Genomic DNA, 393,816 nt, shown 5'->3' with positions numbered 1-393,816 from the left:
ATCGGATGATGAATCATGATATGTATCCGGAGACGATTGATAATCGTTAATCACTATAAAAGCGTGCCTATTATGACTTTTATGCAAATAAATTGCTATTGCAGAGGTAATGTAAGACGTACAAATGTGTACGTCTTTTTCTTTTAAGCACAAAAACAATTTATTAACGAAAGTATTTTGGCAGAAAGGCTAACAAAATCAAAGGAAAATATGTTGTAGATTGCTTTCTTTTTTTGTGGGGCACCATATCCAATCACGTTATCTTGCACTTGAACATTTTTTATAGACTGGTACCGCGACAAATTATTTCTCTTCTACATACCAATAAAGTAGACATTAGAAAGTGAAAGAGAGGGCGAAAATGTGTGAAAATTCTTTTCCTCGAGAGTCATCCCATGTGGCTCTATGGTTTACCAAATGGGTTTAGGGAAGCAGGACATACCGTAATGATTTCCGGTCCTGTAAGTCGGGAAAATATCACTGAAATGATAGACGAATTTAAACCAGATCTAATAGTATCTATGGGATGGACACCAGAGCATTCAAGGGAAAAGCAGGCCTGGATTCGCAACGCTACTAAAAAGGTGAATATCCCTCTCGTTTATTGGGCAACTGAAGACCCGCTGCACACTCAAAACTTTACTATCCCGTTAATTAAAAAGGTGAAACCAGATTTTGTTTTCACGGTTACGCCTTCTCTGTGTAAAACTTATGAAAGCATGGGGATTAAAGCAGCTCACTTAGACTTTGCATTTCACGAAAGTATACATCACCAGATTAAACCATTAGCAAAATACAGTTGTGATATAGCAGTGGTGGCTAATGCTTACCCTAATTTTCTTGAAGAACATCCGGAAGTGTTCCGTTCGTCCTCTTTAAAAACGCTTATTCGTCCTCTTATACGGAAGGGTATTCGCATTGATTTTTGGGGGAGAAACTGGGAAAAAATGAGTAAATATATAGGAAGAGAAATTCCCCGCAATTGGATCCATGGATACCTTGATTATACTGAAGCATATAAAGTCTACAGTTCAGCAAAAGTCGTTATCGGTTTGCAAAACTGTGAAAGCCAACTTACGCAACGCACCTATGAGATTCTTGGTTCCGGGGGGGTTTTATTGACATCGGATACACCAGCAGTTCGAGGTAAATTCAAACCTGGCCGCGATCTCATCGTTTCTTCCTCCCCAAAAGAAACATTGGAAAAGGTTAAATACTATTTGAATCATGATAGCGAGAGAAAAAAGATTCAGATAAACGGTAAAAAGGCTGTAAAGAATGATTCCTATCTGCATAGAGCCGAGAGAATGCTTGAGGTGCTAAAAAGCAGAGGAATTATAAGAAACTTAGGGAAAACCATTCATTATGTAGATGTTCTCAAAGAAAAATACGTGATCCATCATGTTACTCCCGGTGAAACATTATCAATAATTGCCAGGAAGTATAATGTTTCCCTGCAGCAACTCATGGAGCTTAATCATTTCAAATCAGATCAAATATATGCTGGACAAATCATTAAGATTAGAGAGAAACTGTTTAGAAATATTGATAACAAATTTTTCTAAAGGAGAGTAATATGAATGAAGGGGAAAATACCTAAAATAAGAAATCAAGCGAATAAAGTAAAAAGAACGCCTCGTTATATGGAATTTCCCGTGACATACGAAGTATATCATGTGGAATCCGGCGATACATTATGGACGATTTCTAAATCCTTCAATATCCCGGTACAACAACTTATAAATCTTAATAAGCTTTCTTCAGATAGAATTTATCCTGGACAAATTATAAAGATAAGAGAAAGATAATCTTTGAGGTTTCGGAAACGAATCAAATTGAAATGACAATCCTCATTTTTTTATTTGTGGGGAACTTGATATTTTTGGGGATGAAGGGGTTATGAGATGTTTCAAATGAGCTATTTCTATTCTGGATTAGGATGGGATTTTATTCAACACGTTGATCAAACGAACGGAGTATTAAATGTTGTGTCTCCTGATTTTTTCTATATCAGAAAAGATGGATCATTACTTCTCCGTTCAGCTAATCCCGATGTGATTAAAGCTCTTCATAGAAGAAAATTAAAAGTAGTTCCTTTTCTAAGCAATCATTGGGATCAGGATTTGGGGCGATTTTCATTAATGAACCGAGTTCTTTTAGCTAAACAAATTTCTCATGCAATAGAAGAACTGGATTTGGACGGAGTTAATATCGATATAGAAAACCTTACAGAAAAAGATCGGAATTTATTTACAGATTTTGTTAGATTGGTAAGGAAAAGTATTCCTAGACATAAAGAAGTATCAGTTGCAGTGGCGGCAAATCCTTTTGGCTGGACGAAGGGCTGGCACGGATCATATGATTACGAGTATTTAGCTAAATATGCAGATTACCTTATGATTATGGCCTACGATGCAAGCCACCTTGCTGGACCTACTGCAAGTGTAGGATGGGTGGAAAAGTCCATTCAATATGCTCTGACCCAAAAAATCTCTCCTGAAAAACTAGTTTTAGGATTGCCATTCTATGGCCGCTGTTGGATGAAAGGCCAATCTGCCTCTCAAGCCATTCCCCTTTACCTTGTTGACTCATTAGTAAAAAGGCATAACGGGACAATTATTTTTGACACAAAGAGTCAATCTCCAAAAGCTATTTTTACTGTCAATCAGGATAACAAGGGGCTGTTGCCTTCGGGAACATATACATTATGGTTTGAAAATGAACAGTCACTCAGAGCAAAAATAAAACTCGCTCAAAAATATAATCTGAAAGGTCTTGGCAGCTGGAGTCTTGGACAAGAGGATGCGTCAGTCTGGAATACAGTGTTTAAAAATATATAATGATTTATAGTTCAAAGCAAAATTCGAAGATAATTGCAATGAATCTCTATCCTGAATGGATGCTGGTTTATCTAAAAAACATGATGAGAATTGATTGACCACTCTCATTAAAGGATGGGGAAATTCAAGGCGCCAAGGTACGTGGAGAACCATGACTTGTTGATAATCGACCATATAGTTTCTCCTCAGAAATGAGGGGGTTTTACATAAAAAAGACGAGCGAATCCGGGGGGAATTCCACTCGCCGCTTTCTAATGAAAAGACGGGTGCTGGATGGCAGCTCGTCTGTTTCATTATAAAATAGGGAACGTATGTTTGTAAAGGCCTGCGCTGTTTTTTCTCATTCGGAGCGGATCAATTGTCAAGGAATGGTCAGCATGATAGCATGTCCTGTAAAAAGAAGGAGTGTTCGTTATGGAGCCGTTAGAGTTAAACGGTGTAAGACTGAAAATGTATGATTGTAAAGAAAGTGCGGGTGAAAACGGCCGCATGATTTCATTTATATTGAAGGTGACCTCTGAAACGTATCATGATATTGCCGTTCTTTTGTATGAAAAAACATTTGATATCAAGGCGCCCGAGCGTGGGCTTGAATTCCGCGGTAAAATAACCAACTACTATACATCCGTCACTAATCTTTACAATAAAGATGAGACAGGTGATTTTTTTGTAGAAATGACCGAGATCTGAATTCATTTGAAAAAGCTGCCGGGCGGCAGCTTTTGTGCGGGATATGTAAATGGTTCGGATTGTTCGGGGGGTTTAATAGGAGTCTCTGATGATTTTATAATTCTTATGATTGACGACAGTGAGGGAATCTAATTCAAGGTCACGATAATTATCCATGATGGTTACATCAACGATGACGGAGTTTTCATTTACTTTTTCAACAATACCGGTTAATCCGTTTTTAAATTCAATGACGTTTCCAACCTTAGCAATTTTCACGAGCTTCCTCTCCTTTATCATAAATCCTGTTTGAAAATATTTTGCAGTATTTTCTTTAAGAAGTAAAGCGATATGGGTATCAGCCCGCTCAATCATTGTCCCGGCGGGGGAAAGATGATATATTGATTTTCGGGAAAAAGCCGAGAAAAGGAGGCTGTGTTCGTTGCTGCCTGAGGAAATTTCAGAATGTATCAACCAAATGCGCACCGGGGAAATCAAAGAATTCAGGGTGCAGAAAGAACATTTTCTTGCATTTCGAGCAGTTTTATCGAAGCAGGAAGATTTTAAGCATTTCCGCGGTATTGCACAGCAGGGCGGAGATGTTGTTTTCCAGTATTTAGAACAGCCAAGAAGCTGACGGCTCCTCGCACTTGAGGAGTCTTTTTTTGTTTCTTAGTTTCTCATTTCATCTGGCTGTAACAGATGTAAACAAAATGTAAAATCCCTCCGATGGATACTTTTACTGCTATTTGGTTAATGTTGTGAAAATGACGGCTGTTTTCCTGCCAATAACAAGGCTGTTAACGAACTTCTTCCATCATAAAAGCTGATTGGGAGCACTGGAAAATCTTTAACCGTGAATTTGCGCACAGCTCTTGTTAAGGTAGTGAAGTATTTAAGGAGGAAATCGTATGACGACAAAATTTGCTGCCTTGGCTGTCTTTTTTCTATGTTTTATGCCTGCATCAAAAATTGAACATACAGAAGCTCTGTTTACTTTTGCGAAGAAGCCAAAGCAAGAACCCAGCACACTGGTTGCTGATTTAAATAAAAAAAGCTCGGTTCCGAAGCTTTCAAAAACGGATCATAAGCATTCTATCCAACCGATAAAGCTGTCATCTCACCAAGAGAAGAAAGCAGAACCGGAAGAGACGGCTTATCAGCCGCCGAAAAAAACGTATTCCCGCGCTGACAGACAACTTCTGTCACGGCTCGTTCACGCAGAAGCGAAGGGTGAGTCTTATAAAGGGAAGGTTGCGGTAGCCAGCGTAGTGCTGAACCGGACTGAAAAAAACGGCTTCCCGGATACCATTCGGGGCGTGATCTATCAAAGGAATGCATTTGAACCGGTAGCAAACGGAAGCATTAATCAAAAGCCGGATAAGGATTCCATCGCCGCCGCAAATGAGGCGCTTGACCATCCGGGCAGAGAAACGGACGCGTTGTTTTTCTACAATCCGAAAACGGCATCTGACCACTGGATCCGTTCCCGAAAAATTATCGAACGGATCGGCAGACACGTATTTGCGATGTAAGCATAGCGGGATCAAAAATATCCCGGCTATGCTTTTTTCAATTTTGAGAAATCGAAAATATTTTCAGAACTTGTCTCATATGATGATGGAAGAACGAGAGACAAGGAGAGACACCATGAATCGATTTGTGAAAGGGATCATTCTTTTATCCATCGCCGCCTTTTTCGCGGAATGTCTGGAATTTGTCGTGAATATGATACTGGCGCGGGAGCTTGGCGAGCATGGGATGGGACTTTACATGAGCATTCTGCCCACCATTTTTTTAATTATCGTCATCGCCAGTCTGGAGCTTCCGATCTCCATTTCAAAATTCATCGCGGAATCCAATCAGAAGCTGCATGAAAGCATGCTCCGGCATGCCTTCAGAATGACCGCCGTTTTTACCGCGTTTTCAACCGCGGCCGCAAGCATCGCGCTGCCGTTCATTCCTGTATTCGATACGTATCACCCGTTTATTAAAGGGATTGTCATCGGGCTGATTCCAGTCGTCGCTTTTACATCCATCGCCAGAGGTTATTTTATGGGTGTGCAGCAAATGGGAAAAATCGCGGTTGCGAATGTCATGAAAAAAATCATTCAAGTGCTTTGTCTGTTTATCTTTTTTCAATGGTACTCTTTTGAAATTGATATGGCCGTGCTCATTTCATTATTTGTGCTGGTCGCAAGCGATGTCGTGGTGTTCGTTTACTTGTATACGCAGTTTATTTTGGCACGGAGGGCGCTTTCCGGCCATCAGCACATTCATCTTCGCGGCAAGGACGTGCGGAAACGCCTCCTGGCCGTATCCATCCCGACAACGGGACTTCGTATATTTCATGCGGTGACGAACGCCATTGAACCCTTTTTAGTGAAAGGAGCGCTGCTGGCGTCCGGGGCAGCCGGGACAGCCGCGATTGATCAATACGGCATGCTTGCCGGTGTTGCGATGACAATCGGTTCGTTTCCCGCATTTATCGCCCATTCGCTGATGGTCGTCATGATTCCCAGCATTTCAGAAGCGTATGCGCTGTCCCAATATGATATTGTGCTGAAACGGCTGAGACAAGCGATTTTTATTACATTCGGCTACGGCATTCCGGCAGTCTGGGTCATGTTTCAGTTCGCGGGCCCGCTGACCCATTTGTTTTTTCAGTCTCCGGAAGCGCAGTATTATTTGCAGCTTTTGTGGCCGTTTTTTCTTTTTCATCTGTTTGTGATGCCGCTTCAGGCCTGTCTGATCGGTATCGGCCACGTGAAAACGGCGTTTTATCATAACGTATGGAGCAGCATTGTAGGGCTTTCGATGATGTATGTGCTCGGTTCTATGCCGGAATTGCAAATGCTCGGCATTATACTCGGCATGAATACCGGCATGATTCTTCTGACAAGTTTACATTACGCGACGATCTGCAAAGACCTCGGTGTCTCCGTGTTTTTGACGGGCGGCGGAAGAACAGCGCCCCGGATCGAAAGCTGAAAAGGCTGATACATTTCAATAAGGAAGGGCAAGCTATCCGAAACGCGTGAAAGGAAGATCATATGCATAAAAACCGCCTAATTGTATGTGCAGTCCTTTTGATAGCTGCCGCCGTCTGGATGCCTGAAGCAAAAGCCTCATCAGAAAAACAGGCAGTTCCCGCCGTGTTTCTGATGAAGACGATTGAAGGAGACGAGATATCGATTCCGAATAAAGGGCAGAAAACGATTTTGCATTTTTGGACATCGTGGTGTCCGCCGTGCAAAAAAGAACTGCCTCAGTTCCAAACGTATTATGAACAGCATCAGTCCGATGATGTAAGCCTTGTAACGGTAAATTTGATGAATGCCGAGCGAAACAAAAATACCGTTCAAAACTTTGTCAGTCAGCACCATCTCACTTTCCCGATTGTTCTTGACACGAAAGGCGAGCTTATGAAGGAATACGATGTCATGACGATTCCCACGTCATTTCTGCTGAATGAAAAAGGAGAAATCGAAAAAAAGATCGTCGGTCCGATGACCGCCTCACAATTAAAAGAATGGTCAGAGAAATAAAAAGGTGCGGGAGGAATTCCTCCCGCACCTTTTTTGCATATAATGAACAGCTGAAGAAACACTAATGATAATTATTATCAAAAAGAAATTAAAACAATTATAATTGAAATCTTCCGCCGGCATGCTATAATAAAGGAAACACTGCGATAACACTGTGAAAATGCTGCCTGTCAGGCGGCTGTTTTGCTTTTATCGGGGAATTGAAGATGATTTGCGTTCTCAATTAGAGAGGAGAATTCATAATGAATGAACAAGTGATGACACAAACCCATTCACAACAGCACATACAAGAAGAGCGGGCCGGAAAAAAGTGGCTCCAGCATGCAGAACTCATTGCGGCGCTCGTATCCGGCGTCCTTATTCTTGCGGCCTGGTTTTTTACCGAAACAAAAGGCCTGTCCGTCACTTTGTATATCCTTGCCTTCCTGATCGGGGGATTTGCAAAAGCGAAAGAGGGAATTGAGGATACCATTGAGACGAAGGCGTTAAATGTGGAACTGCTGATGATTTTTGCGGCTGTCGGCTCCGCCCTGATCGGTTATTGGGCTGAAGGCGCTGTTCTTATCTTTATTTTTTCGTTAAGCGGCGCGCTCGAAACATATACGATGAATAAAAGCAGCCGTGATTTAACATCTTTAATGAAACTGGAACCGGAGGAAGCGACACTGCTTGCGGACGGACGGGAAAAGCGGGTGCCGGCTGCTGAACTTAAGATCGGTGACATGATCGTCATTAAGCCGGGCGAACGCGTAGCAGCAGACGGGATCATTGAGTCTGGCGTGACGAGCCTCGATGAATCGGCGCTTACGGGTGAAGCGATGCCGGCGGAAAAAACAGCCGGAGATTCTGTGTTTACAGGAACGGTAAACGGAAACGGCTCCTTAACGGTCCGTGTGACGAAAACAAATGAACAGTCTTTATTCAGAAAAATCATCCGGCTGGTGGAATCAGCCCAAAACAGCGTGTCACCGGCTCAGGCATTTATTGAGCGGTTCGAAAGTGTCTATGTCAAAGGCGTGCTGTTAGCCGTGGCTTTGCTTTTATTCATTCCTCATTTCGCTTTAGGCTGGAGCTGGAGTGAAACCTTTTACAGGGCGATGGTGTTTATGGTGGTCGCCTCCCCGTGCGCACTTGTCGCTTCTATTATGCCCGCTGCGCTTTCCCTTATCTCAAATGGGGCCCGCAACGGATTATTGGTTAAAGGAAGTGTGTTTTTAGAGCAGCTGGGAAGCGTATGGATGATCGCATTTGACAAAACCGGCACGGTCACTAAGGGACAGCCGGCAGTCGCGGCATTTCAAGCTGCGGAACATGTGAGTGAAGATGAGATCATGCAGGCGGTGTATGCCATGGAAAAGCAATCAAGCCACCCGCTTGCAAAAGCGATAGCTGAATTTGCCGAAAGCCGGGGCGCCGCGCCCGCAGGACATCTATCGATTGACGAGACGTCCGGATTCGGTGTTCAGGCTGAAATAGAAGGTGTCAAATGGATGGTCGGAAAAGCGGGGTTTGCAGGTGAAGATGCGGCAGATGCTTTTTTGCAAACATCGGGAAAAGAATTAAAGGATAAAGGTTTTACACTGGTCTTTGTTAAAAAAGATGACCGGATTGCGGGCTGCTTTGCCTTAAAGGATCAAATCCGACCTGAAGCCAAAGCCGTGATGGCTGAGCTTGAATCACTGGGCATTAAAACAGCCATGCTCACCGGCGATCAGTCTGAAACTGCGGCTGCCATTGCAAAAGAGGCGGGCATGACGACGGTTGTTGCCGATTGTCTGCCGGACCAAAAGGCAAAAGAAGTGAAGAAGCTGAAGGAAACGTACGGCACAATCGCCATGGTGGGGGACGGCATTAATGACGCGCCCGCTCTGAAAACCGCTGACGTCGGTATTGCGATGGGCGGGGGAACGGACGTGGCCCTTGAAACGGCTGACTTAGTCCTTATGAAAAATGATCTTCACAAGCTTGTGAAAATGTGCAGACTCTCAAGGAAAATGAACCGGATTATTAAGCAGAATATTGTTTTCTCGCTCTCGGTCATCTGCCTTTTGATCTGCGCCAACTTTCTTCAGGTGATGGAACTGCCGTTTGGCGTGATCGGGCATGAGGGGAGCACGATTCTGGTCATTCTGAACGGACTGAGATTATTAAAATAAACATGACAGCCGCACACGGGCGGCTGTTTTTTTAATGTTCGTTCACAGCATAAACGCCGGAAAACTGATAGAATGAATAAAGAGTCACTTTGGTAAGGAGGAAAAGCAAAAAATGAACAGATTAGAACGTGTTTCATCTTGGCTGAAAAAAGAAGGACATGATGCGGCGTTTATACATACAAAGGAAAACGTATTTTATTTAACTGATTTTTACACGGATCCGCATGAGCGGTTAATGGGATTGTTCCTGTTTCAGGAACAGGAGCCGTTTTTCGTTTGTCCGGGAATGGAAGCCGGACAAGCCCGCAGCGCCGGGTGGGAGCATGATATTATCGGCTACGGCGATCACGAAGATCCGTGGGAGCTGATCAAAGCCGAGCTCACAAAACGAAATGTGCGGCTTGATTCCATCGCGGTTGAAAAGGATTCGATCTCTCTTTCCCGCTCAGAACAGCTCAAACAAGCTTCAGGGGGCGCGGCATTTGTTTCGGCAGAAGAAACGCTCAACCAATTCCGTCTCGTGAAAGATGAGAAGGAAATCAGCATTCTCAGGGAAGCGGCAAAACTTGCGGATTACGGAGTTGAAGTCGGTGTCGCGGCGCTCAAAGAGGGTGTGAGTGAAACCGAAGTACTCGCGCAGATTGAGTTTGAGCTGAAGAAAAAAGGCGTGCAGGGCATGTCATTTTCAACGATGGTGCTGTTCGGGGAAAAATCTGGCCAGCCCCATGGAAATCCGGGTGCAGACCGGTTGAAAAAAGGCGATTTCGTTCTGTTTGATCTGGGCGTTATTCTTGACGGCTACTGTTCAGACATTACGAGAACATTCGCATACCAATCAATCAGCCCGAAACAGGAAGAGATTTACGAAACGGTGCTTAAAGCTGAACAGGCGGCGCTTCAATTAAGCAAACCCGGCGTCAGAATCGGCGATCTCGATTTAAAAGCCCGCGGCATTATTGAAAAAGCCGGATACGGAGACTATTTCCCGCACCGCCTCGGCCACGGACTCGGGATTTCGGTTCACGAATATCCATCAATGAGCAGCGCGAACGACACACTCCTCAAAGAAGGCATGGTGTACACGATAGAACCGGGGATTTACGTGCCGGATGTCGGCGGCGTGCGCATTGAAGACGATGTGTTCGTCACAAAAGACGGCGCCGAAGCATTAACGCAGTATCCGAAAGAATTAACGATTCTGAAATAGAAAGCTTTGTGATAAAAAAGGACGGTTCTGGAACGCAGCGTCCTTTTTTATCACCTTTTAAATGAAAAAATCATCAAAATGCTGAAATGGTTTGATGTCATGCTTTTCATTCAGGGGCCGCAGGGCAAGGTAACTGCCGCCGAGTATGGCGAGACACAAACCGATTAAGCAAAGAATCCCCATCGCTGTTCTTCTCCTTTCAAACGAATAGGCTGTTTCTGTTTCTAGCTTACTGTATGAAACGCATTCCAGATCAAGGGAAAAAAAGAAAGGGGGGGACGCAATGGCTACGATCAGAGACATTGCCGGCGCTGCCGGGGTTTCCGTTACAACGGTATCAAGAGTTTTAAACGATCATCCTTATGTAAGTAAGGACAAAAGAGAAAGAGTGAAAAAAGCGATGCAATCGCTCGGATATACGCGCAACATTCATGCTGTGCATTTATCAAAAGGTTTTTCCGATATGATCGGCGTTGTGCTTCCGTCGGTGAATCTTCCGTATTTTGCAGACCTTGTTGCAGGTATTGCCGAGGCTGCCGAAGCGTCAGGCGTGCATCTTTCTTTATACCAGACAGATTATCAGCAGCAAAAAGAACGTTTTGCCTTATCACAGTTACAGGAGCGCCAAGTGGACGGCCTGATTATCTGCTCCAAAGCAATTCCTGATGAACATCTGCTTACCGTGAAAGAACCGCTCATCCTCTGCCAGTACACTGATGCGGCAGGGCTTTCCTCCATCAGTAATCCGCATCGGGAAGCATTTCGGCACGGTCTGGATTATCTGATAGAAAAGGGACACCGGAAAATAGCGATCAGCCTGGCCAGAAAAAAGGGAAAAAACAGTCAAGTACGCATTGCCGCATACAAAGAGGCGCTGAAGAAGATCGGGCAGCCTTACAGGGAAGAGCTGGTTGTGGAAAAGGCGCTGACGCTGCTTGACGGGAAAGCCCTTTTTCATAGATGGAAGAGCTGGGATGACAAACCGACTGCGCTGTTTGCGGCGAATGATCAAGTATCCGCAGGTCTTTACCTTGAAGCCAAGGCAAACGGGACGCGCATCCCGGAAGAGCTTGCGATTTTGAGCATCGACAATCATGATATCAGCAAGATGTTAGGTATTTCCACAATAGATATACAAACAAAAGAAATGGGAAAGCAGGCTTTTCACATGCTTGAGAACCGGATCAGCGGCGGGCCTCCGGCAAGGAAAGTTCTTGATTACCGCCTTATTGAACGATCAACCGTCTAAAAAAAGAATTGACGCGCTTTCCGTTCGTTTTGTACGATATGAGGTATTGAATGACAAAGGAGCTGAGGATCATGAAGGGGTCCTTTACAGTTGAAAAGGTATTAAATAACAATGTGCTCATCGCAACACATGATAGATACAGTGAGGTCGTCTTAATCGGAAAAGGGATCGGCTTTGGAAAAAAACAAGCGGATGTCATTGAAGATAAAGGGTATGACAAGATGTTCATCTTAAAGGATGAAAAAGAACAAAAACAATTTAAAAAGCTCCTCGGTTATGTGGACGAGACACTTGTCGACATCTCCAATGACGTCATTTATCATATCAAGAAGCGGACAAGCCAACCGTTAAATGAGCATATCCATATTGCGCTGACTGACCATATTGCCTTTGCGGTAAAGCGGCTGCAGCAGGGTTTTGACATTAAAAACCCGTTTCTCATGGAAACCGAAACGCTTTATCCGGAAGAATTCCAAATTGCCCGTGAAGTCGTCGGCATGATTAATGAAAAGACGGGAATCTGTCTTCCGGAAGGAGAGATCGGCTTTATCGCTCTGCATATCCACTCCGCCCTGACGAATCGGCCCCTTTCAGAGGTCAATCAGCATTCACAGCTGATGTCCCGGCTCGTTCAGGTGATTGAGGAATCTTTCCAGATGAAAGTGAATAAAGAAAGCGTCCACTATTTGCGGCTGATCCGGCATATCAGATTTACCATAGACAGGATTAATCGGGAAGAGCAGACAAAAGAACCAGAAAAGTTAATGTTATTATTGAAAAATGAATACCCGCTATGCTACAATACTGCTTGGAAACTGATAAAAATCTTGCAGCAAATACTGAAAAAACCAGTTCATGAGGCGGAAGCGGTTTATCTCACGCTTCATTTGTACCGATTAACCAATAAAATTTCATAATTTCAGTTGAAACCTTAAAAACGTGTCACTGATTCGATCAGGCATGAGTGATTGAGGGTAAAAAACGGGAAGAACGGTCCCGTTATTTTGCACACCCTTTTTACTCATGCCTTTTTTGTTGTGTAAAAGGGCAAATGTAAACGGTTAAACTGAAGACTTGCGCCAGTGAATTCGTTGTCATGAATTTTCGCTGTAAGGTCACACTAGCTAACAGAGGAGGTACATCTTTTATGTTTAAAGCATTATTCGGCGTTCTCCAGAAAATCGGCCGTGCTCTTATGCTTCCGGTTGCGATTTTACCGGCTGCGGGGATCTTGCTTGCGTTAGGGAATGCCATGCAGAACAAAGATATGATTCAAGTCATGCACTTCTTAAGCAATGATAACGTTCAGCTTGTGGCGAATGTCATGGAAAGCGCCGGCCAAATCGTATTTGACAACCTGCCGCTTCTTTTTGCAGTAGGGGTTGCGATCGGTCTTGCCAACGGAGACGGTGTTGCCGGAATCGCGGCTATTATCGGATACTTGGTCATGAACGTATCCATGAGCGCCGTGCTTATGGCAAACGGCAGTATTCCGTCTGACAAAATTGAACGGGCAAAGTTTTTTGCGGAAAACCATCCGGCCTATATTAACATGCTGGGGATACCCACTTTGGCGACGGGCGTGTTCGGCGGTATTATCGTCGGGGTTCTGGCCGCGTTATTGTTCAACAAGTTTTATAAAATTGAACTTCCGCAGTACCTCGGATTCTTTGCGGGTAAGCGGTTCGTCCCGATTATCACATCAATTTCCGCATTAATTCTCGGTCTTATTATGTTAGTGATCTGGCCTCCGATCCAGCACGGTCTGAATTCCTTCTCCACGGGTCTTGTGGAAGCGAATCCAACCTTGGCGGCCTTTATTTTCGGGATGATTGAGCGGTCATTGATTCCGTTCGGTCTTCATCACATTTTCTACTCGCCGTTCTGGTATGAATTTTTCAGCTATAAAGATGCGGCCGGAGACATCATCCGCGGAGATCAGCGGATTTTCATGGCTCAGATCAAAGACGGCGTACAGCTGACGGCGGGAACATTTATGACGGGGAAATATCCGTTTATGATGTTCGGTCTTCCGGCGGCAGCGCTTGCAATCTATCATGAAGCGAAGCCTGAAAAGAAAAAACTTGTAGCCGGAATCATGGGTTCTGCCGCTCTGACAAGTTTCTTAACGGGAATTACCGAGCCGCTTGAATTCTCATTCTTGTTTGTGGCTCCTATCCTGTTTGCGATTCACTGCGTATTCGCGGGACTTTCCTTTATGGTTATGCAGCTGCTGCATGTAAAAATCGGTATGACCTTCTCAGGCGGTCTGATTGACTACTTCCTGTTCGGAATTCTGCCTAACCGGACGGCTTGGTGGCTTGTCATTCCGGTCGGCTTAGGATTAGCCGTCATTTACTACTTCGGTTTCCGGTTTGCTATCAGAAAGTTCAATCTGAAAACGCCGGGCCGTGAAGAAGAGGCTGCGGATGAAGGTGCGGGCGCCTCAGGCGAAGCCGGCGACCTTCCTTATGAAATCCTGCAGGCAATGGGTGATCAGGAAAACATTAAGCACCTTGACGCTTGTATCACGAGACTCCGCGTTACGGTCAACGACCAGAAGAAAGTGGATAAGACTCGTTTGAAACAGCTTGGCGCCTCAGGCGTTCTTGAAGTCGGAAACAACATTCAGGCCATTTTCGGCCCGCGTTCTGACGGTTTAAAAACACAGATGCAGGATATTATCGCCGGACGCACGCCGCGCCCTGAACCGAAAGTATCCGCGCAAGAAGAAGTCAGCCAGCAGGTTGAAGAGGTTATCGCAGATCCGCTCCGAAACGAGCAGGGTGAAGAAGTGTTCGCTTCTCCGATCACCGGCGAAATCCATCCGATTACCGATGTGCCTGACCAGGTGTTCTCAGGAAAAATGATGGGTGACGGTTTTGCGATTCTTCCTGAAGAAGGAATCGTCGTATCGCCTGTCCGCGGAAAAGTGCTGAATGTTTTCCCGACAAAACATGCGATCGGCCTTCAGTCTGACGGCGGAAGAGAGATCCTGATTCATTTCGGAATCGACACAGTCAGCCTGAAAGGCGAAGGATTCACTTCTTTTGTTTCTGAGGGTGACCGGGTTGAACCGGGACAAAAGCTGCTTGAAGTTGATCTTGAAGCGGTTAAACCTCATGTTCCTTCATTAATGACACCGATTGTCTTTACAAATCTTGCCGAGGGTGAAGCGATTTCCCTTTCGGCCGAAGGTACCGTAAAACGGGAACAAAAAGATATTGTGAAAATCGGAAAATAAGCATATAAATACGCCGTGCTTGTCAGATGACAAGTACGGCTGTATGATATAATATTGTGTAGTAAAATAGCTTTAATTTAAAGGAGAATGATAATCATGGCACAAAAAACATTTAAAGTAACAGCAGATTCCGGAATCCACGCTCGTCCTGCGACAGTTCTTGTACAGACTGCAAGCAAATACGATGCTGACGTAAACTTAGAATATAACGGCAAAACAGTAAACCTTAAGTCAATCATGGGCGTTATGTCTCTAGGTATTGCTAAAGGCGCTGAAATCACAATTTCCGCTTCAGGCGCTGACGAAAACGATGCTCTTAACGCTTTAGAAGAAACAATGAAAAGCGAAGGACTCGGCGAGTAATGCAAGAATTAAAAGGAATAGGCGCTTCAGCCGGAATTGCGATTGCGAAAGCATACCGGCTTGAAGAGCCGGACTTAACGGTTGAAAAGAAAAACATTGCTGATGCTGCGGCTGAAGTAAGCCGTTTTGATGAAGCGATTGTACGTTCTAAAGAAGAGCTTGAAAAAATTAAAGAGCATGCTTTAAAAGAACTGGGACAAGACAAAGCTGACATTTTCTCCGCGCACCTTTTAGTTCTGAGTGATCCTGAGCTGTTGAACCCGGTAAAGGAGAAAATCAGCACAGATTCAGTCAATGCTGAATTCGCTTTGAAAGAAACAGCTTCCATGTTCGTTACTATGTTTGAATCAATGGATAACGAATACATGAAAGAGCGTGCGGCGGATATCCGTGACGTAACAAAACGTGTGACAGGGCACCTGCTGGGCGTGGAAATTCCGAACCCGAGCATGATCTCAGAAGAGGTTGTTATCGTGGCTGAAGATTTGACACCGTCTGATACGGCGCAATTAAACCGTCAGTTTGTAAAAGGTTTTACAACTGATATCGGCGGACGCACTTCACACTCCGCGATCATGGCCCGTTCGCTTGAAATTCCGGCTGTCGTCGGCACAAAAGCGGCTACAGGGACAATTGAAAACGGTGTTACGGTAATCGTAGACGGCATCGATGGTGATGTGATCATCGATCCTTCCAGTGAAACGTTAAAGAAATATGAAGAAAAGCACAGTGCTTACCTGGCGCAAAAAGCTGAGTGGGCGAAGCTCGTCAATGAACCGACTGTTTCTAAAGACGGCCATCATGTAGAGCTTGCCGCAAATATCGGCACACCGGACGATGTAAAAGGCGTTCTTGAAAACGGAGGAGAAGCTGTAGGGCTTTACCGTACGGAATTCCTTTACATGGGACGCGACCAGCTTCCGACGGAAGACGAGCAGTTTGACGCTTATAAAACGGTTCTTGAGCGTATGGAAGGAAAATCAGTTGTCGTGCGGACATTGGATATCGGCGGCGACAAAGAGCTTCCTTACCTGCAGCTACCTAAAGAAATGAACCCGTTCTTAGGCTACAGAGCCATCCGCCTTTGCCTTGAAGAGCAAGAAATCTTCAGAACTCAGCTTCGTGCGCTGCTTCGTGCAAGTACATACGGAAACTTAAAAATCATGTTCCCGATGATTGCGACAGTAAACGAGTTTAAACAGGCGAAAGCGATTCTTCTCGAAGAAAAAGAAAAACTCGTCGAAGCCGGCGTAGCGGTTTCTGACGATATTGAAGTCGGTATGATGGTAGAGATTCCGTCTACAGCCGTTATCGCAGATCAGTTTGCCGCAGAAGTTGACTTCTTCAGTATCGGAACAAATGACTTGATCCAATACACGATGGCTGCTGACCGCATGAACGAGCGCGTAGCTTATCTGTATCAGCCATACAATCCGGCGATTCTCCGTCTGATCACCCTTGTTATTGAAGCCGCTCACAAAGAGGGCAAATGGGTCGGCATGTGCGGAGAAATGGCGGGAGACGAAATTGCGATTCCGATTCTTCTCGGCTTAGGCTTAGATGAGTTCTCGATGAGCGCTACATCCATCCTTCCGGCAAGAACGCAGATCAGCAAGCTTTCTAAAAAAGAAGCTGAATCATTCAAAGAAACAATCTTGTCTATGAGCACGACAGAAGAGGTTGTCGCATTCGTTAAAGAAACATTCAATAAGTAATACAAAAGCCAGACGGTGTAAGCCGTCTGGTTTTTGTCATATTCGGAAAAAAGGGGGGAACAATAACTTTCAACAGGAGGGATTATCATGACAAAATCATTTGCAGCGGGGGATACGGTCTATGTGATTTACCGCAATCCGCATGCCGCCAATGTTGCCCATATTAAAGAGGCGGAGATCGTCCATCACCCGTATCATGAGGGAGAGTTGTCTCTGTTTTTATACGAAACCTATCATCCGCTGGCCGAAGATGACGCGGTCTTTTCGACATATGAGGAAGCGGAAGCGCTTTACAGCGAGCTTTTTGAAGAAGACCGGTATCATTGATCAAAGGAAATGTTTACAACGCATATTCACTCTCTTTTAAACGGAAAGTAACAACATGAGAATATGTAAAGGGAGTGTCTGTCTATGCTGAAGCCGTTTGTGCCCCAGCTTGTTTATATTGAACCGAGAGCGCTCGAATACCCGTTAGGACAAGAGCTGAAGAATAAGTTTGAAAACATGGGGCTTGAGATCAGAGAAACGACATCGCATAATCAAGTCCGGAATATTCCAGGGAAAAATCACTTGCAGCAATACCGGAACGCGAAATCAACATTGGTAATCGGCGTCCGGAAAACACTGAAATTCGATTCTTCAAAGCCGTCCGCCGAATATGCCATTCCATTTGCGACGGGCTGTATGGGGCATTGCCACTATTGCTACCTGCAGACGACGATGGGGTCAAAGCCCTACATCCGGACATATGTCAATGTGGAAGAGATTCTGGATCAGGCTGATGAGTATATGAAAGAACGGGCGCCGGAATTTACAAGATTTGAAGCCTCTTGTACGTCTGATATCGTAGGAATCGATCATCTGACACATACATTAAAAAGAGCCATTGAACATTTCGGACAAAGCGAATTGGGACAGCTCAGATTCGTGACTAAATTTCACCACGTCGATCATTTGCTTGATGCAAAACATAACGGAAAGACTAGGTTCAGATTCAGCATCAATGCGGATTATGTCATTAAAAACTTTGAACCGGGAACTTCTCCGCTCGACAAACGGATAGAAGCCGCCGTGAAAGTCGCTAAAGCGGGCTATCCGCTCGGTTTCATCGTGGCGCCGATTTATATTCACGATGGCTGGGAGGAAGGCTATAAGGAACTGTTTGAGAAACTGGATGCGGCGCTTGATGAAGACGTTCGGCATGACATCACATTTGAACTGATCCAGCACCGTTTTACAAAACCAGCCAAACGGGTGATTGAGAAGAACTATCCGAAAACAAAGCTTGAGCTTGATGAAGAAAAGCGCAGATACAAATGGGGACGCTACGGAATCGGCAAGTATATATACCAAAAAGACGAAGAGCATGCTTTAAGGGAAACACTGGAATCTTATATCGAAACCTATTTTCCGAAAGCGAAAATCGAATATTTTACGTAAGGCGGAGCTGTCGGCATGACGGCTCTTTTTTTGCTGCGCCAAATGGCGGAAATTTTTGATATTTATTTCAAGGTTTATTCATTTTCATGGCCGAAAGACCGATATAACTCTCAGGAGGGGATGGTTATGTTTAAAAAAATGCATATCAAAATTGCTGTGTTTGTATCGGCAATGCTTATCGTAACGGTTGTTTTTTTAACGGTTTCTTCATATTTGACATTAAAGCCGATGATGACGGAGGAAGCAAAACGTACGACAGAGAATGTCACCAATTCACTCGGTCAGAACATTGAGCTTCAGCTGAAAAATGATGAGACCGTATTATTGAGATTAGCAGGCGGTGAATTGTCCCGGTCTTTTCTATCAGATGGGAACAAAGAAACCGCGCGGCTTTTTAACGATGAGTTAAAACAGATCGGACAGAATGACAAATATGTCGCGCTTGCGTACGTCGGAACCGCAAACAAACAAATGTTTACATATCCAAAGGCCGATTTTGCCAAAGACTATGATCCGACAAATAGAACGTGGTATAAGATGGCGGCTGAAAAACCCGATAAGGTTGTCTGGACTGACCCTTATAAAGATGCAGTGACGGGAGACATGATCGTGACGGCGTCAAAAGCCATTCAAAACAGCGGAACCGTCGTCGGAGTGGCGAGCTTAGATCTGAAGCTGTCCTCCATTCAGAGCATGGTCAACGAGCAAAAGGTACCGTATAAAGGATTTGCGTTTTTGGCGGATGAAAACGGCTCTCTTCTGGCGCATCCGGAAAAACAGGGAAAAAATATTTCGGAAGATCAGACGTTAAAAGACATCACCACGGATAAAGAAGGCGTCAAAGAGCTGCAGGGGAACATGGTCGTCTACCAAACGGTAAAAGAAACAGGGTGGAAAGTCGGAACGCAGTTTGAAAAAGATCAGCTGATGGGAGTAGCCGATAAAATGAACACGGTGAGCATTTTTATGTCACTGATCGCCCTTGTGATTACGATCGGACTCAGCTATTTCCTAGCAAAAACGATAACCGGGCCGATTCAGCAGCTGATCGCCAAAACAAATTCAGTCTCAGCTGGAGATTTAACCGTCCGCGCCCAGACGAAATCAAAAGATGAAGTAGGCGAGTTAACAAAAGACTTTAACCAAATGGTTGAAAATATGAAAGAGATGGTCGAACAGGTTAAGGCCTCCTCAGAAAATGTGTCTGATACATCTGACCAGCTAACCGTCATTTCACAAGAAACAAATGAAACGAGCGGACAAATCGCAAAAGCGATAGAGGAAGTCGCCGCCGGAGCGACAGAGCAAGCGTCAGAGGTTGAGACGATCAATGAAAAATCAGAAAATCTCTCGGTCAAAATAAAAGGAATCGCAGATCGCGCGGGCAGCATAAAACAACTCTCAAAATCTTCAGAGGATGCCAGCTACAAAGGATTGGACGCGCTCGGGCAGCTGCTGATGAAGTCAAACGAAGCCAATTCAGAAACGAAAAAAGTAGAGGCAATGCTGAATGACCTGGAAGAACAAACGAAAAACATAGAAGAAGTCGTGACGGCAATATCCGCCATTTCAGACCAGACGAACCTCTTGGCGCTGAATGCGAGCATTGAAGCCGCAAGAGCGGGAGAAAGCGGCCGGGGCTTTGCCGTCGTCGCTGAAGAAGTCCGCAAGCTTGCTGAACAATCAGCTCTTTCTTCCGGCCATATCAGTGAGACGGTCCGTCTGATTCAATCTGAGACAAAAGAAGCGTCACACGCGATGATTGAGGCAAGCAGAATGAATGATGAACAAAACAGCGCCATTCATGAAACGGGTGAGGTCCTCAATCTGATTACGACGGAAATGCAGTCTCTCGTTCAAGGTATAGATCATATTTACAATGACATTCAAAAAATGAGTGAAGAACAAGCCGGAATTCAAGAAGCAATTCAAAGCATCTCCGCCATTTCTCAAGAATCTGCGGCAGCCGCGGAAGAAGTGAATGCTTCTACTGATGAACAGCTCGTTACGCTTGAAAAAGTGAAGCAATCGACTGACATGTTAAAGAGCGCGAGCGAAGATCTGATCAGCGCGATTTCTAAATTCACCTTGTAACGCGGTCTCTATCAGCCTATAATATGGTAATATAGACATGAAAGAATGATATTATGAATCGCATCATGGGAGGAAAGCGCAGTGAACAAAACGGTCGGATTTATCGGTTTAGGCGTCATGGGAAACAGTATGGCATCGCACATTTTAGAAGCGGGCTATCCTGTTTTAGTCTACACGCGGACGAAACAAAAAGCGGAAGAGATTCTGAATAAGGGAGCGGTCTGGCAGGAGACGGTCAAAGACCTTTCAGAGAAAGCAGACATCATTATTACCATGGTCGGCTATCCGAGTGATGTCGAGGAAATCTATCTCGGCGAAAACGGCATTCTCCGGCACGCAAAAGAAGGGACGTTTGTCATTGATATGACGACATCAAAACCGTCTCTGGCGAAAAAGATTGCGGAGCAGGCCAAAGAAAAGTCCATTCACGCCTTGGATGCACCCGTTTCCGGCGGAGACATCGGCGCCAGGAACGGAACGCTTGCCATTATGGCCGGAGGAGAAAAAGAAGCGTTTGAAGCATGCCTGCCGCTTTTCTCCGTTATGGGGGAAAACATTCAGTATCAAGGGCCGGCCGGCAGCGGCCAGCATACGAAAATGTGCAATCAGATCGCGATTGCAGCGGGAATGGTCGGAGTGGCTGAAGCGATGGCTTACGCTGAAAAATCCGGTCTGAACCCGGAACAAGTGCTGAAAAGCATTACAACCGGAGCTGCCGGAAGCTGGTCATTGTCCAACCTCGCTCCCCGTATGCTGAAAGGCGATTTTGCACCAGGATTCTACGTGAAACACTTTATTAAAGACATGGGAATCGCCCTTGAAGAAGCGGAACTGATGGGAGAAGAGATGCCCGGATTGGCGCTCGCCAAATCATTATACGACAAGCTTTCCGCGCAAGGTGAAGAAAACAGCGGAACTCAAAGTATTTATAAGCTTTGGGTGAAATAAAAAAGATTGCCCGCCGGGGCAATCTTTTTTATATTATTTTCCGATGAATTGCTGTGTCCAGATGTTTCCTGATTCTACGTAACCGACACCGATTTGAGTGAACTCAGGATTCATGATGTTCTTTCTGTGGCCTTCACTGTTCATCCAAGCTTTGACAACGGCTTCAGGAGTCGGCTGGCCTTTGGCGATATTTTCACCGGCGGTTTTATAAGTGATTCCGAAAGATTTCATCATATCGAAAGGTGAGCCGTAAGTAGGGCTTTGGTGATCGAAATAGTTTTTGTCTTTCATATCTTGTGATTTTGCGTGAGCTGATTTGCTTAGTTTATCATCAATCTGCAGAGGTTTTAAGCCTTGCTTTTGTCTCTCTGCATTTGTCAATTCAACGACTTTCTTTTCGTACGCACTGACAGAAGAAGGAGTTTTCTCGCTGCTGTTGTTTGTGTTATTTGTCTGCTTTGCATTGTCAGCAGCCTGGTTTTGCTGGTTTTGATCGGCTTTCGGTTTTTCGGCAGCTGCCGGTGCCGTTTTTGCCGGTGTTTCTTTTTGAACGTCTTTAACTGTCATATCAGAATTCTTTGCGTGTTTTTGCAGCTGCTGTTTCAGTTCTTTCTCATTTTTAACGTTCAGCTTTTTCACGCTCGTTTTCATATGTAGTTTTTCAATAGCCTCTTGAAGAGTCAGATGCTGTACGGTGTTTCCTTTTTTCACGGTAACGACGTGCTGGCATGACAGCTCTTTGGCAGATGCCTGCTGAATGCCTCCGAATGTAATCAAACTGACTGCCGCGGCGGCAGATAAGAGAAATGCTTTTTTCATAAGTTTATAGCCTCCCAGAGAAGTTGTTTTTTTCTACATGAAAAATCTTATCACAGCTTTTTTGTCATAATGCAGGCAGCCATTTCCTTTGACAACAAACGTTTGTCATAATTGTAATTGAGCGCAGAAAAATGGCTCTATACCGGGAAAAACGATCTGTATTTATTTTTTAAAATCCGTTACATCTCTTCAAATTATTTGAAGTGTTAGATATATTTTAAGATAATTTGATCTTGACAGTTTTTTTTACCCGTTTTCGCTGTAACAACTTTTACAAAAATGTTACAATTAAAATCTGTTTATGTAAATATATTCAATGATTTGAGAGGTGTAACAGAAAGTGGCTGAAGTTGCGCGTGAACCAAAGAAAAAAACGAAACGTTACAGAGCGCTGAGAATGAATCTCTATTTTTTAGTTGTTTTCCTTCTCTTTACGGCACTGATTTTTAAACTCGGCATCGTCCAGATTGTCGAAGGGGATAAACACCGCCAGGATGCGGAGAAGGCAAATGCAAAAACCGCCTATTATCCGACACCGCGGGGAAAGATGTATGACAAGCGGAACAGAGTGGCGGTTGATAACCAGGCTGTGCCTGAAATTGTATACGTTTCTACCTCAAAAACCTCGGCAAAGGACAAATTGAAAACGGCAAAAAATCTCGCCGCACTGATTCATATTGATACTGAATTTATGAAGGATCGAAATATCATTGATTACTGGCTTGCCGCACATCCGAAGAAGGCGGAAAAGCTTATGAAGGATTCAGAAAACAGCCTGAAATCCCAAGAAGTATACAAACGCCAGATTGAACGCGTCCCGAAGCAGGAGATTGATGCGATCAAACAAAATAAAAAAGAGCTGGAAATCGCGGCGATTTATACGCGTTTTTCAAGCGGCAACGCCTATCAGCCGCAAGTCGTCAAATCAATGGACCCGAATAAGCTGAACGGAAACGGAAACAGCGGTTCACTGCTTGACGAGCATGAAAACAACAAGCAAAAACCAAAAAGCGACCTGACATATGAAGAAGTTTCCGTCGTATCCGAGCACCTGAAAGAGCTCCCCGGCATTGACGTGATCAATGACTGGACGCGTAAATATCCGTATGACAAAACGCTTTACTCTCTGTTCGGCGGTGTGACGACACCGGAACAGGGATTGTTGGGCGAACGGAAAGATTACTATGTCACAAGAGGCTATTCACTGAATGACCGAGTGGGAAAAAGCTACATCGAATATCAATATGAAGACTATTTAAACGCGCATAAAGAAAAAGTAGAGTATGTGGAAAACAGCAAAGGTGAGGTCGTCAGCCAAAAGCCCGTCGATGAAGGCAGCAGAGGCTACGATCTTCAGCTCTCGCTCGATATGGAATTACAGTCGAAAGTCGAAAAAGTCATTGAAAAAGAGCTGAGAAGAAGCCGCGCCGCAGGCAACTTTATGGTTGACAGAGGATTTGCCGTCATGATGGACCCGAACAACGGGGATATTCTCTCAATGGCGGGGAAACGCATCGATCTCGAAACAAATAAAACACAGGATTTTGCGATCGGAGCATTTACGACCCAATATGAGATGGGCTCTTCTGTTAAAGGAGCGACTGTTCTCGCGGGTTACCAAAGCGGCCTCCCGCATTATAAAACGTTTGTCGATGCACCGCTTGTATTTAAAGGCAAAACGAGAAAACAATCGTGGACACAAATGGGAGCCATTACTGAGCTGACCGCGCTGCAAAGAAGTTCAAACGTGTATATGTTTCATGTGGCCATGAATATCGCGGGCATTACCTATGTCCCGCACGGCACGCTGCCTGCCGGATTAGACGATATTAAGAAAATGCGCAACTACTACGCCCAATTCGGCCTGGGTGTGAAGACCGGGATTGATCTTCCGCAGGAATCAGCGGGCATGCAGTCAAATCCGCAAATGGTCGGGGGATTGCTGCTTGACTTTGCGATCGGACAATTTGATACATATACGCCGCTTCAAATGGCTCAATATATTTCAGCCATCGCAAACGGCGGGTATCGCGTCCAGCCGCGGATCGTCACAAGCATTCATGAACCGGACAGCAAAAATAAGATTGGAAAAGCGATTGAACAGCGAGATATTAAAATTTTGAACAAAGTAAATAACAGTCCGAGCGATTTTGATCAGGTTCATAAAGGAATGAAATTGGTCACAAGCTCACCTCAAGGAACGGCTTATTCAACATTCCAAGGTTCCGGCGCTGATGTTTCCGGAAAAACGGGAACCGCGGAGACGCACTATTACGGCACGAACAAAAACTGGTGGGGGAAGTACACGTATAACCTGACCTTTGTCGGCTATTATCCGTCAGAACATCCAAGAGTGGCATTCAGCGTCGTCGTTCCGTCTGTTCGAAATGATAAAGATCATGTAAGCAAAAACATTGCCAAGGGAGCAGTTGACGCTTACAAAGAGCTTGAAAAGAAATACAATAAAAAATAACAAATGAAAGGGCGGCCGAACATCTCGTGCGCCCTTTCTTTCATTCAGGAAAATTGACGTTCACAATAAGAATAGAAGGAGAATGCTCATTTTTTAGCGAATCAATCTAGTGGAATTTCTTTTTATATCAGTCCGTGTCCAGCCTGCAGTGCGAGTATAATGCAAAGGAGGGATTCTGTGGAACAGGATACTCAGCATGTCAAACAGTTTCAATCGAAAACCGATCTTCATGCCGTTTTGACGTCTAACGGGCGTATTATGTATATTTCTGCAAACTGCAAATCGTACTTCAGTTATTCTCAGGAAGAGATGATCGGGTCATTTCTCAAAACGTTCCTGCATGAAGAAGATCAATTTTTGGTTGAAAGTTACTTCTATAATGAGCATCATTTGATGCCTTGCACCTTTCGTCTTATTAAAAAAGATCATACCATCGTATGGCTTGAAGCGGGTGTGGAAATTGTCACACCGCAAATGGAGGGGACGGATCGGGAAATCATCCTCAAAATCAAGGTGCTTGAGGAGAAGACGCCCCGCCGGCCTTATATGTATGAACAAAAGAAGCAAAAGGCAGAACAACAGTCGGAAGATGCGGCTGGAAACGGCGAATTCGAGCGTCTTGTCGAAATGCTGCCGAATCCTTTATATGTCAGCATCAACGGCACAATCGCCTACGCCAACAACGCGATGCTTGCCATGCTGGGAGCCGAAAGCAAAGACGAGGTAATCGGCAGGCGCTCTTATGAGTTTATTGAAGAAGAGTATCACGACATTGTGAAAAACCGAATTGTGCGGATGCAAAAAGGAATGGAAGTCGGAATGATCGAACAGACGTGGAGAAGACTCGACGGCACGCCCGTTCATTTAGAAGTAAAGGCGGCACCGACGACATATAAAAATCAGCGGGCGGAATTGCTGCTTCTGATTGATATTTCTTCACGGAAAAAATTCCAAACGATTCTGCAAAAAAGCAGAGAGCGTTATCAGCTCCTCATTCAGAATTCAATTGATACGATCGCCGTGATTCAAAATGATAAATGGGTATTCATGAATGAGTCGGGCATTTCGCTGTTTGAGGCTGAAACATATGAAGATTTAATCGGGAAAAACGTCTATGATCAGCTTCATCCCTGTGATCATGACGGCGTGAAACAGCGGATCCAAAATATTATCAACCGAAAGACCGAGTCAGAAATTATTAAGCAATCGTGGTTTACCTTTAAAAACCGGCTGATCTACACGGAAATGGTCTGCATTCCGACGACGTTTTTCGGAGAAACGGCCGTGCAGGTCATTCTGCGTGACATTTCTGAGCGGAAGCAGACGGAGGAATTAATGCTGAAGTCGGAGAAGCTGTCTATCGCAGGGCAGCTGGCGGCGGGAATCGCTCACGAAATCCGCAATCCGCTGACGGCGATCAAAGGATTTTTACAGCTCATGAAGCCGACGATGGGGGAAAACGAACATTACTTTGAAATTGTGTTTTCTGAACTGAGCAGAATCGAATTAATTTTAAGTGAGCTTTTAATGCTTGCCAAACCTCAGCAAAACGCCGTGAAAGAGCGTGTAAACTTAAAGAAAATTATAAGTGAAGTGACCGCTCTTTTAGAGACGCAGGCAAATCTTAAAGGGATTTTTATCAAAACGGATTACGAACATGACAGCATGTATATTAACGGTGATCAAAATCAGCTGAAACAGGTGTTTATCAATCTGATTAAAAATGCCGTTGAGTCGATGCCGGATGGGGGAACGGTTCACATCATCATGACAGAAGATGAGTATTCCGTTAATGTGACGGTGAAAGACGAGGGTGACGGGATACCGGAAAACGTGCTGAAACGAATAGGCGAACCGTTTTTGACAACGAAAGAAAAAGGAACCGGCCTGGGGCTGATGGTCACATTCAACCTTATTAAAAACCACCAGGGAGCTATCCAAGTAGACAGCAAACCGGACAGAGGCACGGCCTTTCATATTACATTCCCGAAACAATAAAAAACAACGGCGTTATGCCGTTGTTTAAATAGTCTGCATGGATTCTCTCGTTTTTAAAATAAATGCTTCCAGCCGGTCCAAGCCTTCTCTCAATGTATCCAGTGAATATGCGAATGACAGCCTCACATACCCTTCACCCAACTTTGAAAACGAGCTGCCAGGCACAAGAGCCACACCTGCATCCTCTAAAAGAGCCATACTAAAATCAAACGATGACATTCCGAATGACTTAATGGAAGGGAAGATATAAAATGCGCCTGACGGCTTTACGACGTCAAGCCCCATTGAAACAAGACGGTCATATACATAGTCAAGCCGCTTTTTATACTGTTCTCTCATAATAAGCGCATCATCAACACCGTTTGTCACCGCTTCAAGAGCCGCTTTCTGAGAGATTGAAGACGCGCATGTCACACTGTATTGGTGAACTTTTAAGATGTGCTTGGCAATTTCTTTCGGTGCGAAAATGAAACCGATTCTCCAGCCCGTCATGCTGTGTGATTTTGACAGGCCGTTGATGACGATCGTCTGGTCTCTCAAATAAGACGCGATCGAATAATGCGGTCTGTCATAGGTTAATTCGCTGTAAATCTCATCAGACAGGACAAAAACATTTCTGCCCTTCAGGACGGCTGCGATGTTTTGCAGCTCTTCCTCAGACAATGTCACTCCGGTCGGGTTTGACGGATAAGGAAGAATGACGCATTTTGTTTTTGGTGTCAGCGATTCTTCAATGAGCCGCGCCGTCAGCTTAAATCCGTGTGTCGTCGTATCCACATGGACCGGAACGGCGCCCGACATGCGGATGATCGGTTCGTAGCCCGGATATATCGGTCCGGGGAGAATAACTTCATCGCCCGGAGATAAAATCGTCCGCAAAGACGCGTCAATCGCTTGGCTTGCCCCGGTTGTGACGATGATTTCAGTTTCAGCTTCATAATTCAAATCAGCTTTTTTCTTCATATAAAGCTGTACGGCCTGTCTCAGCTCAAGGCCGCCCGCATTCGGAGTATATGCCGTTGCGTTCTCGTCGATTGCCTTTTTGGCAGCCGCTTTGACATGGTGCGGCGTGAAGAAATCCGGCTGGCCGATCGTAAGCGAAATGACATTGTCGTGCTGAGCTACAAGATTTGAGAATTTGCGAATTCCTGAAATTTCAATTTCTTTTACATTCGGATTAAGCAAATGTTCCATAATTCATCACCTTATACTATATATTGAGTTTCTCCTATTTTACCACTAGCTGAGCATTTGTCATCTTTTTATTGAACTATCCCGAGTATATGTCCGATATGTGAAAACATACCTTCTTTCAGAAAAAAATAAGACAACCAGCTGAAATGATTGTCTTCATTGTATCATGATCTATCTATTGTGATATGTGGCGAATGTCATTAATACCCGTATTCAAAGCTGACGTCTTCCCGCCATAAGATGTATGGAGCGGGCTTGTCGGGACGCTCTTTCGCCTCTTTTTTCATTTGCAGGTAAGCCGTTTTGCTGATATCTTCTAACACCGTCATTTGATCTTGGTCGAATATGACTACTGTACCCATTTATTACACCCTTCTTCCTGAAAAATCCTTGACTATTTTACCACTCGATGTCAAAAAGTCAATGGGATATCAGAAAAAAGCATCTTTTTATAAAGAGTTCATGGCCAGTTGGATCGAATACATTCACTTTTTCCGTTTACAGCCGATATATACAGTACAATACTGAATGCGGATAGCGAGGGATTGAATTGTCTTTACAACAATACGATATTTTATTGGATTCAGGCACAAACGAATTAGAAATCGTCAAATTTGAAGTAGGCGTCAATACATTTGGCATAAATGTGATGAAAGTCCGGGAAATCATTCAGCCGGTAGATGTCACATCTGTGCCTCAGTCTCATAAAGACGTAGAAGGGATGATTAAGCTGAGAGGCGAAATTCTTCCCGTCATCAGTCTGTATACCTTTTTCGGCGTTGATGCCGAAGGAGCAAAAGACGATAAATATATCGTAACGGAATTCAACAAGCGGAAAATCGTCTTTCACGTCGGTTCCGTTTCACAAATCCACAGGGTGTCCTGGGAGGCGATTGAAAAGCCGACTTCCTTGAACCAGGGCATGGAGCGGCATTTAACGGGAATCATCAAACTGGAAGACACGATGATCTTTCTGCCTGATTATGAAAAGATCATTTATGATATTGAATCGGCATCCGGAGTTGAGACTTATCATGTCCATCAGGAAGGATTTGATGAAAGACGGGCGGGTAAAAAACTGATCATCGTTGAAGATTCTCCGCTTCTGATGCGTCTTTTGACGGATGAGCTGACTGAGGCGGGGTACAGTGAAATCGTTACGTTTGAAAACGGAAAAGAAGCGTATGATTACGTCGTGGAACTGACGGATAACGGAGCAAACCTGTCAGACCATATTGACATGATTATCAGTGACATTGAGATGCCGAAAATGGACGGGCATCGTTTGACGAAGCTCCTTAAGGATAACCCGCAAAGCTCTGATGTGCCGATTATGATTTTCTCGTCCCTGATTACGGACGACCTGCGCCACCGGGGCGAAGTCGTCGGAGCGGATGAACAGATCAGCAAGCCTGAAATCAGCGAGCTCATTAAAAAAGTGGATACGTACGTGATTGAATAGAAAAAAGCCGATGCATGACGCATCGGCTTTTTTGCGGCGGAATTAAAAATAACTCTCACCAAGTTTTTTAAATACGGGTTTATGATAAGCGGGCTGCTGCCTGTTGGCGGCAAGCGGTTTTTCCTTTAAGCCCACATATTTTTGCAATACGTTTTTCGCTTTTGTCAAAGACATTTGTGCTTTAGGATTGCGGTACGACTGATTTAACGTACCTAAATGCGGAAGATGCTGGAAGTCTTCTTTTGTTGGAGGCATGTGAAAATAGTAGTCTCCGATAGAGATAAGTACGTCTGACTGCTGTTGGCTAAACCTGGGATTATTTGAAAAGTGAAGCCCTATTTTTTTCCCTTTGCCTTCTTTCACAAGCTTTTGTAATGCCCGTTTTTTCAGCAGATAAAGGTATTTAGGGTTGGGGGCGGTTTTTGCATGGCGGTTCACAGTATAAACAGCTTTTGAAAGATTCTCGATGGTTGGCTGCAGCTCTTTCGAATAAGCGTGGTCGTCCATTATTTCTCTCCTTTGCATTGATCAAGTTCATATATAGATTATACTTTTTTAGCGTTGAAATGCAAATATTGATTATAAAAATACGCCTTTTTCTGATGAAAAGGGCGCATCTTTTTCCTTTATTAGACAGGTTTCGCATGTTTTTCAGAATCAGCCTTTAATGATTGCTGCACATCGATCTCTGCTGCCTCGGCGCTGTATTTCGGAAGAGCGATAAAATAGAACACAAATACCGCTAAAATCACGATTCCCATGCCGTAATAAAGGTAATCAATATTGGTAACGAATTTCGGAAATAACAGGGCGACCAGTCCGAGTGTAATCGATTGGGCAAACATCATAAAAGGATCCTGCCAGCCGCTGACCCGGCCCATTATTTTCGGATGAACGATTTTCGGCATCCAGCCGCCGATGGCGATATTGACAGGGCCGATGCACATGCCGAGGACGAAAGCCGCCGCATAATAAATCCACAGCTTATCCGTATAGCCGAGGATAAAAATGAGCAGTCCGGCTGCCAAAATAGGAATCGACATCAAATGATGCGGTTTGACTTTTTTTGCGATCATCGTTCCGATCACACTTCCTGCAAGCAGGCCGAAGCCGAGTGCGACGGTGAAGATGGAAGTATGTGATTCGTAATGATCAGGCGCCAGTCCGTATTTCATCGTAAACATCGGCAGTACGGCAAAGCCGCCGTTGACAAAACCAAAGATAAAAAAGCCGAAAATAAGGGAAGCAAGCAATTTGTTTTTAACAATATATACGATCCCTTCCTTAAAATCAGCGACCGAGTCTTTCAGAAACGAATCTCCCCATTTAAAAGGGCCGTTCGGCTGACGGGCTTCTTTCGGAATGCGGCACGCGCGGATCAGAAAGCCTGATACAATAAAGCTGACAAAATCAAGGATAATGGCTCCGTGAATACCGATCGTTTTATACATAAACGCGCCTATACCGACACCGAATACCATGAAGATGCTGAACAGGATCTGGTTAAGTCCCGCCGCTTTCGCGTAATGCTCCTTAGGCAGAATAGCTTGTACAAGGCTGGCTTCCGCCGGGAAAAAGAACTTGGTCACGGCGCTTCTGATGAACAAAATACAGAACACGAGAGGGATGCTCCCGGTGTATAATGCGGCAAACAATACGATCGTCAGTCCGGCTCTGATCCAGTCACAATTCTCTGCGACCTTTTTCCTATCAAGCCGGTCAGCTGCGACACCGACAATCAGAAATACGAAAACTGTCGGCAGTGAATACATCAGCTCAGCCAAAGTCGTGTATGCCGGCTGGTTTGAAAAATGGTCCAGCAAGTAAAAAGCGAAAGCCATATTACCTACAGTCGTTCCCATTTGAGAAGCGAGTGCTGCGAAAAAGAGACGGACAAAATTGCGATTTTTAAATATATCCATAAACACGCTCCTTACCCTAAAGGTCCCACTGTAATATATTATCATCAGCTCGTTCCATTAACAAATAAGATCTTTCTATCTTATAATAGTCACCCTTGTTCCATTAGGAACGGCAGCGGCAAGTTCAGTGACGTCCTGATTATACATCCGGATGCATCCTTTTGATACCGCTTTGCCGATGGAGGAAGGATTATTTGTTCCGTGAATGCCGTAATGAATTTTAGAGAGGCTGAGCCAATAAGCGCCGAACGGGCCGCCGGGCTTAGGCTGGCGGTTCACGATGTAAAATTCTCCGGTCGGCGTGGTCGTCAATATTTTTCCGACTGCGATGGGATACGTACGGATGAGCCTGCCAAGGCGGTATAACTCCAGTTTCTTCGCTCCGATATACACGATGATGGAGTAGGGAATGGTGGATGGGTCGGGAAGATTCGGTATGATAATATGCTGTCCCGCGTATATGACCGATTGGATTGAGGGATTTGCCTGAAGGAGAGCAGCAGTGCTTATTCTGAAGTCTTGCGCAATGCTTGAGATGGTTTCTCCTTGTTTCACTTGATATGTCAGCAGTTTCATCACCCTCCTTTTTGCTCTTTTCCATATACATATTACGGAGGGGGTGTCTGTGCATCAGGATAAAAGTCTTATTTTTGCTCGGTTTTCAATGTGAACAGCGTGATTTCCGGTCTGGCTAAAAATCGATACGGCAGTCTTGTCGTACCGAGCCCGCGATTGACGTAAACGCCTGTGTCATGCAGCGTATACATGCCGTCGGTATACGTTTTTCCGTAAGGAGGCGTAATAAGAGGGCCGAAAAACGGGAGCTGGACCTGGCCGCCGTGAGTGTGTCCCGACAGCTGGAGGTTTACGGGATATCCGCCTATCTTGAGAGCGGCATCAGGCTCGTGGACGATTAAAATGGAAAACGCATCTTCGGAAAGGCGTGACAGGGTGCCTTCATAATCGGGTTTTCCGAGCATTACATCATCCAAAAACGCGAATTCAATCCGGCTTCCATCTGTCAGCTGCACCTGACGGTAGCCGTTTCGAAGCACTTGAAAATCAGCCGCTTCCATCAGAGCCTTGTACGTGTTCGTACCGTAGCCTCCGTGGTCATGGTTTCCGTAAACACAAAGTTTGCCGAAGGGAGCTTCAAGATTTTGCAGCACGGCGAGTGCATGCTGGTGATCATTAAATAAATGCGGCTTATCAATTAAATCTCCCGTAAAGATGAGCAGATCGGGTTTCAGCTGATTGATCTTTTCCGCTGCTTTATTCAAGTCACCGGATGTAAACACATCACTGAGATGCGTATCGCTGAATTGAACGATTTTAAAATTGTCAAAACCGCGGGGGATCAGGCGGCTGGTGATTGTATGCCGGGTGATCTCAATCATGCGCGGTTCAATATACCGGGCATAGCCGTAACCTCCGCAAGCCATTGCGAGAGCTGTACCCAAAATGCCGAATCCTCTTTTTAAAAATGTTCTTCTGGTCATTTTCTCCATATGTAAAACCAACCTTTGTCAGAGTTGTTCTATTATATCATCAGCTTGGCTGAAAAATCCCTTCTCAGCATGTAATGACGCGGAAAGACATCTGTGATAAAATTATGAATGATTATTCATTCAATAATAAGGGGTGGGTTTGTTATGGATAAGAAAGCGGTAATCATTACAGGCGGATCAAGCGGCATGGGAAAAGCAATGGCGAAAAAACAGGCTGAATTAGGATGGCACGTCATGGTGACAGGGAGGAACCATGAAGCACTTGAGGAAACAAAAAAAGAAATTGAGACCTTTGAGGGGCAGGTCGCCTGTTTTCAAATGGATGTCCGTTCTGATTCCGCCGCTTCAGACATGATGACAGAAGCGAAAAAAGTCTTTGGCCGGCTCGATGCGCTGATTAACAATGCGGCCGGCAACTTTATTTGCCCGGCAGAGAAGCTGACGCCCAATGGATGGAAAGCTGTTATTGAGATTGTTTTAAACGGCACATTTTTCTGCAGCCAAGCAGCGGCAAGGCATTGGATCGAGCAGGAGCAGAAGGGCGTCATCTTAAATATGGCCGCTACATACGCATGGGGAGCGGGAGCGGGTGTCGTTCATTCCGCTGCAGCCAAAGCGGGGGTATTGTCACTGACAAGAACGCTGGCCGTTGAATGGGGGAGCAAATACGGCATCCGCACAAACGCGATAGCCCCCGGCCCGATTGAACGGACAGGCGGTGCGGAGAAGCTGTTTGAATCGGAAAAAGCGGTGTCCCGCACTATGAACAGTGTGCCGCTCGGCCGGCTGGGCACACCGGAAGAAATCGCCGCGTTGGCAGCGTTTTTGCTATCTGATGAAGCGTCCTATATAAACGGGGATTGTATCACAATGGACGGGGGTCAATGGCTGAATCCTTATCCGTTTTAATTTTTCATATATTGATTATTTTGCAAAACAAGCGAACGTTAAAGCCGCCGTTCGCTTGTTTTATTTTCTATTCAAAATTATGATATAATTTTGAAAGATTAAGGGGCGATTAATTGAAGAAATTATTAAAATGGTTCGTTGTACTATTTGTAAGCAGTTTCGTTATCATCTTTAATATTTGGTACTTTATTATTTGTGCTTTTACTCCGGAGTATTATCAAAATACCAATCTTACATCTGATGAAATAATCAGATTTGAAAAGCTATATCACATCGATTTTCCTGATGAAACGAAATTTATTAAAGCCAGGGAGTATTTGAGTGGGCTCGGAGGCGATACATCGGCTGTATTATATGTGTCTCTGCCAGCCAAGCTGGCGGAAACAATTTTATCTGATTACACGTATATGCCAATAAATCATACTGATACTGCCGGTTCAATGTATGGAGTTGACGTTTCCGAGAGTGTTGGCGGGTTAACAACTCTTACATTTGGCACTTTAGATAAAAAAGGAACTTTCTTTCAGTTGAAACATGATGATGATTGGATATTTAACAGCACTGATTGGAGCCATTATTTTTGGACAGCTGCCGGTTATAATGCTCTTATATTTATCCTTTTATTTGTGATTGTGAAACAAATGAATAACGTCCTTAATTAACCGGTCTGAAGAGTGATCTTAAAAATGTCCCCCTTTTATTTTAAGCTGCGGCCATACTGCCTCCTTTTCCCCTAATCTAAACATTTGTGGTGCTGATATAATTGTGTATAATCAGACAAAGATAGAGAAGCAGGTGATAACATGTTGGACCCACTTGATATACTGACGAATATTGATGATGTCATTCCGTATTACCAAGCGATTTTTAACGCTGAGGAACAAAGAGTCGTAGGCTACGAAGTGCTTGGGCGGATTTTGGCAGATGCGGAGATTGAGAGCCTCGGGCCGTTTTTCTTAGATTCCGGCATTCCGGAAGAATATAAGCTTGAGGTCGATGACAGAGTCATCAGGCAGGCGCTGGAGCGGTTTAAAGAAGCTGACCGTGATCTGTTGATTTTTATCAATCAGGATGCGAATGTATTGATGCTTGACCACGGCGAAAGCTTTCTTGAGCTTTTGAAAGAATACGAAGAGCAGGGCATTGAATTGAACCGTATTGTGCTTGAGATCACCGAGCACAATTTCGAAGGCGACATTGAACAGCTGTACCATATGCTTGCCTACTATCGTACATACGGCATTAAAATCGCGGTGGACAATATAGGTAAGGAGAGCAGCAACCTGGACAGAATCGCGCTCCTTTCACCGGACCTTCTGAAAATAGATTTGCAGGCGCTGAAGGTATCTCAGCCGTCACCATCATATGAGCATGTGCTGTACAGCATTTCATTGCTGGCGAGAAAAATCGGCGCCGCGCTGCTGTATGAAGATATAGAAGCTGATTTCCAGCTCCAGTACGCATGGAGAAACGGAGGCCGATTTTTTCAAGGCTATTATCTGCAGGCGCCGAGCGGGGATTTTATAGACCGGAGCCTGTTAAAAGCACGCTTGAAAACGGAGTTTCAGCAATTTATTACGAGAGAAAAAAAGAAGCTGGAAACGGTATATGAACACTCTGAGAATTTTTATAAGCGGGTCAATCAGGCAGTTTCCGAGCTAAAGAAAACCCATCAGGCGGACGATGAGTTTATTAAAAAACTGGCGGAAAACCTGACCGACTGCTGCTTCAGAATTTATATGTGTGATGAAGAAGGCTATCAGCTGACGGGAAATGTGTTCAAGCAGTCCGGCGAATGGCTTTATCAGCCTGAATACATGGAGAAAAACTGGAGCTGGCGTCCGTACTTTTTAGAAAACATCATGAAGATGCGGAATTCAAGAAAAGGCTTTTTCAGTGACCTGTACAGTGATATTGAGACAGGTGAGATGATCAGAACCTTTTCATACCCGATGGATGACAATATGTATTTATTTATCGATCTGCCTTACTCTTATTTATATGAACAGGACGGGTTACTTTAAAGCGGCTGCTGTATGCCGCTTTTTTTGTTCATTTGAAAAAAGTTTTAAAAAACGATTGACAATGATACTGATAATCATTATCATTTAGTTATAGAGAGAAGTTACTCTCTGTTCCCCAACCCCTCTATCAGATCAAGATCCGAAAAAACTTGGCGCTACCCCCGCCAAGTTTTTTTATGCCGTCTCGCATAAAAAGGCTTCTCCTTACATACATCTGATAATGGCGGCTCAAAAAGCGAAAAATTATTTTTGAAAGGTGTATGACATTCCGAAAAAAGCTTCAAACTATTCGAAAACACGGTTTTCCCGTTTATTTCTTTTTGAAAATCCAGCGGGAAAATGCCATCCCGGTCTACTTTATGGTATGATGCTCTGTAGAACTTGTATTATAATAAATACTTGTTGATTTGAAGTTGTTTTTTGAAAGGAGTCTTTTTTTAGAATGTCACAATTAATGGGTATCATCACGCGGCTGCAAAGTCTGCAAGAAACAGCGGAAGCGGCTAACGAGCCGATGCAGCGTTATTTTGAAGTTAACGGCGAAAAAATTTGCAGTGTTAAATATTTCGAAAAAAATCAAACGTTTGAACTGACGGTTTTCCAAAAAGGTGAAAAACCTAACACATATCCGTTTGATAACATTGACATGATTTCTATTGAAATTTTTGAGCTCCTTCAGTAATTTGATTTGATTTTTCAGGCTGACCAAGCTTCCGGTCTTCCGCAAGCGGAGCTTTATTAAATTATGCAAAGGAACGTGCTTGTTCGTTTGGTTGTAGACTCTGGAAAGAGGAGTGTCCGTACATGGCTGATTCTTTTCTGTTTTATAATCTTTCTGAGGCACAGATGACCTTTCAAGACGTGACGGAGCGGCTGAAACGCTTTGTCAATAAAGACCCCCGTTCAGCATACGTGCTGTCTGTAGGGACTGATTCACAAGTTTACCGCGACTTCACAAAGTTTATTACAGCTATACACTTGCACCGTACAGGCAAGGGAGCTTGGGGCTGTTTGAAAAATCATGATCTTGCAAGACCGATACATAGCCTTCGCGAAAAAATTTCGCTGGAAACCGCGTTCAGCCAGGAGATGGCTGCGCATATCCTCGACGACCGTCTTATGGAACTGACAGATTTGCTCTTGCCTTTTACGGATGAAGGGGCGGATCTTTCATTTGAAGTGCATCTGGATATCGGTCAAAAAGGACTGACAAAAGAATTGATACAAGAAATGACCGGCCGCATTACCTCGATGGGCATTGAAGCGAAAATCAAGCCCGATTCCTGCACAGCATTCAGTTATGCCAATCGTTACACAAAATAATATTTCATACAGAATCCGCAAAATGTCGAATTATGCGGTTGACGATTTTTTTCTGTTTACTTATTCTAGCGGTAGAGCTGAAAGCAAATTTCACATTGCTTTCAGAGGTATTCAGTTAAAAATAGGGGGCCTGATTACGTATGAGTCTTATCAGTGAACGATTTACGGAAGAAGAACAGAAACTTCTGCTGAATATCCTGATCAATCAAGAATATGCCATTGAGCTTTTGACCAGCGAAATCAATGATATAGAAGCAGGGTCAAAAAGCGTTGATGGAACCACTTATAAAAAACTCGTAACGCTCTATGACCGTTTTCGGAACGAAAATTAATCAGCGGCCTATAAATTGATACTCGATTGCAAAGAGTATCTTTTTTATTGACGGAAACTTTTCGACAAAAAATGATAATGTTTATATTATTGCAATATAGGGAATACATGCTTTGATGAAAAATGTAAAGGGGTCGAAGTGACATGATTAGCTTACAATCAGATCAGCTTCTTGATGCAACAGTCGGACAATTTATGATCGAGGCGGATAAAGTGGCGCACGTTCAAGTCGGAAACAACCTTGAACATGCTCTATTAGTGCTGACGAAAACCGGCTATACCGCCATTCCCGTCCTTGACGCTTCGTACCGTCTGCACGGTTTGATCGGGACAAATATGATTATGAACAGCATTTTCGGACTTGAACGGATCGAGTTTGAGAAGCTGGATCAAATTACGGTTGAGGAAGTCATGCTGAAAGACATTCCCCGTCTCCACATCAATGATCCGATTATCAAAGGGTTCAGCATGGTCATTAACAACGGCTTTGTCTGCGTTGAAAATGATGAAGGCGTCTTTGAAGGCATTTTCACGAGAAGAGTCGTATTAAAGCAGTTGAGCAGCCATATCAGATCATTGAATAAGTAGGCTCGCACGATCAGCCTATTTGTTCTTTTGCATGCCAGGAAAAGAAAACGCATACATATGAGTGGCGCTTGCCTCGGCAGCCTTTATTTTATTAGAATGGTAGATAAGAAATACGAAAAGGCATTGAAAAGGAGGACGACATGCAGCTTCAAGAGCTTCATATGCTCGTAGTTTTAGCTGAGGAATTAAACATGAGGAAGGCTGCCGAACGGTTATTCGTGTCACAGCCGGCTCTGTCCCAGCGATTGCAGACCATTGAAAAAGCCTGGGGAACAAAGATCTTTCTTAGGTCTCAAAAAGGACTTACGGTAACGCCGGCAGGAGAAAAAATCATACAATTTGCAAATGACGTCACGGATCGGCAAGAAAGAATCAGAGAAAACATTGATGAACTTGAGGGTGAGATTCACGGCACACTAAAGCTTGCCGTCGCTTCGATTATCGGGCAGCACTGGCTTCCGAAAGTGTTAAAAACATATGTGGAACGATATCCGAATGCAAAGGTCTCTCTCATTACAGGGTGGAGCAGCGAAATGCTGAAAAGTCTGTATGAAGATCAGGTACATATCGGCATTATCCGGGGAAATCCGGAATGGAAAGGCCGGAAAGATTATTTAATGACCGATCATTTATATTTGGTCGATACGGAAATTTCCTGTATTGATGATATTGCCCATACCGACCGGCCGTTCATCCAATTCAAAAGTGACAGTACATATTTTCAGGAAATTCAGCATTGGTGGCATCAAAAATTCAAAACCTCGCCGAAACAGACCATCCTTGTCGATCAGATTGAAACGTGCAAGCAGATGGCGCTGCACGGGATCGGTTATGCCATTCTGCCGTCAGTCACATTAGAAGAGGAAGATAAAGTAAATAAAATGCCCCTGCTTGATACAAAGGACCATCCGATCGGCCGTGACACATGGCTGCTCGGATATGAGCCGGCATTTGAATTAAAACAGGTGCAGGCTTTTGTTTCTGTCATTAAAGATATGCTGAAGCAGGAACGCCCATTTTAGAAAGACAGCAATCATGCTGTCTTTTTTTTATTTTTTATTGACAATGAAAATCATTATCATTTAAAGTGTTATATATGTTAATGAAAATCATTATCAATTACGAGGTGATCATATGCAAAAAGCATTAATGATATACGCAAGCATGTCGGGGAATACAGAGGATATTGCCGGCATTATAAAAGAAACACTGAGCGGGCATCAGATAGCAGTTGACTGTCTTGACATGGACGAAGCAGATGCGGATTCTCTCGAAGCATATGATTATGTTTTTGTCGGCACGTATACATGGGGGGACGGTGATCTTCCTTACGAAGCGGAAGATTTTTACGAAGATATTCTGCACAGCCAGCTCAACGGACTGAAAACGGCCTGTTTCGGTTCAGGCGATCACGCCTACCCGAAGTTTTGCGAAGCGGTCACGCTGTTTTGCGATGCGTTTGAACAGGCCGGAGCCAATTTATATCCGGAAACGCTGAAAATCGAGCTGGCGCCCGAGACGGCTGAGGATCAGGAATGCTGCAAAGAATTTGTCCGCGGTTTTCTTGCATGGGCCGCTCACCACGGAGACAAGTGCCATGTTTCATAAAGGCGCGACGGCTGTCATGGCATCAGTATCTTCGGGATTTTTTGTCGCTGTGAAAGGCGAAGGTATTTTTCATTTTTCGGCGGAAGAAGGCTGGAAAAGACTATTCCGAGTGAAAAGCAGAATTTATGTGCTGACTTACATAGGGCCCTACATATTCGCGGCTGGAGAAAAAGGCGCCGTCCTCAGATCAGCCGATCAGGGAAAGACCTGGACGGCCTCCCGGTTTCCGACCAGCGCCTCCGTATGGGCCGTTGCCGGGCGGAATGACGGGTTTGTCTGTGCGCACGGCACATACTGCCTCTACTTATCTGATGATTTCGGCGTCACTTGGCATGTGGCTAAGCCCTTTTCACAATTAAAGGAGCCGCCTGTCATCCGTTCGCTTTGTTTACACGGTCAGACGATTTATATCGGCACCCGAATTCATATGAATCATGGCGGCATTTGGGCGTATGATCTGACGGAAGAACGCATCCGGCGTATAATCCGCGAAAGGCAGCGCATGACGGCTTCAATGATGATGTATCAGAATGACTGGCTCATTGCAGCAAAGGGCGCGGCAAAGGGAGAACGGGGGGAGGTTGCCGTCCGAAACGTGCGGACGCAAGAGGAGTTTGCCATTACAGCCGGACCCGCCGTACGGGAAAAATCATTTCTCGACGTTTCTGAGGATAACGGGATTATTTATGTCACATCGTCACAGGACGAAAACGGATTTTCGCGTATTTATCAAGCTGATCTCGCCGCCGGTGAATTAAAGTGGTTTGATACGATCCGCGGTCACGGATGGCGGGTGGCTAACCGGGAAGAAAACTTTTTTTGCGCGGGCCTTTACGAAAGTAAGTTTGTCAGACCGTATGAGGCGGTTCGGCTCGCACATTAGTTTTTATGCATAAAGGAGAGACGAAGATGGGGAATGTATTGCTTGTTTACGCCACAATGTCAGGAAACACCGAGGCGATGGCGGATTTAATTGAAAAAGGGCTGATCGAAGCACAAGCATCCGTAGACAGATATGAAGCGATGGATATTCATGCCGAACTTTTTAATGATTACGAGTATATTTTATTAGGCACATATACGTGGGGAGACGGGGATCTTCCTGATGAAATGCTCGATATTGCTGAAGATATGGAAAACCTGGAGTTTATAGGAAAAACATTTGCTTTGTTCGGTTCCGGAGATACGTCCTATGAGTTTTTTTGCGGAGCGGTTGACGAATTGGAAAAAGTAATCACAGCCCGCGGCGGGCGGGTGGTGCTGCCGTCGGTCAAAATTGAAAACAACCCTGAGGGCAGTGAGGAAGAAGAGCTCCGGGAATTCGGAAGACAGTTTGCCGCGCTGTGCAGCCAGCCGGCAGAATAAAGGCTTGTTCCTTTTTTTCTTGTCTTTGTATCCTTCCTTTGTTACAGTAATGAGGTAGAAAATCAGAGGAGGACAATACATATGAAAATGATGGATGCAAATGAAATTATTTCATTTATTCAAAATAGTACAAAATCAACGCCTGTAAAAGTGTATGTAAAAGGCGATCTTGAAGGAATCAGCTTTGGCGATTCCGCTAAAACATTCCTGAACGGCCAATCCGGCGTCGTTTTTGGCGAGTGGGCTGAAATTAAAAGCGCAATCGAAGAAAACAAAGACAAAATTGAGGATTACGTCATTGAAAATGACCGCCGCAACTCTGCGATCCCGATGCTTGATTTAAAAGATGTTAAAGCGAGAATCGAGCCCGGCGCTATTATCCGCGACCAAGTTGAAATCGGCGACAATGCCGTTATCATGATGGGTGCATCTATTAATATCGGTTCAGTCATCGGCGAAGGTACGATGATTGATATGAACGTTGTTCTCGGCGGACGCGCGACTGTCGGCAAAAACTGCCACATCGGAGCGGGTTCTGTATTAGCGGGCGTTATTGAGCCGCCTAGCGCTAAGCCTGTTGTCGTGGAAGACGACGTTGTGATCGGCGCAAATGCGGTTGTGCTTGAAGGCGTAACAATCGGTAAAGGCGCGGTTGTCGCTGCCGGAGCCATCGTTGTAAATGACGTCGAGCCATATACCGTTGTAGCGGGAACACCTGCGAAAAAAATCAAAGATATCGATGAAAAAACAAAAGGCAAAACAGAAATCAAACAGGAATTACGCCAGCTGTAAGGAATGGTTTGATAGAATGGGCGTGGATGATAAAATCCACGCCTTATTCTTATCTCAAGGAGGAATACATATGGAAAAAGAGCGGCTCATTGCCATCCGAAGAGATCTGCACCGCATTCCGGAGATCGGCTTTCAGGAATATAAAACCCAACAGTACCTGCTGAATCTATTGAACCAATATCCGGAGGAAAGAATTGAAATCGAAACTTGGAGAACCGGCATCTTTGTCAAAGTCAACGGCACGGCTCCGGAAAAAATGCTCGCCTACAGAGCGGATATAGACGCTCTGTCGATTGAAGAGCAGACGGGGCTTCCGTTTGTATCTGAACACCCCGGTTTTATGCACGCATGCGGCCACGATATGCACATGACCATTGCGCTCGGCATTATTGATCATTTTGTCCATCATCCCGTCAAACATGATCTGCTCTTTTTATTCCAGCCGGCTGAAGAAGGACCGGGCGGAGCGGAACCGATGCTTGAAAGCGATGTGCTGAAAAAATGGACGCCGGATTTGATTACCGCTCTCCATATAGCACCTGAGCTTCCTGTAGGCACAATTTCCACCAAAAGCGGATTGCTGTTTGCCAATACGAGCGAGCTTGTCATCGATCTTGAGGGGAAAGGCGGGCATGCGGCATATCCGCATACAGCAGACGACATGGTCGTTGCCGCGAGCACGCTTGTCACGCAGCTGCAAACGGTCATATCCAGAAATACGGATCCGCTTGACAGCGCTGTGATAACTGTCGGAACGATTACCGGGGGCACGGCGCAAAATATCATCGCAGAGCATGCTCATCTGGAGGGAACCATCCGGACGCTTTCCGAGGAATCAATGCGTATGGTGAAAAAGCGGATTGAAGAGCTTGTCAAAGGAATTGAAATCGGCTTCCGATGCAAAGGAAAAGTCACGTATCCGTCCGTTTATCATCAAGTTTATAATACAAGCGGCCTGACCGAAGAATTTATGCAATTTGTCAGCGATCATCAGCTTGCTGACGTGAGAACGGCGAAAGAAGCGATGACCGGAGAAGATTTCGGCTATATGCTGAAAAAATATCCCGGCTTTATGTTCTGGCTGGGGGCCGATTCATCCCACGGGCTTCATCACGCCAAGCTGAACCCGGATGAAGATGCGATGGAAACCGCGGTAAATGTCATGGTCGGATATTTTTCGAAGTATGCCAATTAAATCCGAAAAGAAGAATAATCTAACAAAAATTGAGCATTCTACATAACGGAGGTGTTCAATATGACGAAAAAAATTGGAATTGAACAATCTTTATCGGATGTAGAACAGGCGTTAAAACAAAAAGGATATGACGTAGTGATGATGAAGACTCCTGAGGATGCGAAGAATTGTGACTGCTGTGTCGTAACCGGACTTGACAGCAATGTCCAAGGAATTGCCGATACGTCAACTCAGGCTCCCGTCATTACGGCTTCCGGAATGACCGCCGACGAAATCTGCAGCGAAGTGGAAAAAAAATTTCATTAAAAAGAAAAAACCGAAGCTCACGCTTCGGTTTTTCTATTCGGCGGAAGCGGCGTTTTTAAAACGGTCGAGCGCGATTTTTATTTCTCTCCGCAGTACGCGTTCAACCCGCCATTGCTCCATATTTTCTGTTTTGGCAATGATTCTGATCACCATTTCTGACGTGCTTAAATCCTGAACCCCGATGACGTCCGGCCCTTCCTTAATCTGCGGGAGCTCAGCGGCTGCTTTGTCACACGCGGTTTGCAGGATTTGAATGGTTTCATCAAGATTTTTTTCAAGCGGCACTTTAATATCGACAAGCGCCTGCATCGTTCCGCGGGAATGGTTGCTCACATTGGTAATGCCCCGGTTGGGAAGATAGTGAAGCGTGCCGTCAAAGCTCCGGATTTGCGTCGTACGGAGACCGACCTGCTCGACAATGCCGCTGTAGCCGGCAACCGTAATATAATCGCCGACGTCGATCTGTTTTTCCAAAAGGATAAAAAATCCGGTGACGATGTCACTGACAAGCCCCTGAGCCCCGAAGCCGACTGCGAGACCGACCACGCCGGCGCCGGCAATGAGAGCGCTCGGATTGTAGTGAAATAAATCCAAAATCATCACGATAAAAACGAAAATCAAGATGTATCCATATACATTAAGCACGAGGCTTCGCAAAGTATAAGCGCGGCCTGTGGAGAGGTTGTTTTGTTGCTCGAATTTCTGAAACAGATGCTTGATCAGCTTTTTTCCTGCCGTCCGGAAAATAAAGTACGCTAAAATAATGAGAGCCAGCTTTATGATGAAAATCCCGGCAGATGTGAGAAGCCCGGCCCAGTCAAAGTGTTTTAAATCAATCATAGTGATGTCTTCCTTTCAAGTCTTTTGCGGAAAAAGCTAAAAGTGATATACCCGTTTTTAAAATAAGATAAACCTTTTAATAGAAACCAGTTATTTCATTTATGATTTGTTCATATTGCCCGGTTTCAATATCATCATTTTTGTGAAGATATGAACTAAGGAATCGCCACACTCATTTTAACATGGTGATTCAGCCAAATCATATCCTTTGGAGGGAAAACAGGAGAACGTTGCCCGGCGAAACTGAAAGCCCCGGCAAAAAACCTTTTTCATAAGGAGGGAAATAAGATGAAATTACGTCAGCAAATGCCTGAATTGACAGGCGCTAAAGCATGGATTAACAGAGAAGTCACGAAGGAACAGCTGGTCGGCGGAAAGCCGGCACTGATTCACTTCTGGTCCGCCAGCTGCCGCATGTGTAAAGAAGCGATGCCTGAGATGAACGAATTTCGTGATAAATATAAAGATCAGCTGAATGTGGTGGCCGTTCACATGCCCCGTTCCGAAGACGATCTTGACCTTGAGAAAATCAAGGAAACAGCGGCTGAACACGATATCTCTCAGCCGATTTACGTCGACAGCGATCATACGCTGACTGAAGCATTTGAAAATGAATATGTGCCGGCTTATTACCTTTTCGATAAAACCGGACAGCTCCGCCATTTTCAAGCGGGAGGAAGCGGGATGAAAATGCTTGAAAAACGCGTCAGCCGAGTACTTTTAGAAACGGAGCAGGCTTCTGAGTAATCGGGACAATCTCCGTCGGACTATTGTCTCGGTTCTGCAAACCCTTTGCCGTTTAGGTAACAGGGTTTTTTTGTGCCTATTGGTTAAAAAATTCCAATATGACATGTGTGGCTTTAAAATAAGAGAAACAGCCGTAAACCGCTGTACCGCTTGTTTTATCGATATCATTATCTTTTACATATTATAGTCGAAAATTGTAGATATCACGCTAATTTTCATTAAACAAGTAATTTCAAGTTATATTTTGAAATGGTTGAATAAATTGGAACTTTGTCCAGAATCCCCTATATGATAAGGGATTTTTGTATATAAAGTACCATTTTCAGAAAATAAGCAATTTTTCATAGAGTAAATAAAATAGTAAAATGATAAAATAATAGTTGATAAAATTACTTTTGTAATCTAATATCTTAATAAAAGCGTTTAAATTTTTGACAGGGGGTTTTACACATGTTTAATGAAAGAGAAGCGCTGCGCTTACGTTTAGAACAATTGAACGAAGCAGAGGTAAAAGTCATTCGTGAATATCAAATAGAACGTGATAAAATATATGCAAAACTGAGAGAATTAGACAATACAGGCAGCCTGTCCGATACAAAAAAAGAGTTTCGTCCGGAGAAAAAAAGTGACTCTCTCCCGGTGCTTGCAGAGCTTGCAGCACAGGAAATGAGAAGCTATCAAAAGCCGCAGACACAGCCTCAATCCTCCCAGCCGCAGATGCAGTCTATTACGTCTCTTCCCGCCGGCATTCCAGACGGTTCTACAAGAAGAAGAAGAGGGACGGCGAGACCGGGATCAAAAGCGGCAAAACTGCGCGAAGCAGCGATTAAAACATTGAAACGCCACAATGCAGCGATTAAAAGTTCCGAACTGCAAAAGGAAATTGAAAAGGAAAGCGGCCTTGAAATTCCTAATATGACAACATTTATGCAAAGCTTAATTAAAATGTATCCGGAAGTGAAAAAACCATACCGTGGCCAATATATTCTTGAGGGAGAAATTTCTCAGGAAACAGCAGAAACGGCAAATGATACGGCTGCTGAATAAAACAGTAAAAACTGCTTGCGTTACTCAAGCAGTTTTTTTGCGCTTTCCCGCTTATTCTGCGGAAGTGACGCATCTTTTCCAGGTTTTTTTTCAAGCTTGACGACATATTTTTGGAAAGGCTTTTCGCCGTCAGCACGTTCTTTCAACGCATCCAGTTTTTCATCAAACGACTGATCGCGGGACTCTGATTGTACAAATTGTTTTTGCAGGGAGATGACTTGTTCGGTAACGGCTTTAAGCAAGTCTTCTGCCTGAACAGTCTCTTTGGAAACAGAAGGGATTTCCAGAGCTTGTTCCGCCGGTTCCGCCGTGCGGCTGTCAATATCAGCAAAATGGCCGGCAATCCAAGCATCACTTTCGTCCAGCTGCCGTTTATATGAAAGAATGGTTTCTTGAAATAACTTTTCTTTCGTTTTTTCTATTTCTACAAGCCGTTCTTTTGTTTCTAGTATTCGATCTCTCATATGATTAATTTCTATTTTAATATGTTTGAGCTGGTATTCTTTTTCTATCATTTGTGTTTGAAGCCGGGTATTTTCGTCTGCAGCGGCATGATAACGCTGTTTCATATCTTCGTGAGAAGTCCGTTCAGTTTGAATGGCGGTCTCAAGTGAGCGGATGCGGGTATGTAAGTTTTTATTTTCTTCTTCAAATTTTACATTTGTAAGATGCAGACGGTGCTTTTCTTCCATCTCATTTTTCCGCCGAAACGTTTCCTGCTGAAGCAGTTCTTGCAGAATGACGATTTTATCGAGCAGCCCGGCTCTGATTTCATGCAAAGAACGTTCCGTGTCACTTGTCTGTTTGTGTTTTTGAGCCATGGCTTCCAATTCGTCAGAAAGCTTGTGAAGCCGCTCTTTAATATTGGCGTTTTCCTCCTGAAGCTTATTATTTTTCTGATGGAAGTAGCTTGCTTCAAATTCTGAAATTAATTTTCTGCATCTGGAAAGTTCAGATTTCAAGTAAAGGTTCTCTTGAGAAGTGTCGTGGAAAAACGGACCTGATATTTTCATAAGAACCATCTCCCTCATGATGTTAACACTACAATATGGGAAAGGAACAACGGCTATTCCTCTTAATTAAACAGACAAGCACCGTAATATTGTATTTCGGCTGAGGCGTTTGCTATGCTTTTATATAGAATGGGAGAGAGATGACATGAAACGGGTGAATGTAATATTAGCGGGGGGAGCTTCCCGAAGATTCGGAGAACCGAAAGCTTTTGCAAAGTGGAAGGGCGGCATGTTTTATGAACAGGCGAAAAAAGCCTTCGGCGGCGGAGAAACGGTGATTATCAGCCGCCCTGAGCATATAAAAAAGTTCTTATCAAACAGGGAGCGGCATGTTTTTGCCGATGAGCCGCGGTTTCGGGGAATGGGCCCGCTTGCCGGCATATATACGGCAATGGAACAAACGGAAGGCGAAACATATACGGTCATATCCTGTGACACGCCGCTCGTGACAAGAAAGACGATGGCTGCGCTTGAAAAGAAGCTGACCGGAAACCTGGATGCTGTCATACCGGTTTGTGAAAACAGAGAGCAGCCCCTCTTGGCGGTTTACCATAAACGGGTGCAGGATGTGCTTTTTGATCAGCTGACACAAAACAAACTGAAAATGACAGACACGTTGAAACGGCTGTCTGTCTGTTATGTGCAGGCTGAAGACATCGGCGCCGGGCCGGAGGAGTTCGCTAATATCAACACACGGGACGATTACACCAGACTTTTGGCGCATGTCGAGTCTTCAAATCAGGACTGATCGGGAAGAAACATGGTATGATGGAAATAAAAATGCAAGGGGACAACACAGATGGAAGAGCGCTATTCGCGGCAGACAAGATTTAAGCCGATAGGGGAAAAAGGGCAGCAGGCGCTGGCTGACAGCAGTGTCCTGATTGTCGGAGCCGGAGCCCTCGGAACAGCCGCGGCAGAGGGCCTGGCAAGAGCCGGAGCGGGCCGTATGGCGATTATTGACCGGGATTATGTGGAATGGAGCAATTTACAAAGACAGCAGCTGTATACAGAAGAAGACGCGAGACAGCGCCTGCCGAAAGCAATGGCGGCCAAGGCGCGTCTTTTGGCGGTAAACAGTGATATACATATCGATGCTTACGCGGCGGAAGGTACGGCGGAAACGCTCGAACCGCTGATCGAACAAGCGGATTGCATCGTGGATGCGACAGATAATTTTGAAACGAGAATGGTCATCAATGATCTGGCGCTGAAAACGAAAACACCTTGGATTTACGGTGCCTGTGTCAGCAGTCAGGGAATGTGCATGACGATTATTCCGGGGGTTACGCCGTGTTTATCCTGCCTGTTTGAGCAAATGCCCGTGGGCGGAGCGACATGTGATACAGCAGGCATCATACCTCCGGCGGTTCATATCGTCTCCGCTTATCAGCAGGCTGAGGCGCTGAAATTGCTGACAGGAAATCATGCGGCGGTAAATCGGCGCTTTTTCACGTTTGACGTGTGGAATAACACCAATATGAGCATAAATGTGGATCAGATCAAACGGGATCATTGCCCTTCCTGCGGCGCGGAGCCCGTATATCCGTATCTGCAGCCTGAAAACAGGCCGAAAGCAAGCGTGCTGTGCGGAAGAGACACCGTTCAAATCAGATCGGAAGCCTTAAAGAGGCTGGATAAAGAAGAGCTTGTCAAACGTCTGAAGCAGATCGGTAAAGTGGAAGCAAATGAATTTCTGCTGCACATGGCGTATGAGCGCTTCAGAATCGTTATTTTTCAGGACGGACGGGCTTTGATTCACGGTACAAACGATATAAAAGAAGCAAATTCAGTTCTGGCCAGGGTGATCGGACTGTAGGAAGGGGAGATATTGCTATGCTTGAAAAAAGAACGCCGATTCAGGTGGACGAAGCAGTCCGCCGGGTGAGCCGGTATAAAAAACAGGGGGATACCGAATGGGTGGCGCTTGAGGACAGTCTCCACCGCTATTTGGCGGAGGATGTTAAGGCGGATCATGATGTGCCGGCCTTTAACCGTTCCCCGTATGACGGGTTTGCCATCAGGGCGAGCGATTCAAAAACGGCTTCCCGTGACAATGCCGTCACCTTTGAAGTCATTGACCATATCGGAGCCGGCGCCGTATCGGAAAAAGAACTCGGCCCTTATGAAGCGGTCCGCATTATGACGGGGGCGCAGATTCCAAAAGGCGCGGATGCCGTAGTGATGCTTGAGCTGACAAAAACGTTTTCTGAAAACGGGACGAATTACATGTCAGTGAAACGCCCTTTTCATGCGGGCGATAATATTTCATATCAAGGAGAAGATGCGAAAAAGGGCAGCCCGCTATTAAAAAAAGGGACGAAAATCACGCCGGGCGTAACCGCTCTTTTAGCAACCTTCGGCTATGCTTCCGTTCCCGTGGTCAGAAAGCCGGTTGTCGGCATTATCGCAACGGGAACCGAGCTTCTTCATGTCAGCGATCCGCTTGAGCCGGGGAAAATCCGCAACAGCAACGCTGCGATGGTGTATGCCCAGGTCATTGAAGCGGGCGCGGTGCCGCTGAACTTAGGGAAAATTTCCGATGATTTTGATGACAGCTATGATGCGGTGAAGGAAGCTATGAAAAAAGTTGATTTTCTGATCACGACCGGCGGCGTGTCAGTCGGCGATTTTGATTTTCTTCCAGACATTTATAATAAGCTCGGAGCGGAAGTTCTTTTTAACAAAGTGGCAATGCGCCCGGGGAGCGTGACAACTGTCGCCCGGGCCGATGACATGCTGCTGTTCGGCCTTTCAGGCAATCCGTCCGCATGTTATGTCGGATTCACCCTGTTTGTCAAACCGATGATTCAGACGTGGCTTCTGAATGAAAAACCTCATTCCGGATGGGCGGAAGCCGTGTTAACAAACGACTTTCCGAAACCGAATCCGTTTACGAGATTTGTGAGGGCATTTGTTTATCATAAGGACGGAAAGATGATGGCGTCACCGGTCGGTCTCGACAAATCAAGCTCAGTCACATCTCTGGCCGAAGCAAACGCGTTTATCCTTCTGCCGGGAGGAACGAGGGGGTATGAAGCGGGCCGGACGGTTCACGCGCTCCTCATCCGTGATGAGAATGGAAGTGAATGGCCGTGGTCAATTCTTTCCCGATCGTCCAGATCGTAGGTTTTCAAAACAGCGGTAAAACAACGTTTATTGAACGTGTGCTGAAAGCGGCGCCGAAAGAGTGCGATATTGGATGTTTAAAACATCACGGACATGGCGGAGAACCGGAACCTTTTTCTGACGGAAAAGACTCGGAGCGTTTTTCAAAAGCCGGGGCCGCGGTTACGGGAGTAGAAGGGGATGGCGTCCTGCAGCTTACGGCGCGAAAAAAATGGGATCTGGCGGGTTTGATCAGTCTGTATGAATGCCTGGGAATTGACGGTCTTCTCATAGAGGGATTTAAACATGCGCCGCATCCGAAAATCATTATGATCAAAGACAGCGAAGATTGGCAAAAGCTGAAGCATTTGGAGCGCGTGATCGCGGTTATCAGCAGAAATACGGAGCATATGCCGGCAGATGCAGGCATGCCCGTTTTCCATGCGGACGATCCGGCTGCCATGATGTTTGTGCTTTCGCAGCTGAAAGGGGAATCTGCATAAATGGAACGTTTTCAAATTACAAGGGAACCTATCATTGCGGAAAATATCGTAAAAAAAGTTGAAAAGCGTGAAGCCGGCGCCATCACAACGTTTATCGGCACGGTCAGAGAGTGGACTGCCGGACGGCGGACGGTGCGTCTCGAATATGAAGCGTATGAACCGATGGCTGTTCAAATGCTTTCTCAAATCGGCGATGAAATCAGTGCGAAATGGGAAGGAGCCGAAGCTGCAATCACTCACCGTGTCGGCGTCCTTGATATCGGAGAAGCAGCGGTCGTAATCGCCGTGTCTTCTCCGCACAGAAAGGCGGCATATGAGGCGAATGAATATGCAATTGAACGGATAAAACAGATTGTGCCGATATGGAAAAAAGAAATCTGGGAAGACGGAGAAGAATGGATAGGCGATCAGCTGGAAACAACGCCCTATCCGAACGGAAAACCGGATTTGCATAAAGGGGAATCGCGATGATTAAAGTATTATTGTTTGCCGGGCTTGCGGAGCAGGCGGGAACACCGGTCATTGAACTTGACGAAAAAGAGACGGCGGCGTCTGCTGTAAAAACGCTGCTAAAGGAACGGTACGGCCTTCAGACGATTGACAATGCCATGATCGCAATCAATGAAACATATGTAAAAGACAACAGCATCGTAACAGAAGGTGATACCATTGCCTTTATCCCTCCTGTAAGCGGAGGGTGAAAAAAGAGCCGGATGTGCATCATTGCCATCCGGCTTTTTTGTATATAGGCGCTGAATTCCAGAGAATATCTAAATGGGATTTAAAGGGATTTGCGATTGAGCTGGTTTTGACTGCATGAATAGGCTGAAGACAGTGCCTTCACAAGGCTTTGAACCTCCCGTCATACCGGTCTGACAATGCTTTTTTTTACATAATTATGGAACGTAAAGCTGAGAATTTGTGTTACAATTTAGCATAAATACGCAAACGGCAAAAAAATTGAAACTTCTCTCAGCCTAAAGCGTACGTATAAACAGAATAATACATAGGAGGCATCAGCAATATGGAACCAAACCTGGAAAAAAGCAATACGGCAGTAACGGAAAAGCCGTCAATTTTCGGCGTCATTACAAGTCCTGTTGTGCAGTTTAAAAGATTAAAAGAGAAGCCGGTCATCGGCATTCCTCTCCTGATTGTCATCATTCTCATCGCGGCCGGCAGTATTTTGCGCGGATTGGGGATGAATTATGAAGAAGTGCTGAACAGCTCATCTCTTGACGGATTGTCGGATGATCAGATTGAAATGACCAAAACCATTGCTAAATTCGGCTCGATGTTCGGAGGAATCTTCGGGGGCATTATCGCTCTGTTTATCGTTCCGCTCATTTACTGGCTGTGCGTTAAAATTTCAGGCGGCGTAACAACTTACAAAAAAATGCTCTCACTCAGCCTGTTTACGGCATTTATTACCAATATCGGCTTAGTTATTAACGGTCTTGTCACTTATTTTACCGGTGCGGGCTCATTGTATGCCGTTACATCTTTGGCGAGTGTCATACCGGCCGGAGGCGGCGTCGCGGTCTTTTTAAGCGCGTTCGACATTTTCAGCATCTGGAGCTATATTCTGCTCGCTTTGGGACTTCGCTATACAGGCGGCATTTCGAAAAAAGCGGCCTGGACTTCCGCGATTGTCCTGTTTGTTATTATGCTTTTAGTTTCGGCAGTCGGAGGACTGTTAAGTTCAGTGACAGCAGGTGTATAACATGAAAAAAATTTGGATCGGAATCGGCATCGCCGTAATTGTTGCAGTATTCATCGGTATCAATATTTATAAGTCTGCCGCTCCCGCGGGCGGCAGCGCCGGGAAAAAAATCGAAACCGGAACCATGGAAAACAGAGAAATCTCCTCTACGGTTATGGTTCCGGGAACACTTAAATTCTCTAAAGAACAGTATGTTTTTTATGAAGCGGATAAAGGAACTCTTGATAAAGTGAAAGTAAAAGAAGGCGACAAAGTAAAAAAAGGGTCGTCGTTAGTCACGTATACAAATGAGCAGCTCAATCTTGATAAAGAACAAAATGAGTTGACAGAACAATCAAAACGGATGCAAATCGAACAAGTTGAAGAAAAACTCAGAGCATTAAACAGCAAGGAACAAGATCTGGCAAAACAAGTGGGAGAAGCGGAAGCCAAAAAACAAATTGAATCCGAACGGACTGATCTGCAGCTTCAGCAAAAAACGGCGGAAATCGAATTAAAGCAATCTGATTTGCAAAAGCAGTCTCTTGAAAATCAGGTGGCGAATCTCAATGTTAAGAGTGAGATGGACGGGACGGTAATCTCGGTAAATCAAGAAGCGGCTTCTAAAAAATCGGATATTCAAGAACCGGTTATACATATAGGAGACCCGGAACACCTGATCGTTGCCGGCAATTTGTCCGAATACGACACGCTGAAAGTGAAAAAGGGACAAAGCGTTACAATTACCTCAGACGCCATCCCAGGTAAAACGTGGAAAGGGAGAGTGGCGGCTGTCGGACTCGTTCCTGATCAAAAGTCAAGCGCTGCTTCGGGGGAAAGTACGGAACAGGCCGTGCAGTATCCGTTCCAGGTTAAGCTGATCGGAAACCTTCCGGAGGGCAAGCCGGGGTTTAAATTAATTATGAACATTGAAACAGACAAACGGAAAGCCGATACGCTGCCGTCCTCCGCGGTCAAAAAAGACGGAGATGAGCACTGGGTCTTTACGGTAAAAGACGGGAAGGCCAAACGCGTGAAAGTTAAAGTCGGCGATACCGCAAATCAGCTTACGGAGATAAAAGAAGGGCTTTCAAAGGATGATAAAGTCATTCTGAATCCGGCTGACGGTTTGACTGACGGAACGGATGTGAAAGCATAGATGATTCAGCTTTCAAAGGTGAAAAAAAGCTATCAGATCGGCAAGGAGACGTTTGATGTTCTCCGTTCAATCGACTTGACGATTGAAGAAGGAGAATATGTGTCAATTATGGGACCGTCGGGATCGGGAAAATCTACGATCATGAATATCATCGGCTGTCTGGACAGACCGACGTCCGGCAGTTACAGGCTTGCGGGCGAAGATGTTTCTTCATGCACCGAAAAAGAGCTTGCGGCGGTCCGGAACAAATCAATCGGATTTGTCTTTCAGCAATTTCAGCTGCTGCCGCGATTGAATGCAAGAAAAAATGTCGAACTCCCCATGATCTACGCCGGTATCGGCAAAAAAGAGCGTGAGGAACGGGCTGAGCATGCGCTGGAAAAAGTCGGTTTGGCGGATCGGATGCGTCACATGCCGAATGAGCTGTCCGGCGGCCAGAAGCAGCGTGTCGCGATTGCAAGAGCCATTGTGAACGAACCGAAGCTCATTTTAGCTGATGAACCGACCGGCGCGCTGGATACGAAAACAAGCATTTCCATTATGGAGCAGTTCACAGAGCTTAATGCAGAGGGCGTGACCGTGGTGCTTGTGACTCATGAGCCTGAAGTGGCGGACTGTACAAACAGAGTGATTTTCGTCCGTGACGGCATGATCGTTTCCCGCGATGCTGAGCAGAGGAGAGTGGGGGAATGAGCCTGTCAGAAAATCTCCGGATGGCCCTCAGTTCCGTAAGAGCTCACAAGCTGAGATCGATTCTGACAATGCTCGGAATCATTATCGGCGTCGGTTCAGTAATTGTTGTTGTGGCTGTCGGCCAGGGCGGAGAGCAAATGCTGAAGCAATCCATCAGCGGGCCGGGCAATACGATTGAATTGTTTTACATGCCCAGTGATGAAGAATTAACAGCCAATCCGAACGCCTTACAGCAAGCGAGTTTTACAGAAGAAGATATTAATGGATTAAAAGGAGTGGACGGCGTAAAGCAGGTTGTCGCTTCCGCGGTAAAATCCATGACGGCCCGTTACCATGAAGAAGACACGGATATTACGCTGAACGGCATTAACAGCGGCTACATGGACGTAAAAAAGCTGGACGTTCAAGATGGACGGACATTTACGGACAATGATTTTCTTTCCGGGAAAAGAGCAGGAATCATCTCGAAAAAAATGGCTGAAAAGCTGTTCGGGAAAACGTCTCCGCTCGGAAAAATCGTCTGGGCCGGCGGACAGCCCGTTGAAGTAATCGGCGTACTGAAAGAAGAGAGCGGCTTTTTATCGTTAGGACTCAGTGAAATGTATGTGCCGTTCAACATGCTGAAAACGTCTTTCGGTACTAACGACTACAGCAACGTTTCCGTTCAGACGGAGTCCGCTGATCAAATCAAATCAACAGGAAAAGAAGCGGCCCGTCTCTTAAATGACAATCACGGTACAAAAGAGGCCTATCAAGTCATGAATATGGAAGAAATAGCGGCGGGAATCGGCCAGGTCACGACCGTTATGACGACGATCATCGGTTCGATCGCCGGTATTTCTCTCGTTGTCGGCGGGATCGGGGTCATGAATATTATGCTCGTATCAGTGACGGAACGGACAAGAGAAATCGGCATCCGCAAATCGCTCGGTGCCACGAGAGGACAGATTCTGACACAATTCTTAATTGAATCTGTTGTGCTTACATTAATCGGCGGCTTAATCGGAATCTGTCTCGGCTACGGGGGAGCATCACTCGTTTCCCTTATCGCAGGCTGGCCGTCGCTCGTTTCCTGGCAGGTGGTTTGTATCGGTGTGCTGTTCAGTATGCTGATCGGTGTCATTTTCGGCATGCTGCCCGCCAACAAAGCATCACGCTTAGATCCGATTGAAGCGTTACGGTATGAATAACCGGCGCCCCATGCAGTCTGCATGGGGTTTTTTTGTGTTTTAATGATTGAATGAATATAATAGACTTTTTTCATTTATGATAAAAAGAAAATGTCATACAATTGTCCCCCTTTTTGTCGAATTTACAGTTTACAAACCCTATGTACATACGTTAATATGAACAAATGTGAAAGATTTTGATAGTTATTGAATGAATTTGAGTGATTTTAGTTGCTAGAAGTAAAAAAAGCGTTTACAATTATCTTGCAGCCGAAATGAATACGTTTCCAAAGGAGGCGGAATATGCTCACTCCTGAAAGGTATCAGCTGATTATTGATCAGATTGAAAAGCGTGATGTGGTGAAGATTCAAGAGCTGATAAGCATGACAAATGCTTCTGAATCAACGATCAGAAGAGATTTATCAACACTTGAAGAGCGCGGATTTTTAAAGCGCGTTCACGGCGGGGCGTCTAAACTTTCCAACAGCAGGCAAGAACCCGATATGCTTGAAAAATCCTCCAAAAACCTTCAGGATAAACTGAAGATCGCAGAAGAAGCGGCATCTTTATTAGAAGAAGGTGACTGTATTTATCTTGATGCGGGAACAACTACATTGCACATGATTGATTTTATAGATCCATCTAAGGACATTGTGGTTGTCACAAACGGAGTTATGCATATCGACGCTTTAATAAGGAAAGGGATCCCCTTTTATCTTCTCGGAGGATATGTGAAGCATAGAACAGGTGCGATGATCGGCGGCGCCTCATTAACGGCGGTCAGCCAGTACCGTTTTGACAAAAGCTTCCTCGGGGTGAACGGCGTGCACATTGAAGCAGGCTTTACAACACCCGATCCGGATGAGGCTCTTCTGAAGACAAAGGCTGTGAGACAGGCGAAAAATGCGTATGTTTTAGCCGATCCTTCTAAATTCGGCGAGATTTCTTTCGCAGCGTTCGCCGCCTTGGGCGATGCCGCTATCATTACCACTGAAGCTGAAGAACTTGCATTCGATAATTACCAAGAAAAAACTGTCGTAAAGGTAGTGAAACCATGATTTACACTGTAACCCTCAATCCGTCTGTTGACTATATCGTTCACGTTGAAGATTTTGCCGTAGGCGGTTTAAACCGTTCCAGCTATGACACGAAGTATCCCGGCGGAAAAGGCATCAACGTTTCGAGATTACTGAAAAGACACCATGTGCCGTCAAAAGCATTGGGATTTGTCGGCGGATTTACCGGAAACTATATCACGTCATTTTTGCAGCAGGAAGGTCTGGAAACGGCTTTTTCTGAGGTGGATGAAGACACGCGTATAAATGTAAAACTGAAAACGGGCGATGAAACGGAAATTAACGGACAGGGCCCGACGATTTCAGACGAAGTGTTCAATGCCTTTTTAGAACAGTTCTCCGCTCTGGAAGAAGGAGACATCGTCGTTTTAGCGGGAAGCATTCCTTCTTCCCTGCCGCATAACACGTATGAAAAAATTGCTGAGGCATGCAGAAAGCAGAATGCCCGGGTAGTGGTGGACATCTCCGGTGAAGCGCTGATGAAAGCGACAGAAATGAAACCGTTTTTGATGAAACCGAATCATCATGAGCTTGGGGAAATGTTCAATACGGTCATTGATTCAGCCGAAGCTGCCGTTCCTTACGGTAAAAAATTGATTGAACAAGGCGCTGAACATGCGATTGTTTCGATGGCTGGCGACGGTGCGCTTTTATTTACGAAAGAGGCGGTTTTCCTCGCCAATGTTCCTAAAGGAAAGCTTGTCAATTCGGTAGGCGCGGGTGATTCCGTCGTCGCGGGATTCCTTGCGGGAATTTCAAAACAGCTGCCTTTGGAAGATGCGTTCCGTTTAGGAGTTGCTTCCGGAAGCGCGACGGCATTTTCTGAAGAACTCGGAACTGAAGAGTTTGTACAGCAGCTTCTTCCTGAAGTTAAAGTCACACGTCTATAGAGGAGGAAAGAAAAGTGAAGATAACTGAGCTGTTAACAAGAGATACAATTCATCTCAATATAGAAAGCAAAGAGAAAGAAAACGTTATCGATGAAATGGTGACAGTGCTTGACAAAGCCGGCAGATTAAATGACAGAGAGGCTTACAAAGCAGCCATTTTAAATCGTGAAAGCCAAAGCTCGACGGGAATCGGCGAAGGCATTGCCATTCCTCATGCGAAGACGGCGAGCGTCATTAACCCGGCCATCGCATTCGGCCGTTCAAAAGATGGTGTGGATTATGAATCATTAGACGGTCAGCCGGCACACCTGGTCTTTATGATTGCGGCAACCGAAGGAGCGAATAATACGCACCTTGAGGCATTATCAAGACTTTCAACGCTTCTCATGCGTGAGGAAATCCGCAAACAGCTTCTTGAAGCTGAATCAGAAGATGCGATCATTGACATCATCAATCAGCATGACAAAGATGACGATGAGGAAGAAGAAGAGCAGGAAGAACAGGCAGCGCCGTCAGGAAAAGGCAAAATCCTTGCCGTTACGGCATGTCCGACAGGTATCGCCCATACGTTTATGGCAGCTGACGCACTGAAGGAAAAAGCGAAAGAGCTCGGCGTTGACATTAAAGTCGAGACAAACGGCTCAAGCGGTATCAAACATAAGCTGACGGCTCAAGAAATTGAAGACGCGCCTGCGATTATCGTGGCGGCTGATAAACAGGTTGAAATGGAACGCTTTAAAGGCAAACATGTTCTTCAAGTGCCTGTGACGGCCGGTATCAGACGTCCTCAGGAACTGATTGAAAAAGCCGTTAACCAAGATGCGCCGATTTACGAGGGCAGCGGCGGAGGATCTTCCGCTTCAAATGAGGACGGCCCGAAACAGAAATCAGGAACAAGCATCGGAAGTACTTTCTATAAACACTTAATGAGCGGTGTCAGCAACATGCTGCCATTTGTCGTCGGCGGCGGAATTCTCGTTGCGATCTCATTCTTCTGGGGAATTCATTCAGCTGATCCGAAAGACCCGACATACAACACGTTTGCTGCAGCACTGAACTTTATTGGTGACGGTAATGCGTTAAAGCTGATTGTTGCAGTTCTTGCCGGATTCATCGCAATGAGTATTGCGGACCGTCCGGGATTTGCGCCGGGTATGGTCGGCGGATTTATGGCTACGCAGGCGAATGCCGGATTCTTAGGCGGACTGATTGCCGGATTCTTAGCCGGTTATGTCGTCATCCTGCTGAAAAAGCTGTTTGTCTTTATTCCTCAATCTCTTGATGGATTAAAACCTGTATTGATTTATCCGCTGCTCGGTATTTTTATCACAGGAGTTCTGATGCAATTTGTCATAAACACTCCTGTCGCAGCGTTTATGAATTTCTTAACAAATTGGCTTGAAAGCCTTGGAACTGGAAATCTTGTTTTAATGGGTATTATTTTAGGCGGTATGATGGCTATCGACATGGGCGGCCCGCTCAATAAAGCGGCGTTCACTTTTGGAATTGCGATGATCGATGCCGGAAACTATGCGCCGCATGCGGCCATCATGGCGGGCGGAATGGCTCCGCCGCTTGGAATCGCACTGGCGACAACATTCTTTAAACACAAATTCTCTAAACGTGACCGTGAAGCCGGTATTACGTGCTACTTCATGGGAGCAGCTTTCGTTACAGAAGGCGCCATCCCGTTTGCAGCGGCTGATCCGCTTCGCGTCATCCCTGCAGCCGTTGTCGGTTCTGCGGTAGCGGGCGGGTTGACAGAATTTTTCCGGGTAACGCTTCCTGCACCGCACGGAGGAATATTCGTTGCATTCATTACGAACCATCCGCTGCTTTACTTAATGAGCATCGTGATCGGAGCGATTATAACGGCGGTTATCTTGGGAATCGTCAAAAAACCGGTTGTAGAGAAATAAGCAAAAAGCGTCCTTTACGGGCGCTTTTTTCAATCATGTACGCATAGAAGCGTTATGTATTTTATGATGAGTTATGATAAAGTAAAGATGGTACATGAACTGAAACAGTGATCGTCTAGGAGGAACCACGTTGACTGAAGAACAAAAACCTACTTCTGAAAAATCGGTAAAAAGAAAATCCAACACATATTGGGAATGGGGAAAGGCCATCATTATAGCGGTTGCACTTGCGCTGTTAATCCGCCATTTCCTGTTTGAACCGTACTTAGTGGAAGGATCATCAATGTACCCGACATTACATGACGGTGAAAGGCTGTTTGTCAACAAAAGCGTCAATTATATCGGAGAAATCGAGCGGGGAGACATCGTCATTATTAACGGCGATACATCGAAAGTCCATTATGTAAAGCGGCTCATCGGAAAACCTGGAGAAACGGTGGAAATGAAAAATGACACGCTTTATATAAACGGCAAAAAAATCGCAGAACCGTACCTCGCGAGCAATAAAAAAGAAGCGAAAAAACTGGGAGTCAACCTGACGGGAGATTTCGGCCCCGTAAAGGTTCCGAAAGGCAAATACTTCGTCATGGGAGACAATCGGCTGAACTCAATGGACAGCCGGAACGGACTCGGTTTAATTGCCGAAAACCGGATCGTCGGCACCTCGAAGTTTGTGTTCTTCCCATTTCATGATATGCGTCAGACAAAATAAAAACGCCGCGCTGCCCGATTTGGACAGCAGGCGTTTTTTATTTGGCAAACGAGGCGGCGACGGCGATGAACAATACCGTGGCCAGCACTGATCCGACAATGGCCAGAACGCTGAAAAAAAGATTCACCTGCTGCTTCTCTTTGCCGCGTTTTTCAAGCATCCGTTTTGAAAAGAGATGCGAAAACGTATAAATGAGGGCGATTCCGACGTACAAGCCGATGTCACGTGCGGTAAAGCCTGTGACGGCCAGAAAAACCCCGGTAAAGAAAATCATAAGACAATATTCTGTGAGTGTTAAAAGCTTCAACTTGTTCCTCCGTGATGAATATGTATATATATCTATTGTATCACAGGGCTCCGGGTTTGCCTGCATCTTTTCAAACCCGTATATTCGCAGGGAAACATTTCTCTTCCCCTTTATTCATGGTATACTTTTAATGATGATAGACACGATGGAGGATTCTAAATGATTGCTGTAAATAATGTGAGCTTGCGTTTTGCGGATCGCAAGTTATTTGAAGATGTCAATATTAAATTTACGCCGGGCAACTGCTACGGATTAATAGGCGCAAACGGTGCCGGAAAATCAACATTTTTGAAAATTTTATCCGGTGAGCTGGAGCCGCAGACCGGCGATGTCCATATGAGCCCGGGCGAACGTCTTGCCATTCTGAAGCAGAACCACTTTGAATATGAAGACTTCGAAGTGCTGAAAGTCGTTATTATGGGACATAAACGTTTATACGAAGTCATGCAGGAAAAAGACGCGATTTATATGAAGCCTGATTTTTCAGATGAAGACGGCATCCGCGCCGCTGAGCTTGAAGGAGAGTTTGCGGAATTAAACGGATGGGAAGCTGAAAGTGAAGCCGCTATTTTGTTAAAGGGCCTGGGCATCTCTGAAGACCTGCATACGAAGAAAATGGCTGACTTAGGCGGTTCAGAAAAGGTGAAAGTGCTCTTGGCACAGGCGCTGTTCGGCAAGCCGGACGTTCTGCTGCTTGATGAACCGACCAACCACTTGGATCTGAAAGCGATTCAGTGGCTGGAAGAGTTTTTAATCAACTTTGAGAACACAGTCATCGTCGTATCCCATGACCGTCACTTTTTAAATAAAGTGTGCACGCACATCGCCGATCTTGATTTTAATAAAATTCAAGTATACGTCGGCAACTATGATTTCTGGTATGAATCAAGCCAGCTTGCTTTAAAGCTTTCTCAGGAGGCCAACAAGAAAAAAGAAGAGCAGATTAAACAGCTTCAGGAGTTCGTGGCCAGATTCAGCGCCAACGCCTCTAAATCAAAGCAGGCGACATCAAGAAAGAAACTCCTTGATAAAATCACGCTTGATGATATCAAACCGTCATCACGCCGTTATCCTTATGTCAATTTCACGCCGGAACGTGAGATCGGAAATGACGTGCTGCGGGTTGAAGGCTTAACAAAAACGATTGACGGGGTTAAGGTGCTTGATAACGTCAGCTTTATTATGAACAGAGAAGATAAAATCGCTTTTACGGGACGCAACGAACTTGCCGTTACGACATTGTTTAAAATCATTTCCGGGGAAATGGAAGCTGACAGCGGCACATTTAAATGGGGCGTGACCACTTCTCAGGCGTACTTCCCTAAAGACAACAGCGAGTATTTTGACGGCAGCGATGCGAACCTTGTTGACTGGCTCCGCCAATACTCGCCGCATGACCAAAGCGAAAGCTTTCTGCGCGGCTTCTTAGGACGCATGCTGTTCTCAGGAGAAGAAGTCAACAAAAAATCAAACGTCCTTTCCGGAGGAGAAAAAGTGCGCTGCATGCTTTCAAAAGCGATGCTTTCCGGCGCGAACATTTTAATTCTGGATGAACCGACAAACCACTTAGATTTGGAATCCATTACGGCGCTTAACAACGGCTTAATCAGCTTTAAAGGCGCTATGCTGTTTTCATCTCATGACCATCAGTTTGTACAGACAATTGCCAACCGCATCATTGAATTAACGCCTAAAGGCATTGTTGACAAACAAATGTCTTATGACGAATTTCTTGAAAACGCGGATGTACAGAAAAAGCTTGAAGAGCTATACGCGTAATAAAGAAGCAGGGGAGACTCTGCTTTTTTATTTATGAAAAAAGTTTTCAATCTTCTGACTTCCCGTTACAATAAATGAATACATAACTTGAAAAGAGACGGAGGAATGCATCATGAAGTTTTTAGTTGTCGGAGCTGGGGGAGTGGGCGGATATATCGGCGCGCGTCTTGCAGAAAAGGGAAATGACGTGACGTTTCTCGTCCGCAAGAAACGGGCGGAACAATTACAAGAGACGGGATTGACCGTCAAAAGTGAAAAAGGTGATGTTTCAATCAAGCCGAAATTAATCATGGCGGGCGAAGAAGGAGCATTTGACGCGGTTATCATCGCTTCAAAAGCGTATTCTTTGCAGGACGTCATTCGGGATGTCAAACCGTTTGTCAAACCTTCGTCGGTCATTATTCCTTTTTTAAACGGATACAGGCACTATCACCAGCTGTTTGAAGCTTTTTCAAAACGGCAGGTGCTGGGCGGCCTCTGCTTTATTGAGAGCGCCCTTAACGACAAAGGGGAAATTCTTCATACGAGCGCTGCCCACCGCTTTGTTTTCGGTGAATGGAACGGGGAACGCACAGAACGTATGAACGAGCTGGAAAACGCATTTGCAGGTGTGAAAGCGGATGTCATCATCAGCCGGGATATTGAAAAGGACATTTGGAAAAAATATATGTTTATTGCCGCGCAGGCGGGAGTGACCACTCTGTTTCAACAGCCGGTCGGACCGATTTTAGATACAGAAGGCGGCCGCAACACGGCAAAGCGCCTCTTTGCTGAAATCGGAGCCATTTTCAAGGCTGCCGGCATCCCGAAAGATCCTGGTCTGGAAGAAGAGAGTTATCGCACATTGACAAGCATGTCTTACCATATGAAATCGTCGATGCTGAGAGATATGGAAAAGGGCAGGGTGACGGAAGGTGATCATTTACACGGATTTTTGCTTGAGAAAGCGAAAGGCTTGGCAGTTGATACACCTGTTTTGGAAACCGTCTGCGCCAACTTGCAAATGTATGAAGCGAAATAAAAAAAGGAGGCCTGATCGCCTCCTTTTTTTATTAAAATGCCCAGTTTCCGTTTCTGAAGATCGGTTCTCTTTTGCCGTCCGCGGTAATGCCGTCGATATTCATGTCTTTGGAACCGACCATAAAATCTACGTGTGTAATGCTTTCATTTAAGCCCTCTTTGACAAGCTCTTCCCGTGTCATTTGTTTGCCGCCCTCAATATTAAAGGCATACGCACTGCCGATCGCCAAGTGGTTAGAGGCGTTTTCATCGTACAGTGTGTTGTAAAATAAAATATTTGATTGTGAAATCGGTGAATCGTACGGCACTAAGGCCACTTCACCGAGATAGTGTGAGCCTTCATCGGTTTCGACGATGCCTTTTAAAATCTCCTCGCCTTTTTCAGCTTTCACATCGACAATGCGGCCGTTTTCAAAGGTAAGAGTGAAGTTATCAATAATGTTGCCGCCGTAGCTCAGCGGTTTCGTGCTGGAAACCGTGCCGTTCACCCCGTCACGCTGCGGAAGGGTAAAAACCTCTTCTGTCGGCATGTTGGCCATGAATTCGTGCCCGCTTTCATTCACGCTTCCTGCGCCTGCCCATACATGTTTTTTCGGCAGTTCAATGGTTAAGTCTGTTCCTTCAGCCTGATAATGCAGGGCGCTGTAATGTTTTTTGTTTAAGTGTTCCACTTTTTCATGAAGGTTTTGATCATGTTTTTTCCATGCTTCAACAGGGTCTTCTTCATTTACGCGGGTCGTTTTGAAAATTTCTTCCCATAAAAGCTGAACGGCTGTTTCTTCCGGCTGATCCGGGAACACTTTTTTCGCCCAGCCTGTTGAAGCGGCTCCGATCACCGTCCAGCTGACCTTATCTGATTGAATATATTGTCTGTATGTATGCAATGCTTTTCCGGCGGCTTTTTGGAACGCTGCAATCCGTTTGCCGTCAGTGCCTTTTAATAGGTCGGGGTCGGATGAGACGACAGAAATAAACGCAGCCCCTTTTTTCGCGAGCTCTTCTTTTCCTTTTGCTTCCCATTCAGGATACTCTTCAAACGCTTCAAAAGGTGCCATCTCGTATTTTAATCTGGACAGTTCATCGTCCTGCCAATTTACTGTGACGTTTTTAGCGCCTTTTTCATAAGAATGTTTGGCAAGCAGTCTGACAAGTTCCCGGACATCAGTTGAGGCATTGATTACGACATGCTGTCCTTTTTGGACATTGACGCCGACTTCTACCGCCAGCTGAGCATATGTATGTAACTTTTCAGTAAACGAACTCATCGTTCATTCCTCCTCATCGGTTTTTCTCATCATATCAAATATCGCCTCATAAAGGAAAGAAAGGAGCACAAACGAAAAAGACACAGCTTTTGCTGCGTCTTTACGGGTGATTCAGTTTTACGGCGCCGCCGGCCGGAGAATGGGGCATATTGGCCAGTGAAATGCTCATACCCCCCAAAATAATTCCGCTTAAAATGACGGCTACTGCTACGCGTCTTCCCACATCTCTAAGCATATGCTTCCTCCTTAATGTTTCTCCAGTTCTCACAATATGAGCCGGCCGGAGAAAAAAGAAGCACAATCTTATTATTTAATCGCTTTTTGCAGCTTGTCGATGACGTCTAATGAACGTCCCGTGCCGATAGCCACTGATTCAAGCGGATTTGCCGCCAAATGAACGGGAACGACGATTTCATCTGTCAGCCATTCTTTCATCCCGTTTAAAAGGGAGCCTCCGCCGGTTAACACGACGCCGCGGTCAACGATATCACCGCTGAGCTCCGGCGGACAATCTTCAAGTGTCGCTCTGATCGCTTCAAGAATATGCAGGAGCGACTCACGCATCGCGTGCTGAATTTCATTAGATTGCAGTCTGATTGTCTTCGGCAGACCGGTTACAAGGTCACGCCCGCGGATTTCCATCGTTTCCGGCACATGTTCGATCAATGCAAATCCGATTTCCATTTTCACTTGTTCTGCCGTACGTTCCCCGATCAGCAGGTTGTATTTTTTTCTGACGAACGAGGCGATATCTTCATCAAGCTGGTCGCCGCCGATTCTGATCGAATGGCAGGATACGACGCCCCCGAATGAGATGATGGCGACTTCAGTCGTACCGCCGCCGATATCTACGACGACGTTTGCGACCGGCTCGTCAACAGGGAGGTCGGCCCCGATTGCAGCGGCTACGGGTTCTTCAATCAAGTGAACGTTTTTCGCTCCGCAGTTTTTGACAGCGTCACTGATGGCGCGTCGTTCAACGGCTGTTGAGCCTGAAGGCGTGCAGACGACGACATTCGGTTTGCGGAAAGTCATTCCGATTTTTTTTCCGGCTTTTTTCATAATGTGTTTTAATAAGTCAGTTGTCATATCATAATCAGCAATGACACCGTCTTTCATCGGCCGAACGGCGACGATTTTCCCAGGCGTCTTTCCGATCATGCTTTTGGCATCCGTTCCGATGGCAAGCACCGCTTTCGTTGTTGTATCTACAGCGACAACGGAAGGCTCGTTTAAAATAATTCCTTTATTTTTACTGTAAACAAGTATATTAGCGGTTCCTAAGTCGATTCCGATCTCAGTTGATTGAAACATGTTTTCACCCAATCCCTATCCTGATTTAATTGATTCTACATTTAAAGTTTCTGAGAAAAACCACGATTTTTGGGGGTTTCCGCCGGGAATGAAATGTTTTTGTAAAAAAGGAGGGAAAGTCTGTATCCCATATTTCAAAAGGATTTTCTTCTGTAAAAAAACATTCAGTTCCGGATGCTGAGAAACTTTTGCTCCGTTCCTTTCGTCTACGTTTATGAAGGATTTTCCTTGGACATAAAGAAGAGACATTAAAGGAAGTAGGGGATTTCTATGAAATCAATTGGTGTAGTAAGAAAAGTAGACGAACTCGGGCGTATTGTCATGCCGATTGAATTGAGAAGAGCATTGGATATCGCTATTAAAGATAGTATTGAATTTTTCGTTGACGGAGACAAAATTGTCTTGAAAAAATACAAGCCGCACGGCATTTGCTTAATGACGGGGGAAATTACTCCCGAAAATCAGGAGTACGGCAACGGCAAAATTATTTTAAGTCCTGAAGGAGCGAAAATGCTGCTTGAGGAAATCGAGGAAGCGTTAAAAGATAGATCATAATCAGCAAAAAGGGCGGAGCATCATTCCGTCCTTTTATTATGAACTTGTGCAAAAACTCACGGGAAAAGTAAGCGAACCTGCTCAATTAATTGGGAATAGTTATCATTTTTTAGTCAATAATGCAGTCAACAATGTTACAATATATGTAGAAATGCTAGCGGCAGGTGGGACTATGGGAAAATATCAAGCGCGTATCATTTCCTTAATCTTGGCAATGATTTTTATTATGTTTTGGGATTATTTATTTTATATGATTGAACGGAATCCGATTAACTGGCCCGTTGACATCACCTTTACCGCCGTCACATTAATCAGCGTCTGGCTGCTGGCTTATTATGTGGATAATAAAAAGCAGCTGCTGGCGGAGCTGAAGGACAGCGAGCAGAAAGCAAAGGCGCTTTCAGATGAGAAAAACCGGATCATGGACAATCTGCAGGAAATCGTTTTTCAGACGGATGCTCAAGGGAATATTACATATTTGAATCAGGCCTGGACGGCGATTACGGGCCACTCCATCAGCGAATGTATGGGCACGATGTATAATGATTATTTTATAAAAGAAAAACATATCATTGATTATATTATCTCCCAAATCAAGCAGCAGTCCCCGTCAGGAATGTTTACGGCCAAATATATTAAAAGAGACGGCTCGATCTTTTGGGGAGAAGTCCATTATAAGCTGTATTATGACCGCAGACAGAAATTTGTCGGAAGCCTGGGGACGATGTCTGATATCAGTGAACGGAAAAAAGCTGTCGATGAGCTTCTGGAAACGAACGAACGCCTCGCCATGCAATCTCAAAAGCTGGCCATTGCCGGGGAGCTTGCGGCAGGAATCGCCCATGAAGTAAGAAATCCTTTAACGTCAGTCAGCGGCTTTCTCCAGCTGATGAAAGCCCAGTATCCGGAAAGAACGGATTATTTTGATATTATTTTTTCGGAGATTAAAAGGATTGATCTCGTGCTGGGGGAGCTGCTTCTGCTCGCCAAGCCGCAGACCGTGACGTTTACCGCTCATCATCTCAACCATATTTTACGGCAGGTGGCGACGCTTCTTGACACGAACGCGGTGCTGTCGAACACTGTGATTGAGAAGGATTTCAGGCAGACTGAGTCCTGTATGGTCAACGGTGACGAAAACCAGCTGAAACAGGTATTTATCAATATTATTAAAAATGCGATTGAAGCGATGCCTGACGGCGGGAATATTCATATTTATACAAAACGGGATGAAGAATACGCGGTGATCAGCATACAGGATGAAGGAAACGGCATGTCGAAAGAAAAGCTTGAAAACATCGGGAAACCGTTTTTCTCAACAAAAGATCAGGGAACGGGTCTCGGGCTTCCGATTTGTTTACGAATTCTGAAGGAGCATAATGGTAAACTTAACATTAAGAGCAAAAATGGAGAAGGCAGTACGTTTCAGGTGATTCTGCCGTTAGAAGCGGCTGCTGTCCAAAAGGAGGAAAAATAACTTGCTTCTTTTTGTATACGGTTTGTTACGGAAGCGTGAAGAAAACCATGAACTGCTGAAAGGCGCTCCGTGTGTGTGCGAGCAGGCTGCGATAAACGGCGTGCTGTACGAAACGGATAAAGGTCAGCCTGCGGCGTCTTTAGAAGAAACAGCTTTTGTGTACGGGGAATTGTATGAAACAGATCATCAGATGATCCGTAAGCTGGATGCGTATTATGCTGATTTTGATCGAAAAGAGGTTGCCGTGACGACGGATGCCGGGAATAAAACCGCCTTCGCATATGTCGTAAAGCCCGAACAGTGTGCTTCATTCAGCCGTATCAAAAGCGGAGACTGGAAAGAATACCGTTTTATGAAACGGGAGGATGACAGTCCGGTTTATTATTTCGCTTACGGCTCCTGTATGGACAATGCCCGGTTTAAACAGGCGGGGGTCGACCACTTTTTTGCCGAGCCGGTCGGAGGGGCGGTTGTTGAAGGGTATTCGACGAGATTCACATTAAGGCGTCCTGACGGTTCCAGAGCCGATCTTGTTGAAGACGGGGGACGAACTGAAGGCGTGCTGTACAAGCTCCCGTTTGAAGCGGCAACCTATCTGTACAAAAGAGAAGGTGTTGATAACCACACATACCGTCCCGCGTTCATAGAAGTGTGTGCCGGCGGCCGTGTATACAGAGGCGTCCTGACGTTTCTCGTTCTTGATAAAGCTGAGGAAATTGCGCCTCCGGGTCACTATCAGGAAGAAATCGAACGCGGAGCGGATCTGTATTTATCGCCCGCCTTTTCAGAAAAGCTTAAACGCTATATGAACTCATTGCCGAAAATGTGATACTATTCCTATTAGAGATATTGTTTAAAGGAGTACTGTTATGAGAAAAGAGTTTGCCGTTATCGGTCTCGGACGCTTCGGCGGAAGTATTTGCAAAGCATTAAGTGAAGAAGGCCTTGAGGTCATGGCGATGGATATTGATGAAGATAAAGTAAATGAATACGCCAAAATCGCATCACACGCGGTCATCGGCGATTCAACCGATGAATCGGTGCTGAAAAACTTAGGGCTGCGCAACTTTGACCACGTCATTGTGGCAATCGGCGAAAATATACAGGCGAGCATTTTAACGACGCTGATCTTAAAGGAACTCGGCGTGAACACGATCACGGTTAAAGCGCAGAACGATTATCATGAGAAAGTGCTTGCGAAAATCGGGGCCGATCACATCGTCCACCCTGAACGTGACATGGCAAAACGCATCGCCCACAACATCGTATCAAATAATGTGCTTGATTATTTGGAGCTGTCCGACGAACACAGCATTGTGGAGATCGTGGCCAACAGCAGGCTTGCGGGCAACACACTGCTTGATCTGGACATCCGGGCGAAGTACGGCATTAATATCGTGGCCATCAAGAGAGAAAAAGAAGTGATCGTATCTCCCCTGGCGACTGAAATGATCCAAAAAGAAGATATTCTCATCGTTATCGGCTCTCTTACGGACATTTCCCGATTTGAAAAAAGAGTGCTTCACACAAAGTGAAAAGCCGTCCGTAAAAGGACGGTCTTTTATTATGTCAGAATAGAAAGACATTATCGTGTAAGCGGTATTTTCTGCAATTTTTATTGACTATGATCAGGCGATCCGATAGCATATTGTACCATATACAGAAAAAGAGGAGGCCTCATTTTGAACAAAGAAACACTGGCTGAACGGCTGAATGCATCAGCCGGCAGACAAAAAGCCGATACCGTCATTAAAAACGGAAAAATCATGGATGTATTTAACCAGGAATGGATTTCTGCAGATATCGCCATTACGGGCGGAGTGATCGTCGGGCTGGGCGAATATGAAGGGGAAGAAGTCATTGATGCAGAAGGTCAAATGATCGTTCCGGGCTTTATTGACGGACATGTTCATATCGAGTCCTCTATGGTTACTCCGATTGAATTTGCTAAAGCCGTCCTCCCACACGGAGTGACTACTGTCATTACTGATCCTCACGAAATTGCGAACGTTTCCGGAGCAAAAGGCATTTCTTTTATGATAGAGCAGGCGAAAAAGGCGCCGCTGAACATCCGTTTCATGCTTCCTTCCTGTGTTCCCGCCGCTAGCTTTGAACGCTCAGGAGCCGTATTAAAAGCCGAGGATTTAAAGCCTTTTTATCAGGAGAAAGAGGTGCTCGGACTTGCGGAAGTAATGGATTATGTGTCTGTTGCGGAAGGTGAAGAGGATATGCTTCAGAAACTGCTTGATGCCAAGCGTCACGGAAAACGGATCGACGGGCATTTAGCCGGACTGTCTTCAGATATCATCAATATATACAGAACCGCAATGGTGTCAAATGATCATGAAGTGACGACAAAAGAAGAAGCGCTGGACAGAATCAGACGGGGAATGTATGTCATGCTGCGCGAAGGATCGGTGGCAAAAAATACGCTCAATGTGCTGCCGGCAGTGAATGAAAAAAACGCGCGCCGCTTTTTCTTTTGTACGGATGATAAGCATGTAGATGATCTGCTTTCAGAAGGAAGTGTGAACCACCAAGTCAAAATGGCGATAAAGGCGGGACTTGATCCATTCCTTGCGTATCAGCTCGCCAGCTTAAATGCGGCTGAGTGCTACGGCCTTGAAACAAAAGGGGCGGTAGCGCCGGGTTTTGACGCAGATCTGCTGTTCATTTCAGATGTACGGGAGGCTGCCGTCACGAAGACCATGGTCGCCGGCCGGACCGTTGCCGAGAACGGACGAACGGTTTATGAACAGTCTGCCGGTTCCTATTCGCCGGACCAGGCGCTGTTGGATACAGTGCGGCTGAGATCGCCGCTGACTGAATCTGATTTTTATATGCCGATTCATGAGGGCAGGAAAATGAAAGTAATCGAAATGATACCGAATCATTTGGAGACGAGAAAAAAAGAAGTGCCTGCACCGTCTGCTGACGCGTTTTGTCCTGATACAGAAAATGATTTATTAAAAATCGCCGTCACAGAGCGGCACAGCGGCGAAAAAATGATAGGACTCGGGATTGTACAAGGGTTCGGGTTAAAAGAAGGCGCCATCGCCACAACCATTTCTCACGATTCCCATAATATCATCGCCGTCGGTACAAACGATGCCGATTTGGCAAAAGCAATCAACAGGCTCCGTGACACCGGAGGAGGATTAACAGCCGTGAAAAACGGAGAATTGCTTCACTCCGTTCCGCTTCCGATCGCCGGGCTTTTGTCTGATAAGTCGGCGGAATGGGTCAATGACAGCTTGGGCGTACTTCATGAAAAGCTTCCTCTGCTCGGATTCACCGGTGATTTCAATCCGTTTCTCACATTATCGTTTTTAGCGCTTCCGGTGATTCCGGATATTAAAATGACAGCAGCCGGTCTGTTTGATGTCAAAGCCTTTCAGCATATTCCGCTGCAATAAAAAAACTGCACTCATTACGAGTGCAGTTTTTTTAGACCTCCATAATGATCGGAAGGATCATCGGGCGGCGTTTTGTTTTTTCGTATAGGAACGGAGCAAGTGTATCGGTAATTTCGTTTTTAATTTCGGACCACTGCGTTGTTTTCCGATCCATTACTTTCTCCAGATGGTTCGAAATCAGCTGCTGCGCGTCATTGATCAAATCACCGGATTCTCTCATGTATACAAAACCTCTTGAGATTAAATCAGGCCCCGCCGAAACCTTAAAGTCGTCCATATTGATGCTGACAACAACGATAACAAGGCCTTCTTCTGAAAGAATGCGGCGGTCGCGGAGCACGATATTGCCGATATCACCGATTCCGCTTCCGTCAATGTAAACGGAGCCGGACGGAATTTTGCCTGCCACAGCGGCTTCTTCGCCTTTGAGGGCCAGCACTTCGCCATTATCCATGATAAAGCAGTTTTCTTCAGGTATGCCGCAATCAGTCGCGAGTTTGACGTGCATTTTCTGCATTCTGTACTCACCGTGAATCGGCATAAAGAACTTCGGTTTGATCAGGCGGAGCATTAATTTCTGCTCTTCCTGTCCGCCGTGTCCGGATGTATGAATGTCATTCAATGAACCGTGAATGACTTCTGCGCCCGCACGGTACAGCTGGTTGATGGTGCGGCTTACGCTGATTGTGTTTCCGGGAATCGGAGAGGAAGAAAAGACGACCGTATCTCCGGGATTAATGGAAATCTGCCGGTGCGTCCCGTTAGCGATACGTGATAACGCCGCCATCGGTTCACCTTGGCTTCCCGTACATAAAATCGTTACCTTATTGGCAGGCATACGATTGATTTCGTTATGCTCAATAAACGTATTTTTAGGACAGGTAATGTAACCGAGATTTTGTCCGATTTCAATAGCCGATTCCATACTGCGTCCGAATACGGCAACTTTTCTGCCGTTTAAAACGGCTGCTTCAATCACCTGCTGAAGACGGTGTATATTCGAAGCGAATGTCGCAAATATAATTCTGCCGTCCACTTTTCGGAAAATATCGTGAATGCTTTCGCCTACGCGGCGTTCTGACATGGTGAAATCAGGAACCTCACTGTTTGTACTGTCAGAAAGCAGGCACAAAACGCCTTCTTTCCCGATTTCAGCCATCTTTGTCAAGTTTGCCGGTTCGCCTACCGGTGTGAAATCGAACTTAAAGTCCCCGGTATGTACGATATTGCCCGGCGGTGTTTTGACGACGATTCCGTATGAATCCGGAATGCTGTGTGTCGTTCTGAAGAAGGATACTGACGTCTTGCGGAACTTCACGATGTCGTCTTCACCGATGATGTTTAATTTAGTCTGTCTTAACAGCCCGTGCTCTTCAAGTTTATTCCGAAGTAAGCCGATCGCGAGTTTACCGCCGTAAACGGGAATATTTACTTGTCTGAGCAGGTACGGAATACCGCCGATATGGTCTTCGTGACCGTGGGTGATAAACAGACCTTTAATTTTATCTTCATTTTTTACTAAATACGTGTAATCGGGGATTACGTAATCAATGCCGAGAAGTTCATCTTCCGGGAACTTGATTCCCGCATCAATCAGTACAATTTCATCCTGAAACTGCACCCCGTACGTATTTTTCCCGATCTCGCCCAATCCGCCGAGGGCGAAAACGGCAGTCTGGTCATTTTTTACAAATTTCATTCCGCTCATAACTCCAATACTTTAAAATTTTCGCTCTGCTTCTCATATTCTAAAAAAGCACCGTCCACAGGCTGAACAAATTCAATGTTGTATTTCTGATCTTTCAGTTTCGTTCTGACGTCCCGTTCTGAAACGCCCTCAATGTAAAGTGAATCTGTTTTTTCCCGAACAGGTACTTCGTCAGCCTTCTCTTGATAAAATACCTTATAAATCATCCAAATCTCTCCTTAAATGCCGTATGTTAGACTCGCTTATTCTATTATATTCGAAAACGGATTATAAGGAAAGTCTCGAGCAAAAAAGGGACTTTCAAAAACCGAAAGATCCCTTCTACGCGATGACTTTTTTCCGGAGCATTCCGCCCCACTGTCTTCTGAGTTTCTTCCGTAATCGGCGCAGCATCGTATACCTCCTTTAAAGCCTTTTATAGCAGTAGTATGCGGAAAAAATGAATTTGTTTTCGTGGGTAAAACTGGAATTTCATCAAGGCGGTTTTCCGGAAGAAAAACTTTCTGTATGATGATATTGAAAAAGACACGACTGATAAACGGGAAAAAGGAGAAATTGACATGAATCCAAAACTGATCTTTTTTGATATTGACGGCACGATCTATGACCATGATAAACATATTCCCGATAGCGCAAGAAACGCCGTGACGGCGCTTAAAGAGGCTGGCCATCACGTTTTTATCGCCAGCGGAAGGTCCCCGTTTATGGTAAAACCGATTCTGGAAGAGCTTGAGATTGAATCATTTATTTCATACAACGGCCAGTATGTCGTATTTGAAGGTGAGGTCATTTATAAAAATCCGCTTCCTGAAGATGCGGTTGCGCGTTTATTAAAGCAGGCGGCAGAAGGGGAGCACCCCGTCGTATTTATGGCGGAAGACACGATGAAAACGACCGTCCCCGGACATCCGCACGTCTCGGAAGGAATCGGCAGTCTGAAAGCGCCTTATCCCGAAGTTGATGAAACATTTTATAAAGGAAAAGAAATTTATCAGCTGCTTTTATTCTGCCGCGGACATGAAGAAAAAGCATATGTCGCTTTTCCGGAGTTTGATTACGTCCGCTGGCATGAATTGTCAACGGATGTGCTTCCGAAAGGCGGTTCAAAAGCGGAAGGCATTAAAAGAGTGCTTGAGCGGCTTCCGTACGGCGTAAGTGACACTTATGCATTCGGCGACGGACTAAATGATCTTGAGATGATCCGTTTTGTCGGCACCGGGGTGGCGATGGGAAATGCGGTTCCGGAATTAAAAGCTGCCGCTGATTTCGTCACAAAGCCGGTGGATGAGGAAGGAATCAGCTGGGCCGTCAAAGAACTGGGCCTTTTGAAATAAAGAAAACCGGCACTTTGGGAAGTGCCGGTTATTTTTAACGGTCAATGGCAATGGCGTTTTCAGGTTCTTTGAACGGATTTTCTTTATCGATATGGTCGTAAAACATCACGCCGTTCAGATGATCGATTTCGTGCTGAAACACGATGGCCGGAAAACCTTTGAGGCGGATGTCAATCTGTTCTCCTTCAAGCGTCACCGCCTTTACGCGGATGCGGGCGTAGCGCGGCACATAGCCGGGAATGGGTTCGTCTACCGACAGGCAGCCTTCTCCGCTCGTCAAGTAGCTTTTTTCCACTGAGTGGCTGACGATCTTAGGGTTAAAAAGAGCATAGCTGTATAAAGTGCCTTTCGCATCTTCTGCATGGACGGCGATCATCCGTTTTTTTACGTCTGTTTGGGGAGCGGCAAGACCGACGCCCGGACGAAGCTTGTATTTCTCGGCTAATTCAGGATCTTGGCTGTTTTTCACAAACTCAATCATATCAGCAAGATGCTGTTTTTCTTCGTCAGAAGCGGGAAGCTGAACCTCTTCAGCGATCTCTCTGAGCGCGGGATGTCCGTCTCGTACAATATTTTCCATAGTAATCAAGAAACTTCACTCCTAAAGCTTAATATGTAAATTATAGCGAATTTCTTTATCGCGGCGCAATGAAACAATTGGCCGGCCATAGCAGGCCGGCCGATGTTCATGGTGTATAAGGTCAGCAGCCGCAGCCTAAATAAGCGGCACCGACGATGATTAATAAGATAAACAATACGACGATTAATGCGAATGTGCGGCCGTATCCGCCGCCGCAGCCGTAACCGTAACCGCCGCCATAACCATATCCGCCGCCGCAGCAACCGCCGCCAAATCCGCCGCCAAATCCATATCCGTACATAAAAAAACCTCCTCTTTTAATTACGCTGACCCTCTGTCAGCAGGGCCGGCGTCTACTATAAACTATGTAAAAGCCAAAAAGATGTATGGTCATCCGCCCTGTTTTCTCAATTTTTTACGCAAGTATTCTTTGAAAGCACCGTAAGCGTCTTTACACGGTCATGCCAATTACAGCTCAGCTATTGTCAAAAAGCGTCTGGGCTTCTATAGTGGAAATTGTCAAGATTGGGGGATTCTAAGTGAATATGATTCAGAAAAAGGTATTAGCAGGAATCGGAGCGCTCGGCGCCGCAAGTATGCTGCTTGCCGGCTGCGGGGGAAAAGATCCGGTTGAATCGCTTCATGACTCGATGGAAAAAGCCGTTCAAGCGGAAAAACCGTTTCAAAAAGAGCAGAAAACATTAGAAAAATTGGAGAAAAAAGAGCATCAGCTATACGACAGCGCGGTTAAACTGAATATGGATGATTACCAGAAAATTGTCACACTGTCTGATCAGGCTCTGAGCAATGCAAATCAGCGAAAAAAACATCTGAAAGCAGAAAAAGACAGTATTGATGATTCAAAAAAAGCGTTTGAATCCGCAAAAAAAACTTCTCAAGAAATAAAGGATAAGAAAGTAAAAGAAAAAGCCGGGCATGCTGTCGCTTTAATGGGGAAAAGGTATGCATCTTATGATCTTTTGTACAAAAAGTACGAAAAAGCCATATCACTTGATAAGGACCTTTATAAGCTGATTAAAGATAAAAAGCTCACATTAGCGCAGCTGGAAGAGCAAATCAGCAAAGTAAACTCAGTTTACGAAAAGGTGCATAAACAAGCAGATGAGTTCAATCAATTTACTAAAGACTACAACAAAGAGAAAGAACTATTATTCCGCAAATAGTATAGTGAAGGCATATCGGCATGGGCTGATGAACTGATAACAACCGAGTTCAGCCGCCTGTAAAAAGGCGGCTGAAGAATTGGTATATACGTGTGTTTCCCATTGACAACAAGTAAATCATGGTATAATATTTATTTAGGGAAATATTCACATAAAACCAATCGTTGTTTCGGCACGTTGGAATGTTTTTATTATATTGATATATATAAAACAGAATGAAAATGTGATTTTAATTATCAGAAAATTCTATCTATTTATATTTACGGCGATATGATATTTGTACATGCTTTTTGCTTTTAAACCTTTATCCGGCATAAAGGTTTTTTTATTTTGCTTAGTAATGCTTATTAAGTAAGGGTGCTGAGAGTAAACGACAATTTTAAAATTGAAGTGAAAAACGTTAATCAAAATCGGAACGAAAAGAAACGGCAGAAATACGGAACAGGAGGAAAACAAATGCTTGCTTACGTCTTTCCTGGACAGGGAGCGCAGTTTAAAGGAATGGGCAGAGACTTATTCGATGAATTCAGTGAGCTCATTAAAAAGGCAGATCATATTTTAGGATACTCCATAAAGGATTTATGCCTTTCAGATGAAAAAGAGAGGCTGACTGATACGAAGTATACACAGCCTGCAATTTATACAGTGAGCGCACTGCAATATTTAAAGGGTTTAAAAGAAGGTCATACCCGCCCTGATGCTGTTGCAGGACATAGTCTTGGTGAATATACTGCGCTTTTTGCGGCCGGCGTTTTTAATTTTGAAACAGGTCTCCGGCTGGTTGCTAAAAGAGGCGAGTTAATGAGTGAGGCTTCCGAGGGCGGAATGGCTGCCGTGATCGGACTGGATGAGCATCACATAAAAAAAATACTTCAAAAGTATGAACTCGGCCAAATAGATATCGCCAATTACAATACATCTTCACAAATTGTGATAGCAGGGGCTGCAGAAGAGATAAAGCGGGCAGCCTCTTTTTTTGAAAAAGAAGGGGCGAAAGCTTATATCGTATTGCAAGTCGGCGGAGCTTTTCATTCTCGTTTCATGGAAAGTGCACAGCGTGAATTTGCGGAATTTATCGAGGAGTTTCATTTTTCTGAATTGAATTTCCCGGTCATTTCCAACTATACGGCAAGACCTTATAAACAAGAAGATATCAAACGGAATTTAATTGAACAAATAACAAACTCGGTAAAATGGACTGAAAGCATCAGGTATCTAATGGGACAAGGCGTCACTCTGTTTGAAGAGATCGGTCCTGGCAACATTCTGACTAAATTAATTCAAACCATACAAAGAGATGAGGAACCGCTTACTATCAGTGCGCCGGAAGACAGTCTCTTTTTTTCTGAAGGGAACAAGGACAATTCGGAAAGCGGGAAAGAGCATAGCCTCTTGGCTGAAAATATAGAGAGCGGTGCAGCTTCACCGGTGTCCCGATTGGGTGATCAATCTTTCAAAGAAGATTACGGTTTGACATACGCGTATTTGGCAGGTGGGATGCATAGAGGGATCTCTTCCGCTGAAATGCTGATCCGCCTCGGGAAGAAAGGAATGCTGGGGTTCTTTGGCACAGCGGGTTTACCTATAAGGGAAATTGAACAGGCCCTTATTTCTATTAAGAAGACACTCAAAAATGGCCAGCCCTACGGAATGAATCTGCGATTTGAGCCGGATCATCAAGATAGAGAAAAGGAATTGATAGATTTATATATCAAGCATGACGTACGAGTAATAGAAGCGTCTTCGTATCTTTCTGTCAGCGCACCATTAATTTATTACAAAGCGCATCAGTTGAAGATAGACAAAAGCGGCAGGGTCATACCTCATAATCGGATCATTGCCAAAGTTTCACGGCCGGAAGTTGCGGCCGCATTTCTGAGTCCGCCTCCTCAAAGTATCGTAAAGAGAATGTGTCAGCACGGTATGCTGACGGAAGAGCAGGCGGAGTGGCTCAGCCGTATTCCGGCAGCAGACGATATCATTATTGAAGCAGATTGCGGAAGTAATACTGAACAGGGCTCATTGCCAGCGATGCTGCCGTTTTTTGTTAACCTGCGGGATGAAATGATGGAAACACACAAATACGCAAGGAAGATAAGGATCGGGGCTGCGGGAGGAATCGGGACTCCCGAGTCTGCCGCGTCTGCTTTTTTAATGGGCGCTGATTTTATTATGACGGGATCCATTAATCAATGTACAGTTGAAGCCGAAACAAGCGGTTTTGTTAAAGAAATGCTGAGTGAGACAGGAATATGCGATACTGCTTATGCGCCTTCGGAGACTCTGTTTGAGTTCGGAACAAAAGTTCAGGTGCTGAAAAAGGGCACGCTGTTTCCGGTCAGGGCAAATAAATTATTTCAAATCTACCAACAATATGAGTCTTTGAGTGAGATAGATGAAAAGACAAAGATTCAGCTCGAAAATGATTATTTTAACAAAACTTTTGATGAAATCTACGAAAGCTTAATAGAAAAACAGCCGAACCTCGCCCAAAAAGCTGAGCGCAATCAAAAATATAAGATGCTGTTACTATTTAAGTGGTATTTGCAGAGAGGATGTCTGCTTGCTTTGGAAGGGCAGGAAGAACAAAAGGTGAATTTCCAAGTTCATTGCGGCCCGTCTTTAGGCGCTTTTAATCATTGGGTAAAGGGCACGGATTTGGAATCATGGAGAAACAGACATGTCGATGACATTGGTGAAAAATTGATGAATGAGACCGAAAGTCTGCTAAGGCGCAGATTGGATACGTTATTTCTACACTAAAGAAGGGGCGGGTGGAGGCCAATGGTTCATTTGAATAAACAGAGTGCGGATATCGCGATAATCGGGGTTGCTTGCAGATTCCCCGATGCAGATCATTATCATGAATTCTGGGAAAACATAAATAGCGGCAAAGATTCCATCCGGGAAGTGCCGATTGAACGGTGGGATCCCGATCTTTATTATTCAGCTGATATCAGTATACCGAACAAAACAATCAGCAAGTGGGGAGGTTTTATTCATAAAGCTGACCATTTCGATCATAAGTTTTTTAATATCTCTCCCCGGGAAGCGAAAAACATGGATCCTGAGCAAAGAATCCTTTTAGAAGAAACTTGGCGGTGCATCGAAGATTCCGGGGTTTCTTTGCAGGATCTCCAGCGTAAAACCACTTCTGTTTTTGCGGGTATTATGAATTCTGACTACCGGCAGACAGGTCATGCTGAATCGGAAATCGACAGTTATGCCTGTTTAGGAAGTTTCGAAGCTATGCTTTCCAACCGGCTTTCATACACATTCGGTTTGACCGGAAAAAGCATGTCTGTAAATGCCGCTTGTGCATCATCGCTTGTTGCTTTACATGAAGCGGTTAAGTCATTGCGGACAAAAGAAAGCGATTATGCAATCGCATCGGGAGTAAACTTGAATTTCCAACCCGGAAAATATATTTCTTTTTCCAAAGCCAGAATGCTGAGTCCTGACGGCAAATGTAAAACCTTTGACGCAGCAGCGAACGGGTACGTTCCCGGAGAAGGGGCAGGCGTTGTATTGCTGCAGCGCCTTGGTGATGCAGTAAAAGCCGGTCACCATATATACGGGATCATAAAAGGGACAGCTGTTAATCATGGCGGTAAATCCCGTTCCATAACCGCTCCCAGAGCAGAAGCGCAGTGCCGGGTCATCTCAGAAGCTTTACACAACGCTGCTGTCGATGCTGCGACGGTTTCTTATGTAGAAGCACATGGCACAGGTACATCTCTGGGCGATCCGATAGAAATAGAAGCATTGACAAAAGCGTATCGGCAATATACTGAGGATACTCAATATTGCAGGATCGGAAGTGTGAAAACAAATATCGGTCATACAGAAGCAGCGGCGGGAATGGCCGGATTGATAAAAGTTCTAATGATGATGAAACACCGGAGGGTGCCGAAAAGCCTGAATGTACATACGGTAAATCCAATTATACAGTTTGAAAAAACACCGTTTAGGCCGGCGCTTGATTCAAGTGATTGGAAGGCGGCAGACGGGGCTCCGCTCAGGGCGGGAATCAGCTCCTTCGGTTTTGGGGGTGTCAACTCTCACGTCATCATCGAAGAATTTATACATACAAAAGACGAATCTGATAGAAAAGGAAGGATACCCTTCCTTTTTTCCGCTAAAAGTGAAGAAAGCATGAAACAAATGATACATCATTGGAGAACCTTTGCTGACGATTCAGAGGAATTTTGCAAAATATCAAATGAAGTGATCAGCAGCACCCTTTTAACAAGGACATCGTTTGATTACAGGGCTGGTTTATTGGCAGGCAGCAAGGAGGAATTTAAAAATCAGCTTAAAGAGGGATTAAGTTTTCGGAGGAAACAAGGTTCTGAATGGGCGCTTGCCATCGGTGACTTCAAATGGGAAAGTTATAAACAATTTGCCGTTTTGAAACGGGTGTTCCCTGATTTAGAAAAGAAAGTAAGGCCGGTGCTGAAGGGTATACCAACATTGCACAGTTCATTTAAAAGAAAATGGACGCCTGAGAAAATCCGCTTGTATTCTTTAGTTATCAATACGGAAATCATAAAAAGTATCCTGGCATCCGGTTTTAAGCCAAGCCTCATTACAGGCGCCGGAGACGGATATTACGTCGCTCTTGCAGCAGCGGATATCATCAAAATTGAAAAGGCCATTTCTGTCATCACAGGCGCTGAAAAACTTTCGCACATATCCTGTGAGCCGCCGTCCATTCCATTTGTCAATCCGTACACTTCAAAAACGTACCCGCCGGTTCGATTAAATGAAGAATATGTAAGGATGCTGCTGAACGGTCTGAGCTTCCAGGCTGATTTTGCAGACCGCCTGTACGGGAAAACACGGCTGCTTCTTGAGCACCAATATACGTTTAAAGGGTTTTTAGAAGAGTGGGATAAAGCGGGAAAGACTCAGGAAATCGAGATTTTATCTTATATTGTGAATCGCACGGCGGATAAAAGAAACGCATTGCCGGCTGATGAGGAAGCGGCGATCATGGCTATCCTTGCCTCTATGAGAAGACTGTATAAGAGATGGGATTTAACAGATTATGATGGATTCTTTAATAATGATTATGTTCTGGAAATATTAAATTTACTGGATGAAGGAATCTTGTCTAAAGAACTTTTTCTGAGCATGTTATTGAAAAAGCAAGACGGAATTAAACAGGCTGTTGCTTGTATTAATGAGCAGCCGGCAGGTTTTTATGATAAAACTCGTTTTCCGTTGATGACAGAATACAATCAAATGGATGCCGTGTCTCAGGAGATAGCTGACCATATGCCGCTTCACACGGAAGAAAAGGGAACGGAGCCGGATGTGAATATTTCTGATTTTTCAGTTTTTCAATTCGGATCGCTCCCTCCATCAGCAAAACTAAACAAAGCGGCTGCTTTTGAAGCGGACAAACCAGCCGATGAGGCTCTATATCATTCATTTATGCAAATGTGGCTTTCAGGAGAAGAGATTGAATGGGCGAAACTAGGTGACTATCATAAAAGAAAAGCCCCGCTTCCGCCTTATCCGTTTGAGCGCTCTCAATTTTCTTTAAACCCTCAGCCGGTAAAATCAGACGCGGCTTTTTCAGAAAAGAAGAATCAGGCACTTTATACGCCGGTATGGAAAGAAACCGCAATTGAGAATGAAGCGGGCAGCGGACAAGCCTGTTCTATTTTGTTGTTCTCCGGAAACAAAGACTATTTTGAAGAGCTGAAAAAAAGAGAGAATACGTCCGCATATCTTATTATGCCCGGTGACCGTTTAGAGCAGATAAGCGACAGTGTTTTCACGATCAACAGGCAGCGTCCCGAAGATTATCAAAGTGTCATTCGTCTGTTGAAGGAAAAAGGCGCAGCGCCCGATGCAATTTTGCATACGTGGTCTGAAAAACAGCCTGAACTGGAAGAAACACTCGAATCAGGAATTTATTCCGTGTTTTATCTGACTAAGGCTTTAATCAGCGAGAACCTTATAAACAAAGTAACGTTCATTTATACATTCAGCGCAGATCAAAAAGAAAAATTGCCGTATTTTGAAGGTGTGAACGGTTTTTTAAAATCGGTAAAACAAGAATACCCGCAGCTGCATTGTAAGACGGTTTGCTTTGAACATGATTCTGCATCCGTTTCATTTTCAGAAAGGGCTGACATTCTTTATAAAGAAATAAACACAGCGCCTGATCGGCATATTCATATCACTTACAGAGGCTGCGTAAGATATGCACGGATGTTAGTGAAGCAGAGAGAAACAAACAGAAAGACCATTCAATACCCTGAAAAGGATAAAGTGTATTTAATTACAGGGGGATTCGGGGGGATTGGCAGTAAAGTCGCTGAATATTGCGCGAAAACTGAAAGATCCACCATTATCCTATCGGGGCGATCTGTTTTAAACGAAGATAAGCAGAAACATTTAGAATACCTGAACAGCTTTAAAGCCAAGGTTTATTATATACAGGCGAATATATCCGATAAAGAAGCGGTAAAAAAAATGATTGACGGTATTACCGATCAGCATGCAGGTCTTCATGGCGTCATTCATTGTGCAGGAGTTATCAGAGACTCGCTGCTTTTTCGAAAAACAAAGCATGAACTTTCAGAGGTGATGGCTCCGAAAGTTCATGGTGCATTGAATCTTGATCATGCAACGAGGTCGCTCGAATTGGATTTTTTCGCCGTTTTTTCTTCAGTCGTCTCTATTGCAGGGAACGAAGGCCAATGTGATTATGCATATGCAAACGGCTTTTTAGATCATTTTGCCGAATATCGGGAACAGAAACGGCAAAATTCTCTGCGCAGCGGCCGCACGCTGACAATCAATTGGCCTTTATGGCAAGACATCGGAATGGGGGCGAACCTGTCAGGTCAAGGGCGGACGTCTCTTTTTCATGGTTCCGGGCTCGAAGAACTTCCTGCTGAAGACGGAACGCAATGGTTTTCGCGGATTGTAACTTCGTGTCAGCTGCATAATATTGCAGTCTGCGGTGATCATGAGCGCTTTGAACAATTTATGCGGCAGAGATTTTTGACGGACGAAACAGAGACAGGCAGTGCCATTCCTTTGGCTCAAGGCGATATTTTGGATCAGACAGTTTTGTTTTTAACCAATATCATCTCCTCTGAGATCGGTGCAGAACGGGAAGAGATCGATCAAGATGTGCATCTGGCTGAATATGGAATGGATTCGGTTATGATTCATCAATGCAACACAAAGCTGGAGCAGTCACTGGGAGCAATTTCGAAAACGCTTTTATTTGAATTTCATACAATCAGAGATTTAGCAGATCATCTTGTAAAGGAATATCCGGATCGGCTGGGGCGTTTATTTTCACGGGAGGAAAAAGGAAAACAGATTCAGAGCATTACCCCCGCCAGGCCGGAACAAAACATCACTGCACCTGCGGCGGAGGAAAAAGAACATCTTGACGGGATAGCGGTAATCGGTATCAGCGGCCGTTATCCCGGGGCTGAAAATATCGAAGAATTGTGGGAGCTTCTATCAAAAGAGAGAACCGCAATCACAGAAATTCCGAAAGAACGATGGAATTATGAGACCTACTATGATCCAGACCCCGCTAAAGCGCATGAGGGGAAAATTTATTGCAAATGGGGCGGATTTTTAAAGAATGCTGAATCATTTGATTCTTTGTTTTTCCAAATATCGCCGAGAGAAGCAGAAGCGATGGATCCTCAGGAACGAATATTTCTCGAAACCGTGTGGAAAGCATTTGAAGATTCGGGATATACCATTGAAGGGTTGAGAAAGCAGACCGAAAAACATGTCGGTGTATTTGCGGGAGTGACGACCAATTCTTACAAGCTGCTCGGCGAAAGAATACCGACGGACAAAAACGATGTACTTCCAAATTCGTTCCCATGGTCTCTCGCGAACAGAGTGTCTTACACATTTGACTTTACAGGTCCCAGTGTCCCTGTAGATACAGCTTGTTCTTCATCCTTAACGGCAATTCACATGGCTTGCCAAAGTTTAACAAAGGGTGAGTGCTCGGTTGCGGTTGCGGGAGGAGTAAATTTATATCTTCATCCTTCTGACTATTTATACAGGTGTCAGATGGGGATGCTTTCAAAATCGGGAAAATGCAGAAGTTTTGGAGAAGGCGGCGACGGTTTCGTGCCCGGGGAAGGTGTAGGGGCCGTTATTCTTAAACCGCTTAAAGATGCCATACGTGATAATGATACTGTGTACGCCGTCATTAAAGGAACGGCAATTAATCATGGCGGAAAGACAAATGGCTATACGGTGCCTAATCCTGCCGCACAGGCGGATTTAATTCAAGGAGCTCTTAAAGCGGCCGGTTGGAGCGCCAGAAGTGTCAGCTTTATTGAAGCCCACGGCACGGGAACGCCGCTGGGTGACCCGATTGAAGTCCGAGGCCTGACCAAGGCGTTTAGAGCTTATACCGAAGATGTTTCATATTGCTCTCTCGGATCGATTAAATCTAACATCGGCCACCTGGAAGCGGCCGCGGGTATTGCCGGCCTGACAAAGATTATCTTACAAATGAAGTATAAAAAAATAGCCGCAACACTGCATGCTGAACGGGTGCATCCGGATCTTTATCTGGAAGAGACACCTTTTTGCCTCCAGCAGGAAACCGCCGACTGGATAAAACCCGCGAATGAAAAACATTCTGACAGCAAATATCCGCGGCGTGCGGGATTAAGTTCTTTCGGAGCGGGCGGGGCAAATGCTCATATCCTTGTGGAAGAGTATGAGTCTGCTGCTGACTGTCATACGAGGCGTGAGGAAAGTGAGGAACTTATCGTACTCTCAGCCAAGCATTCACTGAGTTTACGGGAATCAGCAAAACAGCTGGAGGAATATCTTCAAAAGGCCCGTCATAAGCAGGGCGAGTTTTTACAGCAAGCGGGAACAAACAAGCCGCTTCACCTTTCTGATATTGCGTATACCCTTCTTGAAGGGCGTGAAGCCATGCCGGAAAGGCTTGCTGTCATTTCAAATAATATCGATGATCTGATGTTGAAATTAAATCACTTTTATAATGGAATTGACGATCACGAAATATTTAGAGGGAAAAAACCGAATCATAAACGCAGACAGCAGCAATCGGATCTTCCGCTCAAATCCGGCGGCACCAGATTAACCGAAATGGCTGAATTTTGGGTATCAGGAGGCAATTTAAGCTGGGAAGATTTCCGCACCGGCAGAAAACCGAGAAAAATTGCCCTGCCGACTTACCCTTTCTTAAAAAACAGACTGTGGGTGTCAAATAAGGCGCAAACAACATCAGCAGCCGGTACAGCTCCTTTATTTGATTTTTCAGCAGGTGAGTGCCGATTTTATAAAACGCTTTCTGATTCTGAATATTATGTAAAAGACCATGTTGTGCATGGGAAAACGGTTCTGCCCGGAGCGGCAATCATCGAAGCGGCCAGAGAAGCGGGAGAGAGGCTGTACGGAAAATCAGTCATAAAACTGAGTCAGGTTGTATGGGCGGTTCCGATAACCGTTGAAAAAGAAAAGACGATAATGATAGATCTGCTGCCGAATCAAAAAGACGGCAGATTTGTGGTGAAAACCGATATGCAACCTGAAGCGGCAGTTCACTGCCAAGGAAACATTACCACATGCGGAGATCAAGATGCCTCTCATACAGAGCGTTTTCAATTGGACAGCTGGTTAACCGGACAGAAAAGATTAATCAGCGGCGCTGAATGTTACAGGGATTTCCGGCAGAGCGGTTTGGACTATGGAACCAGTTTTCAGGTAATAAAACAGCTGTTTATCCATGAAAATGCTGTTCTTGCACGAATATCACTTCCTGAGAGCATTCATAAAAAATCCGGCACGCTGCTGGAACCGTGTTTATTGGATGGCATTTTTCAATCCACAACAGGGTTTACGTCCAGTCAGCAAGACGATCACACCGCATATTTGCCTTTTGAATTAGGTGAGCTGGAGATTCTTCACGCACCTTCGGCAAACGGCTTTGCTTATATTACAGCTGCCGATGAAAGACAACATGATGATGTCAAAAGGTTTCATATACTATTTATGGATGAAAACGGATCTGTAAGTCTTAAAATAAAAAACTTAGCGTTGAAGGCATTAAGGGCTGCACCGCAGACTCAGGATGAGCGGCATTCAGTTAAGTATTACACAGATATGTGGAAGCGGGCCCCTATGCTTCATCAGCCTGAAGCCAGCGGTTTAAACAGCTGCCTTGTGATTTCACTCCGTCGGGATATATCAGAACCGCTGATCCGCCAGGCATATAAAGATATCGGCCTGAACATGATCTTTGTCCGCCATGGCGGCAGTTTTCAAGAAAAAGAAGCTGATTCCTTTGAATTGAACAGCGTCAAACTTGACGGCTATAAGAAATTGCTGGCGATTCTTAAAGAAAGACAAGTGACAATTGACCGCGTCATTTTAATCGGGATGAGCCCTGAAACGGGAATTGAGCAGAACATTCGTGAAAAGCTGGAAGAGGCTGTTTTGCCGGTTTTCAATGTAACGAAAGCTCTGTTAGCAACAATCCCAAGACATAAAATCCTGATATCACATGTATTTTTCACAAGGGAAAATCAAATCTTACCTTATCAAATGGCAATCAGCGGCTTTTTTAGGTCGCTTCATTTAGAACATCCTATGTTGTCCGGTAAAAATATTGAAATACACAGCGACGAAATTCAGTTACAGCTGAACACCGGTCTGCCTGAATTAAAAAACCTTGTGAAAGAAACAATCATCAGCGATGATACTTCAGAAATCAGATACAGAGATGGAATCAGGCAGGTAAAGCACTCTGCAGAAATTGAAAGTGCCGAGCCCCCCGAAAAGATGGAAGTAAAAGAAGGGGGAGTTTACCTCATTACAGGAGGAACAGGCGGTCTGGGACTGATTTTCGCCAGACATCTTGTGCGAAAAGGGAGAATAAAACTTGTCCTTATCGGCAGGTCAGAGCTTTCTGAGGAAGCCGTAAGCAATGTAAAAGAGCTCGAAAAAAACGGATCAGAGGTTTTTTATGTAAGAACCGATATTTCTGATAAGGAAAATGTCAATAACCTGATAAAACTCGTCAAAAACAAATTAGGTCCTGTTAAAGGAATTATTCACAGCGCCGGTGTGATAAAAGATTCATTACTCATCAATAAGCGTGAAGAGGATCTCGATTCAGTTTTGGCCAGCAAGGTTTACGGAACAATATGGCTTGACCGGTATACAGACAGAGAACCTCTGGACTTTTTTGTTATGTTTTCATCTATCAGCGCAATAATCGGGAATGCCGGACAAACTGATTATGCTTATGCAAACCGGTTTATGGATTATTTTGCGGAAATGAGAGCGGCGGAAAATAAACCTGGAAAAACAGTCTCGATTAATTGGCCTTTATGGAAAGAAGGCGGTATGCAAATTGATATTCATTCAGAGAAGTTCCTTTATGACCGTTTCGGAATGCTGCCTCTGGTAAAACGGGAAGGCCTTGCAGCATTTGATCAAGCAATGACAGGGTGTGAACATCAAATAATGGTATTTAGCGGTAATGAATTAAAGCTGGAACGAATGATAACGATTGACAGCGGAAAAAGTGATCCGGCAATCGCCGACGAAAATCACGAACCGAAAGAGCTGTCAATAACTGAATCTTTAAAAAGCACTTTGACACGCATCATCACCGGCGTATTAAAAATTGAAGAACGGGAATTTGATTTTGAACTGCCGATAAGTGAATACGGATTTGATTCAATTATGTTTACAATGCTGGGCAACGAATTAAACGAAACTTTAGGAATATCAATGATGCCGTCAGATTTTTTCGGTCTTACTGATTTTAATGAACTTCTTGAGTTTTTAAAGAGTGAGTATTCCGAGGAGCTTCATCTCTGCGGTTCTTTTTCTTCAGATGAATCTGCGGCGAAAGACCGGAGAGAAAATCTGATTGAGGGCATCGCAAAGATGATGTCAAGTATTTTGAAGATTGACAGAAAGGAAATAGAAGAAGAGACTTCATTCGGCGAGTACGGATTTGATTCTATTACGTTTACCAGACTCGGAAATGAAATCAATCAACAATATGGTACGGAATTATTGCCGTCCATTTTCTTTGAATGCAATTCACTGGCTGAAATGACTGATTATGTAATCGAGCAATACGGAGAAATCCTTTTTGCTGAGACAGAATCTTTTTCTGCAGCTGACGAAAAAACATTGTACAGCACGCCTCCGCCGGAATCTTATGAACATTCCCCTGAGCCTGAAAACAAAACCAGGCAAGAGGAAAGACATATGAATGAGCCGGTTGCAATAGTGGGAATAAGCGGCCGTTTCCCCCAAACAGATACGCTGGAAGACTTTTGGGAAGGAATTGAAAAAGGGCGGGGTATGATTACAGACATTCCTGAAGACCGTTGGAACTGGAAAGAGTTTGACGGCGATCCGATCAGGGACGTCAATAGAACAAAAATAAAAAAAGGCGGATTTATCAAAGGCGCGGACAGTTTTGATCCGTTGTTTTTCGGGATTTCTCCCGCCGAAGCAGAATTAATGGATCCCCAGCAAAGAATTTTTATGGAGACTGTATGGAAAACAATAGAAGATGCGGGATATAAGCCGTCTGATTTGGCAGGGACGAAAACCGCGGTGTTTGCAGGGGTCGCCACAACGGATTATGCTGAACGTCTGAATGAAAATGGTGTCTCTGTTCAGGCGCAGACCGCAACCGGTTTAAATCATTGTATATTGGCAAATCGTATTTCTTACCAGCTGAACCTGACGGGTCCGAGCGAACCGATTGACACTGCCTGTTCAAGTTCGTTAGTTGCACTCCATCGTGCGGCTGAGGGGATTCAAAGAGGCGATTTTGAAATGGCGATTGCAGGCGGAGTGCATATTATGACAAGCCCTACTCTGTTTATAGCTTTTGATAAAGCAGGTATGCTTTCCAAAGACGGAAAGTGCAAAACGTTCGATAAAAGCGCTGACGGCTATGTAAGGAGTGAAGGGGCGGCTGCAGTATTGCTTAAGCCGCTCAGCAAAGCACAGGCAGACGGTGATCATATATATGGTTTGATTAAAGGGTCAGCTGTAAATCACGGCGGCCGCGCCAATTCTTTGACAGCTCCGAATCCGAACGCTCAGGCGGACTTATTAACCGAAGCTTGGCGGAAGGCGGGGGTCAGCCCTGCCACTGCGGGATATATAGAAGCGCATGGCACAGGGACAAGTCTTGGCGATCCGATTGAAGTGAACAGCATCATAAAGGCATTTAAAACGTTATATCAAGAATGGGACATTCCTTTTGCGAAACAGAAATGCTGCGGAATCGGGTCTGTGAAAACAAACATCGGCCATCTCGAAACCGCTGCCGGAATAGCCGGAGTGCTGAAAGTGTTACTGGCTTTTAAATATCGCAAACTTCCGGGACTCGCCCATTTTTCAGAACTCAATCCATACATCAAACTGGAAAATACGCCATTTTATATCACAGAAACCGCTCAAAAGTGGAATCCGATAAAAGATGAAGAGAACAACGATCTGCCGAGGAGAGCGGGTGTCAGCTCATTCGGATTCGGCGGTGTGAACGCGCATATTGTTTTAGAGGAATATAGGGAACCTCAAAAAGAAGTGCCGGAAAACAACGGTAACACACATATTTTTGTTTTATCTGCGAAAAACAAAGATCAATTACTTGAGTATATCCGGCTTATGCTTCAGTACTTGGATCGCGTGATTGCCGGTGACATGACCGTTAATGCCAGTGACATGGAATTTACATTGCAAAACGGCCGGGAAGCAATGAACGAAAGAATTGCCGTATGTGCAGCGAGTCTGACTGAGCTGAGAGATAAATACGTCAGCTTTCTTGATGACAGCAGGGTGCAAAAAGGCGTATTTATAAGCGAAAACACTGAAGAGCCCACAGCTGTTTCTGAATATATGATTGAGGAGGCTCTTCAAAGCGGAAAAGAGGAGCTGCTCGCACAATGGTGGGCCAATGGAGCCGAGTTTGAATGGAAGACAATCGGCAAAAAGAAATTGAATAGAGTGCCGCTGCCAACTTATCCGTTTGCAAAAGAGAGTTATTGGTTCACCCCGAAAAAGAACAAAAGCGAGGTTAATAGCAAAAGTCTTCACCCATTAATCAGCGAGAATGTCTCAACATTAAAGAAACAAGCATTTAAAACTGTTATTTCCGGAACTGAATTTTTCGTCACTGATCATCTTGTTTCAGGAGACTATGTGCTGCCAGGAGCCGCTTCGCTTGAAATGGCTCTTGTTTGTGCGGAAATAAGCGGAGAAAGTAAAGTATCTAAAATAAAAGACGTGATGTGGAACAGACCTATATTATATAAAGGAAAAACGCTGCACATTTATACCGACTTGGAAATGAAACAAGATAAGTTGAACGTAACGATATGTAAAGAGGGGCCGGATGGCGTGCAGCAAATCTGCACACAAAGTGAAACAGTATTCGGAGACATAAACAGCAATCCTGAGTATGTCGATATTGATAAGTTCAAACGCAGCAGTAAGGCGGTCATAAACCGGGAAGAGTGTTATCACCGCTTCAGTCGTATTGGCCTGACATATCATAGCGGTTTTCAAACGTTGAAAGCCGTATATCGCGGTGATATGGAGTTAATGGCAGAATTGGAGCTTCCGGATCATTTAGCGAACGGGTTTTCACATTTTACACTTCATCCTTCATTAATTGACGGCGGTTTTCAAGCGGCGGCATTTTTGTTAAGAGATAATGAGAAAGACGGCTTATTTGTTCCTTATTCACTTAGAGAGCTTCACATTAAGAGGGCGCTTACTGCCCGATGCCATGTTTCGGTGAAAGAAACCGGTTTTTATACGTATAACATTGATTTTATTAACGAGAGCGGCGAAATAGCCGTGAGCATGAAAGACTTTACTGTCAGAAAAGTGACCGGGGGAGAATTAACCGCAGGTCATAAAAATGAAGATCAGGAAATTCTCTTCTTATTGGAACAATTGAAAAACGGTGAACTTTCTGCTGACCAAGTTTATCAGCTGCTGGAGGGAAAATAGTGCAGATCAAACAAATACTTTCCTTAATTGAAGAACAGCAAATGTCTCCTGATGCAGGACTGGAGCTAATTCGCACTTACAGAAAAGAACAAATGGAAAAAAAGGCGGAGCCGGAATCACAAGCTCCGTCCCCAACCATTTTTTTTAAGAACGATTGGGTAAGAACAAATCACATTGATATGCCGAATCAGCAGGCACCGGGGAATATGCTGATTTTTGATCAGGATAACCGTCTTTTTCAGCATGCCGAGATGATGAATGGAGATCATAACCGTGTCATTCTCGTAACGCCCGATTCTGATTATAGAATTGAACGGAATAGATGCACAATCAATCCTTCTGATGAAAATCATGTCGAAATGCTGCTGTCTGATTTGGCTGAAAACGGATTTACACCTGATGTCGTGCTTTATTTATGGAACGGAGAAATCAGAGAATTCACTGAAAAATCCGTTAATGAAACTCTTCGCAGAGGGATCAACTCGCTCTTTTTATTATCAAAAGCTTTAATGCGGAGAAACGAACCTGTTACGTTATTGCATATTTATTGGACAAGCGGTCTGAATCAGCCGTTTCATGAAGCTGTCGGAGGGTTCATGAAAACGGTAAACATGGAAAGCTCTAAGCTTAAAGCGAAAAGCATACAGATACGCCATGAGGATTCTGACAAAAATCCTCCGGTTTCCGAGATGTGGGATGCTGCAATCAGTGAAATACAGCGCTTTCAAACGGATGAATGTGAGATTTTAATAGACTCATATACCCGTTATGTGAAAGGGCTGCAGCATATTGATATTCCGGAACACGCCAACGGATCTGTAACGTATCAAAAAGGCGGCATATATATCATTACCGGAGGAGCGGGAAAACTCGGGCTGCTGTTTGCGGAACACATCGCTAAAGAAAACCAAGCCGTGATTATACTTACAGGCCGTTCTTTTTTAACAGCTGATCAAAAAGAACGGATCAGTAAGCTTAATGAGAGCGGCTCTATTGTTGAATATCAGCGGACGGACATCACAGATCGAACAGAGGCAGAGCGATTCATTTTCGGCGTTAAACAGCGGTACGGCAGCATAAACGGGATCATTCATGCTGCCGGCATCCTTCGTGACTCATTTCTTGTAAATAAAAGTCTCAGTGATTTTACGGACGTACTGAAACCGAAAGTTTACGGGACAATCTGGCTGGATGAGCTGACAAAAGACGAAGATCTTGATTTTTTTGTTCTCTTTTCTTCTTTTTCCGCTTACGGAAATGCCGGCCAAAGTGACTATGCGTACGCAAATCATTTTATGGACAGTTTTGCAGTGCTTCGATCTCAGCTCTCCCGAAACGGAAAAACCCTTTCAATCAATTGGCCGTTATTGAAAGATGGCGGGATGAGTCTCGACAGCAGTGGAATCAACCAAATAAAAGAAAAATACGGAATGACTCCGATGCGAACTTCCTCTGTTTTGGAAGCGTTTCTGAAAATGCTGCGGTCTTCATTTACCAGCTTAATGCCTGCAGAAGGAAAGCGGGATAAAATGATAAAAGCGCTTTCGATTCAAAGAAATACAGCTGCAGCAGATCAAGATACACTCACGGCGGAACACGATGAAGAAGAGGAACATGCTGCGAAAGAAAAAGTAAATGACTATTTAATCAAGATCATCAGCGGTGTCTTGAAAATCCAAGCTCATAAAATAAATGCGAAGGACTCTTTTGAGAAATTCGGAATCAACTCACTTATGATCATGTCACTTATTTCAAAGCTTGAAGATACTTTCGGGGATCTTCCAAAAACAATCTTTTTTGAATATCAGAACATTGAAGAGCTTTCAAACTTCTTCCTAACATCTTTTAAAGAAAAAGTGCTTAAGGCCGCAGGGGCAGCTCCGGTAACAAGAGTGCCGAAGAAAAGAGAAAATCTGAGTAAAAAACAGCACCGGCAGCAGAAGGATACATCTGCACCGAGCATGGTTCAGCCGGGTGAGGATATTGCCATTATCGGTGTGAGCGGAAGATATCCGAATTCCGATACTCTTGAGGAGTTCTGGGAAAACATTGCCGGAGGGAAAAACTGTATTATTGAAATTCCCGAGGAACGTTGGGATTTCAGAGCGAATTACAGTCCCGACAGAATGGAGAAGGGGAAAATCAACAGTAAGTGGGGCGGTTTTATCAGCGGTGTTGATCAATTCGATCCGCTGTTTTTCCACATTTCTCATAAAGAAGCTGAGCTGATGGACCCTCAGGAGCGAATTTTTCTCGAAACCTCCTGGCATACGTTTGAAGATTCAGGATATACAAAAGAGAAGCTTGACGGTATGAAAGCCGGTGTGTTTGTCGGAGCCATGTACGGACAATATCAATTATTCGGCGCAGAAGAAACTGCGCGGGGCAATCCGATTGCGCTCAGTTCCTTCTTTTCATCTATTGCGAACAGGGTTTCATACTTTTTTAATCTCTCCGGCCCGAGCATTGCACTGGATACGATGTGTTCATCATCGCTGACGGCCATTCACTTGGCATGTGAGAGCATTAAAAGAGGGGAAAGTGAAATTGCGCTTGCGGGCGGCGTTAATGTGTCCATACACCCCAGCAAATACCTTTGGCTGAGTCAAGGTAATTTTGTTTCCACCGAAGGATTGTGCAGAAGTTTCGGAGAGGGCGGAGACGGCTATGTCCCGGGAGAAGGTTCAGGAGCCGTCCTGTTGAAACCTCTGGAAAAAGCAATTGCTGATCAGGATCATATATACGGAGTGATTAAAGGAACATCTGTAAATCATGGCGGAAAAACCAATGGATTTACGGTTCCGAATCCGAATGCACAAGCTGAGCTGATTGCTGAAAATTTCAAGAAATCGGGCATCAGTCCGCGATCCGTCAGCTACTTGGAAGCACACGGAACGGGTACCTCGCTCGGAGATCCGATTGAGATTGCAGGATTGACAAAAGCGTTTGAGAAATTTACGGACGATAAACAATTTTGTGCCATAGGTTCAGTGAAGTCTAATATCGGACATCTGGAGTCTGCCGCAGGTATAGCAGCCCTTACAAAAGTTCTTTTACAATTTAAGCATCAGAAATTGGCGCCATCCATTCACTCGGAACAGCTGAACCAAAATATCCGATTTGAAAAGACGCCTTTTTACGTTCAGCAGAAAGAAGAAGAGTGGCGGAAAGAATCAGGCGCCTCCAACAGGAGAGCAGCAATCAGTTCGTTCGGAGCGGGCGGAGCAAATGCCCATGTCATTGTGGAAGAATATCAAAACCATGCGGACACACAAACAATAAGCGGTCCGTTTGCCGCAGTTCTCTCTGCCAAAAATGAAGACAGGCTGAAAGAATACGCCCGGCGCCTTCTGCAATTCACAGAGCGGGAGACAAAGGTCTCGGCAGCTGATATCGCTTTTACATTGCAGACATGCAGGGAACCGATGGAAGACAGACTTGCTGTTGTAGCTTCCGATTTGCCGGAACTAAAGGAGAAACTGAGAACTTTCTGTACTGAAGGAACAATTGGGGAGGGCGTATACAAAGGGAATGTTACGAAAGATTTTGATAAAGTCTTTATCTTTCATGATCAAAAGAGGAAAGATAAATTCCTCGAGGTGATGATGGAGACAAAGGACTTGAATCTTCTTGCAAAATTATGGTCTTTCGGGGCTGATATTCAATGGAGAGAGTTATATGAAGAATATACCCCGCAAAAGGTCAAGCTTCCTTTATATCCATTTGCTGAGGAGTCTTACTGGGTGCCTCGAAACCAAAGTGCAGAATTTCCGGAAATATTGCCGCGGCAGTCTTCACTGCACCCGCTTCTGGATTCGAATGAATCTACTCTGGAACAGCAGTTTTTTAAAACGACATTAAGAGAAAAAGAGATTTGGTTAAAAGACCACATCGTAAAAAACAAGAGCATTCTCCCGGCAGCTGCTTTTCTTGAAATGGCATGCGCAGCGGGAACGCGGTCATATCGAAAGAAAAAGGTCACTCGTTTAAAAAACGTGATATTTGCCAGACCGGCCATGCTTTTGAAAGAGAGCCTGACCATTTACACTCACATTTCCGTAAAAGACGGCAGCATATTATTTAACATGTCACCTGACGAGGATGCTGCTGTAAGGACTGGATTTGTGACGGGGGAATTAGATTATGATCATCATTACAGTGATGATGATATAGAGAACATCGACAGACAAGAGATGATAAACAGAAGTGCTTTTGTCCGTGAACAAGATGAATGTTACGAGTATTTTCGGGAAAACGGGTTCCTGTATGGGCGCGCTTTTCAGCCGATTCAACGTTTATGGGGCGGAAAAACGGAAGCGGTTGCACACTTATTGCTGCCAAAAGAAGCCGCATATGCTCTTGAACATTATACATTGCATCCATCTTTAATTGATGGGGCTCTGCAATCTTTGTTCGGCATTACAGACGGAAGAGAAGAGGCATCTGTTTATGTTCCTTTTTCAATAGGAGAGATTACGATTCGGAAAAAAGTTTCAGCAGAATGCTGGGCTTATGCGCGTAAAACAGGCCAAAAAGGTCAATCCGAGCTTATTTACGATATTCAGCTGCTTAATGAACAAGGAGAAAGACTTGCAGGTTTGAAGGATGTAACCATTCGTAAAAAAGAAACGTTTTCCGCGGAGGCACAGACTCGTGCAACAGCGGATTCCAATGGAAAGAACGAGAGAGTAAAAGAGCTCCTCAGACAATTAAAAGCGGGCGAACTGACTGCGGAGGAAGCAGATTATGCGCTGGAGCGTATGCAGGATTAGTTTATCATTTTGCGGCAGTGCCATTTGTAAAGGGGATGAAGATTTTTATGAAAGAAGCCCGTCATATTAGAAAAAAAGTACTTTCTGACATAGAAAGCGGCATCATTTCTTTGGAAGAAGGAGTAAAGCGGATACAGCAGCTTGGTTCTCATTCCGCAGGGGGTAACGGACAGGCGATATATTATCAGACGGTCTGGCAGCGGACAGATCTCAGCATTCATGTAAAAGGCGGCCGGCGTGAGGGCAGCCTTTTATTATTTGATAAAAATGAAGATGTGAGTAAAGAACTTGCTGCATTGCATGATACAAGGGTTATCTTGGTTAAGCCGGGGAAAGAGTTTCGAAAAACCGGGGACGGTGTATTTGAAATCGACCCCCGCTCTGAAAGAGATTACATAAACCTGTTAGGATGGCTTATAGAAGAAGAGAAGTCAGATATACGGGAAGCGGTGCATTTATGGTCAGACATGCCGTTTGAAAAAACAGAGAGAGCGATTCGTGAACAATGCGACAGCGGAGTCTATTCTTTGTTTTTATTACAACAGGCGCTCTTCAAAAATAACTGCCGCAAACCGATTAAGCTGTTATATGGATATTTTTCGCATCTTTCTGGAGAACAGCCTCTTTACGCGGCGGCAAGCGGATTTTTGCGGACATTGCAGCTGGAAAATCCGTTAATCTCAGCAAAAAGCATTGAGATGGAGCAGTCAATAGCAGCTGTTCACGCAGCTGATATCATACGCAATGAGCTGAGTGATTTCCAGCCTTCAGATGTAGAGATCCGTTATAAAGACATGCAGCGTTATGTTAAACAGCTCAAAATGTATGAACCCGAAAAAAATTCCGGAAGCGGAGATGTGCCGCTGAGAGAAAATGGAGTATATATTATCGCAGGAGGCGCGGGCGGATTAGGATTTACCTTTGCAGAATATTTGGCTTTTCAAACAAAATGCTGCCTTGTTTTAACGGGGAGATCTCCGCTTTCAGATCATATAAGAAAACAGCTGAGACGATTAGAGGATACCGGTTCTTCAGCTGTTTATGTTCAGGCTGATATTACCAATAAGGAAGAAGCCGAATATGTAGTCAAAAAAGCCAAAACTTCTTATGGAAAAGTAAACGGGGTCATTCAGGGCGCGGGAATCATCCGTGACTCTTTCCTTCTTAACAAGTCACGAGAGGAATTCGATCAGGTAATCAGACCGAAAGTATTGGGTACGATGTGGCTGAATGATGCTGTTGAGAAAGAAAATCCTGACTTTTTCATTTGCTTCTCCTCTACTTCCGCAGTGTTGGGAAATGTCGGGCAATCTGATTACGCGTTCGGAAACAGTTATATGGATCATTTCATGAATATGCGTTCTGCCCGGAATTCTGATACGATTTCTCTCTCTCTGAACTGGCCGCTGTGGAAAGAAGTCGGCATGCAAGTGGATGAGCGCACGGTAGAGACAATGAAAAAGGCGGGTTTTTATCCTTTAGAAAAAGAGGAAGGTAAAGAAGCGTTTGCAGTCGCATTGTCCTCCGGTTTTTCGCAATTTACTGTATTTTACGGAGATGAGCAAATTGACAATCATGTTCAGCAATTATATGAACGAAAAGACAATATTCAGGCAGATGAAGGAACAGGGAGAAATATCGAATCATTTGATTCAGAGAAACTGAAAGCTGAAACATCTGATTTCATCATCAAAGTGATTGCTGCAGAATTCAGGATGCCTGCGGACAAAATAGATGCAGAAGAGGCATTGGAAAAATACGGACTTGATTCCGTTATGATTATCAATATGACGAATGAGCTTGAAAAACATTTCGGCGCGCTCTCAAAAACGCTGTTATTCGAATATCAGACTGCAGAAGAATTGTCACAGTATTTCGTTGAGGAGCACAGGGATACTCTTCTTCATAAACTCCGGTTAGGAGAAAACGGGAGCAGCACCCCATCTCAGAAGAAAAAAGATCATGAACAGACAGCCGAAGTTAACGGGAAACAGAAAATCCAGATGAAAAATCAGGTGCAGCAGGAGAAGTATCATGACAATGATATCGCGATTATCGGTATCAGCGGACGTTACCCGATGGCAAATGATCTTGATACTCTGTGGGAAAACTTATTGAACGGTAAAGACTGTATAACTGAGATACCTGAGGATCGGTGGGATTCGGGGCTGCACTATCAGCCCGCAGCGGGCGATGAAGTAAAAAACCAAAGCAAATGGGGGGGATTTATTGACGATGTGTATCATTTTGATCCGTTGTTCTTTAATATTTCTCCTGCCGAAGCTGAATTAATTGATCCGCAGGAGAGACTGTTTTTAGAGACGGTTTGGCACACCATAGAAGATGCGGGGTACGCAAAGAAAACGCTTGAACGAAAAAACGTCGGTGTTTTTGCAGGGGTTATGTACGGCCACTATCAGCTGTACAGCGTTGGTCACGAAGCGGCCGTTTCTTCCTCATATGCATCAATCGCCAACCGGGTATCGTACTTCTTTAATTTCAGCGGACCAAGTATTGCTTTGGACACGATGTGTTCCTCATCATTAACGGCTGTTCATTTTGCCTGTGAAAGTTTAATCAGGAATGAATGTGAAATTGCAATTGCAGGAGGCGTCAATTTATCCATTCATCCTCATAAATATGAACTCCTGACTCAAGGCGGATTTTTATCCAGTGATGGCCGGTGCAGAAGCTTCGGTTCCGGAGGAGACGGCTATGTGCCGGGAGAAGGGACAGGTGCCGTGCTGCTGAAACCTGTAAAAAAGGCTATTGCGGACGGTGATCAGATTTATTCAGTTATTAAGGCAACAGCCATCAACCACGGTGCTAAGACGAATGGATATACCGTGCCGAATCCCAAAGCTCAAAGTGAGGTCATTACGAGAGCCTTAAAAAAAGGATTTATTGATCCAAAAAGCATCAGCTATATAGAAGCTCACGGAACAGGCACCGCCTTAGGAGATCCGATTGAAATCACCGGTCTGACCAGAGCATTTTCAGATGCCGAACGCGATAAGAAAACATGCGCGATCGGGTCGATTAAATCAAATATCGGACATCTTGAGGCTGCTGCAGGCATAGCGGGCATTACGAAAGTTATTCTTCAAATGAAACATAAAACGATTGTTCCGTCACTGACTCATTCTGCTGAATTGAATGAAAATATACCGTTTCAAAAAACACCTTTTTATGTACCGGACAGTGCCGAAAAATGGGAGTCATCCGTTCCCAGGCGTGCCGGAATCAGTTCTTTCGGGGCAGGAGGAGCTAATGCCCATGTTATTTTAGAAGAATTTGCGGATGAAGCTATCTCTCCTCTCGCGGCTGAAGAACCTGAACAGCTTTTATTTGTTTTTTCTGCAAAAAATGCCGACAGGCTGGCAGAATATGCAAAACGCGCAAAAGAACATATAGCAGCCAGAGATTATCCATTAGAAACACTTAGAAATACAGCATTTACTTTACAAACCGGCAGAGAAGAAATGCCGCACAGATTGGCTGTTATCGCCTCCACAAGAGATGAATTGCTTAAAGGACTGACAGACTATACTCTCGGAAACGCGACGGATCATATTTTTACAAGCGGCAAAGACACAACAGAAGCTCAAAGGATGAATAAAGTTGAAATTGAAGAAGCAGCCGCAAACAGAGATCTTTTGAAGATTGCTGAATACTGGGTTGGCGGTAACGGGGTAGATTGGCCGTCACTTTATAAAGATGCCACTCTAAGACGGGTATCAGCACCCGGATATCCATTTGCCAAAGAGCTGTGCAGAATAGATGCGCAAAATATGGGAAGCCGCCGGATGAACGTTAATAACGATCTGCATCCTTACATTTCATGCAATATATCTGATTTTAAAGCACAGAAGTTTCTTATCAATGTAAGCGATACCGGTTTGTATATAAAAACAAAGTATCAAGACAAGGAAATGTTTCCGTTTCTCAGCCAGATTGAAATGGCGAGAGCTGCCGGAGCGATGGCTTCAGGGAATCCGATTATTAAATTAACAGAGCTCTCCTTTAGAGAACCGATGTTACAAAGCGGAAGCAATGAGCAGATCCGGATTGTATTAACCCCGGATAATCAGGGTGCATCGTATTCTATAGAAAAACAGAGCGACTCATCCATTTATTCCTCAGGGCGGCTCGAATTAGAAGGCGGGGCGTACGAGAACGGAAATATTCATCTTGAGCCGTTTCTGTCTCAGCGCGCAGACCCCATTCCGTACGAAGCGTTTTATCAGCGGCTTGCCGAATTCGGATACAGCTGCAGTGACAGTCTGAAAGCGGCAGAGCACTGCGTCAGCAGGAACGGACAGGTACTTTTAAAAATAAAAGCAAAGGCCGGGCCGAAAGGGTGCATAATCAAACCGGAAGTTATTGAGAGCGTATATCAAGCCGTCATATACCTTGCGGGGGAAAATGCCGGAGAGCTCCCGGAAAACATTAAAGAATGTACGATTTTTGATCATGAGACTGAACCCGTTTATGTATATGCAGAACAAACTGGAGAAAGCGATTCGGCTTATGATATGTATGTATTAGACAATGCCGGCGGGATTTTGATGGAACTGAGCGGGCTGGTTTTTGGCGAAAAGCCTAATAAAAATGTACGTTTTTATGAGCATAAGTGGGATCAAAAAAATCCTCTGATTGAGATCAAAGATAGGGAGCCAAAAACAATTCTGGTCTTTGCAAAAGATGAAGCACTGGCTGGAGCTCTGAAAAATCAATCAGACAGCCGTGTCATTCTCGTCACGCCGGATCAGCGGCAGACCGATCAAAATCTGCTGACATTCTATGTAAACCCGGAAGTGACGTCAGATTACATTCGTTTATTCGAAGAATTAGAGAAAAAGGGGTTTTCTCCTGATGTCATCTTGCACACGGGAGAAACATTTTACGCGGGTGACCGCCTTCTCAGCGGCCTGGAATCAATTTTTTATTTATTAAAAGCCCTGAGCGCCCGCAGTGACGCCTCTCTTTATCTTCATTCTCTGCTTCTTGTTCACTCTTTTAAAGAAGGCGTGAATGATCCGTATACGGGCGCTCTTGCAGGCTGTTTAAAAACGGCAAATATGTTGGTGCCATCCGCAGAGAATGTGAAGTCAATCGGTTTTTCAGAACGTATATCAATTGAAAAAATGGCTGAATTTTGTCTTAACGAAATGGTTTCAGGCGTGGAACGGCAGGCTGAAGAAGTTAAATATATTAATGACAAGAGGTATGTTAAGACATTAAAGGAGTATGTATTCAATCATACAGAGCACTCTCATCAGCTGAAACAGGAAGGGATTTACCTCATAACGGGCGGTTTGGGCGGTCTGGGCCTGATTTTCGCAAAATATTTAGCCTCTCAATATCAAGCAAAATTAGTATTGACGGGAAGGTCACCGTTAACAGCTGATAAACGCCATAACATTGACCGGCTGCAGGCGCTTGGAGGAGATGCGGTATATTATCAAGCTGATGCCGCAGATCAAAAGACGATGGGTCGGGTCATAGAAGAAACGAAACGGACTTGGGGCTCTATTCAAGGCGTTATCCATTCAGCTGGTCATGCCGATGATCGGTTATTTACAGAGATGAATCTGGCTGATTTTTCAGATGGCATGACTGCTAAAATTGAAGGCACGGTATGTTTAGATGAATTAACGAAAGATGAGCCGCTTGATTTCTTTATCGTATTTTCTTCTATTTCTTCGGTCTTCGGAGATTTTGGACAGGTTAACTATGCGTTGGGCAATTATTTTCAAGATCAATATATAAATTGGAGATCCGAACAGAGCCGCCGGCAAGAGAGACAAGGCAAGAGCATTTCGATTAACTGGCCGTTGTGGCGTAAAGGCGGAATGCATTTAAACAAAGAAGCTGAAGAAGCATATCTTTCCGCATCCGGGTTTGATTATTTGGAAACGGAAGAAGGGATAGCGGCTTTTGAGACGATTTTGGCAAGTGACTGTCCGCAAATTTCGGTTGTTACCGGGGATGCCGAAACGACACCAGCAAGAAAAGATCTGCCGCATCAAAAAGTAAATACGCTTCAGGTTCGTCAAGAGGAAATTTCTTATACAGCACCGGCTTATACAGACAATGTCCTGGAAGAACTGAAGCAAATGGTATCGGAATTATTGAAAATTAACATTGGACAGCTGGATACGGCAGAGAATTTCGGCAATCTCGGCTTTGATTCTATCAGTTTGAAAACATTAGCTGTCCGACTGAATAAAAAATACAAGCTTAAGCTGACACCTGCCGTTTTCTTTACTTACAGCCATATTAAGTCTCTTTCAGAATTTCTAAACAGTGAACTGCGTACTGTTGCAAAAGGGAATACAGATGCAGAAAAAAACATTTCTGAAAAAAGGAAAGTAGTGCACGCTGGGAAAACCACCGGGAAAACCGTGAAGCCGCCGCGAAGTTTTCCGTTTGAAAAAAAGACAACAAGACAGGCTGACCATCATCCAGAGAAGCAGCCAGTTGCCATTATCGGGATGAGTTGTGTTTTTCCGGGATCAAAAAATGCAGATGAGTTTTGGATCAATTTAATCAATGAAAAAGATTTGATTCAGGAAATTCCCCCGGATCGCTGGGATTGGAAAAAATACGCCGAAGGCAAAGGAAGCAGCGAAGTACATTCGAAATGGGGCGGCTTTATCACAGATGCCGATAAATTCGATGAGGCGTTTTTCAATATTAATCCGCGGGAAGCAGAACTCATGGATCCTCAGCACAGAATTTATTTGCAGGAGACCTGGAAAGCGATAGAAGATGCGGGTTACAAAGCTTCAAAGCTGTCTGGCAAAAATATCGGGGTGTTTACGGGCATTCAATTTAATGATTACCGCCAGCTGCTGATGAGGCATTCGGACGGGGCGCATGCGTTTGCGGGAACCGGAAACAGCCAGGCGCTCATCAGCAATCGTGTATCCCATTATTTTAATTTCAGAGGTCCGAGTGAGTCCATTGATACAGCCTGCTCAAGCAGTCTTGTAGCAATCCACAGAGCTGTGCGCTCGATTCAAAATGGTGAAAGTGAGCTGGCGGTAGCAGGCGGGGTTTCGCTGCTCTTAGATCCAGTCACGCATATGTATACTGATAAACTCGGTATTTTGTCTAGGGACGGCCGGTGTAAGACGTTTGATAAACTTGCCGACGGTTATGTCCGCGGTGAAGGTGCAGCTGTTCTGTTATTGAAACCATTGCAAGCGGCAATGAATGACAGAGACAATATTTACGGAGTTCTGAGAGGAACCGGAGCAAATCACGGAGGAAGATCTGCTTCATTGACCGCTCCGAACCCGGAAGCTCAGGCAGAACTGTTAACGTCTGTTTACAAAAATGCCGATATTCCTGTTGATACGATATCTTACATTGAAGCACACGGAACCGGGACAGAACTGGGAGATCCGATTGAGATTGAAGGCTTGAAAAAAGCGTTTGGATCTTTTGAGCCGCATTCAGGAAAGAATCATGATCAATATTGCGGCATCGGTTCAGTAAAAACGAATATCGGTCATTTAGAGCCCGCCTCTGGAATGCCGGGGCTGATTAAAGTATTACTATCCATGAAGTATAAAACATTGCCTGCCACACTACATGTCAATGAACTGAACCCTTACATTCAATTAAGCGGAACACCGTTTCATATTGTCAATAAAACTATGAAGTGGGCCAGATTAATAGATCGAAAAGGAAATGAAATTCCGCGCCGTGCCGGAGTCAGTTCCTTTGGATTCGGCGGGGCAAATGCTCATGTCATCGTGGAAGAATTTGAATACGGACAAGATAAAGCAGTAACTGCCGAGCGGGAACAAATCATTGTTCTTTCGGCCAAAACAAAGGAAAGGCTGATGGTTAAAGCCAAAGAGTTAACAATGTTTTTACATGAAGAACTATCAGTTCAATTCAGTCAGCAAGAGGTACAGGAACGTGATTTGCAAGAGGCGGTTCGGGAAGCGGCAGCGGGTATCCTGCGTTTAGATATCGCAGATATAGATGCAAAGACACCTCTTTCGGAATTCGGATTTGATCCGTTGGCTTATTCCGAATTAATCTCTTTTATAAACCAAATGTACGGCACAGAAATATCACTTGACATATTTCAGGAATTAAAGACACTGAGCGAGCTGTGCCGCTATATCAGCAGCATCCGGAATCGATCAGCTGATAAACCGCATAACGGCAATTTTAGAGAAAAGTCCGGAATCGGTCTTGAAGAAATAGCATATACGCTGCAAACCGGAAGGGAACCATTTGAATGCCGCCTTGCGATCACTTGCTCGAATACCGGAGATCTTCTTGAAAAATTAAACGGTTACATCCAGGGGAGCAGGCTGCAAGGTGTTTATGAAGGAAATGTAACGGATTTTGATAGTCTGTACGCTCCTTTATTCGGCGGCCCCGAAGGTCATGCATATGTTCAATCACTGATTCAGCAAAACAAGCCGGCCAAACTGGCTCAGTTGTGGACGATCGGTTGTGAAATCAGCTGGGAAGACTTGTATGAGGAGGAACTCAAACCGGTTAAACTGTCTCTTCCTCTTTATCCTTTCAGCAAGAACAGACATTGGATTCATTTAAATAAAGATGAAGCGCAGAAGGCTGAGGCTTTATCGAACACTGAGCTTCACAACTCAAATAAAGATACAGCAGATGGAGAAATCATGTCGCTTCTTGAAAAAGCACAAACAGGTGAGATGAATACGAAAGAGACGTCAGAGCTGATAGAGGAGTTGCTTTTCCATGAATGAAAAAACGATGCAAATTGAGCAAATCGTGAAAAAGGTGAAAGAATGCAACCTGACGCCTGAAGAAGGGCTGGAATTAATTAAGAGCTTGGGGAAAACCCATCTATATGAAATGGTATGGGATAGATATGAATTTAAAGGCAGTAAAAAATTCCCGCATACGAAAGAGCCAATTTTATTTTTTTGCGAAGACGACAGCATGTATACCGTAATGAAGAGACAGCTTGAAGGTTATGAGGCGCCTTTCATTTACGTGACTTCCGGCGAGCGTTTCGAAGATTGCCGGAACGGTCGTTTTACAATGAACTTTGCAAAAGATGAGGATTATGATGCGTTATGCGGGGTTCTGCGTTCTCAAAATATAAGACCCCGCCATATTATTCATTTTTTAGCTGCCGGGCTCTTCAAAAATACGGAAGATGCAATGAGAAAGCAGCTCAATAAAAGTCTGTATTCCTTGTTTCAAATGTTTCAGGCCTTCATGGCGAACAAACTTTGTCCGAAAGCAGAAATTTTGTATCTGTATGAAAATGCCGAGGGCGAGGTTCAGCCGATTTATAACGCGGTTGAAAGTTTTCTTAAGACCGTACAGGCCGAAAATCCGAATTTCACATGTAAGGCTGCAGAGCTGAAATCAATGTTTGACGAGCCGTTTACAAAGCAGCATATTGCAGATGTCATCTCTTTTGAATGGAACAATCAATGTAAGACGGACCGCTTTACCTGTTATGAGCCGAGGCATTATTATAAAAGGCAGCTTCAAAGAGTAAAAAAAGAAGTTGGGGAGAAACATAGTTTCAGTGTAAAAAAGAACGGTGTGTATTTAATTACGGGAGGAGCCGGCGGTCTCGGGTATCTGTTTGCGGAATATCTGGCGAAACAGGCAGAAGTCAAGCTGATATTAACCGGGCGTTCCCCGGCCTCCCGTGAAACGGCGCAAAAATTAAGCGCTCTTGAAAATCTCGGCGCTGAAGCCTTATATGTCCCGGCAGATATTTCAAAGGAAAAAGAGACGGACGCTTTGATTAAGCACATTAAGCAGACATTCGGAGAATTAAACGGAATTTTGCACAGTGCCGGACTTGTTAAGGATGCATTTATCATAAAAAAAACGAAAGAAAGCATAGAAGAAGTTATAGCGCCTAAAGTATTCGGAACCGTTTGGCTGGATAAAGCAGCTGAAGAAGAGCCTCTAGATTTCTTCGTTATGTTTTCATCCCTTTCGGCCGTTCTGCCTAATGCGGGTCAAAGCGACTACGCCTTCGCTAACGGATGTATGGACGGATTCACCCAGTATCGAAGCATTAAAGGACGTCCCGGGAAAACACTTTCTATTAATTGGCCGTTATGGGATGCGGGCAATATGACAGTCGGGCCGGGAGAGCTGCAGGCTTTAAGACATGCAGGGCTGGAACTTTTATCCGCCCAAGCAGGGCTTGCCGCTTTTCAGGACAGTATGAGCCGCTCTGCTTCTCAGCTGGCTGTTATCAGCGGAGACAAAGATAGAATAAGTGAATTACTCTCAACTGACCATAAAAAGATAGAGACTGTGCCTGAAAACAACAGTAACCTGCCGCAATTACATGAAAAAGATCTGAAAAAGCAAACGGTCCGTCTTTTGACAGAGATCGTCGGAGCGGAAACGGGAAGACCGGCGGACAGTATTTTACCCGAGGATACGTTTGACCGTTACGGAATTGATTCTCTAACGATTTTAGGTCTTAACTCTCGTCTGGAAAAATATTTTGGAAGAGTGTCTAAGACTCTTTTCTTTGAATACAGCAGTGTTGAAGAGCTGTCAGAGTATTTTCTTGAACACTATCAGCATGAGTTGCAGAAGGCGTTTTTACCGGCAGCCGAACAGCGAATTGATCATTCGGCTCCGGCGAAACGGGAGAAGCTTTCCGTTTCCCGCATACCATCCGCACCTTCCGAGGAAGATATTGCGATTATCGGTATAGCCGGCCGCTACCCGATGGCGAAGGATGTGGAAGAGTTTTGGGAAAATATTTCTTCCGGAAAAGATTGTATAACGGAAATACCGAAAGAGCGCTGGGATTTTCGGAAATATTATCACACAGGTGACAATGCCCGTCATGACAGCAAATGGGGAGGTTTTATAAAAGACGCTGATAAATTCGATCCGCTGTTCTTCTCAATTTCGCCTCGTGATGCCGAGTTAATTGATCCTCAGGAACGGTTATTTTTAGAGACAGCATGGCACACGTTTGAAGATGCGGGTTACACAAAGAAAAAGTTGAAACGGCATAAGACAGGTGTATTTGTCGGTGTCACCTACAGCCACTATCAGTTATTTGCAGCCGGTGCTTCAGATGATGAGGAACGTCAGGCGCTCTTGTCTTCTTATTCGTCTATCGCAAACCGGGTGTCATATTTCTTTGACCTGCACGGACCCAGCCTTGCAATTGATACAATGTGTTCTTCTTCACTTTCTGCTGTTCATTTTGCATGTGAAAGTTTAAAAAGGGGAGAATCCACCCTCGCCATAGCCGGAGGCGTGAATTTATCTTTACACCCGGATAAATATACTTTACTTTCCCAAAATCATTTTGTTTCAAGCGATGGGCGCTGCAGAAGCTTTGGAGCGGGAGGAGACGGATATGTGCCGGGAGAAGGAGTCGGGGCCGTTCTTTTGAAATCGCTTTCTGCCGCGAAGGCTGACGGGGACAGGATTTACGGTGTGATTAAGGGAACATCTGTAAATCACGGCGGAAAAACAAACGGATACACTGTGCCAAATCCGGGCGAGCAGGCAAACGTCATCAGTGAAACTCTTGATAAGGCGGGGATTGATGCAGACAGCATAAGTTATATTGAAGCGCATGGCACCGGGACATCTTTGGGAGACCCGATTGAAATTTCAGGTTTAACCAAAGCTTTGCACAGCTCGAAAAGCGATTATAGTTGTGCAATTGGTTCGGTTAAGTCAAATATCGGACACCTAGAAGCTGCGGCGGGAATTGCTTCTATCACAAAAGTGCTGATGCAAATGAAGTATAAACAGCTTGCTCCTTCCCTTCATTCCGATAACTTAAATCCTAATATTGATTTTGAGGAAACACCGTTTTACGTGCAGTCTGAACTGACCGATTGGGAGACGCCGCAAAATCAAGCCAGAAGGTCAGGCATCAGTTCGTTCGGCGCTGGAGGATCTAATGCCCACATTATCATCGAAGAGTATAAGAATGAAGAAAAGATGGAAACGGTACAGAGCAACAAGACGCAAATTATTCTGCTTTCTGCCAAAAATGAAGAACGGCTCAGACTCTTGATTGATGCATATATAAAAGGACTGGAGCCAAAAACGTCACTAGCCGATGCCGCGTACACCTCGCAGACCGGGAGAAACGCTATGGAAGAGCGGCTCGCTGTTGAGGCTAGCAGCATTGACGACCTTCGCAATAAGCTGACGATGTATTTGCGGTCAGATCATAAGTTAAACGGTTTATATAGGGGAAAGGCCCGCCGAGACGCTGGTCAAAAGGATGCCCTGTCAGCCGCCCGCTTTAAAAGTGCAAGAGAAATGGCCATTCACTGGGTGAACGGAGGAGACGTTCAATGGGAAGAGATGTACACTGCGGAATTACCGAAGCTTATCTCTCTTCCCGCATATCCTTTTGAACGGAACAGATATTGGGTGCCTGCCGCAAAAGCAGCACAGAAACAGAAAAAAACAGGTGTACCGCAAAGTTTGCCCCATGCACCGACTGACTTATCATTTGATGTATTAAAAAAAGCGTGGAAAAAACAAAAGGCTGCGCCTTCCGCTTTTACGAAAGGACAGGTGATGATCCTGGCTAATAGTGAAAGTGAGCGGCTTGCATTCGAATTGTTTGATTCAGATCCTCTGATTGAATCCGCTGTCATTTGCGCAGATAACTGGGATCATTCGGATGGAGAAGCCAAAAAAACGGCCCTAGCAGTCATAGAAGAAAATCCGGAAATCATCGGCATGATTGACCTGTCAGATTTGCGGAGTGATCAAAACGGGGTACGCACCGGCACAATCGGGAAGCTGACACTGCTGCAGGAAATCATAAAGACACGTAAACAGCTTTTCGTTTTACATGTGACCAGAGGGCTGCAGACATTTCTGAATGACAAGCCGTCGTTAGCCGGAGCCGAAACAGCCGGACTATATAAAATGCTGAGTGCGGAGTATCAAAAGATAAAATCAAAAACAATAGATGTAGACGGGCATGTCGGGACTGCGGCGGAATTGAGACAGGTAATCACAGATGAAGCTTGCGCTGACGGGCTGTATAGTGAAATCTGCTACCGGAACGGTGAACGTTATATTCCATACGTCGAGAAATTACATGCAACGGAAATAAACCGGAAACTATCCGGTCTGCCAGTATGCCGTACGGATCAAACCCTGGTTATTACAGGGGGAACAAGAGGGATCGGAGCAGAACTTGCCAGACATTATGCCGGCAAGGGAGTCAAAAAACTTGTGTTGATGGGAGTAACCGACCTTCCGGAATCTGATAAAATAGCCGGCATGTTAAAAGACACCGATGAAAAGTCACCTCTTTATTCGAAATTACAACTGCTGCATGAGTTGGATCAAAAGGGAGTTCAGGTGGAAGTGTATTCCGGGCCGCTCACGGAAAAAGAAACATTACAACGCTTCTTTTCAAAGGTGAGACTGAAGTTCGGCAAAATCGGCGGGGTGATTCATTGCGCTGGTGCAGCCAATCATTCGAATCCGGCTTTTATTCATAAATCTGATCAAGAAATAAGAGAAGTATTTGAGCCAAAGGTGCAGGGGATGCAGGTACTTCATGACATTTTTATTGATGACAAACTTGATTTCTTCATTTTGTTTTCATCTGTTGCGAGCGCCTTTCCTTTATTAGGCGCCGGAACAAGTGACTATGCCGCAGCGAACGCTTTTATGGATTACTTTGCGGCGTATCAGCATGCAGCCGGCAGAACGTATTATCAATCAATTAACTGGCCGAGCTGGAAGGACATTGGGATGGGCGAGGTGACCAGTCCATCATATCAGGCACTTGGTTTACTTTCACACTCAACAGAAACAGGTATTGCCATGCTGGATGAAATGATGACGATAAACGGATACCCCTGCCTTATACCGGCAAAGACACATCCGGAGAAATTCAAGCTGGAGCAGCTGCTTCAGACAAGAATTCAAGCTGCTAAAAATAACCCGGATGCTGAAGAAAAAGAGATCTCTGGTCAGGGAGACAATGAAGCTATGATCAGGAAGTTAATGGAGATTTTTTCCGCGGAGCTGAAAATACCTTATGAGAATTTAGATCAGGATACGTCTTTTGCGGATTACGGAGTTGATTCAATCTTACTGGTTCAGCTTGTCAAAAAAGCGGAAGATGCATTTCAAATAAAAATTGAACCATCAGCTTTTCTGGAGTATCCGAGTTTTTCACAACTGGGCGTCTATTTAAACGAATTATTTGCAAGTGAGGGAATCAGTCCTCAAATTGATTCAGAAAACATTGAGGTTCGGAAAAAAGAGCAACATATAAATCAAAATGCTTCCGAAGTACGGGACAGCGGATCTCAAATACAACAAACCAGTCTGAACCAAATCGCTATTATCGGAATGGGCTGTGAGTTTCCGGATGCTCCGGACACAGAAACGTTCTGGACAAACTTGAAGAAAGGACAAAATAGTGTCCGCGAAGTCCCGGCGTCGCGATGGGATATTTCTTCATACTACTCTGACACCTATGAAAAGGGAAAAAGTATCAGTAAGTGGGGCGGATTTCTTCAAGATATTGAGTCTTTCGATCCCGCGTTTTTTAATATGAACAAAAGTGAGGCATCAGAGCTTGATCCGTTAATCAAAAAATGCCTTGAGGTCAGCGTCCAGACTTTGAGAGACGGCGGCTATACAAAAGAAGAAGTATCAAACAAAGAAGTCGGCGTCTTCATCGGTTCGCGGACCGGGACGTTTATGTCCAAAATAGGTTCCCCTTCAAAAAATACGATCGTGGGTATAGGACAAAATTTCATAGGCGCGCATATCTCACACTTTTTTAATCTGAAAGGACCGAATCTGGTTGTAGACACGGCTTGTTCTTCTTCATTGGTCAGCGTCCATCTCGCTTGTCAAAGCCTGATGTCAAAAGAGTCAGATATGGCGATTGCGGGCGGAGTTGACATTTTGCTGGATCAAAAGCCTTACGTCATGCTGAGTGAGGCTCGGGCGCTTTCACCTGAAGGAAAATGTCATACATTTGATGAGAAGGCAGATGGATTTGTACCGGGAGAGGGATGCGGCGCAGTCCTTTTGAAAAGACTTGATGACGCCCTTGCCGAAGGTGACAGAATTTACGCGGTAATTGACTCATCCGCGGTTAATAATGACGGACAGACAATGGGAATGACAACACCTAATCCGAAAGCGCAAAGCGCAGTGATAAAAAAAGCCCTGAAAAAAGGCGGAATTGATGCAGATACTCTCAGTTATGTCGAGACGCATGGCACCGGTACGATGATAGGAGATCCGATTGAATTAAAAGCGCTGACAGAAGTGTTCCGGGAGGTTACGGAAGAAAGGCAATTTTGCGGAGTAGGCAGCGTAAAAACGAATTTCGGACATTTAATGAGCGCAGCGGGGATAGCGAGTATTATAAAGGTTGCCTTATCCATAAAAAATCAGATGCTCCCGCCGACATTACATTGTAAAACGCCAAATCCGCGTTTTAAATTTGATCAGTCGCCATTCTTTCCGAACACGTCTTTAAAAGAATGGCGTCCCAGAAAAGGGGTTTTGAGAGCCGGAATCAGTTCTTTTGGATTCGGGGGCACGAACGCACATATGATATTGAGCGACAGCCATCTCACATTAGGATATGGAGAGACAAAAAGACACCCGCTTTCTCCGGTTATATTCAATAAGGAACAATGCTGGATCGACAATGGAGAAACTCCAGAAAAGGAAGAGTCAGAATTGCTGATTCCTTTACTTGATTTCAAAGAATTATAAAGAAAAGAAAAGGAATGAGACAGGTGGCCAGTAATCAAAACTATCAGTTCACATTAACAATTAAACATACGGACTATATTGTCAGGGATCACCGGGTGCATGGCACCCGGATTATACCCGGTGTCACATTTTTAGATATGATATACCGTATGGCGCTGAGCAAAGGTTTGCCTATTGAAGAACTCGAGTGTCAGAATATTTTGTATTTGGAACCTGTAGCAACATCGGATACCTTTGACAGAGAAATCCGCATCCGTTTTCAGGGATTGGAACAGGGATGGGAAATTCAGGCGAAGAGCAGAAAGGTAAAAGATGACCGCATTCTGGATGAAAGCTGGGATGAGAATATGACCTGCAGGCTCATGCAGAAATTCCCGGAAAGCATGAGTTCAATCAATATTGATGAAATTAAACATGCCTCCGCCCGTGAAGATGATATGGAGATATGTTATGACTATTTAAAAAAGGTTGATATAGAGCATTTTGAATTTATGAAGAGTCTGGGGAAGGTTTATGCGTCTGATCATTCTGTACTTGCAGAGTTAACGCTCAGCCAAATTGCCAATCAATATACCGGCTATTTTCAATTGCATCCCACTTTTCTTGATGCGTCTACCATCATATCGATCCTTTATCAGGCATGTCCCGAATATTTTACACAAGGATCTCCGGCAAGCCGGATGAAAACGTATATTCCCATTCATATTGAATCTTTCCGTATGACGAAGCGCCTGGAAGACAGGTGTTATGTGTACATAGAGAAGCAAGACCAAAATCATGATTCAGGGGATGTCATCCAAGTAAGTTACGGTTTGTACGATGCATACGGGGAGATGATCGCTTATTTTACGCGGCTGTCTGTGAAACATATTCGCTCAAAAGATTTAATTGAAAACCTGAAGCAGACTCGTTTGGAAACTGAAGCGGCTTCTCAGCCAAAAGACAGCCTGATCAGAAAAGATTCAATCATAAATCGAAGCGAAAGCATCGAGACACACCTTAAAGAATTAATATCCGGGGTTTCAAATATAGATCTGCGTGACATAAGGACAGACATTGGTTTTTATGAACAAGGCCTGGATTCAGCTTCTTTGCTTGCCATTGTCAAAGAACTTGAAAACAAAACAGGGGAACAGCTGTATCCTACACTCCTGTTTGAGCAGAAAACGATCCGGGAACTCGCCGCGTATATTAAAGAAAATCAAAAAATGTCCAGTTATTTCTTAACGCAAAATCAACCGGCTGAAAAGCCTGACATGAAAGAAAGTAAGAACGAAAATCTTTCCGCTCTTATAACAGAAGGAGACATTCAGCAGCTGATCGCAGACATCAAAGGGACTGCCCCTGAAACACTCTCTGTTGTAAAAGGTTTTTATGAACAAGGCCTCGATTCCGTAACACTTATGCAAGCCGTAAAAGCATTGGAGGAGAAAACAGGCAGGGAACTGTACCCTACTTTATTGTTTGAGTATCCGACGATTCAAAAACTTGCAAATTATTTTGCAGAGAGCGGCGAAAAGACTTTCGTTGACAAAGACCTCCCTCTTCATCATGGAGAGAATCATACGGCTCTGACATATTTAACGCCGTATTGGAGACAAAAGCCTGCCGCTTGGGACCCGCATTGCAGCAATAAAAAGAAAAGAACATGCCTGCTGTTTCAATATGACAGAGAGCTTTTTCATTTTATGCGGGAAAATGCTGAAAATGGGTTCGAAAATACACAGATCATTCTCGTTTTATCAGGGAATCGTTTCTCCTATCACGGAGACGGTGTTTATGAGATAGATCACAGGGAGGAAGCTCACTTTGACAGGCTTGCAGCTGATCTGAAAAAAAGGGGGCAAATGCCCGACACCGTGGTGTACGGGTGGCCGGAAGGATCATTTGCCGGCCCGGAAAAAATAAGTGAACAGCTTTCTAAAGGGGCTTACCCGCTATTATTTTTCAGCCGGGCATTGATGCGCAGCAAGACGGAAAAAAAGGTTGTATCGCTTTTCCTTTATCCGGCGGATCATAAAAATGATCAGCCGCTTTACGCTTCAGTCCATGGCGCAGGGCAGTCTATTGTGCTTGAGAACCCGAAACTGGCCCTTAAGACAATCGGGATATCAGTATCAGACAAGTCATCGTTGCCGGAACTTACAGCTGAAATCATCAGAGTCGAATCTACGGAAGCGCATCCGGGAGAAACCGATCTTTATTATGAAGGAAATGTGCGCTGGGTCCGTGCCTTACGGGAAGCAGAACCGGCTCCAAACTCAGATTTCTCCTTTAAAGAAAACGGAGTATACATGATTACAGGAGGGGCCGGCGGCTTAGGCCTTATATTTGCAGAACATATTGCAGCCCAAACGAAAGCCAATATTATTTTAGCGGGCCGTTCTGAACTTACGGAAGACAAAAAGAACAAAATCAGCCGAATGAAAGCAGGCGGTTCTTCGGTTCAATATATAAGAGGTGATTTTTCAGATAGCCGCGATGCAGAGCGAATCATAAAAACCATTAAAAGGAAATTCGGAGAAATCAACGGTGTGATACACAGTGCCGGTGTGACGCACGACGCTTTATTGATTCAAAAATCAAAAGATGAAATTCAGGAAGTAATCGCTCCGAAAATAAATGGGACGGTCTTATTGGACAGCTTGCTGCAAACCGAACCTTTGGACTTCTTTGTGATGTTTTCATCAAGCACCTCGATGTACGGGAATATCGGACAGACGGATTACGCATTGGCCAACCGGTTCATCGATCTTTTCGCTGAGTGGCGTGAAGGAATGAGGCGGAAAAAAGAACGCTCCGGCGTCTCAGTAGCCATCAGCTGGCCGCTATGGGAAGACGGCGGCATGAAAGTGGATAAACAAACTGAAAAATGGATGAAACAAAAAATCGGTATGGTTCCCCTTAGTAAAACCAATGGGATCAAAGCTTTTCAAGATTCACTCTCTCTGAACGCATCACAGCTGATCGTGTTTGAAGGTGACAAAGAAAAATTGGAATCTGCACTTCAAGATACCTTCATAGAGGATGAAAGCCGTGAGATCCAAATAAATGAAACAGCTGATACAAGGCATGAGGACATTGCCATTATCGGATTAAGCGGAAAGTATCCGATGGCTGAAAACCTACCTGAATTTTGGGAGAATTTAAAGAGCGGAAAAGATTGTATTACAGAAATCCCGCCTGACCGCTGGAATATGGATGATTTCTTCAGCGAAGACAGAGATATGAAAGGGAAGTCTTACAGCAAGTGGGGAGGTTTTATCAGCGGAGCCGATCAATTTGATCCGCTTTTCTTTCATATTTCCCCAAGGGAAGCAGAACTTATGGATCCCCAGGAAAGGCTCTTTTTAGAAACGGCCAAACATTGTTTTGAAGACTCAGGGTACCCGAGAAACATGCTGGAAAAGATGAAAGTCGGTGTATTTGTCGGTGCAATGTGGGGCCAATATCAACTATTTGAAGGAGAAGAAAATGGAGTGGCTTTCTCGCCGGCGTCCGTCTATTCTTCAATTGCCAATCGGGTGTCTTATTATTTTCATTTAAAAGGTCCGAGTTTGGCTCTGGATACAATGTGCTCTTCATCACTGACCTCTATTCATTACGCATGCCAAAGCATACATTGTGGAGAGAGCGATATGGCATTAGCCGGCGGAGTGAATTTGTCAATACATCCGAATAAATATAAGTTCCTCAGTATGGGACAGTTTCTATCAAGTGACGGCAGATGCCGGAGTTTTGGAAAAGACGGAAGCGGTTATGTTCCCGGTGAGGGAGTCGGGGCCGTATTGTTAAAACCATTGAAAAAAGCAATAGAAGATCAAGATCAAATATACGGTGTGATTAAGGGAAGCGCCGTTAACCATGGAGGAAAGACGAGCGGGTATTCCATACCGAATCCGGATGCGCAGGCGGAGGTCATTTCAGAAGCACTTCGTAAAGCTGACATTGATCCGAATACCGTCAATTATATTGAAGCGCATGGAACAGGGACGTCATTAGGCGATCCGATTGAAATTCAAGGACTGAAAGATTCCTATCAATTGAACCATCCTTGCGCCATCGGTTCGGTGAAATCAAATATCGGACATTTAGAATCTGCGGCAGGAATCGCTGCGGTAACGAAAGTGCTTCTCCAAATGAAGAATAAGCAGCTTGTTCCTTCTCTGCATTCCGATATTGTTAATCCGTTTATAGATTTTGATCAGGTTCCTTTTCAAGTGCAGCGGAAAGCGGCTGAATGGAATATTCCGCAAAACAGCAATGCTGTTCATCCTTTGAGAGCCGGGGTAAGCGCTTTTGGGGCAGGAGGAACAAACGCGCATCTTATATTGGAAGCGTATGAGCCGCCAAAAGCTTTTGATCATCAAAGCGGCCGAGTGATCTTTGTTTTATCGGCTCAAGACAAACAACGGCTGATAAAATATGCAAAGGTTATGGCTGATTTTCTATCAGAAAATGAATCGAAGGATAACAAACATAAACTGCGTCTTCAGGATATTGCCTATACACTTCAGACGGGACGCGATCATATGGAAGAACGGCTGGCGATAGTGGCAGATTCCGGGCGGGTCATTGCTGAAGAGCTTTCAGCTTATACCAGGGGTGAAAAAAGCAGCTTAAGCTATACCGGTAATACATTCGAATCAGAAGTTCACAATGAAATGTCTCACGTTTGTTCAGATTACGCCGAAGCAGCATCCAAATGGGTAAATGGAAGAAAGATAGATTGGGAGACTTTTGAGGTGAATCGGAATGCCCGCAGGATTTCTATTCCGGGACAACCGCTGATCAAACAGCGGTATTGGATAGCGGAAAAAGGGGAAGCACTTGTTTCAGCGGATGTGAGTAAGCCGGGTCACCCTTTCTTGGGGAGTAACACGTCCGATTTTAATCAGTTCAGTTTCACGAAAAAAATCAGCCGTAATCATCCGTTCGCACTAAGTCTGTCTGAAGGAAACATGTCCTTTTTCCCTTATGCATCTTTGGCTGAAATGGCTATCGTCAATGCAGCGGCGGCATTTGGACAACCGGTTCAAACATTGACTGATTTATTGTGGACCGAAAGCATGAACGGAATGACTGATATACGGGAACTGATGATTACGCTGACGCCTGAGCGCGACTTTGCGCGGTTTGACATATATGCAAACACAAAAAATGAAAATAAAGTACGTCTTGCCAGGGGAAATGCGCATATTGTTAAGCCTGAAAGCGGTATGTTTCCTGAAGCGCTTGATATTGCTGAAGTCAAATCAAAAATGACTGAACATCCTGCTGAAGCGCCTTTTGTCATTGAATCAGCGAAAAACAGTGACGGAATGCTGTCGCTTCATTCATTGCCGGATGAGCTTTATGCAAAAAGAGAGAATTTTACGATCTCTCCTGAAGCGCTTGAGTCCGCGATTCAAGCCAGTGCGTTTTTTGTCAGCGGAGAAACCTTCCCGGAATTGATCGGAATGGGAGCGGCGGATGTCTATCACCCTCTCGCTCAAAATTTTTATGTCTATACTCAAAAAGAGAACCGGCAGAACAGCCGTGATGTAACGTGTCATATGACGTTTACAGATAAAAACGGAAGCATTCTGGCAGAGTGCAGAGATGTGAGATTCAGATATGGTCATGAAAAAGACACTGTTCAGACGGACGACGAACTCATTCGTCTCCTGCGTCAATTGGAAACCAATGATATTGATCAGAAGGCTGTATTGAAACAATTAATGGGGGAAGAATGATGAACGGAAAACGTGAACTACTCAGCGATATTCTTGATCTGATTCAAACAGGACAAATGTCGGCTGACGAAGGCTATGCCCGTGTGACATCCATTCAGAATCAAAAATCACGGGCATCGAACCATCCGCTTTTATATTACAAGCCGGAATGGACTGAATCGTTCATTCCCAGTAAGAAGAGCGTACCCTTGACGGGATTGCTCCTGATTTTTGCAGAAAATGAACGGCAAATACAAGAATTGAGCGGTTTGTTTAAGGACTGTACTCTCTTGTTTGTTATCCGCGGAAAAGAATTTGCTGTTTTACATGATGATACGATTTGTATGAACCACGTGAAAAAAGACGATTATCTAAAGCTGTTCCGATACATTCATGATCATTTTCAGCTGCCCGAAAAGATTCTTCACTTGTGGTCTGATTCTCAGGCTGACATGAGTAAGAAAGGTATACAGAAACAATTGGAAAACGGATTGTTTTCTCTTCTGTATATTACACAGGCGCTGATTGAACTAAAATGGAAAAAGATAATAAAGCTGACGCATATTTTTCAAACAGAGAATAAAGAACAACTGCCGCTGCATCATGCTCTCGGCGGATTGGTGAAAACTGTTCACCAGGAACACCCCAATTTTCACTATCAGATTATCAATATCACGCAATCAGAGGGTGCGGGAGCCGCTCTTCCAGCAATAGCGGATATATATCAGAGAGAGTGTGACGAAAAACGGGATATCCATTTTGAAGTGCGCTATGAAAACGGCAGACGTTTTACGAAAAGCTATAATAAAGCCGGCTCATTCGATTTAACCCAGCCGCTGAAACATCATGGGAATTATCTGATTACAGGAGGCCTGGGCGGTCTCGGTTATATTCTGGCAAAACATCTGTCGGAAAAATGGAAAGCGAATCTCATATTGACAGGGCGCTCTGATTTAACTGAAGAGCAGGAGAAAAAGATCGAATATTTAAGAAGTTCAGGTTCAACAGTTGAATATATCCGATCTGATGTTTCAAAACAAAGTGATGCTGAACGGATGTTTGCTTTTGCAAAAGAGCAGTTCGGCACCTTACATGGAGTATTTCACAGTGCCGGCGTACTCCGTGACTCTTTTATCTTAAGAAAGACAAAAGAAGAAATTGATCAAGTCACAGGTTCGAAAGTTTATGGCACGCTGTGGCTGGCGGAAGAAATCAAAAAAATGAAAGTTGAATTACTTGTCTTGTTTTCATCCACATCGGCAGTCTTCGGCTCAGCCGGCCAATGTGACTATGCTTTCGCCAATGCCTGTTTGGATCAGTATGCAGCAGTTATGACCGCAAAAGAGTCTGCCGAAAGGATAGTGTCAGTCAATTGGCCGCTATGGACTTCCGGCGGGATGAATATTGACGATGAAGGAATATCCTACATGAAACAGGAACTCGGTCTTGACCCGTTAGATGACAGTGACGGAATACAGGCTCTGGAGAACAGCTTGTGTCAATCATCTGAACAGCTGATTGCCCTGAAAGGCCGAAAAGAAAAGATTGAGGATGTGCTGAAGCGTGCCGGCACAATCAGCTTACATTCAGACCAGCAGAAAGATGCCGATTTGCAAAACGATGAATTAAGACAAAATATCATCAGTTATCTGAAAAATATAATGTCAGAGGAATTGAAATTACCGGTCTCACTCATAGATGAAAAACAATACCTGGAGAAATACGGCATTGATTCAGTAATGATCATGCGTCTGACCGAAAAGCTGGAGCAAAGTATCGGCAGATTGTCGAAAACATTATTTTTTGAATATCATTCAATATCTCAGTTAGCTGAATATTTCCTGAGTCATCACAGCGAACGAATGATGAAACTGCTGAAACCGGCCGGCACATCTGAACTTGTCTCATATCAAAAAAAGCAAAAAAGAAAACCAGTGGAAACAAAAGCGCCGGTACGCTCTGAAGGAGAAGGTTCAAAAGAGCACATTGCGGCCGATCCCCTTTCTGCTGATATAGCCATTATCGGTGTCAGCGGCAGATACCCGGGTGCGGAAAACATCAGGGAGTTCCAGAATGTGCTGATGAATGGACGGGATTGCGTAAGCGAAATTCCTGATGATCGGAAAGAAATGCTGGAGGGAAGCTGCTATAAGTGGGGAGGTTTTCTGAAAAATCCAGACCGGTTTGATCCTTTATTTTTCCGGATATCACCGAAAGAAGCGGCTTTTCTTGATCCTCAGGAACGTCTCTTTTTAGAGACAGTGTACAATACCATAGAGGATGCGGGTTATAAACCTTCAGATCTGACCCGCAAAAAGGTCGGAGTATTTGCAGGCGTCACATATGGAAGCTATCAATTTTTCGGCGTTGAAGAATCACTTAAAGGAAATGAACTGGCCGTCGGGTCTCCATTTTCTGCAATAGCAAACAGAATATCGTATTTCTTTAACTTTAAGGGGCCGAGTATGGCGGTTGATACAATGTGTTCATCCTCTCTTAACGCCATTCACTTAGCCTGTGAAAGTATACGAAGAGGAGAAAGCACACTTGCTGTTGCGGGCGGGGTCAATCTTACGCTTCATCCCAATAAATATACATTATTAAATCAAAGCCGCTTCTTTGCAAGTGATGGCCGATGCCGGACATTCGGCGAGGGCGGTGACGGTTATGTACCGGGAGAAGGAGTGGGATCCGTACTTTTAAAGCCGGCGGCGGAAGCGGTAAGGGACGGAGATCATATTTATGCGCTGATTAAAGCGACAGCGGTCAATCACGGAGGGAGAACAAACGGTTTTACGGTTCCTAATCCAAATGGTCAGTCTGAACTGATACAGGACGCGCTTCAGAAAGCTTGTATTGATCCTCGTACAATTAGTTATATTGAAGCTCACGGAACGGGAACTTCTCTTGGAGACCCGATTGAGATCACCGGGTTAACAAAAGCGTTTCGGGAATTTACGGAGCACACTCAATATTGTTCCATCGGTTCTGTCAAATCAAATATCGGCCATCTTGAGGCCGCAGCGGGAATTGCCGGTTTGACAAAGGTTCTTTTGCAAATGAAACTGAAAAAACTGTTTCCTTCCATACATGCGGAGACGTTGAATCCAAATATTGATTTTAAAGCCTCTCCCTTTTATGTACAGCGGTCATTGCAAGATTGGAAGAAACCGAAACTGCAGGAAAACGGAAAAACAGTAACTGTTCCGAGAAGAGCGGGGATCAGCTCATTCGGAGCGGGAGGAACGAATGTTCATATCATTATAGAAGAATATGAAGAAACAAACGTCTCAACAGAACATGTTGAGAACGAACCGCATATTGTCCTGTTATCTGCCAAAGACAATGAACGTCTTCTTGAGTATGCCGAAAACATGAGAGATTTTATCCAGCGTTCACTAAGTCCTGAAGTAAAGGATAAGCAGCCTGATATGAAAGAAAAGGTGTATGAAGTACTCAAACCGTTTGTTTCGGAATTGCTTCATATCCATCCGGAAGAAATTAATATTGCTGATCACCTGAGTGAATTTGGCGTAGGACCTTTGGAATTAAGCCGGATGGCGGATTTTATTAACGAAATGTTTCATATTGAACTCACGATGTATGAATTAACTGATTGCCCCTCCATTCAAGCGGTTACTGAATACTTATTGAAGGAATATGCCGGAGCGATAAGAAACCTGTTCCCGAATGAAGTGATGGAAGGCAGCCAATCGGAAAGCGTCGTTTTACGGGATCTGGCATACACTACACAATCGGGCAGAGAAGCGATGGAGGCCAGAGCGGCGATTATCGGTACCTCTCTTAAAGAAATGAAAGATAAATTATTTGAGTTTTGCCGCGGTGACAAGCAAGTTCCAGGCGTATATGTTCATCAGCAATCAGCAGATGCATTTGCTGAAAAAATGAAGGCGTTAACGGAAGGCAGAGCAGGTGAATTGTTTGTAAAGACCATTATTGAGAACGGTGAAGCGGAAAAGCTGGCTCAATTATGGGTTTGGGGGGCGGATATCGACTGGAAATCCGTTCATCAACATTTACAGCAGCCGGGTAAACGGATCTCAATTCCGACTTATCCGTTTGCAAAAGAACGTTATTGGGTTCCGTCCAGGACTGAGAAGACAGAGATCCCTCAGCATTCTTTTCAACATCACTTGCAAAAAAAATGGAGGGAGAATCCGTTTGTAAATCCATCCGAAACAAAAGAGTACGGACTGACAGTAGCATTTGTAAATCAAGACACAGAATCAATTGCCCGCTCCATTTGTTCGGATATAGATCAGGAGAATCTGATTGTCATCAAACATCACTCTTCATTTATAAAACACTCTGATCAAATGTTTGAGTGTTCTTTATTAGATGAAAACCACGCATACGACGTTATCCGTGAGATCTTCTCGGGCGGTGAGCGGCTGGTCGAAAATATATTTGATTTCTCAGATATCGGAAACCAGAGTGACAATCAGAACGGCATCCCATATTGTAAATTCTTATTTATACAAGAAATAATTAAGCGGAGTAAAAAGGAAACACCATTATCCATTTTACAAATCACCAATGGCTTGCAGGTATTTAAAGCGGAAAAACCAAAGCTGACGGGGGCAGAATCAGCGGCTTTTCTGAAAGCCCTTTCTGCGGAATACGGCTTTGTTCATGTGAAAACAATAGATATAGACAGCATGAAAGAAACGCATGAGCTGAAACAAATCTTTAAGAATGAAAGGCAATGTACCGGAGAGAATGAAGTATGCTACCGCAGCGGCGTCAGATATGTTCCGTATTTTGAAGAAGAAAGAATCCATACCGGCGGGCCTGTTTCATTTCCTGCGGATAAAGCCATCGTGATTACCGGCGGGACAGGGGGCATTGGCAGAGCAATAGCTGAAGATTTGGTGAAACGGGGAGTGAAAAAACTCGTGCTGACGGGTACGCGTCCATTACCTTTGCGAAGTGAATGGGATCATTTGCTGAAAGAGGGCAGACAGGACGAAAAGACAGTCAGCAATATAAAACTGTTTCAAAGTTTTGAAGAGAAAGGTGTCAACTATATGTATTACAGCGGTTCTCTCACAAATGAAGAGAAGCTGCGTTCATTCTTTCACCAAGTAAGCCTTGAATTTAAAGATATAAGCGGTGTCATACACTGTGCCGGACTGCACAGCGGCGGAAATCCAGCCTTTATTCATAAAAGAATGAGTGAATTTAAGACGGTGTACGGGCCGAAAGTCACTGGACTTCAGAATTTGGAGCGGATTTTTAATAATAGGCCGCTGGATTTCTTTATTCTATTTTCATCAATTGCAGCACAGTCACCCAAACTGTCGAAAGGAATGACTGATTACGCGTCTGCAAACGCATATATGGACTATTTCGCGGCTTATCATTTTCAAAAGGGGAGAACGTATTTCACGTCCATCAATTGGCCGAGCTGGAAAGAAGTCGGAATGGGTACTGTGACGAGTCCTTTATATGATGAATTGGGACTGGACTCTCTATCCACACGGGAAGGACTGGCGATTTTGTATCATGCACTGGAGAGAAAATCGGCCAATATCATTCCTATCGTGAAAAAAGGAACAGTGTTTCATGCAGACAGTCTCCTGAACATCAATAAAACCGGCGGAGCTTCGGTTCCAGTCCGAAGACAGGAGACTCCCGACACTTTTGATCATTCAGAAGGGCTTGTCAGTGAACTTTCTGCCGTATTTGCCGAGGAATTGAGCATTCCCCTTGAAAAGCTTAACCCAAATACGGGTTTTCAGGAATACGGTGTGGATTCTATACTACTTGTCAGCATTATACATCGAATAGAAGCAATGATTCAGAAAAAAATTGACCCTACTGTGCTTCTTGAACACAACACGATTCATGGTCTTGCGGAATATATCGGTAAGACGGCGCCGCCGTTGAAGAAACAAATCGAACAGACTGATTCTCAAAGCAGCAATCAGCAAGATATGCAAGATATGCAAGATATGCAGTCTGTGACGAGCCGAAATACAGAACCGCAGACGGCTTCATCTGCAAAGATAGCTGTTATCGGAATCGGATGTAAGTTCCCTGGAGCGGCTGATAAAGAGGAATTTTGGGACAATCTGAGAAAAGGGAAGAATCATATTAAAGAAGTACCTGATTCCCGGTGGAATATAGAAGAAAATTACTCTCCGGTGCAGCAAAAGGGAAAAAGCATCAGCAAATGGGGAGGATTTATCAATGGAATCGGCAGCTTCGATCCGGAGTATTTCCGCATGGAAGAGGAGAAAGCCATCCAAACGGACCCGCTGATAAGACATTTCTTAGAAACGAGTGTACAGACTGTACGGGATGCCGGTTATGAAGAAACGGAATTATCGGGAAAAAAAGTCGGCGTATTTGTCGGTTCCAGAATGGGCGGTTACGGTCACAAACTGCCGAAAGAAAGCAGCAGCCACATCGTCGGGCTTAGTCAAAACTTTATTGCTTCACATGTGTCGCATTTCTTTAATTTTCACGGTCCAAGCATGGTTTCTGATACCGCTTGTTCTTCTTCATTAGTCAGCATTCATTTAGCCTGCCAAAGCATAAAAAACGGTGATTCAGAGATGGCGCTGGCAGGAGGGGCGGATCTGCTTTTGGATGAAATTCCTTACCTGATGTTAACAGAAGGAGGAGCTCTTTCGCCGGACGGTCAGTGTTTTACTTTTGATGAAAGGGCAAACGGCTTTGTACCCGGAGAGGGTTTTGGCGCTGTTCTGTTAAAACCGCTGGAGAAAGCGAAAGCTGACGGAGATCGGATATACGGTATCATTGAAGCATCAGCTATTAATAATGACGGTGCGACAATGGGAATTACGACCCCGAATCCTAAGCTTCAAGAGCAGGTTATTCAAGATGCATTTGAAAAAGCCGATATCACTCCCGGATCAGTCAGCTACGTCGAAACTCACGGCACAGGCACGATGATTGGAGATCCGATTGAGCTTCAGGCTCTGACAAAAGTATTCCGAAGAGACACAAACAAAACGCAATTTTGCGGAGTAGGAAGTGTAAAAACCAATATCGGACACTTATTAAGCGCTGCCGGAGCGGCAAGTTTCATTAAAGTGATTTTATCAATATGGCATAAGGAAATTCCGCCTACATTGAATTGTGAAACGCCAAATCCCCGCTTTGAATTTGAAAAGTCGCCTTTTTATCCGAATACAGAGCTGAGAAGCTGGAAGGATGGAAAACGGAGGGCGGGCATCAGCGCTTTCGGTTTTGGCGGAACAAACGCCCACCTTTTGGTAAGCGGCCTGGATGATTCATATCATTCCGTCAGAACTCCGCTGCCGCCTGCCGAGTTTGTCAGAAAAGAGTACTGGCCGGATTCAAATCGGAAAAAACAAATCAAACAGAATAAAAAACGGCTTCTTGAAATTATTGATGAAACAGAGTAGCACATGCTCTGTTTCTTTACTTTGTAAAAGAAGAAAGGTTGTCGAGTTGCATGAGGTTCAGCGTATTAGTCAAACATGACGATTATATTGTTTCAGACCATGTCCTTCATCAAGTGCGTACGATACCCGGCGTAACGTATCTGGATTTAATAACACGATTTTTAGCTGAGAAAGGGATATCACCCCGAAGTTTTGAAATCAAACATGTTTTATTCCGTGAACCTGTTGCGACGTCAGTCCATTTTGATAAAAAAGTCACCTTTCAGTTTACGGAACAAGAAAACGGCTGGCTTATTGAAACAACAAGCAGGAAATGGGTCGCTGAAAAGGCGGAAGGTGAAGCGTCAGTCAACTTGCAGGCGGAAATCATAAGAAAAAATGCGATAAACGAAAAGACAATTTCAATCGAAGAATTAAAGAAAGGGGCCGTCCGGACTTCGGATGCTGAATCCGCCTATCGTAATTTGCGCAGGGGCGGCCTGATTCATAAAGATTTTATGAAATTGGAAGGTACGGTATATGAAGGTGAAAATTATATTCTGGGAGAGGTCAGTTTAAGCGGACTTTCAAAAGAATATACAGATGACTTTTACATGCATCCCGCATTTTTGGATGGGTCTCTCAGCTTGTTGGGAATCCTTACATCAGACTTGCCGGATGAAGGAACAAATGCGTTTATCCCTATATATATTGAGACATTCCGGGCACTGCATAAAACAACTGGGTCTTGTTTTGTGTATATTAATAAAACCAGTATAACGCAGCCGCCTTCTAAAGACATTTTATATGCGGACATAGAAGTATACAGGCCTGATGGAGAGCTTGCTTTTTATTATGAGCGATTCGGTGTGAAAAGAGTCAGAAATGAAAAATCAATACAAAGGCTGGAGCATTCCCAAAAAGCTAAAGAGGTCGGCAGCGCAACGAACAATAAAGAAATGATCAGAAATAATTTGATCCAAGAGATAGCCGGCATGATTGAAAAACCTGCTGAAACAGTGAAGAATGATAGTTCCTTTTACGAGATGGGCTTGGATTCTAAACAATTATTAGACTTATCCAAAAAATTAGAACTGATGTTAGATACAAAGCTGTACCCGACTTTATTATTTGATTACTCCACAATCGGTGAATTGACGGAATATCTGCAGGAGAAATACGGAGCCGACATTACAGACTCTATCTCTGATACAGTTCAGCACCAAGACAGTCATAAAACATTAACAGATGAGCTGTCATCCATTATTGGAGAGGCTACAAACACACCGCCAAATAAAGCGGACAAACACCAATCTTTTTACGAACTGGGTCTTGACTCAAAACAGCTGCTGCATATATCGAAAATGCTCGAGGAAAGATTGGATACACAATTGTATCCGACATTGCTTTTTGATTATAACAATATTCATGATTTAGCGGCTTATTTAGAAGAAAAATATGATGTGCGTAATACGCCGGCCGCAGCTTTTAAAGAAAAAACGCAAACGAAAAAGCCGTCTGAAAAGCCGGTGCTTGATTCCTTGTATTTACAAAAAGAATGGATAGAATCGCCATTAAAGTCCGGAGAAGTACCTAAGGAAAATACATTGATTTTCGATTTCGACAGTTCATTGAGTGATGAAATCCGTAAGTACATCGGCAGTGAAAATGTTATTTATGCGGAAGCCGCCGCTGAATATGAAATAGTAAATGAAAAGCATTATAAATTTAATCCGGAGCAGTCTGCTCATTACACCAGACTGTTAGAAGATATGAAAAAGTCCGGAGCGTTTCCGGCGTCAATCATTCATTACCTGTCAAAAAAAGCTTATACTGAGGCAGCGTTAGATCTGACTCACAGCTTTTATTCAATTCTTTATTTGAGTAAAGCTTTGATCCATCAAAAAGTAAAAGAAAACATCAACATTCTGTACGTACATGACAAGGGTCAATATACAAATCCGGTTTACGCCGCGATTGGAGGCTTTTTTAAAACGCTGAATGCGGAGCAGCCGAATATAAAGTGTAAAACGGTTGAGATTTCTTCAAGACAAACCATTGAAAAAGCACCTTTGCTTCTCAATGAATTAAGTGCCGGACATCATCAGTCTGTGAAATATGACGGCGATCAAAAAAGGCGGGTGACAGCATATAAAGACGCTTCGCCGCAAACAGGACAAAAGGCCGCCAAGTTTGCAAAAAACGGGGTGTATCTCATCATCGGAGGATTAAGCGGCATCGGCTGGATTATTTCAGCGTTTCTTTATGCAAATCACGGAGCCAGCGTTATCATTGCCGGGCGATCGAAAATGACAGCAGACATGGAAGAAAAATTAGACAGCATCCGATATGACGGGGCAAGCATTTCTTATATCCAGGCTGACATGTCAGATAAGCAGCAGGTCATCAATTTAGCGGAAAAAATTCATGCTGATTATTCCGAAATCAACGGGGTCATTTACAGTGCAGGCGTGTTAAAAGACTCTCTCATTATGAATAAAACAGACGAGGAAGCTCAAGCGGTGCTGCAATCAAAGGTCAATGGTGTGATTCATTTGGATGAAGCGCTCAGAAATATGCCTTTAGACTTTTTTGTTTTGTTTTCTTCCATCTCCTCAGAAATCGGAAGTCTGGGTCAAGCCGATTACGCCTACGCCAATCGTTTTCTGGAGCATTTTGCCGAGTGGAGGGAATGTATGAGAAAGGCGGGGGGAAGATCAGGAAAAACCATCGCTGTAAATTGGCCTTTCTGGAAAGACGGAGGCATGTCAGTTGATCCCGGCATTCAAGACATTATGAAAACGGAGTACGGACTTCACCCATTAGAAAATACTGCCGGAATCAAAGCTTTTGAACACTCGCTTCTCGGCCAAGGCCACCAGCTGATCGTGTTATACGGAGAAAAAGAAAAAATACAAAACGATTTCAAGCCGTTATCCGCCCGTTCAGCACCGCCTCTGGTAAGAGATTCAGCGATTGCAGCCGATTTTGATGCTTCATCAGTCGTTACGGAAGAAGCTGAAAGTCCTTTCCGAATACTCGGCACGGCTTCCAATCGTCATCTCGACGATTATTTGCATTATTGGAGCAGACTGAAGAAAGGAGCCCTTCAGCACAATCAAAGCGATGCCGCAAAAAAACTCATCGCTTTTTACCAGACAGAAGAAACGGAAACCGTTCATTTTCTGGCAAACACAGAAAATGCCCGGCATATGGAAATATTGATGAGCGGTAAGGGTGAAACAATTTTACTGATTTGCGGTTTTGCTACCACTGCTTACATGTGGAAAGAACAAATGAAGGAGTGGGCAGATCAATTTAATGTAATTGTCATACACACACCGGGTTACGGGCTGAGTGAGGGGAGCGCCGATTTTACACTGAGCGGGCTGGCTCAGACTTTTATCGAAGTGCTGAACGAGATAGGGGTTGCTTGGCCGATCCACATTGCGGCAGCTTCTTGGGGAGGCATGATAGGGCAGAGGATAGCCTATGAATACCCTGAAAAAGTAAAAACGCTCATTCTTTCCGGAAGTTACACCGAATACGAAGAAGACCCTGAAAGCAGTGTCGAGGAAAAACTGAAAAATGATTTTATAGCTATAGGAAAGTCGCATGAATATGAAAGTTTATACAGTAATCAATTCTTAAATGCTTCTATTGAACGTTTTATGAAGATACATCAACAAGAAGGCTATTCTACAATCGGCTTTTTAAAAGACATTCATACAAGAACGCTTATCCTTACGGGTGAGAAAGAAAGCGTAGTTGATCAGAAAGAAACAAAAAGGCTGCAGAAACTGCTGAGCAATGCAGAATTAAAGAAAATTAAGGGAGCGGGGCATCTTCCGAACATTACACATCCGGAAGAATTTAATAAAACGGTGTCAGAATTCATCAAGAAATCAGTAAGTAAGGGATGAAAACGATACATACAGTACAGGGGGAGAAAACAATGAAACAAACAATAAGCAATCCGGCATTTGATATGAAACAAATTAACGCTCTTAACGGCCATTATCAGACGATGATAGACAATGGAGATCTGCAATGTGCGAGTTATATGATGTCAAGAGGAGGTGAGGTTTTTGCAGCTGAGTCGTTAGGGGAATTTACCGGCGGACAAAAAGAAAAGCAAACATTTCAGCTTGATACAATCAGAGAAATCGGTTCTTTGACAAAAGTGTTTACCGCTGTAGCCGTCATGCAGCTCGTCGAAAAAGGTTTGCTCGATCTGAAAATGCCGGTCAAGCTCATTTTGCCAGCGTTTGATAAACCGGGTTTCGGAGAAATTAAAATTTTGCACCTTTTGACTCATACGGCGGGATTAAGTTTTGAGCTGGATATTCAAAAGGCTGAAGGCATTGACTTAACGAATGAGGAAGAATGGATAAACTATCTGGTCAGTACGCCTTTGGAGTACGGAGTGGATGAAGCATGGAACTATTCCAGAACCGGCTTTGTTATACTTGGCATCATTATTTCAAAAGTAACAGGCGTATCCTACGAACAGTATGTAACAAAGCATATTATTGAAGCGCTCGGATTAGAAAGAACGTATTTTTATGTGCCTGATGCTTTAAAAGAAGAAGTTTGTGTGATCAATGAGCACGAGTGCGTACAGCTGGAAAAAAGTCATCACCCGTATTTTCCGAATAAAGCGACAAGCGGTCTGTACTCTTCATTGCGAGATATTTGGAAGTTAGCTGAAATGTTTAGAAATAAAGGCAGATTGAAAGATAAGAAGCTGCTTGGAAGAAAAACAGTCGAAGCGATGCTGAGAAATCAAATAAAGCCCGGTCTTCCTTTTTACTTCTTCGGAGCGCCCAGAGAGGAAGGCGGCTTTGGTTTAGGCATTAATTTGTGGCCGGCCGGTGACCATTATTTCATGACAGAAGGCACCTTCTCACATCTTGGAATGGGTTGGTGCGGCATGTTTTCTGATCCAGCCGAAGATTTTACGTATGTATTTTTCACTCCGATTTCCGAGTTTCATCCTCATGCCGTGCTGACGCCGCTGAATATCGTGTGGGCGGGTATTGAATAATTAGACAAAGGCATCGTCCCGTCTGTTCGGCAGGCGGGACGATTGCTAACTGCCCGTTTTTATCCCGCGGCATCTTTTCAAAGCCCGCCCTGAAGTTAAATAACTTAATTTACTCTTTGTAATTTTTTTTAATTATAGTACAGTAGAGCATTTTTATAATACAGTTTAAAGTCTTTTATAGTACAGTTTGGCGCAATATGATCTTATGTTTTATAAGCGGTTTCAAAATGAGGTTATAAATAATTGACGGCTTTGTTTAATTACTGTAAACTATGGTTGTTGATCATATTGTACTAATAAAAAATCTTTTTTTATTAGTACAGTTTAAACGTCATTATCTTTGCTTAAGCGCTATGTGAATTTCTGAATGATTAATTTTAGAATTGCAGAGCATGATAAGACTGTTTTTAATACGGATGGCTAAACGGTATCCTAACCCTGTTAAATCAAAAGAAGAGGTGGTTTAAAAAATGGCTGCAAAGACAAAAACTTCAATTGTTGATAGCAAAAAACAATTTGATGCTATTAATAAGCAGTTTGAAACGTTCCAAATTTTAAATGCTGAAGGAGAAGTCGTAAATAAAGACGCAATGCCTGATCTTTCAGATGATCAGTTAAAGGAATTAATGAGAAGAATGGTGTATATCCGCATTTTAGACCAGCGTTCAATTTCTCTTTCCCGTCAAGGACGTTTAGGTTTCTATGCACCGACAGCGGGCCAGGAAGCTTCTCAAATTGCATCACACTTCGCGCTTGAACAGGACGACTTTATCCTTCCGGGTTATCGTGACGTTCCTCAGCTGATTTGGCACGGTCTTCCTTTACACCAGGCATTCCTGTTCTCAAGAGGCCATTTTAAAGGTAATCAGATGCCTGAGGGAGTAAATGCTTTATCACCTCAAATTATTATTGGTGCTCAAATTATCCAAACCGCAGGTGTAGCTTTAGGTCTTAAAAAGCGCGGTAAAAAAGCGGTAGCTATTACTTACACTGGTGACGGCGGAGCTTCTCAAGGTGACTTCTATGAAGGAATGAACTTTGCCGGAGCATTTAAAGCGCCAGCGATCTTCGTTGTTCAGAATAACCGCTATGCGATTTCAACTCCTGTAGAAAAGCAATCATCCGCACAGACAATTGCCCAAAAAGCAGTTGCCGTCGGTATTACAGGTGTTCAAGTAGACGGAATGGATGCACTAGCCGTTTATGCTGCAACCGCAGAAGCACGCCAGCGCGCAATTAACGGTGAAGGTCCGACTCTGATTGAAACTCTTACATTCCGTTACGGACCTCATACAATGTCCGGTGACGATCCGACTAAATATCGTACGAAAGAAATAGAAAATGAATGGGAGCAAAAAGACCCGCTCGTACGTTTCCGCAAGTTCTTGGAAAACAAAGGACTATGGTCTGAAGAAGAAGAGAACAAAGTGATTGAACAGGCCAAAGAAGAAATCAAACAAGCTATCAAAAAGGCTGACGGCGAATCAAAACCGAAAGTAACAGAGCTGATTGAGAATATGTTTGAAGAGCCGACGTTCAACTTGAAAGAACAACTTGAAATTTACAAAGCGAAGGAGTCGAAGTAAGCCATGGCGCAAATGACAATGATTCAAGCGATCACTGATGCGTTACGCACAGAACTGAAAAACAATGAAAACGTTCTGCTTTTCGGGGAAGATGTAGGCGTTGCCGGAGGCGTATTCCGTGCAACTGAAGGCCTTCAAAAAGAATTCGGTGAGGACCGCGTATTTGACACGCCGCTTGCTGAATCCGGTATCGGCGGTCTCGCTCTCGGTTTAGGCCTGCAAGATTACCGTCCTGTTATGGAAATCCAATTCTTCGGATTCGTATATGAAGTAATGGATTCAATCTCAGGACAAATGGCTCGTCTCCGCTACCGTTCCGGCGGACGCTGGACTTCTCCGGTGACAATCCGTTCTCCATTCGGCGGAGGGGTTCATACACCTGAACTTCACGCTGACAGTTTGGAAGGCCTTATCGCTCAGCAGCCGGGTATTAAAGTTGTTATCCCATCCACTCCTTACGATGCAAAAGGACTGTTGATTGCCTCTATCAGAGACAATGATCCGGTTGTTTTCTTAGAGCATATGAAACTTTACCGTTCTTTCCGTCAGGAAGTTCCTGAGGAGGAATACACAATTGAGCTTGGCAAAGCTGATGTGAAACGCGAAGGTACTGACCTTTCTATCATCACATACGGCGCGATGGTTCATGAGTCGCTTAAGGCTGCTGAAGAGCTTGAAAAAGAAGGCGTTTCTGCTGAAGTTATCGACCTTCGCACTGTAAGTCCGCTTGATATTGATACGATTATTGCTTCTGTTGAAAAAACAGGCCGCGCAATTGTCGTGCAAGAAGCTCAAAAACAAGCCGGCATCGCTGCCAACGTTGTAGCTGAAATCAATGACCGCGCGATTCTGAGCCTGGAAGCTCCGGTTCTGCGTGTTGCGGCGCCTGATACAGTATTTCCTTTCTCGCTTGCTGAGAGCGTATGGCTTCCAAACCATAAAGACGTTCTTGAAACTGCGAAAAAAGTTCTTGAATTTTAATCAGGCATCATAAAAGACGGTAAAGAGAGTCCTTTTCTCTTATATGAAGGAGTCTGTTTACTAGGTTCAATGCTTGCGAATGCATAACTAAAATTTGCTTAATCAACTAGGAGGTCGAAAACTGTGGCATTTGAATTTAAACTTCCGGATATCGGGGAAGGTATCCACGAAGGCGAAATCGTAAAATGGTTTGTTAAGCCGAACGACGAGGTAGAAGAAGACGATGTTCTGGCTGAAGTGCAAAATGATAAAGCAGTGGTAGAAATTCCTTCACCTGTTAAAGGAAAAGTATTAGAATTAAAAGTTGAAGAGGGAACAGTTGCAACTGTTGGACAAACGATTATTACGTTTGACGCACCTGGTTACGAAGATCTTCAATTTAAAGGAAGCCATGATTCAGGAGAGGCGAAAACTGAGGCTCAAGTTCAGTCGTCTGCTGAAGCAGGGCAGGATATCTCTAAAGAAGAGACTCCTAAAGAGCCTGCAAAAGAAACCGGCGCAGGACAGCAGGACCAAGCGGAAGCTGATCCGAACAAACGCGTGATCGCCATGCCTTCCGTACGCAAATATGCCCGTGAAAAAGGCGTGGATATCCGTAAAGTAACAGGTTCAGGCAATAACGGACGTGTTGTAAAAGAAGATATCGACAGCTTTGCAAATGGAGGAGCGGCTCAAGAAGCGGCACCGCAAGAAACAGCTGCACCTCAGGAAACAGCTAAACCTGCAGCGGCTCAGGCTCCTGAAGGCGAATTCCCTGAAACACGCGAAAAAATGAGCGGTATCCGTAAAGCGATCGCGAAAGCAATGGTGAACTCTAAGCATACTGCACCGCACGTAACTCTTATGGATGAAGTTGACGTAACAAATCTTGTTGCTCACCGCAAACAGTTCAAACAAGTTGCTGCTGATCAAGGCATCAAGCTGACTTATCTGCCTTACGTCGTCAAAGCATTAACATCCGCTTTGAAAAAATTCCCTGTTTTAAACACATCTATTGATGATAAAACAGATGAAGTGATCCAAAAACATTACTTCAACATCGGAATTGCAGCGGATACCGAAAAAGGCCTGCTTGTGCCGGTAGTGAAAAATGCCGACCGTAAAGCCGTTTTCGAAATCTCTGATGAAATCAACAGCCTTGCTACAAAAGCGCGTGAAGGCAAGCTTGCACCTGCGGAAATGAAAGGCGCTTCTTGCACGATCACAAATATCGGTTCTGCCGGAGGCCAATGGTTCACACCGGTTATCAACCATCCAGAGGTTGCGATTCTCGGTATCGGCCGTATTGCTGAAAAAGCGATTGTCCGTGACGGTGAAATTGTAGCTGCTCCTGTCTTAGCTCTTTCTCTCAGCTTTGACCACCGTATGATTGACGGAGCAACTGCACAAAATGCGTTAAACCACATCAAGCGTTTACTGAACGATCCACAACTTATTTTAATGGAGGCGTAATGTTATGGTAGTAGGAGATTTCCCTATTGAAACAGATACTCTTGTGATTGGTGCGGGACCCGGCGGCTATGTAGCTGCCATCCGCGCTGCTCAGCTTGGACAAAAAGTAACAGTCGTTGAAAAAGCAACTCTTGGAGGCGTTTGTCTGAACGTCGGCTGTATTCCTTCAAAAGCGCTCATTAATGCAGGCCATCGTTACGAGAATGCAAAACATTCAGATGACATGGGAATCACTGCTGAGAACGTAACGGTTGACTTTACAAAAGTCCAAGAATGGAAAGCTTCTGTTGTAAATAAGCTTACCGGCGGTGTTGCAGGTCTTTTAAAAGGAAATAAAGTGGATGTTATAAAAGGGGAAGCTTATTTCGTAGACAGCAACTCTGTCCGTGTAATGGATGAGAACTCTGCGCAAACATACACATTTAAAAACGCAATCATTGCTACCGGTTCTCGCCCTATCGAATTGCCAAACTTCAAATATAGCGAACGCGTTCTGAACTCTACAGGCGCACTTGCGCTTAAAGAAATTCCGAAAAAGCTCGTTGTTATCGGAGGCGGATATATCGGTACTGAGCTTGGAACAGCGTATGCGAACTTCGGAACTGAATTGGTTATTTTAGAAGGCGGAGATGAAATTCTTCCTGGCTTCGAAAAACAAATGAGTTCTCTCGTTACCCGCAGACTGAAGAAAAAAGGCAACGTTGAAATCCATACAAGCGCCATGGCTAAAGGCGTTGAGGAAAGACCTGACGGCGTAACAGTTACATTCGAAGTAAAAGGCGAAGAAAAAACGGTTGATGCTGATTACGTATTAATCACTGTCGGACGCCGTCCGAACACTGATGAGCTCGGCCTTGAGCAAGTCGGTATCGAAATGACTGACCGCGGTGTCATTAAAACAGACAAGCAGTGTCGCACAAACGTACCGAACATTTACGCAATCGGTGACATCATTGACGGACCTCCGTTGGCTCACAAAGCGTCTTACGAAGGTAAAATCGCTGCCGAAGCTATTTCAGGAGAGCCGGCTGAAATCGATTACCTCGGTATTCCGGCGGTTGTATTCTCTGAGCCTGAACTGGCTTCTGTCGGTTACACTGAAGCACAGGCGAAAGAAGAAGGCATTGAAGTCGTTGCAGCTAAGTTCCCGTTTGCAGCAAACGGACGTGCGCTGTCTCTTAACGAAACTGACGGCTTCATGAAGCTGATCACTCGTAAAGAAGACGGTCTTGTAATCGGTGCGCAAATTGCCGGCGCAAGCGCTTCTGACATGATTTCTGAATTGAGCCTGGCGATCGAAGGCGGAATGACTGCTGAAGATATCGCAATGACAATTCACGCTCACCCGACATTGGGCGAAATCACTATGGAAGCTGCCGAAGTAGCAATCGGAAGCCCGATCCATATCGTGAAATAATAATGTAACAAAGAAACAGCCCCCGTTTGTAAAAGCGGGGGCTGTTTTTATTGTGCAAGCACATGCTGCATGGGTTTGATGATATCCTCTTTTTTCTTTACGGATCCCTCAATCTTCATGACCACATGCCGATGATTGATCACCATCAGCGCAGGGAACGTGTTGATTTCCTCTTCCCATCCCTTTCTGTTGTCATAAACCTTCATTTGATCGACATGATGGGGATATTTCTTTTCTAAATCAAGAATCGCATCGTAATAAGGCACTTCTTTATCTATATGATTTTCATCGGAAAAAAACAAGATTTGAGTGTGATGAATGCTGTCGATCCGGTTTTTTGTGAATGGACTGACAGTAGAAACCGAACAGCTTGACAGAACGAACAGCATCAAAAAAAAGGGAATCACCGTACGGTAGCGCATCTATCTTACTCCTCTGTTTTATATAATATATGGGTTCATCCATTTATAAGGACTATATCAAGTGTATCACGAGAGGTGAAAAACCTGAGGCTTGTTACTGAATTGTTATATAATTGAAACCGTTTTTAATGAAGAAATAATACGTGTGACAACTTGCGCAGCCGATGTGTAAAAAAGGCACATTGTTTTTCGTGAGAGCGCTGTTTTTTCGTTATACTGGGAGCAAAACCATATCAGGAGGGATTGTCATGTATAAAGCCGCTGCAGCCGTCATATGTATGTGCTTACTCGCCGGCTGCCAATCAAATGAAAAGATGCAAACAAACAAACCCCATTCTCAAGCCGCGGCCAATCATGCCAAACGGGAAAACCACCATACAAAAGAGGAAAAACAGAAAAAACAGAAGGCGGAGCCCCGTTACTATATCAATCCGAAAAGCTTTGCTGTGGAAAAAATGGATGAACAGAAAGAGAAAAAACCGATCGCATTGGTAACGATCGATGACGCGCCTGATCAGCATGCCGCTGAGATTGCGGACAAACTGCATGATCTCAATGCGTCAGCGATCTTTTTTGTAAACGGACATTTTTTGAAAAAAGATGAAAATAAGAAAGCGCTTAAGCATATTCATGAGTTAGGTTTTATGATCGGTAATCATACAATGACTCATCAAAACTTAAAAGATCTTTCCGAACAAAAACAACGGGAAGAAATCATTGGCGTCAATAAAGCGGTTGAAAAGGTAATAGGAGAGAAACCCGCATTTTTCAGGGCGCCTTTCGGAAGCAATACGGACTACAGTGACAGACTTATAAAAAAAGAAGGTATGGTGAAAATGAACTGGACCTTCGGGTATGATTGGGATCAGAAATATCAATCCAAAAAAGCGCTTACCGATATCACACTGAACAGTCCTTATCTGCGGGACGGGGCCAACATATTGATGCATGACCGGAAATGGACGGCGGAAGCCATGCCGGACATTGTAAAAGGATTGCGTCATAAAGGATATACTGTGATTGACCCTCGAGCTATAAAAAGACCGTAAAAAATAAATGTGTTATACAATTTATCAGTTGACATATTAAATGTGACATAATAATATAATAACAACAAGTGAAAATTAAGCGTTTTCAAATTCTGAGAAATGGGGAATGACAGATGGGTACAATTGTTTGCCAAGACTGTAACGAAGCGATTCATTACTTTGAGGATGAGAAGGTCACGACGTTATACGGAACATGCTGCGGACAATGCCAGTGTCATCTTGAAGAAGAGTAAAAAGCGTAAAAAGGCCCGAAACGATTTCGTTTCGGGCTTCTTTATGTTTATTGGATGGCTTTTTGCTCTTTGATGACTCTGATCATTTCAAGCGTTGCATCTTCGGGACCCTGCACAGGAAGGCCGGCGTCCAAGTTTTTAAAAATGTAGCTGATATTTTCTTCAGTAATGATCTCACCCGGAATAAAGATCGGAATTCCCGGCGGGTACACCATGACAAACTCTGCGATGATCCGTCCTGCGGATTCTTTTAACGGAATGACTTCCGTATTTGCGTAAAACGCGTCTCTTGGCGTCATCGCTAGCAGAGGAATTTCAGGAAGCAGAACTTCGGTTTGCTGATGAGCATAGTCATTGTCGGAAGCCTGCTTTGAAATGTCTGTAAGCGCGCTTACAAGACGGTCGGCATCTCCCGCTCTGTCGCCGGGGGTGAAAATACATAAAATATTATACAAATCGGACAGCTCGACTTCGATATTATATGATTCGCGGAGCCATTTTTCAACGTCATGACCCGTCAGTCCGAGGTTTTTGACCGAAATGATTAATTTAGTCGGATCATAACTGAATGCAGCTTTAGACCCTGTGATTTCTTCGCCGACACAGCGGATGCCTTCAATTTGATTGAGGCGTTTCCGTGTCTGATCCGCCAGCAGAATCGTATCTTCAAGAAGGTCGCGGCCTTCTGTAGCGAGGCGTTTTCTTGCGACATCCAGTGAAGCCAGAAGCAGATAGGATGTTGACGTTGTCGTCAGCATGCTTAAAATCGACTGTACTCTTTCTTTGGAAACAAGACCTTCTCTCACATTTAAAATGGAGCTCTGCGTCAGGGAGCCTCCCAATTTGTGCACGCTTGTGGCTGCCATATCAGCGCCCGCCTGCATGGCGGACAGAGGAAGCTTATCATGAAAATGAATATGCACGCCGTGCGCTTCATCGACAAGCACAGGCACATCGAAAGAATGCGCGAGCTTTACAATGCTGCTCAAGTCAGCTGCCACACCGAAGTACGTCGGATTTATGACAAGCAGGCCTTTTGCGTCAGGGTGCTCCGTCAAAGCCCGCTCGGCGGACTCAAGCGTAATGCCGTGAGAAATTCCGAGCTCATCGTCAATTTCCGGGTGAATAAAAATCGGCACCGCTCCGGAAAATACAATGGCCGACATAATGGATTTATGAACGTTTCTAGGGATGATGATTTTATCTCCGGGTCCGCATACGGCCATGACCATCGTCATAATGGCGCCGCTCGTCCCTTGTACGGAAAAGAAGGTATGGTCTGCGCCGAATGCTCGAGCGGCCAGATCCTGGGCTTCTTTAATGATGCCCTTTGGCGCATGTAAATCATCCAGGGGCTCGATATTAATTAAATCTATGCTTAACGCGTTTTCTCCGATAAATTGTCTGAATTCCGGATCCATTCCCGCGCCTTTTTTATGGCCCGGAATGTGGAATTGGACAGGCTGTCTGTCCGCGTGCTTTTTCAGTCCGCTGTACAGGGGTGTTTCATGTTGCGGCAATTGTTTTCCCACCTTTATCATAATACCTACGGATTAGTTTGTATTACATTCAGTTTTATTACCCGTTTTTTAAACGTAAAACAAATGAATTATATTATGAACTTGAAAGAAAGTAAAGAACAATTTATGATCTATGGAAGATGCTTATTTTGAGCATGATTATAAAGGAGTGAAGACATTTGGAATATCAATATCCGATGAATGAGGACTGGACGACAGAGGAGGCCGTGGATGTCATTGCTTTTTTTCAGCAGGTGGAAAACGCCTATGAAAAAGGAGCTGACCGAGACAGACTTCTGAATGCGTACCGCCGCTTTAAAGAAATCGTTCCCGGGAAAGCGGAGGAAAAGAAAATCTGCAGCCAATTTGAAGCTGACAGCACCTATTCCCCTTATCGGACTGTGAAACAGGCGAAACAATCAGATCAAGCGATTATCAAAATGTAGACAAAGCGAGCCGGCAATCGGCCCGCTTTTTATTTTATGAGACTTTCTGAGTCAGTGTGTATAAAAAGGAAAGCTTCCTAAAAGCATCTTCAATGGTTTGCAGGAATTCATTGTTGTTCATGTTGATCACGTCTTCTTTTTGCAGCTGAATGCCGCACAAAAGCTCTGCTTTTTTCACTGTCTGCAGGCGTTCAAATAATGTTTTCAGCTGCTCCTGATCCATGTCGGACTGCTTGTACGCCCCTGGCTTCGTATGATCCGGCGACCATACAAAATGACCGGGAATCTGTTTTGTGATGTCCTCCTGCTTCGCTTCCAGCAATCTGCCGTATTCCTCTTTTATCGGAGATTCATAAATGATGGCAAACCATACAAACATATGGGTGTCCCATAAACCGATCTGAAAGTGAGGGAGTTTCTTATACCCGCGTTTGCTGTTGGCAAAGGCAACCCAGCTGTCAGCCGGCGGGTTGACAGATCTTCTCGCGTGCTTGGCGACATGCGGAAACATTTCATCGCCTGTCAATGCTGACAATGTCGGTGCGAAATGCTCTCCTAACAAGGTCAGCTTCGGGCGGACTTGTTCTTTTAACACCTCCATGCGCGGATCTAAACCTTCTATTGTAAATGTATCGAAGTCTTCTTTTGTAAAACGCATCTGAGTCATCTTTTTCCTCCTTATCGTAAGTATTCATATTTTACCACAGCCGCCGCCGGCCGCAAAAACATTGAGAACGTTTGAGCCGAGAGGATTGGTGGTAAAAAACGAATAGGTAAACACACAATTTTAAGAATGTTGTTACAGCCGAATATAAGTTTCCATACGATATAAGAAGTATCATTAATAAATTGGAAAAATGGGATGCTTTTTTAACAAATGATCTCTGGAAGGGGCGAAAGACAATGAGGCAAGTGGTGAAGGAAGGATTCAGGGAGGAAAAAAATAACCGTGTAGCTGTCTGGAGACTAGAGGTTGATTATGAATTGGCAACCCTGTATGAGGCCATGCAAAAAGAGAATGCAGATCAAATCGATCTTAGCAAAAGAAAACTGGAACGTCTCAGAAAAGAATGGATTCGGCTTAACGGATAAAGAATAGTAAAAACGAACCGCAGGAAATGGTTCGTTTTTACGTGAGAAGGCATTTTTTTCATTTTCCTTGCTTTTTCATCGCCTTTATCAGTATGCTATAGAATAAGCTATACATAGAAAAGAGGTACACGGTATGACAAATTGGACGGAAATTGATGATATCGCAAAACAATGGGTAAAAGAAGCCGGAACGAGAATCAGACAATCCATGCAGGAAAGCTTGACGATTGAAACAAAATCAAATCCGAATGATTTAGTCACAAATATTGATAAAGAGACGGAACGCTTTTTCATTGACCGTATACAGGGAACTTTTCCCGGACACCGGATTCTCGGAGAAGAAGGGCAGGGAGATAAGCTCCGCTCCCTTGACGGAATCGTCTGGATCATTGATCCGATTGACGGAACGATGAATTTTGTCCATCAAAAGCGGCATTTCGCGATCTCCATCGGCATCTTTGAAGACGGAAAAGGCAAAATCGGCTTAATTTATGATGTGATGCAGGACGAGCTGTATCACGCATTCAGCGGAAAAGGGGCTTATCTGAACGACACGCCGCTTGCTCCTTTAAAAGAAGCTTCCATTGAAGAAGCCATTATTGCAATCAATGCCACATGGGTGACGGAAAACAGAAGGATTGACCCGAGTATTTTGGCGCCGCTCGTAAAACGGGTCAGAGGAACGCGTTCCTACGGTTCGGCGGCACTTGAGCTGGCCAGTGTTGCGGCCGGCCGCATTGACGCATACATTACGATGAGGCTCGCGCCGTGGGATTACGCTGCCGGCTGCGTGCTGCTGAACGAAGTCGGGGGCATTTACACGACCACAGACGGCGAACCGTTTACGTTTTTAGACAACCACAGCGTGCTTGCGGGCAATCCGGCAATACATAAAATTATCTTTGACGACTATTTACATGCTGACAGGTAGAGATTTTGAAGAAGAAGATCTCGGGTTTCTGGAGCAGCTGGCGGCTGCACACCCGGTGTGGAAAAACGAAGAGTTCGGAACAAAAAATGCGGCGGAGTTTATGCTTGCATACTCCATGTACAATGGAACGTGGCTCGTATGGGAGATTGACGGCGCTCCTGCCGCCGTCAGTTTTCATTTGGAATGGGCGCCTTCAAACGGAAAACCGTGGCTCGGAACCGTGGCCGTCGCTCCGGAGGCAAAAGAGAAAGGAATCGGACGCGCGGTCATTGAAAAGATTGCGGGCCGGCTGAGAGGGGAGCATAAAGCGATGTTTTCAGCCGTTCCCCTGGACAGGCAGGAATGGGTTTTGTTTTTAAGCCAATGCGGCTTTGAACAGCTTAAGCTTGAAAAAGACGATCGGGAAAAGACATATATGATCATGGTGAAGCCATTGTGAAATGTTTCAGATATAAAAAAGAGACCGGATTTCTCCGGTCTCTTTTCTTGTTTACAAGCCGACCGCATTCCAGGCCGCTTCTACGCTTGCAGCGTCTTGAGAGCCGTAAAGGTCCCGCGCTGATTGAATCAAAGCTGCTTTTGCATCTTTAAAGTTTGATGACGGAGTGAGATATACCGTTAGTGCGCGATAGTAAATCTGCTCCGCTTTTTTCACGCCGATTTTTGTAATCGTGTTGTAAGCGGCTTTGTTCGGAATTCCGCTGTTTGTATGCACGCCGCCGTAGTCGCCGGCATCAGTGTTCGGAAGGTTTTGATAATTTTTGTAATGGTCGGGCTGTCCGTATTTTGTCGGAGTGGATAAACTGCGGAGAGCCGGCTGGCTGACCGTAATATCTTCACCGATATCCCAGTCCTCAGTATCGTTGAAGTATCCGAATACATCAGAGAAGGATTCGTTTAAAGCGCCCGGCTGATTTTCATAGTTCAGGTTGGCTGTTTCCTGTGTAACACCGTGTGTCATTTCATGGGCCGTTACGTCCATTGAACCGGAAAGAGGCGAGAAGAATGAGCCGTCACCGTCACCGTAAATCATTTGGTCGCCGATCCAGGCCGCGTTATTGTATTTGCTGCCGTAATGAACAGAAGATACGATTTTGCCGCCTTTATTGTCGTAGCTGTTGCGTTTAAACGTCTGATAGAAATAATCGTACACTTTGCCGAGATTGTAATGCGCATCAACGGCAGCGCGCTGAGAAGAAGTTGTGAACTGGTTGGTAGTGCTTGATACGAGCGTGCCCGGCAGGTTATACTGTCGGTTTTGCAGATCGTACGTAATAATTTGCGTTCCGGTAGGTTTAGAAAGATCGCGCATTACATATTTGCCGCTTTCAGAAGAAATATTTAATGAGACCGTTTTTCCTTTAAGAGTCGTACCTGTTCCGGTTGCAGCGGCATGCTCCACTTTGTTTTGCTTTTTCAGGACTTTCCCTGTCTCCGCATCAACGGTTACTTCCCAGTTAGCTGGTTCCGGTTCGATGTAGCGGATGGTTACATCATAGGCGAGGCGGTATTTACCGTCTTTTGTGGCCGCTGCTTTCAGCTCGGCTTTGTTTTTGTTTGCAACGTTGCCGTTAGAGACGGCTTCAGGTGATTTGCCGATTGCTTTAAAAGCATGATCCAGCGCCTGATTTGCAGATAATTTTTTGCTGTTTGCCGTTTTGGCAGAAGCATCGTTGTTTAATTCACCGTTAATCGCATAGACATTGTTGGATTTATCGACGTGAATAATGACTTGCGAGTCTTTCACAGGCACACCGTTAACGACAGGCACATAACGGAAGTGCTTGTAGCCGAGATCATCAGTCGTGTGGTCAATCAGCTTCAGTCTCTCGGAAGGGTTGCCTTTGAAGACTTTGCCGTTTTGTTTCAAGTATTGCTTGATTGCTTTGTCACTGACTGAAGGCAATTCAGATTGCACCAAAGAATGCTTCGGCACAAAGTTCGTCAGGTTTTCTTTAAGCTGAGGATTCTCAGCGGCCTGAACACCCGGAAGACTGATAGTTAAACTCATAAAGGAAGCGGCGACAGCAACAGACAATTTCTTACCTAAACCCACAATAAATCCCCCTTTTTGAAAATAATGAAAACTTATATTGTTATAATAAACCAGCATTCTCTCATTCTGCAATATAAAACTAGACTCCGCTGATGAATTGATAGAATCGTCCCGGAAAGGCTTCCGGCGGCCGGCATCGGGGGATAAGCCGAGAGGCACGTGTTGAATCAGACATGAGTCGAATGATGCGATTTATTCTGAAAAAAATGACAAATGAAGTCGGGAAAAATGATAGGGGAAAAATGTTCCGATCTGTAAAACTTTTTTTATAGCCGTTTGTCTAAACGGGTGAGGCCTTAATAAACGAAAAGGATTGTTTCAGATGTCAGAGATTTTCAGTCATTTTATTCAGCATTTCGACAGGTATTTCAAGAGCTGTCTTACGAAGAGATTGCTGATGTTTTGGACTGGAGTCTTTCGAAGGTGAAGAGCACCCTGTACAGGGCGAGAATGCAGCTGAAACAGCACTTGGCGGAAAAAAGGAAGGACGGACAGATATGACTTGCTGTTTAGTGAGAGATTTACTCCCTTTATATATTGAAGGCGATTGTGAAACAGAAACGGAGCGGTTTATTTCCCGCCATCTTGAATCATGCGGTAAGTGCGGGAGTTTATATCATATGATGAAGGAGCCGTTTGACCTCGGCAGCCCTGAGATGAAGGCGCCAGCCTGTTATGCAGAAGAAGAAAGGCGGTTTAAGGAACGGTATTACGGGAAGCTGCTGATAAAAGCAGCCTGTTTGTTCGGCGCTGTTTTCTTTATCATGCTGGTCCTTAAACTGCTGATTTAAAAAAACGCCCGGCTGAATGACCGGGCGTTTTAATCCGTTTACTCAGCCGGATGAAAGGCTGTATAAATGCCTTCAAGCAATTCCTGGGGCAGTGAATTAAAGAATCCGGCACACAGCTTTGCTTCTTTTTTTCCTGCTCCTGCTTTTTCAGCAAGTTCCTGATCAAACGTATACACACCGTCTTCTTCAATCAGCGCAGATTGAAGGATATGAAGACTTTGGGAAAAAGTGGTGAACAGCTGATCAACGATAAGGGCCTCTTTTTCCGTAAAGCCGAGCTCCACCGCTTTTTCTTTATTAAATGTATATTCGCCGTCCGTTTTCTCAATACATTGGGAAAGTACGGTTAAAAATTCGGTTGAACTGTCCCACAGCTTTTGAATGATCTGGGCTTGTTCTTGATCTAATCCCAATTCAACCGCTTTTTCACCGTCAAAATAATAGACACCGTCTTTTTCGTAAATCGATTGGCTGATGATGTCAATGAGTTTTGCCGCGTCTTCCGGTGTTTTCTCAGCGGAAGCCTGCAGGACATGCGGTTCATTTGCCTGAATCGTTTTTGCGCCGGCAGAATCAAGCGGACTGAATGCAAGCAAGGCGGCTGAGGCGGTTGCGGCGGCAGTTACAGCGGTTTTCTTCAAAAAAGATGTTTTCATTTCGTTCTCTCCTTGTCATGTGTATTTGCTTACAGCCACAAGTATAAAAAGACAATGATGGAATTGAAATAGGAGGTATGGTATTTTCTGCATAACGATGCCGGACTATTTCAGACTGCATATTCTGAGGGAATCTGCTGATGTAACTAGAATGGGAGCTGTCATTTCCGGCTTCCTGACTAGGCGGCGGGGGAGATAAGCCTTACATCTGGAGCCTGTTTTGAGGATGTAAAAAAGCCTGAATCTTTGATTCAGGCTTCATTAGATATTTTCTTTCCATGTTTACGGAATTTTGCAAAGGGTCATGCTTTTAATCAAGCAGTCCCTGTTCGCGCATTTTTTTCTTTACGGTGAAACCGCTTCCCATCATGGCGATAACGAGAACAATGCTTCCGATGATGCCCCATGCGCTTTTCTCAGCGATTGATACGCCGATCAGCATCATGCTGAAGACTGCTGCGAATGCAAATAATAATAAGAGCCAATTCAATTTTTTCATATTTCCATCCCCTTTAACGTCATACTTTCAGTTTACAGAAAAACGTAACGCTTTTAAAGAGGATGTGTGGTATAATATGAAAGTTATCTAATTTTTTTAGGAGATGAAAATGTGAAACTTCGAAACGATCTTCGCAACATCGCGATTATTGCCCACGTTGACCATGGGAAAACGACTTTGGTAGACCAATTGCTTCACCAAGCCGGAACATTCCGTGCCAACGAAAATATTGCCGAACGCGCAATGGATTCAAACGATCTTGAACGTGAACGCGGTATTACAATTCTTGCGAAAAATACTGCGATTAACTATAAAGATACACGCATTAATATTTTGGACACTCCGGGACACGCCGACTTCGGCGGAGAGGTAGAACGGATTATGAAAATGGTTGACGGCGTTCTGTTAGTCGTGGACGCATATGAAGGCTGCATGCCGCAAACCCGTTTCGTACTGAAAAAAGCCCTTGAGCAGAACTTAAATCCGGTTGTCGTCGTAAACAAAATCGACCGTGATTTCGCCCGCCCGGAAGAAGTCATTGATGAAGTGCTTGATTTGTTCATCGAGCTTGACGCAAACGAACAACAGCTTGAGTTCCCTGTCGTCTACGCTTCTGCGATTAACGGAACGGCAAGTCTGGATCCGAAAAAGCAGGACGAAAATATGGAATCACTGTATGAAACGATTCTTGAACATGTCCCTGCCCCGGTAGATAACGCCGAAGAGCCTCTTCAATTCCAAGTGGCGCTGCTTGATTACAATGATTATGTCGGCCGTATCGGTATCGGACGCGTTTTCCGCGGCACGATGAAAGTGGGTCAGCAGGTTTCATTGATGAAACTTGACGGAACGGTAAAATCATTCCGTGTAACGAAAATCTTCGGTTTCCAGGGATTGAAACGCGTGGAAATTGAAGAAGCGAGAGCGGGAGACCTCGTTGCCGTTTCGGGCATGGAAGACATCAACGTCGGTGAAACGGTTTGTCCGGCTGACCACCATGAGCCGCTGCCGGTTCTGCGCATTGATGAGCCTACGCTTCAAATGACATTTGTCGTAAACAACAGCCCGTTTGCAGGCCGTGAAGGCAAATATGTCACAGCCCGCAAAATTGAAGAGCGTCTGAACGCGCAGCTTCAAACAGACGTCAGTCTTCGTGTCGAACCGACTGCATCACCTGACGCATGGGTTGTTTCAGGACGCGGTGAGCTTCACCTGTCCATTTTAATTGAAAACATGCGCCGTGAAGGCTATGAGCTTCAAGTGTCTAAACCTGAAGTTATCATTAAGGAAATCGACGGCGTAAGCTGCGAGCCTGTTGAGCGCGTGCAGATTGACGTGCCTGAAGAGCATACCGGTTCTGTTATGGAATCAATGGGTGCGAGAAAAGGCGAAATGCTTGATATGATTAATAACGGAAACGGCCAGGTCCGCCTGATCTTTACCGTACCTTCACGCGGACTCATCGGCTATTCTACTGAGTTTCTGTCACTGACACGCGGTTTCGGTATCCTGAACCACACGTTTGACAGCTATCAGCCGATGCAAAAAGGCCAAGTCGGAGGCCGACGTCAGGGTGTGCTCGTTTCCATGGAAAACGGAAAAGCGACATCTTACGGAATTCAAGGTATTGAAGACCGCGGCGTCATCTTCGTTGAGCCTGGAACAGAAGTATATGAAGGCATGATTGTCGGTGAACATAACCGTGACAATGACCTTGTCGTCAATGTCAGCAAAATGAAACAGCAGACAAACGTCCGTTCCGCTACGAAGGATCAAACGACTACGATTAAGAAAGCGCGCATTATGTCGCTTGAAGAATCACTCGAGTACTTAAACGAAGATGAATACTGTGAAGTAACGCCGGAATCCATCCGTTTAAGAAAGAAAATCCTGAATAAAAACGAACGTGAAAAAGCGGCGAAAAAGAAAAAAACAGCAGGAATGTCTTAATCACTTGCAGAATTTGAAAAGGTAGAACCCGAACGGAAAAGGGGAGGGGGATCCTTTTGAATGAAGTAAGTGAACGGCTGTCGTTCTTTGCGGCTCTTTACCAAGTGGATGAGCATCCGCTGACGGGAATGTGGCTGTTATACGGAACGATCGTCGTGCTTTCGGTGATTGTATTTAAACTCGGCTTTGCCAAACGGCTGCCGGTGTTGAAGGCTGCGGCAGTTTATCTCTTTCTCGTGCTCGGCTGCACCGTGCTGACTTTTTTCGGTGTGTTTCTGCCGGTCGGAGAAGGGCTTGTTGTCGCCGCCTTGATTTTGATCGTTTACAAAATCCGTCTGCACCAGTCCAAAAAAAGCCAGTCAGCTAAACCGCAATAAAAAAATGACCTTGCCTTCCGGCGGGTCATTTTTTATTCGGTTTATTTTTTCAGTTTATCTTTTTTCGCTTTTTGTCCGGGATGAAAGGAAAAGTGTCCGGTATTCAGCCGCGCCTCCGTTTTGACTTTGATTCGGTCATGGCATTCCCGGCACATATATGTATGAATCGGACGATTGCGGAGGCGTTTGGCTGTCAGTGTTTCATCATCAATTTGTTCGATTTTGTCGCAAATGGAACATTTTACTCTCATTGATTTTCACCTCTTTCACTATGACAAGCATTATAACATGGATGCCCCTCCTGCCAAAGGGAAAGAAAGCAGCGCCCTTCCTTTGGAGCGGGCGCTGCTTTTTACCGGCGGTTTTTCATATGATGATCCGATTGATCGTTCTGTTCGTTTTGCAGCTTGTTCTGGTCTCTTTCGTTCAGCTGATCATCATTCGATTGAGTCGGTGATTCTTTTTCATTGTCGGTCACATCATTCGGGACTTCCGGCATGACACGGCCGACGATGGCGGCAAGTTCGTCCAAAATGCCTGAAACGGGGCGGCCGGCCTTAATGTCGCTGCCCATGCCTCTCAGACGGGAAACCGTATCAGGATCAGCCACGACAACGGCATTGGCGCCGTAAGGATCGTTTTTTAACGCCTGGGCAACCGTGTATTTAATGCTCTCCACTTTGCTTCTTTCTAAATTGTCATCCACATCGATACCGACAACGGAGTATCTTCCGAGTACAACCGCGGTGGCATCTGAAATGCCGGGGATTTTTTCGGTTACCTCGACGAGATGCTTAGCGATGTCTGTCCGGCCGGGATTTTCAGCTGTCTCAGGAGCCGTATTTTTCACATGGATCGGTTTTGCATCGCGCTGATCGGCTGATTCGTTCTGAATATTGCGGCCGCGGCCGTCCTGTACAGCAGTGCAGCCGGTAAGGATAAACAAGGCTTGTATGATAATGAAAAGAATTCGCACGTCAGATTTCCTCCTTGAATGCTTTCATTTATTTATTGTTGAATTAACCTTCTATCTTTATTCACCAAATCATATATTTTAGCAGGCATCCCCGTTTTTCGCGGAAAGAGAAGCACACGATGGGCTTTGATCCTTATTTCAGGAGGCTGAGACTTGAGTAAAATTTATGTGTTAGATACGAATGTACTTTTGCAGGATCCTAACGCCATTTTTTCCTTTGAAGAAAACGAAGTTGTCATCCCCGCCGTCGTGCTGGAAGAGGTCGATTCAAAAAAGCGGTATATGGACGAGGTCGGGAGAAATGCGAGGCACGTATCTAAGCTGATAGACGGGCTCAGGGAGAAAGGAAGGCTGCACGAGAAAGTTCCGCTTGAAAGCGGAGGAACGCTCAGAATTGAACTGAACCACCGATCATTTCACCAGCTCCAAGAAATTTTTATCGAAAAAACGAATGATAACCGCATTTTGGCGGTGGCAAAAAATTTAAGCCTTGAGGAGGAAACGAAAGAAAACGGCCGCCTCGTCATCCTGGTCAGCAAAGATGTGCTTGTCAGGGTAAAGGCGGATGCCATCGGGCTTTTGGCGGAGGACTTTTTAAACGACAGAGTCGTTGACCATGATGAAATATATAGCGGGTACAAAGATATATTTATGAATAAAGAGCGGTTTGCCTCGTTTTATAAAGACAAACAAATTTCAGTCAAGGAGCTTCAGCAGCATCAGGTTTATCCGAATCAATTTGTGCTGATGAAAGATGAATTAGGAGGATCTTCGTCTGCGGTCGGCATGACAGATAAGAAAGGCGAGACCGTAAAAAGACTCGTTTTCGATGATGAGCACGTATGGGGTATCAGGCCGAAGAACGTCCAGCAGACAATGGCGCTTGAACTCCTGCTGAGGGAAGATATCCCGCTTGTCACCCTGATCGGAAAAGCGGGAACGGGAAAAACCTTGCTTGCTCTCGCGGCAGGGCTTCTGCAGACGGAGGATCTCGGTATTTATAAAAAACTGATCGTCGCGCGTCCCATCGTCCCGGTGGGAAAGGATATCGGATATTTGCCTGGCGAAAAAGAGGAAAAGCTCAAGCCGTGGATGCAGCCGATCTTTGATAATCTTGAATTTTTATTCAATGCGAAAAAGCCGGGTGAACTTGAAGCGATTTTGGCAGGAATCGGATCGATTCAGGTGGAGGCGCTGACATACATTCGGGGGAGAAGCATTCCGGATCAGTTTATTATTATTGATGAGGCTCAGAATTTGACGAGGCACGAGGTCAAAACGCTTTTGACTCGGGTGGGAGAGGGCAGCAAAATTGTCCTGATGGGCGATCCGGAGCAAATAGATCACCCATACTTAGACAGTTTAAACAACGGACTTGCTTATGTGGTAGAACGGTTTAAAGAACAAACCGTCTCCGGCAGCGTGAAGCTTGTGAAAGGTGAGAGATCCGGCCTTGCACAGCTCGCCGCCGATTTGTTATAAAACTTCGATTTCTGTGACGCCCGTTATCGGTTTTTCAAAGTCTCCGTCCACGTAAAAATGGACCGGGCCGCCGTCTTGAAGGGGTTTCCCTGCATCGCTGAAATGCGCGATTGCGTCCATCGCCTTTTCTAGCGGCACTTCGGTTCTTTCTGATTTTGAAATAAATGCGCACAAGACAGCGCTTTCTTTCGGCTCGGCATTTGCTAAAACAGCGCCGAGCTTCATGGCGAAGCTGCCGTTCATCAGTCTTTCTTTTTCATAACGTTTTTCGCTTTTTAAAGTCGGCGGCGAAATGCGCCCTTCTCTGATCACTCGTTCCGGATCAAGCGTATGCTCCTGGGTTTCTGCAGAGCCGTCCGGATGAACGGGCTGATTTTTTTCAAACGGAAACTTGCGGTCATCGAAAATCCAGACACTCGGATCAATTGTAATCGGATATGTAACATTGCCTTTTACCTGAATAACGCTCATGGTGAAGCCCCCCTTTACTTAAAGTATAAAAGTTTTCGCATGAATTGTCACTTTGCGTCGCAAATTAGATGTATACAACGGCAGCGAAGTGAGGATGATCGACATGGTATGCCGGCATTACCAAGAGCTGGACGCATTAGTTCAGGAAGCGAAAAAAAGAACCGAAGAAGGCAAAGTGGCAGACTATATTCCGGCTCTGGCTGAATCTGAACAAGACAGCCTTTCGGTCACGATTTATCATGCGGAAAATACATGTCTGACGGCAGGAGACGCCGACCGGACATTTACGCTGCAGAGCATTTCGAAAGTGCTTTCTCTGGCGCTCGTACTGATGGATTACGGAAAGGAAAAGGTGTTCAGCTGCGTGGGTCAGGAGCCGACCGGCGACCCGTTTAATTCCATGATTAAGCTTGAAACAGTGAATCCGGGCAAGCCTTTAAATCCGATGATTAATGCGGGAGCTCTCATCGTTACGGGTTTCATTAAAGGGCATTCGCCGAAAGACCGCCTGGATTACCTGCTCGGATTCATCAGAAGACTTGCGAATAATCAGGACATTACATATTGCAGACATGTCGCGGAATCGGAATTCAGTTCATCCATGATTAATCGGGCCATGTGTTATTACATGAAGCAGTATGACATTTTTAAAGGCGATGTTGAAGAGGTCATGGATTTGTATACAAAACAGTGCGCGATTAAGATGAGCAGTCTGGATTTAGCCAAAATCGGCTGTGTATTCGCCCTTGACGGCAAGCATCCGGAAACCGGGGAGCAGGTCATTAAAAAAGATGTGGCGAGAATCTGCAAGACGTTTATGGTGACATGCGGCATGTACAATGCGAGCGGGGAATTCGCGATTAAGGTCGGCATTCCCGCTAAAAGCGGCGTTTCGGGAGGGATCATGGGCATTTCGCCGTACAACTTCGGAATCGGTATATTCGGCCCGGCGCTTGATGAAAAAGGCAACAGCATCGCGGGTGTGAAGCTTTTGGAAATCATGTCTGAGAAATACAGGCTGAGTATTTTTTGAAACATTTTTTATCATAACATCTGCTTAAATTCTCTTGCAATTTCATCTGATACCCTTTATGATAAATAGAAGAATTAGGTACTCGCCTGGGGAACGGAGGGATACTTTTGGCTTCAGAGATTATAGTTGACCATCAGCAGAAAGCATTCGAGCTGTTGAAGTTAGATGCTGAGAAGATTTTGAAGCTGATCCGAGTACAAATGGATAACTTAACGATGCCTCAATGTCCTCTGTATGAAGAGGTCTTGGATACTCAGATGTTCGGACTGTCGAGGGAAATCGATTTTGCTGTCCGCCTGGGATTAGTTGACGAAAACGACGGCAAAGAGCTGCTGGACAGACTTGAAAGAGAACTGTCTGCTTTGCATGACGCGTTTACAGGAAAATAAATGATCAAACTCAAACTATTCAACGGTTTGGGTTTTTTTATAACCGTAAACCGTTTTTTTTGCATCTTCTTTTCGTAAGACGGTCTCTTAATCTGCATTTCATCCGAAAAACTATAAAGAAACTGCGTAAAATGTTTATGAATTATAGTAAAATATAATACGCAATAGGTATTAAACGTAAGCTTTAAGCAGGAAAGAGGATGTTATGTTTAAAAGAATGTTAAAATCTTACGATTATTCATTGATATGCGCTATCATTCTGCTGTGCAGTTTCGGATTGGTAATGGTATACAGCTCAAGCATGATTACCGCCGTTATGCGTTACGGCGTGAGCAGCGACTATTTCTTTAAACGGCAGCTGTTCGCCGTCATCGCGGGGTTTGTGCTGTTTATCATCGCGGCCGTTTTTCCGTACAAAGTGTTCGCCCATCAAAAGATTCAGAAATTCATACTGCTTGCGTCAGTGGCTGCGCTTTGCGCGCTGTTTGTTTTCGGACATGTTGCCGGAAACGCGCAAAGCTGGTTTAAAATCGGCGGAATGGCCATTCAGCCGGGGGAATTTGTCAAGCTGACCCTGATACTGTACCTTGCCGCGGTATACGCAAAGAAACAAAGCTACATCGATCAGCTTTTGACGGGGGTTGCTCCGCCGGTGATCGTCACCGTAGTTATTTGTGCGCTTATCGCCATTCAGCCCGACTTCGGAACGGCGATGATTATCGGTCTGATCGCGTTTTGCGTCATTATGTGTTCGGGATTCAGCGGAAGGACCCTGCTCAGGCTGGTGCTCATGGCGGGAATCGTATTGCTCCTTGTCAGCCCGATCATCTATCTGAAATGGGACGATATTTTGACACCCGGGCGTATGAGCCGGTTTGAAAGCCTTGAAAATCCATTTAAATACGCCAGCACATCAGGCCTGCAGATTATAAATTCGTATTATGCGATCGGCTCAGGCGGTTTTTTCGGTCTCGGTCTTGGAGAAAGCATTCAAAAATACGGTTATCTGCCTGAATCGCATACAGACTTTATTATGGCGGTTATTTCAGAGGAGCTCGGCATTTTCGGCGTCCTGTTTGTCATTGTGCTGCTGGCTTTTGTCGTGTTAAAAGGTTTTTATATTGCGAGAAAATGTGAAGATCCGTTCGGGAGCCTTTTGGCAATCGGGATATCCAGCATGATTGCGATTCAGACCTTTATCAATCTCGGCGGTGTCAGCGGTTTAATTCCGATCACAGGTGTTCCGCTGCCGTTTATCAGCTACGGAGGGTCATCAATGTTTTTGTTATTAACGAGCGCCGGTATATTGGTGAATGTCAGCATGCATGTCAAGTACTCAGAAAAGAAGAAAAAGAGGGAGCCCGTTCCGTCTAAGGGGGTAAAAAGACGGCAGACGGAAAAAACTGTGTATCTCTAAAAAACAAGTGTATACACAGGACGGATATTCCTTTATTATAAACTACATATTTATTAGGCCAAGGGGGAGAAAAGTTTGTCACAACAATCCATCCAAAAAGTGTTAGTAGCAAACAGGGGAGAAATTGCGATCCGGATTTTCCGGGCGTGCACAGAATTGAACATCAGAACGGTAGCCGTTTATTCAAAAGAAGATTCGGGCTCCTATCATCGCTATAAAGCGGATGAAGCTTATCTAGTGGGAGAAGGCAAAAAACCGATTGACGCGTATCTTGATATTGAAGGGATTATTGAGATCGCAAAAAGAAACGGCGTAGATGCCATTCATCCGGGCTACGGATTTCTCTCTGAAAATATCCGATTTGCGAGACGCTGTGAAGAAGAGGGCATCGTATTTATCGGACCGACGTCAGCGCATTTGGATATGTTCGGAGATAAGGTAAAGGCGAGGGAGCGGGCAGAAAAAGCCGGCATCCCCGTTATTCCGGGGAGTGACGGACCGGCTGAAACATTAAAAGATGTCGAACAATTCGCAAAAGTCCACGGATTTCCGTTTATTATTAAAGCATCGCTCGGAGGCGGAGGCCGCGGAATGAGAATCGTCCGAAGCGAAAGCGAATTGAAAGAATCGTTTGAGCGGGCCAAATCAGAAGCGAAAGCCGCATTCGGAAACGATGAAGTGTATGTTGAAAAACTGATCGAAAATCCTAAGCATATTGAAGTTCAGGTGATCGGAGATAAAGAAGGCAATGTCGTCCATCTGTATGAGCGGGACTGTTCCGTTCAGAGACGCCATCAAAAGGTCATTGAGGTGGCGCCGAGTGTATCTTTGCAGCCTGAATTAAGGGACGAGATCTGTGAAGCGGCTGTGGCGCTTGCGAAAAATGTCGGCTATATCAACGCGGGGACCGTGGAATTTCTCGTAGCGGGCGGTGAATTTTACTTTATTGAAGTGAACCCGCGCGTACAAGTGGAGCATACGATTACGGAAATGATAACGGGGGTTGATATCGTTCAGACGCAAATCCTCGTCGCGCAGGGCCACGGACTGCACAGCCGTGCCGTCAATATCCCTGAGCAGAAAGACATTTTTACAAACGGGTATGCGATACAATCACGTGTGACCACTGAAGATCCGCTGAATGACTTTATGCCTGACACGGGTAAAATTATGGCTTACCGCTCAGGCGGCGGCTTCGGCGTCCGCCTTGATACGGGAAACAGCTTCCAGGGCGCCGTCATCACGCCTTATTATGATTCACTGCTCGTCAAGCTGTCGACATGGGCGCTGACGTTTGAACAGGCATCAGCGAAAATGGTCCGCAACCTGCAGGAATTCAGGATCAGGGGCATTAAGACCAATATTCCGTTTCTTGAAAACGTGGCAAAGCATGAAAAATTCCTGACGGGCCAATATGACACATCGTTTATCGACACAACGCCTGAGCTGTTTGTTTTCCCAAAACAGAAGGACCGCGGAACAAAAATGCTTTCCTATATCGGCAATGTCACGGTGAACGGTTTTCCGGGAATCGGGAAAAAAGAAAAACCTGCATTTGATAAGCCTCAGACCGTTACGTTAGGTATCGGGGAAAAGCCGGCAAGCGGTACGAAACAGATCCTTGATGAAAGAGGCGCTGAGGGGCTTGCAGACTGGGTGAAAGAGCAAAAATCCGTGCTCCTGACCGATACAACGTTCAGGGATGCCCATCAGTCCCTGCTTGCAACCCGGATCAGATCCAATGATTTGAAAAAAATCGCGAATCCTACGGCTGCCCTGTGGCCTGAACTGTTCAGCCTTGAAATGTGGGGAGGCGCGACATTTGATGTAGCGTACCGTTTCTTAAAAGAAGACCCTTGGAAGCGCCTTGAAGATCTTCGCAAGGAAGTGCCGAACACATTGTTCCAGATGCTGCTTCGTTCATCAAATGCCGTCGGTTATACAAACTATCCGGACAATGTCATCCAAAAATTTGTCCGGCAGTCAGCGGAGTCAGGTATTGACGTATTCCGGATCTTTGACAGCCTGAACTGGGTAAAAGGGATGACGCTGGCCATCGATGCCGTCCGTGAAACCGGAAAAGTGGCGGAGGCTGCGATTTGTTACACGGGAGATATTCTTGATAAGACCCGGACGAAATATGATTTGCAATATTATCTTTCTATGGCGAAAGAGCTTGAGGCGTCTGGTGCGCACATTCTCGGCATTAAAGACATGGCTGGTCTTTTGAAACCTCAAGCCGCATACGAACTTGTCTCAGCGCTGAAGGAAACGATTGATATTCCCGTTCATCTTCACACGCATGATACGAGCGGCAATGGCGTCTTTCTCTATGCCAAAGCTGTTGAAGCGGGTGTGGACATCGTGGATGTCGCCGTCAGCTCAATGGCTGGTCTGACTTCACAGCCGAGCGCAAGCGGATTTTATCATGCCCTTGAAGGAAACAGCCGCCGTCCTGAAATGGATGTCCGGCAGGTGGAAAGACTGTCGCAATACTGGGAATCCGTCCGTCAGTATTACAGTGAATTTGAAAGCGGGATGAAGTCTCCGCATACTGAGATTTATAATCATGAAATGCCGGGCGGCCAGTACAGCAATCTGCAGCAGCAGGCAAAAGGAGTCGGCCTCGGTGATCGCTGGAATGAGGTGAAAGACATGTACAGCGTCGTCAACCGCATGTTCGGCGACGTCGTGAAAGTAACACCTTCTTCCAAAGTCGTCGGAGATATGGCGCTTTACATGGTGCAAAACAATTTAACAGAACAAGATGTTTATGATAAAGGCGAAACGCTTGATTTTCCGGATTCAGTCGTTGAGCTCTTTAAAGGGCAGATCGGCCAGCCGCACGGCGGATTTCCGGAAAAACTGCAAAAGCTCGTTCTGAAAGGGCAGACGCCGATCACGGTAAGACCGGGTGAGCTGCTTGAACCGGTATCTTTTGAAGGCATTAAAGAAGAATGGAAAGAAACACATCATATGGAATTGAGTGATCAGGACGCAATCGCGTATGCTCTTTATCCGAAGGTGTTTACTGAATATGTTAAAACGGCGGAACGCTTCGGTGATATTTCCGTATTAGACACACCGACTTTCTTCTACGGCATGACACTCGGTGAAGAAATCGAAGTGGAAATCGAGCGCGGAAAAACGCTGATCGTGAAGCTTGTATCTATCGGTGAACCGCAGCCAGATGCGACACGTGTCGTTTATTTCGAATTGAACGGCCAGCCGCGCGAGGTGGTCATTAAAGATGAAAGCATTAAATCATCCGTACAGGAAAAATTAAAAGCAGATCGGACAAACCCAAGCCACATTGCGGCATCCATGCCGGGAACCGTCATTAAATTGTTAACGGAAACCGGGGCAAAGGTGAATAAAGGCGATCATCTGATGATTAATGAAGCGATGAAAATGGAGACGACGGTACAGGCGCCGTTCTCCGGGACGATACAGCAGATTCATGTGAAAAACGGTGAACCGATTCAGACAGGCGATTTACTGATCGAAATTGAAAAAGCGTAAAAAATGAACATAAAAAAACCTGATCCGCCCTCGTGTGCGATCAGGTTTTTTAGATGTAAAAAGGCCGAAGCTCTAATGCTTCGGCCTTTTCATGTGCCTCAGATGTACCGCTGTTTTGATTCATAGCGGAAGCGGGCGATTAATAATAAGAAATAGCATAAGACGCCGAACAGGCCGGCAATAAAGAGCGAATGGGCAAGTGCAAAGCCGGTGGCCATTTCTGAATAAACAACCATGATTCCGGAGAGCGCCTGTAATACAACAAAGGCAAGAGCCGCTATCCAGCCCCCAAGAATCTGTTTTTGGTCTTTGTAGGAGCGCACCGCATGTGCAAAAGCGACAAGAATCCATACGAACAGAAGCAGCGCTGCCGTTCTGTGGCCCATCTGCACCCATTCCTGAAAATGGGACGGAAGCCCGTGATTCAGCCTGCTGCAAAGCGGAACGTCAGGGCAGGCAAGGCTTGATTTCGTATGGCGCACATAAGCTCCCGTATAAACGACGATATACGTGTAAATCGAAAGGCCGATCATATGAAACTGCATTTTCCTGCCGATTCTGAGCGGCTTGACGAGCTTTTTGTCTGATTTATCAGCTTCGAATATGAGCAGCGTCAAAATCAGAACAGAAGCGAAAGAAATCAGCGATATGCCGAAATGAAGCGCCATAACGAGCGCATTTGATCCGAAAACAACCGCTAATGCGCCGAGAAGCGCCTGTAAAAATAAAAAGATAATGGACATAATGGCGAGAAAGGTTGTTTCACGGAAAACAGGCGTGACTTTTCTCCATGCCCAAAAAGCGAGACTCAGCACGAGAACGATTGAGACACCGCTTGCGAGTCTGTGGCTCCATTCAATGATAGAAGCGGCGTTAAGCTCCGGGAAAAACCGGCCGTGGCAAAGCGGCCACTGCCTTCCGCATCCGAGACCCGATCCTGTCTTTGTGACAAGAGCGCCGCCGATCAGCACGACGAGCATAACGAATGTCGTCAGCACGCCGAGCGCTTTCAAAGCTTTATTCATTTTACATTCACCTTCTTAACAAACTGGACAAAATGATATACGTACCAAGTGTAAGCGAATATGTGTTTTGTGGCAATTCTCAATTCTGTTTGTTCACAAAAATATAATAGAATCAGGACTTCTTAGATAATGGGGTTGATTATTCCAGATGGGTCTGATAGAAATAAAGTAACCGCTTTATTATGAAACCGGCGGATTTGGTAAAATTCATAAAAAGTTCACAAATAAATTCCTGTTTCTCGTTTAATATTTAAGAGGATGTTTTTTTACAGGTGATTATCTTGTATGATAGAGTTGCAGGTCTTAAAAAACCTGCTTTAGGTTTGTAAGGGAGGTTTACGTTATGGCTAATTCCAGAATTTTAAACGATACAGCTATAGACGGACAGATTGAAGAGACGACGGCATGGAAGGATTTCCTTTCGCTTATCAAAATAGGAATCGTCAATTCGAATTTAATTACGACTTTTACCGGCATGTGGCTTGCGTTACATATATCCGGTCTGAGTTTTTTAGGCAATTTAAACACCGTGCTTCTTACATTAATAGGATCTTCTTTGATCATCGCCGGTTCTTGTGCGGTTAACAACTATTACGACCGTGATATCGATCATTTAATGGAACGCACGAAAGTAAGACCGACGGTAACCGGAAAGATTCAGCCGAATCAAGCGCTGTGGTCAGGAATTTTACTCATTGCTTTAGGACTTATCATGCTTTTGATGACCACCGTGATGGCAGCAGTCATCGGTTTTATCGGCGTGTTTACGTACGTTGTTCTTTATACAATGTGGACGAAACGCCGTTATACGATTAATACGGTTGTCGGAAGTGTATCAGGCGCCGTGCCGCCGTTAATCGGCTGGACAGCGGTTGAAGGGCACATCGGTGTTGTCGCGTGGGTTTTATTCATGATTTTATTCATCTGGCAGATTCCGCACTTTTTAGCGCTTGCGATTAAGAAGACGGAAGATTACAGAGCAGCGAATATTCCGATGCTTCCGGTAGTGCACGGCTTTGAAGTGACAAAAAGACAGATTATCGTCTGGGTCGCATGCCTGCTGCCGCTTCCGTTTTTCCTCGGCAGTCTCGGTCTTCCGATCGTCATTCTCGGCACTTTGCTGAATGTCGGATGGCTTGTTCTCGGACTGATGGGATTCCGCATGAAAAACATCATGAAGTGGGCAACTCTTATGTTTGTCTATTCGCTTAATTACATGACCATTTATTTTGTAGCGATGGTGGTCTTCACGCTTTTTTAATTGAATAATGAGCTTGTTTGATCGCCAAAACAAACAATGACAACTAGTAAACGCCGCCTTGACCTTTTGTTTAATCAGGCGGCTTTGCTTTTATACATAGATGGAATTTTAAGTAAAAAATCTCATATTTTAAGAAATGAGGAAAAGAAGTATTTCGGCTGGAAGCAGATTTACTGCTTGTGCATCTCGTACTGATTGAAAAAAGGGGTTGGGTGAAATGTTAAAGCGTTGGCGTCTTTTATCATTATTAGCCTTAGTGCCGCTTTTATTGAGCGGCTGTGGAAAACCGTTTCTGTCCACACTCAAGCCTGCCGGCGAAGTGGCTGATAAACAATATGATCTGACGGTGCTCAGCACACTTATCATGGTTGTCGTCGTTGCGGTCGTAGCAGTTATTTTCTTTTACGTCATTGTGAGATTCAGACGGTCGCGTATAGGGGAAGACACGATACCGAAACAGGTGGAGGGGAACCGTTTTTTAGAAATCACCTGGACCGTTATTCCGATCCTGCTTCTGATTATTCTTGTCATTCCGGTTGTCATCGATACATTGGCGCTGGCGGATACGTCGCCGATGGATAAGAAAAACCGTAAAGCAGAGGATGCGCTCGTGATTAATGTAAGGGCGAATTTATACTGGTGGGAATTCGAGTATCCTGATTACGGGTTTGTGACAAGTCAGGAGCTGATCGTTCCCACAGATGAACGCGTCTATTTCAAGCTGAAGTCCTCAGATGTGAAACACTCTTTCTGGATTCCGTCAGCCGGGGGAAAAATCGATACGAATACGGATAATGACAATACTTTCTTTCTGACCTTCGATTCTAAACGCAGCAAAGAAGCGGGAGAATATTTCTTCGGGAAATGCGCAGAGCTGTGCGGACCTTCACATGCGCTGATGGATTTCAAAGTGAAACCGCTGCCGTCAAAAGAATTTAAACAATGGACGAAAGCGATGAAAAATTATAAGCATACAACAGATTCCGGTTTAGCCGCGCAAGGAGAAGAGCTGTTTAAGGAAAAAAACTGCCTGAGCTGTCATGCGGTTGAGCCCAATGATAAACGGGCTGAAGCGGCAAGAACGGCTCCGAACCTCGCTACCTTCGGTGAACGGGTCAAAGTGGCCGGCATTAAGGATGCGAATAAAGAGAATATAAAAGCCTGGCTGAAAAATCCGGACAGCATTAAACCGGGCAATAAAATGACAGGCACTTATCCGAAGCTCTCGGACGCTGAAACGGATGCGCTGTATGAATATTTAAAAGGGCTGAAAGCGGAGAACAAGTGAGGACAGGGAGATATCAGGGGGGAGGTCGTAAATGATGAATACGCTTACAGGACAGCAAAGAAAAAGCTCTTTGCTTTGGGATTATTTGACGACGGTTGACCATAAGAAAATCGCGATTTTATATATGATCGCCGGGGGATTTTTCTTCGTCGTCGGCGGACTTGAGGCCATGCTTATCAGGATTCAGCTCTTGAGGCCGGGGAACGATTTTATGGGTGCTCAGCAGTTTAATGAAATTATGACGATGCACGGCACGACAATGATCTTCCTGGCGGCGATGCCGCTGTTATTCGGGCTGATGAACGCGGTTGTGCCGCTTCAGATCGGGGCGCGTGACGTATCGTTCCCATTTCTGAATGCGCTCGGATTTTGGCTGTTTTTCTTCGGAGGCATCTTTTTGAATCTGAGCTGGTTTTTAGGAGGCGCTCCTGATGCAGGCTGGACGTCGTACGCGTCGCTTGCGCTGAATTCGAAAGGGCACGGCATAGACTTTTTCGTGCTCGGCCTGCAAATATCAGGCTTAGGTACGCTGATTGCGGGGATCAACTTTCTCGCCACGATTATTAATATGAGGGCGCCGGGTTTGACGTATATGAGACTGCCGCTGTTTACGTGGACGACATTTGTGGCGTCGGCACTCATTTTATTCGCATTTCCTCCGCTCACCGTCGGTTTGGCGCTGATGATGCTGGATCGTTTGTTCGGAACGAATTTCTTTAATCCTGAATTGGGCGGCAATACGATAATCTGGGAGCATCTGTTTTGGATTTTCGGGCATCCGGAAGTATACATTTTAATTCTTCCCGCCTTTGGGATTTTTTCAGAAATCATTCCCGTATTTGCGAGGAAACGTCTGTTCGGTTATTCGTCTATGGTCTTTGCGATCGTGCTGATCGGCTTTCTCGGGTTCATGGTTTGGGTTCACCATATGTTTACGACGGGACTCGGACCGATCGCTAATGCGATATTTGCGGTTGCGACGATGGCGATCGCGGTGCCTACCGGCATTAAAATTTTCAACTGGCTTTTGACCATCTGGGGAGGAAATGTCAAATTCACGACGCCTATGCTGTATGCCGTCGCCTTTATTCCTTCTTTCGTACTCGGAGGAGTCACGGGTGTCATGCTGGCGGCCGCAGCGGCAGATTATCAGTTCCACGATACGTATTTTGTCGTAGCACATTTCCACTATGTCATTATCGGCGGCGTTGTGTTCGGCATCCTGGCGGGCGTGCATTTCTGGTGGCCGAAAATGTTCGGGAAGGTGCTTCATGAAACGATGGGGAAAATTTCGTTCGTCTTATTTTTTATCGGGTTTCATCTTACCTTCTTCATTCAGCATTTCCTCGGTTTGATGGGAATGCCGCGGCGCGTTTACACATATCTGCCCGGCCAGGGGCTTGATACCGGCAACCTGATCAGTTCAATCGGCGCGTTTTTCATGGCGGGCGCGGCTGCTTTACTCGTCGTCAATATTATTTATACCTCAATAAAGGGGAAATACGTCGGGAACGACCCGTGGCTGGACGGTCGTACGCTTGAATGGGCGGTCTCTTCGCCGCCGCCGGAATATAATTTTAAACAGCTTCCGTTTGTCCGGGGACTTGACCCGCTGTGGATTGAAAAGCAGGCCGGAAATGAAGGGATGGCGCCTGCAGAGCCTGTAGAGGACATTCATATGCCGAACGGCTCCATCATGCCGTTTATCATATCTTTCGGGCTGTTTGTCGCAGCGTTCGGGTTTTTATACCACTCCGATTATTCATGGGGGCTTCCGGTTATCTTCATAGGGCTCGGCATCACATTCTTTACCATGCTGCTTCGCTCTGTGGTCGATGATTACGGCTATCATATTCACAAAGAAGATCTGCCGAATGATGATAAAGGGGTGAAGGCGTAATGCAGCTGCAGGAAAAAATGACGGCTGAAACCTTTCCGGCTTCTCCTGAAAAAGCAACGCTGGAGGGGAAAAATAAGTTTTTGGGATTTTGGCTGTTTCTCGGCGGAGAAACGGTTCTGTTCGCCTCGCTATTTGCAACATTCCTTGCTTTACGGGAATCTAAAGCCGGAGGGCCGTCAACGGCTGAGATGTTTGAGCTGCCGATCGTATTTATCGCGACGATGCTTCTTTTAACGAGCAGCTTAACGAGTGTGTATGCGATGTATCATATGAAAAATTTCTCCTTTAAAAAAATGCAGGTGTGGCTTTTGGTTACCGTTTTATTGGGAGCAGGATTTTTAGGGGTAGAAATCTATGAATTTATGCATTACACTCACGAATTCGGCTTTACCATTACAAGCTCTGCGCTCGGCTCAGCGTTTTACACGCTCGTCGGCACACACGGAGCACACGTGGCGTTCGGGCTGTTGTGGATCAGCGCGCTGATGATCCGGAATGCAAAAAGAGGGCTCAGCCTTTATAATGCGCCGAAATATTATGTGGCCAGCTTATATTGGCATTTTATCGATGTCGTGTGGGTCTTTATCTTTACCGTTGTATATTTGATGGGGATGGTGGGATAACGATGGACGATAACAAAAACAGAGGGACTGTCAGTACGGATCTCGAATATCGAAAAAAGAAAAATGCCGAGGAGATGAAATATCAGGTCATATCCTTCGGTTTGATGATCGGCCTTACGCTTGTCGCGTTTTTGACGGTGGCTGCTGACGGCATTGCCGGATGGTTTACGATGCCGTTTCTGATCCTGCTTGCGGTCATCCAGGTCATCTTTCAGCTGTTTTACTTTATGCATATGAGCCAGAAGGGGCATGAAGCGCCGTCATTATTTCTGTATTCGGGAATATTTGTCGCGTTTATCACCGTGCTTGCATTTGTCACGATTATTTGGTGGTAATCGGGGCGGCGGGGAGTGAGAGATTTGATTAATTTGGAAATGTTCGGGTTTCGCGCAATGTGGAGCCCATATCTGTTTTGTATAACTGCCGTGATAACAGGTGTTTACTTTTACTGGTGCAGCCGGCATAAAGGACGTGTGTCCGCTAAGGAGAAGGTGCTGTTTGTGCTTTCCGCGCTATTTTTTTACGCGGCTGCGGGAAGTCCGGTTGATTTATTGGGCCATGTGATGTTCAGCGCCCATATGACGCAGATGGCGGTTCTGTTTTTAGTCGTACCGCCGCTGTTGATTTCCGGAATTCCCGGCTGGGCATGGAAAAAACTGATCTTCCGTCCTGTCGTAAAGCCGCTGTTTTCGTTCTTTTCAATGCCGCTTATCGCATTAGTGCTGTTTAACGGTATTTTTTCACTGTATCACATCCCGTTTATATTTGATTTCGTCAAAACGGATTCGCTGTATCACACGCTGATGAACGGACTCATCTTTGTAACGGCGTTTTTTATGTGGTGGCCGCTTGTGCATAAGGTGGACGGTCTGCCCCGTCTCAGCGGTTTAATGAAGCTGGGGTATATTATGGCAGACGGGATTCTGTTAACGCCGGCCTGCGCGCTCATTATGTTCAGCGGGGCGCCCATGTATGCCACGTATACAGATCCGGCGGCTTGGGCCGAAGCAATGAAGCTTTGCGTTCCTTTAGATTTGCTGGAGGAGATCCCTTTATCCGGACCGGAGATGTTTAACACGCTCCCTCCTCTGGAAGATCAGCAGCTTGGGGCAGTACTGATGAAAATCATTCAAGAGGCGGTCTACGGAACATATTTGGCTGTCATCTTTTTTCAGTGGGTCAGAACGGAACGGGAAAAAGATACGCTGTCAGAGCCGCCGTATATCGAGCATACCGTCTCATGAAAAAAAGTACAGCAGAATATGCTGTACTTTTTTATTACATTTGCACTGTTTTTAATGACTCTTCCAATTCAAGCAGTAAAGCTTTGCTTTCAGCGACGACATGTTCCGGAAATTCTTCAGCGCTGCCGTATTCTACGCCGTGCGGATAATAATGCTTTCCTAAAAGAGGGGCCTTCAGCTGAATCACGGCCCGGCTGCCGCCGACATCGCCCTCTTTTGCCGTTCCTTGAATCCGCAGATAAAATGTCCCCTCAGGTACTGAAAACTTTTTGTCGTAAGTCACTCTTTCATAATCCCATTGTCCAGCCAGAATGAGCCCTTTACCTTCCATCAGATCATTCAAGCGGCTGAGCTCCGCTGTTACCCCTTCAAGACCGCTGTTTTCAAACTTCAAACCTTCCCCCTCCTTTTAAAAATGCCCTTTCCTGACAATCATAGTATGAAAGCGTTACACTTTCAATGATTCATACGGTGAAAGTATGCAAAATGAAAAATTTGACGACAATAGTAGCAGAAAAAAGGAGGAATTCCGCAATGACAAAGATCAATAAGCTCATGACGTCAGACTTGCAATATTGTACAGTATTAGATAATGTATATGAAGCTGCGGTGAAGATGAAAGACGCAGATGTCGGCGCCATTCCGATAGTGGATGAAGACGGCGCCACACTTGTCGGGATCGTGACAGACAGAGATCTCGTATTACGGGGAATTGCTTCAAAAAAGCCGAACTCTCAAAAAATAACCGACGCAATGACAGAGCGGGTTATCAGTGCAGAGGAAGACGCCTCTGTGGAGGAGGTGCTCCATTTGATGGCTGAACATCAGCTCAGAAGAATTCCCGTCACAAGGGATAAAAAACTGGTCGGCATTGTTACGCTCGGCGATCTTTCGTTGGCCGAGCAATCAAATGAGCAAGCAGGCCGAGTGCTGTCTGACATTTCTGAAGACGGCGGTCCGGAGGGGTTTATCCATTAAACATAAATCACGGACGATGCAAATAGGCTGTACTGTATAAGAGTAAACAAAAACAGAACGGTTTGAACATATGGGGGTGAGAGGTTGAAAAATATCGCAAGGGCTCTCGTTATCCTTTTGCTTATTTACGGAGCGTATGTTCTGTTTATACAATATGGATCGGCTCCTCAGAAAAAGACGGATCAGGAGGAGCCTCAGGTTTCCAATGAAGAAGAGAGCGGAAAACGGCTGAAAATGCCGTCATCCGGACTGCTTTCTCTCATGGGGAAATCTGCCGCCGATGTGAAAAAGAAACTTGGGGAACCGTCCCGGAAAGATCCTTCTGCCTACGATTACGAGTGGTGGGTGTACAACCAGGGGAAAGACCAATACGTACAAGTCGGTATTTTGAATGATAAAGCCGTGACTTTATACGCTTCGGGAAGCGGCATCAACGCAAAACCGTTTAAGATCGGCGAATCGACTGGCGAAGTTTTTAAAACGACGCAGGTTTCTCCTTTTGTCAATGTGACTGACAAGGGAAACACGTATCGGTTCGAGTTTTCTGAAGAAGATATCAATACCCGTCCCACCGTCAAGATAGGCGGAATGTATGTTCAGCTGTACATGGACAAATTTGACGGGAATCTGTCAAGCATCAGGGCATTTGATGCGGAAACACTTGTGAAACAAAGGCCGTATGAAGTCATGTACAGAGGAAAGCTGACAGAACCCGAGCCTGTTTCTGATAAAAAATGGAACGATATTGAACGAGCGAGTGAACAGCAGATTCTCGATATTACAAATGTCATCCGCGTAAAACACGGACTTGCAAGGCTGAAATGGGACGAAGGCGCCGCAAAAGTGGCATTCGGCCACAGCAAGGACATGAAGGATAACAAGTATTTCTCTCACGTCTCAAAGAAATACGGGACTCTGAAGGACCGCTTGGAAAAAGGCGATGTGAAATACCGGGAGGCCGGTGAAAATATTGCCTACAACTATGTGGACGGTCCTGCAGCCGTGGAGGGCTGGCTGAACAGCGAAGGCCACAGAAAGGCGCTGTTAAGCCCGGATTATACGCACCTCGGTGTCGGCGTTGATCAGAAGTATTATACGCAAAACTTCATTAAGCCTTGGCAGTAAAAAACCGCAGAGGGGCGCGTCCCCCGCGGTTTTTTTATGTTTTTTCGCGAGCGGTGCTCCTGGCGAAAAAAACAATTTTTATATATACCTGCTTTTTTTCTCAATTTAGGCGAACATTAAGGCGCATGAACCGATACATTATAGCAGGCAAAACTTTTCGGAGGGGGTGAGAATTGTGGCGAATCAGCAATCACGGCAATCAATCGATGATTTTAAACAATTCGTAAAAAAGCATCCCAAACTGATCCAAAATGTTCGCAAGGAACAAAGAAGCTGGCAGGAAGTCTATGAAAATTGGGTTCTTCTGGGCGAGGATGATCCGATATGGGACCCTTTTAAAGACGAGGCCGTTCAGCCTTCTTCCGACGCGGAAACCAAACAGGAACCAGCTGAAAAAAACGATTTCGTTTCAAAAATGGTCACTGCCGTCAAAAAGATGGATATCAACCAAATGAATGAGCAGATCAATAAAATGAGCCAATCCATTTCATCATTGCAAAGCCTTTTAAGCCAATTTTCGGGGAGCAGCACGAAGCAGCCCCGGCAAGGCTCCGGACAACATCCTTTTTCGTTCAGAAAGGATTAAAGAAGGGGATCGTGTATGCGAAAAGAGGTTCAGGAATTCATATCCGCAGATGAGGAACGGAAACGGTTTATACGGCAGCGTCCCGTCTGGTACCGCAGACTTGCGAGAAAACCGGACGATCTCAATTCCTTTCAGCTTGACATGATGAATTTTTATGAAAAGACGATACCGCATCGGGTAAGCCAATTCTCAAACGGGATTCAAATGGCGCAGATGATGATGCAGATGGTTCACGCCATGCGTTCACAGGATTAAAAAGCGTTTAAACGCCGCATTTTCCAATTGGGTGGTTTCATGGTAAACTAGCAACTGGAGGTGCGTATTTATGTATGCAACAATTGAGTCCGTCAAGCTTCAAAGTGAAGCGGAGCAGCTTGCCGGCATGATTCTGCAGTCTGAGACGGCTGAAAATTACCGCGATTGTTACAAGCGTCTCCGTGAAGATGAAGAGGCAGGGCGGATCATTCGTTCTTTTATGAGCGTTAAAGAGCAGTATGAGGATGTGCAGCGCTTTGGCAAATACCATCCTGATTATAGAGAGATTTCCCGCAAAATGAGAGAAATGAAACGGGAACTGGATTTAAACGATAAGGTGGCCGAATTTAAAAAAGCGGAGACTGAGCTTCAGTCGCTGCTTGACGAGATCAGCATTGAACTCGGAACGGCCGTCTCGGAGCATGTAAAAGTTCCGACGGGGAATCCTTATTTTGACGGCCTGTCATCCTGCGGCGGCGGGTGCGGTTCCGGCGGCGGCTGCGGATGCAAAGTTTCCTGACGAGACGACCGTCTCGTCTTTTACATAAAATGAACAGAAAGTCAGGCGGGTGATCATGATGGAAAATAAGCGCCAAGGCATAATCGTATATCTGCATTCCTTAAAACACAGCAAAATGCTGAGAAAATTCGGCAACGTTCATTATGTTTCCAAGCGGCTGAAATACGTTGTGCTGTATTGCGATATGGACCTAATCGAAAAAACAATGGAAAAGATTTCTTCTTATTCATATGTGAAGAAGGTAGAGCCTTCTTATAAACCTTTTTTAAAGCTGGAATTTGAATCAAAGCTTGATAAAGCGAAAGAGTACGATTATAAAATCGGCATATAAAAAAATCCCCGCAGATACCTGCGGGGTCCTTCTATTCCTTAACAAGTTAAGGAGAAGGAAAAGGGAGAGGAGAAACCGGAGGAAGAACTTATGGGGAAACGTAAGTCTTCTCCGCGGTTGGCAACAACATCATTCATTGATGCTGTTACACGTAGTCTTGACAGGAATGTGAATATGTATACACGTTTTTCACGTTCATTGTTTGAAAGAATGCTTTATGATAAGATAGGGATTGTTTTGATACATAACGGCTCAGCCGATGAGAAACATCAAAGTTTTCAGAAAAAGTGGTGTGAATAATGAGAGTAATTTCCGGTTCAAGAAAAGGACGAGCCTTAAAGGCTGTGCCGGGCACATCAACAAGGCCGACGACGGATAAAGTAAAAGAGTCTATTTTTAATATGATCGGCCCGTATTTTGACGGAGGAACGGGGCTGGATTTGTTTGCGGGGAGCGGCGGTCTCGGGATTGAAGCGCTGTCGCGCGGATTTGACCGCTGTATCTTTGTGGATCGTGATTTCAAAGCCATCCAAACGGTAAAAGCGAATATCAAAGCGCTTGATCTGCTGTCTTCAGCGGAAGTATACCGCAATGATGCAGAGCGGGCCCTCTATGCCGCGGCGAAACGGGAAAAAGGTTTTGACGGAATTTTCTTAGATCCTCCGTATAAGGAACAAAAGCTGAAAGCGCTTATCGAAATGATTGATGAGCAGAACATGCTGAATGAAGACGGTTTTGTCGTAGCCGAGCATGATAAAGCCGTTGCGCTTCCTGAAGCCGTCGGCGCGCTTTCTGTAACAAGAAGGGAAATTTACGGGCTTACAGGAGTGACGATATACCGAAATAGGGGGTAATGATGTGGCAAGTATAGCTGTATGTCCCGGAAGTTTTGATCCCGTTACCTACGGACATCTGGACATTATCAGACGGGGGGCAAACGTGTTTGAGCAGGTGTACGTATGCGTGCTCAATAATTCTTCTAAGCAGCCGCTGTTTACAGTTGAGGAACGATGTGAGCTGTTAAGAGAAGTGACAAAAGACATACCGAATGTTACGGTCGAGACGTCACAGGGACTGTTAATCGACTATGCGAAAAAAAAGCGGGCGAAGGCGATTATCAGGGGGCTCAGAGCCGTTTCTGACTTCGAATATGAGATGCAGGGGACTTCCGTCAACCGCGTGCTCGACGAATCAATAGAAACTTTTTTTATGATGACGAACAATCAGTACTCTTTTTTAAGTTCAAGCATCGTAAAAGAAGTCGCAAAATATAACGGGCCTGTTTCAGAGTTTGTTCCTCCGGAAGTTGAACAGGCGCTGATGCAGAAATTTAAAGGATGAGAAGCGCTGATTGGCGTCTCATCCTTTTTTTGTCCGTGCTGACAGCCTGTAACAATAAATCAATGCGTATACGGCGAGAGCTGTCAGCGTGATGGCGGGACCGGTTTCAACAAGTGTATTCCAGCCGCTGACGGCAGCAGATCCTGCGTCCTGATCGCGGAAAGGGAGGAATACGGACTGGTAAGGTTCGTCCAACGCAAGGTAAAGCGGCTTCCACAGTAAGAGAATAAAGAGTGCGGCATAAATGCCCTGAAGGATACGCGCCGCGAAAAACGGTTTAAAGCGGATATCTGTTTCCGATAAAATGCCGGCTACCTGGGCCTGTACGGAAAGGCCGCTGAACCCGAGAATAAAACTCACAATCATGGCTTTCGGCAGCAAGGCGGCATCAGCTTCACTGACCAGCTTGCTCCCAAGTGTAATTTCAAACATTCCGCTGATAAGAGGGATGTCCAGATTTGCCGGAAGATGAAAAAGCGAAAGCAGCGCGTTTGTAAATACAGAAAGCACATCCATGACTTGTACGATTGATAATAACCGGCTGAAAACCGAAAACAATATAATAAAACCGCCCACCATCAGCAAGGTTTGTACAGAAGAGGTGACGGCGTCGCCCAAAATTTTTCCGAGCGGCCGTTTTTCCGAAAGCCGCGCCTTGTGGAGGGCCAGAAATGCTTCCTTCAGAGAAGGGAGAGCGATCGTCTTTTTACCGGTATACGCCGCTTCTTCTTTCCGTCCGTATGAACGCATCGTCAGGCCGACGGCGATGTTTCCGAGATAGTGAGCCGATGCCAGCAGAATGCCGAGAGACGCGTTATGAAAAAAGCCGACTGCCACAGCAGCGAATATAAATAACGGATTGGATGAATTGGTAAAAGAGACGAGGCGTTCAGCCTCTACTCTGGAGATTTGTTTATCCTGGCGCAGCCGTGCAGTCAGCTTCGCGCCGGCCGGATTGCCTGAAGCCATGCCCATAGCCAGTACAAATCCGCCGACCCCCGGCACTCTGAAAATGGGACGCATAAAGGGTTCGAGTAAAAGGCCGACAAACTTGACAATGCCGAATCCGATTAAAAGCTCAGATAGAATAAAAAACGGAAGCAATGAAGGAAAAACTACCTCCCACCACATGGAAAGACCGGTTTTGGAGGCTTCGAATGAGGCCTGAGGGTGTGAAATAACCGTAGCCGTCAAAAAAATGAAAAACAATGAAATCAAAAATGTATGAAACTTAGACAAATTCATTCTTACCTCCCCGATGCTAAAATTGCACACTGACATTTATATCATGATAAAATATAGAACAGACCTTAAAGGCGGCCGGGCAAGTACCTATTTGTCATCCTGTACTAATATACGAGCATAGGGGTTCAATTTAGACCATAGAATTCATGTATAGGATGTCTATTAGGGGGTTCGTCGCGTTGGCCAAACCTACAATCGGGTTAGCGTTAGGTTCGGGAGGGGCAAGAGGCATCGCTCATCTCGGAGTGTTATCCAGTTTACATAAGCATCAGATTCCAATTGATATGATTGCCGGCAGCAGCATGGGAGCATTAGTCGGAAGCTTTTATGCGGCCGGGCATGACGTGGCCACGATGAAAAAAGTCGCTAAAGCATTTAAGCGGCGGCTGTACGCGGATTATACGATGCCGAAGCTCGGATTTTTAAAAGGAGACCGCATCAGGCAGCTCGTTCATGCCTATACGTACGGCAAGCCGATAGAAGAACTGCGGATCCCGCTCGGCATCGTGGCCTGCGACCTTCAGACCGGCGAAAAACTCGTTTTTACGAAAGGTTCAGTGTCCGAAGCCGTCCGCGCGAGCATCAGCATACCGGGCGTTTTCGTCCCGCAAAAAATGAACGGACGTATGTTAGTCGACGGCGCGGTGGTCGACAGAATCCCGGTTTCCGCCGTAAAAGATATGGGTGCTGATATCGTCATCGCCTCTGACGTATCCCGGGTGAAAAAAACGGAAAAGGCGGCACATATTTTTGATGTAATCATGCAAAGTATGGATATACTGCAAAATGAATTGGTCCGTCACCAGACCATTGCCGCAGACGTCATGATCCGCCCTTCTCTTGAATCATTCAGCTCAAGTTCTTTTGCCAACATTGATCATATGATCACAGCGGGCGAAGAAGCCGCAGACCGGATGATCGGCCGGATTAAACAAGAAATAGAGAACTGGGAGGGCTAACTCATATGAAAGCAAAACATTTTCGCTGGGTGTTTATCATCCTGATCTTATTAATCGCTGTTACATTTATTAAGCTTCCGTATTACATCACACAGCCGGGAGAAGCATCAGAGCTGAGACCGCTGATTAAGGTGGACGGAGGCTATCCTGAAAAAGGAAGCCTTTCCTTGATGACTGTCAAAGTAGGCCCCGCCAATCCGTATACATATCTTTGGGCGAAAGTGCATCCTTACGAAGAAATCGTCCCTGATGAAAGCATAAAAGAAGAGGGCGAATCGGACTCGGATTATATGAAGCGCCAGCTGCAAATGATGAAAAGCTCCCAAGAAAACGCGGTCATTGCCGCTTATCAAAAAGCCGGGAAACAGGTGAAATACTCATTTAACGGCATTTATGCCAGTTCAGTCGTCTCTGACATGCCGGCAAAAGGAAAAATAGAGGTCGGTGATAAAATCATCAGCGCGGACGGGAAAACATACGAATCCGCTGAAAAGCTGATTGATTATATCAGCAGCAAAAAAGCGGGGGAAAAAGTAACGTTTCACATTGAACGGGACACGAAAGAAAAGACCGTTGACATTGTGCTGAAATCATTCCCGGACGACCCGAAAAGAGCGGGAATCGGTGTCGCATTATATACGGACCGGAACGTGAAAGTGAAGCCGGATCTTCATTTCAGCATTGAAAACATCGGCGGGCCTTCTGCGGGTCTCATGATGTCTTTAGAAATTTACAACCAGCTGACAAAACCTGACGAAACAAAAGGCTATAATATAGCCGGAACAGGGACAATCGACGTGGACGGCAAAGTCGGACCGATCGGCGGAATCGATCAGAAAGTCGTCGCCGCAGACAAAGCGGGAAAAGATATTTTCTTTGCGCCGAATCAAAACGGAGCTGAAAATTCTGATTACAAAAATGCGGTAAAAACGGCGAAAGCAATCAAGTCCGATATGAAAATCGTCCCTGTCGACACCATGCAGGACGCACTTGACTATTTGGATCAGCTGAAAGTAAAAAGCACCTGATACAGACAGGTGCTTTTTTTACGCATTCAAAAAACACTTTTCGTCTTCATCATAGCGGATCGGCGCTTGTGAAAATTCCTGTTTCTCAAACAATGTGCGTTCAGGTTCGTTTATCGGCAGGCTGTAAACCCGTCCCGCCAGTATGTCCAGATCCAGAGCGGGATGAGAGAAAGAAGAGAGCTTGCTGACGAGAGGTGCGGTAAGCTCTTTTTTCTTTGCCGACAGGTACGCCTGTCCTTTTTTCGTCATTCCGAGAAGACGGATATAAGGAGCGCTTGAAGGCTGCAAGAGCCGATGCATGTCTTCTTTTTTCGTCCGTGTCAGAATGTGCGTGTTCATCCGCTGCAGCCTCGTCCACGTGTATCGTTTTGTTTTCAATCGTTCCATCATTTCGCGATAGGATCGGGCTTGTCTGATGGTGCGCAGAATTCTGTGCTCAAGGCCTTCTTCCACTTCATAGATTCGGCTCAATTCTTCAGCGGAAAGAGTGCTGAGGCTGTATTTTACATATGAAAAATAGTCTTCCGTGCTGTGCCATATGCCGTATGAATTTCTGTATGCCTCCAGCTCACGCGCAGACGCTTCCGGGAGAAAGCTCCTTACGGCCGCCGTTCCTTTTTCTATCAGCGCTTTCCGGATGCTTGTTGCGCTGGCTATCCGGCTGTTATCTCCGGGAAGCTCGGCGTCATGATATTGGGAAGCGATTCTGGCTGTCGTATAAGGCTTCATAGCGGAACCGGAGGTGTGTATCGCTCTAACGTAGTGAAAACCGAGAATATTGTTCGGCTTGGACAAATCGAGCATGTCCCGCCCTTTGAATATGTGTGAAAAAGCTTTTGAGGCGGCGGCCGGATAGCTGAGACCCTTTTTCAGCTCCTCTTTCAGAATCAGGCTGCAGTCATCTTCCTTTCGGCTGAACGCTTCAGACGCTTCAATAAAGGGTTCGATCCGCCCGTTTTCGCTGCCGAAAAACAAGCTGCTGCATCCTAAATGATGAAGAAGCGAAACGCTGCCGCGCGCGAATAATTCCGCTTTTTGTACGGCATATATATAAGGGAGCTCAATGACGATATCCACGCCGTTTTCCAGCGCCATTTTTGTCCGGCCCCACTTTGAGACGGCGGCCGGTTCCCCGCGCTGCAAAAAAGGGCCGCTCATCACCGCCGCCGCGACGCTGCTGTCCGTTTTGATTTTTGCTTGTTCCGCATGATAGCGGTGTCCGTTATGAAAGGGATTATATTCAACAACCAGGCCGACTGCTTTCATATTTGTCCCGCCTTTCTTGCTATGTTTTGCTTCGTGTGGTACATTTGCAAATGAAGTGCATATTTTAGTCCGTTTCGTTTAGTGTATGCATAGCCTATCCGGCTGTCAACGATTGCATGACGGCGGCATTATGCTGTAAAGAAAAAATATTGACAAAAACATTCTGAAAAGCTATAATCATGTTTGTTGCTTTCCTGAGGTGATACAAATGAAATGGACGATTTATCAGCTTCATCAAATGGCGAAAAAGAGCTTTGAATTTGATGAAACAGTTGAGTTAAATGAGCTGACAAAATTGAATTCTGACATCCGCCGCATTTCTCCCGTCCGGGTGAAGGGCCGCGCGGAGATTGAATCCAAGCAAGTTTCGTTTGACTTTACGATTTCAGGCGAAATGGTTTTGCCGTGCTCAAGAACTTTAGTTGATGTGCCGTATCCATTTACAATCGCGACAAAAGAACTGTTTAGATTTCATAAGTCGGATGATATAGAAGATGAGGACGTTCATTTTGCTGAAGACGATACCGTCGACTTAACTCCGATCATAAAAGAAGAGATTCTTTTAGAAATTCCTATGCAAGTCTTTTGTGAAACTGAACAAAAAGAAGGAGCCGCTCCCCAAGTGGGGAAAGATTGGCAAGTGATTTCTGAGGAAGACAAGAAAAATCAAATCGACCCCAGACTTGCGGATCTGAAAAAGCTCTTAACACAAGATGATGAATCTTAACTCTTTAAGGAGGTGGGAATAATGGCTGTACCTTTTAGAAGAACTTCTAAAATGAAAAAAAGATTGCGCCGTACACATTTCAAACTAAATGTACCTGGTATGACAGAATGCCCGTCATGCGGAGAGATGAAATTGTCTCACCGTGTATGTAAAGCATGCGGATCATACAACGGCAAAGACATAAATGTTAAAAGCAATTAATGTATGAAGAAAAGCGCGGGAATCTCGGTTCCTGCGCTTTTCTTTTTTTTGCCCCTCCAGCCTGCTCCCGCCGAAAAAATTGTGAGCCCCAGTAGTCTATCTAATCTATCAGCGGCATATGTATGAGGTAAATGAGCAAATATGGAGGGAGATACGATTGACGATAACGAGACAAGACGCGTGGACGCAAGATGAAGATTTGCTGCTGGCAGAAGTGGTGCTCAGGCATATTCGGGAAGGCGGGACCCAGCTTTCCGCTTTTGAAGAAGTCGGCAGAGCGCTGACGAGAACGGCTGCCGCCTGCGGGTTCAGATGGAATTCTTATGTCAGAAAACAATATCAGTCAGGGATAGAACTGGCGAAAAAACAGCGGAAGGAATTAAGAAAGCAGATCGGGGTGCATTCCGCCAATCTGCCGGGAACCGTCAAACAGTCTCCGATCCGCAGGGCGGAAGGAGAAAAAGAGCTGTCCATTGATGATGTCATTTTGTTTCTGCAGCAATTTAAAGAGTCGCCAGCCGCAGCGGATGTGCGTCATGAAAAAGAAAAACTCACAGAACAGCTGACCGCGCTGCAAAAAGAAGTCGAGGATCTGCGTGAGGAAAATGAAAGCTTGAGAAACAAGCTGGAGATGACGGAAGAAGATTATAAAGCGTTAATTGACATTATGGACAGAGCGAGAAGGATGGTCAATTCAAAAGAAGACGACAGAAAATCGGCGCAGAGCCTGTAAAATGAACCGGCCTGGGGGCGGCGGCCCGGCCGGTTTTTTATTATGCCGTTTCTCCGGATGTCATTTCACCGTCCATATCGGGATGCCAGATATAAGGATTTTCTCCTTTATCACGCGCCATATCATATTTAACGGGCTCAAAATTCATCTTATCCCAGAAATCTGCTGATTTCATGCGTGAATTCGTCCTGATCGGCATTCTGAAGGATTTTGCAAAATCAACAAGCGCTTTTCCGTATCCGTTGTTTTGATAGCCCGGAAGAACCTCAAGCTTCCAAAGTTCCAAAAAGTCCTGACGCTGATCAAAATACGGATTCGTGCCTCCGTTTACCTGATATAAACTCATTCTCGCCACTAGTTTATCCCCGAAGTAAATCCCGTAAAAAGGCGAGGTGCTGTCATTTTCAATGATATTATCCTGAAGATCTTCAAGCATCGACAGCTCCTGCATCCCGTATTCCTTAAACCTTTTAAATTCTTCGAGTGTCTTAAAGTTGATGAGCAGTCGCTCTATTTTCAACACAAACTCCCCCTTTGTTGTGTTCTACCATTATTGTAAACGCTTTAATTGAAAATTCCAACTATAATATGCTTGCCAGTCTTTTTGCTCAAAACGAAATTGAAGTAATTTGCGGCGGCTTCTGCTATGATAATATGGAAAAATGCAGATATAGGGTGTGACAGTGTGAAAATCGGAATTATCGGCGGCGGAGCGGTAGGCCTTTTATGTGCTTACTACTTATCGTCCCGCCATCAGGTAACGGTCATTACGCGGCGGACGGAGCAGGCTGATGCGATTAACTCAGGCGGTATACGGCTTTTGAAAGACGGAATAGAATGTACGGCGGCATGCAGAGCGCAAACAGGCATCATTTCCGGATTCGACCTCTTAATCGCAGCCGTTAAACAGCACCAGCTAAGTGCTGTGTTGCGGGATCTTGAGACGATAAAAGGGACGAATGTGCTGTTTTTGCAAAACGGCATGGGACACATACACGACATTAAAGATTGGCATACGGATCATTCGCTTTATGTCGGCACTGTTGAGCACGGAGCAAAAAAGATATCAGATCATGCCGTTGAACATACGGGAGCGGGAGCCGTAAGATGGAGTGTATTCAGCGCATCCCGGCCGGAAACGCTCAAAAGCATCTTTTCCGGCATGCACCGGGATTTTCCCGTATATGATGAAAACGACTGGTATCGGCTTTTAACGGGAAAACTGATCATAAATGTATGCATCAACCCGTTAACTGCATTGCTGCGCGTGAAAAACGGAGAGCTGTTAAGAAATGACGCTTACAAAAAGTATATGAGAAACGTGTTTGAAGAAGCGGAGACAATACTTGGCCTCGCCGATAGAGAAAAAGCGTGGAACAAGGTTTGCGAAGTTTGCAGACTGACGGAAAAAAATCATTCTTCCATGCTCGTCGATATCATGGCAGGCAGGCGGACAGAGGCCGATGCGATTATCGGCTACCTTGTAAAAGAAGCGGAAAGCCGCGGATTGCCGGCCGTTCATCTCGCGTTTTTACACCGCAGCATAAAAGCGTTAGAAAGAAACTGAAACAAAGTCTTTTGAGGTTTTCCGGTAACATGCTATACTCATTTCGGAAACCTAACTATTTATTGGAGAAAGGAAGTTCCAGACAGATGCAGCTAACTGAACTTTCCATCAAAAGTCAAAATAAGTTTGTGCAGCACTATATAGATGGAGAAAACATGTCTTCATTTTTTGATTATGATATTCATTCAGAGGACGTATGGCAAAAGCGGCTTCATGACCTGTCTTCGCGGCCGTTTGCCAGAGAGGAATTAGCGGATTATTTATCCTCCTATCACGAAAAATTTCACTCCGCCGCCATGCAGGCCTCCATCGAAAAACTGAGAGATCCAAAAAGCGCAGCGGTAGTAGGCGGCCAGCAGGCCGGTCTTTTAACGGGGCCTCTTTACACCATACATAAAATTATCTCCATTATCGTACTTGCCAGACAGCAGGAAGAGGCGTTGCAGATTCCTGTCGTTCCGATTTTCTGGGTGGCGGGTGAAGATCACGATCTGGAAGAAATCAATTTTGTGCACACGTCAACAGAGAATAAAGGTCCGGTGAAACAGAAACTGCCGCAGTCGTACTGGAAAAAAACATCGGCGGCTAAAACCGAGCTTGATCAGGAAAAATGCGCGGCTTGGATTGATGAAGTGTTCGCTGCTTTTGAGGAGACGGATCACACAAACGCACTCCTTCAAAACGTGAAGCGATGTTTACGCTCATCAGAGACATTCACGGACTTTTTTGAGCTGTTGATCGCCGACTTGTTTCAAGAAGAAGGCCTTATTCTGATGAATTCGGGAGATCCGGGGATTAAAAAGCTGGAAACAGGTATGTTTCAGCAGATTTTAAAACACAATCATGAGCTTGCCAAAGCCGTGTCAGACCAGCAGCGTTTTATGCGGGAAGCCGGTTATCACCCGATTATTGAATCGGACAAAGATCAGGCCAATCTGTTTTACGAACATGAGGGAGAGCGTTTCTTAATTGAAAAAGAAAACGGCGTTTTTGTCATTAAGGAGCTTGACCTGAAGTGGACGAACGACGAGCTTCATACCCATATGGAAGAAAAACCGGAATGTTTCAGCAATAACGTTGTGACAAGGCCGCTCATGCAGGAGTTTCTCATCCCGACTCTGGCGTTTATCGCGGGACCGGGGGAGATCAATTATTGGGGTGAGCTGAAGCGGGCTTTCTCATTAATGGGCTTTCGCATGACGCCGGTAGTGCCGAGACTGAACATTACGATTTTAGAGCGCCATATTGAAAAGAAGCTTTCAGAACGGAATATCCCGCTTCAGGAAGCGATCGAACACGGCACCGGACACCTGAAAGACACTTATTTTGAAGAGCAGATTCCGGAAGAGTTTTCTTCTGTAATGGAACAGGCGAAGTCGCAGATTGAAGCTGTCCATAAACGCGCAAGGGACGAAGCGCTGAAGGTCGATTCAAGCCTTGAGCCGCTCTTACAGAAGAATGCCGCCTTCATTCAAGATCAGCTCTTGTTTTTAGAACGGACGGTAATGAAAAGAATTGAAGAAAAAGAAGGCTTTGTGCTGCGTGACTATGAAAGAATCCAAAACAGCATCAGACCGCTCGGCGCTCCGCAGGAACGGATTTGGAATGTGATGTATTATCTGAACCGCTACGGTCCAAAATTCTTCACAACCTTCAAACATCTGCCATTTTCTTTTCAAAACCAACATCAGATTGTCAAACTTTGAAATAAAGTTTTAAAGAACCCTGAATAGTTCAGGGTTTTTTTTTATGTGTAAACAGTGTAAAATGAGGTTGTGGAGAGAAGTGGCGGATAGTGGTGAGTTTAGGGGAGAAAGTGGGGGTCCTTATCATGTTTATGGGTGAATACCGGCATACTGTTGATGCAAAGGGCCGCATGATCGTACCCGCAAAATTCAGAGAAGGCCTCGGTGAGCAGTTTGTGCTGACCAGAGGACTGGACCAATGCCTTTTCGGCTATCCGATGAATGAATGGAAGCTGATTGAAGAAAAGCTGAAGGCTCTGCCGCTCACCAAAAAAGACGCCCGCGCATTTACCCGATTCTTTTTTTCCGGTGCGACCGAATGCGAACTGGACAAGCAGGGAAGGGTTAATATTGCGTCATCTCTTCTGAATTACGCAAAACTGGAAAAAGAATGTGTTGTCATCGGGGTTTCCAATCGAATTGAATTGTGGAGTAAGGTAATATGGGAACAATACACAGAAGAGCAAGAAGATTCATTCGCTGAAATTGCTGAAAACATGATTGGATTTGATATATAATGGATCTTCGTGCATCACAACAACAACTGACAATTCAATTCATTCCTGATAAAGGTGGGACCGACACAAATGTTTCAGCATAAGACAGTACTTCTTCGTGAAACCGTCGACGGTTTAAATATCAAACCGGGCGGAACCTATGTGGACTGCACCCTTGGCGGCGCCGGGCACAGTACATATTTATTGCAGCAATTATCGGAAAAAGGACGCTTGATCGCCTTTGACCAAGATGACACGGCGCTTGAAAACGCAAAGAAAACATTGTCCGAATACAAAGGACAGCTCATTCTGGTGAAAAGCAACTTTCGTTATTTAAAAGAGTGTTTACATGAACACGGCATTACGAGTGTTGACGGAATTTTATTTGATTTAGGAGTATCCTCTCCGCAGCTTGATACACCGGAACGGGGATTCAGCTATCATCATGACGCACCGCTGGACATGAGGATGGACCAGTCGGCCGCCCTTACGGCGAAAGAAGTCGTAAATGAATGGCGGTATGAGGACCTTGTGAGGATTTTCTTTAAATACGGAGAAGAAAAATTCAGCAAGCAGATCGCCCGAAAAATTGAAGAGGCAAGAGAAAAATCGCCTATTCAAACAACCGGCCAACTGGTCGATCTAATAAAGGACGCAATACCGGCTCCGGCAAGAAGAAGCGGAGGTCATCCGGCCAAACGTGTATTCCAAGCCATACGAATCGCCGTAAACGACGAGCTTCAAGTATTTGAAGAGGCCCTCTTGCAAGCGATAGAGGTGCTGAAGCCGGGCGGAAGGGTGTCTGTGATCACTTTTCACTCGCTGGAAGACAGAATGTGCAAGACGACATTCAAGGAAAAATCATCACTTCCCGAACTGCCTCCGGGTCTTCCTGTGATACCGGAAGAATTTGAACCGGAATTAAAGCTGATTACAAGAAAGCCCATTACGGCATCAAAAGAGGAGCTTGAAGAAAATAACCGCGCCCGGTCAGCGAAGCTCCGCATTGCGGAGAAACGAAAATAACGGGCAGCAAATGACAACATTAAAGGAGGTCATCAGCCTATGAGCAACTTAGCTTACCAGCAGGAAAAACAACAACGGCCAGTGATAAGTCCCGAAAAAAAGGTGATTGTCAAAAAGAGGGCTTCCATTACACTCGGGGAAAAGGTGCTGCTCGTCCTGTTTGCCATTGCCGTTCTCTCCACATCAATGTTTATCGTATCAAAGGCATACGCGGCGTACCAATCCAATATTGAGGTGCAAAAACTGGAGGAGAAAGTATCTGAGAAGAATAAGCAGATCGGTGATCTCGAAAAGACGGCTGCTGACTTAAGCCAGCCGCAGCGCCTGATGGATATCGCCAAAAAGCACGGTTTGAATCTGAAAGATAAAAAAGTGAAAAACATACAGGAATGATAACCCATGCCGAAAAAAAATAAGTTTATGAACAGAGGAGCAGCGATACTCAGTATTTGTTTCGCTCTCTTTTTCTTTGTCATTCTCGGGAGAATGGCGTACATTCAATTAACCGGTAAAGCAAACGGTGTAGAACTTGCAACAAAAGCGACCGAGCAGCACGAAAAAAAGCGGACGATAGAAGCGAGCCGCGGCTCTATTCTTGACCGGAACGGTAAAGTGCTTGCAGAGGACACGGCGACATATAAGCTCATTGCCGTGCTTGATAAAAAGATGACGACCGACAAGAAGCATCCTCAGCATGTCAAAGACAAAGAGAAAACGGCGGAAAAACTGGCGACCGTTATCAATCTTGATAAAAGCGAGATTCTGGACATCTTAAACAGGGATGGCGCGAAGCAGGTGGAATTCGGTTCAGCCGGCCGCGATATCTCTTATGCGAAAAAACAAAAGATCGAAAAAATGAATCTTCCGGGTATTTCTTTCTTAAGAGATACGAAGCGTTACTATCCGAACGGTGTATTTTTGTCAAATGTTCTCGGCTATGCCGATGTGAATGAAAAAACAAACGAGATACAAGGCTCTTTAGGGCTTGAAAAAATACTGAACAACTATCTGACGGAACGCGACGGATCCGTCACTTACGAAAGTGATAAATCCGGCTGGAAACTTCCGAACAGCAAAGAAAAAATCACCGCACCTAAAAACGGTGACAATGTATATTTAACCATTGATCAGAAAATTCAAACCTTTTTAGAAGACAGCATGACGAAAGTAGCGGAAAAATATAAACCGAAAAAAATTATGGCGGCTGTCGTAGAACCGAAAACAGGCAAAGTGCTTGCGATGGGGCAGCGTCCGAGTTTTGACCCGAATATCAGAAACGTCACCAATTATTACAACGACTTAGTGTCGTACGCGTATGAACCGGGTTCAACGATGAAGATCTTTACGCTTGCTGCGGCGATTCAGGAAAATGTGTTTTCCGCAAACGAGAAATATAAATCAGGAACATATAAAGTGGGAGGCGGACCTGTTAAAGATTGGAACGATGGCGCCGGCTGGGGCATGACAAGCTTCCATGACGGCCTTATGAGGTCATCCAATGTTGCTTTTGCCAAACTGGCCAACGAAAAACTGGGGTTTGACCGGTTTAATGAGTACCTGCACAAATTCGGGCTCTATCAAAAAACAGGGGTTGATCTGCCCGGTGAAGTATCAAGTAAAATTAACTACAAATATGATTTTGACAAAGCGTCTACGGCTTACGGCCAAGCATCGGCGATAACGCCGATCCAGCAGCTTCAGGCCGTCACGGCGATTGCCAATAACGGCAAAATGATGAAACCTTACGTCATTGATCATATTGTCGACCCCGATACGAAAAAAGTCGTCAAGCAGACAAAACCAGAGCAAGCAGGCACGCCGATTTCAGCCGATACGGCGAAAAAAGTCCGGAATCTGCTCGGAGAAGTCGTGACGTCAGACATCGGAACGGGAAAACCTTATAAAATTGAAGGATTTGACGTCGCGGGTAAAACGGGAACCGCACAAATTGCCGGGACGGGCGGATATTTAAGAGGAACGAGCAACTATGTGTTTTCATTCATGGGCATGGCGCCGAAAAATGATCCTAAGCTCGTCATCTATGTAGCCGTGCAGCAGCCGCAATTAAAAGCGGGGCAAAGCAGCTCTGATCCTGTCGCGGAAATCTTTAACCCGACGATGAAAAACAGCCTTCACTACATGAATATCGAACCGACGGAAAAAACAGATTCCGGTCAGGAAGAAACGAAAAGCCAAAAGATGCCTGACCTGACAGATAAGACGGTCAAGAGCGCTGAGAAGGAAGCGAAAAATGAACATCTCACACCGATTGTCATCGGCAGCGATGTTGCCGTAAAAGAGCAGTATCCGACAGCCGGAGAAGATCTGATCACCAATCAGAAAATCTTCTTAAAAACAGACGGAAAGATGACGATGCCGGATATGTCCGGATGGTCGAGACGGGAAGTGCTTCAATTCAGCAAAGTATCAGGCATTCACATCGATGTGAGCGGTGAAGGTTACGCTTCAAGCCAAAGTGTGAAAAAAGGCAAAGAACTGAAAGAAAATACCGTGATCAAGGTGAAATTTAAAAATCCTGATTAACGGGACAGAGAAGTCCGCGGATGCCCGCGGGCTTCTTTTTTATGCGCCGCCGTTCTATGTGTCCAAGCTGAGGCATAAATTGAAACAAGCCTAAATAAGGAGTGGACGGTCCCTTGCGCGTTTCAAATGTAACGGTTCGAAAACGTTTATTACTGGTTTTGCTTTTTGGCGTAATCATTTTTTTGATCATTGACAGCAGATTAGGCTATGTCCAATTCGTGATGGGAGAAAAGCTGACTTCACTGGCTAAGGATTCCTGGAGCCGAAATTTGCCGTTTGAGCCTGAGCGGGGAGAGATTCTTGACCGAAACGGCGTGAAGCTGGCTACTAATAAAAGCGCGCCGACCGTCTTTGTCGTACCGCGCCAGATCCAAAATCCCATAAAAACGGGCAAGCTTCTCGCGTCAGTTTTAAATATGTCGGAAGAGAAGGTCTACAAACACATTACTAAGAAAACCTCCATAGAAAAAATCTCACCCGAGGGGCGGAAAATTTCCAATAAAAAAGCGAAAGAAATCAAAGCGCTCGACTTAAAAGGGGTTTATGTGGCTGAAGACAGCATCCGCCATTATCCGTACGGAAGCTTTTTGTCCCATGTTCTCGGTTTTGCCGGTATTGATAACCAGGGCCTTCTCGGATTGGAGGCTTATTATGATGATGACTTAAAAGGTGTAAAGGGATCCGTGAAATTTTATACGGATGCCAAGGGGAAGAAAATGCCTGATGAAGCGGATGATTACACCCCTCCGAAAGACGGACTTGATATGAAACTGACGATTGACGCCAAGGTTCAGACGATTATAGAAAGAGAGCTCGACAATGCAGCGGCGAAATATAACCCGGACGGAATGATTGCGGTCGCAATGAATCCGAAAAACGGGGAAGTGCTCGGCATGTCAAGCCGTCCTGATTTTGATCCGGCTGACTATCAATCGGTGGATCCGTCTGTTTACAACCGGAACCTGCCGGTATGGAGCACATATGAACCGGGTTCGACCTTTAAGATTATTACGCTTGCGGCGGCTCTTCAAGAGCAAAAAGTAAACTTGCAAAGAGACCACTTTTATGACAAAGGATTTGCCGAGGTCGACGGCGCCCGCCTCCGATGCTGGAAAAAGGGCGGCCACGGTTCGCAATCTTATCTTGAAGTCGTTCAAAATTCCTGCAACCCCGGGTTTGTACAGCTGGGGGAACGGCTCGGAAAACAAAAGCTGTTTCAATATATTAAGGACTTCGGCTTTGGAAAGAAAACAGGCATTGATCTGCAAGGGGAAGGAACGGGGATCTTATTCCCGCTTGACAGAGTCGGCCCGGTCGAACAGGCGACAACCGCTTTCGGACAAGGGGTTTCCGTCACGCCGATTCAGCAGGTGGCAGCCGTTTCCGCAGCAATAAACGGCGGAACGCTTTATACTCCATTTATCGCCAAAGAGTGGGTTGATCCCGTTACGAAAAAAACCGTTAAGAAACAATCGCCGATTGCGAAAAGGCAAGTTATTTCCCAGGAAACGTCAAAGCAGATCAGATATGCTTTAGAAAGCGTCGTCGCTCAGGGAACGGGGCGGAATGCCTTTGTGGAAGGATATCGCGTCGGCGGAAAAACAGGTACCGCACAAAAGGTCAAAGACGGCAAATATCTCGAAAACAACCATATCGTCTCCTTTATCGGTTTTGCGCCGGCTGATGACCCGAGCCTTGTCGTGTATGTCGCGGTTGATAATCCGAAAGGCACGATTCAATTCGGGGGAACCGTCGCCGCGCCGATTGTCGGAAATATGATGAGAGACAGTCTGCCTGAGCTCGGCGTGAAACCGCGAAAAAATCAAATCGAGAAAAAATATCAATGGAACGACACAAAAACAATAGAGGTTCCGAATGTTGTAGGGATGTCTGTCTCTGATCTTGAGTCGCTGCTTGTCAATTTGAATATTGACTCCTCAGGAAAAGGAAGCAAAATTGTGAAACAATCACCTGCAGCCGGAACGAAAGTAAAAGAAGGCTCAAAGATCCGTGTTTACTTGAGTGAAGAATGAGTCTTTTTGAGGCAGCCGATTGTTTTCGGCTGCCTCTTATCATAAAGAGAAAAAAAGAAGATAACTTTTAAGATTAACTGGATGTATCCTTTTATTTACGCTAAAATATGAACTGTATGTTTAAAAGCCATTCTGACTTTTATAAACGGTTATCATGATAAAAGAATGAATAGAATTTCTGAGAGGTTTGATACAATGAAACTTACAAAGCTGCTTACATATTTAATGGCCGAACCTGTTCAAAATGACTTTCATGACCCTGACATAACTTCAATTGAGATGGACTCCAGGGAAGTGAGAAAAGGGAGTCTTTTTGTGTGTATAAAAGGGTATACGGTAGACGGACATGATTTTGCCCAAAAAGCTGCAGAAAACGGCGCAGCGGCCATCGTTGCCGAGAAAGAGCTTGACGTCGATGTTCCTGTCATTATTGTCCGCCGGTCACAGCGGGCGCTCAGCGTTCTTTCTGACGCGTTTTACGGGCAGCCGACAAAGCAGCTTCAGCTTATCGGCATCACCGGCACAAACGGCAAAACATCAACGACGCACATGGTTGATGAGATTTTCAAAAAAGCGGGAAGACAGACCGGTTTAATCGGAACGATGTACATTAAAATCGGGGATGAGACATTCCCGGTCAAAAATACAACGCCCGAAAGCGTCACACTGCAAAAAACGTTCAAGAAAATGAATGATGAGCATGTTGACACAGCTATTATGGAAGTGTCTTCTCACGCTCTGTCACTCGGCAGGGTTCACGGCTGCGATTATGATATCGCCGTATTCACGAACCTGACGCAGGACCATTTAGATTATCACAAGACGATGGAAGACTACAGACAGGCTAAAAGCCTCCTGTTTTCCCAGCTGGGCGGCTCCTTTAACCACGAAAAGCCGAAGCGGGCCGTTTTAAACGCAGATGACAAAGCCAGTGCTTATTTTGAAAAAGTGACGGCGGCGCACATCCTTACATACGGAATCGAGAATGATGCCGATGTCATGGCGAAACAAATCGAGATCTCTGCGCAAGGCACAAGCTTTGAACTTGTTACGCCAAAAGGAACAAAGCAGATCACAGTTTCACTCGTCGGCCGCTTCAACGTGTATAACGTACTGGCTGCAGCGGCGACAGCGATCGCAGCGGGTCTGCCGTTTGATACGATCACAAGCGCTCTTGAAGAGCTGCAAGGTGTCAGAGGCCGGTTTGAACTGGTAAATCATAATCAGCCGTTTCCTGTAGTCGTCGATTACGCGCACACGCCTGACAGTCTGGAAAACGTCCTGAATACATGCAAAGACATGACAGAGGGCAAGCTTTTCGTCGTCGTCGGCTGCGGCGGTGACCGGGACAAAACGAAACGCCCGAAAATGGCGGAAATTGCGGTGCGGATTGCCGACGAACCGATTTTCACTTCAGATAACCCGAGAAGCGAGGACCCGCTGGCCATATTAAGAGATATGGAAAGAGGGGTAGAAGGCACTTACTATCACAGTATCGCAAACCGCGAGCAGGCTATCTTTTTTGCCATTGCCAACGCGAAAAAGGGAGATGTGGTTCTGATTGCCGGGAAAGGGCATGAAACCTATCAGCAGATCGGCAATGAAACATTCGACTTTGATGACGCCGAAGTAGCGGGAAGAGCTATTGTTGAGCTGAATAAAAAGTAAAACAGGAAAGAGTGTTAGAATGAGGGAAATGAAAAGAATTACGGGGACACAATGTGAATATGATAAATACGTATGTCGTTTGAACGAAACGGGAGGAGAAAAGAGCAATGCTTGAGCAAGTGATTTTATTTACAATAATAATGGGATTTTTAATCAGTGTTCTGATATCTCCGATTCTTATCCCGTTTTTAAGACGTTTAAAATTCGGCCAAAGTATCAGGGAAGAGGGGCCGAAATCACATATGAAAAAATCAGGGACGCCGACGATGGGCGGGGTCATGATTATTGTATCCATCGCCATTACGGCGATTGTCATGACGCAGAAATTTTCGCATCTGAGCGCGGAAATGTTTCTTCTGCTGTTTGTCACGATCGGATACGGCCTGCTCGGCTTTCTGGATGACTATATTAAAGTAGTAATGAAACGGAATCTCGGATTGACGTCGAAGCAGAAATTGATCGGCCAGATCATTATTGCCATTGTATTTTACGGAGTATATCATTATTGCCATTTTTCAACCGGCATCAGGGTGCCGGGCACACATCTGTCAATCGATCTCGGCTGGGGATACTTTATCCTCGTTCTCTTTATGCTTGTCGGAGGTTCAAATGCCGTCAACCTGACAGACGGTCTGGACGGTCTCTTGTCCGGTACCGCGGCTATCGCATTCGGCGCTTTCGCCATCCTTGCGTGGAACCAGTCACAATATGACGTTGCGATTTTCTCGGTTGCCGTTGTCGGCGCCGTTCTCGGTTTTCTTGTATTCAACGCCCATCCCGCCAAGGTATTTATGGGGGATACCGGTTCGCTTGCGCTCGGAGGAGCGATCGTGACCGTTGCCATTCTGACGAAGCTTGAAATTCTGCTCGTCATTATCGGCGGAGTATTTGTTATTGAGACCTTATCTGTTATCTTACAAGTCATCAGCTTTAAAACGACAGGAAAACGAATCTTTAAGATGAGTCCGCTTCACCACCATTACGAATTGGTCGGATGGTCTGAATGGAGAGTTGTCGTCACATTCTGGGCTGCGGGACTGCTGCTTGCCGTTTTAGGAATTTACATCGAGGTGTGGTTATAAGTGGAAAACGAACTTTTTTTGCAAAAACAAAACTTTCTGGTCCTCGGACTGGCGAAAAGCGGATATGCGGCTGCGTCGATTCTTCATGAAAAAGGCATTAACGTCGTCGTGAATGATCAAAAAGCCTTTGAAGAGAACGAACCTGCCCAAAGGCTTGCAGAAAGAGGAATTGAAGTCATCTGCGGTGAGCATCCGACGTCACTTTTTGATCAGCATCACATTACCATTCTGATCAAAAATCCCGGAATCCCGTATGAAAATATCATGGTGGAGGAAGCGCAAAGAAGAGGCATCCCGGTCTGGACGGAAATCGAGCTTGCGTATTATATCACCAATGCAAAATTCATCGGCATTACAGGTTCAAACGGGAAAACAACAACGACGACCCTGATTTATGAAATGCTGAAAGCTGATTCGATAAAGGCGCTGATCGCAGGGAATATCGGCACTGTCGCCAGTGAAGTGGCTTATCATGCTGACGGTGATGAATGGATCGTCACAGAGCTTTCTTCGTTCCAGCTTATGGGGACTCATGCGTTCAGACCTGAAATCGGCCTGATTTTAAATGTGTTCGACGCTCATTTGGATTACCATCACAGCCGTGAAAACTATGAAAAAGCCAAGCAGAACGTGTATCTTCATCAGCTTGAGAGTGATACGGCCATCGTCAATCAAAGCGATGAAACAGTCGTGCGGCTTGCCGAAAGCGGAAAAGCCGGCACCGTTCCGTTTTCAGTCCACCAGGAACTGTCAAGCGGCGCATTCATTAAAGACGGAATGCTGATGTTCGGCGATGAAGCGATTCTGCCTGTTGATGACATCGTACTGCCGGGCGCGCACAATTTAGAAAATATTTTAGCCGCTGTAGCCGCGGCAAAAACGGCGGGCGCGTCTAATAAAGCGATTCAGAAGGTGCTGACAAGCTTTACCGGTGTCAAACACCGTCTGCAGTATGTAACTGCGATCCAGAATCGCAAATTTTATAATGACAGCAAAGCGACGAATATTTTGGCCACAAGCAAAGCGCTCTCGGCGTTCAAAGCACCGGTTATTCTGCTTGCAGGCGGACTGGACCGCGGCAACGGTTTTGACGACCTGAAACCGTATATGGACAATGTCAAAGCGGTCCTGACGTTCGGACAGACAGCGCCGAAGATAGAAAAACTGGGCAATGAGCTGGGAATACAACATGTCAAACGTGTCGATAATGTTGAACAAGCAGTATCTGCGGCGTTTGCGCTCTCAAATGAAGGAGACGTCATCCTCTTGTCACCCGCGTGTGCAAGCTGGGATCAGTTCAAAACATTTGAAGAACGCGGTGACATGTTTATAGATGCCGTGCATATGCTTAAGTAAGGGCTTGTCTCTGTTCATCGGCAGCCCTAAATGACTTATGCTTGGGGTGTCGATTGCTTTGACTACTAAAAAAACAGCGCCTGATTTGTTATTAGTTATCATTACGTTATTGCTTTTAACAATAGGATTAATTATGGTCTACAGTGCAAGTGCGGTATGGGCGGATTATAAATTTGACGACTCGTTTTTCTTCGCGAAACGGCAGCTGCTGTTTGCGGGGATCGGCGTCATTGCCATGTTTTTCATTATGAATGTGGATTATTGGACATGGCGCACATGGTCGAAGCTGCTTCTGATCATATGTTTTTTTCTGCTTGTGCTTGTGCTGATTCCGGGAGTCGGAATGGTGCGGAACGGTTCAAGAAGCTGGATCGGAGTGGGAGCGTTCAGCATTCAGCCTTCGGAGTTTATGAAACTCGCGATGATTGCGTTTCTGGCTAAATTTCTTTCTGAAAAACAGAAGAATATTACGTCATTCAGACGCGGATTCGTTCCCGCGCTCGGAATCGTGTTTTCTGCATTTATTATTATTATGTGCCAGCCAGACCTGGGAACGGGGACGGTAATGGTGGGCACGTGCATCGTGATGATTTTTGTTTCCGGTGCGCGAATCGCTCATTTTGCGTTCCTCGGACTCATCGGTTTAAGCGGATTTGCGGCACTAGTTCTGTCCGCTCCTTATCGGATTAAACGGATTACCTCTTACTTAAACCCGTGGGAGGATCCGCTTGGAAGCGGATTTCAGATCATTCAGTCGCTCTATGCCGTAGGTCCGGGCGGACTGTTCGGGATGGGGCTCGGCCAAAGCCGGCAAAAGTTTTTTTACCTGCCGGAGCCGCAAACCGATTTCATTTTTGCTATTTTATCTGAGGAACTCGGCTTTATCGGCGGTTCGCTCATATTGCTGCTGTTCACTATTTTATTATGGCGGGGCGTCAGAATTGCCCTCGGCGCGCCGGATTTATACGGAAGCTTTGTCGCTATCGGTATTATTTCTATGATAGCTATTCAAGTCATGATTAATATCGGCGTTGTGACGGGGCTGATCCCGGTAACAGGAATTACGCTGCCGTTTTTAAGCTACGGAGGCTCATCACTGACGCTGATGCTCGCAGCGGTCGGCGTGCTTTTAAATGTCAGCCGGTACTCGAGGTATTGATCTGTATCTTGCCTCATCACTCATGATTTATTCGTTATCTATAAAAAAACAGACAACATCAATAACCCTGTCCTAAAAAACAGGGTTATCGCTATGTGATTAAGGGGGACATACGAATGCGTATTGCAGTAAGCGGAGGCGGAACCGGAGGACATATTTATCCGGCCCTGGCCTTTATTAAAGAAGTTCAGCGCCGGCATCCGGATGTGGAATTTTTGTATATCGGAACAGAGAACGGTCTTGAGAAAAAAATTGTTGAACGGGAAAATATCCCGTTCCGCGCCATTGAAATTACAGGTTTCAAACGAAAACTTTCTTTTGAAAATGTAAAAACCGTCATGCGTTTCTTAAAAGGCGTGAAGAAAAGCAAATCATATTTAAAAGAGTTTAAACCGGATGCCGTTATCGGTACAGGCGGCTATGTATGCGGTCCGGTTGTATACGCGGCGGCAAAAATGGGAATTCCGACGATCATTCATGAGCAAAACAGCCTGCCCGGCATCACAAATAAGTTTCTCTCGAAATATGTTAATAAGGTAGCAATTTGCTTTGAAGAGGCAAAATCGCATTTTCCTGCTGAAAAAGTTGTGTTTACGGGAAACCCGAGAGCCTCTGAAGTCGTCTCAATTAAGACAGGCCGCTCATTAACTGAGTTCGGGCTGAAAGACAATCAAAAAACGGTGCTCATTTTCGGCGGAAGCAGAGGCGCGGCTCCCATTAACCGTGCCGTTATAGATATGCAGGAAGAATTGAAAACGAGACCTTACCAAGTGCTTTATATTACCGGGGAAGTGCATTACGAGAAGGTAACGGCTGAGCTGAAAGGCGGAAAAGCCGCTGATAATATGGTGACAAAACCGTTTTTGCACCAAATGCCGGAGTACTTACAATCAATTGATGTCATTGTGGCCAGAGCCGGAGCGACGACGATTGCGGAAATCACCGCTCTCGGCATTCCGAGCGTGCTTATTCCGAGCCCGTATGTGACAGCCAATCACCAGGAAGTCAATGCGAAGGCGCTCAGCCAGCATGACGCTGCAATCGTACTGAAGGAAACCGAGCTCAGCGGAGAAAAACTGATCGCTGCGCTGGACAAAATCGTCATGAATGAAGAAACCTTAAAAGACATGAGTGAGCGGACAAAATCACTCGGTGTTCCGGATGCGGCAGCCAGACTGTACAGTATCATGGAAGACATAAAAAAATAGAGCAAATGGAATGCGGAGGTTTATGATGGAGAACGTAATTCAGGAATTAAGAGACCGCGAAGTCGGCAAAGTGCTGGAACAAGAACCGCTCGCGAACCATACAACGATGAAAATCGGCGGTCCGGCGGACATTTTAATCATCCCCAACCGTGTGGAAGCGGTCAAAGATATTATGGATATTGTGAAGAAACATGATCTGCCATGGACGGTTATCGGACGCGGTTCAAATCTGCTCGTGCTTGATGAAGGCATAAGAGGAGTTGTCATCAAGCTGGGAGCGGGTCTGGATCATTTGGAGATTGACGGTGATCAGGTGACGGTCGGAGGCGGCTATTCGGTCGTCCGGCTTGCGACTTCCATGAGTAAAAAAGGAATGTCCGGTCTCGAATTTGCAGCGGGCATTCCTGGATCAATCGGCGGAGCCGTCTATATGAATGCCGGGGCGCACGGATCTGATATGAGTGAGATTCTTGTGAAAGCCCGTATCTTATTTGAAGACGGCACAATCGAATGGCTGACAAACGAAGAGATGGATTTCAGCTACAGAACGTCTGTTTTGCAGAAAAAACGCCCCGGCGTCTGTCTCGAGGCAGTTCTTCAGCTTGAGCAAAAGGAACGGGAAGCCATTACGGCGCAAATGCAGCAGAACAAAGATTACAGAAAAAACACTCAGCCGTATTCAAGCCCATGCGCCGGGAGCATATTCAGAAATCCGCTGCCGGATCATGCCGGAAACCTCGTTGAAAAAGCGGGATTAAAAGGACATCAGATCGGCGGAGCAAAAGTGTCCGAAATGCACGGGAATTTTATCGTCAATGCCGGCGGAGCGACTGCCAAGGACGTTCTCGACCTGATTGAATATGTGAAAAAGACAATCCGTGAGCAGTATGATGTTGACATGCATACAGAAGTTGAAATCATCGGAGGGAATCGTTAAAAGGTTCTCTGATTACGTGAGCTCATGTGATATACTTTTAACAAATGTCAAACGGCATCACAGCATGCCGTTTGTTTTTCAATCAGACGAATGTCAAGCTGTTTCATTCTTAGTGAGGTGGACAGGCAGTGAACCCAAATCATGAAAGAGAAAAAATTGTAAATATTGAAGAGCGGATTCCGAAAATCAAAGAGCAGCGGAAGCAAAAAGCAAACCGCCGGCTGATTTCATTCATTGTGCTCTTTTTTATGATGGTGCTGATCATCGTGTACTTGCAGATGCCGATCAGCAAAGTGTCTTCTGTCACCGTTTCCGGAAACGAAAACGTGTCTGTAAAAGAGATCAACGCGCTTTCTGATATACATAACGGACAAACCGAGTTCTGGAGTCTGAACAAGAAACAAACAGAAGAAAAGATTGAGCAGAATAAGCTGGTGAAAAAGGCGGAACTTTCAAAAGTATTTCCTAACAAAGTCAGCATTCACATTGAAGAATACAAGACGATCGCGTATCTGCAGCGACATGATGTATATTATGAAGTGCTCGAAAACGGCACTGTGCTGCCGAACGAAGTCACGCCGGATGACGCGGGCCCGATTTTGGTTGACTGGACAAACGCGAAAAAGCGGGTCAAAATGGCGGAGCAGCTTGATAAGCTTTCCGGTTCGCTTAAGCAGTCGATTTCTGAAATCTATTATACACCGGTAAAAATGGATCAGGACCGGATCAAGCTGTATATGAACGACGGGTATGTAGTTACCGCTTCTATTAAAACGTTTGCCGGCCGGATGAAGACCTATCCATCTATCGTTTCCCAGCTGGACGGCGGGAAAAAGGGGATTATCCACTTAGAAGTCGCTACGTATTTTGAAGAATTTAACAAAGGTAAATCCGGCAAGAAAAAAGAAAATGATTAATAGTTCTAAAGAACTAATTTCAAGGTGATTCAAAAGAATCTATTACAATCAGCGGGGCAGCCGATATAACCGATAGCGGAATCATTATGACTATGTTTGTTTTTGCCCGGGATATGGCTGCCGGACAAGCGGAAAATTCTCAATGCAATGGGCGTGTCTTCTGCAATGAGCATTGCATTTGGAATTTTCCTCCTGTTTCTTCTTTTTTCGGATGTTTCTGGCAATATCTATAGCTTTTCTGGAGGTTCATCTTAGTGTAGACTAATGGAAAGCGGGTATATTTGCATCTGGTTTGCACAGTATGGCACCGTGAAAGGAAATCTTACGGTAAGGTGGGCCGTCTCTAAAAAAAATAAAAAAAATACGATATAAAAGAGGATATACATAGAATATAACGAATAGTTTCATTAAACATAAATTGTGAGAAATCAGATAAGAATTTGTTGATGCTGTTGTTTTTGTTACACACTTGTAAAGCCACATTCATTGTATTGTTGTTCCGCAAATAATAGAATAGAATTTGATCGAAATGTGAGGAGGTGCCATAGAATGAACAACAATGAACTTTACGTCAGTCTTGACATCGGTACGTCCAATACAAAAGTGATCGTCGGAGAAATGACAGATGATTCCCTTAACATTATCGGAGTGGGAAATGTACCGTCTGAAGGGTTGAAAAAAGGCTCAATCGTTGATATAGATGAAACCGTTCATTCTATAAGAAAAGCGTTTGACCAAGCTGAAAGAATGGTAGGTTTTCCGCTGAAAAAAGCCATTGTCGGCGTTAATGGAAATTATATTCATATTCAAGATACGAACGGCGTTGTCGCTGTTTCCAGTGAAAACAAAGAAATTCACGTTGAAGACGTCCGCAGGGTAATGGAAGCGGCACAGGTCGTGTCAGTTCCGCATGAGCAGCTGATCGTAGACGTCGTTCCGAAACAGTTTATTGTTGACGGAAGAGACGAAATTACCGATCCGAAAAAAATGCTCGGCGTGCGCCTGGAAGTAGAAGGCACGCTGATTACCGGCTCCAAAACGATCTTACATAATTTACTTCGCTGTGTGGAGAGAGCGGGCGTTGAAATTACTGATATTTGCCTGCAGCCGCTTGCGGCCGGTTCGGCGGCTTTGTCAAAAGACGAAAAAAACCTCGGAGTCGCCATGATTGATATCGGCGGCGGCTCGACGACGGTGGCGGTATTTGAACAGGGGCACCTGAAGGAGACAGCCGTCATTCCGCTCGGAGGCGAAAACATCACGAAAGATGTATCGATCGGATTGCGCACTTCCACCGAAGAGGCTGAAAGAGTAAAAAAACAATTCGGACATGCATTCTACGATGAGGCTTCAGAAGATGAAGTATTTGAAGTCACCGTCATAGGAACGAATCAAAAGCAATCTTTTACACAGCAGGAAATTGCCAATATTATTGAAGCAAGAGTGGAAGAGATTCTTGAGATTGCCGCAGCCGAAATTGAGCATATGGGAATTACAGATCTGCCCGGCGGCTTTGTGCTGACCGGCGGACAGGCCGCAATGCCCGGAGTGCTTTCATTGGCACAGGAAGTGCTGAGGCACAATGTAAGGGTCGCAAGCCCGAATTATATCGGTGTAAGGGACCCTCAGTATATGACGGGTGTCGGCTTGATACAATTTGCCTGCCGAAATGCCAGAATTCAGGGAAGAAAAATAGGCTTTCATATGCCGGAAGAAGCCGTGCAGGAAATCGCGGTCTCTCACGAAGAAGAACATCATCAGCGGCCAGAGGCGCAGCAGCGTCCAAAAGCAAAACAAAAAACACAAGCCGAACACAACAAACCGAGCAAAATGAAAAAACTATTAAGCATGTTTTGGGAATAGATTGATAGTCATTCGGCAGATTAGGAGGATTTAGCATGTTGGATTTCGAAACAAACATAGACGGCTTAGCATCAATTAAAGTAATCGGAGTAGGAGGCGGCGGTAATAACGCGGTCAACCGAATGATTGAAAATGAAGTGCAGGGTGTAGAGTACATTGCGGTAAACACGGACGCGCAAGCTCTTAACCTGTCAAAAGCGGAAGTGAAAATGCAGATCGGGGAAAAGCTGACCCGCGGTCTCGGAGCGGGAGCGAATCCGGAAGTCGGCAAAAAAGCCGCTGAAGAAAGTAAGGAACAAATCGAAGAAGCGCTAAAAGGTGCTGACATGGTGTTCGTTACAGCCGGAATGGGAGGCGGTACCGGAACGGGAGCCGCACCGGTTATCGCGCAAATCGCAAAGGACTTAGGCGCTTTGACTGTCGGTGTCGTAACAAGACCGTTTACATTTGAAGGAAGAAAACGTCAGCTGCAGGCTGCAGGCGGTATCACGGCAATGAAAGAAGCCGTTGACACACTGATCGTTATTCCGAATGACCGCATTCTTGAAATCGTCGATAAAAACACACCGATGCTTGAAGCATTCCGTGAAGCTGATAACGTGCTTCGCCAAGGGGTGCAAGGTATCTCTGACCTCATCGCGACGCCTGGTTTAATCAACTTGGACTTTGCCGATGTCAAAACCATCATGTCCAACAAAGGTTCAGCATTGATGGGTATCGGGATCGCTACGGGCGAAAGCCGTGCTGCTGAAGCCGCCAAAAAGGCGATCTCCAGTCCGTTACTGGAAGCGGCAATCGACGGAGCGCAAGGTGTTTTGATGAACATTACGGGAGGTACAAACCTGAGCCTCTACGAAGTGCAGGAAGCAGCCGACATCGTCGCTTCTGCATCCGACCCTGATGTCAACATGATTTTCGGTTCAGTTATCAATGAAAATCTGAAAGATGAAATCGTCGTCACCGTTATTGCGACCGGTTTTATCGAACAGGAAAAAGATGACTCAAAACCGCAGCGTCCGACTTTAAACCAAGGATTGAAGTCTCAAAGCCAAAACGCTGCGAAACGTGAGCCGAAACGAGAAGAAACACAGCATCAAAACACGGTGAACCGCCATACATCACAGCCGGCGGATGATGCCCTCGACATTCCTACATTTTTAAGAAACCGCAACAAACGCGGCTGATGTAAAAAAGGACAAGACCACATGGTTTTGTCCTTTTTCTTTTTTGTGTACAGTCTTCCTTCCTATCCCCATGATCTATACAGTGAAAAAAGAAACTTTATACCTATGACGAATTGATTGTTTTTTAGTTTCATACGGCTTTCTACAGAATGCGACAATATCTGGATGGAAGATTGTCTACATTTAACGTACAGCATCGAAATGACAAACGATTCCAATTATGAAGGAGGGATACACATTTTATAGGGCGTTACCAAATAAGGGGGGATACGATTGAAGAAAAAAACAAGAAACAGATGGACAGGCTCCGTTTTAAGCGCGATTGTCGTCAGTTCCCTGTTGTTTCCGGGTGCAGCCGGAGCGAACAGCACACCGGGGGCAGTTTCTTTCACCAAAGATCTTTCTTCCTCTAAGAGCATTCAGCATAAGATTTCCGATTCAGTCAAGAAGCGTTTTGAAAAAAATGATAAAGTCACGTTTCTTATCAAATTTAAAGAGAAAGCCAATACGAAAAAAGCGGTCAAAGAAGCAGAAAAAAACGCCAAGTCTCAATCGCTTTCCGCAGCAAAAACCGAATATCAAAAGCGGTCAGCCGTCGTTTCTTCTTTAAAACTGGCGGCTCATGATGCGCAGCAGAATCTGAAAACATATTTGGAAAAACAAAAAAAGAAAGGCAAGGCTGATCACATCCATTCCTATTATATTGTTAACGGAATGGCAGTCACTGCTTCGAAAGAGGTAATGGAAAAAGCCGCCTCATTTCCTGAAGTAGAAAAAGTTCTTCCGAATGAAAAACGTCAGCTTACTCAACGACAATCAAAAGCTCCTTTTCAAATGAAGAAAAAACAAAAAGAGATCAAAGCAAAGGAAGGCATCGAATGGAATATCAGCCAAATTGATGCGCCGCAGGCCTGGGCTTCAGGATACGACGGAACCGGCACGGTTGTCGCTTCCATTGATACGGGAGTTCAGTGGGATCATCCGGCGCTTAAAGAAAAATACCGGGGTTACGATCCTGAAAATCCCGCAGCGCCGAATCATGAAATGAACTGGTATGATGCCGTGTCCCATAAAGACGCTCCCTACGATGATCTTGAACACGGCACTCATGTAACAGGGACCATGACGGGTTCAGAACCTGACGGCTCAAATCAAATCGGTGTGGCTCCGGGGGCAAAATGGATCGCAGTAAAAGCATTTTCAGATGACGGAGGAACTGATGCCGATATTTTGGATGCCGGTGAATGGGTGCTCGCGCCTAAAGATAAAAACGGCACGCCGCATCCCGAGATGGCGCCGGATGTTGTCAATAATTCCTGGGCAGGCGGTTCGGGAATGGACGAGTGGTACCGCGATATGGTGAATGCGTGGAGAGCGGCAGGGATTTTTCCGGAATTCTCTGCGGGAAATGAAGACTTATTTACACCGGGAGGACCGGGTTCAATCGCAAACCCGGCCAATTATCCTGAAGCATTTGCGACAGGTGCGACTGACATCGACAAGAAACTCGCTGATTTCTCACTTCAAGGCCCCTCACCGTATCATGAAACAAAACCGGACATTTCGGCTCCGGGAGTGAATATCCGTTCTTCGATTCCTGGAGGAACATACGAAGGCGGCTGGGACGGAACTTCAATGGCCGGGCCGCATGTGGCGGCGACGGCGGCTTTGTTAAGGCAGGCGAACGCCTCTATTACGGTCGATGAAATGGAAGACGTTTTGACGCGCACCGCCGAAAAGCTGACAGATTCCGTTTTTCCGGAATCACCGAATAACGGTTACGGCCACGGTCTCGTTAACGCTTTTGATGCCGTTTCTGCCGTAACGGACGGAATCGGAGGCGTAGAAGGCAAGGTCTCTTCTGCGGGCGAAGATCACAATCCGCCCAGCTTTCACCATGAACCGGTCTCAGCGGCTTACAAAGGGGCAAACCTTCCGTTAACGGTTACAGCAGAAGACGATGTAAGTGTAACTGAAGTCAGCCTTTCCTATCAGTTTGATGAAGGAAAGTGGAAAACGACAGCCGCCGTTCAAAAAAGCGGTGATGAAAAAAAGGGAACATACCAGGCGGAGATTCCGGATGTAACGGGAAGCAAGGTAAGTTATAAATGGACCATAAAAGATTTCGGAGGTCATTCTGTAGAATCTGATACGTACCGGGCTGACGTGAAACCGAGCATTACGGCGGGATACAAAGAGGATTTTGAATCACAGCCGGCGGGCTGGTCCAGTTACGGGACACACGACCAATGGGAATGGGGTATCCCGAGTTCAGGGCCCGGCGCCGCATTTTCCGGAGATAAAGTGTATGCGACGAATCTGTCCGGCCCTTATGCCGATTCAGCCAACATGAATTTGGTGATGCCTCCGATTCAAGTTCCGGAAACAGGACGGCTGTTTTTGCAATTTAAAAGCTGGCACAAGCTCGAAGAATTTTTTGATTACGGGTATGTGTTCGTTCTTCCGGAAGGAAAATCAAATTGGGAGCAGGCGGCCGTTTACAATGGTGACTCCGCAGGATGGAACGATGAAGAGGCAGATTTATCTGCGTATAAAGGCCAAAACATAAAGCTCATGTTTAATATGCAGTCAGACGAAGTACTCAATGAAGACGGATGGTATATCGATGATGTCCGGCTTTCAAGCAGCCCTCTCGGCAAGGCGGCTAAAAAAAGTAAACACAATAGACAAACACCTCCCGGCCACCTGAAGAAAAAAGCAGTCAGTCCGAAACAGGCCAAACCGGCAGTGAAATCACCCGGAAAAAGAGTAAAACGTGAAACAAACCTCCTCCCTCTCAGAGCGCAAATCAGTGTCGCCGAGACGGGGAAATCCGTATATTCCGACCCTGTTAGCGGAAGCTACAGCCTGTCGCATAAGGCGGGAAGCTATACGCTGAAAGCCGAGGCTTACGGATTTAAGTCCGCTTCGAAACAAGTTTCTATTCAATCAGACAAAACCGCACAGGCAGACTTTACACTGGAGCAAATGCCGTCCGGCACGCTAAAAGGAACCATCACCAATCAGTCAACAGGCGAACCGGTAAAAGGGGCTGCGCTTTATGTGGCTGAGGATGCCGCAATTGAACCGGCGGTGACAAACGATAAAGGGGAATATTCGCTTAAGGCGTACGAAGGCTCCTACACAATCAAAGTAGCGGCAAAAGGCTTTTACAATAGCGAATTTTCCGTTGACATCAAAGGAGATGCTGAAAAAAACGTCAAGCTTAAGCCGTATATCGGTTATGAAGGGGAAATTGCCTATGATAACGGAGCGGAAGAAGCCGCGCTGTCATATTTTAAAGCCGGCAGCAAATCTGCCGTAAAGATGACGCTTAAAGACGGAAAAGAACACGGTATGCTGACGGGAGGCCTTTTTAAATTTTGGGGCGCCGACTGGCCTGATCCGGGCGGTACCGAATTCCAAGCAGAAGTATATGATGCATCCGGCCCTGATGGAGCTCCGGGCAGCAAAATTGCCGGCCCGTTCCAAGCTGAAGCGCTTCGAAACGGCGAATGGACCAAAGTGGATCTCAGCTCAAAAGGAATCGCGGTCGGAAAGGATTTTTATCTTGTGTTCCGCCAGACGAAACCCGATCCTTATACACCTGCCCTGTCATCTGATGACGGCAGTCCGTACTCGAACAGAAACTGGCAATACCTCGACGGCCGCTGGTCTAAAACCGATAAATCAGACGGAAACTTTATGATCAGGGCTTTGGTCGACTACGAAGCTTCTGTGCCTGAAATAACGTCGCCTGAAGACCGGTCATTTACAAACAAGAGGTCAATCACGGTGAAAGGAACGGCTTCACCAAAAACCGCTGTCCGTCTTACCAATAACGGTAAAACCGCCGCAGAAACGAAAGCAGATGCAGACGGCAATTTCCAGGCCGGCGTCACACTCACTGAAGATGCCAATCGGCTGACGGCGGCATCTGTGACAGACAGCGGGTCAACCGATGAGTCACGCCCTGTCACGGTCATACTGGATGAGGATAAGCCGGATGTGACGATTGACAGTCCGGCAAACGGTGATAAAACAAATAAAGAAGCAGTGACCGTAAAAGGAAAAGTGCACGACGCCCATTTAAAATGGGTAAAGGTGAACGGAAAAAAAGCTGAAGTAAATAACGGTTCTTATCAAGCGAGAACCCTTCTGGAAAACAGCAGCAATGAGATCAAGGTCACGGCCTCAGATGAAGCGGGTAACAAAACAACGAAAAAGACGGTAATCGATGTCAATTACAATGCTCCCGTCATTTCCGGATTGGTTCCCGGAGCGGATAAGGAATTAAAAGCCGGAGAATCAGTGAAAATCGCTTTTTCAAGCGGAAAGAAATTAGACGCTTCCTTCGTTATCCGTCTGCCTCTGACAAACGCCCGGGCAGGGAGCCAAAACGCAACAGAGCTTCCGCTGAGAGAAATTTCTCCGGGACGATATGAGGGTTACTGGACGGCGACCTCTTCCATCAAAGCAAGCGGAGCAAAAATTGACGTTATCGCAAGAGATGACTACGGAAATGAAACGAGACAGACGGCTAAAGGAAAACTTTATATCAATGAGTAAAAACAGAGCGCTGCCAGATCACGGCAGCGCTTTTTTAGTTGAAGCGGACAATAGGAAAGCAACCCTTTCGGCCCTCGACAAATAAAACGGTTATCCCTTAAAAATTGTACTTTACCCTCAACATTAATTGACAGACTTTCCCACAGAGCTTGCTTTATACTTATGAAACAAGAGAGAGAAACAGATAAGTAAGACAAAAGAGGAAAGGGGTCAGATGTGAAAATCTATCTGGATGTCATTTGGCTGTTGAACTTTTGTTTTGATTCTCTTTTGCTTTTATTGACCGCCTTTATTTTAAAACGCCAGGTAAAAAAAAGAAGAGTGGCCGCCGGCGGTTTCATCGGGTCAGCCATTGTGCTTCTGATGTTTACGCCTGTTTCTCCCTTTGTGGAGCATCCGGCGGGAAAAATGGCGTTTTCAGTAGTCATCGTGCTTACGGCTTTTGGCTTTAAACGGTTCCGATACTTTTTTCAAAATTTGTTCGCCTTTTATTTCGCGACTTTTCTCGTCGGCGGGGGAATGATCGGCGTACATTCCCTGCTGCAGACAGAATCAATTGTGCAGCAAGGGGTAATGGTCACAAGCCAGACCGGATTCGGCGACCCGATCAGCTGGATGTTTGTAGTTATCGGATTTCCGGCCATATGGTTTTTCTCGAAAAAGAGAATTGAAGACATCGAGACGAAGTCCATTCAGTACGATGAACTTGTCATGGTGCAGGCGGAATTCAGCGGACAGACAATCCGCGCGAAAGGATTGGTGGATTCCGGGAATCAGCTGTATGATCCGCTGACGAAAACGCCGGTCATGATCCTTCACATTGACAAATTCGCTCTGATTCTCAGCGAAAAGGAAACGGACCTCATCAAATCCGCCAGTCCGCTTGAAGTGATAGAGCAGCTTGATGATTCGTTCCGCCATGCGGATAAGCTGAGGCTGATTCCATACAGGGGCGTCGGCCAGGACAATCAATTTTTACTCTGTTTAAAGCCGGATTACGTCACGATTTTAACAAAAGACGAAATGATCGCTTGTGAAAAATGCCTGATCGGCATCAGCACAAAACCATTATCCGCGGACGGTGAATTTGACGGAATCGTTCATCCGAAGATGCTGACAGGGAAGGCTGTAAAACATGTTTCCTGACGAAAAGTCTGTTATTCATCATACTCAAAACGCGTTGTATTTAGAAGGGGGAGGAAGATGAAAAAACTTAAGCTGCGTCTGACATATTTGTGGTATAAATGGCTGATGAAACTCGGACTGAAAAGCGATGAAGTGTATTACATAGGAGGAAGCGAGGCGCTGCCGCCGCCTTTGTCTAAAGAAGAGGAGCAGGTGCTCTTATTAAAGCTGCCGAGCGGGGATCAGGCGGCGCGGGCCATCCTGATTGAGAGAAACTTACGTCTTGTCGTTTACATTGCCCGCAAATTCGAAAATACCGGCATCAACATCGAGGACTTAATCAGCATCGGCACCATCGGTTTGATCAAAGCGGTAAACACTTTTAATCCGGAAAAGAAAATCAAACTCGCCACCTACGCGTCGCGATGTATCGAAAACGAAATTTTAATGTACTTGCGCCGAAACAATAAAATCCGTTCAGAGGTGTCCTTTGATGAACCGCTGAATATTGATTGGGACGGAAACGAGCTGCTGCTTTCGGATGTGCTCGGCACAGATGATGATATTATTACAAAAGACATTGAAGCCAATGTGGATAAAAAACTTTTGAAAAAAGCGCTTGAGCAATTAAACGAAAGAGAAAAGCAGATTATGGAACTGCGTTTCGGGCTTGTCGGAGAAGAAGAAAAAACTCAAAAAGATGTAGCCGACATGATGGGGATTTCACAATCTTATATCTCCCGGCTCGAAAAGCGGATTATCAAAAGACTGAGAAAAGAGTTTAACAAAATGGTGTAAAATTTTTTCCATCTGACAGCCCTTACTGCCGCAAGGATTGCCGTCGCCGGATGTTTATTTCTGTAAAATGGCGGTGCATATTTTTCCCACCCGAGGAGATACTTAACGTTGTACAGCAGCTCCTAGTGGGAGGGAAAAACGTGTCAAGAAATAAAGTCGAAATTTGCGGGGTGGATACCTCCAAATTACCGGTGCTCAAGAATGAAGAGATGAGAAAGCTGTTTAGGCAATTACAGGATGAGGGCGATGATTCAGCGAGGGAAAAGCTTGTAAACGGCAATCTGCGCCTTGTCTTAAGCGTCATTCAGAGGTTTAACAACAGAGGAGAGTATGTTGATGACTTATTTCAGGTCGGCTGCATCGGACTAATGAAATCCATTGATAATTTTGACCTAAGCCATAATGTTAAGTTTTCAACATACGCTGTACCGATGATCATCGGAGAAATCCGCAGATATTTGCGGGATAACAATCCGATCCGCGTCTCGAGGTCGCTTCGCGATATCGCATATAAAGCGCTTCAAGTAAGAGAGCGGTTAATCAGTGAGACAAGCAGGGAGCCGACAGCAGAGGAAATCGCCAAAGTTCTTGAAGTGCCCCATGAAGAAATTGTGTTTGCCCTTGACGCCATCCAGGATCCGGTTTCACTGTTTGAGCCGATTTATAATGACGGCGGCGATCCGATTTACGTGATGGACCAGATCAGCGATGAGCGCAATAAGGATACACAATGGATTGAGGAGCTGGCTCTGAAAGAAGGCATGAGAAGACTGAACGAACGGGAAAAAATGATTTTGCGAAAGCGCTTTTTCCAAGGGAAAACCCAGATGGAAGTCGCTGAAGAAATCGGCATATCCCAAGCTCAGGTCTCAAGGCTTGAAAAGGCAGCCATTAAACAAATGAATAAGAATATCCATCAATAACGGAAAAAGCCTTTAAACCTTGTTTAAAGGCTTTTTTCATGCGATGGTTTACGTTTGCAAAAAAGTGATGTATTCTAATGTGTAAAAGTTTTTAGAAAATTTAAACAAAGTAAACGGGGGAAACTGCAATGATTTTACAGCTGGACAGTGTGTCATTAAAAAGAAACGGGAAATGGATTTTGAAAGATATCAACTGGCGCGTCGAGAAAAACGAAAATTGGGTGCTGTACGGATTAAACGGAGCCGGAAAAACGGCTTTGCTGAATATGTTATGCTCTTATTACTTCCCCACTTCAGGAGAGATGCAGGTGCTCGGCCATCAATTCGGCAAAACAGAGCTCGGTGACAGGCTCAGAAGGAAAATCGGTCTTGTTTCGGCAGGTCTTCAGCACAAATTATATGCCGCGGACTCCGCTTTTGAAATCGCCCTCAGCGGCGCGTACGCCTCAATCGGGCTGTACGCAACTCCGAGTGAGCAGGTAAGGGAAAAAGCGATCGGACTTCTGAAGGATTTGGGCGCCATCGGTTACGCCGACAGACGGTATGAAACATTATCACAAGGGGAAAGACAAAGAGCGCTGATTGCGCGGGCGCTTATGGCTGATCCGGAACTGCTGATTTTGGACGAACCCGTGACGGGTCTTGATTTTATGGCAAGGGAGCAGCTGCTGGACACGATTACGTCGATCGCCGAAAAAGAAAATGCGCCGTCCATCCTTTATGTCACCCATCACGCTGAAGAAATTCTGCCGGTGTTTGATCAGGCGCTGCTTTTAAAACAGGGCGAGGTGTTCGCCTCCGGGAAAATCAGGGACATGCTTTCTGACGAGCGGCTTACAGCGTTTTTCGATATGCCTGTCAATGTCTTATGGAACAATGGCCGCCCGCTTTTAACACGTGCAAAAGGGGCATCATCTGTAAAATAACATAAATTCACCCTGGGGGTGCTGCCATGCGGCTGAGAGAGACGTTTGTCTCAACCCTTAACGGACCTGATCCGGATCATGCCGGCGGAGGGAAGCGGTGAAAAAAGCGGAGGAAGATCCGTTTTTTACCCGTTTCATTTCATGAATGAAATGGGTTTTTTGATACAGCCAAAGGGGAGATTTCCAATGCATCAGATTGATATGCTGTTACACCAGGCGGAGAAACGGCGGCACGACTTCATACATATTGCTGAAAGATTGATAGCCTTTCCCACTCCGGCCCCGCCAGCAAGAAATACGGCAGAAGCCCAAAAGTGGGTGGCCGAATTTTTAAAAGAAACGGGCTGCTCGGTCGATATGTGGGATGTGTATCCGGAAGATCCGAATGTAGTCGGTGTTTTAAAAGGGACAGATTCAAGCAGGCATCAAAGCCTGATTTTAAACGGACACATTGATGTGGCAGAAGCCGGGGGCGAAGACTGGCACTCTGACCCGTTTCAGCCGCACGTAAAAGATGGCATGCTGATCGGAAGGGGCGCCGCTGATATGAAAGGGGGTTTGGCGTGTGTTCTTTTCTCTCTGAAGCTGATCCATGATGCCGGCATTAAGCTTCCGGGCGACCTCATTGTACAGTCTGTAATCGGAGAAGAAGTCGGTGAGGCGGGGACGCTGGAATGCTGCAAACGCGGCTATCACGCGGATTTTGCCGTTGTCGCGGATACGAGCAGCCTGCATATTCAAGGGCAGGGCGGAGTCATCACCGGCTGGATAGAATTGAAAAGCAAACAAACATTTCATGACGGCATGAGGCGCAATATGATTCATGCGGGCGGAGGCACATTCGGAGCGAGCGCCATCGAAAAAATGGCGAAAATCATCACTGCCTTGGGAGAGCTGGAGCGCCACTGGGCGGTAACCAAAAGCTATCCCGGTTTTGCGCCCGGCACCAATACGATCAACCCTGCCGTCATTGAAGGCGGAAGACACGCAGCGTTTGTCGCCGATGAATGCCGGTTATGGATCACCGTCCACTTTTATCCGAACGAAACGCACGAACAAGCAGCCGCAGAAATCGAAGACTATATTAATCGTGTCGCTGACAGTGATCTGTGGCTCAAAGAAAACAGGCCGGTGTTCAAATGGGGCGGATCTTCGATGATTGAAGACAGAGGAGAGGTGTTCCCGGCGCTGGAAATCGACCCGGATCATCCGGCAGTTTCTGTCTTGGCTGCATCACACTCAGCCGTCAGAAAACAGGAGCCCGTCATTGATGTTTCCCAAACCGTAACTGACGGAGGGTGGCTTTATCATGCCGGGATTCCGAGCGTCATATACGGTCCCGGCGATTTAAAAAACGCCCACTCCGTAAACGAGGAAGTGTCCGTTGATGAGCTTATGGACTATACGAAAATTATGCTGAGATTTATCCTCGGCTGGTGCAGCCGCAAAAAAGATTGCCCGATGTGACAAGGTTCAGCCCGGCCGTTCATATAATAGGAAAAAGAACGGGCAAAGGGCGTGATACGGATGATCAGCATATCTGAATTTCAAATAAAAGATGTGGTAAACGTGTCGAACGGAAAAAAACTCGGAAGCATCGGTGATATTGATATTAACGTGACAACGGGAAAAATTCAGGCGATTATTTTAGGCGGCAGCGGAAAAGTTCTCGGTTTTTTCGGAAAAGAAGAGGAAATGATCATTCCTTGGCGAAATATAGTTAAAATTGGGGAAGATGTCATCTTAGTGCGTGTAAACGAACCAAAGGGGGGAGCGTAATCCTCCCTTTACTTGTAAAAAGCCGGAAATCTCAATGTTTCCGGCACATTTATTTATCTCATTTTTCAATCAGCCGCTAAACGTATGCTTAAAATTGTGTTAAAATGAGTGGGAAATTACGCTTTTTTAATGTTTGTCGAAAGGTTGGATCTCCATGAATACATATCACCCGTTTAGTCTTACCACCCCCTCGGCACTCATGATAGAAGACTGGAACTGTGTGAATCAGCTTAACACAAAGGTCATCGCCGGATTCACAACGAAAAACGGCGGTGTCAGCAATCCTCCGTATGAGTCATTAAATACCGGATTGCACGTCCGGGACAAAGCTCATGATGTTGTGACAAACCGTGAAGTCATAGCGTCCTTATGCGGTACTGATCTGGATTCCTGGGTGTTCGCCGACCAGACACATGAAAACCGCGTCCGGCGCGTGACAGCCGGGGATAAAGGAAAAGGAGCGAGAGACTATTCTTCCGCATTCCGCGGGACGGACGGGCTCTACACGAAAGATGCGAATCTTTTTTTGGCCCTTTGTTTTGCGGACTGTGTGCCCTTGTATTTTTATGACCCGGTGAAATCCATTATCGGCGCTGCCCATGCCGGATGGAAGGGGACGGTCAAACAAATCGGACGTATCATGACGGAACGCTGGGTAAACGAAGAAGGCTCCCGTTTAACAGATATTCAGGCTGTCATCGGTCCGTCCATCAGCGCGGGAAGCTATACAGTCGACGACCGCGTCATCAATGAAGTGCGGGCGCTGCCTTTTACGGCTGAATCCGCCATATGCGAAACGGAAAAAGGCCAGTATCAGCTTGATTTAAAAGAGGTCAACCGTCTTCTTCTGATACATTGCGGCATTCCGGAAGAAAACATTTCAGTCAGCGGTTTATGCACCGAACGAGAGCGTGAACTATTCTTTTCACACCGCCGCGACAAAGGGAAAACGGGACGCATGATGTCCTTTATCGGAATGAAGGAGGCGTAAGATCTTGCGTGTTGCTGATCAATTACGACATATAAACGAAAGAATAAACGAAGCATGTAACAGATCGGGCCGAAGCCCCGAAGATGTTACTGTCATCGCGGTTACAAAATACGTATCAGCCGAAAGGGCTCAAGAGGCCGTTGATGCCGGTATTACAAGTCTGGGAGAAAACCGGGATGCCGAGCTTATCCATAAGCAGGAAGTCATCAAAGGCAGCCCGGAGTGGCACTTTATCGGCAGTCTTCAGTCCAGAAAGGTGAAGGCCGTCGTTGACCGTGTATCTTATATTCATTCCTTAGACAGACTGTCATTGGCAAAAGAGATTGAAAAACGGGCGCAGCATGCGGTTCGCTGTTTTGTGCAGGTGAATACTTCGCTTGAGCCGTCTAAGCACGGTTTGAAAACAGAGGAGGTCATCCCCTTTATCAGAGAGCTTTCTGAGTTTAGAAACATTTCTGTAGAGGGCCTGATGACGATGGCTCCCCTGACAGACGATACAGAAACGATCAGAGCCTGCTTCCGGCAATTGCGTGATCTGAGGGATCAGGTGCAAAAACTGCATCAGACAAACGCACCGTGCCGGGAACTGTCAATGGGCATGTCAAATGATTATGAAATCGCTGTTGAAGAGGGCGCAACTTTTATCAGAATCGGCTCTTCATTAGTCGGAAATGAACCGGGGGGTGTAAACAAATGAGCATGAAAAATAAACTGAAAAACTTTTTCTCAATGGATGAGGAGGAGTACGAGTACGAATACATTGAAACGGAGCAGGATCATCCGGAAGAGCATGAACAGCAGAAAGATAAACAGCCTGCTTACGCTCAGAAGCCGCAGGGCAAGCAGAACGTAGTAAGCTTGCAAAGTGTTCAGAAATCCTCTAAAGTGGTGTTGAGTGAACCGCGTGTATATGCGGAAGCGCAGGAAATCGCCGATCATTTAAAGAACAGGCGGGCGGTTGTCGTCAATCTGCAGCGCATCCAGCATGATCAGGCGAAAAGAATCGTCGACTTTTTAAGCGGTACCGTCTACGCCATCGGCGGCGACATTCAGAGAATCGGTTCAGATATTTTTCTGTGCACGCCTGATAATGTCGACGTTTCCGGCACGATTTCGGAGCTTATAAATGAAGACGAACATCAGAGGTGGTAAAGCAGGATGATTCTTTATCAAATTTTTTCCGTTCTGAGTTATTTAATTTACATCTACTCGTTTGCCCTGATCATCTATATCTTTATGTCATGGGTGCCGAGTACGAGAGAAACGGCGGTCGGACGGTTTCTCGCAGCGATTTGCGAACCGTATTTAGAGCCGTTCAGAAGGATCATTCCGCCCATTGCCATGCTGGATATATCCCCGATTGTAGCGATTATCGTGCTTCGGTTTGCCACGACGGGACTTTGGGGCCTATACCGCATGATCGCAATGTATACTTGAATGCGACAGTTTGATATGGGCTTGGCACCAGCCAAGCCTCTTTACATAGAAAGGAAAGAACATGAGCGATATTTACCAGCACTTCAGACAAGACGAGCGGCCTTTTATTGATCAGGCGCTTGAATGGAAACAGATTGTCCTGGACCAGTATCGGATGAAGCTGACTGATTTCTTAGATCCCAGAGAACAGGTCATTGTAAAAGCCGTTATCGGCGACGCCTGCGGTCTTGCGTTTTTCGGAGGATATGACAGAGCTGAGCGCAAACGCGCGATTTTATACCCTGAATATATGGAACCTGAACAGGATGATTTTGAGCTTCGGGCTTTTGACGTTCAATACGCTGAAAAATTCGTCAGCATTGACCACCGCTCTCTTCTCGGATCATTAATGGGGATCGGCTTAAAGCGGCAGAAATACGGCGATCTGATTTTCTCTGAGGAAGCCGTGCAGCTGATCGTCTCCGGTGAAATCGCCGATTTTGTCAGCACTCAGCTGACCAAGGCGGGCAAAGCGCCGGTAAAGCTTGAGAAAATCGAGCTTTCCGCTCTTCACATTCCCGCTTCAGATGTCGAAATAAGGGATGACACGGTTTCTTCATTGCGTCTCGACGCCGTCTGCGCTTCAATGAGCAGGCAATCCCGGCAGAAAGCGCAGGCGCTTGTGAAAAACGGGCTCGTTAAGGTGAATTGGAAAGCCATTGAAGATCCGTCTTATCAGGTTGCTGAAGGGGACATGCTCTCGATTCGCGGCTTCGGACGATGCAGTTTGGCAAAAGTTGACGGAAAAACGAAAAAAGACAAATGGAAAGTTACATTTGAACGGCAAAAATGAGTCGTTTTTTCAGTTTTTTTCTCCATCTGTGCCGTATTTGTTTTATAATGTGAACTAGATAACCGTACTGAAATGTAAAAATGGAGGTGGCAATATGCCATTAACGCCGAATGATATCCATAACAAAACGTTTACAAAAGGTTTTCGCGGATATGATGAAGATGAAGTAAATGAATTTTTAATGCAGGTCAGAAAAGATTACGAAATCGCACTCCGTAAAAAAACGGAGCTTGAGGCGAAAGTGAACGAGCTGGACGAAAAAATCGGCCACTTTGCCAATATCGAAGAAACGCTGAATAAATCAATTCTCGTAGCCCAGGAAGCCGCAGAAGACGTAAAGCGCAACTCGCAGAAAGAAGCGAAGCTGATCGTCCGTGAAGCAGAAAAAAATGCTGATCGCATCATCAATGAGTCGCTTTCCAAATCAAGAAAAATCGCAATGGAAATCGAAGAGCTGAAAAAACAGTCTAAAGTCTTCAGAACACGTTTCCAAATGCTGATTGAAGCGCAGCTCGATCTGCTGAAGAACGATGATTGGGATCATCTGCTGGAATACGAAGTCGACGCGGTATTTGAGGAAAAAGAATAATTTTCTGATTTTCTTGACATTCTCCGGCCCGTTCGAATATAATACGTTCATAAATTCAGATGAAAAGACGATTGAAAGGGACCGGCATGACTCAAAACAGGCTATAAAGCGACCCGGGGAAGGTGAAAGCCCGGGATGGCCGGAATCATGCAGATCAGCCCTTTAGTTTCCTTTCTGAACCGAGAGTAGGATAGGACGTTCCATCACGTTACGATGTTCGAGAGGAAAAGACGGATGATCCGTTTTTTCTAAAAGGGTGGTACCGCGAGATAAGCTTTCTCGTCCCTTATGGGATGAGAGGGCTTTTTTTATTTTCTGAAAAATGTTGTGGAGGAATGAAAATGGATTACAAAGATACGCTGTTAATGCCGAAAACAGATTTTCCGATGCGCGGAAATCTGCCGAATCGTGAGCCGGACATGCAAAAAGACTGGGAGGAGCAGGACATTTACCGTCTTGTTCAAGAACGGACGAAAGACCGCCCGAAATTCGTACTGCATGACGGACCTCCTTATGCAAACGGAGACATCCACATGGGCCATGCCCTGAACAAAATCCTGAAAGACTTCATCGTCCGCTATAAATCAATGAGCGGCTACAACGCACCGTACGTGCCGGGCTGGGATACGCACGGACTGCCGATTGAAACGGCGCTGACGAAAAACAAAAAAGTAAACCGGAAAGAAATGTCCGTCGCTGATTTCCGCAAGCTTTGCGAAGATTATGCATGGCAGCAGATCGAAAGACAGCGCGAACAATTCAAGCGTCTCGGCGTCAGAGGCGATTGGGAAAACCCGTATGTCACGCTTCAGCCTGAATTTGAAGCGCAGCAGATCCGCGTTTTCGGCGAGATGGCGAAAAGAGGCTATATTTATAAAGGTCTGAAGCCGGTCAACTGGTCGCCTTCAAGTGAATCTGCCTTAGCAGAAGCGGAAATTGAATATCAGGACAAACGTTCCGCGTCTATTTATGTTGCGTTTAAGGTGAAAGACGGTAAAGGCGTTCTGGAAAACGGAGAAAGCTTCATCATCTGGACGACGACGCCGTGGACGATGCCTGCCAACCTCGGAATTTCCGTTCATCCTGATCTTGAGTACAATGTCATCAAGGTTGGAGACAAGCGTTATGTAGTGGCTGCTGAACTGATCGAAAACGTAGCGGAGGCATGCGGCTTTGAAAATCCTGAAGTTGTCGCATCATATAAAGGCAGAGAATTAGAATACATCACTGCAGAACATCCGCTGTACGGCAGAGATTCACTCGTCATGCTCGGTGACCACGTCACAACCGATGCCGGAACAGGCTGTGTTCATACTGCCCCGGGCCACGGGGAAGATGACTTTATCGTCGGCCAAAAGTACGGCTTAGAAGTACTGTGCCCTGTTGATGAAAAAGGAAACATGACCGACGAAGCGCCGGGCTTTGAAGGAATGTTTTACGATAAAGCCAATAAACCGATCACGGAGAAGCTTGAAGAAAACGGCGCGCTCTTGAAACTCGAGTTTATTACACACTCCTATCCGCATGACTGGAGAACGAAAAAACCGACCATCTTCAGAGCGACAGCGCAATGGTTTGCGTCAATTAAAGATTTCAGATCCGATCTGCTTGATGCCATCAAACAAACGAAGTGGGTGCCGGAGTGGGGCGAACAGCGCCTTTACAACATGGTGCGCGACCGCGGTGACTGGTGTATCTCAAGACAGCGCGTCTGGGGCGTTCCGATCCCGGTATTTTATGCAGAAAACGGTGAGCCGATCATCACTGACGAAACGATTGAACACGTGTCTGAGCTGTTCAAACAGCACGGCTCAAACGTCTGGTTTGAAAGAGAGGCAAAAGACCTTCTGCCGGAAGGATTTACACATCCGGGAAGCCCGAACGGAATCTTCACGAAAGAGCAAGACATTATGGATGTGTGGTTTGATTCAGGTTCTTCCCATCAGGCTGTTCTTGAAGAACGTGATGATCTTGTCCGTCCGGCTGATTTATACCTTGAAGGCTCTGACCAATACCGCGGCTGGTTTAACTCATCTCTTTCCACCGCTGTTGCAGTCACCGGCAAAGCGCCGTATAAAGGCGTATTAAGCCACGGATTTACACTTGATGCAAACGGCCGTAAAATGAGTAAATCACTCGGCAATACGATTGACCCGACAAAAATCGCAAAACAGCTTGGAGCTGAAATTCTGCGTTTATGGGTATCTTCCGTAAACTATCAGGCCGATCACCCGGTTTCTGAAGATATTCTGAAGCAGGTCGCGGAAGTATACCGGAAAGTCCGCAACACGTTCCGCTTCCTTCACGGCAACCTGTTCGATTTCAATCCAAGCGTCAATGCCGTTGATGTAAAAGATCTCCGCGAAGTGGATCAATATATGCTGATCAAGCTGAATAAGCTGATCGATAAGGTGAAAAAAGCGTACGATGAATATGAATTTGCGGTTGTTTATCACAGCATTCACAATTTCTGTACGATCGAGCTCAGCTCCTTCTATCTTGATTTTGCAAAAGATGTTGTGTACATCGAGCATGCGGATCATCCGGACCGCCGCAGCATGCAGACCGTCTTTTATGAAACGCTGCTGGCGTTAGTGAAGCTGACGGCGCCGATTCTCCCGCACACGGCGGATGAAATGTGGTCTCACTTATCATTTGTTGAAGAAGCGAGCGTGCAGCTGACAGATATGCCGGAAACCATTGCTGTTCCGGACAGTCAAGCGACAGAAGAAAAATTCGACCGCTTCATGGAGCTTCGAAACGACGTGCTGAAAGCTTTGGAAACAGCCCGTAACGAAAAAATTATCGGAAGATCATTGGAAGCGAGCCTGACTTTGTATCCGAACAAAGAAAACCGCGACCTCTTGTCATCCATTAAAGAAAACATCGCGCAGCTGTTTATCGTCTCAGAACTGACAGTAAAAGACGAAAGTGAAGCGCCGGAAAACGCGCAAAGCTTCACAACAGGAAAAATGACCGTAGAAAAAGCGGAAGGCCAGATGTGTGAGCGTTCCCGCGTAATTTCTAAAGATGTCGGAGCCAATCCGAAATATCCGACATTATCACTGCGCAATGCGGAAATCGTTGAAAAATATTATCAAAAATAATGAATGAGAAAGCGCCCGGTGTCAGCCGGGCGCTTTTTTACATGCCACTAATGTCATCGATTAGAACGACAGGAAAAATCTTATGGGCTTCAAATGACGCTCTGGGGGCAACAATAAAGCCATAACATCAAGAGCAGGAGTTGTGATGAATGAATGATCAACTGACCGCAATCCACACGGAGCTTCTCATGATGAAAGAAGAACTTCAATCAAGATTATTCGAATATTCTTGCTTTCAAATGTCAGCATCTGTTCAACCTTCAATGAACGACCAAGAAGCAACTCTGATCTATCATATAAAAGAAGAACTTCAGGACGTTCTTCTTGCCCTGTCTAAGTTTGAAAACAATACGTACGGTTATTGTGAAAAAACAGGCGCCCCCATTCCGATTGAAAAACTTGCGGTGCTGCCGACGGCCAGAACCGCTGATGATTTTTATTATCCCGCTCAATTTGAAAAGAAAACCCTTCCATATTGGGAACCCGGAGATTATGCATATGATCAGGCGCTGTATGAGTGACAGCGTCTGTTTGCATGCGCTTATGATCTGCCTTTACTCTGGCATCTTTTACTGATAAAATTCATAAAGGATAAAAGTAACTGTATACTGGAGGAACGTGTGTGCTTTATTATCTTATCGCTCTTTTTATTATTATTGCCGACCAATTGACCAAATGGCTTGTCGTCAGCCATATGGAATTGGGACAAAGCATACCTGTCATCGATCAGGTGCTTTATATCACATCTCATCGCAACACGGGAGCGGCGTGGGGGATTTTAGCCGGCCAAATGTGGTTTTTCTACGTCATTACCATCGCCGTGATTATCGGAATCGTTTATTACATACAGCGTTATGCAAAAGGGCAGATGTTACTCGGAATTTCTCTCGGCTTAATGCTGGGCGGTGCGGCCGGAAACTTTATTGACCGGGCGGCGCGCCAGGAAGTGGTGGATTTTATTCATGTCATCATCGTGGATTATCACTATCCGATTTTTAATATCGCGGACTCCTCACTGTGCGTCGGTGTAATACTTTTATTTATTCATATGCTGTTTGACAGCGGGAAAAAGAAGGAGCAATAACATGAATCAATTTGAGATAACCGTTCAGCCTGAACAAAAGAGCGAACGGATTGATAAATTTTTGGCTTCAACGGGAGAAAACTGGTCACGCACTCAAGTGCAGCAATGGGTAAAAGAGGGATTGGTATCCGTTAACGGCAAATCCGTAAAAGCGAACTACAAAATGCAGCCCGGCGATCAGGTAAACGTCACCATTCCTGAACCGGAAGAATTGGACGTGCTTGCAGAGCCGATGGATTTGGACATTTACTATGAGGATCAGGACGTCTTGGTTGTGAACAAACCGCGGGGCATGGTTGTACACCCGGCGCCCGGCCATGTGACAGGGACGCTTGTAAACGGACTGATGGCTCACTGCAACGACCTTTCCGGCATTAACGGCGTCATGCGCCCGGGAATCGTCCACCGGATTGATAAAGATACTTCCGGTCTGTTAATGGTCGCTAAAAACGATATGGCGCATGAATCACTCGTTAATCAGCTCGTCAATAAAACCGTGACCAGAAAGTACAAAGCGGTTGTCCACGGGGTGATTTCACATGATGACGGAACGATTGACGCTCCGATCGGTAGAGATAAAAAAGACCGTCAAAGCATGACCGTAACAAGAGAAAGCAGCAAAAACGCCGTCACGCATTTCCACGTGCTTGAGCGTTTTCAAGATTTCACGCTCGTAGAGTGCCGTCTTGAGACCGGAAGAACGCATCAGATCCGTGTTCATATGAAATATATCGGGTTTCCTTTGGCAGGCGACCCGAAGTACGGACCGAGAAAAACCATTGATTTCAATGGTCAGGCTCTTCATGCCGGAATATTAGGTTTTGATCATCCGCGGACGGGCGAATACATGGAGTTTGAAGCGCCCCTTCCTGAAGATATGAAAAAACTCATTGAAGATTTAAGAAATAGCCATTGACAGCGACTTTCTTTTCTGAAATAATAAAAACAAGCTGAATAGATTCTTTAACACAGTCCAGAGAGGCTGAGAAGGATAACGGATAGGACAGAAGAGATACACGTGTGTGTCTTCGTCCTGGAAAGGAACCCCTCTATGCTCTGGCAGGAGGGGTTTTTTCTTCTTATATACGAATGGAGAGGTGTCACGAGTGAATCAAAAAGCTGTTATTCTCGACGAACAGGCGATCAGGCGGGCGCTGACAAGGATAGCCCATGAAATGATCGAACGGAATAAAGGAATGAATGACTGCATTCTTGTAGGGATTAAAACAAGAGGCATTTATTTAGCGAAGCGGCTGGCCGAGCGGATCGAACAGATTGAAGGGAATCCGGTCACCGTCGGGGAAATCGATATCACCCTTTACCGTGACGACCTCACGAAAAAAACGAGCAATGAAGAGCCGCTTGTAAAAGGCGCGGACATTCCGGCCGATATTACAGACCAAAAGGTCATTGTGGTTGATGATGTGCTTTATACCGGCCGGACGGTGAGAGCGGCGATGGATGCCCTCGTTGATGTCGGACGGCCGTCATCGATACAGCTTGCCGTGCTTGTCGACAGAGGGCACCGGGAGCTGCCGATCAGAGCGGACTATATCGGGAAAAACATTCCGACCTCAAAAGCTGAAAAAGTAATGGTTCAGCTGAGCGAAGTTGATCAGACTGATATGGTCGCCATTTACGAAAATGAATAATCACCCTTTTTAAATGCATTCCAGAGAGTTTGCAAAGAGGATTTTAAAACACAAAGCCGGGCGGATCGACGCGGCCGGGTTTTGTATGCCTCTTTGCGCAAAAAGCAAAGAGGTTTTTTTATACCATTTGAAAGTCAACCGGGAGGAAAACGCCATGAGTAAGAAAAAAGTAAACCTGGGAGTCAGGGACGTCCCCAATCCATTGTCTTGGCTGTCATTCAGCCTGCAGCATTTATTCGCCATGTTCGGTTCAACCATACTCGTGCCGAAACTGGTCGGAATGAGCCCGGCAGTGGCGCTTGTCACGAGTGGAATCGGGACACTCGCCTATCTCTTGGTGACAAAAGGCCAGATTCCCGCTTATCTCGGCTCATCATTCGCCTTTATATCACCGATTATCTTGGTGAAGGCGACGGGAGGGCCGGGGGCTGCCATGGTCGGCGCTTTCCTGGCGGGAATTGTGTACGGCCTGATCGCATTGCTCATCAGGCAGCTTGGAACGGGGTGGCTGATGAAGCTGCTGCCCCCGGTGGTCGTCGGGCCGGTCATCATCGTCATCGGCCTCGGACTGGCAAGCACAGCCGTCAATATGGCAATGTATGCCGATCCGAATGCGAAGGAACTCGTCTACAGCCTGAAACATTTCAGTGTAGCCGGCGTCACTTTGGCCATCACCATTATCTGCGCCATCTTTTTACGGGGATTTTTAAGCCTGATTCCGGTATTGATCGGCATTATAGGCGGCTATCTGTTTGCGCTGACACAGGGCATCGTCAATTTTCAGCCGGTCATTGATGCAAAGTGGTTCGCCGTTCCTGAATTTATCATCCCTTTCAAAGACTATACGCCGTCAGTGACATTGGGCATTGCGGCTGCGATGGTGCCGGTCGCTTTCGTGACGATGTCAGAACATATCGGCCACCAAATGGTGCTGAGTAAAGTCGTCGGACAGGATTTCATTAAAAAGCCGGGACTGCACCGCTCCATAATGGGGGACAGTGTTGCGACGATCATCGCTTCGTTAATCGGCGGCCCGCCGACGACGACATACGGCGAGAACATCGGAGTCCTGGCAATTACGAGAGTTTTCAGCGTCTTTGTCATCGGCGGCGCGGGTGTGATTGCGCTGTGCTTCGGGTTTATCGGAAAAGTATCAGCGCTGATCAGCTCTGTTCCGTCCGCGGTTATGGGAGGCGTTTCCTTCCTGCTCTTCGGAATTATCGCCTCCAGCGGTTTAAGAATGCTGATTGACAACAACATTGATTATGAAAACAAGAGAAATTTGATTATCACATCCGTCATCCTCGTGATCGGCGTCGGAGGGGCTTTTATTCAAGTATCAAAAGGCGGGTTCCAAATATCCGGCATGGCGCTTGCGGCAATCGTCGGAGTCATCCTGAACCTCATCCTGCCGCATGCAAATGAAGAAGACGCGATTGCATCAGAAAAACAAAATCATATGTAAAACCTTTTAAAGAAAGTCCAGAGAGGCTTGGAAGGGTTATAACGGGAAGAAGCTGTACGCTGCTTCTCTCTTTAACCGCACCCCGAGTCTATAGACCGGGGTGTTTTTTTACGGCCTTCAAGCGGAAACGGAGGAGAAAAACATGAATCATTTAACGGCGATGTCTGAACTGAGCGCAGCTGAAATTACAGAACTGCTGCGTGAGGCAAAAGCGATAAAAGAGGGAACAGTCCGCCCCGATCTCGCGGGAAAATTTGTTGCGAATCTGTTTTTTGAACCGAGCACGAGAACGCGGTTCAGCTTTGAAGTGGCGGAAAAGAAACTCGGGATGAACGTGCTCAGCTTAGACGATACGAGCACAAGCGTTCAAAAAGGCGAGTCCTTATACGACACGGTCAAAACTCTGGAATCAATCGGAGCGGACGCCTGCGTCATCAGGCACAGCACGGATGAATATTACAAAGATCTGACCGGCAGAGTCAATATTCCGATCTTAAACGCCGGCGACGGCTGCGGCCAGCACCCGACTCAGTCATTGCTCGATTTAATGACGATTCAAGAGGAATTTGAGACCTTTCAGGGCCTGACGGTTTCCATTCATGGCGATATCAAACACAGCAGGGTGGCAAGGTCAAATGCCGAGGTGCTGACAAGGCTCGGCGCACGCGTGCTGTTTTCTGGTCCGCCGCAATGGCAGGATGAGAAAAACGCCTTCGGCACCTGTGTACAGACGGATGAAGCCATACAAGCTTCAGATGTCGTCATGCTGCTCCGCATCCAAAATGAAAGGCATCAGACAGAAGCCGACCAAAAAGGCTACCTGGAAGCATACGGGCTGACCGCAAAGCGGGCGGAGAGCATGAAGCGGCATGCCATCATCATGCATCCCGCACCGGTGAACAGAGGAGTCGAAATTGACACAACATTAGTGGAATGCGGAAAATCAAGAATCTTTAAACAAATGGAAAATGGCGTGTATATCAGAATGGCAGTCTTAAAAAGAGCACTGCAAACCAATGTGAAAAGGGGAGAAGCGGCTTATGTCTTATCTCATTAGGAACGGCTGGATGTTAAATGAACAGGGAGAAAAAGTGGCACAGGATATCCGGGTAACGGGTGAATTCATTTCGGAAACCGGGCTTCTGACAGCGAAAGACGGAGAAACGGTGATCGACGCTGACGGACTGTTCGTTTCACCGGGACTCGTAGACCTTCATGTTCACTTCAGAGAACCGGGCGGCGAGAAAAAAGAAACCATTGAGACGGGCTCTAAAGCCGCGGCGCGAGGCGGCTTTACCACAGTCGCAGCCATGCCGAATACAAGACCGGTGCCGGATACGAAAGAGCAGATGGAATGGCTGCAAAACCGGATCAAAGAAACCTCATCTGTCAGGGTTCTTCCTTACGCATCCATTACGATCAGGCAAACCGGCGAAGAAATGACAGATTTTAAGGCGCTTCATGAAGCCGGAGCATTCGCCTTCACCGATGACGGCGTCGGCGTTCAGACGGCCGGAATGATGTATGAAGCCATGAAACGGGCGGCTTCAATGAATAAAGCGATTGTCGCTCATTGTGAGGATAACTCACTTATTTACGGAGGGAGCGTGCATGAAGGTTCTTTTTCAAAAGCGAACGGCCTGAACGGCATACCTTCCATTTGTGAAGCGGTACATATCGCCCGTGACGTCCTGCTGGCGGAAGCGGCGGGCTGCCATTACCACGTGTGTCATATCAGCACGAAAGAATCGGTCAGAGCCGTAAGAGACGCAAAAAAAGCGGGAATTTGCGTGACGGCGGAAGTGTCGCCGCACCACCTGCTGCTTTGTGACGAAGATATCCCGGGACTTGATACCAATTTTAAAATGAATCCGCCGCTTCGCAGCAAAGAGGACAGAGAGGCGCTGATTGAAGGGCTTTTAGACGGTACGATTGATTTCATCGCCACTGACCATGCGCCGCATACTGAAGAAGAGAAAAACACGGATATGAAGCTTGCGCCTTTCGGGATCGTCGGTTTAGAAACAGCCTTTCCGCTTCTGTACACACATTTTGTGAAAAACGGGGCGTGGACGCTGAAGCAGCTGGTTGATTTCATGACGGTAAAACCTTGCGAGGCATTTGATCTTCCGTACGGAACGCTTGCACCGGGGGCGCCGGCTGACATCACCCTGATTGATCTGGAAAAAGAAGCAGCCATTGACAAAGATACATTTTTATCTAAAGGAAAAAATACGCCATTCAACAAGATGAAGTGCTTCGGTTGGCCTGTTGCAACGATGGCTGCCGGTAAGCTTGCATACGAAGAAGGGAGACTCGTCAAATGAAAAGAAGACTAGTGCTGGAAAATGGAGCGGTATTTGAGGGTGAAGCATTCGGGAGCCTGGAGCATACCGCGGGTGAAGTCGTATTCAACACGGGAATGACCGGTTATCAGGAAATTTTATCAGACCCTTCTTACTGCGGGCAGATTGTGACGCTGACGTATCCTCTGATCGGCAACTACGGAATTAACAGAGATGACTTTGAATCCATCACTCCTTTTGTAAAAGGGCTGATCGTAAAAGAACTGTGCGAGCTGCCTTCCAACTGGCGTTCGGCTTACACGCTTGACGAGTATTTGAAAATGAAAAATATCCCCGGCTTACAAGGGATTGACACGAGAAAGCTCACAAGAATGATCCGCACGGCCGGCGCATTAAAAGGAACGTTTGCTTCAAGTGAGGAGAATGTCGGAGAGGTTCTTGCAAGGCTGAAAGAAACGGAACTGCCGAGAAATCAAGTCGCTCAAGTATCTGCGAAAACGGCATATCCGAGTCCGGGCCGCGGCAAACGCATCGTACTCGTCGATTTCGGTATGAAGCACGGCATTTTAAGAGAGTTAAACAAAAGAAAATGCGATGTCATCGTTGTGCCGTACAATGTAACGGCGGAAGAAGTGCTTCAGCTCAAGCCGGACGGCATCATGCTTTCTAACGGACCCGGAGATCCGAAAGATGTGCCGGAAGCCATTGAAATGATAAAAGGCATACTCGGGAAGGTGCCGTTATTCGGAATCTGCCTCGGCCACCAATTATTTGCACTGGCATCCGGAGCGGAAACGGAAAAAATGAAATTCGGACACAGGGGTTCCAATCATCCGGTTAAAGAGCTTGCGACAGGGAAAGTCGCTTTAACCGCCCAAAACCACGGATATACAGTTTCTTCAATAGATGAGACAGAGCTTGAAGTGACGCACATTGCGATCAATGATCAAACGATCGAAGGACTCAAACATAAAACATTGCCGGCATTTACGGTTCAGTACCACCCTGAAGCTTCACCGGGGCCGGAAGACGCCAATCATTTATTTGACAGATTCATTGACTTGATCGAAACAACTGAGAAAGAAGGGGAAGCGGTATGCCAAAACGCGTAGATATTAAAAAGATTTTAGTGATCGGATCAGGCCCGATTATTATCGGACAGGCGGCGGAATTTGATTATGCGGGCACACAGGCGTGTCTCGCTTTAAAGGAAGAAGGCTATGAAGTCATTCTCGTCAACTCGAATCCGGCAACGATTATGACGGATACGGAAATGGCTGATCGGGTATACATAGAACCGCTGACGCCGGAGTTTCTCACTCGTATTATCAGAAAAGAACGGCCGGACGCCATCCTGCCGACTCTGGGAGGCCAGACCGGACTGAATCTTGCCGTTGAGCTGTCTGAACTCGGGGTTCTTGAGGAATGCGGGGTGGAAGTGCTCGGCACAAAGCTGTCCGCCATCCAGCAGGCGGAAGACCGCGACTTATTCCGTACGCTGATGAATGAGCTGAATGAACCGGTGCCGGAAAGTGAGATCATCCGCACTTTACAGGAAGCCGAGGAATTTGTCGGCCGGATCGGGTTTCCGGTTATTGTGCGCCCCGCTTACACATTAGGCGGAACGGGCGGCGGCATCTGCTCGAATGAAGCAGAACTGAAAGAGATCGTCGAAAACGGATTAAAACTCAGCCCCGTCCATCAGTGCCTTCTGGAAAAAAGTATTGCCGGTTACAAAGAGATCGAATATGAAGTCATGAGAGACAGCAGAGATCACGCGATCGTCGTCTGCAACATGGAAAATATCGATCCGGTCGGCATCCATACGGGCGACAGCATCGTCGTTGCCCCGAGCCAGACTTTGAGCGACCGGGAATACCAGCTTTTGCGCAATGTTTCATTAAAGCTGATCCGCGCGCTCGGCATTGAAGGCGGCTGTAATGTTCAGCTCGCGCTCGATCCCGACAGCTTCCAATATTACATTATCGAAGTGAATCCGCGGGTGAGCCGCTCATCTGCCCTCGCCTCAAAAGCGACGGGTTACCCGATCGCAAAGCTTGCGGCGAAAATCGCAGTCGGGCTTTCTCTTGATGAAATGATGAATCCCGTAACGGGAAAAACATATGCGGCTTTTGAGCCCGCGCTTGACTATGTCGTTTCTAAAATCCCGCGCTGGCCGTTCGACAAATTTGAGTCGGCAAACCGCAGGCTCGGGACGCAAATGAAAGCCACCGGAGAGGTCATGGCCATCGGACGCACCCTTGAAGAATCGCTGTTAAAGGCGGTCCGCTCATTGGAAGCCGATGTCTATCACCTGGAACTGAAGGATGCGGAAGAGATTTCTGACGGGCTTTTGGAAAAACGGATCAGAAAGGCCGGGGATGAACGCTTGTTTTATCTTGCTGAAGCGTTCAGAAGAGGCTATACAGTGGAGCAGCTTCATGAATTTTCCGCAATTGACGTATTCTTTTTGCACAAGCTCTGTAAGCTGGTCGCTTTTGAAACAGAGCTGAAAGCGGAAAAAGGCAGCCTCGCCGTCCTTCAGACAGCGAAGGAACTCGGTTTCTCCGACAAATATATCAGCCGGGAATGGAATATGCCGGAACAAGAGCTGTATCAAATGCGAAAAGAAGCAGACATCAAGCCTGTATATAAAATGGTGGATACATGTGCGGCGGAATTCGAATCAGAAACCCCGTACTTTTACAGCACATATGAGGAAGAAAATGAGTCTGAGGTTACATCAAGAAAAAGCGTCGTCGTCCTCGGTTCCGGCCCGATCCGTATCGGACAGGGCGTCGAATTTGACTATGCGACCGTTCATTCTGTCTGGGCGATCAAGCAGGCAGGCTATGAAGCGATTATTATCAACAACAACCCTGAGACGGTGTCCACTGATTTCAGCATATCAGACAAACTGTATTTTGAACCGCTGACGGTAGAAGATGTCATGCACATCATCGATTTGGAACAGCCGGAAGGCGTTGTCGTCCAATTCGGCGGCCAGACGGCGATCAATCTTGCGGAAGAATTGAGCGCCCGCGGCGTCAAAATCCTCGGCACATCACTTGAAGATTTAGACCGTGCGGAAGACCGGGATAAGTTTGAGCAGGCGCTTGAGGCGCTGAATGTGCCGCAGCCGCTCGGAAAAACCGCCGTGTCGGTGAACGAAGCGGTCAAAATTGCCGCATCCATCGGCTATCCGGTACTTGTCCGCCCTTCGTATGTGCTTGGCGGCCGGGCGATGGAAATCGTCTATCACGAAGAAGAGCTGCTTCACTATATGAAAAATGCGGTCAAAATCAACCCGCAGCATCCGGTGTTAATCGACCGTTATCTGACGGGGAAAGAAATCGAAGTCGATGCCGTATCTGACGGCGAAACAGTCGTTATTCCGGGAATTATGGAGCATATCGAGCGGGCCGGCGTCCATTCAGGGGATTCAATCGCCGTCTATCCGCCTCAGTCTTTAAGCGAAGACATTAAGAAAAAAATCGAACAATACACTGTAGCCTTGGCAAAAGGCCTTAACATCATCGGGTTGCTGAACATCCAGTTCGTACTGTCGCAAGGTGAAGTGTATGTGCTTGAGGTAAATCCGCGGTCAAGCAGAACCGTGCCGTTCTTAAGCAAAATCACAAAGATTCCGATGGCGAATCTGGCGACAAAGGTCATTCTCGGCCAAAAGCTTGCTGATTTCGGCTATCAAGAGGGGCTGCAGCCTGAACAGCAGGGGGTATTCGTGAAAGCGCCTGTCTTCTCATTCGCGAAGCTGAGAAGAGTAGATATTACGTTAGGCCCTGAAATGAAGTCGACGGGAGAGGTCATGGGCAAAGATTCAACCCTGGAAAAAGCGCTCTATAAAGCGCTGATTGCTTCTGGCATTCAAATCCCGAACTACGGCTCAGTGCTGTTGACTGTTGCCGATAAAGATAAAGAAGAAGGACTGCTGATCGCGAAGCGGTTCCACGCCATCGGCTATAAAATCTTGGCGACGGAAGGAACGGCGGCTTATTTGAAAGACGCTCAGATTCCGGCTCAAGTCGTCGGAAAAATCGGCGAAGAAGGGAAAAATCTGCTCGATGTGATCAGAAACGGCGAAGCGCAATTTGTCATCAATACGCTGACAAAGGGCAAACAGCCGGCCAGAGACGGCTTCAGAATCCGCCGCGAATCCGTTGAGAATGGAGTCGCCTGCCTGACATCTTTAGATACGGCTGAAGCCATTTTGCGGGTATTGGAAAGCATGACATTCCGGGCGGATCATATGCCTGCATCCGAAACCAATCAAAAGGCGGCAGCCACGATATGAAAAAAGCGCATTTGACTGTTCAATCCAACTTAGAAATTGCCGACCGGATTTATAAGATGGTGCTGAAAGGAGAGCTTGTCCGGCACCTTACCGAGCCGGGTCAATTTCTACATCTGAAGGTGAGTGACGCGGTCACGCCGCTATTAAGAAGACCGCTCAGCATTGCGGACGTCGATTTCGCCGCGAATGAAGTATCCGTTATCTACAGAGCTGACGGTGAGGGAACGCGTCTTTTGTCCGAGAAAAAAGAGGGCGGCAGGATAGACGTTCTCGGCCCTCTCGGCAACGGATTCCCCGTCCGGCGGATTGAACCCGGCAAAACCGCGCTGTTAGTCGGAGGCGGAGTCGGGGTTCCGCCTTTGCAGGAACTGTCAAAGCGCCTGACGGAAAAAGGCGTAAACGTCATTCATGTGCTTGGATTTCAATCAGCAAAGGATGTTTTTTACGAACAGGAATGTCGTGCGTACGGAGACACCTATGTGGCAACGGCTGACGGTACATATGGAGAGAAAGGGTTTGTCACCGATGTCATCCGTGAAAAGCAGCTCGAATTCGATGTCCTGCTAAGCTGCGGACCGACACCGATGCTGAAAGCTCTGAAGCAGCAGTACGGCCATAAAGAGGTTTATCTTTCGATGGAAGAGCGGATGGGCTGCGGCATCGGAGCCTGCTTCGCCTGCGTGTGCCGTACGGGTGAAAGCGATACATCCTATGTAAAGGTCTGCCTTGACGGGCCGGTATTTAAAGCTGAGGAGGTGGCGCTGTAATGTTAGAGGTGAATCTGCCGGGTCTCCAATTGAAAAACCCGATCATCCCCGCTTCCGGATGTTTCGGTTTCGGGAAAGAATATGCCGGATTTTACGATTTATCATGCCTCGGAGGCATTATGATTAAAGCAACGACGAACGAAGCCCGCTTCGGAAATCCGACGCCGAGAGTGGCGGAGACAAGCGCGGGAATGCTGAATGCCATCGGACTGCAAAATCCCGGCCTTGAGCATGTGCTCAACCATGAGCTGCCTTGGCTCGAACAATTTGACACACCGATTATCGCAAATGTCGCCGGTTCTCAGGTGGACGACTATAAAGAAGTGGCCGAGCACATCAGCCAAGCGCCGAATGTGCATGCGCTTGAGGTTAACATTTCATGTCCGAATGTCAAAACGGGGGGGATTGCTTTTGGTACTGATCCCGTCATGGCGGCCGAACTGACAAAAGCGGTGAAAGAAGTTTCCGCAGTGCCTGTGTATGTGAAGCTTTCGCCTAATGTCGCAAACATAACCGAAATTGCCAAAGCGATTGAAGCGGCCGGTGCTGACGGTCTGACGATGATTAATACACTCATCGGGATGAGGCTCGATCTCAAGACGGGACGGCCGATCTTAGCAAATAAAACGGGCGGACTGTCAGGCCCGGCGATCAAACCGGTCGCCATCCGGATGGTATACGAAGTCAGCCAGGCCGTTCAAATCCCGATTATCGGGATGGGAGGCGTTCAGACCGCAGAGGATGCATTAGAATTTCTTCTTGCGGGAGCGAGTGCGGTTGCCGTCGGCACGGCAAACTTCGTCAATCCGTTCGTCTGCCCGGAAATCATAGAACAGCTCCCCCGTGTACTGAGCCAACACGGCTTTCAATCTGTAAGTGAATGCATCGGAAGGAGCTGGAAACATGAAAAACAACCTGCCCATCATCGCGCTTGATTTTGCATCAGGGGAAGAGACTTTAACGTTTTTAGACTTGTTTGAAAAGGAAAGGCTTTTTGTCAAAACCGGGATGGAACTTTTTTATCAGGAAGGCCCCGCCATCATTCACCAATTAAAAGAACGGAACTGTGATATATTTTTAGATTTAAAGCTTCATGATATCCCGACTACGGTCAATAAAGCGATGAAGCGGCTGGCCGGCCTCGGCGTTGATCTCGTCAATGTGCATGCGGCAGGGGGCGCACGCATGATGCGCGCGGCCCTTGAGGGGCTTGAAGAAGGCACGCCGGCAGGCAGAAAACGCCCGTCTTTAATCGCGGTGACTCAGCTGACCAGCACTTCAGAGCAGGTGGCGAAGGAAGAGCTTCTGCTGCATAAGCCGCTGTTAGAAACGGTCGTGCATTACGGCAAAATGGCGGAAGAGTGCGGGCTGGACGGAGTGGTATGTTCGGTACATGAAACAAAAGCCATTTATGAAGCGGTCCGGCCTTCATTTCTGACAGTCACACCGGGCATCCGCACGGCCAGTGACGCAGCTGACGATCAAGTCCGGACGGCGACTCCGTCATTTGCGAAAGAAAACGGTTCGTCAGCCATCGTCGTGGGCCGCTCAATTACAAAAGCGGAAAACCCCGTTGAAGCATATGAAGCAATTAAACTGGAATGGGAGGGCGTTCGCCGATGAAACAGGCTATCGCAAAACATCTATTACACATTGAAGCTGTCTTTTTACGCCCGAATGAGCCGTTTACGTGGGCGAGCGGCATTTTATCACCGATCTATTGTGACAACCGTCTGACATTGTCGTATCCAAAAGTGAGAAATGATGTGGCGGACGGGCTCGGCAAACTGCTGAAAGAGCATTTTCCCGAGGCAGAGATGATCGCGGGTACTGCAACGGCGGGCATTCCGCATGCTGCGCTTCTCGCAGACCGTGCAGGCGCACCGATGTGCTACGTCAGAAGCAAACCGAAAGCGCACGGCAAAGGAAATCAAATAGAAGGCGCCATTAAAAAAGGGCAAAAAACAGTCGTGATTGAAGACTTGATTTCTACCGGAGGCAGCGTGCTTGAAGCTGCAGCGGCCCTTCAAAGAGAGGGCGCGGAAGTCCTCGGCGTCATTTCCATTTTTACATACGGACTGCCGAAAGCAAAAGAAGCCTTTAAAAAAGCGGGTCTTCCTTATTACTCGTTAACGGATTATGACACGCTGATTGAAGTCGCGCTTGAAAACGGAACGATTCATTCAGATGACATTGAGAAACTGAAATCATGGAAACAGAATCCCGAGTCAAAAGATTGGTTTAAAAAATAATGACAATAAAAACAGGCCTCAGGGCCTGTTTTATTATTCCTATCAAAAAACTCGGGTTGACTTCTGTTAGAATTGTGCTAAAATTTAGTACAAATCTAAAAAGCTTATCAAGAGCGGCTGAGGGACTGGACCGATGACGCCCGGCAACCTGCGTGTCATGCAAGGTGCCGCATCCAGAAAAATGCACAGCATTTTGAAGATAAGGGCTATACCGGGTCACTGTCTTTCATTCCGCTGGATTGAAAGTTTTTTATATGAAAAAAAGATTGAGGGATAAGACAACCGGCAGAAAACAACAGCTGATTGATTGTCTCCGGGAGGAGGAAAGGAAAAATGCTAACGTATGACACATGGGAAGAGCCGGCGATTACATTTCCGGAAGACGATTCCTATAAAGGCGCGCTGTCCGTTTTAAAATGGGCATACGGCCACTACGGAGACCAGCTTGTTTACGCGTGCAGCTTCGGGATTGAGGGCATCGTCCTGATCGATTTAATTTCTAAAGTAAAGAAAGACGCGGAAATCGTGTTTCTTGATACGGGTCTTCACTTTAAAGAAACATATGAAACGATCGAAAAAGTGAAAGAGCGTTACCCGGGACTGAACATTATCCTGAAAAAGCCAAGCCTTACTCTTGAAGAACAGGCCGAGGCTCACGGAGATAAACTGTGGGAAAGAGAACCGAACCAGTGCTGCTACATCAGAAAAATTCTGCCGTTAAGAGAAGCGCTCGCAGGGCATCCGGCATGGCTGTCCGGCCTTCGCCGGGATCAAGGGCCGAGCCGGGCGAATACGAATTTCCTGAATAAAGACGACAAGTTTCAATCGATTAAAGTATGCCCGCTGATCCATTGGACATGGAAAGACATCTGGAGATATACTTCCAAGCATGAGCTGGATTACAATATCCTCCACGATCAGGGGTATCCTAGCATCGGCTGTGAACCGTGCACTTCACCTGCGTTTACCGCGGAAGATTTGCGGAGCGGCAGATGGAACGGCATGGCGAAAACAGAATGCGGACTGCATGAATAAAGGAGCTGCACGATGGAATTAGCCGCTATTTTATTCTGCCTGTTTTTTGCCATGAATATCGGAGCCAGCGGAGCCGCGGCTTCAATGGGAGTCGCTTACGGGTCCGGCGCAGTTAAAAAGAAAACGTATGCGCTGATCATCTGCGCGGCCGGAGTCCTGTCAGGGGCGGTTATCGGCGGCGGTGAAGTCGTTAAGACGATCAGCGGCGGAATCATTCCCGAACAAACCATTTCGCTCACCATTGTCTGCATTATTATCGGATCGGCGGCGCTATCATTATTCACGGCGAATGTGCTCGGCATTCCGCTGTCGACGAGTGAGGTCACTGTCGGGGCGATTGTCGGTGTCGGCGTCGCGTACAAAGTATTGTTTTTACAGCATCTTTTAGTCATCGTGATTTTTTGGGTGCTCGTACCGTTCGTCGCGTTCTGTTTCACGTTTCTCGTCTCGAAGGTATTCAGTTCTCTGAATATTCGAGTCATTTCGAGTCGGAAACAGAAGATTTTAGGGATTGTGCTGCTGATTGCGGGGTTTTGGGAAGCTTTTTCAGCCGGAATGAACAATGTCGCAAATGCGGTGGGCCCTTTGGTTGCTGCGGGCGTGCTCAGCGTGTCCAAAGGAACGCTGTACGGAGGCATCTTTGTCGCTCTCGGCGCTCTGCTTTTAGGACGCAAAGTGCTTGAAACCAACGGGAAAAAGATTACGAGATTTTCAGCCGGAGAAGGCATACTGCTTTCAGGAACCGGCGCGGGGCTTGTCATTATCAGTTCCGTCTTCGGTCTGCCGGTCCCATTGGCGCAAGTCACATCATCATCAATTATCGGTATCGGAATGGCCAAAAACGGGCCGAACGTTTTTCATAAAGAAGTCGTGAAAACGATGCTCAAAGTATGGGTCGTTTCACCGTTTTTGTCACTGTCGATTTCGTATTTGCTTGTCTCCCTGCTGTTAAAAGGAGATTACTATTCCATCTTTATGATGGCCAGCGTGCTTTTGGCAGCTGGCGGAGCCGCCAGTCTGATGAAAGCCATCCGAAAAGAGAAACGCTCTGTCCATGAACAAGGCGGAGGCATTTAACTATTAATCTGAGTTTATTTATCTGTTAACTGGGAGGAATCATGTATTATGAGTTTAGCACCGCACGGAGGAACATTAATTAATCGGGTAAATGAGCAGTATGATCTTACATCCGTCCAAAAAGAAATTGAGCTTGATTTGATTTCGTTCGCTGATTTAGAGCTGATCGGGATCGGGGGGTACAGCCCGATTGAAGGATTTTTCACAGAAAAAGATTACGTGTCAGTCGTTGAAAATATGCGTCTGGCATCCGGGGTTGTCTGGTCCCTGCCGATCACGCTTCCGGTCGATTCAGATAAAGCGGCTGAGCTTGCCGTCGGCGACACGGTGAAACTGACTTACGGCGGAGAAACATACGGCGTAGTCGACATCGAAGATATTTATACGCCGGATAAACAAAAAGAAGCCGTTCACGTATATAAAACCGATGATGCCGCGCATCCGGGCGTGAAAAAATTATTTTCACGCGGCGATACGTATGTCGGCGGGCCGATCACATTAGTTAAAAAAGCGTCAAAGCAGTTTCCCGAGTTTACATTTGAACCTGCCGATACAAGACGAAGCTTCGAAGAAAAGGGCTGGAAAACCATTGTCGGTTTCCAAACGAGAAATCCGGTCCACCGCGCCCACGAATATATCCAAAAAACCGCGCTTGAGACGGTTGACGGCCTGTTTTTGAACCCGCTCGTCGGTGAAACAAAATCAGATGACATTCCGGCGGATGTCAGAATGGAAAGCTACCAGGTGCTGCTCGATCATTATTATCCGAAAGACCGCGTGTTCCTCGGCGTATTTTTGGCGGCTATGCGGTATGCGGGGCCGAGAGAAGCCATTTTCCACGCGCTTGTCCGCAAAAACTACGGCTGCACGCATTTTATCGTCGGCCGCGATCATGCCGGCGTCGGTGATTACTACGGCACATATGAAGCCCAAGAGCTGTTTGATCAATTTACAGCGGATGAACTCGGGATTACACCGATGAAATTCGAGCACAGCTTCTTCTGCCGGAAATGCGGCAACATGGGAACGGCCAAAACATGCCCGCATGACAGAGAAGACCACGTCATTCTGTCAGGAACAAAGGTCAGAGAAATGCTGCGAAGCGGCGTCATGCCGCCGGCGGAATTCAGCCGTCCTGAAGTTGTCGAGGTGTTGATTAAAGGGCTGAAAACGAAAGAAGAAGCAGGCGTTTCTTAAGGAGGAAAATAGAGTGACAAATCGTGATATCGTGTGGCATGAAGCCTCAATAACGAAAGAAGAATACCAGCAGAAAAACAAGCATAAAAGCTCTATCCTCTGGCTGACGGGCTTAAGCGGTTCAGGAAAATCCACGATTGCAAACGCCGCAGCGCGCGAGCTGTTTGAACAAGGCTATCAAGTCATCGTGCTTGATGGTGATAACATCCGCCACGGCTTAAACAAGGACTTAGGTTTTTCCGATGATGACCGCAAGGAAAATATACGCCGCATCGGGGAAGTGGCGAAGCTTTTCGTTCAGCAGGGAACCATCGTCATCACGGCTTTTATTTCTCCGTTCCGTGAGGACAGAGATCAGGTGAGAGAGCTTGTGGCAGAGGGCGAATTTAATGAAATCTATGTGAAATGCGATCTCGATATATGTGAAAAGCGCGATCCGAAAGGTTTATATAAAAAAGCAAGAAATGGTGAAATTCCGTTCTTTACGGGGATCGACTCACCGTATGAAGAGCCGAAAGCGCCTGAGCTCGTACTTGATTCAGGGAAATGTGAACGCGAAGAATGCACCGGAAGACTGGTTGACTTTGTGAAAAACAGCTTAGCATAATAGGTCCAAAAAGGCCGCGCAATCAGCCGGATATCCCCCGCAATGGCGGGATATGGTAAAATAGCTGAAGTGCGGCCTCGCGGCTGTTCTGGGAAGATTTCAAAACGGATCGGGGAGACATGCTATGGGGAAAGTATTTATCGTTGGAGCCGGTCCGGGAGATCCGGACTTATTAACGGTGAAGGCAATGAAAGCCATACAGAAAGCGGACGTTATATTATATGACAGATTGGTAAGCAAAGAGATTTTACAGTATGCCGGAGAAGAAGCGGATCTGATTTACTGCGGCAAGCTCCCGGATTTTCACATTATGAAACAGGATACGATTAACCGTTTCCTTGTGAAGTATGCGAAAAAGGGGAAAACCGTTGTAAGGCTCAAGGGGGGCGACCCGTTTGTTTTCGGCCGCGGAGGCGAAGAAGCGGAGGCTCTCGCACAAAACGCCATTCCGTTTGAGATCGTTCCCGGCATTACATCAGGAATCGCGGCTGCTGCTTATGCCGGCATTCCCGTGACGCACAGAGAGGCGAGCTCCAATGTCGCATTCGTTACGGGACATTATAAACAAGAAGACGACTTTGAAGAAAAATGGAAAGCGCTGGCGACGGGCATTGATACGCTGGTGATTTATATGGGAATTAAAAATATCCGGCAGATTGAAAGAATGCTGCTGGAAAACGGCAGAGACGCCGGCACCCCGGCAGCCTTTATTCATTGGGGAACGACGGACAGGCAAAAAACAGTCGTCTGCACCGTCGGCACGCTTTCAGACACAGTGATAAAAGAAGAAATCAAAAACCCGAGCTTAATTGTTATCGGCGATGTCGTCAATTATCACTGCAAACTGGACTGGTATGCATCTGAACAGAAAAATCTGGATTTGAGCGAGGCGTTGTAAATGAAGCAGGCGATTTTATACATCGGGCACGGAAGCAGGCTGAAAAAAGCGCAGACAGAGTCGGCGGCGTTTTTAAAAGGGTGCATGCCGCACGCTGACGCTCCCATTCAGGAAATTTGTTTTTTAGAACTGCAGGAACCGTCTATTGAAGCGGGATTTGAAGCATGTGTCAGACAAGGCGCCACTCATATTGCGGCCGTGCCTTTACTGCTGTTGACCGCTGCCCACGCAAAACATGACATTCCGACTGAAATCGCCCGTGCGGCGGCCCTGCATCCCGATATAAAAGTGACATATGGTGTTCCGATCGGAGTGGACGATGAAGTCGTAAAAGCGGTGCATCATCGCATTGAAGATACCGGAGTGCCCATTGAGCAGGCGAAAGTGGTGCTGATCGGAAGAGGAAGCACAGATCCGGCAGTTAAGAACGCAGTCAGTGAGATTGCCGGAAAACTTGAGGCGATTACACCTGTTAAAGAAGTCATCCCTTGTTTTTTAACAGCATGTGATCCGCACTATAAAGAAGTGTTTGCCGGCCTTGAAGAGGATGACGGAGCACCCGTTTTTAACGTTCCATATCTTCTGTTTACCGGGCTTTTAATGACTGAGATTGAACGGGAAGTTCAAAAGCTTCAAACGGTCAATCAAAATGTTCATCTCGCTTCATACTTAGGTTTTCACCCGCATATTAAGCAGGCGTTTTTGAACCGTGTGTCAGAAGCTGTTCGAAACCCCGGCGGTCAGTTTGATTTTAAGGGGGGACAGTATGCTGCCTCTGCACATTAATTTAAGCGGAAAAAGAATTATCATCGCGGGCGGAGGCAATGTTGCCTTTAGAAGGCTCAAAACGGTGCTTCCGGAAGGCGCGGATATTACTGTAATCAGTCCCGATGCCCTGCCCGAAATTAAACAGCTGGCGGATGAAGGACGCATCCGCTGGGTTTCCCGTAAAATTGAAATGAAGGATCTCGCGCCCGCTTTTTTCATCATTGCCGCGACAAATGACCGCAACGTGAATCAGGAGATAGCCGCGAGCGCTTCTGAAACGCAGCTGGTCAATTGTGTAAGCGATGCTGAACAGGGCAGCGTGTATATGCCGAAGATCATCCGCAAAGGGCGCATTCAAGTATCCGTATCAACAAGCGGCGCAAGCCCGGCACATACGAAAAGACTGGCTGAGGACATAGAGCATCTCATTACTGCTGATTTGGCTGAAGAAGTGGATCGATTATTTGAGAAAAGAAGAAGACCATAAAAAACACCTTGTCTGTCATCAGGGACTGACCCCATAAGATGAGACAAATAAAAACACCTTCAAGTTTGAATACGGATGATTGTTATCCGAAATTAGACTTGGAGGTGTTTTTTCTATGGGGACAAGAGTGAGTTATCCGGTTGAAGCGAAACAGAAGGCTGTAGAAATGAGATTGGCAGGCGTACCTATGAAAGAGATCATGCAGGAGTTGAATATTAAGAATAAGACACAGGTTCAGACATGGGTTAGATGGTATAAGGCTGGTGATACACATCGATTCGAACAGCCTGTTGGAAAGCAATACACTTACGGAAAAGGTCCGGAGTATTCTTCCGATTTAGAGAAACTGCAGGCAGAGATTCGTTACCTGAGACAACAGAATGAAGTTTTAAAAAAGTACAACGAATTGGAAAGGAAGTTGATAGCGAAACGTCAGTCGAACTTGTAGAAATATTGCACAGCACAATGACCGTACAGGATATCTGTATTCATTTAGGTATCTCTCGAGCGTCTTATTATCGTTGGAAGAAGAATCTGATGAAGGATCATCCCAAGCGCCATTTGGAAAAACAAATCGGCACGTTGTGCCGAGAGCACAAGTATCGATATGGATATCGAAAAATCACAGCCATACTAAAAAAGAGAATGTGTATTAACCATAAAACGGTTCAACGTATTATGCAGAAAAATCAATGGCAGTGTCGGGTTAAGGTGAAAAAGCGCAAGAAGGATGGGCAGCCATATGCCGTGGTCGATAATATATTGGATCGGAACTTTCAGTCTGATCGTCCTCTTGAAAAACTAGTAACGGACATCACATATTTGCCTTATGGACAGAAACAATTGTACCTTTCCAGTATATTAGATTTATACAATGGAGAAGTGATTGCTTTTACTATTGGGGATAAGCAGGACACAGCCTTTGTCTTAGACACACTTGATCAGCTACCAATGCTGCCTGAGAACTGCGTGTTACATAGTGACCAAGGTTCTGTGTATACATCTTACGAGTATCAAAAAGCTGTTAAAACAAAAGGCATTACCATGAGCATGTCCCGCAAAGGGACGCCCGCTGATAATGCCTCCATCGAATCGTTTCATTCCTCGCTAAAGTCTGAAACGTTCTATCTTAACAGCATTGATCGAACTACGACTGCCATCGTAGAACGCACTGTCATAGAATACATTCATTATTATAACAATATTCGTATTCAAACCAAACTAAACAACCAATCACCGATAAACTATCGGCAATTGGCTGTTTAAAAGGTGTTTTGACCCCTGTCTCAAAAACGGGGGGCAGTCCCTCAGGCAGGGTGTTTTTTATACTGTCCTGACAGTCCCCGATTGTGAACAATTCAAAACGAAAGCGGGCAGTTTGAACGGTATATGCCGGCAAGCGGTCAGGATTGCGAAGTGACGCGGAATATGTATCTGATCCCAATGCCGCCTGGATTCCGCCCGCATACAAAGGAAAGGTCAGAGACCCGGCATGATTATATTAACTGGGCCGGATGTGTTCAGGTTTGACGAGGGAAGGTGATAGTATCCGCCGCCAAATCAGGTGTGACCGCTTTAATCAGAGGACGGTCCCCGGCGGATCAGGCAGACATGACGGGAAACTGATCAGATATTGTAAAGATCGGTTCTGATGGCTGGGAGAGTGTCGTCTCCGTTTATACGTAAGAAAAAACACCTCCAAGCTGAGTGCGGATTTCAGCTTGGAGGTGTGTTTATTTTTTCAGCCGTATGACAAGGTCGGCATCAGGTGTGACAAATACGGTATGCTGGCTGTCATAGGTGACAAATCCGGGCTTTGCGCCGTTTGGCTTTTTCACGTGTCTGATTTTTGTATAATCAACGGGAACGGAGCCGGAATCTTTCGCCTTGGAAAAATAAGCGGCGATCGCAGCCGCCTCCAGTATGGATTGTTCATCCGGATCGCTGCTTTTAATCACAACGTGGGAACCGGGAATGTCTTTCGTGTGGAACCATAAATCATCCCTTGCGGCAGCTTTTGTCGTTAAGTACTCATTTTGTTTATTGTTTTTGCCGACAAGAATCGTCAATCCCCGTGAAGATTCATATTGTTCCAAAACAGGAACGTGCTGCTTCTGTTTTTTCTGTCCTCGCTGCTGTTTCGGTCGCAGATATTTGCCTTCCACAAGCTCTTCCCTTATTTCGTGAATATCCTTTGTGGAGGCGGAGGAGAGCTGCTGGATCAGCTGATCGAAATAAGCGATTTCCTCCTCGGCCAGACGGATCTGTTCTTTTACCACCTCGACGGAATTCTTCGCCTTTTGGTACTTTGTAAAATACATCTGCGCGTTTTCTGACGGTGTTTTGTTCGGATTTAAAGGGATGGTCACCGTCTTACTTTCTTCATCATAATAATTGATGACTTCCGCTTCTTTGTCACCTTTTTTCAGCATATACAAATTTGCCGTCAGCAGTTCGCCGTATAGCTGGAATTCCTTCGCATTCTCTGAGTAGTCGAGCGTCTTTTCCAGCTTTTTTATCTTATTGGCGTTCTTTTTCCGTTCATTTGCGACAAACCGCTCAAGATCCTGAGCCTGCTGTTTGACGCGGTCGCGTTCCGCCTTGCCGAAATAAAACCGGTCCAACAGCTCACTCAGTGAGTGAAAGGTGCGCTCCTCTCCGTTTACATGTGTGAGAGACAGGAGATAAAAGTATTCCTTTCCGCCGGCTGTCGTAATGTTCGGTGTAAACCTGCAATCTTTCACGGCATGGAACATTTCAATCAGCGTCTTCGGCAGCGTTATTTTGTTAGCGAGGCCCGCTCTGTGCACGGCTTCTTTTGCAAACAGCGGAGAAACACCGGAGAAATGTCTGACGATCTGCTGGTCAAGCCGTCCTTCCTGAAAACTGAGATAACGCAAAACGTCCTCTTCATCCGCGGCAAGCGGCGAAATTTTTTCCTGAGCGGGAGGAAGCTTGTAATCATATCCCGGCAGAACGGTCCGGTAGCTGTTCATCGACGGAGATAAATGTTTCAGCCCGTCGATGATGGCTCCTTCTCCGTCAGTCAGAATAATATTGCTGTGCCGCCCCATAATTTCAACATACAGCGTTCTGACGGTTTCGTCGCCGATTTCATTTCTGCTTTTTATGCGGAATATCATAATCCGGTCTAATCCGGCCTGTTCTATTTTCTCAATAAATCCGCCTTCGATATGCTTTCTGAGCAGCATACAAAACATCGGCGGCTCGCTCGGATTTTCATAGGCCTGGTTTGTCATGTGCACCCGTGAATAGCTCGGATGCGCCGATAATAATAATTTATGGTTTTTTCCGTTAGCGCGGATATGAAATATCACATCGTGCTTAAAAGGCTGATGGACTCTCGTAATCCGGCCTCCGGCGATCCGGCTGTTTAATTCATGTGTCATTCCGTATGTAAACATGCCATCAAAAGACATATAAAACACCCTTTCCTTCTTCCTGCATTCGATAATTATAGCATGAAAAGGGACGAGTCAGAATAAGCTTGTTTACAGAGTGACATCTCTAAAGCGAGGCAGGGGAGTGGACGAGAAGAATGAAGTTTCATGAAATGGGACAAACCGATTTGCTGAAAGCAACAAATACGTCCATTAAACAGGGGTTGACCGAAAAAGAGGTGAAAAAACGCCTTGAAAAGCACGGACCGAACGAGCTTCAGGAGGGCAAGAGGACACCGGCGATCGCCGTGTTTTTCGCCCAATTTAAAGATTTTATGGTGCTCGTGCTGCTGGCGGCAACCTTAATATCCGGGTTTTTAGGCGAATATGTAGATGCCGTAGCGATTATGGCGATTGTATTTGTCAATGGGGTTCTCGGTTTTTTTCAAGAGCGGCGGGCGGAAAAGTCTTTACATGCATTAAAAGAGCTGTCAACGCCGTATGTGTCAGCGTTGCGGGACGGGAGCTGGAAGAAAATTCAGTCCAAGGAGCTCGTTCCCGGCGATATCATGAAATTTTCAAGCGGCGACCGGATTGGCGCGGATGTGCGGATCGTTGAAGCGAAAAGCCTTGAAATTGAGGAATCGGCGCTGACCGGGGAATCAATTCCGGTGGTTAAACAAGCTGATAAACTGAGAAAGCCGGATGTTTCGTTAGGCGACATCAGCAATATGGCGTTTATGGGTACGATCGTAACGCGCGGCAGCGGTGTCGGCGTCGTCGTCGGTACAGGAATGAATACGGCAATGGGGAAAATCGCCGATATGCTGGAATCCGCCGGCAGCCTTTCAACACCGCTGCAGCGAAGACTTGAAGAGCTCGGCAAAATTTTAATTATCGTCGCGCTCCTTTTAACGGTATTGGTCGTTGCAGTCGGCGTCTTACAGGGACATGAGCTTTACAGCATGTTTTTGGCCGGGGTGTCATTGGCCGTCGCCGCGATTCCGGAAGGGCTTCCCGCCATTGTTACGGTGGCATTATCAATCGGCGTCCAGCGCATGATCAAACAAAAATCAATTGTCAGAAAGCTCCCGGCGGTTGAAACATTGGGCTGCGCCTCTGTCATTTGTTCTGATAAAACCGGCACGCTGACACAAAACAAAATGACCGTCACCCATATGTGGTCAGGGGGAAAAACATTTAAAGTGTCAGGCATCGGCTATGAGCCGGAGGGCGTTTTCACCCGAGATGAGCGGGAAATCAAGCCGAAAGATGAGAAGATTCTTGAACAGATGCTGGTTTTCGGCGCGTTGTGCAACACATCCGAAATCGCACTGAAAGACGGCCATTATGTACTCGACGGCGATCCGACAGAAGGAGCGCTGCTGACGGCTGCAAGAAAGGGCGGCTATTCAAACGATTGGCTCAGCGGGCACTACCGCGTGGTTGCCGAGTTTCCGTTTGACTCCGTCCGCAAAATGATGACCGTCATTGTAGAGGATCAGGAAAAAAAGCAGTTCGTCATCACTAAAGGAGCGCCCGATGTGCTGATTGACCGCTCGTCACATCTGATGTACGACGCAAGAAGCGCGCCATTTTCTGGAGAAAAGAAAGCAGAAACGGAAGCGGTTCTGAAAGAGCTGGCGTCGCAAGCTTTGCGTACGATCGGGATTGCTTATAAACCGCTTAAGCCCGGAGAAAAACCGACAATGGAGCAGGCGGAAAAAAATCTGACGATGCTCGGCTTGTCAGGCATAATTGATCCGCCCCGTCCGGAGGTCAGACAGGCGATTAAAGAATGCCGTGAAGCCGGCATTAAAACGGTTATGATCACAGGGGATCACGTCGAAACGGCAAAGGCCATTGCGAAAGATTTGCGTCTTCTTCCGAAAAAGGGGCGTGTGATGGACGGGAAGACGCTGAATGAGCTTACGGAGAAAGAACTTATCGAAACGGTCGATGATGTCTACGTCTTCGCACGTGTGTCGCCTGAACATAAATTAAAAATCGTCAAAGCGTTCCAGGAAAACGGACACGTCGTCGCCATGACGGGAGACGGGGTTAATGACGCGCCGGCCATAAAGCAGGCAGATATCGGCGTTGCCATGGGCGTGACGGGAACGGATGTGGCAAAGGAAGCCTCTTCTCTCATTCTGGTAGATGATAACTTTGCTACGATTAAATCAGCCATAAAAGAGGGACGGAATATCTATGAAAATATAAGAAAATTCGTCCGGTATTTGCTCGCCTCCAACGTCGGTGAAATTTTAGTGATGCTGTTTGCGATGCTTCTCGCTCTGCCGCTGCCGCTCGTTCCGATTCAGATACTGTGGGTGAACTTAGTCACTGACGGGCTGCCGGCGATGGCCCTCGGTATGGATCAGCCGGAAGGAGACCTGATGAGGCGGAAGCCGCGGCACCCGAAAGAAGGAGTGTTTGCGAGAAAACTGGGCTGGAAAGTCGTATCAAGAGGGTTTTTAATCGGAGCTGCAACCATTTTAGCGTTTATCATCGTCTATCACCGCAATCCTGAAAATCTGCCCTACGCACAGACCGTTGCATTCGCGACTCTTGTCCTGGCTCAGCTTATACACGTGTTTGACTGCCGGAGCGAAACGTCTGTTTTCTCCCGGAATCCGTTTGAAAATATCTATCTGCTCGGGGCCATCATTTCTTCTATCTTCCTGATGGTCATCGTCATCTATTATCCGCCGCTGCAGCCGATTTTCAAAACAGTGCCGATTACGCCGGGCGATTGGATGCTGATTATCGGTATGTCGGGCATACCTACTTTTTTGCTGGCGGGTTCACTTTTGACAAGAAAAAAATAATTCCATATGATATAATCTTAGGGGTAATAGCATGTCTATTGCCCTTTTATTTTGATAACGGGAAAGAATTGGGTGTTTCATATGATACGGAGTATGACAGGCTTCGGCAGCGCAAGCAGCACAAAAGGCGATCTCTCGGCAACCGTTGAATTGAAATCCGTCAATTACCGGTTCAAAGAAGTGAACGCCCGCCTGCCACGGCCTTTGCTATATGTAGAGGATAAGCTGAAACAAACGATATTGCAGCATATACAGCGCGGAAGAGTAGAGCTGTTTCTCACTGTAAACAGTGACGCGCTCATAAAAAGAAGCCTGAACATCGATTGGGAGCTCCTTGATGAATATGTGAGCGCCGCACGCGTCATGAAAGAGCGCTACAGCCTGGCCGCAGAACCCGATGCAATGGAGTTCTTTAAATTTGAACATATTGCGCAGATACACGAAGAACAAATGCGTGATGACAAGCTTGAAGAAGTCATCAGGGAAGCCGCTGAGCTGGCTGTAAAGGAACTTTGTGACATGAGGGAAAAAGAAGGACGGCTTTTGGCGGAAGACTGCTTTCTGCACATTGAGCGGCTTGAGACGCTGTCCGAACAGGTGAAAGAGCGCGCTTCGGCCGTTGTTATTCAATACCGCGAGCGTCTTTACGCCCGAATGAAGGAATGGACGGAGGATGCGCTCGACGAAAGCAGGCTGATCACGGAATGCGCCATTTTCGCCGATCGTTCTGATATAACGGAAGAAATTACCAGGTTGAAGAGCCATTTTGTTCAATTCCGTGATATATTAAAAGAAGGCGGGGCAGTCGGCCGCAAACTTGATTTCCTTGTTCAGGAGCTTAACCGGGAAGCGAACACGATCGGCTCAAAAGCCAATGATCATCAAATCACAAAGCTTGTCGTTGAAATGAAAAGTTCTATTGAAAAATTGAAGGAACAAGTGCAAAATATAGAATAGCGACTGTGCGTATTGTTTACAGACGGCCTCTTCAGGTTACACTAGAGACGTCTATTTTACAGGGGGAACGTAGAAGATGACGATTAAACTGATTAATATCGGATTTGGCAATATCATCTCCGCCAATCGGATGATTTCGATTGTCAGCCCGGAGTCTGCGCCAATAAAGCGAATGATCCAGGATGCAAGAGACCGCGGAATGCTAATAGACGCTACATACGGACGAAGAACCCGTGCAGTTGTCGTCATGGATAGTGATCACATTATCTTATCTGCCGTCCAGCCTGAGACAGTTGCACACAGACTTTCTGTGAAAGAAGAAATTATGGATGAAGGGCAGGGGTAATTGCCGCATGAAAGAAAGAGGGTTATTAATCGTTCTCTCAGGTCCCTCCGGAGTTGGAAAAGGAACGGTTCGGCAAGCAATATTTTCACAACAGGACACGAAATTTGAATACTCAATTTCAGTCACGACGAGAAACCCGAGAGAGGGCGAAGTCGATGGCGTCGATTATTTCTTTAAATCTAGAGATGAATTCGAACGCATGATTGAAAACAACAAACTGCTTGAGTGGGCAGAATATGTCGGCAACTATTACGGAACGCCCGTTGATTATGTCGAACAGACGCTTCAAGAAGGAAAAGACGTCTTCTTAGAGATTGAAGTGCAGGGCGCGCTCCAAGTGCGGAATGCATTTCCGGAAGGCCTGTTTATCTTCTTAGCGCCGCCGAGTCTTTCTGAGCTGAAAAACAGAATCGTGACAAGAGGGACTGAAACCGACGATTTAATCGAAAACAGAATGAATGCCGCAAAAGCTGAAATCGAAATGATGGACGCGTATGATTATGTCGTTGAAAACGACGATATCCAAACGGCTTGTGATAAGATTAACGCAATCGTTCTCGCCGAGCACTTAAAACGTGAACGCGTCGCTCCGAGATATAAGAAAATGCTGGAGGTAGAATAACTTATGTTAGATCCGTCAATTGACTCTTTAATGAATAAATTAGATTCTAAATATACGCTGGTGACCGTGTCTGCAAGACGCGCGCGTGAAATGCAGATCAAAAAAGACCAGCAGATTGAACATACCATTTCTCACAAATATGTAGGCAAAGCTTTAGAAGAAATAGACGCGGGCCTGCTTTCGTTTGAAAGAGAAGACAGCGAATAACAAGCACACGTAGCAACCTATCTCTACATAGGTTGTTATTTTTTTCCGTTTGGGATTTGTCCAATGCTTTCATAAAGGGGAGAAGACTTCATGAAAAACCGAAACATTTTGCTATGCGTAAGCGGAGGAATTGCCGTTTATAAAGCTTCCGCACTCACGAGCAAGCTGGTTCAGGCCGGCGCAAACGTCAAAGTGATTATGACTGAGTCCGCGCGTGAGTTTGTTTCTCCGCTGACATTTCAGGCGCTGAGCCGGAATGAAGTATATACAGATACATTTAATGAACAAAATCCGAAGGTGATATCTCATATTGATGCCGCTGACTGGGCGGATTTAATTATTGTCGCGCCCGCTACGGCAAATATCATCGGCAAGCTTGCCAACGGAATTGCTGACGATATGCTCACAACGACGGTGCTGGCGGCTGAGGCCCCGGTTTGGGTGGCGCCTGCGATGAATGTCCATATGTATGATCATCCGGCGGTGAAACGGAACATCTCTGTGCTTTATCAGGACGGGGTCCGCTTTATCGAGCCGAGTGAAGGCTATTTGGCATGCGGATATGTCGGCAAAGGAAGGCTGGAGGAGCCGGAGCTTATTGTTGAGCGTGTCAGAGAGCATTTTAAGGAGCCTGAAGACGATGCGCCGCTGAAAGGAAAACATATTGTCATTACGGCCGGTCCGACGCGCGAAGCCGTGGACCCTGTCCGCTTCTTCACAAATAAATCCACCGGCAAAATGGGCTACGCCGCTGCTGAAGCCGCCGTCTGTCTCGGGGCGCGGGTCACGCTGATTTCAGGCCCGGTGTCAATAGAGCCGCCAGTCGGGCTGTATCAGTTTCTTCCTGTGCAATCGGCAGCTGATATGAGAGAAGCCGTGTTTTCTGTGTTTGATTCATGCGACATGGTGATTAAGACGGCGGCCGTGGCCGATTTTACGCCGGCGGCTGTTTCTGATCACAAAATGAAGAAGAAAGACGGTTCGCTCGTGATCGAATTCAACCGTACGGCAGACATACTGAAAGAACTCGGCGAACGGAAAACACACCAGCTGCTGGTCGGATTTGCGGCTGAAACGCAAGACGTCGAACGCTATGCGCGCAGAAAACTTGAACAGAAAAACCTTGATATGATCGTTGCAAATGATGTGAAAGCAGAAGGGGCCGGATTTGGCACGGATACGAATGTCGTCACCTTCTATTTCCGGGACGGAAGAAAACGGGAGCTTGCGCTTATGTCTAAACTTGACGTTTCCTTTGAAATGCTGAAGGAAATGACCGCTTTGAAAGCCGAGGACCGAAAACCCGTATGAATGTAGCAGAAGTCATTGTCGATGTCAGCTCCAAAAACATTGACAGACCCTTTGATTACAAAATTCCCGATCATTTAAAAGGGATGATCGAAGTCGGCATGCGGGTGATTGTCCCGTTTGGCCCGCGCAAGCTTCAAGGATTTGTGACCGGTTTGAAAGATTCGTCTGAATTAAACGGCGGCTCAATGAAGGAAGTCGAGAAGCTTCTTGATTTGACGCCCGTTCTGACTGAGGAACTGATGCAGCTGTCTTCATGGCTTTCTGACAAAACGCTGTCGTTTAAAATCACGGCGCTTCAGGCAATGCTGCCCGCCGCACTGAAGGCGAAGTACGAGAAAGAGCTGAAAGTCGTTGACGAAGAAGCGCTGACACCGGACATCAAACAGCTTTTCAGGAATCAAAAAAGTCTTCTGTACTCGGATATTACCGATGAAAGCATTCTTTCGTCACTTCAAAAATTCGTGCGCAAAGGAAGCATTGATGTCACATATAAAGTCGCCCAAAAAACGAATAAAAAAATGATCCGCATGATCGAAGCGGGGGCGGACAAAGAAGAACTCGCCCGGCACGCAGATTCATTGACAAAGCAGGCTTCTAAACAGCTCGCCGTGCTTACTTATTTTATCGGCGGGGGAGCAAAGATTTCCGCGGCCGAGCTTTGCAAAAAGACCGATTCCAGTTCCGCGACGCTGAAAACGCTTCTTAAAAAGGGGCTTCTTACGGAAAGCTTTGAGGAGGTTTACCGCGATCCTTATCAGGACAGAATGTTCAAAAAAACAGAGCCGCTCTCTCTTACAGAAGAGCAGCAGGCCGCTTTTGAGCCGATTAAACAAGCTGTAGCCGATCATGTCCATCACGTCTTTCTGCTTCACGGCGTCACGGGAAGCGGCAAAACGGAAATTTACCTGCAATCCATTGAAAAAGTGCTGGCAAAAGGACAAGAAGCCATCGTGCTCGTTCCGGAAATCTCGTTGACACCGCAAATGGTCAACCGTTTTAAAGGCCGCTTCGGCTCACAGGTTGCGGTCATGCACAGCGGATTATCCACAGGTGAAAAATACGATGAATGGCGGAAGATTCAGCGCAAGGAAGTCCGGCTTGTCGTCGGAGCCAGATCGGCCATCTTTGCCCCGTTTGAAAATCTCGGCATGATCATTATTGATGAAGAGCACGAATCTTCCTATAAGCAGGAGGAAATGCCGCGGTATCATGCAAAGGACGTAGCCATCCGCCGGGCCGAGCATCACAGCTGTCCGGTCGTCCTCGGGAGCGCCACGCCGACATTGGAGTCATTTGCGCGGGCGAAAAAAGGCGTTTATGAGCTGCTTCCATTAAAACATCGCGTAAATCGCCAGCTCATGCCTGACGTTTCTCTCGTTGATATGAGAGAAGAACTGAGAAACGGCAACAGATCAATGTTTTCAAGAGAGCTGATGGAACAGCTGGAAGAGAAGCTTGCAAAAAAAGAGCAGGCCGTCCTTTTTCTGAATAAACGGGGGTATTCCTCGTTTGTGATGTGCCGGGACTGCGGTTATGTGCCGCAATGTCCGCATTGCGACATTTCAATGACTTATCACCGCTACGGACAAAGGCTGAAATGCCATTACTGCGGCCATGAGGAACCTGTCCCGGGAACATGCCCGGAATGCGGCAGCGAACATATCCGCTTTTTCGGCACGGGCACGCAGCGTGTGGAGGAGGAGCTTACCAAAGTGCTGCCTCAGGCGCGCGTGATCAGGATGGATGTGGACACCACTTCAAGAAAAGGCGCCCATGAAAAACTGTTGTCAGCGTTCGGTGAAGGGAAGGCGGATATCCTGCTCGGCACGCAAATGATCGCAAAAGGGCTTGATTTTCCGAACGTGACGCTCGTCGGAGTATTAAGCGCAGATACGACGCTTCACATCCCTGATTTCAGGGCCGCGGAGAAGACATTCCAGCTGCTGACGCAGGTAAGCGGACGGGCCGGGCGGCATGAAAAGCCGGGAACGGTGGTCATTCAAACGTATACACCGTCTCATTACAGCATTCAGCTGACGAAAACGCATGACTATGAAACTTTTTTTCAGCAGGAAATGGCGCACAGACGGGCCCAGTCATACCCGCCTTATTATTACGTGGCGCTGGTGACCGTTTCTCATGAAGAAGCGGCAAAAGCCGCGGTCACCGCAGAAAAGATTACAAACTATTTAAGAGCGGGATGCGGGCCTGATACGAAAATTCTCGGGCCGGCGGCTTCCCCGATCGCCAGGATCAAAGATAGATATCGCTATCAATGCGTGATAAAATACAGACAGGAAAACGAGTTGCAGATTCAGTTGAAAAAGATACTGGAGCACTATAAACGCGACATTGCGCAAAAGCATGTCATGATTTCAATCGATATGAATCCGTACATGCTGATGTAACATTAGTTTTTGGAGGGCAAAATTTTGGCTGTGAAAAAAATCGTCACACATCCGGCGGAGGTTCTGGAAACACCAGCCGATGAAGTGACAGTGTTTGATAAAAAATTAAAAAAACTGCTTGACGATATGTACGATACGATGCTCGAAATGGATGGCGTCGGCCTCGCCGCGCCGCAAATCGGCATTTTAAAAAGAGCGGCCGTCGTGGACATCGGTGAAGAAAGCGGCCGGATCGACCTTGTAAATCCGGTTATTCTTGAAAAGAGCGGTGAACAGACCGGAGTCGAGGGCTGCTTAAGCTTTCCCGGGGTTTACGGCGATGTCACCCGCCCGGATTACGTAAAGGTAAAAGCCTATAACCGTAAAGGAAAACCGTTTATTTTAGAAGCGGAGGGTTTTTTGGCCAGAGCCGTTCAGCATGAAATGGATCATTTAGACGGCATTTTATTCACATCAAAAATTACGGCTTACTATACTGAAGAAGAACTGGCAGAAATGGAAGGATGATTGGATGACAAGGATCGTTTTTATGGGAACGCCCGATTTTTCAGTTCCCGTCCTGCGCACGCTTATTGAAGACGGGTATGAAGTGGTTGGTGTCGTTACGCAGCCTGACCGCCCGAAAGGCAGAAAAAAAATCATGACGCCCCCTCCTGTAAAGGCTGAAGCTGAACGTCACGGCATTCCCGTGCTTCAGCCCGAAAAAGTAAGGCTCGAAGAAGAAATAGAAAAAGTGCTCAGCCTGAAGCCGGACCTGATTGTTACGGCGGCATTCGGACAGATCCTGCCCAAGCAGCTGCTGGACGGCCCGAAATACGGCTGTATCAACGTACACGCGTCACTATTGCCTGAATTAAGAGGCGGAGCGCCGATACATTATTCGATTCTCCAAGGCAAGAAGAAAACGGGCGTGACAATCATGTATATGGTTGAAAAGCTTGATGCGGGCGATATGATTTCGAAAATCGAAGTGGAAATTGATGAAACGGATAACGTCGGCACGCTTCACGACAAATTAAGCATAGCGGGGGCGAAGCTTTTGTCAGAGACCGTCCCGAACGTCATTTCCGGAAATATTAAACCGATCAAACAGGACGAATCAAAAGCGACTTACGCGCCTAACATTAAGCGTGAGCAGGAGCGGATTGATTGGGCAAAGCCCGGAGAAGAGATCTACAACCAGATCAGAGGTTTAAACCCTTGGCCTGTCGCCTATACAACTTTGAACGGTCAAAATATGAAAGTATGGGCTTCTGAAAAAGTTGCGGCAAAAACTGAAGCTGCGCCCGGAACAGTCATCCGCACGGAGCAAAACGGCATTGTCGCCGCATCAGGAAACAGCACCGCCCTTTTAATCACAGAGCTGCAGCCGGCGGGAAAAAAACGGATGAAGGGCGAAGATTTTGTAAGAGGCAAAAATGTGCAGCCCGGTGACGTATTAGGAGAAGCAAATGAAGAAAATTAATGTCCGGGAGCTCGCCCTTGAAGCGCTTGAGAAGCTTGAGCAAAATCAGGCATACAGCAACCTGCTTCTTACATCGGTTATCAAAACGAACACGCTCAGCGATCAGGACAGAGGACTGCTGACAGAGCTTGTCTACGGAACGCTGCAAAATAAAATCGCCTTAGACTACATGCTGAAGCCTTTTATCCGCAAGCCGAATAAAGTGAAGCCATGGGTGATTCAGCTGCTTCGTCTGTCCGCGTATCAAATGGAGTATTTAGAAAAAATACCGGATCGCGCCGCCATTCATGAAGCGGTTGAGATCGCCAAAAAACGCGGGCATAAGGGCATTGCGTCCTTTGTCAACGGCATCCTCCGCTCCCTGCAGCGTGAAGGGGCGCCGTCATTCGCTGAAATTGAAGACCCGGTTCTCCGTCTTTCCACAGAGACAAGCCATCCCGAGTGGCTCGTAAAAGAGTGGGTCGAGGCGTACGGCTTTGAGGCAGCTGAACAGATCTGCCGGATTCATCTCATTCCGCCGAAGCAGACGCTCCGTGTCAATCACATAAAGAGCGACAGGGAAACGGTGCTGAATGAGATGGAGAATGCCGGTCTTGAAGCTGAAGCCGGAGACCTTTCTCCTGATGCGATTAAGCTTTTAAAAGGAAGCATCGCGAACACGGCATTTTTCCAAAACGGCCGGGTATCCATACAGGATGAAAGCTCAATGCTTGTCGCGCGGGCGCTGGACCCGAAGCCGGGCGAAACCGTTTTAGACGCATGCGCCGCACCGGGCGGAAAGTCGGCTCACATTGCGGAACTGATGGAGAACGAGGGGAGCCTCACATCGCTTGATCTTCACCGCCATAAAGTGAAGCTGATTAAAGAGGGCGCAGAACGGCTCGGGCTTACGATCATCGACGCGCAAACGATGGATGCGCGAAAAGCGGGAGAGGCCTTTGGCGCAGAACGGTTTGACCGTGTTCTCGTTGATGCCCCTTGCTCAGGTTTCGGCGTCATCAGAAGAAAACCCGATATGAAATATACGAAGACGCCGGAGGACAGCAGACGGCTGTCAGAAATCCAGCTCGGCATTTTAAGGGAAATCGCCCCATTAGTAAAAAAAGGTGGCACACTCGTATACAGTACGTGTACAATGGACCGGACAGAAAATGAAGAAGTTATGCATGCGTTTATACAAGAACACCCTGAGTTTGAACCCGATTTGTCTCTTGAAAAGCGGCTGCCTGAAAAGGCGAGACCCTTTGTTCAGGATGGAAGCCTTCAAATTCTTCCGCATTATTTCGGAACAGACGGTTTCTTTATTAGCAGCATGAGAAAGAAGGGATAAAAAATGACACAATTAAAAAAGACAAGCGTACGGAAAGAGCTGCGGACTGAGCAGCCGTCCATTTACTCTTTTGAATTAGATGAAATCAAACAATGGCTGACCGAGAATGGCGAAAAGCCGTTCCGCGCAGCACAGATTTTTGAATGGCTTTATGAGAAGCGGGTTTCTTCATTTGATGAAATGACAAACCTCTCAAAAAGCCTGCGTGAAAAACTCGAGAGCAATTTTGTGCTGACAACGCTGAAAACGGCTGTAAAACAGACATCTCAAGACGGCACGATGAAATTTTTATTTGAGCTTCATGACGGTTATACGATCGAAACGGTTTTAATGAGACACGAGTATGGTAATTCTGTATGTGTAACGACACAGGTCGGCTGCCGGATCGGCTGCACATTTTGCGCGTCAACGCTCGGCGGACTGAAACGGAATCTTGAAGCGGGAGAAATCGTCGCTCAAGTCGTGAAAGTGCAAAAGGCGCTTGATGAAACGGATGAACGCGTCAGCTCAGTCGTCATCATGGGAATCGGAGAGCCGTTTGATAATTTCAATGAAATGCTCGCTTTCTTAAAAATCATTAACCACGATAAAGGGCTGAACATCGGAGCGCGTCATATCACAGTTTCCACCAGCGGAATCATTCCGAAGATTTACGATTTCGCCGATCAAAAAATGCAGATCAATTTCGCGATTTCTCTGCATGCTCCGAATACGGAAATCAGAAGCCGTCTGATGCCGATTAACAAAGCCTATAAGCTTCCTGACCTTATGGAGGCCGTCAAATATTACATCGAGAAAACAGGCAGACGGATCAGCTTTGAATACGGGCTGTTCGGTGGCGTAAATGATCAGGTCGAACATGCAGAAGAGCTTGCAGAACTGTTAAAAGACGTGAAATGCCATGTCAATTTAATTCCGGTAAACTATGTGCCTGAACGGGATTACGTCCGCACACCGAGAGATCAGATTTTCGCATTCGAAAAAACGTTAAAATCCCGCGGTGTAAATGTCACGATCAGAAGAGAGCAAGGCCATGACATTGACGCGGCCTGCGGTCAGCTTCGCGCGAAGGAGCGTCAAGACGAGACGAGGTGAAGAGGTTGATTACAGCCTTGAAAACAGATACAGGTAAAGTCCGCCGGCATAATGAAGATGCGGCGGGCATTTTCACAAAAGAAGACGCGGTGCTTGCGGTTGTCGCCGACGGCATGGGCGGTCATCTTGCCGGAGATGTAGCGAGCAGGATGGCGGTTGCGGCGATGGAAGAGCAGTGGAACCGGACCGAAACGGTTCCTTCTCTGCCGTCTGCTTGCGAGGATTGGCTGAAAGACCGGATTCATGAGGCGAATGTCAAAGTACATGACCACGCTAAAGCGAATGAAGAATGCCGGGGAATGGGCACCACTGTTGTTTGCGCCTTATTCACCGGGAAGTTTGTCACTGTGGCTCATATCGGTGACAGCCGGTGCTACCTGCTTCAAGAGGGGGAATTCACTCAGCTGACTGAAGACCATTCGCTTGTGAATGAGCTGGTCAAGACGGGGGAAATTTCGAAAGAGGACGCCGAGCACCATCCGCGGAAAAATGTATTGACGAGAGCGCTGGGGACAGATGAAACCATCAGTCCCGACGCCCGTTCTTTTGAACTGTCTGACGGCGATCAGCTGCTTTTATGCTCTGACGGACTGTCAAATAAAATAGAAGATCACGAGATCAAACAAATGCTTCAAGCCGAATCTGATCCTCAGGAAAAAGTAGACCTTCTCATCAGCAAAGCGAATCAAAACGGCGGCGAAGATAACATCACGGCTGTGTTGATTGAGTTTTCCGCAGATGCAAAAGAGGGTGAAGACAAGTGCTAACCGGCAAGCGGATCAGCGGGCGTTATCATATCCTTCGGCCCATTGGCGGCGGCGGAATGGCAAACGTTTTTTTAGCTGAGGACATCATTCTCGAACGTGAAGTCGCAATTAAAATTCTGCGGTTTGACTTTGTGAATGACATTGATTTTATCAGGCGTTTCAGAAGAGAAGCACAGTCGGCATCAAGCCTCGATCATCCGAATATCGTCAGTATTTACGATATCGGGGAGGAAGGCGATATTTATTACATTGTCATGGAATATGTGGAAGGCATGACATTAAAGGAATACATAAAAGCACACGGACCGCTTCATCCGAAAGAAGCGCTGTCCGTTATGGAGCAGATCGTCTCGGCCATCGCCCATGCCCATCAAAACCATATCGTGCACCGGGATATTAAACCGCACAATATATTGATAGATCATTTAGGGCATATCAAGGTGACGGATTTCGGCATCGCCACAGCGCTTACGTCTACGACAATCACACATACGAATTCTGTGCTGGGCTCGGTTCATTATTTGTCTCCGGAGCAGGCGAGAGGCGGTCTGGCAACGAAAAAATCAGATATTTACGCGCTCGGCATCGTGCTGTTTGAGCTTTTAACAGGTAAAATTCCTTTTGACGGAGAATCAGCCGTCAGTATAGCGCTAAAGCATCTGCAAACAGAAACGCCTTCCGCCAGAAAGTGGAACCCTTCCATTCCGCAGAGCGTCGAAAACATTATTTTAAAGGCAACCGCTAAAGACCCGTTTCACCGCTATGAAAGCGCCGAGGACATGGAAGCGGACATCAGAACGGCTTTTGACGCCGGCAGGCTGAATGAACAAAAATTTTCCGTGCAGGATGATGAGGAAATGACAAAAGCCATTCCCGTTATTACTGACGGCACAAAAGCCGCGCCTCAGGCGGAGACGCCGGGGGAGACGGATGATAAGGAACAGCAGCCCGCCAAAAAGAAAAAACGGAAATGGCCGTGGGTTTTGCTGGCCGTCTGTTTCATTTTCATTATGGCAGCTGTTCTTGCGGTCACCGTGTTTCCGTCTTTATTTATGCCTAAAGATGTAAGCGTCCCCGATGTACGGGGCATGAAGTACGAAAAAGCGGAAGCCCTGCTTGAAAAGAACGGGCTCCGGGCGGATCCTGATATAACGGATATTGAAGATGAAAAAATAGAAGAGGAATTAATGGTCAAAACGGACCCAAAAGCGGGGTCTACCGTTAAAGAAAGCTCTTCTGTAAAACTGTACAAAAGCATCGGAAAACCGAAAACCCAGCTGATCGACGTGAAAGGGCGGCAGATCGGCGACGCAAAAAAAGCGCTGAAGGAAAAAGGCTTCAAACATGTCAATGTCAAAGAAGAGAACGATGACAGCGAGGCCGGCACCGTAATTGATCAGAACCCGTCAGCCGGCACCGACATGGTTGCAAGCGACGATGAAGTCAATCTAACGGTCAGCCTCGGCCCGGCGGACGTTACGCTGAGGGACTTAAAGACTTACAGCAAAGAAGCGGCTTCAGGGTATCTTGAAGATAACGGCCTGCAGCTTGTTGAAAAACAAGCCCATTCAGATGACGTGCCGGAAGGACAAGTCATGAAGCAAGAGCCGGCAGCCGGCACTGCGGTTAAGCCGGGAAGTAATGTTGAAGTGACGTTCTCGCTCGGACCTGAAGAAAAACCGGCGAAAACGGTAAAAGAAAAAATCAGCATTCCTTACGAACCCGAACATGAAGGGGACGAGCTTGAAGTGCAAATCGCCATCGATGATAAGGACCACAGCATCTCTGATACGTATGACTCATTTAAAATAAAAGAGCCGACTGAAAAAACAATTGAACTGAAGATTGATCAGGGACAGAAGGGGTATTATCAAGTGATGGTCGATCATAAAGTCGTCAGCTACAAAACGATTGAATACCCGAAAGATAATGACTGACAAGGAGGGACCCTATGCCTGAGGGCAAAATTATAAAAGCGTTAAGCGGATTCTATTATGTCTTGGATGAATCACAGGACAAGATCATTCAATGCAGGGGCCGGGGCATTTTCAGAAAAAATAAAATAACGCCCCTGGTCGGCGATTATGCCGTTTATCAGGCTGAAAATGATAAAGAAGGCTACCTGCTGGAAATCAAAGAACGAACAAACGAGCTGATCAGGCCGCCGATTTCAAATGTCGATCAGGCCGTTCTTGTCTTTTCTGCCGTTCAGCCGGCGTTCAGCACGTCTTTATTGGACCGTTTTCTCGTCCTTGTGGAAGCCAACGGCATTCACCCGATCATCTGCATAACCAAAATGGACTTAGCTGCAGACGGGGAATCGAAAGAGGCGATACTTTCTTACGTGAAAGACTATCAGGCGATCGGTTATGACGTATATGTGACGTCATCAAAAGAAAACAGCGGCTTAACAGGCATTGTGAAACACTTCGAGAACAAAACGACGGTGTTTGCCGGTCAGTCCGGAGTCGGAAAATCTTCGCTTTTAAATGCGATCAGCCCGGAGCTTGAGCTGAAAACAAACGAGATTTCCGCGCATTTGGGACGCGGAAAACATACGACGCGCCATGTGGAGCTCATTCATACATCAGGCGGTCTGGTTGCGGATACTCCGGGGTTCAGTTCGCTTGAATTTACCGGCATTGAGGAAGAAGAGCTGGGCAGCACGTTCCCTGAGATCAGAGAAATAAGCGCCTCTTGCAAATTCAGAGGCTGTCTGCATCTTAAAGAGCCGAAATGCGCGGTAAAGCAAGCGGTGGAAGAAGGAGAGATTCAGCCGTACCGCTATGAGCATTACAAAGAATTTATGCAGGAAATAAAAGAGAGAAAGCCGAGGTATTAATATGATTAAGGTTGCGCCATCAATTCTTTCCGCCGATTTTGCTTCACTGGGCGAGGAAATTAAAGACGTGGAAAAAGGAGGGGCGGACTATATCCATATTGATGTCATGGATGGCCATTTCGTCCCTAACATTACAATCGGGCCGCTTATCGTTGAAGCCGTCCGTCCGGTGACTGATCTGCCGCTGGATGTCCATCTTATGATTGAAAACCCGGACCGCTACATCCCGGCATTCGCAAAAGCCGGTGCGGACATCCTTTCCGTTCATGCTGAAGCGTGTCCGCATCTTCACCGGACCATTCAATTGATAAAAGAGCAGGGAGTAAAAGCGGGAGTTGTGCTCAATCCGCATACGCCCGTCCAAACGATTGAACATGTGATCGAGGAGCTTGACCTTGTGCTGTTAATGACGGTTAACCCCGGTTTTGGCGGACAGCGCTTCATTCATTCGGTTCTGCCGAAAATCCGTCAGGTCAAACAGCTGGCTGAGGAGAAAGGCCTGTCTGAGCTTTTAATCGAGGTGGACGGAGGCGTTAATAAAGAAACAGCCCCTTTATGCGCTGAAGCGGGCGCCAATCTGCTTGTTGCCGGGTCTGCCGTATATAATCAGCCGGATCGGAAAAAAGCCATCGCTGACATCCGAAACGCATCATAAACATGCTGAAAAAGAGCCCGGTGAAAGCCGCCGGCTCTTTTCGCGTCTAAGAGAGAGGATAACATATGAATACAATCAATATCGTTGCGGGAGGCCCGCGGGAGCTTATTCCCGATCTATCCGAATACACAGACGGAGATACGACGTGGGTCGGAGTCGATAAAGGGACGGTTGCTCTTTTGGAGGCCGGAATCATTCCGCAGGAAGCTTTCGGTGATTTTGACAGCATTACGGAAGAGGAGCTCATGCAGATTCAAAAAGCAGCGCCGGCCCTCCATGTGTATCAGGCGGAAAAAGATTATACCGATCTTGAACTCGCCCTTGACTGGGCTTTACAAAAAGAACCGGAAAACATTCGGATATTCGGTGTGACGGGCGGAAGAGCCGATCACTTTTTAGGGAATATCCAGCTGCTGTATAAAGCCTTACATAAGAATACCGATGTCGAGCTGATCGACCGGCAGAATGACATTCAGATGTTCGGGCCCGGCCGTTATACAATTGAAGAAAAAGTGCGCAGACGCTATATTTCTTTCATTCCGTTTACGGAAGCGGCAGACGGCCTGACACTCGACGGTTTTAAATATCCCCTTGATAATTGTCATATTCCTCTGGGTTCCACACTATGTATTAGTAACGAACTCATTCATTCACGAGGTACTTTTTCGTTTGCAAAAGGCATATTAATAATGGTAAGGAGCGCGGATTAGAAAAGCGGCTTCTGCCATATGCGGAAAAAACCATGAATCCTAAAGTGATGAACGCAGCGGATACGGGACTTATAGGAGGGGACAAAATGAAATTTTATACCATTAAATTGCCGAAGTTTTTAGGAGGAATTGTCCGGGCGATGCTGGGCTCATTTAGAAAAGAGTAAGCCCAAGAAGCTGAAATTGCCCTCTTTGAACGCATAAAAAACGCCTGCCGCATAAAAGGGCAGGCGTTCATTTTTGCTTATACACGCTCAACTTTACCGGATTTTAAAGCCCGGGCAGATACATATACTTTTTTAGGTTTGCCGTCAACGAGGATGCGGACCTTTTGAAGGTTGGCGCCCCAAGTACGCTTAGAAGCGTTCATTGCGTGAGAACGGTTGTTTCCGGCTTTTGTTTTTTTACCTGTAATAAAACATTTACGTGCCATTTGTTTCCCTCCTAACTGCGCGAAACATCTTTTCAAACATAGTGTCTCAGATGCTTTCGTTATACAATACTTTAAATAATTTACCACAGCTAAAAACCGTTTGCAACTATTGTTTCCCTTACTTTCAAGAAAAATCACTTGACATGTAAAACCAATCACATTTCCGCGCTGAAGGCCGCTGTCTGTATCTTTTCTTTTCATAATGGGATACATATAGTAGAATAATGATAACTCTATGCATCTGAAGGAGGAACCTGTGTGTCCATTGAAATGAAGACAAAATACGGACAGATTGATATATCCAACGAAGTCATCGCAATGGTTGCCGGAGGCGCTGCCATTGACTGTTACGGAATAGTGGGGATGGCCTCAAAAAACCAGATTAAAGACGGTTTGTCTGAAATCCTCCGGAGAGAGAACTTCGCAAAAGGCGTACATGTCCGTCAGGAAGCCGAACAAATACATATCGACATGTACATTATTGTCAGCTACGGCACTAAAATATCCGAAGTAGCCCACAATGTTCAGACGAAGGTAAAATACACAGTAAATCAAACAATCGGACTTGCAGTTGATTCTGTAAATATTTATGTCCAAGGCGTACGAGTAACGAACCCGTAGTGAGGAGGATGAGTATTGTCTAGACGAAACTTAGATGGGAGAGCTTTTGCGGCAATGATTCTGGCGGGGGCTGAGACATTGTCTCAAAACGCATCCGCGGTGGATGCGCTGAACGTGTTTCCCGTGCCTGACGGCGACACCGGAACAAATATGAATTTATCGATGTCATCCGGTGCAAGAGAGGTAGAGCACATTGACTCACCCGACATCGGCAAAGTCGGCATCGCCTTGTCAAAAGGCCTGCTTATGGGAGCGAGAGGAAACTCAGGGGTGATCTTGTCCCAATTGTTCAGAGGTTTCACAAAGAGCATTGAAAACAAAAACCAAATAGACGCCCAAGAATTTGCCGCAGCACTCCAAGCGGGAGTGGATATGGCATATAAGGCGGTCATGAAACCGGTTGAAGGAACGATTTTAACCGTGGCCAAGGATGCGGCTAAAAAAGCGGTCGCCTCGGCCAAAGAAGAAACCGATATTATTTCGGTCATGGAGGCCGTTATTGAAGAAGCGGAAGCGTCGCTGAACCGCACGCCGGATCTGCTTCCTGTTTTAAAGGACGTCGGTGTCGTTGACAGCGGCGGAAAAGGTCTGCTTTGTGTATATGAAGGCTTTTTGGCTGCTTTAAAAGGAGAGGCCGTACCGAAAAAAGCGGTTCTTCCGGCACTCGATGATATGGTGAATGCCGAGCATCATAAAAGCGCGCAGAGCATGCTGAGTACAGAAGACATTGAATTCGGATTTTGTACGGAAGTGATGGTAAGGCTGGATCAAGATAAACGGACGTTCAAGGAAGAGACGTTCAGAAACGAACTGAGCCGTTTCGGCGATTCATTGCTGGTCGTGGCTGATGACACGCTGGCGAAAGTTCATATTCATGCCGAAGAACCAGGGAACGTACTCAATCTCGCACAGCGTTACGGCGATTTGATTAAAATTAAAATTGAAAACATGAGGGAACAGCATACTTCAATCATCAGCCAAGAACATGATGAAAAAAAGCCGGCCGGCGTTATGAAAGAAGCCCGCAAGCCTTTTGGCATCGTGACTGTGGCAATGGGAGAGGGCATTTCTGAATTGTTTACGAGCATCGGCGCTTCACACGTAATCGAAGGCGGCCAGACAATGAATCCGAGCACGGAAGATATTGTTGAAGCCGTTCAGTCTGTCAATGCGGAGACGGTTTTCATTCTTCCGAACAATTCCAATATTGTGATGGCTGCCAATCAGGCGGCGAGCGTGGCTGAAGAAAATGTCATTGTCATTCCGGCAAAAACGGTCCCTCAAGGCATGACCGCCCTGCTTGCGTTTAACCCTGACCAGCCGGCTGACGTAAATGAAGCCAATATGCTTGAGGCCATCCGGAATGTGAAAAGCGGACAGGTGACATATTCAGTCAGAGACACCCATATCGACGGCAAAGATATTAAAAAAGGTGATTTTATCGGCATTTTAAACAGTTCAATTATCGGCAGCGCCGAAGATCGGATAAGTGCGGCGAAATTGCTGCTGGATGAAATGATCGGGGATGAAGATGAAATCATCACCATCCTGTACGGAGAGGACGCGCCGGAAGAAGAAGCTGAGAAACTCGCTGAGTATATTGCAAGCGTCTGTGAAGATATCGAGGTTGAAATCCATAACGGCAGACAGCCTCTGTATCCATATATATTTGCGGCAGAATAGAAGGGCTTATCAGGCCCTTCTATTCTTATGCCTTTATTTACCTGCGGCAGTGCGGCAGTGTGCCTGCTTGCCAATTGAGAAATGTTCAATTAGTCTAAAGAAAAGCGCTGAATAAAGTGATGTTAAGGAGGAACAAACCAGCATGAAGTATAGAAGCGTTTTTGATATTATCGGCCCGGTAATGATCGGTCCGTCCAGTTCACATACCGCAGGCGCCGCCCGGATCGGCAGAGTGGCCAGAAGCTTATTCAGGCGGGAGCCCCGCCGAATCGTTGTGTCTTTTTACGGATCATTTGCGGAGACGTATAAGGGTCACGGCACTGATGTCGCGATTATCGGCGGCCTGCTTGATTTTGATACATTTGATGAGCGGATTAAAACAGCGATTCAAATTGCGGAAGAGAAGGGCATATATGTAGAGTTCCGTACAGAGGATGCCGTGCCCGTTCATCCGAATACAGCGCGCATCGTCATTTCTGATGATGAGGGAGAGCTTGCCCTTACCGGTATTTCCATCGGCGGCGGAAAAATAGAAATCACGGAGCTCAACGGCTTTGAGCTGCGTTTGTCCGGAAACCATCCGGCTATTTTAGTCGTTCACAATGATAAATTCGGCACGATTGCAGGCGTTGCCAATGTGCTTGCGAAATTCTCCATCAACGTCGGACATATGGAAGTGGCGCGTAAGGACGTCGGCCAGCTTGCGCTGATGACGATTGAGGTCGATCAGAATATTGAAGAAGAAGTGCTTGACGAGCTTTCAACACTTCCTAATATTATACAGGTTACTAAGATAGCTGACTAAAAAGTCAGGAGGAAAATGACATGTTTCGTAATGTAAAAGAATTAATAGAAATCACTCAAGAAAAACAAATTCCGATTTCGGAAGTGATGATCACCCAAGAGATGGAAGTGACGCAAAAAACGCGGGAAGAAATCTTTCAAGGAATGGAGCGCAATCTCTCCGTCATGGAAGCAGCTGTTGAAAAAGGGCTGAAGGGCGTCACGAGTCAGACCGGTTTAACAGGCGGAGATGCCGTGAAACTTCAGGCATACATCCAATCGGGAAGAAGTCTGTCGGGCAATCTGATTTTAGACGCCGTTTCTAAAGCTGTGGCGACAAATGAAGTCAATGCGGCGATGGGAACGATCTGCGCTACACCGACCGCCGGCTCTGCCGGGGTCGTGCCGGGAACGTTATTCGCCGTAAAGCATAAGCTGAACCCTACGACAGAACAAATGATCCGTTTTCTGTTTACAGCCGGCGCGTTCGGTTTTGTCGTAGCAAATAATGCGAGTATTTCAGGAGCGGCAGGAGGCTGTCAGGCGGAAGTCGGGTCAGCATCAGGCATGGCAGCGGCTGCGATTGTGGAAATGGCGGGCGGAACGCCTCAGCAATCAGCGGAAGCAATGGCGATTACACTGAAAAATATGCTCGGTCTCGTATGTGACCCGGTCGCCGGATTGGTAGAAGTGCCGTGTGTCAAACGAAACGCAATGGGAGCATCCAACGCAATGATCGCGGCGGATATGGCGCTGGCCGGGATTACAAGCCGCATTCCTTGCGATGAGGTGATTGACGCGATGTACAAAATCGGCCAGACAATGCCGACAGCACTGCGTGAAACGGGACAAGGCGGTTTAGCCGCGACACCGACGGGAAGAGAATTAGAGAAAAAAATTTTCGGAGGAGCGCTGAAATCAAGTGGCACACCATCAGCAAACTAGTATAGCGGAAATTAAGGGCATTGGGCCGGAAACAGAAAAAACATTGCACGAACTTGGTATCTATGACATTTCTGATCTTCTGAATTATTTCCCTTACCGTTATGATGACTATGAGCTGAGGGATTTAGAAGAAGTAAAACATGAAGAAAGAGTGACGGTAGAAGGGAAGGTTCATTCAGAACCTTCTCTTACCTATTACGGCAAAAAACGAAACAGGCTGACATTCAGAGTGCTTGTCGGCAATTATTTAATTACCGCGGTCTGCTTTAACCGTCCCTACTTAAAAAAGAAACTGACGTTAGGTTCTGTCGTCACGATATCCGGGAAATGGGATAAACACAGACAGACCGTTTCCGTGCAGGAATTAAAAAACGGTCCTCATCAAGAAGATAAAAGCATTGAGCCTGTTTATTCCGTTAAAGAAAACGTCACCGTAAAAATGATGAGACGGTTTATTAAGGAAGCGCTGCAGCATCATTTGGACAGTGCGGCTGATCCGCTTCCTGAAAAATTGAGAATCCGCTACAAGCTTCCTGACTACAAACATGCCCTGCAGACGATGCATCAGCCTGAAACGCGGGAATCGTTACAGCAGGCAAGACGCCGGTTTGTTTACGAGGAATTCTTATTATTTCAGCTGAAAATGCAGGCGTTCCGTAAAGCGGAAAGGGAACAGTCAAAAGGCATCAGCCATGTGTTTCCTGCTGAAAAGCTCGCCGCTTTCACAGACAGCCTGCCGTTTTCGCTCACGACCGCACAGACGCGTGTGCTTCGGGAAATTACCGCTGATATGACATCCCCTTACCGAATGAACCGTCTGCTGCAAGGTGATGTCGGATCAGGGAAAACGGCCGTCGCCGCCATCGCTTTGTACGCTGCGATTTTGTCGGGGTATCAGGGGGCATTAATGGTGCCGACTGAAATTCTGGCCGAACAGCATGCAGATTCTCTCGTATCGTTGTTTGCAAATGAAGATGTAAATATCGCGCTTTTGACGAGTTCTGTCAAAGGAAAGCGGCGCAGGGAGCTTTTGGAGCGGCTTGCTCTCGGAGAGATTGATATTTTAGTAGGGACCCATGCTTTAATCCAGGATGAAGTGGAATTCAAAGCGCTGAGCCTTGTTATTACGGACGAGCAGCACCGGTTCGGGGTCGAACAGCGCAAAAAACTCAAGAATAAAGGTCAGGATCCGGATGTGCTGTTTATGACAGCTACTCCGATTCCGAGAACGCTGGCCATTACCGTCTTCGGAGAAATGGATGTTTCCGTGATAGATGAAATGCCCGCGGGGCGAAAACAAATCGAAACGTATTGGGTGAAACACGACATGCTGGAGCGGATTTTGGCTTTTATAGAAAAAGAGCTGAAGCAGGGAAGGCAAGCCTATGTTATCTGCCCGCTCATTGAAGAGTCGGATAAACTGGATGTACAGAATGCGATTGACGTATATAACATGCTGTCTGACGTTTACCGCGGTAAATGGAATGTCGGCCTGATGCACGGGAAGCTCCATTCTGATGAAAAAGATCAGGTGATGAGAGAATTCAGCGCCAATCAATGTCAGGTACTTGTGTCAACAACCGTCGTAGAAGTCGGGGTGAACGTGCCGAATGCGACGATTATGGTCATCTATGACGCCGACCGTTTCGGGTTATCTCAGCTCCATCAGCTCCGCGGCCGGGTCGGGCGGGGAGACCACCAATCTTTCTGCATCTTGATGGCAGATCCGAAATCCGAAACCGGGAAGGAACGGATGAGAATCATGTCAGAGACAAACGACGGCTTCGAGCTGTCTGAAAAGGACCTTGAACTGCGTGGCCCCGGTGATTTCTTCGGAAAAAAACAGAGCGGTATGCCCGAGTTCAAGGTGGCGGATATGGTTCATGACTACAGAGCTTTGGAGACGGCCCGCCAGGATGCGGCCAATCTGGTGTCTTCAGAGGCTTTTTGGAAAGATGACGAATACCGCATGCTGCGCGGTCAATTACTTTCAAGCGGCGTCCTGGAAGGGGAGAAATTAAGCTGATTCTGCAAAATTCGGCGGCTTTCAAAAAACAATCATTGCATTCCAATCTATGAGATTATATACTACTATTAGTACCTAGTCTTAATTGTCCGGATGGTGTTTACAGATGAGAAGAAGCAAGAAAGAACGCCAAAAATTATTGCAGCAGACGATCAAATCGACACCCTTCATCACAGATGAAGAATTAGCGGGGAAATTCGGCGTCAGCATTCAGACGATCCGTTTAGACCGCTTAGAGCTCTCAATACCGGAGCTGAGGGAAAGAATTAAAAACGTGGCAGAACAAACGCTTGATGATGAAGTGAAATCACTGTCTTTAGACGAAGTGATCGGTGAAATTATTGATCTGGAGCTTGACGGCCAGGCCATTTCCATATTAGAAGTAAGACGCGAACATGTCTTCAGCCGCAATCAAATTGCGCGGGGGCATCATTTGTTTGCGCAGGCGAACTCACTCGCCGTAGCCGTCATTGATGATGAGCTGGCGCTGACCGCAAGCGCAAATATCCGCTTTACAAGACAGGTGAAAGAAGGCGAGCGCGTCGTTGCGAAAGCCAAAGTGACGGCAGTCGAAAAAGAAAAAGGCAGAACGGTAGTTGAAGTCAACAGCTATGTGGGAGAAGAAGTCGTGTTCTCCGGCAGCTTTGACATGTATCGTTCAAAACAATCATAAAGGTGGAGCATGCATGAGAATAGCTGTAGATGCAATGGGGGGCGACAACGCACCCAAAGCTGTTATTGACGGAGTAATGAAGAGTATTGAGGCATTTGACGATCTTCATATTACGCTGGTCGGTGACAAGACAACGATAGAATCACACTTGCCAACAACATCAGACCGCATCACTGTGTTGCACGCCGATGAAGTGATTGAACCGACGGATGAACCGGTCCGCGCCGTACGCAGAAAGAAAAACTCTTCTATGGTGCTGATGGCGCAGGAAGTGGCTGAAAGCAGAGCGGACGCCTGCATCTCAGCGGGGAATACGGGCGCACTCATGACAGCGGGACTGTTTATCGTCGGCAGAATTAAAGGAATCGACCGGCCTGCGCTTGCGCCGACGCTTCCGACCGTTTCAGGCGACGGTTTCCTTCTTTTGGACGTGGGAGCCAATGTCGATGCCAAACCGGAGCATCTCGTCCAGTACGGAATTATGGGATCTGTATATGCCCGGCAGGTTCTCGGAATCAGCTCGCCCCGCGTCGGATTGTTAAATGTCGGCACGGAAGAAAAGAAAGGAAACGACCTGACAAAAAAGACGTTTGAATTATTAAAAGAAACAAACGTGAATTTTGTCGGAAACGTTGAGGCGAGAGACTTGCTCGAAGGCGCTGCTGACGTCATCGTCACAGACGGCTTTACGGGCAACGTCACGTTGAAAACATTGGAAGGTTCAGCGTTATCGATTTTCAAAATGCTGAAAGATACACTGACTTCAAGTTTTGTTTCTAAGCTCGCAGCGGGAGTGCTGAAGCCGAAGCTGATGGAAATGAAACTGAAAATGGACTATTCTGAGTACGGCGGGGCGAGTCTTTTCGGTTTGAAAGCGCCCGTCGTTAAAGCGCACGGCTCTTCTGACGCACGCGCTGTTTACCATGCGCTGCGCCAGGCGAGAGAAATGGTCAGCCAAAACGTGGCCGCATTTATAGAAGAAGAAGTAAAAGAAGAAAAAACAGATGAGTAGTCTGGAGGTTACCGCATCATGAGTAAGATTGCATTTTTATTTCCCGGACAGGGATCACAATATATCGGTATGGGAAAAGACCTGTACGAACGCGAAGAAGCGTCAAAACGTATTTTTGATGAAGCGGACGAAACGCTTGAAACAAAGCTGAGCTCGCTCATTTTTGAAGGTGACGCCGAAGAATTGACCCTTACATACAATGCGCAGCCTGCGCTGTTGACAACGAGCATCGCCGTATTGGAAAAGTTTAAAGAATCCGGCATCACCCCTGATTTCACCGCCGGCCACAGCCTCGGAGAATATTCGGCGCTTGTTGCGGCGGGAGCGATGACATTTAAAGATGCCGTTTACACGGTAAGAAAACGGGGAGAATTCATGAATGAAGCCGTGCCGGCCGGAGAAGGCGCCATGGCCGCTATTCTCGGAATGGATGCGGAGTCCTTGAAAAAGGTGACGGATCAAGTGACGGAAAACGGTCATCTCGTACAGCTTGCAAACTTGAACTGCCCCGGCCAGATCGTAATTTCCGGAACGGCAAAAGGCGTGGAGCTGGCTTCAGAAGAAGCGAAAAACAACGGAGCAAAACGGGCAATCCCATTAGAAGTAAGCGGACCGTTCCATTCTGAATTAATGAAGCCGGCAGCGCAAAAACTCGAGGAGGTGCTCAGCGCCTGTGAGTTAAAAAATGCGGCTGTTCCCGTGATTTCAAACGTTTCGGCTGACGTTATGACAGAAAAAGACGATATCAAGAAAAAACTGATCGAACAGCTGTATTCACCTGTTCGCTTTGAAGAAACCATTAACAAACTGATTGACGAAGGCGTCACGACGTTTGTTGAAATCGGGCCGGGAAAAGTGCTTTCAGGCCTTGTGAAAAAAGTGAACCGCCGCCTTAAAACAATCGCGGTTTCTGACCATGAAACCATCGAACTGGCGATTCAAACGCTGAAGGAGGAGAATCAGGATGCTTAATGAAAAAACAGCAGTGGTAACGGGAGCGTCCCGCGGAATCGGGCGGGCGATCGCGCTTGATCTTGCGAAAAACGGCTGTAACGTAGTAGTCAACTACTCCGGGAATGAAGCGAAAGCGAACGAAGTCGTAGATGAAATCAAATCTTTGGGCCGAAACGCGATCGCGGTAAAAGCCGATGTATCAAATTCCGAAGAAGTACAAAACATGATGAAAGAGGCTGTCGCTGCATTTTCTTCAATCGACATTCTCGTGAACAATGCGGGGATCACAAAAGACAATCTTCTGATGAGAATGAAAGAAAATGAATGGGATGATGTCATTAACATTAACCTGAAAGGTGTATTCAACTGCACGAAAGCCGTGACAAGACAGATGATGAAACAGCGCTCCGGCCGGATTATCAACGTATCATCAATCGTCGGCGTCAGCGGAAACCCCGGCCAGGCGAACTATGTGGCGGCAAAAGCCGGTGTAATCGGCTTAACGAAGTCATCAGCCAAAGAGCTTGCGAGCCGCAATATTACGGTTAATGCCATTGCTCCGGGCTTTATTTCTACAGATATGACGGACAAGCTTTCTAAAGAAGTCCAAGATGAAATGCTGAAGCAGATTCCGCTCGCGCGTTTCGGTGATCCTTCCGATATCAGCAGCGTTGTTACGTTCCTTGCTTCTGAAGGATCGCGTTATATGACGGGCCAAACCCTTCATATTGACGGCGGAATGGTGATGTAAAGATTTGTTTTTAAAATTTCATCCTAGTTTCTCTAGTTTTTTAAAAACGAATCCTCTATAATACTTGAGGGGAGGTGAATTGCTATGGCAGATACATTAGAGCGTGTAACGAAAATCATCGTAGACCGCCTTGGCGTTGATGAAGCTGACGTCAAACTTGAAGCTTCTTTCAAGGAAGACTTAGGTGCTGATTCCCTAGATGTAGTTGAGCTTGTTATGGAACTTGAAGACGAGTTTGATATGGAGATTTCTGACGAAGATGCTGAAAAGATTGCAACAGTCGGCGACGCTGTGAACTACATACAAAACCAGCAATAAGCTGATGCTAAAAGTCCCGCCTGACAGCGGGGCTTTAGCCCTTTAATCGTTCGGTTACCGGCGTCTGACGCTGTACGCGCTGCCGATTCCGTTTACGGCGGGGAGCGCGGTGAACCTGATGTGCCTATGGAGGTTACTATGTCAAAACACTCACATTTTAAAGATAAAAAAAAGTTCTATAAAAAAATAGAGCAATTTAAAGAGTTCCAAGAACGGATTTCGGTTCATTTTCAAAACGAGAAACTTTTGTATCAAGCATTTACACATTCATCTTATGTGAATGAGCATCGGAAAAAGCCGTATGAAGACAATGAAAGGCTTGAATTTTTAGGTGACGCTGTTTTGGAACTGACGATCTCCCAATTCTTATTTGCCAAATACCCGGCCATGAGTGAAGGAGATTTGACGAAGCTGAGAGCCGCTATCGTATGCGAGCCGTCACTCGTCTCACTTGCCCATGAATTGTCATTCGGCGATCTTGTTCTCTTGGGAAAAGGAGAAGAAATGACGGGCGGCAGAAAGCGTCCTGCGCTTTTAGCGGATGTGTTTGAAGCGTTTATCGGCGCACTGTATCTGGATCAGGGCCTTGACCCGGTTCAGCAATTCCTGAAAGTGTACGTGTTCCCTAAAATAAACGATGGTGCTTTTTCTCATGTGATGGATTTCAAAAGCCAGCTTCAAGAATTTGTACAGCGGGACGGAAAAGGATCGCTTGAGTACAAAATTCTCAATGAAAAAGGGCCTGCCCACAACCGGGAATTCGAGGCGCTAGTCTCTCTTAAAGGTGAGGCGCTCGGTATCGGGAACGGACGTTCCAAAAAAGAAGCCGAGCAGCATGCGGCACAGGAAGCTCTTGCAAAATTGCAAAAACATCATACGAAACAATAAAATCCCCCTGTATCCCTAGGGGGATTTCAGTATGTCTGCGCCTGATATAAGCGGGTGATTATGATAATATTGAGATACTTATACGATAAGGAGGATCTGGGATGTTCCTCAAACGTTTAGACGTTATAGGATTTAAATCATTTGCAGAACGGATATCCGTTGACTTTGTAAAAGGCGTCACGGCCGTTGTCGGTCCGAACGGCAGCGGAAAGAGCAACATTACCGAAGCTATCCGCTGGGTGCTCGGCGAACAATCAGCCCGCTCGCTTCGGGGCGGAAAAATGGAAGATATCATTTTTGCGGGAAGTGATTCACGCAAGCGGCTGAACCTTGCCGAAGTCACGTTAACGCTTGATAATGAAGATCATTTTCTCCCGATCGATTATCACGAAGTCAGCGTGACGAGACGGGTGTACCGTTCCGGAGAGAGTGAATTTCTCATCAACAATCAGCAGTGCCGTTTGAAAGACATCATTGACTTATTTATGGACTCCGGGCTCGGAAAAGAAGCATTCTCTATTATCAGCCAGGGGAAAGTCGAAGAGATTCTCAGCAGCAAAGCGGAAGACCGCCGCAGTATTTTTGAAGAAGCGGCCGGCGTGCTGAAATATAAAACAAGAAAGAAAAAAGCGGAAAACAAACTGTTTGAGACGCAGGATAACTTAAACAGGGTGGAAGATATTCTTCACGAGCTTGAAGATCAGGTCGAACCGCTGAAAATCCAGGCATCAATCGCCAAAGACTACTTAGAAAAAAAGAAAGAGCTTGAGCATGTCGAAATCGCCCTTACCGCCTTTGACATCGAACAACTGCATGGCAGATGGTCGGGTTTAAAAGACAAGGTGCAGGCTGCTAAAGAAGAAGAATTGGCGGAATCATCGGCTCTATCCGCAAAAGAAGCGATGATAGAAGAGACGAGAGATAAAATCCACGCGCTTGATGAATCCGTCAACGAACTGCAGCAGGTTCTGCTCGTGACAAGTGAAGAGCTGGAAAAGCTGGAAGGCCGGAAAGAAGTGCTGAAAGAGCGCAAAAAAAACGCCGCGCAAAACCGGGAACAGCTTGAGGAATCCGTTACACATTACACGAACAAAGAAGCCGAACTGAAAGCGGACATTGAAAAACAGTCTGCCGTCTATGATAAGCTGCGTGCGGAAGTGAAGCGGTTAAACGCCCAAGTGAAAGAAAAGCAGCAGGCTCTCAGTCTGCATAATGAAAATGTAGATGAGAAAATCGAACAATTAAAAAGCGATTACTTTGAATTGTTAAACAGCCAGGCGTCGATTCGCAACGAGCTGCAGCTTTTAGATGACCAGATGTCCCAATCCGCGGTCCAGCAGGCGAGACTGACAGCAAACAATGAAAAATATCTTGAAGAACGTAACGATATTGCAGTCCGCAAAGCGGCGTGCGAAGAAGAATTGGCTGCCGTTGAAGAGGATATTCACAATCAGGTCGTCCGCTTTCGCGAAGTCCAGACAGCATATGAACAGAAAAAACGCCAGTATGAAAAGAAAGAATCAGCGCTGTATCAGGCATATCAATTCGTCCAGCAGGCCAGATCCAAAAAAGATATGCTTGAAACGATGCAAGGCGATTTTTCAGGATTTTACCAAGGCGTAAAAGAAGTGCTGAAGCAGAAAGAGAAGCTCGGCGGCATCCGCGGCGCCGTTCTCGAACTGATTGCCACCGAACAAAAGTATGAAACGGCGATCGAGATTGCACTCGGCGCAGCGGCGCAGCACGTTGTCACAGACGACGAGCAGGCGGCGCGGAAAGCGATTCAATATTTAAAACAGAATTCATTCGGCCGCGCGACGTTCCTGCCGCTTACGGTTATGAAACCGCGCCAGCTCCAAACCCGTGATGAACAGACGGCTCAGAAGCATCCGTCTTTCCTCGGCACAGCGAGCGGGCTTGTCACATATGATGCCGCGTATCGGAATGTCATTCAAAACCTTCTCGGCACCGTGCTGATCACTGAAGATTTAAAAGGCGCGAATGAACTGGCCAAGCTTCTCGGGCACCGCTACCGCATCGTGACGCTTGAGGGCGATGTCGTCAATCCAGGCGGATCAATGACAGGCGGCGCGGTCAAAAAGAAAAACAATTCTCTGCTCGGCAGAAGCCGTGAGCTTGAGACGGTGACTGCGCGGCTTGCCGAAATGGAAGAAAAAACAGCTCTGCTCGAAAAAGAGGTCAAAACGCTGAAGCAGGCCATTCAAGAGCTTGAACATACGCTGAGCGGTCTCCGTGAAGACGGTGAAGCTTTCAGAACAAAGCAGCAGGATGTAAAAGGCAGGCTGTATGAACTCGAAGTTGCTGAAAAGAACATCAATACCCATCTGGAGCTTTACGATCAGGAGAAAGCATCACTGACCGAAAGCAGCCGGGAAAAAGAGACGCGCAAATCAGCTCTGGAAGAACAGCTGAGTGAGGCATCCGGCCAGCTGAAAGAGCTTGAGGAAGAGATGGAAAGGCTGACAAAACAAAAGCAGACCCTATCCTCAACAAAAGAAACGCTCTCTCATGAACTGACGGAATGTAAAGTGGCCGCTGCGAAAAAAGAACAGGCGTGCTCGAGTGAGGAAGACAACCTCAAAAGGCTGAAAAAAGAGCTTGAAGAAACACAGCTCGCTCTGAAAGAAACACGGGAAGATTTAAGCCTTCTGACCTCAGAGATGACGTCCAGCACAAGCGGTGAGGAGCAGCTTGAAGAAGCAGCCCATCACAAGCTTCACGATAAAACGAGAACGATCGAATTGATCGCCAGCCGGCGCGACCAGCGTGTGAAGCTCCAGCGGGCTCTTGATACGAACGAGCTTGAACTGAAAGAGATGAAGCGTCTCTACAAGCAAAAAACAGACATTCTGAAAGATGAAGAGGTAAAACTCGGCCGGATGGAAGTTGAGCTTGATAATCTCTTGCAGTATTTACGCGAGGAGTACAGCTTATCCTTTGAAGGAGCAAAAGAACAATATCAGCTCGAACTCGAGCCTGAAGAGGCGAGAAAACGGGTCAAACTGATCAAGCTTTCAATTGAAGAGCTCGGAACGGTCAATCTCGGTAGCATCGATGAATTTGAAAGAGTAAACGAACGGTATCAGTTTTTAACAGAGCAGAAAAATGACCTGACGGAAGCGAAAAATACACTGTTTCAAGTCATTGAAGAAATGGATTCTGAAATGACGAAGCGATTCCATGAAACGTTTATCCAGATCCGTTCTCAATTCAACGACGTGTTCCGTTCTTTATTCGGAGGAGGACGGGCTGAACTGAAGCTGACTGATCCGAATGATCTTCTTAATTCCGGGGTGGACATTATCGCGCAGCCTCCGGGTAAAAAACTGCAAAACTTAAATCTTTTGTCAGGGGGAGAACGGGCGCTGACTGCCATTGCCCTTTTATTCTCCATTCTGAAAGTAAGGCCCGTGCCCTTCTGCGTCCTTGATGAAGTGGAAGCTGCGCTTGATGAAGCCAATGTATTCAGGTTTGCGCAATATTTAAAAAAATACAGCGGCGACAGCCAGTTTATCGTCATCACCCACAGAAAAGGCACCATGGAAGAAGCGGATGTCCTCTACGGTGTTACGATGCAGGAATCCGGCGTTTCCCGAATGGTTTCGGTCAAACTGGAAGAAACAAAAGAATTCGTTCAGTAACGAGGAAAGAGGTTGAAAGATGAGCTTTTTTAAAAAATTAAAAGAGAAAATCACGAAACAGACAGACTCCGTCTCTGAAAAATTTAAAGATGGTCTTGAAAAAACAAGAAATTCCTTCTCAAATAAAGTGAACGAACTCGTCTCCCGCTACCGGAAAGTCGACGAGGATTTCTTCGAGGAGCTTGAGGAAGTGCTGATTGGCGCTGACGTAGGTTTTACAACCGTCATGGAGCTGATTGATGAGCTCAAAAAAGAAGTGAAGCTGAAAAACATCCAGGATCCTCAGGAAGTGCAGTCCGTCATTTCTGAAAAGCTTGTCGACATTTATAACAGCGGCGACGAACAGATTTCTGAATTAAATATTCAGGACGGGCGCCTGAACGTTATTCTGCTTGTCGGGGTAAACGGCGTCGGAAAAACGACAACGATCGGAAAACTTGCCCATAAGCTGAAGAATGAAGGCAAATCCGTTGTGCTCGCTGCCGGAGACACCTTCAGAGCCGGGGCGATTGAACAGCTTGAAGTGTGGGGAGAGCGTACAGGCGTGCCTGTCATTAAACAGGCTGCCGGAAGCGACCCTGCTGCGGTTATTTATGATGCCGTACACGCGGCTAAAGCAAGAGGAGCGGATGTGCTGATTTGTGATACGGCCGGCCGCCTTCAGAATAAAGTAAACTTAATGAAAGAGCTTGAAAAAGTCAAACGCGTCATCGAACGCGAAGTGCCTGAGGCTCCGCATGAGGTTCTCCTTGCGCTGGACGCGACGACAGGTCAGAATGCGATGGCGCAGGCGAAAGAATTCTCCAAAGCGACGAATGTGACGGGTATCGCGTTAACGAAGCTTGACGGCACCGCAAAAGGCGGTATCGTCTTGGCGATCCGCAATGAGCTTCACATCCCCGTGAAACTGGTCGGCCTCGGAGAAAAGGTTGACGATCTCCAGCGGTTTGATGCAGAATCTTACGTATACGGTCTCTTTTCTGATTTAGTTGAAAAAGCCGAGGATTAATGAATAAAAAACGAGTGTAAAATGGACGGTTTTATACTCGTTTTTTTATACGCATTGATAGATCGGAATGGAGGGGGCAGTTGTTGGACAAATGGCTGAAAGCTGAATTGGAAAGTAAGATCGGCGCGATAAACCATATGTCGCTGCTGGATGAACAGGGAGGCACTTCAACCGTTCGGAAAATAGTGACCGGCCAAGACGCATTTCTGCTGAAAAGTTCTTTTCAACAGAAGTATCGGGAATGGTTAATGAGAGAAGCCTTCGTTTTACAAAAACTGACGGAAACTCGTCGTCTGCCTGTTCCTATTTATTATGGGATGATACAGGAACAGCATGCCAGCCATATCGTAATGTCATTTGAGGATGGAATCACACTGACTTCGGCTTTAAGAAAAGCAAAAGGGGATACTGAAAAGAAAAAGCTGATCAAAAGTTTCGGCCAGTTTCTGCAACGTCTGCATGAAACCGAAATGGTCTCTGGTTTACAGCCGGAAACAGACTGGCTCGATCTACAAATCAAACGAGCCGGGGAATATGTCAAAAAAGGACAGGCTGAAGGAAGTGCAGAGCTTTTGAAGGAATTGGACAGGTGCAGGCCTGTTCCTGTTCAGCAGACAATGATTCACGGTGACTGCACGACTGATAATGTGCTGGTGAAAGACGGAGAGGTCTATCTGTTTATCGATGCTGCGGGAATATCGGCGGGAGATCCGCGATATGATGAATCATTAGCGATCAGTCATTTTGTCACAAATGAAGCATGCCTCAATGCTTTTTACGAAGGCTATTGCCGCTATCGTGTATCAAAACAAGAATTCGAGTATTTTAACGACGGTCTATATGAATTTTTTTGAAAAAACTTATTATGTAAAAAGAGCATCCTGCTTTGACAAGATAAAAACTTGACACACGCTCTGAAACCATGTAAACTAAGTTTTTGTAAAGGGATTTGACTTAACAAAGGGGAGAGCTCAAATGTCGCTCGAAAAAACGACGAGAATGAACTATTTATTTGACTTCTATCAGTCGTTGCTGACGTCAAAACAAAAGAGCTATATGTCGCTTTATTATCTGGACGATTTCTCCCTTGGTGAAATAGCCGAAGAGTATGACGTTTCAAGGCAAGCCGTTTACGATAACATCAAACGGACTGAAGCGATGCTTGAACAATATGAAGAAAAACTGCTCCTTTTTAAAAAGTTTCAGGAGCGTAAAGAAATGTTTACAAAGCTGAAAGAGCTTGCTTCCGGGTTGCAGGAAGAGGAAAAAATGACGGCTCTGATTGAAGCGCTTGAGAAATTAGATTAGGAGGCGGCAAACAATGGCATTTGAAGGATTAGCCGACCGACTGCAAAAGACGATTTCAAAAATCCGCGGAAAAGGAAAAGTCAGCGAACAAGACGTAAAAGAGATGATGCGTGAAGTTCGTCTTGCGCTTCTTGAGGCTGACGTTAACTTTAAAGTCGTAAAGGATTTTGTGAAAAAAGTAAGTGAACGGGCTGTCGGACAGGACGTTATGCAGAGTCTGACACCCGGTCAGCAGGTTATTAAAGTCGTAAAAGAAGAGCTTACCGAGCTGATGGGCGGCGAAGAAAGCAAAATTGCCGTCGCCAAACGCCCGCCGACCGTTATTATGATGGTCGGGCTCCAAGGTGCCGGTAAAACGACAACCACGGGGAAGCTTGCCAACCTGCTGCGCAAAAAACATAACCGCAAACCGCTGCTCGTGGCTGCGGATATTTACCGCCCCGCCGCGATTAAACAGCTGGAAACCCTGGGGAAACAGCTTGATATGCCGGTCTTTTCGCTTGGCGATCAGGTCAGCCCGGTGGAAATTGCCAGACAGGCGATTGAAAAAGCGAAGGAAGAGCATCATGATTATGTGATTTTAGATACCGCCGGACGGCTGCACATCGATCATGAACTGATGGATGAGCTCTCCGGCGTAAAGGAAGTCGCAAATCCTGAGGAAATTTTCCTTGTCGTCGACTCAATGACCGGTCAAGATGCGGTAAACGTCGCCAAAAGCTTTAATGACCAGCTCGGTTTAACGGGCGTCATTTTAACAAAGCTTGACGGGGATACCCGCGGAGGTGCGGCGCTTTCTATCCGCGCGGTCACCGAAACGCCGATTAAATTCGCCGGAATGGGAGAAAAGCTCGATGCTCTTGAAGCGTTCCATCCTGAACGGATGGCATCCCGAATTCTCGGAATGGGTGACGTGCTGACCTTGATTGAAAAAGCTCAGGCGACCGTTGATGAAGACAAAGCCAAAGAGCTTGAGCAGAAAATGAGAACGATGAGCTTCACATTGGATGATTTTCTGGAGCAGCTCGGCCAGGTCCGAAACATGGGGCCTCTTGACGAACTGTTGCAAATGATGCCCGGCGCAGGCAAAATGAAAGGCTTAAAAAACATCCAAGTCGATGAAAAACAGCTGAATCATGTGGAAGCGATCATTAAATCAATGACTGTTCTTGAAAAAGAACAGCCGGATATCATTAACGCCAGCCGGCGGAAGCGGATTGCCAAAGGAAGCGGAACATCCGTTCAGGAAGTCAACCGTCTTTTAAAGCAGTTTGAGGAAATGAAAAAAATGATGAAGCAGATGACCAACATGACAAAAGGGAAGAAAAAAGGCTTTAAATTACCTTTTATGTAATCGGTTATACATGATAAAACCGTTGTTAAGAAAAAACACTTTACAAACACTTTTATCATTGTTAATATACTATCTTGTTGAAATATTTTCGGAGGTGCTAGTAAAATGGCAGTAAAAATTCGTTTAAAACGTATGGGAGCAAAAAAATCTCCTTTCTATCGTATTGTTGTAGCAGATTCTCGTTCACCGCGTGACGGCCGTTTCATCGAAACAGTCGGCACATACAACCCGGTTGCAAAGCCGGCTGAAGTGAAAATCAACGAAGAGCTTGCTCTTAAATGGCTTCAAACAGGAGCTAAACCTTCTGATACAGTCCGCAACTTGTTCTCAAGCCAAGGAATTATGGAAAAATTCCACAACGCTAAACAAGGCAAGTAATGACTGATCAGAACTTGGAAGATTTGATTGTCAGCATTGTGGCTCCGCTTGTCGACCATCCGGAAGACATAACGGTCACAAAGGAAGAGACTGATCAAAAGATTGCGCTGCGCTTATCTGTCAATAAGTCAGATACCGGTAAGATTATCGGAAAGCAAGGCCGGACTGCAAGAGCGATTCGAACCGTCGTTTTTGCAGCTGGCGCACAGTCTTCTAAGAAAGTTCAATTTGAAATATTTGACTGAAAAAGGGAGAGGGCCGGCACCTCCCCTTTTTTTACACGTAAAAAAGGCAAATGAACAGAAATATGTTGGAAGAGTGGGGAGTCTGGTCCTATGCAGATTATTCACAGAGTAACCGTTATGCAGGTTCTGACCGAGCAAAGCAAGGAAAAGCTTTTGGCCTCTTTTGCAGAAAAAAAGCAAACGCTTGAACGAGAATGCAGCCAGCTCTATTTTCAGCTTAGAAAACATGAAAAAGATCAGCAGAATCCCGATGTAGCGGAATCTTTTAAAAAAGCCATTGAGAAAAGACAAGACAAAATCAAAATGATCGATTTCCAAATAAGCCAGACAGAGTCGCTCCCGCTTGGAAGCGAAGTGAAGGAAAAGGAGATCGATGCGCTGCTTTCAATCAACGTCGGTGATAACTGGCATGAAAAAACAGCGGCAAATACCATCGTCATAAAAGACGGGGTAGTAATTGAAATCCGCCCGAGGTGATAATATGACAAACAGATGGTTTAATGTAGGCAAAATTGTAAATACCCACGGCATTAAAGGCGAAGTGCGGGTCATTTCTAAAACGGACTTTGCCGAAGAACGGTACAAGCCCGGCAATACGCTCTATTTGTTTGCGGAAGGGGCTGCGGAGCCAATCAAAGTAACGGTCAGCGCCCACAGGCTTCACAAGCAGTTTCACCTGCTGCAATTCAAAGAAATGCCGAGTCTCAATGAAGTCGAACACCTAAGAAACATGGTGATCAAAGTCCCTGAAGAAGACTTGGGAGAGCTTGAAGAAGATGAATTTTATTTTCATGAAATCATCGGCTGCGAGGTTGTGTCAGAAGACGGGGAACTGATCGGCACAGTGAAGGAAATCTTGACGCCAGGGGCTAATGACGTATGGGTGGTTGCAAGAAAAGGCAAAAAAGATTCGCTCATTCCGTATATTGCTTCTGTGGTAAAGGATATTAATATAAATGAGAAGAAAATTAAGATTCATGTAATGGAAGGGTTAATAGACGAATGAAAATCGACTTTTTAACACTGTTTCCCGAAATGTTTCAAGGGGTGCTCGGCTCCTCCATTCTGCAAAAAGCACAGGAAAAAGAGGCTGTCCGTTTTGACGTCATCAATTTCCGGGCTTTTTCGGATAATAAACACCAAACGGTTGATGATTACCCGTACGGCGGGGGAGCCGGGATGGTGTTAAAGCCGCAGCCCGTATTTGATGCGGTTGAAAAGCTGACAGCCGGTACGGACGCCAAGCCGCGCATTATTCTCGTCTGCCCGCAAGGTGAGCGTTATACGCAGAAGAAAGCCGAGGAGCTGGCACAAGAGGAACATCTCATGTTTATTTGCGGACATTATGAAGGGTATGATGAACGGATCCGGGAACATCTTGTCACTGATGAAATCTCCATCGGGGATTTTGTGCTGACCGGGGGAGAGCTCCCTGCCATGATGATCGCCGACAGCGTTGTCAGGCTTTTGCCGGGCGTCCTCGGAAAAGAAGCATCCCACGTGGAGGATTCCTTCAGCACGGGGCTTTTAGAGCATCCGCACTATACGAGGCCTGCAGATTATAGAGGCTTAAAAGTGCCTGAGACCCTTCTGTCGGGCAACCATGCTAAAATACAAAAATGGCGAAATAAAGAATCAATCAGAAGAACCTTTTTAAGACGTCCCGATCTTCTTGAAAACTATCCTCTCACTGATGAGCAAAGAAAATGGATTTCCGAGTGGGAAAACGAATAGATTCTATTGCGCAGGCGATGAAGATATGATAAGATACTACTTGTGGCTTAAGGAGGCTTATCCTTCAGAAGCTTGAAAACGATGTTCCGCTGTGCCTTGCAGTTGTGGCCAAGAGCATCTGTTGGAAGGAGTTGAAAACGATGCAAAAACTAATTCAAGATATCACAAAAGAACAGCTTCGCACTGATCTTCCTGCGTTCCGTCCTGGTGACACTTTACGTGTACACGTAAAAGTTGTTGAGGGTAACCGTGAGCGTATCCAGATCTTCGAAGGTGTTGTGATCAAGCGTCGTGGTGGTGGAATCAGCGAAACGTTCACAGTTCGTAAGATTTCTTACGGTGTTGGCGTTGAACGTACATTCCCTGTACACACACCAAAAATCGCGAAAATCGAAGTTGTACGTTACGGTAAAGTACGTCGCGCTAAGCTTTACTACCTGCGTGAACTTCGCGGAAAAGCGGCTCGTATTAAAGAAATCAGACGATAATGATAACGAACGAAAAGAGCTTGTTACCCGTAACAGGCTCTTTTTTTATATGAAATTTGTAAAAGCAGAACAAGCAACGTAAAATACATAAGAGATCATCGGAACATCCGGTTCCGGTAAATAAGGCAGGTGTCGAAGTCACATGACCATTCAATGGTTCCCAGGCCATATGGCTAAAGCGAGACGGGAAGTAACAGAAAAACTGAAATTAATTGATATCGTATACGAATTGGTGGATGCGAGAATCCCGATGTCATCGAGAAATCCGATGATTGAGGAGATTTTAAAAAATAAGCCGCGCATTATGCTTTTAAATAAAGCCGATAAGGCGGATGCGGCTGTGACTGCCCAGTGGAAGGACCACTTTCAGGAACAGGGCATTCCCTCTCTTTCAATAAACTCCGTTAACGGGCAGGGACTGCATCAAATCGTGCCGTCCTCGAAAGAGCTGCTGAAAGATAAGTTCGATAAAATGAAAGCAAAAGGTGTTAGGCCAAGAGCAATCCGCGCATTAATCATCGGCATTCCGAATGTCGGCAAGTCTACGCTCATTAACCGGCTGGCCAAAAAAAACATTGCCAAGACGGGAGACAGGCCCGGCATTACCACTTCACAGCAGTGGGTAAAGGTAGGCAAGGAATTAGAGCTGCTCGATACACCGGGAATTTTATGGCCTAAATTTGAAGATGAGCTTGTCGGCTTGCGCCTGGCGATCACCGGGGCGATTAAAGATACGATTATCAACCTGCAGGATGTGGCTGTCTTCGGGCTGCGCTTTCTGGAAGAGCATTATCCCGACCGCTTGAAGGAGCGCTACGGACTTCAGGAAATCCCTGAGGATATCGCCGCTCTTTTCGACGCGATCGGTGAAAAACGCGGCTGTTTGATGGGCGGCGGAATGGTTGACTATGATAAAACAACGGAAGTCATCATTCGGGACATCCGGACGGAAAAATTCGGCAGGCTTTCATTTGAAACACCATCAGAATAAAGACGCGCAGAGATGCGGGTCTTTATTTTTTCCGCAGAATACCGATATACATAATGTAAGGGAGAAGAGAACGTGAATACATTAACCGTAAAAAGCGTAAAAGAACGCCTGCAAGAGGTCAGGGACGAAAGCGACCCCTTCCTTGCCCAATGTGAGAAAGACCCGAGAAAAAGCGTACAGACGCTTTTAGAGCAATGGCTGAAAAAGCACGCGAAGGAAAAAGCTCTTAAAGAGCAATGGCTGAACATGACGGCATACGAAAGACTGTCATCCAAAAAGGGCTTCCGCCTGATTGCGGGTGTTGACGAAGCCGGAAGAGGGCCGCTTGCCGGACCGGTTGTCGCCGGCGCCGTCATTTTGCCGGCAGAATGCGAGATTCTCGGTCTCACGGACTCGAAGAAATTGTCGGAAAAGAAGCTCGAGGAGTATTACAGCCGGATCACGGAAGAAGCGGCGGCTGTAGGAGTCGGCATTGTCCATGCGGACGTCATTGACCGGATCAACATTTATGAGGCCGCGAGACTGGCGATGGTAAAAGCCGTCAATGCTTTAACGGAAACACCTGATTATCTGCTTGTTGATGCCATGACCCTGCCGCTTGACATTCCGCAGTCATCAGTTATAAAAGGGGATGCCAAAAGCGTGTCAATTGCCGCCGGAGCCTGCATAGCAAAAGTAACGCGGGACCGTCTCATGGCTGAGTACGCCAAAACCTACCCCATGTACGGCTTTGAAAAAAATAAAGGCTACGGAACGAAAGAACATCTTGAAGCTCTTCAGGCATACGGACCGACAACTATTCACCGAAAAACGTTCGCTCCCGTTCAATCTTATTGTTAGAAAAGAGGCTTAAGACATGAACATAAGCGGCGAAATCCAAGCGGCTTTCAGACAGCTGACGGCGGAAATCCCTCCGGACCGGCAAGACGGCGGTAAAGACAGCGGCGCTCAAAGGCTGCTGTTAGGGAAGGTTCTCCGTTTGCTGGACGATCAAAGCGCTCTTATCCAAATCGGCGGCCGGACGATGCAGGGAAAACTTGAAACCGCCCTTCGCCCGCAGGCGTATTACTGGTTTTCTTATGACAAACAGCCGGCGGAAAAAACGGGCCGGCTTCATGTCATCGACCAATTCGAAGGAAGCCCGAAAACCGTTCAGGAAGCGGCGGGAAGACTGTTAAACGCTCTTTCTGTCAAACCAGGCCCTGTGTCTCTGCAGATTGCCGAAACGTTTATGCAGCAGAAGCTGCCGATGACGGAAAACAGCCTCAAAGCTTGCATCCGCTGGGCTGAATCGCTTCCGGCCGCCAAATTGAAAAAAGCGGCGGAAACAATCGTATTTGCGCTGAAACGGGAACTGCCCGCACATCCGGAAGTCTTGTCAGCCATTCATGCCGTTAAATATCCGGTTCCGACCCGGCGCCTCCTCTCAGGACTGCTTCAGGCAATCAATCAGGCTCCGCAATCGGCAAAAGAGCTGTCTGTGCTCAAAGAGGCGGTTTCTGACGTGTTAAACGCGGAAACGGATCTTCATGCAGAACGTCTCTTGAAGAAGCTTGCCGAGGCTGCACGCATGCCGATCTCAGAAACCGGGCTGATGGATGAAGGAGAACGGACGGAATCAAAACAATCACCATTTGTCCGAGAGACTCGTGAAAACGGAAAGGCAGTCTCAAGCCAACCTTCTCCTCCGAGTGCACGGACAGATACGGAACTGCCTGAAAAAACGGCAAAACAGATTATAGAGAAATTAATGACATCGGCAGAAAAAACTGAAAACCGTCCTGTAAAAGTAACGGCGGAGATCATTAAGGCTCTCATTTCTCAAGAAAAAACATTTAAAACAGCACCTGTTCTTCAAAACGCACATCTGACAGAACAGGAGGCGGCTGTTTTTGAAAAAGCCGCTCAGCTCACCGAATTGAAATATGCAGAAAAACATGATGTATTAAGCCTTTTGCAGAAAATCAAAAAAGGACTGGGCACGCGTGATGAATTATCATTCATTACAGCGCTTGAAAAAGGCGTATCTCCGCAGCCGGAGAAACAAGCACTGAAAACAGCCCTCCAAGCCGTCCGGACGCTTCAAGAGGCGCCCCAATCCGTTAAACAAGAGGCGGAACCGCTTATTCATAAATTAAACGGCCAGCTGTTTATTGAGCAGCATAATCCTTCTGTTACGCAGATGGTGCTGTCATTTCCGCTGGGAGCGTCCGCGTATGAGAATGACATCACAGTTCTCTTTAAAGGACGGAAGAAGCCGGACGGAAAACTCGATCCGTCACATTGCAGGCTCCTGTTTTTGCTGCACCTTGAAACACTGCAAGAAACCGTTGTGGACTGCATGATTCAGCAAAATGTAATGACCATTACGGTTGAGACTGATTTTGAGCTTCAGGCGGCCATCGACCCTCTCGTACCGGCTTTAAAAGAAGCCGTAAAAGAAACGGGCTTCAGCCTGTCAGGCGTCACGGCTAAAAAACGGCGCCCGAAAGACCAGAGCGCTCTTGTGGAAGAGTTTATAGAAAAAGACGGCGGAAGAAAAGTGGATGTGAAAATATGAAAGAGCAAACGCCGTTAAGAAGAGCTGTCGCCCTGCATTACGACCGGCAGAAAGACCAAGCCCCGAAGGTTGTCGCAACAGGCAGGGGGCACGTGGCGGAAAATATTATAAAAGAAGCTGAGAAAGCTGGGGTCCCCATTCAGGAAGACAGAACCCTTGTCGAATTAATGCGCCATTTGACGGTTGACGATCAGATACCGGAGGCGCTTTATGAAACCGTTGCCGAAATTTTTTCATTTGTTTACAAACTGGACGAAACCCTGAAAAACGAAAAATAAGGACTATTCATTTCCCGGACTCCGTTTAAATTTATATTTTCAATAAAATAAAAGTTAGAATGTTTGGAAGGATATAAAGATTTTGTTTTGGACCCTAGACAATTCTTCCAGTATTATATAGAATGAAAGCGCAGTCTATTTTTAGTTTTGCTACATAAGTTAGGAGGATGGGAAATGAATATCCATGAGTACCAGGGAAAAGAAGTCCTCAGAAAATACGGGGTGTCTGTTCCTGAAGGTAAAGTGGCTTTTACAGCAGAGGAAGCAGTTGAAAAAGCAGAGAGCCTGTCAAGCTCGGTTTATGTCGTAAAGGCGCAAATCCATGCTGGCGGCCGCGGCAAAGCTGGTGGGGTAAAGATTGCAAAAACAAAAGATGAAGTGAAAGAGTATGCCGAAGAACTGTTAGGCAAGACGCTCGTCACACATCAAACGGGTCCGGACGGACAAGTAATAAAACGCTTACTTATTGAAGAAGGCTGCGATATTAAAAAGGAATACTATGTCGGGCTTGTACTTGACCGCGCTACTTCAAGAATCGTTTTAATGGCGTCTGAAGAAGGCGGAACGGAGATTGAAGAAGTAGCGGAAAAAACACCTGAAAAAATTAAAAAAGCGGTAATTGATCCGGCTGTCGGCCTTCAGGGCTATCAGGCAAGGGAAATTGCATTCGCAATTAACATCCCGAAAGAGCTTGTCGGCAAAGCCGCTAAATTTATGCTCGGTTTATATAAAGCATTTGTTGAGAAGGACTGCTCCATCGCCGAGATCAACCCTCTCGTTGTTACGGGGGACGGAAACGTCATGGCGCTGGATGCTAAGCTGAACTTCGACAGCAATGCGTTATACAGACAAAAAGACATTATGGAATACAGAGATTTAGATGAAGAAGATCCGAAAGAAATCGAAGCGTCAAAATACGATTTAAGCTACATTTCCCTTGATGGAAATATCGGCTGTATGGTAAACGGCGCGGGTCTTGCAATGTCTACTATGGATATCATTAAACACTACGGCGGAGAACCTGCAAACTTCCTTGATGTCGGGGGCGGCGCAACCGCAGAAAAAGTTACGGAAGCTTTTAAAATCATTCTTTCCGATCAAAACGTAAAAGGAATTTTCGTCAATATTTTCGGAGGCATCATGAAGTGCGATGTCATCGCCGAGGGCGTTGTTGAAGCCACGAGACAAGTCGGCTTGACATTGCCGCTGGTCGTGCGCCTTGAAGGGACAAACGTAGATTTAGGAAAGAAAATCCTGAATGAATCAGGCTTAAACATCACATCTGCGGAATCAATGGCAGACGGCGCACAGAAAATCGTATCCTTAGTTTAGGAAAGAATGAAAGGCAGGGGACCAGATAATGAGTGTTTTTATCAATAAAGATACAAGAGTTATTGTACAGGGGATTACAGGTTCTACCGCTTTATTTCATACAAAGCAGATGCTGGAATACGGCACGAATATCGTTGGCGGTGTAACACCTGGAAAAGGCGGAACGGAAGCGGAAGGCGTACCGGTATTCAATACGGTCGCAGAAGCGGTTCATACAACGGGCGCAGATGCGTCAGTTATTTACGTGCCGGCTCCGTTTGCGGCGGACGCAATTATGGAAGCGGTTGACGCGGAAATTGATCTTGTCATTTGTATCACTGAGCACATTCCGGTTTTGGACATGGTGAAAGTGAAGCGTTTTATGGAAGGCAAGAAAACGAGATTAATAGGGCCGAACTGCCCTGGTGTTATTACACCTGAAGAATGCAAGATCGGCATTATGCCGGGATACATTCATAAAAAGGGTCATGTAGGCGTTGTGTCCCGTTCAGGAACATTGACATACGAGGCCGTCCATCAGCTTTCAGAAGCCGGCGTAGGCCAATCTACCGCTGTAGGGATCGGCGGCGATCCGGTCAACGGCACGAACTTTATTGACGTGTTAAAAGCGTTCAATGAAGATCCTGAAACACATGCTGTCATCATGATCGGAGAAATCGGCGGCACAGCTGAAGAAGAAGCGGCTGAGTGGGTGAAAGCGAACATGACGAAGCCTGTTGTCGGCTTTATCGGCGGTAAAACCGCGCCTCCGGGAAAACGCATGGGCCATGCGGGCGCCATCATCTCCGGAGGAAAAGGCACGGCAGAAGAAAAAGTCAAAACGATGAACGCCTGCGGAATTGAAGTCGCGGAAACCCCTTCTGTAATGGGTGAAACGCTGATTAAGGTGTTAAAAGAAAAAGGCTTATTTGAAACGTGCAAAACGCACTGATCGAAGCAGGGGCAGCCGTAACGGCTGTTCCTGTTTTTGCTGAAAAAAAGAGGAGGTTTCCAGATTTGGATCAAGCATCGCGCTGTTTAATGGTCTGCAGTATTAATCAAATCATTTCCCCGTCTCTTCTATTAAAATGGTGGAAAGCTGATCACTCTCTGTCTTTTTTACCGAATCCGCATCCATTAACTGTTTTATCAGAAGGGAAAACAGCCCCGGAAGCAATTTTTCGGGAAATAGAGCGCAAGAATTCGGAACTTGATGAAGTTCTGTCCGATTACCGCCGCGAAGGCATTACTGTCATTCCGATTTCATCAAGCCGCTATCCAACATGGCTTAAAGCGATTTATGATCCGCCGGCTGTCTTGTATGCAAAAGGGAACACGCTGCTTCTTGAAAAAGGCAGAAAAATCGGGATTGTAGGAACGCGGAAACCGACGGAAGACGGAATAAAAGCGGTTGGGCATCTTTCCGCCGAACTCTCAAAAAAAGGCTGGATCATTGTAAGCGGGCTTGCATCCGGTATAGACGGATTGTCTCATAAGGCGAGCATCAGGGCAAAAGGGCTTACGATCGGCGTGATAGCCGGCGGATTCCATCACATCTATCCCCGGGAAAATCTCCTGTTAGCAGAATACATGGCTGAACACCATCTCCTACTCTCAGAACATCCTCCTGAAACAAAGCCGAAAAAATGGCACTTTCCGATGAGAAACCGCATAATCAGCGGACTAAGTGAAGGAATTGTGGTCGTGCAGGGAAAAGAAAAAAGCGGTTCATTAATCACAGCTTACCAGGCTCTCGATCAAGGCAGAGAGGTATTTGCCGTTCCGGGTTCCATATTTAATCCATATTCCGGAGGACCTATAAAACTCATTCAAGAAGGGGCGAAAGCTGTATTATGCGCAGAGGATATTGACGGAGAGCTGACCGCCCGATGCGTTCAGTATACGGAACCCTTTTGAAATATCGTTTGACAAACGGTATTGTAATATTTAATAATAGTGAGGATTTAAAGTTGCACATTATTTTCATGTATAAAATGACGTTCATCATAAAGAATGAAATGTTGAAAGCCATAAAAAGGCAGCTCTAAAATGAATTGATACTTGAAAAGAGAGAGAACACCTCTTGAGGGGGATGAAAATGTCTGATTATCTAGTCATCGTGGAATCGCCGGCAAAGGCGAAAACGATTGAACGTTATTTAGGGAAGAAATATAAAGTCAAAGCTTCAATGGGACATGTCCGGGATCTTCCGAAAAGTCAAATGGGAGTTGACATCGAACAGAACTTTGAACCGAAATATATTACGATCCGCGGAAAAGGCCCTGTTTTAAAAGAATTAAAAACAGCGGCAAAGAAAGCAAAAAAAGTCTATCTCGCGGCCGACCCCGACAGAGAAGGGGAAGCGATTGCATGGCATCTCGCACACAGTCTTGATCTGGATCTCAGCTCGGACTGCCGGGTCGTCTTTAATGAAATAACGAAAGACGCCATTAAAGAATCATTTAAACATCCGCGCATGATTAATATGGATCTTGTCGATGCGCAGCAGGCGCGCCGCATACTAGACAGACTCGTCGGATACAAAATCAGCCCGATTCTTTGGAAAAAAGTAAAAAAAGGCCTCAGTGCGGGCCGTGTGCAATCCGTTGCGCTCCGGCTGATCATCGACCGGGAAAAGGAAATCAACGATTTTAAACCTGAAGAGTACTGGACGATTACCGGCTCATTTTTAAAAGGAAAAGAGACGTTTGAAGCCGGATTTTTCGGAAAAAACGGCAAAAAGCTTCCTTTAAAAAGCGAAGAAGACGTAAAAGCCATCCTTGCTCAGCTGAAAGGCAATAAGTATACAGTTGACAAGGTTACGAAAAAAGAGCGCAAACGAAATCCCGCTCTGCCGTTTACAACGTCCACTCTGCAGCAGGAGGCTGCAAGAAAGCTGAATTTCAGAGCGAAGAAAACGATGATGATCGCGCAGCAATTATATGAAGGAATTGATCTCGGCAAAGAAGGGACAGTCGGGCTCATCACGTATATGAGAACGGACTCAACGCGGATTTCCAATACAGCCGTTGAAGAAGCGTCAGCTTTTATTGATCAGGCGTACGGAAAAGAGTACTTAGCGGGAAAACGGAAACCGGCAAAGAAAAATGAAAACGCACAAGATGCCCACGAAGCGATCCGCCCGACTTCGGTGCTCAGAAAACCTGCCGACTTAAAAGCGGTGCTTGGAAGAGACCAGCTCAGATTATACAAGCTGATTTGGGAGCGCTTTGTTGCAAGCCAGATGGCCCCTGCCGTCCTTGATACGATGAGCGTCGATCTCAGCAATAACGGATTGACATTCCGGGCAAACGGAAGTAAAGTCAAATTCGCCGGCTTCATGAAAGTCTATGTAGAGGGTAAAGACGATCAGCTGGAAGAAAAAGACCGCATGCTTCCGGACCTTAAAGAGGGAGACACGGTTTTATCGAAAGATATTGAGCCTGAGCAGCACTTTACTCAGCCGCCTCCGCGTTATACAGAGGCGCGCCTGGTTAAAACGCTTGAAGAACTGGGGATCGGCCGTCCTTCGACATATGCGCCGACTCTTGACACCATCCAGCGCCGCGGTTACGTGGGATTAGACAATAAACGGTTTGTGCCGACTGAGCTTGGGCAGATCGTGCTGGATCTTATCATGGAGTTTTTCCCGGAAATCATTAACGTTGAATTCACGGCTAAAATGGAAAGAGACCTTGATCATGTTGAAGATGGCCAGACAGAATGGGTTCAAATCATTGACAGCTTCTATACTGATTTCGAAAAACGCGTGAAAAAAGCGGAAGCCGAAATGAAAGAAGTGGAAATTGAACCTGAATACGCCGATGAAGATTGTGAGTTATGCGGCTCCCGGATGGTTTATAAAATGGGCCGATACGGCAAATTTATGGCGTGCTCCAATTTCCCTGACTGCCGGAATACAAAACCGATTGTCAAACAAATCGGCGTAAAATGCCCTAAGTGCCATGAAGGAAACATTGTCGAACGAAAATCAAAAAAGAAACGCATCTTTTACGGCTGTGACCGTTATCCTGAATGCGACTTCGTATCTTGGGACAAACCGATTGAACGAAAATGCCCGAAATGTGAAAATATGCTCGTAGAGAAAAAGCTTAAAAAAGGCATACAAGTCCAATGCGTCGAATGCGATTATAAGGAAGAACCACAGAAGTAGCGGTGAGCAGAGCCTTGCTCACCTTCTTTGTGTGGAAGGGACAAACAACAGGAGATGAAAAGAAATGAACCAGCAAACAGTTAATGTAATCGGAGCAGGCCTTGCCGGAAGTGAAGCGGCATGGCAGCTTGCAAAACGAGGAATTCAAGTGAAACTATATGAAATGCGGCCCGTCAGGCAGACGGCAGCCCATCATACTGATAAATTCGCCGAACTGGTATGCAGCAACTCCCTCCGTTCAAATACACTCGCCAATGCGGTAGGCGTATTAAAAGAAGAAATGCGGGCCCTTGACTCGGCAATCATTCAATCTGCTGATAAATGCTCGGTTCCGGCCGGGGGAGCGCTTGCCGTTGACCGTCATGAATTTGCGCAAAGCGTGACGGATCTCGTGAAAAACCATCCGAACGTAACGGTTCTTACTGAGGAAGTAACAGAGATTCCGGAAGGCCCGACTGTTATCGCCACCGGACCGCTTACGTCAGAATCGCTTTCTCAGCAGCTGAAAGAGCTCACGGGAGAAGAGTATCTGTATTTTTATGACGCGGCGGCGCCGATTGTCGAAAAAGACAGCCTCGATATGGAGAAAGTGTACTTAAAATCCCGTTATGACAAGGGAGAAGCGGCGTACTTAAACTGCCCGATGACAGAGGAAGAGTTCGACCGTTTCTATGAAGCATTGACGACGGCTGAGACGGTACCTTTAAAAGAATTCGAGAAAGAAATCTTCTTTGAAGGCTGCATGCCGATTGAAGTCATGGCGAAAAGAGGCAAGAAAACAATGCTGTTCGGACCGATGAAACCGGTCGGACTGGAAGATCCGAAAACAGGCAAGCGCCCTTATGCAGTCGTTCAGCTCAGACAGGATGATGCGGCGGGAACGCTTTATAATATTGTAGGTTTTCAGACACATTTAAAATGGGGAGACCAAAAAGAAGTGCTTAAACTGATCCCCGGTCTTGAAAATGTTGATATCGTCAGATACGGCGTCATGCACAGAAACACATTTATCAACTCGCCGAGCCTTTTGAACCCGACATATCAATTTAAACAGCGGAACGATCTGTTTTTCGCGGGCCAAATGACCGGCGTAGAGGGTTATGTTGAATCTGCCGCTTCAGGTCTTGTAGCGGGAATCAATGCCGCCAAACTTGTGCTCGGTCAGGATCTTGTGACATTCCCGCAGGAGACGGCGATCGGAAGCATGGCTCACTACATTACGACGACAAATCAGAAGAACTTCCAGCCGATGAATGCAAACTTCGGCCTCTTAAAAGAATTGCCTGTAAAAATTAAAAACAAAAAAGAACGAAATGAAGAATACGCTAAACGCGCAATTGAGACTATTCAAACTATTTCGAAAACGATATAGCTTTTCATTGCAACTTCGATGCATTATATGATACCATTTAAAAGCCCTTCGGAGAGGGAGGTCTTCATAATGACTGAGAATGTTAACTTTTTTTTAAAGTTATTCGTTGAATATTTACAAATTGAAAAAAATTATTCACAATATACTATTGTGAATTATGTTAATTCGATTGAAGAATTTGGGATGTTTCTGCATGCTCAAAATATAAATGGAATGAAAGAAGCTGCATATCATGATGTGAGAATATTTTTGACGGAGGCTTATGAAAAAGGCCTGTCAAGAAAAACAATCAGCAAGAAAATTTCAGCTTTGAGAAGCTTCTATAAATTTTTAATGAGGGAAAAGCTTGTTGAAGAGAATCCGTTTCAGCTTGTTCATCTGCCGAAACAAGAGAAACGGATTCCGAAGTTTCTTTATGAAAAAGAACTTGAGGAACTATTCGCTGTTTCAGACAGAAGTCAGCCGTCAGGGATGCGCGATCAGGCCCTGCTTGAGCTTCTTTATGCGACCGGAATGAGGGTCAGTGAGTGCTGTACGCTCACTGTCGGCGATCTTGACCTGTTCATGGATACGGTGCTCGTTCACGGGAAAGGCAAGAAGCAGCGCTATATCCCGTTCGGCTCATATGCCCGTGATGCGCTGGAGCTGTATATCAACAGCGGAAGGCAGTGCCTGCTTGAAAAAGCAAAAGAGCCTCATGATGTGCTGTTTGTCAATCAAAGAGGCGGCCCGCTGACCGCCAGAGGAATCAGGTATATTTTAAGCGGGCTTGTAAAAAAAGCATCTGGCACTTTACATATACACCCGCATATGCTTCGGCACACGTTTGCGACTCATCTGCTGAATGAAGGGGCTGATTTAAGAAGCGTCCAGGAGCTTTTGGGCCATTCCAATCTGTCTTCTACGCAGATATACACACATGTATCGAAGGAAATGCTGAGAAACACATATATGTCCCACCACCCGAGAGCTTTTAAAGAAAATTAAAAGGAGGCCCTTCTCATGTCATCTTTTCATGCGACAACGATTTTTGCCGTCCAGCATAACGGGAAAAGCGCTATGTCAGGAGACGGCCAGGTCACATTCGGTCAGGCTGTAGTCATGAAACATACCGCGAGAAAAGTGAGAAAGCTGTTTAACGGAAAGGTTCTGGCCGGATTTGCGGGATCTGTTGCAGACGCTTTCACACTTTTTGAAATGTTTGAGGCGAAGCTTGAAGAATACAACGGCAATTTAAAACGTGCGTCGGTTGAGCTTGCGAAAGAATGGCGCAGCGATAAAGTGCTGCGCAAGCTGGAAGCCATGCTGATTGTCATGAACCAGGATACCTTGCTTCTCGTATCGGGAACAGGTGAAGTGATTGAGCCGGATGACGGCATTTTGGCAATCGGCTCCGGCGGAAACTACGCCCTGTCAGCAGGAAGAGCGCTGAAAACCTATGCCGGAGAGAATCTGTCCGCCAAAGATATTGCAAAAGCCGCTTTGAAAATCGCGGGCGAGATTTGTGTGTACACAAACGATCAGATCATTTTGGAAGAACTTGAATAGAAAGGACTTGAGGCGCATGGAAAACAAACCGTTAACACCGAGACAAATCGTAGATCGGTTGGATCAATACATTGTAGGACAGCAGGATGCGAAAAAAGCTGTCGCCGTGGCATTAAGAAACCGCTATCGCAGAAGTCTTCTTGATGAAAAACTGAGAGACGAGATCGTTCCCAAAAACATCCTGATGATGGGCCCGACCGGGGTGGGGAAAACAGAGATCGCCAGACGGATCGCCAAGCTTACCGGTGCGCCATTTATAAAAATTGAAGCGACAAAATTTACAGAAGTCGGCTATGTAGGCAGAGATGTCGAATCAATGGTCAGAGACCTCGTTGAGACATCCGTGCGGCTCATTAAAGAAGAAAAAATCAGCGAAGTGAAAGAACAGGCTGAAGAAAATGCAAACAAACGTATAGTGCGGCTTCTCGTTCCGGGAAAGAAAAAACAAGCGGGTGTGAAAAATCCGTTTGAAATGCTTTTCGGAGGAAGCCAGGCGGCAAATGATGATGAAGCCGACCAGCAGGAAGAAGCAAGCCTTGAAGAGAAAAGAAAGCGCATGGCGCATCAGCTCGCATTGGGAGAGCTCGAAGACCATTACGTCTCCGTAGAGGTGGAAGAGCAGCAGCCGTCGATGTTTGACATGCTGCAAGGCTCCGGGATGGAGCAGATGGGCATGAATATGCAGGATGCGCTGAGCAATCTGGTGCCAAAAAAGAAAAAACGCCGCAAAATGACGGTCAGAGAAGCAAGGAAGGTTCTGACCAATGAAGAGGCAGGCAAATTAATCGATATGGATGAAGTCGGCCAAGAGGCCGTGTTAAGAGCTGAAGAGGGCGGCATTATCTTTATTGACGAAATAGATAAAATCGCAAAAAACGGAGGGGCTTCTTCCTCAGCAGATGTATCGAGAGAAGGCGTTCAAAGAGATATCCTTCCGATTGTCGAAGGATCTACCGTCGTCACGAAATACGGCTCCGTCAAAACAGATCACGTGCTGTTTATCGCAGCCGGGGCATTCCATATGGCCAAACCGTCTGACCTGATTCCGGAGCTGCAGGGCCGCTTTCCGATTCGTGTAGAATTGAGCAAGCTGACGGTAGATGATTTTGTGAAAATTCTCGTCGAACCCGATAACGCGCTGTTAAAACAATATCAGGCTTTATTGCAGACAGAAGGTATATCTCTTGAATTTTCTGACGAAGCTATTCGTAAGATCGCCGAAGTGGCTTATCATGTGAATCAGGATACGGACAACATCGGAGCGAGAAGGCTTCACACGATATTGGAACGTCTCTTGGAAGACCTGTCGTTTGAAGCGCCGGACGTTACGATGGAAAAAGTCGCCATCACGCCGCAATACGTTGAAGAAAAGCTCGGAACGATTGCAAACAACAAAGATCTAAGTCAATTTATATTGTGAAAATTTAATAAGAGGAATTCTAGGAGGATTATTTATCATGGCTTTACTACAAAAAACACGAATTATTAACAGCATGCTGCAGGCTGCGGCAGGCAAACCCGTAAACTTTAAAGAAATGGCTGAAACGCTTCGTGACGTCATTGATTCTAATATTTTCGTCGTCAGCCGCAGAGGAAAGCTTTTGGGCTACTCTATTAATCAGCAGATTGAAAATGACCGCATGAAAAAAATGCTTGAAGACCGCCAGTTCCCGGAAGAGTACACGAGAAATCTGTTCAATGTTCCGGAGACGTCTTCAAACCTTGATATCAACAGCGAATACACGGCGTTTCCTGTAGAAAACAGAGACCTGTTCCAAGCGGGCTTAACAACGATCGTGCCGATCATCGGCGGAGGAGAGAGACTGGGCACGCTCATTCTGTCCCGTCTGCAGGATCAATTTGAAGATGATGATCTCATTCTTGCTGAATACGGAGCAACCGTTGTAGGAATGGAGATTTTAAGAGAAAAAGCGGAAGAAATCGAAGAAGAGGCGCGAAGCAAAGCGGTTGTTCAAATGGCGATCAGTTCTCTGTCTTACAGTGAACTTGAAGCGATTGAGCATATCTTTGAAGAGCTTGACGGAAACGAAGGCTTGCTTGTGGCAAGTAAGATTGCGGACCGTGTCGGCATTACGCGTTCAGTAATCGTTAACGCGCTGAGAAAGCTGGAAAGCGCAGGCGTCATTGAATCCAGATCACTGGGAATGAAGGGGACGTACATTAAAGTTCTGAACAACAAATTCCTTATTGAATTGGAAAACCTTAAATCTCATTAAGACAAAAGCAGGATCCCTAAAAATGGGGGTTCTGCTTTTTTTATGGACAATAGGTGAAAAGTTGCAGTTTAAAGTTGCTTATTGGAATCTGATCTGAGATAATCCATCTTGCTGTGTGAAAAAAGGAGGAAGAAACAGAAATTCTGCTATTTTCAGTCTTATATTAAACAAATCCTTGTAGTACAAATATTCTAGGACTTAATACCTACATGCAAAATAGATATAATTGAGCACTTTTTTTTAGCCTAACTTCATAGACTTTAAGCCTGTTATTTCTTACAATAAGCATATGGTTTTACAATTCTCGACAAGGATTTTTAGGAGAAAAATATCTGAAATGGAGGTAAGTGGATTTGGACTTATTTTCTGGAACTATACAAAATCTTGAGAATGCCTTGGGGAGAGCGGACATTAAGCAAAAAGTCTTAACTAATAATATCGCCAATATAGATACACCGAACTATAAGGCAAAAAAAGTCTCTTTCCGAAATTTGTTAGATCAGGAAACATCCAATCTTGAGGCTGTAAAAACCGACTATCGGCACGTTGACTTTACGGGTTCGGGGGACGATTATTCTATCGTGTCCAGCAGTGATACATCGTACCAGCAAAACGGAAACAATGTCGATATCGACAAAGAAATGACAGATTTAGCCGAAAACCAAATTAATTATCAGGCTTTGGTTGAAAGAATGAGCGGCAAATTCAATTCTCTGAAAACCGTCTTGACAGGAGGAAAATAATGAGTGGCTTTCAAAGCTTAAATATTTCGGGTTCCGCTTTAACTGCACAGCGTGTCCGGATGGACGTCGTATCGTCCAACCTGGCCAATATGGATACAACGAGAGCGAAGCAGGTAAATGGCGAATGGGTGCCTTACAGAAGAAAGCTGGTATCTCTCCAATCCGGAGGCGAATCATTTTCGTCCCTTTTACATTCCAAGATGAACGGAACAGGAAGCGCGGGAAGTGGCGTAAAGGTATCTGGTGTTACGGAAGACCCGTCCGCTTTTAATCTCGTTTATGATCCGGAGAATCCTGATGCGAATAAAGACGGATATGTACAAAAACCAAATGTAGATCCATTAAAGGAAATGGTGGATCTTGTCAGCAGCTCGAGATCATACGAAGCAAACGTAACTGCATTAAACGCCTCCAAAGGCATGCTTTTGAAGGCGTTAGAAATCGGAAAGTAAGGTGATGTAAGTGGTTAACGCTATTACTCCTTTTCAGCTTCAACAAACCCAAAATACTCAAAACGTAACGAATCAATTAAACCAAACTCAAAAAACTGATTCTTCAAACCAAACAAGCTTTTCGGAGCTTTTAAAAAACTCTATTGATTCGTTAAATGAGTCACAAGTGAAATCTGACCAAATAACGAACGAACTGGCTGCAGGAAAGGATGTAAACCTTGACGAGGTCATGATCGCTGCCCAAAAAGCAAATATTTCTCTGACGGCCGCTACCGAATTCCGCAATAAAGCCGTGGAAGCCTATCAGGAAATCATGAGAATGCAGATGTAGTGGTCAGATTGAAGAGAATGACTGGAATGACCGGGGGTTAACATGAATCGTACTCTAATGCAAATGAAAACCAAAACGGCAGCGTTTTGGAACAACAGATCAAAAACACAGAAGATACTCATGGTAAGCGGCTTGGCCGCATTCATTATTTTACTCATCGTCGTTATTATTTTTACTTCGTCTGAAAAGATGGTGCCTCTTTATAAAGATTTGTCCGCGGAAGAAGCGGGGAAGATTAAAGAAGAGCTCGATACGAAAAAGGTGTCTTCTGAACTTGCTGACGGCGGCACGGTCATTAAGGTTCCTGAGAGCCAAGTGGATGCGCTTAAAGTCCAGCTTGCCGCGGAAGGCCTGCCGAAAACGGGATCAATTGATTATTCGTTTTTCGGACAAAATGCGGGCTTCGGCCTGACGGATAATGAGTTTGACGTTTTAAAGGTTGAGGCGACTCAGACCGAATTGTCAAACCTGATAAATGAAATGGACGGTATTAAAAGCTCGAAGGTCATGATCAACATGCCGAAAGAAGCCGTGTTCGTCGGTGAAGATCAGCCGGCAGCGTCCGCTTCAATCGTTTTGCAGATGAAACCGGGCTACTCGCTTGATCAAAACCAGATCAACGGGCTGTACCATCTCGTTTCTAAAAGTGTTCCGAACTTAAAAGAAGATAATATCGTCATAATGGATCAAAATTCTACATATTATGACAAAAGTGACAGCGGTGCAGGGTCCGTTTCTGACAGTTATGCTTCTCAGCAAGGTATTAAGTCGCAGGTCGAAAAGGACATTCAAAAACATGTTCAGTCACTGCTCGGCACAATGATGGGGCAGGATAAGGTCGTTGTTTCCGTGACGGCGGATGTTGACTTCACGAAGGAAAAACGCACTGAAGACACTGTCGAACCTGTCGATAAAGATAACATGGAAGGCATAGCGGTAAGCGTCGAAAAAGTTGCGGAAACGTATAAAGGCGACGGCGCGGCCAACGGCGGCACGGCCGGAACGGGAAGCAATGACACCGCGAACTATGCCGAGACAAACGGCGGTTCAAACAGCGGGGACTACGAAAAAAGCAGCAATAAAATCAACTATGAAGTCAACCGCATTCATAAAGAAATCGCTGAAAGCCCGTATAAAGTGCGTGATTTAGGCATTCAGGTCATGGTGGAGCCGCCTAATCCGAAAAATGCCGCTTCCTTATCAGCACAGAGACAGGCTGATATACAGAAGATTTTAGGAACGGTCGTCAGAACGTCTCTTGATAAAAACGAAACGCAAAATCAAAACCTGACAGACAATGATATCAACAATAAAATCGTTGTATCCGTTCAGCCGTTTGACGGAAAAACAAGCCTGAACACAGATTCGGCACAATCTTCAGGTCTTCCGATCTGGGTATACATTACAGGCGGCGTACTGCTTGCGGCCATTATTCTGCTTATTATTCTCCTCATCAGAAAGAAACGCTCACAAGAGGATGAATACGAAGAATATGAATATGAAACACCGCCCGAGCCGGTTCGATTGCCTGATATCAACGAAGAGAAAATTGAAACGGAAGAAACAGTCAGACGAAAACAGCTTGAAAAAATGGCTAAAGAAAAACCGGAAGACTTTGCTAAATTGCTTCGAAGCTGGCTGGACGAGGATTAGGGGGAGTGGAAAATGGCGAAACGTGATCAGAACAAGCTTACAGGAAAACAAAAAGCAGCCATCCTCATGATTTCCTTAGGCCTTGATGTATCAGCTTCTGTGTACAAGCATTTGTCTGAAGAAGAAATTGAAAGATTGACACTCGAGATTTCGGGGGTCAGAAGCGTCGATCATCAAAGAAAAGATGAAATCATTGAAGAATTTCATAATATCGCAATCGCTCAGGACTATATTTCACAAGGCGGTTTAAATTACGCCCGCCAAGTGCTTGAAAAAGCGCTCGGAGAAGACAAAGCGGTAAGCATTTTAAACAGGCTCACCTCTTCTTTGCAGGTAAAGCCGTTTGATTTCGCGAGAAAAGCGGAGCCCGAACAGATTTTAAATTTCATTCAGCAGGAACATCCGCAAACGATGGCGCTGATTTTATCCTACCTTGACCCGGTGCAGGCCGGACAGATTTTGTCTGAGCTGAACCCGGACGTTCAGGCTGAGGTGGCAAGAAGGATTGCGGTTATGGACAGAACGTCTCCTGAAATCATAAATGAAGTGGAGCGGGTCCTTGAACAAAAGCTGTCCTCCTCCTTTACGCAGGATTATACGCAGACCGGCGGCATAGAAGCCGTTGTTGAAGTGTTAAACGGCGTAGACAGAGGAACGGAAAAAACGATCCTTGATTCATTGGAAATCCAAGATCCTGAATTGGCGGATGAAATCAAAAAACGGATGTTTGTCTTTGAAGATATTGTCACCCTTGATAACCGTGCGATTCAGCGCGTGATCAGAGATGTTGAAAACGACGACCTCCTGCTTTCATTGAAGGTTGCGAGCGAGGAAGTCAAAGAGATCGTCTTCAGCAATATGTCACAGCGTATGGTTGAAACGTTTAAAGAGGAAATGGAAATTATGGGGCCTGTGCGTTTGCGTGATGTAGAAGAGGCGCAATCAAGAATCGTGGGCGTCGTCCGCAAGCTGGAAGAAGCCGGAGAAATTGTAATCGCGCGAGGCGGAGGAGACGATATTATTGTCTAATATCATTAAACAGCAATCACCATTTTCTCCTGAACAAAAACGGCGCAAGCTTTCCTTGCAGGAAGTCAGGAAATCACATTCCCATCCAGACCGGGAGGAACCCGAAAATCCGGAGGCTCTCATGGCCTTTGCCAAGGCCGAAGCCGACAGGGTGTCTGAAGAAGCGAAAAATCAATTAGAGCACACTCTTCTGCAGATTGAAGAAGAGAAAAACCGCTGGGCGGAAGAAAAACAAAGATTGATAGAAGAAGCAAAGGCAGAAGGATATGAAGAAGGCATGGCATTGGGAAAAGCCGAGGCTCAAGCTGAATACGCTAATCTCATCAGCCGGGCCAATGCCGTTATGGAAATGGCGAGACAGTCAGTCGAGGAAAAACTGGAAAGCGCTGAGGAAGAAATCATTGAGCTTTCCGTTGCGCTCGCTAAAAAAGTATGGCGGCAAAAAAGTGATGATAAAGAGGCTTTCCTTCTGCTGGTCAAACAGGTAGTAGCCGAAGTAAAAGATTATGATGACATCTCCATCTATGTGGACCCTGAATATTATGAGACGGTTCATCAGCATATGGACGAAATTCAGCAGCTGTTATACAAAGAATGCAGATTAAGCTTATATGCCGATGAAAAAGCCGCGAAGGGAACGTGCTCGATAGAAACTCCGTTCGGACGTGTTGATGCAGGCATAGACACCCAGCTGATGCAATTAAAGCAAAAACTTTTAACGGCGCTTGAGGCGGGAGCGGAGCAATGAAGACACAGTATTTAATAGACTCAATTGAAATAGCGGATCCGTACAAGCGCTACGGCAAGGTTAAACGGGTCATCGGGCTGATGATTGAATCAAAAGGGCCCGAAAGCTCAATCGGAGATGTTTGTCTCATTTATCCGAAAGGCCATGCGAGAAAAGCGATTAAAGCTGAGGTTGTAGGCTTCCAAGATGAAAACATTCTGTTAATGCCTTATCTGGAAGCGGCCAGCATCGCGCCGGGCAGCATTGTGGAGGCCACTGGCGAGTCGCTCCGCATCAAAGTAGGCGCGGGTTTAATCGGACAAGTTGTCGACGCGTTCGGCGAACCTCTTGACGGCCGGGCGCTTCCGAAAGGTTTGTCCCCCGTTTCGACGGAACAGCCGCCGCCAAACCCGATGAAACGCCCGCCGATACGGGAAAAGATGGGTGTCGGCGTCAGATCGATTGACAGTCTGCTGACGGTAGGAAAAGGGCAGAGAATCGGGATTTTTGCCGGAAGCGGAGTCGGAAAAAGCACCCTGATGGGAATGATCGCGAAGCAGACTGAAGCTGATTTAAACATTATCGCACTCGTCGGGGAACGGGGGCGCGAGGTGCGTGAATTCATCGAGAAGGATTTAGGTGAAGAAGGCCTGAAACGCTCGATAGTCGTAGTCGCGACCTCTGATCAGCCTGCCTTAATGCGTTTAAAAGCGGCGTATACGGCCACCGCCATTGCAGAGTACTTCCGCGATAAAGGCCGGAATGTGATGTTCATGATGGACTCTGTCACGAGGGTCGCGATGGCTCAGCGGGAAATCGGCCTGGCAGCGGGAGAACCGCCGACAACAAAAGGATATACACCTTCTGTGTTCGCTATTTTGCCCCGTTTGCTGGAAAGAACGGGCGCGAATGAACAAGGAACGATAACCGCTTTTTATACGGTTCTCGTAGACGGAGATGACATGAACGAACCGATTGCCGATACGGTGCGCGGAATATTAGACGGGCATATCGTTCTCGATCGGGCGCTTGCCAACAAAGGGCAGTTCCCGGCCGTGAACATCCTGAAAAGCATCAGCAGGGTCATGTCTAATATTTCAGACACAGCGCATATAGAGGCGGCCAACAAATTCCGCGATCTTCTGTCAACTTATCAAAACTCTGAAGATCTCATTAATATCGGAGCTTACAAAAGAGGATCATCAAGAGAAATTGATGAAGCGATTCAGTTTTATCCGCAGCTTATTCAATTTTTAAAACAAGGAACGGAAGAACCTGCTCAATTGGAAGACAGCATTGCGGCATTGACGAGTCTGACAGGAAAAGAGGAATAAACATCGTGGCATACCAATTCAGATTTCAAAAGCTGCTGGAATTAAAAGAAAATGAAAAAGACCAAACATTGACTGAATACAGACAATCGGTTTCTGAATTTGAGACAGTGGCTGAAAAACTATATGAAAATATGAGCAAAAAAGAATTGCTCGAAAAAGACAAAGAATCAAAGCTTAAATGCGGGATGAGCGTTCAGGAAATGAGACATTATCAGCAATTCGTTTCCAATCTTGAGAACACCATCTATCATTATCAAAAGCTTGTCATCATGAAACGAAATGAAATGAATGAGAAGCAGGAACAGCTCACCGAAAAAAACATTGAAGTAAAGAAATTTGAAAAAATGCGGGAAAAACAATTTAATATGTTCGCACTTGAAGACAAAGCTGCAGAGATGAGGGAAATGGACGACATTTCAATCAAGCAGTTTATGATTCAGGGGCATTAGGAGCGAATGAAATGGCCGATAAAGAAAAGAGATCTGGAAAGTTCGGTTCAATCCTGCTTTTTATCATGATCCCGCTGATTTTTCTGATCATCGTCGCAAGCATCATCCTTTGGGCTGCCGGCGTTGATGTGATGAAGCCGATTCAGGAAACAGCCGCTAAAACGCCTGTTTTAAAAGAATTGGTTCCCGAAACGAAAGAAATGAAAAGCGCGGGGGAAAAGCAGAAGGAAGACAGAACGGCTTCTCTTGAAAAGACCATAAAGGAACAAAAAAGTGAAATTAACATTTTGAATAAAGATTTAGACACAAGCAAGTCCGAAATCGATAATCTGAATCAGAAAATCCGTTCACTGAAACAGGAAGCTGAACAGCAGCAGAAAACGAAGACGGATGAAACGAAAAAAGACGCTGCGGATTCAGCCGGAAAAGATAAAATGATCAACATCTATAAAAGTATGGACAGCGGTAAAGCGGCAAGCATTATCGTAAAGCTGAAAGAAAAAGAAGCCCTCGATATTTTAAACGGATTAAGTAAAAAGCAGCTTGCTGAAATCTTGACGAAAATGACTCCTGAACAAGCGGCTAAATATACAGAAAAACTATCCGCTGACGGAAATAAGGAGTGATGTAAGTTGAAGCTGCTTGAATTAACGGGTAATCGTACGCAGGCTGCACAAAACAGCAATGTGAAGATGAATGTAAACAGCTTAGGTCTATTTCAGAACTGGCTCCTGTCGGAAATCACTTCTCCCCGGCAGCCCGGAGATGAAACCAAAACAAGTGACGCTGAGCTGAATGATGCCCTATCGAAAATCGGTGATTGGCTGAAAGCCGGCCCGGAAGATAAAGAATTGCAGCTAAAACAGCTGCTTGAGGCGGTAAAAGCTCTTGAAGGAAAGCAGACGGCTGAAACAGCTCTTCCTTTATTGAAACAGCTTGCCGAATCTGTTGAAGACATGTTAGCGGGGAAAAAGCATGGGGCGAAGCCTGAAACGGATGAGCCGGATTCTTTCGCAAAAGACGGGGATTCCGTCAAGGATGCGCTTGAGAAGGGTCTGCTTTTCATTCAAGAAGCCGTATCCCAGCTCTTCACATCTCAGCAGGAACTGCCTGACAGCGCGCAGGCAAAGGCGGTTTACCAGGAAGGCGCCCGTTTATTAGAGGCATTGAAAAAACAAGGTGTCCCAGACCGCGTGATTCAAGACCTGCGGCAGACATTTTTTCCGAAAAACGAATCTGCATCTAAACTTTACTCCATGACAGCCGCTGAGCTGAAGAGCTTTCAAAGCGTCGCGGAGCAGCTTGCGGGCCTTTCTCAAAAGGGAACAAAGGAATGGGATATGGCTGAAACTGAGCTGAAAGCTTTTGTGTTATCTCAATCATCTGAATCATCCCAAGAGTCAGCCGGAAAAACAGAACAGCAAAACGGCGGCACGGTTTCTCACGCAAAGGCGCCTGACAGCAAATTGTCTGCACATATACTGTTTTCGGGAACGAGAAGCCTTGCCGGCATTCAGCAAACGTCCGCAGGAGCTGAACAGCAGCCGGCAGAAAATAAACCGTTAACGGATCAGGTCATCAGCGGCTGGAAACAGATGAAATACACGCCTTTCGGGAAAACAACCGGAAGCTTTACGATTCGTCTTAATCCCGAGAACCTCGGATTTGTCACAATTAAGGTGACAAACGAAAACGGGATGTTTCAAAGCAAAATAATCGCATCCAGCCAGTCCGCGAAAGAGCTGCTGGAACAGCATCTTCCTCAGCTGAAACAGTCGCTTCCGAATATGTCGGTCCAGGTCGACCGTTTTACAGTCCCGCTTCAAAGCGGGGATCAGCAGCCTGTTTACGGGCAGACGGCCGATCACAATAAACAGCAGCATCAGGGACAGAGAGAGCAGAAGAACCAGCAGCAGTCAGGCGATTTCGGAGATATGCTGGAGGAGCTTTCTCTCAATGAAATGGAGGAAGAATAGTTGACATCAGTAAACTCGGATTATGCCGCGGCGGGCGCTTCAACCACTTCAAGCGCGAAGAGCACCGCCGCAGTAAACAGCAGCACGAATTTAGGGAAAGACGAATTTCTGAAGATCTTAATGACACAGGTTCAAAACCAGGACCCGCTCAATCCGGTTGATGACAAAGAATTTATCAGCCAGATGGCGACATTTTCTTCATTGGAGCAAATGATGAATATGAATACGACGATGACTAAATTTGTAGAAAATCAAGATCCGTTTACGATGTATGTGAACTGGATCGGCAAAAATGTCACATTCAGCGACAGCGACGGGAAGGATCAGACAAGCCCAGTCAATTCAGTCAAGCATTCAAACGGCAATTACGTGCTCGTGCTTGAAAATGGCAAAGAGGTCAGTCCGTGGAATGTCACGGCCGTCAGCGAAACATCTAAATAATAAGAAACTCAGGGGGAATTTAACATGTTACGTTCATTATATTCCGGTATCAGCGGCATGAAAAACTTTCAGACAAAACTAGATGTAATCGGCAATAACATCGCCAACGTCAACACAGTGGGATTTAAGAAAAGCCGCGTTACATTTAAAGATATGATCAGCCAGACAGTCGCCGGCGGTTCAAACGTGACCAATTCAAAACAAATCGGCTTGGGTGCCGCGACTTCTTCCATTGATGTTGTTCATTCAACCGGCGCCCCGCAGGCTACACAGAATAAAACCGACCTAGCCATTGACGGAGACGGCTACTTTCAGATTAATACAGGTGCGGGAATTGTTTACACACGTGCGGGGAATTTCGGAAAGGACAATCAAGGGAACCTTGTTACGACTGACGGATACTATCTTGAAAAAATCGGCGGCGGCAAAATCAATATTCCGACTGATGCGAAAGATTACAGCATCGGTGCAGACGGAACCGTTACATACACTGATGCAGGGGATGAGGTTCATGATGCCGGACAAATCGGTCTGGTCACGTTCCCTAACAGCGCCGGTCTGGAAAAAATCGGAGGCAACTTTTACAGAGAATCATTAAGTTCAGGAGCTGCAAGCGCAGTCACCACTCCGGGCGAAAACGGAACAGGTAAGCTTTTGGCAGGCTATCTTGAAATGTCAAACGTAGATCTGACAGATGAATTTACCGAAATGATCGTTGCTCAGCGCGGTTTCCAATCAAACTCAAAAATCATTACGACTTCAGATGAAATCCTTCAGGAGCTGGTTAATCTGAAACGGTAAGGAGGGAGGAGAGGCGGTTAGGCCGCTTCTCCGGATTGCATGATTCAAGTCACCCGTTTAAACGGCCAGCCTTTTACGCTGAACGCGCTGTTTATCGAACAGATTGAGTGCTTCCCCGACACGACGATTACACTGTCCAACGGCAAAAAGTTCGTAGTGAAAGAACCGGAAGAAGCAGTTCTCAAAAAAGTCATATCGTTTTACCATAGTATACAAATATTTTCACTGGATCAGGGAATAGAGGAAGAAGAATGAAGAAAAAATTAGTCATCATTTTGCTGATTATTTTAATTGTCATCGCCGGCCTCGGAACGGCAGCATATTTTGTCGTCAGCGGAAATTCCGGCAAAGATAAAAAGCCGACAATTGACGAAGTCGTTGCAGCCACTGTGTCTGTCGACGATATTACGACAAACTTAAAGTCTGACAGCATCATCCGTATCGGCATCAAGCTTGAAACCGACTCGGCTAAAGCGAAGGAAGAACTTGAAAAACGCGATTTTCAGGTGAAAGACAACATCATTTCCATTTTAGCCGGCACAAGCGCCGGAGAGATTGAGGGAGATAAAGGAAGAGAAGCGTTTAAACAATCATTAAAAGAGAAAGTAAACAGCTATCTCCAAGAAGGAAAAGTTCAGAAAGTGTACATTACCTCCTTTAATCTGCAATAAAAACAAATTTGACAGAATACGGAGGTGAAGAAAATGTCAGGAGAAGTTCTCTCCCAAAATGAAATAGACGCACTGCTTTCCGCCATTTCCACGGGTGAGGCGGATGCGGAAGAGCTGAAAAAGGAAGTTAAAGAGAAAAAAGTAAAGGTATATGATTTTAAACGGGCTCTCAGATTCTCGAAAGATCAGATACGCAGTTTAACCCGGATACATGATAACTTTGCGAGGCTTCTCACAACACACTTTTCCGCCAAGCTCAGAACGTATATTCATATATCCGTCAGCTCAGTTGACCAGGTGCCGTATGAAGAATTTATCCGTTCCATACCGAACATGACGATTTTAAATTTATTCGATGTTCATCCGATGGAAGGCAGAATCATGATGGAGGTTAATCCCACCATCGCATACGCAATGCTTGACCGCGTCATGGGAGGCATCGGCATCACTCATAACAAAGCTGACAGCCTTACGGAAATTGAAACGAATATTATTTCTAACTTATTTGAAAATGCACTGGGCAACTACAAAGAAGCGTGGCAATCGATTGCTGATATTGACCCTGAAATGACTGAATTTGAAGTGAATCCTCAGTTTGTACAGATGGTTTCCCCAAATGAAACAGTCGTTGTCATTTCTCTCAATACGCAGATAGGTGAAATCAGCGGTGTCATTAATCTTTGTATTCCCCATGTCGTACTTGAGCCGATTATCCCTAAGCTTTCCGTACATTATTGGATGCAATCAGACCGGAATGAAGCGAAGCCCGAAGAAACGAAGTTGCTTGAAAAGCGCATCATGACGGCTCAAATTCCCGTTGTGGCTCTCTTGGGCGCTTCTGAACTGACAATAGAAGAATTTTTAAGTTTGGAAGTCGGGGACTGTATAACTCTGGACAAATCAGTGACTGATCCTCTTACTGTATTGGTCGGAAACAAACCGAAGTTTTTAGGGCAGGCCGGCCGGGTGAATCGAAGACAGGCAGTGCAAATTTTAGATCACGACATAAGAGGTGAACAAGATGAACAATAGATTATCTCAAGATGAAATCGATGCTCTTCTTAACGGCACAAGCAGTCAGTCAGAGGATACAGAACAGCCTCAAGGGGCGAACTTGTCTGAACTTGAGCGCGATGCGATCGGAGAAATCGGGAATATTTCGTTCGGCAGCTCGGCTACGGCGCTGTCCACTCTTTTAAATCAAAAAGTGGACATTACGACGCCGAGTGTGACCGTCATTTCAAAAAGCAAAATCAGTGATGAATTTCCTCATCCGTATGTTGCCATTGAAGTGAACTACACAGAAGGCTTTGACGGCAGCAATTTGCTCGTCGTCGAACAAAGCGACGCGGCCATCATCGCGGATTTGATGATCGGCGGGGACGGCCGGGGCGCCGATCCGTCACTCGGTGAAATCCACCTGAGCGCCGTGCAGGAAGCAATGAATCAAATGATGGGCTCGGCTGCTACGTCAATGTCGACCGTGTTCAGTAAAAAGATTGACATTTCTCCGCCAAGGGTTGAACTTCTGGATGTGACGGAAGAAAAAGGGACCGACAGAATACCTGAGGATGACCTGCTCGTAAAAGTGTCATTCCGTCTGAAAGTCGGCGAATTAATCGATTCGAGCATCATGCAGCTTTATCCGATTACGTTTGCGAAAGATCTGATCGCAGACCTGATGACTGCAGACCAGCATGAGTCAGAGGCCGCAGAAACCGTATCAGAACCACAGGAAACATACGAAACGCCGCAGCCGGAACCTGCCATGCAGCCGGAGCCGCAGGCAAAACCCGAGCTTCCGAAGAGACAGGGAACCGCAAAAAAAGCTGCTCCTGTTCAAGTCGCTCCGGTAGAATTCCAGGCATTTGATCATAACGAAGCGGCGCAAGGATCAAGGAATAACCTTGATATGCTGATGGATATTCCGCTTTCCGTTACGGTTGAGCTCGGCAGAACGAAGAGAAGCGTCAAAGAAATCCTTGAACTTTCTGCGGGAAGCATTATTGAGCTTGACAAGCTGGCTGGTGAACCTGTTGACATCCTGGTCAACCAGCGGATCGTAGCAAAGGGCGAGGTCGTTGTCATAGAAGAAAACTTCGGCGTGAGAGTCACTGATATTTTAAGTCAGGCAGACCGCCTTAACAATTTAAAATAAGCGAACATAGAGGAGAGAAACAGATTATGGCACACAGAATTTTAATTGTAGACGATGCAGCATTTATGAGAATGATGATCAAGGATATTTTAGTGAAGAACGGTTTTGACGTTGTAGCTGAAGCTTCAGACGGAGCGCAGGCAGTCGAAAAATTCAAAGAGCATTCCCCCGACCTTGTGACAATGGATATTACAATGCCTGAAATGGACGGGATTACAGCTTTAAAGGAAATTAAACAAATCGATCCGCAGGCGAAAATCATCATGTGTTCGGCTATGGGCCAGCAGTCAATGGTTATTGACGCGATTCAAGCCGGTGCAAAAGACTTTATCGTGAAACCGTTCCAAGCGGACCGCGTGCTTGAAGCTATTAATAAAACATTAAGCTAAAGGGTGTACGACTGTTGAAAAAGAGTCATGGTTTACTAGCTTTGATTTGTTGTTTCGTTTTACTCAATGTACATCCGTTCCCTGCTTTTGCGGCGGAGTCTGACAATTCCACCGTCAACGAATGGTTTGACAAACAATCAACAAACAAAACAGAGAAAAAAAGCGATACATCGAAACAAACGGCTGATCAAGAGATAGGGGATGCTTCTGCATCTTCTGTCTCCGCTTTTGATTTTGTAAAGATGATTGGGGCGTTATTATTCGTCATTCTGCTGATCTATGGATTTGTCAAACTGATGAATAGAAGAAACCGTCTGCTGAAGCCGTTTCAATATGTAGAAAATATCGGCGGAACGTCAGTCGGCCAAAACCGTTCCGTGCAGCTGATTAAAGTGGGAAACAGTGTTCTCGTAGTCGGTGTGGGCGAAACGATACAGCTTTTAAAAGAAATTGAAGATGAAAAAGAGCGCGAGGCGATTCTGAGCCAATACGAAGAGTCGATGTCTTCAAAAGTGGAATGGACCAAGCTCGTAAATCGGCGTAAGGATGGAGAAAAAAAGCCGCAAACGATGCTTCCGTCGTTTTCAAAAGCGCTGAAAGAACAGCTGAACGAGCTGAAACAAAGCCGTTCTGAAGGAAAGAAGAAAGGCCCTTATCATCATGAATGAATTTATTAATCTTTTTAATTCAAGCAGTCCGACCGAAGTCAGCTCCACTGTTAAATTACTGCTGCTTTTGACTGTCTTTTCAGTAGCGCCGGGGATTCTGATTTTGATGACCTGCTTTACGAGAATCGTCATCGTCCTGTCTTTTGTAAGAACCTCACTGGCGACGCAGAACATGCCTCCCAACCAGGTTTTAATCGGCCTTGCGCTGTTTTTGACGTTTTTTATTATGGCGCCGACTTTTTCAGAGATTAATAAGGAAGCCTTAACGCCGCTGATGGACAATAAAATCAGTCTCGATGAAGCATATACAAAAGCCGAGAAGCCGATTAAAGAGTATATGAGCAAGCATACAAGGCAGAAGGATCTGGCGCTGTTTATGAACTATGCCAAAATGAAAAAACCTGAATCGATTCAGGATATTCCTTTGACGACGATGGTGCCCGCTTATGCGATATCAGAACTCAAAACCGCTTTTCAAATGGGCTTTATGATTTTTATTCCGTTTTTAATTATCGATATGGTCGTGGCGAGCGTCTTAATGTCAATGGGAATGATGATGCTACCGCCGGTTATGATCTCTCTGCCCTTTAAAATATTGCTTTTCGTTTTGGTCGATGGATGGTATTTAATCGTGAAATCTTTGCTTGACAGCTTTTAGGGTAGGTGCTAATTGTGAGTTCAGAATTTGTAATTTCCATGGCGGAAAAAGCCGTATATGTAACACTAATGATCAGCGGGCCGCTGCTTGCGATCGCGCTGATTGTCGGTTTGCTCGTCAGTATCTTTCAAGCGACAACTCAAATCCAGGAACAGACGCTTGCGTTCATTCCGAAAATCGTGGCGGTGATGCTTGGACTGATCTTTTTCGGTCCTTGGATGCTGTCGACGATTCTTTCGTTCACAACTGATCTGTTTTCTCATCTGAACCGATTTGCAGGGTAGAATCAAATGAATTCCATCATTGATTTATTTCCCGCTTTTTTATTGGTCTTTATCAGAATCTCTGCTTTTTTTGTAACGGTGCCGGTGTTCGGACATCGGAATCTGCCGGCGGTTCACCGAATCGGCTTTGCTTTTTTTCTTTCGGTGATCTGCTTCAGCACGCTGAAACATGCGCCGGAAATAGAAATAGGGGAACAGTATATGCTGCTTGTCATAAAAGAGGCCGTTGTGGGCTTGAGCCTCGGGCTGATCGCTTTCATGATGATGACAGCCATTCAGATAGCAGGTTCCTTTATTGATTTTCAGATGGGCTTTTCCATCGCCAATGTCATTGATCCGCAATCAGGAACGCAAAGCCCGCTGATCGGACAATTCGTTTATACGCTGGCGCTGTTATTTATGCTCAGCATAAACGCCCATTATCTTTTATTGGACGGGATTTATTACAGCTTTCAGTATATCCCGCTTGATCAGGCATTTCCGTCGTTTGGAAATGATCACTTTGGACTTTTTATCGCAAAAAGCTTCAATGCCATGTTTATTATTGCTTTTCAAATGTCTGCGCCGGTTGTGGCCAGTCTGTTTTTAGTTGATTTGGCGCTCGGTATCGTGGCGAGAACGGTGCCGCAGCTGAATGTTTTCGTTGTCGGGCTTCCTCTGAAAATAGCCGTGAGCTTTATTATGCTGATCGTTTGTATGGCGGTGATGTTTGTCGTTGTCCGCAACATCTTCAGCCTTACCGTTGAAACCATGCGGAATCTATTGGCATTGGTCGGTGTGACATGATGAGGCTCAGACTGAATCTGCAATTCTTTGCCGGTGAAAAAACGGAGAAAGCCACGCCGAAAAAACGGAAGGATACAAGAAAGAAAGGACAGGTCGCGAAAAGTACGGATGTGAATACAGCCGTTTCTTTACTGATTATCTTTCTTTCGCTGATCGCGCTCGGTCCTTATATGCGGGACAGGCTGCTGTCCTTTATTAAAACGTTTTATACGAAATCGATATCTTTACATCTGTCAGCATCTGCCGTGCATGAACTGTTCGTGGATACGGTGAAAGATATCAGCCTCATTCTCGCGCCGATTATGCTGGTCGCGCTTGTGGCGGGTGTCGTGAGCAATTACATGCAGGTGGGTTTTCTGTTTTCTGCGGAAGTCCTCAAGCCTGACTTGAATAAGCTCAGCCCGCTGAAAGGATTTAAGCGGATTTACAGCATGAGGGCGATTGTTGAACTGGTCAAATCCATTTTGAAGATTACTGTGGTCGGTTTTGCCGCCTTTATGGTGCTCTGGCTGCATTATGGCGATATTCTCCGCCTTCCGCTTTTGACTCCTGCGGAAGTGCTCACTTTCGTTTCCAAGCTCACTCTTTGGATGGGGCTTGCGGGATCAGGGGCTTTAATGCTGCTGGCCGGGCTTGATTACTTATATCAGCGTTTTGATTATGAGAAAAATATCAGAATGTCAAAACAGGATATAAAAGATGAATACAAAAAATCGGAGGGTGATCCGATTATCAAGTCCAAGATTAAGCAGAAGCAGCGGGAAATGGCGATGAGGCGGATGATGCAGGAAGTACCGAAAGCGGATGTCATCATTACCAACCCGACCCATTATGCGATAGCTTTAAAATATGATGAAAAGAAAATGGACGCTCCTTACATTGTTGCCAAAGGGGTCGACCATCTCGCATTAAAAATCAGGCAGATCGCCAAAGAACACGATGTCATGACGATTGAAAACAGGCCGCTCGCGCGTGCGTTATATGATCAGGTTGACATTGACCAGGCCGTGCCGGAAGAGTTTTTCAAAGTCATTGCGGAAATTTTGGCTTATGTATATAAAACGAAACAAAAAGTATAGTGAATTTCAGATTCAAAAGGAGAGAAAAACAGCATGTCAACAAGAGATTTATCGGTTTTAATAAGTGTTGTCCTCATTGTGGCAATGCTGGTGATTCCATTCCCTCCATGGTTGTTAAGTATTTTGATCATCATTAATATCTCTCTTGCGTTGATCGTGCTTCTCACCACAATGAATATGCAAGAACCGCTGCAATTCTCGATATTCCCGTCATTGCTGCTGTTATTGACGCTGTTTCGGCTTTCGCTCAATGTGTCGACGACACGTTCGATTCTTTCTCACGGAGAAGGGGGAAAGGTTGTTGAGACATTCGGGAATTTCGTTGTCGGCGGAAATGTGCTGGTAGGGCTTGTTGTCTTCATTATCTTGATTATTATTCAGTTTATCGTCATTACAAAAGGCGCCGAGCGGGTATCGGAAGTGGCGGCGAGATTTACGCTCGATGCGATGCCCGGAAAGCAAATGAGTATTGACGCGGATTTAAATGCCGGCATGATTACGGAGCAGGATGCAAAGCACAGACGTGAAAAAGTCGCCCGGGAAGCGGATTTTTACGGCGCCATGGACGGTGCGAGCAAATTCGTCAAAGGGGATGCCATCGCGGGTATCATCATCGTGATGATCAATATTATTTTCGGAATCGTAATCGGCATGCTGCAGCAGGGGATGAGCATACAAGAAGCTGCGTCTCACTTTACAATGCTGACGGTCGGTGACGGTATCGTTTCTCAAATGCCGGCCTTGCTCATTTCAACGGCTACGGGGATCGTCGTGACGAGAGCGGCATCTGAAGGAAACCTCGGTCATGATATTACAGGCCAGCTGTTTGCTTATCCGAAGCTCTTGTATGTAGCCGCGGGAACTGTACTTTTGCTCGGTCTTCTTACACCGATCGGCATTCTGCTGACGGGGCCGATCGCCGGTCTGCTTGCATTCGGCGCTTACATGCTGTCCAAAGCGGATAAGCCGAGCGAAGAAGAGGAAGAAATTCTTGAAGAAGAGGCTCAGGCGGATGAACTGAAAAGCCCGGAAAGCGTTGTGCAGCTTTTACATATTGATCCGATTGAATTTGAGTTCGGATACGGACTCGTGCCGCTTGCAGACGCGGGGCAGGGCGGTGATCTTCTTGACCGCATCGTCATGATCAGACGTCAGCTTGCGCTTGAATTGGGACTTGTCATTCCGGTTGTGCGCATCAGAGATAACATCGCGCTCCAGCCGAATGAATACAGATTGAAAATTAAAGGCAATGAAGTCGCTAAAGGAGAGCTCCTGCTGGATCATTACTTAGCGATGTCACCGACGCCTGAAGATGACGTCATTGAAGGAATTGAAACGATTGAACCGTCGTTCGGACTTCCCGCAAAATGGATCAGCGAAGCTGCAAAAGATGAAGCGGACATGCTGGGGTATACAGTTGTTGATCCGGCATCAGTCGTATCTACGCATATTACAGAAAAAATTAAGCAGCACGCCCATGAACTGGTCGGCAGACAGGAAACCAAGCAGCTGATCGATCATCTGAAGGAAAATTATCCTGTGCTTGTTGAGGAAGTCACGCCAAACCCTCTTTCTGTCGGCGATATTCAAAAGGTGCTTGCCAAATTGCTGAGAGAAAAAGTTTCAATCAGAAACTTGGTGACCATTTTTGAAACTCTTGCCGATTACGGAAGATTAACGACAGATTCAGACCTTTTGACAGAATACGCTAGACAGTCGCTTGCCAAACAAATCACGGCACAATATGCGAGAGAGCATGAAACGCTGAAGGTCATCACATGCTCAGGCCGGGTGGAAAAAGCGATTGCAGACGGGGTACAGCAGACTGAACAGGGCAATTACCTGTCACTCGACCCTGAGGTTTCAGACAGCATCATCCGTTCTGTCGCTAAAGAGGCCGAGCAGCTTTCCATCCGCCAGGAGTCGGCGATTCTTCTTTGCTCGCCTGCTGTCAGAATGTATGTAAAACAGCTGTTAGAACGGTATTTCCCTGATCTTCCGGTTCTTTCTTATAATGAGCTGGAAGCAAATGTTGAAGTACAGAGCATTGGAGTGGTGGATATTTAATGAAAATAAAAAAATTTACAGCCGCTTCAATGCAGGATGCCGCGAAGCAAATCAAAAAGGAACTCGGCAATGATGCCGTTATTTTACATTCCAAACAAGTAAAGAAAAGAAAATGGCTGGGGCTGCGGTCGCAGCAGGCCGTCGAAGTGATAGCGGTTTTAGATCGTGACGTCAGGGAAGCGAGAAAAACGCCGCCGGCTGCCGCTGAAGAAATGAAAAAGACCAAAACGGCGGAGAAAGCTGAGCCTGTTCAGCCGCCGCGTCTTCCGGATCAAAGTATTTCCGGCGAACTGGCGCATTTTAAAGAAGTGCTCCCTGAACCATTAAAAAAAGCCGAGAGACTATTGAAGCAAGCCGGGCTTCCTGATCATACGCAAAACGCCGTACTCAGTGAATTGCTCCGTTCTTCAATTGTTTCCGGAGATTTAACTGAAGATAATGTCAGCTCAAAACTGCAGGATTTGTTAGTGAAAAAGCTCCCTTCGGCAGACAGGTGGCAGGAAGGGATTCAATCAAAATACGTCGTGCTTTTCGGTTCAACCGGGGCCGGCAAAACGACTACACTTGCGAAACTCGCGGCCTCATCAATGCTGACAGAGCATAAAAAAATTGCCTTTATGACGACGGATACTTACCGGATTGCCGCGGTCGAGCAGCTGAAGACATATGCGGAGCTGCTTCAGGCTCCTCTTGAAGTATGCTATTCAAAGGAAGAATGTCTGAAGGCACTGGAAAAATTCGCTGAATATGACCATGTTTTCATTGATACAGCCGGTAGAAACTTTAAAGAAGAGCAGTATATTACGGAATTACAAGAGATGATTCCGTTTGAATCAGGCTTACAATCCTTTCTCGTATTATCCGCATCTGCAAAATATGAAGATATGAAACAGGTGCTGAAACAGTTTTCAGGTGTGCCGGTCAATCAATTCATTTTCACGAAAACGGATGAAACCGCCTCACTCGGCTCCGTGTTTCAAGTGCTGTCGGAATCAAGAATCGGCGCCGCCTATTTGACAAATGGACAGGATGTGCCTGAAGACATCCTATCGGCTTCACCAAAAGAGTTTGTAAGGATGCTTTTGACATGAAACCCGATCAGGCAGAGTCATTAAGAAGGAAAATGAGAGAGCGGCAAATGATCAAGCCGGAGCTTTATGAGAAAAAAGCGAAGACATTAGCCGTCATCAGCGGTAAAGGCGGCGTCGGAAAATCTAATTTAACATTAAACATGGCAGTTGCCCTGCAGGAAAAAGGAAAAAAAGCACTCATCATTGATCTTGACATCGGAATGGGCAACATTGATGTGCTGATCGGCGCTGCTTCTTCCCGCACCATTATTGATGTGATGGAGAATCGGCACGCATTGGCGCAATCACTGTCCTCCGGTCCGAAAGGCCTTCGCTACATATCCGGAGGAACGGGGCTTGAGGCGATCTATCAAGCAGACGGAGAGAAGTGGTCGGCTTTTATGAATGGTCTTTCCGCTGTATTAAGCGATTTTGATTACGTTCTGTTTGATATGGGAGCGGGACTTTCAAAAGAACAGCTGCCGTTTATTTTATCGGCGGAAGACATTCTCGCCGTGACAACGCCTGAGCCGACGGCCATTATGGATGCCTACAGCGCGATCAAACATCTCTTGCTCGCGGATGAACGGCTGACCGTAAACATTGCCGTCAATCGCGCCCGCGCCCAAAAACAGGCGCTGGACACGTACAACCGCCTTTCTCATGCGATTCACATGTTTTTAGGCGCGGAGGTGCGTTTCGCCGGCTCCATACCCGATGACCCGTTAGTAAGTCAAGCCGTCATTGACCAGGTGCCTTTTTTAATAAAAAGTCCTCAAGCAAAAGCCAGCAGGTCCGTCCGTCTTCTGACGGATGTCTTGTTTCAAACGGAAGAAAACAAACCAAGAGAAGAGAAACCGGCATTTATTGAGAGATTATCTTCTTTTTTATTGAGGAGGACTTTACAGTGATTCGTGTGCTTGTCGTTGATGACTCAGCTTTTATGAGAAAGATGATTACCGATTTTCTGGCTGCGGAAGTGCAGATAGAAGTCATCGGGACAGCCAGAAACGGGGAAGAGGCGCTGAAGAAAATAGAGCTTCTCAAACCGGATGTTGTCACGCTTGATATTGAAATGCCGGTCATGAACGGAACGGATACATTGCGGAAGATCATCAGCATATATAAACTTCCCGTCATCATGGTATCGAGCCAGACACAGCAAGGGAAGGACCGAACGATCAACTGCCTGGAAATGGGCGCTTTTGATTTTATCACCAAGCCTTCCGGAGCAATTTCACTTGATCTTTATAAAATTAAAGAGCAGCTGATTGAGAGGGTGATTGCAGCCGGGCTGTCCCGCGCACAAAAACCTGAGGCGGCAGTGAAAGAGTCTTCTATCCCGGAACGTCCGGCTTTGGCGGGATTTGAAAGACCGAAAGTAAGATCCGCCAAGCAGGCCGTATTCATCGCGACCTCTACAGGCGGACCGCGGGCTCTGCAAAAGGTGATTCCGAAACTGCCGAAGGATTTAAAGGCGCCTGTATTTGTCGTTCAGCACATGCCTGAAGGCTTCACCGCTTCACTTGCAGACAGACTCAACCATTTGTCAGATATTCAGGTCAAAGAAGCGGAAAACGGTGAAGAAGCGAAAGACGGATGGGTGTACATCGCGCCCGGCGGAAAAAATATGACGGTTGCAGAGGAAGGCGGAAGGCTCCGCATCATTCTTGACGTTCATGATACGGAAAGCCGGCATAAACCGTCAGCCGATTATTTGTTTCGGTCGGCAAGCCGCTTATCCGATTACGAAAAGGTAGCCGTCATTATGACAGGCATGGGCAGCGACGGAACCGAGGGCGTAAAAGAAATGCTTAGAACAGGCAGCGTTAAAACGATTGCGGAATCGGACGAATCCTGTGTTGTGTTCGGAATGCCGAAGTCAGCGATAAAGGCGGGCCTCATTCATGAGATTAAACATGTGGAAGATATCGCGGCATCCATTACCGGATGTGTGAAAAAAGAGAGGGTGTGAATCAATTGGATATGAATCAATATTTAGATGTCTTTATTGATGAAAGTAAAGAGCACTTACAGACATGTAACGAAAAGCTGCTGCTGTTGGAAAAAGATCCGGCAGACCTTCAGCTTGTGCATGACATCTTCAGAGCTGCCCATACGCTGAAAGGCATGAGCGCAACGATGGGGTATACAGATCTGGCGCATTTAACCCACCTGATGGAAAATGTGCTGGACGCCATCCGCAACGGAGAAATGCCCGTTACATCAGATTGGCTGGATGTGCTGTTTGAAGCGCTTGATCATCTTGAAGAGATGGTGCAGTCCATTATTGACGGAGGAGACGGCAAACGTGATATTTCTGAAGTGAGTGCGAAGCTCGACGTAAATGCGGTGCATGAGACTGCGGCTTCAGCCGAAACAGCAGAACCGCCGGCTTCAAAACAACAGGCTTCAACTGAATGGGATTATGACGAGTTCGAACGGACTGTTATTGAAGAGGCGGAAGAGCAAGGATTCAGCCGCTATGAAATAACGGTTTCCCTGAATGAAAGCTGCATGCTCAAAGCCGTGCGCGTGTACATGATATTTGAAAAGCTGAATGAAGCCGGGGAAGTCGCAAAAACGATACCCGCCGCGGAAGTGCTTGAGACGGAAGATTTCGGAACGGATTTTCAGGTGTGTTTCTTGACAAAGCAGCCTGCTGAAGAAATTAAAGAACTCATCAGCGGCATTTCAGAAGTGGAGAATGTCGAAATTTCTGCCGGTGCGCCGTTAAAAACGGCCGAAAAACCGCAAGCGGCTGAACCGGTGAAGGAAGCTCCGGTTAAAAAGGCTGAGAAACAGCCTAAGCCGCAAGCGAAAACGGAAGAACAGCCGAAGCATCACAGCGGCTCGAAAACGATTCGCGTCAACATTGAAAGACTGGATTCTTCAATGAACCTTTTTGAAGAACTTGTCATTGACCGCGGACGTCTTGAGCAGATCGCCAAAGAGCTTGACCACAATGAGCTGACTGAAACCGTTGAACGCCTGACCAGAATCTCGGGCGACCTTCAGTCTATTATTCTTAATATGCGGATGGTGCCGGTAGAAACCGTCTTTAACCGTTTCCCGAGAATGATCCGCCAGCTTCAAAAGGAATTAAACAAGAAAATCGAATTGTCCATCATCGGAGCTGAAACGGAGCTGGACCGCACGGTGATTGATGAAATCGGCGATCCGCTTGTTCATTTAATCAGAAACAGCATCGATCACGGCATTGAATCGCCTGAAGTGCGGGTGAATAAAGGAAAACCGGAATCAGGTCATGTCGTGCTTAAGGCATATCACAGCGGCAACCACGTCTTTATTGAGGTTGAAGATGACGGGGCCGGCCTGAACAGAAAGAAAATTCTTGAAAAAGCGCTCGAGCGGAGTGTAATCACCGAACGTGATGCTGAAACGCTTGAAGATAATGAGATTTACGAGCTTATTTTTGCTCCGGGCTTCTCGACTGCCGATCAAATTTCTGACATTTCAGGGCGGGGCGTCGGCCTGGATGTCGTAAAAAATAAACTCGAATCACTCGGCGGCTCTGTCAGTGTCAAATCCGCGGAAGGCCAAGGTTCTCTTTTCAGTATCCAGCTTCCGCTGACACTTTCAATTATATCCGTTCTTCTCATTAAACTGGAAGAAGAGACGTTTGCGATACCGATTTCTTCTATTATAGAGACGGCTGTTATTGATAAGAAAGATATCCTGCAGACGCATGACAGAGAAGTGATTGATTTCAGAGGCCAAATCGTTCCGATCGTCTATCTGAAAAAAGAATTCGGCATTACGGATTCAAAACAGGATGCCGATCAGTTCCATGTAATCGTCGTGAAAAAGGGCGATAAATCCACTGCTTTTGTCGTGGATTCTTTTATCGGACAGCAGGAAGTCGTACTGAAATCACTCGGCGACTATTTGACGAACGTCTTTGCGATTTCCGGCGCTACGATTCTCGGAAACGGAGAAGTGGCGCTGATTATTGATTGCAATGCGCTGATCTACTAAAACGACACGAGGAGGTGCCCGAATGACTGCTGAAATCAAAACAGGTGAAAAAATGATTGTGTTTATGATAAACGGGAAAGAATACGCTATCTCAGTTTCCCAGGTGAAATCAATTGAAAAGTGGCAAAAACCGACGAGGGTCCCGGGTGTGGAATCTTATATCCGCGGCGTTATCAATCTGCGCGGAGTGATTACCCCGGTTCTTGATTTAAGAAAACGTCTGAATCAGCCTGAACAGGACATCACAGAAGAGACTCGGATTATCATCATTTCTTACCGTGACGCTGATGTCGGATGGGTCGTGGATGAGGCCAATGACGTCATCACCGTGCATGAAAATGAAATCGAATCCGCGCCTGAAAGCCAGACAAAGGAAACGGATGTGTGGATTAAACAGATCGTCAAGCAAGATAACAGGCTCCTCAATATTATCGATGCGCATGCGGTGCTGGATAAAGGTGCTTCGGCATCTGCGTCCGGAGAGCCTAATGCTTAAAGGGGAAAAGACAACATGAGTAAGTTTGAAGCGATCAAAGAAGAGCAGATGGATATTTTGCGGGAAGTCGGAAATATCGGGGCGGGTCACTCGGCTTCTGCAATGGCTCAGCTGCTGAACAGAAAGATAGACATGGAAGTGCCGTTTGCGACTTTATTGACATTTGATGAGCTCGCTGATTTTTTCGGCGGGGCTGAAACGCCGGTCGCCAGTATCTTTTTAAGAATGGAAGGCGACATGACCGGCTCTATCTTTCTCATCATGCCTTTCCATCAGGCGGAACAGTTTATCAGAGAGCTGATCGGAAATCCGGATTTTGATATTGACCAGTTGGGTGAAGATCATTTGAGTTCTTCTGCTTTACATGAGTTCGGCAATATTTTAGCAGGTTCCTATTTAACGGCATTGGCTGATTTGACAAAGCTTGAGATTTACCCGAGCGTGCCGGAAATCTCACTTGATATGTTCGGCGCGGTTATCAGTGAAGGGCTGATGGAACTCAGCCAAGTCGGAGAGCATGCCATTGTCGTGGATACTTCTATTTTTGACCAGGGCAGCCGGCAAGAGCTCAAAGCCCACATGTTTATGCTCCCGGACTATGATTCTTTTGAAAAGCTCTTCGTCTCATTGGGTGCGGCTTTATGAGCCGTGCGGAAGCCGCAGTCGTTAAAGTGGGGATTGCGGATGTTCAAGTCGCGCGTTACCCGGATAAAATCCGGACCTCGGGACTCGGTTCATGCGTAGGGCTGGTTTTATACGATAAAGACAAACAAACGGCAGGACTCGTTCACGTCATGCTGCCGGACTCCGGTTTATCAAAAACGGCGGAGCTCAACCGTGCAAAATACGCGGACACCGCCGTTAAGATGACGATTGATATGCTTTTGAAAGCCGGCTGCCGCAAGTTTGCCCTGAAGGCAAAACTCGCCGGGGGAGCGGAGATGTTTAAGTTTAAAATGACAAACGACCTGATGAAAATCGGTCCGAGGAATGTAGCGGCCATCAAAGAGCAGCTTTCATTGTATAACATTCCGGTCATCAGTGAAGATACGGGCGGCTCAAGCGGCCGGACGATTGAATTTGAGCCAAAGTCCTGCATGCTGCACATTCGAACTGTTAAACAAGGTGAAACAACGATTTAATAAAGGTATGAGGTAGGGGGATAACAATGCAATCCTTGAATTATGAAGATCAGGTGCTTTGGTCGCGCTGGAAAGAGTGGAAAGATCCTAAAGCCGGTGATGATTTAATGCGCCGTTACATGCCGCTGGTCACATATCATGTCGGCAGAATTTCCGTCGGACTGCCGAAATCGGTGCATAAAGACGATCTAATGAGCCTTGGTATGCTTGGTTTATATGATGCCCTGGAAAAATTTGACCCCGGCCGGGATTTAAAATTTGATACCTATGCCTCGTTTAGAATTCGCGGTGCAATCATTGACGGGCTGCGTAAAGAAGATTGGCTGCCCAGAACTTCACGGGAGAAGACAAAAAAAGTCGAAGCGGCGATCGAAAAACTTGAACAGCGCTACCTTCGGAATGTGACTCCTTCAGAGATCGCAGAAGAGCTGGGGATGACGGAGCAGGACGTAGTATCAACGATGAATGAAGGGTTTTTTGCCAATCTCTTATCAATTGATGAAAAGCTTCACGACCAGGATGACGGTGAGAATATTCAAGTGATGATCAGAGATGACAAAAATGTGCCGCCGGAAGAAAAAATCATGAAGGACGAGCTGATCGCTCAGCTTGCGGGCAAAATTCACGAGCTCTCTGAAAAAGAGCAGCTTGTCGTCAGTTTATTCTATAAAGAAGAACTGACTTTGACCGAGATCGGACAAGTCTTGAACCTTTCGACGTCGCGGATTTCACAGATTCATTCAAAGGCGCTGTTTAAATTAAAGCATCTGCTTGAAAAAGTAATTCAATAATGAACTCATGGTTAGCGAGTGAAAAACATGTCAACACTATTATGGCTTTTAAGCTTTGTGCTTCACGGCGTACTGCTTTATGCCGTCATTATTCTGTACACGAGGTTTTCAGCCCTCAAGGAGACGGAGCGCCAGCAGAAGAAGATTCTTGAAGAGACGGAAAACACCCTTGCAGCGTTTCTGCTTGAGCTGAAAGAAGAAAATGAAAGACTCGAAGACGCAAAAAGCCGTCAAGCGCCGGACGCAGAAGACGCCGAACCCCGGCCGGAACCGAAAGAAGAGCCTGATATTCCGGACCACATGGAAAAGCTTATCAGTGCAACGGAACGGGTTGAAAGTGACGAAAACAGGGGCGCGCATTCGTTTGAAGAACGTGTTTCAGAATTATATGAACAAGGGCTCACCCCCGCGGAAATCGCCAAACGGATGCAGAGCGGAAAGACAGAAATCGAGCTGTTTTTAAAATTTCGCGGCAAAGCTGTAAAGGATTCTTGATTGTCGCATAAAGCTGTGTTATATTATGTCTTGGTGTTAAATACACACGCTTAACGATTTATGCAGAGGGTGCTGCAAACGGCAGTTCTGCACAAAAATGACCTAAGCGGAGGAAAAAAACCATTTTATTAGGAGGAAATCACATGTCAGTTATTTCTATGAAACAATTGCTTGAAGCTGGTGTTCACTTCGGCCACCAAACACGCCGCTGGAACCCAAAAATGAAGCGTTACATTTTCACGGAGCGTAACGGAATCTACATCATTGACCTTCAAAAAACAGTGAAAAAAGTAGAGGAAGCTTACAACTTCACGAAAAACCTTGCTGCTGAAGGCGGAAAAATCCTTTTCGTCGGCACAAAAAAACAAGCTCAGGATTCTGTTAAAGAAGAAGCTGTACGTTCTGGCATGTACTATGTCAACCAACGCTGGTTGGGCGGTACACTGACAAACTTCGAAACAATCCAAAAACGCATTAAGCGTCTGAAAGACATCGAGAAAATGCAAGAAAACGGTACATTTGAAGTACTTCCGAAAAAAGAAGTTGTTCAATTGAAAAAAGAATTAGAGCGTCTTGAAAAATTCCTCGGCGGAATTAAAGACATGAAGGATCTTCCTGATGCATTATTCATCATCGATCCTCGCAAAGAGCGCATCGCTGTTGCGGAAGCTCGCAAATTGAACATTCCTATCATCGGAATCGTAGATACAAACTGTGATCCTGATGAAATTGATGTCGTAATCCCTGCAAACGATGACGCAATCCGCGCTGTCAAACTTCTTACTTCTAAAATGGCAGATGCTATCTTAGAAGCGAAGCAAGGCGAAGAAGAAGCGGAAGCTGCTGAAGAGACTGCACCTGAAACAGAAACGACAACTGCGTAACCTAATCAAAAGGTGATAAGAGGGACTGCCTTTTATCACCTTTTTTCAAGAAAAATGTATCTATACATATCTTGTTTACACATATAAGGAGGAATTCAAATGGCTATTACTGCACAGCAGGTAAAAGAACTGCGTCAAAAAACAGGCGCTGGTATGATGGACTGTAAAAAAGCATTGACTGAAACTGACGGAGATATGGACAAAGCAATCGACCTTCTGAGAGAAAAAGGAATTGCGAAAGCGGCTAAAAAAGCTGACCGTATCGCTGCTGAAGGTTCTACTCTTATTAAAACTGACGGCAACAAAGGCGTTATCTTAGAAGTAAACTCTGAAACTGATTTCGTTGCGAAAAACGAAGGCTTCAAAGAGCTTCTGAACACGCTTGCTGACCACCTTCTTGCAAACGCTCCTGCTGATCTTGAAGAAGCAATGGGTCAAAAGATGGAAAACGGTTCTACTGTTGAAGAATACATCACAAGCAACGTTGCTAAAATCGGAGAGAAAATCACTCTTCGCCGTTTTGCTGTTATTTCAAAAGAAGACAGCGAAGCGTTCGGTGCTTACCTTCACATGGGAGGCCGCATCGGCGTATTATCCGTTCTTAGCGGAACAACTGACGAGGATCTTGCAAAAGACATCGCGATGCATGTTGCAGCGGTAAATCCTCGTTACATTTCCCGCGACCAAGTGTCTGAAGAAGAAGCAAACCATGAGCGTCAGATTCTGACTCAGCAAGCTCTTCAAGAAGGCAAACCGGAAAACATCGTAGCTAAAATGGTTGAAGGCCGTCTGAACAAATTCTTCGAAGAAATTTGCTTATTAGACCAAGCCTTCGTTAAAAACCCAGACGAAAAAGTGAAACAAGTTGTGGCTGCGAAAAACGCATCTGTTAAAACTTACGTCCGCTACGAAGTTGGAGAAGGTATTGAAAAACGCCAAGAAAACTTTGCTGAAGAAGTTATGAACCAAGTGAAAAAATAATGGCGGAAAGCCTTGGCGAATCTTTCGCGGCTTTTCAGGCAGTATAGGGGACACTACTTGTGTTCCCTATTTTTAAAACTATATTTACAAACCTTTTTTTCTCTTGCATAATAGGAAACGGCAATGTTTACACTTGGAGGTTATTATGGAAAAACCAAAATACAATCGTATCGTTTTAAAGCTTAGCGGAGAAGCATTGGCAGGAGAGCAGGGAAACGGCATTAATCCGACTGTCATCCAATCCATCGCTAAACAGGTAAAAGAAATCGCTGAGCTTGACGTCGAAGTGGCCGTAGTCGTAGGCGGCGGCAACTTATGGCGCGGAAAAACGGGCAGTGACTTAGGAATGGACCGTGCGACGGCCGATTATATGGGCATGCTTGCTACTGTCATGAACTCACTTGCCCTGCAGGACAGCCTGGAAACGCTCGGAATTCAGTCCAGAGTGCAGACATCAATTGAAATGCGTCAGGTCGCTGAGCCTTACATCAGAAGAAAAGCCATCCGCCACCTGGAGAAAAAACGCGTTGTTATTTTTGCCGCGGGAACAGGAAACCCTTATTTCTCTACGGACACAACCGCAGCGCTGCGTGCCGCTGAAATCGAAGCGGACGTGATCTTAATGGCGAAAAATAATGTCGACGGTGTGTATAATGCTGATCCGAGAAAAGATGAGTCAGCTGTTAAATACGAAAAATTATCTTATCTCGATGTGTTAAAAGACGGGCTGGAAGTCATGGATTCTACGGCTTCTTCACTATGTATGGATAATGATATTCCGCTGATCGTCTTTTCTATTATGGAAGAAGGAAATATTAAGCGTGCCGTAATCGGCGAATCAATCGGAACGATCGTAAGGGGGAAATAACGTTGTCAAACGAAGTATTAACACAAACAAAAGAACGCATGGAAAAAGCGGTTGCCGCTTATTCACGTGAATTGGCGTCAGTCCGCGCAGGACGTGCCAACCCATCTCTATTGGATAAAGTGACAGTAGAATACTACGGTGCCCAAACACCTTTAAACCAGCTGTCTTCCATCAATGTGCCTGAAGCGCGTATGCTTGTTGTCACACCGTATGACAAAACGGCAATCGGTGATATTGAAAAAGCGATTTTGAAAGCTGATCTTGGCGTAACGCCGACAAGTGACGGCACAATTATCCGCATCGCGATCCCGGCTCTGACGGAAGAAAGACGTAAAGAACTTGTCAAAGTCGTGAAAAAATACGCGGAAGAAGCGAAAGTAGCAGTCCGTAATGTCCGCCGTGACAGCAACGATGACCTCAAAAAACTTGAGAAAAACGGAGACATCACAGAAGACGAGCTTCGTGCTTCCAGTGAAGACGTTCAAAAGCTGACAGATGAATATGTGTCAAAAATTGACAGCGTCACGAAGGACAAAGAAAAAGAAATCATGGAAGTTTAATGAAAAACTATGTACAATAGATAATGTGAAAAGACCCTCTCATGTTTACAGGGGGTTTTTTTGTTAATACTGTTGATTACATTGATCATCAGCAACGCAACCTTTTTGGGTGACGGAGGAATCTCATGCTCAACATACTCAAAAATTGGAAGAATCAGCAGAATGCGGCTTCCAACTTAGAACGGTATACAAAAGAAGACATACTGAAGGGTGAAATTCCCGCACACATTGCCATTATTATGGACGGAAACGGACGCTGGGCGAAGAAGCGTTCACTCCCTCGGATTGCAGGACATCATGAAGGAATGAAAGTGGTAAAAAGGGTGACAAAGCTCGCAAGTCAGCTCGGCGTTAAAGTTCTGACTCTTTATGCGTTTTCAACGGAGAACTGGAAGCGCCCGAAGATGGAAGTCGACTTTTTGATGAAGCTTCCGGAAGAGTTCCTGAATACGTATCTTCCTGAATTAATAGAGGAAAATGTACAGGTGAAAATTATCGGAGATGAATCCGCGCTCCCTTCTCATACGTACAGGGCGATTGAGAAGGCCGTAAAAGATACAGAACAAAATGACGGGCTGATTCTCAATTTCGCTTTGAACTACGGCGGACGCACGGAAATCGTCAATGCGGCAAAAGCACTGGCTGAACAGGTGAAAAGCGGCACGCTGAATATCGAAGACATTGATGAAGCGCTCTTTTCCGGGCATTTAATGACAGAATCAATCCAGGACCCGGAGCTGCTCATCAGAACGAGCGGAGAAATCAGATTGAGCAACTTTATGCTTTGGCAGGTGGCTTACAGTGAATTTGTTTTTACAGATGTCCTGTGGCCCGATTTTAAAGAAGATCACTTTCTGCAGGCAGTGGGAGAATTTCAGCAGCGGGGCCGGAGGTTTGGCGGAATTTAGAGGATGGTGGAAATGAAACAAAGATTGTTAACAGGTGTTCTGGCAGCGGCATTATTTTTATTTTTGGTTATTTTCGGAGGATTGCCGTTCACCGTATTTGTTTACGTGATGGGAAGTATAGCGCTTTTTGAGCTTTTGCGGATGAAAAAGCTCAGATTTTTTTCTTTTCCGGGTCTGATCAGCCTCTTGTTGTTATGGCTGTATATGATGCCGGACAAATATCATTTTTTCGATGCGAAAATGGAAGTAACGATTTTCGCCGTATTGATTCTGCTCAGCTATACGGTGCTCGTGAAAAACACCTTTACGTTTGATGAAGTCGGGTTTATCGTTCTCGCGACGGTATATATCGGACTGTGTTTTCATTATTTTATTGAAATCAGAAACATTGAAACAAACGGGCTTTTATATATCTTTTATGCCTGCGTTGTCATATGGTCAACGGACTCAGGCGCATATTTCGTCGGAAAGTCGCTCGGGAAGCGGAAGCTGTGGCCCGAAATCAGTCCCAACAAAACGGTGGAAGGGTTTCTCGGCGGTATTGTCATCGCCCTTATTTTTACGGCTGTTTTTCAGCTGTTTGCGCACCTTCCGATTTCATACCCGGTTCTTTTGGTCATCACGCTTGTTCTGTCTGTATTCGGACAGATCGGGGATTTGGTTGAATCAGCGCTTAAGCGGCACTATGATGTGAAGGATTCGGGAAAAATCCTTCCCGGGCACGGCGGCATTTTAGATCGATTTGACAGCTTTTTGTTTGTCATGCCGTTCTTATACTTTCTGCTTGCGCTTTTTTCATGAGAAAGGCTAATATGAAAATAAGACCGATCTGGACGCATAGAATGGGAGTGGCATTTTGAAGAATATTTGTCTTTTAGGAGCAACAGGATCAATAGGGGAGCAGACGTTAGACGTATTGCGCATGCATCAAGATCAGTTCCGTCTCGTCTCGATGACTTTCGGTAAAAACGCCGAGAAAGCGATCCCGTTGATCAGAACGTTTCAGCCGAAATATGTAGCAGTCGGCGACATGGATACATACCAAAAAGTGAAAGAAGCGTCTTTTTCTCATGAATGTCAAATCGGCATCGGAGAAGAAGGCCTGATTGAAGCGGCAGTCATGGACGAAGTGGATATCGTGGTCAATGCGCTGCTTGGAAGCGTCGGTTTAATCCCGACTTTGAAAGCGATTGAACAGAAAAAAACAATTGCGCTTGCAAATAAGGAAACTCTTGTCACTGCCGGGCATATAGTGAAAGGACACGCAAAACGATACGGTGTTCCTCTTCTTCCGGTCGACAGCGAACATTCCGCTATTTTTCAAGCCCTGCAAGGCGAACAGAGCAAAAATATCGAGCGCCTGATCATTACGGCATCCGGCGGCAGTTTCAGAGATAAAACGCGGCAGGAGCTTGAGTCTGTAACGATTGCCGACGCCCTTAACCACCCGAACTGGTCGATGGGCGCAAAAATTACGATTGACTCGGCTACAATGATGAATAAAGGACTTGAAGTCATTGAGGCGCATTGGCTGTTTGACATTCCGTATGAACAGATTGACGTTGTATTACATAAGGAGAGCATCATTCATTCGATGGTTGAATTTCACGACAGAAGCGTCATCGCCCAGCTCGGAAATCCGGACATGAGGGTGCCGATTCAATATGCGCTGACATATCCGGACCGTCTGCCTCTGCCTGAAACAAAAAGGCTTGAATTATGGGAGATCGGAAGCCTCCATTTTGCGAAAGCTGACTTTGAAAGGTTCCGCTGCTTACAATTTGCCTTTGAATCAGGTAAAATAGGGGGAACGATGCCGACGGTTTTAAATGCGGCCAACGAAGAAGCCGTTGCCGCTTTTCTTGCCGGACGGATTTCATTCTTATCGATTGAGGACCTGATTGAAAAAGCATTGGACCGCCACAGCGTAATTCAGGATCCGAGTCTTGCGGATATCCAAGAAGTGGACAAAGACACCCGGGGATACGTTAATTCAATACTCACATAAGGTGGTATGTTCGTGAATACAGTTATCGCGTTTATTATTATTTTCGGAACGCTCGTTTTTTTCCATGAGCTCGGGCATTTATTGCTCGCCCAAAGAGCGGGAATCCTTTGCCGTGAATTTGCGATCGGCTTCGGCCCTAAAATCTTTTCATTTAAAAAGAATGAAACCGTGTATACGATCAGACTCCTTCCGGTCGGCGGGTTCGTCCGCATGGCCGGTGAAGACCCGGAGATGATCGAAGTCAAACCCGGTTATACCGTCGGGCTTCTTTTTAATAAAGATGACGAAGTGGAAAAAGTCATCATTAATCAAAAGGAAAAATATCCCGACGCTTTAATTATCGAGGTGGAGACGGCTGATCTTGAGCACGAAATGAAGATTACCGGGTACGAGCAGGGGAAAGAAGATGAACTGGCGGGCTTTACTGTCAGTCAGACCTCTTTTTTTATCGTAGACGGAGAAGAAGTGCAGATTGCGCCTTACAATCGACAATTCGGGTCTAAACCCGTATGGAAGCGGATTAAGGCGATTGCTGCCGGTCCGATAATGAACTTCATCTTAGCGTATGTCATTCTCGTCATGCTTGGATTCATTCAAGGCGTGCCTTCGAATCAGCCTGAGCTCGGGAAGCTGACAGACAATGGACGCGCAGCGGCTGCCGGTTTAAAAGAAGGCGACTATATCCAGAGCATTAACGGTGAAAAAATGAGGTCATGGACCGACATCGTGACAGCGGTAAAAGAAAATCCCGGAAAAAAAATCGATGTCGCCGTCAAACGGGACGGCAAATCGTTTCATATCTCGGTTACACCTGAAGCTGTAAAAGATGAAAATAAAAAAACAATCGGCCGCTTCGGCTCTTATGCGCCGACTGAAAAAGGCGCGCTTGCAGCGATTGCCTACGGCGCGACATCTACCGTTGATGTCACAAAAGCGATCCTGACCAATCTGAGCAAACTTGTGACAGGCCAGTTTAAGCTTGATATGCTTTCGGGTCCTGTCGGCATTTATGATATGACGGATCAAGTTGCAAAAACCGGTATTATCAACCTATTCCAGTTTGCGGCGTTTTTAAGCATCAACCTGGGAATTGTCAACCTGCTGCCGATACCGGCGCTTGACGGCGGGCGGCTGCTGTTTTTATTCATTGAAGCAATCCGCGGCAAGCCGATAAACCGTGACAAGGAAGCATTTGTCGTATTTATCGGCGTAGCTTTCTTAATGCTTCTTATGCTGGTTGTCACATGGAACGATATCCAGCGTTTATTCTTATAATTGACTAGTAAAAAATCAGAGGTGCGAAGACATGAGACAAAGTTTGACGCTTATTCCGACCCTGAGAGAAGTGCCGGCTGATGCTGAAGCAAAAAGCCATAAGCTTCTGCTGAGAGCGGGATTTATCAGACAAAATACGAGCGGGGTTTACAGCTACATGCCCCTGGCTTACAGGGTCATTCAAAACATTCAGAAGATCGTGCGTGAAGAAATGGAAAAAATCAACGCGGTGGAAATGCTGATGCCGGCCCTTCAGCAGGCTGAAACATGGCAGGAATCAGGCAGGTGGTATACGTACGGGCCTGAATTAATGCGTCTGAAAGACCGCCACGGCCGTGAATTTGCTTTAGGCGCGACGCATGAAGAAGTCATTACTTCTCTCGTGCGCGATGAGGTGAAATCTTATAAGCGTCTGCCGCTCACTCTTTACCAGATCCAGTCTAAATTCAGAGATGAAAAACGCCCGCGTTTCGGCTTATTGCGCGGACGCGAATTCATCATGAAAGATGCGTATTCTTTCCATGCTTCTGAAGAAAGTCTGGAGGAAACATACCAAAACATGTACGGCGCATACAGCAGCATTTTCGCACGCTGTGAATTAAACGTCCGTCCCGTTATTGCCGACTCGGGCGCGATGGGCGGAAAAGACACGCATGAATTTATGGCTCTTTCTGAAATAGGGGAAGATACCATCGCTTATTCCGATGGATCCTCTTACGCAGCCAATACGGAAATGGCGGAAGTTGTCATGAACAGCGAGCCGTCAGATGAAACCCCCGAGGCATTGGAGAAAATTGATACGCCTAATGTCAAAAGCATTGAAGAGCTCGCTTCGTTCTTGCAGATCGAGCCGAGCGCCTGCATCAAATCAATGCTGTTTAAAGCTGATGACCGATTTGTTCTCGTGTTAGTAAGAGGCGATCATGAGGTCAATGACGTGAAAGTGAAAAACCTTCTGAACACGGAAGTGGTTGAGCTTGCGTCTCATGAAGAAGTAGCAGAGAAACTTGGCACGGAGCCGGGATTTGCGGGGCCGATCGGCGCTGCCGGCGACATTGAGATTTATGCCGACCAAGCCGTGAAAGTAATGGTAAACGCCGTTAGCGGCGCGAATGAAAAAGACCGTCATTACCGAAACGTAAACATCGAACGTGACGCGTCAGTAAAAGCATATGCCGATCTTCGAATCATTCAGGAAGGCGATCCGTCACCTGACGGAAAAGGCACGATCCGTTTCGCTGAAGGGATTGAGGTCGGACAAGTCTTTAAACTCGGCACGCGTTACTCTGAAGCGATGAATGCGACATACCTTGATGAAAACGGGCGTGCGCAGCCGATGCTGATGGGATGTTACGGAATCGGCGTGTCCAGAACGCTTTCAGCCATCGCTGAACAGCATCACGACGAAAAAGGCTTGATCTGGCCGAAAAGCGTTGCTCCGTATGATCTTCATATTTTGGCACTGAATATGAAAAACGAAGCGCAAAAAGAGCTTGCTGAACAGCTTTACGGCAAATTCCAGGCGGAAGGTTATGAGGTATTATACGATGACCGTGCTGAACGCGCAGGCGTGAAGTTTGCTGATTCTGATCTGATCGGCCTTCCGATCCGCATCACTGTCGGAAAACGTGCCGACGAAGGCATCGTAGAAGTGAAAATCCGCAAAACCGGTGAATCTGCCGAAGTTTCAGTGGATGAGCTTTCTGAATTTATCAAGACGAAGTAATCACCATAACGAATCATACAAAATCATGTTAAAATAGAGAAAAAAGAAGGTACCTCATCACCTGCGGAGGTACCTTCACTTATGATGTTTTAAGGGAGGGATACTGTCTGAATGGAACAGTTATCAGTAAACAGAAGACAGTTTCAGATTCTTCTGCAGCAGCTTAATATGACAGATGATACCTTCATGACATACTTTGAAGACGGAGAGATTGATAAACTGACAATCCATAAAGCAGAAAAGGCCTGGCATTTCCAATTTCGCTTTAAGGCTCTTTTGCCGTATCAAATATATGATTCATTCATGATGAGGTTAACACAATCGTTTGCTCACATCGCCCGTGTCACATCGTCTGTTCAGGTCATCGACCCTACAGTGACAGAGGAGCTTGTACAGGATTATTGGACACGCTGTATTGAAGAGCTTGAAGGAACCTCGCCGCCGATGGTGGCTCTTTTGAATCAGCAGAAGCCGAAGCTCAAGGGAAACAAACTGATCGTGAAAACAAAAACAGATACAGAAGCATCTGCGCTCAAAAATAAATACTTCGCGCTGATTCAGCACAGCTACCGCCAATTCGGCTTTCCGGAACTGCAGCTGGATACCGAAATTTTCGTATCTGACCAAGAAGTCCAGAAATTCCGCGAGCAAAAGCTTGCTGAAGATCAGGAGCGGGCGATGCAGGCGCTTATCGAGATGGAGAAGAAGGAAAAAGAGGGCGATGAGGATCAGGCACCGTCCGGACCGCTTGTCATCGGCTATCAAATTAAAGAGAACGAAGAAATCCGGACGCTTGACAGCATCATGGATGAAGAAAGAAGAATTACGGTGCAGGGGTTTGTGTTTGATGCTGAAACACGCGAGCTGAAAAGCGGACGCACGCTCTGCATTTTCAAAATCACGGACTATACAAACAGCATTTTAGTAAAAATGTTCGCCAGAGAAAAAGAAGACGCCGCTTTGATGAAAACGCTGAAAAAAGGCATGTGGGTAAAGGCGCGGGGAAGCATTCAAAACGATACATTCGTCAGAGACCTCGTCATGATTGCAAATGACGTGAATGAAATAAAAGCCAAAACCCGTGAAGACACCGCTCCTGAAGGCGAAAAACGGGTTGAGCTTCATCTGCATTCTCCGATGAGCCAAATGGATGCTGTAACGGGCATCGGAAAGCTTGTCGAACAGGCGAAAAAATGGGGACATGAAGCGATTGCGTTAACTGATCATGCCGTTGTGCAGTCTTTCCCGGATGCCTATTCCGCCGCGAAAAAACACGGCATTAAAATGATTTACGGAATGGAAGCCAATATCGTAGATGACGGCGTTCCGATCGCATACAATCCAGCTCACCGTCTCCTGGAAGAAGACACATACGTTGTCTTTGACGTTGAAACGACAGGTCTGTCCGCAGTGTATGACACCATCATTGAGCTTGCCGCAGTCAAAATAAGAGGCGGAGAAATCATCGATAAATTCGAAGCGTTCGCCAATCCGCACCATCCGCTGTCAGCAACGACGATAGAGCTTACCGGGATTACTGACGACATGGTCCGCGACGCTCCCGATGTCGTTGATGTCGTCCGGGATTTTAAAGAATGGATCGGCGATGACGTGCTTGTGGCTCATAACGCCAGCTTTGATATGGGATTTTTAAATGTAGCGTACAAGCGTCTTTTGAAAACGGAAAAAGCGAAAAATCCGGTCATTGATACGCTGGAACTCGCGCGTTTCCTGTATCCTGAGTTTAAAAATCACCGCTTAAATACGTTATGTAAGAAGTTTGATATCGAATTAACCCAGCATCACCGAGCGGTTTTTGACGCTGAAGCAACGGGCTACCTGCTGTTGAAAATGCTCAAAGATGCCGCTGAAAAAGACATTTTTTATCATGATCAGCTGAATGAGAATATGGGACAATCCAATGCTTATCAGAGATCAAGGCCTTATCACGCTACATTGCTTGCCGTAAATGAGACCGGCCTTAAAAATCTGTTTAAGCTCGTGTCCATTTCTCATATTCAATATTTCTACCGAGTGCCGCGCATTCCGAGGTCGCAGCTTAATAAATACAGAGAAGGTCTGTTAATCGGCTCTGCCTGTGACAGGGGTGAGGTCTTTGAAGGCATGATGCAAAAATCTCCTGAAGAGGTTGAAGATATCGCATCCTTCTATGATTATCTTGAAGTGCAGCCGCCGGAAGTATACAGACACCTTCTGCAGCTTGAGCTCGTCCGGGATGAAAAAGCGCTGAAAGAAATCATCGCCAACATTACGAAGCTCGGGGAAAAATTGAATAAGCCGGTCGTGGCTACGGGAAATGTCCACTATTTAAACGATGAGGATAAAATTTACCGGAAGATCTTAATATCTTCCCAAGGCGGCGCCAACCCGTTAAACAGACACGAACTGCCTAAAGTGCACTTCAGAACGACAGATGAAATGCTGGAGGCTTTCTCCTTCCTCGGTGCGGAAAAAGCGAAAGAAATCGTGGTTGACAATACGCAGAAAGTCGCTTCGATGATCGATGAGATCAAACCGATCAAAGACGATCTGTACACGCCGAAAATTGACGGGGCTGATGAAGAAATCCGTGAAATGAGCTATCAGCGCGCCAGAAGCATTTACGGTGAAGAGCTTCCCGAAATTGTGGAAGCGAGAATAGAAAAAGAATTAAAAAGTATCATCGGTCATGGGTTCGCCGTTATTTATCTCATCTCTCATAAGCTTGTAAAACGGTCTCTGGATGACGGTTATCTCGTCGGCTCCCGGGGGTCCGTCGGTTCATCGCTTGTGGCGACCTTAACGGAAATCACTGAAGTGAACCCGCTCGCTCCGCACTACGTGTGCCCGAGCTGCCGATATTCCGAATTCTTTAATGACGGATCAGTCGGTTCCGGTTTTGACCTTCCGGATAAAAGCTGCCCGTCTTGCGGCACACCTTTGAAAAAGGACGGACATGATATCCCGTTTGAAACGTTCTTAGGCTTTAAAGGTGACAAAGTACCCGATATCGATTTGAACTTCTCAGGTGAGTATCAGCCGCATGCCCATAACTACACGAAAGTATTGTTCGGTGAAGATAACGTGTATCGCGCGGGAACGATCGGCACCGTCGCGGAAAAGACGGCTTACGGATATGTGAAAGGCTATGCGGGCGATCACAACCTGCACATGCGCGGCGCGGAGATCGACCGTCTGGTGCAAGGCTGCACCGGTGTTAAAAGAACGACCGGCCAGCACCCGGGGGGGATTATCGTTGTCCCGGATTACATGGATATTTACGATTTTTCACCGATACAATTCCCGGCAGATGCGACGGGGTCTGAATGGAAAACGACTCATTTTGACTTCCACTCCATTCATGACAACCTGCTGAAGCTTGATATATTGGGGCACGATGATCCGACCGTCATCCGGATGCTTCAGGATTTAAGCGGAATTGATCCGAAGACGATTCCGACAGATGATCCGGAAGTTATGAAGATTTTCCAAGGCACAGAATCGCTCGGCGTCACTGAAGAGCAGATCGGCTGTAAAACGGGGACGCTCGGCATTCCTGAATTCGGGACGCGATTTGTGCGGCAGATGCTTGAGGATACGAAGCCGACTACGTTCTCCGAGCTTGTCCAGATTTCCGGACTTTCTCACGGAACGGACGTATGGCTCGGCAATGCGCAGGAACTGATACACAACAATACGTGTGAACTGAGCGAAGTGATCGGCTGCCGTGATGACATTATGGTTTACTTGATCTATCAGGGCCTTGAGCCTTCACTGGCCTTTAAAATCATGGAATTCGTCCGTAAAGGCAAAGGCCTGACGCCGGAATGGGAAGAAGAAATGAAAAAGAACAATGTGCCGAACTGGTATATTGATTCATGCAAAAAAATCAAATACATGTTCCCGAAAGCTCACGCCGCCGCATACGTGCTGATGGCGGTGCGGATTGCCTATTTTAAAGTACATCACGCGCTTTTATATTATGCTGCGTATTTTACCGTCCGCGCAGATGACTTTGACATTGATACAATGATTAAAGGCTCGACCGCCATCAGAGCGGTGATGGATGATATCAGCTCTAAAGGGCTTGATGCTTCGCCGAAGGAGAAAAACCTCCTTACCGTGTTAGAGCTTGCGCTTGAAATGTGTGAGCGCGGCTATTCCTTCCAGAAGGTCGATCTATACCGTTCGAGCGCTTCGGAATTTATCATTGACGGCAACAGTCTCATCCCGCCGTTCAACTCAATTCCGGGACTCGGAACCAACGCCGCTCTCAATATTGTGAAAGCGCGGAAAGAAGGGGAGTTCCTTTCAAAAGAGGATCTTCAAAAACGCGGAAAAGTGTCAAAAACCATTTTAGAGTATTTAGACCGTCACGGCTGTCTTGAGTCGCTTCCGGACCAAAATCAGCTGTCTCTGTTTTAAGCTTTGTGCACAGCCTCCGAGCGGAGTTTGATTTGCATTAAATATATGGTTATGGTATAGTTTTATTGGAAATGCTAACGATTACCGAGGCAAAGAGTGGGGAAACCCGCTCTTTTGTATTGAACAGGCAATTTTGCCTCGACATGTCCATCGTTTTCTCAATGCCCCTGCTCTTTTGAAGCAGGGTTTTTATGCAGAGGAACGGCTGATATGATATCGACAGCACAAGGAGGAAAAACATGAGCAAAAAAGTGACTGATACCGTTCAAGAAATGGCTCAGCCCATACTGGATGACCTTCAGCTTGAACTCGTAGACATTGAATTTGTCAAAGAGGGTCAAAACTGGTTCCTTCGCGTGTTTATTGATTCCGAGAACGGTGTTGATATTGAGGAGTGCGCCAAAGTCAGCGAAGCGTTAAGCGAAAAGCTGGATGAGGCCGATCCGATCACCCAGAACTACTTTCTTGAAGTATCTTCTCCTGGAGCCGAGCGTCCATTAAAGAAAAAAGCCGACTTCGAAAAATCACTGGGCAAAAATGTGTACATGAAAACGTACGAACCGATTGACGGTTTAAAAGTGTTTGAAGGCAAATTGGCTGAATTCGATGGACAAACTGTTACAATAGAGATGACGGTCAAAACAAGAAAGAAACGGGTCAATATTCCGTATGAAAAAATAGCTAACGCAAGATTAGCTGTAACATTTTAATGAATGAAGTATTAGTGTTTAAGGGGGGAGACCGCTAACATGAGCAGTGAACTATTAGATGCTCTCACTATTCTTGAAAAAGAAAAAGGCATCAGTAAAGACATTATCATCGAAGCAATTGAAGCTGCCTTAATTTCCGCGTATAAGCGAAATTTTAACCAGGCGCAAAACGTACGGGTCGATCTGAACCGTGAGACGGGCACGATCCGCGTGTTCGCAAGAAAGGATGTCGTAGACGAGGTATACGATTCAAGACTTGAAATCTCGCTTGACGACGCCCAGCACATCCATCCGAACTACCTTGTCGGAGATGTCGTTGAAATAGAAGTAACGCCGAAAGACTTCGGCCGCATTGCTGCGCAGACGGCGAAACAAGTGGTGACGCAGCGTGTCCGTGAAGCTGAGCGCGGCGTGATTTACTCAGAATTTATCGATCGTGAAGAAGACATCATGACGGGAATTGTACAGCGCTTAGACAGCAAGTTTATTTACGTGTCTCTCGGTAAGATTGAAGCGCTGCTGCCCGTCAATGAACAAATGCCGAATGAGAGCTATAAACCGCACGATCGGATTAAAGTATTTATCACAAAAGTCGAAAAAACGACAAAAGGGCCTCAGATCTATGTATCAAGAACGCACCCTGGTCTGTTGAAGCGTCTTTTTGAAATCGAAGTGCCGGAAATTTATGACGGAACGGTCGAACTGAAATCCGTTGCCAGAGAAGCGGGCGACCGCTCTAAAATCTCCGTCCGCACTGATGACCCTGACGTTGATCCGGTCGGTTCATGCGTCGGTCCTAAAGGTCAGCGCGTGCAGGCGATCGTCAATGAACTGAAAGGCGAAAAAATTGATATCGTCAACTGGTCTGATGATCCGGTTGAATTTGTTGCCAATGCGCTCAGCCCGTCTAAAGTGCTGGATGTCATCGTCAGCGAAGAAGAAAAAGCCACGACTGTCATCGTTCCTGATTACCAGCTTTCTCTGGCAATCGGAAAAAGAGGGCAAAACGCCCGCTTAGCTGCGAAACTGACAGGCTGGAAAATCGATATCAAAAGTGAAACGGATGCAAGAGACCTTGGCATCTATCCGAGAGAGCATGAAGAAGATGACGATTTAGAGCCGCTCTTTATGGAGCCTGAAACAGCCGAATCGGATGAATAAGAGGTGACTTTAGGTGAATAAGCGAAAAAAAATTCCTCTGCGCAAATGCGTGGTAACGGGGGAAATGAAGCCTAAAAAGGAACTGATCCGAATTGTCCGTTCTAAAGAAGGAGAGATTTCAGTCGATCCGACCGGAAAGAAGAACGGGCGGGGTGCCTATATCACCCTTGAGAAAGAATGCATCTTAGCTGCGAAAAAGAAAAACACATTGCAAAATCAATTTCAATCACAAATCGATGACCAGATTTTCGAAGAATTGCTGGAACTGGCGGAAAAGGTGAAAAAATAACATGTCTGGAATGGAATGGTTTCCCTTGCTGGGTCTGGCCAATCGAGCTCGTAAGGTCGTGTCGGGCGAGGACTTGGTTATAAAAGAAATTAGAAATGCGCGTGCAAAACTTGTTCTGCTGACAGAAGATGCATCTGCGAATACTGCAAAAAAAGTATCCGATAAATGCAATTATTATAAAGTGCCTTATAAAAAAGTCGAAAGCCGCGCTGATCTCGGCCGCTCTATCGGCAAGGAATCACGTGTCGTTGTCGCCGTCACTGACCAAGGTTTTGCGAATAAGCTGATCAGCTTGCTCGATTAATATTTTTGGGGGTGAACGAATGGCTAAAATGAGAGTTTACGAATATGCAAAAGCCATCAATGTTTCAAGCAAGGAAATTTTGACTGCGCTGAAAAACATGGATATAGTAGTAAATAACCATATGGCAATGCTTGAAGAAAAGACCATTAAGCAGCTTGATGCGAAATTTAAAAAAGGCGGCGCCGGCGTTACATCTCAGAAGCCTGCGGAAACGAACAAAAACAAGCCGCAAGGGATTAATCAGCAGCCTGCTGGGAATCAACCAAACAAAATTCGAGACGGAAAGAAGAATGACGTGCAGAATAATCAATTTAACAAAAACAAGAAGAATAACAACAACAACAAAAACAAAAACAAACGCAATCATAACAACAAAAATCAGTATCAGCAAAAACCGCTGAAGCCGAAAAAAGAGCTTCCTGAGAAAATTACGTTTTCCGGCTCTTTAACAGTCGGAGCTTTAGCCGAGGAACTGGGCAAAGAGCCGTCTGAACTCATTAAAAAACTGATGCTTCTGGGCGTAATGGCTACCATTAACCAGGAGCTTGACAAAGACACAATCGAACTGATCGCATCTGAATACGGTGTAGAAACAGAAGAAGTGATTGTGCTTGAAGAAACTGAGCTTGAAAAATATGAAGAGGCTGACAAAGAAGAAGATCTTCAAATCCGTCCGCCTGTCGTGACGATCATGGGCCACGTTGACCACGGGAAAACGACCCTCCTTGACAGCATCAGAAAAACAAAAGTTGTTGAAGGTGAAGCCGGCGGAATCACCCAGCATATCGGGGCTTACCAGATCGAAGAAAACGGCAAAAAAATCACGTTCTTAGATACTCCGGGACACGCGGCGTTCACAACAATGCGTGCACGCGGTGCGGAAGTAACTGATATTACCATTTTAGTCGTAGCGGCTGATGACGGCGTTATGCCGCAGACAGTCGAAGCCATCAACCATGCGAAAGCGGCTGAGGTTCCGATTATCGTTGCCGTGAATAAAGTGGATAAAGAAAGCGCGAACCCTGACCGTGTCATGCAGGAGCTGACTGAATACGGACTCGTTCCTGAAGCATGGGGAGGAGAAACGATTTTCGTTCCTCTGTCCGCTCTTACAGGCAAGGGAATTGACGAGCTTGTCGAAATGATTCTGCTTGTCAGTGAAGTGGAAGAGCTGAAAGCCAATCCGAACCGTCAGGCAAAAGGAACGGTTATTGAAGCTGAGCTCGATAAAGGAAGAGGGTCTGTCGCGACACTTCTCGTTCAAACGGGAACATTGAATGTCGGAGATCCGATCGTTGTCGGAAATACATTCGGCCGCGTGCGGGCCATGGTCAATGATCTCGGCCGCCGCGTGAAAACAGCCGGACCGTCCACACCTGTAGAAATCACGGGCTTAAACGACGTACCGCAGGCTGGCGATCAATTCCTCGTCTTTAAAGACGAAAAAACAGCCCGTTCTGTCGGTGAAGCACGCGCTTCCAAGCAACTGGAAGAACAGCGCAGCGACAAAGCGAAGCTGAGCCTCGATGATCTGTTTGAACAAATTAAACAAGGCGATGTCAAAGACATCAATTTAATCGTAAAAGCTGACGTTCAAGGTTCAGCCGAAGCGTTAACAGCCGCTCTTCAAAAAATTGAAGTAGAAGGCGTAAAAGTGAAAATCATTCACACAGGCGTCGGTGCGATTACGGAATCAGACATCATTCTCGCATCTGCTTCAAATGCAATCGTTATCGGGTTTAATGTGCGCCCAGACGGAAATGCTAAGAGCACGGCTGAAGCTGAAAATGTAGATATCCGTCTTCACCGTATCATTTACAAAGTCATCGAAGAAATTGAAGCGGCGATGAAAGGAATGCTTGATCCTGAATACGAAGAAAAAGTCATCGGCCAGGTTGAAGTGCGCCAAACATTCAAAGTGTCGAAAATCGGCACGATTGCCGGCGGATATGTAACAGACGGCCACATTACACGTGACAGCGGACTCCGCCTGATCCGTGACGGCGTGGTCATCTTCGAAGGGGAAGTAGACGTTCTGAAACGCTTCAAAGATGATGTGAAAGAAGTTTCACAAGGATATGAATGTGGTATTACAATTAAGAAATACAATGACATTCGCGAAGGCGACATCATTGAAGCGTATGTCATGCAGGAAATCGAAAGAAAGTGATCGGATTTGCGGAATGTGAATGCATCATTTATGATGCGGGATCATTAAAGGAGAAACGAGCCGTTCTGAAGCGGATTATAACGAGGGTTCAGAATAAGTTCAACGTGTCGGCCGCAGAAATCGGCTATCAGGACACTTGGCAGCGGACCAGCTTCGGAATCGCTGTCGTCTCCTCCTCTCACGTTCAGGCGGAAAAGGAGATCCAGCGCGTACTCGCGTTTATTGACTCCTTTCCCGAAATAGAACGGACGATCACTAGAACAGAGTGGTTTTAACTTAGAGGTGATTGAATTGAGTATGAGAGCAAACCGTGTCGGCGAGCAGATGAAAAAAGAGCTCGGGGATATTATCAGCCGAAAGCTGAAAGACCCGAGAATCGGATTTCTCACTGTAACAGACGTACGTGTTTCAGGTGATTTACAAATAGCGAAGGTGTATATCTCCGTTCTCGGCGGAGAGAAAAAGAAAGAGGAGGCGCTGAAAGGGCTTGAGAAAGCGAAAGGATTTATCCGTTCCGAAATCGGCAGCCGAATCAGACTCCGCAAAACGCCTGAGCTTGAATTTGAATTTGATGAATCAATTGAGTACGGCAACCGTATTGAAACATTGATTCACGAACTGCATTCAGATAAACCGTCTGAATAACAAGGAAAGAGGATGGGCGAGTGTCGTCTGTCCTCTTTTCTGCGTTTTACGGGATACAATTGATAACAAAGGAGCGAAAGACATATGGTTAACGGAGTTCTCCTTTTACATAAACCGGTCGGCATGACTTCTCACGACTGTGTAATGAAAATAAGAAAACTGTTAAAAACAAAGAAAGTCGGACATACGGGAACGCTTGATCCGGAAGTGTCAGGCGTACTGCCGATCTGTGTCGGACGGGCCACAAAGATTGTTGAGTACGTCACCGACAAGTCAAAAACGTACGATGCTGAGATCACTCTCGGCTTCTCCACATCGACCGAAGACCAGACTGGAGAAACGGTCAGCGTAAAACCTGTCAAGGAGCCGCTGAAAGAAGCGGATATCAAAGCCGTTTTAGACGAACTGAAGGGACCGCAGGAGCAAGTGCCGCCGATGTATTCCGCTGTAAAGGTCAACGGGAAAAAGCTCTATGAATACGCCAGAGCCGGTATTGAAGTGGAGCGGCCGAAGCGGAATATCACGATTGAAGATATCGCGCTCACTTCCCCTGTCACTTATAAAGAAGACACAGCATCATTCCGCTTTACAGTCACGTGCTCAAAGGGCACTTACGTGAGAACATTGGCGGTGACAATCGGTGAAAAACTCGGCTATCCCGCGCATATGTCGCATCTCATCCGCACCGCTTCCGGCGATTTCAGCCTTGATGAGTGTTTCACGTTTGAGGAACTTGAACAGCAGGTTTCAGACGGAACGGTTGCAGAGCATGCCGTGCCGATCGATAGAGCGCTCAATCATTTGCCGAAATGGGTCATAAGTGATACATTAGCTAAGAAAGCTGAAAACGGGTCAGTGTTTGACATCCCGGCGGAATTTTCTGCAATGACAGCTGACGCCCGTATAGCGCTCTGTACTGAAGACGGAGAATGTGTGGCCATTTATATGCCGCATCCTTCAAAAAAAGGACTGCTGAAACCGGCTAAAGTGCTCATGCAAAAAAGCGAACAATAAGAAAAAAGGTGACCGTTCTGTGAAGACGATACATATTTCTCATCCGCATCATTTACAAAAAGAAGAGCAGCCGGCGTCTGTCATGGCGCTCGGCTACTTTGACGGCGTTCATTTGGGACACCGGAAAGTAATCGGAACAGCCAGACAAATAGCCGAAGAAAAAGGCCTGTCGCTGGCCGTTATGACGTTTCATCCCCACCCTTCCCATGTGTTGGGCAGGGACAAAGAGCCAAAGGATCTGATTACGCCGCTTGAAGATAAAATCAGCCAGATCGGGCGTTTAGGCGCTGATGTGCTGTATGTCGTAAAGTTTGATGAAGCGTTTGCGTCTCTGTCTCCAAAACAGTTTGCCGAGGAGTATATTTTAGGGTTAAACGCGCGGCACGCTGTGGGAGGCTTCGATTTTACGTACGGAAAATACGGAAAAGGCACGATGGAGACGCTGCCGGACGATTTAAACGGCAAGGCCGGATGCACGACTGTCGAGAAACAGACCGAGCAGGACAGAAAGATCAGCTCCACTTATATCCGGTCAGCGCTGCAGGATGGTGACGTTGAACTTGCGCACACTCTTCTCGGCCAGCCGTATTTTGTCCGGGGCACTGTGATTCACGGAGACAAAAGAGGTCGCACCATCGGTTTTCCGACCGCGAATGTCGGCCTGCACAACAGTTATATCGTGCCGCCGACAGGCGTGTATGCAGTGAAAGCCGAAATAAAAGGCGAGGTGTATGAAGGCGTCTGCAACATCGGCTACAAACCGACCTTTTATGAAAAGCGTCCCGATCAGCCGTCAATTGAAGTACATTTGTTTAATTTTCAACAGGATGTATACGGAGAAGACGTTAAAATCGAGTGGTACAAACGAATCCGAAGCGAACGGAAGTTTAACGGCATCGATGAACTGACGGCTCAGATCGGGAAAGACAAACAAGAAGCGATCCGTTTTTTCAGCAAATAACGGAAAAAACATCAAAAGTACACAAATTTTCTTCTAAAAGATTTGCATATGGGCGCGATTTTTAGTATCATATGTTTCGTAGTCTTAAAACCATTGCTTGGCAATCCGAAGTCACCGACGGTTGCTAGGTAACTGGGGCTAATTATGATATGGAGGTGAAACAGGATGGCAATTACTCAAGAGCGTAAAAATCAACTCATCAGTGAGTTCAAAACACACGAATCTGATACTGGATCTCCAGAAGTTCAGATCGCTATCCTAACAGACTCAATTAACAACTTGAACGAGCATTTGCGTACTCACAAGAAAGATCACCACTCACGTCGCGGTCTTCTTAAAATGGTAGGTAAACGTCGTAATCTTCTTACGTATCTGCGTAATAAAGACGTAACTCGTTACCGTGAGTTAATTAACAAACTAGGCTTACGTCGATAATCGTAAAAAGCGGGAGGATTCCCGCTTTTTTATCGTATTAAAGCGAAAAAAATAATGATAAAAAACAATGAAATCCTTTTACATACTACTTTGACATTGATATGTTCAATTCATTTCGTTCATAATAGGAGTAATTGATTATTTCACACATTAAGAGAGGAGCTCGTAATCGAATGGGACAAGAGAAACATGTCTTTACCATAGATTGGGCCGGCAGACAGCTTACAGTAGAAGCCGGCCAGCTTGCCAAACAGGCAAACGGCGCTGTCATGGTCCGCTACGGCGATACTGCAGTGCTCAGCACAGCAACCGCATCAAAAGAACCGAAACCGCTAGATTTTTTCCCGCTTACCGTTAACTATGAAGAAAGATTATATGCAGTAGGTAAAATTCCGGGCGGTTTTATTAAAAGAGAAGGCCGTCCAAGTGAAAAGGCCGTTTTAGCCAGCCGTCTGATTGACCGTCCGATCCGCCCGCTTTTCGCAGACGGATTCCGCAACGAAGTACAGGTCATCAGCATTGTCATGAGTGTTGATCAGGACTGCTCATCTGAAATGGCTGCAATGTTCGGTTCATCACTCGCTCTTTGCGTTTCCGATATCCCGTTTGAAGGCCCGATCGCGGGTGTGACGGTAGGCCGCATTGACGGGAAATTCGTCATCAATCCGACGGTTGACCAGCTTGAAAAAAGTGATATCAACCTCATCGTTGCAGGCACAAAAGACGCCATCAACATGGTGGAAGCCGGAGCGGATGAAGTTCCTGAAGAAATCATGCTTGAGGCGATTATGTTCGGTCACGAAGAAATTAAGCGCCTGATCGCATTCCAAGAAGAAATCGTCGCGGCAGTCGGCAAAGAGAAAACGGAAATCGAACTGTATGAAATTGACGAAGAGCTCAGCGAAAAAGTAAAAAGCCTTGCGGAGCCGGATCTTCTCAGCGCCATTCAGGTTCACGAAAAACATGCTCGCGAAGACGCGATCAATGAAGTGAAAAATGCAGTTGTCGCGAAATTCGAAGAAGAAGAGCATGATGAAGATACGATTAAAAAAGTGAAACAGACACTGTCTAAACTCGTGAAAAACGAAGTGCGCCGTTTGATCACAGAAGAAAAAGTCCGTCCGGACGGCCGCGGCGTTGATCAAATCCGCCCGCTTTCTTCAGAAGTCGGCCTTCTGCCGAGAACGCATGGCTCCGGGCTGTTTACGCGAGGACAGACGCAGGCGCTCAGCGTTTGTACATTAGGCGCCCTTGGGGACGTTCAGATTCTTGACGGTTTAGGCGTGGAAGAATCAAAACGCTTTATGCATCATTATAACTTCCCGCAGTTCAGCGTAGGGGAGACAGGCCCGATGCGCGGACCGGGACGCCGTGAGATCGGTCACGGTGCTCTTGGAGAGCGTGCGCTTGAGCCGGTCATTCCGAATGAAAAAGACTTCCCGTATACGGTCCGTCTCGTATCCGAAGTGCTTGAATCAAACGGTTCCACTTCACAGGCCAGCATTTGCGCGAGCACGCTTGCCATGATGGACGCAGGTGTTCCGATTAAAGCCCCTGTTGCGGGTATCGCGATGGGACTTGTGAAATCAGGCGAGTACTATACGGTATTAACGGATATTCAAGGGATGGAAGACGCCCTCGGTGACATGGATTTTAAAGTAGCCGGCACGGAAAAAGGCGTGACAGCGCTGCAAATGGACATTAAAATTGAAGGCCTTTCAAGAGAAATTCTTGAAGAAGCGCTTCAGCAGGCGAAAAAAGGAAGAATGGAAATCTTGAACAGCATGCTCAGCACGCTTGGTGAATCAAGAAAAGAACTTTCTCAATATGCGCCGAAAATTTTAACGATGAACATTAATCCGGATAAAATCCGTGACGTTATCGGACCGAGCGGTAAACAAATCAACAAAATCATTGAAGATACCGGTGTTAAAATTGACATTGAACAAGACGGCACCATCTTTATTTCTTCTACTGATGAAAGCAGCAACCAAAAAGCGAAAAAAATCATCGAAGATCTTGTCAGAGAAGTCGAAGTCGGCCAGCTTTACCTCGGTAAAGTCAAACGGATTGAGAAATTCGGCGCTTTCGTTGAAATCTTCAGCGGAAAAGACGGTCTCGTTCACATCTCTGAACTAGCGCTCGAACGGGTCGGCAAGGTTGAGGATGTTGTGAAAATCGGTGACGAAATCCTTGTGAAGGTAACTGAAATTGACAAACAGGGACGAGTGAATCTGTCGCGTAAAGCAGTGCTGCGCGAAGAGAAAGAAAAAGAACAGGAACAACAACAATCTTAAATGAAAACCTAACAAGGAGCCTGGGAGACCCGGCTTCTTTATTTTGAGAAAGACAACAGACGGGTTCTACCTTGTCCTCCTCATACATAATGTGTGAGGAGGGGGGAAGGACATGTTGAAAAAATTCGTGCCGTTTGCCGTTTTTTTATTTCTTTTTTTTGTTTCGTTTGAAATGTTAAAAAACCCGTATACAGTTGATTACATAGACGCAATGAAAAAAGACGCTGTAACTGTGTCAGCATCAAAAGATCCGCTCTATGAAGAATTACTGCAAAAAGCGTCAGAGTATGAAGTGAAGCCGCAAGACGCGCGGATTGATAAAATATGGAAGAGTATACCGGGATATAACGGTTTAAAAGTCAATGTGGAAAAATCCTATGAACAAATGAAAAAGGACGGAGAATTTCACGAAGACGGCCTTGTCTATGAGCAGGTAAAACCGAAAGTCCATCTTGATTCTCTCGCGCCCGAACCCATTTATAAAGGAAATCCCGACAAACCGATGGTCGCTTTCCTGATAAATGTCGCCTGGGGAAATGAATACGTGGAGCAAATGCTGCCTATTCTGAAGCAGCACCAGGTCAAAGCAACTTTCTTTCTTGAAGGGAAATGGCTGAAAAACAATCAGGAACTGGGGAAAAAAATAGCGGCAGACGGACATGAAATCGGAAATCATTCATACAATCACCCTGATATGAGCAAACTGACTTCAGGAAGCATTTCCGAACAGCTTGACAAAACCAATGCACAAATCAGCGAGACGCTAGGCATAAAGCCGAAATGGTTTGCGCCGCCAAGCGGCAGCTTCAGAAAAGCCGTGGTCGATCTTGCGGCGGAAAAAGGAATGGGCACCATCATGTGGACCGTGGACACCATTGACTGGCAAAAACCGTCTCCGGCTGTTTTACAAACAAGGGTGTTGAGCAAAATACATAATGGAGCCATGATTTTAATGCATCCGACTGATCCGACTGCGAAAAGCCTGGATACACTGATTGCAAAAATCAAAGAAAAAGGCTACGCGCTCGGCTCAGTGTCTGACTTAATGGATGAAAACAGGCTGATGAAGTAGCAGGCGGCAGTTTGCCTGTCTTTTGAATAGGAGGAACAGACTTGATAAAACGCTATACATGCCAAAACGGTGTAAGAGTTGTGCTTGAAAATAATCCAACGGTGCGGTCTGTGGCAATCGGTGTCTGGATCGGGACGGGGTCACGTCATGAAACGCCGGATACAAACGGTATTTCGCACTTTCTTGAGCATATGTTTTTTAAAGGAACAAATACCAGGTCCGCACGGGAAATCGCAGAATCCTTCGATCGGATAGGCGGCCAAGTGAATGCCTTCACTTCAAAAGAATATACGTGCTATTACGCCAAAGTGCTGGATGAGCATGCAAACTACGCACTTGATGTGCTGGCTGATATGTTCTTTCATTCTGCTTTTGACGAAGATGAGCTCAAAAAAGAAAAGAACGTCGTATATGAAGAAATCAAAATGTATGAAGACGCGCCGGATGACATTGTCCACGATCTGCTGAGCAAAGCGACATACGGCAATCATTCGCTCGGCTACCCGATTCTCGGGACGGAGGAAACGCTTTCGTCATTTAACGGCGATTCTCTCAGACAGCATATGGATGACTTTTACACGCCGGACCGCGTCGTCATTTCTGTCGCCGGAAATGTAACGGAACAATTCATTAAAGACGTGGAGAAATGGTTCGGTACATACGAAGCGAAGGGCAAAGCAAGCGGCATCAGCGAGCCTGAGTTTCATTATGAAAAGCTGACCAGAAAAAAAGACACCGAACAGGCGCATCTCTGTCTCGGTTTCAAAGGCCTGAAAGTCGGAGATCCGGACATTTACGATTTGATCGTCTTAAACAACGTGCTGGGCGGAAGCATGAGCAGCCGTCTTTTCCAGGATGTGCGCGAAGATAAAGGACTGGCCTATTCTGTATACAGCTATCACAGTTCCTATGAAGACAGCGGTATGCTGACGATTTACGGAGGCACCGGCGCGAATCAGCTCGGACTTCTGTCTGAAACCATTCAGGAAACGTTATCGGTTCTAAAACGTGACGGTATCACCCCGAAAGAGCTGGAAAACAGCAAAGAGCAAATGAAGGGGAGCTTAATGCTCAGCTTAGAGAGCACAAACAGCAAAATGAGCCGGAACGGGAAAAACGAACTCCTGCTCGGAAAGCATAAGACCATGGATGAAATTATCACTGAATTAAATGCGGTCAGCCTGGAAAGCGTCAACGGCCTCAGCCGCCGCTTATTTACGGATGATTACGCACTATCGCTCATCAGCCCGACCGGCAATATGCCGGCCTCGTCTTAATCGGAAAAGCAGTCTGCCTCTATACGGGGCAGGCATTTTTTTTTGCTCCGGGTCATATAGTACAAGGGGGTGGCTATCATGAGGCTCAGTGAACTTTCAGGTAAAGAAATTGTGGACATTAAACGGGCAGAGCGGCTCGGCGTGCTCGGCCAGACCGATTTGGAAATTAATGAACAGGACGGACAAATTACCGCGCTGTTGATACCGACGGTAAAATGGTTCGGATTGCGAAAACAAGGCCACGACATCCGCGTCCCCTGGAATCATATCCAAAAAATCGGATCAGACATGATCATTTTAGACGTTCCGGGGGAGATCACGCCTCCCGAAGAGTAGATCTTATTCATTTTTTGCAAGCACCGGCTCATACAGCCGGTGCTTTTTTCATGAAAAAGACGCTGTACATTCACCGCCCTTTCTCTTTGCACATACGATGAAGAGGAGGATGACACTTAAAAGATCCAGTAACTGTAAAGAAGGTGAACGTTTCAGATGTTAACCGGATTGACAATTGCGATCATTGGCGGTGACGCAAGACAGCTTGAGATTATAAGAAAGCTGACAGAACAGCATGCCGATATTTATCTTGCAGGGTTTGACCAATTGGATGACGGTTTTACAGGAACCGTCAAATGCAAAATCGATGAGATTCCCTTTCAAAAAATAGACAGTATCATCCTGCCCGTATCGGCAACGACCGGAGAAGGCGTTGTTTCCACGGTTTTTTCAAATGAAGAAGTGGTATTAAAGCAGAGCTATCTTGAGCGGACACCGGAGCATTGCGTCATTTATTCAGGCATCTCCAACGCGTATCTTGAGGGGATCGCCAGCGAAGCCGGCCGCAAACTTGTGAAATTATTTGAACGGGACGATATCGCGATATTCAACTCGATTCCCACTGTTGAAGGAACAATCATGATGGCGATTCAGCATACGGATTATACCATTCACGGATCAAATGTCGCCGTTCTCGGCATGGGGCGCACCGGTATGACGATCGCCCGGACGTTTGCGGCGTTAGGGGCGAAGGTAAAAGTGGGCGCGCGGAGTTCGGCTCATTTGGCCCGTATAACGGAAATGGGGCTTTCTCCTTTTCAACTTGAAGAGCTTACTGAACATGTAAATGATATTGATATCTGCATTAACACCGTACCGAGCTTGATTCTGAATCAAAGCGTTTTATCGCGCATGACGCCGAAGACCTTGATTTTGGATTTAGCATCCCGTCCGGGCGGAACGGATTTCAAATATGCTGAAAAACAAGGCATTAAAGCGCTGCTTGCTCCGGGTCTTCCGGGAATTGTGGCCCCGAAAACAGCCGGACAGATTATTGCGAACGTATTGAGCAAGCTTTTGGCAGACTTAAAGAAAGAGGGGAAATAACCATGTCTCTGAAAGGGAAAAGAATCGGATTCGGATTAACCGGCTCGCATTGCACATATGAGGAAGTTTTTCCGCAAATAGAGGCGCTTATCAGTCAAGGAGCTGAAGTCCGGCCGGTCGTGACATCAACCGTTCAATCGACCGATACCCGCTTTGGGGAGGGGGGAGATTGGGTCAGAAAAATTGAAGAAGCAACAGGCTTTGAGGCGATTGATTCCATCGTAAAAGCGGAGCCTCTCGGGCCGAAACTTCCGCTCGACTGCATGGTCATCGCCCCTTTAACCGGAAATTCAATGAGCAAACTCGCAAATGCGATGACTGACAGCCCCGTCCTTATGGCTGCGAAAGCCACGATCCGCAACGGCCGCCCGGTCGTGCTCGGAATTTCGACAAACGACGGACTCGGTTTAAACGGAACGAATTTAATGAGGCTGATGTCCGCAAAAAACATATATTTCATCCCGTTCGGCCAGGACGACCACGTGAAAAAACCGACATCGCTCGTCGCCAGAATGGATCTCCTTCCGATTACGGTAGAAAAAGCTCTTTTGCACCAGCAAGTTCAGCCGGTGCTCGTACACCATCATGAATAAAAAATCATGATGACAGAAAATCATTCCGGAATAAAAAAATTCGGTCAATCCGTGACTATTCTATGGTAAAATAAAACGTAAAATGCAAAGTCAATTCAACAAATGATGCTTAATTGGCGGAAGGAGTTTTACAGATGGGAAGAGGATTACACGTAGCAGTTGTCGGAGCGACGGGAGCCGTAGGACAGCAAATGCTGAAAACACTGGAAGACAGAAACTTTGAAATCGAAACACTCACACTACTATCCTCAAAGCGTTCTGCTGGTACGAAAGTAACGTTTAAAGGCGAAGAATATACAGTGCAGGAAGCTGTTCCTGAAAGCTTCGAAGGCGTTCATATCGCGTTATTCAGCGCCGGCGGAAGCGTATCACAAAGCTTGGCGCCTGAGGCTGTAAAACGGGGAGCCATCGTGATTGACAATACCAGCGCATTCCGGATGGACGAAAATACACCGCTCGTGGTGCCTGAGGTGAACGAAGGTGATCTGCACAAACATAACGGCATTATCGCCAACCCTAACTGTTCAACGATTCAGATGGTGGCTGCGCTTGAACCGATCCGCAAAGCGTACGGTTTGAAAAAAGTCATTGTATCTACTTACCAAGCTGTGTCCGGGGCCGGCAATGAAGCGGCGAAGGAATTGTACAGCCAGACAAAGGCGATTTTAAACAATGAACCTGCAGAACCGTCCATTATGCCGGTTAAAGGCGACAAAAAGCATTATCAAATCGCATTTAACGCCATTCCGCAAATTGATAAATTCCAAGATAACGGCTATACGTTTGAGGAAATGAAAATGATTAATGAAACGAAAAAAATCATGCATATGCCGAAGCTGGAAGTGGCTGCGACATGTGTCAGACTGCCGATTGAAACAGGGCACTCAGAATCTGTTTACATTGAGCTTGACCGTGATGACGCAACCGTTGAAGATATTAAACAGCTTTTAAAAGAAGCTCCGGGTGTTACGCTTCAGGATGATCCGGCGGAGCAGCTTTACCCGATGCCTGCTGATTGCGTCGGCAAACGCGATGTATTTGTAGGAAGAATCCGTAAAGATTTGGACAGAGCAAACGGTTTTCATTTGTGGGTTGTTTCTGATAACCTGTTAAAAGGCGCCGCTTGGAACTCAGTTCAAATCGCGGAAAGCCTGCAAAAACTGAACCTCGTATAAAACAAACGTATTTTCTATAGGCGAACAGAAGAGAGTAAGGCTCTGCCTGCTCTCTTCTGTTACGTCAGACTAATTTGGAGTGAAAATAGTGAAGATCATTGTTCAAAAATTCGGCGGAACATCCGTAAAAGATGACAAAGGCCGCAAGCTTGCGCTAGCACACATTAAAGATGCCATCAGTGAAGGTTATAAAGTTGTTGTTGTCGTATCGGCGATGGGAAGAAAAGGAGACCCGTACGCGACAGATTCTTTAATCGGGCTCCTTTACGGCAGCCAGTCCGACATTTCTCCGAGAGAGCAGGATATGCTTCTGTCTTGCGGAGAAACGATTTCGTCCGTTGTTTTTTCCAGCATGCTGAAGGAAAACGGCATAAAAGCCGCAGCTTTAACAGGAGCCCAGGCCGGCTTTTTAACCAATGCCCAGCATACTGACGCCAAAATTATAGAAATGAAAACAGAGCGGCTTTTCGCTGCACTCGCCAGCCATGACGCTGTCGTTGTCGCGGGATTTCAGGGAGCGACTGAAAAAGGCGACACGACGACGATCGGCAGAGGAGGAAGCGATACTTCAGCAGCGGCGCTCGGCGCGGCGGTAGATGCTGAGTTTATCGACATTTTTACGGACGTGGAAGGCGTTATGACAGCCGATCCGAGAATCGTGGAAAATGCTAAGCCGCTTCCGAACGTCACATATACGGAAATCTGCAACCTTGCCTATCAAGGCGCGAAAGTCATTCATCCGCGCGCGGTGGAAATCGCCATGCAGGCAAAGGTGCCGATCCGCGTGCGCTCCACTTATTCAAAAGACAAAGGCACTTTGGTGACGTCCCATCATTCGTCTAACATCGGCAGCGATGTATTCGAACGGCTGATCACGGGGATCGCCCATGTGAAAGATGTGACGCAATTTAAGGTTCCCGCCAAAATGGGGCAATACAACGTTCAGACTGAAGTCTTTAAAGCAATGGCAAATGCCGGAATCAGCGTAGATTTCTTTAACATTACGCCGAGTGAAATCGTATATACCGTAGCCGGCAGTAAAACGGAAGCCGCGCGCAGCATTTTGGCTGAATTAGGATATGAGCCGACAGTGACGGAAAGCTGTGCGAAAGTGTCAGCGGTCGGCGCCGGAATAATGGGTGTTCCGGGTGTCACGTCTAAAATCGTCTCCGCACTTTCTGATAAAGGCATTCCGATTCTGCAATCTGCCGACAGCCATACGACGATCTGGGTGCTCGTTCATGAAAAAGATATGGTAACGGCCGTAAATGCGCTGCATGAAGTGTTTGAACTTTCAAAGTAAATGTGATTGAATCATGATGAGGTGAAAAAAATGAATGTCGGAAATATATCTACAGCGATGATTACCCCCTTTGACAGTAAAGGGAATGTAGACTTTCAAAAACTGTCTACATTAATCGACTATTTGTTGAAAAACGGCACGGATTCTTTAGTCGTCGCAGGCACGACCGGCGAATCCCCGACACTTTCAACGGAAGAAAAAATTGCACTCTTTGAATTTACAGTCAAAGAAGTGAACGGACGCGTGCCTGTTATTGCGGGTACGGGAAGCAACAATACGAAAGACTCCATTAAACTGACAAAAAAAGCTGAAGAAGCCGGCGTCGATTGCGTTATGCTTGTCACGCCGTATTATAATAAGCCTTCCCAAGAGGGGATGTACCGTCATTTTAAAGCCATAGCTGAAGAAACGTCTCTTCCTGTGATGCTTTACAACGTGCCGGGCAGAACGGTCGCTTCGCTTGCGCCGGAAACGGCCATCAGACTTGCGGAGATTCCGAATATCTCTGCGATTAAAGAAGCGAGCGGCGATCTTGATGCCATTACGAAAATCATTGCCGAAACACCGGAAGATTTTTACGTCTATTCAGGTGATGACGGGTTAACGCTTCCTATTCTCGCAGTCGGCGGAAGAGGAGTCGTGTCAGTGGCCAGCCATATCGTAGGTTCTGACATGCAGCAGATGATTAAAAACTATACGAACGGGCAGACGGCAACCGCGGCAATGATTCATCAGAAGCTTCTGCCGATCATGAAGGAGCTCTTTAAAGCGCCTAATCCGGCTCCGGTCAAAACGGCGCTACAGCTGAAAGGCCTTGATGTCGGATCTGTGCGTCTTCCTCTTATCCCGCTGAATGAAGATGAACGTCTGAGCCTGAGCAGCGTCATCAGCGAACTGTAAGAAAAAATTTATACAGTTAAAATACGCGGTCATTCTCATTTTTATCGTGAGTTTGACCGTTTTGTATACATATTGGTTTTCCCTAAACCTTCCGCTTCTTCTTGTTTTCTAAAATTGATATCAGTTATAATAGGAACAAGTGATGATGGACGGGTATGAGACTAGGAGGATACAGATTTTGAAAAAGAAAAATACAGAAAACGTCAGAATTATCGCCCTTGGCGGCGTTGGAGAAATTGGGAAGAACCTATATGTCATTGAAATTGACTCAGACATATTTGTAGTGGATGCAGGGCTGATGCACCCTGAAAATGAAATGCTCGGTATTGATGTCGTCATTCCGGATATTTCCTACTTAGTAGAACGGGCTGACCGCGTGAAGGCCATCTTTCTGACACACGGGCACGATGAAAACATCGGGGGCGTCTTTTATTTATTGAATAAGCTGTCGGTGCCGGTATACGGAACGAAGCTTACGCTTGCATTACTGAGAGAAAAACTCAAGCAGTACGGGCATAATCGAAAAGCTGATTTGCGTGAAGTTCACTCTAAATCAGTCATTACATTTGAATCAACGAAAGTATCGTTCTTTAAAACGATTCACAGTATTCCGGATTCAGTGGGAGTCAGCTTCAAAACATCACTTGGCTCTATTGTATGCACGGGAGACTTTAAATTTGACCAGACGCCTGCTTATCACCAATCATGTGATATTGGCGAAATTGCCAAAATCGGAAACAGCGGCGTGCTCGCCCTGCTTTCTGACAGCGCCAATGCGGAGCGCCCGGGGTATACTCCGTCCGAAGCATATGTAAGCGGTGAAATTTCCGATGCGATGAACAATTCAGAAAACCGTGTCATCATTGCTGTATTCGCGTCTAATATCAACCGGATCCAGCAAGTGATACAGGCTGCCGTCCAGAACGGCCGCAAACTTGCAATCGCCGGAAAAAATCTGCAAAACGTGCTTCAGCTTGGGCGCAAGCTCGGCTATATTGAAGCCGAAGATGAAATGTTTATTCCTGTGCAGGATGTGAAAAAATATCCGAAGCGGGAAGTGGCAATTGTTACAGCCGGAAGCCATGGTGAGCCGCTGGCCGCTCTTACGCGGATGGCCAAGCAGGCGCACAAGCAGCTTAACATTGAAGAAGGAGACACCGTTGTCATTGCATCAACACCGATTCCGGGGCATGAATTGATATATTCCAAAACCGTCAACCTGCTTGCCCGCGCCGGCGCTCAAGTCATTTTCGCCCAAAAGCGCGTGCATGTGTCCGGTCACGGTTCGCAGGAAGAATTGAAACTCATGCTTAATTTGCTGAAACCGAAATATTTAATTCCGGTTAACGGTGAATTCAGAATGCAAAAAGCGCATTCCAAAATCGCAGAAGAGATCGGCATGAAACGCAGCGACATTTTCTTGATTGAAAAAGGTGACGTCGTTGAATTCCGCGGCCAGAATGTGAAAATCGGGGATAAAGTCACGTACGGAAACGTTCTGATTGACGGCCTCGGAGTCGGCGACATCGGCAACATCGTGCTGAGAGACCGCCGCTTATTGTCACAAGACGGCATTCTCATCGTCGTGATTTCACTCGATAAGCAGAAAAAGAACCTCGTATCAGGTCCTGAGATCATTACGCGCGGTTTCGTGTATGTCAGAGAATCAGAGGGTCTAATTGTACAAGCTACTGAGCTCGTCCGCTCTATCGTGACTGAAGCGACGGAAACATCTGCCGTAGAATGGTCCACGCTGAAACAAGCAATGCGTGATGCGCTGAATCAATTCCTTTATGAAAAAACAAAACGCAAGCCGATGATCATTCCGATCATTATGGAAGTATAATGTATACAAAGCCGGAGCGCATGATGCTCCGGCTTTGTTTTTGTTCATGTCCCGGATGGAAATCATCATCTTTGTTCATAATACAAAGAGACATTCGGAAAGGGTGAAAGATAAAATGGATCATCGTATGGAAAACACCGAAGAACAGCAGCCCGAAAAATCAGATGCGAAAGACAGCATTATGAGCAAAATTCAGCAGCTGGGAGAGACATCTCTGCCGCAAATGTCCCAAGATAGCAATATTCACTGCCTGACGATCATCGGCCAAATTGAGGGGCACGTCCAGCTCCCGCCGCAAAATAAAACAACCAAATATGAACACGTCATTCCGCAAATCGTCGCCATTGAGCAAAATCCGAAAATCGAAGGACTTCTGATCATCTTAAACACCGTCGGAGGCGATGTGGAAGCGGGGCTTGCGATTGCGGAAATGCTCGCATCCTTATCAAAACCGACCGTCTCAATCGTACTCGGCGGGGGACACTCGATAGGTGTGCCGATCGCCGTGTCATGTGATCATAGTTTTATCGCGGAAACAGCGACTATGACCATTCACCCCGTTCGGCTTACAGGTCTGGTTATCGGGGTTCCGCAAACATTTGAATACTTGGACAAAATGCAGGAGCGGGTCGTCAACTTTGTGACCCATCATTCAAATATTTCCGAAGAAAAATTCAAAGAGCTGATGTTTTCAAAAGGAAACTTAACCAGGGACATCGGGACGAACGTAGTCGGGAAAGATGCGGCTGATTACGGATTAATTGATGCCGTGGGCGGCGTCGGACAGGCGATAAAAAAGCTGAATCAGCTGATTGAGGAACGAAAGGGCGAGGAAGGAAGGATGATTCAATGATCCTTTATACCGTCATGCCCCAAGAAGTCGTTTACGGTCAGGATATAGAGCAAAGCGTGCATGAACAGGTAGATTACGCCGGCGTGCCGCTGCTAGTTGAGATGAAGGGAAATGAAGCTGAAGTCGTACAGATTTTAAGTACGAACCCGATGGATTTTCTGAATCCGGACATCGCTCCGGGACAAAAAATCAAGCTGAAAATCTAACCGGCATTCAGTCCGTTTCTCGGGGGGCAAAATATGCTATAATAGGGGAATCCTACAGAAAAATGCAGCCGGCAAAAGGCTGCTTTTCTTCATGATGTATGATTTTACATTTTTTAACGCAGTAAGGTGATGAGTGTGGCAAAGAAAAAACGGAAATCTAAAAAGAAACAAGAGAGTAAGCTCAATCTAAAATACGAACTAAGCGGACTGCTCTGTGTTGCAATCTCAATTATTGCTGTTTTGCAGCTCGGCGTTGTGGGACAGACATTTGTGTACTTGTTCCGTTTTTTTGCCGGAGAGTGGTTTATTTTATGCTTAATTGCGCTCTTCCTTCTCGGAATTTCGCTGTTTTGGAAAAAGAAGAGTCCAAGCCTTTTAACGAGAAGAAAGGCAGGGCTGTACTGTATTATCGCCAGTATATTGCTGCTGTCTCACGTGCAGCTCTTTAAAAATCTGTCTCATCACGGGTCGATTCGGTCGGCAAGTGTCATCGGCAACACGTGGGAGCTGTTTATGATTGACATGAAACAGCAGGCTGCTTCCCCTGATTTGGGCGGCGGCATGATCGGCGCGGTACTGTTTGCAGCTTCCCACTTTTTATTTGCATCAACGGGTTCACAAATCATGGCGATCGTGCTGATCTTAATGGGGCTGATTCTTGTAACGGGCCGTTCACTGCAGGAAACGCTCAAAAAGTGGACGAGCCCCGTCGGCCGGTTTATCCGCAGTCAATGGCAGGCATTTCTTGAGGATATGAAAACGGTCAGAACGAACATGTCTTCGCCGAAAACAAAAACAAAATCGGGCAAAAAACAAAAACGGGTTCAAAAGAAAAAAGAAGAGCCTGAACCGGAGGAAGAGGATGAGGAAATCATTTCGCCGATCATCCATTCAGAGCCGATTATTTCAAGCTTTTCAGACCGTCAGGAAGAGCCCGCCGAACCGCTGATTCCGGAAAAAACGCAGGAGGCTGCACAAGCGGCAAAAGATGAGCCTTCCGGCGGCGCTCAAGACAGTGGCGAAACGGCTGCGGCTCCGCCGATGACGTTTACAGAGCTTGAAAATAAAGATTATCAAATGCCTTCACTGGACATACTGGCTGACCCGAAACATACCGGCCAGCAGACCGATAAGAAAAACATTTACGAGAATGCAAGAAAACTCGAACGGACTTTTCAAAGCTTCGGGGTAAAGGCGAAAGTGACGCAGGTTCATCTCGGTCCGGCGGTCACAAAATATGAGGTGTATCCGGACGTCGGGGTCAAAGTCAGTAAAATCGTGAATCTGAGCGATGACCTCGCGCTCGCGCTTGCCGCGAAGGATATCCGGATCGAAGCGCCGATTCCGGGTAAATCGGCAATCGGCATCGAGGTGCCCAATGCTGAAGTTGCGATGGTTTCGTTAAAAGAAGTGCTTGAATCCAAGCTCAATGACAAGCCGGACGCGAAGCTTCTGATCGGCTTGGGACGAAATATTTCCGGGGAAGCCGTGCTTGCCGAACTGAACAAAATGCCCCACCTGCTCGTAGCGGGGGCAACGGGAAGCGGAAAAAGCGTCTGTGTCAACGGTATTATTACGAGCATTCTGATGAGGGCCAAACCGCATGAAGTGAAGATGATGATGATTGACCCGAAAATGGTTGAGCTGAATGTGTATAACGGCATTCCTCATCTGCTTGCGCCGGTCGTGACAGATCCGAAAAAGGCCTCGCAGGCTTTGAAAAAGGTCGTCAATGAGATGGAGCGCCGCTATGAGCTGTTCTCCCATACGGGTACGAGAAATATAGAAGGCTATAACGATCATATTAAGCGGTCAAATGCCGAAGAAGAAGTCAAGCAGCCTGAGCTGCCGTACATCGTCGTCATCGTTGACGAGCTTGCCGATCTGATGATGGTCGCTTCTTCCGACGTGGAAGATTCAATTACGAGACTTTCACAGATGGCGCGGGCGGCGGGAATTCATTTGATTATCGCGACACAGCGGCCTTCAGTCGACGTTATTACCGGTGTTATTAAAGCCAACATCCCGTCAAGAATCGCCTTCAGTGTCTCCTCTCAGACCGATTCACGGACGATTTTAGACATGGGCGGCGCTGAAAAGCTTCTGGGGCGCGGAGACATGCTGTTTCTGCCTGTAGGCGCAAATAAGCCGGTGCGTGTGCAAGGGGCATTCTTATCCGATGAAGAGGTTGAGCATGTCGTTGATCATGTCATTACGCAGCAAAAAGCGCAGTACCAAGAAGAGATGATTCCGGAAGAAGTTTCGGAAACACACAGTGAAGTAACGGATGATCTCTATGACGAAGCGGTCGATTTGATTATCGGCATGCAGACGGCATCAGTCTCCATGCTCCAAAGGCGGTTCAGAATCGGATATACGAGAGCTGCCCGTCTGATTGACGCAATGGAGGAACGGGGCGTCGTCGGGCCGTATGAAGGAAGCAAACCGAGGGAAGTACTATTATCTAAGGAACAATATGATGAGCTCTCTTCTTAAAAAGGAGAGAGTTTTCACTGAAAATGATATCACCCAAAATCATTCCTATTTATTTTTTTATTAAAACATGATATAGTTGTCCCAATTGTTCAATAATTTATGAAAGTGGTTTACGGAGGGGAAACATGTCTACAAAAGCTGACAATCGTCACTTGTATCTAAAAGTGATTGAGCGAATCAAAGAGGATATACAAAACGGAATTTACACCGAAAAGGAAAAGCTTCCTTCTGAATTTGAGCTTTCAAAATCAATGGGTGTCAGCCGGGCAACTCTGCGTGAAGCTTTGCGTATCCTTGAAGAGGAGCATGTGATTATCAGAAGGCACGGTGTGGGCACTTTCGTCCATACAAAACCGCTGTTTCTTTCAGGTATTGAACAGCTCAACAGCGTGACGAAAACGATTCAGCAGGCGAACATGGTGCCGGGTACGATTTTTTTGTCGTCTCAGGTCATCACGCCGTCTGATGAAGATATCGCTAGATTCCGGCTTGAGCCTGAGCAGGAGCTTTTTTATTTGGAACGCGTGAGAACGGCAAGCGGCACTCCGGTCGTTTACTGTTTAGATACGATTCCGATGCACATTCTGCCGAATTCTTTCTGTCATGAACAGGAGTCTATTTTTGATCTTTTGGAAAAAAACTCCGGGTCTGTAATCAGCTATGCCGTTGCTGATATCGAACCGATCGGATATCACGATACGATTTCACCGGTTTTGGAATGCGAGCCGGAGACGGCGCTTTTATTGCTGAAGCAAACCCACTATAATCAGAATGATGAACCTGTGCTGTATTCATTAAATTATTTCCGGGCTGATAAGTTCAGTTTTCATGTTGTAAGAAAACGTTTTTAAGACAGACGCGTCATGTGTCTGTTTTTTTATTTGCCGTTTCAGTACATACTTTGTTTTCTGCAAGGCACAATAAAACAGGAAACAACCAAGTATAGTGAATGGGTGAATAAGTTGAGTAAGAAGAAAAATGGAACGAAAAATATCATTGCTCTGGCTTCTGTACCGCTCGTGATGACACTCGGGAATTCCATGCTGATTCCTGTGCTTCCGATGATTGAAAAGAAGCTGTCCATATCGTCTTTTCAAGTATCGTTAATTATAACGGTCTATTCGATTGTGGCGATTATTTGTATTCCGATTGCCGGATATCTGTCCGATAAATTCGGAAGAAAAAAGGTTCTTCTGCCTTGTCTTCTCATAGCCGGTGCGGGCGGAGCGCTTGCCGCGATAGCTTCCACCGCGTTCAAGCATCCTTATCCCATTATCTTGGCGGGGCGGGTGCTGCAGGGAATCGGTTCGGCAGGGGCGGCTCCTGTAGTGATGCCGTTTATCGGTGATTTATTCAAAGGGGATGATGAGCGGATTACCGCGGGGCTCGGCGATATTGAGACGTCTAACACTGCCGGGAAAGTAATAAGCCCGATTCTCGGTTCGCTCTTGGCTGCATGGTTTTGGTTTATGCCATTTTGGTTCATTCCGTTTTTTTCGCTCATCAGTTTTTTTCTCGTATTGTTTTTGGTGGCAAAGCCGGAGGAACAAAAAGAAGCGCCTTCTATTTCCGAATTTGTGAAAAATGTCGGCCGCATATTTAAGCGTGACGGACGCTGGCTCTTTACGGTTTTTATCATCGGCTGCGTGATTATGTTTTTGCTGTTCGGGGTTCTTTTTTATTTATCAGACTCACTGGAGAAGAAATACGGCATTGACGGTGTGGCTAAAGGAGCGCTTTTGGCAATCCCGCTTTTATTTCTATCCGTCAGTTCATATATAGCAGGCAGGAAAATCGGAAAAGACCAAGGCAAAATGAAGTTTTGCATCGTTTTCGGAATGAGTGCCGTGACACTGTCGTTTATCGGCCTATGGTGGAATCACAGTTTTTATTTATTATTTATCTTTTTGTGTGTCAGCGGTATCGGTATCGGAATGGCATTGCCGGCTTTAGACGCTGTCATCACAGAAGGCGTAGACAACGAGGAATCGGGAACCATTACCTCATTTTATAACAGCATGCGGTTTATCGGAGTAGCGGCGGGACCGCCGATCTTTGCTGCCCTGATGTCAAATGCAGGCTGGCTGATTTTTATTTTATCCGCTTTTTGCGGCATTGTGTCTGTATTTTTAGCGCTGTTAAATATCTCATCACAAGCAAAAGAAAAAAAGGAATCATTAAAGACGGTGTAATCTGCACTGTCTTTCTTTATTTTATTTTGAAGATTGACATGATACCGTCAAGTCGTTATCCTTTTTAATAGTTAAACATATTAACTATCGGAAGGAGGGGGAAAAGGTGCATGAAGAAAAAGTAAAGCAGCTGATTCAGCGTTATTCCGATGTATACCTGCACGTCTTAAAAAAAATTGACAGCATTATCGCTGAAAAAGTGAACAAAGAACTGACATTGGATCAATATTACATCCTCCGCTATATTATGCTCAATCCCGATTGCAAATCAATTGAACTGGCCGCGGTGTGCCACGTCAATAAAAGCGCCATTACATCTATGACGAACCGCCTGTATGAAAAAGGCTACATCAATAGAGAACGCAGCCAAAGCGACCGCCGGAGCATACTTTTAAATGTCACGGAAAAGGGGACGGAAGTATTTCACCGTGTGGAGCGGCGGATTGAGGAACTCGTCCGATCATATATTATGTATTTTGATGAAGACGAGGCGGAGATGTTCGTGAATACATATGAAAAATTATATCGATTGATGATGACTGAGGAGGATCAGCAGACATAATGAAAAACATTATCCGAGCCCGCTGGATCATCGCCGCGGTGTGGGTCGCCGCAACGGTGATATTTATGCTTACAGCGCCTGATATGGCTGAATTGACACGGGAGAAAGGGCAGATTTCCGTACCGGACGGATATTCCTCTTCTTACGCCCATGAATTGCTTGATGAAATGTCTGATTCCGATGCACCGTCTTCTTCTGCCGTCATCGTATTTCACGAAAAAGGCTTAATGACAGACAAAAAAGATCGTCTGGAAGAAGCCGTCAGCACTTTGTCTGAACATAAAAAAGCGCTTCAGATTAAAACGGTGACTTCATACTTCGGGGAGAAAAATGACGACATTAAAAAACAGCTGCTGTCAAAAGACAGACAAACGATGCTCGTTCAGCTGCAGCTTGATACATCCAAAAACGATATCATCGAAATAAAAAATAAAATTGATAAAGAGCTGAAACCGTACGGCGTATCATACGGCATTACAGGCCAATCGCTGATCGACGAAGATGTGTTAAAAAGCTCACAGGACGGCTTGAAAAAGACTGAATATATAACGGTCGCTTTTATCCTGATCGTGCTGATCCTTGTATTCCGGTCAGTGGTCGCTCCGTTCGTGCCGCTTTTATCAGTATTGATATCTTATTTAGTCAGCCAGTCGATTGTCGCATTTTTAGTCGATCAGCTGAATTTTCCGCTCTCAACTTTTACTCAGATTTTTATGGTTGCGATTATGTTCGGGATCGGCACAGACTACTGCATTCTGCTTCTCAGCAGATTTAAAGAAGAACTGTCGCATGGCGCTGATATAAGAGAAGCGATCGTCGTCACCTACAAAACGGCCGGAAAGACGGTTTTGTACAGCGGCGGTGCGGTGCTGATCGGATTTGCCTGCATCGGATTTGCGACATTTAAGCTGTATCAGTCGGCAGCAGCCGTTGCGGTCGGTGTCGCGGTGCTGCTGCTTGCGCTCATGACGATCGTGCCGTTTTTTATGGCTGTTTTAGGAAAAAGCCTGTTTTGGCCTGTTAAGGGCGATATTTCCCATCCTCAAAGCAAAGCATGGGAAACGTCAGGGCGGTTTTCATTTAAAAGGCCGCTCATCAGTCTTGCAATCGTTGCGGTATTCACCGTCCCGCCTATCCTTCTTTACAAAGGGTCGCTGTCTTACAACAGTCTTGACGAAATCGGGGATAAATATGAATCCGTCCGCGCGTTTCATACGATTTCAGACGCATTCGGCCCAGGAGAACTTCTTCCGGCCACAGTCGTCATCAAAAATGATGAGACATTAAATACCGAAAAACACCTGATTGATATCGAAAAAATCAGCAGAGAACTTGAAAAAACAGAGGGTGTAAAAACGGTCAGAAGCGCCACGCGCCCTGCTGGAAACGGATTGAATCAATTATTTGTCACAAATCAGGCAAAGCAGCTTCAAGAAGGGCTTGATAAAGGCAATACAGGACTTGAAAAAATCACGGACGGATTAGGGCATGCCGCAAAGTCGTTAGCTGATTCACAGCCGCAGATCGAAGAGTCGGGGAAAAGCGTCAATCAGCTTATTGACGGAACATTGTCTCTGAAATCCGGGCTTTCTGATATAGGAGAAAACCTGAATAAACTGCAGGCTGGCGTGAACGAGAATAAAGCCGGCGTCGCCCAGATGAGAAAGCGGATTGAAGAGCAAAAACAAATGCTGACTTCACAGCTCAAACAAAACAGCGGTCTCGCTTCAGAAACGCAAAACGCTTTAAAATTGGTAAAAACCGTCCTGCCGATGAAAGATGAAGCCAGCAGACAGCTTGCCGATTTGAACAAGCAGCTTGCCCGGCTGCCGTTTGCAAAATTGGAAGCGTCAATACCGTCAGTCAAAACCGATCCCTCTTACCAAGAAATCAAATCGGCCTTTACGGGTGTACAGTCAGCCGTTTCCAAGGCAAACGCGGATGCAGAAGCGTTTTCTAAACAGGTCGACAGTCAAAAGGCTCATCTGCAGCAAGCGGAAAAACAATTTGCCCGACTGGCAGCCGCTCAGAAGAAGATTGACACTCAAATTAACGCAATGATCAATGGTCTGACCAGTATTGAAAACGGTCTGCAGCAAGTGTCAGACGGACAGGGGGCTCTCGCGGGACAAATGCCGCGCCTTGAATCGGCGGCAGGACAGCTCGCGGAGGGCCAGAAAAAAATGAAGAGCGGTCTCGGTGATTTTTCTTCCCGGCTCAGCGATCTTTCTTCAGGCCTTAACGATAGTGTGAAAGGGCTTAAGAAAGTATCAAGCGGCATGATGGGGGCGAATGATTACCTGGGTGAGCTTCACAAGGCGTCAGACAAAGAAATGACAGGCTGGTTTGTGCCGAAAGACGCGTTGACAAACAGTGATTTCACAAGCGTGTTTAATACGTACATGTCAGATGACAGAAAAACGACAGAATTGACCGTCGTTCTTGATAACAATCCTTACTCAAATACGGCCATTCAAGATATTCAAGCGATCAAAGCGAGCGTAAAAAGGGCCATTCCGAACACGGATCTGAAGAATGCCTCTTTCGGCGTTTCGGGAGTCTCCAGCATGAATGCCGATCTGAAGGAAGTATCGGCTTCAGACTTCAAACGGACGGCCATGTTTATGCTGGCGGGAATTTTTCTGATTCTCATCGTGATGCTGCGCTCCCTCATTATGCCTGTTTATTTAGTGGCGTCGCTCGTACTGACGTATTTCGCATCCATCGGCGTGACGGAATACATCTTTACACACTTCTTCGGGTATCCGGGCGTAAACTGGGCCGTGCCGTTCTTCGGCTTTGTCATTTTGATGGCTCTTGGCGTGGATTATTCCATCTTTTTAATGGACCGCTTTAATGAGCTTAAAAAAGAAGGAACGGAACCCGCAATGATCAGCAGTATGAAAAATATGGGTTCCGTCATCATTTCTGCGGCGATTATTTTAGCGGGAACCTTTGCGGCCATGCTGCCGTCAGGCGTTCTTTCCTTATTACAGATTGCAACCGTGGTATTAACAGGCCTTCTCATGTACGCAATTGTCGTCCTTCCGTTTTTTGTACCGGTCATGGTGAAAATATTCGGAAGAGCCAACTGGTGGCCTTTCAATTTGAAAAAATAACGCTCAATGCCTCTGCCTGTTTTCGGGCAGAGGTTTTTTTGTTTCCTTATAAATCCTCCAGTTGATATAATTACATCTGCGCACTCTTTTTTGCGAATGCTGAAATTTGGTCATAATACATACTATGAAAGAATGAACGAAGGAGGTTTCACATGACTTACGTAAATGAAATGAAGTCAAAGCACGGCGGGATCACCGCCCACATCGTAAAGACCGAGAAATTTAAAACCGTTTCGCTGACGTTTAAAATGCTGGCTCCTTTAACGAAAGAGCTCGTAACAAAAAGAGCGCTGTTTCCGCATGTGCTTCTGCGCGGAACAGAAAGCCGCCCGAAAACCGCTGATCTGCGGTCTTATTTTGATGAGCTGTACGGCACATCCGTTTCAGCTGATCTGACAAAAAAGGGAGAACGTCATGTCATTACGTTCAGGCTTGAGATTCCTAATGAAAAGTATCTGAAGGACCGCACACCGTTATTGGAAAAAGGCCTTCAGCTTTTATCAGAGCTTGTCTTTTCGCCCGCTTTGGAAAACGGCGCCTTCCTGCCCCTTTATGTCACGCAGGAAAAACGGACGCTGAAACAGCGGATTCAAGCCGTATATGATGATAAGATGAGATATTCTAATCTGCGTCTCGTTCAGGAAATGTGCAAAAGCGAACCGTATGCCCTTCACGTCAACGGCGAGTTCGATGATGTTGAACACATTACACCGCAAGATTTGTATGAAGCCTATCAAAAAGCCATACGCGAAGATCAGCTGGACCTGTACGTCATCGGCGATGTTGATACAGATCAGGTGAAAACGGCCGTTGATACGTATTTTAAAACGGAAGAACGGGAGCTGCAGCCTTTTGAAAGAAGCGCGGCGAATGAACAGCCCGATCCGAAGGAAGTCATTGATGAAGAGGACGTCAAGCAGGGCAAGCTGAATATCGGATTCCGGACCAATACGACATATACAGATCCGGATTATCCGGCATTGCAGGTGTTTAACGGGCTGTTCGGGGGTTTCTCTCATTCAAAGCTGTTTATAAATGTCCGTGAAAAAGCTAGCCTCGCCTATTATGCAGCCTCAAGGGTGGAAAGTTTCAAAGGGCTTTTGATGGTCATGTCGGGCATTGAGGTGAAAAATTACAAGCAGGCCGTCACCATCATTGAAGAACAGTTTCAGGCTATGCAAAACGGTGACTTTTCAGAAGATGATATCGCCCAAACGAAAGCCGTTATTAAAAATCAAGTATTAGAAACCATTGATACGGCATACGGCTTAGCGGAATTTCTGTATCAGCAGGCCTCAGCCCAAGTAGAGATACCGATCGAAAGATTCCTTGACAATATCGAGAAAGTGACAAAAGAGGACATTATCAATGTCGGAAAGAACATTAAGCTGGATACGACTTATTTCTTAAAAGGGACGGGGGGAGCATCTTGACTAAACCGATAAACTTCGAACAGCTTCAGGAAACGCTGTATCATGAAAAAATGGCAAACGGCCTTGATGTCTATGTGCTGCCGAAACAGGGCTTTAATAAAACATACGCCGTGTTTACGACAAAGTACGGTTCCATTGACAATCAATTCGTTCCTTTAAATAAGGAAGAAATGGTACACGTCCCTGACGGAATCGCGCATTTTCTGGAGCATAAACTGTTTGAAAAAGCGGACGGCGACGTGTTTCAGGACTTTAGTAAGCAGGGGGCGTCGGCAAATGCCTTTACATCATTTACACGAACCGCTTATCTGTTCTCCAGTACTTCTAATGTGGAGAAAAACCTGGAAACACTCGTAGACTTTGTTCAGGACCCGTATTTTACGGAAAAATCAGTTGAAAAAGAAAAAGGCATCATCGGCCAGGAAATCAATATGTATGATGATAATCCGGATTGGCGGCTGTTTTTCGGCCTTATCGAAAATATGTATAAAGACCACCCCGTGAAAATTGACATTGCCGGAACGGTGGAGAGCATCTCTCGTATTACGAAAGATCTGCTGTATGAGTGCTACGAAACGTTTTATCACCCGAGCAATATGCTGCTCTTTATCGTCGGTCCCGTAGATCCTGAAGCGGTCATCAGCCAGGTGCGGAAAAACCAGGAGAAAAAGCCGTTTACAGACCAGCCCGAAATCAAACGTGAAGAAGTTCAGGAGCAGGAAGCGGTTTTCCGCCGGGAGCAGGAATTAAAAATGAACGTGCAAGGCTCAAAATGTCTTGTCGGTTTAAAGGCGAAAGACCCTTATAAAACGGGGCGGGGGCTGTTAAAGCACGAGCTCAGCATGAACCTCATGCTTGAATGTCTCTTCGGAAAAAGCTCACCGCATTACGGTGACTTGTACGACAAAGGCTACATTGATGAGACCTTCAGCTTCGATTACACGGCTGAATACGGATTCGGTTTTGCCTCTGTCGGAGGAGATACACCGGAGCCGGATAAGCTCGCTGACGAATTAAAACACATGCTGCTTGATGCGGAATCAGCCGTGACTGCGGAAAAACTTGATCTTGCGAGAAAAAAGAAGATCGGGTCATTCTTAAAAGCGCTCAATTCGCCTGAATATATCGCCAACCAATTCACACGCTACGCCTTTTTAGATATGAGTCTGTTTGATGTCGTAACCGTACTGGAGCAGATTACGCTGGATGACGTAAAGCGGGTCATTGAAGAAGAAATATCAGAAGACAGGCTGACAGTCTGCAAAGTCGTGCCAAAATCATAACAAAAACATCCCTCACGCCCTGAGGGATGTTTTTCTGGGGAAAGAAGGAGTATTGATTGATGAAACAGACAGCGCTCGTAACCGGAGCAAGCGGCGGAATCGGACAAAGTATAAGTGAAGTCCTCGCAAAAAACGGATATGACGTCCTCTTGCATTATCATTCTAATAAGGAAGCCGCACACAGGCTTGCGGAAAGGCTGAGCGCATCATTCGGCGTAAAAGCCTCCGTTATTCAGGCGGATTTGTCCTCACCGGATGGCGCGGAGACACTCAGCCGTTCCGTTAAGCAGCCTGTGGATGCTCTGGTATTAAACAGCGGCAAAAGTCATTTCGGCCTGATTACGGACGTTACGGATGACACGGCGCGGGAGATGGTGCAGCTGCATGTAACGAGTCCGTTTCTTTTGGCGCGTAATCTGATGCCCGGCATGATCCGGAAAAAAAGCGGGGGCATCGTCGCGATCGGTTCCGTCTGGGGAGAAACAGGCGCATCGTGCGAGGTATTATACAGCATGGTCAAGGGAGCGCAGCATTCGTTCGTCAAAGCGCTTGCCAAAGAGCTTGCTCCGAGCGGCGTCCGCGTGAATGCAGTCTCGCCGGGTGCCGTTGATACAAATATGCTTGATCAGTTCACGTCTGATGAAAAAGAAGCGTTGGCAGAGGAAATTCCCGCGGGCCGGCTGGCAAAGCCGGAGGAAATCGCCGAAGCGGCGGCCTTTTTATTATCGGACAAGGCTTCCTATATTACGGGGCATATATTATCCGTAAACGGCGGCTGGCACTGCTGAAAAAAATGTGTGTATAGTTTGCATCTGTACGGACAAAATAATTTTGTAACAACAGATGAAATGGAGGAACCCAACATGTCAGTATTAGAAAACTGGGATAATTGGAAGAATTTCCTTGGCGACAGATTGAACTATGCGCAGGAAAAAGGGATGAGTGATGAAACGATCACTGACCTCGCTACAGAAATCGGCGGTTACCTTGCGAACGAAGTCGACTCGAAAAACCATCAGGAAAAAGTGCTTGCTGATCTTTGGAGCGTTGCTTCTGAAGATGAACAGCGCGCCATCGCAAATATGATGGTGAAGCTTGTTGAAAATAACAGCACTCATTAAGAGGGGGGATTTCTCCTCTCTTTTTTTATGTTTTCCTCTATAGAGCAACATTCTTCTTTCTAATTAGAGAAAAATGTTTTATGATAAAGGAAGGTAAAAATTTGCCACAATGGAGGGGGTATATCATTTGGCAAAGCTCGAATGGTATTTTGAATATGAAATTCAAGTGAACCGCCCCGGCCTGCTCGGGGATATTTCATCTCTTCTCGGGATGCTGTCAATTAATATTGTCACAATTAACGGTGTCGACCTTTCCAGAAGGGGAATGCTGCTCAGATGCCGGCATATAGATCAAATTAAACGATTGGAATCAATTTTAAAAACAATGGAGACCATTAAAGTAACGAAGCTGAGAGAACCGAGGCTTCGCGACCGTCTCGCAGTCCGCCACGGAAGATACATTCAGCGTGATGCCGATGACAAAAAAACCTTCCGTTTTGAAAGGGACGAGCTCGGTCTTCTGGTTGACTTTATGGCCGAGCTGTTTAAAAAAGAAGGACACAAACTGATCGGAATCCGGGGAATGCCGAGGGTCGGAAAAACGGAGTCCATCGTTGCGTCAAGCGTTTGTGCCAGCAAAAGATGGCTTTTCGTATCATCAACGCTGCTAAAACAAACGATCCGGAGCCAGCTGGTTGCCGATGAATACAGCACGGAAAACGTGTTTATCCTCGACGGCATCGTTTCGACAAGACGGGGATCTGAGCGCCATCTTCAGCTCGTCAGTGAAATTATGCGGCTTCCGGCGACAAAGGTCGTGGAGCACCCCGATATTTTTGTTCAAAATTCGGAGTATACGCTCGATGATTTCGATTATATTATCGAACTCAGAAATGATCCTGACGAAGTTATTACATATGAACATGCAGAAGAACCGCAAATATTTGATCAGACCGGTTTTTCAAGCTTTGACTTTTAATATTGGAAGGTGTTTGTTGTGACAGAATTAGCAATCCGGCTTAAAGAAGCCAGAGAGGAAAAAGGGATGTCATTGGATGAACTCCAGGCGGCGACGAAAATTCAGAAAAGATACTTAACCGCTCTGGAAGAAGGCAATTATGACGTCATTCCCGGCAATTTTTATGTGCGGGCGTTTATCAAGCAATACGCTGAAGCTGTCGGGCTTGATTCAGATCAGTTATTTGAAGAATATAAAAAAGACATCCCTAACACGTACCATGACGATGTGTCGGAAAAAATCTCCGGTCTCGCCATGCAAAGGGAGCTTCCTAAGTCCGCTTCAAAGGCGGCGGAATGGCTTCCGACCGTCCTTGTCGTCATCGGTGTCATTATCGTCATCGCGATCATTTATGCGATTATTCAGCTCGGAATGAGCAAATCCGGGCAGACAGATGGAGATAAGGCAGTCACCCAAAGTGAGAGCAAGTATGAGATTCCTAAGGATTCTGCGCTGAAAAACGACGGCAATACAAATGACGAAGCGCAATCTGACAGCAAAAAAGACAAAAAGGACACAAAAGCGTCAGAGCAGAAGAAAGAAAAAAGCAGTGAAAAGACGGAGATCAAAGCGGCCGGAACGGAAGGCTCGGCTTCTTCATACAACGTCTCCGGGGCAGATAAGTATAAGCTTGAACTGATTGCTTCTGACAGCGCATGGATCCGCGTCCGTGATGACAGCGGCGGTTCTTTAAAAGAAGGAACGCTGCAAAAAGGCGAAACCTTTAAAAAAGACGTCACGGATCAAAAGCAGATTGAAATCCGCACGGGCTATGCCCCTAACCTGAAAATTAAAATCAACGGAGAGGTTCTGTCCTATGAACTCAATCCGCATGATGTGATGGCGCAGACCATCACAATCAAGATGAAAAAATAAAAGGGGAAAAGTCATCTGAACGATTAAGATGACTTTTTCTTCACGTCCGAGTACATATATTGGAGGGGCTTTATGTTTAACTTACCGAATAAAATCACACTGGCAAGAATCGCTTTAATTCCTGTATTTATGATTATCATGCTTGTTCCTTTTCAGTGGGGCAGCGTTCATATAGGGGATGAATCGATTCCGGTCGCGCATCTTACGGGAGCTGTTTTGTTCATTATCGCATCAACGACTGACTGGGTGGATGGCTACTACGCCAGAAAACTGAACCTCGTGACAAATTTCGGGAAATTTTTAGATCCGCTGGCTGACAAACTGCTGGTGTCCGCGGCATTAATTACGCTTGTGCAGTTTGACCTTGCGCCGGCGTGGATGGTCATCATCATCATCAGCCGCGAATTTGCCGTAACGGGATTAAGACTTGTGCTGGCGGGAACGGGGGAAGTTGTAGCCGCCAATATGCTGGGGAAAATTAAAACATGGGCTCAGATCATCGCTGTTGCCGCGCTTTTGCTGCATAATCTTCCGTTTGAGCTCGTTTCTTTCCCGTTCGGCGATATCGCTTTATGGGTGGCCGTGCTCTTCACAGTCATTTCCGGCTGGGATTATTTTGCGAAGAACTGGGATGCGTTAAAAACATCTAACTAAGAAAGAAGGACTTAAAGATGGAAATAGCAAAAAAAGCAGAAATCATTGCAGTCGGCTCGGAGCTTCTGCTCGGCCAGATCGCCAATACGAACGCGCAGTTTATCAGTAAAGAGCTGGCGGAAATCGGTGTAAACGTGTTTTATCATACCGCTGTCGGTGACAATCCGGAGCGGCTTAAGCAAGTCATCCGCATTGCCGAAGAGCGCTCAGACCTGATTATTTTTTCAGGCGGCCTCGGACCGACCAAGGACGATTTGACGAAAGAAACCATTGCAAACACACTGGGGCGCCCGCTCGTTCTGAATGACGAAGCGTTCCGGTCGATCGAAGAATATTTCGCGAAAACAAAACGGACCATGTCGCCGAATAACCGCAAACAGGCGCTCGTCATTGAGGGCTCAGACGTTTTGGCGAATCATTTCGGCATGGCGCCGGGAATGCTTGCAGAGCACGGCTCAAGGCTTTATATGCTGCTTCCCGGGCCGCCGAGCGAGCTGCGTCCGATGTTTGAAAATGAAGCGAAGCCGCTGCTTCTTAAAAAGCTCGGTTCTAATGAGAAAATCGTTTCAACCGTGCTGCGGTTTTTCGGAATCGGTGAATCCCAGCTTGAAGCTGATTTAGAAGATATCATTGATGCGCAGACGAACCCGACGATTGCCCCGCTCGCTGCTGACGGAGAGGTCACGCTGCGTTTAACGGCGAAACATGCCGACGAAAAAGAAACAGAACGGCTTTTAAAAGAAACGGAAGCCGCCATTTTAGAACGTGTCGGTGAATTTTTCTACGGATATGATGATACGTCTCTGGTGAAGGAGCTTTCAAAAGCATGCAGACAAAACGGAATTACGATTTCTTCTGCCGAAAGCTTTACAGGCGGCCTGTTTTCAGAGTGGGTGACTGATTTAAGCGGTGCGTCTCAACTATTTGCAGGGGGCGTTGTCTGCTATTCCGACAGCGTGAAACAGCATGTGCTCGGCGTGAAAGCTGAGACGCTCGCAGAAAGCGGAGCGGTCAGCAAAGAGTGTGCGAAAGAGCTTGCAGCCGGTGTGAGAAAGCTGACCGGAAGCGATATCGGCATCAGCTTTACCGGGGTTGCGGGTCCCGACCCGCAGGAAGGGCATGCGCCGGGCCGCGTCTTTATCGGCATTTCAGCGGAAGGAAAAGAAGAGGTGCACGAATTTAACTTTGCCGGCTCAAGAACCGGGATCAGAAAGCGCGCCGCTAAATACGGCTGCCATCTCATTTTAAAAATGCTGGATCAAAAATAAAGTTTTAAAGAGCCGTTTTCTCTGATTTTTAAGTTTTATAAGGGAAATTATGCTCTTTTGCAGAAAAGCGAACGCGGAAAAAATCCGAATATGCGTTCGCTTTTTTCTTGGCAAATGCCAGTAAACAAGGTATAGTATATGTAGTGGCAAGATAAAGGAGGAAAAAATAAATGAGTGATCGTCAGGCAGCCTTAGATATGGCTCTTAAGCAAATAGAAAAACAATTCGGCAAAGGTTCCATCATGAAGCTCGGAGAAAAAACGGATACAAGAATTTCAACGGTGCCAAGCGGTTCCCTTGCACTTGATACCGCTCTCGGAATAGGCGGATACCCGCGCGGACGGATTATTGAAGTATACGGACCTGAAAGCTCAGGTAAAACGACTGTAGCGCTTCACGCAATCGCTGAGGTTCAGGAAAAAGGCGGACAGGCAGCATTTATTGATGCTGAGCATGCTCTTGATCCTGTTTACGCGCAAAAGCTCGGTGTCAATATCGAAGAGCTTCTGCTTTCTCAGCCGGATACGGGAGAGCAGGCGCTAGAGATTGCTGAAGCGCTGGTGCGAAGCGGAGCTGTTGATATCGTAGTCGTTGACTCTGTTGCGGCGCTTGTTCCAAAAGCTGAAATTGAAGGTGACATGGGTGATTCACACGTCGGTTTACAGGCGCGTCTCATGTCTCAGGCGCTCCGAAAGCTTTCCGGCGCCATCAATAAATCTAAAACAATCGCAATCTTTATTAACCAGATTCGTGAAAAAGTCGGCGTTATGTTCGGAAATCCGGAGACGACACCGGGCGGCCGTGCGCTGAAATTCTATTCTTCCGTGCGCCTTGAAGTGCGCCGTGCCGAGCAATTAAAGCAGGGCAACGACGTGATGGGGAATAAAACGAGAATTAAAGTCGTAAAAAACAAAGTCGCTCCTCCGTTCCGTACGGCTGAAGTGGACATTATGTACGGTGAAGGAATCTCCAAAGAAGGGGAAATCATCGACCTTGGAACTGAACTGGATATCGTGCAAAAAAGCGGTTCGTGGTATTCTTATGAAGAAGAACGTCTCGGTCAGGGCCGTGAAAACGCCAAGCAGTTCTTAAAAGAAAATAAAGACATCATGCTGATGATTCAGGAACAAATCCGTGAATATTACGGTTTAGACAATAACGGTGTAACGGACAAAGCGGAAGAAGTTCAGGAAGAGATGGAATTAGAAGAATAAAAACACGATCAAAAGAGCGGAATAAGCAATTTCCGCTCTTTTTTTGTGTGTTTCAAAAAAACACTGGCTGTTTCGGAAAATTTTATCTGGAATGTTACAACTTTTTTCACCCTTTACTCGTCTAACATCATGGCGAAAGTTGAAATTATATCTGAGGAGGAAAAAAGATGACGAGCCCCCGCCGCACAAGAATAAATAAAAAAAGAAAGAAGAAGCTGATGAAAACGGGAGGGCTGTTTCTTTTTCTGCTGCTTGTCACTGTTTTTATTATGATCTGGACCGTCACAGCGCATCACCGGGAGAAGGAATCCGTTAAAAACGCTCCCGCCGCTCAATCTGATACTTCAAAAGACCAGACTCAACAGAAAAAAGAAAAGACGCAAAAAGAGAAAACACCTAAATCAATCGATCACAATAAACAGATCAGCAATTACTTGCAACAGATCGGGTTCAGCGGCACAGCAATGATCGTAAAAGATGGAAAAGTTGTGCTGAAAAAAGGCTTTGGCTATGCGGACCGAAAACAAAAAATTAAAAACAATCCGGAGACATCATATTATATCGGTTCTTCACAAAAAGCGTTAATCGCGACGGCTGTCCTGCAGCTTGAAGAAAAAGGGCTGCTGCAGACGAGTGACCCCGTCAGTACATACTTGCCGAATTTTCCTAACGGCACGCGCATTACATTGAAAAACCTGCTCAATCATACGTCCGGCATAAACGGGCATATTGAGGGACAGGGACCGATTTCTCCAATTGATTTAATCAAGGATATAGAATACCGCGGAATTAAACGGCAGCCCGGGGTTTGGGATTACAGGGATTCCAACTATTCAGTGCTTGCTTATATCGTATCTCAAGTCAGCGGGGAGTCTTATGAACAATATATAAAAGAACACGTGTTCAAACCGGCCGGAATGAAGCATGCCGGATTTTACAAAACATTTGCCAAAGCCAAATATCCTGCCGTCGGCTACAAAGTCGATGAGAGCGGCAGTCTTGTAACGCCGCACCTTTTGGACTTATCGCAGCTGTACGGGGCGGGCGACATGTATATGAGCGCTGAAGATCTCTATAAATTTGATAAAGCGATCGTAAACGGCACGCTCCTTTCAAAAGAAAGCTTCACAAAAATGTTTACAGCAGGAAGCAGTGCCGCTTACGGCATGGGGTTTTACATTGATCCGGGAAGCTATTCCAATCACGGTGTTATGCCCGGTTACAACATTTTGAACAGCTTCAGCCATTCGGCAAGCAAATATGTCATATTACTGTCAAACATTCAGAATAACGCCAAATTAGGACAGGTAAACAATAGAATTTACCAATTGCTTAACCAGCCGGACTAACAGAGCCGTCATTCACGAAAAGCGGATCTAGGTATGGTATGATATATACATGGGCGAAGATCCGAGCTGAAGGCGAATCGTTAAGCTGGCAAGCTTGACAAGTATTTCCGACACAATTACAATGAAGTTGTAACATTTGTTTTTTTAACATGATTGTTAAACCATTTAAACTTGACAAGGGCGTGAGAGACTCATTCCCTGTGAAGGTTCTGTATGTTGAGAAAATCAGACAATGTACATGCCGGCACTTATTTAAGCAAAAACCAAGTTCATAGCAAGAGGAGGTGAAAGTATGACCCCAATGACGGTTCTCATCTCCATTTTGCTGACTCTGCTCGGTTTAGTTGTTGGCTACTATGTTCGTAAAACCATTGCCGAAGCAAAGATTGCGGGCGCACGCGGTGCTGCCGAGCAAATCCTTGAAGATGCAAAGCGTGATGCTGAAGCACTGAAAAAAGAAGCTCTGCTTGAAGCAAAGGACGAAATCCATACACTTCGAATAGATGCTGAACAGGAAGTTCGTGAAAGACGAAATGAGCTTCAAAAACAAGAAAACCGTTTACTTCAAAAAGAAGAAAATCTTGACCGTAAACATGAAGGAATTGATAAACGGGAAGCGATGTTGGAGAAGAAAGATCATTCTCTGAATGAACGACAACAACATATTGAAGAGATGGAAAGCAAAGTGGATGAGATGATTCGTATGCAGCAGTCAGAACTCGAACGCATTTCGAGCCTGACACGGGATGAAGCGAAACAAATCATTCTTGACCGGGTTGAAAATGAGCTTTCACATGACATCGCCATCATGACAAAAGAAACCGAAAACCGTGCGAAAGAAGAGGCAGATAAAAAGGCGAAAAACATTCTGTCGCTTGCTTTGCAGCGCTGTGCAGCAGATCATGTTGCCGAAACGACGGTATCGGTCGTCAATCTTCCGAATGATGAGATGAAAGGACGTATCATCGGCCGTGAAGGGCGTAACATTCGTACGCTTGAAACGCTTACAGGTATTGACCTGATTATTGATGACACACCTGAAGCAGTCATTCTTTCCGGATTTGATCCGATCAGACGGGAGACGGCAAGAATCGCTCTTGATAAACTCGTTCAGGATGGCCGTATTCACCCGGCGCGCATTGAAGAAATGGTTGAAAAATCCCGCCGTGAGGTAGATGACTATATCCGGGAAATGGGTGAGCAGACGACGTTTGAAGTCGGCGTTCACGGCCTCCACCCGGATCTGATCAAGATCCTCGGCCGGTTGAAATTCCGTACAAGCTACGGGCAGAACGTACTGAAACATTCTATGGAAGTTGCGTTTTTAGCAGGTTTAATGGCTTCCGAGCTTGGAGAAGATGCAAAGCTTGCCAAGCGGGCCGGTCTTCTGCATGACATCGGAAAAGCAATTGACCATGAAGTGGAAGGAAGCCACGTGGAAATCGGAGTGGAGCTTGCGACCAAATATAAAGAGCATCCAGTCGTCATTAACAGTATTGCGTCACACCACGGAGACGAAGAGCCGACTTCCATTATCGCCGTTCTGGTTGCTGCCGCTGATGCACTGTCAGCCGCAAGACCGGGTGCGAGAAGTGAAACGCTCGAAAACTATATCCGCAGACTTGAAAAGCTTGAAGAAATCTCCGAGTCTTACGAAGGTGTTGAAAAATCATTTGCGATTCAGGCCGGCCGTGAAGTTCGCATCATGGTGAAGCCGGACTCCATTAATGATTTAGAAGCCCATCGTTTGGCACGTGATATCCGTAAACGAATTGAGGACGAGCTTGATTATCCGGGCCACATTAAAGTGACCGTAATCAGAGAAACTCGAGCCGTAGAGTATGCAAAATAAAGTGATGCTTAGCGCATCACTTTATTTTTTTGAGTCCCTGAAAAGGAAGGAATGGAATGTATGAGAATTTTATTTATCGGAGATGTTGTCGGTTCCCCGGGCCGCGACATGGTAAAAGAATATGTCCCGAAACTGAAAGCGAAACATAAACCGCATTTTACAATTATTAACGGAGAAAATGCAGCACATGGAAAAGGACTGACAGAAAAGATCTACCACAGCCTGATGGAAGCGGGAGCAGATGCCATTACAATGGGAAACCATACGTGGGATAAAAGAGAGATCTTCGACTTTATTGATGATGTGCCGCATCTTGTCCGGCCGGCGAATTTCCCGGAAGGTACGCCGGGCAAAGGCATTACTTATATTAAATCGAACGGAAAAGAGCTTGCCGTCATTAATTTACAGGGGCGGACGTTTCTTCCGCCGCTTGATGATCCGTTTGCTAAAGCGGATGAATTAATAGAAGAAGCGAAAAAGCGCACGCCGTACATTTTTATTGATTTTCACGCCGAAGCGACAAGCGAAAAAATTGCGATCGGCTGGTACACAGACGGAAGAGCCTCTGCCGTGGTAGGCACCCATACACACGTGCAAACGGCAGATAACCGCATTTTGCCGAAAGGAACGGCATATATTACTGATGTAGGCATGACGGGTCCGTACGACGGAATTCTCGGTATGGACAGAGAAACGGTCATCAAGCGGTTTAAAACCAATCTTCCCGTCCGGTTTACGGTGGCGGAAGGTAAAACTACACTGAGCGGAGTGCTCATTGACATCGACGATCAAACGAAAAAGGCCGTAAATATCGAACGGATATTAATCAATGATGACCATATGTTCTTTGAATAGGTGATCATGTGTTTATTTTATAAAAATATTAAAAGGAAAAGCAGGAATATAGCAACTTCTTAGTGAATATAGTAGAAATGGAAGGTAGCCCGCTATTTTTGAAAAGCATTGTGGGGATGGCTTTTTGGATAGCAACATCTAATAATGATTGTTCTAATGAACACTCACTTATCCATTGTAAAACTAAGGGGGAGCAGAAATGGAAATCTTAAAAGTTTCAGCAAAATCAAGTCCAAATTCAGTAGCAGGCGCGCTTGCCGGTGTATTGAGGGAACGCGGAGCCGCCGAAATTCAAGCAATTGGGGCGGGTGCCTTAAACCAGGCTGTTAAAGCGGTTGCGATTGCCAGAGGCTTTGTCGCGCCAAGCGGCGTAGATTTGATTTGTATTCCGGCTTTTACAGATATACAGATTGACGGAGAAGAAAGAACGGCGATTAAGTTAATCGTCGAACCCCGTTAAAAACAAAAACATGATATTCTCAACCTGCTTGCGTAAGGCGAGCGGGTTGTTTTTATTGTTGTCATATTTTCTCACAATATTATATTAATAGTACGAAGAGATGATAAATGGCTTTATTCATATAATATTCAAAAAAAATCCCGCCCATTTTTCCGGACGGAAGCAGTTGTTTTCATGGAGTGGACACTGGTATTTACCTCCTTTTTATCTCATGTTACAATCCAGTTATTACAGTGTTTTTTCGAGGAGGAGTGTACATGTTGGGAGGAAAGATGAAAGCTATCGTCAAAAATGAAAACGCTTTCGGAGCAACTCTGAAAGAAATTCCCATACCTTCCATTAATGAGAATGAAGTTCTCATTAAAGTACAGGCCGCATCTATATGCGGTACAGATGTGCATATTTATAATTGGGATCAATGGGCTCAGAAACGAATCAAAACACCTCAAGTATTCGGACATGAATTCAGCGGTATCGTAGCGGAAACGGGCAAGCACGTCACAAATGTCAAAATAGGTGACTACGTTTCGGCTGAAACCCACTTCGTCTGCGGTACTTGTGTCCCTTGTTTAACAGGAAAACATCATGTGTGCACCCATACAAAGATCCTCGGCGTAGATACAGCCGGTTCCTTCGCTGAATATGTCAAAGTGCCGGCTCGAAATGTTTGGAAAAATCCCGCTGATATGGACCCCGCCGTCGCTTCTGTTCAAGAGCCGCTTGGCAACGCGGTGCATACGGTGCTGGAAAGCAGCCAGCTTGCGGGCGGTTCCGCTGCAATTATCGGCTGCGGACCGATCGGGCTGATGGCGGTGGCAGTGGCTAAAGCGGCCGGTGCATCCTGTATTGCGGCCATTGATAAAAATGATTACAGGCTGGCTCTTGCGAAGAAATTGGGAGCCACGATCACCATTTCAGCTGATAAGGAAGATCCGCTTGAGGTGATCGACACCTTAACAGGCGGAGAAGGGATCGACCTTGTCTGCGAAATGTCAGGCCACCCGGCAGCTATAGCACAAGGATTAAAGATGGCGGCCAACGGGGGAAGGTTCCACATGCTGAGTCTGCCGGAACGTCCGGTGACGGTTGACCTGACAAATGACGTGGTGTTTAAAGGACTTACCGTCCAAGGCATCACAGGCAGAAAAATGTTTGAAACATGGCGGCAGGTATCGCACCTGCTTGAATCCGGCCTTGTTGATCTGACGCCGGTGATCACGCATCAGTTTCCGCTTGAAGACTTTGAAAAAGGGTTTGACCTGATGAGAAAGGGCCAGTGCGGCAAAGTCATTTTGATTCCATAAGGGGAGGGTTCTATAATGAAAGAATTTGAATTTCTAAAAGCAGAGCTTGATAAAATGAAAGAAAATAAAACGTGGCAGCAAATGAAACAAATTGAAACGAAGCAGGGTCCGTCGGTGCAAGTCAAAGGGGAAAACGTGATACAGCTTTCATCGAACAATTATCTCGGTTTGACGTCGCATCCAAGGCTTGTCGAAGCGGCCAAACGCGCCGCGGAAGAATTCGGAGCGGGTACGGGGTCCGTCCGGACAATCGCCGGAACATTCACAATGCACAATGAGCTGGAGAAAAAATTGGCAAACTTTAAAAAAACAGAAGCGGCACTTGTTTTTCAATCGGGGTTCACAACGAATCAGGGCGTCTTATCAAGCATTCTTACAAAAGAAGATATCGTGATCTCTGACGAACTGAACCATGCTTCCATCATTGACGGGATCAGGCTGACGAAAGCAGATAAAAAGGTGTACCGCCATGTTGATATGGACGATTTGGAAAGGGTGCTGAAAAAATCAATGAATTACCGCATGCGCCTGATCGTCACCGACGGCGTATTCTCAATGGACGGCAACATCGCTCCTTTGCCTGACATCGTCAAACTTGCAGAGGCGTACGATGCCTTTGTGATGGTCGACGACGCGCATGCTTCCGGCGTACTCGGAAAAAACGGAAGGGGAACGGTTAATCACTTCGGGCTTGACGGAAGAGTCCACATACAGGTGGGCACATTAAGCAAAGCCATCGGAGTGCTTGGCGGTTATGCCGCAGGGTCGCAGGTTCTGATCGATTACCTGCGCCATAAAGGGCGTCCTTTCTTATTCAGCACTTCTCATCCGCCTGCGGTAACGGCCGCATGCATAGAAGCCATTGACGTCCTGCTGGAAGAGCCGGAGCATATGGAAAAGCTATGGGAGAACACGGCGTATTTCAAAGACAAACTGGTTCAAATGGGGCTGACCCTCACAAAAAGCGAAACACCGATCGTGCCGATATTAATAGGGGAGGAAGAAAAAGCCCAGGCATTATCAGACCTTTTATTGACCCGCGGCGTCTTTGCACAAAGCATCGTGTATCCGACGGTCGCCCAAGGAAAAGCGAGAATCCGCACCATTATTACGGCGGAGCATACAAAAGAGGAGCTTGACCGGGCCCTGGAAGTAATCCGTTCAGCCGCAAAAGAGCTGCAGCTTGTGTAAGGGGGAAATGATTCCCTCTTTTTTATTTCTTATTGATTCTTATTCTCAATAAGGTGTACAATAATAGGCTGGCGGTTGTGTCAAACGCTTTTAACCAGTATACTTGAGGGTGGAAGTTTCGGTTGAAAGGAGACATTCGAACATGAATGAAAAGCAAAAGCAGGAAAGCGGACAAGTGAATCCGGCGGACAAAAAATCCGAAAAGGATTACAGCAAGTATTTTGAAGCCGTATATATTCCGCCTTCTTTAAAAGATGCGAAAAAACGGGGCAAAGAATCCGTTCAATATCATAACGATTTTAAAATCTCAGAAGAATTTAAAGGCCTCGGTGAAGGCAGGAAATTTTATATCCGCACGTACGGATGCCAAATGAACGAGCATGATACGGAAGTCATGGCGGGTATTTTTATGGCGCTCGGTTATGAAGCGACAAATTCGGTTGATGACGCGAACGTTATTTTATTAAACACTTGCGCTATCCGGGAAAATGCTGAAAACAAAGTGTTCGGCGAGCTCGGCCATTTAAAGGCGCTCAAAAAAAATAACCCGGACTTGATTCTCGGCGTCTGCGGCTGCATGTCACAGGAAGAATCAGTCGTAAACCGCATCCTTAAGAAGCACCCGTTTGTCGATATGATTTTCGGCACGCACAACATTCACCGTCTGCCGGAACTGTTATCAGAGGCATATTTATCAAAAGAGATGGTCATTGAAGTGTGGTCGAAGGAAGGGGATGTCATTGAAAACCTTCCGAAAGTCCGCAACGGAAAAATTAAAGGCTGGGTCAACATTATGTACGGCTGTGACAAGTTCTGCACATACTGCATCGTACCGTATACCCGCGGAAAAGAACGAAGCCGCCGTCCTGAGGAAATTATCCAGGAAGTCAGAAGACTTGCAAGCGAAGGCTATAAAGAAATCACACTGCTCGGTCAAAACGTGAATGCGTACGGAAAAGATTTTGAGGATATGACGTACGGACTCGGTGATTTAATGGACGAACTGCGTAAAATTGATATTCCGAGAATCCGATTCACGACGAGTCATCCGCGTGACTTTGATGATCATCTGATCGAAGTGCTCGCCAAAGGCGGCAACCTTCTTGACCATATCCATCTTCCGGTTCAATCAGGAAGCTCAGCGATGTTAAAAATGATGGCGCGCAAATATGACAGAGAACGCTATCTGGAGCTTGTCGGAAAAATTAAAGCGGCGATGCCGAACGCTTCACTGACGACCGATATTATTGTCGGTTTTCCGAATGAAACCGATGAACAATTTGAAGAAACGCTTTCGTTATATCGCGAAGTGGAATTTGACAGCGCATATACGTTTATTTACTCTCCTCGTGAAGGCACGCCGGCAGCGAAGATGAAAGACAATGTTCCGATGAGGGTCAAGAAAGAACGTCTTCAGCGCCTCAATGATTTGGTGAAAGAAATTTCAGCCAAAAAAATGAAGGAATATGAAGGCAGGACTGTCGAAGTATTAGTTGAGGGAGAAAGCAAAAATAACCCTGACATTCTTGCCGGCTATACGGAAAAAAGCAAGCTCGTCAACTTCAAAGGGCCGAAAGACGCCATCGGCAAGATTGTACGCGTCAAAATCGAACAGGCGAAAACATGGTCGCTTGACGGTGTGATGGCAGGAGAAGCAATCGAGGTGAAATAATAATGACGCTTTACTCAAAGAAAGACATTGTACAGCAGGCTAGGAACCTTGCGAAAATGATTTCTGAAACAGAAGAAGTTGATTTTTTCAAACGCGCCGAGGCGCAGATTAACGAAAATGAAAAAGTCTCCGCGATTATTAATCAGATTAAAACTCTGCAAAAGCAAGCCGTTAACCTGAAGCACTACGAAAAGCTTGAAGCGCTGAAACAAGTGGAAAGTAAAATTGACGCCCTGCAGGAAGAACTTGAAGGGATTCCGATCATTCAAGAATTCAGAGATTCCCAGATTGAGGTCAATGACCTTCTTCAGCTTGTCGCACATACGATCTCAAATCAGGTGACAAACGAAATCATTACATCTACCGGAGGCAACCTGCTGACGGGAGAAACCGGTTCAAAAGTAAAACATTCGAATAACAGCTGTTCTATTTAAACACGGGGCCTTCATCGGCCCGTGTTTTTTTGCTGTTTGAGAACTAATTGTAATATGTACTAAATTTTCATTGACTCACCGTTTTGTCCCATTTTACTGGAAAGTTTTATCATACTTAAAAGTAAAGTTTCTGGGCAGGGCTGCATACAATGAAACAGAAACTTTGTATTTTTATATTTTTATTATAAAAATGCACATGAGACAAATGCCCAGCATAAGATAACACGAAGAAGAACAAGGAGGCCTGCCGGAATGTCTGAATACAGGGAAATTATTACGAAAGCGGTAGTTGCGAAAGGAAGAAAATTCACCCAATGCACCAACACGATCTCACCTGGAGAAAAACCGTCAAGTATATTGGGCGGCTGGATTATCAACCACAAGTACGATGCCGAAAAGATCGGGAAGACTGTAGAAATTGAAGGGTATTATGATATAAACGTCTGGTACTCTTACGCCGATAATACAAAAACGGAAGTTGTAACCGAGAGAGTAAAGTATGTCGATGTGATTAAACTCAGATACAGAGACACAAATTACTTAGATGACGAACACGAAGTCATTGCCAAAGTGCTGCAGCAGCCGAATTGTCTTGAAGTCACCATTTCTCCTAACGGAAATAAAATCGTGGTTCAGGCAGAGAGAGAATTTTTAGCAGAAGTGGTCGGTGAAACGAAAGTCGTCGTCGAAGTCAATCCTGACTGGGAAGAAGACGATGATGATGATTGGGAAGACGATCTTGATGAAGAATTAGAGGACATTAACCCTGAATTTTTAGTCGGAGATCCTGAAGAATAAGTTGAGGCTAGGGGAGTTTAACACCCCAAGTCTCTTTTTTATATATAAAGATATCACTCTTTTGTTTATGTTATAATGGGATTCGGATAAGAGAAGATACATAGTGAGGGATTAAATGATGGCTAGTTACACGCCTATGATACAGCAATACTTGAAGATAAAGGCAGAGCACCAAGATGCCTTTTTATTTTTTCGGCTTGGTGACTTTTATGAAATGTTTTTTGAAGATGCAAAAAAAGCGTCACAAGAGCTTGAAATTACACTGACAAGCAGAGACGGAGGTTCGGCTGATAAAATTCCGATGTGCGGCGTGCCTTATCATTCCGCGGCGGCTTATATTGAACAGCTGATTAAAAAGGGCTATAAAGTGGCGATCTGTGAACAGACGGAAGATCCGAAGGCGGCTAAAGGCGTTGTAAAAAGAGAAGTCGTCCAGCTGATCACACCGGGAACCGTGATGGATGGAAAAGGCATCCACGAGTCGGAAAACAACTTTATCGCTTCCGTTTCCGAATTTCGTGACGGATACGGTCTCGCTTTATCGGACTTAACGACCGGAGAAAACCTGGCCGTATTTATTGAGCGGATTGAAGATGTCATGTCAGAAATTTACTCAGTCGGCGCAAAGGAAATTGTCGTATCGAGCAAGTTTAACGAACATACAGCTGCTCAGCTGAAAGAACGGTGCGGCGCCACGATTTCCATCGAAGACGGGGAAATAACAGAACGCATTGAAATCGCAAAGCACTTGCCGGGCGAAGAGCTGACAGAGACGTTTATGCGTTTATATACGTATTTGCAGAAAACGCAAAAACGGAGCCTGGATCACCTGCAGCCGGTTCAAGTATATGAATTGGAAGAAGCGATGAAAATTGACCTGTATTCAAAACGGAATCTTGAGCTGACGGAAACGATCCGTTCTAAAAGCAAAAAAGGGTCATTGCTTTGGCTTTTAGACGAGACGAAAACAGCGATGGGCGGCCGGCTTCTCAAACAATGGATTGACCGCCCGCTGATCAGGGCATCCCAAATCGAAGAACGCCAGGAAATGGTCGAGACGCTGATCAATCATCTGTTTGAGCGTGAAGATCTGCGAGAGCGCCTGAAGGAAGTATACGATTTAGAACGTCTGGCGGGCCGGGTCGCATTCGGAAACGTCAACGCAAGGGATTTAATCCAGCTGAAAGAATCTTTAAAACAAGTGCCGAGCATCAAAGAGCTTGTAGGGTCTCTTAACCATAAAAAAGCAAAAGAACGCGCCGGCTTGATTGATCCGTGCGGAGATTTGCTTGACCTGTTAGAAGAAGCCCTTCATGAAAACCCGCCGTTATCGTTAAAAGAAGGCAATTTAATTAAAGACGGCTATCATCAGAAGCTCGATGAGTACCGTGACGCCAGCAAAAACGGTAAAGACTGGATTGCCAGACTGGAGCAGCAGGAACGCGCTTATACGGGCATCCGTTCATTAAAGGTCGGTTTCAATAAAGTGTTCGGCTATTATATTGAAGTCACAAAAGCAAACCTTCATCTGCTTGAGGACGGACGGTATGAGCGGAAGCAGACCCTCACAAACGCCGAACGGTACATTACGCCGGAATTGAAGGAAAAAGAAGCGCTTATTTTAGAAGCGGAAAACAACATCTGCGAGCTGGAATATGAGCTTTTTGCCGGACTGCGTGAAAAGGTGAAACAATTTATTCCGCGTCTGCAGCGTCTTGCCAAACAAATGAGTGAGCTGGACGCACTGCAATGCTTTGCTACGATCAGTGAAAACAGGCATTACACAAAGCCCGTCTTTTCTGATAATGAAGTAAAAGTCATTGAAGGGAGACACCCCGTCGTTGAAAAGGTGATGGACAGTCAAGAATACGTCCCGAACAACTGCCTGATGGGCGATTCGCGGGAAATGCTCCTGATTACGGGTCCGAATATGTCAGGTAAAAGCACGTACATGAGACAGATCGCACTTCTATCGATCATGGCCCAGATCGGCTGTTTTGTGCCCGCGAAAGAAGCGGTTCTGCCGATTTTTGATCAAATCTTCACGAGAATCGGGGCAGCGGATGATTTGATTTCCGGACAAAGCACCTTTATGGTGGAAATGCTGGAAGCGAAAAACGCGATTGTGAACGCCACAAAAGACAGCCTGATCCTGTTTGATGAAATCGGCCGCGGGACATCAACGTACGACGGAATGGCGCTGGCACAGGCGATTATTGAATATGTCCATGATCATATCGGCGCTAAAACACTGTTCAGCACGCATTATCATGAGCTGACGGTGCTTGAAGATAAGCTTCCTCAGCTGAAAAACGTTCATGTGCGCGCAGAGGAATATAACGGAACGGTCGTGTTTCTCCATCAAATCAAAGAAGGAGCCGCAGATAAAAGTTACGGCATTCATGTCGCCCAGCTTGCCGAGCTCCCGGACGATCTGATCAGCCGCGCGCAGGAGATTTTGAAACAGCTTGAGCAGACGGGAGATAAACCGGAGCTTCCGGCGGTATCTGAGAAAAAGTCCGCCGTCAGAGAAGAACCGGCACAGCTGTCCTTTTTTGCTGACGGTGAAAAAGAACAGAAGGCACCGGCTGTTTCTAATAAAGAAAAACAAGTGCTTGAAGCTTTTAAGTCAATCAATATTCTCGATATGACGCCGCTTGAGGCGATGAATGAAATGTACAAGCTGCAAAAAAAATTAAAATAGAAAGAGGTGACGGACTTGGCAAAAGTCATCCAGCTGTCAGATGAACTCTCGAATAAAATAGCGGCCGGCGAGGTGGTCGAACGGCCTGCCTCAGTCGTTAAAGAATTGGTGGAAAACGCCATCGACGCAAACAGCACAGTCATTGAAATCGACATAGAGGAAGCGGGGCTTTCGTCGATTCGGGTGCTCGATAACGGCGAAGGGATGGAAACCGATGATTGCAAGCGGGCTTTCCGCCGCCACGCGACCAGTAAAATCAAAGATGAAAACGACCTGTTCCGGGTGAGAACACTCGGTTTCCGCGGAGAAGCTTTGCCAAGTATCGCGTCTGTTTCTCATCTGGAAATCAAAACGAGCATCGGCGAGGGAGCGGGAACCCATCTCATTCTTCAGGGCGGGAATATCATTTCTGAGCAGAAATCCTCCAGCAGAAAAGGAACGGAGATTATCGTTACCAACCTGTTTTTCAATACACCCGCCAGATTGAAATATATGAAAACCGTGCATACGGAGCTCGGCAATATTACGGATGTTGTCAACCGGATCGCTCTTGCGCATCCGGAAGTATCGATCCGTCTCCGCCATCAGGGGAAAAATCTGCTGCAGACAAACGGTAACGGGGACGTGCGCCATGTGCTGGCCGCAATTTACGGGACGGCGGTTGCGAAAAAAATGATACCGCTCCATGTCAGCTCGCTTGATTTTGAAGTCAAGGGCTACATTGCGCTTCCGGAAATCACGCGTGCATCCAGAAACTACATGTCATCTGTCATTAACGGAAGATACATTAAGAATTTCCCGCTTGTAAAAGCGGTGCATGAGGGCTATCACACACTACTGCCGATCGGCCGCCATCCGATTACGTTTATCGAAATTACGATGGACCCGATTTTGGTCGATGTCAATGTCCATCCCTCGAAGCTTGAAGTCCGCCTCAGCAAAGAGACGGAGCTGCATGAGCTGATCCGTGACGGGATAAAGGAAGTGTTTCAAAAGCAGCGGCTGATTCCGAGCGCCCAGCTCCCGAAAAAATCCGCGCCGGCACCGGCCAAAAACGAACAGCAATTTATGACATTCGAGGAAAGCGCGCCTGAGCGGAAACTTCCTGAAAAAACGCCGGAGCCGTCTTACTCACCGATGAAGCTGAGTTCGGTCGTAAAAGAGCCTGAGCCGGTAATAGAAGAAGAGTCCCTGCCGGATGAAGCGGGTCACGGAGTGCCGCCGAAGATCGGCATGCCGGTAACGGAAGCGCATGTTTCCGATATTCCGGAGCCTGAAGAGGAGGCTGACTCTGAAGAAATACGGGAAGAAAGAGTTCCGGTGATGTATCCGATCGGCCAAATGCACGGGACATATATTTTAGCCCAAAACGAAAACGGCTTGTATATCATTGACCAGCATGCTGCACAAGAACGGATTAAATACGAATATTTCCGGGAGAAAGTCGGGCAGGTCGAGCCTGAAGTGCAGGATATGATCGTGCCGCTCACCTTTCATTATGCGGCAAATGAGGCGCTGATCATTGACCAGCATCAGCATGAGCTTGAAAGCGTCGGAGTATTTTTAGAAGCATTCGGCACGAACAGCTACATCGTCCGCTGCCATCCGGCCTGGTTTCCAAAAGGGGAAGAAGCTGAACTGATTGAAGAAATCATTCAGCAGGTGCTTGACGCCAAACAGATCGATATTAAAAAACTGCGGGAGGAAGCGGCCATTATGATGAGCTGCAAAGGCTCAATCAAAGCGAACCGCCATTTGCGAAACGACGAAATCAAAGCGCTCTTGGATGACCTGCGCCGAACGACAGACCCGTTCACATGCCCGCACGGCCGGCCGATCATAATTCATCACAGCACGTATGAGATGGAGAAGATGTTTAAGCGTGTGATGTAGAAGGATTCTGTGAGGGATTTATCTCTCGTGCCCACATTTTGCCCACTGATTTTAGCTGTTTAGGTATTCATCAAACCGATTAATGCTTTTTTGATTGTGATTCTGCAAGATATGGATATAGACATCAGCTGTCATTTTCACATCCGTATGACCGAGTCTCTCACTTGCAAATTTGATATCTGCACCACTTTCTAGCAGCATAATGGTGTGTGTGTGTCTCAAACCATGTGGAGTAATGTGGTGCAGATCAGTTTTCTTTAGCAAGGAATCTATGACTTTATCAATTCCAAACGGTCCAAGGTCATCTCCCTTATGGTTGATAATAAAAAAGGGAGACTGGTTATAATTATCACCGTGTTTTATTTTATTTTCTTCTTGCCATTCCTTAAACTTTTTCATCTCTTTAATTAAAGTGTCATCGATGCTTATAGTTCTAACACTTTTACGGGTTTTAGGTGCTATGATTCCAAACTCGTTCTTAGATTTAGCAATCCTTAAAGTTTTGTTATTAAAGTCAATATCGGACCAATATAAAGCAATGAGTTCACCTTTTCTTAAGCCGGTCCTTAAAAGAGTTAAAGCGATCATGTGATGATATTTAGAAGATTTTGCTGCCTCCATAAAGACAGATACTTGTTCCTTGTCCAGGTAATTGTCTTTAAGCATTCTATAATCCGAATCTTTTTTTATAGAAATGTTTTGATATTATCAGGAATTGTCTTAACCATCTTACTAAAGCCGCAAGCTGATGAGCGGACTGAATAACTTCAAATACAGATTCACAGCAGACCGCAATCATATTGCGGTTTTTCCATTTGTGCAAATTACGGGGATAGTAGTAAAATCAAATAAAAGAAAAACAGGGGAGGACTAAAAAACTTAATCGTGTAGCTTTAAAATAAAGATTGATTATGTAAAACAAAGTCCGATAATTTATAAAAAAGTTTGATAGAATCACATTAACAATACAGATTTTTAGAATTCAACAAACGGTCCATTTAATGGCACAATTAATTTGTGATGCAAGTTAAAATTTGTTATCATCAATAACAATAGAATTAAACTAAAGATTATTTAAACAGCATAGAAAGGGGGGAAATGCTTTGAATATAAATTTAATATTATTTGTCTCATCAATTAATCAAGAACCTACAGAGGAAAATACTCAAACATTAGTGAAAACATTTGAATCTGACTTTCGCCCTCAAGTAGGAGATATAATTGACGATCCTGGATTTGATTCAGGTTTCCATAATGGATACGAGGTGGTAAAAGTTACAATAAATTATACTTCAAATGAGTGCCTTGTTTCACTGACGCCGTTAGCAATTGAAGTTGAAAAAATTAGTGTTGAAGATTATATAAAAAAGCTTAAAACACATGGGTGGAGTATTCAGTCTAGGTAGCACTCAGCAGTTTTTATTATAAGGTACTATTCCTCAGACTGCGCGTTTGTTGAAGATTCTAGACATAAAATGATCAAACTTTTTTATAAAACGATGATTGAAATGAATATAGAAAAAACGTGTTTTGATCAATCTTTTTTTCAAAACACGTTTTTTCTATTTGTACTTTTATCAAGGTTTATTAAGTTCATTTAATCAAACTTTATTTTAAGGCTACAAATCGCTTTCTCCCCGCTTAAATTAAAAGCCCAACTTTTTAGAGTTTGGGCTTTTTTAGATGATGCAATTTTGTATTTTGTCTTACGGAACCTCTCCTTGTCGCATGAGACTTTTTACAACTGCACGTAAATCTATTTCGCTTTTTCCTGTTTTTCTCTTTAACTGGCCTTTTACATCGGTAGCTCATGTTAAGTATAATACGGTATATTTCCTTTCTGAGTCAGCATATCTTTCATTCCCTTAAATTAAAAAGTTAAGACTATTTCTTAGATATATAAACATCCGCTATATTTATAATAGGGGTTCGCTTAAATTTAATTTTGTAACCATTCTCGGTCCACTCATCATCATATTTATTATCATCAAAAAAGGAGGCTGCTCTCTTTATGTCTAACCATGCTAATTTAATAAAAATATTTACCCAGAAAACTATTAGAAGCTCTGAAATATCAATGTTTTGAGTAATCATGGTTTATTGTCAAAAAACTAAAAATAACAGTACGTATGAGATGGAGAAGATGTTTAAGCGTGTGATGCAAGAACAATGATTTATGTGAGACTAAACCGTTATTTGCCCACAAGTAGCCTTACTAGTTTGAATGACCCAGCCTGTCAGAGATAACTTTTGAGTTTTTTAATTTCTGGTATAATTGTTGCATCTGTATGCCGTAAATCATGAAAATAATTTGTTTAACATCCAGCTGCTTTTCTTTCATATAAAAATTGTTTATGGATAGTATTTGGGGTGACAGCGCAGCATCTTGTGTTTGGTGTAACCGTCTATATGTCACTGCATTAATAGTGAAATAATGGAGAAAACGATTCCTTAAAATCTTAAAGTTATCTGTGAAGAACCAGGTGACTACCCTGAGTTATATAGATGGGTACCTGCTTTTCCAAATTCACAGGGAGGAGATGGAGGGGGAATTTAAATAAAATTGGAATTTGGCAGGTTATACTATCCGCAAGTTAGTCAAGGGGGACTAGTAATTAGCCCCCCCTTACATTTAGTTCTTCCTGCGGTTTTTTCTATTTTTGATCAAACTGAAAACCACTAAGAGAACCACACCGATAGCAACGATATAAAATGAAATTTCTGCTGCTGCGGTATTAATATTCTTAAGAACAAGGATAAGTCCTATTAAAACTATAGGAATGATGAAAGTTAGAATTTTTATAGCTTTTGGGCTCGGTTCAGCATTACTTTTATGTTCCATAGTTACCTCCGATCTTAGCACTTTAGAAAATAATCACTTTAAAGCTTAACACAGGATAAATTTGTTAAACACCAACAATAGCCCCGTTTAAATGAAAAGCCTAAGAGTTTTAGTAATCCGCCAAGCGGCTGTTGGGTTGCCAGTTCTTTTAGAGCACCCGCATAGCACGCATCTTCAACTGCACCAGTAAAATTGTCGATCGTATTAAGAATTATTTCAAAACGCCGATTCCGCCCATAGCAGCTTTAACTTTAGCAGGTATTGCATCCCAATCTGCTCTTAGTGCTTTTGCATCCCAGGGCAATTTACCTTGAGCAGTAAACTCCGACCCATATAACACAGTCTATTTGTCTAATGATTAATATTTACTTTTTACACTTAATGATTTTATGTTAGTTTTGGTTTTGCACAGTAAAAAGCTGCGCGACGCTTTCGTGAATTGTTGCAGCTAGGGCTGATTTGAAAAGAGTGTAAATTCCGCCTTACTTTTCTAAGTTCAATTATGTTAATGTCAACATAACGTTGAATTCGGTGTAAGAACTAAGGTATTCTGATATATTTCGAGAGCCCGTATGATTTAGTTTATCTTGAAGAAAAGGATTGAAATAATAATCTTGATTGCGGATCATTTCTAAAAACTGATTATCCCCTTCGACCGCTTCGGCAATTGCTTTTCAAAACAAAAGCTCAATTTGTTTTCTTTTTATCCGAAACTCATATTCATCCTTCATTTTCTGAATAAAATTCCCTAAAGAATTCATCTAAATTAATATTCTGATTTCCTTATATATCAGCATAGCAAATTGTAAAAAAGGTCCAGACTGGTGCTTTTGGCGGGAGCAGAAAGTTTTTTTAACTTTACCGGAAAATCCATGGAAAAACGTGGTGTCATCTGGTAAAGTGGTTACAGTCGGCTGGGCGGCGGCAGCAGTCTGCCCGGATCTTTTAAATGGGAATGGTGACAATGGATCATACATATGAAGTGCATCAAATCAAAACTTATCACCAGATGTGGTCCAACTATTGTTATATTATCGCAGACCGATCAAAAAAATCTGCGATAGCGGTGGACCCGTCCTGGGAAATCGATAAAATAACCGATAAACTGCATGAATTGGATGTTGATTTATCCGCTATTTTATTAACACATTCGCATTATGACCATGTAAACTTGGCGGAGCCGCTTCAGCAAATCTATCATTCTGATATATACATGTCGTCGGCGGAAATCGATTTCTATCAATTCCGGTGCAGAAACTTAATAGCGCTTGAAGACGGCCAAACCTTTGCGGCCGGAGGGTTTATCATCAGAAGTATACTGACCCCGGGACATACGGCCGGGGGAATGTGCTATTTGCTATCTGATCATCTTTTTACCGGTGACACCGTGTTTACAGAAGGGTGCGGTATATGTGAGGACAGGGGCAGCTCAGCTGAAGATATGTTTCACAGTATACAGAGGATCAAAGCCTCCATTCCGCCGCATGTGCGTGTGTATCCGGGGCACTCCTTCGGGGAGAAGCCGGGTCAAAAAATGGAGAGTCTTTTGAAAAACAATATTTACTTTCAGATTGAAAAAAAAGAACATTTTGTGAATTTCCGCAACAGAAAAAATCAAAAAGGGCTGTTTCATTTTAAGTAATGTGTAATTTAGTTCTATCTAACTAGCTTTTCTTTTGAGGCAAGGAACTTCTGAAATGGAATGGAAGTTATTACTAGATTTCTGGTGATGAATGGCTGAGTAACGGGAGTTTGCGGAAGAGAACGCCGGGCAGGCCGGATGGGACATTCTGCTTACGCCTGTTCCGAAAGCCCTGAGTCCGCCTTTCGACAGGGAAAAATAGGCATTATTCAGGAGTTCACATAGGATAAATTAACTTGACATGGTATTTTTGTGAAGTTACTATCAACTTGAACATGCTTCTTATCTGAATCCGAGAAAGGATGGCTGAGAAAATGATCACATACTTATTCCCCGGACAAGGTTCTCAAAAGCAGGGAATGGGGAGCTCATTGTTTGATGAATTTAAAGACTTAACGGAGCAGGCTGATGAAACACTCGGATATTCCATGAAACGGCTTTGTCTTGAGAATCCGTATTCCAACCTTCACAAGACGCAGTTCACCCAGCCTGCTTTATATGTTGTAAACGCGTTAAGCTATTTGAAAAAAATCCAAGACAATGACATAAAGCCGGATTATGTGGCCGGCCACAGTTTGGGAGAATATAATGCGCTGTTTGCAGCAGGTGCGTTTGATTTTATTACCGGTCTGCAGCTTGTCCGTAAAAGAGGCGAATTAATGAGTATGGCCACTGACGGAAAAATGGCCGCTGTTATGGGGTTAACTGCAGCACAAGTGTCAGACGCCCTTCAAACGCACGGATTACATACGATTGATATTGCCAATATGAATTCTCCTCACCAAGTTGTCATATCCGGACGCAAAGAAGACATTGAAAGAGCCAAAAGCGTATTCGAAGGATTAAAAGACGTTACGATGTTTCATCCGTTAAACGTAAGCGGCGCTTTTCACTCGAGGTATATGAGTGAAGCAAAACAAGAGTTCGAAAAATTTTTACAGTCATTTCATTTTTCTGCTATATCAATTCCTGTCATTTCTAATGTGCATGCCAGACCTTATGAGCAAGACGGAATCCACTCCGTTCTGGCCGATCAGATCGACCATTCAGTGCGATGGAACGACAGCATCCGCTATCTGCTGGACAAAGGGCGGATGGAATTTGAAGAAGTCGGCCCAGGCCATGTGCTGACAGGACTTATTCACCGCATCAAAAAAGAAACTGAAGCTTCACCCGCCATGTAGCGGAACGCAAGTCAAAATTCTTATCTCACACAATAGTGCCAGCCATACAACATCACGACCACTTCACTTGCACACGACATCACGAAAAACTCACAAATCAATATTTTGAAAAAATAAAGAGCAAAAAGGAGAACAAATGAACCAGCCAATTGTTTTCATGTTTTCTGGACAGGGTTCCCAATACTATCAAATGGGGAAAGAGCTGTTTGCACATAACGCCGCTTTTCGGCAGAAAATGCTTGACTTGGACGATTTTGCAGTCAGCCGTTTCGGTTACTCTGTCCTTAAAGAGATGTATCATACAGGCAATCGTCTGTCTGATCCATTTGACCGCCTTCTTTTCAGCCATCCTGCCATTTTTATGGCTGAGTACGCACTTGCATATGCTTTGGAGCAAAGAGGCATACGTCCCGATTATGTGATCGGAGCAAGCCTCGGAGAGTATGCAGCGGCCGCTGTGTCGGGCGTGCTGAGCGCCGAGGATGCTTTAGATTGCGTGCTGGAACAGGCCCGAATCGTTACGGAAACTTGCCGTAACGGCAGCATGCTTGCGATACTGGGTGATCCGGCTTTATATCAAGATGATCCGCTGCTCGGCGAACATAGTGAATTGGCATCTGTAAACTATCATTCTCACTTTGTCATCTCGGGAGAGCGGGAACATATCAAAAAGATCATGGACGATCTGAGAGAAAAGCAGATTCCTCATCAGCTATTGCCGGTATCTTACGGGTTTCACTCAGCGCTGGTTGATCAGGCGGAACAGCCGTACAAGCGCTTTTTAGCTCAGAAATCAATCCGGACTCCGTTTATACCGTACATCTCCAGTGCGACCGGAGAGGCTGAGACCGATATACAAGCGGACTTTTTCTGGGATATCGTAAGAAAGCCGATTCGATTCCGCGAAGCGCTTCAATTCGCAGACAGCCGCCAAAAAGGATTCTATATTGATGCCGGGCCTTCCGGAACATTGGCCGCATTTGCCAAACAGATTCTTCCTGCAGGATCGGCTGAACGCATCCGTGCCATTATGACGCCGTTTCATAAAGAACAAACACATTTGCAGCAAATAGAAGACAGCATTTTATCACCGCCCGGAAGGAGACTGTAAGATGATCAGCTTTGTTTTTCCAGGCCAAGGCTCGCAAAGAATAGGGATGGGGGAGGACCTGTTCGGCCGCTATCCTGAATTAACCGCAAAGGCCGATCACATTCTCGGATATTCCATTCAGGAGCTGTGCCGGGACGGAGAACGTCTCAATCAGACTCAATTCACTCAGCCGGCGCTCTATGTCGTCAATGCCCTCAGTTATTTGAAAAAAACAGAAGAAACCGGCTTGAAACCGGATTTTACCGCCGGACACAGTTTGGGCGAATATAACGCGTTATACGCTTCGGGCGCCTTTGATTTTGAAGAAGGCTTACAGTTGGTCAAAAAAAGGGGCGAACTGATGAGCCGCGCAAAAGGAGGCGGCATGGCAGCGGTGATCGGCCTGACTCATGAGCAGGTGACGGATGTTTTAAGAGAAAATCACTTGGATATGATTGATATCGCCAACATGAACACACCGCAGCAAATTGTCATTTCCGGATATAAAGAAGATATTGAAAAAGCAGCATCCGTTTTTGAAGCCGTAAACGGCGTAAAAATGGTTCACCGCTTAAATGTCAGCGGCGCCTTTCACTCCAGATACATGCTGGAAGCGAAGGAAGAGTTTTCACGGTTTATTGAATCTTTCCATTTTAAGCCGCTGTCCATCCCGGTCATTTCAAATGTGACGGCAAGACCCTATGAGCAGAGAGAGCTGAAAGAGACACTCACCGGACAAATAACGGGATCGGTGAACTGGACAGACAGCATCCGTTTCTTAATGGGAAGAAAGAACATGAGCTTTGAGGAAATCGGTCCCGGAAAAGTGCTGACGGGGCTGATACAAAGAATTACGGCTGAAGCGGAGCCGATAACAGATGAAATCAAAGTCCCGGCTGAGGCTGGAAAAAGCTCAATTACGGCGGCGTCTTTAGGAAATGAAGAGTTTAAGCGCGATTATCAATTGAAATACGCCTACTTGGCCGGCGGCATGTACCGCGGAATTTCTTCGAAAGAAATGGTTGTCAAACTGGCTGAAAAAGGAATGATGGGCTTTTTCGGAACGGGCGGTTTGAACATCGCGCACGTTGAGGACGTCATTTTGTCAATTCAGCATGAGCTTCGTGACGGCGGTTCCTTCGGCATAAATGTTGTACATAACATGAAGCATACAGATTCAGAAGAAAAAATGATTGATCTTTTACTGAAGCATGGGGTTCAGAACTTGGAAGCATCAGCGTTTTTAACGGTTACTCCCGCTTTAGTAAGGTTTCGCGCTAAGGGGTTAAAACGCGGTGCCGGCGGACAAATAATAGCGCGTCAGCGGATTATCGCCAAGCTGTCCCGTCCGGAAGTAGCGGAAGCGTTTCTCAGCCCGGCGCCTGATCACATTCTGCAGAAACTTGCAGCCGAAAACAAAATTACCGCTGAAGAAGCAAGTCTGATGAGAGAAATACCCGTTGCGCATGACATCTGCGTAGAGGCTGATTCAGGCGGCCACACTGACGGCGGAGTTGCTTACAGTCTCATGCCGGCGATCATCCGTTTACGAGATGACATGATGAAAAAATACCGATACGGCAAAACTGTCCGCATCGGAGCCGCAGGGGGAATCGGAACGCCCGAGGCTGCCATGGCCGCATTTATGCTCGGCGCTGATTTTATTGTGACCGGATCTATTAACCAATGCACCGTTGAGGCAGCGACGAGCGGCCTCGTAAAGGACCTCCTGCAGCAGATGAATGTACAGGACACGGCCTACGCGCCGGCCGGCGATATGTTTGAATCAGGCAGCAAGGTGCAGGTATTAAAGAAAGGGCTGTTCTTTCCGACCCGCGCCTCTAAGCTGCATGAACTGTATCAGCGTCACCGCTCAATTGAAGAAATTGATGAAAAGACACTCAGACAAATAGAAGAGAAGTATTTTAAGGCAAGTGTAAGCAGTATTTATGACAAAGTGAAGGCTCATTATTCGAATGAAGACATTTCAAAAGCCGAACGGAATCCGAAACAGAAAATGGCGCTCATATTCAAATGGTATTTCAGGCAAAGTTCTGCTTCGGCGATTAAAGGAGACCCGGATGCCAAGGTAGACTTCCAGATTCATTGCGGCCCGGCATTAGGCGCCTTTAATCAATGGGTGAAAGGTACGGAGCTGGAGTCCTGGGAAAACCGCCATGCCGATGGTATCGGCCTGCGGCTTATGGAAGAGACGGCCACGCTTTTGAATCAGAAGTTAGGTTCATTTTTGCAAACGTGTTGACAAGACGAAATGATAGATTGAAAACATGGAATATTCATAAAAGATGAAACAGGGAGGAACTGACAATGAGTAAAGAAAGAATCTTTGAATTGCTGCAGAACACAATCTACGAGGTTTTACCTGATTTAGAAGGCGAACAGCTTTCGCAGGAAGACCGGTTAGTTGATCTGGGGGCGGATTCAGTGGACCGCGCCGAAATTATCACGATGATGCTTGAAGAATTATCACTGCAGATCCCGCGTGTTGAGCTGACGGGAGTGTCAAACATCGGCGAATTGGCGGAAAAGCTTTATGAAAAGGTACAGGCTGTCTGATAAAACGGTGAAATAATCGGAAACTCAAAATTCATATTGGAGGCGAAGTTCATGGCGGCTGCCGGAATAGAAGCGATAAATGTGTTTGGCGGGACAGCATACCTTGATGTCATGCAGCTGGCGGAGTACAGAAACTTAGACCCTGCCAGATTTGAGAATTTACTGATGAAAGAAAAAGCGGTGGCGCTTCCGTACGAAGACCCCGTTACATTCGGCGTTAACGCGGCAAAGCCGATTATCGACCGATTGACAGAGGCTGAAAAAGACAGAATCGAGCTGCTGATTACCTGCTCGGAGTCCGGCATCGACTTCGGAAAATCACTCAGTACATATATTCATGATTACTTAGGCCTCAACCGGAACTGCCGTTTATTTGAACTGAAACAAGCCTGTTATTCAGGAACGGCGGGTTTGCAGATGGCGCTTAACTTTATTTTGTCGCAGACATCCCCCGGAGCGAAGGCGCTTGTCGTCGCGACGGATATTTCCCGGTTTTTAATTGCCGAAGGCGGCGATGCGTTAAGCGAGGATTGGTCTTACGCAGAACCGAGCGCCGGAGCGGGTGCCGTCGCCTTATTGATCGGTGAAAATCCAATCGTATTTCAGGCGGATGCGGGCGCTAACGGCTACTACGGCTATGAGGTGATGGATACATGCCGTCCGATCCCGGACAGTGAAGCCGGTGACGCCGATTTGTCATTGATGTCTTACCTCGATTGCTGTGAACAGACATTTCGCGAGTACAAAAACCGTGTGCCGGGCGCTGACTACAAAGAGACGTTTCACTATCTTGCCTTCCATACACCGTTTGGCGGCATGGTCAAAGGGGCCCACCGGACGATGATGCGCAAGCTTGCAAAAGCGAAAAACGCTGAAATCGAACAGGATTTTCAAACCAGAGTAGAGCCGGGGCTCCGCTACTGCCAAAGAGTCGGAAACATTATGGGAGCAGCCTCTTTACTGGCTCTTGCAAGCACGATTGACCAAGGGGCATTCGACACTTCTAAGCGGATCGGCTGTTTTTCGTACGGCTCCGGGTGCTGTTCAGAATTTTACAGCGGCGTTGTGACGCCTGAAGGACAAACGCGGCAGCATTCTTTCAAAATAGAAGAGCATCTGAACAACAGATACAGGCTGTCCATGGAAGAGTATGAAGAACTGTTTAAAGGCAGCGGTCTGGTGAAGTTCGGAACCCGGAATGTCAAATTGGATATGAATATGATTCCGAACATTTTAGACCATCATGCCGGGAGCCCTCGTTTATATTTGGAAGAAATCACGGAATTTCATCGGAAATACAGGTGGATATCGTGACCTATGAAACGATAAACGTCCGTTTTCAGCAAAATGTCTGCTTCATCACCTTTGATCGGCCTGAAGCCAACAATACGATTAATGAGCGTTTAGTGGAGGAATGCCTGCATGTTCTTTCTGAATGTGAAGACTCCGTGACCTCCGTAGTGCTTGAAGGGCAGCCGGAGGTATTTTGTTTCGGGGCGGATTTTGATGAGATGTACCGGAAAATGAGGCAGGGAATGCAGCATGCGGAATCGCAGGAGCCGCTTTACCGTTTGTGGCTGGCATTAAAATCCGGGCCGTACATTACAATCGCCCGCGTCCGCGGAAAAGTAAATGCGGGAGGTGTCGGTTTTGCTGCCGCGTGCGATATCGTCATTGCAGAGGAGAGTGCTTCGTTCAGTTTATCTGAACTGTTATTCGGACTTTATCCAGCCTGCGTTCTGCCGTTTTTAATTCAAAGAATCGGATGTCAAAAGGCGCATTATATGACGATTATGACAAAGCCAGTGCCGGCACGCCAGGCGCTTGAATGGGGACTTTGTGACGTATGCGTCCCGGACTCAGCAACAGAGCTGAGAAAGCATTTGCTGCGTCTTCGCCCACTGTCGAAAAAAGCAGTCATCCGCTATAAACAATACATGGATTCCTTAAACGACCTTGTTCATCGTTCGAAATCCATTGCTCTAGCCGAAAATCAAGCGATGTTTTCAGATCCGGATAACCAATCAGCCATCTTCCGTTATGCAGAAACGGGGCGGCTTCCTTGGGAAACGGAGAACAGTTAGGAGGATATCATGCCGAACGCCGCAGTTGAACTGCTCGAAATTGAACCGGATATTATCCAAGTGACAATGCAGGATAAAGCCCATAAAAACGCCTTCTCCAAAGAACTGACGGATGGATTGATGGAAGCATTCACCCGTATAAAAAAATCGTCAGTCTATAAAGCTGTGATTTTAACAGGGTACGGCCATTACTTTGCTTCCGGAGGCACACAGGAAGGCCTGCTCAGGATTCAGCAGGGCATCACGAAGTTTACGGAAGACCGCATGTACTCTTTGGCGCTGGAATGTGATATCCCCGTCATTTCCGCCATGCAGGGACACGGAATCGGAGGCGGGTTTGTCATGGGGCTTTTCAGTGATTTTGTCATTTTAAGCAAAGAAAGCGTGTATACCGCAAACTTTATGAAATACGGTTTCACCCCCGG

General features: G+C 45.9%; 345 protein-coding genes, 2 pseudogenes and 2 riboswitches (1 of these 349 only partly in view). Of the genes and pseudogenes, 310 read left to right on the top strand and 37 right to left on the bottom strand.

The window, feature by feature from the left end; all coding sequences use genetic code 11:
- Positions 1–365 precede the first annotated feature (365 nt).
- From ykvP to D5S11_RS06140, 4 genes are all read left to right on the top strand, one after another.
- Positions 366–1,565: a spore protein YkvP gene (gene ykvP / locus D5S11_RS06160; RefSeq protein ID WP_007409587.1), complete on the top strand. Its 1,200-nt coding sequence runs from the start codon at positions 366–368 to the stop codon at positions 1,563–1,565.
- A 15-nt stretch (positions 1,566–1,580) separates the two neighbouring features.
- Complete coding sequence (locus tag D5S11_RS06155; protein WP_007409588.1) at positions 1,581–1,808, top strand: LysM peptidoglycan-binding domain-containing protein; 228 nt, start codon at positions 1,581–1,583, stop codon at positions 1,806–1,808.
- Positions 1,809–1,904: 96 nt separating this feature from the next.
- A complete protein-coding gene (locus tag D5S11_RS06150) occupies positions 1,905–2,840 on the top strand; it encodes a glycosyl hydrolase family 18 protein (protein WP_108725002.1) in 936 nt (311 codons plus the stop codon).
- A 414-nt stretch (positions 2,841–3,254) separates the two neighbouring features.
- Positions 3,255–3,530, top strand: coding sequence for a DUF3219 family protein (locus D5S11_RS06140; RefSeq protein WP_007409590.1), 276 nt, complete (start codon positions 3,255–3,257; stop codon positions 3,528–3,530).
- Positions 3,531–3,602: 72 nt separating this feature from the next.
- Here D5S11_RS06140 and D5S11_RS06135 read toward each other — a convergent pair whose 3' ends face one another.
- Positions 3,603–3,788 carry a YkvS family protein gene (locus tag D5S11_RS06135; protein ID WP_003154669.1) on the bottom strand — a complete coding sequence of 62 codons (186 nt, stop codon included), beginning with the start codon at positions 3,786–3,788 and terminating at the stop codon, positions 3,603–3,605.
- Between the two features lie 163 nt (positions 3,789–3,951).
- Between D5S11_RS06135 and D5S11_RS06130 the strand changes: the two genes are divergently transcribed.
- From D5S11_RS06130 to D5S11_RS06105, 6 genes are all read left to right on the top strand, one after another.
- The gene (locus tag D5S11_RS06130) at positions 3,952–4,146 is read left to right on the top strand and encodes a hypothetical protein (RefSeq protein WP_007409591.1); all 195 of its coding nucleotides are present in this window, start codon (positions 3,952–3,954) and stop codon (positions 4,144–4,146) included.
- A 274-nt stretch (positions 4,147–4,420) separates the two neighbouring features.
- Positions 4,421–5,044 (top strand): cell wall hydrolase, encoded by a 624-nt coding sequence (locus D5S11_RS06125; RefSeq protein ID WP_025284651.1) that lies wholly within the window; start codon positions 4,421–4,423, stop codon positions 5,042–5,044.
- A 115-nt stretch (positions 5,045–5,159) separates the two neighbouring features.
- Complete coding sequence (locus D5S11_RS06120) at positions 5,160–6,500, top strand: polysaccharide biosynthesis protein (RefSeq protein WP_007409593.1); 1,341 nt, start codon at positions 5,160–5,162, stop codon at positions 6,498–6,500.
- A gap of 62 nt (positions 6,501–6,562) precedes the next feature.
- Entirely contained in the window at positions 6,563–7,057 is a 495-nt protein-coding gene (stoA, locus tag D5S11_RS06115) for an endospore biogenesis thiol-disulfide oxidoreductase StoA (protein WP_007409594.1), read from the top strand.
- Between the two features lie 242 nt (positions 7,058–7,299).
- On the top strand, positions 7,300–9,213 hold the full coding sequence (locus D5S11_RS06110) for a heavy metal translocating P-type ATPase (protein ID WP_108725001.1): 1,914 nt from the start codon (positions 7,300–7,302) through the stop codon (positions 9,211–9,213).
- Positions 9,214–9,325: 112 nt separating this feature from the next.
- A complete protein-coding gene (locus D5S11_RS06105) occupies positions 9,326–10,420 on the top strand; it encodes a M24 family metallopeptidase (RefSeq protein WP_007409596.1) in 1,095 nt (364 codons plus the stop codon).
- Between the two features lie 57 nt (positions 10,421–10,477).
- Here the strand turns inward: D5S11_RS06105 and D5S11_RS20340 are convergent, their stop codons facing one another.
- Positions 10,478–10,603: a hypothetical protein gene (locus D5S11_RS20340; RefSeq protein ID WP_003154659.1), complete on the bottom strand. Its 126-nt coding sequence runs from the start codon at positions 10,601–10,603 to the stop codon at positions 10,478–10,480.
- A 100-nt stretch (positions 10,604–10,703) separates the two neighbouring features.
- On the opposite strand from D5S11_RS20340, the gene D5S11_RS06100 reads away from it, so the two are divergent.
- The 9 genes from D5S11_RS06100 (at position 10,704) to D5S11_RS06060 (ending at position 21,473) form a co-directional block, all read left to right on the top strand.
- Complete coding sequence (locus D5S11_RS06100; RefSeq protein ID WP_015417354.1) at positions 10,704–11,669, top strand: LacI family DNA-binding transcriptional regulator; 966 nt, start codon at positions 10,704–10,706, stop codon at positions 11,667–11,669.
- A gap of 50 nt (positions 11,670–11,719) precedes the next feature.
- Positions 11,720–12,586 carry a glucose PTS transporter transcription antiterminator GlcT gene (glcT, locus tag D5S11_RS06095; RefSeq protein ID WP_012117426.1) on the top strand — a complete coding sequence of 289 codons (867 nt, stop codon included), beginning with the start codon at positions 11,720–11,722 and terminating at the stop codon, positions 12,584–12,586.
- A 230-nt stretch (positions 12,587–12,816) separates the two neighbouring features.
- Positions 12,817–14,913 (top strand): glucose-specific PTS transporter subunit IIBC, encoded by a 2,097-nt coding sequence (gene ptsG, locus D5S11_RS06090; RefSeq protein WP_003154656.1) that lies wholly within the window; start codon positions 12,817–12,819, stop codon positions 14,911–14,913.
- A gap of 96 nt (positions 14,914–15,009) precedes the next feature.
- Positions 15,010–15,276 carry a phosphocarrier protein HPr gene (locus D5S11_RS06085; protein WP_003154654.1) on the top strand — a complete coding sequence of 89 codons (267 nt, stop codon included), beginning with the start codon at positions 15,010–15,012 and terminating at the stop codon, positions 15,274–15,276.
- A complete protein-coding gene (gene ptsP, locus D5S11_RS06080) occupies positions 15,276–16,991 on the top strand; it encodes a phosphoenolpyruvate--protein phosphotransferase (protein ID WP_015417356.1) in 1,716 nt (571 codons plus the stop codon). Before D5S11_RS06085 ends, ptsP begins: the two co-directional genes overlap by 1 nt.
- Positions 16,992–17,078: 87 nt before the next feature.
- Entirely contained in the window at positions 17,079–17,318 is a 240-nt protein-coding gene (splA, locus tag D5S11_RS06075) for a splAB operon transcriptional regulator SplA (RefSeq protein WP_003154646.1), read from the top strand.
- A gap of 84 nt (positions 17,319–17,402) precedes the next feature.
- Positions 17,403–18,431: a spore photoproduct lyase gene (gene splB / locus D5S11_RS06070; protein ID WP_003154644.1), complete on the top strand. Its 1,029-nt coding sequence runs from the start codon at positions 17,403–17,405 to the stop codon at positions 18,429–18,431.
- A gap of 126 nt (positions 18,432–18,557) precedes the next feature.
- Positions 18,558–20,525, top strand: coding sequence for a methyl-accepting chemotaxis protein (locus D5S11_RS06065; protein WP_069007525.1), 1,968 nt, complete (start codon positions 18,558–18,560; stop codon positions 20,523–20,525).
- Positions 20,526–20,606: 81 nt separating this feature from the next.
- Entirely contained in the window at positions 20,607–21,473 is an 867-nt protein-coding gene (locus D5S11_RS06060; RefSeq protein ID WP_043021224.1) for an NAD(P)-dependent oxidoreductase, read from the top strand.
- Positions 21,474–21,506: 33 nt separating this feature from the next.
- Here D5S11_RS06060 and D5S11_RS06055 read toward each other — a convergent pair whose 3' ends face one another.
- Positions 21,507–22,292 carry a CAP domain-containing protein gene (locus D5S11_RS06055; RefSeq protein WP_020955740.1) on the bottom strand — a complete coding sequence of 262 codons (786 nt, stop codon included), beginning with the start codon at positions 22,290–22,292 and terminating at the stop codon, positions 21,507–21,509.
- A gap of 340 nt (positions 22,293–22,632) precedes the next feature.
- On the opposite strand from D5S11_RS06055, the gene D5S11_RS06050 reads away from it, so the two are divergent.
- Complete coding sequence (locus D5S11_RS06050) at positions 22,633–24,765, top strand: peptidoglycan D,D-transpeptidase FtsI family protein (protein WP_020955741.1); 2,133 nt, start codon at positions 22,633–22,635, stop codon at positions 24,763–24,765.
- A gap of 177 nt (positions 24,766–24,942) precedes the next feature.
- Complete coding sequence (locus D5S11_RS06045) at positions 24,943–26,763, top strand: PAS domain-containing protein (protein WP_108725000.1); 1,821 nt, start codon at positions 24,943–24,945, stop codon at positions 26,761–26,763.
- On the opposite strand, the pseudogene D5S11_RS06040 reads toward D5S11_RS06045, so the two are convergent.
- A pseudogene (locus D5S11_RS06040) lies at positions 26,744–27,957 on the bottom strand (aminotransferase A). The gene D5S11_RS06045 and the pseudogene D5S11_RS06040 overlap by 20 nt on opposite strands.
- Before the next feature lie 200 nt (positions 27,958–28,157).
- Entirely contained in the window at positions 28,158–28,319 is a 162-nt protein-coding gene (locus D5S11_RS19825) for a hypothetical protein (protein WP_007409608.1), read from the bottom strand.
- 188 nt (positions 28,320–28,507) lie between these two features.
- Here D5S11_RS19825 and cheV point away from each other — a divergent pair, with 188 nt between their 5' ends.
- Positions 28,508–29,419 (top strand): chemotaxis protein CheV, encoded by a 912-nt coding sequence (gene cheV / locus D5S11_RS06030; RefSeq protein ID WP_007409609.1) that lies wholly within the window; start codon positions 28,508–28,510, stop codon positions 29,417–29,419.
- Between the two features lie 42 nt (positions 29,420–29,461).
- Here cheV and D5S11_RS06025 read toward each other — a convergent pair whose 3' ends face one another.
- The 4 genes from D5S11_RS06025 to D5S11_RS06010 form a co-directional block, all read right to left on the bottom strand.
- A complete protein-coding gene (locus D5S11_RS06025) occupies positions 29,462–29,926 on the bottom strand; it encodes a YkyB family protein (protein ID WP_003154622.1) in 465 nt (154 codons plus the stop codon).
- A gap of 122 nt (positions 29,927–30,048) precedes the next feature.
- A complete protein-coding gene (locus D5S11_RS06020; RefSeq protein WP_108724999.1) occupies positions 30,049–31,341 on the bottom strand; it encodes an MFS transporter in 1,293 nt (430 codons plus the stop codon).
- Between the two features lie 75 nt (positions 31,342–31,416).
- Complete coding sequence (locus D5S11_RS06015; protein WP_095284082.1) at positions 31,417–31,911, bottom strand: L,D-transpeptidase family protein; 495 nt, start codon at positions 31,909–31,911, stop codon at positions 31,417–31,419.
- Between the two features lie 74 nt (positions 31,912–31,985).
- Complete coding sequence (locus D5S11_RS06010; protein WP_007409612.1) at positions 31,986–32,849, bottom strand: metallophosphoesterase; 864 nt, start codon at positions 32,847–32,849, stop codon at positions 31,986–31,988.
- A gap of 144 nt (positions 32,850–32,993) precedes the next feature.
- On the opposite strand from D5S11_RS06010, the gene fadH reads away from it, so the two are divergent.
- From fadH to D5S11_RS05940, 14 genes are all read left to right on the top strand, one after another.
- Positions 32,994–33,758 (top strand): 2,4-dienoyl-CoA reductase, encoded by a 765-nt coding sequence (gene fadH, locus D5S11_RS06005; protein WP_007409613.1) that lies wholly within the window; start codon positions 32,994–32,996, stop codon positions 33,756–33,758.
- A 113-nt stretch (positions 33,759–33,871) separates the two neighbouring features.
- Complete coding sequence (locus D5S11_RS06000; RefSeq protein WP_007409614.1) at positions 33,872–34,420, top strand: hypothetical protein; 549 nt, start codon at positions 33,872–33,874, stop codon at positions 34,418–34,420.
- A 141-nt stretch (positions 34,421–34,561) separates the two neighbouring features.
- On the top strand, positions 34,562–35,782 hold the full coding sequence (locus D5S11_RS05995; protein WP_007409615.1) for an EAL domain-containing protein: 1,221 nt from the start codon (positions 34,562–34,564) through the stop codon (positions 35,780–35,782).
- 442 nt (positions 35,783–36,224) lie between these two features.
- Positions 36,225–36,464, top strand: a complete 240-nt coding sequence (locus D5S11_RS05990) for a YkuJ family protein (protein ID WP_003154613.1) — start codon at positions 36,225–36,227, stop codon at positions 36,462–36,464.
- Between the two features lie 122 nt (positions 36,465–36,586).
- Complete coding sequence (locus D5S11_RS05985; protein WP_108724998.1) at positions 36,587–37,105, top strand: ribonuclease H-like YkuK family protein; 519 nt, start codon at positions 36,587–36,589, stop codon at positions 37,103–37,105.
- Positions 37,106–37,245: 140 nt separating this feature from the next.
- Positions 37,246–37,437 (top strand): antirepressor AbbA, encoded by a 192-nt coding sequence (gene abbA, locus D5S11_RS05980; protein WP_003154609.1) that lies wholly within the window; start codon positions 37,246–37,248, stop codon positions 37,435–37,437.
- A gap of 143 nt (positions 37,438–37,580) precedes the next feature.
- Positions 37,581–38,024, top strand: a complete 444-nt coding sequence (gene cbpB / locus D5S11_RS05975) for a cyclic-di-AMP-binding protein CbpB (RefSeq protein ID WP_003154608.1) — start codon at positions 37,581–37,583, stop codon at positions 38,022–38,024.
- Between the two features lie 140 nt (positions 38,025–38,164).
- Positions 38,165–39,046, top strand: a complete 882-nt coding sequence (gene ccpC, locus D5S11_RS05970) for a transcriptional regulator CcpC (RefSeq protein ID WP_007611101.1) — start codon at positions 38,165–38,167, stop codon at positions 39,044–39,046.
- A gap of 112 nt (positions 39,047–39,158) precedes the next feature.
- Positions 39,159–39,632, top strand: coding sequence for a flavodoxin (locus D5S11_RS05965; protein WP_025284659.1), 474 nt, complete (start codon positions 39,159–39,161; stop codon positions 39,630–39,632).
- Positions 39,622–40,515, top strand: coding sequence for a WD40/YVTN/BNR-like repeat-containing protein (locus D5S11_RS05960; RefSeq protein WP_007409621.1), 894 nt, complete (start codon positions 39,622–39,624; stop codon positions 40,513–40,515). The genes D5S11_RS05965 and D5S11_RS05960 overlap by 11 nt, the downstream gene beginning before the upstream one ends.
- A 26-nt stretch (positions 40,516–40,541) precedes the next feature.
- Positions 40,542–40,997, top strand: coding sequence for a flavodoxin (locus D5S11_RS05955; RefSeq protein ID WP_038463794.1), 456 nt, complete (start codon positions 40,542–40,544; stop codon positions 40,995–40,997).
- Between the two features lie 81 nt (positions 40,998–41,078).
- Positions 41,079–41,789, top strand: coding sequence for a 2,3,4,5-tetrahydropyridine-2,6-dicarboxylate N-acetyltransferase (gene dapD, locus D5S11_RS05950; protein ID WP_007409623.1), 711 nt, complete (start codon positions 41,079–41,081; stop codon positions 41,787–41,789).
- Positions 41,790–41,859: 70 nt separating this feature from the next.
- A complete protein-coding gene (locus D5S11_RS05945) occupies positions 41,860–42,984 on the top strand; it encodes an N-acetyldiaminopimelate deacetylase (RefSeq protein WP_007409624.1) in 1,125 nt (374 codons plus the stop codon).
- Between the two features lie 60 nt (positions 42,985–43,044).
- Positions 43,045–43,290 carry a YkuS family protein gene (locus D5S11_RS05940; protein ID WP_003154596.1) on the top strand — a complete coding sequence of 82 codons (246 nt, stop codon included), beginning with the start codon at positions 43,045–43,047 and terminating at the stop codon, positions 43,288–43,290.
- Between the two features lie 33 nt (positions 43,291–43,323).
- On the opposite strand, the gene D5S11_RS05935 is transcribed toward D5S11_RS05940, so the two are convergent.
- Positions 43,324–44,130, bottom strand: a complete 807-nt coding sequence (locus tag D5S11_RS05935) for a mechanosensitive ion channel family protein (protein ID WP_108724997.1) — start codon at positions 44,128–44,130, stop codon at positions 43,324–43,326.
- A gap of 288 nt (positions 44,131–44,418) precedes the next feature.
- Here D5S11_RS05935 and D5S11_RS05930 point away from each other — a divergent pair, with 288 nt between their 5' ends.
- The gene (locus D5S11_RS05930; RefSeq protein WP_012117446.1) at positions 44,419–44,877 is read left to right on the top strand and encodes a TlpA disulfide reductase family protein; all 459 of its coding nucleotides are present in this window, start codon (positions 44,419–44,421) and stop codon (positions 44,875–44,877) included.
- Between the two features lie 450 nt (positions 44,878–45,327).
- Positions 45,328–45,924, top strand: a complete 597-nt coding sequence (gene rok, locus D5S11_RS05925; RefSeq protein ID WP_003154591.1) for a transcriptional regulator Rok — start codon at positions 45,328–45,330, stop codon at positions 45,922–45,924.
- A 20-nt stretch (positions 45,925–45,944) separates the two neighbouring features.
- Here the strand turns inward: rok and D5S11_RS05920 are convergent, their stop codons facing one another.
- The gene (locus tag D5S11_RS05920; protein WP_007409627.1) at positions 45,945–46,937 is read right to left on the bottom strand and encodes a coiled-coil domain-containing protein; all 993 of its coding nucleotides are present in this window, start codon (positions 46,935–46,937) and stop codon (positions 45,945–45,947) included.
- 145 nt (positions 46,938–47,082) lie between these two features.
- Between D5S11_RS05920 and D5S11_RS05915 the strand changes: the two genes are divergently transcribed.
- The 14 genes from D5S11_RS05915 to sipT all read left to right on the top strand — a co-directional run bounded on the left by D5S11_RS05915 (position 47,083) and on the right by sipT (position 59,869).
- Positions 47,083–47,685 (top strand): molybdenum cofactor guanylyltransferase, encoded by a 603-nt coding sequence (locus D5S11_RS05915; RefSeq protein WP_042635153.1) that lies wholly within the window; start codon positions 47,083–47,085, stop codon positions 47,683–47,685.
- 51 nt (positions 47,686–47,736) lie between these two features.
- Positions 47,737–48,756 carry a molybdopterin-synthase adenylyltransferase MoeB gene (locus D5S11_RS05910; protein ID WP_007611113.1) on the top strand — a complete coding sequence of 340 codons (1,020 nt, stop codon included), beginning with the start codon at positions 47,737–47,739 and terminating at the stop codon, positions 48,754–48,756.
- Positions 48,757–48,773: 17 nt separating this feature from the next.
- Positions 48,774–50,066: a molybdopterin molybdotransferase MoeA gene (locus D5S11_RS05905; RefSeq protein WP_059367088.1), complete on the top strand. Its 1,293-nt coding sequence runs from the start codon at positions 48,774–48,776 to the stop codon at positions 50,064–50,066.
- The gene (gene mobB / locus D5S11_RS05900) at positions 50,027–50,548 is read left to right on the top strand and encodes a molybdopterin-guanine dinucleotide biosynthesis protein B (RefSeq protein WP_032868152.1); all 522 of its coding nucleotides are present in this window, start codon (positions 50,027–50,029) and stop codon (positions 50,546–50,548) included. Before D5S11_RS05905 ends, mobB begins: the two co-directional genes overlap by 40 nt.
- Positions 50,549–51,019: a molybdenum cofactor biosynthesis protein MoaE gene (locus D5S11_RS05895; RefSeq protein WP_007409632.1), complete on the top strand. Its 471-nt coding sequence runs from the start codon at positions 50,549–50,551 to the stop codon at positions 51,017–51,019. It begins immediately after the preceding gene.
- Positions 51,016–51,249 carry a molybdopterin converting factor subunit 1 gene (gene moaD, locus D5S11_RS05890; protein WP_007409633.1) on the top strand — a complete coding sequence of 78 codons (234 nt, stop codon included), beginning with the start codon at positions 51,016–51,018 and terminating at the stop codon, positions 51,247–51,249. Before D5S11_RS05895 ends, moaD begins: the two co-directional genes overlap by 4 nt.
- 323 nt (positions 51,250–51,572) lie before the next feature.
- Positions 51,573–52,271: a YknW family membrane protein gene (gene yknW / locus D5S11_RS05885; RefSeq protein WP_007409635.1), complete on the top strand. Its 699-nt coding sequence runs from the start codon at positions 51,573–51,575 to the stop codon at positions 52,269–52,271.
- A gap of 1 nt (position 52,272) precedes the next feature.
- Positions 52,273–53,409, top strand: a complete 1,137-nt coding sequence (locus tag D5S11_RS05880) for an efflux RND transporter periplasmic adaptor subunit (protein ID WP_012117453.1) — start codon at positions 52,273–52,275, stop codon at positions 53,407–53,409.
- Positions 53,410–54,102 carry an ABC transporter ATP-binding protein gene (locus D5S11_RS05875; protein WP_007409637.1) on the top strand — a complete coding sequence of 231 codons (693 nt, stop codon included), beginning with the start codon at positions 53,410–53,412 and terminating at the stop codon, positions 54,100–54,102. It begins immediately after the preceding gene.
- On the top strand, positions 54,099–55,292 hold the full coding sequence (locus D5S11_RS05870) for an ABC transporter permease (protein WP_032868154.1): 1,194 nt from the start codon (positions 54,099–54,101) through the stop codon (positions 55,290–55,292). Before D5S11_RS05875 ends, D5S11_RS05870 begins: the two co-directional genes overlap by 4 nt.
- Positions 55,293–55,574: 282 nt before the next feature.
- Entirely contained in the window at positions 55,575–56,330 is a 756-nt protein-coding gene (locus D5S11_RS05865; protein ID WP_032868156.1) for a DeoR/GlpR family DNA-binding transcription regulator, read from the top strand.
- The gene (pfkB, locus tag D5S11_RS05860) at positions 56,327–57,238 is read left to right on the top strand and encodes a 1-phosphofructokinase (RefSeq protein WP_003154572.1); all 912 of its coding nucleotides are present in this window, start codon (positions 56,327–56,329) and stop codon (positions 57,236–57,238) included. The genes D5S11_RS05865 and pfkB overlap by 4 nt, the downstream gene beginning before the upstream one ends.
- A 14-nt stretch (positions 57,239–57,252) precedes the next feature.
- Positions 57,253–59,157 carry a PTS fructose transporter subunit IIABC gene (locus D5S11_RS05855; protein WP_020955754.1) on the top strand — a complete coding sequence of 635 codons (1,905 nt, stop codon included), beginning with the start codon at positions 57,253–57,255 and terminating at the stop codon, positions 59,155–59,157.
- A gap of 130 nt (positions 59,158–59,287) precedes the next feature.
- Positions 59,288–59,869: a signal peptidase I sipT gene (gene sipT, locus D5S11_RS05850; protein ID WP_003154568.1), complete on the top strand. Its 582-nt coding sequence runs from the start codon at positions 59,288–59,290 to the stop codon at positions 59,867–59,869.
- Positions 59,870–59,906: 37 nt separating this feature from the next.
- Here sipT and D5S11_RS05845 read toward each other — a convergent pair whose 3' ends face one another.
- The gene (locus tag D5S11_RS05845) at positions 59,907–60,176 is read right to left on the bottom strand and encodes a hypothetical protein (protein ID WP_020955755.1); all 270 of its coding nucleotides are present in this window, start codon (positions 60,174–60,176) and stop codon (positions 59,907–59,909) included.
- A 159-nt stretch (positions 60,177–60,335) separates the two neighbouring features.
- Here D5S11_RS05845 and D5S11_RS05840 point away from each other — a divergent pair, with 159 nt between their 5' ends.
- Entirely contained in the window at positions 60,336–61,955 is a 1,620-nt protein-coding gene (locus D5S11_RS05840) for an ABC-F family ATP-binding cassette domain-containing protein (protein ID WP_007409642.1), read from the top strand.
- Positions 61,956–62,067: 112 nt separating this feature from the next.
- The gene (locus D5S11_RS05835) at positions 62,068–62,976 is read left to right on the top strand and encodes a ketopantoate reductase family protein (protein WP_039063006.1); all 909 of its coding nucleotides are present in this window, start codon (positions 62,068–62,070) and stop codon (positions 62,974–62,976) included.
- Between the two features lie 31 nt (positions 62,977–63,007).
- Here D5S11_RS05835 and D5S11_RS05830 read toward each other — a convergent pair whose 3' ends face one another.
- The 3 genes from D5S11_RS05830 to mreBH all read right to left on the bottom strand — a co-directional run bounded on the left by D5S11_RS05830 (position 63,008) and on the right by mreBH (position 65,554).
- The gene (locus D5S11_RS05830; RefSeq protein WP_039063007.1) at positions 63,008–64,240 is read right to left on the bottom strand and encodes an aminopeptidase; all 1,233 of its coding nucleotides are present in this window, start codon (positions 64,238–64,240) and stop codon (positions 63,008–63,010) included.
- 100 nt (positions 64,241–64,340) lie between these two features.
- Positions 64,341–64,475 (bottom strand): protein YkpC, encoded by a 135-nt coding sequence (locus D5S11_RS05825; protein WP_003154559.1) that lies wholly within the window; start codon positions 64,473–64,475, stop codon positions 64,341–64,343.
- Between the two features lie 71 nt (positions 64,476–64,546).
- The gene (gene mreBH, locus D5S11_RS05820) at positions 64,547–65,554 is read right to left on the bottom strand and encodes a cell shape-determining protein MreBH (RefSeq protein ID WP_003154558.1); all 1,008 of its coding nucleotides are present in this window, start codon (positions 65,552–65,554) and stop codon (positions 64,547–64,549) included.
- A 270-nt stretch (positions 65,555–65,824) separates the two neighbouring features.
- Between mreBH and D5S11_RS05810 the strand changes: the two genes are divergently transcribed.
- The 5 genes from D5S11_RS05810 (at position 65,825) to ade (ending at position 71,002) form a co-directional block, all read left to right on the top strand.
- Positions 65,825–66,109, top strand: a complete 285-nt coding sequence (locus tag D5S11_RS05810) for a transcriptional regulator AbhA (RefSeq protein ID WP_003154557.1) — start codon at positions 65,825–65,827, stop codon at positions 66,107–66,109.
- 172 nt (positions 66,110–66,281) lie between these two features.
- Positions 66,282–67,586, top strand: coding sequence for an ATP-binding protein (locus tag D5S11_RS05805; RefSeq protein WP_007409646.1), 1,305 nt, complete (start codon positions 66,282–66,284; stop codon positions 67,584–67,586).
- A 1-nt stretch (position 67,587) separates the two neighbouring features.
- On the top strand, positions 67,588–68,415 hold the full coding sequence (locus tag D5S11_RS05800) for a gamma-glutamylcyclotransferase family protein (protein WP_108724996.1): 828 nt from the start codon (positions 67,588–67,590) through the stop codon (positions 68,413–68,415).
- A gap of 40 nt (positions 68,416–68,455) precedes the next feature.
- Complete coding sequence (gene ktrC, locus D5S11_RS05795) at positions 68,456–69,121, top strand: Ktr system potassium transporter KtrC (protein WP_003154554.1); 666 nt, start codon at positions 68,456–68,458, stop codon at positions 69,119–69,121.
- A gap of 147 nt (positions 69,122–69,268) precedes the next feature.
- Positions 69,269–71,002, top strand: coding sequence for an adenine deaminase (gene ade / locus D5S11_RS05790; protein WP_032868161.1), 1,734 nt, complete (start codon positions 69,269–69,271; stop codon positions 71,000–71,002).
- Positions 71,003–71,033: 31 nt separating this feature from the next.
- Here ade and rnjA read toward each other — a convergent pair whose 3' ends face one another.
- Both rnjA and D5S11_RS05780 read right to left on the bottom strand, forming a co-directional pair.
- Positions 71,034–72,701, bottom strand: coding sequence for a ribonuclease J1 (rnjA, locus tag D5S11_RS05785; RefSeq protein WP_003154550.1), 1,668 nt, complete (start codon positions 72,699–72,701; stop codon positions 71,034–71,036).
- 5 nt (positions 72,702–72,706) lie between these two features.
- Complete coding sequence (locus D5S11_RS05780) at positions 72,707–72,916, bottom strand: DNA-dependent RNA polymerase subunit epsilon (RefSeq protein ID WP_003154548.1); 210 nt, start codon at positions 72,914–72,916, stop codon at positions 72,707–72,709.
- Between the two features lie 354 nt (positions 72,917–73,270).
- Here D5S11_RS05780 and D5S11_RS05775 point away from each other — a divergent pair, with 354 nt between their 5' ends.
- Positions 73,271–74,044 (top strand): Cof-type HAD-IIB family hydrolase, encoded by a 774-nt coding sequence (locus D5S11_RS05775; protein ID WP_042635158.1) that lies wholly within the window; start codon positions 73,271–73,273, stop codon positions 74,042–74,044.
- Positions 74,045–74,078: 34 nt separating this feature from the next.
- Here D5S11_RS05775 and def (D5S11_RS05770) read toward each other — a convergent pair whose 3' ends face one another.
- The gene (gene def / locus D5S11_RS05770; protein ID WP_020955759.1) at positions 74,079–74,633 is read right to left on the bottom strand and encodes a peptide deformylase; all 555 of its coding nucleotides are present in this window, start codon (positions 74,631–74,633) and stop codon (positions 74,079–74,081) included.
- 112 nt (positions 74,634–74,745) lie between these two features.
- The gene (locus D5S11_RS05765) at positions 74,746–74,925 is read right to left on the bottom strand and encodes a YjcZ family sporulation protein (RefSeq protein WP_007409651.1); all 180 of its coding nucleotides are present in this window, start codon (positions 74,923–74,925) and stop codon (positions 74,746–74,748) included.
- A 244-nt stretch (positions 74,926–75,169) separates the two neighbouring features.
- Here D5S11_RS05765 and D5S11_RS05760 point away from each other — a divergent pair, with 244 nt between their 5' ends.
- The 14 genes from D5S11_RS05760 to lpdA all read left to right on the top strand — a co-directional run bounded on the left by D5S11_RS05760 (position 75,170) and on the right by lpdA (position 134,966).
- Positions 75,170–75,808 (top strand): YkyA family protein, encoded by a 639-nt coding sequence (locus D5S11_RS05760; RefSeq protein ID WP_032864631.1) that lies wholly within the window; start codon positions 75,170–75,172, stop codon positions 75,806–75,808.
- 456 nt (positions 75,809–76,264) lie between these two features.
- On the top strand, positions 76,265–78,571 hold the full coding sequence (fabD, locus tag D5S11_RS05750; protein WP_047935673.1) for an ACP S-malonyltransferase: 2,307 nt from the start codon (positions 76,265–76,267) through the stop codon (positions 78,569–78,571).
- Positions 78,572–78,592: 21 nt separating this feature from the next.
- The gene (locus D5S11_RS05745) at positions 78,593–90,847 is read left to right on the top strand and encodes an SDR family NAD(P)-dependent oxidoreductase (RefSeq protein ID WP_108724995.1); all 12,255 of its coding nucleotides are present in this window, start codon (positions 78,593–78,595) and stop codon (positions 90,845–90,847) included.
- Positions 90,847–95,619 carry a type I polyketide synthase gene (locus tag D5S11_RS05740; protein ID WP_108724994.1) on the top strand — a complete coding sequence of 1,591 codons (4,773 nt, stop codon included), beginning with the start codon at positions 90,847–90,849 and terminating at the stop codon, positions 95,617–95,619. The genes D5S11_RS05745 and D5S11_RS05740 overlap by 1 nt, the downstream gene beginning before the upstream one ends.
- A 47-nt stretch (positions 95,620–95,666) precedes the next feature.
- Complete coding sequence (locus tag D5S11_RS05735; RefSeq protein WP_108724993.1) at positions 95,667–104,375, top strand: type I polyketide synthase; 8,709 nt, start codon at positions 95,667–95,669, stop codon at positions 104,373–104,375.
- Positions 104,368–111,372 (top strand): SDR family NAD(P)-dependent oxidoreductase, encoded by a 7,005-nt coding sequence (locus D5S11_RS05730; protein WP_108724992.1) that lies wholly within the window; start codon positions 104,368–104,370, stop codon positions 111,370–111,372. The genes D5S11_RS05735 and D5S11_RS05730 overlap by 8 nt, the downstream gene beginning before the upstream one ends.
- Before the next feature lie 23 nt (positions 111,373–111,395).
- The gene (locus D5S11_RS05725; RefSeq protein ID WP_108724991.1) at positions 111,396–117,107 is read left to right on the top strand and encodes a type I polyketide synthase; all 5,712 of its coding nucleotides are present in this window, start codon (positions 111,396–111,398) and stop codon (positions 117,105–117,107) included.
- Positions 117,107–124,504: a type I polyketide synthase gene (locus D5S11_RS05720; RefSeq protein ID WP_108724990.1), complete on the top strand. Its 7,398-nt coding sequence runs from the start codon at positions 117,107–117,109 to the stop codon at positions 124,502–124,504. The genes D5S11_RS05725 and D5S11_RS05720 overlap by 1 nt, the downstream gene beginning before the upstream one ends.
- A 50-nt stretch (positions 124,505–124,554) precedes the next feature.
- Complete coding sequence (locus D5S11_RS05715; RefSeq protein WP_108724989.1) at positions 124,555–128,406, top strand: alpha/beta fold hydrolase; 3,852 nt, start codon at positions 124,555–124,557, stop codon at positions 128,404–128,406.
- A 32-nt stretch (positions 128,407–128,438) separates the two neighbouring features.
- Entirely contained in the window at positions 128,439–129,530 is a 1,092-nt protein-coding gene (locus tag D5S11_RS05710; RefSeq protein WP_020955769.1) for a serine hydrolase domain-containing protein, read from the top strand.
- A gap of 470 nt (positions 129,531–130,000) precedes the next feature.
- Positions 130,001–131,116 (top strand): pyruvate dehydrogenase (acetyl-transferring) E1 component subunit alpha, encoded by a 1,116-nt coding sequence (pdhA, locus tag D5S11_RS05705; RefSeq protein ID WP_003154530.1) that lies wholly within the window; start codon positions 130,001–130,003, stop codon positions 131,114–131,116.
- A 3-nt stretch (positions 131,117–131,119) separates the two neighbouring features.
- Complete coding sequence (gene pdhB, locus D5S11_RS05700; RefSeq protein WP_003154528.1) at positions 131,120–132,097, top strand: pyruvate dehydrogenase complex E1 component subunit beta; 978 nt, start codon at positions 131,120–131,122, stop codon at positions 132,095–132,097.
- A gap of 123 nt (positions 132,098–132,220) precedes the next feature.
- Positions 132,221–133,549, top strand: coding sequence for a pyruvate dehydrogenase complex dihydrolipoyllysine-residue acetyltransferase (pdhC, locus tag D5S11_RS05695; protein ID WP_003154526.1), 1,329 nt, complete (start codon positions 132,221–132,223; stop codon positions 133,547–133,549).
- Positions 133,550–133,553: 4 nt separating this feature from the next.
- On the top strand, positions 133,554–134,966 hold the full coding sequence (lpdA, locus tag D5S11_RS05690) for a dihydrolipoyl dehydrogenase (protein ID WP_007409663.1): 1,413 nt from the start codon (positions 133,554–133,556) through the stop codon (positions 134,964–134,966).
- A gap of 47 nt (positions 134,967–135,013) precedes the next feature.
- Here the strand turns inward: lpdA and D5S11_RS05685 are convergent, their stop codons facing one another.
- Complete coding sequence (locus tag D5S11_RS05685; RefSeq protein WP_007409664.1) at positions 135,014–135,388, bottom strand: hypothetical protein; 375 nt, start codon at positions 135,386–135,388, stop codon at positions 135,014–135,016.
- A 248-nt stretch (positions 135,389–135,636) separates the two neighbouring features.
- Here D5S11_RS05685 and D5S11_RS05680 point away from each other — a divergent pair, with 248 nt between their 5' ends.
- Together D5S11_RS05680 and D5S11_RS05675 are read left to right on the top strand one after the other, a co-directional pair.
- Positions 135,637–136,437 carry a polysaccharide deacetylase family protein gene (locus D5S11_RS05680; protein WP_032868032.1) on the top strand — a complete coding sequence of 267 codons (801 nt, stop codon included), beginning with the start codon at positions 135,637–135,639 and terminating at the stop codon, positions 136,435–136,437.
- A gap of 113 nt (positions 136,438–136,550) precedes the next feature.
- Positions 136,551–136,670 carry a GapA-binding peptide SR1P gene (locus tag D5S11_RS05675; protein WP_003154518.1) on the top strand — a complete coding sequence of 40 codons (120 nt, stop codon included), beginning with the start codon at positions 136,551–136,553 and terminating at the stop codon, positions 136,668–136,670.
- A gap of 47 nt (positions 136,671–136,717) precedes the next feature.
- Here D5S11_RS05675 and D5S11_RS05670 read toward each other — a convergent pair whose 3' ends face one another.
- Positions 136,718–138,190 (bottom strand): aminotransferase class I/II-fold pyridoxal phosphate-dependent enzyme, encoded by a 1,473-nt coding sequence (locus tag D5S11_RS05670; protein WP_007409666.1) that lies wholly within the window; start codon positions 138,188–138,190, stop codon positions 136,718–136,720.
- Positions 138,191–138,369: 179 nt separating this feature from the next.
- Between D5S11_RS05670 and D5S11_RS05665 the strand changes: the two genes are divergently transcribed.
- Positions 138,370–138,636, top strand: a complete 267-nt coding sequence (locus tag D5S11_RS05665) for a UPF0223 family protein (RefSeq protein ID WP_007409667.1) — start codon at positions 138,370–138,372, stop codon at positions 138,634–138,636.
- Between the two features lie 34 nt (positions 138,637–138,670).
- On the opposite strand, the gene D5S11_RS05660 is transcribed toward D5S11_RS05665, so the two are convergent.
- On the bottom strand, positions 138,671–139,303 hold the full coding sequence (locus D5S11_RS05660; protein WP_007409668.1) for a DUF1054 domain-containing protein: 633 nt from the start codon (positions 139,301–139,303) through the stop codon (positions 138,671–138,673).
- A 236-nt stretch (positions 139,304–139,539) separates the two neighbouring features.
- Between D5S11_RS05660 and D5S11_RS05655 the strand changes: the two genes are divergently transcribed.
- From D5S11_RS05655 to D5S11_RS05640, 3 genes are all read left to right on the top strand, one after another.
- Positions 139,540–139,728 carry a hypothetical protein gene (locus D5S11_RS05655; protein ID WP_007409669.1) on the top strand — a complete coding sequence of 63 codons (189 nt, stop codon included), beginning with the start codon at positions 139,540–139,542 and terminating at the stop codon, positions 139,726–139,728.
- A gap of 133 nt (positions 139,729–139,861) precedes the next feature.
- Complete coding sequence (gene suhB / locus D5S11_RS05645; RefSeq protein ID WP_007409670.1) at positions 139,862–140,659, top strand: inositol-1-monophosphatase; 798 nt, start codon at positions 139,862–139,864, stop codon at positions 140,657–140,659.
- On the top strand, positions 140,646–141,098 hold the full coding sequence (locus D5S11_RS05640) for a GNAT family N-acetyltransferase (protein WP_007409671.1): 453 nt from the start codon (positions 140,646–140,648) through the stop codon (positions 141,096–141,098). Before suhB ends, D5S11_RS05640 begins: the two co-directional genes overlap by 14 nt.
- A 51-nt stretch (positions 141,099–141,149) precedes the next feature.
- Here D5S11_RS05640 and D5S11_RS05635 read toward each other — a convergent pair whose 3' ends face one another.
- A complete protein-coding gene (locus D5S11_RS05635) occupies positions 141,150–142,715 on the bottom strand; it encodes a M4 family metallopeptidase (RefSeq protein ID WP_007409672.1) in 1,566 nt (521 codons plus the stop codon).
- Positions 142,716–143,081: 366 nt separating this feature from the next.
- Here D5S11_RS05635 and D5S11_RS05630 point away from each other — a divergent pair.
- Positions 143,082–143,216, top strand: a pseudogene (locus D5S11_RS05630) (RNA polymerase sigma factor); the annotation flags it as partial.
- Complete coding sequence (locus tag D5S11_RS05625; RefSeq protein ID WP_015239790.1) at positions 143,213–143,506, top strand: anti-sigma factor family protein; 294 nt, start codon at positions 143,213–143,215, stop codon at positions 143,504–143,506. The pseudogene D5S11_RS05630 and the gene D5S11_RS05625, both read left to right, overlap by 4 nt.
- 38 nt (positions 143,507–143,544) lie before the next feature.
- On the opposite strand, the gene D5S11_RS05620 is transcribed toward D5S11_RS05625, so the two are convergent.
- The gene (locus tag D5S11_RS05620) at positions 143,545–144,162 is read right to left on the bottom strand and encodes a hypothetical protein (protein WP_053104322.1); all 618 of its coding nucleotides are present in this window, start codon (positions 144,160–144,162) and stop codon (positions 143,545–143,547) included.
- Positions 144,163–144,472: 310 nt separating this feature from the next.
- Positions 144,473–144,661, bottom strand: coding sequence for a YlaF family protein (locus D5S11_RS05615; RefSeq protein ID WP_003154504.1), 189 nt, complete (start codon positions 144,659–144,661; stop codon positions 144,473–144,475).
- A 111-nt stretch (positions 144,662–144,772) separates the two neighbouring features.
- On the opposite strand from D5S11_RS05615, the gene typA reads away from it, so the two are divergent.
- Complete coding sequence (typA, locus tag D5S11_RS05610) at positions 144,773–146,611, top strand: translational GTPase TypA (RefSeq protein WP_007409675.1); 1,839 nt, start codon at positions 144,773–144,775, stop codon at positions 146,609–146,611.
- A gap of 56 nt (positions 146,612–146,667) precedes the next feature.
- Positions 146,668–146,988, top strand: coding sequence for a YlaH-like family protein (locus tag D5S11_RS05605; protein ID WP_007611192.1), 321 nt, complete (start codon positions 146,668–146,670; stop codon positions 146,986–146,988).
- 41 nt (positions 146,989–147,029) lie between these two features.
- Here the strand turns inward: D5S11_RS05605 and D5S11_RS05600 are convergent, their stop codons facing one another.
- Together D5S11_RS05600 and D5S11_RS05595 are read right to left on the bottom strand one after the other, a co-directional pair.
- Positions 147,030–147,239 carry a YlaI family protein gene (locus D5S11_RS05600; protein WP_007409677.1) on the bottom strand — a complete coding sequence of 70 codons (210 nt, stop codon included), beginning with the start codon at positions 147,237–147,239 and terminating at the stop codon, positions 147,030–147,032.
- 101 nt (positions 147,240–147,340) lie between these two features.
- Entirely contained in the window at positions 147,341–147,964 is a 624-nt protein-coding gene (locus D5S11_RS05595) for a YhcN/YlaJ family sporulation lipoprotein (RefSeq protein ID WP_014417659.1), read from the bottom strand.
- 153 nt (positions 147,965–148,117) lie between these two features.
- Here D5S11_RS05595 and D5S11_RS05590 point away from each other — a divergent pair, with 153 nt between their 5' ends.
- Entirely contained in the window at positions 148,118–149,446 is a 1,329-nt protein-coding gene (locus D5S11_RS05590; protein WP_015417407.1) for a PhoH family protein, read from the top strand.
- Here D5S11_RS05590 and D5S11_RS05585 read toward each other — a convergent pair.
- Positions 149,441–149,917 (bottom strand): hypothetical protein, encoded by a 477-nt coding sequence (locus D5S11_RS05585; protein ID WP_007409680.1) that lies wholly within the window; start codon positions 149,915–149,917, stop codon positions 149,441–149,443. The genes D5S11_RS05590 and D5S11_RS05585 overlap by 6 nt on opposite strands.
- A 103-nt stretch (positions 149,918–150,020) precedes the next feature.
- Between D5S11_RS05585 and glsA the strand changes: the two genes are divergently transcribed.
- The 4 genes from glsA (at position 150,021) to pyc (ending at position 156,278) form a co-directional block, all read left to right on the top strand.
- The gene (gene glsA, locus D5S11_RS05580; protein WP_015239797.1) at positions 150,021–150,950 is read left to right on the top strand and encodes a glutaminase A; all 930 of its coding nucleotides are present in this window, start codon (positions 150,021–150,023) and stop codon (positions 150,948–150,950) included.
- Between the two features lie 107 nt (positions 150,951–151,057).
- Complete coding sequence (locus D5S11_RS05575; protein WP_003154494.1) at positions 151,058–151,339, top strand: Fpa/YlaN family protein; 282 nt, start codon at positions 151,058–151,060, stop codon at positions 151,337–151,339.
- 205 nt (positions 151,340–151,544) lie between these two features.
- Positions 151,545–152,756 carry an FtsW/RodA/SpoVE family cell cycle protein gene (locus D5S11_RS05570; RefSeq protein WP_108724988.1) on the top strand — a complete coding sequence of 404 codons (1,212 nt, stop codon included), beginning with the start codon at positions 151,545–151,547 and terminating at the stop codon, positions 152,754–152,756.
- Between the two features lie 75 nt (positions 152,757–152,831).
- Positions 152,832–156,278: a pyruvate carboxylase gene (pyc, locus tag D5S11_RS05565; protein WP_108724987.1), complete on the top strand. Its 3,447-nt coding sequence runs from the start codon at positions 152,832–152,834 to the stop codon at positions 156,276–156,278.
- A gap of 98 nt (positions 156,279–156,376) precedes the next feature.
- Here the strand turns inward: pyc and ctaA are convergent, their stop codons facing one another.
- A complete protein-coding gene (ctaA, locus tag D5S11_RS05560) occupies positions 156,377–157,303 on the bottom strand; it encodes a heme A synthase CtaA (protein WP_007409684.1) in 927 nt (308 codons plus the stop codon).
- 343 nt (positions 157,304–157,646) lie between these two features.
- Between ctaA and cyoE the strand changes: the two genes are divergently transcribed.
- The 6 genes from cyoE to ctaG all read left to right on the top strand — a co-directional run bounded on the left by cyoE (position 157,647) and on the right by ctaG (position 163,619).
- Positions 157,647–158,564 carry a heme o synthase gene (cyoE, locus tag D5S11_RS05555; RefSeq protein WP_003154486.1) on the top strand — a complete coding sequence of 306 codons (918 nt, stop codon included), beginning with the start codon at positions 157,647–157,649 and terminating at the stop codon, positions 158,562–158,564.
- 217 nt (positions 158,565–158,781) lie between these two features.
- On the top strand, positions 158,782–159,852 hold the full coding sequence (coxB, locus tag D5S11_RS05550; protein ID WP_003154484.1) for a cytochrome c oxidase subunit II: 1,071 nt from the start codon (positions 158,782–158,784) through the stop codon (positions 159,850–159,852).
- Positions 159,853–159,883: 31 nt separating this feature from the next.
- The gene (ctaD, locus tag D5S11_RS05545) at positions 159,884–161,752 is read left to right on the top strand and encodes a cytochrome c oxidase subunit I (protein ID WP_007611227.1); all 1,869 of its coding nucleotides are present in this window, start codon (positions 159,884–159,886) and stop codon (positions 161,750–161,752) included.
- A complete protein-coding gene (ctaE, locus tag D5S11_RS05540) occupies positions 161,752–162,375 on the top strand; it encodes a cytochrome c oxidase subunit III (protein ID WP_003154482.1) in 624 nt (207 codons plus the stop codon). Before ctaD ends, ctaE begins: the two co-directional genes overlap by 1 nt.
- Before the next feature lie 2 nt (positions 162,376–162,377).
- Complete coding sequence (ctaF, locus tag D5S11_RS05535; RefSeq protein ID WP_007409686.1) at positions 162,378–162,710, top strand: cytochrome c oxidase subunit IVB; 333 nt, start codon at positions 162,378–162,380, stop codon at positions 162,708–162,710.
- Between the two features lie 24 nt (positions 162,711–162,734).
- Positions 162,735–163,619, top strand: a complete 885-nt coding sequence (ctaG, locus tag D5S11_RS05530) for a cytochrome c oxidase assembly factor CtaG (protein WP_020953993.1) — start codon at positions 162,735–162,737, stop codon at positions 163,617–163,619.
- 34 nt (positions 163,620–163,653) lie between these two features.
- Here the strand turns inward: ctaG and D5S11_RS05525 are convergent, their stop codons facing one another.
- Positions 163,654–164,013, bottom strand: a complete 360-nt coding sequence (locus tag D5S11_RS05525) for a YugN family protein (RefSeq protein WP_007409688.1) — start codon at positions 164,011–164,013, stop codon at positions 163,654–163,656.
- Between the two features lie 140 nt (positions 164,014–164,153).
- On the opposite strand from D5S11_RS05525, the gene D5S11_RS05520 reads away from it, so the two are divergent.
- The 9 genes from D5S11_RS05520 (at position 164,154) to coaD (ending at position 168,755) form a co-directional block, all read left to right on the top strand.
- Complete coding sequence (locus tag D5S11_RS05520) at positions 164,154–164,597, top strand: CBS domain-containing protein (protein WP_032871405.1); 444 nt, start codon at positions 164,154–164,156, stop codon at positions 164,595–164,597.
- Between the two features lie 84 nt (positions 164,598–164,681).
- Positions 164,682–165,722, top strand: a complete 1,041-nt coding sequence (locus D5S11_RS05515) for a CAP domain-containing protein (protein ID WP_007409690.1) — start codon at positions 164,682–164,684, stop codon at positions 165,720–165,722.
- Between the two features lie 175 nt (positions 165,723–165,897).
- Positions 165,898–166,308: a YlbD family protein gene (locus D5S11_RS05510; protein ID WP_007409691.1), complete on the top strand. Its 411-nt coding sequence runs from the start codon at positions 165,898–165,900 to the stop codon at positions 166,306–166,308.
- 15 nt (positions 166,309–166,323) lie between these two features.
- Positions 166,324–166,563, top strand: coding sequence for a YlbE-like family protein (locus D5S11_RS05505; protein WP_003154475.1), 240 nt, complete (start codon positions 166,324–166,326; stop codon positions 166,561–166,563).
- Positions 166,564–166,633: 70 nt separating this feature from the next.
- Positions 166,634–167,083, top strand: coding sequence for a regulatory iron-sulfur-containing complex subunit RicF (gene ricF, locus D5S11_RS05500; protein ID WP_003154472.1), 450 nt, complete (start codon positions 166,634–166,636; stop codon positions 167,081–167,083).
- A gap of 58 nt (positions 167,084–167,141) precedes the next feature.
- Positions 167,142–167,414, top strand: a complete 273-nt coding sequence (locus D5S11_RS05495) for a YlbG family protein (protein ID WP_014417705.1) — start codon at positions 167,142–167,144, stop codon at positions 167,412–167,414.
- Positions 167,415–167,504: 90 nt separating this feature from the next.
- A complete protein-coding gene (locus tag D5S11_RS05490; protein WP_007409692.1) occupies positions 167,505–167,714 on the top strand; it encodes a hypothetical protein in 210 nt (69 codons plus the stop codon).
- Entirely contained in the window at positions 167,714–168,268 is a 555-nt protein-coding gene (gene rsmD / locus D5S11_RS05485) for a 16S rRNA (guanine(966)-N(2))-methyltransferase RsmD (protein ID WP_007409693.1), read from the top strand. The genes D5S11_RS05490 and rsmD overlap by 1 nt, the downstream gene beginning before the upstream one ends.
- Positions 168,269–168,272: 4 nt before the next feature.
- Entirely contained in the window at positions 168,273–168,755 is a 483-nt protein-coding gene (gene coaD / locus D5S11_RS05480) for a pantetheine-phosphate adenylyltransferase (RefSeq protein WP_007409694.1), read from the top strand.
- Positions 168,756–168,773: 18 nt separating this feature from the next.
- Here coaD and ylbJ read toward each other — a convergent pair whose 3' ends face one another.
- Entirely contained in the window at positions 168,774–170,000 is a 1,227-nt protein-coding gene (ylbJ, locus tag D5S11_RS05475) for a sporulation integral membrane protein YlbJ (protein ID WP_003154466.1), read from the bottom strand.
- A 179-nt stretch (positions 170,001–170,179) separates the two neighbouring features.
- Between ylbJ and D5S11_RS05470 the strand changes: the two genes are divergently transcribed.
- Positions 170,180–170,959, top strand: coding sequence for a patatin family protein (locus D5S11_RS05470; protein ID WP_007409696.1), 780 nt, complete (start codon positions 170,180–170,182; stop codon positions 170,957–170,959).
- A gap of 5 nt (positions 170,960–170,964) precedes the next feature.
- Positions 170,965–171,987, top strand: a complete 1,023-nt coding sequence (locus D5S11_RS05465; protein WP_007409697.1) for a SepM family pheromone-processing serine protease — start codon at positions 170,965–170,967, stop codon at positions 171,985–171,987.
- 18 nt (positions 171,988–172,005) lie between these two features.
- Here D5S11_RS05465 and D5S11_RS05460 read toward each other — a convergent pair whose 3' ends face one another.
- Complete coding sequence (locus D5S11_RS05460) at positions 172,006–173,253, bottom strand: nucleotidyltransferase (protein WP_020955779.1); 1,248 nt, start codon at positions 173,251–173,253, stop codon at positions 172,006–172,008.
- 208 nt (positions 173,254–173,461) lie between these two features.
- Between D5S11_RS05460 and D5S11_RS05455 the strand changes: the two genes are divergently transcribed.
- The 3 genes from D5S11_RS05455 (at position 173,462) to gerR (ending at position 174,914) form a co-directional block, all read left to right on the top strand.
- Complete coding sequence (locus D5S11_RS05455) at positions 173,462–173,980, top strand: YceD family protein (RefSeq protein ID WP_007409699.1); 519 nt, start codon at positions 173,462–173,464, stop codon at positions 173,978–173,980.
- A gap of 21 nt (positions 173,981–174,001) precedes the next feature.
- The gene (rpmF, locus tag D5S11_RS05450) at positions 174,002–174,181 is read left to right on the top strand and encodes a 50S ribosomal protein L32 (RefSeq protein WP_003154457.1); all 180 of its coding nucleotides are present in this window, start codon (positions 174,002–174,004) and stop codon (positions 174,179–174,181) included.
- 157 nt (positions 174,182–174,338) lie between these two features.
- Entirely contained in the window at positions 174,339–174,914 is a 576-nt protein-coding gene (gerR, locus tag D5S11_RS05445; protein WP_020955780.1) for a sporulation-specific transcriptional regulator GerR, read from the top strand.
- Positions 174,915–174,954: 40 nt separating this feature from the next.
- Here the strand turns inward: gerR and D5S11_RS05440 are convergent, their stop codons facing one another.
- The gene (locus D5S11_RS05440) at positions 174,955–175,437 is read right to left on the bottom strand and encodes an N-acetyltransferase (RefSeq protein ID WP_012117497.1); all 483 of its coding nucleotides are present in this window, start codon (positions 175,435–175,437) and stop codon (positions 174,955–174,957) included.
- 162 nt (positions 175,438–175,599) lie between these two features.
- Here D5S11_RS05440 and D5S11_RS05435 point away from each other — a divergent pair, with 162 nt between their 5' ends.
- The 51 genes from D5S11_RS05435 (at position 175,600) to D5S11_RS05180 (ending at position 233,949) form a co-directional block, all read left to right on the top strand.
- On the top strand, positions 175,600–176,481 hold the full coding sequence (locus tag D5S11_RS05435; RefSeq protein WP_234418070.1) for a 2-dehydropantoate 2-reductase: 882 nt from the start codon (positions 175,600–175,602) through the stop codon (positions 176,479–176,481).
- Positions 176,482–176,567: 86 nt separating this feature from the next.
- Entirely contained in the window at positions 176,568–178,187 is a 1,620-nt protein-coding gene (bshC, locus tag D5S11_RS05430) for a bacillithiol biosynthesis cysteine-adding enzyme BshC (protein ID WP_042635170.1), read from the top strand.
- Between the two features lie 125 nt (positions 178,188–178,312).
- Positions 178,313–178,744 carry a division/cell wall cluster transcriptional repressor MraZ gene (gene mraZ, locus D5S11_RS05425; protein WP_007409703.1) on the top strand — a complete coding sequence of 144 codons (432 nt, stop codon included), beginning with the start codon at positions 178,313–178,315 and terminating at the stop codon, positions 178,742–178,744.
- Between the two features lie 69 nt (positions 178,745–178,813).
- Positions 178,814–179,749 (top strand): 16S rRNA (cytosine(1402)-N(4))-methyltransferase RsmH, encoded by a 936-nt coding sequence (gene rsmH, locus D5S11_RS05420; protein WP_053104356.1) that lies wholly within the window; start codon positions 178,814–178,816, stop codon positions 179,747–179,749.
- Positions 179,750–179,788: 39 nt separating this feature from the next.
- Complete coding sequence (gene ftsL, locus D5S11_RS05415; protein WP_003154442.1) at positions 179,789–180,142, top strand: cell division protein FtsL; 354 nt, start codon at positions 179,789–179,791, stop codon at positions 180,140–180,142.
- 6 nt (positions 180,143–180,148) lie between these two features.
- The gene (gene pbpB, locus D5S11_RS05410; protein ID WP_108724985.1) at positions 180,149–182,293 is read left to right on the top strand and encodes a penicillin-binding protein 2B; all 2,145 of its coding nucleotides are present in this window, start codon (positions 180,149–180,151) and stop codon (positions 182,291–182,293) included.
- A gap of 113 nt (positions 182,294–182,406) precedes the next feature.
- Positions 182,407–184,326 (top strand): stage V sporulation protein D, encoded by a 1,920-nt coding sequence (locus tag D5S11_RS05405; protein WP_003154438.1) that lies wholly within the window; start codon positions 182,407–182,409, stop codon positions 184,324–184,326.
- Between the two features lie 195 nt (positions 184,327–184,521).
- Positions 184,522–185,994 carry a UDP-N-acetylmuramoyl-L-alanyl-D-glutamate--2,6-diaminopimelate ligase gene (locus D5S11_RS05400; RefSeq protein ID WP_003154436.1) on the top strand — a complete coding sequence of 491 codons (1,473 nt, stop codon included), beginning with the start codon at positions 184,522–184,524 and terminating at the stop codon, positions 185,992–185,994.
- A 107-nt stretch (positions 185,995–186,101) separates the two neighbouring features.
- Positions 186,102–187,076: a phospho-N-acetylmuramoyl-pentapeptide-transferase gene (gene mraY / locus D5S11_RS05395; protein WP_108724984.1), complete on the top strand. Its 975-nt coding sequence runs from the start codon at positions 186,102–186,104 to the stop codon at positions 187,074–187,076.
- On the top strand, positions 187,077–188,432 hold the full coding sequence (gene murD / locus D5S11_RS05390; protein WP_044801393.1) for a UDP-N-acetylmuramoyl-L-alanine--D-glutamate ligase: 1,356 nt from the start codon (positions 187,077–187,079) through the stop codon (positions 188,430–188,432).
- 58 nt (positions 188,433–188,490) lie between these two features.
- Positions 188,491–189,591 carry a stage V sporulation protein E gene (spoVE, locus tag D5S11_RS05385; RefSeq protein WP_015239818.1) on the top strand — a complete coding sequence of 367 codons (1,101 nt, stop codon included), beginning with the start codon at positions 188,491–188,493 and terminating at the stop codon, positions 189,589–189,591.
- 116 nt (positions 189,592–189,707) lie between these two features.
- The gene (gene murG / locus D5S11_RS05380) at positions 189,708–190,799 is read left to right on the top strand and encodes an undecaprenyldiphospho-muramoylpentapeptide beta-N-acetylglucosaminyltransferase (RefSeq protein WP_003154428.1); all 1,092 of its coding nucleotides are present in this window, start codon (positions 189,708–189,710) and stop codon (positions 190,797–190,799) included.
- Between the two features lie 25 nt (positions 190,800–190,824).
- Positions 190,825–191,736 carry a UDP-N-acetylmuramate dehydrogenase gene (gene murB, locus D5S11_RS05375; RefSeq protein ID WP_007409709.1) on the top strand — a complete coding sequence of 304 codons (912 nt, stop codon included), beginning with the start codon at positions 190,825–190,827 and terminating at the stop codon, positions 191,734–191,736.
- 128 nt (positions 191,737–191,864) lie between these two features.
- A complete protein-coding gene (locus tag D5S11_RS05370) occupies positions 191,865–192,653 on the top strand; it encodes a cell division protein FtsQ/DivIB (protein ID WP_007409710.1) in 789 nt (262 codons plus the stop codon).
- 549 nt (positions 192,654–193,202) lie between these two features.
- Positions 193,203–194,516 (top strand): cell division protein FtsA, encoded by a 1,314-nt coding sequence (gene ftsA / locus D5S11_RS05365; RefSeq protein ID WP_003154425.1) that lies wholly within the window; start codon positions 193,203–193,205, stop codon positions 194,514–194,516.
- A 35-nt stretch (positions 194,517–194,551) separates the two neighbouring features.
- Positions 194,552–195,700 carry a cell division protein FtsZ gene (gene ftsZ, locus D5S11_RS05360; RefSeq protein ID WP_003154424.1) on the top strand — a complete coding sequence of 383 codons (1,149 nt, stop codon included), beginning with the start codon at positions 194,552–194,554 and terminating at the stop codon, positions 195,698–195,700.
- 273 nt (positions 195,701–195,973) lie between these two features.
- The gene (locus tag D5S11_RS05355; RefSeq protein WP_108724983.1) at positions 195,974–200,269 is read left to right on the top strand and encodes a S8 family peptidase; all 4,296 of its coding nucleotides are present in this window, start codon (positions 195,974–195,976) and stop codon (positions 200,267–200,269) included.
- Between the two features lie 216 nt (positions 200,270–200,485).
- Complete coding sequence (spoIIGA, locus tag D5S11_RS05350; RefSeq protein ID WP_007409713.1) at positions 200,486–201,415, top strand: sigma-E processing peptidase SpoIIGA; 930 nt, start codon at positions 200,486–200,488, stop codon at positions 201,413–201,415.
- 57 nt (positions 201,416–201,472) lie between these two features.
- Positions 201,473–202,192 (top strand): RNA polymerase sporulation sigma factor SigE, encoded by a 720-nt coding sequence (gene sigE, locus D5S11_RS05345; RefSeq protein ID WP_007409714.1) that lies wholly within the window; start codon positions 201,473–201,475, stop codon positions 202,190–202,192.
- A gap of 140 nt (positions 202,193–202,332) precedes the next feature.
- Complete coding sequence (sigG, locus tag D5S11_RS05340) at positions 202,333–203,115, top strand: RNA polymerase sporulation sigma factor SigG (RefSeq protein ID WP_003154420.1); 783 nt, start codon at positions 202,333–202,335, stop codon at positions 203,113–203,115.
- A gap of 128 nt (positions 203,116–203,243) precedes the next feature.
- The gene (locus D5S11_RS05335; protein ID WP_020955790.1) at positions 203,244–204,041 is read left to right on the top strand and encodes an ABC transporter ATP-binding protein; all 798 of its coding nucleotides are present in this window, start codon (positions 203,244–203,246) and stop codon (positions 204,039–204,041) included.
- Between the two features lie 4 nt (positions 204,042–204,045).
- A riboswitch (TPP riboswitch) is annotated at positions 204,046–204,151 on the top strand.
- 76 nt (positions 204,152–204,227) lie between these two features.
- Positions 204,228–205,508 carry an acetylornithine deacetylase gene (locus D5S11_RS05330; protein ID WP_047936413.1) on the top strand — a complete coding sequence of 427 codons (1,281 nt, stop codon included), beginning with the start codon at positions 204,228–204,230 and terminating at the stop codon, positions 205,506–205,508.
- Positions 205,509–205,568: 60 nt separating this feature from the next.
- A complete protein-coding gene (locus tag D5S11_RS05325) occupies positions 205,569–205,820 on the top strand; it encodes a YlmC/YmxH family sporulation protein (RefSeq protein WP_003154415.1) in 252 nt (83 codons plus the stop codon).
- 154 nt (positions 205,821–205,974) lie between these two features.
- Complete coding sequence (gene pgeF, locus D5S11_RS05320) at positions 205,975–206,811, top strand: peptidoglycan editing factor PgeF (RefSeq protein ID WP_020953996.1); 837 nt, start codon at positions 205,975–205,977, stop codon at positions 206,809–206,811.
- A 4-nt stretch (positions 206,812–206,815) separates the two neighbouring features.
- Positions 206,816–207,508, top strand: a complete 693-nt coding sequence (locus D5S11_RS05315) for a YggS family pyridoxal phosphate-dependent enzyme (protein ID WP_007409718.1) — start codon at positions 206,816–206,818, stop codon at positions 207,506–207,508.
- Complete coding sequence (gene sepF / locus D5S11_RS05310) at positions 207,505–207,963, top strand: cell division protein SepF (protein ID WP_007409719.1); 459 nt, start codon at positions 207,505–207,507, stop codon at positions 207,961–207,963. Before D5S11_RS05315 ends, sepF begins: the two co-directional genes overlap by 4 nt.
- A gap of 6 nt (positions 207,964–207,969) precedes the next feature.
- Positions 207,970–208,248, top strand: a complete 279-nt coding sequence (locus tag D5S11_RS05305) for a YggT family protein (protein ID WP_003154408.1) — start codon at positions 207,970–207,972, stop codon at positions 208,246–208,248.
- Between the two features lie 61 nt (positions 208,249–208,309).
- A complete protein-coding gene (locus tag D5S11_RS05300; protein WP_007409722.1) occupies positions 208,310–209,080 on the top strand; it encodes a YlmH family RNA-binding protein in 771 nt (256 codons plus the stop codon).
- A gap of 94 nt (positions 209,081–209,174) precedes the next feature.
- Complete coding sequence (gene divIVA, locus D5S11_RS05295) at positions 209,175–209,669, top strand: septum site-determining protein DivIVA (protein WP_003154406.1); 495 nt, start codon at positions 209,175–209,177, stop codon at positions 209,667–209,669.
- A 341-nt stretch (positions 209,670–210,010) separates the two neighbouring features.
- Complete coding sequence (gene ileS, locus D5S11_RS05285; RefSeq protein ID WP_108724982.1) at positions 210,011–212,776, top strand: isoleucine--tRNA ligase; 2,766 nt, start codon at positions 210,011–210,013, stop codon at positions 212,774–212,776.
- A gap of 149 nt (positions 212,777–212,925) precedes the next feature.
- On the top strand, positions 212,926–213,297 hold the full coding sequence (locus tag D5S11_RS05280) for a TraR/DksA family transcriptional regulator (protein ID WP_108724981.1): 372 nt from the start codon (positions 212,926–212,928) through the stop codon (positions 213,295–213,297).
- Positions 213,298–213,398: 101 nt separating this feature from the next.
- Positions 213,399–213,860: a signal peptidase II gene (gene lspA / locus D5S11_RS05275; RefSeq protein ID WP_003154398.1), complete on the top strand. Its 462-nt coding sequence runs from the start codon at positions 213,399–213,401 to the stop codon at positions 213,858–213,860.
- Between the two features lies 1 nt (position 213,861).
- A complete protein-coding gene (locus tag D5S11_RS05270) occupies positions 213,862–214,776 on the top strand; it encodes an RluA family pseudouridine synthase (protein ID WP_020955794.1) in 915 nt (304 codons plus the stop codon).
- 190 nt (positions 214,777–214,966) lie between these two features.
- On the top strand, positions 214,967–215,512 hold the full coding sequence (gene pyrR, locus D5S11_RS05265; RefSeq protein WP_003154392.1) for a bifunctional pyrimidine operon transcriptional regulator/uracil phosphoribosyltransferase: 546 nt from the start codon (positions 214,967–214,969) through the stop codon (positions 215,510–215,512).
- 154 nt (positions 215,513–215,666) lie between these two features.
- Positions 215,667–216,977: a uracil permease PyrP gene (gene pyrP, locus D5S11_RS05260; RefSeq protein WP_007409727.1), complete on the top strand. Its 1,311-nt coding sequence runs from the start codon at positions 215,667–215,669 to the stop codon at positions 216,975–216,977.
- 142 nt (positions 216,978–217,119) lie between these two features.
- On the top strand, positions 217,120–218,034 hold the full coding sequence (locus D5S11_RS05255) for an aspartate carbamoyltransferase catalytic subunit (RefSeq protein ID WP_007409728.1): 915 nt from the start codon (positions 217,120–217,122) through the stop codon (positions 218,032–218,034).
- Entirely contained in the window at positions 218,018–219,304 is a 1,287-nt protein-coding gene (locus D5S11_RS05250) for a dihydroorotase (protein ID WP_007409729.1), read from the top strand. The genes D5S11_RS05255 and D5S11_RS05250 overlap by 17 nt, the downstream gene beginning before the upstream one ends.
- Complete coding sequence (locus D5S11_RS05245; protein WP_007409730.1) at positions 219,301–220,395, top strand: carbamoyl phosphate synthase small subunit; 1,095 nt, start codon at positions 219,301–219,303, stop codon at positions 220,393–220,395. The genes D5S11_RS05250 and D5S11_RS05245 overlap by 4 nt, the downstream gene beginning before the upstream one ends.
- On the top strand, positions 220,380–223,595 hold the full coding sequence (gene carB / locus D5S11_RS05240) for a carbamoyl-phosphate synthase (glutamine-hydrolyzing) large subunit (protein ID WP_007409731.1): 3,216 nt from the start codon (positions 220,380–220,382) through the stop codon (positions 223,593–223,595). The genes D5S11_RS05245 and carB overlap by 16 nt, the downstream gene beginning before the upstream one ends.
- Positions 223,592–224,362, top strand: a complete 771-nt coding sequence (locus D5S11_RS05235; RefSeq protein ID WP_007409732.1) for a dihydroorotate dehydrogenase electron transfer subunit — start codon at positions 223,592–223,594, stop codon at positions 224,360–224,362. The genes carB and D5S11_RS05235 overlap by 4 nt, the downstream gene beginning before the upstream one ends.
- On the top strand, positions 224,362–225,297 hold the full coding sequence (locus D5S11_RS05230; protein ID WP_032866071.1) for a dihydroorotate dehydrogenase: 936 nt from the start codon (positions 224,362–224,364) through the stop codon (positions 225,295–225,297). Before D5S11_RS05235 ends, D5S11_RS05230 begins: the two co-directional genes overlap by 1 nt.
- On the top strand, positions 225,266–225,985 hold the full coding sequence (gene pyrF, locus D5S11_RS05225; RefSeq protein ID WP_023356886.1) for an orotidine-5'-phosphate decarboxylase: 720 nt from the start codon (positions 225,266–225,268) through the stop codon (positions 225,983–225,985). Before D5S11_RS05230 ends, pyrF begins: the two co-directional genes overlap by 32 nt.
- Positions 225,982–226,614 (top strand): orotate phosphoribosyltransferase, encoded by a 633-nt coding sequence (gene pyrE, locus D5S11_RS05220; RefSeq protein ID WP_007409735.1) that lies wholly within the window; start codon positions 225,982–225,984, stop codon positions 226,612–226,614. Before pyrF ends, pyrE begins: the two co-directional genes overlap by 4 nt.
- A 101-nt stretch (positions 226,615–226,715) precedes the next feature.
- A riboswitch (SAM riboswitch) is annotated at positions 226,716–226,820 on the top strand.
- Between the two features lie 127 nt (positions 226,821–226,947).
- Positions 226,948–227,649: a phosphoadenylyl-sulfate reductase gene (locus D5S11_RS05215; RefSeq protein ID WP_003154369.1), complete on the top strand. Its 702-nt coding sequence runs from the start codon at positions 226,948–226,950 to the stop codon at positions 227,647–227,649.
- A 12-nt stretch (positions 227,650–227,661) separates the two neighbouring features.
- Positions 227,662–228,726, top strand: a complete 1,065-nt coding sequence (locus tag D5S11_RS05210) for a sulfate permease (protein WP_007409737.1) — start codon at positions 227,662–227,664, stop codon at positions 228,724–228,726.
- A gap of 48 nt (positions 228,727–228,774) precedes the next feature.
- Positions 228,775–229,923, top strand: a complete 1,149-nt coding sequence (gene sat, locus D5S11_RS05205) for a sulfate adenylyltransferase (protein ID WP_108724980.1) — start codon at positions 228,775–228,777, stop codon at positions 229,921–229,923.
- Between the two features lie 13 nt (positions 229,924–229,936).
- On the top strand, positions 229,937–230,530 hold the full coding sequence (cysC, locus tag D5S11_RS05200; RefSeq protein ID WP_007611313.1) for an adenylyl-sulfate kinase: 594 nt from the start codon (positions 229,937–229,939) through the stop codon (positions 230,528–230,530).
- A gap of 124 nt (positions 230,531–230,654) precedes the next feature.
- Positions 230,655–231,428, top strand: a complete 774-nt coding sequence (cobA, locus tag D5S11_RS05195; RefSeq protein ID WP_007409740.1) for a uroporphyrinogen-III C-methyltransferase — start codon at positions 230,655–230,657, stop codon at positions 231,426–231,428.
- A complete protein-coding gene (locus D5S11_RS05190; protein ID WP_108724979.1) occupies positions 231,429–232,214 on the top strand; it encodes a sirohydrochlorin chelatase in 786 nt (261 codons plus the stop codon).
- The gene (locus D5S11_RS05185; RefSeq protein WP_108724978.1) at positions 232,195–232,683 is read left to right on the top strand and encodes a precorrin-2 dehydrogenase/sirohydrochlorin ferrochelatase family protein; all 489 of its coding nucleotides are present in this window, start codon (positions 232,195–232,197) and stop codon (positions 232,681–232,683) included. Before D5S11_RS05190 ends, D5S11_RS05185 begins: the two co-directional genes overlap by 20 nt.
- A gap of 115 nt (positions 232,684–232,798) precedes the next feature.
- Positions 232,799–233,949 (top strand): IS3 family transposase gene (locus D5S11_RS05180; RefSeq protein WP_099566475.1). Its coding sequence is split into 2 segments (ribosomal slippage): positions 232,799–233,072 and positions 233,072–233,949, totalling 1,152 coding nucleotides; the frame shifts between segments, so codons are not numbered across the junction.
- Between the two features lie 467 nt (positions 233,950–234,416).
- Here the strand turns inward: D5S11_RS05180 and D5S11_RS05170 are convergent.
- Positions 234,417–236,123, bottom strand: a complete 1,707-nt coding sequence (locus D5S11_RS05170) for an Rqc2 family fibronectin-binding protein (protein ID WP_031378752.1) — start codon at positions 236,121–236,123, stop codon at positions 234,417–234,419.
- A gap of 119 nt (positions 236,124–236,242) precedes the next feature.
- On the opposite strand from D5S11_RS05170, the gene D5S11_RS05165 reads away from it, so the two are divergent.
- The 17 genes from D5S11_RS05165 to spoVM all read left to right on the top strand — a co-directional run bounded on the left by D5S11_RS05165 (position 236,243) and on the right by spoVM (position 253,797).
- Positions 236,243–238,915, top strand: coding sequence for a calcium-translocating P-type ATPase, SERCA-type (locus D5S11_RS05165; protein ID WP_007409744.1), 2,673 nt, complete (start codon positions 236,243–236,245; stop codon positions 238,913–238,915).
- A gap of 81 nt (positions 238,916–238,996) precedes the next feature.
- Positions 238,997–239,872 (top strand): YicC/YloC family endoribonuclease, encoded by an 876-nt coding sequence (locus D5S11_RS05160; RefSeq protein ID WP_007409745.1) that lies wholly within the window; start codon positions 238,997–238,999, stop codon positions 239,870–239,872.
- Positions 239,873–239,948: 76 nt separating this feature from the next.
- Positions 239,949–240,218: an extracellular matrix/biofilm regulator RemA gene (gene remA / locus D5S11_RS05155; protein WP_003154355.1), complete on the top strand. Its 270-nt coding sequence runs from the start codon at positions 239,949–239,951 to the stop codon at positions 240,216–240,218.
- A gap of 7 nt (positions 240,219–240,225) precedes the next feature.
- Positions 240,226–240,840, top strand: a complete 615-nt coding sequence (gene gmk / locus D5S11_RS05150; RefSeq protein WP_003154347.1) for a guanylate kinase — start codon at positions 240,226–240,228, stop codon at positions 240,838–240,840.
- A 3-nt stretch (positions 240,841–240,843) separates the two neighbouring features.
- Entirely contained in the window at positions 240,844–241,047 is a 204-nt protein-coding gene (rpoZ, locus tag D5S11_RS05145; protein WP_003154346.1) for a DNA-directed RNA polymerase subunit omega, read from the top strand.
- Positions 241,048–241,137: 90 nt separating this feature from the next.
- The gene (gene coaBC / locus D5S11_RS05140) at positions 241,138–242,358 is read left to right on the top strand and encodes a bifunctional phosphopantothenoylcysteine decarboxylase/phosphopantothenate--cysteine ligase CoaBC (RefSeq protein ID WP_106080021.1); all 1,221 of its coding nucleotides are present in this window, start codon (positions 241,138–241,140) and stop codon (positions 242,356–242,358) included.
- Entirely contained in the window at positions 242,355–244,766 is a 2,412-nt protein-coding gene (priA, locus tag D5S11_RS05135; protein WP_039063083.1) for a primosomal protein N', read from the top strand. The genes coaBC and priA overlap by 4 nt, the downstream gene beginning before the upstream one ends.
- A gap of 24 nt (positions 244,767–244,790) precedes the next feature.
- The gene (gene def, locus D5S11_RS05130; RefSeq protein ID WP_007409747.1) at positions 244,791–245,273 is read left to right on the top strand and encodes a peptide deformylase; all 483 of its coding nucleotides are present in this window, start codon (positions 244,791–244,793) and stop codon (positions 245,271–245,273) included.
- Between the two features lie 4 nt (positions 245,274–245,277).
- Positions 245,278–246,231: a methionyl-tRNA formyltransferase gene (gene fmt, locus D5S11_RS05125; protein ID WP_108724977.1), complete on the top strand. Its 954-nt coding sequence runs from the start codon at positions 245,278–245,280 to the stop codon at positions 246,229–246,231.
- Positions 246,218–247,561, top strand: coding sequence for a 16S rRNA (cytosine(967)-C(5))-methyltransferase RsmB (rsmB, locus tag D5S11_RS05120; RefSeq protein ID WP_108724976.1), 1,344 nt, complete (start codon positions 246,218–246,220; stop codon positions 247,559–247,561). The genes fmt and rsmB overlap by 14 nt, the downstream gene beginning before the upstream one ends.
- Before the next feature lie 3 nt (positions 247,562–247,564).
- Positions 247,565–248,656: a dual-specificity RNA methyltransferase RlmN gene (gene rlmN / locus D5S11_RS05115; protein WP_003154339.1), complete on the top strand. Its 1,092-nt coding sequence runs from the start codon at positions 247,565–247,567 to the stop codon at positions 248,654–248,656.
- A 5-nt stretch (positions 248,657–248,661) separates the two neighbouring features.
- Positions 248,662–249,423 carry a Stp1/IreP family PP2C-type Ser/Thr phosphatase gene (locus D5S11_RS05110; RefSeq protein WP_007409750.1) on the top strand — a complete coding sequence of 254 codons (762 nt, stop codon included), beginning with the start codon at positions 248,662–248,664 and terminating at the stop codon, positions 249,421–249,423.
- Positions 249,417–251,360 (top strand): Stk1 family PASTA domain-containing Ser/Thr kinase, encoded by a 1,944-nt coding sequence (pknB, locus tag D5S11_RS05105; RefSeq protein ID WP_042635187.1) that lies wholly within the window; start codon positions 249,417–249,419, stop codon positions 251,358–251,360. Before D5S11_RS05110 ends, pknB begins: the two co-directional genes overlap by 7 nt.
- 14 nt (positions 251,361–251,374) lie before the next feature.
- The gene (gene rsgA / locus D5S11_RS05100; protein WP_007409752.1) at positions 251,375–252,265 is read left to right on the top strand and encodes a ribosome small subunit-dependent GTPase A; all 891 of its coding nucleotides are present in this window, start codon (positions 251,375–251,377) and stop codon (positions 252,263–252,265) included.
- A 1-nt stretch (position 252,266) separates the two neighbouring features.
- Positions 252,267–252,920 carry a ribulose-phosphate 3-epimerase gene (gene rpe, locus D5S11_RS05095; RefSeq protein ID WP_032871447.1) on the top strand — a complete coding sequence of 218 codons (654 nt, stop codon included), beginning with the start codon at positions 252,267–252,269 and terminating at the stop codon, positions 252,918–252,920.
- 65 nt (positions 252,921–252,985) lie between these two features.
- Positions 252,986–253,630 (top strand): thiamine diphosphokinase, encoded by a 645-nt coding sequence (locus D5S11_RS05090; RefSeq protein WP_032866066.1) that lies wholly within the window; start codon positions 252,986–252,988, stop codon positions 253,628–253,630.
- An 86-nt stretch (positions 253,631–253,716) separates the two neighbouring features.
- Positions 253,717–253,797 carry a stage V sporulation protein SpoVM gene (gene spoVM / locus D5S11_RS05085; RefSeq protein ID WP_003154329.1) on the top strand — a complete coding sequence of 27 codons (81 nt, stop codon included), beginning with the start codon at positions 253,717–253,719 and terminating at the stop codon, positions 253,795–253,797.
- Between the two features lie 77 nt (positions 253,798–253,874).
- Here spoVM and rpmB read toward each other — a convergent pair whose 3' ends face one another.
- On the bottom strand, positions 253,875–254,063 hold the full coding sequence (gene rpmB / locus D5S11_RS05080; RefSeq protein ID WP_003154328.1) for a 50S ribosomal protein L28: 189 nt from the start codon (positions 254,061–254,063) through the stop codon (positions 253,875–253,877).
- 258 nt (positions 254,064–254,321) lie between these two features.
- On the opposite strand from rpmB, the gene D5S11_RS05075 reads away from it, so the two are divergent.
- The 124 genes from D5S11_RS05075 to mutL all read left to right on the top strand — a co-directional run bounded on the left by D5S11_RS05075 (position 254,322) and on the right by mutL (position 381,972).
- The gene (locus D5S11_RS05075) at positions 254,322–254,684 is read left to right on the top strand and encodes an Asp23/Gls24 family envelope stress response protein (RefSeq protein WP_003154327.1); all 363 of its coding nucleotides are present in this window, start codon (positions 254,322–254,324) and stop codon (positions 254,682–254,684) included.
- 15 nt (positions 254,685–254,699) lie between these two features.
- Positions 254,700–256,367, top strand: coding sequence for a DAK2 domain-containing protein (locus D5S11_RS05070; RefSeq protein WP_032866065.1), 1,668 nt, complete (start codon positions 254,700–254,702; stop codon positions 256,365–256,367).
- Positions 256,368–256,509: 142 nt separating this feature from the next.
- Positions 256,510–257,172: an L-serine ammonia-lyase, iron-sulfur-dependent subunit beta gene (gene sdaAB, locus D5S11_RS05065; RefSeq protein ID WP_003154325.1), complete on the top strand. Its 663-nt coding sequence runs from the start codon at positions 256,510–256,512 to the stop codon at positions 257,170–257,172.
- Positions 257,173–257,192: 20 nt separating this feature from the next.
- Positions 257,193–258,095, top strand: a complete 903-nt coding sequence (gene sdaAA, locus D5S11_RS05060; protein ID WP_007409756.1) for an L-serine ammonia-lyase, iron-sulfur-dependent, subunit alpha — start codon at positions 257,193–257,195, stop codon at positions 258,093–258,095.
- Entirely contained in the window at positions 258,073–260,121 is a 2,049-nt protein-coding gene (gene recG / locus D5S11_RS05055) for an ATP-dependent DNA helicase RecG (RefSeq protein WP_032866064.1), read from the top strand. The genes sdaAA and recG overlap by 23 nt, the downstream gene beginning before the upstream one ends.
- A 106-nt stretch (positions 260,122–260,227) precedes the next feature.
- A complete protein-coding gene (fapR, locus tag D5S11_RS05050) occupies positions 260,228–260,794 on the top strand; it encodes a transcription factor FapR (protein ID WP_003154320.1) in 567 nt (188 codons plus the stop codon).
- A 13-nt stretch (positions 260,795–260,807) separates the two neighbouring features.
- A complete protein-coding gene (plsX, locus tag D5S11_RS05045; protein WP_032866063.1) occupies positions 260,808–261,806 on the top strand; it encodes a phosphate acyltransferase PlsX in 999 nt (332 codons plus the stop codon).
- A gap of 18 nt (positions 261,807–261,824) precedes the next feature.
- Complete coding sequence (fabD, locus tag D5S11_RS05040) at positions 261,825–262,778, top strand: ACP S-malonyltransferase (protein ID WP_007409759.1); 954 nt, start codon at positions 261,825–261,827, stop codon at positions 262,776–262,778.
- Positions 262,771–263,511, top strand: a complete 741-nt coding sequence (fabG, locus tag D5S11_RS05035) for a 3-oxoacyl-[acyl-carrier-protein] reductase (protein ID WP_003154312.1) — start codon at positions 262,771–262,773, stop codon at positions 263,509–263,511. Before fabD (D5S11_RS05040) ends, fabG begins: the two co-directional genes overlap by 8 nt.
- An 84-nt stretch (positions 263,512–263,595) precedes the next feature.
- A complete protein-coding gene (gene acpP / locus D5S11_RS05030; RefSeq protein ID WP_003154310.1) occupies positions 263,596–263,829 on the top strand; it encodes an acyl carrier protein in 234 nt (77 codons plus the stop codon).
- Between the two features lie 138 nt (positions 263,830–263,967).
- Positions 263,968–264,717: a ribonuclease III gene (rncS, locus tag D5S11_RS05025; RefSeq protein ID WP_007409760.1), complete on the top strand. Its 750-nt coding sequence runs from the start codon at positions 263,968–263,970 to the stop codon at positions 264,715–264,717.
- 101 nt (positions 264,718–264,818) lie between these two features.
- On the top strand, positions 264,819–268,379 hold the full coding sequence (gene smc, locus D5S11_RS05020; RefSeq protein ID WP_039063090.1) for a chromosome segregation protein SMC: 3,561 nt from the start codon (positions 264,819–264,821) through the stop codon (positions 268,377–268,379).
- A gap of 19 nt (positions 268,380–268,398) precedes the next feature.
- Positions 268,399–269,388, top strand: a complete 990-nt coding sequence (ftsY, locus tag D5S11_RS05015; protein ID WP_003154301.1) for a signal recognition particle-docking protein FtsY — start codon at positions 268,399–268,401, stop codon at positions 269,386–269,388.
- Positions 269,389–269,471: 83 nt separating this feature from the next.
- Entirely contained in the window at positions 269,472–270,242 is a 771-nt protein-coding gene (locus D5S11_RS05010; protein WP_007409762.1) for a phosphotransferase family protein, read from the top strand.
- A gap of 121 nt (positions 270,243–270,363) precedes the next feature.
- On the top strand, positions 270,364–270,696 hold the full coding sequence (locus tag D5S11_RS05005; RefSeq protein WP_003154299.1) for a putative DNA-binding protein: 333 nt from the start codon (positions 270,364–270,366) through the stop codon (positions 270,694–270,696).
- Positions 270,697–270,709: 13 nt separating this feature from the next.
- Positions 270,710–272,050, top strand: a complete 1,341-nt coding sequence (ffh, locus tag D5S11_RS05000; RefSeq protein ID WP_007409763.1) for a signal recognition particle protein — start codon at positions 270,710–270,712, stop codon at positions 272,048–272,050.
- 105 nt (positions 272,051–272,155) lie between these two features.
- A complete protein-coding gene (gene rpsP, locus D5S11_RS04995; RefSeq protein WP_003154296.1) occupies positions 272,156–272,428 on the top strand; it encodes a 30S ribosomal protein S16 in 273 nt (90 codons plus the stop codon).
- The gene (locus tag D5S11_RS04990; RefSeq protein WP_007611392.1) at positions 272,428–272,673 is read left to right on the top strand and encodes a KH domain-containing protein; all 246 of its coding nucleotides are present in this window, start codon (positions 272,428–272,430) and stop codon (positions 272,671–272,673) included. Before rpsP ends, D5S11_RS04990 begins: the two co-directional genes overlap by 1 nt.
- A 90-nt stretch (positions 272,674–272,763) precedes the next feature.
- Positions 272,764–273,150, top strand: coding sequence for a YlqD family protein (locus D5S11_RS04985; protein WP_003154291.1), 387 nt, complete (start codon positions 272,764–272,766; stop codon positions 273,148–273,150).
- 4 nt (positions 273,151–273,154) lie between these two features.
- Entirely contained in the window at positions 273,155–273,679 is a 525-nt protein-coding gene (gene rimM, locus D5S11_RS04980) for a ribosome maturation factor RimM (protein WP_108724975.1), read from the top strand.
- Entirely contained in the window at positions 273,676–274,407 is a 732-nt protein-coding gene (gene trmD / locus D5S11_RS04975) for a tRNA (guanosine(37)-N1)-methyltransferase TrmD (protein WP_007409764.1), read from the top strand. Before rimM ends, trmD begins: the two co-directional genes overlap by 4 nt.
- 140 nt (positions 274,408–274,547) lie before the next feature.
- The gene (rplS, locus tag D5S11_RS04970; protein ID WP_003154288.1) at positions 274,548–274,895 is read left to right on the top strand and encodes a 50S ribosomal protein L19; all 348 of its coding nucleotides are present in this window, start codon (positions 274,548–274,550) and stop codon (positions 274,893–274,895) included.
- Positions 274,896–275,037: 142 nt separating this feature from the next.
- A complete protein-coding gene (gene ylqF, locus D5S11_RS04965) occupies positions 275,038–275,886 on the top strand; it encodes a ribosome biogenesis GTPase YlqF (protein WP_007409766.1) in 849 nt (282 codons plus the stop codon).
- A gap of 72 nt (positions 275,887–275,958) precedes the next feature.
- Positions 275,959–276,726: a ribonuclease HII gene (locus D5S11_RS04960; RefSeq protein ID WP_007611398.1), complete on the top strand. Its 768-nt coding sequence runs from the start codon at positions 275,959–275,961 to the stop codon at positions 276,724–276,726.
- Between the two features lie 16 nt (positions 276,727–276,742).
- Positions 276,743–278,446, top strand: a complete 1,704-nt coding sequence (locus tag D5S11_RS04955) for a hypothetical protein (protein ID WP_020955816.1) — start codon at positions 276,743–276,745, stop codon at positions 278,444–278,446.
- The gene (locus D5S11_RS04950) at positions 278,443–278,724 is read left to right on the top strand and encodes a FlhB-like flagellar biosynthesis protein (RefSeq protein ID WP_015239847.1); all 282 of its coding nucleotides are present in this window, start codon (positions 278,443–278,445) and stop codon (positions 278,722–278,724) included. Before D5S11_RS04955 ends, D5S11_RS04950 begins: the two co-directional genes overlap by 4 nt.
- A 174-nt stretch (positions 278,725–278,898) precedes the next feature.
- Positions 278,899–280,056 carry an ADP-forming succinate--CoA ligase subunit beta gene (sucC, locus tag D5S11_RS04945; RefSeq protein WP_003154283.1) on the top strand — a complete coding sequence of 386 codons (1,158 nt, stop codon included), beginning with the start codon at positions 278,899–278,901 and terminating at the stop codon, positions 280,054–280,056.
- A gap of 28 nt (positions 280,057–280,084) precedes the next feature.
- Positions 280,085–280,987: a succinate--CoA ligase subunit alpha gene (gene sucD, locus D5S11_RS04940; RefSeq protein ID WP_003154281.1), complete on the top strand. Its 903-nt coding sequence runs from the start codon at positions 280,085–280,087 to the stop codon at positions 280,985–280,987.
- Between the two features lie 65 nt (positions 280,988–281,052).
- Entirely contained in the window at positions 281,053–281,952 is a 900-nt protein-coding gene (gene dprA / locus D5S11_RS04935; RefSeq protein WP_039063097.1) for a DNA-processing protein DprA, read from the top strand.
- A 181-nt stretch (positions 281,953–282,133) separates the two neighbouring features.
- Positions 282,134–284,209 carry a type I DNA topoisomerase gene (gene topA, locus D5S11_RS04930; RefSeq protein ID WP_007409771.1) on the top strand — a complete coding sequence of 692 codons (2,076 nt, stop codon included), beginning with the start codon at positions 282,134–282,136 and terminating at the stop codon, positions 284,207–284,209.
- A 64-nt stretch (positions 284,210–284,273) separates the two neighbouring features.
- Complete coding sequence (gene trmFO / locus D5S11_RS04925) at positions 284,274–285,581, top strand: FADH(2)-oxidizing methylenetetrahydrofolate--tRNA-(uracil(54)-C(5))-methyltransferase TrmFO (protein ID WP_012117550.1); 1,308 nt, start codon at positions 284,274–284,276, stop codon at positions 285,579–285,581.
- 69 nt (positions 285,582–285,650) lie between these two features.
- Positions 285,651–286,568 carry a tyrosine recombinase XerC gene (gene xerC / locus D5S11_RS04920; protein ID WP_007409774.1) on the top strand — a complete coding sequence of 306 codons (918 nt, stop codon included), beginning with the start codon at positions 285,651–285,653 and terminating at the stop codon, positions 286,566–286,568.
- Between the two features lie 15 nt (positions 286,569–286,583).
- Positions 286,584–287,129: an ATP-dependent protease subunit HslV gene (gene hslV / locus D5S11_RS04915; protein WP_003154267.1), complete on the top strand. Its 546-nt coding sequence runs from the start codon at positions 286,584–286,586 to the stop codon at positions 287,127–287,129.
- Positions 287,130–287,145: 16 nt separating this feature from the next.
- Positions 287,146–288,549 (top strand): ATP-dependent protease ATPase subunit HslU, encoded by a 1,404-nt coding sequence (gene hslU / locus D5S11_RS04910; RefSeq protein WP_007611413.1) that lies wholly within the window; start codon positions 287,146–287,148, stop codon positions 288,547–288,549.
- A 37-nt stretch (positions 288,550–288,586) separates the two neighbouring features.
- Entirely contained in the window at positions 288,587–289,366 is a 780-nt protein-coding gene (gene codY, locus D5S11_RS04905) for a GTP-sensing pleiotropic transcriptional regulator CodY (RefSeq protein ID WP_003154263.1), read from the top strand.
- A 353-nt stretch (positions 289,367–289,719) separates the two neighbouring features.
- Positions 289,720–290,109 (top strand): flagellar basal body rod protein FlgB, encoded by a 390-nt coding sequence (flgB, locus tag D5S11_RS04900; protein WP_003154260.1) that lies wholly within the window; start codon positions 289,720–289,722, stop codon positions 290,107–290,109.
- Entirely contained in the window at positions 290,109–290,561 is a 453-nt protein-coding gene (flgC, locus tag D5S11_RS04895; protein WP_007409776.1) for a flagellar basal body rod protein FlgC, read from the top strand. Before flgB ends, flgC begins: the two co-directional genes overlap by 1 nt.
- Before the next feature lie 10 nt (positions 290,562–290,571).
- Entirely contained in the window at positions 290,572–290,892 is a 321-nt protein-coding gene (fliE, locus tag D5S11_RS04890; RefSeq protein WP_007409777.1) for a flagellar hook-basal body complex protein FliE, read from the top strand.
- A 42-nt stretch (positions 290,893–290,934) separates the two neighbouring features.
- Entirely contained in the window at positions 290,935–292,545 is a 1,611-nt protein-coding gene (gene fliF / locus D5S11_RS04885; protein WP_032866060.1) for a flagellar basal-body MS-ring/collar protein FliF, read from the top strand.
- Positions 292,546–292,557: 12 nt separating this feature from the next.
- Positions 292,558–293,574: a flagellar motor switch protein FliG gene (gene fliG, locus D5S11_RS04880; protein ID WP_003154256.1), complete on the top strand. Its 1,017-nt coding sequence runs from the start codon at positions 292,558–292,560 to the stop codon at positions 293,572–293,574.
- Positions 293,567–294,322, top strand: a complete 756-nt coding sequence (gene fliH / locus D5S11_RS04875; protein WP_032866059.1) for a flagellar assembly protein FliH — start codon at positions 293,567–293,569, stop codon at positions 294,320–294,322. Before fliG ends, fliH begins: the two co-directional genes overlap by 8 nt.
- On the top strand, positions 294,319–295,635 hold the full coding sequence (gene fliI / locus D5S11_RS04870; protein ID WP_032866058.1) for a flagellar protein export ATPase FliI: 1,317 nt from the start codon (positions 294,319–294,321) through the stop codon (positions 295,633–295,635). Before fliH ends, fliI begins: the two co-directional genes overlap by 4 nt.
- A gap of 5 nt (positions 295,636–295,640) precedes the next feature.
- Positions 295,641–296,084: a flagellar export protein FliJ gene (fliJ, locus tag D5S11_RS04865; RefSeq protein ID WP_003154253.1), complete on the top strand. Its 444-nt coding sequence runs from the start codon at positions 295,641–295,643 to the stop codon at positions 296,082–296,084.
- 11 nt (positions 296,085–296,095) lie between these two features.
- Positions 296,096–296,710: a MotE family protein gene (locus tag D5S11_RS04860; protein ID WP_032866057.1), complete on the top strand. Its 615-nt coding sequence runs from the start codon at positions 296,096–296,098 to the stop codon at positions 296,708–296,710.
- 6 nt (positions 296,711–296,716) lie between these two features.
- Positions 296,717–298,060, top strand: a complete 1,344-nt coding sequence (locus D5S11_RS04855) for a flagellar hook-length control protein FliK (protein WP_032866056.1) — start codon at positions 296,717–296,719, stop codon at positions 298,058–298,060.
- On the top strand, positions 298,061–298,501 hold the full coding sequence (flgD, locus tag D5S11_RS04850) for a flagellar hook assembly protein FlgD (RefSeq protein ID WP_015239855.1): 441 nt from the start codon (positions 298,061–298,063) through the stop codon (positions 298,499–298,501).
- Between the two features lie 24 nt (positions 298,502–298,525).
- Positions 298,526–299,302: a flagellar basal body rod protein FlgG gene (flgG, locus tag D5S11_RS04845; protein WP_108724974.1), complete on the top strand. Its 777-nt coding sequence runs from the start codon at positions 298,526–298,528 to the stop codon at positions 299,300–299,302.
- Between the two features lie 39 nt (positions 299,303–299,341).
- Positions 299,342–299,557, top strand: coding sequence for a swarming motility protein SwrD (swrD, locus tag D5S11_RS04840; protein ID WP_003154243.1), 216 nt, complete (start codon positions 299,342–299,344; stop codon positions 299,555–299,557).
- Positions 299,554–299,973, top strand: coding sequence for a flagellar basal body-associated protein FliL (fliL, locus tag D5S11_RS04835; protein WP_032871479.1), 420 nt, complete (start codon positions 299,554–299,556; stop codon positions 299,971–299,973). Before swrD ends, fliL begins: the two co-directional genes overlap by 4 nt.
- A gap of 33 nt (positions 299,974–300,006) precedes the next feature.
- Entirely contained in the window at positions 300,007–301,005 is a 999-nt protein-coding gene (fliM, locus tag D5S11_RS04830; protein WP_003154240.1) for a flagellar motor switch protein FliM, read from the top strand.
- Complete coding sequence (fliY, locus tag D5S11_RS04825; RefSeq protein ID WP_025284727.1) at positions 300,995–302,131, top strand: flagellar motor switch phosphatase FliY; 1,137 nt, start codon at positions 300,995–300,997, stop codon at positions 302,129–302,131. The genes fliM and fliY overlap by 11 nt, the downstream gene beginning before the upstream one ends.
- Before the next feature lie 26 nt (positions 302,132–302,157).
- A complete protein-coding gene (gene cheY, locus D5S11_RS04820) occupies positions 302,158–302,520 on the top strand; it encodes a chemotaxis protein CheY (protein ID WP_003154238.1) in 363 nt (120 codons plus the stop codon).
- 14 nt (positions 302,521–302,534) lie between these two features.
- Positions 302,535–303,188, top strand: coding sequence for a flagella biosynthesis regulatory protein FliZ (fliZ, locus tag D5S11_RS04815; protein WP_020955822.1), 654 nt, complete (start codon positions 302,535–302,537; stop codon positions 303,186–303,188).
- Positions 303,181–303,846, top strand: a complete 666-nt coding sequence (gene fliP, locus D5S11_RS04810) for a flagellar type III secretion system pore protein FliP (protein WP_007409786.1) — start codon at positions 303,181–303,183, stop codon at positions 303,844–303,846. The genes fliZ and fliP overlap by 8 nt, the downstream gene beginning before the upstream one ends.
- 14 nt (positions 303,847–303,860) lie before the next feature.
- Positions 303,861–304,130, top strand: a complete 270-nt coding sequence (gene fliQ, locus D5S11_RS04805; protein ID WP_003154234.1) for a flagellar biosynthesis protein FliQ — start codon at positions 303,861–303,863, stop codon at positions 304,128–304,130.
- 6 nt (positions 304,131–304,136) lie between these two features.
- Positions 304,137–304,916, top strand: a complete 780-nt coding sequence (gene fliR / locus D5S11_RS04800) for a flagellar biosynthetic protein FliR (RefSeq protein WP_012117557.1) — start codon at positions 304,137–304,139, stop codon at positions 304,914–304,916.
- Positions 304,916–305,995 carry a flagellar biosynthesis protein FlhB gene (flhB, locus tag D5S11_RS04795; protein ID WP_007409787.1) on the top strand — a complete coding sequence of 360 codons (1,080 nt, stop codon included), beginning with the start codon at positions 304,916–304,918 and terminating at the stop codon, positions 305,993–305,995. Before fliR ends, flhB begins: the two co-directional genes overlap by 1 nt.
- A gap of 33 nt (positions 305,996–306,028) precedes the next feature.
- Positions 306,029–308,062, top strand: a complete 2,034-nt coding sequence (flhA, locus tag D5S11_RS04790; protein ID WP_007409788.1) for a flagellar biosynthesis protein FlhA — start codon at positions 306,029–306,031, stop codon at positions 308,060–308,062.
- Positions 308,062–309,153: a flagellar biosynthesis GTPase FlhF gene (flhF, locus tag D5S11_RS04785; protein WP_015417475.1), complete on the top strand. Its 1,092-nt coding sequence runs from the start codon at positions 308,062–308,064 to the stop codon at positions 309,151–309,153. The genes flhA and flhF overlap by 1 nt, the downstream gene beginning before the upstream one ends.
- Positions 309,150–310,043 carry a MinD/ParA family protein gene (locus D5S11_RS04780; protein WP_108724973.1) on the top strand — a complete coding sequence of 298 codons (894 nt, stop codon included), beginning with the start codon at positions 309,150–309,152 and terminating at the stop codon, positions 310,041–310,043. The genes flhF and D5S11_RS04780 overlap by 4 nt, the downstream gene beginning before the upstream one ends.
- Complete coding sequence (locus tag D5S11_RS04775) at positions 310,040–311,107, top strand: protein-glutamate methylesterase/protein-glutamine glutaminase (protein ID WP_047935716.1); 1,068 nt, start codon at positions 310,040–310,042, stop codon at positions 311,105–311,107. The genes D5S11_RS04780 and D5S11_RS04775 overlap by 4 nt, the downstream gene beginning before the upstream one ends.
- 5 nt (positions 311,108–311,112) lie before the next feature.
- Positions 311,113–313,131: a chemotaxis protein CheA gene (gene cheA / locus D5S11_RS04770; RefSeq protein ID WP_047935717.1), complete on the top strand. Its 2,019-nt coding sequence runs from the start codon at positions 311,113–311,115 to the stop codon at positions 313,129–313,131.
- A 22-nt stretch (positions 313,132–313,153) separates the two neighbouring features.
- Complete coding sequence (cheW, locus tag D5S11_RS04765) at positions 313,154–313,627, top strand: chemotaxis protein CheW (RefSeq protein WP_003154225.1); 474 nt, start codon at positions 313,154–313,156, stop codon at positions 313,625–313,627.
- Positions 313,628–313,642: 15 nt separating this feature from the next.
- On the top strand, positions 313,643–314,272 hold the full coding sequence (gene cheC, locus D5S11_RS04760; protein ID WP_003154222.1) for a CheY-P phosphatase CheC: 630 nt from the start codon (positions 313,643–313,645) through the stop codon (positions 314,270–314,272).
- Positions 314,269–314,769, top strand: a complete 501-nt coding sequence (cheD, locus tag D5S11_RS04755; protein ID WP_003154219.1) for a chemoreceptor glutamine deamidase CheD — start codon at positions 314,269–314,271, stop codon at positions 314,767–314,769. Before cheC ends, cheD begins: the two co-directional genes overlap by 4 nt.
- Before the next feature lie 26 nt (positions 314,770–314,795).
- Positions 314,796–315,560, top strand: coding sequence for an RNA polymerase sigma-28 factor SigD (sigD, locus tag D5S11_RS04750; RefSeq protein ID WP_003154217.1), 765 nt, complete (start codon positions 314,796–314,798; stop codon positions 315,558–315,560).
- 27 nt (positions 315,561–315,587) lie between these two features.
- Positions 315,588–316,055 carry a DUF6115 domain-containing protein gene (locus tag D5S11_RS04745; protein ID WP_108724972.1) on the top strand — a complete coding sequence of 156 codons (468 nt, stop codon included), beginning with the start codon at positions 315,588–315,590 and terminating at the stop codon, positions 316,053–316,055.
- A gap of 143 nt (positions 316,056–316,198) precedes the next feature.
- Entirely contained in the window at positions 316,199–316,939 is a 741-nt protein-coding gene (gene rpsB, locus D5S11_RS04740) for a 30S ribosomal protein S2 (protein WP_003154215.1), read from the top strand.
- 99 nt (positions 316,940–317,038) lie between these two features.
- Entirely contained in the window at positions 317,039–317,920 is an 882-nt protein-coding gene (gene tsf, locus D5S11_RS04735; RefSeq protein ID WP_007611455.1) for a translation elongation factor Ts, read from the top strand.
- A gap of 145 nt (positions 317,921–318,065) precedes the next feature.
- Positions 318,066–318,788, top strand: a complete 723-nt coding sequence (gene pyrH, locus D5S11_RS04730) for a UMP kinase (protein WP_003154213.1) — start codon at positions 318,066–318,068, stop codon at positions 318,786–318,788.
- Positions 318,789–318,790: 2 nt separating this feature from the next.
- Complete coding sequence (gene frr, locus D5S11_RS04725) at positions 318,791–319,348, top strand: ribosome recycling factor (protein ID WP_003154212.1); 558 nt, start codon at positions 318,791–318,793, stop codon at positions 319,346–319,348.
- A 125-nt stretch (positions 319,349–319,473) separates the two neighbouring features.
- Entirely contained in the window at positions 319,474–320,256 is a 783-nt protein-coding gene (locus tag D5S11_RS04720) for an undecaprenyl pyrophosphate synthase (RefSeq protein ID WP_007611457.1), read from the top strand.
- A gap of 3 nt (positions 320,257–320,259) precedes the next feature.
- Positions 320,260–321,057: a phosphatidate cytidylyltransferase gene (locus D5S11_RS04715; RefSeq protein ID WP_007409796.1), complete on the top strand. Its 798-nt coding sequence runs from the start codon at positions 320,260–320,262 to the stop codon at positions 321,055–321,057.
- A gap of 55 nt (positions 321,058–321,112) precedes the next feature.
- Positions 321,113–322,264 carry a 1-deoxy-D-xylulose-5-phosphate reductoisomerase gene (gene dxr, locus D5S11_RS04710; protein ID WP_003154208.1) on the top strand — a complete coding sequence of 384 codons (1,152 nt, stop codon included), beginning with the start codon at positions 321,113–321,115 and terminating at the stop codon, positions 322,262–322,264.
- A gap of 6 nt (positions 322,265–322,270) precedes the next feature.
- A complete protein-coding gene (gene rseP, locus D5S11_RS04705; RefSeq protein WP_007611459.1) occupies positions 322,271–323,539 on the top strand; it encodes an RIP metalloprotease RseP in 1,269 nt (422 codons plus the stop codon).
- A 31-nt stretch (positions 323,540–323,570) separates the two neighbouring features.
- Positions 323,571–325,265, top strand: a complete 1,695-nt coding sequence (gene proS / locus D5S11_RS04700) for a proline--tRNA ligase (RefSeq protein WP_061861463.1) — start codon at positions 323,571–323,573, stop codon at positions 325,263–325,265.
- Between the two features lie 111 nt (positions 325,266–325,376).
- Entirely contained in the window at positions 325,377–329,690 is a 4,314-nt protein-coding gene (locus D5S11_RS04695) for a PolC-type DNA polymerase III (protein WP_007409800.1), read from the top strand.
- A gap of 239 nt (positions 329,691–329,929) precedes the next feature.
- Complete coding sequence (gene rimP / locus D5S11_RS04690) at positions 329,930–330,400, top strand: ribosome maturation factor RimP (protein ID WP_007409801.1); 471 nt, start codon at positions 329,930–329,932, stop codon at positions 330,398–330,400.
- A 39-nt stretch (positions 330,401–330,439) separates the two neighbouring features.
- The gene (gene nusA, locus D5S11_RS04685; RefSeq protein WP_003154195.1) at positions 330,440–331,561 is read left to right on the top strand and encodes a transcription termination factor NusA; all 1,122 of its coding nucleotides are present in this window, start codon (positions 330,440–330,442) and stop codon (positions 331,559–331,561) included.
- 13 nt (positions 331,562–331,574) lie between these two features.
- On the top strand, positions 331,575–331,850 hold the full coding sequence (rulR, locus tag D5S11_RS04680; RefSeq protein WP_003154193.1) for an RNase P modulator RnpM: 276 nt from the start codon (positions 331,575–331,577) through the stop codon (positions 331,848–331,850).
- 1 nt (position 331,851) lies between these two features.
- Entirely contained in the window at positions 331,852–332,154 is a 303-nt protein-coding gene (locus tag D5S11_RS04675; protein ID WP_003154192.1) for a YlxQ family RNA-binding protein, read from the top strand.
- A 19-nt stretch (positions 332,155–332,173) separates the two neighbouring features.
- Positions 332,174–334,324: a translation initiation factor IF-2 gene (gene infB / locus D5S11_RS04670; RefSeq protein ID WP_007611462.1), complete on the top strand. Its 2,151-nt coding sequence runs from the start codon at positions 332,174–332,176 to the stop codon at positions 334,322–334,324.
- On the top strand, positions 334,321–334,599 hold the full coding sequence (locus tag D5S11_RS04665) for a DUF503 domain-containing protein (RefSeq protein ID WP_003154188.1): 279 nt from the start codon (positions 334,321–334,323) through the stop codon (positions 334,597–334,599). The genes infB and D5S11_RS04665 overlap by 4 nt, the downstream gene beginning before the upstream one ends.
- A gap of 16 nt (positions 334,600–334,615) precedes the next feature.
- The gene (gene rbfA, locus D5S11_RS04660; protein WP_003154185.1) at positions 334,616–334,969 is read left to right on the top strand and encodes a 30S ribosome-binding factor RbfA; all 354 of its coding nucleotides are present in this window, start codon (positions 334,616–334,618) and stop codon (positions 334,967–334,969) included.
- An 84-nt stretch (positions 334,970–335,053) separates the two neighbouring features.
- A complete protein-coding gene (gene truB, locus D5S11_RS04655; protein WP_020955830.1) occupies positions 335,054–335,983 on the top strand; it encodes a tRNA pseudouridine(55) synthase TruB in 930 nt (309 codons plus the stop codon).
- Between the two features lie 19 nt (positions 335,984–336,002).
- Positions 336,003–336,944, top strand: coding sequence for a bifunctional riboflavin kinase/FAD synthetase (gene ribF / locus D5S11_RS04650; RefSeq protein ID WP_007409804.1), 942 nt, complete (start codon positions 336,003–336,005; stop codon positions 336,942–336,944).
- Between the two features lie 165 nt (positions 336,945–337,109).
- The gene (rpsO, locus tag D5S11_RS04645) at positions 337,110–337,379 is read left to right on the top strand and encodes a 30S ribosomal protein S15 (RefSeq protein WP_003154182.1); all 270 of its coding nucleotides are present in this window, start codon (positions 337,110–337,112) and stop codon (positions 337,377–337,379) included.
- 173 nt (positions 337,380–337,552) lie between these two features.
- The gene (gene pnp / locus D5S11_RS04640; protein WP_007611468.1) at positions 337,553–339,676 is read left to right on the top strand and encodes a polyribonucleotide nucleotidyltransferase; all 2,124 of its coding nucleotides are present in this window, start codon (positions 337,553–337,555) and stop codon (positions 339,674–339,676) included.
- 112 nt (positions 339,677–339,788) lie between these two features.
- Positions 339,789–340,748 (top strand): polysaccharide deacetylase family protein, encoded by a 960-nt coding sequence (locus D5S11_RS04635; RefSeq protein ID WP_047935720.1) that lies wholly within the window; start codon positions 339,789–339,791, stop codon positions 340,746–340,748.
- Between the two features lie 41 nt (positions 340,749–340,789).
- Positions 340,790–342,025 (top strand): M16 family metallopeptidase, encoded by a 1,236-nt coding sequence (locus D5S11_RS04630; RefSeq protein WP_012117570.1) that lies wholly within the window; start codon positions 340,790–340,792, stop codon positions 342,023–342,025.
- A gap of 78 nt (positions 342,026–342,103) precedes the next feature.
- Complete coding sequence (locus D5S11_RS04625; protein ID WP_003154176.1) at positions 342,104–342,361, top strand: YlmC/YmxH family sporulation protein; 258 nt, start codon at positions 342,104–342,106, stop codon at positions 342,359–342,361.
- A gap of 156 nt (positions 342,362–342,517) precedes the next feature.
- Positions 342,518–343,408: a dipicolinic acid synthetase subunit A gene (dpaA, locus tag D5S11_RS04620; RefSeq protein ID WP_007409808.1), complete on the top strand. Its 891-nt coding sequence runs from the start codon at positions 342,518–342,520 to the stop codon at positions 343,406–343,408.
- A gap of 2 nt (positions 343,409–343,410) precedes the next feature.
- Positions 343,411–344,001 (top strand): dipicolinate synthase subunit B, encoded by a 591-nt coding sequence (gene dpaB, locus D5S11_RS04615; RefSeq protein WP_007409809.1) that lies wholly within the window; start codon positions 343,411–343,413, stop codon positions 343,999–344,001.
- A 134-nt stretch (positions 344,002–344,135) separates the two neighbouring features.
- Complete coding sequence (gene asd / locus D5S11_RS04610; protein WP_003154169.1) at positions 344,136–345,176, top strand: aspartate-semialdehyde dehydrogenase; 1,041 nt, start codon at positions 344,136–344,138, stop codon at positions 345,174–345,176.
- A gap of 88 nt (positions 345,177–345,264) precedes the next feature.
- Positions 345,265–346,479 carry an aspartate kinase gene (gene dapG / locus D5S11_RS04605; RefSeq protein WP_003154168.1) on the top strand — a complete coding sequence of 405 codons (1,215 nt, stop codon included), beginning with the start codon at positions 345,265–345,267 and terminating at the stop codon, positions 346,477–346,479.
- 30 nt (positions 346,480–346,509) lie between these two features.
- On the top strand, positions 346,510–347,379 hold the full coding sequence (gene dapA / locus D5S11_RS04600; RefSeq protein ID WP_108724971.1) for a 4-hydroxy-tetrahydrodipicolinate synthase: 870 nt from the start codon (positions 346,510–346,512) through the stop codon (positions 347,377–347,379).
- A 178-nt stretch (positions 347,380–347,557) separates the two neighbouring features.
- Entirely contained in the window at positions 347,558–349,225 is a 1,668-nt protein-coding gene (gene rnjB, locus D5S11_RS04595) for a ribonuclease J2 (RefSeq protein WP_007409811.1), read from the top strand.
- Positions 349,226–349,340: 115 nt separating this feature from the next.
- The gene (locus D5S11_RS04590) at positions 349,341–350,078 is read left to right on the top strand and encodes a ClpP family protease (RefSeq protein ID WP_040238970.1); all 738 of its coding nucleotides are present in this window, start codon (positions 349,341–349,343) and stop codon (positions 350,076–350,078) included.
- Positions 350,075–350,284, top strand: coding sequence for a YlzJ-like family protein (locus D5S11_RS04585; RefSeq protein WP_003154161.1), 210 nt, complete (start codon positions 350,075–350,077; stop codon positions 350,282–350,284). The genes D5S11_RS04590 and D5S11_RS04585 overlap by 4 nt, the downstream gene beginning before the upstream one ends.
- A 135-nt stretch (positions 350,285–350,419) precedes the next feature.
- Positions 350,420–352,780, top strand: coding sequence for an FtsK/SpoIIIE family DNA translocase (locus D5S11_RS04580; protein ID WP_038463873.1), 2,361 nt, complete (start codon positions 350,420–350,422; stop codon positions 352,778–352,780).
- A gap of 125 nt (positions 352,781–352,905) precedes the next feature.
- Positions 352,906–353,631, top strand: a complete 726-nt coding sequence (locus D5S11_RS04575; RefSeq protein WP_007409813.1) for a GntR family transcriptional regulator — start codon at positions 352,906–352,908, stop codon at positions 353,629–353,631.
- A gap of 111 nt (positions 353,632–353,742) precedes the next feature.
- On the top strand, positions 353,743–354,972 hold the full coding sequence (bcbE, locus tag D5S11_RS04570) for a bacillibactin exporter BcbE (protein WP_007409814.1): 1,230 nt from the start codon (positions 353,743–353,745) through the stop codon (positions 354,970–354,972).
- A 106-nt stretch (positions 354,973–355,078) separates the two neighbouring features.
- On the top strand, positions 355,079–355,534 hold the full coding sequence (locus D5S11_RS04565; protein WP_003154157.1) for a MarR family winged helix-turn-helix transcriptional regulator: 456 nt from the start codon (positions 355,079–355,081) through the stop codon (positions 355,532–355,534).
- Entirely contained in the window at positions 355,534–358,653 is a 3,120-nt protein-coding gene (locus D5S11_RS04560) for an MMPL family transporter (RefSeq protein WP_108724970.1), read from the top strand. Before D5S11_RS04565 ends, D5S11_RS04560 begins: the two co-directional genes overlap by 1 nt.
- Positions 358,654–358,805: 152 nt before the next feature.
- Positions 358,806–360,086, top strand: a complete 1,281-nt coding sequence (gene yfmF / locus D5S11_RS04555) for an EF-P 5-aminopentanol modification-associated protein YfmF (protein WP_012117578.1) — start codon at positions 358,806–358,808, stop codon at positions 360,084–360,086.
- Complete coding sequence (gene yfmH / locus D5S11_RS04550) at positions 360,083–361,369, top strand: EF-P 5-aminopentanol modification-associated protein YfmH (protein WP_108724969.1); 1,287 nt, start codon at positions 360,083–360,085, stop codon at positions 361,367–361,369. Before yfmF ends, yfmH begins: the two co-directional genes overlap by 4 nt.
- Positions 361,370–361,428: 59 nt before the next feature.
- Positions 361,429–362,157: an elongation factor P 5-aminopentanone reductase gene (ymfI, locus tag D5S11_RS04545; protein WP_038463882.1), complete on the top strand. Its 729-nt coding sequence runs from the start codon at positions 361,429–361,431 to the stop codon at positions 362,155–362,157.
- A gap of 75 nt (positions 362,158–362,232) precedes the next feature.
- Positions 362,233–362,490: a DUF3243 domain-containing protein gene (locus D5S11_RS04540; protein ID WP_003154150.1), complete on the top strand. Its 258-nt coding sequence runs from the start codon at positions 362,233–362,235 to the stop codon at positions 362,488–362,490.
- A 127-nt stretch (positions 362,491–362,617) separates the two neighbouring features.
- Positions 362,618–363,409 carry a DUF3388 domain-containing protein gene (locus D5S11_RS04535; protein WP_007409819.1) on the top strand — a complete coding sequence of 264 codons (792 nt, stop codon included), beginning with the start codon at positions 362,618–362,620 and terminating at the stop codon, positions 363,407–363,409.
- Positions 363,410–363,427: 18 nt separating this feature from the next.
- Complete coding sequence (locus D5S11_RS04530) at positions 363,428–364,324, top strand: helix-turn-helix domain-containing protein (protein WP_007409820.1); 897 nt, start codon at positions 363,428–363,430, stop codon at positions 364,322–364,324.
- 72 nt (positions 364,325–364,396) lie between these two features.
- Positions 364,397–364,978, top strand: coding sequence for a CDP-diacylglycerol--glycerol-3-phosphate 3-phosphatidyltransferase (pgsA, locus tag D5S11_RS04525; RefSeq protein WP_007409821.1), 582 nt, complete (start codon positions 364,397–364,399; stop codon positions 364,976–364,978).
- Positions 364,979–364,995: 17 nt separating this feature from the next.
- Positions 364,996–366,246 carry a competence/damage-inducible protein A gene (locus tag D5S11_RS04520; RefSeq protein WP_007409822.1) on the top strand — a complete coding sequence of 417 codons (1,251 nt, stop codon included), beginning with the start codon at positions 364,996–364,998 and terminating at the stop codon, positions 366,244–366,246.
- Positions 366,247–366,416: 170 nt separating this feature from the next.
- Positions 366,417–367,460, top strand: coding sequence for a recombinase RecA (recA, locus tag D5S11_RS04515; protein WP_003154145.1), 1,044 nt, complete (start codon positions 366,417–366,419; stop codon positions 367,458–367,460).
- A 167-nt stretch (positions 367,461–367,627) separates the two neighbouring features.
- Positions 367,628–368,809, top strand: a complete 1,182-nt coding sequence (locus D5S11_RS04510; RefSeq protein WP_007409824.1) for a serine hydrolase domain-containing protein — start codon at positions 367,628–367,630, stop codon at positions 368,807–368,809.
- Positions 368,810–369,101: 292 nt separating this feature from the next.
- On the top strand, positions 369,102–370,661 hold the full coding sequence (gene rny, locus D5S11_RS04505; protein WP_003154140.1) for a ribonuclease Y: 1,560 nt from the start codon (positions 369,102–369,104) through the stop codon (positions 370,659–370,661).
- Between the two features lie 60 nt (positions 370,662–370,721).
- Positions 370,722–371,516, top strand: coding sequence for a TIGR00282 family metallophosphoesterase (locus D5S11_RS04500; RefSeq protein WP_003154137.1), 795 nt, complete (start codon positions 370,722–370,724; stop codon positions 371,514–371,516).
- A 199-nt stretch (positions 371,517–371,715) separates the two neighbouring features.
- On the top strand, positions 371,716–371,976 hold the full coding sequence (gene spoVS / locus D5S11_RS04495; protein WP_003154135.1) for a stage V sporulation protein SpoVS: 261 nt from the start codon (positions 371,716–371,718) through the stop codon (positions 371,974–371,976).
- A gap of 257 nt (positions 371,977–372,233) precedes the next feature.
- On the top strand, positions 372,234–373,280 hold the full coding sequence (gene tdh / locus D5S11_RS04490) for an L-threonine 3-dehydrogenase (protein ID WP_032866039.1): 1,047 nt from the start codon (positions 372,234–372,236) through the stop codon (positions 373,278–373,280).
- 12 nt (positions 373,281–373,292) lie between these two features.
- Positions 373,293–374,471 (top strand): glycine C-acetyltransferase, encoded by a 1,179-nt coding sequence (locus tag D5S11_RS04485; RefSeq protein ID WP_108724968.1) that lies wholly within the window; start codon positions 373,293–373,295, stop codon positions 374,469–374,471.
- A gap of 142 nt (positions 374,472–374,613) precedes the next feature.
- Entirely contained in the window at positions 374,614–376,143 is a 1,530-nt protein-coding gene (miaB, locus tag D5S11_RS04480; protein WP_003154116.1) for a tRNA (N6-isopentenyl adenosine(37)-C2)-methylthiotransferase MiaB, read from the top strand.
- Between the two features lie 2 nt (positions 376,144–376,145).
- Positions 376,146–376,577, top strand: coding sequence for a regulatory iron-sulfur-containing complex subunit RicA (gene ricA / locus D5S11_RS04475; RefSeq protein WP_003154113.1), 432 nt, complete (start codon positions 376,146–376,148; stop codon positions 376,575–376,577).
- Between the two features lie 252 nt (positions 376,578–376,829).
- Complete coding sequence (gene cotE, locus D5S11_RS04470; protein ID WP_003154111.1) at positions 376,830–377,375, top strand: outer spore coat protein CotE; 546 nt, start codon at positions 376,830–376,832, stop codon at positions 377,373–377,375.
- 118 nt (positions 377,376–377,493) lie between these two features.
- Positions 377,494–380,079, top strand: coding sequence for a DNA mismatch repair protein MutS (mutS, locus tag D5S11_RS04465; RefSeq protein ID WP_007409829.1), 2,586 nt, complete (start codon positions 377,494–377,496; stop codon positions 380,077–380,079).
- Positions 380,080–380,094: 15 nt separating this feature from the next.
- Positions 380,095–381,972 carry a DNA mismatch repair endonuclease MutL gene (mutL, locus tag D5S11_RS04460; RefSeq protein ID WP_007409830.1) on the top strand — a complete coding sequence of 626 codons (1,878 nt, stop codon included), beginning with the start codon at positions 380,095–380,097 and terminating at the stop codon, positions 381,970–381,972.
- A gap of 51 nt (positions 381,973–382,023) precedes the next feature.
- Here the strand turns inward: mutL and D5S11_RS04455 are convergent, their stop codons facing one another.
- The gene (locus tag D5S11_RS04455; protein ID WP_108724967.1) at positions 382,024–382,638 is read right to left on the bottom strand and encodes a site-specific integrase; all 615 of its coding nucleotides are present in this window, start codon (positions 382,636–382,638) and stop codon (positions 382,024–382,026) included.
- A 437-nt stretch (positions 382,639–383,075) separates the two neighbouring features.
- On the opposite strand from D5S11_RS04455, the gene D5S11_RS04450 reads away from it, so the two are divergent.
- Positions 383,076–383,378 (top strand): hypothetical protein, encoded by a 303-nt coding sequence (locus D5S11_RS04450; RefSeq protein WP_007409833.1) that lies wholly within the window; start codon positions 383,076–383,078, stop codon positions 383,376–383,378.
- Positions 383,379–384,604: 1,226 nt separating this feature from the next.
- Here D5S11_RS04450 and D5S11_RS04445 read toward each other — a convergent pair.
- Complete coding sequence (locus D5S11_RS04445) at positions 384,605–384,814, bottom strand: hypothetical protein (protein ID WP_053104397.1); 210 nt, start codon at positions 384,812–384,814, stop codon at positions 384,605–384,607.
- Positions 384,815–385,778: 964 nt separating this feature from the next.
- Between D5S11_RS04445 and D5S11_RS04430 the strand changes: the two genes are divergently transcribed.
- The 8 genes from D5S11_RS04430 to D5S11_RS04395 form a co-directional block, all read left to right on the top strand.
- Positions 385,779–386,456: an MBL fold metallo-hydrolase gene (locus D5S11_RS04430; RefSeq protein ID WP_003154103.1), complete on the top strand. Its 678-nt coding sequence runs from the start codon at positions 385,779–385,781 to the stop codon at positions 386,454–386,456.
- Positions 386,457–386,770: 314 nt separating this feature from the next.
- Positions 386,771–387,640: an ACP S-malonyltransferase gene (gene fabD / locus D5S11_RS04425; RefSeq protein ID WP_015417505.1), complete on the top strand. Its 870-nt coding sequence runs from the start codon at positions 386,771–386,773 to the stop codon at positions 387,638–387,640.
- 136 nt (positions 387,641–387,776) lie between these two features.
- Positions 387,777–388,751 carry an acyltransferase domain-containing protein gene (locus D5S11_RS04420; RefSeq protein ID WP_020955844.1) on the top strand — a complete coding sequence of 325 codons (975 nt, stop codon included), beginning with the start codon at positions 387,777–387,779 and terminating at the stop codon, positions 388,749–388,751.
- A gap of 1 nt (position 388,752) precedes the next feature.
- Complete coding sequence (fabD, locus tag D5S11_RS04415; protein ID WP_032866034.1) at positions 388,753–390,993, top strand: ACP S-malonyltransferase; 2,241 nt, start codon at positions 388,753–388,755, stop codon at positions 390,991–390,993.
- Between the two features lie 65 nt (positions 390,994–391,058).
- Entirely contained in the window at positions 391,059–391,307 is a 249-nt protein-coding gene (locus tag D5S11_RS04410; RefSeq protein WP_012117592.1) for an acyl carrier protein, read from the top strand.
- Between the two features lie 51 nt (positions 391,308–391,358).
- On the top strand, positions 391,359–392,621 hold the full coding sequence (locus tag D5S11_RS04405) for a hydroxymethylglutaryl-CoA synthase family protein (protein WP_014417818.1): 1,263 nt from the start codon (positions 391,359–391,361) through the stop codon (positions 392,619–392,621).
- Positions 392,618–393,391 (top strand): enoyl-CoA hydratase/isomerase, encoded by a 774-nt coding sequence (locus D5S11_RS04400; protein WP_053104404.1) that lies wholly within the window; start codon positions 392,618–392,620, stop codon positions 393,389–393,391. The genes D5S11_RS04405 and D5S11_RS04400 overlap by 4 nt, the downstream gene beginning before the upstream one ends.
- 9 nt (positions 393,392–393,400) lie before the next feature.
- On the top strand, positions 393,401–393,816 hold the 5' portion of the coding sequence (locus D5S11_RS04395) for a polyketide synthase (protein ID WP_003154094.1). 334 nt of this gene lie beyond the right edge of the window; the window shows 416 of its 750 coding nt (coding positions 1–416); it begins with the start codon at positions 393,401–393,403; its stop codon lies beyond the right edge, outside the window.

The sequence above is a fragment of the Bacillus sp. L75 genome, from assembly GCF_003676355.1.
Lineage (GTDB): Bacteria > Bacillota > Bacilli > Bacillales > Bacillaceae > Bacillus > Bacillus velezensis.
The sequence above is the reverse complement of the archived record's forward strand: the minus strand, read 5'-3'. Positions and strand labels throughout refer to the sequence as shown.

Excerpts from the sequence above, each read along its gene's own strand:
- D5S11_RS06155 (WP_007409588.1), top strand. The coding sequence starts at position 1,581 with ATGAAGGGGAAAATACCTAAAATAAGAAATCAAGCGAATAAAGTAAAA.
- D5S11_RS06150 (WP_108725002.1), top strand. The coding sequence starts at position 1,905 with ATGTTTCAAATGAGCTATTTCTATTCTGGATTAGGATGGGATTTTATT.
- D5S11_RS06140 (WP_007409590.1), top strand. The coding sequence starts at position 3,255 with ATGGAGCCGTTAGAGTTAAACGGTGTAAGACTGAAAATGTATGATTGT.
- D5S11_RS06125 (WP_025284651.1), top strand. The coding sequence starts at position 4,421 with ATGACGACAAAATTTGCTGCCTTGGCTGTCTTTTTTCTATGTTTTATG.
- D5S11_RS06120 (WP_007409593.1), top strand. The coding sequence starts at position 5,160 with ATGAATCGATTTGTGAAAGGGATCATTCTTTTATCCATCGCCGCCTTT.
- stoA (WP_007409594.1), top strand. The coding sequence starts at position 6,563 with ATGCATAAAAACCGCCTAATTGTATGTGCAGTCCTTTTGATAGCTGCC.
- D5S11_RS06110 (WP_108725001.1), top strand. The coding sequence starts at position 7,300 with ATGAATGAACAAGTGATGACACAAACCCATTCACAACAGCACATACAA.
- D5S11_RS06105 (WP_007409596.1), top strand. The coding sequence starts at position 9,326 with ATGAACAGATTAGAACGTGTTTCATCTTGGCTGAAAAAAGAAGGACAT.
- D5S11_RS20340 (WP_003154659.1), bottom strand. The coding sequence starts at position 10,603 with ATGGGGATTCTTTGCTTAATCGGTTTGTGTCTCGCCATACTCGGCGGC.
- D5S11_RS06100 (WP_015417354.1), top strand. The coding sequence starts at position 10,704 with ATGGCTACGATCAGAGACATTGCCGGCGCTGCCGGGGTTTCCGTTACA.
- glcT (WP_012117426.1), top strand. The coding sequence starts at position 11,720 with ATGACAAAGGAGCTGAGGATCATGAAGGGGTCCTTTACAGTTGAAAAG.
- ptsG (WP_003154656.1), top strand. The coding sequence starts at position 12,817 with ATGTTTAAAGCATTATTCGGCGTTCTCCAGAAAATCGGCCGTGCTCTT.
- D5S11_RS06085 (WP_003154654.1), top strand. The coding sequence starts at position 15,010 with ATGGCACAAAAAACATTTAAAGTAACAGCAGATTCCGGAATCCACGCT.
- ptsP (WP_015417356.1), top strand. The coding sequence starts at position 15,276 with ATGCAAGAATTAAAAGGAATAGGCGCTTCAGCCGGAATTGCGATTGCG.
- splA (WP_003154646.1), top strand. The coding sequence starts at position 17,079 with ATGACAAAATCATTTGCAGCGGGGGATACGGTCTATGTGATTTACCGC.
- splB (WP_003154644.1), top strand. The coding sequence starts at position 17,403 with ATGCTGAAGCCGTTTGTGCCCCAGCTTGTTTATATTGAACCGAGAGCG.
- D5S11_RS06065 (WP_069007525.1), top strand. The coding sequence starts at position 18,558 with ATGTTTAAAAAAATGCATATCAAAATTGCTGTGTTTGTATCGGCAATG.
- D5S11_RS06055 (WP_020955740.1), bottom strand. The coding sequence starts at position 22,292 with ATGAAAAAAGCATTTCTCTTATCTGCCGCCGCGGCAGTCAGTTTGATT.
- D5S11_RS19825 (WP_007409608.1), bottom strand. The coding sequence starts at position 28,319 with ATGGGTACAGTAGTCATATTCGACCAAGATCAAATGACGGTGTTAGAA.
- D5S11_RS06025 (WP_003154622.1), bottom strand. The coding sequence starts at position 29,926 with ATGGACGACCACGCTTATTCGAAAGAGCTGCAGCCAACCATCGAGAAT.
- D5S11_RS06020 (WP_108724999.1), bottom strand. The coding sequence starts at position 31,341 with ATGGATATATTTAAAAATCGCAATTTTGTCCGTCTCTTTTTCGCAGCA.
- D5S11_RS06010 (WP_007409612.1), bottom strand. The coding sequence starts at position 32,849 with ATGGAGAAAATGACCAGAAGAACATTTTTAAAAAGAGGATTCGGCATT.
- fadH (WP_007409613.1), top strand. The coding sequence starts at position 32,994 with ATGGATAAGAAAGCGGTAATCATTACAGGCGGATCAAGCGGCATGGGA.
- D5S11_RS05995 (WP_007409615.1), top strand. The coding sequence starts at position 34,562 with ATGTTGGACCCACTTGATATACTGACGAATATTGATGATGTCATTCCG.
- D5S11_RS05990 (WP_003154613.1), top strand. The coding sequence starts at position 36,225 with ATGTCACAATTAATGGGTATCATCACGCGGCTGCAAAGTCTGCAAGAA.
- D5S11_RS05985 (WP_108724998.1), top strand. The coding sequence starts at position 36,587 with ATGGCTGATTCTTTTCTGTTTTATAATCTTTCTGAGGCACAGATGACC.
- abbA (WP_003154609.1), top strand. The coding sequence starts at position 37,246 with ATGAGTCTTATCAGTGAACGATTTACGGAAGAAGAACAGAAACTTCTG.
- cbpB (WP_003154608.1), top strand. The coding sequence starts at position 37,581 with ATGATTAGCTTACAATCAGATCAGCTTCTTGATGCAACAGTCGGACAA.
- ccpC (WP_007611101.1), top strand. The coding sequence starts at position 38,165 with ATGCAGCTTCAAGAGCTTCATATGCTCGTAGTTTTAGCTGAGGAATTA.
- D5S11_RS05965 (WP_025284659.1), top strand. The coding sequence starts at position 39,159 with ATGCAAAAAGCATTAATGATATACGCAAGCATGTCGGGGAATACAGAG.
- D5S11_RS05960 (WP_007409621.1), top strand. The coding sequence starts at position 39,622 with ATGTTTCATAAAGGCGCGACGGCTGTCATGGCATCAGTATCTTCGGGA.
- D5S11_RS05955 (WP_038463794.1), top strand. The coding sequence starts at position 40,542 with ATGGGGAATGTATTGCTTGTTTACGCCACAATGTCAGGAAACACCGAG.
- dapD (WP_007409623.1), top strand. The coding sequence starts at position 41,079 with ATGAAAATGATGGATGCAAATGAAATTATTTCATTTATTCAAAATAGT.
- D5S11_RS05945 (WP_007409624.1), top strand. The coding sequence starts at position 41,860 with ATGGAAAAAGAGCGGCTCATTGCCATCCGAAGAGATCTGCACCGCATT.
- D5S11_RS05940 (WP_003154596.1), top strand. The coding sequence starts at position 43,045 with ATGACGAAAAAAATTGGAATTGAACAATCTTTATCGGATGTAGAACAG.
- D5S11_RS05935 (WP_108724997.1), bottom strand. The coding sequence starts at position 44,130 with ATGATTGATTTAAAACACTTTGACTGGGCCGGGCTTCTCACATCTGCC.
- D5S11_RS05930 (WP_012117446.1), top strand. The coding sequence starts at position 44,419 with ATGAAATTACGTCAGCAAATGCCTGAATTGACAGGCGCTAAAGCATGG.
- rok (WP_003154591.1), top strand. The coding sequence starts at position 45,328 with ATGTTTAATGAAAGAGAAGCGCTGCGCTTACGTTTAGAACAATTGAAC.
- D5S11_RS05920 (WP_007409627.1), bottom strand. The coding sequence starts at position 46,937 with ATGAAAATATCAGGTCCGTTTTTCCACGACACTTCTCAAGAGAACCTT.
- D5S11_RS05915 (WP_042635153.1), top strand. The coding sequence starts at position 47,083 with ATGAAACGGGTGAATGTAATATTAGCGGGGGGAGCTTCCCGAAGATTC.
- D5S11_RS05910 (WP_007611113.1), top strand. The coding sequence starts at position 47,737 with ATGGAAGAGCGCTATTCGCGGCAGACAAGATTTAAGCCGATAGGGGAA.
- D5S11_RS05905 (WP_059367088.1), top strand. The coding sequence starts at position 48,774 with ATGCTTGAAAAAAGAACGCCGATTCAGGTGGACGAAGCAGTCCGCCGG.
- mobB (WP_032868152.1), top strand. The coding sequence starts at position 50,027 with ATGGCCGTGGTCAATTCTTTCCCGATCGTCCAGATCGTAGGTTTTCAA.
- D5S11_RS05895 (WP_007409632.1), top strand. The coding sequence starts at position 50,549 with ATGGAACGTTTTCAAATTACAAGGGAACCTATCATTGCGGAAAATATC.
- moaD (WP_007409633.1), top strand. The coding sequence starts at position 51,016 with ATGATTAAAGTATTATTGTTTGCCGGGCTTGCGGAGCAGGCGGGAACA.
- yknW (WP_007409635.1), top strand. The coding sequence starts at position 51,573 with ATGGAACCAAACCTGGAAAAAAGCAATACGGCAGTAACGGAAAAGCCG.
- D5S11_RS05880 (WP_012117453.1), top strand. The coding sequence starts at position 52,273 with ATGAAAAAAATTTGGATCGGAATCGGCATCGCCGTAATTGTTGCAGTA.
- D5S11_RS05875 (WP_007409637.1), top strand. The coding sequence starts at position 53,410 with ATGATTCAGCTTTCAAAGGTGAAAAAAAGCTATCAGATCGGCAAGGAG.
- D5S11_RS05870 (WP_032868154.1), top strand. The coding sequence starts at position 54,099 with ATGAGCCTGTCAGAAAATCTCCGGATGGCCCTCAGTTCCGTAAGAGCT.
- D5S11_RS05865 (WP_032868156.1), top strand. The coding sequence starts at position 55,575 with ATGCTCACTCCTGAAAGGTATCAGCTGATTATTGATCAGATTGAAAAG.
- pfkB (WP_003154572.1), top strand. The coding sequence starts at position 56,327 with ATGATTTACACTGTAACCCTCAATCCGTCTGTTGACTATATCGTTCAC.
- D5S11_RS05840 (WP_007409642.1), top strand. The coding sequence starts at position 60,336 with ATGATTGCTGTAAATAATGTGAGCTTGCGTTTTGCGGATCGCAAGTTA.
- D5S11_RS05835 (WP_039063006.1), top strand. The coding sequence starts at position 62,068 with ATGAAGTTTTTAGTTGTCGGAGCTGGGGGAGTGGGCGGATATATCGGC.
- D5S11_RS05830 (WP_039063007.1), bottom strand. The coding sequence starts at position 64,240 with ATGAGTTCGTTTACTGAAAAGTTACATACATATGCTCAGCTGGCGGTA.
- D5S11_RS05825 (WP_003154559.1), bottom strand. The coding sequence starts at position 64,475 with ATGCTTAGAGATGTGGGAAGACGCGTAGCAGTAGCCGTCATTTTAAGC.
- mreBH (WP_003154558.1), bottom strand. The coding sequence starts at position 65,554 with ATGTTTCAATCAACTGAGATCGGAATCGACTTAGGAACCGCTAATATA.
- D5S11_RS05810 (WP_003154557.1), top strand. The coding sequence starts at position 65,825 with ATGAAATCAATTGGTGTAGTAAGAAAAGTAGACGAACTCGGGCGTATT.
- D5S11_RS05805 (WP_007409646.1), top strand. The coding sequence starts at position 66,282 with ATGGGAAAATATCAAGCGCGTATCATTTCCTTAATCTTGGCAATGATT.
- ktrC (WP_003154554.1), top strand. The coding sequence starts at position 68,456 with ATGAGAAAAGAGTTTGCCGTTATCGGTCTCGGACGCTTCGGCGGAAGT.
- rnjA (WP_003154550.1), bottom strand. The coding sequence starts at position 72,701 with ATGAAATTTGTAAAAAATGACCAGACTGCCGTTTTCGCCCTCGGCGGA.
- D5S11_RS05780 (WP_003154548.1), bottom strand. The coding sequence starts at position 72,916 with ATGATTTATAAGGTATTTTATCAAGAGAAGGCTGACGAAGTACCTGTT.
- D5S11_RS05775 (WP_042635158.1), top strand. The coding sequence starts at position 73,271 with ATGAATCCAAAACTGATCTTTTTTGATATTGACGGCACGATCTATGAC.
- D5S11_RS05765 (WP_007409651.1), bottom strand. The coding sequence starts at position 74,925 with ATGTACGGATATGGATTTGGCGGCGGATTTGGCGGCGGTTGCTGCGGC.
- D5S11_RS05760 (WP_032864631.1), top strand. The coding sequence starts at position 75,170 with ATGATTCAGAAAAAGGTATTAGCAGGAATCGGAGCGCTCGGCGCCGCA.
- fabD (WP_047935673.1), top strand. The coding sequence starts at position 76,265 with ATGCTTGCTTACGTCTTTCCTGGACAGGGAGCGCAGTTTAAAGGAATG.
- D5S11_RS05745 (WP_108724995.1), top strand. The coding sequence starts at position 78,593 with ATGGTTCATTTGAATAAACAGAGTGCGGATATCGCGATAATCGGGGTT.
- D5S11_RS05735 (WP_108724993.1), top strand. The coding sequence starts at position 95,667 with ATGAAAGAAGCCCGTCATATTAGAAAAAAAGTACTTTCTGACATAGAA.
- D5S11_RS05730 (WP_108724992.1), top strand. The coding sequence starts at position 104,368 with ATGAATGAAAAAACGATGCAAATTGAGCAAATCGTGAAAAAGGTGAAA.
- D5S11_RS05720 (WP_108724990.1), top strand. The coding sequence starts at position 117,107 with ATGAACGGAAAACGTGAACTACTCAGCGATATTCTTGATCTGATTCAA.
- D5S11_RS05715 (WP_108724989.1), top strand. The coding sequence starts at position 124,555 with ATGAGGTTCAGCGTATTAGTCAAACATGACGATTATATTGTTTCAGAC.
- D5S11_RS05710 (WP_020955769.1), top strand. The coding sequence starts at position 128,439 with ATGAAACAAACAATAAGCAATCCGGCATTTGATATGAAACAAATTAAC.
- pdhA (WP_003154530.1), top strand. The coding sequence starts at position 130,001 with ATGGCTGCAAAGACAAAAACTTCAATTGTTGATAGCAAAAAACAATTT.
- pdhB (WP_003154528.1), top strand. The coding sequence starts at position 131,120 with ATGGCGCAAATGACAATGATTCAAGCGATCACTGATGCGTTACGCACA.
- lpdA (WP_007409663.1), top strand. The coding sequence starts at position 133,554 with ATGGTAGTAGGAGATTTCCCTATTGAAACAGATACTCTTGTGATTGGT.
- D5S11_RS05685 (WP_007409664.1), bottom strand. The coding sequence starts at position 135,388 with ATGCGCTACCGTACGGTGATTCCCTTTTTTTTGATGCTGTTCGTTCTG.
- D5S11_RS05680 (WP_032868032.1), top strand. The coding sequence starts at position 135,637 with ATGTATAAAGCCGCTGCAGCCGTCATATGTATGTGCTTACTCGCCGGC.
- D5S11_RS05675 (WP_003154518.1), top strand. The coding sequence starts at position 136,551 with ATGGGTACAATTGTTTGCCAAGACTGTAACGAAGCGATTCATTACTTT.
- D5S11_RS05660 (WP_007409668.1), bottom strand. The coding sequence starts at position 139,303 with ATGACTCAGATGCGTTTTACAAAAGAAGACTTCGATACATTTACAATA.
- D5S11_RS05655 (WP_007409669.1), top strand. The coding sequence starts at position 139,540 with ATGAGGCAAGTGGTGAAGGAAGGATTCAGGGAGGAAAAAAATAACCGT.
- suhB (WP_007409670.1), top strand. The coding sequence starts at position 139,862 with ATGACAAATTGGACGGAAATTGATGATATCGCAAAACAATGGGTAAAA.
- D5S11_RS05640 (WP_007409671.1), top strand. The coding sequence starts at position 140,646 with ATGCTGACAGGTAGAGATTTTGAAGAAGAAGATCTCGGGTTTCTGGAG.
- D5S11_RS05625 (WP_015239790.1), top strand. The coding sequence starts at position 143,213 with ATGACTTGCTGTTTAGTGAGAGATTTACTCCCTTTATATATTGAAGGC.
- D5S11_RS05620 (WP_053104322.1), bottom strand. The coding sequence starts at position 144,162 with ATGAAAACATCTTTTTTGAAGAAAACCGCTGTAACTGCCGCCGCAACC.
- D5S11_RS05615 (WP_003154504.1), bottom strand. The coding sequence starts at position 144,661 with ATGAAAAAATTGAATTGGCTCTTATTATTATTTGCATTCGCAGCAGTC.
- D5S11_RS05600 (WP_007409677.1), bottom strand. The coding sequence starts at position 147,239 with ATGAGAGTAAAATGTTCCATTTGCGACAAAATCGAACAAATTGATGAT.
- D5S11_RS05585 (WP_007409680.1), bottom strand. The coding sequence starts at position 149,917 with ATGAGCGTTATTCAGGTAAAAGGCAATGTTACATATCCGATTACAATT.
- glsA (WP_015239797.1), top strand. The coding sequence starts at position 150,021 with ATGGTATGCCGGCATTACCAAGAGCTGGACGCATTAGTTCAGGAAGCG.
- D5S11_RS05570 (WP_108724988.1), top strand. The coding sequence starts at position 151,545 with ATGTTTAAAAGAATGTTAAAATCTTACGATTATTCATTGATATGCGCT.
- ctaA (WP_007409684.1), bottom strand. The coding sequence starts at position 157,303 with ATGAATAAAGCTTTGAAAGCGCTCGGCGTGCTGACGACATTCGTTATG.
- cyoE (WP_003154486.1), top strand. The coding sequence starts at position 157,647 with ATGGCTAATTCCAGAATTTTAAACGATACAGCTATAGACGGACAGATT.
- coxB (WP_003154484.1), top strand. The coding sequence starts at position 158,782 with ATGTTAAAGCGTTGGCGTCTTTTATCATTATTAGCCTTAGTGCCGCTT.
- ctaD (WP_007611227.1), top strand. The coding sequence starts at position 159,884 with ATGATGAATACGCTTACAGGACAGCAAAGAAAAAGCTCTTTGCTTTGG.
- ctaE (WP_003154482.1), top strand. The coding sequence starts at position 161,752 with ATGCAGCTGCAGGAAAAAATGACGGCTGAAACCTTTCCGGCTTCTCCT.
- ctaF (WP_007409686.1), top strand. The coding sequence starts at position 162,378 with ATGGACGATAACAAAAACAGAGGGACTGTCAGTACGGATCTCGAATAT.
- D5S11_RS05520 (WP_032871405.1), top strand. The coding sequence starts at position 164,154 with ATGACAAAGATCAATAAGCTCATGACGTCAGACTTGCAATATTGTACA.
- D5S11_RS05505 (WP_003154475.1), top strand. The coding sequence starts at position 166,324 with ATGCGAAAAGAGGTTCAGGAATTCATATCCGCAGATGAGGAACGGAAA.
- ricF (WP_003154472.1), top strand. The coding sequence starts at position 166,634 with ATGTATGCAACAATTGAGTCCGTCAAGCTTCAAAGTGAAGCGGAGCAG.
- D5S11_RS05495 (WP_014417705.1), top strand. The coding sequence starts at position 167,142 with ATGGAAAATAAGCGCCAAGGCATAATCGTATATCTGCATTCCTTAAAA.
- D5S11_RS05490 (WP_007409692.1), top strand. The coding sequence starts at position 167,505 with ATGGGGAAACGTAAGTCTTCTCCGCGGTTGGCAACAACATCATTCATT.
- rsmD (WP_007409693.1), top strand. The coding sequence starts at position 167,714 with ATGAGAGTAATTTCCGGTTCAAGAAAAGGACGAGCCTTAAAGGCTGTG.
- ylbJ (WP_003154466.1), bottom strand. The coding sequence starts at position 170,000 with ATGAATTTGTCTAAGTTTCATACATTTTTGATTTCATTGTTTTTCATT.
- D5S11_RS05465 (WP_007409697.1), top strand. The coding sequence starts at position 170,965 with ATGAAAGCAAAACATTTTCGCTGGGTGTTTATCATCCTGATCTTATTA.
- D5S11_RS05460 (WP_020955779.1), bottom strand. The coding sequence starts at position 173,253 with ATGAAAGCAGTCGGCCTGGTTGTTGAATATAATCCCTTTCATAACGGA.
- D5S11_RS05455 (WP_007409699.1), top strand. The coding sequence starts at position 173,462 with ATGAAATGGACGATTTATCAGCTTCATCAAATGGCGAAAAAGAGCTTT.
- rpmF (WP_003154457.1), top strand. The coding sequence starts at position 174,002 with ATGGCTGTACCTTTTAGAAGAACTTCTAAAATGAAAAAAAGATTGCGC.
- bshC (WP_042635170.1), top strand. The coding sequence starts at position 176,568 with ATGCAGCTAACTGAACTTTCCATCAAAAGTCAAAATAAGTTTGTGCAG.
- mraZ (WP_007409703.1), top strand. The coding sequence starts at position 178,313 with ATGTTTATGGGTGAATACCGGCATACTGTTGATGCAAAGGGCCGCATG.
- rsmH (WP_053104356.1), top strand. The coding sequence starts at position 178,814 with ATGTTTCAGCATAAGACAGTACTTCTTCGTGAAACCGTCGACGGTTTA.
- ftsL (WP_003154442.1), top strand. The coding sequence starts at position 179,789 with ATGAGCAACTTAGCTTACCAGCAGGAAAAACAACAACGGCCAGTGATA.
- pbpB (WP_108724985.1), top strand. The coding sequence starts at position 180,149 with ATGCCGAAAAAAAATAAGTTTATGAACAGAGGAGCAGCGATACTCAGT.
- D5S11_RS05400 (WP_003154436.1), top strand. The coding sequence starts at position 184,522 with ATGAAACTTACAAAGCTGCTTACATATTTAATGGCCGAACCTGTTCAA.
- mraY (WP_108724984.1), top strand. The coding sequence starts at position 186,102 with ATGCTTGAGCAAGTGATTTTATTTACAATAATAATGGGATTTTTAATC.
- murG (WP_003154428.1), top strand. The coding sequence starts at position 189,708 with ATGCGTATTGCAGTAAGCGGAGGCGGAACCGGAGGACATATTTATCCG.
- murB (WP_007409709.1), top strand. The coding sequence starts at position 190,825 with ATGGAGAACGTAATTCAGGAATTAAGAGACCGCGAAGTCGGCAAAGTG.
- ftsA (WP_003154425.1), top strand. The coding sequence starts at position 193,203 with ATGAACAACAATGAACTTTACGTCAGTCTTGACATCGGTACGTCCAAT.
- ftsZ (WP_003154424.1), top strand. The coding sequence starts at position 194,552 with ATGTTGGATTTCGAAACAAACATAGACGGCTTAGCATCAATTAAAGTA.
- sigE (WP_007409714.1), top strand. The coding sequence starts at position 201,473 with ATGAAAAAACTTAAGCTGCGTCTGACATATTTGTGGTATAAATGGCTG.
- D5S11_RS05335 (WP_020955790.1), top strand. The coding sequence starts at position 203,244 with ATGATTTTACAGCTGGACAGTGTGTCATTAAAAAGAAACGGGAAATGG.
- D5S11_RS05330 (WP_047936413.1), top strand. The coding sequence starts at position 204,228 with ATGCATCAGATTGATATGCTGTTACACCAGGCGGAGAAACGGCGGCAC.
- D5S11_RS05325 (WP_003154415.1), top strand. The coding sequence starts at position 205,569 with ATGATCAGCATATCTGAATTTCAAATAAAAGATGTGGTAAACGTGTCG.
- pgeF (WP_020953996.1), top strand. The coding sequence starts at position 205,975 with ATGAATACATATCACCCGTTTAGTCTTACCACCCCCTCGGCACTCATG.
- sepF (WP_007409719.1), top strand. The coding sequence starts at position 207,505 with ATGAGCATGAAAAATAAACTGAAAAACTTTTTCTCAATGGATGAGGAG.
- D5S11_RS05305 (WP_003154408.1), top strand. The coding sequence starts at position 207,970 with ATGATTCTTTATCAAATTTTTTCCGTTCTGAGTTATTTAATTTACATC.
- D5S11_RS05300 (WP_007409722.1), top strand. The coding sequence starts at position 208,310 with ATGAGCGATATTTACCAGCACTTCAGACAAGACGAGCGGCCTTTTATT.
- divIVA (WP_003154406.1), top strand. The coding sequence starts at position 209,175 with ATGCCATTAACGCCGAATGATATCCATAACAAAACGTTTACAAAAGGT.
- ileS (WP_108724982.1), top strand. The coding sequence starts at position 210,011 with ATGGATTACAAAGATACGCTGTTAATGCCGAAAACAGATTTTCCGATG.
- D5S11_RS05280 (WP_108724981.1), top strand. The coding sequence starts at position 212,926 with ATGAATGATCAACTGACCGCAATCCACACGGAGCTTCTCATGATGAAA.
- D5S11_RS05270 (WP_020955794.1), top strand. The coding sequence starts at position 213,862 with ATGAATCAATTTGAGATAACCGTTCAGCCTGAACAAAAGAGCGAACGG.
- pyrP (WP_007409727.1), top strand. The coding sequence starts at position 215,667 with ATGAGTAAGAAAAAAGTAAACCTGGGAGTCAGGGACGTCCCCAATCCA.
- D5S11_RS05255 (WP_007409728.1), top strand. The coding sequence starts at position 217,120 with ATGAATCATTTAACGGCGATGTCTGAACTGAGCGCAGCTGAAATTACA.
- D5S11_RS05250 (WP_007409729.1), top strand. The coding sequence starts at position 218,018 with ATGTCTTATCTCATTAGGAACGGCTGGATGTTAAATGAACAGGGAGAA.
- D5S11_RS05245 (WP_007409730.1), top strand. The coding sequence starts at position 219,301 with ATGAAAAGAAGACTAGTGCTGGAAAATGGAGCGGTATTTGAGGGTGAA.
- carB (WP_007409731.1), top strand. The coding sequence starts at position 220,380 with ATGCCAAAACGCGTAGATATTAAAAAGATTTTAGTGATCGGATCAGGC.
- D5S11_RS05235 (WP_007409732.1), top strand. The coding sequence starts at position 223,592 with ATGAAAAAAGCGCATTTGACTGTTCAATCCAACTTAGAAATTGCCGAC.
- D5S11_RS05230 (WP_032866071.1), top strand. The coding sequence starts at position 224,362 with ATGTTAGAGGTGAATCTGCCGGGTCTCCAATTGAAAAACCCGATCATC.
- pyrF (WP_023356886.1), top strand. The coding sequence starts at position 225,266 with ATGAAAAACAACCTGCCCATCATCGCGCTTGATTTTGCATCAGGGGAA.
- pyrE (WP_007409735.1), top strand. The coding sequence starts at position 225,982 with ATGAAACAGGCTATCGCAAAACATCTATTACACATTGAAGCTGTCTTT.
- D5S11_RS05215 (WP_003154369.1), top strand. The coding sequence starts at position 226,948 with ATGCTAACGTATGACACATGGGAAGAGCCGGCGATTACATTTCCGGAA.
- D5S11_RS05210 (WP_007409737.1), top strand. The coding sequence starts at position 227,662 with ATGGAATTAGCCGCTATTTTATTCTGCCTGTTTTTTGCCATGAATATC.
- sat (WP_108724980.1), top strand. The coding sequence starts at position 228,775 with ATGAGTTTAGCACCGCACGGAGGAACATTAATTAATCGGGTAAATGAG.
- cobA (WP_007409740.1), top strand. The coding sequence starts at position 230,655 with ATGGGGAAAGTATTTATCGTTGGAGCCGGTCCGGGAGATCCGGACTTA.
- D5S11_RS05190 (WP_108724979.1), top strand. The coding sequence starts at position 231,429 with ATGAAGCAGGCGATTTTATACATCGGGCACGGAAGCAGGCTGAAAAAA.
- D5S11_RS05185 (WP_108724978.1), top strand. The coding sequence starts at position 232,195 with ATGCTGCCTCTGCACATTAATTTAAGCGGAAAAAGAATTATCATCGCG.
- D5S11_RS05170 (WP_031378752.1), bottom strand. The coding sequence starts at position 236,123 with ATGTCTTTTGATGGCATGTTTACATACGGAATGACACATGAATTAAAC.
- D5S11_RS05165 (WP_007409744.1), top strand. The coding sequence starts at position 236,243 with ATGAAGTTTCATGAAATGGGACAAACCGATTTGCTGAAAGCAACAAAT.
- D5S11_RS05160 (WP_007409745.1), top strand. The coding sequence starts at position 238,997 with ATGATACGGAGTATGACAGGCTTCGGCAGCGCAAGCAGCACAAAAGGC.
- remA (WP_003154355.1), top strand. The coding sequence starts at position 239,949 with ATGACGATTAAACTGATTAATATCGGATTTGGCAATATCATCTCCGCC.
- gmk (WP_003154347.1), top strand. The coding sequence starts at position 240,226 with ATGAAAGAAAGAGGGTTATTAATCGTTCTCTCAGGTCCCTCCGGAGTT.
- rpoZ (WP_003154346.1), top strand. The coding sequence starts at position 240,844 with ATGTTAGATCCGTCAATTGACTCTTTAATGAATAAATTAGATTCTAAA.
- coaBC (WP_106080021.1), top strand. The coding sequence starts at position 241,138 with ATGAAAAACCGAAACATTTTGCTATGCGTAAGCGGAGGAATTGCCGTT.
- priA (WP_039063083.1), top strand. The coding sequence starts at position 242,355 with ATGAATGTAGCAGAAGTCATTGTCGATGTCAGCTCCAAAAACATTGAC.
- fmt (WP_108724977.1), top strand. The coding sequence starts at position 245,278 with ATGACAAGGATCGTTTTTATGGGAACGCCCGATTTTTCAGTTCCCGTC.
- rsmB (WP_108724976.1), top strand. The coding sequence starts at position 246,218 with ATGAAGAAAATTAATGTCCGGGAGCTCGCCCTTGAAGCGCTTGAGAAG.
- rlmN (WP_003154339.1), top strand. The coding sequence starts at position 247,565 with ATGACACAATTAAAAAAGACAAGCGTACGGAAAGAGCTGCGGACTGAG.
- rsgA (WP_007409752.1), top strand. The coding sequence starts at position 251,375 with ATGCCTGAGGGCAAAATTATAAAAGCGTTAAGCGGATTCTATTATGTC.
- rpe (WP_032871447.1), top strand. The coding sequence starts at position 252,267 with ATGATTAAGGTTGCGCCATCAATTCTTTCCGCCGATTTTGCTTCACTG.
- D5S11_RS05090 (WP_032866066.1), top strand. The coding sequence starts at position 252,986 with ATGAATACAATCAATATCGTTGCGGGAGGCCCGCGGGAGCTTATTCCC.
- spoVM (WP_003154329.1), top strand. The coding sequence starts at position 253,717 with ATGAAATTTTATACCATTAAATTGCCGAAGTTTTTAGGAGGAATTGTC.
- rpmB (WP_003154328.1), bottom strand. The coding sequence starts at position 254,063 with ATGGCACGTAAATGTTTTATTACAGGTAAAAAAACAAAAGCCGGAAAC.
- sdaAB (WP_003154325.1), top strand. The coding sequence starts at position 256,510 with ATGAAGTATAGAAGCGTTTTTGATATTATCGGCCCGGTAATGATCGGT.
- sdaAA (WP_007409756.1), top strand. The coding sequence starts at position 257,193 with ATGTTTCGTAATGTAAAAGAATTAATAGAAATCACTCAAGAAAAACAA.
- fapR (WP_003154320.1), top strand. The coding sequence starts at position 260,228 with ATGAGAAGAAGCAAGAAAGAACGCCAAAAATTATTGCAGCAGACGATC.
- plsX (WP_032866063.1), top strand. The coding sequence starts at position 260,808 with ATGAGAATAGCTGTAGATGCAATGGGGGGCGACAACGCACCCAAAGCT.
- fabD (WP_007409759.1), top strand. The coding sequence starts at position 261,825 with ATGAGTAAGATTGCATTTTTATTTCCCGGACAGGGATCACAATATATC.
- fabG (WP_003154312.1), top strand. The coding sequence starts at position 262,771 with ATGCTTAATGAAAAAACAGCAGTGGTAACGGGAGCGTCCCGCGGAATC.
- acpP (WP_003154310.1), top strand. The coding sequence starts at position 263,596 with ATGGCAGATACATTAGAGCGTGTAACGAAAATCATCGTAGACCGCCTT.
- rncS (WP_007409760.1), top strand. The coding sequence starts at position 263,968 with ATGTCAAAACACTCACATTTTAAAGATAAAAAAAAGTTCTATAAAAAA.
- smc (WP_039063090.1), top strand. The coding sequence starts at position 264,819 with ATGTTCCTCAAACGTTTAGACGTTATAGGATTTAAATCATTTGCAGAA.
- ftsY (WP_003154301.1), top strand. The coding sequence starts at position 268,399 with ATGAGCTTTTTTAAAAAATTAAAAGAGAAAATCACGAAACAGACAGAC.
- D5S11_RS05005 (WP_003154299.1), top strand. The coding sequence starts at position 270,364 with ATGTCGCTCGAAAAAACGACGAGAATGAACTATTTATTTGACTTCTAT.
- ffh (WP_007409763.1), top strand. The coding sequence starts at position 270,710 with ATGGCATTTGAAGGATTAGCCGACCGACTGCAAAAGACGATTTCAAAA.
- rpsP (WP_003154296.1), top strand. The coding sequence starts at position 272,156 with ATGGCAGTAAAAATTCGTTTAAAACGTATGGGAGCAAAAAAATCTCCT.
- D5S11_RS04990 (WP_007611392.1), top strand. The coding sequence starts at position 272,428 with ATGACTGATCAGAACTTGGAAGATTTGATTGTCAGCATTGTGGCTCCG.
- D5S11_RS04985 (WP_003154291.1), top strand. The coding sequence starts at position 272,764 with ATGCAGATTATTCACAGAGTAACCGTTATGCAGGTTCTGACCGAGCAA.
- rimM (WP_108724975.1), top strand. The coding sequence starts at position 273,155 with ATGACAAACAGATGGTTTAATGTAGGCAAAATTGTAAATACCCACGGC.
- trmD (WP_007409764.1), top strand. The coding sequence starts at position 273,676 with ATGAAAATCGACTTTTTAACACTGTTTCCCGAAATGTTTCAAGGGGTG.
- rplS (WP_003154288.1), top strand. The coding sequence starts at position 274,548 with ATGCAAAAACTAATTCAAGATATCACAAAAGAACAGCTTCGCACTGAT.
- ylqF (WP_007409766.1), top strand. The coding sequence starts at position 275,038 with ATGACCATTCAATGGTTCCCAGGCCATATGGCTAAAGCGAGACGGGAA.
- D5S11_RS04955 (WP_020955816.1), top strand. The coding sequence starts at position 276,743 with ATGAACATAAGCGGCGAAATCCAAGCGGCTTTCAGACAGCTGACGGCG.
- D5S11_RS04950 (WP_015239847.1), top strand. The coding sequence starts at position 278,443 with ATGAAAGAGCAAACGCCGTTAAGAAGAGCTGTCGCCCTGCATTACGAC.
- sucC (WP_003154283.1), top strand. The coding sequence starts at position 278,899 with ATGAATATCCATGAGTACCAGGGAAAAGAAGTCCTCAGAAAATACGGG.
- sucD (WP_003154281.1), top strand. The coding sequence starts at position 280,085 with ATGAGTGTTTTTATCAATAAAGATACAAGAGTTATTGTACAGGGGATT.
- topA (WP_007409771.1), top strand. The coding sequence starts at position 282,134 with ATGTCTGATTATCTAGTCATCGTGGAATCGCCGGCAAAGGCGAAAACG.
- trmFO (WP_012117550.1), top strand. The coding sequence starts at position 284,274 with ATGAACCAGCAAACAGTTAATGTAATCGGAGCAGGCCTTGCCGGAAGT.
- xerC (WP_007409774.1), top strand. The coding sequence starts at position 285,651 with ATGACTGAGAATGTTAACTTTTTTTTAAAGTTATTCGTTGAATATTTA.
- hslV (WP_003154267.1), top strand. The coding sequence starts at position 286,584 with ATGTCATCTTTTCATGCGACAACGATTTTTGCCGTCCAGCATAACGGG.
- hslU (WP_007611413.1), top strand. The coding sequence starts at position 287,146 with ATGGAAAACAAACCGTTAACACCGAGACAAATCGTAGATCGGTTGGAT.
- codY (WP_003154263.1), top strand. The coding sequence starts at position 288,587 with ATGGCTTTACTACAAAAAACACGAATTATTAACAGCATGCTGCAGGCT.
- flgC (WP_007409776.1), top strand. The coding sequence starts at position 290,109 with ATGAGTGGCTTTCAAAGCTTAAATATTTCGGGTTCCGCTTTAACTGCA.
- fliF (WP_032866060.1), top strand. The coding sequence starts at position 290,935 with ATGAATCGTACTCTAATGCAAATGAAAACCAAAACGGCAGCGTTTTGG.
- fliG (WP_003154256.1), top strand. The coding sequence starts at position 292,558 with ATGGCGAAACGTGATCAGAACAAGCTTACAGGAAAACAAAAAGCAGCC.
- fliI (WP_032866058.1), top strand. The coding sequence starts at position 294,319 with ATGAAGACACAGTATTTAATAGACTCAATTGAAATAGCGGATCCGTAC.
- D5S11_RS04860 (WP_032866057.1), top strand. The coding sequence starts at position 296,096 with ATGGCCGATAAAGAAAAGAGATCTGGAAAGTTCGGTTCAATCCTGCTT.
- flgG (WP_108724974.1), top strand. The coding sequence starts at position 298,526 with ATGTTACGTTCATTATATTCCGGTATCAGCGGCATGAAAAACTTTCAG.
- swrD (WP_003154243.1), top strand. The coding sequence starts at position 299,342 with ATGATTCAAGTCACCCGTTTAAACGGCCAGCCTTTTACGCTGAACGCG.
- fliL (WP_032871479.1), top strand. The coding sequence starts at position 299,554 with ATGAAGAAAAAATTAGTCATCATTTTGCTGATTATTTTAATTGTCATC.
- fliM (WP_003154240.1), top strand. The coding sequence starts at position 300,007 with ATGTCAGGAGAAGTTCTCTCCCAAAATGAAATAGACGCACTGCTTTCC.
- fliY (WP_025284727.1), top strand. The coding sequence starts at position 300,995 with ATGAACAATAGATTATCTCAAGATGAAATCGATGCTCTTCTTAACGGC.
- cheY (WP_003154238.1), top strand. The coding sequence starts at position 302,158 with ATGGCACACAGAATTTTAATTGTAGACGATGCAGCATTTATGAGAATG.
- fliP (WP_007409786.1), top strand. The coding sequence starts at position 303,181 with ATGAATGAATTTATTAATCTTTTTAATTCAAGCAGTCCGACCGAAGTC.
- fliR (WP_012117557.1), top strand. The coding sequence starts at position 304,137 with ATGAATTCCATCATTGATTTATTTCCCGCTTTTTTATTGGTCTTTATC.
- flhB (WP_007409787.1), top strand. The coding sequence starts at position 304,916 with ATGAGGCTCAGACTGAATCTGCAATTCTTTGCCGGTGAAAAAACGGAG.
- flhA (WP_007409788.1), top strand. The coding sequence starts at position 306,029 with ATGTCAACAAGAGATTTATCGGTTTTAATAAGTGTTGTCCTCATTGTG.
- flhF (WP_015417475.1), top strand. The coding sequence starts at position 308,062 with ATGAAAATAAAAAAATTTACAGCCGCTTCAATGCAGGATGCCGCGAAG.
- D5S11_RS04780 (WP_108724973.1), top strand. The coding sequence starts at position 309,150 with ATGAAACCCGATCAGGCAGAGTCATTAAGAAGGAAAATGAGAGAGCGG.
- cheW (WP_003154225.1), top strand. The coding sequence starts at position 313,154 with ATGACTGCTGAAATCAAAACAGGTGAAAAAATGATTGTGTTTATGATA.
- cheC (WP_003154222.1), top strand. The coding sequence starts at position 313,643 with ATGAGTAAGTTTGAAGCGATCAAAGAAGAGCAGATGGATATTTTGCGG.
- cheD (WP_003154219.1), top strand. The coding sequence starts at position 314,269 with ATGAGCCGTGCGGAAGCCGCAGTCGTTAAAGTGGGGATTGCGGATGTT.
- sigD (WP_003154217.1), top strand. The coding sequence starts at position 314,796 with ATGCAATCCTTGAATTATGAAGATCAGGTGCTTTGGTCGCGCTGGAAA.
- D5S11_RS04745 (WP_108724972.1), top strand. The coding sequence starts at position 315,588 with ATGTCAACACTATTATGGCTTTTAAGCTTTGTGCTTCACGGCGTACTG.
- rpsB (WP_003154215.1), top strand. The coding sequence starts at position 316,199 with ATGTCAGTTATTTCTATGAAACAATTGCTTGAAGCTGGTGTTCACTTC.
- tsf (WP_007611455.1), top strand. The coding sequence starts at position 317,039 with ATGGCTATTACTGCACAGCAGGTAAAAGAACTGCGTCAAAAAACAGGC.
- pyrH (WP_003154213.1), top strand. The coding sequence starts at position 318,066 with ATGGAAAAACCAAAATACAATCGTATCGTTTTAAAGCTTAGCGGAGAA.
- D5S11_RS04720 (WP_007611457.1), top strand. The coding sequence starts at position 319,474 with ATGCTCAACATACTCAAAAATTGGAAGAATCAGCAGAATGCGGCTTCC.
- D5S11_RS04715 (WP_007409796.1), top strand. The coding sequence starts at position 320,260 with ATGGTGGAAATGAAACAAAGATTGTTAACAGGTGTTCTGGCAGCGGCA.
- rseP (WP_007611459.1), top strand. The coding sequence starts at position 322,271 with ATGTTCGTGAATACAGTTATCGCGTTTATTATTATTTTCGGAACGCTC.
- proS (WP_061861463.1), top strand. The coding sequence starts at position 323,571 with ATGAGACAAAGTTTGACGCTTATTCCGACCCTGAGAGAAGTGCCGGCT.
- D5S11_RS04695 (WP_007409800.1), top strand. The coding sequence starts at position 325,377 with ATGGAACAGTTATCAGTAAACAGAAGACAGTTTCAGATTCTTCTGCAG.
- rimP (WP_007409801.1), top strand. The coding sequence starts at position 329,930 with ATGAGCAAAAAAGTGACTGATACCGTTCAAGAAATGGCTCAGCCCATA.
- nusA (WP_003154195.1), top strand. The coding sequence starts at position 330,440 with ATGAGCAGTGAACTATTAGATGCTCTCACTATTCTTGAAAAAGAAAAA.
- D5S11_RS04675 (WP_003154192.1), top strand. The coding sequence starts at position 331,852 with ATGTCTGGAATGGAATGGTTTCCCTTGCTGGGTCTGGCCAATCGAGCT.
- infB (WP_007611462.1), top strand. The coding sequence starts at position 332,174 with ATGGCTAAAATGAGAGTTTACGAATATGCAAAAGCCATCAATGTTTCA.
- truB (WP_020955830.1), top strand. The coding sequence starts at position 335,054 with ATGGTTAACGGAGTTCTCCTTTTACATAAACCGGTCGGCATGACTTCT.
- rpsO (WP_003154182.1), top strand. The coding sequence starts at position 337,110 with ATGGCAATTACTCAAGAGCGTAAAAATCAACTCATCAGTGAGTTCAAA.
- pnp (WP_007611468.1), top strand. The coding sequence starts at position 337,553 with ATGGGACAAGAGAAACATGTCTTTACCATAGATTGGGCCGGCAGACAG.
- D5S11_RS04635 (WP_047935720.1), top strand. The coding sequence starts at position 339,789 with ATGTTGAAAAAATTCGTGCCGTTTGCCGTTTTTTTATTTCTTTTTTTT.
- D5S11_RS04625 (WP_003154176.1), top strand. The coding sequence starts at position 342,104 with ATGAGGCTCAGTGAACTTTCAGGTAAAGAAATTGTGGACATTAAACGG.
- dpaA (WP_007409808.1), top strand. The coding sequence starts at position 342,518 with ATGTTAACCGGATTGACAATTGCGATCATTGGCGGTGACGCAAGACAG.
- dpaB (WP_007409809.1), top strand. The coding sequence starts at position 343,411 with ATGTCTCTGAAAGGGAAAAGAATCGGATTCGGATTAACCGGCTCGCAT.
- asd (WP_003154169.1), top strand. The coding sequence starts at position 344,136 with ATGGGAAGAGGATTACACGTAGCAGTTGTCGGAGCGACGGGAGCCGTA.
- dapA (WP_108724971.1), top strand. The coding sequence starts at position 346,510 with ATGAATGTCGGAAATATATCTACAGCGATGATTACCCCCTTTGACAGT.
- D5S11_RS04590 (WP_040238970.1), top strand. The coding sequence starts at position 349,341 with ATGGATCATCGTATGGAAAACACCGAAGAACAGCAGCCCGAAAAATCA.
- D5S11_RS04585 (WP_003154161.1), top strand. The coding sequence starts at position 350,075 with ATGATCCTTTATACCGTCATGCCCCAAGAAGTCGTTTACGGTCAGGAT.
- D5S11_RS04575 (WP_007409813.1), top strand. The coding sequence starts at position 352,906 with ATGTCTACAAAAGCTGACAATCGTCACTTGTATCTAAAAGTGATTGAG.
- D5S11_RS04560 (WP_108724970.1), top strand. The coding sequence starts at position 355,534 with ATGAAAAACATTATCCGAGCCCGCTGGATCATCGCCGCGGTGTGGGTC.
- yfmF (WP_012117578.1), top strand. The coding sequence starts at position 358,806 with ATGACTTACGTAAATGAAATGAAGTCAAAGCACGGCGGGATCACCGCC.
- ymfI (WP_038463882.1), top strand. The coding sequence starts at position 361,429 with ATGAAACAGACAGCGCTCGTAACCGGAGCAAGCGGCGGAATCGGACAA.
- D5S11_RS04540 (WP_003154150.1), top strand. The coding sequence starts at position 362,233 with ATGTCAGTATTAGAAAACTGGGATAATTGGAAGAATTTCCTTGGCGAC.
- pgsA (WP_007409821.1), top strand. The coding sequence starts at position 364,397 with ATGTTTAACTTACCGAATAAAATCACACTGGCAAGAATCGCTTTAATT.
- D5S11_RS04520 (WP_007409822.1), top strand. The coding sequence starts at position 364,996 with ATGGAAATAGCAAAAAAAGCAGAAATCATTGCAGTCGGCTCGGAGCTT.
- recA (WP_003154145.1), top strand. The coding sequence starts at position 366,417 with ATGAGTGATCGTCAGGCAGCCTTAGATATGGCTCTTAAGCAAATAGAA.
- D5S11_RS04510 (WP_007409824.1), top strand. The coding sequence starts at position 367,628 with ATGACGAGCCCCCGCCGCACAAGAATAAATAAAAAAAGAAAGAAGAAG.
- rny (WP_003154140.1), top strand. The coding sequence starts at position 369,102 with ATGACCCCAATGACGGTTCTCATCTCCATTTTGCTGACTCTGCTCGGT.
- D5S11_RS04500 (WP_003154137.1), top strand. The coding sequence starts at position 370,722 with ATGAGAATTTTATTTATCGGAGATGTTGTCGGTTCCCCGGGCCGCGAC.
- spoVS (WP_003154135.1), top strand. The coding sequence starts at position 371,716 with ATGGAAATCTTAAAAGTTTCAGCAAAATCAAGTCCAAATTCAGTAGCA.
- tdh (WP_032866039.1), top strand. The coding sequence starts at position 372,234 with ATGTTGGGAGGAAAGATGAAAGCTATCGTCAAAAATGAAAACGCTTTC.
- miaB (WP_003154116.1), top strand. The coding sequence starts at position 374,614 with ATGAATGAAAAGCAAAAGCAGGAAAGCGGACAAGTGAATCCGGCGGAC.
- ricA (WP_003154113.1), top strand. The coding sequence starts at position 376,146 with ATGACGCTTTACTCAAAGAAAGACATTGTACAGCAGGCTAGGAACCTT.
- cotE (WP_003154111.1), top strand. The coding sequence starts at position 376,830 with ATGTCTGAATACAGGGAAATTATTACGAAAGCGGTAGTTGCGAAAGGA.
- mutS (WP_007409829.1), top strand. The coding sequence starts at position 377,494 with ATGGCTAGTTACACGCCTATGATACAGCAATACTTGAAGATAAAGGCA.
- D5S11_RS04455 (WP_108724967.1), bottom strand. The coding sequence starts at position 382,638 with ATGCTTAAAGACAATTACCTGGACAAGGAACAAGTATCTGTCTTTATG.
- D5S11_RS04445 (WP_053104397.1), bottom strand. The coding sequence starts at position 384,814 with ATGGAACATAAAAGTAATGCTGAACCGAGCCCAAAAGCTATAAAAATT.
- D5S11_RS04430 (WP_003154103.1), top strand. The coding sequence starts at position 385,779 with ATGGATCATACATATGAAGTGCATCAAATCAAAACTTATCACCAGATG.
- fabD (WP_015417505.1), top strand. The coding sequence starts at position 386,771 with ATGATCACATACTTATTCCCCGGACAAGGTTCTCAAAAGCAGGGAATG.
- D5S11_RS04420 (WP_020955844.1), top strand. The coding sequence starts at position 387,777 with ATGAACCAGCCAATTGTTTTCATGTTTTCTGGACAGGGTTCCCAATAC.
- fabD (WP_032866034.1), top strand. The coding sequence starts at position 388,753 with ATGATCAGCTTTGTTTTTCCAGGCCAAGGCTCGCAAAGAATAGGGATG.
- D5S11_RS04410 (WP_012117592.1), top strand. The coding sequence starts at position 391,059 with ATGAGTAAAGAAAGAATCTTTGAATTGCTGCAGAACACAATCTACGAG.
- D5S11_RS04405 (WP_014417818.1), top strand. The coding sequence starts at position 391,359 with ATGGCGGCTGCCGGAATAGAAGCGATAAATGTGTTTGGCGGGACAGCA.